Here is a 461,373-nt window from a genome sequence, read left to right as displayed (position 1 = left end):
TAACTTTAGAGCCTTGAAATACAAAAACTTACACTGAGCAGAAAATTTATTTTGCGAAAAGGCAAGGCTCTCCATGTTTTTGTTCAAATTGTTTGACCCAGGTCTCATGTTCATTTAATTCATGTTCTGATGGCTCGATCACAGGGAGGTCGATTTGTACCCGCTGACGAGTGGTTTTACCTTGGTTTTGCTCTGTTTGTGAAAGGGCATCCATATCAAATGAAACTTGCCCGCCCGTCATGGCAAGATAAACATCAGCCAAAATTTCAGCATCGAGTAATGCACCATGGAAAGTACGGTCTCGCGCTGGAATTTCGTAACGGCGGACCAAGGCATCCAAAGAATTCTTTTGTCCAGGGTGCTTATTTTTGGCCATTGCCAAGGTATCTGTGACTTCACAAACCTCTGAAAGTGGAGGTAATCCAGTGCGTTTGAACTCCATATCTAAGAAGTTCATATCGAAGGTGGCGTTATGCGCGATAATTTCAGCGCCTTTTAGGAAGTCAAACAGAACATCGGAAATTTCGGCATATTTCGGCTTGTCTTTTAAAAAGTCATCGCTGATACCATGGACATTTTCAGAGTCGCCGACCGCTTTTTCAGGATTAATATAGATATGAATCGAGCTACCTGTAAGCTTACGATTAATCATTTCAATCGCACCCACTTCAATAATACGGTCACCGTCTTGATAGTAAAAACCAGTGGTTTCAGTATCGAGAATCAGTTGACGCGGGCCCTGCACATCTAGTTTTGCTTTGGTGATCACAATGTGGGGATGCTGATTTTCTGTCGTTGTTAGGGCTAGATTGGTTGTTTCACTGTCGTCAGTGGTATCTTCACTTTCTGCTTCTATTTCAAGGTCTGTATCTTCAATCATCTCATCAGCCTCAGCATCTAAATCTAAACCAAAGGGGTCATTTAAAAGCCAGTCAGCTTCAGGCTTTTTTATATCAGCGTTAGCCTGTGTTGCAGATTTAAGTTGTTGGGCGGTTTGTTCAGCACCTAAGTTGGCCAATTGGTCTGCCATTTCATTACCAGCATGTCCAGCATGACCTTTAATCCAGTTCCATTCAATATTACGGTTGGCACAGACGGCATCAAGTTTTTGCCATAAATCTGGATTTTTAACATCCTTCCAGTTTTTCTTTTTCCAACCGTGAATCCATTCAGTGATGCCTTGTTTGACATAATTGGAATCAGTCCAGATGATTAAATGTGCATCAACAGGGCAGAATGAAACGCCTTCGATTGCGGCTTGAAGCTCCATACGATTGTTGGTTGTCTCGGGTTCACCACCAAACAGTTTATGCTCACCTTGTTCGGTAATGACATAAGCACCCCAACCCCCAAGACCTGGGTTACCTTTGCATGCGCCATCAACGTAAAGTGTGATTGTTTGTGACATATCTGAACCTGAACAATAAGCAGAATAAAAATTTGAGTATGTGCAATCCAACAAGAAATACACAAGATTTAAGTCAATCTAGATTGAGCTTCAAAGAATCGAGAATTTTAGCATTTTCGAGCGATGTCTTGTATTGTAAAGCTAAATTCCGATTCTGAACGTTACAAAACTCATCTTTTTTAATTTCTTGTAACATTTCCATGCAAATCACGTTAAATTATTGCCTTGTCTAAGTGACATGCTTTACTACAATGGCTAGGGTCTGTTGGCGTTTCACAGATGACAGAAGAATTTTGCCTTGCGCTGTGATCAAAACGGTGCTTTGCTCTTGCTCAGGTTATGGCTAAAACTTCCCCAAACTTCGTTATGAGAACTGACAAGGGGGCGGCCATTGTCTTTGTCCTATGCTTTGTTTGAGTCGTTTTTAATCGATAACGCAATGCATGCTTGAAACATGAATAGACCCTACTTAAGAAATAAACTAGCGTGAGTTGACTGGAAGTTTTTATGTATAAATCGAGCACATTGGTGTCGCAAACATCTGCAACATCATTATTCAAAATCACTGTACTCACTTCTGCTCTCGTTGCGCTGGGAATCACTACAGGGTGTTCTTCAACCCCTCAATCAACTAAAGCGTCAACGTCTAAGCAGGCGGGTTCAGGTTATCTCGATGCAAGCAGTTTAGATTCGCTTGAAGATTTGTTGTCAGCAACAGATATGCGTGCTGTGGAAGGTGATCGTCTATTGGTTCTGAAACACGGTGATGTGTGGAAGCGAATGACAGTTGGATTCAAGATGGACTTGAACCATTGGGATTCACGAATTGAAGCACAACGTAGTTGGTTTATTTCTCGTCAACCGTATTTAGATCGTTTAAGCGCGCGTGCCAGCCGTTATTTATATCACACAGTAAAAGAAGCTGAACGCCGTGGTATGCCAACAGAACTGGCATTACTGCCAATTATTGAAAGTTCCTATGATCCGGCTGCGACCAGTAGTGCTGCAGCGGCGGGTTTATGGCAGTTTATTCCAAGTACGGGCCGAATTTATGGCTTACAACAAACCAGCCTGTATGATGGCCGTCGTGATGTTGTTGAATCGACACGTGCAGCATATGAATTCTTTGGTAGCTTATATAATCAGTTTGGTTCGTGGGAGCTTGCACTGGCCGCTTATAATGCGGGACCAGGGCGTATTCAACAGGCGATTAACCGCAACCGCGCTGCAGGTTTACCAACCGATTATTGGTCATTGAAACTCCCGCAAGAAACCATGAACTATGTTCCACGGTTCTTGGCTGTGGCACAAATTATTAAGAATCCAAATGCTTATGGTGTCAGCTTGCCACCGATTGCTAACCGTCCTCACTTCCGTGAAGTCAGTTTGGCTGCACCTCTTGAATTGAATCAAATCGCTTCAATCACGGGTTTAAGTCGTGCGGAGCTTTATGCATTGAACCCTGGTTATCGAGGCGAAATGGTTGATCCAATGAGCCCAATGCGTATCTTAATTCCAGCCGATCTCAGTCCTTCGATTGATGCAAAATTACGTTCAGGTAAAACCAGCTCTGGTGGTTTCTGGGCAAGTAATAAAACGCCACCGCCGATGAATACCAATCCGTTGAGTACTTCAACCACGGTTCGTACCACAACAAGTACAGGCCAAAGTAATAGTGCATCGACAGTAACACCGCCGAATTTAACGGCGAGTAATACTTCTCGTCCAACGACATCAATTTCGAATACCAGTAAAGTCAGCACACCGAGAGGCTCGAATGCTCTAGCTTCATTTGCCGCAGCGGCGGATGTGCCGAGTGCACCGCGTATTCCTGTTGCGATTACACCTGCAACCAATGTGAAACCTGTGGTGACTGAACCGCCAATTTCTTTGAAAGAGCGTGAGCAAATTAGTGCTGCAATTAAAGAAGAAGGCAAGAAAGAAACAGTGGCTCAAGTATTAGAGCCACAAGCAACACAAGCTGAACGAGATCAGGTTGTAGCTGAAATCAAAGCGATTGCGCCGAAGGGCACAGAAATTGTCGATCCATTTGACGGCAAGATCAAATTAACGGCGATTCAGACCAGCCAGTCGGTTGCAGATGAAAAAGGTCAAGAAGTCAGTAAGGGCTTTGCTTATCCAAAGAACTTGGTTGAAGACAGTGCCACTGCCAATAGTGAAGATGCCAAACGCAACCAAGGTAAGCCATATATCAAAACCGATACCGATGTGGTCGTGGTTGCACCGAAAGGCAAGCGCAGCACCTATGTGGTACAGCCTGGTGATACTTTAGCGATCATTGCGCAAAAAAATGGTGTGAACTGGCGTGATATTGCACAGTGGAACCAGATTGATCCAAACGGCACCTTATTCGTTGGTGCAAGTTTATATTTATATGATGCCAAACCAGAGGCACCAAAAGCTGCTGAAAAACCAGAGAGTTATGTGGTGCAGTCTGGTGATAGCTTAACTAATTTGGCTTCACGCTTTGATTTAAGCCTGAAACAGTTGGCGGATTATAATAATTTGTCTGTGACTGATGGTTTGTTCGTTGGACAAAAATTAACATTGATTGAGCCAAAGAATAATACCCGCACAACTCAGCAGCCAGCGCGTGCGACTGACAGTAAGGCAACAACGACTCAAAAAGTTGCAACCAAATCATATACGGTGAAGCGTGGCGAATATTTAAAACTGATTGCGGATCGTTATGCGTTATCGAATCAGGAACTGGCAGATTTAACCTCAGGTTTAACCGCCAGCAGCAGCTTATTCGTTGGACAAAAAATCAATGTCCCATTGCATGAAGTTTCTTCAACTCAAGATACACCTGAGCCAACGAAGAGTAATGTGAAATACGACAATGTCAGTGCATCGACTAGCTATAAAACTGAAAGTTATACCGTACAGCGTGGCGACACTTTATCGAGTATTGCAACCAAGTCGAAAATTAGCTTGAGCGAGTTGGCTGAGCTGAATAATTTGAAGTCAAATAGCGGTGTGCGTTTGGGTCAAAGCTTAAAGATTCCAGCGGGTTCAACTGTACCTGATCAGTATGTGGTGCAGTCGGGTGATAGCTTGAATGCGATTGCGGCCAAGTATAATCTGCAACTGAGCTATGTTGCCGATCTAAATGGTTTAGAAAGAACCTCGGGTGTACGTGTTGGTCAACGTTTGAAATTAACCGGTGATGTACCAGCAAAAAATACTGCAAGCAACACAAGCAAATCGAGAGAAGAAACTACACCTGATGTTTATACGGTTAAATCTGGAGATACCTTAGGCAATATTGCCAGCCGTCATAATTTACAGCTGGATTATGTTGCCGGTTTAAATGGTTTAACACGTGGCAGTAATGTTCGTATTGGTCAAAAGCTCAAATTGACTGGCGACCTACCGAAGGCTGAAACAGCAAAAGTGGATGACAGCAAAACAACGACTAAGCCTTCAGCACCAAGTCGTAATACTGAAAGATATGCTGTAAAGGCTGGCGAATCTTTAAATAGTATTGCCAATCGTTTTGGAATGTCGGGACGTGAATTGGCTGACTTAAATAATCTGAAAGCCAATGCTAGTCTGCAACGGGGTCAAAGTATTTCAGTTCCTAAAACAGTGAGTGAATACAAAGTCAAACGTGGTGATACCTTGATTGGCTTAGCAAGCCGTTATGGTTTAGACACTAGTGCATTGGCAGAAATGAATGATTTGACGCCAAGTACCCAATTACGCATCGGTGATGTGATTAAAGTGCCTAACTTGTAATTACAGATGATTCAAACGCTGTTCATAAAAAGGCTTGGTTTCTATATGGGACTAAGCCTTTTTGTTCCTATTTCATTTGCGACGATGCAAACCACGCCATATTTGGCGATGCATGTGCAACCTAAATATGCACAGCTTAAGGTAATGCCTTATGCCAATGCCCATGCACCTAAAGGCGGTATTCTGAGTCAATCGAGTTTGGGGACATTTGATAATTTAAATAGTATGAATGGCAAGGGCAGTTCGACTGAAGGCGTCAATTATCTGTTTGATAGTTTGATGGATCGTTCGCTGGATGAGCCACGTGTGATGTATCCCTTACTTGCTGAAAAGGTCAGTTATGATCCAGATCATTTGCAATCCGTGATCTTTCACTTGAATCCTCAAGCGCGATTTAATAATGGTCAAGCAGTAACAGCAGAAGATGTGAAATTTACCTTCGATACTTATCAGAGCAAAGCCAATTTAGGCTTTCAAATGTATTTGTCTGATTTGGCCAAAACAGAAGTGTTATCTAAACACCAAGTTAAATTTATTTTTAAGTCTAAAAATAATGTGGAAATGCCCCTGATTGTAGCGAGCCTGCCGATCTATTCAAAATTGGATTGGAGAAATAAGGACTTTAGCCGTGTCACACTTCAACCGATTGTGGGATCAGGGCCTTATATCATCGACAGAATTGATGCAGGACGGAGTATTAGCTATAAGCGCAGTCCTAATTATTGGGGCAAAGATTTACCAGTAAACAAAGGCCGCTACAATTTTGATCGACTCAAATATGTCTATTATCGAAATTTGGATGTAAGTTTTGAAGGATTTAAATCCCGACAATTCAATTTATACGAAGAAAAAAATATTCGGAATTGGGTGACGGCTTATAACTTTCCAGCTGTAAAATCTGGTTGGATCAAGCAGTATAAGGCACGGCTGGGAACACCGCTCGATATTCAAAGCTTGGTGTTTAATACCCGCCGTGCACCGCTCAATGATATTTATCTACGTCAGGCACTGACCTATGCCTATGATTTTGAATGGCAAAATAAGGCACTTTTCTTTAATCAAAATCGACGCTTACAAAGCTATTTTGACAATACCGATTTAGCTGCTACAGGCCGACCTAGTGCCGCTGAATTGAATATATTAAAGCCCCATTTATCCCAGTTCAATCCTGTGATGCGACAAGGTATTTTGGCTGATTGGCGCTATCCTGTTTCTGATGGCAGTGGATTCAATCGGCAGAATTTATTGACTGCACAACAGATCTTAAAAAATGCGGGCTATCTGATTCGCAAGGGGCAGTTATATGATCGAACAGGTCAGGCCATTCGCATTGAGTTGTTGATGCAACAGGAAAACCCACAGCGTGAATTAATGCCTTTTGTGCGTAATCTGAAGCGTTTAGGGATTCAGGTTCAGCTACGGCAAGTGGATGTGCCGCAATATATGGAGCGGATTCGCCATCAAGATTTTGATATGATGGTATTGAAGTTGCCTCAGACGCTTACTCCGGGTAAAGAACAGGCCCAGTTCTGGGGGAGTGCAGCAGCAGATGAGGCGGGTAATTATAATTATTCAGGGATTAAGCATCCTGCGATTGATCAGATGATCGCGAAAATTGTAGCGGCAAAAACACGCGATGAGGTAGTGTTGTATACGCGTGTGCTTGATCGCTTGTTACGTGCTGGCTATTATCAAATTTTGACTTATGGGAAGCCTGAACGTTGGTTTGCTTATTGGGACATCTATCAGCAACCACAAGTCAAACCTAAGCTTTCAGTCGGTTGGGAATATTGGTGGGTCGATGCTGAGAAAGCCAAAAAACTTGATCAATCTATGCGAAAATCTGAATTAAAATAATTAGGATCTTATTAAATGGTTCACTATATTCTGAAAAGAATGTTATTGATGATCCCGACATTATTTTTCATTTTATTGATTAATTTTTGTATTGTACAAATTGCACCTGGGGGCCCTGTTGAGCAGGCGATTCAGCAAATCCAGAATGCGCAAGGCTTCGGTGTCGGTACGAGTGCATCATCCCGTTTGACCACCTTGGCACAATATGAAGGTGCGCGTGGTTTAAGCCCAGAAATGATTGAAACCATCAAAGCACAATATGGCTTTGATCGGCCTGCGACTGAACGTTTTTGGTTGATGTTAAAAGGCTATTTAAGCCTAGATTTCGGGACCAGCTTTTTCAAAGATAAACCGGTCACCCAACTGTTATATGAAAAGCTACCTGTCACCCTGTCTTTGGGTCTATGGAGTACCTTCCTGATCTATCTGATCGCAATCCCACTGGGCATTAAAAAGGCTAAAAATAATGGCTTACTGTTTGATCAATCTACGTCCTTATTATTAGCCGTGAGTTATGCCATTCCATCTTTTGTATTTGCCATCGTGTTGATGGTTTTTTTTGCTGGTGGCAGTTATTTACAATGGTTTCCCTTGCAGGGGCTGGTTTCAGAGGACTTTGCTCAATTGAGTTTATGGGCAAAAATACAAGATTATTTGTGGCATATGTGTTTGCCCATCCTGAGTATGGTCTTGGGTAGTTTTGCCGCATTGAGCTATTTGACGAAATATTCTTTTGTTGAAGAACTGAAAAAGCCCTATGTGCTGACGGCAAGATCAAAAGGTCTTAATGACAATCAGGTGCTTTATGGACATGTCTTTCGCAATGCGATTTTGGTGGTGGTGGCAGCCTTACCAGAAGCATTAGTAGGTATTTTGTTTGTCGGTAATCTATTTATCGAAATCATTTTTAATTTAGATGGGATTGGGTTACTCGGTTTTGAAGCGATTACTCAGCGCGATTATCCTGTTATTTTCGGGACTTTATTCTTATTTACCTTATTTGGGATGCTATTGCGTTTAATCGGTGATGTGCTGTATCACTTGATTGATCCGCGCATTGATTTTGCATCAAGAGGTGGAAAATGATGTCTCCTTTGATGCGCGCGCGTTTTGAGCGATTTAGGCAAAATAAATTGGGCTTTTGTTGTCTGATTTTGTTTTTATCGATCTTTGTATTGTCCTTATTTGCTGAACTGATTGCCAATGACAAGCCGTTGTTGGTTCGTTACCAGCAGTCGTTTTATTTCCCGATCTTGAAAGATTATCCCGAAACCACCTTTGGTGGCGTCTTTGAAACAACAACCGATTATCAAGATCCTGCGGTAAAACAGCTGATTCAAAAACAGGGCTGGATGATTGCTGCACCGATTCCTTTTGCTTATCAGACACCTAATTTATCTTTGGCAGTGCCTGTTCCCTCAGCGCCAAGCGCCCAAAATTGGCTGGGAACGGATGATCAAGGGCGTGATGTGTTTGCCCGAATCCTTTATGGTCTGCGTGTTTCTCTTTTATTTGGTTTTGCTTTGACGCTGTGTTCTGCCGTGATTGGCGTTATTGTTGGCGCAATACAGGGCTATTATGGTGGCTGGATTGATTTAATCGGGCAACGAATTTTGGAGGTCTGGGGTGGCTTGCCAATGTTGTTCATTGTCATGATCTTGGTGAGTATGTTTAGCCCCAGTATTTATTGGCTATTCTTGATCATGTTGTTATTTGGTTGGACTCAGTTGGTTGGGCTCGTACGAGCAGAGTTCTTGCGGGCGCGCAATTTTGATTATGTCCGTGCAGCGCATGTGTTGGGTGTAACGGATCATAAAATTATCTTTAAGCATATTTTACCGAATGCAATGAGTTCAAGTTTGTCACAGATTCCGTTTATGTTGACTGCCAATATTATTGCCTTAACTGCATTGGATTTCTTAGGTTATGGTCTACCGCCTGATGCTGCATCATTGGGTGAATTATTATTGCAAGGCAAAAATAACTTAGATGCGCCGTGGTTGGTGCTGTCTGGCTTTTTTACATTGGCGATTGTACTGTCTTTATTGATTTTTATTGGGGAGGCTGCACGTGATGCATTTGACCCAAGACGATAAACAGTTTGATCAATCCGCCTTATTAACTGTTCAGCAACTCAATATTTGTAATGAAACAGGGCAGTGCTTGCTTGAGAGTTTGAGTTTTGATTTATATCCAGCGCAAACGATTGCACTGGTTGGAGAAAGTGGTTCAGGTAAAACCATCAGTGTGTTGGCGATTTTGGGTTTATTGCCAGAAAGTTTTATGGTGCAAGGTCAGGTTGAAATTGCAGGGGAAAACTTGCTGGCTTTGAGCCAGAGCCAGTTACAGCAGATTCGTGGTAAACGTATTGGCATGATTTTCCAAGAGCCGATGACGGCTTTAAACCCTTTGCACACAGTAGAAAAAATGTTGGGTGAGAGCCTATTACGACTTGGTGTTACTCAGGCCGAAATTCGACAGCATTGCGTGGCGTTGTTGCAGGATGTCGAAATCAACGATGCAATAGATATACTAAAGTGCTATCCACATGAGTTGTCTGGTGGGCAGCGGCAACGGGTCATGTTAGCAATGGCTTTAGCTTTAGAACCAGAAATTCTAATTGCCGATGAGCCAACCACGGCTTTAGATGTGCTGCTGCAAGTACAAATTTTAACGTTATTAAAACGCTTACAGCAGCAACGTAAGATGGCAATTATTTTGATTAGTCATGACCTGAATTTAGTTAAGCATTATGCTGATCATGTGGTGGTGCTTAATCAAGGCCGTGTTGAAGAGCAGGGTACGATTAATGAAATATTTAACTACCCTGAAACTTCCTATACCCAGAATTTACTCAATCATGATTTTGGACAAGCCTTGGTGATGCAGCCTGCACCTACCTTGCTTGAACTGAACGATGTCACGGTCAAATATCCGATTCGGCAGGGGTTATTCCATCGGGTTAAAGCGTATAAGGTTGCAGCAGCATCTATTCAGTTGAGTCTGTCTCAGGGCGAAGCTTTGGGTATCGTTGGAGAAAGTGGTTCAGGAAAATCGTCATTGGCTTTGGCAATTGCACGGTTGATTCGAAGTGAAGGTCATATTCATTTTCAGGCACATGATTTAAACCAGTTGACCCAGAAACAGTTACGACCGCTTCGACCAGAATTTCAGATCGTGTTTCAGGACCCTTTTAGCAGCCTGAACCCTCGTATGTCGGTCGAGCAGATTATTGTAGAAGGGCTCCATCTTCAATCCATTTCAAAGCAGCAGTGCCAAGCTGAAGTCGATGCTGTTTTGGCAAAAGTTGAATTATCTTTAGCGGATAAACAGAAGTATCCACATCAGCTTTCTGGTGGGCAACGGCAACGTGTCGCACTTGCAAGAGCACTGGTGCTAAAACCAAAATTACTGATTCTAGATGAACCGACCTCCGCCTTGGATCGAAGCACGCAGTTAGCCATCATTCAATTGTTACGTCGTTTACAGCAGCAAGAACAAATCAGCTATCTCTTTATTAGTCATGACTTACAAGTCATTAAAGCACTGTGTCAAAAAGTTTTGGTGATGCATCAAGGCAAAGCTTTGGAATATCAAGCCACAGCACTTTTATTTAGCCAGCCTCAGACGGAATATACCCGCCAACTGATTTCTGCGAGTGAATATTAGCATTGTAATTAAATTGACATATGCTATTGTCAGTTCATCGGAAGAATGCTTGACAGTAACAATAATCAGATTAAATTAGAGTAAATACTCTAATTGTAGCAGAGGATGACCATGAGTCAGATTGCAGACAGTATCCAGATTCGCAATACCATATTTAAAAACCGCATTATCAAAGGGGCGATGAGCGAGGCACTTGCCAATGATGCAGGGCAACCCAATGATCTATTGATTGGTCTATACGAAGCATGGGCAAAAGGTGGTTTGGGCTGTGCCATTACTGGAAACGTGATGGTAAATGTGGGCGCCAAGAATGAGCCGGGTGTGGTTGCAATTGAAACCGAACGTGATTTGGAAAAACTCAAGCAATGGGCTGCTGTGGGTAAGAAACATGGCATGGTGCAATTGATTCAATTGTCACATCCTGGTCGTCAATGTCCAAAGGGGTTAAACAAGGAAACGGTCGCACCCTCAGCTGTGCCATTTAGTCCAATGCTTGCGGCAATGTTTGGCACACCACGTGAACTTAAACACGACGAAATTTTAGATATTATCCAGCGTTTTGCGACAGCAGCTGCAGTCTGTGAAAAAGCGGGTTTTGAAGGTGTGCAATTACATGGTGCACATGGTTATTTGATTAGCCAATTTTTATCACCTTTGACCAATAAACGTACAGATCAATGGGGCGGTTCGATTGAGAATCGTATGCGTTTCTTGATCGATGCTTATCAGGCGGTGCGTGATGCAACTTCTGAAAACTTCATTATTTCAGTCAAACTGAACTCGGCAGATTTCCAGCGCGGTGGGATTACAGAAGAAGATGTGATTACCGTGTTTAAAGCTATTGATGCTGCGGGAATTGACATTATTGAAATTTCTGGTGGCACTTACGAAGCTCCAGCCATGGCAGGTGCTAAAGCAGAAAAGCGTAAGGCGAGTACGATCGCGCGTGAAGCTTATTTCTTAGAATTTGCAGAAAAAATTCGCCAACATGTTGCCTGTAAGTTGATGGTAACAGGTGGCTTCCGTACAGTTGAAGGAATGAATGCTGCATTGCAAAGTGGTGCATGTGATTTTATCGGGATTGCGCGTCCATTGGCTGTAGAGGTTGATTTACCTGAACGCTTAATCGCAGGGTATGATGTCCGTTATGCAGTGAATCAAATTAAAACAGGAATTCCATTTGTCGATAAAATGGCAATTATGGAAATCATCTGGTATGCGGCACAGTTCAAAGCCATTGGACAGGGTAAAAAGCCAAATCCAAAATTATCGCCGTTGTTGGTATTTTTGAATTATGCGAAGGGGAATATCAAGGCGGTTGTGAAAGGTCGAGTCAATTCAAGGAAGTCTGCATAAGATATATTAGGACTCTTCGGAGTCCTTTTATTTTAGTGAATAAAAATACTGGTTAAACAATGCTTTTAATAATCTGATTATTTCATTTAAAATATTTTTCGTATTAAGGGGAGTATTTATGACTTGGATAATTATTTTAATTGTTGTGTTTGTAATTGTTACTTTAGTTTTAGGTAATACTAAAAAAGCAAAGAAAGGTGGTGAGCGTAATCCGATTAAGGGTAAACGGATTCTAACAATGAATGAGCAACCAACTTTTTTAAGGTTAAGGGAAGCATTACCGGAGCATATTGTTTTGGCACAGGTTGCGTTTAGTGCATTTATGACAGCTCAGGGCTATGCTACTAGGAATTTGTTCAATCGTAAGATCGTGGATTTTGTTGTATTAGATAAACAGTTCAATATTGTAGCTATTGTTGAACTTGACGACTCATCTCATAAAGGGAAAGAAGATAAAGATGCTGATAGAGATAGTTTAATCATTGAGGCGGGACATCGAGTAATTCGTTATCAAAGAACACCTGATATAGATCAGGTTAAAAAAGATTTTGGAATAACTTCTATAGAAACCACTATTATTGAATCTGAAACACAAGAGAAAACGACTTTAATTTCAGAGGCATTTATTTTTGAAACCGAATCAAATGAACAAAAAGTACTTTAATTGCTACTAAATAAAAAAGCCACTGTCTTAGAATGCAGTGGCTTTTTCAAATTTGGCGTCCCTACGGGGATTCGAACCCCGGTTACCGCCGTGAAAGGGCGATGTCCTAGGCCTCTAGACGATAGGGACTTCTTGAGGTGGGTGTATATTAGGGTTCTGTCACCAAACTGTCAAGAAGGTGAGGAGACAGTTTGTTCAAAATATAGCAAAACAGTTCGGCCGTCTTCTGCGTATCGTACAACGCAGAATGGGCTTCTTTGCCATCAAACTCAATACCAGCCTGAATACAGGCACGTGCCAATACCGTTTGTCCAAACATGACCGCACTTAAAGTCACGGTATCAAAGACAGAGAAACTGTGAAACGGGTTTTGATTTTTGGTACCCGAACGTGCAATCGCTGCTTGCAGGAAACCTAAGTCAAAGTGCGCGTTATGACCCACTAAGACAGCATGGGTACAATGCTGGGCTTTACGCACTTCATTCAATGATTTGAAAATACGACGCAAAGCGCTGCGCTCATCTTCTGCCATTGCAACACGCATTGGATTGAATGGATCAATACCAATGAAGTCTAATGAGCGGCGGTCAAGATTCGCACCTTCAAAAGGATTGATATGTGCTTGAAAAGATGGGCCTGGGACAAATTGCCCATTTTCATCATAGACAATTGGGATACAGGCGATTTCAAGTAGTGCATCGGTTTGAGAATTAAAGCCTGCTGTTTCCACATCGACAACAACAGGTAAAAATCCACGAAAACGCTGACCAATGACAGGCGCTTTGTTTTCTTCTTGGGTCACACTTTTCTCCATTGCAGGGTTTTACCAGCATGAAGTGGAATAATTTTCTGATCTTCAAGATAATCAAAAGATTCAGCGACGGTAATGTCTTCTTTCACTAAGGTAATGGTTGAGGTATTGCGTGGTAGGCCATAGAAATCAGCACCAAACATACTCGCAAAGCCTTCTAGGCGTTCTAACTTACCAACCTGATCAAAGGCCTGTGCATACAGTTCAATCGCATTTGGTGCGCTGTAGCAACCTGCACAACCACAGGCATTCTCTTTGGCATTTTGTGCATGTGGTGCACTGTCAGTACCCAAGAAAAATTTAGGATTACCACTGGTTGCGACTTCTAATAAAGTCGTTTGATGAGTCTGACGTTTTAAAATTGGTAAGCAATAGAAATGTGGTTTGACACCACCGACTAACATATCATTCCGGTTGAATAATAAATGTTGTGGGGTAATGGTTGCTGCCACATTACGATCTTGTTCCAACACAAAATTCGCCGCATCACTTGTTGTAATGTGTTCTAACACGACTTTTAATTTTGGGAACTGTTTCAATAAAGGCGACAGCACTTCATCTAAGAATTTTTTTTCACGATCAAAAATGTCGACGTGATTATGCGTCACTTCTCCATGTAGTAACAATGGAACCTGATGTTCTTCCAGTTGTTCAATCACGGCATACACTTTGCGAATATCACTAACACCATTATCTGAGTTAGTGGTCGCACCCGCTGGATAAAGCTTGATGGCATTGACGAATTCAGACTCTTTAATTTTACGAACTTCATCTGGAGACGTATGATCGGTAAAATAAAGCACCATGCGTGGGTCAAAATTCAACCCTTCAGGCACATGGGCAAGGATACGCTCGCGATAGGCTAAAGCTTCTTCTACCGTTTTAACAGGTGGAACAAGATTGGGCATACAAATTGCGCGTGCAAATTGCTTGGCTAAATCAGGGACAGTACGTTTTAAAGCTAAACCATCACGCAGGTGTGCGTGCCAATCATCGGGTTGCAAAAGTGTAAGAGTATTCAAGGTCTACTTCAAACTTAAAAATAATACAAATAATAATGCATAAAGTGTGAAAATGGTAACTACAATTACGGATAAGTGGTTAAGCAAAGCACATGACAAAATGAGAAATTATGTTATTTTTTATGCGGCACAATAATAGTGCAGTATAAAAAGAGTAGATGGGATGGACAACAGCTATGATCTTGATCAATTAAGGAGGTCAAAAGAAGACCTAGAGCAGCTTGTTGCCCAACATTCTAAATCTAAAAAGACCCATCAGACTTTACCGCAAAAATTAGAAAATGAATTCTGGAGATTTAATGTTGATCGAACTCGTCTCAATGCGATTCAGTTTTTCGGTCAGGGCGTCATTACCTATACCATATTTGTACTGTTGATCTTGCCCTCTAATTTTCTCGTCATTCGTGGAAGTGCATATTTTGTTCTCGATTTTATCTATAGTATTCTCAGTCTGATTGTTGTTGGTATCGCGCTGTTCTTGTTCTGGGCTTTTTCTCGGTTTAAACAACTCAATACATTGTTTTATCCTGCTGCTTGTCTGATCGTGTTCCTGACCATTGTATTAACCTCAGTCTTGATGATGAGTGTTTCAAATCTGGTACTGCAAAATCAAGCCATGGTGCTCATTGCATTCCTGTATATGTTGGGATTTATTCTCAGTGGTATTCGTCCTGTACATATGTTGTGGATTGGTTCGCTGGCTGCAATCACGATCTTGTTTGTTTCGTATTGGTTGGATAACTCAAGTGATTTTCTCATGGTTGGGCGGACATTGATTGGAAGCTTACTGCTTGGTTTTTCGATCAGTGTTATGCTGACTTCCAAAGAAAGAAAAATATTTATAAAGTCCAAAATTTCAGAAATTGATGAACAGATTTTACGTATCCAAGCCTCTGAGTTATTACACTTGAGTCAGCATGATGAACTGACTGATGTGTCAAATCGGCGTACATTTGAAGAGATGTGCACTTATTATTATGAGTTAGCCTGTAAGGAGCGAAAATCGCTGTCGGTGCTGTTTATCGATATTGATTATTTTAAAAACTACAATGATTGTTATGGGCATCAAATGGGGGATCAAGTGATCTCATCCATTGCAAAAACCATTAAAAGCTCGATTCGACATATGGATTTTATTGCACGCTATGGTGGAGAAGAGTTTGTGGTGCTGTTACCTGAAACCTCTGCACAAGGCGCATATGCAGTCGCAACCAATATTTACCGTGCCATTGATCGTTTAATGATCCCGCATGATAAATCTCTAGTATCTAACCATGTCACCATTAGTTTGGGGATCACAGTCTTTAATGGTAATCCTAAAATTAGCCAAGAGATGTTGATACACACTGCGGATAAGGCGCTATATCGGGCCAAGCAACTTGGACGTAATCAAATTTATTATCAGCCTTTACCCAATATAGAGCAGCATATTTGAAATTAAAAAAACCGAATATCAACATGGATATTCGGTTTTTTTATCGAAAATACTCAGATTATTCCAAGAATTTTACCGTTACACCTGAACGTACTTTAGCACCTAAGTCATTGGCATCCCAGTTGGTTAAACGAATACAACCATGCGATGCAGTCTTAGAAATTAAAGATGGGTTTGGCGTACCATGAATACCAAATGATTTTTTACTTAAACCGATCCAAATATTACCGACGGGTGCATTTGGACCCGGTGGTAAAGAAAGAGGTTTAAGGTTTTTACCTTGGACAAAGTTAGAAGGTGAATAGCTATACCAAGGATTTTTTGCCACACCCACTACTTTATAAGTACCTGTTGGAGAAGGTGTATCAGTACTGCCAATTGTTGCAGGAAATGAGGCAATCATTTGATTACGGCTGTTGAATAAATACAGCTGTCTTGCGCCTTTGTGTGCAACAATCAAATGAATATCTTCAGGTAAGTCATTGCGGACATTGGCCACAATAATTTTTTCACCTGCTTTTTTGAACGTCGCTGTTGGATTTAATTTCTTTAAGAAATTTTCATCCATATGGAATTTTTCACCCAACATTTCAGTTACACGGGTGTAATACAAACCTTTCATTTTGGCTTGTAAAGCATAGTCAGAAGGGATTGAGTCCGCATATGGACCTTTGAGGTCAGCATCTGTAATCGTGTATTCGACATAGGCTGGTTTGGTTTGTTTTGCAACCAAGGCATCCCAAGTTTCTTTGCTTAACTGACCTGTAGGCGTTAAACCATTCATTTGTTGGAATGATGCGATCGCTTTTAAAGTGTTTTTACCATTTGAGCCATCAATCGCCCCAGGTGATGCATGGGCATTGTTCAACATGACATGCGCACGTGCGTAGGCAGGAAGCTGTCCTTTTGGTAAAGCTTCAGGATATTCAGCATTATTCATGCTATCGAGTGTCCACGAAATTTTAGTCGTTGGAGCAACTGTCGTCGTTGTGGTATCAGGTGTGCTTTCTAATTTTTGCGATACAACTGATGCAGCACCAGTATTAATTTGTGGCTCAGATGCGGCCGGTGCGGCAACACTTGAAGCTGGATTAGCAACAACACTTGACGCTGTACGTTCAATCGCTAATGGGTCAATAGGATCTTGTACTGAACCCGAAATTTGTTTTGGATTTAATGGTTGCTCAGTTGTTGGAGCAGCAAAAGCAACATTAGCAAGAATACAACTTAAACTCATAGCGAGTAATGAGCGAACAAACATGTAATTCAACCTTAAGAATTATTCATATTGGGATATAAGATGTTGCAAGTATTACAGAAAATAATGTCACTTGCAGTAGCAGTTTTGTGTAAAAGCGAAATTTATTTGAGTGCATAAATTTGAATACGATTGAAATTATAAATTCCAAGCTAACTTTGTTATGATGCGCGCTACATGAAAAATTTAGAGATTGGTAATGACAACGTTGAAAAATGATCGTTTTTTACGAGCTTTATTACGTGAACCTGTAGACACCACACCTGTATGGATGATGCGTCAAGCAGGACGTTATTTACCAGAATATCGTGAAACTCGTGCGCAGGCAGGGGACTTCTTATCTCTATGTAAAAATACTGACTTTGCTTGCGAAGTGACATTACAGCCATTACGCCGTTATGAGCTCGATGCGGCAATTTTATTTTCAGATATTTTAACGGTTCCTGATGCTCTAGGTTTGGGGCTGTATTTTGAGACAGGTGAAGGGCCAAAGTTTCATAAAACAGTTCGTACTGCACAAGATGTGGCGAATTTACCTAAATTAAATGCCAAGTCTGATCTGGCTTATGTCATGAATGCCGTTTCGACCATTCGTTCTGCTTTGAATGGACAAGTTCCGTTGATTGGTTTCTCTGGAAGTCCGTGGACTTTAGCAACGTATATGGTTGAAGGTGGATCAAGTAAAGAGTTTCGCTTCATTAAAAATATGATGTACGCGCAGCCAGAAGTGTTACATGCTTTGCTCGATCATTTGGCTGATTCAGTGATTGATTATCTCAATGCGCAAATTGATGCGGGCGCACAAGCGATCCAGATTTTTGATAGCTGGGGTGGTGCGCTTGCGCATAGAGAATATGTTGAATTTTCATTGAACTATATGACCAAGATTATTGCAGGGCTTCAACGTGAAAAAGATGGTCAACGTATTCCGATCATTCTGTTTACCAAAGGTGGCGGGCAATGGTTGGAAACCATGCTAACGACAGGAGCAGATGCATTTGGTCTAGATTGGACCACACCGCTTTATACTGCGCGTGATGTGGTTGCAGGACGAGCTGCGTTACAAGGTAATTTAGATCCTGCTGTGCTTTATGGTTCAGCTGCTTCAATTGAAAAATCAGTGAAAGCCATGTTGGATGATGCTTATGCCAGTGGTGAAAAAACAGGCTATATCGCGAATTTAGGTCATGGTATCACGCAATGGGTGGATCCAGCACAACCGAAGATTTTTGTTGATACTGTGCATGAGTACAGTGCTAAGTATTTAGGTTGATATTTTTTAAGTCTTTTAAAATAAACACGCTAGGATTCGTTTTGTGCAGTTGATTGTATTACCGCTCAACTTTATCACTAAGGCAGCTTCGGCTGCCTTATTTGGATTGTTGCTTTTGATTGCATTTGCAGTCACCGCCCCGATGGGGAGTCATGAGTATTATGGTTTCTTTCGTTATGACTATTTATTGTTTTACGCACTGATTATTCAAGTTTGCCTGATCTATTTAAAGCTCGAGTCATGGGCAGAAGCGAAAGTGATTGCCTTATTTCATATTATGGCCATGGGAATGGAGATTTTTCTCACTCATCCTGCCATCGCATCATGGCAATATCCGCAGCCTGCGGTTTTAAAACTGTTCACTGTGCCGTTGTTTGCTGGTTTTATGTATTCAGCCGTAGGCAGTTTTTTTGCTCGTTCTCTGAGACTTTATCAGGTTTCTTTCGAAAACTTACCCAATTTTGGCAATATGCTGTGCTTGGCGGTATTGTCTTATCTCAACTTTATGACTAAGTTTTTTATTCCAGATATTCGGATTGCATTATTTATCTGGAGCGGTTTGATTTTCTGGAAAACAAAACTGTATTTTCAATTGCAACAACATCGTTTTAGTGTACCGATGTTACCGATTTTATTATTACTTGCATTTTTGATTTGGATTGCAGAAAACATCAGTACCTTTTATAAAATCTGGCTTTATCCAAGCCAAGTCGATGCTTGGCATATGGTGGGTTGGGGGAAGCTTGGGTCATGGTATCTTTTATTATTACTGAGCTTAGTGTTGGTATTAAAAATCTTGGGAACCAGAGATAAAAATGGGGCGTGGCAGTTAAATTAGATGGCCTAAAGTTCTTTTAACAGACTTTTCTAATTCCCCTTTGTTATGAGTATTTCAGATATATTTCAAAATTTATTTGCTAAAACACGCTAAGCTGGTTATTTTAACTTCTGTGTAAGATTGATTACACACACAATAGTGATAACAAATATTGAAGAATAATTGATACTGGAGTTCGTTCCTATGTTAAAAAAAATTGCATTAGCCGCTCTATTAGCCGCTGGTTCAACTGTTGCAATGGCTGACAATGATGTTGGTTGTGGTGTGGGTACACAAGTATGGGCAGGTAAAAAAGGTGTTGCACCTAAAATTCTTGCTGCAACAACCAATGGTATTTTTACTAACCAATTATTAGGTATTACTTTTGGTACTCTAGGATGCCGTCAAGGTGGTACGGTAACAGCTCAAGTGGTGACCTTCACCAATGAAAATGCTGAATCTTTGGCACGTGATATGGCTGTTGGCCAAGGTGAAAGCTTAAATGTGCTTGCTGAATTAATGCAAATTAAAGCCAATGACAAAGCACGTTTCTTTGCTGTGTCTAAAGCAAATTTTGCTGAAATTTATTCAAGCAAAAATACCAACTCACTTCAAGTTCTCGATGCATTACAAGGCGTGATGGCAAAAGATGCGGTGCTTAAAGCATACGTATAATTGCTGCATGCAAAAACCCTGTCTTGATGGCAGGGTTTTGTTATACCGATTCCTATTATTTTAAAAATTGCGATTGAATGAAATTAGCTACTTTTGCGCTGGCGTTTTTAACGTGCCACTTTGCACATGCTGCGGTTGAATCAGATATTCAGACTTATTTGGATCTAGCCAACAAGAAAAAATTAGATCAGCACGTCACGTGGCAACGCTTGATGTATGCTGACCATAAACAAAATAGCGAAGTCAGTTATGCGGGTTATTTTTACGCAAAAGATGGTCAAACCAATTTAAATAATGAGCTACAGGCGGATATTAAAGCTTTATTTGTTGAGGCTTCAGATAATCAATCCTTCCGTTGTAAATTTCCTGCACGTAGCCGTTGGCTGATGCAACAGCTCAATATCAATGATCAACAGCTTCCAAAAGTAACTTGTAATGAGTTTGAGGACTGGATTAATCAAATCAAGCCGTATAAGGCCACCTTGATTTATGCAACCGATTTTATGGGTAATCCAAGTTCAATGTTTGGACATACTTTGCTCCGTCTAGACCCTAAAGATCAGAAGCAACTCAATTTAGTGTCCTATGCCGTGAACTATGCCGCAACGGTAAGAGGTGAGGACAATTGGTCTTATGCATGGAAGGGCTTAACAGGGCAGTATCCTGGCGAATATTCTTTAATGCCGTATTATCGTAAAGTCAAAGAATATGGTGATTTTGAAAGTCGTGATTTATGGGAATATGAACTCAATCTCACACCAGAGGAAACCCGATTTCTGGTTGAGCATATTTGGGAAATGCAGCATGTGAGTTTCCCTTATTATTTTGTTAGTGATAATTGTGCTTATCGTTTATTGGGTCTAATTGACTTGGTTCGTCCTAATTTAAACCTAAAACAGCAGTTCAATTATGCCGCCATTCCAATTGAAACCCTGAAGGCGGTCGATCAGCAAGATCTAGTCAAAGAGGTGATTTATCGTCCTGCATTAGAAACGCAGTTACTTGCACAGGCCAAACAACATGGCACTGCATTAGCCAAAGTTGCCCATCAAGTTGCTTTTACTGCAATGGATAAAGCTCAACCCATTTTAAACACCTATCAGCAGCAGGATCAGGCCAAAATTCTAGAAATGGCCTATGATGATTTATATCTGCAATATATTAGCCATAAAGTGGATGCCGATTTTGCCCAACCTCAATTAAGACAATTACTTGCTCAGCGCAGTCAAATTGAAGTTGATAAACAACGGCAAGAGCCTATACGCCCGAAAAAACAGCCTGTAGAAGGACATCATGCACGAAATCTTTCTATGAATATTGGAGAGGTGCAAGGACAAAAGTTTGTTGAACTTGGGCATCGTCAGGCTTATCACGATTTGATTGATCCACAGGGGGGTTATCGTACAGGTACGCAACTCTTATTTTTAGATGGTAGTTTGCAATACCGTGACGACAAGCTTAAGTTAGAACATTTAGATCTACTGTCGGTGAATTCCTACAACCCCATTCAACCATTTAAATCACCACTCAGTTGGGGTTTTAATTTGGGTTGGAAACAGGAGTCTGTCGAGAAAGGGCAGTTTAGTGAAGATCAGCAACATGGTGTGATGAATCTAAATATGCAAGTCGGGTATAGCGTGGCAGATTATGATCGTCGAAATTTGTGTTATGCCCAGTTGCAAAGTCATATTCAAGGTGGCAAAAATTTAGATAAAGGCTGGCGTGTTGGAGTAGGGCCAACGGTAGGTTGTATGAATCTGTGGACAGACAATATTAACAGCTTGGTACAGATTGAGTTACCGTATTGGCAAGATCAGAGTCAGTGGAATTTAAGAGTTGGTACGCAACTGCAATATACTTTGAATTCAAATCACGCTGTAAGAGTAAACTGGGATTATGAACAGCAGGATCATAAAGACTGGAATAAAATTGGCGTGGGCTATGTACGGTTTTTTTAATAATGAATAATATTGATCAAGCACAAGAATTTGAAAAATTACTACAACAATTGGATGAGGTCCAAGCAAGTATCTCTGACCCAAAAAAATGGAGAATTTCTCAACCGGGATCTTTAAGCCATTGGAATGATATTAAAGCGCAAGTCTCGGAGTATAGAGAAAATGAAAGTTTATACTTTGATCCTTATGCAGTTGATGATCTGGATGTCTATCAGTTATTAGAGCAGGAAATATATTTTAAAAATTTCTGTTTGGAGCTGACCTATCTGATTCGTCTTGCTTATGATCTGGGTTTGGCTTCAACACAAATCCGAGAAATTTATTTGTCTGTTTATCAGTTCTGGTTGGCCTATGCTGACTTACTGTCACTCATTCAGTCGCATGGACAACAGCTTGGTGTTGCTGCAATAGAACTCACGACAGATTATAGCCATGCATTGTTATTGCTTTGCTGCGCAATATGTTATGGCGATGAGGCTGATATTATAAAAACAATTGATGGATTATTGCTTTACCCTTCGGATCGGCTCATTGATTTGATTAGCTATCCCTATCTTGAGGTTGAAACGATTAGTGAAAGCTATGCTGTTGCTTATCCATTTAGACAGTTAGATGGCTTGTTGAATACAACAGTCGATGCGTCTACGATGAGTTTGTATTTACAACAGCTTGAACATGATCAGCAGCAAGGTAAATATTGGGAAAAGAAATTTTTCCACAAAATTGCGTTGTTGGGGAAGTGGCGTTTTGAAGCGTTGATTATCTGTAAATTATATGGAATTGAACTGGATGAAATGAAAAATTTCGAGAGTTTTCCAGATGAGTTTGAAATTTAAAGAGGATTGATTAAACCTCAACAATCACATAGTATTTTTTTACTGCTTCTATCACTTCAAAAGTACCGACAAATGCAGCTGGGATAATGCCTGCATTTCCCGCTGTGACTTCAATAAAAGTATTGGTCTTTGCATCATGAATGCGAACAATACCTTCAATGATTTGAAAGAACTCTTGTTTATTGTCAGCAAATACAATATTCCATGCACCGACTTCACACTGCCAGATGCCACAGTCCATATGTGGATGTTCATATAGACTATACGTGAGCCGCTCAGGATTACCCTGAACCAGACGATCTGGTCGAGGGTAATCAACGCTGGCTTCATTTTTTAAATGACCGAAACCTGCTAACTGAATGGATGACATATGCAGTACTCGTATTAATAGCTTTCAGGCACAGCACTCAAGAACTCGCGACGCGTATCTTTATCTGTTTTAAAGTCACCGATAAAAGAAACCGTACGAGTGGTTGATTCTTGCTTACCCACACCACGCATCATCATGCACATATGTGCAGAGTCAATTACAACTGCAACACCACGTGCCTGAGTTACCTGTGCAACTGCTTCCGCAATCTGCTGGGTTAAATTTTCCTGAACCTGTAAGCGACGCGCAAACATTTCAGTAATACGAGCAAATTTTGATAGGCCTAGTACCTGACCCTCAGGTAAATAAGCGATATGCACGCGGCCATAAAATGGCAATAAATGGTGTTCGCAAAGCGAATAAAATTCGATGTTTTTAACCAATACCATTTCATGGTTATCGGAAGGGAAGAGTGCGCTATTCGTAACTTCTTCAAGCGTTTTGCTATAACCAGAAGTTAAAAAAGAAAAAGCTTTAGCCGCACGCATTGGCGTATCTTTTAAGCCTGGGCGATTAAGGTCTTCACCAACGGCAGTTAAGATATTTGCGTACGATTGCTGCATAGACATAACAATGTTCACTTAGGTGGGTTGAACAAAAACGGCAATTGTACCAGAAAACGATTAGAAATCTTAGTTTTGATAAAAATGCCGATTACTGTTTGTACTTAGGGTTCTTTTCGGCACGTTTGAGTAAGACTAAAACAGCACCTGTACCGCCTTGATTTTCAGGGGCACTGACGAAAGCAAGTACATCACGATGCTGTCTGAGCCAACCATTGACATAGGTTTTCAAGATTGCTTCAGGGCCTTTGCCATGCACAATTTTAACGACATTTTGATTTTGATCTTTTGCCATTTGAATCACTTGTAAAACAGCAGCCCGTGCTTGTTCAACGGTACAGCCATGTAGATCGACCGCTTCAAACCAGCGAATTTTGCCTGCTTTTAAATCTTCAAATACTTTGTGCTGCAAGGTTGCAATGCGATAGCTTAAAGCCGCTTGGCTGGCAACAGGGTTTAAGATCGCTTGGGTATCTGAAATTTCTGTAAGCTCTTGCTCTGCACCACCTTCTGCTGCAGCACGTTTTGCCAAAGTTTGGGCATCGACTTTTTTGCTACGCGCAACTTTAGTATCGGCAATATTCTGATTGTCGATGGGTTTTACCCCAAGTAGGGCTTTTTTAAAAAGTTCAGTATCTTCCAACTCTTCAGCAGCGGCTGGAGTCTTTTGTGACTCCGCTTGTTTGGCAATCGCACTCGCTTGCGGATTGGAAATTTGCTTTTTAAAGGCTTTCAGTAAGTTAAACTGATCTTTAGAAAGCGATGAATCGTGTTTACTCATAAGTTTAGAAAAATAGGCAGATACCAGAGATGTAAAATTATAGTCCGAAACCGTGATGATTTGAACTGAATTGCATTTATAGAGTATTTATGGGGGTGATCAAGCCTTATCTAATTAATAAAATTGACATTCTTATGCAAGACAATCTATATATTTTATTAATTCTTGTAAGGCAGATTCTACAGAAGTAATTGGTACATATTCAGCATATACAGTATTTTCTTTCAAATTTTGATAAGTGAAAAAAGGATTTGTATTTAAAAGAAATATGAAAAAAACAGATTTCTTGTTCCTTACCGCAAGTTTTGTAAAATCATCAAATGTTTCTTCTAATGTTAAATGATAATAGTTTATAAATTGATTATTGGGGTACAAGTTTTCAAGAAAGTTTTCGCTTGTTAGATTATTATTAAAATATGAAGGGCTTGTGAGTAGATATTTGAACGCTGCAATGAAGCTAGGCATATATGTTGGGGAGTCTAGAGTTCCAAAGGAAACGCCATTGATGTTGACGGTAAGATTGAGTAAATCTTTATGACCACTCATATTAAGGATAGAAAATGAAAAATCGTCTTTACCGATATGAATCAAATGAACTCCTGAGCTTTGAATTTGAAACGTCTAATTACTTTGAAAGGCTTATTAAACTTTTTATGTCTTAAAGAAAAAGCCCAATGATAAAGAATTGGGCTTTCATGTTATTTAAAATTAAACTTGCTCAGGCTGCCCAAACAATGCATTAAATGCTTGATCAGGGCGAGGTTGCTTCATAAAACTTTCACCCACAAGGAAAGTATGAATATCATTGGCTTGCATCATGTCTACATCAGCAGGCGTAGCGATACCACTTTCTGTGACCAAAATACGAGATGCAGGCAATAATTTCTTTAAACGCAATGAGGTATTTAAATCGACATCAAAGGTTTTAAGATTACGATTATTCACCCCTAAAATGCATTGTTCAGAAAGTTTTAAAGCACGTTCTAACTCATATTCATCATGCACTTCAACCAACACATCCAACTGATGTTCAAATGCGGTTTTCGACATTTCTTCGAGTTGTTGGTCAGATAAACAAGCCACGATCAATAAAATACAATCTGCTTGCAGTGCACGTGCTTCAACTACATTGTAAGGATCAATCAAAAAGTCTTTACGCAAAGCTGGTAGGGCACAATGCTGACGTGCAATCGCAATATTTTCGTCTGCGCCTTGGAAGAAATCCACATCGGTTAATACCGATAAGCAAGCAGCACCTGCCTGTTCATATTGTTGGGCAATCTCCGCAGGATTAAAGTCTGCACGGATCACACCTTTAGAAGGTGATGCTTTTTTAATTTCAGCAATTACAGCTGGACGTTTGTGTTGTAAGGCATTGGCAAAACCACGAACAGGGGTGGCTTGTTTTGCCCACTGCTCAACATCATGCAAGCTACGTTGTTTTAAACGTGCTGCAAGTTCCTCATGTTTGCGGTCAACAATTTTACCTAAAATGGTATTTTGAATATCGATCATGAGAAGTCCTTAATCTGCCTGATATTGTTTCAATGTCTTGGTAAATTCAGCCAAGATACTCATTTTTTCTAAGGCCTGTCCGCCGTAGAGAATATCTTGAGCCAGCTCAACGGCTTGTTTATAGGTTTTGGTAATGCCAGCGACGTAAATGCCAGCACCTGCATTCAATGCAATCATATTTGCGGCTTTTTCGCCAACGTCTGATTTGTCACGACTTAAAGCATCTTTGATCAGTTTTAAGCTTTCTTCTGAACTATTCACCACTAAACCAGTGAGGGTTTGAGAGGCGATACCAACGTCTTCTGGGTTCAGCGTCCATTCGCTAACTTCGCCATCTTTAAGCTCAGCCACAGCGGTTGGTGCAGCTAGGCTAATTTCATCTAGGCCATCTTTAGAATGTACCACCAGTACATGCACTGCACCGAGCTGTTTTAATACTTCGGCAATGGGACGACACAATTCATCTGAGAATACGCCAATCACAAAACGATTTACGCCAGCAGGGTTGGTGAGTGGGCCAAGTAAGTTGAAAATGCTGCGAATGCCCAATTCACGCCGTGGCGCCACGGCATATTTCATAGCTTTATGATGATTTGGCGCAAACAGAAAACCTACGCCCATTTCACGGATACAACGTTCCGTTTGCTGCATGTCTAAATCAAGTTGAATGCCAATCTGTTCAAGCACGTCAGAAGAACCCGATTTGCTGGATACACCGCGGTTACCATGTTTGGCAATGGTCGCTCCCGCAGCCGCAATCACGAAACTTGAAGCGGTTGAAACATTAAATAAGTTTTGACCATCACCACCTGTACCCACGATATCGACCAGATGAGGAATATCACTAACATCAATTTTAATCGCGAATTCACGCATGATACGTGCAGCAGCTGTAATTTCATCAATACTTTCACCCTTCATGCGCAAGCCCATCATTAGCGCACCGATTTGGGCATCAGTGGCTTCACCTTGCATGATACTGCGCATGACATCTTCCATTTGTGGCTGGGTCAGATGGATGTTCTTGGTAATATTATTGAGTGCCTGTTGGATATTCATAGTCATGAGTTACAGCATTTAATGATTAAAAAATTTGGATGAAAGTGGTTAGTGGTGAAGGATAGCTCGGCTTTTTGTGGTGTGTGTCCCACTCGCTAAGGGCTTATGTTAGCAGAAAATAACGCAAGATTTAGGTTGTGGCTAGAGAGTTTTTAAAATTTAACCCGTTTAAGTGGGTTGATAAATTTGTGGTTGGGAGTGATTGAATGAAAAAGGTATTATTTTATGAAAGGTTTATCTGAGTTTTTGTGATAAATAATCAACCATTTGGTATATCTTATTCACGCATATTCCTATAAAAAATGTGTATAAATCAACCAAATAAAAGTAGATATATTAGGGCGGTCTTCATTTTACGCATTCATAAATATGTATCTAAATTACTTGAAATATCTTGGGGCTGTTAAAAACAAAGGTTGTTTTGTTTTTGTGTTTATTGCATGTCTTCATCCATTAGAGAGCCATGCTGAGACAAATGTAGAACAGCCACAAACAAAGACAACATCGGATAAAGTGGTGCATGTTGCGGTGACAGGTTCACGTATTTCCAAAGCCCAGAAAGATGGCCCAACCAGTGTAACGGTCATTAGCGCAGCCGATATTGAGAAACATGGTTTTAGTAATGCCTTTGATGCTTTGAATAACCTGACCCAAAACACAGGTTTTGTACAAGGTGCGGATTATGGCAATACCTTTACTCCTGCGGCCAATGCCATCAGTTTGCGTGGTTTGGGGCCGAACCATACCTTAACCTTAATTAACGGTCATCGAGTTGCAGATTATCCAGTGCCGTATGATGGCGCTGTGAATTTTGTCAATTTAGCCAATATTCCGACTGCGATTATTGACCGCATTGAAATCTTGAACGGTGGAGCTTCCGCGATCTATGGTTCAGATGCGATTGCAGGTGTGGTGAATATCATATTGAAAAAGAAAACCGATGGCACTCAATTCAATATTAAGGCGGGTGGGACCAAAGAAGGTGGCGAAAATTTACGTTTACAACTGAGTGGTAGTAAAACACTGGACAAGCTCAATCTGGTTTATGGCGTTGAACTGAGTGGGCGTGAACCGATTTGGGCGGCTGATCGTGATTTTATGTCGAGCCGAACACGTCGAGGGGAAAAGCCAGACACGATCGTTGGACGTAAAAATGCCAAGACAGGCCAGTATCTTTCAATTAATAGCTGTGATGCATTTGATGATCTATTTAAAGGCTCAGTAACAAATATTGGAAAAGCAGGAGCAGATAACTGTGCCAGTGGTTTGGCCCGACCGACCTATTGGACGGTTCAAACCAAGAATCGCAGCCAAAATGGTTATCTCGGATTAGATTATGAGCTGAATGAGAAAACCCAATTATTCGCAGATGTTTTGATTGGCGCCAATCAAATTGAAAACAATACTCGTGGCCCGATATGGACTTCTTTAGGCGCGAGTAGTGGTTATTTCCTCAATCAAGACACAGGAAATTATGAAATCTGGACACGACGTTTTGCACCAGAAGAACTCGGTGGTGTTGAACAAGCCAATAAAAAATGGAAAGAACTCTCCTCCAATTTGAACTTTGGTATCCGTGGCGATATTGGGGACAGTAGTTGGCGCTATGAAGCCGCCTATAATGGCTCGATTTATACCAGTCAATTACGTAAAAAAGGGCTGGTTCGTTCGAATGTTGATGAATATTTCCTAGGTCAACAACTGGGTGTAGACCAAGATGGTATTCCAATTTATTCCCCGCATTTAGACCGTATCAGTCGGCCACTGACTGCCAGTGAGTTTAGAAGCATTTCAGGCACAACGGAGGAAAACGACAAGTCATGGGCACAGGGCCTAACTTTAAGTGCCAATGGTGATGTATTTGAATTGCCTGCAGGAACGGCCAAGCTTGCAGCAGTGGCAGAAATTGGACGTCAAGGTTTTAAAATCAAACCCGACAAGGCGGTGGAAAATGGGGACTTCTATAATGCTACTTCCAGTGGTGAATATGGTGGGGCGCGTACCCGCCAAGCGTTGGGTACGGAATTATTCTTACCTTTAGCCAAGCCACTCAATTTAACCTTATCTGGACGCTATGACCGTTATGCTTTGTCAGATAATAGTATTGATAAATTTACCTTTGGTTCAGGCTTAGAATTTAGGCCACATCCAACCTTATTGGTGCGAGGCAACTACGCCACCAGTTTCCGTGCACCAGATATGAATTATCTGTTTTTAAATAAACAAAGAGGGTATTTCCCAAGTACCACCGATTATTTACGCTGCAGCCAAACGGGACAAGCATTAGATAAATGTAGCTTTAAAGATTATTCGCCTGGCGCGAACTACACCTTAACAGGCAACAAAGATTTAAAACCCGAAGAAGGTAAATCTTATGGTGTAGGGTTTGTGTGGTCTCCGAGTAATAAGTTTGATATCTCCGTCGACTACTGGGATATCAAAATTGATAATCTAGTGACCAATCTCAGTCCAGATAAAATTTTACGTCAAGAAGCTGCTTGTCATTTAGGGGCGCAAGATATCAATTCAGCACAATGTGTTGATGCATTGGCACGTGTAGAGCGTAATCCAGCAAATGCAGTGGTTGATCCAAATGTCATCAACAATATCAATATTGTGCCGATCAATGCAGCCTCAGATCATACTCGTGGAATTGATTTCACCAGCAAATGGCGTTGGAAAACTGAAAATCTGGGTAACTTCCTATGGACGGTGAATTATAGCCGTGTGCTGGAACGTGAATATCAACAATCAAAAGATGGCGAGAAAGATAACTATTTAAAAGACTTAACCATTCCAGATTGGAGAGACCGCTTTAATACCAGTCTCAGTTGGAGTCTCGGTGATTGGGCATCAAGCGTATTAGTCAATCGCTATGGCAAGATTCCAAACGGTAATCAAACGACTTACTTAAGCCCGACTTATTTGGTCAATTGGAGTGGAACTTATCAAATTTCACCTAAGGCATCTGCATCCATCATTGTGAATAACCTATTTGACAAAGTGAAACACGATGACACAGGCGGATGGCCATATTATCCAGTAGGATCATATTCACCAATCGGCCGTCAGGGTTGGTTGGAGTTTAATTATAAATTCTAACAATGATGTGTGGATGCAGCGACGTGGTACACCATTTGCTGCATCTCTTTATTTTAAAAACTACAGAGGACAGATCTCCTATGTTGGTCAAACCTTCATTTAAAAAACAATTGCTACTGACAACATTACTTTCATTTTCTGCAACACAGCTTTTTGCATCAAATAGCAATGAACAAATTCCAATCGGCAAATTACCTGAATGGGCCATACCCGAATCTTATGATTTAGATTTTAAAATTGATCCTGCACAAAAAAGTTATACCGGTAAAACCACAATCCACTTAAAACTGACCCAAGCAACCGATCATATTTGGATTCATGGTAAATCTTTATCGGTAAAAGACGTCAGCATCCTCTCCGCAACTGGGCAGAAAACCACGGCCAAATATGAGCAAGCTTCAGCAGTCGATGGGGTCAGTCTGATTAAATTTGCTAAGACATTAGCTGCTGGGCAATACCGCTTAGTATTGGATTTCAATGCAGATTATGATCAGCAACTGGATGGTATTTATAAAATTGAGTTTGAAGGTAAACCTTATGTCATGACTCAAATGGAGGCGATCAGCGCACGTCAATCTTTTCCATCATTTGATGAGCCGCGCTTTAAAACGCCCTTTAATATTCGCTTAACCATCCCAAGCAAATATTCAGGTTTTGCCAATACCAATCAAGTCGCTGAACAGGCCGAAAAATCGGGCTGGAAAACGTTAAGCTTTGCACCGACCAAACCGCTACCAACTTATCTACTGGCATTGGCGGTTGGCCCTTGGCAAGCACAACAAGGTCCAGATATTAGTGCGACTGAGTGGCGTAAGCAGGCGATCAAATTACGTGGTCTTGCACCAGACGGTAAGGCTGAAAAAATGCAGCATGCCTTGTCTGAAACCCCAGCGATTTTAAAAACCCTAGAAGATTATTTTGCATTCGGATATCCATTCGACAAGCTGGATTTACTTGCTGCACCTGACTTTGCGGCGGGTGCGATGGAAAATCCTGGGCTGATCACATTTAGAGATTACTTAATGTTGCTGGATAAAGACTCTCCCGTATCTTTTGTACAGAGTTCATTTAATGTCAATGCACATGAATTAGCGCATCAATGGTTTGGGGATGTGGTGACGATGCCGTGGTGGGATGACCTGTGGTTGAATGAATCTTTTGCCACGTGGATGCAAAGTAAAATTACCCAACAATTACATCCTGAATTTAACGCTGATCTTGAACGTGTGGTCGATACAGCGGGCGCAATGAAAAGTGACAGCTTGGTCAGTGTACGCCGTATCCGCCAGCCAATTTTAAGTAATGCCGATATTCAAACGGCTTTTGATGGCATTACTTATCAAAAAGGTGCAGCTGTTTTAAATATGTTTGAGAGCTATCTAGGTGAAGAAAAATTCAAACAAGGTGTGCGTAATTACATTCACAAGCATCAATATGGCAGTGCGACCGCTAATGATTTAATTAGCTCTCTCGCAGAACAGTCTGGTCAAGCTGAGCGCTTTAGTAAAGCGGTAAAAAGTTTTATTGATCAACCAGGCGTACCTTTGCTGAATACCTCATTGCAACAACAAGGCAATAAAGTCTTTTTAAATGTAAAACAAACGCGTTATTTACCCGTTGGTTCTAAAGGAGATGCCAACAGTCTTTGGGGGGTACCGTTATGCGTACGTTACGAAGTTCCCAATGCTGCAAGCAAAGTCCAATGTGAACTGGTTGATCAAGCCAATACCAAAATTGAACTCAAAGGTGCACGTATTAACAGTTGGTATATTCCAAATGCAGATGCGGCAGGCTATTACCAATTTAGTTTGCCTGAACCAGAGCTTGCTCGTCTGACTGCGGCGACGGAGAAACTTTCTAATACTGAACAATTGGCTTATGCCTATGCGGTTTCGGCAGCATTTAATCATGGTGATATTAACCTTTTGGCGGTGGTGGATGTCGCCAAGAAGTTTGCGAACTCGAATAGCCGCCAAATTAGTACGGCATTGTTTCAGCAACTCAGCACAATCCAACGCCATGTGTTGAAGACGGAGGTAGAACGTGAGCATTTTAGAAAAGTGCTTGCGAATTTGTATCTACCTAAATTGAATCAATTGGGTTATGCGAGTAAAGCAGGTGAGTCTGCTGAGGATAGCTTGTGGCGGAGTGAGTTAGCCCAATTTCTTGCATTGGAAATTCAGGTACCAGAAGTTCGCCAAAAACTGTTAAAGCAATCCGATGTTTTATTTGAACAGACGCAACTGAACTTTGCCCAGCTCACTCCAGAATTATTGCCAACGATTCTGGCAGTCCGTGTCCAAGAAAAAGGACAGCCTGCATTTGATCGTTTAGTGGGGGAGTTACAACGCATCACGCAGCCGACCCAACGTTTGGCGATTCTCACTGCTTTAGGTTCAGCAAATCAGGTGGAAACACGTCAGCAGGCACGTCAGCTCGTTTTAGACCCACGTGTGAAAGTCGGTGAAGTACGTACCGTGATTAACGCAATCAATAGCTATAGTGGTGAACAAGGTGGACTGTGGTCATGGTTTAAGACCAATCACGATGCTGTGTTTGATCGTTTAGGCAAGTCTTCTGCTGGACGTTTCCCCGCATTGTTTAGTGGCGCAGCCTGTTCACAACAAGAAGCGTCGCAGTTGAATGCTTTCTTTGCACCGAGAACCAAAGAATTGGTTGGCGTTGAGCGAGGTTTAAATCAAACCAAGGAACGGATTCAACTGTGTGAGTCCTTAGTTGCGAAGCAAGATGGTTCGCTTGTGCAACAGTTGAAGTTATAATTTATTCAATCATAAAAAAGCCAACGATCATGCGTTGGCTTTTTTATTTTAATTTAGCTTAAGCATCATTATCGGGTTGTGGATTTCTGACACCGAGTAATTGACTGGTCGCTGTGCCTGCAGTCATCGAACCGTTGACGTTTAAAGCAGTACGACCCATATCAATCAATGGCTCAATTGAAATCAGTAACGCGACTAAAGTAATCGGTAAACCCATAGCTGGGAGGACGATTAAAGCAGCGAAAGTTGCACCGCCACCAACGCCAGCAACACCAATCGAACTGAGGGTTACCACCACAACCAACTGCGCAATCCATAATGGATCCAACGGATTGATACCGACTGTTGGGGCAACCATCACCGCCAGCATTGCAGGGTATAAACCTGCACAACCATTTTGACCAATGGTTGCACCAAATGAAGCAGAAAAGCTGGCAATCCCTTCAGGCACACCCAATTGTTTGGTCTGTGCTTCGATATTGAGTGGAATACTGGCTGCACTTGAACGACTGGTAAATGCAAAAGTTAAAACAGGAAAAACTTTCTTGAAAAAGTCGATTGGATTGACACGTACAAATAGCAAAATTAGTGCATGTACGAGGAACATAATTGCAAGGCCAAGATAAGAGGCAACTAAGAATTCGCCCAGTTTTACAATGTCAGCAACATTCGCCGTTGCCACCATTTTGGTCATGAGTGCCAATACACCATAAGGCGTAAATTGCATCACCAAACGGACAAGACTAATCACCAAGGCTTGCAGTGCTTCAATCCCGTGTCGGATTCTTTCGCCATTGACGGTGTCTTTATCCATCAGTTTAAGTGCAGCCACACCTAAAAATGCAGAGAAAATCACCACACTGATAATTGCCGTTGGACGAACACCGGTTAAATCAGCAAATGGGTTTTGAGGGAATAGTGAAAGCAAGAGCTTTGGAACATCTAAATCTGTCACTTGTCCAATGTATTGGCTTTGAATGGTCGCTAGACGCGCCGCTTCTTTGGTGCCTTGTACTAGTCCTTCAGCGCTTAAGCCAAATAAATTGGTGATGCCTGCACCCACCAGTGCGGCAATTGCTGTGGTCGCTAACAAGATACCAATCACGAGTACACTGATTTTTCCAAGAGACGTGGTTTGGTGTAGTTTCACCACCGCACTTAGAATCGAGATGAAAATCAGTGGCATGATCACCATTTGTAATAGTTGTACATAACCATTACCCACAAGGTTGAACCATGCAACCGAGTGTTCAAGCACAGGGTTATCGCCGTAGATCGCTTTAAGGGCTAAACCGAAGAAGATACCAACCACCATACCGATTAGAACTTTCTTGGAGAGACTCCAGTCTTTTCGATAAGTAAAAAACAATCCTGCCATGAGCAGGACAAAAACAATAATATTCAATAAAACCAAGGTATTCACAATAGGTTATCCTGATAGATCATTCAGGGGGAATGCTAAGAACAATGACTTAGATTCTATCATCCAGCCGCCCTGAAACTTAATCATTCCTATGACTATAGTTAATCTAAAAAAGTAAAATGCAATCAGACAAAACAGAAATTGAGGATTGAACTTACTTTTTATAACGTGTGAAAAGTGGATTAATTATTGAAAAAGAATGACTTGTTTTTAAGTGTAAGTTTTCAGATTAAGTTTAATGCTGAAAATTTATACCGTGTGTATGAGTTATATATTGTTTTTATATGTTCAAAATAAAAACAGCCCATTGATTAAAAATGGGCTGTCAGGATATTTGATGTAATCAAATGCTCGTGTTTAAGCGTAAATATCCAAGAAGTTTTTGAAAATTTGATGACCATGTTCGCTCAAAATAGACTCAGGGTGAAATTGCACACCTTCCACAGGCAGAGTTTTATGTTTCACACCCATAATTTCTTCAATCGTACCGTCTGCTTGATTGGTCCAACAGGTCACTTCTAAGCACTCTGGCAAAGTTTCTTGCTCAATCACCAATGAATGATAACGTGTTGCAGCAAAAGGTGATGGCAAGTTGCTAAAAATCCCTTTGTCACTATGATACATATCGGATAGGCGGCCATGCATCACTGTTTTGGCGCGAATGATATGACCACCAAAGGCTTGTCCAATGGCTTGATGACCTAAGCAAACGCCAAGCAAAGGAATTTTGCCAGCAAAGTGATTGATGGCTGGTATAGAAATGCCTGCTTCACTCGGAGAGCATGGACCAGGGCCAATCACCAGATATTTCGGCTGCCATCGCTCAATATCCTCTAATGTCACTTGATCATTACGAACAACTTTTACTTCTTGATTCAACTCGCCAAAGTATTGAACGATGTTGTAAGTAAATGAGTCATAATTGTCAATCATTAGAAGCATGATTATAACCTTTTGAAAGATATGCACTTAATTGTGCTATTGAATTCGATAAACCGATCAGAGCGCTGTATTTTTTCATCTATCTTGAATAGAGAAAAGATTATTCTAGCGATAACGGGAAATCATCATAACAAAACCGATCATTAATGTGGGAAATTTTGAAAGCACTGAAGGCTGAATGAAAGGCCAATTTTGTTTATTGAAATGAGCAGTTAATTGATCATAAATTTTTGTAATTGAAACACTTGAGAAAAAAAACTGAAAGTGAATCGAAAGTCTAAATGAATTGATTGGAATGATGTTGAAAAGAATGATATAAAAAGCCAATTTACGCGAATAATAAAAGCGTAATTGGCACTACATTGGTTCTTTGTTATATGTATTGCACCATTTTGGTTCATTATGTCTTTTTTAGGGACGAACTGAAATAGGAATGTTTAAATATGGTGCATTTTAAAATGCAGGCATTAAAGTAAGCATAGGACAGGGAGCTTAAAGCATTTTTTCTGCAAAGAATTTCAATGTTTTAGGTATGCTTTGAAATTGTTGGTATGATAATTGCTAATTATACACCAACAACTAACACGCACTTAACAAGTGCATAAAAACTTCATTGGAGCAAATGAGCATGGCGAACAAGGTCCTTCAACTCATCAAAGAAAGTGGCGCAAAATGGGTCGATTTTCGCTTTACTGATACTAAGGGTAAAGAGCAGCACGTAACTTACCCAGCTGATACCATTGATGAAGATACATTTGAAGACGGTAAAATGTTTGATGGTTCTTCAATTGCTGGTTGGAAAGGCATTGAAGCTTCTGACATGATCTTACGTCCAGATGCTGAAACAGGTTTTCTTGACCCGTTCTTTGCTGAGCCTACAGTTGTTGTAACTTGTGACGTTATCGAGCCTTCAACTGGTCAAGGTTACGAGCGTGACCCACGTTCAATTGCTCGTCGTGCTGAAGAATATTTAAAATCTACAGGTATTGGTGATACAGCATTCTTTGGTCCAGAACCAGAATTCTTTGTTTTTGACGAAGTAAAATGGGACATCGACATGTCTGGCGCGCGCCACACATTGATCGCTGAAGAAGCTGCTTGGTCTACAGGTAAAGACTACGAAGCAGGTAACTCAGGTCACCGTCCACGTGTTAAAGGCGGTTACTTCCCAGTTCCTCCAGTTGACTCTCATCAAGATATGCGTGCTGAAATGTGTGCACGTATCGAAGACATCATGGGCCCTGGTCGTGTAGAAGTACATCACCACGAAGTTGCATCTTGCCAATTAGAAATTGGTGTGAGCTTTAATACTTTAGTTCGTAAAGCGGACGAAGTTCAGCAGTTCAAATATGCAGTTTGGAACGTTGCGCATCAATATGGCAAAACAGCGACATTCATGCCTAAGCCAATGGTTGGTGATAACGGTTCTGGTATGCACGTTCATATGTCAATCTCTAAAGATGGCAAGAACTTGTTTGCTGGTGATGAATATGCTGGTTTATCAGAAATGGCATTGTTCTTCATCGGTGGTGTAATCAAACACGCGCGTGCGTTGAATGCGATTACTAACCCAGGTACAAACTCTTATAAGCGTTTGGTTCCACACTACGAAGCACCAATTATGCTTGCTTACTCAGCACGTAACCGTTCGGCTTCTATCCGTATTCCTTACGTTTCTAGCCCTAAAGGCAAGCGTATCGAAGCACGTTTCCCTGATCCATTAATGAACCCGTACTTAGGTTTTGCGGCATTGTTGATGGCTGGTCTTGACGGTATTCAAAACAAGATCCATCCAGGTGAAGCTGCTGACAAGAACTTATATGATCTTCCTCCTGAAGAAGAAGCAAAAATCCCAACAGTTGCGCACAACTTGGAAATGGCGATTGCTGCTCTTGAAGCGGATCATGAGTTCCTGTTGAAAGGTGGTGTATTCACTAAAGAAATGCTTGATGCATATATCGAACTTAAAACTGAAGATGTACGCCGTCTTAACACGACGACTCACCCAGTTGAATTTGATATGTACTACAGCCTGTAATACATACAGATTGAAAAAGCTCGCTTCGGCGAGCTTTTTTTATGTTTTTGATTCAATTGAAACTCATGCGCTTTTTCTAAAGAAATTCATGTACACTCATAGGGTCTGCTGGCACTTCACCTTGCGAGCTACAGCTCTCATTGCGACAGAGGACATTTTTTAGATGTTACAAGGCAGGTCGTATGAAATTTAGTGCTTCTAAATGAATACGGGCTAACGTTGTAACATCAAAAAATGACCCTGTCCCGAAGGGTTATGTCTAAAACCTCCCCAAACTTCGTTATGAAACTTGACAAGGGTATCGCCATTGTCTACGTTCCATGCCTTGTTTGTGTGGTTTTAGCCTATAACGCAATGCATGGCTGAAGTATCAGCAGACCCTAATGATGTTTTTAGTGAGCCAAGCATGCGAAATTTACGACCAAACAGAATTAAGGGACGAGAGATCCCAGCTGAATTAAAAAAATGGTTGTATGCATCTGGTTCCCTCACTCAGCAATTGACTGATTTGGGTGGGGGGGAGTTTCATGTTGAACGGACAAAAGAGCATTTTCAACGACTCACTTTCAACGATAGCCAGTGGATGCAAATGCCAGCACACCATATTGCCTGGGTACGTGAAACCAATCTTTATGGCAGTGAAACAGAAGCTTGGGTTAAAGCAAAAAGTATCTTTCCAATTTTAAGCTTACATAAGAAAGCACGTTTATTTCGGCATATTCGTAATAAGCCTATTGGTTGGTTTTTATTTCAACGAACCAATCCTGCCTGTGAAAGAAGAGTGATTTATCTTGAAGAAGGGTGGACCAGACAAAGTTGTTATACTTGGCATGGTTGCAAATTTATCGTGCAGGAGACCTTTCTCCCTGCATTTGAACAGTTTATTCGACAGCATTGACTCTAAGGATTCATCATGGAAACAGTGCAACACACAACATGGCGGCAACGTTTAGAAGCCTATTATTATTTATGCCGCTTTGATAAACCGATTGGCACAGAACTGGTCTTTTGGCCAACCATGTGGGCGCTATGGATTGCTGCTGGTGGTTTACCGCCCTTGCAGATTCTCATTGCGATGGTCTTGGGCACTATTTTTATGCGTGCAGCAGGTTGTGCGATCAATGACTTTGCCGATCGCAAAGTCGATGCTCATGTAGAGCGTACCAAAACACGTCCATTAGCGACAGGTGTGATTCGTCCACGCGAAGCGGTATATGTTTTTTTGGGTTTAGTTGCTGCTAGTGCTTGTACCTTATTTTTTCTACCTATTGCGACCTTTTATTGCGCTTTGGCAGGGTTGGTGCTGGCGTTTATTTATCCCTTTATGAAACGCTATACTCACTTACCACAAGTGGTTTTGGGCATGGCATTTTCATGGGGAATTCCAATGTCTTTTACGGCAATGGGGAAACCCTTGGATTTAACCTGCTGGCTTTTATATTTCGGCAATTTGGCATGGACAGTGGCTTATGATACCCAATATGCAATTACTGATCGTGAATATGATTTGAAGATTGGCGTGAAATCGACAGCGATTTTATTTGGTCGTTACGATATCCAAATTATCGGTTTGTTACAGCTTTTAAGCCTGATCTTGATTGGTGGGGCTTTATATCTGGAAAATCTGTTACTCCCATTTGGGTTGGCTGCACTTTTGATTGTTGCAGGAGATTTTATCTATCAAGCGGTTAAAACCAAAGATCGTGACCCACAAATCTGTTTTTGGGCATTCCGTCACAATCGCTGGGTGGGACTGATTATTTTTATTGGAATTTTTTTAGAATTCATATTTTAAATTGACTGAATAGTTGAAAAGTGTCCTATGCAGGGCACTTTTTTTATGCCTTAATAATGTGGCATGTAGTTTCATGCTTAAAATAAAACAAGGACTAAAAGGATATTTTATGAAACGGTCTAAAATTGCATTAGCAATAACATTCTCTATTTCGGCATTATTTTTAACCGCATGTAATGACAATGATGATAATTACACTGGGGTAAATACGGAAAAAACTTATCTTTCTGAAAGTAATTATGCGATTGATCAAGTTGATAATGCTTCATCTATTAAAGTCATGACGTATAACATGGCAAATGTCCAAGGAAAAACTGCAACGGCAACAGCGATGGTATTGTTCCCGAAAGCAACTCAACCTAAGGATGGTTATCGAGTTGTGGTGTGGGAGCATGGAACTGTTGGGGTAGGTGATGGCTGCGCACCAAGTAAAAATGTAATTAATCCGCGTTTTAGAATTCTTGCAGATACGTTGTTGGCAGCGGGGTATGTTGTTATAGCACCAGACTATGAGGGCTTGGGTACACCTGGTGTTCATCCATATCTTAATTTGAGTAGTGAAGCAAAATCTGCACTTGCTGCGGTCAAAGCGGCAAAAGATCATTATGGTACTCAGTTGAAGGGTGATTGGATGTCGATTGGTCAATCACAAGGTGGACATGCATCCTTAGGTACAGCAGAGTTTGCAAATACCGATGCAAGCTATAAAGGCGCAGTGGCAGGTGCACCTGCATCAAGTTTGGGAACAATTATTCAGATTTATATTGATCCACAATTTAATCTTGATACGGATGGAAAGCCTAAAGCTGTAAATAAATTGGATGAGAATTTACTACAAGTACGTTATGCAGTAGCGAATAACATACTCACACCAGCACAAGGCCAAGCAAAAATTGAGGAAATTGCAGATGGTTATGCTGAGTTGTTAGCATATGCTGCCTTAGCTAGTGCTGGGATTAAAGCACAGCAACCAAACTATGATCTGAAGACAATCTTTACCTCGGGAGCGGCTGATATTGCAGAATTAGCTCATGGGCGTACAGGGGATGATGGGGCATGTTTAAGCTATCCAGCACCAGATAGTGCAAATGGCTTGCAAGAAAAGTTTAAAGCTGGAATCTTAGCTTTCTTGGCTGATCCTACACATCAAATTGCACAGTACGGTATTGATCTGAATAAATTTAAGAATGATCAAGTTGTTAAAAACTTTTTAGCAGATACCCAGCCTGCAACCAATGCGACAGCGGCAAAAGTAATTAAAACGCCAGTGTTTATTATCCAAGGTGAAAAAGATCAAGCGGTATTACCTGTAGTGACACAGGGTTTATTTGCAAATATGAAAGTAAATGCTTTGAAGTTCTTCCCGCAAGCGAATTATGACAAAGGTTATGAGTTAACGATTGTGCCTAATGCGACGCATACACAAGCGATCATATGCAAAAATGCTCAAGCGGTAGATTTTATTCAAACCAATATGTCTGCGGGTACTGGCATTGTACTGACTGATGCGCAGAAAGATGCGAGTCAAAGCCCGCACTGTACTGGTAAATTCTAAGATTTCTTTGCTTATTTAGAAGAAATTTACTTTTAAAAAGAGTCTCTTTATAGAGGCTCTTTTTTGTTATATTGTTACGCATCTTAAAATTGATGCCGTTTGAGTTTGAAGTCGTTATGAGCCAGCAACCTGTTGAAAAAAGATCTGTTCCTTGGTTATTGATGGGGCTTGGATTATTAATTCCAATTTTTATTGTGGGTATGGCTTTTCTTGCGGCAAGAAGTGATGCGCAAACCAAGAAAAAATATGATCAGCAACATGCTGAAATTGCAAAAAAGTTTGAACAACAAAAACAAGCTGAACCAAACACTCAGGCTGAGTAATTTATCTGAGAGCGATTTATTATCGAATATCCATCTGTAATTGTTTTACAGATGGAATTTGCGTATAGCGCTGTACCAAATAGCCTGCTTCTTGCAGCATCTGATCACGTTTTTTATCTTCTAATTCCTTACCGACATGGCTTGGGTCATCTAACTCAATAATCGCCAGTACATTCATCTCTTGATCTAAAACCACAAAGTCGGTCACTTTGCGATTAAATTTACTGCGGATCTTGTAATGATCACTGGTAATCAACGCACTAAAGGCAACTTGTGCAAGTACATGATGTTGAGGAAAGGCCTGTTGCAATCGTACAAACATTCGTGATTCGAATGAGGTAATGACGGGGCGAGCAAAGAACTTTTGCTTTGGAAAGAAAGGGCGTAGGCAGCTAAACAGCAATATCGCTGTACTAACGAAGCCAATCGTTAGAAATAAGAAGTGATTCGATTCAAACATGTATTTATCAAAGAGCAAATAAAAAACCCACTCAATTAAGAGTGGGCTTTTTAGCTTTTTAGAATTAGAATCTTGGCTCTCCCACCTGGGCTCGAACCAGGGACCTGCGGATTAACAGTCCGTCGCTCTACCGACTGAGCTATGGGAGAATCTGGAGCGAATTTTAGGGCTTAAATGCAAGTACGTCAAGCAAAATTAGTATAAATAATAATCGCTTAACTAAAATATTGAGTATTAGCGTGAAACTTGATTACATTGCGCTAATTCTGCTGAGTGCGCATTCCAAATTTCACCCGCTGAGTTTTTATAATAACTAATCTTGCCGATACGTAATACGAGGCTTTGACAGGAGTCTAAGGAGAGGGAATTGCCCCAAGGGCCAGACATGCTACATACACGACCATTACATTTCCAAACGACATTGGGCCCATTTTCAATGGGCACCGTCACGGTACCTTTATAAGTTGAACCTGCATACCAAGTGGTTTGGGCTGCCATTGCTGGACTGCATAGGAATATTAAACAGAATAGAAGTTTTTTCATTATGTGTTTTCCTTAACATCATCGTTAAGTTTTATTTTATAGTTAAAGTAAGAGAGGAGGTTTAAATTTATACGATACTCAACATGAAATGAACAAAATAATCGTAGTGATCGTTTTAATTATATTTTACGCATTTAAAATAAAAAGCCCAGATCATTGATCTGGGCTTTCTTTTTAGAATTAGAATCTTGGCTCTCCCACCTGGGCTCGAACCAGGGACCTGCGGATTAACAGTCCGTCGCTCTACCGACTGAGCTATGGGAGAATCTGAGTGCCATTATAGGCAGCTTTTAAAATTGGTCAAGATAAAAGTGTCATGTTTTCTTCATTTTTGTGTCGTATGCTTTTTATTTGCACAATTGCGAGAAAGTCGCAAAAATTACTTGAACTTTAAGCAGGCTATTGCTAGATTCAAATGAGAAAGAGCGTTTAGATATTGATCTAAACAGTGTGGATTTAACCCTACTTGCCAGCACTAAAATGGCTAAACCGGAGGTCGAAATGACTATTCTCAATATTCAATCTATTTTTTCAAATTTTTCTTTTTATCAAGAGCATTATCTCGAAATTATTCAAGACCCTGCGCAGTATTATGCGCCAGTGGAACACGCATTTATCAATACTTTTCCGTTTAAACAGCAAGCCTTGTATTTGGGTGATTTATTACAATTATGGTTTGGTAATAAATGGAAAATTCAAACGGCTAAAGATCTACTCACACAAAAAAATACATTGACTGTTGGTGAGCATACGCCTCTGTATTTATTCCAACTCGGTGGTGAATTATTTCTAGGTGCGAATACGGCTTTGGCTTGGTCTGTCGCAGAGCAAAAGGTTGTTTCAGTGCAAGTGAAAAGTATTTGGCAATATGCAGTATTTAGCCATTTATGCATTCGTCCAAAAAATTTTCAAAGCAATAAAGCCATCGCATAGGGCTATAAAGAAATAGCCCATGTGTTTTGATTTAGGCTTATGGGCGAATGACCATGCAGGTAGCCGTGGCATGAGCATAGAGTTTGCCATCAGCATCGACAATCTTGCCTTCGGAAATGCCGAGGTTCTTACTCATATTAATGATATTACCAATTGCAATCAGCTTTTGGTTTTTAGGAATAGGGCGGCACATTTTAATATTTAGATCAATGGTGCCATAACCGACACCAGCTTCTAACAATGTATGCACAGCGCAGCCTGTCACTGAGTCCAACACGGTGGCAGCAAAACCACCATGAACGCCGCCTAGCGGGTTAAGATGGCGCTGATCTGCTTGTATTTCAAATTTGATAAAGCCTTCCGCAACTTCAACAGGTTGCATTGGAATCGTTTCACTAATACTGGCTGCTGGAATGTGTCCTTCACACATTGCCGTTAAAAACTCAAGTCCATTCATTTCTTTCGGGTGTTTCATCTTTTTTCCTATATAGTTCTAAAAAGGAACTTGTGTATAACGTAGTCTTTCCAATAAAAACTGTCAATACAGTTCATCGCTGAATCCTAAGTTTTACAAATTATTGATTGCAGCATGCTTGCTTTGTTTTATGCTAACCATAATTCATCAATAACAATTTTGAATAAAAGGTAAATTTATAATGAAAGGACAATGTGTTTGTGGTGAAACCACATTTGAAGTTGAATTAAGTAATCATGATGTACATGCCTGTCATTGCTCAATTTGTCGTCGACAGACCAGTGGCGTGATTATGACAATTGATGTGAAACAGGGCAGCTTAAAATTTTTAAAACAAGATCATCTCTCTGTTTATAACTCATCGGCTTGGGGTGAGCGAGGTTTTTGCAATGCTTGTGGTACCAATTTATTTTGGCGAACTAAAGATCAGAATTATTGCAATATCAACGCCTTTGCATTAAATGAATCACCGCATGATTTGAACCTTGATTTGGAAATCTATATTGATTGCAAACCTGAGTTTTATGCTTTTCAAAATGTGACCAAGAAAATGACTGAAGCTGAGGTGGTCGCGCTATTTAGCGGAGAATCTTCAGAATAGGGTGAATCATTTTTTAATTTAAAAATAAAGATAAAAAAAGAAGCTTCATATAGAAGCTTCTTTTTTATTGCGGCAAAAATTATTTTGCAGCTTTTTCTGCTTGGATAGATGCAATTGCGGCATCAACGCCTTCAATTGAATCAGCAGCTTTTTTAATACGCGCTAAAGCATCAACTAAAACTTCGTCAGCAGTTGCATAAGAGATACGCATAAATCCGCCTAAGCCAAACGCATCACCCGGAACAACAGCAACACCAGTTTCTTCCAGTAACCACTCAGAGAATTCTGTGCAAGATTTTAAACCTTTGGCACGAATTAATGGGCGAATGTTTGCATACGCATAGAACGCCCCATCAGCAGGTAAGCAAGAGATACCATTGATATCATTTAAACCATTCACAACTAAATCATGACGGCGTTTGAATGCTTCAATCATTGGCTGTAATACGTCTTGTGGGCCATTCAATGCTGCTTCAGCTGCAACTTGTGAAATCGAAGTTGGGTTCGAAGTCGATTGAGACTGGATTTTTTTCATTGCACCGATGATTTTAGCTGGACCAGCCGCATAACCAATACGCCAGCCTGTCATTGCATAGGCTTTAGAAACACCATTTAACACGATAGTGCGGTCATATAAGTCTGGTGCAACTGTCGCGATGTTGTAGAACTCATCTTCCCAGCGGATTGGCTCATACATATCATCAGAAGCAACGAACACTTGTGGATGACGACGTAACACTTCAGCCAACGCTTCGAGTTCTGCTTTGGTATAGATCATGCCTGTTGGGTTTGATGGGCTGTTCAATACCACTAAACGTGTGTTTGGTGTGATTGCTGCTTCTAATTGTTCAGGTGTAATTTTGAAACGCTGTTCTTCACCACATTTTACGATCACGGGTGTGCCTTCAGCAATGATCACCATATCTGGATAGCTGACCCAGAAAGGCGCAGGGATAATCACTTCATCGCCTTTATTTAACAAAGCAAGTGCCAAGTTAAAGAAGCTTTGTTTACCACCGCAAGACACCAAAATCTGGTTGGCTTGATAATCTAAATTATTATCGCGTTTGAGTTTTGCAATAATTGCTTTTTTTAAGCTTGGAGTGCCGTCTACTGCTGTATATTTGGTAAAGCCTTTATTAATCGCTTCAATTGCAGCATCTTTGATGTGTTGAGGGGTATCAAAGTCTGGTTCGCCTGCACCTAAACCAATCACGTTTTTACCAGCAGCTTTAAGCTCGGCAGCTTTGTTGGTGACTGCTAGTGTAGGGGACGGTTTGATGGCATTGACACGATCAGAGAGACGTACGTCCACGGCATTATTCCTTCTTATGGGATTAAAAAATAAAAAGCAGCTTATCTTAGCTTAAATCGACTTCTTTGTGGCTGAAACTTGCCTGAATCGTATAAAAAGTTACTAAATTTTAAGCATTAGAAGGATTCTGTTTTTTTACATATTTTATTTTTATAAAAATGGCAAAAATCTATTACAATATGCGGCTAGAAATCTAGATTTCGAGAGAATTCCAATGACTACCCAACAACCTAAAGCCAAAAAAGCTTTGGTGAAATTGCCTTTTCCAATGCCGTCTGCTCAGGATGATGCTGAGGATGCAACCCATAATCAGGTTCGTCCAAAACCTGAGCAATATGCCGATCGTACTTGGATGCCTCCACGCGGTACACGTCGTTCGATGGGTAAGCGTTAATAAAAAAGCCAATCTGTTGATTGGCTTTTTTGGGTTAATGGCGGCGGTTTAAAGGATGCTGTATTTGTAACTCGCCGCGCCAAAGTTTGAGAAAATCATATTCATCAATATCATACAATTCCATTAATGCAATAATTACACTGACAAAGGTCATGGCACCTTCTGCATTGTTATGGAAATTGAAAATTTTGCCGTTTAATTTGCCTAAAATATCGTTAATCTCATGTTCTCGACCACGACCATAACGGTCACGTGGGTAGAGTTCTTCATTCAAAACAACCAAAGCAATGGCTTTTTCTGCGGGGCTTAAATTGGTTTGATCAAGTGCTTCTTCGAAGGACTCATAGCCATGATCGAAGTAGAAAATCACCTCATCTGAAATAAAGGCATGAACCGCATCAGCAGTTAAGTCTGGAAATTGGGAAACAGCATCTTCTTCGATATAAGGGCGAAATGATTCGGGGAAAATCACATTGGAATGAATCCCTTTGAATAAAGGGGCAATTTCAGACACTTTATAACCTGCAATCCCGCAACCCAAAGCGGTTAAAAAATATTTCATTTTGGGATGGTGTTTTGCATAGACTTTAAAGTCTTCTACATAATGCTCAATTTGAGCCAATGGCATTTGTTGTAGGTGTTCATTCAGTGTCGGGATCGCAAAAGTCTGCCCAGCCCATCCACGTCCAACGCCTTTGACTGCAGCAAAGTGTTGTGCTGCGACACGAGCTGCACCACTGTCATGGATACCTGCTAAATTACTGCCGAAAACAAAGACAGTATCTTCAGGGAGTTCGGTTACTATTGTTTCGTCATGGTATTGGTAAGCCATATTTTTATCATTGCAATAGAGTATAAGTTCATGTTGCAGTTGATTATGCAAAGGGTCAAGCGCTGTTTGTACTTTTCTTTTATATTTTATTTTGAAGCCCTGTTTCGTATCGACTGATTTATTTCAAGGCAGTTAAAATCCTAAAGTGTTTGTTTAGGTCATTAGATCGAACGAAATTTGATTACGTCCATTCTCTTTTGCTTGATAAAGTAAATCATCTGCGCGCTGCAATCCTTGTTCAATTTCATCAAAGCTATGTATTTGCGTGAGGCCATAACTGGCCGTCATTTTAATTTTATGGTTGGTAAATGTACTTTGTTCAAGCCGTATTTTGAGCTGTTTTGTTCGAAACAGTGCCTCAGTCGCATCTTTGGCAGAGATTAAGCAAATAAACTCTTCACCACCAAAACGTGCCATTAGATCATTTGGTTTTTTGTGCTGTAACATGACTCGGCTGACTTTTTGTAAGACCTGATCCCCCACATAATGTCCCCATGTATCATTAATTGATTTAAAGTGATCAAGATCTAAGCAAACTAAGAAATAACAGTGATTGCCGAACGCGAGCTTTTCGCTTTTTTCGAAAAAACCTCGCCGATTAAGCAATTGTGTTAATGGGTCTTCTAGGCGCTCATTGTTGAGATGCTGAATGACATCCTTGACCGCGCCGCCACTGATGACGATTGCGAATAGAATATTTAAAATAATATTGACTGACATCCCCAATAACCACCATGTTGAAGAGGTGAGGATGATATGGTCTCGATCAATGCTATCTAAGAAGATAAAATTAATGATGGCACGACAAAAAGAATAGGAAACATTCAGCAGATAAAAAATCAAAATCCAGCGATTAAATGATTTGCTGCTAGGCAGAAATTTTAATACCGCAGGAATGCTAATAAAGCCAATCAATCCTAAGCTGGCGTTCAAAATAATCAACCTTAGCCATATCTGCGGATTTATATAGGAAAAGTAGGCCAGTGTAATAATGGCAAAGACTGAGAGCGTTAAAGCGATATAATGATTGAAAGACGTATTTAATTTAATGCTGATGGCATATCCACCGAGCCAACTACCTAATAAATAAAGAATTGCAGTGAATGGGGCAGCAATCGTCAGTTGCGGGTTGCTCATTAAACATTGTATAAAAAGTGCTATGGAGGGAATCGCGTAAGCCAAACCAATCCATAATAAAAAAATCTCAGCTTTAAAAATTAAGCGGCAAAATGTAAATGCTAAACCTATGAAAAATAGGCAGCTGGGAACGATTAATATAAAATATTGTGTATTAACTGAATTCACAAAAAAAAATAAAGTTCTTGATATTTTTGAAGCGCATAGATTAATGTGCTTTTGTATAAAAATTCAATCTTTTTAGTTGGAAATATAAAATTAGCCGTACTTTTTAAGTAAATAAATATGTGAATTTGAAAATAATCATTGAAATTTAAGCGTTACATCTAAAAACGTATTAAAGTCGCTAAAATAGATTGTAAATTCTATCCAATGACGCCATTAATAGCACATATTCAGCAAAGAGAAGTCTCGTGAGCGAAAACCAACCTTTTGAGTTAGTCACCAACTTTCAACCTGCGGGGGATCAACCGCAGGCGATTCAGAAATTGGTCAATGGTATTGATCAAGGTTTTCGTAATCAATTACTGCTTGGTGTAACAGGGTCAGGTAAGACCTATACCATGGCCAATGTGATTGCCCAAACGCAACGGCCAACCATTATTATGGCCCATAACAAGACACTTGCAGCGCAACTCTATGGAGAGTTTAAAGCCTTTTTCCCGAATAATGCGGTGGAGTATTTCGTCAGTTATTACGATTACTATCAGCCTGAGGCATACGTCCCATCTTCAGACACCTTTATTGAAAAAGATTCGGCGATCAACGATCACATTGACCAAATGCGTCTTTCGGCAACACGTGCTTTATTAGAACGTCGTGACGCCATTATTGTCGCTTCGGTTTCTGCAATTTATGGTTTAGGTGATCCAAATGCCTATATGCAAATGCTATTGCATATCGTGCAAGGTGATCGCGTCAGTCGTGATGAGATCATCCGCCGTTTGGTGGAAATGCAATATACCCGTAATGAACTGGAATTTTTACGAGGTACTTATCGCATTCGGGGAGAAATCATTGATATTTTCCCTGCTGAGTCGGATAAAGATGCGATTCGGGTGGAGTTGTTTGATGATGAGGTCGATTCGATTCGCTGGTTTGACCCACTGACAGGAAAGTTGGTGCGTAAAGTTCCTCGCGTGACCATTTATCCAAAAAGTCATTATGTGACCCCGAAAGATCATTTAACACGTGCGATTGATACCATCAAAGATGAGTTGAAAGATCAGCTTAAATTCTTCAAAGAGCATGACAAATTATTAGAGGCTCAGCGGATTGAACAGCGTACACGTTATGATTTAGAGATGATGCAACAGTTGGGTTATACCAATGGGATTGAAAACTACTCGCGCCATCTTTCTGGTCGAGGAGCAGGTGAAGCACCACCCACACTGTTTGATTATATCCCTGAAGATGCGTTGTTGATTATTGATGAGTCACATGTCACTGTTCCACAAATTGGTGCGATGTATAAAGGTGACCGTTCACGTAAAGAAAACTTGGTCAATTATGGTTTCCGCTTGCCGAGTGCATTGGATAACCGTCCAATGAAATTTGAGGAGTGGGAGCGAATTGTTCCAACGACAGTCTTCGTTAGTGCAACACCTGCACATTATGAATTGGAAAAGTCAGAGCAAATTGTTGAACAGGTGGTTCGTCCAACAGGCTTGATTGATCCTGAAATTGAAGTCCGCCCAGTGCTGACCCAAGTGGATGATGTGCTTTCTGAAATCAATATTCGTAAACAGTTGAATGAACGTGTGCTGGTCACGACTTTAACCAAACGTATGGCTGAGGATTTAACTTCATATTTGAAAGAATATGGCGTTAAAGTCGCTTATCTGCATTCGGATATCGATACCGTTGAGCGTGTGAAAATTATTCACGAATTACGTACTGGTGTGCATGATGTATTGGTCGGGATTAACTTGCTGCGTGAAGGTCTGGATATGCCCGAAGTGTCATTGGTTGCAATCCTAGATGCGGATAAAGAAGGCTTCTTGCGTTCAGAGCGTTCATTGATTCAAACCATTGGTCGTGCGGCGCGTAATGTCAAAGGTAAAGCAATCTTATATGCCGATCGTATGACTGACTCGATGCGTAAAGCAATTGATGAAACAGACCGTCGTCGCAATAAACAAATTGAATTTAATGAATTACATGGGATTACCCCACGTAGTGCGGTACGCCAAGCAATCAAGGAAATCGATACAGGCGAAGTGCTAACTGATGATGAAATTGATGAAAAAGTGCTTGAGCAAGCGCAGGCGATCAGTGCGGATGAGCAACATTTGTTATCAGATCCAAAACTGTTTGCAAAGCATATTGGCAAACTGGAAAAGGAAATGTTAAAAGCCTCGAAAGAGCTCCAGTTTGAGCAGGCGGCAAGATTACGCGATGAGATTGTCCGTCTCAAAGCGCATATGTTGCAATCTTAATCTGGGAGAGAAATCCTCAAGAGGGATACATATCGCAACAGTTTTTGTTCACAAAGTAAGCTATTTTAAATTGCTAACTATATGACTATTGATAACAAATTACTGTTTTGAGGATTTCTCATGCCTTTTATTAAAAATTTCCCGAAAGCGAGTTGGCGCCTTGCAAAGATTGCGATTGGTGGGGCTGTCTTAACAGGATTGGCAGTTGGAACGATTGCTTATGCACAAGCAAAACCGTTGCCAACAGTAGATAAGGTCGAACTCGATAAATATTTGGGTGTATGGTATGAAGTGGCTCGAAAACCGATGTTTTTTGAGCGTAAGTGCGCCTATAACGTGACCGCAACTTATACCTTAAATGAAAATGGCAATATTGTTGTCGATAATAAATGCTATGACAGTGATGGAAATCTTCAGCAAAGTCTAGGTGAGGCATTTGTCGCCAATGCGCCCTTTAACAGTAAATTGCGTGTCAGTTTTTTACCCGAAGTGGTGCGTTGGGTACCTGTAATCCGTGGTGATTACTGGATTTTAAAACTCGATGCTGATTATCAAACTGTACTGGTGGGGGAGCCGCGGCGTAAATATTTATGGGTGCTTTCACGTATTCCAAACCCGAAAAAAGAAGTGATTAATGAATATTTAAATTATGCGAAATCATTAGGTTATGATATTGGTGATGTTATTTATCCTGAACATCATTAAATCAGCTATACTTGTTGAAAAACCATGCATGCATGGTTTTTTTTATTTTATATAGTGGATAAATCACGTACTTTTTAAAATATTCTTCAAGTAGAGGCTGAAAATGATTAAAGGAATTGCTTATTCAATTTTGGCTTCTGTCACTTTTGGTGTTCTCTATTTTTATAGTCAATTCCTCGGTTCTTTGGATAGTGAGCAAACCTTTGGTTGGCGAATTATTGCTACCATTCCATTTCTGACACTATTTATGTGGTTGAGTGGTGATTTATCCCTGATCAAAACCGTGTTTAAGCGAATTCTTGCCAATCCCAGCTTATTATTGCTTTTATTGACCACCTCGGTGCTCACTTCTGCTCAGCTCTGGCTATTTCTCTGGGCTCCTATGCATGGCAGAGGGTTGCAAGTTTCCCTGGGTTATTTTCTTTTACCTTTGGTTTTGGTGCTGGCTGGAAGTTTTTTATACGGAGAGAAACTTTCTAAGTTCCAATATGTCGCTGTATTGCTCGCCGTATTTGGGGTTGGGCATGAAATATGGCGTTTAGGCAGTATTGCTTGGGAAACTGCTTTTGTTGCATTGGGTTATGCTGCTTACTTTGTGTTGCGTAAAAAAATTCAAACTGATCACTTGGGTGGTTTTTGGTGGGATCTCATGTTGATTTTACCGATTGCGATTTTCTTTATTCAAACCGGCGAGATGTCATATCTCAAATTCTTGGAGCATCCAAGTCTCATTGTGGTGGTGATTGGACTAGGGCTATTAAGTGCGATTGGTTTGGGGAGTTATATTCTTGCCAGCCGCTACTTGCCTTTGATTATTTTTGGTTTACTGGGCTATCTAGAGCCTGTTTTATTGGCATTGGTTTCTTTATTGATCGGTGAAAAAATCGGTGCAGATGAATGGCTGACTTATATCCCGATTTGGTTGGCTGTTTTGGTCCTTGTGATTGAAGGAGCGACGCATCTATATCAGCAGAAGTTGCGTAAACAACATTTAGAATTAAATTTAAAACAGTATTCACAACGTGTAAATCTAGACGATAAAGAGCAAAAAAGCTGATTTGAGCATCAGAATGATCAGTAAAATTGTTATTGCTGTGAGCGAAACCAGCGCTATTATGATGATAGGAAAAGATTTTTACCAAAATTCACAAAAATAATTATAGGTATTTTATGAATTTATAGTCAATTAGGACAAAATCTTAGCCCGTTTAACAGCTTTTGATTCAATCTTGATGATAATTCTATTACAATAATGGCGTTTTAAAAATTCACGCCCAGTATATATAAATTAGAGGACGTAACTGTGAGCAAAGAAACAATCGTTGCCCTACACGCTGAACACCAAGGTCGTTGGAAAAACCGTGAAGAAATCGCGGAACGTATGATTACCTTAATCGGTCAATTATACCGTGAGAAAAATATTGTTGTTTCTGTTTATGGACGCTCTTTAATTAACCGTTCGGTTATTCAAATTCTTAAAACGCATCGTCGCACACGTATGCTTGATGTTGAACTTTCAGTGGTAAATACCTTCCCAATTTTGGAAGCGTTAATGAAAGTTGACAATATCGGTTCTGCTGAAGTTGATATCGGTAAACTTGCTGTTGAATATAAAAATCAAGGTGGTGATGTAGACGCTTTTGTTGCACAAGCGGTTGCTTCAATCAAAGGTAATGCTGCAACTGCTGCACCTAAAGATGTTGTCCTTTACGGTTTTGGTCGTATCGGTCGTATCTTGGCACGTTTAATCATCAGCCAATCAGGTTTAGGCCGTGGTTTAAGCTTAAAAGCAATTGTAGTCCGTAAATCTTCTGACGGTGACTTGGCGAAACGTGCTTCTTTATTACGTCGCGACTCGATTCACGGTACTTTCGACGGTACGATTTCTGTGGATGAAGAAAACGAAGCAATCATTGCCAATGGTCAATTCATTAAAGTGATTTATGCATCAAGCCCAAGCGAAGTGGATTACACCGCTTATGGTATTGATAACGCACTTCTGATCGACAATACAGGTAAATGGCGTGATGCTGAAGGCCTAAGCCAACACTTGAAATGTGCTGGTATTGCACGTGTCGTCTTAACTGCACCAAGTAAAGGTGAGATGAAGAACGTTGTATTTGGTGTGAACAACGGCGATATCTTAGATGAAGACAAGATTATCTCTGCTGCAAGCTGTACAACTAACGCAATTACACCTGTGTTAAAAGTTTTAGACGACAAATACAAAGTATTAAATGGTCATGTTGAAACAGTTCACTCGTTCACAAACGACCAAAACTTAATTGATAACTACCATAAAGCAGACCGTCGTGGTCGTGCTGCAACATTGAACATGGTGATTACTGAAACTGGTGCTGCAAAAGCCGTTGCAAAAGCATTGCCAGGTCTTAAAGGCAAGTTAACAGGTAACTCGGTACGTGTACCGACTCCAAACGTTTCACTTGCAATCCTGAACTTGAATTTAGAGAAAGAAATTGATCGTGAAGAAGTGAACGAATACATTCGTCAAATCTCGATCAACTCGAAGTTACAAGGTCAAATCGGTTATACCAACTCTACTGAAGTTGTATCAAGTGACTTTATTGGTTCGCGTACAGCGGGTGTTTTTGATGCGCAAGCAACAATCGCTTCTGGTACACGTTTAACTGCTTATGTTTGGTACGATAACGAAGTGGGTTATAGCTGCCAAGTATTACGTATTGCTGAACAAATGTGTGGCGTGAGCTATGCGAAAGTTCCTGCTGAAACAAATGCATAATTTGTTCGCAAAGCGATAACAAAAAGCCCAGTTTTTAACTGGGCTTTTTTATTGACTGTACAGAATATATGCTGAATTAAACATAAAAATCGATAAGAATAGGGGAAAAGGGAAATAATTAATCGAAGGATAGATCATTGTTGCAGTTCAGACGTTTGTTCGTGGTATTTGCTTTAATTGTGGTTGCCAACTTGTGTGGTGTATACATCGCAATGTGGGTGTTTAAGCATTTTAATATTTATATTCCATTGAAGAATCAAGATGTCGCAATCGACTTGCAAGAACCGTTACAGGTTCGGGTCAAAGTTAAAGATGCGCTCAATGTGGATGTGAATGGACGTGTCGATGCCAAGATCCCAATTAATGAACAACTCAATGTTCCACTGACTCAAACACTGACGCCACGGGTTTATTTCGATAATGTTGTCCCGATCAGTACCACGATTCCTGTGAAAGAAACCATTAAGGTCAATCAAAGCCTACCGATTGATACCAAGGTTCAGGTTAAAATTCTGGGTAAAGATGTAACTTTGCCCTTAAAAGGTTCGATTCCATTGCAATTGGACGTGCCGATTGATATTCAAGTGCCTTTACAGCAAAAAGTCCATTTAAAGTTTGATGCGCCTGTGCGTACCGAACTCAAGGAAAACTTGAATATTCCGTTGAAAGCGCAACTGAATGCCAATATTCCAATTCAAGGCAATTTGAATGTTCCGATTACCTCTGAGCTCAATGCCTCGGTGGATGTTAAAAATACCTTACCTGTTAAAATTGCACAGGGAGAGTTAAAAATTCCGCTCTCGACCATGTATTTGGATCGTGTCAAAGCACCACCTGTCGAAGTGCCAGCCGCTCAACATGATTTAAAAGCAGGTGAGTAATGGATATCACCAAATCGCTTAAAAGCTTATTGATCAGTTTTGTGATCGTGACCACTTTGGTGGCGATTTTATTTTGGTTCTATTTGAATATTCAGGCGTCCTTGATTGTTTCCGCCCAGCAAGCGGATATTCGTTTGCCTGAGTCTTTGGGAACTAAGATTCAAGTCGGTGATCATTTAAGAGTGAAATCGGAAGGTCAGCTCAATACGGTTTTGAATATTGATCGAACCTTGCACTTGCCATTAAAAGGGAAGTATTTGGCCGATCTGAGTTTTGAGGTAGAAACGCCAATTACCGTGGATATCAACTACGAAACCATGTTGAAAGTCGATGAAGTGGTACCGATTGAAACCAGTACGGATTTGATCTATCAAAATAAATTATTACCCAAGTTTCCTTTGAGCCTGGATATTCCTGTCAAATTGGATATTCCATTTCAATTGAAACGCACGTATACCGTTCCAGTGAAAATTGTGTTTGATGGGCCGGTTTATTTTGCTTTTGATGAGTCAGTTGATTTACCTGTGAAGCATCAATTTAAGCCAAGCTTTTATATGAATGATGCGATTAATATGAGCAATATTTCTTCTTTCGATGCGATCATGTATAACTCGGTACAGCAAACCAAAGCCAATTTGGATATGCAGATGGAATTACCGTTGAAGAATGTGAGGCCATAGACGCTATATTGTTAATCATTTTTTATCATTTAAAAGAGATAAATAAAATGAAAAAATCTTTTGTGGCTTTGTTAATCAGTTTGGTTGTGGTTCCAACTTATACAAAAGCAGCGGTATATGATTTGAAGCTAGCCATGCAGGATCGTTATGAAAAAGATTGTGCTATCCGTGATGATTATGATCTGTATGAATTTCCTAGCGTTGCTAAAGTGATAAAGCCTTATGTTATTAAAAATAAATTTGTTGAGGAGCGAGCTTACGTCAGCAATACCTTTTTCTTAAAGAATGTTGAGTATCTTGGTGTTCCAGTGAAGAAAATTGAGTTTTCTTATGGGAATATGGCGAAGCAAATGAATCAAACACTTTACTTTGATTTATCGACGCTTAAAGCGCAAAAGAACTTTGCCAAACTCAAATTTAATTTTCAGCAAAACAAAGAATATGCTGGACTCGATGTTGAGAAAAAAGGGACTTTAGTCTCAGTGCATTGTTATTGGCCAGACGTTAATTTTGCGATGAATTAAGTTCTCACTGTCTTTTGTAAGTATTAAAAATAGTAAAAATACATATTGAACAAAGAATAAGTTTAAAAAAATCAATTTGCTGATTTTTCTATTCGAGAATTTTCTTAAAATGTGGCAAAATAGTCCGCTTTTAAGAATTTGAGGATTGGCACATGCGCTTTGTTGATGAAGCAGTCATTATCGTAGAGGCTGGCGACGGTGGCAATGGCGTAGCCAGTTTTCGCCGTGAAAAATTTGTCCCTTTTGGTGGTCCAGATGGCGGAGATGGGGGACGTGGCGGAAGTATTTACATCCAAGCAGATGATGATACCAGCACACTTGTAGATTACCGTTATACACGTCGTTATCGTGCAGAACGCGGTAAAAATGGTTCAGGTGCGAATTGTTCTGGCCGTGGCGGTGAAGACGTTATTTTAAAAGTACCTGTTGGTACAACCATTGTTGATACTGAATCTGGCGACATCATTGGTGACTTGATTGCTGATGGTCAGCGTGTAAAAGTTGCCCATGGTGGTGATGGTGGTTTAGGAAATACTCACTTTAAATCATCAACTAACCGTTCGCCACGTAAGTGTACGCATGGGATTAAAGGTGAATACCGCGAAGTTCGTTTAGAGTTGAAAGTATTGGCAGATGTCGGCTTACTGGGTATGCCGAATGCGGGTAAATCAACATTTATTCGTGCAGTCAGCGCGGCAAAACCAAAAGTTGCTGATTATCCGTTTACCACGATGGTTCCAAACCTTGGTGTGGTCGATGCGGATCGTCATCGTTCATTTGTGATGGCAGATATTCCAGGATTGATCGAAGGTGCTGCTGAAGGTGCTGGTCTAGGGATTCGCTTCCTGAAGCATTTGGCGCGTACCCGTATCCTGTTGCATATTGTGGATGTTCAACCAATTGACGGTTCAGATCCTGCACATAATGCACGCGCAATTTTAGGTGAATTAGAGAAGTTCTCTCCAACACTGGCAAAACTTCCAGTGGTATTGGTGTTGAACAAACTTGACCAATTGCCTGAAGAGTCTAAAGAAGAATGGTGTCAGCACATTCTTGATGAATTGCAGTGGAAGGGTCCTGTATTTAAGACATCTGGTTTGATGTCAGAAGGAACCAAAGATGTTGTGTATTACTTAATGGATCAGATCGAGCAGCAACGTGAGCGTGAACTTGAAGATCCTGAATATGCAGCAGAAGTGAAAGCCTTCCGTGAGCAGCTTGAAGCTGAAACACGTGAACAAACCATCGCAGCAAAAGAAGCCTATCGTGCCCTGCGTAAAGCTCAGCGTGAAGCAGGCTTGGACGATGATGAAGACTTTGATGATGATGAGGATGAAGGCGATGTAGAAAGTATCTACATTCGTGACTAGTAAACCGAGGGAAAAATGATAGAAGTGGTCGATGGGCAACGTCAGCTCAATGCGTGTAAACGAATCGTTGTTAAAATCGGATCATCTTTACTGACTGCAAATGGGCAAGGTTTAGATTTAAATGCAATTTCGCATTGGGCGAAACAAATTGCAGATCTACACAATGCTGGACATGAGATTATTCTCGTGTCTTCAGGTGCAGTGGCAGAAGGGATGGTACGCATGAAACTTGCGAGTCGACCCACTGATCTACCCAGTTTGCAAGCTTGTGCTGCCATTGGTCAAATGGGCTTGATCCATACTTGGTCTAGCGTATTGGATCAACATGGTATTCAAACGGCACAAGTGTTACTTACACATGATGATCTTGCTGATCGTCGTCGTTATCTCAACTCTTGTGATGCTTTGCAAAACCTGATTGATTGGCATGTCATTCCTGTCATCAATGAAAATGACACTGTATCAACTGATGAAATTCGCTTTGGTGATAATGATACTTTGGCGGCGATGGTTGCAGGACAAGTACAAGCGGAATTATTGATTATTCTGACCGACCAACAAGGCATGTTTGACTCAGATCCGCGTAGCAATCCAAATGCTAAATTGTTCTCTGCTGTTCGTGCATTGGATGATAGTCTGTTTGAAATGGCAGGCGGTGGCGGTGTGCTGGGTCGTGGTGGCATGGTCACCAAAGTCCGTGCAGCACGTCTTGCAGCACGATCAGGTTGTCCAACTTTGATTGCCAGTGGTGAAAGCGACAACGTGTTGGCACGCTTAATGGCGGGTGAGATGTTGGGTACCTTATTCACTACTGACAATGACCGTGTGACTGCACATCAGCAATGGCTGGCTGCGCATTTGCAAACTGCGGGTCGTTTGGTGATTGATGATGGTGCGGTTGAAGCGATTAAGCTGAAACATCGTAGTCTGTTACCCGTTGGCGTTAAAGCAATTGAAGGGCATTTTGACCGTGGTGATGTGGTTGAATGCGTCGATAAAAACGGTGGTCGTATTGCCGTGGGGCGTGTGAACTTTAGTTCACGTTCAGCCGAAATGATTAAAGGTTTGTCATCAGAAAAAGTCTATCAGGTACTGGGTGAAGCACGTTCGCTAGAAATGATTCATCGAGATCATATGGCCATTTATTAATATTGCTATAATCTCATGGCATTAAAAAAGACCTCAAATATTTGAGGTCTTTTTTTGTGATGCAACGAAGGATTTTATTTTTGTTGGATGGATTGGCCTATACGTGCCAATAAGATGACTGGAATGAGTCCAACCACTACAATCAATAAAGCGGCAATTGCACCATCTTCATAAGTTCCTCTGGATGCTTCTGCATAGAGTTGTGTGGCCAGTGTCTCCAGATTCAGTGGTCGAAGTAAGAGAGTTGCGGGTAATTCCTTCATACAATCGACAAAGATCAGTAATGCAGCAGAAATCATTGCAGGGCGTAATAAAGGTAAATGTACTCGCCATAGTGTTGCGGATCGGTTGTGCCCCAAGTTTTTTGCTGCATCATCAAAAACAGGATGGATACGATTGTATCCGGACTCAATGCCACCAATCGCAATCGCGAGAAAGCGAACACAATAGGCATAAATTAAAGTAAAAGTAGTGCCTAGAAATAATAATCCGGTATGGATACCCAGTTGAAACTCAAGAAAGTCCGCAACAGCATGGTCAATTGCACCCAGAGAAAGCATCAATCCAATGGCTAAGACGGTTCCAGGAATGGCATAACCTAAGCTGGAAATACGGCTGAACCATGTGTTCTGATTAAAACGTGCGGCACTGACAATCAAAAAAGCGATGAGAACTGTAATGAAGGTTGCAATACTTGCCAAGCTTAAAGTGTTGATTGAAGCTTGTAATAATTCAGGAGAAAAGCCTGCATATTGTAGGCGTTTATACGATTCAGCGACTAAATAACTGGTTGGAATGAGAAAACCAATAGCAACGGGAATAAAACCAAGTCCAAACAAAAGCAATGCCTTCATACCAGTGATCGGTTGAGCAGGCATGAGTTTGCTACGTTGTGCTGAATTCATATAGCGCTGTTTACGGCGCCCAAACCGTTCAATAATCACCAAGAATGTAATAATCATGAGCATAAAAATGGCAATTTGAGCGGCGCTGGCTAAATCGGACTGATTGGTCCATGTGGAATAAATGGATAAGGTCAGCGTTTTTACACCCAAAAACTCAGTTGCACCAATATCATTAATGGTCTCCATTAGCGCTAAACTGGCACCTACCGCAATGGCTGGTCGAGCCAGTGGAATGGCGACGCGAGTGAAAACTTGATTCGGTTTGAGGCCAAGACTACGTGCTACTTCAATCAAACTGGCAGATTGCATGAGAAACATGGCACGGGTACTTAAATAAACGTAGGGATACAGGACAAAGCTTAATAAGAAAATACATCCCCATACGGTACGAATATTGGGAAACCAATCAGGTTGTCTATCCCATCCGAACCAAGTGCCGAGCGTACTTTGTATCGGGCCAATGGGATGTAACAGGTCAATATAGCTATAGGCAATGATATAGGTGGGGACAGCCAATGGTAGTAATAGCGCCCAATTTAAAAAAGCACGTCCTCTAAACTGATAAGCCGTGACCAGCCATGCACTTCCTGTTCCAATCAAGATCGTGAGTAGACCTACCCCCAATAATAATAAAGTGGTATCCAGTAATGTAGGAGGCAGTACATATCGAATCAAATGCTCCCAAATCTCACTATTGCCTTGTAATGCGGACCAAATCAGCGCCAATATAGGTAAGCAGGCAAGTATCGTGAAAAGTCCACTGAGCGAAAATAATGATGGGAATACAGATTTATTACTTATCATCAAGAGTGTCAATTTACAGAATATGAAGCTGAGTGAAGCAAGGTGGCAAGTCAATGCCGCCTTGCTGATGCGATTTAATGATTAAATTGTACTTTATCGACCAAAAGATTGGCTGTTTTACGGTATCGAGCGATATCACTCAAGCGTATTGTATCGACATTCAATTTACCAAAGCTGGCAATTACAGGGTCTATTTTGACTCCAGGTTTAACTGGATATTCGAAGCCACTTTGTGCGTAGATGGCTTGCGCGTGGTCAGAAGCTAAGAACTCAAGTAACTGGATCGCTTGTTGAGCATTCGGTGCATTCTTGGCGACAGCCGCACCAGAGACATTGACATGGGTTCCGCCATTGCTAAAACGAGGGAGAACGACGTTGATGGCATTGCCCCAGCGTTGCTGTTCAACATCATTTCCTGTACGCATACGACCCACATAGTAAGTGTTTGCAACACCAATATCACAGATTTTACCCAAGATATCGCGTGCCACGTCACGATCACCACCACTAGCTGGTCGTGCCAAATTGGCTTTGACCCCACGTAGCCATTGTTCAGTGGCTTTTTCGCCATGATGCGCAATATAAGCCGCAATTAGGCTGGTGTTATAGACATGACTGCCAGAACGAATACAGATTTTACCTTTCCATTTCGGGTTGGCCAGTTCTTCATAATTGATTGCAGTCAATGGGGCGCGTTCTTTTGATGCATAGACCGCACGAGCCCGCATGGATAGGGCATACCAATGTCCATTGGCAGCACGTAAATTACCTGGAATCGCTTGATTTAAAATTTTTGATTGAATGGGTTGGGTCACACCACCTTCGACTAAATCGACTAGATTGCCAAAATCAACGGTGAGTAGAACATCTGCAGGAGAGCGACGGCCTTCGGCTTTTACACGCTCAAGTAAACCATCTTTGATAAAAACCGTATTGACCTTAACACCTGTCTTGCTACTAAATTCTTGTAGTAGGGGTTGAATCAAGGCTGGTTCGCGGGTGGTGTACAGATTGACTTGGGCGGCATGTAACCAACTGCTCCCGAGTGCAAGTAGACCCGTTAAAACTAGACGATGCTTAAACCGTAACTTCATTTTGTCTCACTCATATTTAGGATATTGAATAGCAAGCTGCTGATCTAGCAAATTAAGGCTTAAATGCTAAGAGGCATAGTAAAAACATGTATTTAAATCAACAGAAACATAGACATTTTCTTGTTCTGAAAAATGTTGTAGGTGATCAACCTGAGCAATTAAGGTAACTGCTTCAGTATTCAGTTGTAAATGTAATTGCTGCATATGTCCCATAAAGGTAGTTGAAATGACTTTTGCTGCTAAAAAGCCTTCAGATTGCTGATGCTGAATGCGTAGTTGATGCGGTCGAAAATAGCAGTGAATGGACTGCTGAGTTTGGCTTAAGTGCTGCGGGAGTTTGATAGAACCAAATAATGTGCTCAGTTGCTGATTATTTTGCTGAGTGGGTATTTCATTAAGAGTCGAAAAATAACGGGCAGCGAATTGTGTTTCAGGTTGTAAATAAAGTTGTTTTGGGCTGCCAATTTGAATGATTTTGCCTTCATGCATCAAAATAATCTGATCTGCAATTTGCAGGGCTTCTTCTGGATCATGGGTGACAATAACAGTGGTGGTGGTGGTTTTTTTTAACAGGCTGATCGTGTTTTTGCGGATTTGGTCTCGTAGACGATGATCTAGATTTGAAAAGGGCTCATCCATTAATAAAACATGCGGTTTAGGTGCGAGCGCACGTGCCAATGCGACACGTTGCTGTTCTCCACCAGACAAGGTGTATGGATAGCTCTGTGCATGATGATGCATCGAGACATGTTTTAAAGCTTGTTCGGCAATCTCTTGTTGTTGCGATTTCGGGAATTTACCTAAGCCAAACATGACATTTTCCAGCACACTCAGATGTGGGAACAGCGCATAGTCCTGAAAGACTAAGCCGATATTTCGCTGTTCAGCTGCAATGTGTTGTTGGCTATCCCAAAGAGTATCTTTTTCAAGCTGAATAGAACCTGAACTCGGTGTTTCTAAGCCAGCAATGAGGCGCAGCATGGTGGTTTTTCCGCAGCCCGAATGCCCAAGTAAGCAAATGATCTGACCGCTTGTGGCAGACCAAGTTGCTTGATCAACTGCAAATCGGTTGCCGAATTTTTTGCTCAGTTGTTGAATGGTTAAAATATTGGCCTGAGGTGCAGCAGAAGCGGTCATGGTCAATTCACAACATTGTTAAAATCGTTAAATATTAATTTAATAATAGCTTAATAAATTTGCTTGTATAGTCTTTTTTCTAGGCGTTACCAAACTATCGATTTTCAACAATCGACTATTGAACAGTAACTGTCGTATCGCGCCCAACCATATAGGGATAGTCTGCCAAAGAAAGCATATCGAGATCTTCTTCACTATTGCCATAGGCATAAATTGCTTGATAATCAGCTAAATTATACTGCTGTAAAATGCGTAATTTCTTTTGTTCGCGACTACAGTCTTCTGAGCGATAACGACCCGTTAAAAGCCCATCTTTAATTTCAGTTTGTGTGCAGATGAGTTCAATATTCAGAAATTCGCAAATGGGTGCCAAGTAAATGTCTACTGAAGCAGACACCAGCACGATATGGTCACCGCGTTGTTGGTGCTGTTGAAGTTGTTGTAATAAATCCTGATCAAGTCGTTTAATCAACTTTAGTGCATATTCTTGGGCGAGCTGCTCGACAACATCAGCAGAAATGTCTTTAAACATGCTCTGAAATAATCGTGGGCGCATAGCATGCGCAGGGTAGAGGCGTAAATAGTAGGCTTGAATCCATGGCAGGATTTTCAAGCCTCTTTTGACAATATGACGTTTTGATAAAGCGAAGAAAATAAACCCTGTGAAACTGTCTCTTGGATAGAGTGTTCCATCAAAATCAAATAAAGCAAGATTTAGAGTTTTATGCGTTTCGCTCTTTGCATGCATGTTTCATATCGTCCATTAACGCGACTGGCGAACCAATTGGTGTTGTAGTCGCGGCTCAGTTTGGGGCCTGAAATAACGACTTCAGGCATCATTGCATAAATCGGTTCTTTGTTGGTTTTACTTTGATAAAGTTTTTGAACAGCTAAATAGGTTTGCGTATCTTCAAACTTTTGTTCTTTTTCTTTCTTTAAATCGGCACGAATCTGACGAGGGGTCACCAGAATTTTATTATTGGTAAACGCTGAGATCACTTCTTTTTCAGATTGGCTCAGTGCAGATTGAGGATTGCCATCTTTATTGTAAAGTAACAGGTCGCCATCCAAATCAAGGTCTTTTTCTTGTATAACCTCAAGCATTTTCTGGAAAGCTGCGTTGCGGCTAGAATACATACCTGAATTATAATCGGCAAAACGATAGATGGCTTTGTCATAACCAGCAGAGTATTCCATCAAGCGGTGGATACCGTAATATAAGCCGCCGTACTGGGTATAGAGATCATTACGAAGTTCAGCAATATTGCCACTTTGCCGTTTATGTTCTTTGGCATAGTTAATATGCACTTGCATTGAACCCAAGGTTGTAATTGGATTCATTTTCTCGCCGATATCTTGTCCAACTAATTTGGCTGCACCCGTCAGTGCACTGACATGGTAATGCTTCGACATATAGTCAAAAATTTCTCGATAGAGTAAATCAAGTTCGCGCTCGGTTCTGACTTTGCGCATTTGGCTCATGTAGTTGTTTTCTGGTGAGGGTTGGTTTTTGAGTACATCCTCAAAATAGCCTGCAACAGTTCCACCAATGGTTTCCCCAAGCTTGGCTTCAAACTTTTCTTTGAGTCGGGTGTTGATTTCTTTGACCGCTTTCTCACCCAATCCAGGCACAGCAGGGTCGGCAACAAAATTCGATTCCTGATCGACAACAGCGACAATGCTGCAGACATTTTGCTTGGTCTTAGGAATACTGAGTTGTTGCATGATATCAAAGATATCTTGTGACCATGATTGGCGATCATTGACACGTGGCGGAAGAACGCTGGTAATTTGTTCTGCCTTCATTTCAGGTTCTTTACTATTTGACCACCAAGCATTATCGCCACAAGCCGTTAAGCTTATGCTGATTGCCAAAAGGCTAAATGTTTTGAGTAGAGGACGAGTCGAAAACGATTGGTTCATAATGAAGACAACACCGCACAAAAAGATGAGCCGAACGGGCGAATGAAGTATACTATGTTGATCAGAAATTGTAAGAAAATATATGTATATTGGTTCATATCAACTGTCAAATAATTTGATTGTTGCTCCGATGGCAGGCGTGACGGATAGACCCTTCCGGACGCTATGTAAATACTTTGGTGCAGGACATGCAGTCAGTGAAATGATGACTGCTGACAAGACACTACGTATGAGTAAGAAGAGCTTGTATCGGGCTAATTTTGATGGCGAACTTGCGCCAATTTCAGCACAAATCGCGGGTTCTGATCCTGAGCAGCTTGCTGAAGCGGCACGTTACCAAGTTGCAAATGGTGCACAAATTGTTGATATCAATATGGGATGTCCAGCCAAAAAGGTTTGTAACAAGCTGGCAGGTTCCGCATTGCTACAAGATGAAGATCTCGTCGCACGGATTTTAGATGCTGTGGTTGCGGCCGTGGATGTGCCAGTCACTTTAAAAACTCGATTGGGTTTTTTAAATGGCCATGAAAATATTTTACGTGTGGCAAAGCGTGCCGAAGAGTCTGGAATTGCGGCATTGGCCTTACATGGCCGTACCCGTGAAGATATGTATTTAAATACCGCACGTTATGAACTGATTAAGCAGGTCAAAGCACAGATTGATATCCCATTGATTGCCAATGGTGATATTGATAGCCCAGAAAAAGCCAAATATGTACTGGATTATACGGGGGCAGATGCGATTATGATTGGACGTGCTGCTCAAGGCCGACCTTGGATATTTAGAGAAATTGCACATTATTTAAAGACTGGCGAGCATCTTGCCGCACCAGATATTGCTGAAGTTAAGACGGTATTACTTGGGCATTTGGCAGAACTGTATCAGTTTTATGGTGAATATTCAGGCTGTCGTATCGCCCGTAAGCATATTGCTTGGTATACCAAAGGTCTACGTTCAAGTAATGAGTTTCGTCAGAATATGTATAAAGTTGAAAATACGGCTGATCAAGCCAAAGTGGTCGAATCGTATTTCGATGAATTACTTGATCAAGGTCTACGTATGAGCGATGTGCAAGTTGAACACGTTAATTTATTAGATATTTAATCATTATTATTTTAAGTCGAAAAAAGCCTGTAATTTAATTACAGGCTTTTTTGTTTCATTAAGTTAAATGAGCGGTGATTTTCTGCAGAATCTGCAAGATCACATCAAATTCACTTTGCAATGGCGTACTTTTACGCGTCACTAAAGCCAGTGTGCGGCTTGGTGCGGCTTCAATTGATTTCACTGCAATATCTTCATTGAAATGAATCATACTGTTTTTCAGTGCAATCTCAGGTAACAGGGTAAAACCTAAATCTGAAGAGACCATCTCCACCAAGGTTGGCAATGAACTCGCTTTTAAGCGGTGATCATTTTTACGTTCGCCAACAGGGCAGGCACTGAGTGCGTGATCACGTAGACAATGTCCTTCTTCAAGTAACATCAAACGTGATAAATCCAAATCATCTAAAGAGTTTGCATTGGCTGCATTGGTATCTTGCTTGTTATATACAAGGAACAGGTGTTCTTTGGCAATTTCAGCGACTTTTAGACTACGCGTGTCAAATGGAAGCGCAAGCACGATCATATCTAAATTACCGTGTTCCAATTTCTCTACAATCTTCTCGCTTTGCGCTTCGTGTAGATGCAGTTGGATTTTGGGTAGTTGTTGATGAACTTCATCGAGCAATTGCGTCAAGATAAACGGTGCAATGGTTGGAATAATACCGAGATGTAAATCACCTGTTAGTGGTTCACTCATTTCTCGACTTAAACGCATCAGGTCTTGAGCATCGGCTAGTAGTACCCGTGCACGAGCCACAACCTGTTCACCTAAGGGGGTTAAACGGACGTTTTGACGATCACGCTCAACTAAGACGCCACCTAATAAACGCTCTAATTCCATGATGCCGCCCGATAACGTTGACTGGGTGACAAAGGAACGACGCGCTGCTTCAGTAAAATGTAAAGTTTCTGACAACGTAACTAAATATGATAGCTGTCTTAATGAGGGTAATGCAGCCATAGTGTCCTAGTGTGATGATCTAAAGTGGTGAGCAAATAAACCACTAAGTTGTGGAATGAAATGTGCAGGAATATCATGCCCCATTCCTTGGATTAATTCAAACTTAGCACCAGAAATTGCTTTTGCAACAGCTTTCCCGTGACTCGGTGGTAATAGGCGATCTTTTGAGCCATGTACAACCAGAGTTGGCTGAGTAATCGTCTTGTTCAATGGTAACAAAGAACCCGTACATAATATTGCTAAAAATTGTTGAAGTACACCCGCTGGATAGAAACTACGTCGATATAATTTACGAATGGTTTGAATTGACTCAACTGGATTGACATAACCAGGCGAACCAATAATACGAAAAACATTCAAACTGTGATTAATAATGGTTTCTTCATCATGCCCTTCAGGCTTTCCTAATAAGCTAAAAAGTTGCTTTGGAAAAGGGGGAGGGAGAAAAGGCTGATTATTACTGGTAAATAATAAACCGATTTTTTCTACTTTTTCTGGATATTTTGCTGCAACAATCTGTGAAATCATCCCGCCCATAGAGGCGCCAATAATATAAGTTTTCTCAATACCTAACTGATCAATCAGCATGGATACATCATCCGCCATATCATACAGCGTATATGGTGCGCCTTCATTGCCAAGGCCAAACATGAAGCGACCCATCAGTTTCATGGTGTTGAGTCGTTTTCCTTTATTACGAATTTTAGAAGATAAACCGATATCACGGTTATCGAAACGGACGACACGGAAACCTTGATCAATTAAGGCCTTACAAAAGAAATCTGGCCAGAACAGCATTTGAGCGCCTAAGCCCATGATCAATAAGATGGTTGGGTGCTCAGGATTACCCCCCATTTCAACATGCAACTCGATCCCATTGCCCAAAGTGACTTTGGTTTCTTGCATAAATGAAGCATAAGGCGACACATTAAATTGAAGGGCACTGTTCATGGTATTTGTTCCGAGTTGAATTCTTCTTATTGGTTGAGCGTTTGCTGGATGTTATTTTCCAGCAAACTCCCGTATTTAAACCTTAAACCTGTGCAGGAATCAAGTCTGGAACCAACTTGGTTAAGGTTAAACGCTGTTTCGCTGCGGTTGCACCGAGTAGGACAAATCCTCTCAAAGTGCCTTCGCCGTCGGCCGCTTTTGCCAACATACCATCATCAAACTCTTCAGTTTCCCAGTTCACCTCAACATCAAGTGGAGCGGGTAAAACCGTCAACGGGGCAGCAGGTGTTTTTACCGCAACTGGCATAGCAGGGTAGTGTACGGCAGTCGTTTGACCGCTCAGTGTTTTTGCCAAAGCCCGTGCTTGTTGCATGATCGGCATGACAAATGGCAACAAGGTACCATTCACTTCAGCACAGTCACCCACAGCATAAACATCAGCCTGATTGGTTTCTAATAAAGTATTGGTAATAATGCCACGACTAGTTTGGATGTCTGCTGCTTTAGCCAAAGCAATATTTGGCTGTAAACCAATTGCAGAAAGAACAATGTCCGCAACCAAAGTTTGGCCATTGGCTAAGGTGACTGCGTAGTCTTCACCATCGTTGATCTTCGATACTTTTTCAACGGTCGTAGAAAGGGCGAACTTGATACCTGCTTGTTCCAGGTTGGTTTTGAAGGCTTCGGCAACGTGGTTTGGTAATAAACGACCCAAAGGTTGTGCTGCAAGGTCAATCACGGTGACATCATAATTGCTATGCAAAAGATCGTTGGCAAATTCACAACCAATAAGACCCGCACCGAGAATCACCACGCGTTTGTCTTTACGTTTTGCGAGATTTTCACGGAAAGTACGATAGTCGATGAGTGAATTCACCACATGAATATCATCACTGCCATCGCCAGCAATGGCTAAGCGTATTGGGTTTGCACCGACTGCAAGCACCAGTTTTGAATAAGGTTGAGTAACCGTTTCACCATTTTTTTCTAATGTGAGTTCATGGTTTGCTGCATTGATTTCTTTCACCCAGGTTTCTGCTTCAATGCGCATATTCAGTTGAGTTGCCATTTTGTTGGCATCGCCTAAAGCAATTTGTTCAGGTGCTTTATTGCCTGCGAAGGCATTGGATAATGTTGGTTTTGCATAATTTACCGCATCATCCGCGCAGATCATAACGAGTTCTTGTTCAGGACTCAGTTTACGAAACTCTCGAGCAAGGGTATAACCCGCCATACCTGATCCGATGATAACGATAGGATGCATTCTCTTCTCCAATATTTTCTTATTTAAAAACAAACAATAGCAAAAAAAAGACCATGATCATTGTCACGGCCTTCTCGATCTATTTAGATTTCAATCATTTCAAAATCAGCTTTTGAAACGCCGCAATCTGGGCAAGTCCAATCATCTGGGATATCTTCCCATTTGGTTCCTGCTGCAATGCCGTCTTGTGGCCAACCTTCTGCTTCGTCGTAAATCCAACCACAAACGATACATTGATATTTTTTCATGTGACTCTCCAAACTGATAGGTATGCTCAAATTGCCTTTCAGTAAAACTATTCCATAATGTCGCTACGATCGCTGCAATAGAACTAACTTGTGTTGATCGGGAGTTAGATTTTTACGCAGAACGCCATTTAAGTAAAGTAAATGCAAGAGTTTAATCATTTATTCAAAAAGCGATATGGCAATTTTATCTGAAAGTCTTGTTATTTGAGCAATTACTCTAATTTTTTACAGCAATATAAATGCTTATGTAATTAAAAATGAATAATCGTATGAATATAGTGTGTATAAAAAACAAACATTCAGAATCAAGTTATGATGAATCACAACAATGAAAATGGAGAATAGAGCATGGAAACTCTGTCATATAATATAAAAATTTATGCAACGCCAGAGAAAGTTTGGGAGGTTTTGTGGACACCTGAGAGTTATCAGGCATGGACAAAATTTTTTGCCTGCGATTCAACCATGAAAACCGATTGGAAAGTAGGTGGTAAGACTTTTTTTGGTGATGGTAAAGGCAACGGCATGGTGTCTACCATTGAAAGCATAGAAGAACCTAAAGAGATTGTGTTTAAACATCTTGGAATGATTCAAGATGGCAAGGAAGATCTTGACAGTGAGGAGGTGAAAGCTTGGGCGGGTGCTTTAGAGAAATATATGCTGTTTGATTTTAATGGTGAAACCCAACTGCATGTTGAAGTGGAAATTCAACCTGAACATGCGGAATTTATGAATAAAGGCTTTGATCAAGGGCTTGCCATGGTGAAACATTTGGCTGAAAAATAATACATTCGAAAGCGCTTTCTGACAGTGAATTGCTGCGTTATCTAGATTCAAAAAACGATCAATCTTGATTTTTTTGAATTGTCTGGTTGAAACAATACGAAAATGAGTTGTGATCTGCTATTCTATGTCACTTCATTTTTTACTTAATCGAGGCAGAGATGACGCAACAAAACGCTCAATCGACTTCTGAACAAACACTTTCCGAAAACGATTTAATCGCACAGCGTCATGCCAAATTAAAGCAAATCCAAGAGACTGCAAAACAAACGGGTAAGAGCCCGTGGCCAAACACGTTTAAACGTGAGCACTACACTGCTGATTTGCAAGAACAATTTAAAGACCAAGACAAAGCGCAAATTGAAGGCGCTGAAAAAGTTTATGTAAAAGTTGCGGGCCGTGTCATGCTCAACCGTGGATCATTCATCGTGATCCAAGACATGACAGGTCGTATCCAACTGTATGTTGACCGTAAAGGTTTACCGACAGACATTTTAGAAACCATTAAAAGCTTAGACCTTGGCGATATTATTGCGGCTGAAGGCTATATTGGGCGTTCTGGTAAAGGTGACTTATATGTTCACCTTGAAGGCTTTGAATTACTCACTAAATCACTTCGACCACTTCCAGATAAATTCCATGGTTTAACAGATACTGAAGCGAAATATCGTAAACGTTATTTAGATTTAATCGTAAACGAAGAAACGCGTAAAACCTTTGAAATTCGTGCCAAAGTGGTGGCAGGTATTCGTGCATTTTTGACCAATGAACGTTTCATGGAAGTTGAAACGCCGATGATGCATGTGATTCCTGGTGGCGCATCTGCAAAACCATTCGTAACGCATCATAATGCCTTGGATATGGAGCTTTACCTCCGTATTGCGCCAGAACTGTATTTAAAACGCCTTGTGGTCGGTGGTTTTGAACGTGTTTTTGAAATCAACCGTAACTTCCGTAATGAAGGGGTTTCAACACGTCATAATCCAGAATTTACCATGATTGAGTTCTATCAAGCCTATGCTGACTATAAAGACTTGATGGTACTGACTGAAAACATGCTGGAAAAATTGGCAGTTGATATCTTGGGCTCTACTGATGTGCCATATGGTGAAGAAGTCTATAGCTTCAAAGGTCCATTCAAAAAAATCTCAATGTTTGATGCGATTCTTGAGCATAACCCAACATTTACACCTGAAAATGTCAATGACCGTGAGTTTTTGGCGAAGTTCACTCAAGATGTGTTGAAAGAGAAAGTAAAACCAGGATTCGGTTTAGGTAAGTTGCAAACCATCGTATTTGAAGAAACTGTAGAAACGCAATTACGTCAGCCAACATTCATTACGGAATATCCAGCGGAAACTTCTCCATTGGCACGTCGTAATGATGATAACCCACATATTACAGATCGTTTCGAATTCTTTATTGGTGGTCGTGAGTTGGCAAATGGCTTCTCCGAGTTAAACGATCCGATTGATCAAGCTGAGCGATTCCAAGCACAAGTGGCTGAGAAGGATGCGGGTGATGATGAAGCTATGCATTACGATGCCGACTTTATTGAAGCGTTGGAATATGGTTTACCACCGACAGCTGGTCAGGGCATTGGTATTGACCGTTTGGTGATGTTATTTGCGAATGCACCAAGTATCCGCGATGTCTTGTTATTCCCGCATATGCGCCGTAAAGATTAAGCTTTAGATGTATTTAAAAAAGCCACTTCATTGAAGTGGCTTTTTTTCTTTACCGTTAAAAAATGTAATTGTTTCGTTTGACGATTGAAAAGTATGCATAAACCAACGATCATGTGTGCATAAATATATTTGAGAACAGTTTGGACATGTTTTTAAAAAAATCGCTTTATATGGCGTTATTTGCCTCTCTTTCTTCTCCTGTATTTGCTCAGGGTCTGGTGTTAAATGATCAAAATTTAAGAACGGACCTAAATTGGTTAAACCAACAAGGTGTTATACAAATCAGTACATCGACTTGGCCAATGAGTGGTGACGAAATTCAACGTGCCCTATCTCAAGCTAAGGTGAGCAATACGACTCAACAAAAAGTTATTGATTCAGTCGTGCATGCACTGCAAGCGGATAACGCAACTGTAAAAGCTGGTTTACATGCAGGTACTGATCTTAAAACGATTCCTCAAGCATTTGGTGATAATCAAAAATCACAATATCAAATTGCCGCTGAGTTTAATGCAGGCGGTGAAAACTGGGATGCTAAACTCCGTGTGAATGGTGAGAAAGATCCACTGATCGATAATGGACATGATGCCAATGTTGAAGGCTCATATATCGCAGGTAAGCTTTGGAACCAGTGGGTCATTGCGGGTCAAATTCCAACCTACTGGGGGCCAGGTCATGACGGCAGCTTGATCCGTGGTGATGCGAGTCGTCCAGTGTATGGTGTCACTGTTCAACGTGCTGTTCAAAATGCCTTTGAGACCAAATGGTTGTCTTGGATTGGGCCTTGGCAATATCAACTATTTGGAGGGCAGCTAGATGATTATAAAGCTGTTCCTGATGCAAAACTGCTAGGTTTACGTGTTACCGCACAACCTTTTCCTGCTCTTGAGCTTGGTGCTTCCCGTGTCTTACAATGGGGCGGAGAAGGGCGTTCAGAAAGCCTTGACTCACTTTGGAATGCCATTAAAGGGAATGATAATCTTGATTATGATACGGATAAATCGAATCAAATTGCAGGATTTGATGTTCGCTTAAATACACAACAATTATTGCAAGTACCTATCGGTTTGTATGGGCAATATGTGGGTGAGGATGAAGCTGGGTTGTTACCTGCTAAAAAAATGTATTTGGCTGGTATAGATTTCTCATCTGCTTATAAAAATATGCCATATCAACTTTATGCTGAATGGGCAGATACTCGTACAAATGGAAAAGTAGATGCTGTGTCATATAACCACTATGTTTACACAGATGGTTATTACCAACATGGTTTTTCATTAGGCCATGCTATTGGTGGGGATAGTCAGATGTATTCGGTTGGTGGAGATATTCGTTTTGATCTGATGAACCGTTTAAATGGTCGTGTGATTTACGCCAAAGTGAACCAATCTAACTTATCTATTAACGCAGCATTTCCAAAAGAAGATACCGTAAAAGGCCTCGATTTGACTTGGACGCATTATTTAAAACCGACTATTCCTTTAAAAGTGAATGGTTGGGTCAGTGATTCTGATCTAAATGGGCGTGATGGTGGCGTTTCTGTTGGTGTAGAAATTCCATTAGAGCGTAAAATGTTTGGTTTTTGATAGAAGCTAAATGATTGAAAAAAGAAGCCTTTAGGCTTCTTTTTTTGTTTTTGATTTATGTGAAATTGGTTGTATTGATATTCCAGAATCTTATTTTCATATCATAATTTTGCATATTGATATGAAAAAACAAGCTAAAGAACTCAATCTAAATTATTATAATGAATAACCTTTACTCAGTAGCAAATTCTACTGCAAGTAAGAATATCGATATCATGAAAAATTGGAGTTGTTATGGCACTCGTTCCTCCACACAGTCTTCAAAGTGGTGGTTTAATATCACTTATAGATTTTATGGATAGCATGGATAAGGAGGAAATTGTACATGACTGAAAATAGATTGACTCACCTCAAACAACTTGAGGCAGAAAGTATTCATATTATTCGTGAAGTTGCAGCTGAATTTGAAAACCCTGTGATGCTTTACTCAATTGGTAAAGATTCAGCGGTGATGCTGCACTTGGCATTAAAAGCATTCTATCCAGCAAAACTGCCATTCCCGCTACTGCATGTAGATACCGGTTGGAAGTTTAAAGACATGATTGCGTTCCGTGACAACATGGCGAAAACGCATGGCTTTGATTTGATCGTGCATCAAAATGTAGAAGGTCGTGAGGCTGGGATTAACCCGTTCGATCACGGCAGTTCAAAATATACCGATATCATGAAAACCCAAGGTTTAAAACAAGCCTTGGATAAGTATCAGTTTGATGCTGCTTTTGGTGGTGCACGTCGTGATGAAGAAAAATCTCGTGCCAAAGAACGTGTTTATTCTTTCCGTGATAATAAGCATCGTTGGGATCCTAAAAACCAGCGTCCAGAACTTTGGAATCTTTACAACGGTAAAGTGAACAAAGGCGAAAGTATTCGTGTATTCCCATTGTCGAACTGGACTGAGTTAGACATCTGGCAATATATCTACTTAGAGAATATTCAAATCGTTCCGCTTTATTTCTCTGCCGTTCGTCCTGTGGTAGAACGTAGTGGTACGTTGATCATGGTGGATGATGAACGTATGCGTTTAAAAGAGGGTGAAGTTCCACAAATGAAATCGGTACGTTTCCGTACGCTTGGCTGTTATCCGCTAACGGGTGCAGTTGAGTCTGAAGCAGATACCTTGCCTGAAATTATCCAAGAAATGCTTTTGGCCACGAGCTCAGAGCGTCAAGGTCGTATGATTGACCATGATGAGGCGGGCTCGATGGAAAAGAAAAAGCAAGAAGGTTATTTCTAAGCTGCTTGGCAAATTCGATTTCAAAAATTTTGTGGAGTTTTGAGCAATGTCTCATCAATCAGATCTTATTAGCCAAGACATCTTGGGCTATTTAAAACAACATGAGCAAAAAGATTTATTGCGCTTTTTGACTTGCGGTAACGTCGATGATGGTAAAAGTACCTTAATTGGTCGTTTACTTTATGATTCAAAATTGATTTATGAAGATCAATTGCAAGCGGTGACCCGTGACAGTAAGAAAGTGGGAACCACAGGTGATGCGCCTGACCTTGCCTTACTGGTCGATGGCTTGCAGGCTGAACGTGAGCAGGGCATTACCATTGATGTCGCTTATCGTTATTTCTCTACAGAAAAGCGTAAGTTCATCATTGCAGATACACCAGGACATGAACAATATACGCGTAACATGGCAACCGGTGCATCGACAGCTGATCTTGCGATTATCTTGATTGATGCGCGCTATGGTGTGCAAACACAAACGCGCCGTCACTCATTTATCGCAAGCTTGCTCGGTATTAAAAATATCGTGGTTGCGATTAACAAGATGGACTTGGTGGAATTCTCTGAAGCGCGTTTCAATGAAATCCAAGTTGAATATGATGCTTTCGTCAGCCAACTTGGTGATCGTCGTCCTGAAAATATTGTGTTCGTACCGATCTCGGCACTGAATGGCGATAACGTGGTGAATCCATCAGCAAGTACGCCGTGGTACAAGGGTCAAACCTTGATGAGCATTCTTGAATCAGTGGAAATTAAACGTGAATCAAATAAACATGAATTCCGTTTCCCTGTTCAATATGTGAATCGTCCAAACCTCGATTTCCGTGGTTTCGCGGGAACCATTGCGTTGGGTGAAATCAACGTTGGTGATGAAATTGTTGCTTTGCCATCTGGCAAAAAATCAACGGTGAAAGAAATCGTCACCTTTGATGGCAATCTTGAACAAGCTGTTGCTGGTCAAGCCGTGACGTTAACTTTAAACGATGAAATTGATATTTCTCGTGGTAACGTTTTGGTCCGTGCAGGCGAGCAACCTTTGATTTCACGTAGTGTACGTGCTTCAGTGGTGTGGATGAATGAACATCCGTTGGTGAAAGGTAAGCTGTACAACGTTAAAATTGGCACGCAAACTGTTCCAGCAAAAGTCACTGCAATTAACTTCCGTGTTAATGTGAATACGTTGGAACATACGCAAGTTGAAGAGCTTGAGTTGAATGCAATTGCGGATGTTGTGGTTGAGTTTGATGCGCCAGTGGTCTTCGATCAATATCAAGATAGCCGTTACACTGGTTCATTTATCTTTATTGACCGTCTCAGCAACGTGACTGTTGGTGCAGGTATGGTTGAAGCTGCAGTTGAATGGACGGCGCATAGCAATCCTGTGACTGCAGAAGATCGTGCGGCACGTTTAGGTCAAAAACCTGCGGTAATTGGTGTGTCTGCATCGTTGATCGAGAAAGCTCAAGCATTAGAAAGCTTATTGATTCAACAAGGTGTAGTTGCCATTGCAAAAGCAAATTTAACGGTTGAGCAGATTGCCTTGTTACGTGAAACGGGCGTTGTTATTATCACAACGACTGTGGATGGTACAGATACAGAGATTGCTGCTGAAACGGTTGAAGAAGCCGCTGAGAAAGTGGTGGAATTGGTTCGTCTTTAATCGACTGAATTGATTTTGAAAAACCCGCGTAAGCGGGTTTTTTGTTGTATCGTGTATACTCAATATTTTTATATAACTACATTTCTAATAAATGAAACTTGAAACCCTTAATAAAAATGCTGAATTCTATATCGCTTCACTAGCTCTGGGAGTTTTAGAGGGAATGCAGCAGGGTGTTATTTCTCCTGAAGCTGGAATATGGTCTTTAGCAAGGCCGAGCTTTTCTAATGAAGTATTAAAATCCACCATAATTTCTGACGATCTGAAATACGTAATAGCATGTTTTGATGAGATTGATGCTTTATCTAGCTTTGATGGTGGAGAGGTAAGGCAACAGCAAATGATTAATGAATTGAAAGAGAAATGTCTAAGATGTTTGAAGGTCATTGATTATAAAAATATTGATATGAAGATGACATCTTCAATAAATGATGAATAGAATTTTGTAGATCATGCTTTATTGTTTTGCATTTTAGTAAAAGGTAAAAATGAGTTCTTCTCGATCAGCTCTATAAGCTATCTTTCGTATGGTCCAAGGTCTGAGAGCGATTTATTTTTGTGGCCTTTCTATACACTAAATAAACCCCACTCAATATTGCGATAATTCCAACATAGTCAAACCCAGAGAGTTGAGTGCTAAAAATAATAAAGTCGAGTACTAAGGTCACAAGCGGTACAAGATAGAATAAGCTGGTTGTATTCACCAGATTGCCTGATTGTAATAATTTATAAAAAATGAGTTGAGCAATAACAGAAACAATAATGCCTTGATATAAAACAGGAATCCAAAAGCCCCAATTCATCTCAAAATTAAATGATTGAAAAGGAATGATAAAAATAATGAAAATCAAAGAAATGGCATATTGTAGTGGTAAAACATGCCATGGTTTTTCAGAAATTTTTCTTTGTAGAATCACACCTGTCGTAATACATGCTAGGCACATAATTGAAGCAAGCGTTGCCCATAAAGATAATTTATTGATAAACATATTATTATAAACCAAACAAATGATTCCAAAAAAACTAAGCAGTAGCCCTATAAGCTTAACTTTGGAAAAACTTTTCTCAGTTATAAAAAAGGTCAAAATAGGCTGTAATGCAAGGATGGTGGAAAGGAGGCCTGGGGAAATTCCAAATTCAAGCGATAAAAAATAAAACAGGGTATAACCTGTAATTAAGAAGCAACCGGTAAGAATGACATATTTAAAAGAGGTATTTTGTGGATAAAAAGGCTGTTTTGAAATTGCACAAAAGAATAAAATTAACGCTGTAGCAATTAAAAAGCGGAAAAACAGGAAGGGGATTGCTGCACCATGATGAAGTCCCCATTTGGTAAAAATTGCAGCACTTCCCCAGAGCAAAACAAATAGACCAATATAAAGGAAATTTTCATTCTTAAGTTTGGCCATTGAACTTGTCCTTTTTATATCTCTATTTTTAGATCTTTGAATAGAATTTTTATATGACGACTAAATAATGATTGTCATTAAATGTTTGTAAAATGCTCTACCATTTGAAATGAGTAGAGCAAGTTATTTTAACAGATGATAAAAAGAATGCATTTAGAAAATATGACGTGTTTTGAAAACTAAATATTCTTTTATATCTTTAGGATAATCTTTAATTAATTTTAAGAAAACCTCTTGATCCCCCTGATATAAAGCACGGGTTGCTTCTTCATAATTTGGCATATTGCCTAACATCGCAGACATAAAACGGTCAGTGGCTTGTTTGGCAAGCATGATATTACTTTCAGAATTAGGATCATTCAGCTCTTTATCAATCAACTTGCGGATCACAGCCGATGCGCTGGCACTTTGTTGATCTAACCAATCCCAATGCTTCTTCTGTAAAGTGATTTCACGAGAAATAACCCCAAGTTTAGGCCTTCCAACTCGTTTAGTTGGCTCAGGTTCGCTATAGCGTTGTAATAACTCTTGTTCAGAACCAGAAAGGTCAAGATCAATTTGTTGACCTGTTTGATCATTAAAAATCAAAATATTTTCATTTGCCTGAGAAAGATGTCTGATCTTGATCGCAAGCTCAGTCGGCTGGCCAGTTGCGACCAGTGTACTGCCATTAAATGCAGTGTAGGTGGTTTGAGTATTCATATTAACAATATATTTTTATCTGGGTAAAATAATATTATCAGGGTAAAATGTATTTGGCAAATAAATAAACAATAATTCAAAAAAGATCTGATTTCATAAACCTGAATTCTAGAGTAAGTGCCACAAATACAGTAAAGACGGCAAACCATTTTAAATTTTTATTCTGCTTTAATATTGCTTTTATGAGACAATACTTTTTTATTTTTGTGTATTAGGACTCCCATGATTGAGCAATCTCCTGAATCTTTAAGCGATATCGAAATTTTAGACATTTTACAGTCTATGAAAAAAGATAAGCTGGATACGGAAGCAAATGAGATGATCCGTAGTGGGGGTAAAGCTGGTCGCCAAGAAGCACATAAACAGGCTTTGGTTGCACTCAGTACAAGCTTTGAAGAAAAATTTGTCGAAGCAGTGACACTGGCATTGGGCTTGAATGCAGGTCAGGCAAAAAAGATCCGTTATAAAAAAGACCGTATTCGTATTCTCAAAGTGCGTGGTATTGATTATTTAGCAATTGATGGTGCTGAAACGGCTCAGGTATTAGCACAAGTTGCACAAGCCATCGGCCGTGAAGATGCGACAGTTACACACGATTTGCATAATATTTTCCCATTCTGGAAAGAAGGCTGGCCGATGGTTCAGTTTGATAATGCTTATAAAATCCTAGCAGAAGATATTGGTATTCATTATCAAGCCGTACTTGATGAGTTGATTTCATTGTATGGTGGAAATTAAGCGATTCTAAATATCCTGCTCTGATGTGGTTTCCAATAGAAAATAACAAGGATTGTTAATTTTATGACCTTAGCACCGAAGATTCCGCCAGAAGCGCTCAATGTGCTTAGAGCAGGGCAATTGATTGATGCCATTAAGATCACGCGAGAAAAAACAGGTTTAGGTCTCAAGGAATCTAAAGACTTAATTGATCAGTATCTGCAAGATCATCCACAAGAACAGGCACAGATCCAAGAGCAATTGGTACAGCGCAGTCGTGGTGGAATTAAAGTCTTGGTTTTGATCTTCTTGATTTTGGCTGCTCTGATCTGGTTTGCCATGAAATAAAAAAAGCCCATTGTTGGGCTTTTTTTATGAACTGTTCAGCTTAGTCTTCTTGCGTCGCAGATGTGTCATTTTCTAGACTAGGGGTAATTTGTGTGACCAGCAATTGGTCAATTTTATAGTGGTCGATATCGACTACTTCAAATTTAAAACCAGCATATTCAACTGCATCAGCAGGGCGCGGGATCTTGCGCAGACGATACATGATAAAGCCAGCAATGGTTTCGTAATTTTCATTTTCTGGGAATTCTTCAATTGCCAGCGCATGTTTTACATCTTCAATTGGAGTACTGCCATCAATCAGCCATGAATGATTATCACGTTTAATGATTTGTTGCTCTTCATCCATCGGGGTCACCCAGTCGCCCATCACCGTGATCATAATATCACTGAGGGTAATCACACCGACCACTAAGGCATATTCATTGATTACCACTGCAAACTTCTCTTTGGTTGAACGAAAACGGTCAAGAAGTTCTGATAGCGTAAGGCTGTCTGGGATAATTAAAACGTTACGGATAATCGATTCATTCAGTTGCGTAAAGGACTGATTATTTAAAATACGGACTAAAATATCTTTGGCATCGACATAGCCAATAACTTGGTCGATATGTTCATTACAAATTAAGAATTTTGAATAAGGATGATCAGCCAGCTTTTGGCGAATACTATGCTCAGCTTCATTCAAAGTGAAATAAACAATGTTTTCTCGTGCTGTCATACTGGATGGCACGGTACGCTCTTCAAGCTCAAATACATTTTCAATGAAATGATGTTCTTGTTTTTGTAAGACACCTGCTTGCGCACCTGCATTTACGATGGCAGAAATATCATCAAAGGTCATGCTGTCGTCGCGCTTGGTATCAATTTTAAAAATTCTAAAAATTGAATTGGCAATGATGTTAATAACCCATGCTAATGGTCTACAGATTTTAATGAAAATGGTAATGGGATTGATAACTTTAATTGCCAGTTTTTCTGGGAAGATCATTGCCAAGCGTTTTGGCATTAAGTCAGCAAATAAGATAAACAGGGAGGTAACGGTTAAAAAAGATAAACTAAATCCAATCGTGTCTGCCCAAGGTCCTGGATAAAGTTCAGTTGCCAAGTTGTGGAAGTAAGGACGTAATGAGGATTCACCGACAATACCGCCCAAGATCGCAACAGCATTAACACCCACTTGGGTTGATGCAAAAAAGTCTGCTGAGTTTTCTTGTAACTCAATGACTTTATTTGCACGTTCTTCGCCACTTTCGGCAATGAGTTTCAGTTTGAGTTTTCGTGATCCAGCAATCGCGATTTCAGATAAGGATAAAAAGAATGAACATGCGACTAGAATTACTAGAATCATCATGCTTTGGAAAATATCCATACATCACCTTTGTTGGTAGGACACAGCCTATACGTTCGCTTATGCAAATAATTGTCGGTTAGGCATTATTTCACTCGCTTATTCTTTAAGAGAATATAATCTATCAATAAGTAAAAGAAATAAGTTTTTATTGATATTATTATTAAAACAATCAGCCACACCTAAGATATGGCTGAAATTTCATCTAGCTAATTCGCTCAATTAAAAAAAGCTATGCGGTAATTGTGAATTGCCATTATTCAACAAATACTCGCGGTTTTCTTCCTCGATCATTTGACGTGCAACAAAAAGAATTAATTGTCTGAGCCAACGATGCGCAGGATGATGGTGTAATAATGGACACCAAGCCATTTTTAATTCAAATTCTGGAATATAGAACGGTGGATCCTTTATAACCAGTCGTGGATTCTGAGTTTGCAAACGCGCCATACGGGTTGGTAAGGTTGCGATTAAATCTACATTTTGCGCCAGTAGTGCTGGCATTTGATAATGGCGGGTAAAGACCGAAATTTTGCGACGTTGGCCAATACGTTCCAAAGCCTGATCGATCCAGCCTAGACCTGCTTGTTTCTCAGGATTGACACCAAAGCCTACACCCATACCCGTTTTAGACACCCAAATATGTTGTGCATCTAAATAGCTTTTTAAATTAAGGTGAGTTACTGCAGGATGTTTGTCGTTCAGAATGCAGCTAAAACTATCGCGCCATACTAAAACTTGATGGAAGCTTTGCGGGATTTCATTGAAGCGGTTAATGGCTAGGTCAACTTTGCCTTGCTCCATATCGCGATAAGACACATCACTAGGCGTCAGAAAGTCTAAAACGACATTCGGTGCTTCTGAGCGTAATGCTTTCACTAAGCGTGGAACAAGTGTGGCTTCAGCATAATCGGATGTCATAATCCGGAACACACGATTACTGGTATAAGGACGGAATTCGGTACGTGGCTCAAGAATCATTGAAAGGTCTGACAATGCATCTCGAATACGCGGTTGTAATTCTAATGCACGTTCAGTTGGCGTCATGCCTTCAGAAGAGCGAATGAGTAGGGGATCATTAAACAAATTACGTAATCGACGTAAAATATTACTCATTGCAGGTTGGGTAACACCCAATTGCTCCGCTGCACGGGTGACATTTTTTTCACGAAGAAGTACATCAAGATAAATTAATAAATTGAGATCGACCCGCTCCAGATTCATAAAAAAAATACCGAAAATAAAATCCTTGAATTGCCTTGAATTATGACATATCCAAAGGGATTTGTGTAACTTAATCCTACATAAAAGCAACAGCGACAATGCTTATGCTGCAACTTGGCACATTCTGTTGATTTATTTAATTTAGCCAGTTTCTTGGAGGGGATCTACTGGGTGTAAATTAGACAAAAGCGCAGAAAAAAATTGGCATTTTTTAGGGTTTGAATCGTCAAAATCTAGGTTTTTATGAACTGATGAGTCTAGAAAATAGGTCTAAAATTTGATGATTAGCTTAAGTTGTGTATTTTGTAAAGTTAATAAAAACAAATATTTATATGGTGTTTTTTGCATTTTTGAAAAATGGTTATGCATATATTTTTTTAGAAAATACTGAAGATTAAGCCAGAATATTGGATAAATCGCTTGCCAAAGACTAAGCTTTGAGACATGTTGATGGGGCGCTTGAAATCTAGACTAACTAAAATCAGGATTTCCTAGCCCTCATTCGATGCCAATCCTCAAAGGAATATATCATGACTACATATCAAACAGCGATTGATGCAATCCGCGAATTAAAAGCAAAATTTGGCAACACTTGGGCAGATATTAGTCCTGAAGATGCTGCTCGTATGCAATTGCAAAACCGTTTCAAAACTGGTTTAGACATTGCTAAATATACAGCTGCGATTATGCGTCGTGATATGGCTGCTTATGATGCTGATTCTAGCAAATATACTCAATCATTGGGTTGCTGGCACGGTTTTATCGCGCAACAAAAAATGATCGCGAATAAAAAATACTTTGGTACAACTGAACGTCGTTATATCTACCTTTCTGGTTGGATGGTTGCTGCACTTCGTTCAGAATTTGGTCCACTTCCTGACCAATCTATGCACGAAAAAACATCTGTTCCAGCATTGATCGAAGAAATCTACACATTCTTACGTCAAGCTGATGCGAAAGAATTAAACGATTTATTCCGCGCACTTAAAAAAGCAAACGAAGCGGGTGATACGGCTAAAGCTGCTGAAATCACTGCTCAAATCGACAACTTTGAAACTCACGTTGTGCCAATTATTGCGGACATCGATGCTGGTTTCGGTAACGAAGAAGCAACTTACTTGCTTGCTAAGAAAATGATCGAAGCGGGTGCTTGTGCACTTCAAATCGAAAACCAAGTTTCTGATGCGAAACAATGTGGTCACCAAGCTGGTAAAGTAACTGTTCCACACGAAGATTTCATCGCTAAAATCCATGCATTACGTTATGCATTCTTAGAAATGGGTCTTGATGACGGTATCATCGTTGCGCGTACTGACTCTGAAGGCGCTGACTTGACTCAAAAAATCCCAGTGGTTAAAGAGCCAGGCGACATCGCTTCTCAATACATCAGCTACTTAGATACAACTGAAATCGACATCGCTGATGCCCAAGAAGACGAAATCCTAATCAAACGTGATGGTAAATTACATCGTCCTAAGCGTTTAGCTTCTGGCTTGTATCAGTTCCGTGCTGACACTCAAATTGACCGTGTTGTACTTGACTGTGTATCTAGCCTTCAAAATGGTGCTGACCTTCTTTGGATCGAAACTGCGACTCCAAACGTAGAAGAAATTGCTCACATGGTTAACCGTGTACGTGAAACAGTTCCAAATGCGAAGCTTGTTTATAACAACAGCCCATCATTCAACTGGACTTTAAACTTCCGTCAACAAGCTTACGACCGTTGGGTTGCTGAAGGTAAAGACGTTTCTGCTTACGACCGTGCTAAATTAATGAGCGCTGAGTACGATGCGACTGAATTAGCGGCTGATGCTGATGCTAAGATCCGTACTTTCCAAGCTGATGCTGCTCGTGAAGCGGGTGTGTTCCATCACTTGATCACACTTCCGACTTACCACACTGCTGCGCTTTCTACTCATGAACTTGCACAAGGTTACTTCGGTTCTGAGGGTATGTTGGCTTATGTTGCTGGCGTACAACGTAAAGAAATCCGTGGTGGTATCGCTTGTGTTAAACACCAAGCAATGGCGGGTTCTGACATCGGTGATGATCACAAAGAAATCTTCTCTGGTGACAACGCTCTTAAAGCGCACGATGATGCTAAAAACACAATGAACCAATTCGCTGCTCACTAAGCACTGAACTGATTCAAAAGAAAACCCTGCGAAAGCAGGGTTTTTTTATTGCTTAAAAATTTGATGTATTGTGGTGATTTAGAGCTAGTGCTAGGGGTGGCTGAATTTAAGTTTATTATTAGGGCGGGGGCTTTTTCGAGCTGAGATAAGAGGGCGGCTTTTAAAACAATTGAACGGTGTGAGTATCAATTAAACTTAAGTTTTTCATTCTAATTGTAGTCAGGTTGGTTTGCTCTGATGGATGCTAAATCGCATCGCAAAAAAAACTGCTCATCAAGAGCAGTTTTTTATTCAAGAAATAATCAATTATTTCTCAACACCTGCTGGTTGACCTGCAAGTTTTGCATTTGCATAGTCCCAGTTTACTAGGCTTTCTAAGAAAGTAGCGATGTATTTTGGACGTAAGTTACGGAAGTCGATGTAGTAAGCATGTTCCCAAACGTCGATGGTTAATACTGCAACTTGACCATGAGCAAGTGGCGTATCTGCATTGGCAGTTTTAGTAATCGATAATTTACCGTTTACTTCATCAGCAACTAACCAAGCCCAACCTGAACCGAATTGAGTTGTTGCAGCAGCAGTGAATTCTTCTGCAAATTTTTCGTAGCTACCAAAAGCTTCTTCGATTTTAGCTGCAATCGCACCTGTTGGCTTACCACCACCATTTGGTTTCATGCTGTTCCAGTAGAATGTATGGTTCCATACTTGCGCAGCATTGTTAAAGATACCTGCTTTAGATGCATCGCCAGCAGATGCTTTGATGATTTCTTCTAAAGTTTTACCTTCAAGGTCAGTACCTTTGATTAAGTTGTTTAAGTTAACAACATAAGTATTGTGGTGTTTATCGTGATGGTATTCTAAAGTTTCGCGAGTGATGTGTGGTGCTAAATCATCATAGCCATATGGAAGTGCAGGTAAAGTAATGGTTGTCATGTTTCATTCCTTGCAAATTTGCTGGGTTTTACATTAAGTGCCTTTATTGTAAATGATTCTATAGACAATAGGGCAGTCTTTTAATACACAAAATATGCAAAAAATTTCTTTATGAGACATATACCATACAACAATGATTAGAGTTTTTAGCTGAGTTGGTGAACGTTGCAAAAAACTCTAACTTATTTTTGTAGAGATGCTGATTTAACTTGGACTACTATGAAAATTACTGAGTTTTGGCTTGTAATGCATCATGATAACGACGATTGACTTCATCCCAATCAACCACATTATAAAAGGCAGCAATATATTCAGGACGACGGTTTTGATATTTTAAGTAGTAGGCATGTTCCCATACATCTAAACCTAAAATAGGGGTATTACCATGCATCAAGGGCGAGTCTTGATTGCCGCTACTTTCGACCACTAATTTGTGTTCAGGTGTGACACTTAGCCATGCCCAACCACTGCCAAAACGACTAATCGCTGCCTTGGTGAATGCATCTTTAAATGCATCGAAACCACCCAGTTGTTGATCAATTGCTTCAGCAACAGCTCCTGTTGGTTGTCCACCCCCTTCTGGGCTCATGATCGTCCAAAAAAGTGAATGATTGGCGTGTCCGCCACCATTGTTAATCACCATATTTTTAAGACCAGCAGGGACGTCATTCACTTTGGCAACCAATTCTTCTACAGGGAGTTTTTCCCATTCTGTTCCTTCAATTGCACCATTGATATTATTGATGTAGGTCTGATGATGTTTGCTATGGTGAATTTCCATGGTTTTGGTATCAATATTGGGTTCAAGTGCATCGTAAGCATAAGGAAGCGCTGGTAAAGAATAGGCCATGTGTTTGATTCCTTTTAATCAAAATGATTTTATTGGCATAAGTTAAAGCGCCTTCATTATTTATTTAAAAGCAAATGAGAATCAATATCTTTTAATTTGCTTTTATCTATATAAAAAGGGATAAAAAATAAATTTTATTTATCATTGCTTTTATTAGGTCTTGAATTGGCTGAGCAATACGAACAAGTCTTTGATTCTTAGTCTATTAAAAGTAGACAGAGGTATTGCAGTGAGAAATACTTGATTATTTCAATCACTCAAGTTGCACAGGTATTGGTTTAAACATTGAGTTGAAATACAAGGGGAAGGAGTGAAACGAACTTCACTCCATTCAACATTGGATCGAGTTAAATCGGGTTGTTGAGCTCAAAATACTCAGTTTCGATTGAAAATTGTTGGGCAATGGCTTGTGCCAAACGCTGCACGCCATAACGTTCAGTGGCATGGTGACCACAGGCGAAATAATGTACCCCCAGTTCTTTTGCCTCATAGAAGGTACGTTCGCTGACTTCACCAGAAATATAAGCATCACAATCTGCTTGAGCTGCTTTGGCGATAAAGTCTTGCGCACCACCTGTGCAGAAGCCTACTTTTTTGATTAGCGTTTTATCACTCGGCAGATGAATCACATTAAAGTCAAAAATGCTCTGTAACTTCGCTTTAAATTGTTCAGGATTCAGGGAATCGCCTAAATAGGCGATATTACCGATTGGGTGTTTTTCGCTTGGATCTAATGCTTCTAGATCGTGTAGACCAATCAAATCGGCAATAGCGATGTTATTGCCTAAAGTTGGATGTGCATCCAAAGGTAAATGATAGGCAATCAGGGAAATATTATTTTGAATCAGTTTCTTGATACGATTGCCGCGCATTCCTGTAATTGGGTAGGGTTCACCTTTCCAAAAATAGCCATGATGAACCAATAAGGCATCTGCTTGTTGGGCAATTGCAGCATCAATCGCATCTTCAGATGCAGTCACAGCACATACAATTTTATTGACTTCGGGCTTGCCTTCGATTTGTAAGCCGTTTGGTGCATAGTCTTTAAATTCATTGGCTTTTAAAGTCTGGTTACACCATTGCACAAGGTCATGCAAATTTGCCATGTGATTCCTCAATTTTTTTACATCTTTTCTCAGCAACCATAAGAACATATTTTTAAATGTAACTAAAGCTAGACAAAACTTTTTTAACTTTTGCATTGATTTTAAGCAATTTACTTTACAATAGTGGAAACTTCCAGTTCTTCAATAAATTACGTTCATCACATAATTTCGCCTAGAGGATAATAGACGTGCGCCGTGCATTTACATGGTTACCTTGGGTATTACTCATTCTTGTTATTTTTAGTTTTCTGGCTTGGCAGAAATCACATCAACCGAAGCCAACAGTGGCTGCTGACGGGGTGAAAATGCCCGCAGAAAAGGTTGAGCCACTGATTGATACCACGCGTGCGGGTGGGGTGGTTTCATATAGTGCTGCGGTGAAAGTGGCAGCGCCTGCTGTGGTCAATATTTTTACCACGCAAAAAGTGAAACAGATGAATCATCCATTGCTGAATGATCCTGTGTTTCGTGAATTTTTCGGCAATCAAATGCCGCAGCAACCTCAAAATGAAAACAGTTTGGGTTCAGGCGTAATTGTACGTGCGGATGGTTATATTTTAACCAATAATCATGTGATTGCACAGGCTGAACATATTGTTGTGGCTTTACAAGATGGACGCCGTGCTGAAGCGACCGTGATAGGAACTGATCCAGACACCGATTTGGCGGTAATCAAAATTGAATTGGACAAATTACCAGTGTTGCCATTTAAGCTCAGTGGCAATGAAGTGGGTGATGTTGTGCTTGCGATTGGTAACCCATTTGGTGTTGGTCAAACCGTAACGCAGGGGATTATCTCCGCAACTGGACGTTCGGATTTGGGTATTAATACCTATGAAGATTTTATTCAAACGGATGCTGCAATTAACCCAGGTAACTCGGGTGGTGCATTGATTGATGTTGCGGGTAATTTGATAGGGGTCAATACGGCTATCTTCTCGCAATCTGGTGGCTCCCTTGGGATTGGTTTTGCGATACCAGCCAAAGTGTGTCAGCAAGTTCTTAATTCAATCTTGAAAGATGGGCGTGTGGTACGTGGCTGGTTAGGGATTAGCTTAATTCCAAATAACCTTGATGAAGATGTTTTGACCGCTAAACCGATTGGTGTCACTGTTGCCGATGTCTTACGTGGCGGACCATCTGATTCTGCAGGTATTAAGCGTGGTGATAAAATTATTCAAGTGAATAATGAGCAGATTTCCTCAGCATCGCATTTGATCAATTATGTTGCGTTACAAGCACCAGAAAGTTTAATTGATGTGGTGATTGAGCGTGAAGGTAAACAGCAAACTTTACAGGTTAAAGTTGGAGAGCGTAAAGTGCAACAGAATGCACAATCGCAATATATTCCATTGCCTAAGCGTCAACAACAGTAATGTCGTATGGATGATAAATAAAGGCTGCCGATGCGCAGCCTTTATTTATTTGAAGGCATAAAAAAAGCTTGTTGACCAGTTGATCAACAAGCTTTTTGCATTTTATCGAATTTTTTATTTTTTATTAAAGCATCGAAATTTGATGGTTTGATGACAGAGCTTTGATGTTTATATGACAATGATAAAGCACGAGCTGTCTGCTTCAATGCGCACAAAATGCTTGATTGAAGTACTCAAATAAATCAGGGGTTTGAAACCAGATTAAGATCGAAAGACTCATCAAGCACAGAAGCGTGACAAACAATACCCACTTAAAATGACGTTCTATATTAGTCATGAATCACAGCCACTTCATTCACGAAAAGATGGATAACCACACCAAAAGCACTCAGTACTAAACAGGCAAGCCAGATCATATTGTAGTTGCCTGCAATATCATGATTGACCCCACCGAGCCAGCCGCCAAAGAATGAGCCGATTTGATGGGTAAAGAACACAATACCACTGAGCATGGATAAATATTTGACCCCAAACATATTGGCCACAATCCCATTAGTGAGCGGGACCGTTGACAGCCAGAGTAGTCCCATAATGATCCCAAAACTATAAACGGTCAATGTACTGAGTGGGAGTAAGAGAAAAGCAATAATGGCAATGCCACGTAAACCATAAAGCAACATCAGCAATCTTGGTTTTGAGTAGCGATCACCTAACCAACCAGCACCATAGGTGCCCACAATATTAAATAGACCGACCAGTGCTAGAAATATCGTACCTGTTGTGGCATCAAAGCCATGATCAATTAAATAACCAGGTAGGTGTACCCCTAAAAATACCACTTGGAAACCACAGACCAGAAAGCCGAGGGATAACCACCAAAACGGTTTGTGTTTTCTTGCGATGTGTAAAACTTGTTTAAAGCTAAGGCTGGGTTGATTCAGCGCTTTCGGTGCTGTAGAAGAAGGGGATTTCAATAACCAAGCCAAGGGAACAATGAATGCAATAGCAAAGGCACTCACCAGTAAAGCAGAAGACCAACCGATGGTTTTAAGAAGTAACAGAGTTGAAGGCAGCATAATAAACTGGCCAAAGGAACCCGCAGCACTGGCAATCCCCATCACCATACTGCGTTTCTCTGGTGGCGCAGCGCGACCAACTGCAGAAAGCAATACTGTAAAAGAGGTCGCAGATAGGGCAAGTCCAATCACGAGCCCTAAGCTGAGGTTAAGTAATAGTCCCGTAGAGCTAAATGCCATAAGGACTAATCCAATAGCATAGAGTACGCCCCCCGCCATCACGACTTTCTTAGTACCGTACTTGTCAGCAATCGCACCGGTAAAGGGTTGTGCTGCCCCCCAGATCAGGTTTTGCATGGCAATCGCAAAACTAAAAATATGATGGCCCCAACCAAAACTATCGCTCATGGGCACCAGATATAAACCAAAGCCATGGCGTACACCCAAGGAAAGTGCAAGAATCAGCGCACTTCCGATCAGCATATAGACCAATTGTTTGGAAAATTGAGCGTTTGACATTGTTGTTGTAATCTTGGAATAAGTGAAAAGTATTCTAAAATACTTCGACCAATATTTCGATTCTAATCAAAAATAATTGTACTTCAATGCTCAACAATATAAGCGGAACAATAGAATATTGACCGCTTATATTGAAAATCTAAATTGTGTTTAGAACTTCAATTCCAAACCGAGCCCGACAACGGGTTGCTTGTCTTTTTTATCTGCTTGTTCAAGTGTTAAATAACCTGCATAACCATAACTTTTCACCTGCTTATTAAAGGTATAGTCAGCCCCAAGCATGATTTGCTTGGCTTTAAAATCAGCTGTGTTATTTTTAAAACGGGTATCATTCTGGTTATATTGTGCTTTGAGCATCCATTTTTTTGCGCTTGGAAGAATATATTCGGCACCCACTAACCAGCCTTGAGCATCATCAATATTATTGGCTTTTGTGGCCCATTTTGTTGCTTCAGCGGGGTCTGCATAGTTGCTTTCTTCAATATCGGAACGTTGATACAAGCTTTTAATCGCCAAGCCTTCAATCGGATTTAAACGTCCGATGGCACGTATGGTATTTGCTGCGGCAAAAGCTTGTGTGTCGGCTGTATAAGCCTGTCCTGTGGCAACATTGAGAAAACCACGTCCTGCAAAAGTGCTCGGAATGGCTTTGTCATAGCCAAGTCCTGCGACAAAAAATGGATGTTCATAAACCAGACTGGCAGACCATGCATCGCCTAAGCCACGACCAGCAACTTTTGCACCACCACTCGAACTTTTAATTCCAGAGGATTCTCCACTGGCGAGCAAAGCATTGAGTTTAATCACACCTTTCGAGAGGCGAATGGCTGGCGACTCATAGAGCACAACATTATCAATTCGATTTTCTCCAGTCAGAATACCGCCGATATCTGCTTTATTGGCCACATAATTGTTGAAAATATCAACCGTACTTGAGAGCTGTTTAACTGGGGTATCATGTTTCCCCACTTTGAGCGTACCGAATTGACTATCCTTTAAGCCGACAAAGCGGTTTCGTTGTGTCCAGTCTGTTCCATCACCATCAGCACTCAATCCCCATTCAATTGCATAGACCGCACTTAGGCGCTCAGTCAGTTTCTCATCTCCTTTAAGACCGAGATAGGAACTATTGGAGCTCACTTCCCAGACATCTTTATCCGAACGATGAGCATTTTTTTCTGGTAAATAATCGATACTTGCATCAATTTCCCCATAAAGTGTAGGTGCTGCAAAAGTAGTCGTGGTTAAGCATCCAAGCATGGCAAAGCCAAGAAGATTCAATTTCATATTGAGACCCCTGAAAAATGGTGTTGAAGTATTTAATTTGGAAATCGTGTGGGAGGGTTTATCCCACACAAAACGTGTTGTGATTACGCGAGAGAGTTACGTTCTAATACAGCTTGCTCGAACAATTGTTGTTCTTTGGCTTTATGTTCGACAGAGAAGCGAATAAGGATGACACTGAATGCGGCTACGGTCACCAACGCACCTAAAATCATCAGGCAGGTTTGTACATCCAGTAAACCTTTGAGTAAGAAGCCTGCAGCAACAGCACCGACATTACCGCCTGCACCAATGATACCAGCAACACCACCTAGAGCATTGCGATCAATAAATGGCACAAGCGCATAAGTTGCACCACAAGACATATGGGTAAACAAGGCAAAAACGGTCATGCTGATAATTGCAAGTGCGACAGTATTCATCTGAGAAAAAAGTATGAGGAATAAGCCTTCACATAGGATCATGATAAACAATACTTTTGTTCGGCCATCTAAACCTTTTGATATTGCAACTTTATCTGAAAGATAACCACCTAATGCGCGGGCAAACAGGGCGAGCAGACCAAAAATACCTGCAGTTAAGCCGGCTTCCTTTAACCCCATATTGAAGTGATCGACATAGTACATTGCGGCGATGTTATGAATAAAAATTTCGATACCGAAACACGCGGCATAAGAGACAAATAAAATCCAAACGCGATAATTACGTGCAGCTTGCATTAAAATCGCAACACCGCCTTTTTTGCCAGCACCAACTTCGATACCTTGTTCACGAAGCTCTTTAAAGTTTCCTTGAGGGCAATCTTGAGTGAGTTTCCAGTACAGTACGCCAACGATTAGCATCATGATGCCTGGCACAAGTAATGCAATTCTCCAACCCATCGTTTGTTCAACACCAAACATGACAATCGCACCTAAGATAAGCGGCATAATTGCTTGAGTCGCACCACCACCCGCATTGCCCCAACCCGCTGAAGCTGCATTGGCTGTACCCACAACATTGGGTGCAAACATTACACTGGTATGGTATTGGGTAATGACAAAGCTTGCACCAATTGCACCAATCAATAAGCGGAAGAACAGGAAGGATTCATAGGTATTGGCCGCAGCAACACCGAATACGGGAATACTGCCGAGCAGTAAAAGTGCGGTATAGGTTTTGCGTGGACCATATTTATCACACAATGGGCCAACAATGAGGCGAATTAAAATAGTAATCGCAACCGCAGCAATGTTGATATTGGCGATTTGGTCTTTGGTTAAATTGAACTCGCCTTTGATGACTGGCATGAGGGGAGCACAGGCAAACCATGCGAAGAAACAGACAAAGAATGCCAGCCATGTCATATGGAAGGCACGCATGGCAGGCGTAGAAAAGCTAAATAATTTTATTTCTGTGGCTTTTTTTGCATCAATATTCATTGGTGAAGACATAACTTTCTCCTGAACTGCACGTCATTTATTTTGCTTAGTCATTACGCTGATTAAGCAAATCGAACAGAACGGACGTCGTTGGCCGTCATCAAATATGTTTATGAATCGTCGTTGATTCCATGTGTTTGATATATAGCAAGTGCCGTGCCAGAAAAATAAATTAACCAAATGAATAATTTAAAATGTTAATCATCAAGGTGTTTATGCGTAGATTAAGTTAATTAACAACATTGTGATTGATGTACAGGAAGCAAAAGGAGTGTCTATGTCAGACAAATTAATAAAAACTGCTTATTCATAGTGCGTGATTTTTGATCGTAGTGCTTTGAGAGGTTGCATAATAAAAAAAGCAGCGAGTGCTGCTTTTTTTATTAAATAGAGTTTAGAAACGGTAACCGACACCTGCATAACCTAAAATAGGGTTGATCTCGATATCTGTTTTTGCGCGAATGAGCTCTCCATATTTAGAATCATTCACGGTTATTGTTGCTTCTCCTGTAAGGTGTGCATATGAAACTGAACCAACGGCAAACCAACGATCGTTGAAATCATAAGTAAAACCAGCAGTGGCAACAGGTGCAAATGCATCTGAAGCTTCTAATTTAACTTTTGGATCACCAGAGCTAGTCTTTTGATCCAAGGCTGCACCTGCTTTACCATCTTTAATATTGACAATCATATGTCCAGCATTGATTAGATCATTTTCGATTGCGGAATTGATTTTCAGCTCATTAAAATAAGCATACATTAGACCTAATCCAACATAGGGTCTGAATTTATTTACACCTGTTTTACCGAAATGATATTGGAGTTCAAAAGCTGGCGTCCATGCTCTAGCCGTTGCTGCTGTACCATGTGCTTCTAGGTCAGTAATGAAAATTTGTTTTTCTAAATCGATTGAAGGTAAATCTATCCCTCCAATAATAGGAAGTTCTATTGATGGATGTGCTGTAGCTGTTAATGGTGCGTAAATTTGCCCTTTGCCTTGAATGTCGACCTTTGGTGGAATACCTGCTTTAACTTCAAGTGAAACATTATCAGTGAAGAAGTAATTTGTCATGATGCCAAGAGTCATGACATCATCTGCTTCTAATCCTGTACCTGGGTTATTCCATTCGTTTAGACCATAGATTTCGGCATTACCACTTAATGAACCAGGTAAGGTTTCTTGTCCCAACCCATCTAAAAAATTAATGAAAGCTGTTGATAGGTTAGGGTCCATATCTTTAGATATACTGTCTTTAACGGTTTTTATTGAAACATCTCCAACTTTGGATTGTTCTCCGTTTGCAACAGCAGTGTTAACTTTGACGGGTTGTGCTTTACCTGTTGGTTTTACATACAAAGCACCTACGGAAACCGAAAAGCGTTTAAACCCATCTCCATCTTTCAAACTAAAATAAGGTGAGTCTGCGAAAGCAAGTGTCGGTAGGGCACATACGCCTGTAATCAGGCAAGCGAATGATTTCTTCATCATTTTGGGACTCCATGTCCAGAAGTTTGTTAGGATTTTTCTTGCGCCCACCATAACGCTATTTTTACGCAGGCTTTGTTTAGTTAAATTTTATAATTGTTATGCTTATGAATATTTTTGTTTGATTTAAATAAATTGATGAAGAAATTGTGAAGAGATAAAAAAAGCCACCGAAGTGACTTTTTAAAAATAATTCAAAGATTATGAATTACATAAAGCGTGATAGATCTTCTTCAGGGCGAGCGGTAAGTACTTCGATCCCTGTTTGTGTTACCAAAATCGTATGTTCATATTGAGCAGATAACTTGTGATCTTTTGTGACAACCGTCCACTTATCACCTAAAAGTTTAGTCTGCCAAACACCTGCGTTTACCATTGGTTCAATAGTAAAGGTCATGCCAGCCTCTAGACGCATACCTGTACCTTTTTGCCCATAATGTAAAACTTGTGGTTCATCATGGAACACATTGCCAATGCCGTGACCACAATATTCACGCACCACACTAAAGCGTTCAGACTCAACATATTGCTGAATAGCATAACCAACATCGCCAAGGTATGAACCATCTTTTACCGTTGCCATACCACGGTACATGGCTTCTTGTGCGACTGAACATAAACGATTGGCAAGAATCGATGTTTCACCACCAATGACATACATCATATTGGTGTCGCCGTGATAACCATCTTTAATCACAGTTACGTCAATATTTAGAATATCACCGTTTTTTAAGATTTTATTTTCAGATGGAATACCATGACAAACCACGTGGTTCACCGAAGTACAAATAGAATGTTGGAACGCAGGGCGCCCTGGGGCAGCACCATAGCCTACGCATGCAGGAATTGCCTGTTGAACATTTTCAATATGATTACGACAGATTGTATCGAGTTCTAGTGTGCTCACACCCGCTTTAATATGCGGTTTAATCATGTCTAGAACTTCAGCCGCCAATTTCCCTGCAACACGCATCTTTTCAATTTCTTCAGGTGTTTTGATTAATCGACGAGGCGCTGTATAAGTTGTATTCATGATCTCTAAAAACTTTTGGTAATTTGCAAGCGTCTATGGTATAAATAGCCGCCTATTTTATCAAATGCTTTTCGTGACTATCTTTTATTATTTATGAAAAGATTTTACGAAGATATCTGATAACAATAGTCGTAAAAAAATCCGCACATATATCGACACATTACTCTGGGTGCCTAGCAATAGGTGGAGAATGCGGATATATGGAGGCCTAACCCAAACTTTAAGGTAAAGAAAATGGCAGATTACAACGTAAGCATGCGCGACCTTCTTCAAGCAGGCGCACACTTTGGTCACCAAACTCGTTTCTGGAACCCAAAAATGCGTCAATACATTTTTGGTGCACGTAACAAAATTCACATCATCAACCTTGAGCACACTGTTCCTGCGTTAAATGATGCTTTGAACTTCGTTAACAACTTGGCGAGCAAAAAGAACAAAGTATTGTTCGTTGGTACAAAACGAGCTGCTTCTAACATCATCCGTGAACAAGCTCAACGCGCTGGTCAACCATATGTAGATCACCGTTGGTTAGGTGGTATGTTGACGAACTGGAAAACACTTCGCCAATCTATCAACCGTTTAAAAGATCTTCAAACTCAATCTCAAGACGGTACTTTTGCTAAGCTTACTAAACGTGAAGCTTTAGAGCGTACTCGTGAGATGGAAAAACTTGAACGTGCTTTAGGCGGCGTTAAGAACATGGGTGGTTTACCTGACGCATTATTTGTAATCGACGTTGATCACGAAGCGATTGCAATCAAAGAAGCGAAAAACTTAGGTATTCCTGTAATCGGTATCGTTGATACAAACTCTAACCCAGACAACGTTGATTACGTTATTCCGGGTAACGACGATGCGATCCGTGCAGTAACTTTATATGCTTCTGCTATGGCTGATGCGATTCTTGCTGGTAAAGAATATGCTCAATCACAAGCAAATGCACAAGCTAAAGGCGACGACGCTGCTAAAGACGCTTCTGAGGCTTAATGCGTTTTGACGCAAGCTTGTCATTTTTGCGACATGTAATGGTGGCAAATTAAAGCGTCGAGATTGCAAACGGCCCAGAGATTCTTTGGGCCGTTTTTGTTGAACAGATTTATTTTCTACCGATTTTAGGAGATCAACATGACTGCAGTTACTGCGAGCATGGTAAAAGAATTACGTGACCGTACTGGTCTTGCAATGATGGAATGCAAAAAAGCATTAACAGAAGCAGGCGGTGACATCGAACTTGCGATTGATAACCTTCGTAAATCAGGTCAAGCAAAAGCTGCTAAAAAAGCAGGTAACATTGCTGCTGATGGCGCGATCACTATTATTCAAAACGGTAACAAAGCAATTCTTGTTGAAGTTAACTGTCAAACTGACTTCGTTGCTAAAGACGAAAACTTCAAAAACTTCTCTGATAAAGTTGCTGCTGCTGCACTTGCTGCAAACGAAACTGATGCTGCGAAAATTGCTGAACTTAAGCTTGAAGACGGCGCAACTGTAGAAGAAGCTCGTGTTGCATTGGTTCAAAAAATCGGTGAAAACATCCAAGTTCGTCGTGCTCAAATCGTTGAAGGCGAAAACTTGGCTGTTTACAAACACGGTTTAAAAATCGGTGTTGTTGTTTCTTACACAGGTGATGCTGACACTGGTAAAGGTATTGCAATGCACGTTGCTGCGTTCAACCCAGTTGCTGTAAATGCTGAAGCTGTTCCAGCTGACTTGATCGCTAAAGAGAAAGAAATTGCTGAAGCGAAAGCATTAGAATCTGGTAAGCCAGCGAACATCGTTGAGAAAATGGTAACGGGTTCAGTTGAAAAATACTTGAACGAAGTTGCGCTTGATCGTCAAATGTATGTTATCGACAATGACAAGAAAGTTGCTGATGTATTGAAAGCAACTGGTACTGTTGTCGCTCAATTCGTTCGTTTCGAAGTGGGTGAAGGTATTGAGAAGAAAGCTGAAATGAGCTTTGCAGAAGAAGTTGCTGCTGCTCAAGCTGCTGCGAAGTAATTCGTATCTTCTAAAAAAACCCAGTCATTTTGACTGGGTTTTTTATTGCCTGTAGAAAAGTCCACTATATTGAGTGGGCTTTTATCGGTAGAAATAACTTATTCAGCTTCTTTCTTGAGTTCGTATTTGTCAGCTAATTCGCCCGTAATCTCTTTGCCTTCTGTGTCGAGGGCTTTTAAGTAGCCTTCAGCAACAAAGTATTTACGGCCATCACCGGCTTTGTCGAGTTCAATAATAGAGGTGTTTTTGCTGTCAAAAGTAAAGCTACCTTTGCTTTCAAATGCTTTACCATCGCCTTTGCCAAGATAAGTCTCTTTGAGCTCGTAAGTTTTATCTAGATTAAGTTCAAGTTCGGTTTCAATTCCTTCGCAATCTGCGCAAGGGAGTACACCTTTATATGTGCCATTCCAATCTAATGAGTTTTCTGCTGTATGTGCGCTATCAACAACTTCAGCGCTGTTTTCTGTACTCGTTGCAGCTGGGGTTTGTTCATCAGTTTTTGGTGTTTCTGCTTTATTGCATGCAACTAAAAAAATAGAAGCTAAAGAAATGGCGATAATTGATTTTTTCATCTTAGATATAACCTTGTGAAAACATTAATATCCAAGTTATTAGATTTTAAAAAGAAATGGTAGTAAGGGAATGTAAGGGTTATTTAACCTTTGGTAAAGCAAGGCGAGTTAGCCTTGTCTTGCTTTGAAGCGAGGGTTTGATTTGCAGATGACAAATAACTTGCCGCGACGCTTTACAATCTGGCAATCGGGACTGCGATGTTTTGCGCTTTTAAGGGATGAGCAGACTTTCATTTTGGGTCTCTATAAGTAAATGTAATGTTATAATATTACATTTAATTTGTGTTGTAAAGCTCGCCACATTGTCGAAAGCCTGAATAAAAAGGTGGGAATTGGAAATAAAAAAGCCCTTATCTTTCGAAAAGGGCCTTTTGAATCTGGAACGGGAAAGGAGATTCGAACTTACGGTCTCAGCCTTGGCAGGGTTTAAGCGCTGTTTAAATTATTAACTCTTTTGTTGAGTTAAACGATTTTTTTTGAGTTAGCAAAACATAAGAAAAAATTTATATCTATATAGATATATCAACTAATTGTAGGTTTATATTTGTTGTTGGTAACTTAGATTGTATGCAAAACTTCATAAAATATCATTCGGTCTTAGCGAAAAGTTGATATGTTCACGGACTAAGGTTTGCATGGTTGGAATAATATTTCGAATATCCCCGCGTCTCCATTGAAAAGCGTAATGGAGTGGGGCTAATGGTGGATTACTTTCAAGTTGAATCAGTGAGGTACCTACGCCATTTTCCATCCAGCCTTTAGGTAAAAAACCAATACCAACACCTTCTCGAATCATTCCAGCAACAGCACTCCAATGATTACAAGTGATACGCTTAATTTCATGAATATTCTGACCTAATAACCAGTCATCCAAAATACGGGTTGTTCCCGCTCCAGCAGGTAGGGTAACGAGTGTATGTTGAGTTAATAGGCTTATTAAATCTTGAGCTGAGGTCTGATCCAGTAATGGCTCGGCGATCATCCATACAAAATCAGCTTTCATAATCGACTGGGAGAGAATACTACTTTTAGACGATCGACCAGCCATAATAGCAAAATCCAGTTCACCAGCCTCTAATTTCCGTTCAAGTACTGCACCAACATCAACATAGGGTTCCAAATGTAAGAGCGGGTGCTCTTTCTGGGCAATGGCAATAAATTTGGGTAGCCATGTTAGTGCTGATAACTCTCCAACACCAAACTTTAACCTGCCATTCAAGCCTTTTTGTTTATCCGTAAAGGTTGTTTGTAGTGTTATGACAGCTTCAAGTACTTTGCTTGCCATACTTAATAAGCGTTCTCCATCCTCAGTTAACACAGCACGATGTCCACTACGATCAAAAAGTTGATGATCCAAAATGCATTCTAATTCATGAATTCTTTGTGATAACGACGAAACTGATATATGTAGACGTTGTGCTGCGATAGCAAAATTATCACACGTTGCTGCCCAATAAAAAGCTTCCAATTGCTTAATGGTAGGAGATGACATTGTTCAATTTTTCCGAATAACCTTGTTTGAATAATACCGCTTTTATTTATGTTCCTCTATCACTATAAAGTAGATTGTGGAAAATGGATGAGCGACTTTTATGGATGCACATAAGCAAAATATTCAAGGAGGAAAGATGTCTTCTAAGAACATACCTAAAGTGCTGGAAGATATTTTATGCTTACAAGATTTTGAGGAAAAAGCACGTCGAAAACTACCTCGGCCAATCTTTGGTTATATTGCTGGCGCAGCAGAGGAAAATACGAGCCTTCAGGACAATCGTAGCGTATTTAAAAATTATCGTTTTATCACGCAGGTCTTAACAGATGTTTCTAAGCGAGATCAAAAAGTAGAGCTATTTGGAAAAACTTATCATTCACCTTTTGGCATCGCTCCTATGGGCTTAAATGCATTGTCAACCTATCGGGGAGATGTGGTTTTAGCACGTACTGCACAAGCTGCCAATATTGTTTCAATTATGAGTGGTTCATCCTTGATCCCCTTAGAAACGGTGGTAAAAGCCGCGCCAGATACATGGTTTCAAGCGTATCTTCCTGGAGACACACCGCGCATTTTGGCATTGCTGGAGCGGATAAAGAACGCTGGTTTTAAGACACTGGTGATTACGGTCGATATCCCCGTTTCTGCAAATCGGGAAAATAATGTGCGTTCAGGCTTTTCGACACCATTACGTCCAAGTTTGCGTTTGGCTTGGGATGGGCTGACTCGACTTTCGTGGTTATTTGGAACCTTCTGTCGGACATTTATGAAGTATGGAATGCCTCATTTTGAAAACTCCTTTGCGACGAGAGGGGCGCCAATCCTATCTGCCAATGTGCTGCGTGATTTTTCTGCCAGAGATCATTTAAATTGGGAACATTTCAAACAAATTCGTGACTATTGGCAAGGACATTTGGTGATTAAAGGGGTGCTCAGTGTTAAAGATGCTCGTCTTGCCAAAGAAATGGGGGCAGATGGCATCATTTTATCTAATCATGGCGGTCGTCAATTGGATGGAGCAACTTCTCCCATGCGAATTTTACCGGATGTCGTTCAGGCATTAGGCTCAGATTATCCTGTCATGATTGATAGTGGTTTTCGACGGGGTTCAGATGTGCTTAAAGCGGTTGCTTTAGGGGCAAAGATGGTCTTTGTTGGACGACCATTTAATTATGCAGCTGCTGTAGCAGGCGATACAGGCGTAGAACATGCGATTAGCCTGCTACGTGATGAAGTCGATCGTAATATGGCAATGTTAGGTGTCAATCGTTGTCATGAGCTGAATCCCAGTATGCTCATCAATTGTCGATCTTCAGATTAGAGTGTCTTTTTACTTTTAATTATCCGCTTAAATTATGACCTGTCTTATAGATGGAAACTATAGGCGATAGGGGTCATGCGCCTTAAATAAAGGATTATTCGTATGCAAAATGTTCATGAAACAGAACAAGAAAAAGCCAAACGTTTAAAGAAAGTTGCAACGGCCACCATTGTGGGTTCAATGTTGGAATGGTACGACTTCTATTTATATGCCACGATGGCATCTATTGTTTTTAGTAAAGTTTTTTTTGATAAATCTGATCCTAGTACAGCAGCGATTGCCGCCTTTGCGACCTTTGCAATTGGATTTATTGCTCGACCATTTGGCGGTATATTTTTTGGTTTTTTTGGTGATCGTTATGGTCGCAAAAAAATGCTTTATATTACCTTTTTGCTGATGGGGCTATGTACTGTATTTATCGGACTCATTCCTAGTTATGACACGATTGGGATTTGGGCTCCCATACTTTTAGTTTTTTTTCGGATTATTCAGGGGCTTGGTGCAGGTGCGGAATTCGCGGGAGCGGCAATTACTTCTTATGAGCACGCATCGGATGAAAAACGTGGTCGTCAAGGGGCTTGGCCAGCATTAGGTTTAAACTTGGGCTTATTATTGTCCTCACTGACTATTTTTCTACTCACTTTAAATGGAGATGAATTTTTATTAAATGGCGGTTGGCGTATTCCATTTCTATTAAGCTTTGTATTGGTCCTTGTCGGGGTTTGGGTCAGAAAAAATTTACCTGAAACGCCAGATTTTGAACAAAAAATTAATGACGATTCAAAAGTGAAGATTGAAAATCCTTTTAAAAGTTTACTTAAAGCGAATCTAAAAGGGGTGTTGGTTGTTTTGATTGTGGCAATTGGATATAACGCACTAAGCTACATTTTTAAAACCTTCTCTTTAGCTTATTTAACACAATTTAAAGGGGTGACAGCACATGTTACATCTTTGTCGATTACGATCGCCAGTTTAGTCGCCATCGTAACCGTGCCCTTGTTTGGATGGTTGTGTGATTATTGGAGTAGTAAAAAAGTACTAATCTTAGGTGGGCTTTTATCCTTATTATTTGCGTATCCTTTTGTGAAATTACTGGAAACAGGTCAGGATATCTTTATCTATATTGCAATTGCGATAGGAACCGGTATTTTGGCACCAATGATGTTTGCTTCACAAAGCTCATTTTTATGCCGACAATTTTCAGTGGAAAATCGTTCTACTGGGGTGAGTTCTAGCCGAGAAATTGGTACGGCAATTGCAGGTGGTCTAGCTCCATTGGGTGCTTTGAGTATGGTTGCAGCCTCACCTACACACTCAACAGCCAGTGTTATCATGATTTTAATCGCCGCAGCAGTTTTTGTTGTGATTGCCGCATTATGTGATCAGGGCTACCGATTCTCTAAACATAAAAATTAATATCAATCACCTAAACTCAATTGATATTAAGATCTGAAGAGTGATGTGGAAAAGTCATATAAGTTGTTCGTTGTGGGTGTGCTCTGCACACTCAAATATGATGAGGTTGAGTCTAATCATACTGAACTAAGCTGATACTATAACGAGGAACAAATAAAAAGCCCTTATCTTTCGATAAAGGGCTTTTTTTTTTTGAATCTGGAGCGGGAAAGGAGACTCGAACTCCCGACCCCAACCTTGGCAAGGTTATGCTCTACCAACTGAGCTATTCCCGCAATAGGACGCATTATAGAGAGTTTCATTCAAGTGTCAACTCTTTATAATGCTGAGTGTTTAATTAATCAGCACGGCGCCAGATTGTACCTTGACGCGTATCTTCCAAAACCACACCTTGATCGAGTAAAGATTGGCGAATGCCATCGGCTCTCGCAAAGTCTTTGGCTTTTTTCGCATCAACACGTTGCTGAATGAAGTTTTCAATTTCAGTATCAGACAGTGTAAGTGCTTCCTGACCAATATCTGACTTAAGGAATTCATCCACATCATGTTGAACTAAACCAAGAATGTTGGTTAAGTGACGTAGGGTAGAGTAAAGCATTGCCGCTTGTTCTGCTTGCTCTTCTTTCACCGCGCGATTCAGTTCTTTGTTGAGCTCAAAAAGTACCGCCATGGCTTCAGCGGTATTAAAGTCATCACACATTGCACTGTTAAAACGTTCAACAAAGTTTTGCTCTAATGTTTCAATCGTTTTTTGACCATATAGCTGTTGATAGGCTTTAAATGAATGATAAAAACGACTCAGAGCAGTTTTTGCTTCTTTTAAGGCAACATCAGAGAAGTTGACCGGGCTACGGTAATGAGAAGACACGATGAAGTAGCGAATTACCTCAGGGTGGAACTTCTCCATCACATCGCGAATGGTAAAGAAATTGCCTAATGACTTAGACATTTTCTCGCCATCAACATTGATGAAACCAACATGCATCCAATAATTGACATATTGTTCACCAGTCGATGCTTCACTTTGTGCGATTTCATTTTCATGGTGCGGGAACATCAGATCTGAACCGCCCCCATGAATATCGAAATGATTGCCTAGGCAGCAGGTCGACATCGCAGAACATTCAATATGCCAACCTGGGCGGCCATTGCCCCAAGGTGAAGCCCATGCAGGTTCATTTGCTTTGGCATGTTTCCAAAGAACAAAGTCAAAGGGATGTTTCTTTTCAACTTCAACATCCACACGCTCAGATGCACCGGCTTGCATATCATCCAATTTACGACCAGATAAACGACCGTATTTATTGAACTTGCTCACCTCAAAATAAACATCGCCATTGGCAGCAGGGTAAGCAGCCCCTTTATCAACCAAGGTACCAATCATATTTTGCATTTGATCAATATATTCAGTTGCTTTGGGCGCTTCATCAGGTTCAGCACACCCTAAGTTAGCCGCATCTTCATTCATTGCTTGAATAAAACGAGCAGTGAGTTGTTGGATGCTTTCGCCATTTTCATTGGCACGTGCAATGATTTTGTCATCAATATCAGTAATGTTGCGAATATAGCGAACTTTCCAACCTTGGCTGCGTAGAAAGCGAATGATGTAGTCAAATGCAACCATAACCCGAGCGTGCCCAATATGACAGTAATCGTAAACCGTCATACCACAGACATACATATCGATTTGACCTTCTTTACGTGGGACAAATTCAACTTTTTTACGTTGCTCAGAGTTATATAGAACAAAAGGTTGCATAAGGGTTTTCAAACACTCTACAAAAATCGTTATTCATCATAACGTATGCACCATATTTCATAAAGTTATCAGTAGAAAAAAGATGGCTTTCATTTGCAATATTTCATGATTCAAAACCAATTTGACTTGTCATTCGAAGTTGAGCTTTTTTTGCGAAATAATAATAAATCACAGCCGTTGCCAGAATGCCGACCAACCAAGAGATATCGATACCCCCTAACATGGTCGCGATGTGACCCGTGTAAACTTTGCTATGAATAAAGGGGAGTTGTAGTAACACGCCCATGATATAACACCCAATGCCGATACTATTCCAGCGACCATATTTTCCATTCGGATCGTATAAGGCAGCGACATCACATTCTTCTTTAGAGATGAAATAGTAGTCTACGAGGTTAATTGCACTCCAAGGAATAAAGAAGGTGAGTAAGAACAAAATAAATGCTTTAAAGGTATTTAAAAAAGTGTGCTCACCCAGAATTGCGATGATTGTAGAAATGGCGACCATCGCAAGGACGATACCTAAACGTGTCATTCTTGAAATTTGATAATGTGGTTTGAAGCTATTCCAGATGGTTGCAATGCACATGAAGCATCCATAGGCATTTAGCGTGGATAGCGTAACTTTACCGAAAGCGATACTGAAATATAAGAACGTAATGATCAGCGCTACAGCGTTCATACCCACCACATATTGCACTTCATTTCCGACAAAGCCGCCTTGTGAAATCTGTGCAATGAATACCCCTAAAGTCATTGAGATTTGTGAGCTGAGCAACGACCCCAAACCGACTGCCAAAAAGACGCGAGTCGAAGAGGTATTTGAAGGGAGGTATCTGGAATAATCAGCCACATAAGGGCCAAATGAAATTTGCCAAGAAGCAGAAAGCGAAATTGCTAATAAGAATGAGGACCAGCTAAACTTTTGAACGGCCATTAATTCAGAAAAATTGGAATGGGTTAAAATTTGAGTCAAAATAATGATAAAGGCAACTATGCCAATAACGCTTGCAACTTTTCCCACCCAGTGGATTAAGCGATAACCAATGGTGGCAAAGATCACAATAAACGCCGCATAGATTAAAATTCCAGTGCTATTGCTGACATTGATGAGTTGTGCGATCGCTTTACCTGCGAGGACTTCGCCTGTGGCAGTAAATCCGATGTACATCAAGCAAACTAAGAAAATCGGAATGCAGGCACCATATACGCCAAATTGAACACGGCTTGAAATCATTTGAGGCAAGCCAAGTTTGGGTCCTTGTGCTGCATGCAAAGCCATGACGATGGCACCGAAGCATTGTCCAATGAATAAACCAATAATCGACCAAAACACATCACCACCTAGTACAACCGCCAAAGCACCTGTAACGATTGCTGTGATTTGTAAATTAGCACCAAACCATAGTGTAAATTGACCGAAAACACTGCCGTGCCTTTCATGTTCTGGAATAAAATCAATACTGCGGTTTTCAATAAATTGATGTTGTTCTTTCTCATCCAGTGAGTTCATCTTTTTACTCCGTATCCTTGAAGCATTTATCGTCTTAAATACCTAATTGGGTGCTTAGGTCTAGTCATGTATGATCTTATTTGTATATGTATATACAACTTGAATTAATAATAAGCAAGTTTTTTCTATCAAGTAAAGAAGAGGCGCATGATGAAAGATGGCTCTACATAGGCTGAACTAAATAGGGATTTAAAATATGGATGTTTAGCCAAATATAATGTGTCTTATTTTTATACTTCATCTCTTCATTTTTCATGAAAACTTATACATTTAGAAACGTGTAATATTTGCAGATATGCTAGAATCTCCATCATTCTTTTGATTAAAATCGTCTACCGTACAGGTGGATAGAGTATTATTTTGAGTCAAACTCATATGTCACAAACCATAGATTTCCAAAAAAGCGCATTAGAAACGTTGCGTGTCGAACAACAAGCGATTGAGGTTCTTGCTGCCCAGATTAATGAGCGTTTTGACCTTGCATGTGAGATCCTGTTGCAATGTCAAGGACGTGTTGTTGTGACAGGAATGGGTAAATCAGGGCATATTGGTCGTAAAATGGCGGCTACCTTTGCATCGACAGGAACCCCATCCTTTTTTATGCATCCAGGTGAAGCTGGGCATGGTGATTTGGGTATGTTGGTGCGTGGAGATGTACTGATCGCGATTTCAAACTCTGGTAAAAGTGATGAAATCATGATGCTAATGCCATTGATCAAGCATTTAGGTGTGCCTTTAATTACCATTAGTCGTGATGACAAGGGGCCAATGCCGCAAAATGCGGACGTTGCCTTGACCTTGGGACAAGCAGATGAAGCTTGTCCTTTAGGCCTAGCACCAACCTCAAGCACCACTGCGACTTTGGTGTTAGGTGATGCCTTAGCAGTGGCACTATTAGAAGCACGTGGTTTTACTGCAGATGATTTTGCCCGTTCACACCCCGCAGGCGCTTTAGGTAAACGTTTACTTTTGCATGTCAAACATTTGATGCATATCGGGGCTGAGTTACCCAAAGTTCGACCAGATACGCCGATGAACAAAGTGTTATATGAAATTTCTGACAAGCGTCTGGGTTTAACCACAGTTGTGGATGAAAATGATACCTTATTGGGTATTTTTACAGATGGTGATTTACGTCGTATGATTGACCAGCAACAAGGTTTTGATGTGAATTTACCAGTGTCTGCAGTCATGACTAAAAACCCATTGACGATTTCTCAGGAAGCCCGTGCGGTAAAAGCTTTAGAAAAAATGCATGAGAAAAAAGTTAATCAATTTGTGGTTGTTGATGAAGCCAATAAAGTCATTGGTGTGATTAGTATGCATGACCTCATTCAGGCAGGAGTAAATTAAGCCATGGCATCTTATGCTTTACAAGAACAAGCTCGTCATTTACAAGCCCTTGTGCTTGATGTAGATGGGATCTTAAGCGATGGCTTTGTCACTTTAACCAATTCAGGCGATGAAATTAAATCATTTGATATTCGTGATGGCTTGGGCATGAAATTGGTTCAGCAAGCAGGAATGAAAGTGATTATTATCACTGGGCGGAAAAGTAACATTGTTGAAAAACGAATGTCTGATCTTGGTGTAGATTTGGTGTTCCAAGGACGTGAGGATAAAGGAACTGCATTACGTGAAGCGTGTGCACAATTGAATCTTTTACCTGAAGATTGTATCTATATGGGTGATGACTGGCCTGATTTATCTGCCTTTGCGATTGCAGGTATGAAAGTCACTGTGCCAAATGGCCATGAAGAGGTACGCCGTCGTGCGAATCTAGTGACCCAAGCAATGGGTGGCCGTGGGGCAGTGCGTGAAGTTTGCGATATGTTGTTGATGGCAAAAGGTGTTTACCAAGAACTGCTTGAAAAATATCTTGCTGTACCACATTAATATAGTGTTGATTCGCTCAAAGGTTAGGTAACCCTGTTTATGGATACCAAAGTTTTATATGTTGTTGCTGTTGTGGTCGCTACGGTGAGTGGTGGCTATTACTATTACAGTGGCAAAGCAAAAAAGTTGGATGTTGATTCAGCCAAGAATATGACCTATTCAGCGCAAGGTGTTCATTTAACCCAAACCGATGAACAAGGGAATTTGTATATTCGTGCTCAAGTCAAACAGCTAGAACAGAATATGCAACAAAAAACCTCTCAGTTTGATCAATTGAATGCGGTGATGTACAAACAGGGCAAACCTGATGCAACATTTTATGCCAAGCAAGCACAAGGTTATGATGATAATAGTAAAGTTGTTCTGCTGGGTGATGTTGTTGCAACGAAATTGTCTGATCAGGGTAATAAAATGGAGTTTCATACCGATGAACTCACGGGTTATCCAAAAACAAGAGAGCTTGAAACACAACATGAAGTCACGGTGCAATCACCATCAGCTCAGTTTGTGAGTCAAGGCCTCAAGGCTAATTTAAATAATGGTCAATATGAATTTTATAAAATTCGAGGAAAGTATGCGCCTAGCTCTTAATTCTAAATCTCGTTCTACTTTCCTGAAACAAGCCACTTGTGCTGCTGTGCTTGTATTATCTTCTGCCGCAAGTTTTGCTTTGCCCTCAGATCGTAATCAACAGCTTTCTTTAGTCGCTGATCGCGCAACCTATAATGATAAAACAGGTGTAACCACCTACACGGGTAATGTGGTGATTGAGCAAGGTACGATGAAGCTGCAAGCAGATTCAATTGTTGCAAATTTAAATAGCAAAAAAGAGATTCAAATCATCACTGCAAAAGGCCAGCTTGCAAAATTTCAGCAGCAAATGGATGCAAATAAGGGCTTAGCTCGTGGTGAAGCACAAACCATCGTCTATAACGCAGATACGGGTATTATTACTTTAACGGGTAAGGCCTATCTGTATCAGGATGGCTCAAGTATTCGGGGTAATAGCCTAAAATATAGTATGAATAAAGGGGATGTAGAAGCACAAGGTTCTTCAACCAATCGCGTGCAAATCATTATTCCACCTTCAAGTTCAAAAAGTTTCCCAGGGGCGCGTGATTAATGGAACAATCAGTGCAACAACCACAAACGCTTTGTATTAAGCATTTGGCTAAAAACTATAGTAAACGTTGGGTTGTGAAAGATGTTTCTTTTACAATGCAGAGTGGACAGATTGTGGGTCTACTTGGGCCAAATGGTGCAGGTAAAACCACAAGCTTCTATATGGTCGTTGGTCTTGTTCGCATGGACAAAGGTGAGATTCACTTAGACAATCTTGATTTGTCCGATCTGGCAATGCATGAACGTGCGCGTAAAGGCATTGGCTATTTACCGCAAGAAGCTTCAATCTTTAGAAAGCTGACCATTGCCGAAAACATTATGGCAATTTTAGAAACGCGTAAAGATTTAAATAAACAGCAGCGTCAACAACGCCTCAATGAATTATTAAGTGATTTTAAAATTAATCACATTAAGGACTCTTTGGGAATGAGTGTATCGGGTGGTGAGCGTCGCCGTGCTGAAATTGCACGTGCTTTGGCTGCTGATCCGAAGTTTATGTTGCTGGATGAACCTTTTGCGGGCGTGGATCCAATTTCTGTTGGTGACATTAAAGATATTATTCAGACACTCAAAGATCGTGGCATTGGCGTGTTGATTACCGATCATAACGTTCGTGAGACCTTAGCCATTTGTGAGAAAGCTTATATTGTGAGTGAGGGATCTGTGATTGCAGAAGGCACACCGCAAGAAATTCTGGATAATGAACAAGTTCGTAAGGTATACCTCGGCGATGATTTTGTTGTTTAATCTGCAAAATCTGTTTTAAGAAAAGAACCAAGAGGTTCTTTTTTTTATGAAGAAAAAAAATGATGAGCGGTGAAAGATTAGACAGATAATAAAATGTTTGAGCAGGGGGTTAGTTAATTTATTGATACCTATTTATTTTATTTATTCTATTACCAAGGCATAATCTATTAAAATGTGAACTGTTTTACAAAAATATACACATATCTATGTGGGAATTTATGTGGGGAACATAGTGTTTTTTATAAAAAAATGCTTAAAATGAAAATGCTGAAATGATAACAATACGAAAAAAATATGAACTTGCACAACGATATAAAAGTGAATAATGGAACATGGAAAAAAAGTATGGATTTTAAGTGGTTACTCTATGTAGCAACACTGTCTGTGCCAATGACACATGCAACACCACCGAGTGAACAGTATCACACTTTAAAAAACAATATTTCTAAGCTTTTTGTCCCAAAAAGTAGTGATGAGTTCAAAGTGGCACAAATGCAGAAATTGAGTAATTTTTCTGTAGATACTTCATTGGGACGTGATTTGCCTGTGGTGGGGTCAGGTCGTCCTCAAGTCGATACGATTCCAACTGCTTTTTGGCAAAATCAACGCAAAGTGCTTACGGATGCAGTACAGATTGCAGTACAGCGTAATCCTGAAATTTCTCAAACTATTGCAGCATTAGCTTCACAAAATGCCAATATTGATGTCGCCAAGTCTGGTTATTATCCACAGATTGGTGGTGGGGTCAGCACAGGTGATTTAGGCAAAAAAAGTACTCGAGGGCAGCAGCTGCTGACGTTAAGTGCAACGCAAATGCTGTATGACTTCGGCAAAGTAAAGTCGGGTGTTGATGTCGAAAAAGCTAAAGTTTTGGTTGGTCAAGCCAATGTTTTGGTCAAGATTGATGATATTTCTTTAGACGCCGCCCAGACGATTATCAATATTCAGCGGTATCAAAAACTGATCCAGATTGCGAATCAGCAAATTGCAGGGATTAAACGTATCCAAGAGATGGCGAATTTGCGTGCCAATGCGGGGATTAGTAGTCAGGCGGATCCGATACAAGCACAGTCTTATTTGCAATCAGCACAATCGGCGATGATCGCGCAACAATCTTTGCTGAGTCAATATCAGCAGCATTTGTATACATTATTGGGCTTTGATACACGAAATGTACAATGGGCCATTTCAGAAGATTATGTAAAACAATCAGATTTATATGCGGCACCACAGTTCAATACCATTCCACAAATGATTGCAGCACAAGCTGGGATTGAAGTTGCACGTAATCAAAAATTACAGACACAGGTGAGTAATTATCCGACACTAGCTGTAAAAGGTGAACTGAGTCAAGCTTTACATGGCAGAAACCCAAGCAATGATAAAGAGGGCGGGTTTGATAGTGCCATCATGTTTGAAGCCAGCAGTCAGTTCTATCAGGGTGGAGCAACCGCCTCAAAAACCCGAGCGGCGAGTTTTGCTGAAGAGGCAGCAAAAGCACAGGTCAATGCCGTGTATTTAAAAGTGTTGGATCAAATTCGAACCAGCCGTGAACAAATTGAAAATAAGCAACGCCAAATGCAAGTTTTGGCAGGGCAACAAGCGACAACAATACGAACTAGAGAACTTTACCAAGAACAATATAAGTTAGGGACCCGAACTTTGGTTGACCTGCTCAATGCAGAACAGGCAATTCATAGTGCGAATTCAGAAGCAGAAACGGCACGTTATGACATTTACAGCAGTATTGCACAATATATTGCTGCGACTGGACGTTCTCGCCAAGCCTATGACCTCAATAATATAAAAATCCAAGGATTTGAGGTACAACCATGATGACTACAAAAATAAATTATCAGCCTTGGTTACAGGCCATACTGACGATTGCAAAACATTATCGCATTGAACCTTCTGAGGAGCGGATTCGTTTACAGCTCGATTGGAACCAAAATCAAAATCTAGATGAAGTATTGGTTTTGATTAGTCGACAGGTTGGTTTAAATGTCAGACGGGTTACTTTTAGTGATGACGTGATTAACCCCTGGCGTTTACCTGTGCTGGTAGAGTTAGCCGACGGGCAAGTTGGTGTTATTGATAAAGCCGACGGTTCAGGCCACGTCAGTGTTCAACTGAGTGGTGATCAAGGTTTATCACAAAAGTTTGCAGTGGGTGCATTGAAGCACATTATTAAAAATGTATATGTGCTTCGTCCAGAACAGTCAGTGCCTGATGCACGTATTGATGAATACATTAAACCGTATGAACCAAGCTGGTTCTGGTCAATTGTCTTACAGGATTGGAAACGTTATATCGATATCATGTTGGCATCGATGATTGCCAATATTTTGGCTTTGGCCACGATTATCTTTTCGATGCAGGTCTACGACCGTGTAGTTCCATCTCAGTCTATTCCAACGCTTTGGGTACTTGCTGGTGGAGTGCTGATTGCAGCTATTTTTGAGTTTGTATTAAGACTATCGCGGGTCTATATCTCCGATATTATAGGTAAACGTGCAGATTTAAGGATCTCTGATCGTGTCTTTGGCCATGCACTAAGAATTAAAAATAGTGAGCGTTCTAAGTCAACGGGAACCTTTATTTCTCAAATCCGAGAGTTGGAAGGTGTTCGTGATCTGGTGACGTCAACCACAATGGGAGCAATTGCTGATCTCCCTTTCTTTTTCTTATTCCTGATTATTTTTGCAATTATTGGCGGCAATCTCTTTTGGGTGATGCTGCTGGTTGTTCCCTTGATGATTTTGCCTGCAATTTTGGCCCAGAATAAATTGGCACAACTTGCACAGGAAGGGATGCGTGAATCTTCAATTCGTAATGCCATTTTGGTAGAAGCAGTACAAGGCATTGAAGATATTAAGTTATTGCGCGCAGAGTCACGTTTCCAGAATCAATGGAATCATATGAATGAAGTGTCTGCCGATATTAGTATGCAGCAGCGCAAGATCGTAGGTGTATTGACTGCGTGGACACAAAAGATTCAGGGCTTAACATATGCCGCGGTGATATTAGTGGGCTGTTTTGCGGTGATGAAAGGTGACATGACCACAGGTGCTCTGGTCGCCTGTTCGATTTTATCTTCACGTATGCTTGCGCCGATTTCACAGATCACCGGGATTTTGGGACGTTTGCAACAGGCAAAAGTCGCGAAGAAAAGCTTAGATGAGTTAATGCAGAAACCTGTAGATCAACCAGATCAAGCACATTTAGTACACAAAGAAGTGTTGCATGGCGATTATGAGTTGAAGAAAGTGGTGTTCCAATACACGGAAGAGGATCCACGCCCAAGTTTGGTGATCCCACAACTTAAGATTCGTGCGGGTGAACGTATTGCAATCTTAGGACGCAATGGTGCGGGTAAATCTACTTTATTACAGATTTTATCTGCAATGCAGTTCCCTAATTCGGGTTCGGTGTATTTGGATGATTTGGATATTAGTCTGATTGACCCTGCCGATGTGCGTCGTGATATGGGCTTACTTAATCAGAATGCTCATTTATTTTATGGCACAATTCGTGAAAATCTGACACTTGGCGCACCTTTAGCGCGTGATGAAGATATTCTTAAAGCTTTAAAAGTAACAGGTGCCTTGAGTTTTGTGCATGAAAAGAAAGAAGGACTCGATCATTTGGTTTTGGAAGGTGGTGTTGGTTTTTCTGGAGGGCAACGACAAGCCTTATTGTTGGCGCGCTTATTGATTCGTCAACCGAATATTCTATTGCTAGATGAGCCTACAGCGGCAATTGATGATGTTGCAGAGAAGCAACTGATTGATCACTTGAAGAGTTGGCTCGGTTATCGAACTTTAGTGGTTGCAACACATCGACGTGCTGTTTTGGAGTTGGTGGACCGAATTATTGTTATGAATGAAGGTAAGATCGTCATGGATGGACCAGTAGATCAAGTTTTACAACAATCATCAATAAAACAAAAAATAGTTTAATACTTCGAGGAAATTTTATGAGTGAACAACAACAGAACAGCAGTCGTCCCATGAACGTAACTTATAATGAACCAAGGTTACCTCGTTCGACGCTTGTTGTTTGGATGATCGGGATTGGTTTACTTTCACTCTTAATCTGGGCATGGTTATTTAATCTGGAAGAAGTTTCAACGGGTACGGGGAAAGTGATTCCCTCTTCAAAAGAGCAAATTATCCAGTCGCTTGAAGGGGGAATTCTCACAAAACTTGATGTCAATGAAGGGGATGTAGTTGAAAAGGGGCAAATCCTTGCTCAACTTGATCCTACACGCTTTGCTTCAAATGTTGGAGAGTCAAAGTCTTTATTGATTTCTGCGCAGGCAACAGCTGCACGTTTACGTGCTGAAGTGACAGGTTCGCCTTTAAGTTTTCCTGAAGACGTGCAAAAGAGTCCTAAATTGGTACAAGAAGAAACGGCATTGTATTTATCACGACGTGCCAATTTAGAACAGTCAATTGAAGGTTATGAACAAGCTGCAAAACTGGTACGACAAGAACTGGCAATGACTGAGCCATTGGTTGCCAAAGGGGCGGCCAGTGAGGTTGAAGTCTTGCGTTTAAAGCGTGAGGCCAATGATTTAAATAATAAAATCAATGACACGCGTAATCAGTATTATGTCAAAGCACGAGAAGAATTGTCTAAGGCCAATACTGATATTCAAACTCAGCAGCAGATTGTGAATGGTCGAAATGACAGTCTGGAACGTGCAGTGTTTAAAGCCCCTGTACGTGGCGTTGTGAAAGAAATTGATGTTACGACTTTAGGTGGTGTGATTCCTCAAAATGGTAAGCTCATGACCATTGTACCTTTAGAGGATAAGTTACTGATCGAAGCGCGTATTTCACCACGTGACATTGCTTTTATTCGTCCTGGCCAGGAGGCCTTGGTTAAAATCACGGCCTATGATTATTCAATCTATGGCGGTTTGGATGGTAAAGTGACGGTGATTTCACCCGATACCATTCGTGATGAGGTTAAGCAAGATCAGTTCTATTATCGTGTTTATATTCGGACGGATTCAGATCGCTTATATAACAAGGCAGGTAAAGCCTTTAGCATCACACCAGGTATGGTTGCAACCGTGGATATTCGTACGGGGCAAAAAACCATTATGGATTACTTATTGAAACCGTTTAATAAAGCCAAAGAAGCATTGCGTGAACGCTAACTTGTGCTGATTGAAAACCTCGCTTGATGCGAGGTTTTTTATTTGGATGCGAAAAAGCTATAATTGCGTTTTAAATTTGTATTTATGCTTTATGCCATTCACCATTGCCAGTCCGGTCACTTTCGAAGAAGAAATCAAAAAAAGTCGTTTCCAAGCGATTGCTGCTGTTGTTGAAAATGAGCAGCAGGTTAAAAATTTTTTAGAAGAACATAAAGATCTGTCGACGACACATCAATGTTGGGCGTGGAAAATTGGACATCAGGTTCGGTTTAATGATGATGGTGAACCCTCTGGCACAGCAGGGCGCCCTATACTTGCGACGATTGAAGGCAATGAGTTGACCAATGTCATTGTATTGGTAAATCGTTGGTATGGTGGGATTAAGTTAGGCACAGGTGGATTGGTTCGTGCTTATGGTGGCTGTGCAGGTCAATGTTTGCTCTTGGCTGAAAAAATTGAATTGATTGAAAAGAAGGAAATTCGCTTTGCTTGTTTATTTAATGAATGGGCGATTATTCAATATGAGCTGATGCAACAGCAGATCGAATATCAAGAACAATATACCGAAACAGGGGTGGTCATTGAGGCACGTGTTCAAGTGCATCAAATTGAACCTTTAAGACTTAAACTTCAGGATGTGAGTAGAGGACGTGAGAAATTACATGTATGTGATGATTGAAATGTATCTGTCCTCTCTTGCGAGGCGATGCCTCTCAGGACGTGAGCAAGTGGTGTTGCTCGAGGAACAACAAGACGATGAATGATCCTTTATTGAAATACCGAGAGCAGCATAAACAGCGTCTGAATTATATGCCATGGCTGTATTGGACACTGAAACCCAAACACCGTGAATGGGCTGAGGCATGGCAGGCAGAGTATCAAGCCTATTTGATGGAGATGGAAACCGTTGAAATTGGTCAGAATTGTTTTATTTCACCATTAGCCCATATTTTTGCTGAACGTGGTCGAAAGATTAGTATTGGCGATAATACTTTTATTGCGGCTGATTGTACTTTGCATGGTCCTTTAGAAATTGGTAATGAAGTGGCCATTAACCACCATTGTATTTTAGATGGTGGTCGTACCGGAATTAAGTTGCATGATCAAGTTCGAATTGCGGCCTATAGTCATCTCTATGCATTTGATCATGGCATGGAAATGGATCGTCCGATCTATCAACAACCCGTGACTTCCAAAGGCATTGAGATTGGTCGAGATGTGTGGTTAGGAGCGCATGTCGGGATCAAGGATGGAATTAAAATTGGCGATCATGCGGTGGTGGGAATGAACAGTATGGTGACTAAAGATATTGAGGATTATGCGGTAGTTGCAGGCAACCCTGCCAAACTTATTCGTTATCGAAGCGAATAAAAAGCGTATGAGATTCGATACATAAATTTAACCCACCATGCTTTTATCTATGTTAAGTTAAAAATAAGTAGAAGACCTAAGGTATATACCTAGAGAGAGGCGAAAATGAACCGTGTAATTGCATGTATTGATTCTTCACCCTGCATAGATGCTGTTGCAGAAGCGGCAGTATGGGTTGCGAAACAAACGCAAAGAGAGTTGGTATTGTTGCAAATCTTGGACTATTACCCAGCTAGTTATCATTTAGGTGAAATCAGTGGCGTGATTGGCTTTGAAAGTAATGCCATGCTACTTAAAGAACTCGCGGAGTTGGAACAAAAGCAAAGCGAGCTAGCACTCGATTATAGTAATAATTTGCTCAATCACATTTCTGAGTTGATCGAAAAGCAATATGGTTTAACCAGTACTAAAATTCAGGAAAAAGGCGATTTTCTTGAACAAAGTTTTAATATCCTCAATGAAAATGATGTCGTGATCATGGGGCGGGTTGGTGAGCGCGCCGCCGAGAAGAATAAAGCCATTGGCAGTAATGTCGAAAACTTTATCCGTGGGGCGAATTGTACCGTCATCACAGTCGGCGAACATTTTCAGCCACCGAAACGTTTCATCTTTGCTTATGAATATTCACCGACTTGCCAGAAGATGCTGCAACGCATTGCACAAAGTGATCTGTTGAAAAAACTACAATGTCATTTGCTTTATGTGGGTGATCATCCAGAAATGTTGGCGGAACCTGAAAAGTATTTAACGGATGCGGGTTTAGAGGTGGTTTCTGTATATCGTTATGGTGATGTCGCACAAAATATTCTTGAATATCAAAGAGAACATGATATTCAACTAATTGTACTCGGTGCATTCAGCCACAGTAAAATTCATCAATTTTTCTTAGGCAGTATCACAACAACCATTTTTCGTAATGCCAATGTTCCGCTATTAGTTGCTAAGTGATTCATTTTGTTCCATATAGTTATCCGCAATTCCTGTGGATAACTGTATGGAAAAGCATAGCAGATAAATATAATTTATTGATATTACACAACTAAATTAAATAGGTTGTTTTTTGACCTTTATTTTACAATGGCAATGGCAAAACCATCATGGCCTTTTGAGCCGACGGTTTGCAAAGCTGTGCAAGAAAGCAGCTGAGGATGATCTTTCAATGCAGTGAAAGCTTCACGAATTCCTTCAATACTAGGTTTCTTGTTATTCTCGTCTAAAATTGCGCCTGCACGGATCACATTATCCAAAACGATAATGGTGCCTGAATGCGACAGTTTGAGACTGAGTTCAAAATATTCACGGTAACTTTGTTTATCTGCATCAATAAAAATCAGATCAAAGGGTTCACTGCCATCTGCAATGAGCTGGTTCATAATATCTGCACCACGACCTTTTTTGAGCTCAATATGGGTGGGCATATTGGCATAATCAATATTTTCTTGGGCAATGAGCACGTGAGTATCACGTCCTTCAACCGTCAGCAGATAACCATCATCAGGTAGAGCTTTAGCAAGCCAAATAGTACTGTATGCTCCAAACGTACCGAGTTCCAATACACGTTTGCATTGGTTCATTTGAATCAACATTTGCAAAAACATGCCTTGATTAGGCGCAACAGCCAAATGATTAGAAAAACCCTGAGTATCAGTATTGTCTAATGCATGTTGAAGTCTTGGATCTGTGGGAATTAAATGTGAATTGATATAGTCATCAATCTCGGTCCACATCTGTTGCATAATCAAGTTTACCTACCAATTTGTTAGCTCTGCATTTTAAACGTTTATGCTGAGAGTGCAATTTTATTGCTGATTGAATCTATAGGATTAAAGCAAAAAAGAGATCATTTTGATCTCTTGTTAAGAATATGATCTATTTTTAGAAATTACACATTGAGCTGTTGCGGGTAAGATCAGGGCCCCAAGTACGATAGCCTTGGGTATCAATATGAATCTGACCAGAACTATATAAGCCAATTCCCAAGTCTAGGCTTTGGCCATGCTGTGCCCAGAACTGACATAATTTAAACTTGGTTTGCTCAATATAGGCATAATCTTGAGGTTGAGGATATTCAGGCCCAATACGGAAATCGATGGCTGAGTTGAATAAATGTTTGGAAGAACCCGCACCACCCGCACATTGGTTGAGTGGCAAATCACGATAGACAGAAGTCACTTCAAAATCGGTCAGGATTTTGGCTGCGATTAAATACTTAAAGACCCGTAAGGTCGAAAGGGAATTGTTCCATAATTCACGGTTAGGCACCATATATTCGGTACGACCACATTTTTGCCAGTCGCGAGCAGTACGAAGTAACTCAAAGCTTGGAATAATATGCGCCACATTATTACGTGTCAGAAATTGTTCATATTCCCGAACACGGGCATAATTTTCACCTTGATTCAACCATTGGCGATAAGATGCAGGTTCAACTTTGTTTGGGATCGGGCGGGTAATCGTGACTTGTTCTTGGGGAATGTAAATTCTTTTACCTTGCTGCTGATTTACTTTTGTCGTTGAGCTGGTACAGCCCGCCATCATCACAGGGATGATAAATAATGATAATAGACCCTGTAATTTATTTCGCATCATAAAAAGGCAGTTCAAAATCTGTAGGCGTACTATTTTAATGCAAAATAGCGCATGAATAATGACGTAATTGCAAAGAAATGTGTGGTTCAGGTATAAAAAAGACCAGTAAACTGGTCTTTTGAATTATTTTTCTAAATATTGTAGCTTGTCTGGCTTACCATTCCATTCTTCACGGTCTGCTGGTTGTTCACCAATTTGTGTGATGTTATTACCTGCCCATTTTTCTGATAATTCAGCATTGAGTTCGATAAAGACTTCTTGACCTTCTGGTAATTCATCTTCAGAGAAAATTGCATTTGCTGGGCATTCTGGTTCACAAAGTGCACAGTCGATACATTCATCTGGATTGATAACGAGGAAGTTCGGACCTTCGTAGAAACAGTCTACAGGGCAAACTTCAACACAATCTTGATATTTACATTTAATACAATTTTCAGTGACAACAAAGGTCATGGCGACAGCTACCTAAAAATACGGTTTTTTGTTTGGAATGAGGTATTGTAGGCAAAAAAGGGGTAAACAAACAATTGCTTTTATTGATATTGTTTATTTATACATATGAAAAATAGATTAATATATTGATAATAAAGAAAATATTGCAATCATTTTTGGGTTTTTTGATTAAAAATAAAGTCATAGCCTGCTTAATTCGCTCATTCATTGCAACTGAATCTTATTTTTATTCTCAATTAAAACAGCTAATTAACAAGGCTGAATCAGCTTTAGTTTTTTATTTCTACTGAGTTGTGTAAAAAGTTAAAGTGTATAGAGCAAGTGAATGTCTTCTGGTTCTCGTTCCAACAGCTCTTGATCAGGTTGTGCGATCAGTTGAGCACCTTGTTTAAGGTAAAAATCCACTGTGCGCTGACTCGGGGTGGCAGAAATATAGAGTTGTTTGGCATTAAGTTGTCGTGCTGAGTTAAGAGCTGATAACATCAACTGAGTGCCAATCCCTAAACCTTGATGATCAGCATCCACATAAAAATATTGCAGTAACTTGGCATCAGGATAGTCAGCAATATACTGATTGGAAACGACCTGTATCGCAATCAGCTGATTGTCTGAATCAAATCCACCTACGCATAGCGCCCCTTGTTGATACAATTGTTTGAGCAAAGCTGGGTCATTTTCCAAATGATAGGTATCCCAATTTTGCTCATCATAAAAACAATCAATGAGTTTCAAATCTAAACCCTGTTGGACATACATTTGAGTGATCAGTTCACGCCGACTAATCTGTTGCCAGATTAGATCAATTTCTGAAAATTGTAGGATTTTAAACTGAATATTAATGGTTTTGTCCTTAACTTTTATATTGAATCAGAAGGTGAGTCAACATCATCTCATTGGTAGAGGAATAGATGAAGATGGCTCAAACAGATTTAACTGATTTGAGCCTGCTATCTCATGATTTCAAAGCTGCTTTGAGTGAATAGAGCTGTTCCAATGCCTGACGCGGTGTTAGATCATCGACATCAATCTGCTGTAATAAGGTTAGTGCAGGAGATTGGGATTCAACTTCAATAATTCTCTCGACCACTTGAGTTTCGATCTCATGCTCAACAGCGCTGAATAAGTCATTTTGTACACTACTTTGCAAATGTTGATGCTGTTGTTTTTCCAGAATCTTTAAACGCTTCTGTGCTTCTTTAATGACATTGGCAGGGATCCCCGCCAATTTGGCAACCTGTAGACCATGACTTTGGCTGGCTGGACCATGTTGAACTTTATGCAGCAAAATCAAATTGCCATTTAGTTCTTGTGCGGTAACATGATAGTTATCAATGCCAGCTTCGCCACCCAATTCAGTCAACTCAAAGTAATGTGTTGCGAATAGACAGAGGCATTTCACCCGTTTGGTTAAATCAACCACACAAGCCCAAGCCAATGAAAGACCGTCATAGGTACTGGTACCGCGCCCCACTTCATCCATCAGTACGAGAGACTGACTGGTGGCATGGTGCAAAATCTGAGAGGTTTCGGTCATTTCCACCATGAAGGTAGATTTACCTGTCGATAAATCATCAGCAGAACCAATACGAGTAAAGATACGGTCAATCGAGCCTAATTTTGCAGCTTTGGCTGGTACGAAACTACCGCAATAGGCCAATAGACTGATTAAAGCCGTCTGACGCATAAAGGTCGATTTACCCCCCATGTTTGGGCCAGTAATGATTGCCATACGATGTTGCGAATCTAAAAAGGTATCATTCGGTGTGAAAGGGGCTTTATTTAAGGCTTCAACCACTGGGTGGCGACCAGCCTGAATTTTGATACTGGTTTCAGGTGTGTATTCTGGTCTTGCCCAATTGTTGAGGCGTGCTTGATGGGCAAAATTTGCCAATACATCAATCGATGCAATCGCAGCACTCATCATCTGCAAATGTGCAATGTTCTGACGTAACTCATCCAGTAATGATTCAAACAACAGTTTTTCACGGGCGAGGGCACGAGATTCGCTGGACAGGACTTTATCTTCAAAGCCTTTCAGTTCTGGTGTGATATAGCGCTCGGCATTTTTGAGGGTTTGACGACGAATATAATCGGCAGGTGCTTGTTCTGCTTGGGCACGGGTTAACTCGATATAATAACCACTGACACGGTTATAGCCGATTTTCAGTGTATTAATACCTGTACGTTCACGTTCTTTGATCTCTAAATCAATTAGGAATTGTCCAGCATGATCACGAATTTTACGCAGTTCATCCAACTCATCATCATAACCTTCTGCAATTACATTGCCATCACGAAGTAATACAGGTGGACTTTCAACAATTGCAGCCATCAGATGTTGATGTAGGCTCTTGAAGTCGCCAAGCTCTTCATCTAATTGAGTTAATAACTTAGATTGCTGTGTTTTTAAAGCAGGATCTAAGGCATGGCGAAGGAAAGGAATTTGTGCGCAAGCTTGACGCAATTGCACTAAGTCACGCGGACGTGCGCTGCCTAACGCAACTCGACTGAGTACACGTTCAATATCGCCAATTTCTTTTAAAACTAAACGAAGTGGCGACTCATGATAGCCTTTTAACAATTGCTCAGTTGCATCGAGACGCGCATCTAAAATCGCGGTGTCCCGAATTGGCTGCATCAGGGTACGGCCCAGTAAGCGTCCACCCATTGCAGTTTGACAGTCATTAATTAATTGGAATAATGATGTGCCATGATCAAATAGTGGCTCAATAATTTCTAAATTGCGACGAGTAATAGGATCCAGTGCAATAAAGTCAGTGCTTTGCTCAATTTGAATGGAGCGGATATGTGGTAAGGCCGTTTTCTGTGTTTCTTTGGCATAGTGAATCAACGCAGCAGCAGCGGCTTTTGCCAGTGGTAATGGGTCTAAACCAAATCCTGATAAGGTTGAAACACTGAACTGATCGCATAGGGTTTTTTGTGCATTATTTAAATTAAAGTCAACATTGGGACGTTTAGTAATAGGGCAGTCTAGATTTTTCTTAATCTGCTCAATAATATTTTGATCAATAAGATCTTCATCAATCAAAATTTCACTTGGCATTAAGCGAGCCAGCTCGATTGGCAGTTGTTCAGGTTTATAGTCTTGTTGTTGAACTTTAAAAATACCTGCACTTAAGTCGAGTAAGGCAAAACCAATTTGATTTTGTTGGATGCAGAGTGCGACCAAATTTGAGGATTGATAGCTCCCCAGTAAAGCATCATCAGTTAATGTACCAGGGGTTAAGATCCGAACCACTTTACGTTCAACAGGGCCTTTGCCTGTGACTTCACCCACTTGTTCGCAAATCGCAACTGTGCGGCCAGCTTTGACTAAACGAGCAAGATAGCCTTCTGCGGCATGATAAGGCACACCCGCCATAGGAATCGGTTGACCGCTGGCCTTACCACGATGCGTCAGAGTAATACCTAAAAGTTTAGCCGCTAAATGTGCATCTTCGAAGAATAGCTCATAAAAGTCACCCATACGGTAGAATAGCAGGGCATGTTGATAGTCCGTTTTGACTTTGAGATATTGCTGCATCATCGGCGTATGAGATGAAAGATCAGCCATGATTTCAGCGCTATTCATGTATGTTAAATCCTTAAATTTAAATAATAAATAAGTTTAATTTAAAAGTTTGGCTGTCTCGCCAATTCTAACAGCCACTGTAAAATTCGACTTAATTGCCAAGCAAAGTATACCTTTCTAAGGACTTCTTTTCTGTCAAAATTGAGTCAACAGTGTATGAGAAATTGAATGACTTCCTCATTAGCTCATCTTAACAAATTGAGAAAGATTCACAAAAAGGAATCCGTGACGTGTGAAGAAATAAACAGCAAAAGAATATGACTCGATCAACTTGAGAAATCGGTCAAGTGTCGCTATAGCATTCAAGTTGCTAAGCAAAAAGAACGAAGATTGTTTGCTCAGGTCTTTTTTTAGTCTGAAAAATAATGTCCTTAGTTGTTTGGTTTTCTGGGCTTTATTGTGAATCTAATCGCTTAAAATATGTAACAAATTATTGAGAATCCAATTAAATTATAAACTTTAAATATAGATATCATATTGATATTTAATTGCTTTGTTTGGTTTTGTTTCACCTGTATCTGAATCTTAAAAAATTAAACCAAATTTTTTAAAGATTAGGCATAATCGGAGCAACTATTGTAAAAAAGGTCAACATAGATGGATCCCTCGCCGGGTACAAATTTAAACTACAGTTTCATGACTCCTTGTTTTTGTTTAAGGAGTAAATAATGGAATTTTTATTAGATCCAGGGATTTGGGTAGGTTTGCTTACTCTGATCGTTCTAGAGATTGTTTTAGGGATTGATAATCTCGTCTTTATTGCCATTTTGGCAGATAAACTTCCTCCTTCCCAGCGTGATAAAGCCAGAGTCATTGGTTTATCCCTCGCATTGATCATGCGCTTGGGCTTACTGTTCGCCATTTCGTGGTTAGTCACCTTAACCAAACCGCTCATTTTTATTTTCGACTGGTCTTTTTCGGGTCGAGATCTGATTCTTTTATTCGGTGGTTTATTCTTACTGTATAAAGCGGTCAGTGAATTACATGAACGGATGGAAGGCAAAGCGGAAGTCAAAATTACCACCAATGTGGTATATGCAAGCTTTACTGCGGTCGTCGCCCAGATTGTGGTATTGGATGCTGTATTCTCATTAGATTCGGTTATTACCGCCATCGGTATGGTAGACAATATCTACGTCATGATGGTCGCGATGGTTGTCGCCATGCTGGTGATGTTGCTTGCTTCTAAACCATTAACTGAATTCGTCAATCGACACCCAACCGTTATTATTCTCTGTCTCAGCTTCTTACTGTTAATCGGTATTAGTTTAATTGCCGAAGGTTTTGGTTTCCATATTCCGAAAGGTTATATCTATTCGGGTATTGGTGTCGCGATTGTGATCGAGGCATTTAATCAGTTTACCCAACGCAACAGATCTAAGCATGAGTCGAAGATTCCGTTACGTAATCGAACCGCAGATACGATTTTGAAGCTCATGGGTGGCAAGGCAGAAACCACTGCAACAAATCCGCTGCAACATTTGGAAGCACAAGAAACATTTGATGACCAAGAACGTTATATGATCGGGGGCGTATTAACGCTGGCAGAACGATCTGTGGCCTCAATTATGACGCCTCGTAGTCAAATTTCTTGGATTAACATCAACGAAACGCCAGAAAAAATACGTGAACAGATTTTATCTGTGCCGCATAGCTTATTTCCTGTGTGTCGTGGCAGTTTGGATAAAGTATTGAGTGTGGTTCGTGCCAAGGAAATCTTGGATGTATTGGATGACGAAGCACAATTAAAATTGCTAATCAAAGCACAACGCCCGATTTTTATTTTTGAAAAAATGAAAGTGATTGATGTGATTAACACATTGCGTACTTCTAAGGGCTCATTGGTACTCGTTAATGATGAGTTTGGAAATGTGCAAGGATTAATTTCACCTTTAGATGTGTTTGAAGCAATTGCGGGTGAGTTTCCCGATGCTGATGAGCAGCTTGAATTAATCAAAGTCGATGAAAGTACATGGAAAGCCTCAGGCACCTTAGATTTGTATCAACTTGAATTACAGCTCGGTGTTGATCTCGTCGATGAAGAGACTGGTTATATTACGGTGTCAGGACTTATTTTAGATAAGTGCAATGGCATGGTAGATGTTGGTTCAATGCTGGACTATCAAGAACTACAATTTGAAGTGGTGGAGATGGAAAGCAATCGAATTAAAACAGTCATGATTCGGTTGAAATAAACCATCATGTTCAATGTCAGGTTCAGGATTAGATAAAACTTTGAACTTGCATGTAAAAAATCTAAGACCGAGGAGCAGTTTGTGAGCAACAGGCTGCTCTTTTTTAGATCAATCGACTGCAAGCTTTTCTAGTGATGTCATCTCGTTCAGAACAATGATTGATCCTCAATAGGGTAGAATCAGAAAAAAAGTGAATATCTGAGGCTTTAAGCCGCTATGATTGATCACTGACAGGTCCTCATCATTACGGTCTTAAATTGGACACTTAAAAATGAAAAAAATCATCTTGGCATGTTCTATTTTGCTGCAAATACCGACCAATAGTCTCGCCAATGATTCAACGGGCTATGTGGGGACGGGCGGAGTGGCCTATCTTAAAAATGCGCATATTGCGATGCAAAGTGAAGACTTATTTATTAGCAAGAAACTGATTAAAGTAAATTATCTTTATAAAAACTTAAGCAATAAAGATGTGACAGAAACTGTTTTGTTTCCCTTACCGCGTATTGATAACTTCTTTGAAGCGGATTTTGCCCATACCGAAGCATTGCTAAAAAGCTTTAAAATTATTGTTGATGGTCAAAATATTCAGCCAGAAATGCATGTGCGTACTTTTATCCAAAAGGATGAAAAGTCGCCGTTGATTGATGTAACAGATCTATTTAAACAATGTGGTTTTAGCCAAACAGAGATGCTTAATCCTTGGATGCGTAACAATGATGACGACCGCTATTTTGTCGATAAATTAAAGCAATGTAAGCAGCCACACATGCAGAAAATATTAGCGAATTTTAAACAAGATGATGAAATTCCATGGTCATCTCAAGTGATTTATAGCTGGAAGCAAACCTTTAAAGCCAATGCCTTGACCAAAATTCAGCATCAATATCAACCTCTGGTGGGTGGTTCTGTTGCCCTATATCCAGATGAATATAATCAAAACTTTTGTATGGATGCACAATTTAAGCAGGGCTTAAAAAAAGCCAAAGCAGAAAATTCACCGTTTAATGCTTTGAGCTACATTTTGACCACAGGTGCAAATTGGGCTAAACCGATTGAAAATTTTAAATTAACGATTGAGCGTGATAAGAATGAATTGGTTTCATTTTGTTGGAATGGCAAAGTTGAAAAAATCAGCCCAACCCAATTTCAGATGAGCAAGCGTAACTTTGTTCCCAAACAGGATTTGGACATCATCTTTGTAAAGGTGAAATAAACCAATCACAAAACCTGCTTCAAGAAAAATCAATAAACAGCTAGCTTAATCTGGCGGATCACTCTCATACTATACAGCGAGAAAAGGATAGCGAGCTTAGGATTAAACGTGAATTTGAAGAATCTCGAAGCATTCTACTGGGTGGTGACCCTCAATAGTTTTAATAAGGCAGCGACAAAATTACAAACCACCCAGCCTGCGGTATCACAGAAAATCACAGCGATTGAAAATGACCTTGGATTTAAAGTTTTAGATCGAAGTTTTCGCCAGCTTAAACCGACGCATAAGGGCATGACCTTATTTAAATATGCTGAAAAGTTGATGCGTTTAGAAACTGAACTCATAGCGGAATTAACGGAAAATCAGCATTTGACCGGTACAATACGGCTGGGGGTTTCAGAAACCATTGTTTATACATGGTTGGTCGAATATATCGAGAAAGTTCAGCAAGAATTCCCTAAAGTTTCAGTGGAAATTGTGGTCGATCTGACCCCGAATTTACAAGAAGGTGTACGCACAGGTGATCTGGACATGGCCTTTTTACTCGGGCCAACATTGGCTTTTGAGTGTATCGAACAGGCACTTTGTGATTTTGAACTGAGTTTCTTGGCGTCACCGTCATTTAAAGGAGGGGTCGGGCAAATGTCATTTAAAAGCTTAATGTCGCATACGATCTTAACCTATCCCAAAATTACCTACCCCTATAAAGAGCTCAAGGCCAAAATGAAAGAACAGGGGCTTGATGAGCCACTTTCGATTACCAGTTATTCTTTGGCGACTTTGTTACGACTTGCTGAGCAAGGCTTAGGGATCGCTGTGGTGCCGACTTTAACCGCTTTAAAAGAAATTACCGATGGTCGATTAGAAATATTAAACACCCCAATTCAGTTAAAGACCTTTCACTTTACCTCGATTTATATTCAAGGTAATGATGCTGCATTGAAAGAGAAATTAACCGATGCCGCCGTGATGGTCTCTGAAAGTGCGATGCAAAGACTGAATCAACGAATCAAAAAATAGAGGCTTATTCACTTACTTTTCAGTGTATTTCTCGGCTTTAGAATAAGGTCATTTTTTGGATAAGTCATAAAAGCAGCTTATGGAAGGTGATAAGTAAAATTTATATTGAAAACTCTTAATAATAAAAATTTAATAAATTCATATATTTGATTTTATTTTGTGCTGTAGAAAGTCGTATTGTTCAACAGGGTTGCTTATGTTTTTATTTTAAATAGAAGATTTGGTTGCTCAATGCTTGAGTAAGAGAACAAGGAATCTTTGTGATTTAAAAAGGATTAAAGAAGATCGTTTATAAACAATGATGCTCTTAGATCAAGTTAAAAATCGCGTTATTAAGCTCAAATGGACGAGGAACGCATTAATGTCTTTATTGAAGTCTTCTTTTTTGTCGGATCGCCAATGGGCCATCATTGCCTCAATTTTTATGATGGCAACTTCGGCAATGGGGCCTGGATTTTTAACCCAAACCGCTGTGTTTACGGTGAAGTTAGGTGCCGCGTTTGGCTTTGCCATTTTAGTTTCCATTTTGATTGATTATGTGGTGCAGCAAAATATTTGGCGTGTCGTGACTCTTACGCAAATGCGTGCATCCGATATTGCCAATAAAGCTTTACCGGGCAGTGGCTATTTACTTGCATTTCTGGTGATTCTAGGTGGTTTCTTCTTTAGTATTGGAAATATTGCAGGTGCTGCATTAGGTCTAAATGCATTATTTGGTTTGGACACCAAATGGGGTGGTATTCTCAGTGGTGCATTGGCGATTTTGATTTTCGCTTCAAGAAAAGCCACGCTTGCGATGGATAAAAGCATGATCGTATTGGGATTGTTGAAAATCATCCTGATCATCATTGTGGCTGTGATTGTGATGCCACCTGTTGGACAAGCGGTACAGCAAACCTTTGCGCCAGATCAGATTGACTTTGCCATTATTACCACCATTGTCGGTGGCACGGTGGGGGGTTATATCTGCTATGCAGGCGCGCATCGTCTACTGGATAAAGGCGCTGTTGGCCCTGAAAATATTGATGAAGTAGCCAAAGCAGCGACCAAGGGCATTGTAGTGGTTGGCATCATGCGCTATGTCTTATTTTTAGCCTTCTTGGGGGTGGTGGTGAGCGGTGCAACGATAGATCTCGCTAGTCATAATGCCAATCCAGCGGCACAAGCATTCCAGTATGCTGCGGGCACATTGGGTTATAAATTATTTGGCCTGATCTTTTGGGCAGCTGGTATTAGTAGCACCATTGGTGCAGCCTATACCTCGGTTTCATTCTTTAGTGCATTTAAAAAGAATTTAACCCCAAAACAAAGCAACTATGCCACCATCACTTTTATTGCTTTAGCGTTATTGCTCTATGTGGTATTGGGGGCAACGCCAGCAGGTCTACTCATTTTTGTCGGTGGTTTTAACGGTTTAGTGTTGCCGATTGGACTCACCATTTTTGTCTATGTTGCGGCTTGCCGTAGAGACTTGATGGGCAATTATAACTATCCAAAATGGTTAATTGTTTTAGGTGCGTTAACTTGTGTATTGACGTGGTGGATGGGTTATATGTCATTTACGACCGTATTTAACTATTTGACCAAACTTTAAGCCAGATAATCGTATAGCGAAAAAGGAATACTGCCATGTTTGTAGATTTAAACAGTGATTTGGGTGAAAGTTTTGGCTCATGGAAAATGGGCAATGATGACCAGATTTTACCTGTGGTGACCAGTGCCAATATCGCATGTGGTTTTCATGCTGGCGATCCTTTGGGGATTTTAAAAACAGTGCGCAAAGCCGTTGAATTGGGCGTCACGATTGGGGCACATGTGTCTTACCCAGATTTGGTTGGTTTTGGCCGCCGTAATATGGATGTGTCACGTGATGAACTCATTGCCGATGTGCTGTATCAAATTTCAGCACTGGATGGTTTGGCAAAAGTGGCAGGTTCAAAAGTGCAATATGTCAAACCACATGGCGCACTGTATAACACCATTGCCCATGATCAAGCTCAGGCTGCCGCAGTGATTGATGCGATTAAAATGTATCACCCTGACCTAGTTTTAGTGGCTTTAGCTGGTTCAAACTTGGTCGAGCAGGCACGTGCAGCTGGCTTGACAGTGGTATCTGAAGCATTTGCAGACCGAGCTTATAACAGTGATGGTTCATTGGTGTCTCGTCGTCTAGAAGGTGCGGTTTTACATGACTCTGCCTTTGTTGCGAGCCGTGTGGTGTCTATGCTTAAACAGGGTGGGGTTGAATCAATTGACGGTGTATTTACCCCCATTCAGGCCGATACGATTTGTTTGCATGGTGATACCGATGGTGCGCTAGAAATGTCAGCTGCGATTAAAGCCGAACTGCTAAAAAATCAGATTGAAATCCGCCCATTTGTAAATAAAGTATAAGGATGAGCACCATGTATAAGGATATTAAAGTCGACCCAGCTCAGCTTGAAGCCGCTTTAGGTGCACGCTTAAAAATACGTGCTGGCTTTGATCAGCCGACAGCAGGCATGGCTGCGGGCATGACACAGGTGAATATGATTTCTGTGCCTAAAGATTGGGCCTATGACTTTTTACTCTATGCACACCGCAATCCACAAAGTTGTCCTGTACTCGATGTACTTGAAGAAGGCATCTATACAAGCAAACTTGCCGTAGACTCAGACATTCGAACCGATTTCCCGCGTTATCGCATTTGGAAAGAGGGCAAAATGGTGGATGAAGTGACTGATGCCAGCGAGATTTATCATGCGCACCCTGATTTGGTCACATTTTTGATCGGTTGTAGTTTCTCTTTTGAAACAGCTTTGCAAGAAGCGGGGATTGAAGTTCGCCATATTCAGGATAAGACCAATGTGCCAATGTATCTGAGTAATATTCAGTGCCAGCCAGCAGGGCGTATTTCAGGAAACATGGTGGTTTCTATGCGACCTATTCCATCACATCAAATTAGTGAAGCAGTAAAAATTACAGCGCGTATGCCAAGTGTACATGGCGCACCTGTACATATTGGACATCCTGAAAGCTTGGGCATTCGGGATCTAAATCAGCCTGATTTTGGTGAGGCGTCTCGTATCGAAGCAGGTGAGATCCCCGTGTTTTGGGCCTGTGGTGTCACTCCACAAGCGGCGGTCATGAACTCTAAAATTCCTTTTGCAATTAGCCATGCACCTGGCCATATGTTGATTACTGACATTCCTGACCGTGCTTGGATGGGCTAATTGGGCGAAAGAACAATTAAAAAGGATAAGCAAATGCGTTTTTTATCGGTAAACACCGATTGTTTTCTGATTGAGCTTGCGAGTCTCGAAGAAACTTTGGCGTTGTACAATAAATTGCAAAACACGTCATTGAATGGAATTAAAGACTTAGTCCCCGCTGCAAAAACAATTTTGGTTTTTTTTAACGAGATCGAAACCAACTTTAAAACGCTGGTTGCTTTCATTCAGAGCCTCAAAATTGATTCAGGATTTGAGCGTAACGGCCAAGAAGTGATTGTGCCGATTCGTTACGATGGCGAAGACCTTGCTCAGGTGGCAGAGTTGCAAGGGTTGTCTGTAGCAGAGGTGATTCGAAAACATCACCAAAGCATCTGGAATGTGGCTTTTATTGGTTTTGCGCCAGGCTTTGCTTATATGAGCAGTCCCGACCGACCATTTACTGACATTCCACGTTTAACGGTTCCGCGTAAAAAAATACCTTCAGGCTCGTTGGGATTGGCTGGTAGATACTCTGGTATTTATCCAAAAGACAGTCCCGGTGGCTGGCAATTGATTGGAACTACAGACGAAAAAATGTGGGATTTAGCGCGTAAAAATCCTGCGTTGCTGTTACCTGGTATGACGGTACATTTTGAAGATGTCACGCATCATCCGATAACTGTGAGTGTACCTCAACAGATCACGCGTACGGTTGAACTGAAACAATCGGTGCCACTGTTTAGTATTACTGCGCCCAGCCTACAGATGTTGATTCAAGATGAAGGGCGTTTTAACCAGACCAAGATTGGCGTTGGAATGGCGGGTGCAATGGACTTATCGGCGATGCATAGTGCCAACCGTATTGTAGGGAATCCAACTGATACGCCTGTGATTGAGGTTTTAAATGGTGGCTTAAAGGCCAAACTGCAGCATGGTGCTGTGATTGCAGTTACAGGCGCCATCTCAAATATCCGTGTGAAATTTGTAGATGGTCAAAACGCAGAGTTTGCAAGTGATCAGCCGATTGACCTGGATGAAGGCGATGAGTTTCATATTCTGCCGCCTACAAAGGGGTTGAGAAATTATCTTGCTGTTCGAGGTGGCATCGAGATTCAGCCCGTTTTAAATAGTGCTTCATTTGATAGTTTGGCGGTGTTAGGGCCAGAACCTTTAAAGCTTGGAGATACGATTTATCAAGGGCATGTGAAGGCGGCCAACATTAGTGTCAATGAAGTGGGTAAGAATGATTTGCCCAAAGTTGGTGAAGTGGTTGAGCTCGACATTGTGATGGGTCCACGTACCGACTGGTTTGAACAAGACAGTATTGAACTGCTCTGTCAGCAAGAATGGTTGGTGACCAATGAAAGTAATCGCATTGGGCTCAGATTGTCAGGTGAGCAGTCTCTAACTCGCAAAATTACCCATGAGTTGGAAAGTGAAGGCACGTGTATTGGGGCTTTACAGATTCCACCGAGTGGTCAGCCCGTTTTGTTTATGAATGATCACCCTTTAACGGGTGGATATCCTGTCATTGCCGCTGTTGCAAAACATCATTGGGATTTGGTGGCACAGATTCCAGCAGGTTGCTGGATTAAATTTAAAAAAATTACCGAATTTACAGATTTTGAGAATAAATGATGAAGACTGAAAAATTATTGATTGCCAATCGTGGTGAAATTGCCGTTCGTATTATTCATGCTTGCCGTGACATGGGCATTGCATCGGTCGCGTTATATGCAGATGATGATATGGGCAGCATGCATGTCGAGCTTGCCGATGAGGCTTGGGGTTTGGCTGGTGCGACTGCCAGTGAGACCTACTTAAACATTGCTGCCATTATCGAGATTGCAAAAAAAGCCCAAGCAACCATGGTGCATCCAGGTTATGGCTTTTTATCCGAACGTGCTGAATTTGCCCAAGCAGTGCTTGATGCAGGTTTAAAATGGGTCGGACCTTCACCAAGTGCGATTGAGAAATTAGGTGATAAAATTGAAGCGCGTAAAATTGCGGCTTCAGTGGGTGCACCTTTGGTTCACGGGACGCAAGACCCGCTCAACAATGCTGATGAAGCTTTGGATTTTGCCAAACAGTTTGGTTTGCCGATTGCGATTAAAGCGGCATTTGGTGGCGGTGGTCGTGGTTTAAAAGTGGCGTGGACACTTGAAGAAGTCAAAGAGCTGTATGAGTCGGCAGTACGTGAGGCCAAAGCTGCCTTTGGGCGTGGTGAATGTTTTGTTGAACAATATCTAGACCAACCACGCCATGTCGAAGCTCAAGTGATTGCTGACCAACATGGCAATATTGTGGTACTCGGAACACGTGATTGTTCATTACAACGCCGTAACCAGAAGTTGGTCGAGGAAGCTCCTGCACCCTTTATTCGTGATGAGATCTATCAACAGATATTAAGTTCGGCAAAAAATATCTGTCAAGCAGCCCATTATGTTGGGGCAGGAACGGTAGAATATTTATTGAGTCGTGATGGAAAGCTTTCATTTTTAGAAGTAAACACCCGTTTGCAAGTTGAGCATCCCGTGACCGAAGAAACCACAAACGTGGATTTAGTGGTAGAACAAATTCGTGTTGCGCAAGGCCATGAGCTTTCGATTAAAGAGACACCTAAAGTACAGGGTCATGCGATTGAATTTCGTATTAATGCCGAAGATCCAGCGCGTGGTTTTATTCCAGCATTTGGTGTGCTGAACTTATTTGAAGCGCCGTTTGGTCATGGTGTACGCGTCGATACAGGGGTTCGAACTGGGTCATTGGTCTCTAGCCATTTTGACTCTCTCATGGCAAAACTGATTGTGACGGGCCCAACCCGTGAAGTTGCAATTGCCCGTGCTAAACGTGCGTTAAAGCAGTTTAAGATCGAAGGGGTGGCGTCGGTTCTAGATTTCCACCGCGCAGTACTCAATGAACCTGATTTTAGCGATGAGTTTAAGGTCCATACCCGTTGGATCGAAAATGACTTCAAGCAACAGTTAAAGCCAAGCAAACGCAGTATTCCTCATCATCAACAACCCTTGCTGCTCAGCTATATTGAAATTGATGGCAAATTACATCGTTTAGGTTTACCTGCAGGTATGTTTGCACAAAATCCTGCTAGTGCGGTTCAACAGCAGCAGTCGATTGAACCTGAACTGAGCGCTGAGCATTTACTGGCTCCGATCAATGGTGTGATTAGTTCATGGAAAGTTACACAGGGGCAGCAGGTGACTGAAGGGCAGATTGTTGCGATTATGGAAGCCATGAAAATGGAAGTCCCCGTGCTTGCACATCAAAGTGGAGTCATTCAAATCGTGGCAGAACAGGGAAAAAGCTATCAGGCTGAGGCCATTATTGGCATAATCGAATGATGCTCGATATCAATCAATATGTTTGGAATTGAAGCGATGAAAAGAGGCAATTGCTTGCCTCTTTTCATTTTTGGTTCATGAATAGTTATCTCAGTTCATAGTCAGCTAAAATACCTTCTTGGTTATAGTGCAGTACAATGTTTTTTGAGCGTTGAATTTTGGATAGCTCCTCCTTTGGAATCAAAAATCCCTCAGCAAGAATAGAATGGCTCACGTTCACCACAGTCATTTTTTCTGTGTTTCGGTATCGTAACCAGTTATAGCTCGCCCATAACAACAATGAGGCACAACAGATCATCACCATCAAGGCGAGCCAAAAGAAATTGTGGATCTGCACGCTCATCTGTTCTGCAAAAATATAGTTTTTGATGAGCTTACCTTGGTATAGCCATAAAAATATCGCCAATAACGGTAAAAATAGCAGTGTCCAGAGTGCCCAACCGATCCCTTGCAGCAAATAATGTGCACCTTTGTTTTTTACATACTGATGTTGGTCAATATATTCAGGAATATCTAGCTGTGAAATATCCTCAATGATATTCAAATGTTGTTTGTTCATTCTGACTCACCTTTAAAACCACGATCTGGGCTAACCCATCTCGCTCTTTTCTTACGTGTAAATAAAGCTTTTGGTACAGCAACCACTGTTGTTGCTGCACCAAGCATCCAAAAAAACAGGGGATACCAAATCACCCAAAAGTAATTTCTAAAGAAACGGTTTCCGTCATATCGTTTGTCAATGAATAAGCTCACAAAAAATTGAATCAGACAGGTAATGGCTAAAATGACGCCGTACCACTGTGGAAAGAGTGATTTAATCTGCCATTCTGCGGATAGTGGAACGACTAGCCCAACGAAAAATAGGATAATGATCAGGAAAATGACATAGGCCCAAACCATGCTGATGATGGCTTCTAGTGCAACAGGCCACATTTTGAGTGCTGAAATCTTAAAGAGTTTGGGAAAATAGGTTTTAATAACTTCAACCCCACCTTGAGCCCAGCGCAATCGTTGTTTCCATAAACCTTTAAAGGTTTCAGGCATATAGATGTAGCACAGCGCATTGGGAACATAGTGAATATCCCATTCAGCCAGTTGAAGTTTCCATGAGATATCAATGTCTTCAGTAATCTTATCTTCTGACCATAAGCCGACTTGCATCAGTGCAGTTTTTCTAAAGCCAGCAATCACACCTGAGACTGTAAAAATACGTCCATAAGTCCGTTGGGCACGTTTAATTAAACCAATGATGGATGAAAACTCACCCACTTGTAGTTTTCCTAAAATACTTGAACGATTTAAAATCCGAGGGTTTCCAGTTACTGCGCCAACCTGATTAAATGCTGTAAGTTGATGCATCATCCAAATCGCAGCATGGGGATGCAGCAAGGCATCTCCATCAATACAAATCAGATATTCGTATTGGCTGACCATCATGCCTGAACGTAAGGCAAATGCTTTTCCTTGATTTTCTGCCAGGTGCACAACCCGTAAATCGGGATGTTCAAGCGCCAGTTCATCCAATATTTTTGCGGTATCGTCAGAACTGCCATCATTGACGGCAATGACTTCAAATTTTGGATATTGTGTTTGCAGTGCAAATCGTAGGGTTTCTCGAACTTGAGCTTGTTCATTAAAACAAGGAATGATAATGCTGCACCCTTGTTCTGAAATCTCGGGTAATTGGTTTTGCTTATATTCGCGTTTAAAGTAGAACCATAAACCACCTACCATCCATGTCCATGCCATCAGCAAGGGATATATAAAGGCAAATAGGAAAAGAGTTTCCATTAAGGTCATGGCTGTTCTCCATTTACGTGCTGCTGGAGAAATGGATTGCGATAACTGATTGGACTGTCATTTAAGCTGAGAGGGGTAAATAGTTGTTCATGTACCGCTTTTGCATTATCGAAGCGGTAATTGCTTAAAACCAATTTTTGGATTCCATGTCTTTGTAAATTTAAATAGTGTTGCTGCAAGCGTTGTAGCTGCTTTGGCGAAGACTGGTCGTGGTGAACTAAAGTCACCATTAGTCTGGCTTTTTGTGAGGCAGTTAAATGATCTACCTGTTGTATAAATTTTTGATAGCTATTGAGATTATCTAGACTGTTAATTTCAATATTCAATAATGATACGAAGGGTAGATAGGTATTAACCATTTGCTCTAAGCCCTGATCTGTTAAATCAGAGAGTGAGAGCTGTAATATTAATTGGAAGGGATTACTTTGATTGAGATAAGGCGTGACCGCGGCTTTGACCTGTTGTGTTAACTTTAAAATGTGTGTTTCTTTTTCCAAACACGTTGGGCTCACTACGGTGTTATAACGACAAGCGAGTTGTTGATCTGTTTTTAAAATAATGCCATCCAGATTGGGGTTATTCTGGATCAGGTCTCTGCTTAAATCGATTGCTAAATGAGTTTGCTTCAGGTCAGGAAAAATCGGCATCTGTACATAGACTCGATGAAAAACCCGTGTTCGCGTCTGCCAGTGGGTGCGACTTAAAATATCTTGGGCCAGTTTTAGACGTGTTGTTGGAAAGTAGCTTTGGGCATAGACAGTATTATTTTGATCAGTTAATGCATTAACGATTAAAGTATTGGTTTTTAAGGCACTTAAATTATTTAATAAACTGCCTAACTGCTGATTAAACTGTGTACTGTCTTGTGAGAATTGGCCTAGATCAAATTGCACGGCCCGAATAGGTTCATATGCTTGTCGTTGACCGTATTCCATAAAGCCTGTGAGTTGTTCACGTAAATTTTCAGCTGTTGGATTATTTGAAACAATACCGCGTTGAAAAGTTGCATCATGGGTGTCATTTAATTTTTCCGTCCCTAAACTAAAAGACAGAGGAAAGCCTGCTTGATTCGCAATTTGAGTGACTTGTGGGTTGACCGCACCATAGGGCCAAATGATTGCAAGCGAATCTATTCCTAGTTTTTGCTGCAAGATTTTTTTGGATTTCACCAAATCATCATAAATCCGCTGGCTATATTCAGACTCAGTTTCATAGCGCTGTTGGGTTATATCGTATTGTCGAGTTAAGGCGGCAGGCTTTTCATTTTTTTGTATGTTGGCCAATATGCCTTTGTGCAAATCATGGCTATGGCTGGCAAATTCAACTAAACCTGATTTTTGAATCTCTTGCAGTTGTTTCCAGCTCATCAAGTTATTTTGACCATAGGCTTCATAAGCAGCTTGTGTATTACCTTCTGTCCAACTGGTCACCAAAGCAAAGACCACAGGAATTTGATATTGCTTTACCAGTGGATAGACATGGCTATAGCTACTTAAGGCACCATCATCAAAACTAATTAAAATTGCATTTTTCGGTAATGGAACACCATGTTCCCGAGAGGCCATAATTTGTTTGAGGCTAATTGGAGTCCATTCAGAACGTTTCAACCATTCAAAAAATTGCACTAAATTTTGGGTATTAATGGCATACACATCTCGGTCGCCATTTTTCAAAACATCATCACGCACATCGTGAAAGGTCAAACTAACAAAATGATGGGCATCAAATTTTGCTTCGTCTGCGGCATAACTCTGAACTGGGATAAGAAATGCACATGCAGAGAGTATTCTAAACATATTGAAGAATGTCATTAGAATCGCCCTCCAAAACCTAATAGGGCATAGGTTTGATTCTCATTGATGCCATCATAGGGATGTCGTTTCCAACCAATGCCATAATGCAGTGCCCAGATCCGCGACAATTGCCACTCATGTCGATATTGGGCATCAAAAATCGGCTTGGAGCCGTAATCTTGTTGCTGAAACATACCTGCATTGATCGAAAAATTTTGATTGAAGTGACGTTCGTAATTTCGCCAAGTCAACCAGTCATGGCTCAAGTTGATCGCGAGACTATAACTTTGTTTAGGACTAAAATAGGCCACGTTATCTAAACGATTTTTTCCTAAAAATGCAGAAAAGCCTGCTTGTGTAGTGTGGTGGGCCGTTTGAAAAATACGTTGATTATAGTTTGCAAAAAAATCATGGCGTTTATTTCCATCGCTAATATCAGTGTAGCTATATCCTGCATTGGCTTGTCGGGATTCATTTTGCTGCCATTGAATCGAAGCGCCATAAGCTTTGCCATTTTCACCTTGATTGATGGCTTGTAATGGAATATTGGCTTGGGTATTGAGGGATAAGGCATACTGCCAATTGTCATTGAGTTGATGTGACCAATCTGCTCTTAAGCCTTGACGTTGACCTTCGGTATTTTGAGAGGCAACAAGCGCCAAGTTTTTACCTTTGTCTTGCCATTGCAGACCTAAACCAAAGCGTTGTTCTTGTAAATCGCCGTCGGCATATTTTCCCCAAAGATATTGATGTTCAACCAAGATACGATAATTGTCTGCTAACCACGGTGAATATAGCGTGGTGTTGGATTCACGATCACGTGTCCCTTTGAGTGATTGTAGTAATTGGTTTTGCTCAGAGCGGCTATGTGAAAAGCGACTTTCATGGCTCATGCTGGCGTGATTACGATCATTTAATTCTTTACGACTTTTTATGACACTGCTATCGCTGGGGTAGTCTTCACTCAGTGCTTGAGTTTGCTGCTGCCAAGCTTGGATATCGCCAAGTGCTTGGGTATTTTGCATGGCATTAATGCGTGTATATTTTGAGTGAGGTTCTAAACCATTTAAACGATCAATGGTAAGTTGAGCTTGGCGAGGGTTACCACGCCAACGCTGGATTTTGGCTAGATCATTTAAAAATTGAACACTGTTCGGGGCTTTGGCTACGGTATTATTTAGATATTGTTCAGATAAATCCAAGCGATTCCGATAAGCCATATTTAATGCAACTAACGACAGATATTCATTTCGATCTGGGTGTACACTTTTATCGACGCCTTTGGCCTCGCTATATTCATACGTGGGAATCAATTCATCAATTAGGTTAATCAGCGCATTTGCATTTTTATATTTTTCTTGTTCGATTAATGCATAATAAAGTGATGTATATAGGCTGATATCGGGATAGTTTTTCTCAGTAAGCAAGCTGCGATAGATCATCTCGGCTTCGGCAGGTTGTTGATTTGCAAGATAGGTATCTGCAATCGCATGGCGTGTATAGGCAGGCATTTGTTCAACTGGCGGTAAGGTGACTTGATTTAATAGGCTCAAAAGCTGTTGTGTTTTGCCTCGATAACTTAAGGCGTAGAGATAGTCATAATAGAAGCGATTAAACATGGCTTGATCAGCTGGAATCTGTTGCGCGATTTGTTCTGCCTGCTCTAAGACTTGATCGAGTTGAGCAAAGCTTTTACGGTCACTTTCCGCACGGGAGGATAAATATTTCTGTTGTTTAATCGCCTCATTCACATTCTGTGAAAAGCCTCCGATTTTATTCTGCCAAATAAAGTTCTGGTTTTTATCAGATAGGTGGTGCTTTGCAGAAAAAGCAGCTACCATGTCATAGCTACCCAGTGCCATCAAAATATTCAAATACTCATGTTGAATGGCTTCATTGTTTGGTTGTTGGGCATAAGCCAACTGAATGGTGTGTAAGGCATAAGTCTGTTGTTCTAATAGTCGATAAACATAAGCCGCTAAAGCCAACTGTTCAACACTCATTTGCGTTGTCTCAAGATTCTTCAATTGCTTTGCTGCTTCAGTCGGTTGTTTATTTTCAGCAAACAATGCTGCTTTAAGAATTGTGACCTGCACTTGGTTATGCGATTGATAAGGTTCAAATTTATCTAATAGTGCTAATGCTGAAGCAAACTGTTTCTGATCTCGTAAAAGTTTAACTGTTGCGAGTTGAGCATATTCAGGGAAGAGCTTAGGCTGAATTCGTTGGGTTAAATCAGCTAGGGTGGTTTGTGGCAGACCTTGAATGTGTGAGGCTGATAATAAATAGTCAGCTAAGATGTTCTGTTGATCTGGGTACTGCTGTAATAAAGACTCAAGTGCTGTTAATCCTTGAGTTGTTTGCCCATTTTTAATTTGCGCAATTGCTTTTTCTCTTAAGAAATCAGATGGATGTGCATGTGAAAGATTAGACATAAAAAAAAACAACAAGCTGGCTGGAAAGAGTGAGTGAAGATTTTGCATAAAGTGTTTGAAGTGTGTGTTAATTATCTTTTTTATTTTAATATGTGATTTGAATCACATATTGTTTTGCTTGTGTACAGCTATGTTGATTGGTTTCTATTTGGATAAATATATATTAATCAGTATTTTATTTATGCTCTTATTTTTAAATCTAGATTTTCACTGGGTTTTTATGTTTTTTCAGTTCATACCTTTGTGTATTTTATGTTTTGGATTTTGGTTGTGTTAATTGAAGAAGAAATATGAATAACTGAGTGAAAAAACGACTGTAATAATCATATTGAAGAAATATCGTTAAGTTTTGATAAATATATTTTTAAGTAAAATCATGCGATTGTGTGGCTTATTTGACTTATACATGTTTGTTTTAGATTAAGCCTTGAGTAGACGAAAGCCATAAATATAAATTAATTTTATCTTTGCGCTCTAATTACAAAAAATAAACCTATTCTGTTCTGAATTTAACTTCTTTTAATAGTTTAAATAACTGTATTTTATATTTATTTAAATTTTTTTTATAAATTTTATTTTCAAAAAATTGGCTGATTTGAAGCGTATAGCTAAAGATTTTTTAATTACCTTTTGTTTAAATATTTGAATTTTTTGCAAATATTGTTTTTTTGAAAGATTGGATAAACAGTGGTTTTGAGAAAATGCTAATTTTGGTGTATTAAATGCTAATTATTTTGTACACAAAGCAGTTATTTTATTTTTATATTATATAGCCAAGGTGTAGATGTGGTATATAAAAAAATTACAGTATCCGATTATCGGAAGATAAATAAAGAAAGTGAAATTAAAGTAAATAAAAAACATCTGAATCATAATGTATTTTTTTTACTGATCATGTGCTTGTGGAATTCAAATATTGGTTATATTTTTTTGTTTTTATATTTTTTAAATTATATTTTTGAAAAAATGAGTGATTATTACTTTTTGGTTGGATTTTCTCTACTGTTTAGCTTTGGTTTGATCGTTTCTATCTTTCTCTTAATTTTTGTCGTTGAGCTTTTTTTCCCATCAAAATGATTTTAAATTTATTGTGTAAGAAAATAAATAGAAACTCAATGAATTTAACGATACTTTAAGTTTTCGCACCAAATTGAGGCGGTTTATTGTCATTTTAGTGCTTTAAAAAATAATTAAAATTTTTTGAAAATAGTCAATATTCATCAATATGAAATAATGTAGATGATAAAAAGAAAAAATTAAAAAATTATAACTTTATATAATTCAGATTGAAAATCTGATTATCGAATAAGCCTTACTTTTAACTCTTACTTTCGGGAAGATACTTTTGCAATCTTGAAACTTTCCCTGAAATGATAAGTTTTTTTATAGAAATGATAATTTTTTTATTGAATTTTAAAGTAGATTCTGAGCATTATCTGTGACTAATATCACAAAAAAATGGATTTTTTGCCGCATTAGTATGAAAAATGGAAAACTGGATTATCGTTAATTTTTAAGAATGGTTAAATAATATACTTGTGTAACTGGTTTTTTGATTCCTTCTCTGAGGTGGGCTTTTAGATATGATATGAGTGGGTAGCAATGGTTTTGAGTCATCCTAATCAGGTTAAATTAATATCAAGTTCGATGCTTAATTTATTGATTAATTTTTGTGTAAAAAATAATCTTAAAAATGCAAAATATTTGAGTGATTATAAAACAAGTGAACTGATTCCAATCGGGGAATGGATTGAACTATTGGAGGAAATTAGTCAAAAACAGTCTAAGCCAACACTTGGGTTGGAAATATCGAAATATACTCAGCCTAAACATCTCGGTATTTTAGGATATATTGCCTCATCATGTGAAAATATATTAGATGTATTAAATGTATTTATAAAATATCAAAGGCTTTTTTGTGAGGCGAAGCCCGCAAACATGTCTATTTCTGATCAATTTATTGTCATTCGGTGGGGGTTTGATCCTTATCTTAAAAATAATCATTTAGTAGATGAATTATTAATGGGGGTTTTTTATACTCTTTTAGATCAGTTAGTACATCCGCATAGAATAGAGGTAAGAAAAGTAAGTTTTAGTACAGAGAAAACAAAATTTTTTTATAATTACGAAAATTTTTTTGGCTGTCCCGTCGAATTTGAAAGTGAAGATGTTGAAATATATATTTCAATGACCAGTCTTGATTTAGAAGTTCTTAATGCAGATCCTGTGTTAAATGATATTTTAATCAAGCAGGCAAATGTATTGTTGTCAAAACGTCCTAAGCTTGATCTTTTTGATGAGTTAATACAGAAAACAATAATTCAAGCTGTAAGTAAGGGGAATATCAGTGTAGAGGATGTTGCAAATAAGTTGGGCTTGCCAGCTCGGATATTTCAACTGAAATTAAAGCAGCAAGGATATACCTTTAAAGAAAGATTGAATCAAGTCCGTAGAGATTTAGCATTTGATTATCTTGCCGATCTCAATTTGAGCATTCTGGACATTTCAATGTTATTGGCGTACCAAGAACAAACTTCGTTTATCCGAGCATTTAAGTCATGGACTGGGATGAGTCCCTTACAATACAGGAAGAAAAAAATCTTAAATCATCGTTCTTGATTCTGAGGTGTTCCTACTTCAGTATGCGTGTCTGGGTGGTACGATCTTAAGCCATCTAGCCAATAGTTGTCCCAATACACAGCTTATTGACTATATATCAAGATCATCATAAATGGGGCATGGATCAAATTCTGAGAATATTCAACTTACACTGCAATGATTGAAACAGCAACAATTGCAATACAATACAAATCCGAGTGTTTTTGGGATGTCTTAAAAATTTTATCCACCCATTTACATTTGCACAAATGTAAATGATAATCAATATTATTTGTGGTGTTTTACTGAATTGAATGAGATATGTTGCCTCAATCCTCCTAGACAGCAGTTGATTCATTGTCGTTAACCACATGACGGTGTTTTGCTGCTGTTGAACTCCAGCCAATTAGGTTTGCAGTCACAATGATTTGGCGTATGCTGCAACGCTTTATTGAATCTCGATTTTTATTATTTTTTATATGGTTAAAGCGTCGATTATTTTAGCACCTGATTTAGGTTGCCGATGCTTTTGATCTTCTGGTGAAGTTTATGCCCCAATCTCTCCCTCAAACAAAGGTGATTAAGCCTCTTGTAATGGCTATTGCTTTATCTATGTATACCTTGACTATGCCTGTCTATGCAGATAATACCAAGGTTGTTTTGGCCGATAGCGTCACAAAAGTACCGATCGTACAAGAAACATTATCTAAGACCAATGCGCAAAATCAAATTTATCAAATGACACCAATTGTCGTGCAGGCGGATAAGGACGATACCATCCAGTTTGGTCAGAGTGTCTTAAATCAAAAAGCGATTGATCGTTATCAAGCCAACAATGTAGCACAATTACTCGACAACATGCCGAGTGTGGGTTCTGCTGGCTCACCTCGGCCAGGTGGACAAACCATTAATATCTTAGGGATGGGAGGTGTTGAGGATGTTCCCATTACCTTAGATGATTCGGTCAAAAGTTTTGATAAATATCGTCAAGGTTCAGTCTTTATTGAACCTGAACTGTTAAAGAAGATTACAGTCGATAAAGGTCCACATAATGTTGAGGTAGGAAATGGTGGCTTTGGAGGAAAGGTCACTTTAGAAACTAAAGATGCGACTGATTTATTGACCAACGATAAAAATATCGGCGCTTTCTTTAAATATTCACGGTTTTCCAATAATTCTCAAAATACCTATACCGGTGCTGTGTATGGAAAGAGTGAAAATGGTGTCGTTGATGGGATGTTTTACTATACCAATCGAGATAGTGGCGATGTTCAACGCCCTGACGGCAGCAAGTTTTTGTATTCTGCACAGCAGCAGGATACTTATTTGGCTAAACTCAATTTTCATCCGACAGACAGCCAAAAAATTAGTTTGAATGCAATGCAAAGTGGGCATAAGGGCTGGGAACCTTTTGCGGCAATGCGAGATCAAGATGCAGTTCCAACAGAAGCAGATATTAAAAAATATGGATATGAGGAAGCATGGAAACGGCGTTTGGTCTATCGTGATCAAAACGATAGCAGCTATTCGGTTGGATATGAATTAAACCCTGAATCAAACCCGTATGTAAATTTGAAGGCAACAGCATCTTATTCAAAGACCGATCAGCATGATCAAAGATTACCAAGTGTGAGTGGGTCAGCGGCAACATTGGGCAATGAAAGTTGGGTGACCTATACCAATACCGCATTTAAACTCAGTAATATTAGTGATATTGCGACTACCTATGGGGCACATAAATTAAAGGTTGGGGCGCAATATCAAAAGATGGAGCAGAACTCACTCATTTACGATAAGAACAACGCTAAAAAACCAGACTATAACTTTGGTTATTATGAACCAAATTATATGCCTTCAGGCAAACAGCAAATGTTGAGTGCATTTGTAGAAGATCAATACCAGATCAATAGTTTCACGATTACACCATCGCTTCGCTATGATCATATTACCAATACCGGCAATCCAAACCGAGCATCACGTTATAATGATCCAAGTGCAGGGCATGATTATTCAAGCAAAACCTACACGGGTTGGTCGCCACGTTTAGCTTTGGCTTGGAAGCAGGCCGATTATCTCACTTGGTTTGCCAATATCAGTAAAACATGGCGTGCCCCCCGTGTTGACGAGCAATATTATGTGCAATCGGCAATAACCTCTGTGCCATCAACCAGTCGTTATTTATTGCCTGAAAAAATGTTGGCGATCCGCCTTGGTAATGAAATGAACTTTGATGATGTTTTTGCAGAGCAAGACCACTTACAAGTTCGTTTGACCTATCATCATAATCGGGGGGGTGATGAAATTTTCCGAAACAGATCAACCTTCTGTAAGGCACAAGCGGAAAACAATGCCAATGGCGGAAATGGCAGTATTAATGATTGTAATGGAAACTATAAGCATGGCTTTTATCGTAATGTCACTGACTATACTATCAAAGCCTATGAGGCCGAGATTTTCTACAATCAGCCAACTTGGTTCACAGGTTTAACCTATTCTTATATTCGTGGTCAACGTGACAATTCACCTGTAAATCCCTGGTTTGAACAAAAAACATGGATGACAGATATCCCTCCGAAAAAGGCAACAGCGACCTTAGGTGTGAATGTACCTGAACATCATTTAACCATGGGCTGGCGAGGAATCTTTGTGGCTAAACAGGATCGTAGCTTGTCTGATAACGATAAATCGATTGCAGCATCCTCTTTTTCTTTACCCAAAACCAAGGGGTATTCGCTACATGGTGTTTATGCGGATTGGCAACCTATTGGTGAAAAAGGTCCAACTTTAAATTTTTCAATCGATAATCTATTTAATCGAGACTATAAAATGTATTTAGGTGAATATATGACTGGTACCGGTCGCGATTATAAGCTCAGTATTTCACAGCGATTCTAGTGGTGCTGAAGTGTCGTATTTATAGCTTTTATCCAGAGCAAGTACAGATGTGAGGGGTATCTAAGCATCTGTACTTATACTGAAGAATATAAGCCTGTCCTAATATGAATAAATATTTAAATTTTCACGAAATGATAATTTTTTAATGCTTTGCTGTTAATTTTTTGCTGGCTGCTTTTTATACAATAAGGGGAGCTTTTTGCAGAGCATTGATAATGAAAAAGTGGATTTGCTTGACCTGTGGAAAGTACAAAAAGATTGTTCCAGAGCATTTGAAAACAGGGCAAATTGTTTGCTTTTATCAGTTTAAAATTGATGCAGAAGAAATTCAGAAAATAATCAAACATGGCATTATCTTAAAACGGAAAAACAAAATTCTAACCATATTGGATGATGGAGAAATTTTCTATTTACTTGATCGGGATGTATATCCTATCGATGCACCTGTTTACTTTATTTATAATATGTTCGGCAAGTGTCGGTGTCTATATGAACAGTAATAATATTTTGATATTAAAGAAGTTATTTTATTGCTGGATGGTTGTATTTTAAAATGAACCATTTAGTTGCTCAATGCAGGATTTAGTTTATGCCGTAGCCGTGGAATTGAAAAATCTAAAAAGAGCTTGGTTGCTAATAAAATATTTTCCCGTGTTGGAATAAGTGCATTCACTAAAGACGCTTGAGGTGACCATGCAGAATCAGCTTTAAAGACATTTACAAATTGGCCAGACTCTAGTTCATTGGCACATAAATACCAGGGCAGAACCGCAACCCCCATGCCTTGTTGCACAGCCGATTTGAGTACCGACATATTGCCACAACTGATATAAGGCTCGAGTAGTACTGTATTTAAGTCATTATTTTGACTGGTGAATATTTGGGAGATCAGGTTCATTTGCACACTTAAAGCAATGAAATTTAACTGTTTGAGTTGTTCTGGCGACTCAATTTTTTCTTTATCCCTCATATAATTCTGACTGGCAACCAGTACCATCGGTAAATCGCAGACTGGACGAATAATTAAGCTCGAATCATTGAGAAGTTTGGAGGAAATTCGAAAAACTAGATCGACTTGTGCGCTGATTAAATCAATATTGTGATCTGATGTGTTAATGATCAGGCGGATCTTAGGATATTGACGCAAAAACGAATCAAGAATAGGCAGCAATGCTTCTTGAGCAAAAGTAGAAGAGCAACCCACTCTTAATGTCCCTTTAGGGTCACCTGCAAGATCGGTTGCAACGGCAAAAGCATTTTGTGCGGCTTGCTTTAATGCTTTTGCATGAATATAGACTTCTTCTCCAGCAGGGGTAAGAACAACATTTCGTGTATTGCGATGTAATAAGCGGACGCCAATTCTATTTTCCAGTTCTGAAATATGTCGACTGAGTTTAGAGCGCTGTAGACCCAAATTACGTGCCGCAGCTGAAAACCCTGCGTGTTCGACTACCTCTGCAAATAATAACAGATCATCAAGTTTTTGCATGGCGGCCCAGCCCATTATTGTTGCTAATTTTAGGACAGTATATTGCGGATTTTGTGGGTTTTGTCCGGGGGCTGAACTTGTTAGATTGGTCTCCGTGAAATCTATGCAGGGGTTGTCGATGGGTACGTTTAAAAATCAAAGAATTAGGGCATTTCTGAGCAATAAGTTTTTTGTAGCATTATTGCTGTCATTGCCTTTCAATTCTGTTTTTGCGACAGATAATGGGATTGTTGTAGATCAATCGATCTATCAGAATCGTGCTGTATTAGCGGATTTTACGGCAGCGTCCTGCCCAGATAATCCAAGAAGTTTAACGCAAGTCAAAGGCAATCTGTATCGACATACTACGGGTGCAGGCTTGGCTGTACATAGCGGTTTAGTTTTGATCACCAGAGAAGGTGCTTTGGTCATTGATCCAGCGATGACCTGTACATCAACATGGCTAAAAGATGAAATCAAGAAACGTTTTGATGTGCCTGTAAAATATGTGGTCTATACCCATGCCCATGCAGACCATATTAGTGGTGGGCAAGTCTTTAAAGCAGATGGGGCAACCATTATCGCCAATCAACGTAGTCTTGAACCGATTGTTGGGGAAAAATTAGCCACTGCATTGCCTGATCGAGTGTTTGATCAAGACATGAAGATTAGTCTAGGGGGCGAGGACGTGTTATTACATTACGTTGCACCTAGCCATTCAGACAGTATGGTCATGGTACTTTTTCCTAAATACAAAGCTTTGCAATGTACTGATGTGTGTGAAAGTAAGAGCATGCCATACAATGATTTTTTAGATTTCTATTACACAGGTTGGATTGATACCTTGGATTGGGTAATCAAGCAAGATGTCGATTTTATTGATGTTGGACACTATAGCCCTGCCACACGTGAAGATCAGATCGCATTGCGCCATTACATTGTCGATTTACATCAACAAGTTTTAGACTTGGTTCGCGCAGGACAGTCGTGGGATCAGCTTTATCGTAATGTCAAATTCGGCCCAGATGTTCAGGACTGGATTGGTTTTAGTACGATGAAAATACCGAATATTCAAGGCATGTATCGTTGGGTAACCAATCATCGTCGAGGGAATTGGTAGTCCATATTATCGGATAAAAAAGAGGGGGAGCTTTCTGCTGAGTTTATATCGAGCCTGATAATTTCGTATGAAACGTAAATGTATACGGAGCATCATAGTGAAATGCAAAGCCAGTGATGAAAGAGTTTCTAAGTGATTTAGAACGGGTCTAATGAATAGGTAGAAGAGTATTACGGTGTTAGAAATTAAAGATTTAGAAACGTTTATATATGCTGTTGAAAACTCTTCTTTAACTGTAACTTCAGAAAAGTTAGGTATTGATCAATCTACTGTAACTAAACGTATTAATAATATTGAGAAAAAACTAAAAGGAAAGCTGTTTAATCGAAAAAGCAGACCTTTACAACTCACGCATTTGGGAGAGCAAGTCTACTTTAAAGGTCGTTATATCCTTGAGCAAATGGAACAATTAGAGTATTTTCATCAGCAAGAGGTCCTTCCAAAACAAGAAAAAATCAATATCGGGGTTCCAATTACCTTGGTGGATGATCTCTCAGAGTATATTTATGAAAGGTATAAGCACGACCATTATTTAACCAGTGTTGAAATACAAAGCGGTTGGGGGCGAAGTCTGATTCAGCAAGTCGCGGAGAGTGAGTTGCCGCTTGCAATTGTAATGATTCCTTCCAATCTTAATCTTTCTAGTCATTTATTTTTCTTGAATATTGGGACTTTACCTTTAGTTGTGGTTTCAGTCAGAAGTGGCGTTAAAGAACATACCAGTTTGGAGCGATGCAGTAGGAAAGGTTGGGTGATCCACCCTGAAGGATGCTGCTTTAGGGAGTGCTTAAATAAAGAACTAAAAGAACGAAAGTTGTTCCTATATGCAAATAAAGAAATTTTTGGGATAGAACCGCAGTTACACAGTATTTTAAATGGAGATGGTTTGGGGATTTTCCCAAAGCCTTTTATTGATCAGCACCCTGCATTTAACTCGGATCTCGAAATTGTGGCGGTCGAAGATTTTAATGTCAGTTTAAACGTAGGGATTGTTTATGCTGATCGACGCTATTTAAATGAGGTGAATTATTTTGCACGAATTTTAAGTGAGCGCTATTTTAGTGAATAAAATCGATATCAATTAAATCTGTTATTTCAGGGAGAATAGTGTCAATTTTGCATAGTTCTACGGAAAATTAAAATCTCCAAGTTTATGCTAACGTGCTAATATAATGCATTAAAATTAAAAAATTACTCGGGCATAAGCATGAGAAGAACACTATGTTTGATGTCAATTCTGATGGCATCAACGCTCATTTGGGCCACTGATATGCCCGTAGACGTGAATGGAGAGCAAGGTGCTTCAAAAAATCCCTTGCCAGAAAAAAGTAAGCCTTCACTGATTAAGCAGTCGACTAAAAAAGCAGATATTGATGAGGAGGTTGATACACAAGCCTTAAAACTTGGTGGGATTCATCGTCGAGATGATGCCAGACAATACTTAGAGTTAAAAAATCAAGTTGAACAACGTACTGAGCAAGTGGATGATAAAACCCAAAACCAGAAAGAAGTATCCAGTGTAATGACTCAGAAATAGTTTTTATTTGATCTATTAGGACAAATCGCTACGGTTGCTATCGTTTAGCTCAGGCCAGTGCAATAATCATAAGATGACCGTTACCATTGAGTTGATGGCTAGCTATTTGATCAGTGCTGAGAAGGAACTCAAATGAGCAGAAATTATTGGGAAGATGTTTATCAATCGAAACAGGTTGATCAAGTGAGTTGGTATCAGCAACAAGATCAGAAAACATTAGAACTAATCCAATCTCAGAATCTATCAGCTGATGCAAAAATTATTGATGTTGGAAGCGGTGCATCACTGCTCATTGATCAGCTGATCGAGTCGGGTTATAAAAATCTGCATGTGCTTGATCTATCTGAAACCGCATTGAAGACAACACAAGCAAGATTAATAGAGAAGAGTTTAGAGAGTAGCCAAATTCATTGGTTGGTTGCAGATATTTGTACAGCTGAACTTGCGCCTCAGTTTTTTGATGTGTGGCACGATCGAGCAGTATTTCATTTTATGGTGACAGAAGAACAGCAAGCGCAATATCTAAAGAATGTACGGCATGCCTTGAAGCAAAAGGGACTTTTGATGATTTCTGCCTTTGCCGAAGATGGTCCAACACAGTGTAGTGGCTTGCCTGTAGAACGCTATAGTGTGGAAAAGTTAGCGCAGAGACTTGGTGAGGACTTTGGGCTAATTCATTACGAAAGCTCAATTCATTTAACACCTTGGGACACTAAGCAAAATTTTATTCATACGATGTGGCTGTTTAAAGAACAGAAGTGAATCGAGAATAGTTTGAGCTGTTCGCAGTTGTATTTATTTATAAGCAAACGCTCGGTTACTCGTTTGCTTTCAACTCTGATCTAACCATTTTCCAGCCTCGATCAATGCATTTCTACTCTCTGGAACAAATGGAATTTGTGGCCATGCATGCCACATTCCGGTCCAAATTGATAAGGTGATTGAAACATTGGCAGCCTTCGCTCTTTTTGCAAATTCACGACTATCATCAAGTAAAACCTCCCGAGAACCGACCTGTACCAGTAGCGGTGGAAGGCCTGTAAAATCAGCATATAACGGTGATAATAATGGATCATTCCGGAGATGGTCTTTGGCATAATGTCTTGCAAAATCCCGTTCCAAAAAATAGGTGCCCAGAAAAGGATCGCGTTTATCTTGTCTAGCATGACTCAATGAGCTTAAGGTCAGGTCTAACCAAGGCGATTGTAAGTAGATTTTTTTAGGTATGTTGAGCTGTTTATCTCTTAGAATGACACTCAACGCTAAGGCTAAGTTTCCACCTGCAGAGTCTCCTGCAAGTAAAATTTCATGCGCTGGAAATTTGTCGGATAAACTTTGCCATGCCAACAAGACATCTTCTAGTGCTGCTGGGTAGGGATGTTCTGGAGCTAAACGATAATCTGGTAAATAGGCAAATTCTGCTTTAGCAAGTTTGCATAAGGTGCCGACGTAGGCACGATAACTGTGTGGGCTACCGATAACGAAACCACCGCCATGAATATAAAATAAAATACGGCCTTTGACTTTATTCGTTGATTGATTGTGAATGCTAAGGATAGGCAAGTTTTCGATATGGCTATGTTCAAAGCTTAACTGATTGGGTATCGGAACAATGCTGGTCCCTTGTTCGAAGATTCTCCGCATCAATTTGGTATTATTGGGATGTAATAATAATAATTTTTTTTGCCAACCAAATAATGTGATCGCGGTATATGCTCTTAAACTCACCATGCTTTAAGCCCTAAATAGATTAGTCCGAAAATTTCTTTTTGATTCGTGATAGTGACTCTGCTTCGATCCCTAAATACGAGGCCAAATGATATTGAGCCACTTGGTCGACAATCCACGGTTCATTCATCAGCACCCAGTGATATCTCTGTTCTGCATTGGCCGTGAGCAGCATGGCTTCCCGTTGTTCATTGCGTATGAATAATTCTTTTGCAACTCGACCAATAAATAGTTCAACTTCTGTTGGATATTTTTCTCTGAGTGACTCAACCAGCTTAATAGGGATTTTATATAGCCGGACATTACCTAAGGCCTGAATACTAAAAGGAAGCGCTTGAGAGGTTAAGTATGCACTTAATGAACCAATAAGCTGACCTTGGGTAAAGAAGGCTTTATTTCGTTCTTTACCATCCAACATGGTGTAATAGTAGCGGACTCTCCCAGAGCTAATGATGCTGAATCCATCGACATTCTGACCTGCATATGCAATTAGCTCTCCATCATTAAATTCTTGGTATTCAAGATGATGCATGACATGATTCAATAATTCTTGATTGGATATAAGATATTTGAAAATGGTATTACTCACAATTTCAATATCTTGATGTGTTCGTGTCGTCATAATTGATCTGGTATTGGCTACTAAATGCTAAGGTACTCATTTTGATATGAGCATCTTGTAAATAGCTGCAAATTTCATTGATAAATGTTAAGCAGCGTATTCATTTCAGATGTCTGGCAAAGAAACCAGAATGAATTATTTTGATACGTTTTTCAGTGAACTGTAACCGTTAGGTTAAATAAATATTAACGAAATTTATAATTTTAGAGTCAACTTCAACGACTTAGAGTCTAAAAAAATAAAAAGATAATACTTATAACTCTTGTTACAACCATTTAGTCGACAATTTATCGAAAATTTCCCATAGTCCTATGAACTATAGATATTGGGAGAACTGTTATGGATAAGATTACAGTCATCGTCAAGGATCAAGAAGAAAATGAATCGATCGTCGTTGCACAGCTCAATGATTTAGAAGACCAAGATATTCCTTTTTTTAAACGGGTTGAACATATTGAAGTAGAAGGAAATATCATTTTTCCAAATATTGACTTACTTTTTGAAAGCGATACTGATGGAAAAATTTATAAGCTAGTTGCACCTGTAAACGATAAAAGATTTATCTGAATTTAACCCGATGATTCAACCGTATAAAGGCCCACTGATGCGATCAAATAGGTGGGTTTTTATTTGTGAGCAATACCAGCTATTTGAAAACTGGTTAGATCACAGATAAAAAATAAAGAGCTTGTCTCTTCACAGTCATTGTACAAGCTCTTTTTATAGTAGGGTCATATTGAGTCGATATGTTTTATCAATGAATTGGGTTAAGCCCTTTAACAATGTCATTAAACTCTGAACCATTGAGCCAAAAAGATTTCTTTAAAAAAAGTGTGGTCATAATACTTTCTGCGGCTTCACTATTTTGGTTGTCACAAAATAGCCCGTAGCTATCACCTAAGACAGTATTGTTCTCGATTAGGCGAATAAAGAAAGCATGTTGTTCGTCAGCATAACCAAGAATAGCATCACGTCGATTGTTCATTTTTCATGTCTCCACATCAAAAATATTTGGATAGAACCTAACTGCTGAGAGATCAAATATATTCATGAGTTAGATCAATAACTTAATCATTTTAAATTTTTTAAAAAAATCATAAGTCATTCATTTAAAACATAAATATTGGTTTGCCCTACATCCTTGTCTAAGTGAAACAAGCCAAAATCTGATCTATGGAATTTATTGTTATGCAAAATTAATTGTACGTCAACTTGAATTTGTAACTTTTTCAAGTTAAATTATTTGCAGGTATTTTAAACTTGGGTGGGGGAAGTTATGTCCAAAAAAAATGAATTTGAGCATGGCGGTGCCAGAAGCAATGCAGGGCGCAAAGCACAATTTAGTGAACCAACCAAAGTGATTCGAGTGCCTGAGTCTCAAGTTGATTTCATCAAAAATTGGTTACTGAATAATGTCAAAACCGATGCACGTACAGATTTGACTACTTCGATGAAAATCCAAAATGTGCAAGCCAAGAATGATCGAATTTATCATATTCCATTGGCAACGGAACGAGTTGCTGCGGGTTTTCCGTCGCCTGCCCAAGATCATGTTGAACAAGCGCTCGATTTAAATGAGTTTTTAATTCGTAACGAAAACTCAACTTTTATTGTTAAAGCGAACTCGCTGTCGATGTTGGATGCTGGAATTGATATTGATGATCCTTTAGTGGTGGATCGTAGTCTTCCAGCCAAGTCTGGAGATATTGTGATTGCTTTGGTTGACAATGATTTTACCGTCAAACGCTTGATGGTTGATCATCATTTCAGTCCACCGAAAGTCTGGTTGAAAGCCGAAAATCCAGATTATCAGAATATTTATATTACAGAGGGGCAAGAGCTACTGATCTGGGGTGTTGTGACTTATAACCTGAAGCCAATGAGGTAAGCCAATGAGTCTGCCGCAACGTATTTTTGCTTTGATTGATGTGAATAACTGCTATGTCAGTTGCGAACGTGTGTTTAATCCAAAGTTGGAACAGCGTCCTGTGGTGGTCTTGTCAAATAACGATGGTTGTGTGGTTTCTCGTTCTTATGAGGCAAAAAAGCTTGGCATTCGAATGGCTGTGCCATTCTTCCAAATTGAAGAGATTATTCGACAACATCAGGTACAGGTCTTTTCCAGTAATTATGCCTTGTATGCGGAAATGTCACGCCGTTTTATGAACATTTTAGGGAGTTTTGTTGATCCGTGTGAACAGGAAGTGTATTCGATTGATGAATGCTTTTTAGAGCTGACGGCTTATCAGCACAGTTATGATTTAACTGAATATGCCCATCAAATTTTAGATACCGTTAAAAATTGGTTGGGATTGCCCTGTTGTATCGGGATCGGTTATTCCAAAACACAAGCCAAACTTGCCAATCATTTGGCCAAAACCCATCCCTGTTTTAATAGTGTCTGTAATATCGTGGCTGAAGACCCATGCGTGATTGAAGACTTATTGCTGCGGATACCCGCGGGCGAAGTGTGGGGCGTTGGGCGAAAGATTCGTCAGCGTTTGGAAAAAATGAATATTTGCTCGGTGATGGATTTAGTCCAAGCTGACCCGAAAATTCTAGGCAAGTATTTTTCTGTAGTGATGGAAAATACGGTGAAAGAATTACAGGGCATGGCCTGCTTAGAAATCGAGGATATTGTGACTGAGCGACGACAAGTGTTGAGTAGTCGTTCATTTGGCCAGCCGATTCAAGAGAAAAGTGATTTAAGTGGCGCACTGACTGAATTTAGTTTACGTGCCATAGAGCGCTTACGGCATCAGAAACTATTATGTAAGGCGGTTGGTGTCAGCATTCGAACCAATCGGTTTAACAAAGATCAATATTATCGACCTTATACGGTGGTGTATCTCTCTGACTACAGCGATGACCGTTTAGAGATTATCAAGGCGGTACAGCAGGGACTAGACCGTATTTATCAAGCAGGGCATCGCTATAAAAAAGCAGAAGTGATTTTGTTGGATATTATTCCACAACATAGTCATGCTGTTGATTTATTCCATGATACAGATGAGCTGCTTGCTCGACGAAAGCTTTCTGTGGCGTTTGATGATATTAATGAGAAATTTGGACGGGATACCATGACGTTGGGGCGATTAATCACACCTCATGGGCAGGCATGGCGTATGACTCAAAATCATAAATCACCGAGTTATTTGACTAACTGGGATCAAGTTTTGAAGGTTGGATAATGATTATAGATGGGGGTTAATTCACACTGAGCTGAGATGGGAATACCGCGACCAACAGATCAATCGCCAAACGGGTTTTTAGTGGCATGAAGGGCAGAGTGGGCCAAATGACATGGATTGGAAAGTCAACACTGGAGAAATTTGCCAAAACTTGAATTAAAGTTCCTTGCTGCAGTTCGTGATGAATTAGCCAATCGGGTAACCAGGCAATGCCATGATGTGAGAGGACGGTATTTTTAATCGCCTGCATATCATTCAACATCAATTTTGCTTGTGGTTTGATGATGTAGCTCTGTTTATGTGCATCTTGGAGATGCCATTTAGGTTGTTGTCCTGAATAAGGATAGGCAATCGTTGTATGCTGTTCTAGCTCATCAAGCTGATTTAAGCTACCTGACTTTTTAAGATATTCTGGTGTTGCACAGAGCAACATGCGGTGATCCCCCAGCTTTCTTGCAACCAAATGATTGCTATCTGGCAGTGCTCCAATCCGAATGGCCAAATCAAAGCCATCTTCAACGAGATCTACGGTGCGATCATTGAAGCAAAGCTCGACCTGCAAGTCTGGATGGCGCTGGGCAAGTTCAACCATCAGTGGTGCGACATAGAGCTGTCCAAATAGAACGGGCGCCGAAATTCTTAATAAGCCTGTCGCATTGATTTTACCTTGATCTAATAAGCTTTCAGCAGTATGGATTTCTTCGAGCGCACGATGGCTATGTTCATAAAATAGCGCACCTTCTGTGGTTAGGCTCAATGTGCGAGTGGTGCGTTTAAATAACGTGACACCTAAGCGCTCTTCTAAGCGAGCGATACTTTTACTGACCGCTGAACGGGTCAGATGGAGTTGTTCAGCTGCATTACTAAAGTTTCCAGCTTCAACCACTGTAACAAAGATTGAGATCGTACTGAGTTCAGTTTGCATTATTGTAGATTTTTAGGAATCAATTTACCGAAATAGTATCACTACTGGTGATTTAAATCTAATAGTAAGATAGCTTCATCAAAGATATGGAGAACAGACATGGCGAAAGTGTTGGTATTGAAATCAAGCATTATGGGTGATCAATCACAAACCAGTCGTTTAGTCGATGTATTTCTACAAGAGCGTGCTGAAAAAGGCTTGCAGGATGAGGTGATCATTCGTGATTTAGCAGCCCTCAATCTACCTGTACTAGATGCCGAGATTTTCCATGCCTTACGCGGCGCTGAAAATGTTGCTGCTCCAATTCAAAAGATTATCCAGCTATCAGATGAACTCATCGCTGAGCTGAAGGCTACCGATTTATTGCTGATTGGTGCGCCGATGTATAACCTGAATGTTCCGACACAGTTAAAAAACTGGTTCGATTTGGTCGCACGTGCCCGTCACACCTTCCGATATACCGAAACTTACCCGCAAGGTCTGGTTGAAAATGTGAAAGCCATTGTGATGACCAGTCGTGGTGGAATCCATTTGGGACAGGTGACGGATGCGGTAACGCCTTATCTTCAGTCTGTTTTAGGCCTGATGGGTATCCATCATGTGAGTTTTGTCTATGCGGAAGGGCTGGATATTCCTGCATTAAAGGTAGATGCATTAAAAGATGCGCATCTAAAAGCACAGCAGGTTGCTGTTTAAAACAACATCCCCTTACTACCGACTCTTGGTAGGATCGGACAAGCAGGGTGCCTGTTTGTCCGATTTTTTATGTTTAAATGACCACTTCCTATCTCGGGATTGTGTCCAGCCAATTAAAAAGCCTCATTGAAATGAGGCTGATATAAAAACCATGATTAAATTAGCGAATATTCTTCCACCATTGTTTAAACGGTTGCTGTTCATTATCCAGCTCAACCAATTCACCAATCATGGGGGTGGCGAGGCGATATTTCCTGCTTTTTGAATATTCAACAATGCGGGTAATCGGTTCATACCAGGCATGCTTGGCTAAACTGAATTTGGAATGATGTACGGGAATCATATTGCGTGCCTTCAGTTCTTCAGTGGCTTGAGCGACCTCATCAGGATGGCAATGCACCGAACGCCAAGCGGCATCGTATTGACCATTTTCCATCAGTGCCCAATCAAAGGGACCGTATTTCTGTCCAATCTCGATAAAGTGTTTGTCATAACCACCATCTCCAGTATAGAAAATCTTTTTATTGGGAGACTGAATCACGAAGGACACCCAAAGATTTTTGCCACCGTCAAAAGCCCGTCGTGAATCATGATGCGTGGTTTCGGTGATAATGCTAATGCCATCATCAAACTCGATTCGGTCACCCCAATCTCTTTCGATCAGCTTATCTTTAGGATAACCCCAGTACTCAAAATGTTCACCCACACCTAGACCAGTAATGACATATTTGACTTTATTCTTGAGTTTGAGCGTCGTTTCATAATCCAGATGGTCATAGTGATCATGTGAAATCAGTAGATAATCAATATTGGGTAAGTCTTCAACTGTATAGATATCAGTCCCTTTATAGGCACGGGTGCCCCAAGGGAACGGAGAGGCTTTACCGCTCATGACTGGATCAATCAAAAAGGTTTTACCATGCAGTTGCATGAATACGGATGAGTGCCCAAACCAGATGATGACATCCTGTTTGGGATCAAGAGCAAGTAGATTGGTTTTAATGGAGGGAATCGGATCAATTGGATCGCGATGAGGAATGGTTTTGATAAAGGTTTTGTAGAGTTCTACCGCAATACTAGAACCTTCACTCATGCCTGATTTTTCAATTAAATTTCGAAATTGGCCTTGGCGATAGTTGGGAGAACTTTTAATGACTTGTAGTCGTTCACCAGAAGGGATTTTACCGAATAGGGGTTGTTGGGTATATATGGCACTGCCAGCAATGAGCAGAACAACAGCGATAGCAAAAAGAATAAGCATAGAGAGCGTCAACCTTTTCATTTGAGCATTCGATACAACAGTAATAAAAACTAAAAGCGACAAAATGATGAAATATTGTCTAAAAGTCGATGAATGAGAACTTGTCTATTGTTATTGAATACTTGCTTAAACCAATGAGAATTGAATGTGTATTGATGTGATTGAGCAAAAGGAAGTCATTTAGCGGGGCTTGGTTTATGCTAGACTATGTATTGTTACAGTGTTGCAAGTCACTGTGAGTCAAGATAACGAGTAGGTAACATGATCGGGCAGCAAAGAAACATATTGGCAACTTTGGGAATTGATGTTTGGATTCCGAGAGAAGTGGTATGTCAAAAAAATACTGCACCGAGTTTATGGCGAGATCAAATTGTTGAAGAAACTTCACAGTCGCTGACACCGATATTAGATGTCGCACCAACCTCACAAGAAATTCAAATTGCACCCGTACAAACATTAGCGATCGCCGAAAAAGAAGCTCCTCAGCCTAAAGACATTATTGCAAAGCCTGCTGTTAAAGAAGTTGTTGCTGAAAAAGAACAAGTTGTGATTACAGCACAGATTCAAGCATTTGAACTACAAATGTATGTGCTGGAGAATTGCGCCATTTTATTAGCAAGTAGCCAGCTCAGCGATGCTCAACGCCAACTCTGGCAAAATATTCAAAAGGCAAAACTCGGGCAATATGCTGAATTGAAATGGCCATTTCCATTGGCTGCATTTCAAGAGAGCAGAGGATTGTCGTCTTATATCCAAGGTTTCCTGGATGCGACAGCAAATAACAAAAAAATATTATGCTTAGGTCAACTAGACTTTATTCAGCATTCCAATATATTACATTTAGCGAGTTTAGAAGAAATGCTGGCTCAACCTGTATTGAAAAAACGGTTGTGGCAGCTCATGCAATAAAAATCGGAATTTAATCATGAAGAAAGTCGTTGTATTCAGCCAAATAGATCAGGACGTCATAGCGCAGTTACAGCAAAATTATCAGGTGGTGGTACTCAATCCAAAACTTGGTGATATCAATGAGCAGATTCGAACCGAAGTGGTGGATGCTGATGCCATGATTGGTGCAGGGCGTTTACTCAATGAAAGTAACTTAGCGCCTGCACAAAAACTTAAAATTATTTCGACCGTGTCGGTTGGCTATGATAATTATGATGTCGATTATCTCAGTCAAAAGAAAATCTGGCTCGCCAATACGCCACACGTTTTAACGGAAACTACAGCAGATCTAGCTTTTAGCTTGTTACTGAGTGCCGCACGTAAGATTCCACAATTAGATGCTTGGACCAAGCAAGGGCAGTGGAAACGTACTGTTGCGACGGAACAATTTGGGGTGGATGTTTTCGGCAAAACCCTAGGCATTATTGGGCTGGGGCATATCGGAGCCGCCATTGCCCGTCGTGGTTTTTATGGTTTTAATATGAATATTTTGTACCATAACCGCCGCGAAAAGATTGAAGTAGCGCAAGCTTTCAATGCACAATATCGTGATTTAGACCAGTTATTGCAACAATCTGATTTTATTGTGGTTGCAGTCGATTTAAATAGTGAATCAAAAGCACTGATTGGTGCAGAACAGTTTGAGTTGATGAAAAAACATGCGGTCTTCGTCAATATTGCACGAGGATCTGTGGTCGATGAAAATGCTTTAATCGAAGCCTTACAACAACATAAAATTTTTGCTGCGGGATTGGATGTTTATGCCAAAGAACCGTTGCAAAGCTCTCCCTTATTTGAACTGGCAAATGCAGTCACCGTACCACATTTAGGTTCAGCGACAGCTGAAACACGCCAGAAAATGGTGAAGCTGGCTTATCAGAATTTGATTGATGCCTTAGAGGATCGTACACCTCGCTATTTAGTGAATCCGAAGTTTGAATAATTGCTTACAATGCTGACCATTTGATTGCTGCATTATTGTGCGGCTCCATCTTTTTAAGTTGATTAATATTGGTACACTTGCGCCCTTTGTGACTTCGTCTTGGGGTGTCTGGTGTTCGAGAAATTAGCTGAACAAAGTTTGGGTTTAATGGGCTGGGAAATTGACAATCATTGGGATTTAAATATTGACCAATGTGTGATGATTGCTGCCCCGCACACCAGTAATTGGGATGCACTCTATGCCCGTTTGGCATTGAAGGCTTTGGGTGTTAATGTTCGTCTCACCATCAAAGACAGTTATATGAAATTGCCATTTGGTCCTTTTGTGCGTGCCATGGGCGGTATCGGTATTGATCGTCGTGTCAAGCATGAAGGTCAAGAACGTCCAAGTATGGTTCAGTTGATGAGTGATTTATTTAAGACGCATCCAAAGTTGGTCATGTTGGTGACCCCAGAAGGGACGCGTGCTAAACAAGAACAATGGAAAACCGGTTTTTATCATGTCGCAATAACAGCGGGTGTGCCGATTGCGCTCGCGTATATGGACTATGCCAAGAAAAAAACAGGTGTAGGAAAAATTGTTTATCCTACAGGGGATTATGAAAAGGATATGACCGAGATCATGTCTTTTTATGCCACGATCAATGCGAAATTCCCAGAGAAATTTAGTGTAGATCAGCGTTACGTCGCGGCAGAGTAATTCATTCACTTGCAAAAATCATAAAGTCAGGCAGGATTTTCCTGCCTTTTATAACACTTTGTTGCAAATTTCTCCTTTTTTCAATGCTATATTAAATTTCTTTATTAAAATCATAGAGAAACCACTTGAGATCGTTCCTGCTCGCCTGTGGCCTTTTCGCCACCACTCAACTGAGTCACACTGAGGTTTTTTTGCCTGTGCATAGTGCAGGGCAAACAGAAGTGCCTGAAATTGGCAGCGGTATAGGTTTGCTCGATCAACAAAAAGAAAAATTTATCGGTGAAAAGGTTTATCGTGAAGTGCATCGTCAAATGCCAACGGTGCAAGATGCATGGTTGGAAGATCAGTTCTTACAGGTCTTTTCAGGCATTTTAAGCCAGACTCAACTTGGTCAACCAATTGGCTTAGTGATTATCAAAGATCCTCAAATTAATGCTTTTGCTGTGCCTGGTGGTTTATTTGCATTAAATACAGGATTGATTACCTCAGCAAAGAATTTGGATGAGATTGCAGGGGTCATGGCGCATGAGATTGCGCACGTATCACAACGCCACTATAGTCGTTCTCAAGAAGCCTTTAAGGGGCAGGGCCTGCTCGCATTGGCGGGGATTCTTGTTGGTGCAGCGATTGCATCCCAGGCTGATGGTAATGCGGGTGCAGCGGTCATGATGGGGACTCAAGCGGCATTGATGGATAAGCAGTTGAGTTATAGTCGTAATCAGGAGCGTGAAGCGGATCGTATTGGTATGCAGTTTATGTATGCCGCAGGTTATAACCCACAGAGCATGGCAGATTATTTTGAAACCATGCATCGTGCCACCAGCCGTGTCAGCTTTTTACCAGACTTTTGGTTTACCCATCCTTTAACCACCGAGCGTATGAGTGAAGCACGTTTACGCGCCAATCAATTACCGAAAGTGAAATCAAAAATTTATGATCCCGATTTTGAAATTTTAAAACTCTATACCTTAGTGGTTTCAAATCAGGCCACTGAAATTCAATTACAGTCACTGGCCAATCAGAAAAATACAGCTGCACAATTGGCATTGAGCAAGTTCTATCTTGAACAAGGTGACTATGCGCAAGCACAAGCCAATTTGGACTTGGTGAAGACTAAATTGAAAAATCATGTGCTGATTCCTTTGATTCAAACTGATATTTATTTGGGTCAAAATAAGCTGGATCAGGCATATGCCGGTATCAATTCGATTCAAAAAACCATGCCTGAGAATAGAGCTTTGTCCTATAAACTGGCGGAAGTTCTGATTCGCCAAGGGCAAGTGGCCCAAGCACAGATTTTGGTGCAGCGCTTTATCCATAAAAACCAGCGTGATATTGAAGGTTGGCAATTATTGCAACAGGTAACCAATCTGGATAAGAGTTCACCATTACAGGCAGTCAATGTGTTGGGTTATCGTGCAGAGGCAGAGTATTGGTCGGGTTACGAAGAAAATGCGATTAAGTCGATGTTGCATGCACAAAGGCTCGCTAAGGGGAATATCGCGATGTCGGCTAAGATTGACGCACGCTTAAAACAGATGCAAGATGAGCGCCGTATGCGACTCTGATCCCGATTAAAATAATTCAAGGAAAGACACATGATCCAAGGGCAATGTTTGTGTGGTGCTGTACAGTATCAATATCATGGCGAAATTGAAAACAGCATTTTATGTTATTGCAGTCATTGCCAACAGGCTCAAGGCTCAATTGCGGGGTGGAACAGTCCGATTGAGCAAAGCAAATTTGAACTGATTTCTGGGCGAGAGCAACTGAAAGAATATTTTCATACACCCAACAAGGCGCGCGTCTTTTGTCAAAACTGTGCCAGTCCAGTTTATTCCTATCGTATAGATTTACCTGATGTCATTCGCTTACGACTCGGTACAGTGACAGCAGGAGAGATACCAGCACCGAAGGAAGAATTTTTTCTTGAGCATAAACCAAAATTTATTGAATTAAGATAAGATGACGAGCGTAAAGAATCGCTGAGAAGTTAGAACATATATGAAGAAAATTTTAGTTTTTATTTTTGCGATCAGCAGTGTGGGGATTAGCTCAGCGGCATCGATTGAGCAGTATGCAAATTCAGTGGATAAAATCCGTAGTGCGTATGCACAGGACATCCGTAGCTTTTTACGGAGTCTGAATCCACAAATCTCACAATTTACCCCAGAGCAACAAGCAAAGTACTGCCAGATTAATCAGCGTTATATTCAGGATATGTTTGATGCGATTGAACAAAATCGTTCATCTTTACCAGCGCAATATGCCAGCATGACCAAGCAGGATTTAATCAAGCAGGTGGTTGAATCAAAAGAAATGCAAATGCTTGCGAAGTATAATGTTCAGTGTGATTTTAAATAAAAGAAAGGCTTTGGGTTCATTATTGCAATGAATCCAATTCTTTAATAAAGCGAAATATAGAAAGGAGAGTTAAGCGGCTTAGCTTAATTTTGCTTTGATTTTAGCAGATACTTGTGCAGGATCGGCACGCCCGGCTATGATCGGACGTAGAGAATTCATCACCTTACCCATATCTTTCATGCTAGTAGCTTCTTGAGCAGCAATCGTTTGCTCAATGATGGAATCAAGTTCTTCCTCAGTCATAGCGGCTGGTAGAAATTGAGAAATAACCTCAACTTCGGCTTGTTCCTTACTAGCTAAATCATCTCGACCAGCGCCAGAAAAGGCCTTGATCGATTCTTTACGTTGTTTAATTTGCTTTTCAATGACCGCAAGAACCTGAGCATCGTCAAGCTCAATGCGCTCATCGACTTCGATTTGCTTAATTGCTGCTTGTACACCACGAATAACCGTTACTGTTGCCATATCTTTGGCACGCATTGAGTTTTTTAACACGTCAGTAATTTGGTTTTTTAAAGTATTCATAGTCTCTTCAGCAGTCAATCACAAATTAATTAGTAAAGGCGAGTAGTACGTACAGATTCGCGAGTCAATTTCTTTTGATAACGCTTAACTGCAGCAGCTTTTTTACGCTTACGTTCTTGAGTTGGTTTCTCATAGAATTCGCGCTTACGAACGTCAGCTAAAACACCCGCTTTTTCGCATGAACGTTTGAAACGACGGATAGCTACGTCTACTGGTTCGCCTTCTTTCAACTTAACTTGTGGCATGTAAAATCCTCTAAGATGATGGATAAGATCTAACGCACGATTGCACTAGATCGCAAGTGAAGGTCAGTATTTTACTCATTTACAACTCAGATCACAAGTCTATAATAGCTTCGATATTATTTTTGATCGTTGTAAAGGCAGTTTAATGATTGTTTTGGGCTTAGAAACTTCGTGTGATGAAACTGGGTTAGCACTCTATGATAGCGAGCTCGGCTTACGTGGACAGGTTCTATATAGCCAGATTAAATTGCATGCGGAATATGGTGGTGTCGTTCCTGAGTTGGCTTCACGTGATCATGTTCGCAAGATGATTCCTTTGATTAATCAATTGCTTGAGCAGAGTGGCGTCAAAAAACAAGAGATAGATGCAGTTGCTTATACTCGTGGTCCAGGATTGATGGGTGCACTGATGACTGGGGCTTTATTTGGCCGCAGTTTAGCCTTTGCATTTAATAAGCCTGCGATCGGTGTGCATCATATGGAAGGTCATATGCTTGCACCATTACTTTCGGAAACTCCACCGGAATTTCCGTTTGTGGCTTTATTGGTTTCAGGTGGGCATACTCAATTAATGGCAGCCTATGGTATCGGTCAATATGAATTGCTCGGTGAGTCAATTGACGATGCAGCGGGTGAAGCCTTTGATAAAGTCGCAAAAATGATGAAACTGCCTTATCCAGGTGGACCGAATATTGCGAAATTGGCGTTACAGGGCGATGCCAAAGCATTTGAATTTCCGAGACCAATCTTGCATCAAGGTTTGGATTTTTCTTTTAGCGGTCTTAAAACTGCAGTTTCAGTACAATTGAAAAAGTTAGGTGAAGAGAATCGTGATGCCGATGTGGCAGCCTCTTTCCAAGAAGCAGTTGTTGATACTCTAGTCAAAAAATCAGTGAAAGCTTTAAAGCAAACGGGTTTAAAACGGTTGGTGATTGCGGGTGGTGTGAGTGCTAATCTGCGTTTGCGTGAACAATTAGAAACTTCTCTGGCAAAGATCAAGGCACATGTTTATTATGCCGAACCCGCATTGTGTACAGACAATGGTGCCATGATTGCTTTTGCTGGATATCAGCGTTTAAAAGCTGGACAACATGATGGTTTGGCGGTGACGACGACACCAAGATGGCCAATGACTGAGTTACAACCGACCTAAAATGGAACGTATTTTTCTAAATTGATCCTTAGATTAAGGGGCAATTTAGACCATTCTTATATTTAAAAATCAAATTCTTGATTTATGTACATGGCAAAGAGTTAAAGTCAACGCTATCGTATTAAAGTATTGGATAAATTATTTATTTTTGATGAGCTAAAACTCATTGTGGAGTACAAAAGTTGAAAATTTCTTATATTTTTACATGTGGCCGATTAGAGTCTTTATTTAAGATTCTCTGCCTCACTCAAAAAGGTGAGGAAAAGGTTGCATCAAAAGAAAAAGTGATTGAACAATATCGAAAAGACATTGCTTTGGGGCGACCATTTGAAGAAACTGAGCTTTATCAATTGATTGAGCAAAGTGAGGAAAAAATTGTCATTAACCGCTTGAGTAATATTTTACGCGAAAAACCTACTCAGCAGAAGAGTAGCTTTGATGCGGACGAATATAAGACTGGTGCATGGTCTGAGTTTAGTGATTATAAGCTAGCAGTTCGATTCTCAAATGCGAAAACCGAGTTAAGTGAAAAGCACTTTGCGAAAACGGGTGAGTATATGACCAGTCGTGGTATCGCAAAATTGACTGGCTTTAATCCAAGCAACATTAAGAATATGTTGCATCATAAAAGAAGTGTGGTGAGAAAAATGCTCACAACTTTAGAGAAATTAGCAAAAGAATATTGATCTTCAAAAAATCTTATTCGCGATGCAGAGATATTTCTGCATCGCGAATCATCAATTGTTATTTATTATAAAACTTAAGTATGTATTTTCAGTAATTACAAAAGAAAAAGGCAAAATAATGTGGTCAGTTAAAGCAGCAACGATAGTTGCATGGTTCAGTATAATTGTTATTGCTGCGGCAGCAGTGTTTTCCATTTATGTTCTCAGTATCCCATGTGTCCCTGATCGGATTTGTGAAATGCCACCTGTCCATCTATTCTTTTTATTGGCATTAATTATCTCTGTGATCTGTAATTTTATCGGTATTATTTTGTCGATTATTGGATTAAAAAAAGAGGAACCCATTAAAAAATTAGCCAAAGAGGCACTACGTTTTAATGGGAAAATTATTATTTTTAGCTTTGCAACCGCAATGTTTCTACTTTTGATATTAATAGCTTAGACGTTTCTATGTCATTGGTTGTGAACGATCTGCTTTAGACAACACGGCCAAACACATAAAAATCAATGCCATACCAACCCAACCAATCGGTGCCAGTTGCTCGCCCACCAATAAGATTGCAAATAATGCGGCAACCAATGGTTCAAACAGGGTCAGTGTGGTGGCAGTACTGGCTGAAATAGTCTTTAAAGCATAGCCAAACAACAGATAGCCAAGGAACATTGGAATCAGCATCATATAGGTGACAACATACAGGTTCACGGGTTCATCAAACAGATTTGAACCCGTAAAAAACAGTGTTGGTAATAGAATTAAAGCACCGAAACCAAAAATTAAGCCCATGGATGCCTTTGAGTCGACACCGCGATCAATCATTTTTTTAGCAGCCCAAGAATATAAAGAATAGGTTAGTGCCGCGATCAGTCCAAGAATAATTCCAAGGGCTTTCTGGTCTGTTGCAATCGTTTGTGTTGTTGCTTGGGAATGTGATTCACCTATAGATAACAATAGAACACCAGCCACACCAAAGATAAAGCTGATAAACCACTTTTTAGAGAGAGCTTTTTTATCAAAAAACTTTTCCAGCAATGCGGTAAATAAGGGTGCAGAACCAATTGAAATCACCGTACCAATCGTAATCCCTGCCATACGCATCGACGAATAGAAGGCTAATGGGTAAATCGCAACGGAGACCATGCCAATTAACAGTAATGGATAGTAAGCACGAATTTGTGGTAAATGACTGCGGATGTTTTTATGGGCCAATAAGGCTTGTAATAATCCACCGCCCCCCATGGCAACTGCACCAATCGCTAAAGGGCTTAAATTTGGTGCATAAGAGGCAGCTGTGCCTGTGGTGCCCCATAAAATTGAGGCAATGAGGACAGCAATAAAGCCAGAATGAGAACTGAGGTTTAAAGAACGACGACTCACTTTGCAACCTCTTGTTCTAATAGGTTTTGCACCATTTGTTTTGCTGCAAACACTTTGTTACTGGAACTTTCTAAACCAGCACGGGCAATCGAACCTTCCAAGATAAATGAAAGTAGCAGTGCCAGTTCTTTTACTCGCTGTGGGCTGATACTGAGTTGCTGTAAATGCCCCGCTAAAATCGCTTCGATTTCATCTTTATGCTGCTTAACAGCTAAGCGTTCAGGACTATGCGCAGGAAACTCTGCGGCTGCATTGAGTAGGCCACACCCCCGGAAGCCTTTTTCATAGGCAAATTCAGCATGATCCTGATAGGCATCAAAAATAGCCCAAATGCCATCAATCGGGGTTTGAATCTGCACTTTTCTTTTTTGGTATAAATCTAACCATTCCTGATGACGGGCTTCGATATAACACGTGATTAAGTCTGATTTGGTCGCAAAGTTATTGTACAGCGACATTTTGGCCACATTGGCTTTCTCTGTAATGCTGTTGATACCTGTGTTACTGATGCCATCGTTATAAAACAGGGTTGCTGCTGCATCCAAGATTTTTTGTTTTGCTGATTTCGAGCTCATAAGAAAATAAATCTATGTATACCGACCTACCTAATTTTATGGAAAAGTAAATTATTTGCAAGCAAAAGTTTATGCGTTCTATTTATTTAACTTGGATTGCTAAAAGGAAATCGATTAAAGCGTATGGAGCAGGCCTTAATCGATCCGGATTTTATTGAAGATTCTTTTTGCTGTGGATAAAAGCCAATCCATACACAGGCCATTTTTTCTCGGATTTTAAATTGTTGACCAGCCATGCAACCAGTACCAATGCAATTGAACCGAGCAGCACTGGGAAGAATAAGAAACTCCAATGGTATTGAATGGTATTTGCCGTGAGTAAAATCACCAATGGATTTGCACCTGCAGGCGGATGTACACAGCGTAACAGTTGCATGGCAGCGATGGCGCAGCCAACAGACAGGGCAATGCTCAGTGTCGAGACACCAAACACTTTAAGAAATAGTAAACCAATAAAAGCCGAGACAAAATGCCCCAAAATCACATTGCGGGGTTGAGCCAAGGGCGATTGAGATACCGCATAGAGAATAACGCAGGTTGCGCCGAATGGTGCCATGATAAATAGATTGTGGGTCAATTTACTGAGCAAAATTAAGATCAAAATACTCAATGTTCCACCGATGAGGCTTCTTATGACATCAATGGATTGGGGCATGGGGGCGAGATGTTCTCTACCGTTGAATAAAGATAACATGGTGATCTCATGACAGGGTTGCTTTATGCCGATAATAAAACTAAAATTACAAATAGTACAGATCTGTACTATTTTGATTGAGTAAATTTTTATGTCAAAGTCAGCCAATAAAATTTTGCATACTGCAGAAAAATTATTTTATGAAAATAGTTTTGTTGGAGTGGGTGTTGACCTGATTCGAGATGAGTCTGGCTGTTCAAAAACCACGATGTACACCTATTTCAAAAATAAAAATCAATTGGTGAAATCAGTCTTGGAGGCACGGGACGAAAAGTTCAGACAGCGTCTTTTGAATTATGTTGCCGATGCAACAGGGCGAGAGGCATTGAATAGGCTGATCGATTGGCATTTATTATGGTTTCAAGAAGATAACTTTAAAGGTTGCTTATTCGTCAGAGCGGTAGCGGAGTCGCATTTGGGCGATCAAGAGATTATCTCTGTGTCAAAAGAACACAAAGTTTGGATTAGAAACTTAATCACAGCATATCTACACACTTATCCAAAGGCTGAGATGTTGATTGAGGTGACTTATACCTTGATTGAAGGGCTCATTAGCCGTTTTTTGGTGGAAGGTTATGATGCAAAGGTGGCAGCGGAGATCAAGGATTCAATTAACCAAATGATTGATGCATTTAAGCCAGCAGCACTTTAACGGTTATTGGCAACATCATTTTCATCGCATGTGAGTAGTAAGCCTTTGATGGATCGCAAAGGCTTACTGTTTTTATTTATTGCTTAAATGCGTTTTGGTCTTCTACATCCACATATTCGATATAACCACGACCTTGAACGGGTTTATTTAAATATTCCCCCGTGAAGGTGTAGGCGCTGGCATAACCAATCCCATGACCATAACGAAATGGACTATCAATTTCCGCAGTGATCTCGAGAACCTTTTGATCAGCATCATCTTTGACTGACCAAGAGAACTGTTGTGGTAAGCGCATTTTGTTACCACTCGGAGAAACATAATCATCAACTTGATGGGCAAGTACTTTGAATTCCACATTGGTATAGATTTCTGCTGGTTGATCGGTATGGCGAACATGCAGACTATAGGCGGCAGGCTGACCCAAAATATCGGCTTTGGTGAGCAATAATTGGGTGGTCTCGGTTAAATTAATAATTTGATAAGTGAAAAAGTCTAAAGGTAATTTATATGGTGCGGGTAATAGTTTTTTCACCACGCCATGTGCACCTGCTGCACGTGCATATTCATAGGTGCATAAGCCTTCGGCAGGCGTGGTTTTACCTTGATACTCAAGCTGACCTTTAAAGCTCGCCAACAGACTAAAATGATCATAGATCGGCGTTTTAATAAACCATGAAATTTGATCGGAGACATCCAAATCAAATTCAAAGCTGAGCCCGTGATAGCTACCTTTGAGATGAATATTCGGTAATGTACCTTGAATAGAAACTTCTTCACCCAGTTCAATCAATGTGCCATTGTCTTGAATATTGGCTTGTTCTGGAATGAGATAAGCTCTTAATAGGTGTTCATCTACAGCCGCGGTACTGGAAAAGAAGGTTGCTGTTTTTCTAGGGTTGCCCAGCGTAATGTCATCATGGTCAAAAGCCAATGCGCCAGGCGTACCCAATAAAATCATGATATTTAAATAACGATGCGGTTCTGGAAGTAGCGGAAAGAAAATTCCATAATGTGTCCAGGTATAAAATTTTTCTTCTGTACGTGGACGGATAATTTCAGGTTCTGAAAATGGAAGGGTCGAATATTTTACGGCTTTATCGAGCGTACCTTGCGCAAGCAATAAGCTTTTGCCCATAATTTTGCTGGTCAGGGAGGTCGGTGGCAATTGTTTCTTCATCTTGTTTCCTAAACTCAATCCATGCTGTGACAGCTAGAGTATGAGAAACAATTGCCGATGCTAAGCGGAAATAAGGACAAAGCTACAGCTTTTCAGGACATTTATGCGGATGCTTTGTTTGATAGTTTCTCTAGGTTTTGTGAGCCAATCCAGTGTTTTGAGAACTGGTAAGCAGCACGACCAGAGCGTTGCCCACGTGCTTGGCACCATTTCAAACTTTCACCACGAACCAGATCGTTATAGTCCAAATTGGCTTTGACAATATAGTGTTCAACGATTGCTAAGTAGAGTTGTTGGTCCATAGGATAGAACGATAACCACAGACCAAAACGATCAGAAAGCGAAATTTTTTCCTCAATCGCTTCCTGTGGATGCAGTTCTGTATATTGCGGTACATCGACCTTACGCACAGGGGTATTTTCATGCATAAACTCAGGCAGTAAATGACGGCGGTTACTGGTTGCGTAAATAATAAAATTGCTCGAACCAGATTGCAGTGAACCATCCAGCACACTTTTCAAGCTACGGTAGTTCTCGTCTTCAGCATTGAAGGCAAGATCATCACAATAGACAATAAATTTTTCAGGACGATTCTCAATCAGTTTTTGAATCTTAGGTAAATCCGATAAATCATCACGTTCAATCTCAATCAAACGTAAACCTTGAGCGGAATATTCAGTCAATAGGGCACGTACAATCGATGATTTCCCTGTACCGCGAGAACCTGTCAGTAATACATCATTGGCAGGTAAGCCATTCAAAAACTGCAGTGTATTTTGAATGATTTTGTCTTTTTGGCGCTCAATTCCCTTTAAGTCTTCCAGATACATTTTCTTGGGTTGCTGTATGGCGACCAGCTGCTGATTTTCCCAACGGAAGGCGATTGCAGAGAAATCCGTGGGTTGCTTTGGTTCTGGGAGAACTTGCTGCAGCTGTGTTAATACACTCGATAAGGATTGAAGGATAGATTCGGGTAAATCAAGGATAGCCATACATATAAACCAAACTCAATGATGAATAGGGATACTATCACTGCTATTACTGAAATAAAGAAAATATCATCAGAAATATCGAAATAAATCGATTTTACCCTTGATTGTTGCGGCAGCATTTTGCATTGTATAGGTGCAAGCATATAAAAAATAAGCTGAAAATCAGGATTGCAAATGTTCAATAGAGTTCAAGAGAAAAAGAATACATATCAGTCACATAGAGTTGATGTATTGCAAGAACGCCTACGACATGCAAGCTCTTATACAGAGTGGAAAGAAATTGCACTAAAACTGGATCAAGAATCTGGTCATGAGGCATGGAAATATGACAATGAGTCGCCATATTTTGATGCGGAAATCCTTTCGAAACGCTATAACCTATTAAAAAAATATCGTATGCAGCATCGCACGCTGGATTTGATCTATGTGTTAAGAGAAGGTCTGTCATATGACTTTGCCAATATTGGGCATCCGATGCTGTTTGCCGAAACTTATTTTGGTACCAAAAAGATCATTGAAAACTATGTTGAAGAAATGAGTGACTGCTTGCGTTACTTAGCTTCGAGTGAGTGTATTACTTTCCAATTGAAAGAGAAAATTCAGTTTTTTGAAGAATGCCAAAAAGCTTATGGTCAACCCGCTTTGATGTTTTCAGGTGGCGCAACTTTGGGTTTATTCCATACTGGCGTTTGTAAGGCGCTCTTGGAGCAGGATTTGATGCCGCAAGTTTTATCAGGTTCAAGTGCTGGGGCAATCATGACAGGCATGTTAGGCGTGTCTACACCTGATAAAGTGCCTGAATTGCTGCAAGGTGAACACTTTTTTAGTGATGCCTTTAAGTTTAGGAAAATCAGTGAATTGATTCGGGGCCGTGGTGGGGTTGCGGATGTGATGTATTTAAAAAAATTCCTGATGCAGAACTTGGGTGATGTTACTTTTGCCGAGGCATATAAGCAGTCCAAACGACATATTAATATTGTGATTGCGCCGTATAATACCGCACAGAACCCACGTATTATGAATGCATTAACCGCACCGAATGTATTGGTATGGAGTGCCGTACTGGCTTCTTGTGCTGTACCTGTATTATTTCCACCTGTGCATTTGACCAGTAAACGTTATGATGGACAACATACACCGTACCTTGCCAATACCAAATGGGTGGATGGCAGTATGCGTAGTGATTTCCCACAGGAGAAAATGGCTCGGTTGTATAATATTAATTACACCATTGCCAGTCAGGTCAATCCGCATATCGTGCCGTTTATGCAAAGTGACAGCAACCGTTTCCGCCGAGATGTGCTCAGTTGGCCAGAACGAATTATCCGCCATCAAGGCAAAACCATTGCCATGGATGTGATGGATCTAACCCGAAGCTATATGGGGAGTTTTTTCCCGATTCGCCGTATGCTTGATCATGGTTACGGGATTTTAGGGCAGCGTTATTATGGTGATGTGAATATCATTGCCAAATATGGTCTCAGACACTATAGCTATATGTTGCAAAATCCACGTCCGAAACTGTTTAAAGTATTGCAACAAGAGGGCGAGCGGGCAACTTGGCCAAAAATCGCCTCAATTGAAATTCATGCGCGGATTGGTAAAACCATTGAGCATTGTTTAACATCATTGCGGAAGCAGGACGAAAAGCAGCAGAATGAGTTTTACTACGTGGATCTCTGATCCAGAAATTCAACTTGAAGATTTAAGGCTAAGGACTAAAGCACAAAGCTATGCCTTTGGGCGACGTGTTTATACCTTTCAAGTGGAGCAACAAGGTTATTGGCTTAAATTCCATCAAGCCGATAGCCATCCTATTTTGGAACAAGCATTTTTACGTGAATTGGATTTTTATCAGAAATTTAAGGGCATCGAGCAAAATTTTTTATTGCCGTATGCAATCATTCCACTGAGTCAAATTAAAAGTGATGTTGCTATCGATCAGGCTGGGCAGGGTTTAGTGAGCATCGATAGCCCCCATTTTTTTATTCCGATTTCGGCATCCGAATCCCTGAACAGAATTAAACAAAAGATTCTAAGCGCGTTCGAGGCTTTAGATAGCTTGCATCAAGCAGGTTGGGTGCATGGTGATCTGAAAACTGAACATTTTCGTTTATACGGTCATTCGTGCAGATTAATCGATTTTGAGCAATGTTTTAGAATTGGGCAGCCCATGCAGAGCTTGGATGCAACACCACATTATATGGCACCCGAGCTTTTTCATGGGGCAGGGAAAAGTATTCAAAGTGATCTCTATGCTTTGGGGGTTATTGTGTATGAATGGTTGACTCAATCTCGCTTAAAGGCGAGTACTTATCACGATTGGGCCGTTTTACATTGTCAACAACTACAGATTCAGCTTCCGATTGAATTTGAGGTTTTTCTTCCTTTATTGAATGGGTTAACCCAAAAGCATGTTAAACAACGCTTTAATTCGGTTTTAGCTGCAAAAAACAGCCTAAATGCCATTGATTTGCCGTAAAAATAAACATCAATGCTAGATTTGAATATTATGTGTTCAGTTGATTGGTTTTTTTAGGTGAAAGACTTGTCATGCTGCATGTTTCTCACTAATATGCATACCCATCGGGGGCGTGGCGAAATTGGTAGACGCACTGGATTTAGGTTCCAGCGCCGCAAGGTGTAAGAGTTCGAGTCTCTTCGCCCCCACCATATTTAAAAAGCAAGTTTATCTTGCTTTTTTTATGGTTAAATCTGAGAGGATTTAATCATGTGGTTATAGAGGATTGGTGTAATGGTAGCATGACGGTCTCCAAAACCGTTCGTCAAGGTTCGAGTCCTTGATCCTCTGCCAAATTTGAAAAGGGCCTTCGAGAGAAGGTCCTTTTTTTATTTGTGTAATTTATTTGATCTGTATATTAAAAAAGCATTAGCTTTCATAAACATAGTTTTTTTATAAAAAGGGCTTGTCAGTCGCAGGGTTTATCTCTAATATACACACCCATCGGGGGCGTGGCGAAATTGGTAGACGCACTGGATTTAGGTTCCAGCGCCGCAAGGTGTAAGAGTTCGAGTCTCTTCGCCCCCACCATATTTAAGAGAGTATTACTACTTTCTTTATGATGAAGTCAGAAGGACTTTCATCATGTTGTTATAGAGGATTGGTGTAATGGTAGCATGACGGTCTCCAAAACCGTTCGTCAAGGTTCGAGTCCTTGATCCTCTGCCAAATTAATAAAAAAGCCCTTGTGAAAACAAGGGCTTTTTTATGGCCTAAATATTTGTGTTTTTAAGAAAGATTGAGTTTTTATTTTTATTGGTCATGAATACCTGTAAAAGCTTATGAGAATATTTTAGCTAAGATCTCTATTCATAATTATTTTCAATCAATCCATATAAAAATAAAATTATGAATTAATGACATGTTATTATGAATATATTCATCAAAGAGAATAATAAGAAAAAATTAAACCTTTGAAAAATAAGGATTAAAAACTTGGCATATTCATTGCAATATTCTGATGGGAATAAGCAATAAGGGATTATGAATATGTCAATTCATCTATTTAAATCGGTCAGTAAACTGGTTACAGGTATTGGGGCTTCTGAGGAACTCATTCATCATATCCATCGGTTGAAAATGTCAAAGATTTTGATCTTAACTGATAAAGGAGTGTTAAATTCTGTAGCAGTAGAAAAAATAAAACAGAATTTAATCAATAATAATATTGAATATACGATTTATTCAGATATTACACCAGAACCTGAAATTGAAGTTGTACTCAAAACAAAACAATTTTTTGAGCGAGATCAATATAATGGAATTGTCGCTATAGGTGGCGGGAGTGTTATCGATACTGCTAAATGCGTTGCAATATATGGAAATAATAATGTGCCTTTGGATAGTTTATTTGGCGAAAATAAGGTTGAGCAGAAAGGATTACCTTTAATTGTACTGCCAACAACGGCAGGAACAGGTTCCGAGGTAACCAATATCGCTATTTTATCTGATACTGTAAATCAGGTAAAAAAAGGAATTGTTAGTGATTATTTACTACCTGATGTCGCCATTATTGCCCCAGAAATGACGGTAAGTTGTCCACCTTCGATTACCGCAGCAAGTGGCGTAGATGCATTGGTCCATGCAATAGAATCGTTTATCTCAGTAAATGCATCTCCATTAACCGATGCCTTCGCAATTCAGGCAATGACTTTGATCATGAAATCACTGCCTGCTGCCTATGCAAATCCAGAAAATATGCTAGCACGGGAAGATTTAGCCAATGCAAGCTTAATGGCTGGTCTTGCATTTGGTAATGCTGGTGTAGGTGCTGTACATGCTTTGGCTTATCCATTGGGAGGCCGGTTCCATATTGCACACGGTGTAAGTAATGCACTGTTGTTACCTTATGTCATGGAATATAACAAGGTCGCATGTTTAGATAAGTTTAGGATCATCGCACAGTGTTTTGATGAACCTATTGTTGGTTGTAATTCGATTCAAATCGCAAACAAAGTAATCGATCGATTATATCTTTTATGTGAGATGGTTAATATTCCAAAGGGATTGAATCATTTCAATATACCTAAAGAGGTTATTCCAGAGCTGTCAGCTGAAGCAATTAAAATTGAAAGATTGCTACGGAATAATCCGAGAAAGCTGAATCTTCAAGAGATTGAAAAAATCTATGAGGCGGCTTACTAAAATCAAAGGAATGAAAAAATGGATTGGGTAGATTTTCTATTAAATCGTGATCTCAATGAAATAGGCATTTCAAAGAAAATGTTTATTTCAATTGTTGATGCTATCGATGATGGTGTTTTCATTACAGATGAAAAGGGAATTATCTTATTTGTGAATAATGGATATTTACAGCTCACAGGTTTGAGTCGTGAAAATCTGTTAAATACCCCAATCCAAAGCTTAGTAAAACAAGGTGTTATTTCTCGATCTGTTTCTCTTGATGTGATTAAAACACATCAAGAGAAAACATTGCTTCAGTCCTTAAAAAATGGGAAAGAATTATTGGTTACTGGGCATCCAGTATTTAATGAGAAAAAGAAGTTAATTGCGGTTATTACCTCTGTAAGAGATATTACGGCATTAACAGAAGCACAGAATGCACAAAGAGAACTGGAGGATATTAAAAATACACAGAAAAAATATTCAGGTTTAAAATCAACTACAGGTTTTTTAGAGCATTTAAGTGATTCGACCAATCGTACTTATAAAAAAGCCGAAAGAATAGCATCTTCCGATATTAAAATTTTAATACAGGGTAATACTGGGACAGGGAAAACTGTTTTAGCACGTCATATTCATAAATGCAGTGGACGTCGAGATAAACCTTTTTTAGAAATAAACTGTGCCACGATGCCTGAAGGATTGTTGGAATCAGAGCTTTTTGGCTATGTGCCAGGTGCATTTACTGGGGCGCTACAGAAAGGGAAAAAAGGATTGTTTGAAGCGGTGAATGGCGGAACATTATTCCTAGATGAAATCGGTGATTTACCGCTTGCACTACAAGCAAAAATTTTGAAGGTTTTGGAGGACAATCGTTTTATTCCAGTAGGCGGTTTTGAATATATTTATACAGATGTTCGTATTATTTCCGCGACACACCATGACTTATTGGGCTTGGTTGAAAAAGGATTGTTCAGAAACGATTTGTATTACCGTGTTTGTGTAGCCACTTTGCATCTTGATGATTTAAAAGACCGCCTAAATGAATTGGGTCCATTACTAGAACTTTATTTAGAAATTTTCAATAAAAAATACAGATTGAATAAAAGTTATGCAGAGGAAACGATTGAGTTAATCAAAAGATATGCATGGCCAGGAAATATAAGAGAGTTGACCAACTTTGTCGAACAGACAGTCGTCATGAGTGAAATGGATATTATCCAACCGCTGGATATTCCAGCAAATATTCAGCAATCAATTCAAAAAGGACACACGTCTTGTACAGATCAAAGTCTCAAAAGACAGGTCGATGAATTTGAATACAACATAATTTCTCAGGCTTTAGAGCGATATAAAACGACGCAAAAAGCCGCACAAATTTTAGGGATTGATCAATCCACTCTTGTGAAAAAGCGACAACGCTATTTAGAACGTTACTAAGGATTAAATATGGATATTCTTCATTTAGACACATTTAAAAATTTAGCTTATATCAACGGAAATTGGGTTGAATCCTCTAATCAACAGTCGATTGAGGTTTTTAATCCTGCAAATAATGATCTTATTGCAACCATTCCAGCCTTAGCGGTTGAACAAATTCATGAGGCAATTCAAGCCGCTTCGGATGCCCTGCAGGCTTGGAAAATGAAAAGTGTCAAAGAACGGTCTGATCTTTTGAAAAATTGGGCGAGATTAGTGCTGGATTATAAAGATCAGTTAGCCACCATCATGACCATCGAACAGGGTAAGCCACTGAATGAGGCAAAAGGTGAGATTAGCTATGCAGCCAGTTTTATTGATTGGTTTGCAGAAGAGGGACGTCGCATGTACGGCGATACTATTCCTGCACCGACAAATGATAAACGGTTAAAAACGATTCGTGAGCCAGTTGGGGTTTGTGTCGCGATTACGCCTTGGAATTTCCCAGCAGCGATGATTACACGTAAAGCTGCTCCAGCCTTGGTTGCGGGTTGTACCATGATTGTGAAGCCTTCTGAAGAGACGCCTTTTAGTGCTTTAGCATTGGCCTATTTAGCGGAAAAGGCTGGAATACCAAGCGGGGTTTTGAATGTTGTTACAGGTCACGCACAAGAAATTGCACCCGTTTTAACGGCGAGCAGGATTGTAAAGAAAGTGAGTTTTACTGGCTCCACGCCGATAGGTGCTTTATTAATGCAGCAATCAGCGTCGACGCTAAAAAAAATGTCACTTGAGTTGGGTGGAAATGCCCCTTTGATTGTTTTTGATGATGCTGATTTAGATTTGGCGGTGCAGGGCACGATCGATAGTAAGTTTAGAAATGCAGGGCAAACCTGTGTGTGTAGCAATCGTATTTTTGTTCATGAATCTATTCATGATGCATTCGTTGAAAAATTAAAAATTAAAGTTTCTCAATTAAAACTTGGAAATGGTTTGCAAGAAGGCGTTGATCTTGGCCCTTTAATTAACCAAAAAGCAGTGAACAAAATCATTTCACATATTGATGACGCAATTGATTTAGGTGCTGAGCTGATTTTGGGAGGTCAAAAGTCAGCAATAGGAACTCACTTTTTTGAACCCACGATTGTCATCAATGCCAATGATCAAATGTTGTGTTTCAAAGAAGAAACCTTTGCTCCGCTCGCACCGATTTTTAAATTTACGACTGACCAAGAAGTCATTCAGCGTGCAAACAATACCGAGTATGGCTTGGCCTCATACATTTTTACGGAGAGCTTAAAGCGTAGCATCCGAGTCTCCGAAGCTTTGGAATATGGAATGGTGGGAATTAATACAGGTTTAATTTCGACAACGGAGGCGCCATTTGGTGGGATTAAATCCTCAGGATTTGGTCGTGAAGGGTCTAAGTATGGTTTGGATGAATATACGGAGTTGAAATATATCTGCACGGGAGGTTTGTGAATAAAGCAGCCAAAAGGTTGTTTGGTTTTTTGAAAGCGTAACGTTAAAAAGGAACTTTAAAATGGAAGAAGTGAAATTATATGCCATGACATGTGGCTGGATCACAATGCCTTATGGTTTTTTTATGGCTGGAGAAACTGGGAGTCTGGCGATTCCTGTTCCATGCTATTTGATTGAGCATCCTAAAGGGACGGTCTTATTTGATACTGGATTGGAATTGTCGCTGCAGTCAGAAGATGAATCTGTGTTTAAAAAAGCCTTAGGTGGATTTGCAGACTTAACCACTGTAGATTTTGTTCCAGGTGAGGATGTTGCAAAACGCTTGGAAGCATTTGGTGTTGATCCGTTAAAAATTAATTTCATCATTAATTCTCATCTACATTTTGACCATTGTGGTGGTAATGCCTGCATTCCCAATGCGCGTCTCATTATTCAGAAACGTGAATGGCAGGCTGCTAAAAACGAAGAAAATATTGAAAAAGAAATCTATGTACCACGTCATTACGATTTAGGTCATGATCGGCTTGAAGTTGATGGTGAGCATGATTTATTTGGTGATGGTTCTGTGATGTTAATCCCGAGTTTTGGTCACACACCAGGACATCAATCTCTCAAAGTCAAAATAGAAGGTAAAGATGTGGTGATCACCGCAGATGCTTGTTACTTAAAAGCTTCCCTTGAAAAGATGACGCTACCAGATGCCATGGTGGTGAATGATGCTCAGGCAATGTTAAATAATTTTAATTTATTTAAGCAGCTACAGTCCAAAGGTGCCTTTGTCTTATATGGACATGATCCAGAACAATCTAAATTACTGACAGATGGATCAATTCGCAGAATTACCTCAGAGACTTTAGCAAGTCTGTAATCAACTATGTCATTTGTCATAGAGCATTTGATATTGGAAAGGGCTTGAATGCTTCAAGTCTATATAAATAGCAATCTGCTTTTCTCATGATTCAAAACAGATTGTAAAAATGGATTTTATCTCAAGGAATAAATTATGAAATCTTTCGTTAAAGCATCTACATTATTGGCTGCAGGCATTTTAACTTCACAGCTTTTTACCGTTTCGGCTCAGGCAGCATTACCAGACAGTTGTGCAAAAGATGCAAAAGGCCGCTATAGCCCACAATTTGAAGTGCCATGTAAGGCATTAGATGATTTTTTAACTACATTTAACGCTAAAGATGAACTTGCATGGGCAAAAACGTTGAATTATCCACATGTTCGTATGTCTGGTAATCAAGTAACTGTTTGGCAAACGCCAGAGGCGTATGCAAAAGATCAGGATTTGCAAAAACTTGCAAAATCGATTGGTTGGGAAAATACCCGTTGGGATTATCGTTACGTTGTGCAATCAGGCAGTGATGGTAAAAATAATCCGAATAAATATCATGTTGCTTTATCTTTTACCCGTTTAGATAAGGCCGGGAAACCGATCCCAGGTCATACCTTTGATTCCTTTTATATTATTACGAATGTAGATGGTAAGTGGGGAACACAATTCCGTTCAAGTATGGCGGGATCATTACATGGTAAATCAGCATATTAATGTTGATTTAAAGTCTCCTAGCTAAGCCTTGGTTAGGTGAAAATCACAAAAAGCAAAGCTTCAGCTTTGCTTTTTTTATTATTGCACTTTATCTCTTATTCAGTTGTTAAGTTAAAATGATTGCTGGGGCATCTCTATTATTTATAAAACTAAACTAGTTCGGATAGGTTCGACCGTATTCAAATAGAGAGATGTCTCTATTTTCCTTTTAGATTGATCCTATAATTTTTCATATTGTCACTGTCAATAAATAAAATGCTAAAAAACAGCTCATTTTTTGCTTAATTTTAAATTTTTTGTGCCAATTAGTTTTTGAATAATAGAGTAATCAGCACCGCTGTTGATCAGTTTAGTGTATTCAAATTTGATTTCAGCTTGATGAAAAGTCACAAAAAAGACTTAGATAAATAAAGCCAGCTTGGTCATCACTGAGCTGAGGCTAGGGAAAAATTTAAGAATTAAGGAATAACAAATGTCAGGATTGTGCATGGTTCAACACAGATCGCATGAATTGAAGGTCTTACTCGAGAGAACAAACAGTGTAGCTTGTGCTGCGTTTGTTTTAACGCAAAATAAGGGTAAATGACATGATGATCATTCGCTATATCCAACAAAAAGACATCCATGATCTTTATCACTTGGCACAAAAAGCAGGTTTTGGCTTAACCTCTTTGCAACCTGATATGGAAATACTGGCTGCACGTATAGACCGAGCGATAAAGACGGTTGAAGGTAAACTAGAAAAGTCGGAGCAGGGCTATTTATTTGCATTAGAAGACACCACACTGCATAAGGTGGTCGGAGTGTGTGGAATAGAAGTTGCCTTGGGCTTAAAAGAGCCTTGGTATAATTTCCATGTGGGTACGCAAGTGCATTCTTCAGAACCACTGAATGTCTATAAAGCATTACCAACTTTGTATTTGAGTAATAACCATACCAACTGTAGTGAACTATGTACTCTATTTTTAGATCCTGACTATCGCTTAAATAAGAATGGCAAGTTTTTGTCTAAAGTTCGGTTTCTGTTCCTTTCTGCTTTTAGACAATATTTTGAAGAAACCATTGTGGCTGAAATGCGTGGCTTTTCAGATGAAAATGGCCGTTCACCGTTTTGGGATGCGGTTGGACATAAATTCTTTGATATGGAATTTACCAAAGCAGATTATCTGAGTGGAACAGGAAAAAAAGCCTTCATTGCAGAACTGATGCCGCGACATCCACTTTATGTCGATATGTTGCCTGATGAGGCCAAAGCTGTGATTGCAGCAGTTCACCCAAATACAGTACCCGCATATAATCTGTTGATTGAAGAAGGTCTACGCTATAAGGGCTATGTTGATATCTTTGATGCGGGTGCGACTTTACAGGCTGATATTGAAAATTTAAGAGCGATTAGAGACAGCCATGTGGTGATGGCAAAGGTTGAGTCATCTGATCTGATTGCGCTTGGTGATGAGCCTTATATTGTTGCCAATGACGATTATGAAAATTTCCGCGCCATTCTGACGTATAGCCAGCCAGATTCCACGCAAGTGATATTGAATGAGGAACAAGCGCATCAGTTACATGTTAAAGCGGGTGCATCTGTACGGTTGCTCAATATCAATATTGCAAATTAGAACCTAATGCATTGTATTTGAACAAATCGCTAATTTAGCGCTTAATTAATGATATTTATGCTGTAATTTTTTAGCCATATTTTTCTGTTTTTCTCGATGATAAATGTTTCTTAATTCCATGAATAAAATAGATAAGCGCAAATTATGATTGACCATATGGTTTATATTTCATGTTAATTGGGTATTAATTAAGCGGACATGAAGAGCATCTTCTTCAACTTATTCATGAATGAGATATGATGCTTGCGGCTAAAATAGTTTTGATTAATAAAAAATAAATTTTAGCGTGTTGAGAAGGGATCTAATACCAACAATTTATAGATGAGGTGAATTATTTAAATTATTAATTTCAAAATAATTTTTAGAAAATGGAACTTTTAAATTAAAGCATTTTAAAAATAATTTATTGATATCAGGCAATGATAACGGCTGTTATACATTGGAGTAAGGATGACATGACTCAGAATAATGAAAAGCAACTTCTGCAAGGAGATCTGCTTGGCAGTCAACATATGACGCAGCAGGATGAAGAAAAGTTACAACGTTCTTTGACCAATCGTCATATCCAGATGATCGCCATTGGTGGTGCAATTGGTACAGGCCTATTTATGGGTTCTGGTAAAACCTTGAGTGTTTCGGGTACTTCAATTGTTTTAACTTATTTAATTATCGGTTTTTTCTTTTTCTTTGTGATGCGGGCAATGGGTGAGCTATTGCTGGCAAATACTAATTTTAAGACCTTTGCTGATTTTGCAACAGCGTATATCGGCCCTTGGGCAGGTTTCTTTCTGGGTTGGTCCTATTGGTGTAACTGGATTATTACCGCAATTGCCGATGTGATTGTGATTGGGGGGTATATGCAGTTCTGGTATCCTGACGTTCCTGTTTGGATACCTGCATTTACCTCACTGGCAATTTTAACCATCCTGAACTTTGTCGCCGTTCGTATGTTTGGTGAGTTGGAGTTCTGGTTCTCTTTAATCAAAATCTCCGCCATTATTCTGTTTATTCTTGCAGGGATTTATTTAATCAGCACTGGCTTTACCTCGCCGAGTGGTGTCAAAGCTTCGATGAGCCATGTATTTGAAACTCAATCAATGTTCCCCTATGGGGTTACTGGCTTTTTAGCAGGCTTTCAGATTGCGATTTTTGCCTTTGTCGGTATTGAACTGGTCGGAACCACTGCAGCCGAAACCAAAGATCCACATAAATCATTGCCTAGAGCCATCAATTCGATTCCATTACGTATTTTGTTGTTCTATGTCGGTGCCTTGGTTTGTATTATCGCAGTGACCTCTTGGGCAAAAATCTCACCAGAAAAAAGTCCCTTTGTGGAAATGTTTTCCCTGATTGGATTGCCGATTGCGGCGGGATTGGTCAATTTTGTGGTGGCGACGTCTGCACTTTCTTCGGCAAATAGTGGGATTTTTGCGACCAGTCGTATGCTTTATGGTTTATCTCTAGATAATGATGCGCCGAAAAGTTTTAGTAAATTGTCAAAAAGAAAAGTGCCGATTCGCGGTCTGATCTTTTCCATGACTTGTGTCACGATTGGAACCTCGATTTTATTTATTGTGCCGAATGTCATGACGGCATTTACCATCATTTCAGCATTGACTTCGATTCTATGTATTTTTACCTTTATGCTGATTATTTTGTCTTATATCTGCTATCGGAAAAAATTCCCAGAGTTGCATCAGCAGTCTAAATTTAAAATGCCAGGTGGTTTGATTATGGCATGGTTCACCATGTCATTTTTGGTTTTTACCATTGTGATCTTGGCTTTAGATCACGATACGCTGATTGCGCTGGCTTTTTCACCAGTATGGTTCATTGGTTTGCTGATCGCATATCGTCGTAAAAAGAAAAAAATGCTGCAACTCGATCTGTTAAAAACCAGAACGGTGGATTATGTCTAAGTTGGGTTAAATCTATCGCTGTTTATTCATTTACAAGGTGCTAAATTTTTCCAAAAATGTTGCCGAGTATTAAGCATGAATGCGATTGTTTGATCCGAGCCTTTATTCTTGTACAAGAATAAAGGTGATTTAGAGATAAGTTGCTGGAAATAAAACTCTTTTTGACCGTGTGATCAAAAGTAGAGTGAGTTAAAAAAATGATATCTTCAGTTTTGAGCTTGCGCTTATTTTAGGTGGCGCAGCCAAACTGGAGAATATACCTAAGCTGCGCATTATTTCACATTTACAGTGATTGGCTTCTTCGGATATACCAGCAAGGTGTTAAATACTGGTAAGTTTGTTGGTGAGCAAGATTTTAGAAAAGAGGAGGACATCGCTTCTTTTTATAGTATAAAGTGCTTGTATGGAATATTTAAGAACAAAGTGTATGCTGGAAATGATGAAGTATGGCAAGCATAAACAATAGTCAGAAAATAGTTAATATTTTAACCAGTCTTTGCATGAATATTAAAGCCATCAGCTATTCTAAAAAAGTTCTAGTCGGTTTTTTACCCATGATTTTATGTATGAGTTGTAGTAATGGTCAGTCTGCAGCACAGACGAATTCAGATACTGAAGGGTTTGTGAAAAAATTGAATCCACAGCATCAATTTAAGGTGCATGGCTGTGCAATTAATTATAACGGCACAGATCTCTATATGAGTTCTACTGTAGAACCTTGGCTCAAAGCATTGGGAAAAAATTATAGAAAAGTGGATAGTACAGATGGAGCTAATTTAACCAATTTATATATTTATGATGATATAGGCGTTCGCTTGGTTGAGAGAAAAAATGACAAGCAAATTGATAGTTTTCGTTTCCGTTTAGAAAGACCAGAACACGATATAAAGAAAGAAACAGATGCAGAAATTGAAGAAGAGCTAAAGAAACCGGATACGGAACAAGTAAGAAGTATCTTTAAGGATGCGGTTGATGTAGAGGGTGTACTTGTCGGTGCATATCCCATGTATGATGAAATTAGAAGTAAATTCCATGCAAAAACACGGGTGAGCTACAATCTCATGGCGGATTGTAATGAAAATCAAAAAGGTGACGTATTTGGAATTGAGTTAAGTACCAGTTTTAATGATCCAGAAGTGATTGATCATCTGTATTTTTATAATTTTTTTGATTCGATGAGTGATGAGGAGAAAGCGAGACAGCGTAAAGCATTCTGTGAAGGCCCTGATCGCGATCATCCTATTTTAGGCGGCGGTTGTGACGACTATCCTGTGAAAAAATAACTGTATTGAATATGAATAAATTTAATATTTTTGGAATTCTGCTTATCAGCTTTGTATGTATCAGTTGCAGTAATGACCAGTCAGCAGGGCAACCAAGTGCTGATACAGAAGGATTTATCAAGAAATTAAACCAGAAGCATCAATTTAAGGTGCATGGCTGTGCAATTAATTATAACGGCACAGATCTCTATCTGAATTCTACTGTAGACCCTTGGCTCAAAGCATTGGGAAAAAATTATAGAAAAGTGGACAGTACAGATGGAGCTAATTTAACCAATTTATATATCTATGATGATATAGGCGTTCGCTTGGTTGAGAGAAAAAATGATAAGCAAATTGATAGTTTTCGATTTCGTTTAGAACGTCCAGCACATGATATTAAAAAAGAAACAGATGCAGAAATTGAAGAAGAACTGAAGAAACCAGATACCGAACAAGTGAGAAGTATCTTTAAAGATGCGATTGATGTAGAGGGTGTACTTGTCGGTGCATACCCTATGCATGATGAAATTAGAAGTAAATTCCATTCCAAAACACGCGTGAGCTACAACCTTAAGGCAGATTGTAATGAAAATCAAAAAGGTGAGCCATTTGGAATTGAGTTAAGTACCAGTTTTAATGATCCAGAAGTGATTGATCATCTGTATTTTTATAATTACTTAGATTCGATGAGTGAAGAGCAAAAAAAACAATTATATAGAAGAAAAGATGAAACTGGTAAGGAGGTATGCGACGAATATTTTGATGTAAAAGCTATGAAGGTTGTCCCAAGATACTGCACAGAAAAGGAGTTGGAAGAGGAAAATAAGTAAACTTCTTTTTTCTTAGTAGTCGTAATGTTCAGGATGATTTTTAATGAAATACAAATTGATTTTAATTGTTTTTGTTATTTTTGCGCTGCAAGGCTGTGGCAAGAAATATGAGATTACACCTGAAAATTTAGATGTAGCCCATGTTAATCAATTTTATCATCAGGTCATTCATATTTCTGGTGGAAAAGTTATTGATAAGCATAAGCCATTAAATACAGATATCCCAAAGGATCTAGGAGTCGAGGTTCGACCTGTTGATGATTTAGATGGATATAATAGAATAGAAATTAAGGGAACTCCAAAGTATAAAGGTACATTTACAGTTCATATCTCAGCTGGGTTTTACGCTGGCGGGGATGCTGAAATAGACAAAAAATACACTTTTATAGTTCAAGAGTAATTGAATAGTCGTAGTTTAAGGGTTTGGTATGAATTTCACATTTATCTTTACTCTATGTTTCGCTTTAATGGGATGTAGTCGAAATTATCAAGTACAACCTAGTGAATTACCAATCGCTCATATGAATAAAAATTATAGTCAGGATATTACGATTACAGGTGGAAGAGTTATAGAAAGAAGTTTTGAGATAAAAACAAACTTTCCAAGTGATATGGGGGTTGAAGTAAAGCCGATTAATACAAATGATATAAGTGCGTATAATAAATTAAGGGTGGAAGGAGTGCCAAAATATAAAGGAGCCTATGATATTAGTATTTCTATGGGTTTTTATGGAGCGGGGGATGATGAGTTGAGTAAAACCTACAAATTCGTTGTGAATTAAATGTTTGGACACTAACTTTCTAAATTATAAAAAAGCAGAGCCGAAGCTCTGCTTTTTAAGTCAATCAGTTTTAGATTTTGCTGATCAAGTCATTGATTTGTTTTGCTTGTTCAGCTGCATTACCCGTATAGGTTGCAGGTGTTAACTCAGCTAGGCGAGCACGCTCATCAGCTGGTACTTGTGCAAGTTCATCACCATTGACGAAGTTCACCATCATCTCACGTGTCATTGCTTGACCACGAGTAAGTGCTTTTAATTTTTCGTATGGCTTTTCAACATTGTAGCGACGCATAACAGTTTGGATCGGCTCTGCAAGAACTTCTTGTGCTTGATTTAAATCTTCGTCTAAACGTGCAGCATTCAGTTCAAGTTTACCAACGCCTTTTATGCAGGCATCAAAAGCAATTAAGCTTTGGGCAAAACCAACACCCATATTACGTAATACGGTTGAGTCAGTTAAGTCACGTTGCCAGCGCGAAACAGGCAGCTTTTCACCTAAGTGACCTAAAACAGCATTGGCAATACCCAAGTTACCTTCAGAGTTTTCAAAGTCAATCGGGTTAACTTTATGCGGCATGGTTGAAGAACCCACTTCGCCATCTTTTAACTTTTGTTTGAAGTAACCGAGTGAGATATAACCCCAAACGTCACGGTTAAAGTCGATCAAGATGGTGTTGTAACGGCGTAAAGCGTCAAATAACTCAGCCATATAGTCATGTGGCTCGATTTGTGTGGTATACGGGTTGAAGCTTAGACCTAAAGACTCAACGAATGCTTGTGCATGTGCAGCCCAGTCAATTTCAGGGTAAGCAGAAAGGTGAGCATTATAGTTACCGACAGCACCATTGATTTTGCCGAGTAATTCAACATTTTCAAATTGCTTGATTTGGCGCGCTAAACGATAAGCAACGTTTGCCATCTCTTTACCCAGCGTAGTCGGGCTTGCCGTTTGACCGTGTGTACGAGACAACATCGGTTGTTCAGCATGCGTTGTTGCCAAAGCTGAAATCGCATTGAGAAGTTGCTTCATACTTGCAACCAAAACCTCACGACCATTTTTCAGCATAAGCGCATGAGACAAGTTATTGATGTCTTCAGAGGTACATGCAAAGTGAATAAATTCGCCTGCATTTTGTAATTCATCAATATTAGCAATTTTTTCTTTAAGGAAATATTCAACTGCTTTTACATCGTGGTTCGTAGTGCGTTCAATTTCTTTAATGCGGTTTGCATCTTCTTCTGAGAAGTTTGAAACGATTGCATCTAAAGCCGCATTGGTTTCATTTGAAAACGGCGCAACTTCAATGATTTCTGCACGATTTGCAAGTGCTTGTAACCAACGCACTTCAACCGTGACACGAGCGTGGATTAAACCAAACTCAGACAAAAAAGGGCGTAGGGCATCGCATTTGCTAGCGTAACGTCCATCAAGTGGCGAGAGTGCGGTTAAAGCATTCATACAGATTCCTTAATTTTGGAATAAACATAAAAATAAATTCGTTGTAGCATCGGTCTATACCACCTGATACTGCAAACGAGCGAGAGCTTGAATATCTTGCAATAATTTGCGTTTACTAAAGATCATACTCCATGAGCTGCCACCGAGCTGCTTCCATAAATGTGCAAGTTGTAAGCCTGTAAAGAGGCATGCACGAATACGGTTGGTATGATTGATGTCTTTAAATGCTTCGGCATTACCGCGGACTAAAATACGCGGATTAATTTGTCCTGCAGTTTCGACATAAGTCTGTGCGAGATTGGCAATGATGCTTGGGTGTAAATAATTATTATCGAAAAAAGACAGTTGTTTTAAGATTTTTTGTTGGGCTGTTTCGATGATTTTGACGTATTCAGGGTTGCTGTAGACTTTCTTTTCCAACTGCAATAAGGCCATCGCATAGGACATTGGCAGTTTGGCAGTGGACATCTTCGGAACACGGGATTTCGGTGCGGTATTAAAAGGCTGGGTAATACAGCCTTCTAATGTTTTTAAACCGAGGGAAATATCTGCAAGTTGATTAAAAAAATCTAGGGTTTGCGTAGCATTGTTGGCGGTAGGACGTATATTCAGGCTGGCTTTAATCAATAGCTCAAAATAGAAATTACCACTGTCGCCAATGCTTTGCTGGCCCGCCATGGCAGTCATATGTGTTAACTGAGTTGACTGAAAGACTGCGGCCAATGCTAGAGCACGGTTCTGTCTAACATTCAACGCTTGAGTGTGCTGAAAGGGTAACTCGACCATGCTTCGCTTCCAATTTCCTTAAATAAAATCTGGTTCAGGTGCATTGGTATGGTGAATCACACCACCGCCTAAGCAAACCTCTCCGGAGTAGAACACCACGCTTTGTCCTGGAGTCACAGCGCGTTGCGGCTCATCAAACTCAACCCGAATGCCATGTTCAGTCTGTTCATCGCGATAAATTGTACACGCTTGATCTGGCTGACGATAACGGGTTTTCGCTGTGCAGCGGAATCCAGCCGATGGAATGTCCTGTTCACCTGCAACCCAATCAATCGACTCGCTCCAAAGCTGTGTACTTTGCATCAATGGATGTTCATGTCCTTGACCAATCACTAGTCGGTTATTGGCAATATCTTTATGGAGTACGAACCATGCACCTTCTTGTACACCTTTCATACCACCGATACCGATACCACCGCGTTGACCCAGCGTATAGTACATCAAGCCATGATGTTCACCAACTTCTTTACCTGATTCCAAAACAATTTTTCCAGCTTGTGCAGGTAAGTATTGTTTTAGGAAGTCAGTAAAGCGACGCTCACCAATAAAGCAAATACCCGTTGAGTCCTTTTTCTTGGCTGTTGCTAAATCCAGTTGCTCTGCAATGCGACGCACTTCTGGTTTTTCAATTTCACCCACAGGGAACAAGGTCTTGTTGATTTCACGACCATGTACCGCATGTAAGAAATAGGTTTGATCCTTATTATTATCGACACCACGGAGCAATGGGGCATAGCTTTCGCCACGTGAATTTTGTAGGCTCGCACCACGTCGTGCATAGTGACCAGTTGCAATGAAGTCTGCACCTAAGGTCATGGCATGATCGAGGAAAGCTCGGAATTTAATTTCTTTATTACACAGGATATCTGGGTTTGGGGTGCGGCCAGCAGCATATTCAGCCAAGAAGTGTTCAAAAACACGATCCCAGTATTCCATGGCAAAATTGGCGGTGTGCAGCTTGATACCAATCTTATCTGCAACCGCTTGTGCATCTGCTAGGTCTTCTAATGCTGTGCAGTAATCCGTACCATCATCTTCTTCCCAGTTTTTCATGAAAAGACCTTCAACTTGATATCCTTGTTGAAGTAATAATGCGGCAGAAACGGAGGAGTCTACACCACCAGACATACCGACGATGACACGTTGTTGCATCTAATTAAGCGTCCAAATGAGAAGTTAATGAGGGAGAAAAAGGGTGCTCATAAATAAGCGATAAAGGATATTTTTTGCCAGCCAAGGCATCTTTAACAGCTTTTAAAACCAATGGGCTACGCGCTCGTGCGGATTCTTGTAGTTCATCCAAGTTCATCCATACTGCAGCGACAATGCCTGTATCCAGTTGTGCATTTTCTTCAACTGCCGTGACATGGGCCAAGAAGCAAAAACGATAGTAGGTACGATCAGGAAACATTGGCGGTGTATAGGTATAGATACCCAGTAGATGATCAATTTCAACGTGATGGCCTGTTTCTTCTAAGGTCTCACGAATGGCTGCTTGAATAATGGTTTCACCACATTCGACATGACCTGCTGGTTGATTAAACACGGTATGTACAAAGCCTTCGCTGTGTTCTTCAACAAACAGAAAACGTCCGTCTTTTTCGACTACAGTGGCGACTGTGACATGAGGTGTCCAAGCGGTCATAGAAAGCACCATGGTTTTAAAAAACGTATTCTACAAAATTTGAGAGTTTTTGGCTATGGTGGCTGAATCATTGATTTAGCCACCAACTGCTTTTATTCAGGTTTATTTTTACTATTAATAAATTTTCGTAGTTCTTTTGCCGATTGGCATGCTGGATCATCATTTCCATATTTACAACTATAGTTGAGAACATTTAAAGCTTTTTTATAGTTAGGTTCAGTATTTTCCTCAGAAATTAATTGGTCTGCGAACATGGTGCATCCCCAAGGGTCGCGCCAGTCACAAGTTTTCTCAAATGTTGAAAAAATACACTTTTTTTGTTCAGCAGTTAAGTGTTCTGTGAAACTCAACATTCCAGCAGCCCTGTTGGTACAACCAGAGGCGACCCCTAGCTCACAACTTCTTTGAAATAATTGTTCGGCTGGAAGTTTATGATTCGCTTCTTGTAATGATAAGGCTGAAAAGTAACAAGCAACGGCATCATTTTTTAAACATAATTGATAACATTTTGATTGATTATCTTCACAAGCATTTATTGTCCTTTCAGAAGTGCTAGAAAGTAATATTTGTAATATGGGCGAGGAGCTGGCAGGGCATTTCTGTAAATTATTTCTAAAAACTTCTTGGTTTTTTATATCGTTTACTATGGAATTGAAAACTGGATTAAGTGATGGAGCGGTAGAAGAGCCGTCTAAAGTATCTTTATCCAATGTCGTTTTAGTACATGCTGATAAAAAAAGACAAATCCATAGAGAAAAACATAAATAGTTTATTTTTTTGTTCATAAAAACTCCTGAATTATTTAATACTATTAATTTAATAGAAAATATAATTAATATAGGGTATTTATTAAATAAAAATAGAGAGTAATGGTCTTTTTAATATATTCCTGCATAGAGATATAAATATGATTCAAAAGGCATATCAGCCAGTTTTAAAAGACCTAATCTCGGTTTTTACTGGCGAATTTACGACACAGCTTGATAGCCTTTATATTTATGGAAGTGTAGCGAAAGGAAAAGCGATTGTTGGTCAGTCAGATTTAGATGTGTGTGTTATTTTTAAGCATCAAATTGAGCATCTGGATCAAAAAATCGCTGAAATTAAAGCAAGCCTTATGGCGATCTATCCATTTATTGTAAAGATTGATGTCGATGTTGGCTATTTAAGCGAGATTCTGCATGAGAAAAATAAGCGTCGATGGGGAGCGTGGATTAAGTTTTTTTGTACTAATATTTATGGGAGAGATTTAAGCTGTTTTTTCAAGGATATCGAGATTGATAGACAGGTAATTCGAGCAATCAATGATGGATATCATGAGGAAATACAAGCATATTTGGATGTGCTGGAAGTAAATGACAAGCCTCAAGAGGAATTGATCAAGCTAAAAAAATCTTTAATAAAAAGAATGATTCGCCTGCTGCCTTTAACTTTGAATAATATTGAGGACTGGCCATTAAGTTTATATGACACCATCGAACAAACGATACTGGCCTATCCTCAGCAAAAAGATCGGCTGTTTTTCTTGCTGCAAGAACTTGATCATCCAAGCTCAGTTGATGTGCTCTTAATGAATCAATTAACAGAGACTTATACTTGGATTGAAGCGCATTTGATTTAATTTTTGCTGTTTCTATTTGCTCAATCTATGACTTATTTAAATAAATATCTTTTACATAAACGTGCGATGAATTTGGCAAACGGAAGACGGATTCCCACATGCGCAAAAAAACTATGTATCGCCGATAGCCAAAATTTGATCTCCAGTAAATCGAAAGTGTTTGATTCAAAAAAACAGAATGTGCTAGTGTGTTTTTTGACCGCAAGGTAAAAATAATAATCCCCGCCTAGAAAAGTCATATTTGTGATGGCCTTTCAATGATTTAGAAGTAGAACAGATAATTTATTAGATTGATAGACAGCACACGGAGTTAAAATATTATGCAACATATTAAAATTAAACCTGGTGTCGCTTTAGCAGAACAAGCAGAGATTGGCCATAATCGCTGGCATCCAGATATTCCATTTTTAACATCGGTGAAACCAGGCGAAGAAATTCTTATTGAAAGTCTAGATTTTCTAGACGCTCAAATTAAAGATACCGATGATGTTTCTGATGTAAAACATGTTGATCTCACGCGAGCACATCCTTTGACAGGCCCTTTTTATGTCGAGGGTGCTGAGCCGGGAGATTTGTTGGTGATTGATCTTTTGGATATTCAACCTATCTCTTCGGTCGGTTTTTCTGGGGTTTTTGCCAAGGAAAATGGCGGTGGATTTTTAGCTGATTATTTTCCTGAAGCAGATAAAGCAATTTGGGATTTAAAGGGATTATTTGCAACGTCGCGTCATATTCCTGGTGTTCGTATTGCTGGCTTGAAGCATCCTGGCTTAATGGGGACGCTTCCTTCACATGAACTGTTAAAAGAATGGAACCGCAGAGAAGCATTATTGGTACCTAAGGGACAGGCAAATCCACCCGATCCAAGAACTGCAGTATTACGCGGCGTGACGGGGGCTGAGTTTGATCGGATGGCTGCTGAGGCAGCACGTACAGTGCCACCACGTGAGCATGGTGGTAATACCGATATTAAAGATCTTGCTGCGGGCAGTCGTATTTATTTTCCTGTGTATCAGAAAGGTGCTGGCTTTTCGATGGGGGATTTACACTTTTCACAGGGTGATGGTGAAATTGGATTCTGTGGTGCGATTGAAATGGACGGGGTAACTCGTGTTGGCTTTGATCTGATTAAAGGCGGAATGGAAAAATATAATATTGATTCACCGATCTTTGTTCCAAGTAATGTCAGACCAGCCTACGATCAGTGGTTAACCTTTGAAGGCATCAGTGTTGAAAATGGGGTAAATCATTATCTGGATGCGACGGTTGCCTATCGCCAAGCCTGTTTAAAGGCGATTAAATATCTTGAGAATTTTGGATTTACGGGATCTCAAGCCTATATGTTGCTGACTGCTGCACCTGTTGAAGGGCGTATTGGTGGCATTGTGGATATTCCAAATTGTGCTTGCACCATTTCTCTACCAACCTCTATCTTTGAGAAGAATATTTTGCCGCAAGGTGCCTTAAACGAGAATAAGTTTTGGGGACATCGTTAGTAATATTAATACCAGCGTATAAGAAGGATTTTAAGATGCCACTGTATGATTTTAGATGTGAACATTGTGAAGGGATTTTCGAGCAGAATGTCCCGATGGTCAGTATTGCAAGGGATAATACTTCTTGTCCATATTGTCAGCAATCCATGTTATTAAAACCGATGATTACAGGGCATCAAAAGATCTCAGTCAAAAATAAATGGCGACCTTCATCCAGTGCTGAGCAATTGGCAGGTCCATTGGTTGAAGGGCCTGGAACACATAAAAAAAGTGCTCGGACATCGGTATTGCATAATTGCCGAGGCGTGAATTGTTCTTTATGTGAGCTTTGAGCTTCTACACTTTAAAAGTAGAAGAGATGTGCTATTCTGTAGGAGTAGAGCAATTGTGATCATGCAGCATAAAAATGATATCCCAAATTTTTATAGTTCTTGATTGAGCCGCATAAAAAAAATTTAATCAATATTATGTTCTAAACAGTATTTTTTCCATTTACTTTTAAAATTTTCGATCGCATTTTCAGCTTCTTTTTCATCTGCATAAACAGGAGAGTTCTTTGCTTCATCAACTATTTTGTTGAATATTTCGCTTTTTTCTTTAAACAGTTTTGCATAAGTATCTTTTGCTTTTTCTACATCAGATCCCATTTGATGGAATGTCATCATTGTATCTGCTGTATATTCGATACCCGCACATTTTTCTAGATCTGCAGCATGTAGGGGTGATGTTAAAAAATACATGATGAATAAGGCGATTATCTTTTTCATTTAAACAAACCAAGTTAAAAAGAAGAGAGTAAATATATTTACTCTCTTCTTAATTATAATCAAAGATATAAAAATCAAGCTGAAAATTAAGAATCCATTTGATCTAAATAATTATCCTTCACTTTCACATAATGACGTGCCGAATAAGGAAGGAACTCCATTTCTTTTTCGGTCAGTGCGCGAACTTGCTGAACTGGACTACCGACATAGAGATAACCACTTTTTAATACTTTACGTGGCGGCACCAGACTACCAGCACCAATCATCACATCATCTTCAATAATCACATCATCTAACACCACGGTATTAATTCCGATTAAGACGCGATTACCAATGCTACAGCCATGTAAAGTCACATGATGCCCAACCGTTACATCTTCTCCAATGACCAGCGGAGAACCATTCGGTTTGGATTGATTTTTGTGGCTGACATGCAACATACAGTGATCTTGCACATTGCTGTTTTTGCCAATTTGAATTGAGTTTACATCACCACGAATCACGGCAAAAGGCCAGACCGAAACATTCTCTGCGAGCTGGACATCACCAATGACCACTGACATGTCATCAATGTAGCAGCTTGAATCAACCTTAGGTTTTTGGTCTAAATAAGGACGAATGTTCTTTGGCATAAGGGCTTTCGATAGAATAATTTAAAGGAATTATAAAATAAAAAAGCATTCATGCCCAAGGGCATGAATGCTTAATCGTAGTCTTCTAAAACTTAGAATAAGTTACTGAAGAACATTTTGATATGGTCAATCATACGTGCAAAGAAGCCAGCTTCTTCAACAGGTTTTAATGCAACCAGTGGTTTTTCAGCAATCACTTTGCCATCAAGACTCGCCACTAATTTACCGACCACTTGACCTTTGGCTAAAGGTGCATTCAGTTTAGGTTGAACCACAAGCTGAGTTTTGATCTTGTCTGCTTGGCCCTTAGGCATGGTCACATTGAAGTTTTCAGCTAGGCCAATTTGAACTTCATCTTGCTTACCAAACCAGACTTTTGCTTTTGCAAGAACTTGGTTAGCCGGTTGAACATTTGCAGTTTCAAAGTTGGCAAAACCCCAAGCCAATAAGGTACGTGTTTGGCTGGCACGTTCATTCATGCTTGGTGTACCAAAGATCACCGAGATCAAGCGCATTGGACCGCGTTTACTTGATGTGGTTAAGCAGAAACCTGCTTCATTGGTATGGCCTGTTTTTAAGCCATCGACACTTGGGTCGGTATAAAGCAGGGCATTACGGTTACCTTGCTTAATCCCGTTGAAAGTAAATTCTTTTTCAGAATAGATTGGGTAGTATTTCGAGCTGTCTTTAATAATATGTTGAGCAAGAATTGCCATATCTTTTGCAGTTGAGTAATGACCATCAGCTGGCATACCTGTTGAGTTGATGAAATGTGTATTCACCATACCCACACGTTTTGCTTCTTGGTTCATCATGTGGGCAAAAGTACCTTCGTTGCCCGCAATGTGTTCAGCCATTGCTTTAGATGCATCATTACCTGATTGGATGATAATACCACGTAACATTTCTAACACAGTTGCCGTGCCATTTAATGGAACGTACATACATGATTCAGAGCTGCTACCACGACACCACGCCGATTCATTCATGCGTACTTGTTCGTTTTCAGTCAATTCACCCTTTAAAAGTTTCTGTTCAATGATGTAGCTTGTCATCATTTTTGTCATTGAAGCAGGTGCAAGTTTTTCATTTTCGTTTTTGGCAGCGAGAATCTGTCCTGTCTCGTAATCCATGAGTACGTAGGATTTATTATTTAATTCTGGTGGGGCAGATAGGACAGTTGCTGCATATGAAAAGCTTGGCAAAAGGAGTAATGCAGCAAGAGCGCTTTTTTGAGTCATTCTAGGTGGTTCCAATATCTTGTATGAAGCAGACGAGCTTAGCATTTTAGGACAAAGCAAAGCCGACTTCTACGGGGGAAGTCGGCTTTTTCATACAGTATTGTAACCTGAAGCTTAATTGGTCGGATTATTTCGAGTAATAATTACGAACATCATCGCAAATTTGACGATTGTCATTGTCAGAAGCCGCTTTTGCATCTGCACGTGCTTCTTTTAATGCCTCTTGGAAGTCCTTACCTTTGACTCGTTTATTGAGGGTTTCAACGGCATTACCATCGTTGTTTAAATAAGCTTTGACGAGATTGTCATAGGCTTTATTAAATTTTAAATCTTTGCCGATTAAGCTTGGGCAAATTTCAGAAAGCACATAGATCGCCGCAAGTTCTTGTTTGGTCACGCTATCAGAAGTTGGAGTAACTTCAATTTTTTCTGCTTCAGCGGCTTTTTTATCTGCTGCAAAGGCTGTAGGAGCTAAAGCGCTCGAAGCGATGAGCAATGATAAACCTAGTGTTTTAAAAACATTTTTCTTCATAAGAAATCAAACTCAAAAACAAGACTTAAAGAATTTGAATAACTTATAGCATAAATGCATGTTAAAAAATGTATGTTTGCTGTAGGAAGCGTGGAGAAAATGTGGCGTTAAATTTTCAGAATATTAAGTACCCTCACTATATCGACAACATGAGCTGCAACTGGACATCGCTATTTGTACATCATGTGCTTAAAAATTATACTATTAAATGGATGTATCTATTCGGCGATAGGAATGGATGAAGCTGCAACGCCCTCAAGGGAAGTGCGCAAAGTAAATAAAATAATAAATCTGTATAGAACAGGAGCAATAAGATGAAGACAAAATTCACAGGCGGCGTCGATATCGCGCTTAAACTTCCACCACATCAATTTGAAGCCACCGTTGCATTTTATCGTGATGTGATTGGGCTTAAACAAATTACAGAAAAACTGCCTGATATCGGTTTTGAACTTGGAGCTGTTAAATTATGGATCGCTGTGGCGCCAGAAATGAGTCAAGCAGAGTTATGGCTTGAATTGTTTACTGATAACTTTCCTGAAGCGGCTGAATATTTGAAAGCCGCAGGCGTGGTTCGTTGTGATGCAATTGAACCCTTAGCAAAGGGATTTCGAGGAGGGTGGATTACTAGTCCAGCCAATATTATTCATATGGTTCGTGAACCAGATGCATGGTAAGCATGATTCGAGCAACATCAATATTTTTGATGAATGAGATATTGTGATGTGGTTTTAAATCATTTAATTGTTAAAACCACATCAGATTTTTAAAAGTAATTAACCTTCAAAGTTAAGGACTTCATCACAAACTGATTTTTGTTCAGCTTTATCCACTTCTGATGCTGCTTCACGAGCATCTTTCAGTAAAGTTTTAAATTCAGCATCGTTCTGCAAGCTGTCTAAAGATGCAGATTTGTCAGAATAATTGCTGAGATATGAACCCACCATTTTTTTGATGTTCTGGTCAAATTTTGCATTCTTGCCAATCAGGTTTGGACACATTTCAATAAGCACTTGGGCATTGGCAATGTCATCTTTGATTAACGCATCTGCTTCTTTCACTGAAACCGCTTCATCAGCAAAAACGGCAGGTGCTGCTAAAAGTGTGAAACTCACCCCGAAAATTCGAATAAAATTAGATAAATGTCTCATGGCTGTATAAAATTCTAATACTATGAAAACCTAAATATATATAATTCAAGGAATAATTCAATTGAAAAAACTGTCGAGTAAGTTGAACTCAGTCGACTCTACAATGACATTGCTGGCCAAGAATCGTATTGAAACTATGTTCTCAATGATTGTTGAGTATTGAAATCAATTAGCACGATGTTGGTCGTTCGGCAATGTTTAGAATTGGCGCAAATCTTAGGATGAAACTTGACAAAGGCTGTATCATTGCCTAGGTTTCATGCCAGATTTAAATTATGTTGGCCTAAACGCAAGGGATGACTGAAATGTCAGTTGTCCTCAAATAGAGAATAGATTCTAGTGAATATTTTGATCGCAAATGATGATGGTGTATTTGCACCTGGACTACAAGCTTTAGCACAAGCATTAAAACCTTTGGGCCGTGTCGTCGTTGTTGCGCCAGAAAGTGAACGGAGTGGTTATTCCAGTGCTTTGACTTTGGATCGTCCTTTACGACCAATACAAATTTCTGAAGATGTGTGGGCCATCAATGGAACGCCTGCTGACTGTGTTTATTTATCCATGAATGGGCTATTCGATTTTGAGTTTGATCTGGTGGTGAGCGGGATCAACAGTGGTGCGAATCTGGGTGATGATGTGCTTTACTCAGGCACTGTAGGCGCAGCTTTTGAAGGGCGGTTGATGAAACACCCAGCAATTGCCGTTTCTTTGGCGGGCTCAAATGTACGTTCTTATGAACATCCACAGCACTATGCTGTTGCGGCACAATGGGTACATGATTTTATTGCCAAAGGTCTTCCTGTATTGCCACCACGTCATATTTTTAATATTAACATTCCAGATATTGAACAGATTAAGGGTGCGCAGGTAACCTATCAGGGGCGCCGTGCTCAATCTAAGCCTATTAGTAGTCATGTTGACCCGCGTGGTCGTCAGGTGTACTGGATTGGGTTGGCTGGAGAGGCGATTACCGATCCACAAGCGGTATCAAGTGATATTCAGTCTGATTTCTTTGCGGTTTCGAACGGTTATGTCAGCATTACCCCGATTCAGATGGATGCAACTAACTATGCGGTGCTTGAAAATTTGCATGCTCATGTAAATGGTTAGGCGTATGAATGTTATAACTTTGTGAATATAGAATGTGAGAGCTCGTTTTTTCTCACTTTTTTGATACTCTTAGGCGCAAATGTAATAATGAATTAAGGTTTTTTTCGATGAGGGCGAAGATGCACTTAAACCATGTCTCGGTTTTTCTATCACAGAAGATGATTAAAACAATCGTTTTGTCTATGGCGGTTGCGACAGTGGCAGTTATGACAGGTTGTGCATCTAAACCGCAAGTAAATGGTGGGTCGCGTTATGTACAAGCACCTAACTATTATACTGTGCGCTCAGGCGATACCTTAAGTGCGATTTCTAACCGTTATGGCTTGAACTATCTTGATGTTGCTGCATTGAATGGTATTGCGCCACCGTATCGAATTTATGTCAATCAGTCTTTGCGTCTTAAAGGCTCTGTGGCACAGCGTACAACGTCTACGCAAGCCATGACACAAACGACACCAATTCAGCGTCAAAGTATTAACTTACCGACTCAGCAGCCTGTTGCTCCAAAAACACAGCCTGTCGTGCCGAGACCAATTGCTCCAGTTGTACCAGTGAATCCATCTACGACCTTGGCCTCAAGTTTACGCTGGGTGAAACCATCGAATGGACCAATTATTCAAAGCTATAATATGGCAAGTAATGTAAAAGGAACGCGTTATGGCGGTAATGAGGGCGATCCAATTTTTGCAGCAGCGAATGGTCAAGTGGTCTATGCAGCAGATGGTTTAAAAGAGTACGGCAATCTGGTCTTGGTTAAACATATTGATGGCTATATCACCGCTTATGCACATAACAGCAAAATGCTGGTGAAGAGTGGCGATACGGTAACGGCTGGACAGAAAATTGCTGAGATGGGTTCTTCTGGTGCTTCCCGTGTCATGATGGAGTTTCAAGTCCGTTTAGATGGAAAACCTGTGAATCCTGTCACAGTTTTACCAAATTAACCTTAAGATTATTAACAATATTTCAATTATTTATTAATAATCCTCTAGTGCGTAAATAGACTTCCTTGTATACTGAAATGAGATTGCTTTCATTAGAACAATAAGCATATTAATAAATTAAGGTAAGAGGGAAGTCTATGCTAGATCAATTGCGTGCAATGGGGGTTTTCGCCTGTGTTGTGGAAAGAAGCTCGTTTAGCGGCGCTGCTAGAGAGTTAGGAATTACGACCAGTGCAGTCAGTCAACAAATCCGTTCTTTAGAACAAGAAATGGATGTCACCTTACTTCATCGCTCAACCCGAAAACTCAGTCTGACCGAAGCAGGACAAGCATTCTTTTTAAGTTGCCAAGAAATGCTGGCAGCTGCTGAACGTGGCAAGATTCGAATTAATGAGTTAAGGGATGATCTGGTCGGGGATTTGCGTATTGCGACTACACCCGAATTGGGTGCGTTACATGTCATTCCTGCGCTTTCTCATTGGATGTCAGCGCATAAAGGTTTGGCTATCCATTTTGAAGCAGATCACCGTTATATCGACCTTATTGAAGAACGGATTGATATCGCGATTCGTATGAGTCTAAAAGTTGATGATCATCAACTCTCTGCCGTGCCTTTGGCACGTGTTGACCAAGTCTTGGTGGCTTCACCAAGTTATCTCAATCAAGCTCAGCCAATCACGCGTCCAGAAGATTTGCGCCATCATGAATTGCTACCAATCACCTTGATGCAAAACTATCAGCACTTTGCATTCCGTCATGGAACAAGCGGAGAAGTTGTCAATGTGGATATGAAATCACGTTTAGGCACCAATAATGTCTTTGTTGCAAAATCTCTGTGTCAACAAGGTCATGGTGTCGCACGTATTCTCTATATGGATATCCAAAAAGAATTGGTGAATGGTTCTTTGGTTGAAGTACTACCAGATTGGCAATTGCCAGCCTATACCTTGCATGCTTTAACATCTAAGCGTGAACAGTACCCAATGAAAGTACATCGCTGTATTGATGCGCTGAAGCAATACTTTGCTCAGCTACCTGGTGGTCGTTCCTTGCAGGGCGTAGCCTAATAAAAAAAGCCATGCTCCAAAAGGAACATGGCTTTTTCTTTACATCTATTTTCGTTTCTTTCTGCTGAGGGATGTTAAGCGCTTCGCTTCAACCGTCGTTTCTTCGATAGTTTTTGCTGTAAGCTCATCTTTCTTGGTCTTTTTGCGCTTTTTCTTTTTCTTTGGCTCATCATCTTCAACTGCTTCGCCGTCTTCAATCGCTTGCCAATACTCAAGTTGCTCCATTACTGCCGCGTAAATCGAGTTCTTACTATAGCGACCTTTTTTGTCAAGTGTGCCGACTGGACGAGCCATTAAGATTTCTAAGGCTTGATCAATGGTATCAATCGCATGAACATGGAATTGGCCTGCTTGTACGGCGTCACTCACATCTTGGCGTAACATCAAATGCTGCATGTTTTGACGCGGAATGATGACCCCTTGTTTGCCAGTTAAGCCTTGTAATTTACAAGCATCGTAGAAACCTTCAATTTTGGCATTGACGCCACCAATCGGCTGTACTTGGCCCAATTGGTTCATCGATCCGGTAATTGCCCAAGACTGATCGATCGGGATTTGACAGATCGCAGAGATCAGCGCTGAAAGTTCCGCAACAGTGGCGCTATCTCCATCGACTTGTCCATAACTTTGTTCAAAGGCCAAAGCAGCAGAGAAATGTAGGATTTGTTCACGACCAAAATGTGCTTTCAAGAAGCTCGACATCAGCAACACGCCTTTGGCATGCAGGGAACCACCAAGCTCAACACTACGTTCGATATCGAGGATATCACCGCCACCTTGATACACAGATGCGGTTAGACGAGATGGCAGACCAAACTCAACATCAGCATAATGAATGACAGAGAGGGCGTTGATCTGGCCAAGACGATGTCCTGAGGTCTCAATCAACTGAGTGCCACGAGAAAGATCCTGCCAATACAACTCACGTAAATAGCCTAAGCGGTATTGACGATGATGTAGAGCTTGGTTGACATGTTGATCAGTCACAATCTTATCATCAGCTTTAAACGCGTGATGATGTGCTTCGCGAATTAAATCACCTAAGGTAGATGCATGGAGTGACAATGAGCTTTGGTCTTCAGCTTGGCGACTCGAATCGGTCAATAATGCTGCAAGTGCAGAACGATCAAACGGAAGGAGTTTGTCGGCTTGCACATAATCAGCAATCAGCTGCATATAGGCCTGCTCGTTACTGTCATTACGTTGTAATGTATCAGTGAAGTCAGCACGAATTTTAAAGACGCTGCCCAGCTCTGGTTCGACTTCTAAAATTTCATAATAAATTTCAGGTTCTGCCAATAAAACCACTTTAATATCAAGTGGAACAGAAGCAGGCTCAATCGAAATACTGCCTGTTAAGGTCAGCATATGCTCGAGTGATGAAAGCTTGAGTTGCCCAGATTTTAAGGCACGCTTTAGGCCTTGCCATGCATAAGGTTGTTCAAGTAATTGCTCCGCTTCAAGCATGAGAAAACCGCCATTGGCTTGATGTAAAGAACCTGGGCGAATCAAAGTGAAATCGGTGGTAATGGTGCCATTATGTGTAAGTTGTTCAACATGACCCAATAGGTTGTAGTGCGTTGGGAAGTCTTCAAAAATAACTGGCGCACCACTATTGGGTTTATTGGCAACGATTACGTTGGCTTGATAGCGTGAAGGAACTCGATTGAATAGAGCAGGAGTGAAGTCATCTTCTTCTTGCTCTAAAATCAGCTCAACATTATCAATAATATCTTCAGCATAATGTTTTAAATACAAGTCGAGTCCTTTCACCTCTTTGTTTTTGTTTAAGAGTGACTCAACACGTGGCATGACTACTTGCGTCGCGATATCGCGATTCAAACTTGATACTTGGTCGCGGGCGTCATCTTCTAAATCGCCTAGATGTAGACCCAAGCGCTCAAGCTTTTTCTCCATATAACGCATATTGGTGTTAATTTCAGCACGCTCTTTGCTACTTAGCGCATTCAGATCATTTTGGCTTAACTCGTGATATTCATCGTCGCGTAATTGCATGGGAATAAACACATGCTTGTCATTGCGAGAAACCAATTTTAGATCGAGCCCTTCACCTTCTTTGGTGAGTTCAACCAAAGCCTGCTGCTGCACATCGCCAGTATCCTGACGGATACGTTCAATACGGTTGTGGTAACTTTCTGCGCTAAAGCGGCGCTCGAGTTGTTTTAAAATAATTTGCCACGCTTGTTGTAAGGCATTTTGAAATTTACTGCCTTGTCCCGCAGGGAAGCGTAGCGCAATCGGTTGTCTTGGATTTTTGAAGTTGTTGACGTAGACCCAATCGTTTGGCGTCGGCATGGTTTTGGCGTGCTGCTGGAGTAAACGTTTGATCATGGTACGTTTACCAAGACCTGCTGTGCCGACAGCAAAAATGTTATAGCCTGAGTAAGGGAGTGAAATACCTGCTTCAACAGAAGCGCGCGCTCGGTCTTGCCCCAAAAAATTATTGAGCGGTTTAATTCGTTTAGTTGAACTCGGAATTTCTGCGAGATCTGGAATATGCGTCAGTTGATCGGCACGTAAAGCGGTTTTAATCAGTGTTGCTTGTATTTCCGTCTGCTCAAAGGCACTAGGTAAAGAGTTTATATTTGCGGTGATAGTGTTTGTTGGTGTTAAAGATAAAGTTGTTGCAGTCATCTGATCGAGTTTTTGGGTCACTGTTGCTATCCAACAAATAAACTAAAGTTGAGTAATTAAAGGTATACAGTTTTAGCCCCAAAGATCAAGCGAACTTGTGTTTTTTATCGACAAAACAAAAGAATGATTGCATAAAGCAACTTGCAAGCAAGGGCAAGAAACGATTGAATAAGCACATTCATAGATTATTGGAAAATAACAACGAATGAGTGTTGAATCGAAAGGGTGGAAAAGCTCCTTTATGGCTTTTCTAGATCGCCGTGCAATTATAATGTTGTTTTTAGGCTTCTCATCGGGAATCCCAATTTTTTTGATTTTTTCAACCTTATCTTTTTGGTTGACTGAAGCTGGAATTAACCGAAGTACGATTACAATGTTTTCTTGGGCAGCGTTGGCTTATTCATTTAAGTTCATATGGGCTCCTTTAATAGACAAACTACCGCTTCCATATCTAACAAAAAAAATGGGACTAAGACGTAGTTGGCTGTTGGTGTCGCAGCTTTTGGTTATTTGTGCCATTTGTATGATGGCTATGACCAACCCATTGCCGAATACATCTGACTTTGGGTCGTTTTCTAATCTAACGATTATGGCTGGTGCTGCTATTTTCCTTGGTTTTTCTTCTGCAACACAAGATATTATTGTAGATGCTTATCGTATTGAGTTAACAGAAGATCCTAATATACAGACTGTTTTGGCTTCAACATATAATGCAGGTTATCGCACAGCCACAATTATTACCCAGTTGGGGGCATTATTATTTGCGGCCTCGTTAGGTACAGCAGTTGGTAATTATATTTATGAAGCATGGCGAACGACCTACCTTTTGATGGCGGGTTTAATGGTCATTGGTATTATCACAACGCTATTGATTCATGAGCCTCAAGTTAAGCGTATTCAACACCATTATCACGCGAAAGATTACGCCCAGTTATTTTCAGTTTTTATTGTTTCAACGATCGTCTTTGCAACTAGTTTTTATCACATTGGGTTGATTTTTGACTCGTTTTCTATTCAAGATGCTTTCTTGAGCTTTATTCTTCTAGTAATTAAATTTTTAATTAGTATTTCAATTGCTGTTGTTGCAATTTTAGGGCTAATTAAGTTTGGCCTAATTAATAAGACGATTGTAGTTGAAACATGGTTAGCACCATTATTAGACTTTTTTAAACGATATGGAATAAAAGTTGCCTTAGCTATTTTACTCTTGATCGGCTTCTATCGTATTTCTGATGTCGTTGCTGGGGTCATGGCGAACTTGTTCTATCTAGACTTAAATTTTGATAAAGAAGAAATTGCTTGGTTCAATAAATTTTTTGCAATCTTCTTTGTTATTTTAGGGGGCTTTTTAGGTGGGATGTTAGCCCAGCGTTATAACATTATGAAAATGATGTTGTTAGGTGCAATTCTTGCCAGTACGACCAATTTGATTTTTGTTGGCTTAGTGAAGTCTGGTGCAACTATGCAGGATGTTCAGGTCAATGTTGGTGGGCAAGTCTACACTGCAACGCCTGATGAGGTTGGGAATTGGTCACTAAAATTTCCTGGCAATACTGTAACAGGCCAAAATGAGATCTCTATTGTTTCACAACCGAAAGGGTATGATAAACCTTTACAAATCTCTCTCCCATTAAAAGTCTTTAAATCAGGAGACCGACCAGATCTTTATACTCAAGCAATTGGTGGGGATAATCTTCTATATAAAGATGAGTTGTTGAAAGACGTCATTATTCATGGTGCTTTATTAAACTTGCCTGAAAATGGGCAACTAAAATCCGTCAGTATTTTATTGAACCCACAAAATCGAGTGGAAGCTAAAATAAAAAATACAGATTGGAGTGTTGTTGTTCCTGGAAGTGAACTGGCTAAGCTAAATGAAATACAGGTTGAGGCGAGCTTTGAGGCTAACCAGCATGTACAGACTTTAACCCAGACCCATCGTTATCAAAAACAGCTCTCAGAAAGTCAACCACGTTATCGCATGAACTTATCTGATATTCCCGCAATTCCTGTTGATAAAAATTCGGATATCGAATTAAAAGGAAAAGTAGTCGTACCTTATAGTAAAGCTTGGCTAGTGATGGGGATCATTTTTGATAACTTGGCCTCAGGTTTGGCTGGGGCGGTTTTTATTGCATTTCTTTCTAGTTTGACCAGCGTTTCTTTTACAGCTATGCAATATGCTATTTTTAGTTCATTAATGCTGCTTTTGCCTAAAACGATTGGTGGGTACTCAGGTACAATAGTGAATCATATTGGCTATTCAGGCTTTTTTACGGTTACATTTTTGATGGGTTTGCCAATTTTAATTCTCGTGATATGGGTTGGTAAATTGTTGACAAAGCAATCATCAGAATAAGCATTTCCTAGGAGATATATATGCGCATGTTACATACGATGCTACGAGTAGGTAATTTAGAACAATCTTTGAAGTTCTACACTGAGGTACTTGGTATGAAATTGCTACGCCAACGTGATTACGAAGAAGGGCGTTTTACCTTGGCTTTCGTGGGCTACGGTGATGAAGAAAACAATACTGTGCTTGAGCTTACGCACAACTGGGACACAGCCAGCTATGATTTAGGCAATGCTTATGGTCATATCGCCATTGGTGTAGATGATGCTTATAAAGCATGTGAAGAGATTAAAGCACGAGGTGGTAAAGTTGTACGTGAGGCGGGTCCAATGAAAGGCGGTGTGACTGTGATTGCCTTTGTTGAAGATCCAGATGGTTATAAAGTTGAATTGATTCAACAGGATCAAAATGCACGTAATAATTAATCTTTGGTCTATTTAGTCCAAGATTTCTAATCTAAAGCCCTAGCTTTATTTATATAGCCCAGTATGATGAGTCGATCAAATGGTCAACAAGTCATACTGGGCTTTATAGTTCTTAGAGAATAGATAGGGATAAGTTATGTTGAAATTATTGGCATTGGACCGCTTTACACTATTATTGGTTGCAATGGTTGCGCTGGCGACTTTCTTGCCAGTCTCGGGGCAGATTGCGCATTATTTTAATATTCTCACCACCGTCGCAATTGCAATACTTTTCTTCTTACATGGGGCGAAACTTTCACGTGAGGCAGTGCTGGAAGGAATGATGCATTGGAAAATGCATGCGCTGGTGTTTGCTTTTACTTTCGCAATTTTCCCTGTCATTGGGTTACTCGCTCGACCTGTATTGGAGCCAATGTTAGGACAGCAACTGTATTGGGGCTTCCTGTTTATGTGCTTCTTGCCATCCACAGTACAATCCTCTATTGCATTTACCTCGATGGCCAAGGGAAATGTGGCTGCTGCAGTCTGTAGTGCTTCCTTTTCTAATATTATCGGGATGTTCATTACCCCAATTTTGGTGAGTTATTTTATCTTAGGTCAAAGTCAACATGGCTTTGATCCAACCAAATCAATTATTCAAATCACTTTGTTATTGTTGGTTCCTTTTATTCTGGGTCAACTGCTTCGACCTTATGTTTTCCCGTATATGGTTAAAGTGCCAAGTATTGTGAAAGCGTTTGATCAGGGATCAATCTTAATGGTGGTCTATGGGGCATTCAGTAGTGCCGTGGTAGCAGGTTTATGGCATCAGGTTAGTGGTTTAACCTTGTTGTATCTGGTGCTTGCCTGTTCGGTGTTATTGACCATCGTGATGTTGCTTGCTTTGTATATCCCTAAATGGTTGGGCTTTAATCATGCGGACCAAGTCACGATCTTCTTCTGTAGTTCCAAGAAAACCTTGGCGAGTGGGGTACCCATGGCACAAATTTTGTTCATTGGACAGCCTTTAGGGATGATTGTATTGCCGATTATGATTTTTCATCAAATCCAGCTGATGGTCTGTGGCATGATTGCAAACCACTGGTCAAAATCAAATCAGGAATAGTTCGCAAAATTAAATTTTTTGGCGTATAATGCTTGCCACTTGTTGGCTTTGCTCTGACCGTTAGCGTCTCGGTGGGTCAAAAGAAATGGTCTGTTGTGGTGTTGATCTGCAAGTGTGAAAACACTTTGCTTTCCTCAAATTGAGAGTGATCAATTGCGATAACAGCTTAAGCCTTTCTTACTAAATAGGAGCATCGACCATGCGCGCCGATATTCACCCTAAATATGAAAACTTAGTTGCTACTTGTTCATGTGGTAACGTAATCGAAACTCGTTCTGCTCTTGGTAAAGAAACAATTTACCTTGACGTATGTTCAGCTTGCCACCCATTCTATACTGGTAAACAAAAGAATGTGGATACAGGCGGCCGTATCGACAAATTCAAACAACGTTTCTCTGGTATGTCACGTTCTATCAAACGTTAATATCAAGAAAGAAAAAACGGGCATTTTGCCCGTTTTTTTGTGCTTATATTTTTATAAATAATGTATATAGTCTGCGATGTACAAGACCTTATTGGTCTTGTACATCGGTTAAACGATCAAGTTTTTTCTGGAAATAGTTCCCTTGTAAGAAACGTGCTTCAACATTCCAGGCATTGGCAAACAGGTTCATGTCATTCAATTCCATCAAGAAAATTTCCACTGGCTTTTGACCAATAAAATGCAGGATTTTTTCTTGTAAGTTCGCCATGTCTTTTTCAGAGGCGAGCATTTTGGTCAATTTGCCATGTAGACTCAAATATTGAGCATCAATCTGCTGCAGCATTGAATCACTATAGAGTGAATCACCGAAACCACGAATCGAAACTTCAGCGCCATGTTGACGCAGTAAGGCAATTTGTGGCTGTGCTTGTGACAGGTTCTGTTGCAGTGCTTGTTCAGAGAATTGCAAAATCAATGGGTGTGCTTGTTTACTGCCAATAATAGTCAGTAATTTGGCGACCAATTCTGGCAATTTTTTATCATTTAATAAGACATGATGGTTTAGATTTACAATCAGTTTGGCCTTCGGATATTGAGTAATAAAGTTATGCAATTGCTTGCAGGCTTCGACCAAGATCCAGCGATCAAGTTGAACCGAGAGCTCAACATCATCTTTAAGATCAGTCAGATCACTTAAGTCTTGCCATTGATTGTTATAGATAAAGCCGCCAGAAACCTCATAGGTATGCGTATGCTGATCTTGTTTATCATAAAGTTGTTGATATTTAAGGTGGATATCACTTGCATCCAGCTTTTGTTTAAGCTCTTGTAGCAAGCTTAATTGGACTTTTGTTGGAATGTGCTCGGTTGTTAAACCGATATCAGTATCAATTTTTGGACTGTTAAATACGGGTAGAGTTGCAGAAAATGCCTTGCTCAGCACTTGTTCAAAAATGGCTTCATCTGGTATAGCTTGAGCGAGTTCACAATAGCCTAATTTAAGATGTAAAGGGAAGGTGTGTTGAGCTGTCGCTAAAAGTTGTGGTTTCTGCAAGCTATTTAAACCGATCAGCAGTGAATTTAAAACATTCTTGGATTCGGCTTGGAACAATGCAACATAGAGTGTGCTATCGACTTGATAAACAGGAACACTCACTTGCTCTTTGATAAAGTTTTGGATGTTGGCAAAATAAGTTTTGCTGCTACGCCAATCACTTTGAAAAACCTCATTTGGACAACTGCTCAAGCTAAACAGCACAACTGCATTGGCATTGGCTGGATGATTGGTCAGTTGTCGATTAATCTGTTGTAACGCGCTACTGATGCTTGATATTTTTTCAGATGGAACGGCGGCTGTGGGCACAGTTGTCGCTTGAGATGGTGATCCGCATTCAATATTGAGCTGAATTTCTTCCTCATTGCCTGAAGGTAAAAATTCAATGTGTAGTGGATTATTTTTTACGGTTGGGTTTTGGGTACGTAGCTCAAAACGTCCTTGCTCAAACTGACCTTGAGAAATCTTCTTAAAGCGCAGCTTAAATTGGGCTAAATCTTCAGGTTGCAACACATCGAGAATCGGTAAGCCAATCAGTTCATCTTCACTCGCAAATCCAAATAGGTTGGCATATTCCGTATTGGCACTGATGTGAATACCTTCTTGTAAAATCGCAACAGCTTTATGCGTCTCGGCGACTAAGGATTGAGCTTGCGTTTGTGCTGCTTCTAGTTCATTTAGCAAGCGGTGTTCAGCTTGAACCAGACGGCTATAAGACAATGCACGGATCATGCTGATATAGAAAGTTTCAGGTACTTTGAGATTCAAAACATCATAGATGCCTTTATGAATATAAGTCTGAAATTGATCAGCATTATAGTCATCAGGTTGTAGTAACAACACGGGTAGGCTTGGTTGTGATGAAGCTTGAATCAAGGATAAGGTTTGTTCGATTTTTAGGTCATAAGCACGACCAAAAATCACAATATCCCAGGGTAAATTCAACTGCTTTTCAAATGTTTTAAGATCATCCAATAAGGTGGCCTTGATTTGATGATCTTGTGCATTAAATATCGCGGCAATCTGATTATAACGAAGTTGGTTATCGTCGATAATTAGTAAACGGGTCTCTGTCCGTTTGAGTTTTTTAGAGAGTAAAGAATTTCTCACTTCAATGCTTCCCATAAATCTTGATCAATTGTGTCCATATTTTTTTGTGCCATATATTTTTGAAGAACAGGTAGTTCCTCATCATTTAGCAGTTCAAACTCAAATTGAACAAAACTTTGGGTAATTAATTGTGCGTTTAATAAATACACTTTGACTTCCTCTTTCCCCAATCTTAAATGAACAGCTTGGTGTTCTCTAAAAATTTGTGAACCTGGTAAAATTAAAGTTGTTTTTGTTTCATCCAGATTTTGGTTTTTTAATAAAAGTGTTGGATGATAATTGCTGATATGTCGGTCCGCCTGTATGCGAACAGCACAAGGGAAGATCTCTTGTGCCAATACTTCTAAACCGAGTTCCAGACTTTTCTCGCTCGATTGTTTGAGCCAACGAATTACGCCTCCACGCCAATGCCCATGTGATGTTTCTTTAACTAAAATGTATTCGCCTGTTCGTAGATTTTTTGGCGCTTCGCCAGACCACTTAATACGATAACCGTTGACACTGATATCCAGAATATCTGCTTGATAAACGGCTTTGCTTTCACGACTTAAACGTTGAATCGCAGACTCTTGATTGTCAGAAGCACTTTTTTTGTCCCAAGCAGACATAAATTTCGATTCATTTTGTAGACCATAACTGTGGTCTAGCAATAAGGTCTCGGCAAAGTTTTTGGCTTTGGAGAGATAGAAGTGTGCCGTCAGTAAACCAAAGCAAATATGCAGTTGCGCTGAGTATTCATAACGCTCATGACGGCGTTCGGCGGTTGTGCCTAAGATGGTTTGCACATGAAATTTAAGCGCAGGGGTTAAATAAATTTTTTCATTTTTAGAAATATATTCCGCATTTTTGTGTAAGGTTGCCGTGACATGGTCGAGTAGGCTATGGGTACTGATAAAAATATTCGGATTAAAGCCAGAGCTTTGTTTTTTATTATAAATAGGCGGATGGTCTTTGCTGGTATCCACGACGTACTTGGTTAAATCAGTTTCTTTAGCCAAGATTTGAACCATTTTAGCCCAGTCAAAACTACACTGAAATAATGCCTGTATTTCAGATTGACGAATTTGATTGGTATTAAAAATATCCATCAAAATCAATTGTGCATAGGCTTGAGTAATATTGCTGACGGAGCTTGGTTTGCCTTGGGCCTGATCCACGTTAGTATGCTGGTATTTGTGCATTACAGCAGCATCATAAAGTTGATGAGCGATTAACCACTGTCCTGCAACAGGCTCGCTATACAACATATGTTGTTGATAGAGTAATTGAGTCAGTTGCTGCAAAGATTGGAAAGTCGCAAGTGTTCTGGCCGTTTGTAGATTCTTCTTTTGATTTAGGGCGAAAATAGAAAATTTTTGTTGATCAAGTTGGTCATTGCTACGACGTACGATATTGATATAAATAGCAGCAAAGTAACAACGCAATAGCATTGCCAATTCGATGATATGCTCATTACGGTCAGAGCTGATTACACCTTGATTAAAAAAGTTTTTTTCTAGGCTACCCAAAACATTTTCAATGGTTGGATGCAGAACTTGAATTAAATCAAATCTTAAAGTTTCAGCACATTCTAATTCACTCAGCTCTAATAAAGCAGCAAACAGTGCTTTGGAGGTATCGCCCAATTGCATGATGGATAGGTTGGAAATCCATTCATTCAGGCTTTTTGAATTGGTATCACAAAAACTCAGTTTGTCTCGTCTTAAGACCGTTGGAATTTGAAAAATATCCGAAAAAGCATTATTCATCATTGTGTTATCAATCTCAGAACGTTTGAACCCCAAAAAGCGGTGTTTTATTTTTTTCGCCCGCAATTTCCCTGACGAGTTTTGGGACGAGATATCCGGGTAAACTCGCTAATACATCACTGTATATTTGATCTATCTCTGAAGATCTTAAATCAAAATGCTGAGCACCTTTGACTTTATCTAAAACATGAAGGTAATAGGGCATTACTCGTGCGTCAAATAAACGGTGACTCAAGTCATTTAAAGTTTCTGCAGCATCATTCACACCTTTCAGTAAAACCGCCTGATTGAGCACGGTAATATGGTGAAGTGATAACTGTAATAACTTCGAGCAAGTGAAATCATCGAGTTCAGCTGCGTGGTTTGAGTGTACCACTACTACAATGCGTAGCCTACTGTTTTTTAATATAGAAATAAGCTCTTCATCAATACGATTTGGGATCACAATCGGAACCCGTGAATGAATTCTCAGTATCTTGATCTGAGGGAGAGATGCTAGACGTTCTAGCCACAAAGAAATTTTTCGATTGTTCAGCGTCAGTGGATCACCACCACTTAAAATCACTTCATTGATTTGCGGATTTTGCTCAATATATTGCTTGATATTGATCCAGTCGTCATTTTTAGGCAGATTCTCCTGATAGGGAAAATGACGACGGAAACAATAGCGACAGTGAATCGCACAGGCACCAGTTAAGGTCAGCAAAAAACGCGATTGATATTTGTGTAAAACCCCAGCCATTTGATTGGCTGCTTCTTCGCCTAGCGGGTCAGTAACAAATTCAGGATGTTGTTCCAGTTCGAGATGATGTGGTAAGACTTGCAGTAGCAGAGGGTCAAATGGATCACCGACGGTCATTTTTCCGACGAATGCACGCGGGACGCGCAATTTAAACTGTTCAGAGGCGAGGATTGCCCCTGATAATAGTTGATCGGTAGATAACTCAAGCAGATTTAACAGCTCTAAAGGATCAGTAATTAGATCACTGAGTTGTGATTGCCAGTTTTGCTCTTGATGTAAATAGTTTATCATGCCATACGTTAAAAATAGTGTTAGTGTCACACCTGTGCGTGTAGTCTAACATTGGGGCTTGTTTAACGTTCATATATGATTGCGTTATCGGTTAAAATTTAATCATGCGGGGCGTGAAACGCAGGGAATGGCTATTCCCTTGCCAAGTTTCATAACGAAGCATGAGGGAATTTTAGCCATAACCCTGCGGGGCAGGGATATTTTTTGTCGCTACTGCGTTATGTATGGTTTATTTAGAATAACTAAATTTCACCATCCATGCCTTGTATCGTCGGAAAAATTTCCTCTGTCGCAACCAGATATGAATGCAAAACAAGCCCATAAGATTTGAGTTTTAAGTTTGGAGTGCGCCTTTCATGGCCTATTATTCTACTAATGATTTTAAAGCAGGCCTTAAGGTTATGCTTGATGGCAACCCATGTTCAATCATGGAAAATGAATATGTAAAACCAGGTAAGGGTCAAGCATTTAACCGTGTGAAATTACGTAACCTTCGCTCTGGTAAAGTATTAGAAAAAACTTTCAAGTCAGGTGACTCTTTGGAAGCAGCTGATATTGTAGAAGTTGAAATGGATTACCTCTACAACGATGGCGAAATGTGGAACTTCATGGATCCTGTATCTTTCGAGCAAATCGCTGCTGATAAAACAGCAATGGGTGATGCTGCGAAATGGTTAAAAGACGATTCTAATGAAAAATGTACGATCATGTTATTCAATGGCGTACCTTTAACTGTAAGCCCACCGAACTTCGTTGTGCTCAAAATTGTTGAAACTGATCCAGGTGTTCGTGGTGATACTTCTGGCGGTGGCGGTAAGCCTGCGAAACTTGAAACAGGTGCTGTGGTACGTGTTCCATTATTCGTACAGCAAGAAGAAAGCGTTCGTGTAGACACACGTACTGGTGATTACCTAGAACGTGCATAATTGTGAATGAGTGGCAGAGCTACTCAAGACATACAATTATCGAAGGGATGATTAAACAATCATCCCTTTTTTTATGCCAAAGTATTAGATAAATAATTGAAGCTAGAAGGTAAACTTACAAAGATATTTCTTCTACAGAAAATATGGAAAGGGAAATCTAAATAACCACGCGTTATGTATTTGAGAGGTTTTTGAATGGAGACAACACAAGCAAAGTCATCACTTCCCTCAAAACTCCTATGGAGTTTGGTTGCCATCGTCGGGGCAATTTCATTTGGGATATTGGCGGTGAGTCGTGGTGAGCATGTCAATGCAGTCTGGTTGGTTCTTGCGGCGGTCTGTGTATATAGCATTGCATATCGGTTCTACAGTTTATTTATTGCAAACAAAGTTTTTGAATTAAATCCTAAACGGTTAACTCCAGCACATCGCCTTGCCGATGGTCTGGATTATGTTCCGACCAATAAATTCGTTTTATTCGGCCATCACTTTGCCGCGATTGCGGGTGCAGGGCCTTTAGTCGGTCCAATTCTCGCAGCACAAATGGGTTATTTACCTGGAACGATCTGGCTCTTGGTTGGTGTGGTGATTGCGGGTGCGGTACAAGATTTTCTGGTTCTATTTATCTCAACGCGCCGAGATGGCCGCTCTTTGGGTGAAATGGCGAAACAGGAGCTCGGTACTTTTGCGGGTGTGATTGTCATGCTGGGTACGCTGGGTGTGATGATCATTATCCTTGCGGTACTCGCATTGGTCGTCGTGAAAGCCTTGGCACATAGCCCATGGGGTGTATTCAGTATTGCAGCCACCATTCCGATCGCCTTATTCATGGGCATTTACATGCGTTATCTACGCCCAGGAAAAATTGCAGAGGTATCCATCATCGGTTTTGTACTAATGATGGCGGCGATTGTCTATGGTGGTGATGTTGCAAAAGATCCATATTGGGGGCAGTTATTTACCCTCAGTGGTACTCAATTGACATGGGCCTTAATTATTTATGGTTTTATCGCCTCTGTTTTACCGGTTTGGTTGTTATTAGCACCGCGTGACTACTTATCGACTTTCCTTAAAATTGGTGTGATTGCAGGCTTGGCGATCGGGATTATCTTTGCGATGCCTGATCTGAAAATGCCAGCAGTGACCCACTTTGTTGATGGTACTGGTCCTGTATTTGCAGGTAGTTTATTTCCTTTCTTGTTTATTACCATCGCCTGTGGTGCGATTTCAGGTTTCCATGCCTTAGTTGCATCTGGTACAACGCCTAAATTGGTCGATAACGAAGTCAATATTCGTATGATTGGTTATGGTGGTATGTTGATGGAGTCTTTTGTCGGCATCATGGCCATGATCTGTGCGACAGTACTTGATCCAGGGATTTACTTTGCGATTAATGCACCAGCAGCAGTTTTAGGGACCTCGGTTGAGACCGCAGCGGAAGCAGTACGTAATCTTGGTTTCGTGGTGAGTCCAGAAATGTTGACCTTATTGGCTCAGGAAGTCGGTGAGAGTTCAATCCTGTCTCGTACGGGTGGTGCGCCTACATTTGCAATTGGTATGGCACATATCATTTCAGAGATTTTCAACAACCGCTCAATGATGGCATTTTGGTATCACTTTGCGATTTTGTTTGAAGCCTTATTCATTTTGACTGCAGTCGATGCAGGAACACGTGCATGTCGTTTCATGGTGCAAGATACTGTGGGTATCGTGGTACCAGCGATTAAACAATCGAGCTCATTTTTTGGGAATTTGGTCGGAACGTTTGTCGCGGTAGCTGGTTGGGGCTTCTTCGTTTATCAAGGGGTAGTTGACCCACTCGGTGGGATTAACTCCTTGTGGCCGTTATTTGGTATTGGTAACCAAATCTTGGCATCCATGGCCTTGATCTTGGGTACCGTTATTCTATTTAAGATGAAAAAAGAGAAGTATGTTTGGGTCACGATTGTCCCGACGATTTTCTTATTCATTACCTCGATGACGGCGGGTTGGCAAAAGATTTTCCATGAAAATCCAAAAATTGGCTTCCTTGCGCAAGCGAATCGTTTCTCGGATGCAATTGCCCGTGGTGAGGTGCTTGCACCAGCCAAAACCGTTGCTGAAATGCAAACCATTGTGATGTCGAATCAGATCAATGCAGCACTGTGTGGCTTCTTTATGATCGTCGCAATTGTGATGGTGATTGCTTCGATTGGCATTATACGTAGAGCATTGGCAAGCCCAACACCAACCGTGAACGAAGCACCAGCTGTTTATTCAGAAACCCCAATGACTGCGAATAGCATCAAAGGAGAGTAAGTATGGACTTTAAAATTGCTCGACAAGGCAGTGCGGTGATTGTGAAAATTATTAAATTCACCATCATGTCGCAAAAACATTTGCTTTTATCACCGAAGAATTGGTCACGGATTGCTGTGTTATGGCAACGTTTACAGCAAAGTTTTCGTCTAATGGTTGGTGTGCCTGATTATGAAACTTATGTGCAGCATATGAAAGCGCATCATCCTGATCTAACCCCGATGGACGCCAAGACCTTTTATCGTCATTGTATTGATGCGCGTTACCCTTCAGCGGGCGGTAATATGAAAAAATGCCCTTGTTAGAAATCAATTGATTTCGTTGAAAAAAAACCAAAACAGTGTATGTTGAAACATGCACTGTTTTATTTTGGGGAGAGGATGATGTGGGGCATGCAGCAGACTTCGGTTCAGCACAAAAAACAACAAATCCAAGCATTAGAACAAGATATTCAAAGTTTTGCACAGAAGATTGAACACTTTTTAATTGAAGTGAATCAGCTTATTTTGGATAAGCCACAACAGACCAAACTGGCTTTGACCTGTCTATTGGCTGGTGGACATGTATTGTTTGAAGATCTACCTGGATTGGGGAAAACCACCTTAGCCAGTGCCTTGGCGCGTCTAGCGGGATTGCACTTTCAGCGTATTCAATTTACCAATGATATGTTGGCCAGCGACGTCATTGGGATCAATATTTTTAATCAAAAAGAACATGTATTTGAGTTTAAACAAGGCCCTGTTTTTACTCAAATCTTACTTGCTGATGAAATTAACCGCTGTAGTCCTAAAACCCAAAGTGCATTACTTGAAGCGATGGAAGAAGGGGCTGTTACCGTAGATGGCGTGCATTATGAGTTGCCGCAACCCTTTTGGGTGTTGGCCACGCAAAATCCACTGTTTCAAAGTGGAACTTATGCATTGCCAGAGTCTCAACTAGACCGCTTTTTGATGCGGTTGTCTCTGGGTTATCCATCTCGTCAAGCAGAAAAGCTACTCCTACAACAAAGCTCACGCCAAGTCCTGATTCATCAATTAGATGCGGTCTTTACCCAAGCCGATATTTTACATTTACGTGAGTTGGCAAAGCAGATTTTCTTGAGCGATGTCATCCTTAATTATATTTTAGATTTGGCTGCTGAAACGCGTAAGCAAAGACATGGCTTATCTACCCGTGGCGTGTTGGCATTAAAGGCCGCAGCACAAGCTTATGCGTTGGTTGAAGGACGCAGCTTTGTTACGACTGATGATGTGCAAACCGTATTTGTCGCTGTTACGGCACATCGTCTTGGTCTAGGCGATGCGGAGGTAAAACAGATTTTGCAGTCGGTTGAAGCATTGTAAGTGAGTACAGACCTATGCAAACTGGACTCAAACAGCAACTCAGCCAATGGATTGCCAAACGATTTCAAGTGGATCAGAGCAAAACCTTGCGACAAAAAGATGTATTGGTTTTTATCTATAAACAGGGTTTTTTGTATTTAATCCTCATTTTGATTACCTTTATTGCTGGCATTAACTATGCCAATAACCTGATTTTAGGGTTCTGCTTTTTAATCAGTGCCATCCTGTGCATTAGTTTTTATCTGACCTTCAAACAATTACATGATCTGCAAATCGATCTTGTCCCTCCTGAAGTGGGGCAGGTTGATCAAGTGCTCAGTTTAAAGTTGCTCATTAAACAATCCGTTGCTTCGGCACGCTATCTACGAATTCAATGGCAAGCTCGAGAACAATTGATTTATATCGATCAAACTCAACACAGTGTTGAATTACCTTTTATTGCAGAAAAGCGCGGACTTTATGAATTTGAGACCATTAAAATTTATTCGACTTATCCTCTTGGTTTAGTCCGTGCTTGGACTTATTTATCGCCAAAACAAAAAGTCTGGATTGCCCCCAAAGCCTATGACTGGCAGAAAGAACACAAAAACCAAGCAACTTCTGCTCAAGATAGTTTAGATGAGTTCAAAGAACTTCGAGGCTTTCAACACGGTGATTCCTATCAGAATGTTGCATGGAAACAGGTTGCACGTGGGCAGGGATTTCTGATCAAAATGTTTGAGGCACAAGCCAATCACCAGCATCTTGAAATTGACTATCAGCAGATTCCCGCACTAAGCCATGAAGATAAATTAAGTTTTATGATGGGTTTGGTCGAGCAATGCGAACAATTGGGCGATGATTATGCCTTAGTTTTACCTCAGGCACGTTTGGAGCGCGGACAAGGACAATCCCAGTTGATTAAAGCAAAACTTTTATTGGCGCAGGCGTAGTCATGAGTAAGCAAATCTATTTCTGTGTTTTAGCTGTCTTGGCGCTTGTGCTGGTTGGGCAAGCTGCTTTCGCACCAGCCGTTTTGACGGGCGTATGGGCAGTGGTTTGGCTGCTATTGCTTCGAAGATATCGTCAACAAAGCTGGGCGCCTTTTCCAAAATGGTTCTTGCTGATTTTTATTTTGTTGTGTTTAGGTTTGCTTTATCTTAACTATCAAACTTTATTGGGTATAGAAGCGGGTGTTGCCTTTTTAAGTACCTGTTTGTTTGCCAAGTGTTTGGAAGCGAAAACCACCCGTGATGTATTAATCATCTTTAATTTTGCCTTATTCGTCAGTGCGAGTTTGTTATTACATAGTCAAGCGTTTTGGATGGCTGTGATTGTACTTACTGTATTTGTAATGTGTTTACTGGGGCTGTATCGCATACAGACAGGGTTATTTAATCAAACGAAATTATCATCCAATCAATTTAAACAAGATATTCAGCAAATTTTTAAATTTGTTGGAATCGCAGTTCCTTTCTTTCTGATCTTATTTATTTTCTTTCCGCGTTTACCACCACTATGGGCGATTCCAATTCAGAGTAATCAGGCCATTACAGGAATCAGTGATCGCATGTCACCTGGGGATATTGCACAGTTATCGCAATCTTCGGCTTTGGCCTTTCGGGTTGTGGCGAATATGTCGCAATTTCCAAGTCGATCAGAGCTGTACTGGCGAGCTTTAGTCTTGGATCAGTATGATGGGGTCACATGGACCAGTAGTTTTTTTAATCAGCAGGTTAAAAATGTGCAGTCCACATCAAGAAGTGTGCCTTATCAATATTTAGCGGCGGATGAGCATGCCAACTGGATTATGGGCTTGGAATACTCGATTCCACAGGAGCGCTATTTGCAGTTGTATCAAGACAATAGTATTCGCCCAACTCAATTGGTTAAGCGTAACGTACCCATACAAATGCTGTGGTTGGGAAGGATGTCTGGCGAAGCGCTAGTCTTGTCACCGAGCGAAGTGGCGTTAAATCTCAAATTTGACCCAGATCGAGATGTGAAAGCCCAGCAATTGGCATATGTGCTTTTTGAGCAAAGTCAAAAACAACCTGAAAAGTATTTACAATCCGTTCTTGCTTGGTATCGAAAAAATGGCTTTGTTTATACCTTGGCGCCAGGAATATTGGGTGGTGATCGTATTGATCAGTTCTTGTTTGCTAGTCGCAAAGGCTTTTGTGAGCACTATGCCTCAAGCTTTGTGATGTTGATGCGTTATGCGGGTATTCCAGCACGCGTAGTGACTGGCTATCAAGGCGGTCAACTGGCACCCGATGGACAAAGTTGGGAAGTTCGTCAACTGGATGCACATGCTTGGAGTGAAGTCTATCTCAATGGGAAATGGCAGAGAATAGACCCAACTGCCATGATTGCACCGCAACGGATTGATACTGGCATGCAAGATTATTTGGTACAAGATCAGAGTATTTGGGGAGATGAGACTAAGGCTTGGCGTTTACAACAGTTTAAGTTTCTAAACAATATGCGGATTTGGAGTGATTACTTAAGCTATCAATGGCAAAGTAAAGTGGTAGGCTATGATGCAGAAAAACAGAAAAACTGGTTGTCTCGCTTAGGGTTAGATTCAAGTTATGCTTATGTGATTGTTTTGATCGTGAGTATTGGCACGATTTTAGTGATCTATGCGGGGATTTATTGGTGGCGACAAAGAGGGTATCAAACAGATTATCAAAGAGCTGTATTCAAATTTCAAAAGAAACTGCCCAAAAATTTACATAAGCAGCCAGCAGAGACTTTTCAGATATGGATGCAGCGTTTAGCAACTCAAGTTCAGGACAAACAGGTATTTGAACAAGCGATTGTGTTATATCAACAAATTGTTTTTTTAGAGCAGCAGGATGGTGCAAATATTGAAGAATTTAAGCGCTTGCTTAAAGACTGTGCGATCGCACTAAGACAGTCACAAAAAAACTTGTGAAGCTGATAAAAAATGAATATCATGCTTCTCATTCTAGGTGTATAGCTCAGTTGGTTAGAGCGCTACGTTGACATCGTAGAGGTCTCCAGTTCGAGTCTGGATATACCTACCAAGATATTAAAGTCATATAACTTTTTATGAAGTTACATGAACTCCAAAGCCCTGAATTATATAGATTCAGGGCTTTTTTTTAGCTTTTTTATAGCGGTATATAATTTCTTATCATAATGAGCAAAGCAGTAGCTTAGACTGATGCTAGCCAATATAGTTTGTTTGGCAGTAAAAATAATTGTGAAGATTGGGCTATTGGAATTAATCAAAAGTATAGCTGATCAATAAAAAATCGACGCTAACGCAGAGGGAAATATGATTGCTTTGATCATTTTAATATTAGTTATTTCATTCGTTATTGGTATTTTAATTTTTTCCTTTCAAAGCGTTGCTTTGAAGAGAAAGTTAAAGCTTATATTTTTAACTTTTATAGGACTCACTTTATTACTGGGAAGTATTACAATTGGCTTATATATTTATTATGGAAATCAAGTGCCTGAAGGAACTGTTCTTTACACACCAGAACAACTCAAAGATTTAGCGAATACTGGATAGTCCAAACCTTGTACATAGTTCAATTGATGAGATGAAGTTGTACCCATCGAAAAAGATTATGATACATATTCAAAGCCTTATTGAACCAATCAATTTAGGTTTTTAGGTGAGGATTATGATAGAGAGTAATGATTGATAAAAGAGATCCTAATATTAATATGTCAATTCAATTTATTAAAAAAGATGGGTGCCATATAGATTTCACTTGTAATGAAAATGCTAAAGGCGATGGTCTATCAACTGATATAAATAAAGTGTTCTATGCATATTTGAGTGAATTTTGTTTAAAAATAAAGAGCGAAATTTGGGATTACTTTGCGGTGGAATTTTGGTTTGATTCTGGAAAGTTAATATTTTTTCCAGAAAAAAAACTTGATGAGATGCCTACGGAATATGACCCATTTCCTGTTGATAGATTAGATCCTTATCTTATTGTGAGGCTTACATCTTATCTAGAAAAATATGACGCTTTTATCCAACATGATGATGATAAATTTTCAGAAAGTGAGCTTTTGGACTGGTATTTGGAAAATTGCAGAGAAGTTTTTACGAGTGTCAGTCATGCATTGAGTGATAATACATTCTCAGATTTAATCATGAAATCTCTGAATAGACAAAAGATTGTTTTTCAATTTTATGGATCATCAAGAGAAAAGACCTATGGCGGAAAAATTATTGCTACAGTATAGGCTTATTTTTATGAAGGTCTGCTAGATAAGGGCTATTTGAAAAATTTGGTTTATGTATGATATTTGGTAATATCGAGCTATCATTCATCAGGTGTAATCTCAATAATATGAAAAAATTCTTGCTCGCATGTATATCATTTTTTGTGATGAGCTCAACGAATGCTGAACTTAGTCTAGAATATAAAAAAGGTTTTGTTTCGCTTCAAGAAAAATTTAAGCTTGCTTTAAATGAGGAAATGAATGTTGAAGCAATGCAAAATGCAAAAGATGTACTGACTAGGCAAGACGAAGAGTTGCTCCTGCAAAAGCAATGTAATAGAAAGAAAGCAGAAGTAGATATGTATGCATATATAAAGGCTGACTTAAAAAGTACAGTAGAATTGCTGAAAGATGATGCCATCACACAAGAGTATTTGAATGAAAAATATGACGCTGCTTTTAATGCATATCAAGACTCGAAACGTAAAATAATAAATAGTAAGTTCCGTTGTGAATAAATTTTGGACTTTATCTCATTGCATCAGAGCGTGGTAGAAATCCCCTTGGCTTATTTATTTTCTTTAGAAACATAATTGGTTGTAGATTTATAGTTTTTATGCATTATTTAAATATATAAAAAGATGATGTTAAGCTCTGTATAATCATTTACTTGAAGTCAGTAAGATTGGATTAATGTCCAGTCAATTTAGAATAAATTTTTATAGATTAGGTCAAATAATGCCAAAGAGTTATCAGATTTTAATGGTTTTTTCAATATTGAGTATGATGACAGCATGTCAGAATATTAACCCATTACTCGACACAATTGCAGCGCCGCTAAAACAGTATTCAGAAGCGCAATTAGACCAAAAATTAATTTTAAAAACGGCTTATAAAAATGAAAAACCATCAGATCATTTTAAATTAGATAAAAGCAAGATTGATGACTATTTTGCTACATATCCTTATGTCTTGCTTGAACCAACTGTACTTGGCTTTATTCATCCGACAGTTGAGTATAAAAATACACAAGGAGAGAATCGCTATTTAGTGATTATCGAAAAAGTTAACTTTCATGATGGTTATATCGCGGGTTGTCGAGCATGCTCAAGCACGGTAGATGTACTGATTTATAAAAAGCAAAATAGAACTTTTGAGTTGGTAAATGCCGCATTTAACCAAGATGAAGTACCTTCAGCCGATGGACATTTGCGTAGTGATTTTATGGCTCAGTTAAAAGCAAATTTGCAACCCTTTGGACGTACAATGATGGGTAGTCATGTCCTTGCAAGTTTTACTGGAGCAGGTGGGCAAGAAACATCAAACTGGTATGGTATTTTGCTACCAGATCTTGGTGATGTGCAAATATTAAATTTGGCCCACGCGGGTGGGAGTACAGCATCATACTATGCTGATGCAAATTTGGCATCAACAACGACTTCAAAATTGAAGCTTATAGTTGATCAATCAAAATATTATCCTGTTGAAATCACATATATTCAGCAGGGGAAAACCTCAAAATCCGAAAAAAGTATCTTTAAATACGTTGAGTCTCAGCATGCTTATGTAGAAACACAAATAAAAAAGTAGTTGGTAAATAGCCAAGTGGCTTGATCAAAGGTTTTGAAATAAATACTGATTGGACGTTCTCATCCCTCAAGTCGATGATGTTTTATAAGCAGATCGACCCTTGACCTAACTCACTATTGGTGCTAATTTAATCAATAAGGAAATCATATACTATTTGGGATTTAAGAGAAATCTTGCCTAAATGAATAAAGATATGACAACCTGAACACACAGCTAACAACGAACGAAACGATTCAGGTCGTTTTTAAAAATGTTCAAGGTTGTAGAAAAGCCCGTTAATCGGGCTTTTTTAATGCCGATTATTTTTGAAAAGAATTAAGCTATAGTGTGAAATAAAGATTGGGTCACAATAGGGGATAGTGATGCTGATGTTTATTATTTTAGTCATCGTGGTTGGCTTAGTTCTATTATTTTTCTTCGCTAAGAAAACAGGTGCTACGTCAGATTCTTCAGATTATAGTCATCCATATTCATCAACAACTTCAAATTGCGATTCAGTCCAGCATCATAATGATCAGCGTGTAGATGATTGTGGTTTTAATGTTGACTCGAGTTCTGATTCCAACAGTTGTGATCGTAGTAATAATGATTAAAAAAGCTTGTACCTCTTGAGGGTAAGAGGTACAAGTTAAACTGAGTTTAAGGTAGGTCAAACCAGATCATTTGACTGTCTTGTAATGCAGTAATGGTTGCAGTCTCATCAAACAGTAGAGCATCACCCGCTTTAACCAAATGATCGGCAATCATCACTTCACCTGAAATCACATGCACATAGTTCACTTTTTTCTGCGCTGTAATCTCTAAATGTTGATCTTTCTCAATCACTGCAGTTTTCACTTCAGCATTTTGACGAATCGACATCGGCGCAGACTGATCACCAGCAATCAAGTGCCATTGGTTTGGATGATCTTTCGGATTGAGTTGAATTTGCTGATAGGTTGGTTCAGCATCTTGTACATTCGGTTGAATCCAAATCTGTAATAGATGTACCGCTTTATCATGCTTGTTCATTTCACTGTGGGTGACCCCAGTTCCAGCGCTCATCAACTGCCACTCACCGGCATTGATTTGGCCTTCATTACCCATACTGTCTTTATGGGAAATGGTGCCATCAAGTACACAGGTCAAGATTTCCATGTTGTCATGGGGATGAGTGCCGAAACCATTATGCGCAGCAACTGTATCGTCGTTAATCACGCGAAGTGCACTGACGCCCATGTATTTCGGGTTATACCAGCTTCCAAATGAAAAGCTATGATAGGTGTCTAACCAACCTGCTTTGACATGACCACGGTTTTCACTACGATGTAGATAAGCATTCATCTTTCATCTCCCAAATTATTGTGTTTTGCTTAATGCTTATATTATCGATTCATAATGACGATAAATAGTCTTTAATTGCGACATATTGTTCTATAAATGCGATGATTCAATAATTTCTATTTTCTTGGATAAAATAAAAAAGGGCTGAATAAAAATATTCAGCCCTTTCAAATGGGTAAATTAATTTACCCATCTGTTATTTTGATTTGTTTTCCAATTGTGGAATTGCAGAGCCTTGGCCAACTGCAAGCAAACCTGTTTCGGTATAGATACCCAATTTTGCACGGGTATCGGTAATATCGAGGTTACGCATGGTTAACTGACCGATACGATCCATTGGTGTAAACATCGAATCACCTTTCTCCATCGTTAAACGCTCAGCTTCATAAGTGAGGTTAGGAGATTCAGTGTTCATGATGGTGTAGTCATTACCACGACGTAATTCTAAAGTCACAGTACCTGTAATTGCTTTAGCAACCCAACGCTGTGAAGTTTCACGAAGCATGAGCGCTTGTGAATCGAACCAACGACCTTGGTAAAGTAAACGACCTAAACGCAAACCGTTAATGCGGTATTGTTCAATCGTATCTTCGTTATGAATACCCGTCACCAAACGCTCATAAGCGATATGTAACAAAGCCATACCTGGTGCTTCATAGATACCACGAGATTTCGCTTCGATAATACGGTTTTCGATTTGGTCAGACATCCCTAAACCATGACGACCACCAATACGGTTCGCTTCAAGAATAAATTCAACAGGATCTTCGATACGTTGACCATTCAGCGCAACTGGCATACCTTGTTCAAAGGTAATGCTTACTTCTTCAGGTTGGATTTCAACGTCGTCTTTCCAGAATGCAACACCCATAATCGGATCTACGATTTTAATGCCTGCATTGAGATATTCTAAATCTTTGGCTTCGTGTGTCGCACCCAACATATTTGAGTCAGTTGAGTAAGCCTTTTCTTTTGACATTTTATAGTCAAAACCGTTGTCGATTAAGAATTGCGACATTTCGGCACGGCCGCCTAACTCATCAATAAAGGTTTGGTCTAACCAAGGCTTATAGATTTTAAGCGCAGGGTTAGTCAACAAACCATAACGATAGAAACGTTCAATATCGTTGCCTTTATAAGTTGAACCGTCACCCCAAATGTTGACGTCATCTTCTTTCATCGCGGTAACAAGCATGGTACCTGTCACTGCACGACCTAAAGGTGTGGTATTGAAGTAAGGTACACCACCAGTGCTGATATGGAATGCACCACATTGAATCGCGGCGATACCTTCAAGCGCAAGTTGTAAACGACAATCGATTAATCGAGCTTTGACTGCGCCGTACTGTTCAGCTTTCTTTGGAATAGCATCATAGTCATCTTCATCAGGCTGACCCAGATTTGCAGTATATGCATAAGGCTCTGCGCCTTTCTGTTTCATCCATAATAAAGCTGCTGAAGTGTCTAAACCACCAGAGAAGGCAATCCCAACTTTTTTACCTACTGGTACATGCTGCAAGATCGTTGCATTATCAGTCATTGCTAGTCCTAACTATTTCGAAATAGGCACCCTAATACATCGGTGACCAAAGAGAATTTATACGTCCCGTACTATATCACTTTTCAAATCGATTTTTTTTGTGTTGGGAAAGGAATTCTTTTTTTTTCATTTGAAAAATAGATTAACATCGGAAAAATATAAAGTTTTACGATAAGCACGAACAATAAGGCATTCATAGGTTGTGAACTTTAAAACGTCTCTAAGGAATCGTAGATAAATTTGTTGCAAATATCCTTTATAAAAGTGTTTCGTTCAAAGCGAGTCATTTAAGCCAATGAATTGCTTTTCGATTGGGGTAAATACATGATCATGATGTGCAATCAGATAAAGGCCGATATCCCGATACTGTTCAGGTGTTTCGCGATAGTACTGAATGTTATATTTTTCAATCAAAGATTTGGCAATCATCGAGATACCCATACCTAATTGGGTAAAGTGAATTAGAGCTTCATGATCGTAAATATGGGTGAGTTCACCTTTTTTAAGCTTATAGTCTGTGTAGATGCTGTCTAAGGTGGTGGCATAGCAGCATTGTTCGGAAGCCAGCAAGATATTTTGATGATTCAGACATTCTTCAAGACTGTCATGGTTGATCATGTTTTTACCAATAATCACCAGTTGATCTTCTGCCTTTTGAATATATTGTAGATTTTTATGTTTGGGATGTCCTAGGGCATAAGCGATATCCAAATTACCCGCTAAAATCTCGTCTTCAATATAACCTGTTGGACCTGTTTTCATGGTGATGGAAAGGTCAGGGTAGGCTTCATAGAGCTGACTAAAAGAGGGGTAGAAACGCATCCCACCTAAACTGGTATTGGTGCCAAAACGTAATACGCTTTCTTGTTGATAGATTTTATTTTCAGTTTCTTCCCAAGTGAAAATCATCTTTTTATATTGCGCATATAAATTCATGCCAGATTCAGTCAGTTCGACGCCTTTAGGCTTACGAATAAACAGTTGGCGCTTATAGTGATTTTCAATCTTTTTAATTTTTGCAGTCATATTAGACTGTAAATAATTGAGCTTATTTGCCGCTGCGGTAATACTTTTTAGCTCGGCTACAGTGACAAATGATCGGATATCACTAATATCAATATTCACGGCAAGTCCTCAATATTTCAGTTTAGTGCGATAATCAAGGTTTGGCTGTAAAGCTATCACTTCATTAGGCATCAAAAAAAATGATGTATCTATTAAAACATAGCATTATTCATGATGTCATTTATTTTATACACTAAGCTTACTTTTTATCGGTTGAGTACAACACGTGAATATTCGAGTCGTCAGTGCCATTGCATTGCTATGCTTGGTGTGGGGGTCTTTATGGGGTTTGGTTAAACATAGCCTACAAGTGTTTCCACCCTTCTTATTTATTTCTACTCGATTGATTTTAGCGGCATTAACATTGATGTTGCTACAACGGATTTTAAAAAAATCCATTTTGCCTGAGCAAGCTGAGTGGAAGCCCTTAATTATTTTAAGTCTATTGATCTGTTTTGGTTTTTATGCCACGCAGACCTTTGCCATGCAATTTGTTGGTTCAGGTTTATCAGCAGTATTGGTCTTTACCATGCCAATTTTTATTGGTGTCTTAGCACACTATTTTCTGAATGAGCGTTTAAATCGTCAGAAAATGATCGGGTTGGTGCTAGGTACATTCGGGCTGATCGCTATTCTGTGGCCGCAATTGCATCATGTTCATTTGAATATGTCATTGCTGGGGCAGGTGTTATTAATCGGTTCAGGCTTCTTCTGGGCACTATCTACAGTCTATATCAAAAAGAATTTTGCTGCCTATGACAAAATCAAATTGACCATTTGGCAACTATTGCTTGGTGGAAGCCTAATGTTTGTTATGGCTTTATTATTTGAACCTATCGATGCTCAGGTTTGGTTGAATCCTTTGAATGAATCTGCGTTATTTTACATTGCAGTTGTAGGCACTGGTTTTGCATTTGTGCTTTGGAACTGGATTGTCAGTCAGGTGGATACCTTTGTGGCTTCGATTTCGATTATGTGTATTCCAATACTAAGTCTGTTTTTTGGTTCTTTGATCTGGCATGAGCCGCTGACCCTCAATATCTTGATTGGTGCTGCTTTTATCTGCATGGGCATTGTGATGAGTTCGCTTAAAATGAAGGTACAGAAAAATCTTCTGGCTTATTCGAGTCATCAACAACATTAAATTGCGTAGCATTGTTCAGCATGAGAATAAACCGAAGCATTGATCAATCAGCTTGAGTGAGTTTTTTAGATTAAATAAAGGCAGTCACTATTATTGTGGCTGCTTTTTTATGTCGATGTGCTTCTGCAATCAAAAATATTTAGATTTGCAGCAGCAGAATCTTAAGCAGGTTGAAGCTAAATTGACACTTTCAACAGCTAAATTTTTAGATAGAGTCATCCCAAATCAATAAAAAAGTATTAAAGTACTATGCAACAAGTTGCAAAGCCAAAATTAGAGAAGGAATACCATGACTAGCTATGCAAATATCTTAAAGCCATTACATTTGGGTTTTACCACTATTAAAAACCGTGTGGTAATGGGTTCGATGCACTCAGGTTTAGAAGATCGTTTCTTTAACTATCCAAAACTCGCTGCTTATTTTGGCGAGCGGGCAAAGGGCGGTGTAGGCCTCATTATCACAGGTGGTATTTCTCCAAACCGTCAAGGCTGGTTGTTGCCTGCGGGCGGAACCATGAATAGTTTGGCAGATATTCCTCATCATCGTTTAGTCACCCATGCAGTACATAAGCATGGCGCGAAGATTTTGATGCAAATCCTGCATTCTGGTCGCTATGGTTATCATCCGTTTTCGGTATCTTCTTCTCCGATTCAAGCACCGATTAACCCATTTAAACCACGCCAAATGTCTGATTCTCAGATATTGGCAACCATTGAAGATTATGCACGTTGTGCCAGCTTGGCGAAAAAAGCAGGCTATGATGGCGTCGAAATCATGGGTTCAGAAGGTTATTTGATTAACCAGTTCCTCAGTAGCCATGTGAATAAGCGTACTGACCGTTGGGGCGGTGATATTGAAAATCGTATGCGTTTCCCCGTAGAGATTGTCAAAGCGATTCGCGCTAAAGTCGGTGAAAAATTCATTATTGCATTCCGGTTGTCTTTGCTGGATTTGGTACATGATGGCAATACCATGCAAGAAGTGATTGTGGTTGCCAAAGCATTAGAAAAAGCTGGAATTACACTGTTAAATACAGGGATTGGTTGGCATGAAGCACGTGTGCCTACCATTGTTACCTCTGTTCCTCGAGCTGCATTCGTCGACTATACCGCTGCGGTGAAACAACATGTTTCTGTTCCTGTGATTGCATCGAACCGTATCAATATGCCTGATGTGGCTGAAGAGATTATTGCTTCTGGCAAGGCGGATATGGTGCAAATGGCACGTCCATTCTTGGCTGATGCTTATTGGGTAAATAAAACAGCAACCAATCGTGTGGATGAAATTAATACCTGTATCGCGTGTAACCAAGCGTGTTTGGACCATGCATTTAAAAATGAACGTGTCAGCTGTCTAGTCAATCCGCAAGCGTGTCATGAAACAGAATTGGTTTACATCAAAACCCAAAAACCAAAACGTATTGCCGTCGTCGGTGGCGGGGTGGCGGGGATGTCAGCAGCCACGGTTGCTGCTAGTCGAGGTCACGCTGTGACTTTATTTGAAGCAAATCATGATGTTGGTGGTCAGTTTAACTTGGCAAAAGTGGTGCCTGGAAAAGAAGAATTCCATGAGACCATTCGTTACTTTAAAGTACAGCTCAAACAAACAGGTGTAGATGTACGTTTAAATACACGTGTAAGTCGCGAGCAGCTAGAATGTGAAGGCTTTGACGAAGTAGTTGTGGCTACAGGTGTTGTACCACGTGCATTGAAAATTCAAGGCAGTACAGCACCTCAAGTGTTGTCCTATGCAGAAGTATTACGTGGTGCAGAAGTGGGCCATAAGGTCGCCGTGATTGGTGCAGGCGGGATTGGCTTTGACGTATCAGAGTTCTTGTTAAAACCACCACACCAACCTCAGCCGCAACCCTTAGCAGAATGGCAACGTGAGTGGGGTGTAGACCCAGATCCAAACTATATCTCTGAAGGTGGAATGCAACGTCCAGAAGTTGAAATGCCAGTACGTCAGATTTATTTATTGCAGCGCAAAACCACACCCCTTGGAATTGGTTTGGGTAAAACCTCTGGTTGGGTACATCGTGCGCAGTTGAAAAAGCATGCCGTGCGTATGCTACGTGGTGTGCAATATAAAGCGGTGACCGACGAAGGTTTGTGGGTTGAGCATAATGGTCATGATCAGTTATTGCGTGTCGATACCATTGTGGTGTGTGCTGGGCAAGAGTCGGTGAAAGATCTCATGCCTAAAGACGGTGAAAATACTTCCGCAAACTACCATATTATTGGTGGTGCGAAGCTTGCAGCTGAGCTTGATGCCAAGCGTGCGATCCGAGATGGTGCTGAATTAGCCGCAAAACTCTAAAATTGATGAAACATTATGCATTTGAATACATTGCAATTAAATTTCTCTTGTATAAAGAGGGCAAGCTTTGTATTCTTACGCACATGGAAGCGTGGCTGGAAGCGTGGCGTGGCAGAGCGGTTTAATGCACCGGTCTTGAAAACCGACGAGGGTGTGAGTCCTCCGTGAGTTCGAATCTCACCGCTTCCGCCAAATTTAAGTTTCTGACACTGTTTAACAATATATAAGCTTATGATTTATAAAGTTAAAGTTAGGAATGTACAATGTGACAAGCCGTGACGCACTATGCCAATCGGGTGTCATAAAGTAGTAAAAAAATGCAGTAAGATAATTTCTTACTGCATTTTTTTATGTCTGAACTATGGCAACTCGTGGAATAAATAAGCTCAGTGTTTTACAAGTTAAAAAAGCAAAAACAAGTCCTGACAAAATGTATGAGCTTCATGATGGAGACGATCTTTACTTACGTATTGACTCTAGTGGTAGCAAATACTAGATTTTTAATTATACCCACCATATCTTGGTAAATGCGATGATTTATCTCTAGGGGCTTATCCAGAAGTCACTTTAGAAGAGGTGCGAAATATTCGTGATGAATATAAGAAATTGATCAAACAGGGTATTGATCCAGCAACAGTACGTTTAGAGACTAAAAATCAAAAATTCAAAGAAGCTGAACTTATGTTTCGTGTAGTTAGTGCAGTATGGCTTAAAAAACGTGAATTAGAAGTTAAACAAGACGAAGAAACACTTCGTCGATTAAATCGCTGTGTATCCTTACATTGGAGATATGAGTTTTTCTCAGCTCACCTTAGAAGTATTAGAAGTCAAAGTATTCCAGCGTATTATAGATCTCGGTACCTTATCGGTTGTCGCTGTTTTTCGATGAGTAGGGTGAAACCTAACTTCAGTATTATAGGCACCAAAGAGGAAATAGGTCTGAAGTAAGAATAGATATCTTCATAAATTATTATTTAGATGTCTGAAAGTATGATTTTATATTTATTGAAAAAATAACCTGACCATTTGTTTAAATTTCTTGTTTGCAGCTTTGTTATTTTGCTATAATTTTTTGTAATAAAATCCACAAATATGTTTTAAAAATGAAATATAAGTTGCTTTTTGTATCGATTTTACTGGCTCTGCACCAGGTGAATGCAGCAGAACTGGAGCTTGCCGGTAGTTTAGAGGGTAATACTAACGTAGATTCATTGGGTGTATTAGGTCACTCTATTCCACTTGCAATTCCCCCATCTATTAATGGTTTTATTCCACAATTAGCTTTGAGTTATAACGGACAATCTTCTGATGGAATATTAGGGGTTGGTTGGAATGTGGATGGGCTTTCTAGTATTGTTCGATGTAATGAGTTAGTAAATGGACAAGTCATTACTCCTTTGGATGCAGGAATAAATGAGTTTACCACTCAGTCATCGTCTCCGATGCTTCCTAGTAATGCAAAAAGTGTATTCGAGAAATCATGTTTTGTTCTAGATGGTAAAAAATTAATTTTAACTAGTACATCTAGCTCTACTAAAACTGAAAAAGCTGAGTTTCATTTGGAGAGTGATAACTTTACTAAAATTACTGTCGAACTTCAAAAATCTAAAATTCTAAAATTTATTGTAAAACAAAAAAATGGTGTGATAAGTGAATATGCTACAAATTTAAATTTTAGCAATGATACATTCTTAACATCTGAGTGGGGGTTAACCTCTGTTAAAGATGCCAATGGAAATTATTGGGAGGTTGAATACCAAGATTTAAATAAGGGTATGCTATATCCTAAAACTATTAAATATACAGGAAATAGTGAAATTGCACCAACTAACTCAATAAACTTTGAATATGTGGATCGAACTGCTGCAGAAAAAAAACAAGGTTACATTGAGAAGGGCTCTATTTCCATTTTGGATAAAAAGCTTTCTAAAATTAGTATTAAATCTAATAATGTAGTGAAAAGTGAATACCGTTTCCAGTATGAGGATATTAATGATCAGGTAGCAAATAAAACCCGCTTAAAAGATATCAAATATTGTACGGTGAATGGAGTAGATCAATCCTGTTTAGCCCCAACTAAGTTAGAGTGGAGTTCTTATGGCAAGGATGTCATGACTAAGCCATTACGAGATAGTATTAATAAAATTCCAGATGTTAAAGCCACAGATACATTAAATACTATTCGGATGAACACTACAAAGGGGGTTACAACGAAAGAGCTAATTTTTTTAGCTAAAACAGACAATAATCTTAAACTATATTCCAACCCTGTAGATCCGATGAGTGTAGGCTTTTCTGTTACTTTGACACATCCATCATTAAGTAGTTTTCAGCAATGGTCACCAATAATGATGGATGTAAATGGCGATGGAATTGATGATTTGGTGATTTATGGAAGAAATAGTTCAAACCAAGTCTCATTATTATTATTTACGACCTCATATAGTAGTCCAAATGGATTATTTAGTTTTTATAAAGAACATAAAAATATCTTTACTACTCCATCTCCGTTATTGAATATCTCCACTTTAGATGGCGATCGAGATGGGATATCAGATTTACTCATGTTATTTGGTGATCAAAATAATATCCGTTTTAACGGAGTTAAATTGGATGGGGTAGGTAATGTTGCTTCTGTGAATACAACTATTATTGGGCCTAATATTCGTAATGCTTTAAATACGAGCTCTGGAAAGCGTGTTACTACAACAGGGCGTATTTTAAGTGGTAATTTTAGACGTGATAAGAAACAAGATATTATTTTCTACTATACGAATTCGAGTGGTTTAAGTCTATGTTCTGTCAGTGTTTATCAAGATGTTATCCAACAATCAAAAACAATCAATGATTGTGAAAACACTACTCCTATATTAATCTCTGGAACAGCGGGTGATGCTTACAAAGATTATGATTTTAGTGTTGTAGATTTTAATGGCGATGGTCTAGATGACATTGTGATGTCCAAGGTGATTCGTCTAGATGCTGCTAATGGCCCTGCAACTCGATTTCATGAACGTCTAATTCCAATCTTATCAACGGGTGGTGGTTTTGAAGTTCAGTCAACAAATGATTTACCTGTGTTTGAAGTAAATACAACAGATTGGATTAGCGATTGGGAACGCCATTGGTACTATAAACCGAACTTTGTTGATTTTAACCATGATGGTTTTATTGACTTTTATCGGTATGCAAATTCATGGTTAAAAAACGCACCTGATAAACAATTGAGATATTCATCGGTTCTTACTTCTTATTTACAGCGGCCCAATAAAAAGTTCGATATTTTTAAATATGACTTTGTCGATTGGTGGAAGGGTTATACTGTTCTTGAAGAACACATGTTTGCACTTATTGGCGTGCCTGGTGATATAAAACACAGTGATTATGATGTTGAGCGTATTCCTTTTTTTTCAGATATTAATAATAATGGTTTTCAAGAAATTAACTTCCAATTTATTGTTCGTCCGCGTACAGGAACAGGGGCATATATTTATTCCTTTATTTCACAAGCTGCTAAAAATGACATAGATCGAATAGCTCAAGAGGAAGCAGGATTCAGATGGTTTACATTACGTTATCCTGATATCGATTTTCAGGATATGTTGAGCTCTATTGATACAGGGGATGGACGTAAACAGAAATTCATTTATCGCAATTTTAGTCAGACTGTAGACAGTATAGAGGCAAGACCATTTCCAATTCGTGGAACTGGTTCAGCTAGCTTAGTGACTGCTGTAGTCGAGAATTATTTAAATAATGCTTTGGGCTCAAAAAGCACCTATCTATTTGCGTCCCCACGAGTTGATGTCAAAGAAAACCGCTTTTTGGGTTTTGAAACAACAACAGAAACGTTAGAGACATACAATAAAACTGCCAGTGGCACAGATGTCACCAATAAACTGGTAAAGGAAACAGTCTTTAACCAGAACTACCCCTTTATTGGAATGGCAAAATCAGTGACGACCAAAGCCAATGATGCCTTGGTATCGAAGGTCACAGTAGCTGATGCAGACTTTGTGAGTGATAGCGCTTATCCAACCACGAAGGTGAAATTCCCACGGGTTAAGAAATCAACAGCTTTAAACTATGACTTGGGTAAACTGATTTCAACAACTGTAAGCTCAGATAATTATGAAAATGTGTTTGGTAACCTAACAGATTCTAATGTGACCACCACTAGTGCGGATGGCACCAGTGTGTTCAGTACTAGTGTAAAACCAGTCTATTCTGAACATGATTTGACCAATTGGGTTCCTGGATTAGTTAAAGAGCGTACGGTGATTTCAGCACGTACAGGTCAGCCAACAATTACTAAAAAAGCGACATTTGATTATGATGCCAAGCAGCAGTTAAAGCAGAAGGTTGATGAGCCGAATGATGCTGCATTAAAGCTGCAGATAGACTATGGGTATGATAATTTTGGTAATCTAAATAAGCTCAGTGTAACAGGTGCAGGTAATGGAACAGATACCAATATTGGTAGCCGTGTTGTGAACTCCTTCTATGAAGCGGGAGTTGGCCATCCAGCGGGTGTGTTTAAGACGCGTGAAACCAATGCCTTATCGCAACAGGTAAGTTCGAGCTATGATGCGGTGACGGGTCAAATGCTGACTTCAACCGACTTAAATGGCGTGGTGAGCAAACAAACGGTTGATAGTTTGGGTCTGGTAAAAGTGAGTACACCCGCAGGTGCAGCACAGACCACAAATGATTACCAGTTATGTAAAATCTTTGTGAGTGTTGGAACCAATAGCCGAGAATGCGAAACTGGTGAGAACTATAAGACGACCAGTACCACAGCTTTGAATGCCCCAGTGCTTGTATTTAAAGATGCAGTTGGCAATGTGAAGCGTACAGTGACCAAGGCCTATGACAATGCCAATGATGTTGTGGTGCGAAGTGAATATGACGCATCAGGCCGATTATATCGTAGCAGTACCCCAAGCCTAAGCAATGTTGCCTATGGTAGCTTGCAGTGGACCAGCTATGAATATGACGTACTTGGTCGTGTGACCAAATTGGTAGAACCAGGGAATCGTGTCACGACCTATAGCTATGATGGATTACAAAGCTCAATCACCAATGCCAAAGGTTTAAAACGCACAGAGAAGAACAACATCGCCAATGAAGTGGTTGAGATTCTGGACCATGATAACAACTCGTTGAAATATACACGTGATGCTTTAGGTCGCGTAACTAAAACCACAGATGCGTTGGGGAACAGCATTGTTCTAACTTTAGACAATAATGGCAACAAACTGCAACAAGTGGATCCAGTCATGGGGACATGGAAATACCGCTACAACCCATTGGGTCAAGTCGTTTGGCAACAAGATGCCAAAGGACAACAAACCACGTTCCAATACGATGCATTGGGTCGCTTGAAACAACGAGTAGAACCAGACCTAAGCTCGACATGGACGTGGGATACAGCCGCGAATGGTAAAGGAAAGCTTGCGCAAGTGAGCTCAGCGAATGGCTTTAGTGAAGCCTATGCCTATGATACCTTTGGTCGCCTGTTCCAAACCACGACCAGCAAGAAGATCGATCCAAATGCTCAAGGAGCCGCTGATCCAGACTTCATTAGCAAGTGGAACTATGATGCAGCAGGTCGTACTCTGGCCTTTGCATATCCAACAGGCTTTGGTTACCGCAATATCTATGACACCAATGGTTACTTAAAAGAAGTCCGTAATTTGGCAGGAAACCAGTTGTACTGGGCAGCGAATGCACGTGATGCCCGAGGCAATATTACTCAAGAAACGTTGGGTAATGGCTTAGTGACCAAGAAAGGCTATAAAGCAGATACAGGTTTTATTGAATCGATTAATACAGGCAATGCAACAGTTCAACAGAATACCTATGCTTTTGATGCAATAGGAAACTTAACTAATCGTAATCAGAACTTAGCTGGTATTTCGACCAATGAAACCTTCACTTATGACAATATCAATCGTTTAAAGAGTGTTGTAAACCAGAAAGGAGCAACAACTTCTGTAACTTATAATGCGATTGGAAATATCTTAAGTAAGAGTGATACTGGGACTTATAATTATGCGACAGGCGGAACAAACTGCGGTATACAAAAAGTGTGTGCGATTAGTTCAACGACTGGTGGTTTAAACACAGCATTTAGTTACGATGTGAATGGTAATCTACTCACTGGAAATAATCGAACTTCTAGTTGGACGAGTTTCAACATGCCTTTGCAGCTTAAGCAAGGCACAAGTACTGAAAGCTTTATGTATGATGCGAACCACGAACGTGTTCGTCGTACTAGTGTTGAGGGTGGCAAGACGACGACGACGGTTTATCTCAATCCTCGAATAGATACTGGGGGCACTTTTGAGAAAACCTATTTACCTGATGGTAAAACAGAGTACACACATTACATCTATGCTGGTGGGGATGCTATTGGTAGTTATGTTACTAATGACAAGGGGGTTCCACCAACAGCTGACTTAGGCACAGCTTACCAAAGTGGAGTCGCACCAAACAGTGCAATCGCGGCGATTAATAAAACAGGTCCCTATCGTTACTTCCATACAGATCACTTGAGCTCGATTGAAGTAATCACTGATGCAGCAGGTACTGCGATCGAGCGTTTAAGTTATGACCCATGGGGCAAGCGTCGTAATGTCGATGGAACAGCATCAGCGACTGCGATTAAGGGAACCAAGAATAGCCATGGTTTTACTTCACATGAAATGCTGGACACTATTGGTCTAATCCATATGAATGGTCGAGTCTATGACCCCCAAATTGGACGTTTTATTAGTGCAGATCCAACGATTGATGGAGCAGATAACTTACAAGGTTATAACCGTTATAGCTATGTGCATAATAATCCAGGAACATTCTTAGACCCAGATGGCTATGGTTGGACGAAGTTCTGGAAACGCGTAGGAAAAGATATCAAGAATGGACTAAATAAACTCCTAGATGATGTTCTTGATACATGTTCAAAAGCAAAAGGTGATTGTGGAGTCTCTGTAGGTGCAACTTATGGACCGAATAATCAAGGAGTGGGTAGCAATAATGATGGTCGAAATACAGTACAGCCGTTTATTGGTTTTGGTGGATCGAAACAATCTCATCAAATTAACCTTCCTGCTTATGAGGTAGGTGATATCTTTGGTAATAGTAGAGTAATCGACCCAAGAATACTTCAACTGAACGGGGGGTATGAGTATTGGTGGGAGAGAAATCTACCATTTGAAGTGCAGGGATCTGATGATGATGGTGCTGAGTTTGGTAACTATTTGGTATATATGTCAAACAAACAAAAAGAAGAAATTAATAATATTTATCCAAGCCAAGCTGGAACAGTAGTTGATGCTAGTTTAACTGCTGCAAGTTTTGGGAGATTACCTTTAGGGAGAGTGGGAACTGGAATCTCAAAACTATGGAATAAACTTACTCGTCCTGCTACGGTGATTGACTGGGCTAAAGTACCTGGATGGAAGAGTTTACCTGCATATAAGCAGAATTATGTTAATGACTTTATGACTTCACACGGAAGTGGTGAGAAAGGTGCAGTAGCGTTGTTAAAAAATTTACAGCAAAATGGTGTTCCTACAAATTTAGATAAGGAAGTATTTAGATCCTATTATAAAACTATATATGAGGTGGGGGGAGCAAAGCAGAAAACAAATACTTCTGTTGTTTGGAATACCAGAAAGCAAATATTAGAGATGGTTATAGGTAAATAATGTATGTTTTTAGATCAACTAAATGAAACATATTCTGAAGAAATCAAGATAGTTAATTTTTTATTTTCAGATATATCAGATTGCAATAAAGTGTGGAATTATTCCTATAAGGGGTTTCTTTTTGAATTTTTCCATAGTCCTGAAACCAAGAAAATATATCTCAAAAAATTTATTCAAGAAGTAGAGTACGTATTGAATGATCGGAAAAGGAAGGTTTATGAACTACAATATAACCTGAAGAGCGAAAAAATTGATGGTAAGTTTTTAAAATTTAATCCTTCTGCAACTATGTATGATGGAATTGTTGAGCAATTAACAGATGGCTTGTTTGATGAGTGTGATGTACCTGCACCTGAACTTTGGCTAGGTATCCAAAATAATAGTCTTATTTCATTTATTCCAAAAAAATATATTGGTATTGTGAGTATAGCTGTGGAGAACTCATTGGGGCAATCTCTAGAATGGATCAGTACTATGGAAAGGTAAATATTCTAAGTCGGATGGTGGTTAAATAATACCTAATTAAATCAAATTTTAGTTGGGTGTTTAAATAAAAGTGATTTAGGATCTGGAACTAAAATTGAGAAAGATTAATACTAATTTAACCTCTATTAGCACCTATAAGACTAATTCTTTTTGAGAAAAATACTAAATCAAAAGGCTTTACCCTTTTAGAGCTCATGATTGTTTTAGTCATTATTGGTTTGCTAGCGGGTATTATTGGACCCAATTTATTTAAGAATTTGGAAAAGTCTGAGAAAACCACAGCTAAGTCACAAATTGATGCTTTGACCAAGGCAATCGATCAATATCGAATTGATAATGGTTCATTCCCAGATACCAGTAGTGGCTTGAATGCCCTACTGGTTGTATTGGAAATGCATGAAGGAGAAACAGGAAGGGTTATTCCTTGGAAAGACTTAAACGGTGGTAATTTTTAAATGATTAGTTCAGCAGAAGAATTTGTTTTACTACGAACAAGTGAATCACGTGATGAATATATACGTGCAGCCCATGACGATGCTACTAATATTGTTTGGATGGATGTTATTTCTAGATTTCCCGAAATGAGAGAGTGGGTTGCGCACAATCGAACTGTGCCATTAAATATATTAGAAATTCTAGCACGAGATACAAATGAATCTGTTCGGGCAACAGTCGCTAGTAAGAGGAAGCTTAGTCCAGAGCTATTTGAATTATTGTCTCAGGATAAGAGTGAGGTAGTTCGTGAGAGAATAGCCTATAATAAAAAGGTGCCAGTAAATATTCTTAGAAGACTTGCTAATGATCCAGTAATGTTTGTTCGCGAAGCTGCTTTAAAACATATCGGAAATTAATAAATGAATTTAAAAAATATGGTTACAAGCGAATGAAGTGATATTGTGAATATGATACTAAGTAAGAAGCATAGAGCTATACAAGGCTTTACCCTTTTAGAGCTCATGATTGTTTTAGTCATTATTGGTTTATTAGCTGGTATTATCGGACCAAATTTATTTAAGAATTTGGAGAAGTCCGAAAAGACGACAGCTAAATCACAAATTGATGCTTTGACTAAGGCAATCGATCAATATCGAATCGATAATGGTTCATTCCCAGATACCAGTAGTGGCTTAAATGCCTTGTTACTTGCGCCTGCTGGTGCAACTCGCTGGAATGGACCTTATATCAAAAAAATACCAGCTGATCCTTGGGGAATGCCATATCAATACCAATCGCCAGGGCAGCAAAATCCAACGGAGTATGATGTATATTCATTTGGTAAAGACAAAGCCCAAGGTGGAACAGGTGATGCTGCTGATATAGGAAACTGGTAAAAATTAATGCCAACATTTTATGCGCGCATTGTAAATGCTGAAGGACAACAAATTGAACGAACAATTGAAGGAGAAAGTCTTGATCTTGTTCGTGCGAATTTGTTGAGTCAGAAAGTTTTTATTATTGACTTATATCAACAAAAAAATGTTTTTAACTTTAAAAAAGGTCCGAGCTTTAATGTTGTTATCTTTGTACATGAATTAAAAACCTTACTCCATTCTGGTTTATCCATTACAGAAGGACTGGATGTATTACTGAGTCACCATTCAGAATCAAATCCTAATTCTCCTATTTTCAAAATACGTGATGCTCTGAATCAGGGTGTATCACTTTCGCAAGCAATGTTAATGTGTGGAGAAAATTTTTTTCCGCCTTTGTTAATTGCAACAGTCGCTGCAAGTGAACGTAATGGTACGTTAATTCAAGCGCTTAATAGCTATATTCGTTATGACGAACAAATCTCCTCACTAAAGTCTAAAATCTATAATGCCTCAATGTATCCCATTCTGCTTGTCGGGATGGCACTCATGGTTACGCTTTTCTTGTTGATGTATTTAGTCCCAAGATTTGGTGCGATTTATGATGGGGTAGATATGGATTTACCTTTAGCCTCAAAGTTGATGTTAGAGCTCGGCGTCTGGTTGGGGGATTATCGTTGGTATGTGATTGGTATAATGGTAGTTGGTTTTATTTGGCTGGTCCGTAAAGTAATTTTACAAGGCATTGAAAATACACTTATGCAATTACTGTCGGGATTTTCTCCATTGAGAAAACGACTGGAAGTGGTATTTTTATCTCGTTTTTTTAGAGGGTTAGCACTTTTACTGGACGCAGGTGCTTCGGTGATACAGTCATTTGATATGTTGGCCTCTATTTTATCTCCAGTTCAGCAACAACAACTACTTCGAGCAAAAGATTTGGTACTTCAAGGAAACAGTTTGAGTGATTCACTTTATCAAGCGGGCTTAAGAACATCTGTTTCAGCGCGTTTATTAGCAGCAGGTGATCAAAACGGTGAAATCTCCGCTATGTTAAGACAGTCTGCTGACTTTCATGATTTAGATTTAAGTCAGTTTATTGAGCGCTTTTCACGTTTATTAGAACCTGTATTGATGCTGGCAATTGGGCTTTTTATAGGAATGATCGTAGTATTGCTGTACATGCCGATCTTTGAAATGGCGAGTGGGTTGCAATCATGAATCTAGTTCAGCATTGGTTTAGTGAAAAAGAATGTTTGCAACTCCAACTTGATACACATATACAGGCAAATATCGCGCAGCAACAGCAATGCATATCGGCATTGTTCAATGAGCAACTATGGGTCATTTTTGCAAGAGAAGTGACAGTAAAAGATTTAACATGGTTGAGTTATACCATTAGAGAGTCTTTTCAAATTGGTCAGATACAAGCAGATGCACAGGCTTCTTTTACGATCTTGATTGCTAAATACGTAGGAATTGAAAGTGCAGCTTTGATTCAAGCGGGAAGCCATAAAAATATTACAAAAAAAACTGATAGTGATAGCCTTGTGATTCAGTTGGTCGATTCAATTTTGTTAAAGGCCTATCAGCATGGTGCAAGTGATATTCATTTTGAAAACACGATTGATGGTTTGGTCATTAAAAATCGTGTAGATGGTGTACTTGTTGAAAATAAAGCAGCAGTTATCAATGTACCCGCAGAGCATGTCATTTCACGTCTAAAAGTATTGGCAGAGTTAGACATAGCTGAACGACGTATTCCGCAAGATGGCCGATTAACTGTTCACTTAGATGAGTATGATATTGACCTTCGTATTTCTATTATGCCCGGTTTGCATGGTGAAGATGCAGTATTACGTATATTAGATAAACAAGCATTGACACAAGATGATAAGCCATTAACTTTGGAGCTGTTAGGGTTTGATGCCCAAACGATGGTTGATATTCGCAATTTATCTAAACAGCCTTACGGCATGATGCTTGTAACTGGGCCTACAGGTTCAGGTAAAACAACCACCTTGTATGCCTTATTGCATGAGCAACATGATGGACAACAGAAGATCATTACGATTGAAGATCCTGTTGAATATCAAATTAAGGGCACACTCCAAATTCCAGTGAATGAGAAAAAGGGACTCACATTTGCAAGAGGACTACGTTCTATTTTGCGTCATGACCCTGATAAAATATTAGTGGGGGAAATCCGTGACCATGAAACTGCGGCAATTGCGGTACAAGCAGCTCTCACTGGCCACCTTGTTTATACTTCTGTACATGCCAATCATGCTTTAGACGTGATTGGGCGGTTTCGCCATATGGAAATTGATCTTTTTGGGTTTGTGAGTAGCTTAAACGGTATTATTGCGCAACGGCTTATACGTTTGAACTGCCCGCAATGTAAAAAGCCAGTTAAAGTTGATGCTGAAACGATTCAATATTCTGGCATTTTATTAGAAGATGCTGAAAATTATCAGTTTTATCAAGGGCAAGGTTGTGAGCATTGTCAAGGAACTGGTTATAAAGGACGACAGGCAATTGCAGAAGTTCTGATTATGGATGATGAGTTAAGAGAGTTAATGATTCATAACGCACCAATGAGCCAAATACGAAAGAGACTCGCTGAACAAGGAATGAAGTTTTTAAGGCAACAAGCACTTGCGGTCGTTGCTAGTGGTCAATCTACATTACAGGAAATTAATCGTGTTACCTTTGTTGAAAGATAAGACCATTTATTTAACATCTATGCAGATCGGTGTTTGGGGGCTACAAAAGCACAAGTCGACCAACAAGTTTGAAGCATTAACTGAAAGTGTCTCCAATTATTTTGAATTTATTGAAAAAAATGACAAAAAAAATTCCAGTCTAGATATTGTTATTGAAAGTAATTTGTGTCGATACGTTGTCTTGCCAGGCCTAAATCATTATCCTGAACCTGATGTTTTGAATTTTTTAATTCAGCAGCGTTTACAACAAAAATATGTCGATTTTGATAGTAGTCAGTTTGTAATCGCTCATGATCAGTTAAAGTCGAATCATCCTTGTTTAGTTGTGGCATTTCCTCGTGAAACATATCAGGGCTTAATGAAATTAAAACCTGGTATCAGTGTTAAAAGCCTTTTACCTTCGATCTTAGCGGTTTGGAATTATTATCAAAAGGATATGATAGGAAACCAGTTTTTAATTATTGAAGATCAGTTGGTTTTTCTTATTCATCATGATCATGGTGTAATACAAGAGATAGATACTTTTCCAGCCTATTTAATGGGTTCCCTTAATTTTGATTATTACCTCGATTTAAATAATTTAAAATGTTCTGACTTAGAACAAACAGCACTTAATAAAAATGTCAATTTTTTATCAAACAAAATATTTAATTTTCTAAAAGAAAGTCATTTAGATAAGTCACAAGCCCTGAATTTGATGAGGGCTTTATCCTGATGGCAAAGATTTCTCTTATATTTAAAAAGCAAAGTACTTTCGATAGTAGTAGGCTGATTATTGTCAGTGTTGTATTTACTTTAGCGGTTTTAAGTACTTATTTAGTAAGAACTTTGATTGTCGAGCATAAACAGCAGTTAGCAGAGTTTGAAAAATTAAATAAAAGTTATGATGAATATCTTCAGACTCAAAATACGGCAAGAAAAGTACCAATAGCTGAATCACTCAGTATAGATCTATTTGATCGAATAATGACGGCAAAGCCACCGCATCTATTTTTTGATCGTATGAAAATTTCTAAGAACTCACCATTGCAGATTGAGGGTGTAACTTCAAAACCATTAGAAATAGATGAATTTATTAGACTGGTAGATACACAAGGTGTGAAATTACAAATTAGCCAGGTTCAAAAGGATAGTGAACAGCAAGTACGTTTTGACTTAAGGCAGGGTTTATAATGGATGCCATAACTCAAAAACTAAAATGGATTATTCAGAAAAGTTGGACTGAAATCACGATATATCATTTAGTTGTTACTAGTTTGACTATCTGGTTATTCGGAGTTTGGTTGTGGATTATTCCTGTCTATAAAAACAAAATACAATTTCTAAAGTCTGAAAATAAGAAGTTGGCAGACATTGTACAAATTCATCGACCTGCTACTGTCAAAAGTATAAAAAACATCAATCAACAACGTGAAGGCTTTAACTATGCAGTCTTATTGGGTTTGACTGAGCAGCATGGTATTACACTTGATGATTTTAGAAAAATAACAGGCTCCACTAAACATGAATATCAATTCGTTGTAAAAGGAAGTTGGCTAAAAGTAAGAGAGTTTTTGGAAACATTTAAACATGTTTTTTCAGAGCAGGTGCTTATAGAGTCTTTTGACTTTCAAAGAGATGTCGTTACAAATGAGCTAGGTTTAACGATGTCAGTGCTTGAGGTTGGAAAAAATGAAAATCCTTAAGTATCTCCCACCCAAACAACGCCGACTCGGTGTGCTAATTTCTTTGGTTTTTATATTTGGAGGGTGGTCACTCATTTTACCACCAACTGAAAAATTAGAACCTATTGAGATGGACTTGGCGACTAACAACCTCGTAGGCTTAGATGAACAAGGTTGGCATTCATTAGCGATCAGTACAAAACCAAATTATCTTGCATGGGATTTGCCAGTTAATCAACCTGAAAAAAAGCAAATGGTTCCAATTATAAAAAAGGAAGTTAAACCCGTTCCGATTGTAAACAGGAAAGTTTTAGAGGTCATAAGACAACCAGAAGCTGTACCTTATGAACCATCAAAATCAGGGGGGGAAACCTCTAGAATTAAATACCTTGGGCAGGTACTTGACTCTTCTGGCGTGCAGGTTTTTTTAATTATAGATGATTCAAGTGTAGTGATGAGACCACACCACATTTATGGACAAACATGGAAAATCATAAATATTAATGATGATGAAGTTCGTTTAATCCATTTACCAACTCAACAAATATTACGTGTAGCTAAATCATGATAAATAATGTTTCTCATATTTTTTCAACAAAATTATCTGTTTTAGCTTTAAGTATGTTCATACTTACTGCTTGTACGGCAATGCCAGAACTTTCTCAACATGAAAAACAGTTGAAGGAATTAAATAAATTACATAAAAAGGCTGAAAATAAGCCTGTTAGCCATAAAATGGATTATGTTTTTGAACAGCAACAATTGGTAAATCAAAGAGTTGCTGCAGCAGAGCAGGCCAAAGCGAGATCTGATTTCAAGCAGGCATTGGAGTTGTATGAACAGATTTTGGAAATTGATTCTTATAATAGAGTTGCACAAGAAAATATTTTTAAAATTAAGCAATTTGACCAAGTTAAGCCCCTTTATGATTTAGCAAAAGAGAGTTATGAAAAAGGTAACCTAAGTACAGCTCAGACTATTTTAAAAGAAGTGTTACAAACCGCACCAGATTGGCAGGATGCTCTTAGTTTAAAATTCGAGATAGAAAAAGAACTAAATCGTAGAACCCTTAATCCACCATTAATAAACGAAAGATTAAATCAAAGAGTCTCTTTAGAGTTTAGAAATGCTTCTGTCCAATCTGTAATCGAATCATTGTCTCAATATTCAGGCATTAATTTTATTCTTGATAAGGATACGAAACTTGATCAAACAACAACAATCTATGCGAAGGAAACAACTGTTCAAGAAGCATTAGATATGATTCTTAATACATCAGGTTTTGGTTACAAAATGCTGAATGCAAATACTTTTTTAATTTATCAAGATACACCTGACAAGAAAAAAATTTATGATGAGTTGATTACACGATCTTTCTATTTAGGGAATGTAGATGCTCAAAAGGCACAAGAAGTGGTCACGAAACTTTATGAGCCTAAATCTATGTTTTTTGATGATAAACTGAGAGTGCTAATCGTACGAGATAATCAAAAAGTTATTAACAGTATAGAAAAACTATTAGAAGCATATGACTTGCCAATGTCTGAAGTGATACTTGATATTGAAGTTTTGGAGGTTAATCGAGATACATTATTAGAGCTAGGTGTTGATTTTCCAAAACAAATTGGTGTTAGTGCATTAAATGGTCTGGGAGAAGCTGGTAAATATACAATTAACCAAATCAAAGATATGACAACCAATAGTCTGGTTTTAAAGGTTGCTGATCCACTAGCAACTATTAATTTCAGACAAAGAAGTAACAAAACGAATTTATTGGCCAATCCTAGAATTCGAGTAAAGAGTCGAGAGGAAGCTAGTTTTTTAATTGGAGATAAAGTTCCCGTTATTACGACAACAATGGGAGAATCCTCAAACTTTGTCGCTGAGTCAGTTAATTATCTTGATGTGGGCTTAAAGGTGGAAGTAAAGCCAGAGGTTAATAAAGATAAACAGGTGCAAATTGCGATTAAGTTAGAGGTAAGTAATATCGCAAAGGAAATTCCAACTAAAAATGGTTTGGTCTATCAAATTGGTACAAGAAATGCCTCAACAACTTTGCAATTACATGATGGGGAAACTCAGATGCTAGCTGGCTTGATTCGGGATGATATTAAAAGCTCTGCTAATCATTTACCAGGCTTAGGAAAAATTCCTTTATTAGGTAGACTATTTTCAAGTACAACAGATAGTAAGAATAAAAGTGAAATAGTTTTATTGGTTACACCGAGAATAGTACGTCCTTATGCTATACCTGCTCCGCATGTGCAAGAATTTATTTCAGGAACTGGAAGTCAAGTAACGACTCGACCACTAAGATTAAGTGATCAATCGAATTATTCTCCATACCCACAAAAAATGGGTACAGATGTAAATGAAGTACCGTCTACAGAACAAAAAACAGAAATGAATCATACTAATATGAATGAACCAGTTGTAGATAAAGGGATGGATCTAAAATCTAATTATCCACCAGTAGCCTCTGTTGGAAATCAATTGAGTGCTCAATTTCAATTAAGTGGCCCGAGTATCATTACCAAAGGCCAAGAATTTACTTTGGCTTTAATTCAAAATACGCCAGCATTTCAGGAAATGAGTGTAGATATGCTACATCCAGATAATTGGGAGCTTGTCAAAACTGTAAATATCGCGCCAACTCTACAAATGAATCAAGAAAAAATTGCTAAGGGTACGCGATTAAGTTTTGCATCAACCCCCAAGCATGATGGACCTTTAGCACTATTAACATTTAAAGTTTCGAGTAACGCTGAACTCAAGAAAGAGGAACTTATTCTAGAAAATGGGAAAATCAAAATTAATGGGGCGAGTGGTTATCAGAGGTTGTCGGACCATTTGGTTAAAGAGTTTGAGCTAAAACCTTAAGGGCCTGATATGAGAAAGAATCAGAGAGGCTTTACTTTTATTGAATTAATAGTGTCCTTAGTCTTGTTAGCATTATTGGCATCTGTTGTGATTCCTATTTCAGATTTGGCTTCACGCCATGCAAAAGAAAAAGAGTTAAAGCAAGCTTTAACTGAGATACGAAGTGCGATAGATAAATATAAAGTTGCAAGTGATCAGAATGAAATTCCAATAAAATATAAGACGGCTAGTGGGTATCCACCTAATTTGTCAATTCTAACTGGAATATCTGCTGAAAATGGAAAAAAAGTCCATCGTTTTCTCAGGAAAATACCAGTAGATCCATTTGCAGAAGAAAAAAATATCCCTCCTGAGCAAACATGGGGAATACGAGAGTTTTTAAGCGAAGCTAACAACCCCCAAAAAGGTGAGGATGTATACGATATTTATTCATTGTCTACTAAAAAGGGGAGTAATGGGGTTGCCTACAATGAATGGTAAAACGTATTTAAAAGAGAAAGGCTTCACAATCGTAGAGCTCTTGGTTGTTCTCTCTGTAATTGCTTTACTATTGTCTATTATTACTCCTCGCTATTTGAATAAAATTGAAGAAGGAAAAGAAATTGCATTAAAACAAAACTTAGCTGTGATTAGGAGAAGTCTTGATCAGTACTACTCAGATCAAGGGACATATCCAGATCAATTGCATAAGTTAGTTGAAAAACGATATTTAAGAGATATCCCAGAAGATCCAATTACGAAAACATATGAATGGACGATTATTAAAGAAAATGGTGGAGAGGGAATTTATGATGTGAAATCAACAAGCCAAGAGATTGCAAGTGATAAAAGGTCATATGCTGAATGGTAGTCATAAATGATAAGAATGCAGAGAGAAAAACTGCTCAGTTTAGATCGCAATATGGGGCTGTATATGTGTGGATGTTAGTTACACTTATTTTTTTATCATTAGGTCTTGGGCAATGGTCAATTAATTATGCAACATTAAAACAGAGAGAAAAAGAACAAGAACTTTTACGAATTGGATTAATGTATCGTAAAGCAATTCATAAATATTATGAGAGCTCCCCAGGAGGAGTCAAGGAGTATCCTCAGAAGTTAGAAGATTTATTAAGAGATCCGAGATCTTTAGAGATAAGACGTTATTTACGGAAGTTAGAGAAAGATCCTATGACCTCTCTGAGTTTTGAAACTAAGAAAAATGATCACGGGCAAATCATTGGCATTTATAGTGGACTCGATAAAATGCCAATTAAACAAAAAGGTTTCCCTGCCGTGCTTAAGCATTTTGAGAATGCTAACAGCTATAGAGACTGGTTATTTTGATGGAGCCGAGTCTGTAAATTATTTTGTGTGGATTTACTTTATTTTAGAGTGATATAAGTGACTTTCATCCTAAAAGGTGAAAGTCTGAGTTTATTCTGTTTATAAAAATTACTCCTTAATGATGAAGTTCTTCATCACAAAACTCAGCCCAATCAGCCATCAACCCTTTACGTTTTTCTAGATAAGCTCCACGTAGTTAACAGCTTCGACTTCATCAGGTAGTTTATGGGCAAGCACATGTTCGCAGACCTCACGAGGGTAATCAGTTCTGTCTGCTGACCAGTCACGGAAAGTAGAACAAAAACCATGTGTAGTAACTACTCGATTCTGTTTTGCATCAATATAGTTTAAGCCATTTTCTTTATGCTTTTCTTCCACATTAAAAATCACATACATTGGGAAAGACCATCTTCCTTACTCTAGGTGATATTGAACAAGTGTAACTATTAAATAACAAGCATCTACAATGTTGACTTGAACAATATCGAGCCAAAGTAACCCGAACTTAAATTTATTCTTAAAGCTAGATCTCCGAAGGTGTTTTTAGAAGAGCTGGAACATTCTGAGTTTAGGAACCGTAGCCTAAAAATTTACGCAAATTTTACGCGGCCATTTTTTTAAGTTTATTAAAATATACTTTGCAATCATTCTTATGGATAGGTTAATGGGTTTCTTTAATACATCTGATCAAGACAATCATGTTCATAACCTGCTTCTTAATAAAAAAGACATACTGATGGGGGATAGCTTAGATGTGCTGGTCGAAAAATATGTCGGTGCATCGAAAGAAATACAGCAGATTATTGTTCAGATTCTTAAAGAGAGAGGGTATTCTTCACGAGAAATAGAGCATATGCTTAAAGAAAATAAATGACCAAAGTTTTGCCCTATAACAGTTAAAGAAAGCTCATTATGCAAAATACTACAAAAAAAGCAGCATTGCCTGCCACCGCGTTGGCAGCGCTTGGGGTGGTCTTTGGAGATATCGGAACTAGTCCGCTATATGCATTAAAGGAATCCTTCCATGCGGCTCATGGTTTGGGGATTCAACCTGAAAATGTATTAGGTATTTTGTCGATTATCTTCTGGTGCTTAATGCTGATCATCAGTATTAAATACATTGCGATTGTCATGCGTGCAGACAATAATGGTGAAGGTGGGATCATGGCTTTATTGGCCTTGAACCTACGTAAAGCGAAATTATCAGAAACAAAAAAAATCTATCTGATTGCAATTGGTTTTATCGGGGCATCTTTATTCTTTGGAGATGGGATTATCACCCCAGCCATATCCGTTCTTTCTGCAGTTGAAGGCTTATCGATTGCCACCAATGTGCTTGATCCCTTCATTGTGCCCATTGCGATTGTGATTGTGACCACGCTGTTTTTGATGCAGAAACATGGCACAGCCTTTGTCGGTAAGTTTTTTGGACCAATCACCTTAGTCTGGTTTTTGTCACTTGGCATTTTAGGGATTGCCAGTGTGATACAGACACCCGTTGTACTGGGGATGGTGAGTCCACATTGGGCAATACAGTTTATCTTTACTCATCCGGTTCAGTCTTTCTTTATTATGGGGGCCGTGGTGTTAACGGTCACGGGTGGGGAAGCGCTGTATGCGGATATGGGGCACTTTGGGCCACGTCCAATTCGGTTTGGATGGTTCAGTGTCGTGTTACCTTGCTTAGTTTTAAATTATGCAGGCCAAGGTGCATTATTACTGCGAAATCCAACAGCGATTGAAAACCCATTCTATTTATTAGTGCCAAGTTGGGCGTTATACCCGATGATTATCTTGGCGACTATGGCGGCGGTGATTGCTTCACAAGCGGTTATTTCTGGGGTGTTTTCCTTGGCACGCCAAGCAATTCAATTGGGTTATTTACCAAGACTAGGGATTAAACATACCTCTGATTCAGAAGAAGGGCAGATTTATGTGCCTTTTCTAAACTGGCTATTACTGATCGCAATTTTAATTCTGATTTTAATCTTCCAGACCAGTTCAAACCTTGCCAGTGCTTATGGTCTAGCGGTTACATTAACCATGCTATGCGATACGATTTTGGTTGCGGTCTTTATTTACTATGCTTGGAAATGGAGCTTACCGAAGGTATTTCTACTGATTATTCCATTTTTCATTCTAGAGTCAGTTTTGGTTGCCGCTGCATCTTTAAAAATATTCTCAGGCGGTTGGGTACCATTATTAATTGGCGCTGTAGCAATGGTCATACTCATGACTTGGAAGCGAGGTCGAGAGCTCACTTTTGCCAAGCTTGAACATGACACATTGTCACTCGATTTATTTTTAAGAAGTATTGGTGATAGCGTATATCGTGTACCAGGGGATGCGGTATTCCTCACGGGTACGCCGAATGTGGTTCCACATGCCATGTTGCATAATATTAAGCACAATAAAGTGTTACATGAGCGCAATATTCTGGTGACGGTGGTGATAGAAGATGTCCCTTATGTCCCACAAGAAGAACGCATTGATGTTGAAACTTTAGATAATCATTTCTATCGGATTAAAATTTTCTATGGATTTAAAGATGAGCCGAATGTACCACGTGCATTGGCTCAAGCCTATGAGCAGCTAGAGTTTGAATACGATTTGATGCAGATTAGCTTCTTTATCTCACGTGAGCGTATCATGCATAGTGTTGGGGATGGCATGGCGCCTTGGCGGGAGCATTTATTTATTTCAATGCAACGTAATACCAGCCCAGTCAGTGATTTTTATCAAATCCCGACCAATCGTGTAGTGGAACTGGGGAGTCAGATTGAAATTTAACAATGCGTTCTAAGCGTTTTTTAGCATTAATTGTTTTAGCAAAATTCAGACAGCCTTTGTGAATACAAGGGCTTTTTTTGTTTACTTATGCTTTCCAATCATTATGAGCGATAAGCTTGGTCTGACTGAATAACATGATATTCAAGATCAAAATGTCCAAGAATGATGCGTTCATTTCAGCTTCATTTAAGCAAAACGTTTTACTCTAAAGCCATAGTAAAGCCGAATAAGCATCGCTACACCTTTTACCACATCCTCAGATGTGGTTTTTTTTGCTGTTTTGACTTTGTTTATATAGCTCGGTGCACATTACATCATCATGCTTAAATTAATCGGCGTATAATTTTTTATTCCTTCTTATATTTTATAGTTAATTTTTTAAATTATGACGTGTAAATTACATTTTTGTCATATTTAAAATATAGATTAAATTTGAGATATACTTTTGAAATTAGAGTGATGTAATTTTTATTTCGGGTTTTATTTTTTTAAAGGCTGGGGTGTCTTTTTGGAAGTTTGGAAATGCTTTGGTTTAAAAAAATATTTTGTAAGGATGTTTCATTATTAAAGTTTAATTTTATATTAGCCATCTGGTTGGGTCTATTTTTAAACTTTTCGTTCTTTATAAAAATTCAAGATCTCACCCCTTATTCAGGTGTCAAAAGTTTTCTGTTTTTGATGGCTTCTATATTGGTGGTTATCTTTACATATAATTTTATATTTCAGATTTTTAACGGGCGTTGGTCAGCAAAACCCATTGCGATTTTTCTGATCTTAATTGGCGGATTTGCATCCTATACCGTAACTTCACTTGGTGTATGGATTACTTCTGATCAAATCCAGAACATGATGCAAACCAACTTTACAGAAGCACGAGATCTTTGGTCTTGGTATCTTTTGGTTTGGGTATTGGGAATGATCATTCTCCCTATTTTTGTTGTTGCTCTGGTTAAAATTAGACTTGAAACCAAGCCTTTTATTTTTCAAATTACTAGAAAAATTCTAACTGCAGTTGTTTCTTTATCCATCGTCATCATTATGTTGTTTATTTTCTATGTCGATTTTGCCGCTATTTTTCGTGAAAATCGCAGCTTAAAAGGAATGATTTCACCACAAAATATGATTGCCTCTTTTGTTTCATATTACAAAAAGAAAGCACCTAAAAAGAACCAACCCTTAATTATTTATGGTGAAGATGCAAGGCTTTTGCAGCGTGAAAATGCATTACCTAAGCTGATGGTACTTGTAGTGGGTGAAACAGCCAGAGCGGAAAACTTTTCTTTAAATGGATATAACAAACTCACCAATCCAGAAATGGCTCAACAGGATATCTTGAACTTTTCTAAAGTGAGTTCGTGTGGAACGGCAACGGCTGTTTCTGTTCCATGTATGTTTTCAGGGATGCCACGTAAATCCTATGATGAGCGCTTAGCCACTCGTAGAGAGGGCTTACTTGATATTGCACAGCGCGCTGGTTATCAGGTCACTTGGATTGAAAATAATTCTGGTTGTAAGGGCGTTTGTGACCGGGTAGAGACGTTTAAGATTGCAGAACCAATTCAGAAAAAGTGGTGTAAAGGTGGAGAATGTTTTGATGAGATCTTAATTGATAGTCTGAAATCCTATCTACAATCTATTCCGCCAGGGGATACTCAACCTCGTTTGCTTGTATTACATCAATTAGGCAGTCATGGCCCTGCGTATTACAAGCGAGTCCCAGCCGAATTTAAAGTCTTTAGGCCCACATGTGATACCAATGCTATTCAAGGATGTAGTCGTGAAGCTTTGCAAAATACCTATGACAATACCTTGTTATATACCGATTATATCTTGAGTCAGCTAGTTGAAACATTAAAACAGAATACACAGTATGAAACTGGCTTATGGTATTTGTCTGATCATGGGGAGTCCACCGGTGAAAGTGGTATGTATTTACACGGTGCACCTTATATGATCGCACCACAACAGCAAACGCATATTCCGATGATCATGTGGTTCTCTACACGTTGGAAACAGTCCAACCCTGAGCAGATAAAATGTTTGTCGACACAAAAAAATAATGAATTGAGTCAGGATAATTTATTTCCGACCATGTTAAGTTTACTCGACATAAAAACGAAAGTTATTGATACTGAAACGGATATGCTAGCAACTTGTCCATATATAAAATAAGGTTAATTAAACAGGTTAATATGTGTATTTTTGTGATGTGGTATTTATTTTAAGGCTGAGTGTATGGTAAAAATAATAACTTAGCGATATACGTTCCTCCAGTGAAATATTTATATCGTCATCCCATTCACTTTGCGGAGTGTTTGGGATTTTTTAAATGAGTAATCATTAAGTCGGGGTTAATGTCTGATTAAAATATTTATTTTAATGCAAATATTAACTAGATTAGAAGTGACTGTAAGAGCTATAAGTTAAATGAAAAAGTTTATTTTAACCAGTGCGGCTGCAATTGTTGCAGTATGTTCAACACCAAGTATGGCCGCAGATTTTATTGCCGGTAAAGATTATACCGTGGTTCAAAATCCAGTAAAAACCTCAGCACCAGCCAATACAATCGAAGTGCGAGAATTCTTTTGGTATGGATGTTCTTATTGCTTTAAATTAGAACCACATATGCAGTCTTGGTTAAAGACCATTCCTAAAGATGTTTATTTTCTGCGTACGCCAGCTGCAATGAATCCAATGTGGGAACAAGGCGCTCGTGCATATTATGTGAGTGAGGCTTTAGGAGTACGTAAACGTACCCATCTCCCATTATTCCATGTCAACTTTTCAGGTAAGGAAAAGGTTTTACAAAAAGAAGCTTTTGCCAAGTTTTTTACTCAATATGGTGTTTCTGAGGCAAAATTTAATAGTACCTTTGACTCTTTCCCGATTACGGCAAAAATTGCAGAATCAAACCAATTGGCGCAGAAATATCAACTTACGGGTGTCCCAGCAGTTGTGGTAAATGGTAAATATATTGTCCAAGGTGGAGATAATAAAGTTGTTCAAGTCGTTGAATATTTAGTGAATAAAGAGCGTAAGGCTCAGTAATTTCCGTGTACAAATCAATGGCAAACCTATAAAGTTTATACCGTAAATCAAGAGCGTATGAAGGTGTTGTTAGTGTGGTTGCGACAACACTTCTTCGTTCATCAAAGTGTTCAAGATTTAAAATAAAATGCCGAGATCAGTGCAGCATAATTTTATCGCGACATGGTCATCGTTTCTTAGGATTCATTATAGAACTGACTTCTTTACACTAGAAATTAATTCTCTTTAAAGGTCTTATTCAATGCTTGTTGTACAGCATCCACGCGTGATTTACATGCTTTGTAGGCCGTCATTGACTCTTCAACGATCTTCATCAGATTATCTATATCTGGCTCTTCTTGCGTTTCAAGTAGATCGGCATTCTTTTTTAATAGTTCGTAACCTTCCTTAAAGCTTAACTCTTTCTTAGTCATGATGAATTACCTCATTTACATTAGCATGGATATAGCCATCTTGCATTTCAATGGAAATTGTCGAATGCACCTGATGGATTGAGCGAACTGCTTTATTTTCACAACGGACAATGCCATAACCTTTTGCTAAAACATTTTTAGGATTTTGCAATAATGTTTCCCGCATTAAAGATTCAATGTGTGTCGAAGCGGTTTTAAGTTGCTGTTTGGCAAAATATTGCAGCGCTGATTTCGCCACTTGCAAGTGTAGATGGCTGGTACTAATTTGATTTTCAGCCTGCGATTTGATGCGATTAAGCAACTGATCATTGTGGCTTTGATAGGCTGTAATTTGATGTTGAGAAAGCAGTTGAATTCTTTGTAGATGATCCATGACATCTTGCGAGCGTTCTGAAATCACATTACGAATCCCCGCAATCACTTTACTGGGTGTATCGAAGGAGCGATGTGCGATTTCATCTAAAATAGTTCGGTCTTTTTCATGCCCAATTCCCACCCAGATTGGGACTTTACGTTTACACAGCAGGGCAGCCAGATCATAGTCATTTAAATAAGCTAAGTCATTGACGGCGCCACCACCACGAATGATCACGATCAGATCTGGTGGTAAGGTATAGTCTTTTGCCCATTGGCGTAGCCCTGAGCTTAAAGACTCCATAATACTATGCGCGGCTGTATTTCCCTGAAAGGTCGCGGTGTGATAAACAAAATGACAAACATCTGCTTTGTGTAATGCATCCGCATCTTTTTTGAAATCGCCCAATCCTGCTGCATTCTCTGGTGCAATCACCAGCACATGTTCAATATCAAAGGGTGTTGGTAGTTGTTTATTCAGATGTACCAATCCTTCACTGCTTAATCTAGCTAAGATCTGCTGATAACGTTTTGCGATATCGCCCAAGGTAAAGCTTGAGTCGATGTCCTCGATATTGACCGAAAAGCCATATTGCGGATCAAAACGAGCCTTGATTTTAATCAGTACATTTAAATCTTTTGAGAGTTCTATACCACTTTCGCGCTCAAATTTGAGCACCATTTTAGCCGCAGTGAATTTCCAAATCGTGGCTTTACAGCTTGCGATGACTTTATCGGTATCTTGTTCTTTTTCAGCCAGTTCAAGATAGTAATGCCCACCTTTAATATTTAAATTCCGAATCTCAGCTTTGACCCAGACAGGCTCATCAAAAGACAGGCGAATAATTTCCTGTACCGCTGAGAGATAATCACTAAGAGAGAATTGAGGTTCGGACATTGGATAGCGTAATGAAGGGGACAGAGCTATAGTAGCAAATTGAGTAAGCTGATAACAAATCAGGCCTATGATGTCTAAATTTATGATTCGCATAGAGGATAACGCATCTACAGTTTTATGGTTGAGTGCTGTAGATGCGAAAGACTGATTATGCTTTAAAGCGATTTATTCCATTTTAAAACTTTAAATAATCCGAACATAAACATGATCCAGACTGGAATCAGTATCACAGATTCTTTAAAGCCTTGTGTCCACATGATATATAAAATCATGACGATAAATGCGAGAACCAGATAGTTACTAAACGGTGAGAATAACGCTGGAAATTTTACAGTCTTGCCTTCTAATCGAATGGCACGCTTAAATTTCAAATGGGTAAAGCTAATGATCGCCCAGTTTAAGACCAAAGCTGCTACAGCCATATACATCAGATGGCTGAGCGCTTGTTCTGGAACAAAATAATTCAGTAAGACACAACCGAAAATAAGAACAGAAGAAAAAATCACAGCAGGCATTGGTACGCCTTGCTGAGTGACTTTAGCAAAAATCTTAGGCGCATTACCTTGTACCGCCAACCCAAACAACATACGGCTATTGGCATACATGCCGCTGTTATACACCGAGAGTGCTGCGGTCAAAATAATAAAATTAAGTAAATGCGCCGCCCAATCAATGCCTAATTGACTGAAAATCATCACGAAAGGGCTTTTATCCAAACCACCTAGATCAAGTTGATTCCAAGGAATCAATGACATGATGATCGCCAGTGATGCTACATAAAACACCAAAATTCTGAAAATCACTTGATTGACGGCTTGAGGAATACTTTTTTCTGGATTTTCTGCTTCAGCAGCGGTCATACCAATCAACTCAATGCCGCCAAAAGCAAACATTAAAAAGGCTAGCATGTAAAACAAGCCTGAGAAGCCATGCGGAAAAAAGCCACCGTGTTGCCATAAGTTAGTGAAACTTGCAGTCGAATCTGCTCCAGCGGTCAGTAATAGGTACAAACCGAACAGGATCATTGAAATAACGGCAACAACTTTGATAATGGCCAACCAGAATTCGGATTCGCCATAAAACTTCACATTGCCCAGATTTAAGCAAGTGACGACAATGAAGAAAAATAAAGTTGAGATCCATGCAGGGATATGTGGCCACCAATAATGGATATATTTGGCAATCGCTGTCAGCTCAGTCATTGCCACTAAAATATAAACCACCCAGTAATTCCAACCCGACAAGAAGCCAGCGAAGCTTCCCCAATATTTTTGTGAGAAATAGCTGAACGAACCTGCTACAGGTTCTTCTACAATCATTTCACCCATTTGTCGCATGATCAAAAATGCGATCAAACCGACAATGGCATAGCCCAAAATAATCGAAGGGCCTGCGGACTGAATTGCCTGAGCTGAGCCTAAAAACAGACCCGTACCCACCGCACCACCCATCGCAATCAATTGGATATGACGGTTTTTTAGCCCACGTTTTAATTGGGGAGAGGAATTACTCAAAATATGCTGCGCTGAATAAAAAAGAACTGATTGTAATGGATAGAAAGAAGATCGACTAGGTTGAAAATTGGATTATGATCAATAGGCAAAATATAATGATGAGATTGCTGATATGGGGATGCTTTATAGAGTTGGATTTAATGAAAAACAACCTTTTGGCTATCAATGGACAGAATTTGATTGTAATTCTACTGCTGATTTCTATCTTCGTAGTTTAATCAAAAGATCAATTCAGGATACCCATCCAAAGCTTTATGAAAAAATTACAGAAGAGCTATTTGTTGAGCAAATTAGATTTGATCGGCTATCTTCACAGCAATTTATGGATATTGTATTTGCTATTAGAACAGTAATAAGCTCAAATGAATTATCAGAAACGCAAAGGCAAGGTGCAAAAATTTGGGATACGGCAATTGAACCGCTTGTTATGGTGGATGAAAGATATCATCTTTATTTTAAGATAAAATAGAGTCTTATACACAGCTTTGGTTTTGATTCTAAAAATTGAAAATAGAAATGGGTGTACCAAGCCTGTACTGAGTTTAGAGAATAAAGTTATTTAGATGGGCTAAAATAAGAGGTGAATAAAAACGATTATGAACTCAGATTTAAATGAAAAAGATTCTCCTTTTGCTATTATTTTAAAAGGTTTTTCAACTTTTGGGCTAATCTTTGTCCTGTTTAGCTTTTTTTTAGGACTTTCTGTTGGATTGTATAATTATTCTGGACTTGAATTAGATGATATTGCTCAATTTATTTGGTATATAACATATTTTTATTTCGCATATTTGCTTGGTTTTTGTATATTGAAGCAAGTGTATATACGTAATAAAGATAATATTTGTTTTGATAAAGTTAGAGTTTTAATTTACTTTTTGTTGGTTGCTTATTATTTTTTAATATTTTTTCGATATTATTTTTTTGATATTGAGCATGACCTATATGGTTTTAGACTGATGCTGGGTTTTATATATCCTTTTTGGATACTAACACCATTATTTTTGTTTAATTCAAAAGTTAAATTCAATGTGTATTTATGTATTGTACTTTGCATAGTGGAAATTATATTTTGGTTCTTGTTTTTTAAAATAAGTGGTTCTGATTTCTATAAAAGACCAACTTTTGTTAGTGTGATGATTAGTTCACTTATATTTACTCTAACTTTTCCGAGGTATCTCTCATGGTTACAAAAAATCGATGTTGATAAATGGGTGGCTCCATTTTTTTTAAAACAAGAGAGAATTTTATCAAAAGTAATATCTTGGCTAGCAATCGTACTAGGTGGTTTATTTATGTTTTTGTTCTATTTATGTTTTTAATTTACTGGTTGAGTTAGTAAATGCCGGAGAAATGTCCGGCATTTCTTATAAGCTAAATTGAGGAAATAAAACCTATCATCCAAATTTCAGCAAAGCTTAGCAAATAATAATATTTCATGTGAAATTTCAATCAGCATAGACTCATCCAAAGATAAATAACAACAACGTATTTATCAAAAAAATCAATTTTTCATTCGGATGTTTTCTTTGGATTGGCTGTATATACAGAGTGTACTGCCGCAGTTCTATGCGGCCACACTCATGACCTTAAAAATCTCCTTCATTGGTATTGTGTTATCTATTTTATTGGGGCTGATCTGTAGTGTGATTAGTACCTATAACGTTCGAATACTCAACAAAATTGTCAAAGTCTATATTGAGGTTTCCCGCAATACGCCCTTGCTCATTCAGCTATTTTTTCTCTATTACGGTTTACCTAAGATCGGCATCAAACTCGATGGATTCACCTGCGGCGTAATTGGTCTGACTTTTTTAGGTGGCAGCTATATGGCGGAAGCCTTTCGTGCTGGCCTGCAGTCAGTTGCTCAAGGGCAAATTGATTCTGCTCGAAGTGTGGGTCTCAACGCCGTGCAAGTTTTTCAATATGTGGTATTTCCACAGGCACTGTCGCTGTCTATACCTGCCATTGGTGCGAACTGCTTATTTCTGATTAAAGAAAGCTCGATCTTGAGTGCGATTGCCGTGGTGGAACTCCTGTTTGTGACCAAAGATTTGATTGGCATGGATTACAAAACCACAGAAGCGCTATTTCTATTAATCATGGCCTATCTGATCATTTTGTTACCTGTTTCGGCTTTAACGAGTTATCTGGAATATCGCAGTCGGAAGGTGAGCCATGGGACTTGAGTATTTATTTCAACCGAGTCATATCGAACGTTTGCTGTATGGCTTATTACAAACCATCGAAATCGCCTTTCTATCTGTATTTTTATCTGCCATTTTCGGGACAATTTTTGGGGTGATCATGACCTCAAAAAATATGCTGATTAAAATCCTGTGCCGTTTCTATCTGGAAATCATACGGATTGTACCCATCCTCGTCCTTTTATTCGTTTTTTATTTTGGTTTTGCGACATGGTTTAACTGGCAGTTGTCATCGTTTTGGGTCTGTATTTTTGTATTTACCCTATGGGGAAGTGCGGAAATGGGCGATCTGGTTCGCGCTTCGATCACCTCGATTGATCAACATCAACGGGATTCTGCCTATGCAGTAGGACTCAATCATATACAGGCCTTAGTTTATGTGATTTTCCCACAAAGCTTAAAACGGGTAACACCTGGCGCATTAAATCTGTTTACCCGCATGATTAAAACCAGTTCATTAGCCGTACTGATCGGGATGGTGGAAGTCCTGAAAGTGGGGCAGCAGATTATTGAAAATTCATTATTGACGGTACCCAGCGCATCGCTGTGGATTTACGGTTTCATCTTTATTCTTTATTTCCTGATTTGTTATCCATTATCGCTTTTAGCAGCGCATTTAGAAAAAGTGTGGGAGAACGCATGACTTTGTTATCGATACAGCATTTACACAAGTTTTATAAACAAAGTCATATTTTGCATGGCATTGACCTAGAGGTGCAACAAGGTGAAGTGGTGGTGATTTTGGGGCCATCCGGTTGTGGAAAAAGTACCTTGTTACGTTGTATCAATGGGCTGGAACCGATACAAGACGGTGAGATCCATCTCAAAGATGTGGGTGTGCTAGGGCAGGATTTGCCATGGGATAACGTGCGCCAGCAGATCGGCATGGTGTTCCAGAACTATGAATTATTCAAGCATATGAATGTGATTGATAACATTTTGCTTGGTCCGTTAAAAGCGCAAAAACGCCTACGTGCGGAAGTGGAGCAATTGGCCGATCAATTGTTGCAGCGGGTAGGTTTGCTCGATCGTAAATACGATTATCCCTCCAATTTATCCGGTGGACAGAAACAGCGGATTGCGATTGTCCGTGCGTTGGTGATGCAACCAAAAGTGATTTTACTGGATGAAATTACCGCAGCGCTTGACCCTGAAATGGTACGGGAAGTCCTAGACGTGGTGCTGAAACTGGCACAGGAAGGCATGACCATGCTGATCGTCACCCATGAAATGGGCTTTGCCCGCAAAGTGGCGGATCGCATTATTTTTATGGATAAGGGCAAGATCATTGAACAAAGCTCGCCAGAAGCATTTTTTCAGCATCCACAGACAGAACGCGCGAGAACCTTTCTCAATATTTTGAATTATTAAAAACGATAAGAGGACTTTATGAGATTGAATTTAGCAGTTGGGCAATATGACCATTCTTTAAAAATAAAAATGTTTGGTCTGAGCATTACTTGTGTACTGATGGCAGGCGTGTTGACTGGCTGTAATCAACCCGCTTCCTCTGAACCCCAAAATACGGCACAAGATACTTCACTGGAACAGATTCGGGAAAATGGTGTATTGCGGGTTGGTGTATTCGCGGACAATCCACCGTTTGGCTATGTCGATAGTGCAGGCAAAAATCAGGGCTTTGATGTGGCACTGGCTAAGCGTGTTACTCAAGATCTGCTTGGCGATGAACATAAAATTCAGTTTGTGATTGCGGAAGCGGCTAATCGGGTTGAGTTTCTAAAATCAGGAAAAGTTGATGTGGTTTTTGCCAGTTTTTCAGTGACACCAGAACGGCAACAGGTGGTTGATTTTTCTGAACCTTACTTAAAAGCATCCTTAGGAATTGTCTCTCCCAAAGCCAAAGCCATTACCGATGTAAAAGCGCTGGAAGGCAAAACTTTAATTGTAAATAAGGGTTCAAGTTCTGAAATTTATTTCACGAAGCATTATCCCAAAGTCAAATTGTTGAAATTTGGACAAAATACCGATGCCTTCAATGCATTGATCGATGGTCGTGGTGATGCCATCTCCCAAGACAGTACCTATGCCTTGGCATGGGCAGCGAAAAACCCGAATTATGTGGCAGGCATTCCTCAGATTGGTAATCAAGATTTTATCGCAGCAGGCGTGAAGAAGGGCAATAGCCAATTACTGCACTGGCTCAATGATGAAATTAAACAGCTCAGAGCGACAGGTGAAGTTCAAAAGATTTATGACCAAACCTTGAAGCCGATTTATGGCGAAACAGTGAATCCGAATATCTTTTTGGATGTCGATATCTCCAAGCAATAACAGATTTTTATAAGGTTAAAAAATAGGTGAACTTATGCAAACAATAACATTTTCAAATATTCAAAAATTACTGTTGGCTTCAGTATTTAGTTTAGGACTGACAGCATGTAATAAAAATCCGCAGCCGACTGAAAAGACCGCAGATACTTCAGCGCAGGTTTCCAGTATTGAACAGATTAAGAAAAACGGTGTGGTTCGGATTGGCGTATTTAGCGACAAGCCGCCGTTTGGTTATCTCGATGCACAAGGTAAGAATCAGGGCTTTGATGTGGAAATTGCCAAGCATGTGGCCAAAGATTTATTGGGCGATGAAAACAAGGTTCAATTTGTACTGACGGAAGCGGCCAACCGTGTTGAATATCTGAAAGCCAATAAAGTGGATATTATTTTTGCCAATTTCACCGTGACACCTGAACGTGAGCAAGTGGTGGATTTTGCCAAACCCTATCTAAAAGTCGCTTTAGGTGTTGTGTCTCCTAAGAACAAACCAATTACTGATATTACTCAGTTAAAAGATCAAACCTTATTGGTGAATAAAGGCACCACAGCGGATTCATTTTTTAGCAAGCAACATCCTGAAATTAAGTTGCAAAAATATGAGCAAAACACAGAAACTTTTGATGCTTTAAAAGATGGTCGAGGTGCTGCTTTGGCACATGACAATTTATTGGTGTTGGCATGGGCAAAAGAAAATCCAAATTACACTGTCGGCATTACCAATTTGGGTGAGCAAGATTTAATTGCACCTGCTGTACAAAAGGGCAATAAAGAACTGTTGGATTGGTTAAATCAAGATTTGCAAAAGCTAGCCAAAGAAGGCGTGATTCATCAGGCCTATGAAAAAACCTTAAAGCCAGTCTATGGCGATGCTATTCCTGCCAAAGATTTAATTATTGAATAATCAGTACAGCTAAAGAAAAAGGCGAGGCGAGATTAAATCTTGCTTCGCCTTTTTATCGCAGAGCATTTACTTATCTTACAAAGTAAAGACAGTGATCAGAAAATCCGTCCCTTAGAATGAATAAAACAAAGGGAATACATCAAATGCAAAGTACAGAAATTGATTTTATTGTCAAAGATACCATGGCGGCATTGGCGTTTTATGAGCGGGTTTTTGAGGTTGAAAGAATCGAAGTCGGTGATTTTGTGCTTGGACAAAATAGTGTGATTATCAGTATTCATGGTGTCCATTTTCATATGTTGGATGAAAACCCAGATTTCCAATTATTGGCGCCTACTCCTGAGAGCTATATCCCAATCTGGTTTAATATTACTGTCACGGATATTGAAAAGACCTTGCAGCAGGCTGTGGATGCAGGTGCCGCACTGGTTCAGGCGGTGCAAGATAAGCCTAAAATGGGCATTAAAAATGCCATGTTTAAAGACCCTTTTGGCTATATGTGGTTATTGCATCAGGTGCTTGAAGTTGTAGATTATGAAACACGGGCTCAGTTATTGGCTCAACAAGGGTTTCAGCGTAAATCCAGTTAGAGCGAATCAGTCAAATAAATGTGATGCTATACAGCAAGCGATAAAGTGTATTCGTGCTTGCTGTACTTCATTTTAATCTAAAAGGACTTGGTCAGACTAAACACTGCGGCGGTTTTAACACCTTTTTGATTGCTATCGGAATAACCTGTGTGATCTAGGTCAGTTCCAATCGCAGCTAGTTCAGCAGTTAAGTTCATCGGTCTATAATTATAATTCGCTGCAATTTTCCAATCGAAGAAATGATCTTTGGCGGTTCCACCATAAATAGCTTGGCTGGCTTTGGAATAGCCTAAGCTTGCAACTGCTGCAAAGTTGGTTTGTGCGATCGGCGTCGTATATAAAAGATTGAAATACCAATTTTTGACATTTTCACCGACGTTTTGGCGAGTGGCTTTTCCGCCGTATTGAGGGGTATAACTGATACTTGGTGTAAAGCGATCACCATCGTTCAAAGCGCTATTGATGATCAGCTTGAGATAGTATTCGTTATAATTTAAATCGCTTTTTCCCACGTAATGATAGCGTAGCATACCGATATCAATGGTGGGCTGGAATTTCCCGAATGTGATTGGCGCTGTATAACCAAGTGAGGGGTCAAGTTCTAAGTGCGCTTCATCACCGAAATCGACATTTGATGCAAATGCCGCGGCATAAAATCCAGAGGAATGGTTTACAACAAAGTTTCCTTGTAATGCCGCATCATTTTTAGTCTGCGTTTGTCCACGCCAGCGATAGTCACTCGCCAAAGCAACATTCCCACTCAGACTGAAATTTGCTGTAGCGGTTTGATCGGTTGCCAAAGCATAGCTTGAGCAGAACGTTGTCGTTAAAAGTAATATATGATGCAAAGTTTTCATGACATCCCTAAATGATGAGTTAATTGAGATGTTATGAATATTATGATTTAATCGATTGATAAATAATAAAATTATCGTAAATTGTGCGTAAAGAAAGCATAAATTTTGACTGCTGCTCATATTGTTTTGTGTCAGCATTCTACCTAAATTGATTTCACAACTTAAATAGAGTTGGATCGGTCTAGATAAATGCTATTGGTTAAAACATTAAAGTTTTAATGTCTTAACCTAAGTTTTTAGTGCTCTGTTAAACATAATCTGTTTGATTTGATTGAGTCTCTGGTTGGGGGATTGGTATCAAGCTTTGTTTATCTGGAATAAAGGACATCGCTCGTTCAGCTAAGGCTGTAATGGTTAGACTTGGGTTTACCCCTAGATTTGCACTGAGCATCGATCCATCAATCACATATAAATTTTTATAATTGAAGATGCGATTTTGGCTATCAATTACGCCGTGGTCTGGTGTGGAGGCAATGGCACAGCCTCCCATACAATGGGCAGTAAAGGGGACATTGAATAAGATTTCAGTGAGTGTTGTCATGGGTTGACCATTAAACATCTTTGCAACTTTCTCAGTAAAAGTATTCGCTTGTGGGATGTAGACAGGCAAGGTTTGGCCTTCACTGGATAAAACCTTACCAAAAGGCCACCACCAATGACGTTTTAAGCGCATGTTGATTGAAGCATCCGCAGTTTGCATCACCAAAAAGATAAGAGTTTGCCGTGCGAAACCAATTGGATTGCTCATTCTTAAGAAAATAAATGGATGGCAAATCAATGCCCATAACCAATAAAAAATACGTGTCCAACCTGGTTTGCCTTTGGCCATGTAAGTACACATCAAACCCATTGCATCTGAACCATTTTGATATCGGGTTGCTTCAATATGTGTGTCATGGTCAATATAAATACTTGAGCCAATGGCAACACCTTTACTCATATCAATATCTTTTCCAAAAAAACGCACACCCAAGATGGATTCAGCATTGGTACGCACACGATTACCTAAGTCATCAGAAATATTGGGTAAGGAGCCTGACTGTTTTAAACGGAACAGCAGTTCTTGTGTTCCAAGTGAGGAGGCTGAAAAAATGACATGACGAACGCGCCATGAACGGCGTTGTTTGTTGAACCACGAACTTGAACATTCCGTAATCACTTCATAACCGTCGCTACCATCAACCTTGCCATTTAAAGGTTTAACGTCGACGACTTTGGTTTCTGCGTACACTTTTGCCCCATTTTTCTCTGCAAAATATAGATAGTTTTTATCGAGTGTATTTTTTGCATTGTGCTTGCACCCTGTCATACATCCACCGCAGGCGGTGCAGGTGGCTCGTTCGGGACCTGCACCATTGAAATAAGGATCTGGGTAGATTTTTCCACCTTCCTCACCTTGTGGCGGAAAGAAAGTAGCGACACGAGTAGGTTTAAAGGTGTGACCTACACCAACAGCCTCTCCCATTTGTTTTAACATATGGTCAGCTGGACCAAAAATTTTATTGTCAGTTACGCCGAGCATTCGTTCTGCTTCAGCATAGTGTTGCGGCATATCTTCTTTCCAGTTGGCTGCTTTAGCCCAAGAACCTTCATCCCAAATGTGCGTTGGTGGTATGAGGAGGGTATTGGCATAGGTGATTGAGCCTCCGCCCACGGCATTACCGCAAATGATGGTGACATGGCGAAAAAAACGCATATTGAAATAACCAAAAAGTTTCATGCCAGGTCGCCAAATCCAGCGACGGGTGTTCCAGTTAGTTTTTGCAAAATCTTCTGCTTGCCAGCGGCGTCCCATTTCCATGACGGCAACGGAATAGCCTTTTTCAGTCAGACGACAAGCAGAAACACTTCCACCAAATCCTGAACCGATAATGAGATAATCATAGTCATAATTGTTTGTTGTCATGCCGAGAACTCCTTTCAGGCAATATTTTGTATGTTCGGTCGTGCATATCATGCTTTATCTATTTTTACTTTATGCTGCTCCAAGTGTAGGGTCGATGTGAAATAGAGACAATCTGAGGTAATTTAGTGCCATTGTAGATTGGCTTGGTTTATCTTGACGAGAAGTTCATATTTGATTTTGAAAAGAATGATTATAATTTCCATGATAATATAAAGATATTTTTAGCTTATTTGTTTTATAAACATACAGAATAAAATTATGCTTTGGAGGGGTGTGTTGTTTTGTATACAGAAATAAGTGGTTCTCATATTATTAATCTTATTGTTAAAATCATTATTTAATTATACTTATGCACAAGCGACTACCCGTACCTGAAAATCTTCCCTGTAGATTAACCGATGCTTTTTATCGTATTTATCAGCATTTACCGAAAGGTCATTTAAAAACGTTAGTTGAGTTGGATGATGCTCTGAATCAAGTGAATGCAAGTGATGTCTATGCTCTACAAAACTTCCCACATCATAATTTTTCAGCATATGCAGGATGGGGTGTTGACTCCAAGCTGACTCAACATGCCAGCCAAAAAAATCCAGTTGTAGTAAAAGATTTGTATTTCTGGAAACAACAATTATATCGCTCTATTAACCCTTATAAATTGAATTTAGCTGGCTGCTTAACAAAGATACCTGAATTTACCAAACTTCCAGAAGGGATGGATGCAATTATTTTAGAAGAGGATAAGCGCTTAGATTTTTCTGATATTGAAAATGTAAAAGTAAAAACTCCTATTGCTGTCATGCATGGTGTTATTCAACAGAGTAGTGTATTTAAGCAAGGTGATTTAATTCTTGAAAAAAATAATAAGATTACACCTGAAAAATTAATTGCATTAAGACGTGCAGGAATTAAAACATTATCGATCTATCGACACCCTAAAATATTGATCGTAAATATGCATCCTTTCGATAAACAGGATGAGATCAGTGAAGAGTGTTTATATATCCAAGATTTGTTAAAAACTTGGGGATATCATCAGGTAGAAATTAAATCACACAAACCAGCACGTTATGATTGTGCTTTTGAAAATCTAAAAAAAGAAAATCATCCCGCATTAGATGAGGCATTGACTTCGGGCTGGGAAGAGCATCAGCAGTTTTTTGACCAGCAAATACCTGAATTTGACATGATTTTGTGTTGGTTTCCTTTAAATAGGTATTCTTCTGAACTTAAGCTTTCAAGGCTGGCTAATTTTTATCAGGGTATTGGTGAGAGTCCACTGAATACATGTTGTATTCCAGCCAACGAATTCCGAATTTTTAATAGTAATGACCGAACTCCAAAGATCAGCCAAACTGTGCAACTGTATGATGAAAATGGCAATCATAAAGGATCTCGTGTAGAGATTACTGAAGATAGAACAACGATTATCAGCCTAGCAGGCGATATGCAAGATGTTGCCATGCTAATGCATATGTTTGTGAAATATATTTTAAATAAGCATATTCCCGATTTTTTTGACCATCTATATTTAAAAGGTAAAATCAATCAGCAAATCCAGCCTGACTTAAAGCATAGAAAGTTGTTGTGGGGTCGTTATAAAATGGAGGCAGATGGTCAATATGCGTTACAGTTGATTGAACAACATCCTTACCAGATAGACGCTTTCATTGCAGCCAATTGCATTATTATTCTGCCATTTGCAGAGCATCCGATTCCATCGGGTGAGGAACTTGATTTTATCAAAATAGATTAAATTGGATACTCAGTTGATATTGACTAGGCGCTGGACTATTCAATCCCGACAACAGTCGTAATAAAGACTGTTGTCATTAAAATGATTAAGCCAAGCGACATTTCAAACAGGATGGCATAGCCCAGCTGTTTGGCAAATTGGGGCTGTTCTCCATGCGAAGTAAAGTCGCATTTATTGAAAGCAGTCAATCGTGATGCTGATCGCAAATCACAATCTAATCATAAAACCTTGTATGTAGAGAATAATCTCTATGGATTGACCTTTAATACTTCAGTGCTTGCTGTGCTCAATACAGTGCCCTCATTGGAGATGGGGATCATCAAGGGAACAGGCTGCCTTGTTGTTTTTTCAATCAGGACAGAATGAGTTTCATTTTCCCCAAATAGATATTGTTCCCCCCATTGGCGTAATGCCACCACGATTGGAAACAGCTGTTCGCCTTTGTCCGTCAGAATATATTCTTGATAGCTTGTGCCATCGGAAGCAGCGCGTGTTTGCAGAATCCCAGCAGCAATTAATTTATGTAGTCTGTCTGAGAGAATGTTACGCGCGACATTAAGGCTTCGTTGCAGATCACCAAAGCGGTGTAGCCCGTCCATTATATCGCGCACAATTAATAAGGACCAACGATCTCCAATCACTTCAACACTCCGTGCAACAGGGCAGAATTCTGGACTCGAAATTTCAGGGTTTGGCATCGCATTCTCAGCAGATTAAAGGGTGAGCTAGTTGCATTTTAAAACTAGGTCGATTAGGATTCAACTAGTTTTAATTTGAAACTAGTTTGGGTGTAGATATGAATATTCCCTGTAGGTCTTCCTTACCCAAAAATGAAAAATGTTTTTTAATTCAGCCAAAAAAATTGCCGACCAGTTTGGTGTTTTTGTTTGCGATTGCAAGCGGGCTTAGTGTTGCCAATGTCTATTATGTGCAACCATTACTCGATGCGATTGCTCAGGATTTAGCAATCAGCTATGCCGCTGTTGGTAGTGTGATTTTAGTGACGCAAATTGGTTGTGCTGTGGCGCTGTTTCTGTTGGTGCCATTGGGTGATCGAATTAATCGGCGTCGGTTGATGTTATTCCAGCTGTTGGCACTCTGTGTTGCTTTGATTGCAGTCAGCATTACCAAGACGACTTTGAGTCTATTCACCAGTATGTTTGCTGTAGGCTTGTTAGGGACTGCCATGACGCAGGGACTGATTGCCTATGCGGCAAGCGTGGCGGATTTGCATGAGCGCGGTTATGTTGTCGGTACAGCACAAAGTGGTGTATTTATTGGCTTGCTGTTGGCGCGTGTATTTGCTGGAGCAATCAGTGATGTTGCGGGTTGGCGAAACGTTTATTTCTGTGCGGCAATGCTCATGTTGGTGATTGCCATACCGCTTTGGAAATCTCTGCCTGTGGTTGCGAATCCACAGTATAAGCTAAGCTATCCACGGTTGCTCGGGTCGATGTTGAGCTTGCTTTGTCACAATAAGATATTACAAATACGTGGTCTATTGGCACTGTTGATGTTTGCCGCTTTTAATATTTTTTGGAGTGCCTTGGTCTTATTATTGAGCTCAGCGTCATATCATTATTCTCATACAGCGATTGGTGCATTTGGTTTGGTTGGGGTACTCGGTGCCTTAATGGCGACACAAGCTGGGCAATGGGCAGATCAAGGTTTTGCGCAAAGAACCACTGGCTTTGCCTTACTGATTATATTGTTGTCTTGGTTTGCATTCGCTCAAATTGAATATTCAATTGTTGCGTTAATCATTGGTATTTTATTACTGGATTTGGGTGGGCAAGCTTTACATGTCACCAATCAAAGCATGATTTTCCAAACTCAACAAGACAACCAAAGTCGCTTGGTTGGACTGTATATGCTGTTTTATGCGGTTGGGAGTGGTTTAGGAGCGATCAGCAGTACTTTGACGTATGCACGAGCTGGATGGCAAGGCGTGTGCGTACTCGGCGCCTGCATCAGCATCATGGCTTTGTTATTTTGGTGGATCACACGACATGTTAAACATGACAGCATGTCTGTTTAACGCAATCGAGTGAATCAGGGCTTTATTCAAATGCCCATGATTCACATCGAATAGCAGTTCCTTGTGATTTTATTCAATTCCGACAACTGTGGTGATATAGGCAGTGGTCATTAAAATCATGAAGCCGAGTGACATTTCAAACAAAATGGCATAGCCGAGTTGTTTTGCAAATTTAGCCTGTTGTAGACGTGGACTAAAGTACCATTTGTTAAAAGCGGCCAACAGTAAAATGCCGATAACCAAGACAAGCTTAATGATAAAACCTTGTCCATAAGGTGTGGCAATAAGCGCATCAAGATCCTTAAGCAGGAGTAGTGCAATGGTGATGCCGCATGCAATCAGAATACCGACGATAAATGCGGCAATCTGTCCAAATAAATGCATAGATTGTTTTAACGGTAGCCCACTGATAATGCGGCTGGTTTTCCAAAGCGGGTAGAGCGACCCCATCCAAACAGACATTAAAAGCACATGGATCGTCAATAAAAGCTGGGCGAAAGTGGAGAGGTTGGTGACATGGCCGAGTTGAGAAAAACTATAGGCGATCAGCAATACAGGAATTGGCCAAATGCATTTTTCAAACAGGCTAATTTCAGTTCTCTGCGTTTTGAGTTTAAAAATCAGCAATGCCAGCAGTAATGCAAAGCTGATCATACGAAGCAGATGGGCATGTCCCGTCGCAGTGTTGATCAGAATGTTGATATAGTTCCAGTCAAACATGCCGAGCAGGCCTGTATTGGCAAAGCTTCCAACTAAAAACAAGAAACCCAGCGTACTGGACATAAAACCAAGGGCGGCCCCAATGCTGATGTAATTGACCATCCCTTTTTTAATTTCAGCATAGTGTCCGAGGAGGAAATAACAGAATGCACCTCCAATGACAAAAGCAGTACTTAGATATAGGCTAATTTTTATTATCCAGGCGGCGAATATCCAATATTCAGGCATCATTTTTATTCCTAACCCCGAGCAACTGGTCAAGGGATGAGATTGGCAAGTTGCTCATCTATTTCGAGTTTGATTTGGCTTATTTCAAAGTAAAACTATATTCACCGTTCATGTTGTGTCCATCTTTGCCCATGGTGCTCCAAAGCACGGTATATTTGCCCTTTTTCAGTGAAGGTAAGGCCACATCAAATGATTTTTTCAGGTCATGGCTGACCTTATAATTCAATGGAAGTTCACGGCGTTGTTCGTCTAAAACTTGAATCTTCATTAACATCACCTCATCACCAAAATTAAGGTTAAGATTTTTAGGTTGGGTTGAAACTATGGTATTTGCAGCGGGTGTAGCACTGATCAAGCTGACATGAGCAAAAGCGGTTGATGTAGCAATCGTTAGGGTTGTACCGATGATCAGGTTGCGCAACATGGTTTTACTGTTTTGCACAAAACTCATTTTTTATCCTCTTTTAAAGCATGATGTGGGACTGAGGGCGCAATCAGCACTCTCAGCTTTCATCTTTATTATCCAAGCTATATCAGTACTTCTGAACAACAGGAAAATTACGTTTTTGTCATTTTGAAGGTTGCATATTTGGTTTGAGGCTACGAATCAGAATAGGCAGCGCAAGTAGATAAATCATGACTACACTCAGCCAGATTGCACCCGGCCATTTGGATTGAAATTGAAAATACAGGGTGGAAAATAGTAGAGGAGCAAACATGGAGGCCAAGCTGATTGTAGAGGCAATAATGCCTTGAAATTGACCTTGTTGTTCTGGTGAAACTTTTTGCGAAGCCAAGGCTTGTAATGACGGGGTACCGATACTGCCTAAGGCGAAAAGTGGCATGATGATAAAAATGATCCAGCCTTGTTGGGCAAAAGCCATGATGGATAATGCAATACAAGAGCAACTTATTCCGATAAGGACGGTATTTCGATCTCCAAATCGTTTGGAAGTATGCTGAGGAATAAAGGCTTGAACCAGCATTTGAGATAAACCAAAAGCAGCTAAAGATAGCCCCACCCAAAAACCGTTCCATTGAAAGGTAGCATGTCCCCAAAGCGCCCAGCACACCGCATAAGCTTCACCTGTGCCACTCAAGATAAAAAAGGTGGCAATTAAAGGAAGTATATTCGGGATTGATCGAAGCGAGGTAAAGGCTTTAAATGAATTCAGACTCGAAACAGGATTGTTTGAGAGCTCGGCTGTTTTTGACTCAGGCAAGACCCAATAGGCCAGTAAAAAGTTGAGACCTGAAAGAATGGCTGCGATGATAAAGGGCAGTCTGAGCCAGTAGTCACCCAGCAAACCACCAAGGATTGGTCCAATAATAAAACCTGCACCAAACATCGCGCTCATGAGCCCAAAGTATTTGGCACGTTGATCTGGTTTGGTTATATCGACAAGATAGGCGGAAGCAACTGACATATTGGCACTGCTCATGCCTGCAATGATTCGACCGATCAATAGCAGCACCAGACTATGTGAAAAGGTCAAGAACGTGTAGTTGATGGTTGAACCTGCCAATGACAGCAGCAGAATCGGTCGCCGTCCAAATCGGTCACTTAATGCACCGAGTACAGGTGAAAAGAGGAATTGCATGGCGGCATAGAGACTGCCGAGCAGACCGATGTATAATGCAGTCTGATGACTATGTGTAATATCTTGAAGTAAGGCGGGTAAGATTGGAAAAATCAGCCCGATGCCAATCGCATCTAAAGCAATGGTCGAAAAAATAATAAATAGAGAGCGATTCATAAAGCGTCCTATCGAAAAAGCAGGTACAGCAATGCTGCGAAAACCTGTTAACGATGCCTGATAACAACTCAAGCCCTGATGAACGCTGACCGAATCTTAATGATTGGGATATGTGTTGATGTGATATTTTTCGCGAATGAAAAAATATCAACATCAATTTTTCGCGGTTTTTTTTATCGTAACAATGAAAACGAAGGAATCTAGCAAGTTCCAACGATGGCTAAAATTCTAGCACTTAAACGTGCAGGCAAACAAGATCATGTTGATCACTCAGAACTGCAGCAGGCCTGTTGCTATGCTGTAGTTCTGAGTGATGGATTATTTTTTGGTATTCGGCAAGAACGCAGTCATAAAACCTAAAAGTGGCAGGAAGGAGCAGAGTTTATAGACCCAAACAATACCATGGGTATCGGCTAAATGTCCCAGTCCCGCTGCACCAATCCCACCGATCCCGAACATCAGTCCAAACATCAAGCCTGCAACCATTCCGACACGACCAGGCACGGCTTCCTGAGCATACACCACTAAGGCAGAGAAAGCAGAGGACATCACTAAACCAATCACAATTGCTAGGATCGCTGTTCCAGTAAGGCCAACATAAGGCAACATCAAGGCAAACGGTGCAACACCCAAGAAGGAGACCCATACCACAGCTTTACGACCGATCCGATCACCGATAGGGCCACCTGCAAATGTTCCCAGAGCCACTGCACCCAAGAAAATAAACAGATACAGCTGAGAGGTTTGAATAGAAACATTAAAACGTTCAATCAGGTAGAACGTAAAATAATTGGTAATGGCCGCAATATAGATAAATTTGGCAAACATCAAAACACAAATCACCGCCATGGCCTGAATCACTTGTTTACGGGTCAAGGTGGAGATGACACCTTGACTAGCAGCACGTTGTACAGGGGCTTGTTTAACCAACCATTTGGTGACACGTAATAAAACGAAAATCGCCAAAGCAGCAACCAAAACAAAGAGGCCAATTGCCCCTTGCCCATTTGGAATAATCACGGCAGCTGCCATTAATGGCCCAATCGCAGAACCGGTATTGCCTCCAACTTGAAACATCGATTGTGCTGTACCAAAACGTCCACCCGATGCGGTACGGGCGATGCGAGAGGCTTCAGGATGAAAAGTCGACGAGCCTACCCCAATTAATGCGGCAGCAAACAACAAACTGTGAAAGCTTGCTGCAATCGCCATTAAGCCGATGCCGATCAGTGTGGCTGCCATACCCATTGGCAATAAATAGGGTTTTGGATGTTTATCAGTATATAGTCCAATCCACGGTTGTAATAAGGATGCGGTAATTTGATAGACCAAGGCAATCCAGCCGATTTGAGCAAAACTTAAGGAAAATTCGGCTTTTAACATCGGATAACTTGCAGTGACTACGGCTTGAATTGAATCATTTAACAGATGGGCAAAAGCAACTGCGCCGACAACACGTAACACGAATTTCTGCGGTTGATCATTCGGTGGAAATTGCTCTTGTGGAAATGCATTCTCAAGAGTGCCTGTATTGCTTGCCATGATTGCTCCAACACGTTGTATCAGTTTGAATGGTGCTGCTGAAAGAGGTTTGTTTTTCAGTACTTTTATCCTAAACTGAATAGAAATCGGCCCACAATCATATTTGGGACAGATAGTGTCGAGTTCAGGCCATTTTTAAGGAAGGGCAATGCGTAATATTCAGGTCAATGATTATCAGGATGTGGCGCGTGAAGTGATGGCCACGGGCAATGATTATGCCGATGGCCATCTGTTGGCAAGTCATCGCCATCGTCGAGGTCAATGTCTGTATGCGATTACAGGGGTCGTAACGGTGATTACAGCTACTGGCAGTTGGGTGGTGCCACCGAAACGTGCACTTTGGATTCCAGCAGGGATTGACCATGAAGTACACATGGGCGGGATCACTAAAACCCGTAGTGCCTATATTCTCCCTGAAACCGCAAATGCAGCAGGCTTACCAGCCTATTGTGCCGTGATCAACGTGTCGCCCTTATTGCATGAGCTATTGTCGACCGCGGTTGATTTGCCTGTTGAATATGTGTTGGGGAGCCGAGATGATTATCTCATGCGATTAATCATTGCAGAAATTGCACTGATGCCTGAACTGCCTTTAAATGCGCCCTTGCCGCAAGAACCACGGTTAGCCGCCTTATGCCTGCAATTGTTAAAAGCACCTAACTTGGACGATGATCTTGATCAAATTGCAGCACAGGTTGGCATGAGCCGTCGTAACTTTACACGAATTTTTCGGCAGCAAACGGGGATGAGTTTTAGCAACTGGCGCCAGCAAGCCTGTTTGCTCAATGCGTTGACCCGCATGGAATTGGGGCAATCCATTACCCATGTCGCAATCGAGTTGGGTTATAGCAGTAGCAGTGCTTTTACCGCAGCCTTTAAACGTTCTTTGGGCGTGGCGCCTCGTTTTTATATACAAGGAAAATAAACAAGGGATTGGCATAATTGTGTTAATTTGAATAACTGCATTTATTGCAGCTTCATCTCTCTTGATCGATAAAATATGATTTAAATGACAATATTATGATTTCATTATTAAAACGCTTGGCTTTATCTCATCAAGGTTTAGAAAAAAACAATCGATTTGGTGAGGGCTTATCTGGTACACAACAAGCCATTGAGCATCTGGGTTATGTGCAAATTGATACCATTTCAGTGGTGGAACGTGCCCATCATCATGTGTTGTGGAGTCGAGTGCCGAATTATCAATTGGGTCATTTAAATCAACTGGTACAAGATCAACTGATTTTTGAACATTGGGCCCATGCCGCATCTTATTTACCGATGCGGGATTATCGCTATGCCATGCCGTTAATGCATTCTATTCGTAATGGAGAAAGCCGTTATTTCTCAAGAGGTGATCAGAAACTGATGCATGAGATTCTGGCTCAGGTGAAAGCCGAAGGCAGAATCCGACTCAGAAATATGCAGAAGGACAAACGGGAAGGGCCTGCAGGCTGGTGGAATGCTGGACCGAGTCGCAAGGCAATTGAACAGTTATTCATGCAAGGTGATTTAATGATCTGTGAACGTAATGGCATGGAGAAAGTCTATGACCTGACCGAACGTTGCATACCGCAGGGTATTGATCTAAGCACACCGACTTTACAGGAATATGCACAGTATTTATTGGATACTACCATACGTGCCCATGGCGTATTTACATGGAAGCAATTGCTGCATTTAAAAACCAATAAAGATTTACGTGACATCATGCGTAAACTTTTGGACGAACAGATTGATGCAGGCGTGATCAATCTGATCAAGCTGGAAAGTGGGCAAACGGTTTATGTGGCCAGCGCCGTGTTGGAACATAAACCCAAGATCAAAGCGGAGGTTAAAATCGTATCTCCGTTTGATAATCTGGTGATTCATCGGGAACGTTTAAGTTGCTTATTTGACTTTGATTATCGGATTGAATGCTATGTACCTGCGGCCAAACGACAATATGGTTATTTTTGCTTACCGTTGCTTTATGCGGATGATTTTGTTGGACGAATCAACTGTAAAGTGCATCGTCGTGAACAAAGATTAGAAGTGATAAGTTTGCATTTAGAAGATGCCAATATGCGAAATCGAGATGAGTTTTTGCTTGCATTAGAACGAGAATTACAGCGTTTCGCCCAATTTAATCAGTGTACTAGTATTGACCTAGATAAGATCAAGATGCGATAGGGCGAGCTATCTAACGTCGATGCTCGCCGTTTTATTTTTAGTCGTCACTTAGCGCTTTAGAACGCTGCGAGTCCTGTCTGGGCTCTGCCTAAGATCAAGGAATGCACATCATGGGTGCCTTCATAGGTATTCACAACTTCAAGATTGACCAGATGACGGGCGACACCAAATTCATCACTGATTCCGTTTCCGCCCAACATATCTCGCGCCAAACGGGCAATCTCCAAGGCCTTGCCACAGTTATTGCGTTTAATCAGAGAGGTCGCTTCAACTGAGGCAATACCATCGTCTTTCATTCGACCAAAGCGAAGGGCAAGCTGTAGGCCGAGCGCAATTTCTGTTTGCATGTCTGCCAACTTTTTTTGAATCAGTTGGTTGGCAGCCAGTGGCTTACCAAACTGCTTTCGATCCAGTGTGTATTGGCGTGCGGTGTGCCAGCAAAATTCAGCTGCTCCCATGGCGCCCCAAGCAATACCATAACGGGCACTGTTCAAGCAGGTGAAAGGGCCTTTTAAGCCACGTACTTCGGGAAATGCATTTTCTTCAGGAACAAAGACTTGATCCATCACAATTTCACCTGTAATAGACGCTCTTAAGCCGACTTTGCCGTGAATTGCCGGCGCAGAAAGCCCTTGCCATCCTTTTTCTAAAATAAAGCCACGAATCGGGCCGACATTGCCTTCAGGCGAAACCTCTTTGGCCCACACCACAAAAACATCCGCAATTGGACTATTGGTAATCCACATCTTGGCGCCAGTTAAATGGTAGCCACCTGCAACTTTTTTGGCGCGACAGGCCATACTGCCTGGATCTGAACCATGGTCGGGTTCGGTTAGACCAAAGCAGCCAATCCATTCACCTGACGCAAGTTTGGGCAAGTATTTTTGCTTTTGCTGTTCAGTCCCGAATTCATGAATGGGCACCATCACCAACGAACTTTGCACACTGGCCATTGAACGATAACCCGAATCAACACGTTCAATTTCACGGGCAATCAGACCATAACTCACATAATTCAAGCCTGCACCGCCATATTGTTCTGGGATGGTGGGTCCGAGCAGGCCTAGTTCACCCATTTCCCTAAAGATGTGCGGATCGGTTGTTTCATGACGGAATTGATCAAGCACCCGTGGCATTAACTTATCTTGGCAGAATGCATGGGCTGTATCACGAATCATGCGTTCTTCTTCGTTCAGTTGCTGTTCAATTAAAAAAGGGTCATTCCAGTTAAACTCTACGCGGCTCATTATTTTTTCCTTCATGATTGTTCTAGAAAGTTCCTATCAATTTGTTTTTTAAGCTTAGCTCCCGCAGGAACTAAGCTTACCTAAAAAATGACAATCGAGAGTAGAAATACCTCAACTTATTCGGGATATAGAGCAATTAAATCTCTGCAAAACTATCCATCCATTTACATGTTTGGGTAGTTAGGACCACCTCCACCTTCAAGTGTTACCCAAGTGATATTTTGTGATGCGTCACCAAAGGAAACCACATAGTTTCCATCGTTGTGCATTGACTTCGGTACCATCCAATGCGGCATTTTTTGTGCTTTACTATCAGATAATAAGAAATATGTTTCGTCCAGTGGTGCATCTTCTTCTTTCCAGTTTGGAAATAATTCATTCATTACGTGGTTTAAGTACAACATCAGAAAGGATATGCGCACCTACCTCACTCAGAGCCTTTTTCAACAACACAAACAGAAAGATCAGGCAGGTTGTTTTCAATCGCTAATTGACGAATTTTAATTGCAGCAGATAAACCCGAAGGTCCTGCGCCTACGATCACTACGTCAAACTCCATTGACTCTCGGTTTTGGTTTTTCATTTTAAGAAATACTATTTCGCTTAGCGATACTTTATGTTAATAAAATGAAAATATCAAATAAAAATAGCAAAAAATTGCCTAACAGAGAGATTTAGAGGAGGCATAAAAAGGCCAACTTGATCAAGTTGGCCTTTTTATTGGAAGATCTACTTTTAAGAATTTTGTGGGTCGTAGAGTTTTTCCTTAATAAACAGGGCAGGAATCACACCACAAATCAGGTAAGCTGCTCCCATGACAACAAAACCTAAACCAATAGATCCACCAGAAGCTAAAAAACCAATCGTTGCAGGTGCTATTGCAGCACCTAAACGACCTACATTGTATGCGCCGCCAATAGCCGTACCACGAATCGCTGTTGGAAAGCTTTCAGTCATATAGGTGGCATTTACACCATATGGAATACCGTATAAAAAGCCGAAGACAACCAGTAAAAATAAAATATTTTCGGGGGTATTATAGAAAACGATTAGTGGCAGAAAAATTGCAGTGCCAATTGCACCAAAAGCATAAGTAAAACGGCGTCCAAGTTTATCTGCCATCATCCCTGCAAGTACTTTACCGAGAATCATGGCTGTATAGGTACCTACCATATAGGCTGTCATTTCCTTGAACTTCATTCCGAGTTCGCTTTCCAGATATGAAGGCATCCAGTTATTCACACCGTAATAACCAAATTGTAAGAAACCAGCAGTTAAAGCCCAGAGTATAAACATATTACGATTGCGTTTATCCTGAAAAATAAGTTTCAAAGCTGACGGTTTTTCAGCGTTCTCACTTAAATTAGGCTGCTGTAAACGGGATTCTTGCCATGCGAGTGGCTCTGGAACCAAAATATGCATGAAGATCGCAAGAATGACAGGAATAATGGCAACATAAAATAGCATACGCCAACCATGATCTGGAATAATCCAACCTGCAAGCAATGTTGCTACAATATATCCGACGGTCCAGCCCGCCTGTAAAGTTCCGAGTACTGTGGTACGATACCGTGTAGGTACATATTCAGCCATCAAGGTGTTGCAGGCTATATAAAGTGAACCTAAGCCTAATGAAGCAAAAAATCTTAAAATACCGAATTGAAGAAAACTTTGAGTAAAACCAAGTCCGCAAGTTAATAGCGAAAAAGTGAGAATCGAAATAACAACGATGCGGACACGCCCGAATTTATCACATGCCCAACCACCAAAAATCCCACCAATGGCCATACCCGCCAAAGTAAAACTACCGAGCATACCAGCTTGAACCGAGCTTAAGCCAAAATCTGCCTTAATACTATTTAAGCTATAGGACAGTAGCATTAAGTCTGCGCCATCTACCAATAAAGCCAGAAATGCAAAAATAAAAGCAATTTTCCAAGTATGAGCTTTTATTGCAGAGGAGGGTGCATTGTAATTTGTAGCCATAATCCATTACCTACATTTGACTGATCGCACTTCAAATCGTTTGAAAGTGCTGAAAAAATGTTTAAGACGCAGCGCGAATCATATTTTTTGCAATAATCAATTGTTGAACCTGCGTGGTGCCTTCATATAAGCGGAACAAGCGTACATCACGGTAAAAGCGCTCAATGGCATATTCACTGATATAACCCGCTCCACCATGAATCTGTACGCAGCGGTCAGCTACGCGGCCACACATTTCAGTGGCGAACATTTTTGCGCAGGATGCTTCTGTACTAATATTTTCACCATGATCACGGCAGCGGGCTGCATCTAGAACCATACATTTAGCCGCATAAATTTCTGCTTTGGAATCAGCCAACATGGCTTGGATTAACTGAAAACTAGCAATCGGTTGACCAAACTGTTTACGCTCAATCGCATACTTTAAAGAATCATCCAACATGCGTGTGGCTGCCCCTACACTCAGGGCAGCAATATGCAAACGACCTTTATCCAGAACTTTCATGGCTGTTTTAAAGCCCATACCTTCTACGCCACCAATCAATGCAGACGCAGGAACACGACAATTTTCAAAAATCACATCACAGGTATGTGCGCCTTTCTGTCCCATTTTTTTATCTCGTTTGCCAAGAAAAATCCCCGAAGTTTGACTATCGACAATAAATGCAGAAATACCGCCAGCACCTTTAATATCAGGGTTGGTACGTGCCATCACTGTAAATACGCCAGCATGAGGTGCATTGGTAATAAAGCGCTTGGTACCATTTAAGACATAGAAATCGCCGTCTTTCACAGCCGTTGTTTTTAAGGCTGCTACATCTGAACCAGCATCTGGTTCGGTTAAGCAAAAAGAGCTAATCACTTCACCACGTGCTAAACGAGGCAGGAAAAAAGATTTTTGTGCTTCAGTACCATCAATAATTAGACCGCTAGAGCCAATCCCATTGTTGGTGCCGATCAGAGAGCGAAAGGCTGGGGAAGTACGACCAAGCTCGAAAGCAATATAAACCTCTTCTTCCATCGTCAGCCCAAGACCATCGTACTGTTCTGGAATGGTGAGTCCAAACAGGCCAAGTGATTTCATTTGCTCAATAATATCTTTTGGAATTTCATCTGTTTCAGCGACTTCATTCTCATGAGGAATTAATACACCTTCAACAAATTGTCGAATCATATCGACCAGTTGGTTCAGTGTTTCCTGATCTCGAATCATAGTCATATCCTTTGTACAAGCAGCTAAAAACAAAAATACGATGTTCGTAAAATCATCAATATTGATGCGATAGTAATCAAAGGAATCTCACAAAACAATATATTTTGAAAATAAATTTCGCAATGCGGTATGATGTTTGTTGTTGGTGGATTCTAATCTGTTGATTTAATTAATCTATATTTATTGAATAAAAATCATATTTTTTGATGGGAAATTAAGGTTTGATTTTTTAAAATCTTGTTTGTATATTAAAAATATATATCGCTATGCGAAACTTATGTGAGGTAAGTTTTCCTATAGGAAATTAAGCACAAGTGAGTAGGATAAACATGGGCGCTTTAAATGGAATTCGTGTACTTGATTTGAGTCGGGTACTGGCTGGACCGTGGTGTGGACAGATACTTGCTGATCTGGGTGCAGAAGTGATTAAGGTGGAACGACCAAAGGTCGGAGATGATACCCGATCTTGGGGGCCACCTTGGATGAAGGATGATGCTGGATCAGACACGCGAGAAGCAGCTTACTATCAGTCGACAAATCGTAATAAGCTCTCGGTTGCAATTGATATTGCCACTCCTGAAGGACAGGAACTGATCAAAGCTTTAATTCAGGATACAGATGTTGTCATTGAAAATTATAAGGCTGGTTCGCTGACAAAATATGGGCTGGATTATGCTGCATTGTTCGCAATCAATCCGGGTCTGGTCTATTGTTCGATCACGGGTTTTGGACAAGATGGTCCACGTGCAGAAGAGCCTGGCTATGATTTTATTATTCAGGGAATGGGTGGGCTAATGTCCGTCACAGGAGAAAAGGATGATTTGCCTGGAGGAGGTCCACAAAAAGTAGGCGTGGCATTTTCTGATTTGGCCACAGGATTATATTCTACGATTGCTATTCAAGCCGCGCTACTCAATCGTCATGTGACGGGTTTGGGCCAATATATCGATATGGCTTTATTAGATGTGCAAATTGCAACAATGGCCAATCAGGGAATGAATTATCTGTCTTCTGGAAAAGTGCCTGAACGGTATGGCAATGCACACGCCAATATTGTGCCATATCAGGTGTTTAAAGCTGCTGATCGGGAGTTTATTATTGCATGTGGCAATGATACTCAGTTTATTCAGTTGTGCAGAAGTATTGGCTTACCTGATTTACCGAATGATTCTCGATTTAGTCGCAACGCAGACCGTATTCAGCATCGAGATGAAATTATTGGGATTCTATCAGCGCATTTTTTAACAAAGACAGCAGATGAATGGGTTGTTGCTATTTATGCAGCTAAAGTTCCTGTTGGAGTGATCAATAATCTGGCACAGGCTTTTCAAGAGCCGCAAGTGATTGCAAGAAAAATGCTGGTTGATATGCCGCATCCGCAACGCGAGAAGCTAACCGTGATTGGGTCGCCGATCAAACTTTCAAGAACGCCAGTTGAGTATAAAACTGCGCCACCTTTATTGGGTGAGCATACTGATAAGATTTTAACTCGGGTTCTTTCTCAGGAAAAACTGGATGAATTAAAGCTGAAAGGGATTGTTGGATAAAAAATGTACCAAAGTCAAAATGCATCTGTATTTTGACTTTGCTTTTTGATTGTACTTAACTAGGTTGTTTAGATATTCATGGATGAGCTTTAACTGTTTATTATAGAAAAAATAGATTATAATTTTCGCAGTGCGAAACAAATATTTAGATTGGTAAAATCATGAATGATGCCGTAGATGCAGAACAAACAGAAAAATTACTAGCGCCTTTAAGGCATGAGTTGTTACATCCGATTGAAGACATGCAAGATGAAAATGACCGCCAATTTATTACGGCTTTAGCTCGTGGTTTAGAGCTGCTACGCTGCTTCACTCCAAAACATCAGCATTTGGGAAATCAGGAATTAGCGCAAATGACAGGTTTGCCGAAGCCAACGATTACTCGTCTCACGCATACTTTGTCTCGTTTGGGATATATCAAGCAAGTCCCGAATTCAAGCAAATTCCAACTCTCTGTGGGTGTCTTGGCTTTTGGCTACTCCATGCTTTCAAATGTATCGATTCGTTCTATTGCGCATCCCTATATGAAGAATTTAGCTGACTATGCGGGCGCTGCTGTTGCAATGGCAACACGTGATCGACTGAATATGATTTATCTGGATGTGGTACAAGGTAAAGGCAATATGACCATGCGCCGTCAAGTTGGAACCTATTTACCGATTCATTTAAGTTCGATGGGGCGTGCATGTTTAGCTGCCATGCCTGAAGATGAACGAGAATTTTTACTTGATGCGATTCGCAGTAAGCATAAAGAAGATTGGATCAAGATTAACCGTGATCTGGATAAAGCCTTTAAAGACTATCAGGATTTTGGCTATTGTTTTTCGATTGGTGAATGGCATAAAGATGTAAACTCGGTTGCGGTTCCATTAATTCATGAACAGCATGGTTTACTGGTGTTTAACTGTGGTGGGCCGAGCTTTATTATGAATCGAGAAAAACTTGAAGAGGATATTGCTCCACGTCTTTTACATATGGTGAATAATATTCGTACCGAAATTAGTTAAGCACGTTCTTCATTTTAAAAACCAGCATCATATTTATGCTGGTTTTTTATATCACGCACACAATAATAAAGACATAAAACGGCAAAAATTAAACCTAAAATACAGACACCCATCCATCCGAAGTGTTTCCAAGCATAGCTTCCCGCTGTTGTACCTAATGCACCGCCAGCAAAGTAACCTGTCATATAAATCGCGTTAAACCGTGAGCGTAATTCTTGATTAAGTTTAAATACAATACTTTGGTTGGTGACATGTACCGCAGAAAGAGAGGCGTAGAGAATGAGTAAAGCAATAATGTAAAAGGTAAAATGATAGGGTAAAAGTGAAAAAAGTATCCAACTTAAAATTAGCCCAATGCCGCAATAGATCGAAATTTTATGAATATAGCCTTGATCAATAAATTTGCCTGAGAAATTAGCAATGAAAGTCCCTAACACGCCAACAAAACCAAAAAGACCAATGGTAAAGTCACTAAAAAAGTAGGGCGCTGGAGCCAGTAGCAACGACATGGTGGTAAAGGTTAGGCTAACACAAGCAAATGTAAAACCACCAATATAAGTTCTAGTCCTTAACCGTCGATTTTGAATAAAAATCTGTGGAAGTGAGCGAATGGTTTTCGCATAGTTTTCAGATTTGGTGGGTGGAAATAACCCGATATTACGATGCAAAATAAAGGCAATAACAAGTAATAAAAAACCACTGACCAGATAAATAATATTCCATGCAAACAGCGTAGACATCAGCCCTGAAAGGGAACGGGCGAGTAAAACCCCCATCATCAGTCCGCTCAGTAAAAAGCCAACAACACGGCCGCTTTGTTGAATCGGAACCAGACTTGCAGCAAGGGGTAATAACAATTGGGCTGAACTGGAAAAAAGACCAGTAATGACGGTACCAAGCAGTAAAAGATAGATGTTGTGCGAAAAACCGCTAATAATTAATCCACTTGAAGCCAATAGCATAAAGATAAAGAGTAGCTTGCGCTTTTCTATTATGTCCCCTAATGGCATTAAGAAAAGCAAGCCACATGCGTAGGTGATTTGGGCTAGAGTAGGCACCCACGCTGTAGTTGTTTCGGTTAAATTTAGGCTTACACTAATTGAATGAATGAGTGGCTGACTAAAATAATTTCCGCCTGTACAAATGCCTGCGGCAATCGCCATTAAAATAATGGTTGGGGTATAGAGTGCGTTTTTCATCATGCCTTAGTCATAATGAAAGTGGAACTTTAATCAACTCAACCATGATTGTTTTAAGCACGATTGTTAGTGCGTTTCATTCAAGGCATCTTGAATATTGTGCACCATATGGATTAAACGTGGTCCAATTTCACCTTCAAGTTTTTCCGGATTTAAATGAAAACTTGGTGCACCACAGTTAAAAACATAAAGACCATGTTTGGAGCTGACCAAAGGCACAGCCACCGAGTTCACTTCTTTATGCCACTCGCCTAATGACAAACAATATCCATAATCTTGGTAGTCACGGAAAGCTCGTTCTAAAGAACGTTTTATGGCTGGCCAGTTTTCGGGATTCTTTTGTTTCAACGCATCAAGTAGAAAGTTACGTTCACGTTCAGGGGTCGCAGCTAAGCATGCTCGGCCCATTGAACTACTATGAATTGGCAAAGTAGAACCAATTGGACGACGCATATTTAATGCAGTTTCAATTTGTACAACATCGATATACACCATATTTAATCGGTCACGCGTTGCCATTGCCACAGGGGCTTGAACATACTGACTCAATTCTTCCATATATTGATGAGCAATATTACGAATCGAGATGTTAGATAATGCTGCGTATCCTAAAGATAAAACACCAATGTCTAATGTGTATTTGGTTGAGTTAGGCAATTGTTTTAAATAACCTAATGACACAAGGGTATTGGTAATACGTGCAATGGTCGGTTTAGGTAAACCTATCATTTTTGCTAATTCTTGGTTGCCAAGCACCTGATTATTTGCAGAAAAACACCTTAAAAGTTCTAAACCGCGTGCTAAAGAAGCAATAAACTGCGGATTATTTTCTCGATGTATATGCGAAATAGGATCTAAACGTATCTCATCAAAATTTATTGGTTTTTCAGTTTCCATGTTTTGAGACATTCGATCCTCAAATATAATTAAAGCAATAGTTTTGCTATTATATTTCGCTCTGCAAAATAAATCCATTCATCACTGCGCTGTTGTGATGAATGGATATCAGAATCAATGGTTATGAAACGTTTTCAATCACCATCGCAAGACCTTGGCCTACACCAATACAGAGGCTCACCACTGCATATTTCTTTTTACGGCGTATAAGTTCGCGTGCCACTGTTAAGCTAAGACGAGCGCCAGATGCACCCAATGGATGACCCACTGCAATCGCACCACCGTTCGGGTTTATACGTGGGTCATTAAAATCAACGTTCAAGCCTTTTAAACACGATAAAACCTGTGAAGCAAAGGCTTCATTAATTTCAATAATATCCATGTCGTCTAAAGTAAGGCCAGCACGCGCAACTGCTTTCTTAATTGCTTCAATAGGGCCTGCACCCATAATACGTGGTTCAATACCAGCTGCCGCTGTTGACAAGATTTTTGCCATTGGTTTTAGGCCATATTTTTGCCCTGCTGCTTCCGAACCAATTAAGAGCGCCGCTGCACCATCATTAATACCTGAGGCATTACCAGCAGTGACCACACCACCTTCAAACAGCGGTTTTAACTTGGTGAGTGTTTCAACAGTTGAGCTTGGGCGGGGGTGTTCATCTTCGCTCACTGATTTAGGTGGTAATTTTTTGCCTTGAAATACTTCAATTGGGGTGATTTCACCAGCAAAGAAACCATCCTCTTTGGCTTTTTGGTATTTGGCTTGTGATTGAGCTGCAAATAAATCGGCTTGCTCACGGCTAATACCGAATTCAACCGCAACATTATCACCTGTTTCTGGCATTGAATGACCGCCGTATTGGGCAATAATTTTTTTATTTGGAAAACGAGAGCCAATTGTGGTGTCATAAATTTTTGCATCACGGCTATAAGCACTTTCTGCTTTACCCATGACAAAAGGTGCACGTGACATACTTTCTACACCACCTGCGATATACAAATCACCTTCGCCACAGGTGATGGCACGGGCAGAGTCAATCACAGCACCTAAACCACTAGCGCATAGACGGTTTACTGTCTGGCCCGGCACAGTGACTGGTAATCCAGCTAGTAACAGCGCGTTGCGAGCCACATTACGACTGTCTTCACCTGCTTGGTTGGTATCGCCTAAAATTACATCTTCAATATCAGCACCTGGAACACCAGTTTTTTCTAATAGTTTTTGAATGACAGTTGCAGCTAAATCATCAGGGCGAATTGAGGCAAGTTCACCTGCATGACGGCCAAATGGGCTACGTAAACCATCATAAATATATGCATTTAACATTGAGAAATTCCTTTTCAAGACTCATGAGTAAAAGTAAGAGGTAAATGTAGTGCGACACGACGTTGTAACCACGGGCTAGGGCGGTAACGTGGGTCATGCGTAAGCGCTGTTATACGGTTGAGGATGAGTAAGATTTTTTGGCTACCGACATGATCGCCCCATTCAATTGGGCCAAATGGATAACCCAGGCCTAAGCGGACAGCGGCATTGATATCATTAACCGTTGCAACATTTTGCTGTGCAATATCACAGCCTAAATTAATCACCATTGCTAAAACACGCTGTGCAACAAAGCCGATACTTTCATTAATCATGCTGACCAGATTTCCATCTAGATTGAAAATAGAGTGAGCTGCCTGACGGTATTCAGGTTTGATAATAAGTGATGGCATTAAGGTTCGATGCTTTGCAATGCCATAAAGCATGTCTATCGCAACAGTTTGTTCTGGGTTAACGCCTAGGCGAGTAGCTGCTTGAGTTGTGTCTTCACCATAACAAGCGAGTAAACATAAGCTATCTGTTTGTGGCTCGGTGTTGGTGTCTAGAGCAATATTTTGCTGAGTTAAATAATCTTCGAGCTGTTTTTTATCTTCAGGGAAATCTGTCGCAATCCAAACTTTTGGATATCGGGCTAAACGCTCTACAAACTTGGCAGGTTGTTCACCTGTTTTTGAACCCGTCTCATAGTTATAAAAACCTTGATTGACTTTACGTCCAAGTTGCTTGGCATCTAGCATTTGCTTGGTGAGCGGGCTTGGTTTGTAACGGGCTTCTTCATAATACTGATGATAAATCGACTCCATCACAGGGTGAGAAACATCAAGGCCAGTTAAATCCATTAATTCAAAAGGACCCATTCTAAATCCTACGCCGTCACGTAAAATTCGGTCAATTTCACTGATGTCACAGACATTCTCGTTTAAAATTTTAAGTGCTTCAGTTCCATAAGCGCGACCTGCATGATTAATAATAAATCCAGGGGTATCCTTCGCAACAACAGGGCGATGGCCAAAGGCACGAGACAGATCATTTAAGGCATTAATAATAAGAGGGTCAGTTTTTAAACCACGAATGACTTCGACCACTTTCATGAGTGGAACTGGGTTAAAGAAGTGATAACCCACAACACGTTCAGGTTTTTTACAATTTGCAGCAATCGCTGTAATAGACAGAGAAGAAGTGTTTGAGGCTAAAATGGTATTGTCGGAAACAATATCTTCAAGCTGCTGCATCAAGCTCTGTTTGATATCGAGGCGTTCAACAATTGCTTCTACAATCAGATCGCAATTTTTTAAATCTTCAATTTGCTGAGCAACAACTAAATGGCTATTTGCCTGAGCTGCTTGCTCAAGTGTAATTTTATTTTTGTCGACTAACTTTTGAAATGTGGCAGCTAGTTTTTCTTTGGCCTGTTCTGCTGCACCTGCTTTGGCATCATATAAATAAGTGGTATGACCTGACTGTGCAGCAATTTGAGCAATACCACTGCCCATAATACCGACACCAATCACAGCCATGCTTTTAATATCATAAGTCATGTCGATCATCCTGATGATTAATCTATATTTGAAATTAAACGGAAAAATAGGGTTTGGTGATTTAGCTTAAGCATTGTTTATCACCATCAATCGGTAAGATTTGACCAGAAATAGAGCGTCCGCTGTCTGAAGCTATAAATAGGCATAAATCTGCAATATGCTTTGGATTGACAAAATATTTGAGCGACTGATTTTTTAGTGCGTTTTGAGTGACTTCTTCAAGTGAGGTATGGGCTACATTGGCACGGGCCTGTAATACACGTTGAACTCGATCACCATCTACCGCACCTGGAAGGATCGCGTTAACTCGAATATTGTCTGCACCAAGTTCCATAGAAAGCGTTTTGGTAAAACCAATCAGGCCCCATTTGGAAGTGGAATAGGCTAAACGGTATGGATAGCCTAAGCGTCCGGCAATAGATGACATATTAATAATTACGCCTGCTTTTGCTTGCTTTAAATAGGGAATGGCTAACTGGGTCATTAAAAAAGTGCTATTCAGGTTTAAATTAATCACCGTGTTCCAATCATCAAAACTTAGTTCATTTGCTGCAACGGTCGGGCCTGAGATGCCTGTGTTATTAACTAAAATATCGATACCGCCAAGTTTCTGAACTGCTTCATTAAACATGAGTTTAATTTGCTCATGATCAGCCAAATTACAGGTATGTATATGCAGCTTTGGATAGTCTTTCTGAAACTGTTCAAGGCTTTTAGCGCTAATATCACAAACAAAAACTTCATCATGGTTGGTTAAAAATGCCTCGGCAATGCATCGACCAATCCCAGAACCACCTGCACTAATCAATACTTTTCTGCTCATTTTCATTCCTTTGTTATTATCGTTTTGAATTACTTACCTTGATAAAACGGTTTACGCTTTTCAATAAAAGCTTGAACGCCTTCATTTTTATCTTCGGTAGAAAATAGTAACTGGAATGATTTTCGCTCTAGGGTTAAGCCAGCATTTAATGGAACGTCTTCGCTCATCAGCGCAACTTCTTTAATTTGTTGCAAGGCAATAGGAGGCATTTTTGCGAGGCTCTGTGCCATTTGAATCGCAGTTGGGATCGTCTGGTCGTCTTCTGTGACTTGTGAAACAAGACCAATCATATAAGCTTCTTCAGCTTTCACCATAGCACCCGTCATAATCATGCGCATGGCATGGAATTTACCCACAGCACGGAACAAACGTTGTGTACCACCAGCACCCGGCATTAACCCGACTTTAATTTCCGGCTGACCAAAGATTGCGCCTTTACCAGCAATAATAATGTCAGCATGCATTGCAAGTTCACAGCCACCTCCTAATGCATAACCATTGACAGCAGCAATCACAGGTTTAGGGCACTGGGCAATTGCGTTCCAATAACGTTCGGTATGACGTAATAACATTTCTGTGGAAGTTGCGGTTGCCATTTCCTTTAAATCTGCACCTGCAGCAAAAACTTCTTCACCACCTGTGAGTACAACCGCATTGATCTCATCATTAAAAGTCAATTCGGTAAAAGCTTGTGCTAGTTGTTTGCGAAGCTCTGTATTCAGTGCATTTTTTGCTTCAGGTCGGTTTATTTTTACAATCGCTATTTTTTGAATAGAAAAGTCAACTTCTACGGAATTATTCCCTGTTAATACACTCATTTTGAATTCCTTGTTTCGCATGTCAAAACTATATTCCTTTTATGATGCTTATTTTGGAATTTATTTCAAGTTTTATTTAGTCTCTTAGAGTAATTATGATTGGTCAAATAAGATAAGTGATTGATATTGTGTATTGGTGATTTTTTAAATTTCGTTTAACGAAATTAATTTTCAAAAAAGCTTGAAATTTGTGTTTTTGTTCTCGTACTATGAAACACATCCGCAGTAAACAAGATTTAAAACATGGTATCCAGACAAGCTGGAGATAGCTGGTGGGTACGATGGAAATACATAAAAAGGGAGATCACAGATGATCCGTGATGAAGGGATGTTGGAACAATTACTTTCAACTATTCGAGATTTTGTAAAAAATGAATTGATCCCTCGTGAAAACGAAGTGGTAGAGAAAGACAAAATTCCAGATGACATAGTGCAGCAAATGCGTGAGCTTGGTTTGTTCGGCCTCACAATTCCCGAAGAATATGGGGGCCTAGGCATCACCATGGAAGAAGAAGTCAGAGTAGCATTTGAACTTGGACAAACTTCACCAGCTTTTCGCTCTTTAATTGGTACTAATAACGGTATTGGCTCTAGTGCGATTTTGATTGATGGTACAGAAGAGCAAAAGCAAAAATATTTACCGCGTTACGCAAGCGGCGAAATTATTGGTTCATTTTGTTTAACTGAACCTGAATCTGGTTCTGATGCGGCATCTTTAAAAACCAGTGCAGTCAAAGACGGTGATTTTTATATTCTAAATGGCACCAAACGATTTATTACCAATGCACCCCACGCTGCAACTTTCACGGTAATGGCACGAACGAATCCTGAAATTAAAGGGTCAGCTGGTATTTCAGCTTTTTTAGTTGAGGCCAACACACCAGGCATTACGTTGGGCAAAATTGACCAAAAAATGGGGCAGAAAGGCTCTCATACCTGTGATGTCATTTTTGAAAATTGCCGTGTACCTGCTTCTGCATTGATTGGTGGGGTAGAAGGTGTCGGTTTTAAAACAGCAATGAAAGTGCTTGATAAAGGGCGTTTGCATATTGGTGCATATAGTGTGGGCGTTTCTGAGCGTATGTTAAATGACGCACTGCACTATGCAATTGAGCGCAAACAGTTTGGTCAGCCTATTGCGAACTTCCAGTTGATTCAAGCCATGCTTGCTGACTCAAAAGCTGAGATTTATGCGGCTAAATGTATGGTCCTAGATGCAGCTCGTCGCCGAGATAATGGCGAAAACATCAGTACAGAAGCATCTTGCGCAAAAATGTTTGCAACTGAAATGTGTGGCCGTGTTGCTGATCGCTGTGTACAGATTCACGGTGGTGCAGGCTATATCAGTGAATATGCCATTGAGCGTTTTTATCGCGATGTGCGTTTGTTCCGTTTATATGAAGGCACTACGCAAGTTCAACAAATTATTATTGCAAAAAATATGATTCGGGAAGCAACAGCCTAATAAAAAATCAAGTGCCATGAGGCAGGGGATGCCTCATATTCTTGCTGAGGATATGGACATGACGACAGAAACAGCTATACAAGAAAGGGATCGCGGGGAAGCGATTCAAACACCTAAAAAGATTTGGATTACCGCATTTATATTCGCTTTTTTAACATTGTTGTGTGATGGGGCAGATTTAGGTTTTTTGGCATTGAGCCTGACCAGTCTTAAAACAGAATTTCATTTAACGGGTGTACAAGCTGGCACATTAGGCAGTTTAACACTTTTAGGTTCAGCAATTGGTGGCCTGATTGGTGGTTGGGCTTGTGACCGTTTTGGACGGGTGCGCATTATTGTGTTTTTTATTGCTTATTCTTCAGTTTTAACCAGTGCGCTGGGTTTTACTGACTCTTATATGCAATTTGCAGTTTTAAGAACTTTTGGAGCGATGGGCTTAGGTGCGCTCTATATTGCTTGTAATATTTTAATGTCAGAAATGGTGCCAACAAAACATCGCTCGACTGTTTTGGCTACTCTTATGACGGGTTATACCTTAGGTTCTTTGTTAGCGACTTTATTAGCAGGTCATATTATTCCTGAACATGGCTGGCGTTTCCTTTATTGGATTGCAATCACGCCTGTGGTGTTGTCAATTTTAATGCACTTTTGTGTACCTGAACCTGAGTCTTGGAAAAAAGCACGTCAATTAAAAGCGCTAGAAGTCGCTCAAAGTAACCAACCTAAAAAACGTCAAAACCCATATATTGAAATTTTAAGAGATAAGAAACACGGCACCATGTTTGTACTTTGGATTATTAGTACAGGTGCATTGCAGTTCGGTTATTACGGGGTGAGTAACTGGTTACCAGCTTATTTAGAATCTGATCTTGGCATCAAATTTAAAGAAATGGCTATGTATATGGTCGGTACTTTCCTGATTATGATGTTCGCCAAAGTGATTGCAGGAATTATTGCCGATAAATTAGGACGTCGCGCTGTATTTGCTTTCGGAACCATTGGTACAGCCTTATTTATTCCAGTCATTGTCTATTTAAATACACCAACCAATATTTTATGGATGATGCTGTTCTTCGGTTTCCTTTACGGTATTCCTTACGCCATTAATGCCACCTATATGACAGAAAGTTTCCCGACTTCTATTCGGGGTTCGGCAGTGGGTGGCGCTTATAACATTGGTAAAGTACTTTCTATTTTCTCTCCATTAACAATTGGTTTTCTATCTCAAAATGGCTCGATTGGTTTAGGTCTATTAGTGATGGCGGGTGCTTATTTTATCTGCGGTGTAATTCCATTGTTATTTATTAAAGACCGACTATTTAACCCGCAAAAAGCAGAGTGATGGCTTGAGCTGTTACTTCAATTGAATGATGAAAAGGGATACGTGAGATGATAAATAAAATCACCCAGAATATTGAACCGATTTTAAAAGCAATTCCAGATGGTGCAACTATCATGACAAGTGGCTTTGGGGTCACAGGCCAACCTGCTGAGCTCATTGAAGCTTTAATTGATCTGGGGAAAAAAGAGCTGACCATTGTGAATAACAATGCCGCTTCCGGTGATCGGGGATTAACAAAATTGATCATCGCAGGTTGTGTGAAAAAAATGATTAGCTCATTTCCAAAGTCGGCAGGCTCAACTGTATTTCAAGACTTGTACCGTGCAGGAAAAATTGAGTTAGAACTCGTGCCGCAAGGCAACCTAGCTTGTCGCATTCAAGCCACAGGCGCTGGTTTAGGGGCCATTTTTACGCCTACAGGCTACGGAACTAAAATTGCTGAAGGTAAAGAAACGCGAACCATTAACGGTAAAAATTATGTACTTGAATATCCAATCGAAGCTGATTTTGCCCTAATTTATGCCGACAAAGCTGATCGCTGGGGAAATTTAACCTATCGGAAGGCTGCACGAAACTTTGGTCCGATTATGGCCAAAGCAGCAAAAACAACCATTGTTCAGGTCAACGATACCGTTGAAATTGGAACACTTGATCCTGAATGCATTATTACACCTGGAATTTTTGTGCAGCATGTTGTGAAAGTAGGAGATATTTAATGTCAGTTCAAAAACGTTCTCGAGAAGAAATTGCCATGTTGATTGCACAAGATATTCCTGAAGGTTCTTATGTGAATTTAGGAATTGGCTTGCCGACCAATGTGGCCAAGTATCTACCTAAGGATAAAGAGATATTTCTGCATTCTGAAAATGGTGTTTTGGCTTTTGGACCACCTCCACAACCTGGCCAAGAAGACGAAGATTTGGTCAATGCAGGCAAGGAGTTGGTGACTTTGCTGGACGGTGGCTGCTTTATGCATCATGGTGATTCTTTTGACATCATGCGTGGTGGGCACTTGGACATTTGTGTTATTGGCGCTTTTCAGGTGGCTGTCAATGGAGATTTAGCCAACTGGCATACAGGTAAGCCCGATGATGTACCTGCTGTCGGTGGTGCAATGGATCTGGCTGTGGGTGCAAAAAGTATTTATGTCTATATGGAACATGTGACTAAAAAAGGTGAAGCAAAAATTGTTGATGCGCTCACTTATCCAATAACTGGGGAACAGTGCGTAGATCGTATTTATACCGATTTATGCATTATTGAGCTCAAAGATCAACAAGCCTATGTCACGGAAATGGTAGCGGGTTTAAGTTTTGATGAATTACAGGCGCTGACAGCCTGTCCATTGATTGACGCGACAGTGGTTTAGCCTTACACCCACGGGAAAGGCTTCTTAAAGGACTAAAAGATGAAAAAATTAATTTTAGCTGCAGCTTGCGCTGCGGCTTCAGGGACTATTTTTGCAAATTCTTCTGATATCACAGAACAAAGAATTAATTTGCTAGAAACCGAGCTGCAAAAATTAAAAGCAGAACTTGCGGCTCAAAAACAAACTCAAAATAATTTACAGGTCAAACAAGTAAAGATTGAAGAGAACATAGAAAAAACTAAAGCAACGGTAACAGAAAAGCCCGTTGCACCTTCTTGGGTGACATGGACAGATAATGTTAAAGTCTATGGAATTGCCCGACTAGATGCCGCGGTTGATTTTAAGTCTTCTCCAGATTCAGGCGGTAGAACCACAAGCAGTATCTATCGAACTCCATTTGAAAGCGCGCAACGCTCAAACCATTCCCGTTCGGATGCAAGCATAAATGCCAGCCGACTCGGTGTCTATTTCAACAGTCCAGACACGGCGATCAAAGGAAATGTGGAGGCTGATTTCTTTGATAGTTCCAATATGGGAACTGGTGATGGTAAATTCCGTATTCGCCATGCTTATTTTACCTATAAAGACTGGACCTTTGGCCAAACCTGGTCATTAATGTCCAATATGGAAACCCGAACAGAATCGGTCGATTACACCCAGTTTATCGGTACATCTTATACACGCACACCTCAGGTGCGTTATGACTGGAAAATTGATCAGAATCATGATTTGAAAGTGGCATTTGAATATACGGGTTCACGTGTTTCCGCTTTTCCAACATTGACGGGGCGATATACCTTCAAGCAAGGACCGTTAATGACATTGGCTCAAGGCTTTGTGAATGAGAAATCTGTGGACGTGGCAAAAGAGACGGTCAAGAAAGTCAGCTGGGGAGCGGGTGCGGGACTCAAATATCAACTTGATCCACAGCAATCTGTTCAGGCGAACTATCAATATATTGTAGGTGATCAAAAGTTCATGCCTTATACCACGCAAAGTGGGTTGGTGAATGCTACGCCATTGAATGCAGCAGGGGATTTCTCTTTAGATCAGGATAAAACCGATTTAATGATGAATAAGCTAAACAGTTTTAATCTCGGTTATTCGTATAAATTCAATGATCAATGGCGTACCAATGTATCGGCTTCGCTATTTGAATATGATGACAACACTGAATATGCCAAACTGAATCAGGATGCCAATAAACGCTTAACTGATTACGCCGTCAATGTCTTCTATTCACCTGCCGAGCAAATTGATATTGGGATGGAATATCATCAAGGAAAACGTGAGGTATTTGATGGCAGAACGGCGGATGTGTCACGCCTTAACTTTGTGTCGATGTATAAGTTTTAAAAATAAGGCAAGGGAACATGGATAAAATAGCTCGGCTCGATACAGACGCGATATTGTCAAAAAGCTTTATTTTTATCATGGCGATGACATGTGGAATTTGTGCGGGTTCAAACTATTATAACCAGCCGTTGATTTATTCAATAGCAGATGCATTAAAAGTCAATGCCGATCAAGTTGCTTTAACCATTGTCATTAGCCAACTGTCATATGCAGTTGGCCTTTTTATTCTGGTTCCCTTAGGTGACTTTTTTGAAAAGCGAAGTTATATTTGCTTGCTTATGTGTTGTACAGGCCTTGCACAAGTAGGGCTATCCTTGAGTCAAACCTTGCCAGTTTTATATGGCTTTACCTTTTTAGCGACATTCTTTTCTATTGCAACTCAAGTTTTAGTTCCTTTCGCCGCAGGTTTAGCCAGCCCACAAAAAAGTCCTCAAGTTGTAGGCACTCTCATGAGTGGTTTGTTTTTGGGAATATTATTGGCACGTTCTATTGCAGGCTTACTTTCTACAATTTGGTCTTGGCACGCGGTTTATTTGATTAGCGGAATTGTCATTTTGGGGTTTGCTTGGGTGATGTGGATGAAGTTGCCAGTTGCACGTAAGTCTCACCAACTCAATATTCTACAGATTTATGGTTCATTATTTTCATTAGCAGCTCATCAGCCTCATTTACTGCGCCGTGGTTTTGCCGGAGGAATTGGCTTTGGAATTTTGGCTCTGATTTTTACCACCATGACTTTTATTTTGGCGAATGAGCCTTATCACTTTAACGATTTTCAGATTGGTTTATTTGGAATTGTTGGCTTGGCTGGCGTATTTGCGACCCCTTGGGCAGGTAAGAAAATTGCGGCAGGGCTTGAAAATAAAATTGCGATGATTTGTATGGGGCTATTAATAAGTGCATGGATACCGCTATTTTTTGCACAGCAGTCTCTAGTTGCTTACGCTGTTGGGGTTGTTATGGCTTATTTCGGTTTGTCGGCATTTCATGTTTTAAATCAAAATCTAGTCTATCGAATTTCGGCGGAAGCGCGTTCTCGTATTAATTCTATTTATATGACCTTATATTTTGGCGGAGCGGCTCTAGGTTCCTTTATTGCCGTATATGCTTGGAAACATTGGGGGTGGACGGCATGTGTGATACTTGGAGTAATGATGGCAATCATCAGTTTTATGATTGATCGCCTAGATTTTCATGCAATGAATAACGCAGAGGCGCAGAAAAAAGCACTATAAAGAGGAGTTTGATATTGCTCTTGCTATGTTTTGCGAATGATCATTAAGGTTGCCGAGGCAAAGGCATACACTTTGCCGTTTTCATCTACGATTTTACCTTCGGTACTAATAATATTTCGGCCCGCATTAATTAACTCGGCTGTCGCATAGTAAGACGTATCAATCTGCATGGGGCGAATCATTTTTACATTTAGGTCGATGGTGCCATAACCAACCCCATGTTCCAGTAAGGTATGCGCTGCACTCCCTGTAACGGTATCCAGAGCTGTTGCACAAAAACCGCCATGTACACCGCCTTGTATATTTCGATGTTCCTGTCCAGGAGTAACTTTATAGGTTGCTTTTCCTTTTGAAACCTCAATGAGTTCCATAGGTAGCGTGTGGGCCATAGGAGAAGGAGACACCTCACCATTTTTTAAAGCCGTTAAAAATTCAAGACCAGTATATTTCGGGTTATCCATAAATCGTCCTTGGATATTTAAGCAATCTCATCACAATACTATAAATTAAATTTTTACGGAATATTATTTCGTAAAACAAAATTTTAAATTCTCTTTAATTTCTGCTGTTAATCATGATTAATTAAAATATTTGTTAAAATACAATAAACTATGTTTTGTGATAGAAGTTTATTGGTGTTTTAAACAAAATAAGCATTATTAAAATGAAAATAAATTTTGCAATAAGAAATTTATTTGATATTTTTGAGGTTAGGAAAAATAAAAGTTCCCTCAGGAGCAGTGCTGTCTCTTCAGGGAAGAAAGACAAGGGAAAAAATCATGCCTTTATACAAAGCTCCTCAACGCGATATGCAATTTGTACTACATGAATTGCTTCAAACCGAACAAAATTACCAAAAATTATCTAAATATCAGGATGTCGTCAGTCGTGAACTGGTGGATCAATATTTGGAAGCAGCAGCAGATTTTTGTGAAAATGAACTGGCTCCAATCAATCAAAATGGTGATCAAGAAGGTTGTCATTTAGATCAAGGTTTTGTGACCACCCCGCAGGGCTTTAAAGAAGCTTATGATAAATATGTGGAGCTCGGCTTTACCTCACTCACTGCTGGTCCGGAATATGGCGGGCAGGGCTTACCCACATTGCTCCGGATTGCGATTTCAGAGATGCTTTGTGGTTCAAACTGGGCATGGGCAATGTATCCTGGTTTGTCGCACGGTGCGATGCGAACCATTGAGCATCACGGCACTGAACAGCAAAAACAGGTATTTTTAAGCAAGCTGATCCGTGGTGTTTGGACAGGAACCATGTGTTTAACGGAATCGCATGCAGGTTCAGACTTAGGCTTGATTCGTACCAAGGCTGAACCGAATTCAGATGGAAGTTATGCCATCACAGGAGAAAAGATTTTTATTTCCGCAGGGGAACATGATCTTTCAGAAAATATTATCCACATTGTGTTGGCTCGTTTACCAGATGCGCCGACAGGCACTAAAGGGATTTCTCTGTTTATTGTGCCGAAATTTAATGTAGATACTCAGGGCAATGTGCAAGATCGAAACAATGTGCTGTGTAGTGCGATTGAACATAAGATGGGGATTCATGGTAACGCAACCTGTGTTTTAAATTTTGATGCTGCAAAAGGTTATCTAATTGGTCCTGAAAACCGTGGGCTCAATTGTATGTTTACCTTTATGAATACCGCCCGGATTGGCACTGCTGTACAAGGTCTGGCTGCCTCTGAGATTTCATTTCAAGGTGCTTTAGCTTATGCCAAAGATCGCTTGGCAATGCGTTCTTTATCTGGAGCAAAATGTCCTGATAAAAATGCGGACCCCATTATTGTTCATCCTGCTGTACGCGCCATGTTAATGACGCAAAAAGCATTTTCAGAGGGTGGGCGTGCCTTGGCCTATTTTCTGGCTAAGCATGTCGATATTGTTGAAACTTCAGATGATCCCGAGCAACGCAAAATGTCGGATGAATTACTGGCCTTTTTAACTCCGATAGCCAAAGCATTTTTAACAGAATCAGGCAATGAGTCTGCCAAGCATGGTGTTCAAGTATTTGGCGGTCATGGCTTTATTGTAGAGCATGGAATGGAGCAAATTGTACGCGATGCAAGAATATCCACCTTGTATGAAGGTACCACTGAAATCCAGTCTTTAGATTTACTGGCGCGAAAAGTACTGAAGTCTGAAGGAAAACTGTTAAAAAACATGACGGATTTAATTGAGCAGTTTGTTAGTGAACAGCAATCCAATGAAGTCTTGAAACCTTATTTAGAAAGATTAGCTGAGCTTAAACAACAGTGGTTGACACTGACTAAAACGATTGCAGAGAAAGCCAAGCAAGATCCTGAAGAAATTGGTGCTGCTTCAGTCGATTATCTTTATTTTTCCAGCTATGTGGTATTCGCCTATCTTTGGGCGCGTATGGCACAAGTTGCCCATGAAAAACTAGCCGAAGGCACGCAAGAGCAAAAATTCTATCAGGCCAAACTCAGTACAGCGAAGTTTTTCTATCAAAAACTTTTACATCGTACACAGAGCTATGCTGCTTCTATTGAGTCTGGAGCAGAGTCCGTGATGGAACTTGATGAGGACGCCTTTTCATTCTGAGTCTGGTCTACAGCTTGTAAATTTTTTCAGAGAGTAGTGACAAATGGATTTTGAACATATTTTGATTCGTCAACAGAACTGTGTCGGTTATTTAACGCTTAATCGCCCAGAAGTACTGAATAGTTTCAATGAACACATGCACCGTGAAATTGCAGCAGTTTTAGACCTTTGGGCAGTTTCGAAGGAAATAAAAGTGATTGTGATCTCTGGCGCAGGTAAAGGTTTTTGTGCTGGACAGGATTTAAGATCAAGAAGTCATACTGTCATTGCTGCCCCAGATTATGATGCAGGAGCTGCTTTAGAAAAATTCTATAATCCTCTGGTGCTTAAAATTACAGACATGACCAAACCTGTAATCGCTGCAGTGAATGGTGTAGCTGCTGGTGCAGGTGCCAATCTGGCATTCGCCTGTGATTTGGTGGTGGCCAAACAGTCTGCTTCATTCATACAGTCTTTTTGCAAAGTCGGTTTAATTCCTGATGCAGGCGGCACATGGAATTTACCGCAGTTGATCGGTTTGGCGCGAGCAAAAGGGCTGACCATGTTGGGAGACAAGCTTTCTGCCCAGAAAGCCTTGAATTGGGGGTTGATCTGGGAGGTTTATGAAGATGAGCTTTTCGATGCAAATGTCACCGCATTGGCTGAACAGTTAGCGGAGCAACCCAGTAGTTCGATTGCATTGATTAAACAAGCTTTAAACCGTGCTACACACAACACCCTTGCTGAGCAATTGCAGCTGGAGCGTGAATTTCAACGTATTGCAGGACAATCAGATAACTATAAAGAGGGTGTGGCAGCATTTATGCAAAAGAGGAAACCTGACTTTAGCTAGATACATTGACTGTGCATGACATTTACATCCAAAAAATGAAAAATAGTACTTGATATCGTAAGCACTTAAATAAGGAGATAACATGAGTCTAAAAGAAATGGTTTCGACAACCGAATGGGAAGCACGTTGTCAGTTAGCTGCTCTATATCGATTGATTGCCTATTATCGTATGACAGATCTTGTTGATACCCATATCAGCCTACGTGTAGCAGATGAGAAAGGGCATTTTCTGATTAATCATTATGGTATTCCATTTGAAAGAATGAAAGCCTCTGATTTGGTTAAAATAGATAGTGAAGGCAATATCGTAGAACATTATGATGCTGGTAAAACGGTGAATGTGGCTGGTTTTGTCATTCATTCAGCCTTGCATACAGCGCGTGAAGATATTCACTGTGTAATCCATACCCATACCGCAGATGGAATTGCAGTTTCAGCACAGAAGCATGGCTTGTTACCCATCTCGCAACACGCACTGAAATTTTATAAAAAAGTCAGTTATCACGAGTATGAAGGAGTTGCTTTACTGACGGAAGAAAGAGCGCGATTGGTCGATGATTTAGGAGACAATCGTGTGATGATTTTAAGAAATCATGGATTGTTGGCAACTGGCGATAGTGTGCAGCGTGCATTTCATGAAATTTACTTTCTAGAGCGTGCATGTCAGGCACAAATCAAGGCACTGGCAGGGGGAACAGAACTCCATTTTCCCTTAGAAGCGGTGTGTGAACATACCACCCAGCAATTCGAATCCGCAGGTGTTGAAAAAATTATTCTAAATGCCTGGAATGCAGCCTTGTCTTTAATTGAACTGCAACGTGAGGAATACTGCACATGATTGTGATTGCCACGACTGTACCCAAAGTTCAAAAATGGCTTGAAGATGCTTTTTTACAATACGCACCACAAGGTTCGTATTGCCTAGCCGACAGCGAACAGGCTCAATCTGCGACCACTGCAGTTTCGTGGTTTCCGGATCTGGATCATTTAGAAAAATTGCCTGAATTAAAACTGATTCATTCAATGGCTGCTGGTGTTGAGCATCTGAATTTGCAGCGAATTGGCACGCAGTATAAAGTCTGTCGGGTGGTCGATCAGTTACATCAAAAAGGTATGTTCGATTATTTGCAGTGGGGCATTTTATATTATCAACGATTTTTTGATCAGGCTTTTAGACAGAAGAAACAACAACAATGGCGGCAGTATCCACAACGAGAACATGCTGAATTGAAAATTGGAATTATGGGCTTGGGGCAAATGGGCGGATATATGGCCAAGCAATTTGCTGCGCTCGGTTATCAAGTGTCTGGTTGGTCTCGTAGCCCGAAAAATATTGCACATGTGAGCTGTTATGCAGGTGATGAAGATTTTGACACGTTCTTGGGACAGGCTGAAATTCTGATTAATTTATTACCACTTACAGAAAATAATCAGGGTATTTTATCAAAATATTTATTTGATTTGCTTCCTGAACAGGCCTGTATCATCAATTGTGGTCGTGGTCAGCATCTGGTTGAGCAGGATTTATTAAATTATCTGGATTCTGGACGTTTACGTGGTGCAATTTTGGATGTCTTTGCAAAAGAACTCTTAGTTGAAAATCATCCACTTTGGCAACATGAAAAAGTGGTGATCACGCCACATGTTGCTTCACATGCACCTTGGTCGGTTGTGGTGAATCAAATTTTAGAAAATGATCAGCGTGTTATTCAAGGGCAAGCATTATTAAATCAGGTGGACACTTTGAAGGGGTATTAATGGATAAATATTCTCAGTTCAAATCATCAGTCAGTCCTACCAACTTTTAATTGTGAATCGACTGACGGAGCCTATCATTTGTTATTTGACATGCCCAGTCAGTGATTTATTTTAAGGCATTAGCCTTTATTGCTGAGTTCTTTAGATAGCTCATCCCAGCGTTGGTTTGCGACTTGCATGGCCTGCATTTTGATATGTCCAAAGCCACGCACTTCAGCAGGTAGTTCGGCAATCTGTTCTGCAATAGCCAAATTATAGCTGTTTGGCGATGAGATCAGGGTTTCAACAAAGGCGATATAACGTTCTCGCCATGCCTGTTCATGTTGGCGCTCTTGCTGATGAGTAAATGGATCAAAGAAGCTTTCGCGCAGCCATTGTAAACGTGCCAGCAACATCATTGGAAAGCGCATCCAATAGCCAAAGATACGTTTACGGATATTTTGATCGGTACCCAAGGTCGGTGGTGCAAGATGATAGGAAAGACGGACACCACTTCCGAATTGAGATTCGATTGATTTTTTAAAGCTTGCACCTGTTAACAAGCGGGCAACCTCGTATTCATCTTTATAGGCCATGACTCGATATAGTTGGGTTGCGATGGTGCTTGCCAATGCTTCAGGAAGCAATTTAGCCACTTGTTCTAACAGCATTCTGTAGCGATCTGCATAAGCCTCATCCCAATAGTCTTGCAGACGTATCGTGCGATCGTTGATGAGTTCAGTGAGTGTTTGTGGCGCATTGGTTCTTGGCAGGCTGGCGAGTAAAGCAGTGACTAAGTCTGGATCGCTGGCGAGATGGCAACCAATACGGAAGGCTTCAAGATTTTTGTCAATCGCCGTGCCATTCAGTTGGATGGCTTTTTCAATACTTTCACGTAACAGAGGAATTTGTCCTGATTGCCAAGCCATCCCCAAGAGCAGTTGATTGGCATAGATCGCATCGCCTAAAACCTGTGTTGCGATTCGTGCAGCAGGTAAGGCGAGCAGATTTTCTTTGTGGACACGGCCACGCAGACGATCAATTAAATCGTTAATCGGTGCATACCAGTCGCGCTTGTTAATAAAGTCAGAGGTCGGTGAACCATCTTCATTGACGATTACCATCGCATCTTGTTTTAAACGGGATAGCGCGGCATTACTGCCTGCGACAATAGCATCTGCACCAATCAATAGATCACATTGATGTTCTGGAATTTTAGTCGATGATATTTGCGCATCATCTGCGGCAATTTGGATATAGGAATACACCGTACCGCCTTTTTGCGCCAGCCCAGCCATGTCCATGACACGGGTGGCTTTGCCTTCCAGATGGGCTGCCATACCCAGTAAAGCTCCAACGGTGACCACACCTGTACCGCCAACACCACCGACCATAATACGATTCGGCGTATCAACAAGTTGAGGAATGATGGGGCGTTCAGGCCAACCTGTGGCAAAACCTTCAAACTTGGCGGGGCGTTTCATATCTCGGGTATGCACAGTGACAAAGCTTGGGCAGAAGCCTTCGACACAGGTGAAGTCTTTATTACAGCTGCTTTGGTTAATCTGACGTTTGGTGCCTAATGCAGTTTCGACAGGTTCAATCGACAAGCAATTGGATTTTTTAGAACAATCACCGCAGCCTTCACAAATGTCACTATTGATATAAAGGCGTTCAGCTGGGTCTGGGTAAGCATCACGTTTACGGCGACGACGCTTTTCACTGGCGCAGGTTTGCACATAGATTAAAGCGGTGACCCCCGAAATATCACGTAACTCACGTTGTACTGCATCAAGATCATTACGATGGCGGATTTCGACATGTGGCGCAAGGTGCTCTTCAGCATGGATCAGCTCAGGTTCATCCGTGACAATGACTTGTTTTTTAATACCTTCTGCATCGAGCTGGCGAGTCAGTTGCGCGACACTGAGATGTCCATCGACATGCTGGCCGCCCGTCATGGCAACCGCATCGTTATAGAGGATTTTATAGGTAATGTTAATGTTTGCAGCGATGGCTTGCCGAATCGCGAGATAGCCTGAATGGAAGTAGGTACCATCACCGAGATTGGCAAAAATATGCTTTTCATTGGTGAAATGCGATGCACCCGCCCAACTGACACCTTCACCACCCATTTGCGAGAAGGTTTCGGTGCCGCGATCCAGTGACACCGCAATATAGTGACAACCGATGCCACCCAGTGCACGACTACCTTCTGGTACGACGGTCGAGGTATTATGTGGACAACCGCTGCAGAAATAGGGTTTACGCTCGGCCAAATCTAGTACACGGCGTGATTCTTGCTCAGCTTTATGCAGTAAATCGACACGACTCTGGATTTGCTGTCTTAAACTTTCAGGCAAATCTAATTTTAAAAACCGTGCTGCCAACATTTTGGCAATCGGCTCAGGCTGGAACTCGTAATGACCAATCAATGGAGCTTCTTCAAATGAGGTACTCCATTCACCTTTACCATGAGGTGCTTTGCCGATCACATGCGGACGTTGCTCATCAGGTAGGGAATACAATTCGTCTTTAATTTGTGCTTCAAGAATTGGACGTTTTTCTTCGACCACAATCAGTTCTTGTAAACCTTCAGCAAATTCACGTAAACCTTGTGGTTCCAAAGGCCAGATTAAACCGACTTGATAGACCCGAAGACCCAGTTGTTGCGCTGTTTCATTTTCAATGCCGAGGATGCGTAAGGCTTCAATGGTATCGAGATAACCCTTACCACTGGCTGCAATGCCGATACGGGCATGCTCACACGGCCATGTGATCTGATTGAGTTGATTGGCACGCGCATAGGCCAATACTGCGGGTAAGCGATATTGATATAGCCGTTGTTCTTGTTGGATGCCATGATCTGGCCAGCGAATATGGATGCCGTTGGCAGGCAGCTCGATTTCAGGTAAAACAGGTGTGACACGATCGAGATCGACAATCACTGAAGCTGAAGTTTCAACGATTTCACTGACCAGTTTCATCGAGGTCCAGACCCCAGCAAAACGTGACATGGCCACCGCGTGGACGCCCAAATCGAGAATATGTTGCACCGAAGTTGGATAGAAAATTGGAATACCACAACCCATCATCACATGTTCAGATTGGTGGGGAACAGTCGACGATTTACAGGAATGGTCATCCCCAAACAGGGCAACTACGCCACTATGTTCGGCAGTTCCTGCGAGGTTGGCATGGCGAAGTACATCACCTGAGCGATCTACACCTGGGCCTTTGCCATACCACCATGCAGTAACACCATCATATTTGCCTTGGCCTGCAAGGTTGGCTTGTTGCGTGCCCCAAATGGCAGTCGCCGCGAGGTCTTCATTGATACCGGGTTGAAAGACGACATTGTGATCTTTAAGTATGCCTCCAATTTGCCAAAGAAAATTATCATAGTTGCCGACAGGGGAACCGCGATAACCTGAAATGAAGCCGGCAGTGTGTAAGCCGTTCAATTCATCACGGCGAGTCTGTGCTAGAGGTAACCGAACCAGTGCTTGTATGCCTGTCATGTAGGCTGAACCGTGATCACTGATATATTTATCGTCCAGTGATACATCTTTAGTAGCGATCATTTTTGGAGTAACTTTTGTCGCTATATTCATTTATGTCTCCTTAGAATTGTATGTAGTTTTGACTACTTTCTTTTTTCAACATCCGGTTGAATATTTGGAGTAAGTACATCTGAAGCAAAAGATTAAGTGGCTGCGTAATTAAAAAAAGCTGCTCAATCAATGTACATATTTGTCATTGTGGTTGATCCAGACTGGTGCAACAATGCGTAATTTAGAAAAAGATATTTACGTTATGCGCAAAAATCTTGATGGTGGATTGTTACATGCCATGCATGCCTTCCTGAAAGTGATTGATAGCGGGAGTTTTACGGCTGCTGCTGAACAGATGGAACTGACAACTGCGCAAGTTTCGCGATTAATTAGCGAATTAGAGGGGCGTTTAGGTACAAAACTACTACAACGATCAACCCGCCAGCATGCCTTGACCGAAATTGGTGCAAACTATGCCGAGCAGTGCCGACAGGTACTGGCGATGGTAGAGGAATCCGAAGCCCAAGCCATGGGCATGGCAGCTAGGCCACAAGGGCGATTGCGCGTGTTGAGTATGGCCAGTTTTGGCCATCATTATCTAGCACCGATGATGGCAGAATTCTGTCAAAGTTATCCTGAACTTACGGTTGAATATCGGACTTCGCAAAATGTACCTGATCTTCTCGGCAAAGGTATTGATGTCAGTTTATATCTCACTGAATCTTTGGCAGATTCACGGTTTGTGGCGCGTCGAATTGGGACCATCTTTTCGGTGTTATGTGCATCACCTGCCTATCTGGAAAAGTATGGTGAACCTCAATCCTTGGATGATTTGCAAAAGCATGCCTGTTTACGTTTGGTCAATCCGTCAATTACCCCACAATGGCATTTGGTCAGTGAAAACAGCTGTTCTTATCAGATTGATATCACTGGGCCGTTAATTGCGGATACACCTGAATTGCTGCTGGATGTGGTACAGCAGGATATGGGGATTGCTTTATTGCCAACCTTTTCATCCATTGATGCGATTCGGGCAGGGCGACTCCGTCGTATTTTACCTGCTTGGCGATCACCTGATATCGGGGTGTATACCTTATTGCCATCTCGTCATTTTGTAGATGCAAAAACACGGGCATGGCTGGAGTGGGTCGAACAACATATTTCACCAAAAATACAGCAAGATACGGATTATTTTTTATAAGTAATTTGAGAGAGCGTTAGAAAAAGAATAATAAGGATTAAAATTAAAAAAATGCTTCTTTATAAAGAGGCATTTTCTACAGAGATGAATAATATATTTTTAAATCGCATGAGGGATTTAATCTCAATTCCTAAATAGAACGAGATAAAGCTGCGACCTGATAAGCTGAATTGAGTAAGTCTGTTGCCAAACGATAAGTGAATCCGAATCTAGATTTAACTAAGCACATTTTGTCTGCCAATAGGCATTGGCATAATTCGATAAGCTCTTGCGGTTGAGTACATGACTAATATTTTGGCTGGCCTGCATCAGCTTTTCTAAATCAATGCCTGTTTCAAAGCCCATATGCGAGAGCAAATAGAACAGATCTTCGGTGGCGACATTGCCTGAAGCACCTTTGGCATAAGGGCAACCACCCAAACCAGCCAGTGAAGAATCAAACACACGAATGCCTTGTTGTAAGGACTGATAAATATTGGCAATCGCCATGCCATAAGTATTGTGAAAATGTCCTGCCAAAACTTGGCTGTCGAGTTCAGCCAGACAGGATTGCCAGACTTTTGCGACCCGATCTGGTGTGGCGGTCCCAATGGTTTCACCCAATGAGACTTCATAACAGCCCATGTCATACAGTCGTTTCACCACATTCGCCACTTGCTCAGGCGCAATCGCACCTTCATAAGGGCAATCCACGATACAAGAGACATATCCACGGACACGAATATTTTGTGCTTTGGCTGCACGCATGACATCGGCAAACTTTTCAAAACTTTCATCAATCGAGCAATTAATATTTTTACGGGTAAAGCTTTCAGAAGCTGCGGTAAACACCGCAACTTCTTTGCATCCTACCGCTTGAGCAGTTTCAAAACCTTTGATGTTCGGTGTGAGCAGACTGAATTGCACATCGGTTGTCTGGGGCAGCTGCTTAAACAACTCATCACTCTGCGCCATTTGCGGCACCCATTTGGCTGACACACAGGAACCTACTTCAATCGATTTTAGTCCAGCATTGATCAGATCATGAATGAAGTTTAGGCGTTGTTCGACGGTCAACGCCTGTTTTTCGTTTTGCAGGCCATCACGCGGGCCGACCTCCACGATTTTGACAAATTCACTCATGCAACTTCCTCCTGTACAGGCTGAAATTCCACCAGTTCATCGCCAGCCTTGACCTGATCCCCGACCTGAAAATAGGCATTCATAATCACGCCATCTTGCGGTGCGCGAATGGTGTATTCCATTTTCATCGCTTCAAGCGTCATCAGGATATCGTCTTTTTTCACGTTATGATTGGTACCGACCAGAACCTGAGTCACCACACCCGGCATGGGTGCTTTGAGGTGTCCTTGATCTGCTTGGCTATCATCCTGATGATAATTTTGGCGAATATAGCCAAATTTATGGCTTTGCCCGTTATGGAATAGGGTGATGCCTTGCGGATTCTGGTTAAAAGACAGTTTTTGTTGGGTACCATTGAGATGAATCACCGCAGTATGAGCATCCAGCAATTGCCCTGAAATAGGGTAACTTTCGCCGTTATATTCCGCATTAAAACCGTGTTCAGCCGAGCTCAGCTTGATGTGAATATTCTGATCTAGATAGTTCAGTTTGATGGTTTGCTTAAAGGCGATATTTAAACGCCATAGTGGTTGTGCTTGCCATAACTGTTTTTGGCTAGAGCGGTTGCTATTCAGTTTACTTAAAAATTCGATAAAGGCTGTGGCAACGACCAATTCAGGTTTAATCTGTTCAGGCTGGAACAAGAAATCATGTTCACGCTGAATCAGATTGGTATCCAGTTTGGCCTGTTTAAATGAATCAGAACGAACAATCTTTTGCAGAAAGGCAATGTTGTTCCCTAGACCATCAACGTGGAATTGACTGAGTGCATGTTGCATTTGGATCAAAGCTGCTTCACGGTTTTTACCCCAAACGATCAATTTGGCAATCATTGGATCGTAATAGGTGGTGATTTCATCACCTTCTACAATGCCACTGTCGACCCGCACAAACTGGTTTTGCGTTGGGTAATGTAAATAGTCAATTTTGCCAATGGCAGGTAAGAAGCCTTTTTCGGGTTCTTCGGCATAAATACGCGCTTCAAGTGCATGACCATGAATCTGTAATTGATGTTGCAGTTTTGGTAGCGGTTCACCATGAGCGACACGCAGTTGCCACTCCACCAGATCTTCACCGGTAATCATTTCGGTGACAGGATGTTCGACTTGCAGGCGAGTGTTCATTTCCATGAAATAGGCGGTACCATCCTGTTCCACAATAAACTCGACTGTACCCGCACCGACGTAATCCACTGCACGGGCAGCATCAATCGCAGCCTGACGCATGGCATCCAGTTTTTCAGCTGGCATTTGCGGTGCAGGAGCTTCTTCAAGTACTTTTTGATGACGACGTTGTACCGAACAATCACGTTCAAATAAATGTACATAGTTCCCGTGCGTATCGCCAAACACTTGTACTTCAATATGCCGAGGCTGAATCACATAGCGTTCAATCAATACATCGTCATTGCCAAAACTGGATTTGGCTTCACGTTTACACGAGGCTAAGAACTGTAAGAAATCTTCACTACGTTCAACCAAGCTCATGCCTTTGCCACCACCGCCAGCACTGGCTTTGATCAGCACAGGATAGCCAATTGCATCGGCTTGTTGTTTTAAAAACTCGGCCTCTTGATTGGTTCCGTGATAGCCGGGGGTTAATGGTACACCAGCTTTTTCCATCAAGGCTTTAGAGGTCGCTTTGAGACCCATAGCTAAAATCGCATCGACAGGTGGGCCAATAAAGCAAATATTATGTTGCTGGCAAGAGAGGGCAAACTGGTCATTTTCAGACAGGAAACCATAACCTGGGTGAATTGCTTGGCTGCCTGTATCAATCGCCGCCTGAATAATACGATTTACCTGTAAATAACTTTGTGTGGCAGGGGATTGCCCAATATAAATCGCTTCATCCGCCATTTTGACATGTTGTGCATTGGCATCTGCATCAGAATAAACCGCAACCGTTGCAATACCGAGTTTTTTTGCGGTACGAATCACGCGGCAGGCAATCTCGCCACGGTTCGCAATTAAAATCTTTTCAAACATGATGATCGTCCTTAATTGTTGTTATTCGAGTGAGAAACCCATGCAGGCTGTTGTTTATTTAAAAAGGCATTCAAACCTTCTTTGGCTTCGCTGCCTTGACGAACTTGAGCAATATGCTGTGCTGTCTGTTGCAGCAAGTCATTGTTCATGGTCTGGTTGCTCACCATTTGAATCAGTTGTTTTGATGCAGACTGAGCCTGCGGGCCACCGAGTAACAGTGCATCAATAATTTCTTGAACTTTCTGGTCTAAGTCTTCTGTATCAGCGACTTCATGAGCCAAGCCAATCTGTTTAGCTTCCCGTGCTGAGATCCGTTCCGCAGTTAAGAAATAACGCGAAGCCTGTCGTGCTCCAATCGCACGAATTACATAGGGACTAATGGTAGAGGGTGCAAGGCCAAGTCGAACTTCTGAGGTGGCAAATTTGGCGTCAGTGCTGGCAATACAAATATCACAAGCCGAGGCTAACCCCATGCCACCACCAAAGGCAATGCCATGCACACGCGCAAGTGTCGGTTGCTTTAAGGTCGCGAGTGCATTCAGCATTTGTGCAAGTTTTAAAGCATCGGCTTCATTTTCTGCTGACGAAGCTTGACCTGCCTGTTTCATCCAGTTGAGGTCAGCACCTGCTGAAAAGCTTTTACCCCGTCCTGCCAAGACCACCACACGCACATCATCTCGGGTGTTGAGACTGTTAAAGCAGTCATGTAATTCTTCAATCACCGTAGTATTAAAAGCATTGTGCAATTCAGGGCGGTTTAGCCACACATAAGCCACTTGACCATGTTGTTCCAGTTGTAAAAATTGATAGCTCATAGACACCTCTTACATGCGGAACACGCCAAATTTGGTTGGCTGAATTGGTGCATTTAATGCGGCAGCAAGGCTTAGACCCAGTACATGACGGGTTTGAGCAGGATCAATGACGCCGTCATCCCAAAGACGGGAAGAGGCATAATACGGATGGCCTTGGTGTTCATATTGTTCACGAATCGGTTGTTTAAACTCATCTTCTTCCTGTGCTGACCACTGTGCACCTTTTTGCTCAATCTGATCACGTTTCAAGGTTGAGAGTACACTGGCAGCCTGTTCACCACCCATCACAGAAATACGCGAGTTTGGCCATGTCCATAAAAAGCGTGGAGAATAGGCACGTCCACACATACCATAGTTACCTGCACCAAACGAACCTCCAATAATCAGGGTCAACTTTGGTACATTGGCTGTGGCAACGGCCATCACCAACTTGGCACCATTTTTGGCAATGCCTTCATTTTCATATTGACGACCGACCATAAAGCCGGTGATGTTTTGGATAAATAGCAATGGGATATTACGTTGAGTACATAGCTCGATAAAGTGTGCGCCTTTTTGTGCAGACTCAGAAAACAGAATGCCGTTATTGGCAATAATGCCGACAGGCATCCCGTAAAGCGAAGCAAAACCTGTAATCAGGGTCGAACCAAAACGAGCTTTAAATTCATCAAAACGTGATCCATCGACAATACGCGCAATTACTTCACGGACATCAAAAGGTTTACGTGCATCACTGGGTACAACGCCATAAAGTTCGTTGGCATCAAACAGGGGTTCATCTATCTGTTTGTTTAATTCATTGGGCTTTTTATTTAGATTGGCGACGATGTTACGGGCAATCGCAAGCGCGTGTTCATCATTTTCGGCCAAATGATCGGCAACCCCTGACAGGCGAGTATGTACATCACCACCACCCAAATCTTCACTGCTGACCACTTCACCTGTCGCGGCTTTCACCAAAGGGGGGCCACCGAGGAAAATCGTACCCTGATTACGCACAATAATGGTTTCATCCGACATGGCTGGCACATAAGCACCACCAGCGGTACAGCTGCCCATCACTACCGCAATTTGGGCGATACCTTGGCTCGACATACGTGCTTGATTATAGAAAATACGGCCGAAATGATCTCGATCAGGAAACACCTCATCTTGCATCGGTAAGAATGCACCGCCTGAATCCACCAGATAAATACACGGCAAGTGATTTTGCTCAGCAATTTCCTGTGCACGTAAATGCTTTTTCACCGTCAATGGATAATAGGTACCACCTTTGACGGTTGCATCATTGGCGACGATCATGCAGGTCACACCATTGACTTGGCCAATCCCTGCAATCACTCCCGCAGCAGGAATGTCATCTTCATAAACTTTGTAAGCAGCCAACTGACCAATTTCTAAAAAAGCCGTGCCGACATCAATCAGTTGGTCAATACGGTCACGTGGTAATAATTTGCCTCGGGCTAAATGCTTTTGACGGGCATTTTCGCCACCACCTAAAGCTACTTTTTGAGCCACTTGTTTCAGATCGCTGACCAATGTTTGCATGGCGTGTTGATTGGTTTTGAAGTCTTCACTTCGAACATTAATTTTACTGTGTAATTGGTTCATAAGCTGCATCCTGATTTATGGTTATTATTTGGTTTCATTAAACAGTTCGCGGCCAATCAGCATGCGGCGAATTTCTGAAGTTCCTGCACCAATTTCATAAAGTTTGGCATCACGCCATAAACGACCTGCTGAGAATTCATTGATATAACCATTCCCACCGAGGGTTTGAATGGTTTCGCCCGCCATCCATGTGGCTTTTTCTGCTGCATATAGGATTGCACTGGCCGCATCTTTACGTAAGCTACGGTCATGGTCGGCTTTGTCACAGGCTGCACCAACTGCATAAACCAAGGCTTTACAAGCCAGCCAAGTGGAATACATATCCGCCAGTTTGCCTTGCATCAATTGAAATTCACCCAAGGCCTGACCGAATTGTTCACGTTCATGTAGGTAGGGAATCACTACATCCAAACAGGCGTCCATAATGCCTAACGGACCAGCACTTAAGACCGCGCGTTCATAGTCCAGACCACTCATCAGTACTTTGGCCCCGTTGCCAACACCACCGAGCACGTTTTCAGCAGGGACTTCAACATTGTCAAAAAATAGTGGATAGGTGTTGGAACCGCGCATACCCAGCTTATCTAGGTGCTTACCATGGCTAAAGCCAGGCATGTTTTTTTCGATCAGGAAGGCAGTCATGCCTTTGGCACCTGCATGCGGATCCGTTTTGGCATACACCACCAATACATCCGCATCACCGCCATTGGTGATCCACATTTTTGAACCATTGAGAACAAAGTGATCGCCTTTTTGTTCAGCACGCAGTTTCATACTGACCACATCCGAACCTGCATTCGGTTCAGACATGGCTAAAGCACCAACAAAGTCACCTGAAATCAGCTTGGGTAAATACTTTTGCTTTTGTTGCTCGCTACCATTGCGGTTAATCTGGTTAATACACAAGTTAGAATGTGCGCCGTAAGAAAGACCAATAGAGGCGGATGCGCGCGAAATTTCTTGCAACACGATGATATGTGCTAGATAGCCTAGATTGGTGCCGCCATATTCTTCAGAAACGGTTAAGCCCATCAATCCCATATCGCCAAATTTCTTCCAAAGATGGGCAGGGAAGACATTGTCTTGGTCGACTTGTTGGGCAATTGGTGCAATTTCCTTGGCACAAAATGCAGCAACCGAATCTTGTAAGGCAATCAGTGTTTCATCTAGTCCAAAGTTCAAGCTACGTAGGTTCATTATGTTGTCATCCCAGTGATTATATTTGTTGTTCCATTAAGCGTTGTTGTGTGTGCTTAGGAACTACCTTACAATGAATTTTTAAAAAAGTGAATAGAGATTCATAAAATGATTTACAATTCACTTTATTTGTTAGAGAATAAAATTTATGAGCTATAAACGATCAACTTTAATGCAGGAGCGGATGGAACAAAATCGCAAATCGATTTTGAGTTCAGCCAGAAAATTAATTTCAGAAGGAGGATTCAAAGACGCACAGATACAAACCATTGCTGAGCAAGCAGGAGTCTCAAGTGGTTTGGTTTATCGCTACTTTGACAATAAAAGTCAGGTACTGATTGAAGTCTTGTCAGAAGCCATCAACACCGAGTTGTTGGTGATTGATGCCATTACAGAAAGTGATCTGACCGCGCAACAGAAGTTGCATAAAGCAGTTGCAACCTTTGTCAAACGGGCACTCAACAGCCCGCAGTTGGCCTATTCACTGATGTTTGAACCTGTGGATTCAAGTGTGGAACATGAGCGTTTTCGGGTAAAGCAGCTGATGAAACAAAGTATTAAAAAAATCCTTGCAGATGGAAATGCAAGTGGCGAGTTTGTTTTGGATGACTTAAACACAACCGCCATGTGTGTGGTCGGAGCGATGACCTATGTGGTGGTTGAACCTCTAGACCCTGCTCAAAATACCAAGTTTGATCAGACGCACAAAGACTATTTTTCTAAACAGATTGCTGACTTTTGTGTGGATGCAGTACAGAAAAAGTAGGGCAGACAGAACGGTTTAACATCACAACAATAGGCAGTTTGAAGAGTAGTTGCAGTCACAACAATTAGATCAGGTAAGAACAGAATTAAAAAAGAATCAAGGAGAATGATTCAATGCAACATGTACGGTTAAGCTATGCCTCTGGAACCAGCTCGCAGCCCCTGTTGGGGATGACGATTGGAGATAAATTTGATCAAGTCTGCCAGCAATATGCTGAGCAAGAGGCGATTGTCAGTTCACATCAGAACCGACGCTTAAGCTACAAAGAACTACAGCATGAAGTGAATGCATTTGCCTGTAGTCTGCTCAAGCTGGGTTTGAAAAAAGGGGATCGCTTGGCGATCTGGTCGCCGAATTGTGTGGAATGGACCGTGACCCAATTTGCCGCGTTTAAAGCTGGCATTATTTTGGTGAATCTGAATACCGCCTATAAAAGTCATGAACTGGAATATGTACTCAATAAAGTCTCCTGCAAAGGCTTGATCATTGCCTCACAGTTCAAGACTACAGATTATCAAGAATTACTCACTAAGATTGCACCTGAGCTGACATCTAGTTCCGATAAAGTGCTCCATTCAGCCCGTTTATCACATTTAAAATATGTGATCAAAATTGATGAGCAGCAGCATACCGGCATCCATCGTTTTCGTGATTTGCTTGAAACACCGAATCAATCTCAGCTCGATGAGTTGCAGCGCTTAGCCAAACAATTGCAGTTTGATGAAACCATTAATATCCAATTTACCTCTGGCACAACAGGCAATCCAAAAGGAACCATGTTGACCCATCATAATATTTTGAATAATGGTTATTTTGTTGGTGAAGGGATTGGCTTAACGCCCCAAGATCGCGTCTGTATCTCAGTGCCTTTATTCCATTGTTTCGGCATGGTAATGGGCAATCTGGCCTGTATTACCCATGGTGCTACCATGGTTTATCCTGCGTCCGTGTTTAATCCGTTGGAAAGCTTAAAAACCATTGAGCAGGAAAAATGTACGGCGGCTTATGGTGTGCCGACCATGTTTATTGCCATTTTGGAACATGAGCAATTTGCCGAATTTGATTTGAGCAGTTTGCGTACCGGTATCATGGCAGGCAGTCCATGTCCGAGAGAAATCATGCAGCGTGTGATTGACCGCATGCATATGTCAGAAATTACTATCTGTTATGGCATGACCGAGACCTCTCCGGTCAGTGTGCAAAGTTATATTGATGATTCAATTGATAAACGAGTCAGCACGGTGGGGCATGTTCATCCACATTTGGAAGTTAAAATTGTTGATTTAGAGGGTGAAATCGTTCCGCTAGGGACACTCGGTGAACTTTGTGTCCGTGGTTATTCGGTCATGGCGGGGTATTGGGATGAGCCTGAAAAAACCAAAGAAGTCATCGACGCAGCAGGCTGGATGCACACGGGTGATATTGCTGAAATGGACGCTGAAGGCTTTGTCAAAATCAAAGGCCGAATTAAAGATGTGGTAATTCGCGGGGGTGAAAATCTATTTCCAAAAGAAATCGAAGACTTTTTATATACCCATCCCGATGTCTGCGATGTGCAAGTGATTGGTTTGCCCGATATGCGTTATGGGGAGGAGCTCTGTGCCTGCATCATTTTACACGAGCATCATCAAAGCAATGAAGACAGTATCCGCAGTTTCTGCAAAGAGCATATTTCACATAATAAAGTGCCACGTTACGTTAAATTTTTTGCTGAGTTCCCGATGACCGCATCAGGCAAAGCACAGAAATTTAAATTGCAGGAAATCATGCGGGCAGAGCTGAATTTGACTGCTGAAATTTTTGATTAAAAACGTACTCCTCCTTTGTACATTGAGATTGAGGAGGAGCTTTGATGCCGTGGTTGTTATCTAAACATAGGATGTCAGGATCAAGAAATGAAGATTAGAAATGATTGGTCACGTGCGGAAATACAGGCTGTGTATGAGCAGCCTTTTTTAGATTTGCTGTTTCAGGCGCAACAGTTACACCGACAGTATTTTGCTGCGAATACGATTCAGGTCAGTACTTTACTCTCAATTAAAACAGGCAAGTGCCCAGAAGATTGCAAGTATTGTTCGCAATCGGCGCGTTATGATTCAAAACTAGAAGCAGAAAAACGCATTGCAGTGGAGAAAGTCATTCAAGAGGCACAAAAATCTAAAGCCTCAGGCGCATCTCGTTTTTGTATGGGTGCCGCATGGCGCAATCCGCATGAGCGCGATATGCCTTATGTATTGGACATGGTGCGTGAGGTCAAAGCTTTAGGACTGGAAACCTGTATGACCTTGGGCATGTTGAATGCTTCTCAGGCGGAGCGTTTAAAAGAGGCTGGTTTGGATTATTACAACCATAATCTGGATACTTCGCGGGAATATTATTCCCACATTATCAGCACTAGAACTTTTGATGATCGGCTGGATACACTAGACCATGTTCGTCAGGCAGGGTTGAAAGTCTGTAGCGGTGGTATTGTCGGTTTAGGTGAAAGTCGAGAAGATCGGATTGGTCTTTTACATGAGTTAGCGACTTTGCCGCTACATCCAGAGTCTGTACCGATTAATATGCTGGTCCCGATCGAAGGGACACCATTGGCTCAAGTAGAAAAACTGGATGTAACTGAATGGATTCGGACGGTTGCTGTAGCACGATTGCTTATGCCACAAAGTTACATTCGACTTTCGGCTGGGCGCGAAGCATTAACCGATTCCGATCAAGCCTTGGCATTTATGGCCGGTGCTAATTCTATTTTTTCAGGTGAAAAACTGTTAACCACCGCCAATGCGGGTGAAAATCGTGACCAAGCTTTATTTCAAAAATTGGGCTTAAGTATCGAAGCGGCTAAACCTTCTATAAAGCAGTTATCAGTTGATGCGATGCTAACCGTTTAAAGCTTTTTAAAAGTAGAGGATCAAATGGCAAAAGATTTTAACAGTCAGAAAGTGGTGGAACGCTATGATGATCATATCCGTCGTCTGATTCCAGGTTATGCGCTGATGCATCAACAAGTCGATGCGATTTTACAGTCCGCTTTAAGTGAAGATGCAGAGATTTTAATTGTCGGTTGTGGCACAGGCTATGAGCTTGAATATTTACTGAATAGGCATCCAACTTGGAGATTTACGGCAGTTGATCCTTCTTTAAGTATGTTGCAGAAAGCCCAAGCACTGATTCAGCAGCTTGGACAGTCAGAGCGTGTGCAATTCATTCATGGCGAAACAGCAGCATTGCCTACACAGCCAAAATTTGATGTGGCACTGTCGATCTTGGTTGCGCATTTTGTGCCGCATGCGCTTAAACCGACTTTCTTTGCTGAAATATCACAGCGATTAAAAGCCGGTGGATTGCTGCTGACCTACGATCTGATGGCTTGTGACAATCCTCAACAATTTAAAGCCTTGCCTTTGTTATGTCAGAGTAATGGTCTGAGTATTGAGCAGAGTGAGGCAATGATGGAACGTTTGGAACAAGACTTTTTTACTGTTTCTTATGAGACTTATCAGCAACTGCTTCAGCGGACAGGTTTTGAACAGGTGCATTGCTTTAGCCAAGTTTTAACGTATCAGGGACTGATTGCCCAGAAAAAACAGGAGGATATCTTGACCTTGGAACATTCTGGCAAAGCTGTTTTCACTCAACAAGGAATTCAACATTAAAACAGCAACTTAATTTTTAGCTTTTAACGGAAGTTTTTAACAGTGGCTGCAATTGCCACTGCTCGGTTCTGCTGTCTTTTAAAAAAGTGGCTATTTATTTAAATAGGAGGTGAAAATTAAATAAATCAATGGTTTGAAGTTTTAAAAATAAAAAATGTGGTGTGGTACATTTGTACGACAAAGGATAAAACACAAACAAAGAATGATCTTAAAAGGGTATTTAAGATCAGTCGAAAAGGAAATTGATTTTAATGAAAAAGTTTATTTTAACGGTACAAAAAAGCATATTGGCAACGGCAGTTTTAACGGCTATGTCCTCTGCTTATTCGGGAACTGAAAGTGCTGAAATTGCACAACTCAGACAAGAAGTTCAAGAGTTGCGCGCCATGCTGCAACAGTATGTAAAACAGCCTGTTCCGACCCAGTCGACGCCTCAAGTCGCGGTTGCAGCTGCGCCACAGGCGACCGAAACACAGGTGCCAAAACTGAATATCAGCAAAGGTGGGGCTGAAGTCAATTTATATGGTTATCTCCGTGCCGATGCTTCTTATCAGGCTAAAGGTGCATCCACCATGTATAACAATATCAGTGGCGTACCACTAGAACATACTGCTGAGGAAGCTCAACAAAAAGATCGGTTGCATTCAACCGTCAACGTCACCCGTTTAGGTTTGAATTTTAAAACACCGACAGCCGCTGGCGATGTTGGTGGCAAGCTGGAAATGGATTTCTTTGGTGGCAGCACACGTGATCAATTCCGTATTCGTCATGCTTATTTAACCTTTGATAAATGGTTGATTGGTCAGACTTGGTCCACTTTTATTGCACCTGAATATTATCCAGAAACCATTGATGCAGGAACCTATGTCGGTGGGGCATTACAACGCTCACCTTTGGTACGCTATAGTGATAATTTATCAGCCAATACCAGCTTTGCTGTTGCGATTGAAGATCCCAAATACACGGCAACTTCCGACCCTGATAATGAAATGCGTTTGCCTGCTTTGGTGGGGCGATTGAATCATAAATTTGAGAATGGTTCCTTGCTGTCTGGCCGAAGCTTTATGGCTGAGAAAAAAACCAGTAATGATGAGGAATGGGCATGGGGTGTGGGGCTCGGGGGCAAATACCAGTTAACGCCACAAACCTTCTTAAAAGCCGATTATTACCATGTCAAAGGTGATGGCCGTTTCCTGCTTTGGACCAATAACAGCTATGTGATTGATGACAAAAATCATATTCAGAGCAATGAATTCGATACTATTTCAGCAGGTTTAACTCATCAATTTAATTCACAGCTTCGTTCTACCTTGGGATACGGCTATATGAAAGCCAAGGATGACAACACCTTTGCCCAAATCCAGAAAACCAACCTGACTCAAAACAAAGAACTTTGGCAGGGCTGGATCAATGCCATGTACAACCCCTATAAACCAATTACTTTAGGGGTGGAGTATGTCTATGGCGAGCGTGAAACTTTTGAGGGGCGGAAAGGGATTGATAACCGCTTCAATATGATGGCGAGTTACGATTTTTAATCAAGAGCTTGAATCATCAGTTTTTTCTTTAGGGTGCAGTATGTCGTTTTAAAAATGAACAAGAATTTATCTCATAGAGGAGATGATTAAATGGCAACATCGACGTTGAATGTCAATGCAATTATTGACCAAGCAAAATTTACCCCTTTTCACTGGAGCATTTTGCTTTGGTGTTTACTGATTATTATTTTTGACGGTTATGATCTGGTTATTTACGGCGTGGTTTTGCCTGTATTGATGCAAGAGTGGTCACTCACAGCAGTACAGGCGGGTATGCTGGCCAGCACCGCCTTATGTGGCATGATGTTTGGTGCCATGCTATTTGGGGCTTTGGCAGATAAAATTGGTCGCAAAAATGTGATCTTGATTTGTGTGACCTTTTTCAGTGGTTTTACTTTCTGGGGAGCTTTTGCATCGACTCCGTTTGAATTTGGGGTGTTACGCTTTTTAGCAGGTTTGGGGATTGGTGGTGTGATGCCAAATCTGGTGGCGTTAACCTCTGAATATGCCCCAAAGCGGATGCGCAGTACCTTGGTGGGGAGTATGTTTAGTGGCTATGCCATTGGCGGGATTATTTCCGCGTTATTAGGAAGCTATCTGGTGGAAAGCCAAGGTTGGCAAATCATGTTCTTGATTGCAGGCATTCCATTGTTGTTATTACCGATTTTATGGAAGTTCTTACCTGAGTCACTGACCTTCTTAGTAAAAAGTGGCAAGACCGAGCAAGCCCATGCCATTATCCAAAAAATTGCCCCAGAGCAGGCACTAAGCCCTGAGACACGCTTATGTTTGAATGACGATAATTTAGGTTCAGGCAGTTCTGCCAAAGCCTTATTTCAGCATGGTCGAGCTTTAAGTACTTTGATGTTTTGGCTGTTATTCTTTATGTGTTTGCTGATGGTCTATGCATTAAGTAGTTGGTTGCCGAAACTGATGCTGGCAGCAGGTTATTCATTGGGCAAAAGTATTTTATTCCTGTTAGCACTGAATGTTGGTGCCATGATCGGAGCAATTTTGGGTGGAATCCTCTCAGATAAATTCCATTTAAAACCCGTAATTTTAACCATGTTTGTAACAGGGGTATTTGCACTGGTTGGTTTGGGCTATAACTCGCCAGCCTATATTTTATATGGTTTGGTGACGATTGCAGGAGCTGCAACCATTGGGACTTCAATCCTGCTGTATAGTTATGTAGCACAATACTATCCATTGAGTGTACGCTCGACAGGAATTGGCTGTGCATCTGCGGTTGGTCGAATCGGTGCCATCGTCGGGCCGATTCTAACAGGGATGCTGCTGACCTTAGGTCTACCACATAAGCTGAACTTTGTGATGATTGCCATCCCCGCGATTATTGCGATTTTTGCGGTGTTGGTACTGAAACGGCATGAGTCAGATAGTGGGAGTAAAAGTACGGTCAATCCTGCGACAAATATTGCTGAAACTGGTGAAGCATAGCAGTGCATTTTTGATAAAACAAAGTCGATGAGCCCAACGCATCGACTTTTGTATTCTAGTCTGAGTTAAGTCAATGGCATGATTCGGGTTTTTAGGATCTCCATAAAGGTTTTTAAAATCATATTGTAGTTTTTGCCTTTATGGGTGATCAGGCAGATCGGGGTACTGTAATGCATCACGTCCTGCAAAATAGGCTGCATAAAACCATCTTCCACCCATTTTCTCGCATAATGATCGGGTAAAAAACCCAGAAACTTTCCTGTTAAGATCAGAAAGGCGATGCCTTCACGGTCACTGGCAGTGGCCGAACAATCAAGCAGTTGGTGCAATTTCGCCGCTTCTGCTGTTGTTGCATAATTGGGTAATACTGCTTGCCAGTTTTTTAAATCCGCAGTGTGAATATCACCTAAATGTTGAAACAGCGGGTGATTTTTACCGCAGTAGAGCAAAGACTTTTCGCGATATAAATCAAAATAATCTAAGCCAGACAATGGGGTGACGAGGGGAATGGCACCTGCATGTAAGCGATTATCTAAGACACGACATTCAATATCCGACAAGGTGCTCATACTGATATTAATCAGCACTTCGCTATTTTCTTCGGCCAGCACAGCAAGCGTATTGGTGATATAGGCACTGGGCATGGTGACCAAGTTATTAATAATCCCAATATTAAACTCACCTTTGAGTTGATTGTGCATTTGATTGATCTTGGCACGAAAGTCTTCAATCGAAGCATTCAATACTTCAATATATTCTAGAATTTCCCGACCTTCATCGGTCAGAGCAAAGCCAGCTCGACCTCGTTGGCATAACCGAATTCCGAGCCGATTTTCCAGATCACTCATGTGCAGACTAATTGCTGAACGACTGATGCCAAGCAGACTTTCCGCAGCGCTAAAGCTGTGGCAGTCACACACCGTTTTAAAAATTTTAAGAAGTTTTATATCAAAATCAGTCACTTGATTTAATTTTTTCGGCTTCATTTAGTTTTACTTTTTTATATCTAAACTCAAGATCATTTGAATTTATCAAAACTATATCGCGCTGTACACTCCAACAATAACCCCAAAACAAGAAGAGTGATTATGTTTGATATCGACACCGCAAATGACCGTGATGATGCATTGGAAGCAAGTCCGTCAGAGGTCCCAATGCGCTTAAATTACCAAGCACATTGGATGCCGTTTACTGCCAACCGTAATTTTCATCAAGATCCACGCATCATCGTAGCGGCCAAAGGCTCATCTTTAATTGATAGTACAGGACGTGAGATTTATGATTCTCTGTCAGGTTTGTGGACCTGCGGTGCAGGACATAGCTTGCCTGAAATCCAGCAAGCGGTAACGCGCCAATTGGCAAAACTGGATTATTCACCTGCCTTCCAATTCGGACATCCATTATCTTTTCAATTGGCTGAAAAAATTGTGCAGCACATGCCTGAAAAACTCCAGCATGTTTTCTTTACCGATTCGGGTTCTGAGTCAGCAGATACTGCGATCAAAATGGCGCGGGCGTATTGGCGCATTAAAGGCCAACCAAGCAAAACCAAGCTGATAGGGCGCGCTCGTGGCTACCATGGGGTCAACGTGGCAGGCACCAGTCTGGGCGGTATTGGTGGCAACCGTAAAATGTTCGGTCAATTGATGGATGTGGATCATTTACCGCATACCTTGCAAGCACATCTGAGCTTTACCAAAGGCTGTGCTGAAACAGGTGGAATTGAACTGGCCGATGAAATGCTCAAGCTGATTGAGCTACATGATGCATCGAATATTGCCGCAGTGATTGTTGAACCTGTTTCTGGTTCGGCGGGTTGTATTGTGCCACCGACAGGTTATTTAAAACGCCTGCGAGAAATCTGTGATCAACACAATATCCTGCTGATCTTTGATGAAGTAATTACGGGCTTTGGCCGTATGGGCACATGGACAGCAGCAGAATATTTCGATGTAACACCTGATCTGCTGACTTTTGCCAAACAAATTACCAATGGTGCCATTCCATTAGGGGGCGTAGTCGCAAGCCGTGAAATCTATGATGCCTTTATGCAACAAGACTTGCCTGAACATGCGGTTGAGTTTACTCACGGTTATACCTATTCAGGGCATCCCGTTGCCTGTGCCGCTGCTTTAGCCACATTAGATGTACTAGAACAACAGAACCTAATCACTCAATCTGCGGCCTTAGCCCCAAGTCTTGAAAAACTGATACATGAATTAAAAGGTGCCCCGAATGTGATTGATATTCGCAACTGCGGTTTGATTGGTGCCTTACAACTGGCACCGCGTGATGGCGATGCCACCATTCGTGGATTTGAAATGGGTATGAAGTTGTGGAAAGCCGGTTTCTATGTGCGTTTTGGCGGAGACACCATTCAGTTCGGTCCAATGTTCAATAGCACCGAAGCGCAATTATCACGGTTGATCAATGCTGTGGGTGAAACCCTTTATCAAGTGAAATAAAGCTTGGGTGGAGACCCGCCAAAAGCAAATGGAAAATAAGACACAGAGACAAGGAATACAGATGAATAATTTAGAACATTTTAATGCCAATGCGTTCAGCAATACCGATTCAGCTCAAACACCAGCCACTCATTTGATTGGGCATTTTATCCAAGGTGGTTTGGTCACCAAATCCAACCGAAAACAAGCGGTTTATAATCCAGCAACGGGTGAGATTAGCAAAGAAGTAGCCTTGGCGGATAGACAGTTGGTGAATCAGGTAGTGCAGATTGCAGAGCAGGCATTCCCTGCATGGCGCGATACGCCGGTGATCAAACGTGCACGGGTGATGTTTAAGTTCAAACAATTGCTTGAAGAGAATGCTGAAACATTGTGTGAATTGATTGGGCAGGAGCATGGCAAGATTTGCCATGATGCCAAAGGTGAATTACAACGTGGCATTGAAAATGTGGAATATGCCTGTGGCGCACCTGAGTTTTTAAAAGGCGAGTATTCTAAAAATGTTGGCCCAGATATTGATTCTTGGAGTGAGTTTCAACCTTTAGGTGTGGTTGCAGGGATTACCCCTTTTAATTTCCCAGCAATGGTGCCGTTGTGGATGTTCCCAATGGCGATTGTGTGTGGCAATTGCTTTATTTTAAAACCCTCTGAGAAGGCGCCTTCAGCGGCACTCTATTTAGCTGAATTACTTAAACAGGCGGGCTTGCCCGATGGGGTGTTTAATGTGGTCAATGGCGACAAAGAAGCTGTCGATGCCTTACTACATCATCCTAAGATCCAAGCCATCAGTTTCGTCGGTTCAACCCCAATTGCGGAATATATTTATCGAACAGCGACCTCGACAGGAAAACGCTGTCAGGCCTTAGGCGGTGCAAAAAACCACGCCATCATTATGCCCGATGCGGATATTGATAATGTGGTGACCTCTTTACTCGGTGCCGCCTTTGGTTCATCGGGTGAACGTTGTATGGCCTTGTCCGTTGCGTTGGCCATTGGTGATGAAGTGGCCGATGTGGTGATTGCCAAGCTTAAACAAGAGATGCAGCAATTGAAGTTTGGACATTATGCCGATGCCAGTAATGACTTCGGACCGCTCATTTCGCAAGCACATAAACAGAAGGTACAAGCTTATATCCAAAGTGCCGAGCAACAAGGTGCTAAAATTGTGGTGGATGGACGTGATGCCAAAGCCGTCGGTTATGAACATGGATTCTTTGTCGGGCCGACCTTGATTGATCAAATTTCAGCAGAGATGACCAGCTATCAACAAGAAATTTTTGGGCCTGTATTACAGGTGATTCGTGTCGAAACGATGCAAGAAGCCATGCAGTTGATTAATGATCATGAATATGGCAATGGCACCTGTATTTATACCCGAGATGGTGAGGCGGCGCGCTATTTCACCAATAACATCCAAGTGGGCATGGTCGGGGTGAATGTGCCATTACCAGTTCCTGTTGCTTATCACAGTTTTGGTGGCTGGAAACGTTCACTGTTTGGTGATCTGTATGCCTATGGGCCAGATGGTGTGCGTTTTTACCCCCGCCGTAAAACCATCACGCAACGTTGGCCATCTGCACAGATTCGTGAAGCCAAACAATTTGCTATGCCAACTTTAAATTAATTTTTGTTGGAGGGAAGACCGTTGGTTTTCCCTTTTTATTTTTGTAGGAATTGAAACATGTAATTAACGGTTTTATAAGTATTTTTAAGGAATAAAATATGAATAGTGATAAAACAACAAAATTAGGTGAAGGACTTTCTAACCGCCATGTCACGATGATTAGTATTGGTGGTGTTATTGGTGCAGGTTTATTTGTCGGTTCATCTGCTGCAATTGCCAAAGCAGGTCCCGCTGCGGTATTGGCTTATATTATTACCAGTATTCTGGTTTTTTTAGTCATGCGTATGCTCGGTGAAATGGCCGTTGCACAGCCTGACACAGGTTCATTTTCGACTTATGCGCGTAAAGCGATCGGTCCTTGGGCAGGGTTTAGTGTGGGTTGGCTGTATTGGTGGTTTTGGGTGTTGGTGATTCCAATTGAAGCCATTGCAGGTGCCGAAATTTTACATGCTTGGTTTCCACAGGTATCCAGTGCCATTTACGCTTTCGCATTTATTATCTTACTCAGTTTGGCCAACTTCTTTAGCACCAAAAGTTTTGGCGAGTTTGAGTTTTGGTTTGCACTGATTAAAGTGATTGCCATTCTCGTGTTTATTGTGATTGGTGCATCAGCCGTGTTTGGACTGTGGCCTTTAGCCAAAGATGTCAGTGGAGTGGGTCATCTCTTTTCCAATGGCGGCTTTATGCCACATGGCATGGGCGGTGTTCTATCTGCGATTTTAATCTCTGCATTTTCCTTCTTTGGCATTGAAATTCTTTCGATTGCGGCGGCAGAGTCTAAAAATCCTGAAGAGAAAATCAAACGGGCAACCAATTTAGTCCTGTATCGGATTATCTTATTCTTTGTGGTTTCAATTTTCCTCGCGGTTGCCTTGGTCGATTGGCGTTCACCTGATTTACAAAAATTGGGTACTTTTCAGTATGTCTTGGTCAGTCTGAATATTCCTCAAACCAAGTTAATTATGGATACTGTGGTATTTATTGCAGTGGCGAGTTGTATGAATGCGGCCGTTTATACCTCTTCACGGATGCTATTTGCTTTAGGTGCCCGTCAAGAAGCACCAAAAATGGTCACGAAAATTAATGCTGCAGGTGTGCCAACCATCGCAGTATTTGCATCGACTTTGATCGGATTGATTTGTTGTGCGGTGAATTACTTATTTCCTGGACAGGTATTTGGATTTTTATTGTCAACCACCGGTTCGATTGCATTGGTGGTTTACCTAGTGATTGCAGTGTCACAACTCCGTTTGCGCACCCAATTAGATAAAGTTGGGGCTGCTGTGCCTTTTAAAATGTGGTTATTTCCGTGGCTGACTTGGTTTGTGATTGTGGTGATTATGAGCGTGCTGGGCTATATGTTCCTGTCACCTCAATATAGCTATGAAACCACTTTATCTTTAAGTGTCACCTTCATTGTCGTGATCTGTGGACTGATCGTGACCCGAAAGAAGAAAAGTAATCGAACAGTCGCACTACATCTAGACTGATCAAACATCATCATAAGGCCTATGCTTTGAAGTTTAGGCCTTATTACTTTTATAGGAAAAATAGGAGCAGCCCGCGCACGAGAGCATGATGATGGCAATGCCCGTGATTTGATATAGATTGAGGTGTTCTTTTAAGATCAACCAACCTGCAAGGGCACTGACCGCAGGAGAGGCGCTCAGTAAAATTCCAAACACTTTCGGTTCGAGTTTTTTCATGGCAAAGATATCCAGTAAGAACGGAATGGTACTGGAAAGCAGCGATACCAAAACACAGAGCAGTAAAATCCAATAAGAATGAAATAGCTGATTCAGATCAGAAATACCAAAGGGTAGTGCAAATAGAGTTGCCACCAACATGCCAATCGCTACTGTATTGCTGCCGCCTTTTGCGACTTTCGTACCGAAAATGATATATAAGCCCCAACATAATGCTGCGGCAAGCGCATAAAGCATGCCGATATAACTAAAATGCTGATTGCTACTGCCCAAAGGTAATAACATCAGACCGATAAATGACAAGGCGCCCCAAAGTAAATCCTGTTTTTGTTTTGACATGACAATGGCAACGGTGAGTGGACCCAAGACTTCAATTGAAATGGCGATGCCAATCGACAAATGGGAAAAGGCCTTATAGATCAAAAGATTCATGAGACTCAGAATCAGTCCATAAATGATCAGATTCTTCCATTCCATTTGAGGAGGAAAGCTGCGCCAAGGTTTGAAGATCATCCAGAGCAACAGCGCTGAAAAACTTAAACGAATCAGGGCAACCCCTTCAGCGCCAAAGATGGGAAATAGGGTTTTCGCAATCGCAGCCCCAATTTGTACTGATGCAAGTGATAGACATGCTGCAGCCAAGGCCAGTTCTTGTTTATTTTGAGCAGAAGCATGCATATCGATGACCCATAGAGTGATCATGAGATTTTAATTCTAGAACGATGATTAAATCGTGCTAATTGATTGAGCTGAAGGAGTGATTCACTCTATTATTGGAAAAATATGAGGGATTAATTCATGGCTGAGCTATCACTTGATCATTTTGATTATGCAATTTTACGATTATTACAGCAGGACAATAAAAGCTCACATCGGCAGATTTCGGAGCATATCGGGTTGTCTCAAGCATCGATACAACGGCGTATTGTTCGAATGGAACAGGAATCCATTATCGAAAAAAATTGTGCAGTACTGAATCCAAAGCGATTTGGAGAAAAGGTGACTTCGATTATTGAAGTGCGTCTTGCTGAAGATCGCTCTGTGGTGATGGATCGGGCTGAACAATACTTTGCAACAGTGGATGAAATTCAGCAATGCTATTTCGTCAATGGTGGGGTATCTTTTATCATCATTATGATTTCAAATAATTTATCGTATTTTGAAGCTTTGGTGAGAAAGCATTTTGCAGATAATCAAGATGTCAAAACCTATCGGACTTTAATCGTTTTAGATCGGGTCAAAGTCAGTTTAGATCTTTGCTTTTAGTTTGGAATATATCAATGAATAAGCTTCACTTGGTTTAGCGATGGGGCAAGAAAAGACGTACGCCCTAAACCAAGTGTTATTCTGCTCTAATCAACGGCTCTGGGGGAACAGCTCAAGACCGTTTTCAATCAGACATTGACGTAAAATACTAAAAGCAAAAGTCATATCCTGTTCCTGAACACAGGCAAATCCAAGCAATAGGCCCGATTGAATTGGGGTATCGACCCCTGAATAATATTGTGACAATGGGCGAACATTGACCCCGCGCGAAAGTGCGAGTGCAGATATTTCAACATCATTGGCGTGATCAGGTAATTTGAGTACCAGATGCAGCCCCGCATCATGATTAAATTCATGGACAAACACATCGCCCAGATAACGGTGAATCAGTTCAATCAGAAATTTACGTCTTTTACTATACAGTAGGCGCATCCGGCGGATATGCGCTGCATAATGTCCTTCACGAATAAATTCGGCTAAGGCGCGTTGAGTAAGTAAGTGACCGCCTCGATACAGTTCAGCCGAAATCGTTCGTAAGGGCTGTACCAATTGTTTTGGAACCACCATATAGCCAATGCGCAAGGCGGGGTAAATGGTTTTACTAAAGGTTCCAATATAAATGACGGGTGGATTTTCTTCCAAACCTTGTAAGGAAGGATAAGGCTGACCTGAAAAACGGAACTCACTGTCATAGTCATCTTCAATAATCCAGCTACCATGCTGTTTAGCCAAATCCAGCAATTTTCTTCGTCTAGATAAACTGAGATGCGAACCTAAAGGATATTGATGAGAGGGGGTGACGAAAATCAGGCGAGGTGGGGTAGACGGATGTTCTTCTGGAATAATGCCTTCGGCATCGACAGGCATCGGAATAATATTGAGGCCATTGATACGCAGAATATTCTTGGCACCCCAATAGCCTGGATTTTCAATCCAGACATGATCATTTAAATCACATAAAGCCCGTGACACCAAATCCACTGCCTGATGGATGCCTTCTGTAATAATAATCTGGTCGGTTTCACAATTGACGGAACGCGCAATTCGTAAATAATCGGCTAGTGCATGGCGTAATTCCGCGCATCCTCCTGCATTGCTGTAGATCAAATTGGCAATTTCAGGCTGGCGACTTAAGCGTGATTTGATCCGATTAAATTCGGCATGTGGAAACTCAGTTACATCAGGCGCACCGGGTACAAAGGCACCCCACTGATAAGGGGATGCGGCTGCATGTTGAAGTAAACTTGCGCCACGATGAGAAAGTGTCTGTGTAGTCTCTTCTTTGGTTGCAGCAGCATAAGTGAGTGTTGTGCTGACCTGAATATAGCTCTCAGGGAGTGTTTCGGATACCCAAGTACCTCGACCGGTATGCGCTTGAATATAACCTTCAGCACGTAATTGTTCATAGGCATTGAGTACGGTATTCCGTGAAACATGCAGCTCATTGGCCAAATCACGTGATGCAGGAAGACGAGTATTCGGCGCAAGAATGCCTTCCAAAATGGCAGCTCTTAAACAATGAAAAACCCGAGCGGGTAAAGTCCCTTCACTGGCCTGTTGTAAATGCTGCAACAGGTAGTCTCCTAACAGAGTACGCAATTGGCTCTCTCCTTTAGTCCAAAAGTGGCTCTCGTCTATTCCTTATAAAAGGTACACATTAAGTACCCATAGCGCATTTTAGCCTTGTTTCAGCAATACATTGCCATGAAGCAATTTAAATGCCCAAAAAGATGATTGTTTTGTCGTATAGAGGTAACAAAATGGATGCAAAGCATATTGCAATAAATGCTCGTAAACAGCAAGCAACGCCACGTGGTGTTGGCGTGATGTGCCAATGGTATGCTGAACGTGCGAGCAATGCGACTTTGTGGGATACGGAAGGAAACGAATATATTGATTTTGCTGGTGGAATTGCCGTTTTAAATACGGGGCATCGCCATCCAAAAGTCATCGCAGCGGTGGCTGAACAACTGAATAAATTTACCCATACGGCGTATCAAATTGTACCGTATGAAAGTTATGTGTCTTTGGCTGAGCGAATCAATGCCCGTGCACCGATTGAAGGTCCTGCGAAAACAGCATTCTTTACCACAGGCGCAGAAGCGGTTGAAAACGCAGTGAAGATTGCACGAGCAGCAACAGGCCGTCATGGCATTATCACTTTTGGTGGCGGTTTCCACGGCCGTACGTTTATGACCATGGCGATGACAGGCAAAACAGCTCCTTATAAACGTGACTTTGGTGTCATGACAGCAGGTGTATTCCATGCCCGTTATCCAGTTGCGTCTAAAGGAATCAGTGTTGAAGATGCACTGATTAGCTTAGAAGAAATTTTTAGTGAAGATATTGCGGCGCATGATGTGGCAGCCATTGTGCTTGAACCTGTCCAAGGTGAGGGTGGATTCAACGTTGCGCCAGTTGAATTTATGCAACAACTGCGCAAGATTTGTGATGAGCACGGCATTCTTTTAATTGCGGATGAAGTGCAAACCGGTTTTGCCCGTACTGGCCAATTGTTTGCCATGCAACATTATCCAGTTAAAGCCGATTTAATTACCATGGCGAAGAGCTTGGGTGGTGGTTTCCCACTGTCAGGAGTAGTGGGACGTGCTGAAGTGATGGATGCACCAAACCCTGGTGGTTTAGGCGGTACTTATGCGGGTAACCCGCTTGCGATTGCTGCAGCCAATGCCGTGATTGATGTGATTGAAGAGGAACAATTGTGTCAACGTGCCAATAGCTTGGGTGAAGAACTCATAACCATGCTAAAAGCGGCACAAAAATATTCAAACGATATTATTGATATTCGTGCATTGGGTTCGATGGTGGCGGTTGAATTTGGTGATCATGTCACGGGTCAACCGAAACCAGAAATGGCGAAAGCGATTCAGCAATATGCGATGGATCAGGGCTTATTGCTTTTAACCTGTGGCAAGCATGGCAATGTAATTCGTTTCTTGTATCCATTGACGATTCCTGTGGTTCAGTTCAATCAAGCGCTGGTGATTATCCAAGATGCAATTGCAGCGCAACAGCCTGCACTGCAAAAGCTCGCAGGAGCTGAAGCATGATTGATCTCAACTTGCAGGCTCTATTAAAGCATCCAGATATTCGTTTTGATGCAACGCCAACTGAAGATTATTTTGTAGTGGACGATGCAGCGACAGGACAAGCTTTGGCTTGGGTCAAGGCATCTGACCAAGCAGAGGTTGAAGCAGCGATTGCACGTTCAGCCATCGCTCAAGCCCAATGGCAGCAGCAAACTGCTTTGGCGCGTGCTGATATTTTGTTGGCATGGCATCAGTTGATCTTGCAACAGCGTGAAGGCTTAGCCCAGATTCTCACGGCAGAACAAGGTAAGTCACTCGCGGAAGCACGTGGAGAAATTGCTTATGCAGCCTCGTTCATTCGTTGGTTTGCAGAGCAGGCGCGTCGTGTCGACGGTTCCGTGTTGACGCCTGTTCAATCACAGCAGCGTTTAATTGTGCTTAAGCAAGCGATTGGAGTGACCGCAGCGATTACGCCGTGGAATTTCCCAGCCGCGATGATCACCCGAAAAATTGCACCTGCTTTGGCGGTGGGGTGTTCGATGTTGGTCAAACCTGCGGAACAGACTCCGTTAACTGCCTATGCTTTGGCGGTACTGGCAGAGCAGGCAGGCTTACCCGCTGATTTATTTATTTTGATCAGTGGTGATGCGGTGGCTGTTGGGCAAACTTTATGTGCAAGTGATACGGTGCGTAAACTCAGTTTTACCGGTTCAACCGATGTTGGTCGTATTTTGATGAAACAATGTGCGCCAACCATCAAAAAGCTTTCTTTAGAGCTGGGTGGCAATGCCCCTGTGATTATTTTTGATGATGCCGATATTGAGCGCGCTGTTCAGGGCATTATGGTCAGCAAGTTCCGTAACAGTGGTCAAACCTGTGTCTGTGCCAACCGTATCTATGTTCAGGACGGGATTTATGATGCGATTTGTGAGCGCTTAAAAATAGCAGTTGAACAGCAACTTCGTGTCGGCGATGGACGTGATGAAGGGGTGACACAGGGGCCATTGATTGATCAAGACGCAGTTGAAAAAGTGCAATCGCATATTGCCGATGCGGTGAGTCAGGGGGCTTCGATTGTGGTTGGTGGTCAACCACATGCCTTGGGGAAAACTTTCTTTGAACCGACCATTTTAAGAGATGTTACTCAGCAGATGAAAGTTGCCAAAGAAGAAACTTTTGGTCCATTAGCGCCGTTATTCCGTTTCAATGATGAAGCTGAGGCTGTTGCAATGGCCAACGATACGGAGTTTGGTTTGGCGAGTTATATTTTTACCCAAGACATGGCACGCCAATGGCGGGTAGGTGAAGCGCTGCAATATGGTATGGTCGGGGTGAATACAGGGCTGATTTCCAATGAGATCGCACCTTTTGGTGGAATTAAACAGTCAGGTTTAGGTCGTGAAGGTTCGCAATTTGGGATTGAGGAATATCTGGAACTGAAATATATGTGTGTTGATATTTCTTAACATCAACGGTTGATGGTCTGAATGAGCGTACTCCTTTCTTTAGACCTTTTTATCTACAAAGCACTTCAGAGATGAGGTGCTTTTTACATGGAAAATTTTAACTAATTCTGGAAAGATCCATTACATCTCGATCTTTACGCTGATTTAAATGGTACCTATGTTTTCAACCAAATTGGTTCTCGGTTTTGTTGAAAAATCACAGACAATGAAAAGTGCAAAAATAAATATGGATAATGGAATAACGGACTTATGAAAAAGAAATTATGCTTAGGACTCAGCGTTTGTATGATGACCTTCGGGACTCAGGCACAAACACCACAAGCGGATATCATTGTGATGAATGCAGATATCCGAACTTCAAATCCAGCCAAACCGAAAGCACAAGCATTTGCAATTAAAGATGGCAAGTTTCTGGCTGTTGGTAATAATACCTTTATTCAAAATATGGCAAGTTCAAAAACACAGGTGATTGATGCCCAAGGCAAAACAGTCCTACCTGGTTTGACCGATGCACATACTCATTTATTAGGTGGTCTGGAACTTTGGGAAGGTGTGGATCTGTTTGGAATCACCGATCGGCAAGAATGGTTTAAATTAATTGCCAAACGCGACAAAGAGTTACCGAAAGATACATGGTTGGTCGGTGGGCGTTGGGATGTCAGCGCCATGAAGGACAAGCGTATGCCAACACGTCAGGAGCTGGATGCAATTGTGCCTGATCGACCTGTGGTGTTACAGGATATTGATTATCATACCGTTTGGGTAAACAGCAAGGCAATGCAATTGCTGGGAATCGATAAAAATACTAAAGCACCAGAAGGTGGTGAGATTGTTAAAGATCCACAAACAGGTGAGCCGACAGGAATTTTTAAAGAAACGGCAGCCAATCAACTGATCTTAGCAAGCCCTCAATATACAAAAGCATTACTCTCAGGCAAAGCCGCAATCCCAGTGGTTGAAAAAATCGTTGCTCATTTTAACAGCTTGGGAATAACCTCCGTGCATGATATGTGGGCTGAACTCGCTACAGTTTATCCAGCTTTGCTTGAGTCACAGAAACAGTTACCGATGCGGATTCGTTTTGGATTAATGGCTGGTGAAGATCAGGCAACGCTGGCACAACTGCAAAGCTATGCCAAACAACGGGATCAACTCAATCAACGTTTTATCCAAAAAGAGCAGCAGTGGCAGAAAGGGCCGCAGTTCCGTTTTGGTTATATGAAATATTTTGTTGATGGTACGCTGATGAGCTATACCGCAGCATTGAATGAACCTTATGCAGATCGACACCATTTCAACATCGAGCCTATTACTTCGCAGCCAAAATTGAATGACATCGTGAAAAATGCCAACGACGTGGGCTTTCCTGTGGCGATCCATGCCATCGGTGACAAAAGTGTCGATATGGCGTTGAATGCGATTGAACATAGTCCGAAACACCGTCAACTGCTCAATCGGATTGAACATATTGAAGTTACCACTAAAACGGCAATCCCTCGCTTTGCTCAATTAGGCGTTGTCGCTTCCATGCAGCCAGACCATGCGATTGCTGGTAATTATCAGGAGTCACGTCTCGGTGAAGCACGCATGCCATATAGCTATGCGTGGCAGTCGTTATTGAGTAGTGGTGCGTCGATGGTGTTGGGCAGCGACTGGCCAACGGCCCCTGAAAATCCAATGCTACAGTTAAGTGATGTCGTGTTCCGCGAATATAATGGCAAGACGCGTTATAGCGATAATGCCTTGAGTTTAGATGAAGCCTTGTATGCCTATACCCAAGCACCCGCCAATGTCGCAGGCTGGGGCAATGAAATTGGCAGTATTAGTGTAGGAAAATGGGCTGATTTTGTGGTTTTACAAGGGGCTTTGCAAACGCCATTAAATAAAGACATTAAAGACTGGAAAGTGGCTCAAACTTGGTTTGCGGGAGAAAAAGTTTATGACGGCAAGCTGAACAGTAAATAATAAATTGAGTGAAATAAAAAAAAGCCTGCGGGCTTTTTTTTATTTTTAGCGACTTGATTTTAAATCATGGCTAAATGCATTTTGGTTAAAAAGTAAATGGTTCCTATATTTTTATTTAAATTGGTTCTCGGTTTTATTTCAAAATTAAAGACAATAAAAATTCAAAAATAATCATGTACTAATGGAATAAGTGAATGATAAAAAATACAGTGCTGCTAGGGATTTTCACATCGGCAATATTCTCAACAATTAATGTGCAAGCCGCAGAACAGAAGGCATTTAAAGATCAATTTGCGGTCAGTGGTTCAATGGCATTTTTAACGGAATACTACTGGCGTGGCACAACTCAGACGCAGAGTAAGCCTGCCGTTCAGGGAACGTTAAGAGCAGATCATGATTCAGGTTTATACGCACAACTCTTTGCTTCGAATATACAACTTGATATCGGAAGCAGCATCGAATTCGACTATTACCTTGGCTATGATTACCACTTCAATGATCACTTAAGGCTGAATTTACAGTACTTAGATGTCAATTATCCTGGTGCAGACAAAGCTTTGCCACAGGTCGATTTTGAAGAATATTCAATTGGGCTATTTACATCAGGGCTGTTAAATCAACAAGATGAACTGAATCTTTCATTTTATTATTCGCCAGACTATACCCTTGAAACAGGCAAGATGCTGCGTTATGAAGTCGGTTACCGTTATCCTGTTGCTGATCAATGGAATGCTTATGCACAAGCCGCCTATAACCGATTTGCAAGCAATGAAGCCTACGAGCTGCTGTGGGCGACTGATGAAAAGAAACATTTTTATGATTATAAAGTAGGTGTCGATTTTAATTATCAAGATTTTATTTTTGATCTGTATTATGCCGATGCCAATGTGAATAAGGCCTTGAAAAATGCCGATTCAACTGTGGTGTTTAGCTTGACCAGAATATTCTAATTATTGCAATCAGTCTTATCATTGATTCCAAGCTAGCCATTTTATAAAAATGGTTAAGACATGCACAGTCTGCAATTGATTGAGCTTGTTGAAAGCCAAATATTGCATGTTTATTTTATATAATGAACTTATGGCAAAGAAAAAGCCCCCATCATTTCGATGAGGGCTTTTTTGAATTTGGAACAAGGAAGTAGAATCTAACTTAGTAAGATAGTTTAAATTTCTAGTTCTGGATCATATTAACCAGCAAACCAAAGAGATTGTTGATCACATAAAGAGCTAAAGTTTTTAACTGGTCGGGTCTCTGCTCCAAGTTGGCCAAAGCCACCAGCAATATCTAACTCTTCACCTAAGGTAATTTTTTTACCTTTATAAGTTAAAGTGTGATTTTGATCATCCCACTGTGCAGACTGATCGGGAAATATAATGAGCGTATCATTCACATAGAGACAGTTACCTTTGAGTTGTAAAGGTCCTTTTAACCGTGCAGAGGCAGAGAGTCCATTGGATGAATAACTCGGTATTTTTACAGCATTTAAGGATTCATTTTTTTCCTGCTCAGAGGGTAGTTGCCGTTGACATGCGACAAGTAGCCCGACAGTGGCAAGTATGAACAGTGTTTTATTGATAGACAAGTTGTGCTCCTAGATCGTTCAGATAATCCACACTGGTATAAACAACGGTATTTGTGATGGTTTCACCGCTATCTTTCCATGAGCATGAGGACTGAATACCAAAAGCTGTATTTAATGCAAACCATGGACCACCACTATCTCCACGTACGCAACGCAAAGTACCTAAGCCTGAGGTATGGTTAGTGCCTGCTCCACTTTGAGTATTGCTAACGACTATATAGGTGTTACCACCGTTATGATTTGCTCCTGTAATTGATATTACCTCACCACAGCTTTGTATCAATGCTGAATTTGTTGGTGAAGTTTGTCCAAGGTGACAAACATAAGATCCCTTTACTGTTCCACTTTTTACTACTGTACTGGTTCTATTGCGTTTGCCTGTTAAAGCACGGGCAGGGGATGTTGTATCGGCGTAAAATTCTGGTACAGCCTGTTGGGCTGTGGTTGAACCTGCTTTCATAAAGGCAAGATCCATTGCTGTATCATTACGATACATACCTGTAACTGGTGAAATTGCATATTGAGTTCCATCTTTGTCTTTATAATTTAAAGGAGTTGATGAATTAATACAGTGACCAGCTGTAATTACACCGAGTTCACCTGTTGAGTTTCTTTTTGCTGTAAAGCCTGTCATACAATGATTGCTGCCAGAATTATTGACTAACCAAGAACCACCACGGGTTTTAGTCGGTTGAATCCCTGTTGGAATTTCAGATAATTCCACTTGCATATTAAGTAATTTTTCTAGGGCCAGTTGATCGATTTGTTTTAAGGATTTTACATAGATTAAGGCTTTTGCATTTTGCTCATCATCCACAATCATTTCGACGGTTGGATAGGCTTGTTTAATGGCTGAAAATGATTGTTTAAGTTGATTGACGCGTTGTTGCTTGGTATTTGTAGCTCCTTGAATCAAGCTAATCGGTGCACTTACACCACGTTCAATGGCTCTATATGCCGACTCAACTTCAGTTTCAGTTAAATTGGCGAGTTTCCTAACTTGGATACGCTCTTGAACATTTTCATTTTTTAAGAGTTTGATGCTGCTATCAGGCTTTTTTCTAATTTAAAAATCTGTTGAGGATGGTTGTTACCTACAACATTTATTTTTAAACCAAAGTCTGAACCATTATCAAAATAGATGCCTGAAAGAACATTTTTATATTGATCATTTAAACTGGCGACTTGATTATTTGTATCATGCATAATTAATAATCTTCGCATCGCCTCATCTAAGGTGACGCCATAAGAGGCTGCATAATGTTTTGCATCAAACGCTAAGGTCTCTGCGACATTCATTACTGGTTTTGCAATATTATCTGCTGCAAGTGTATGGGTGGACATAAAGATAATCAAGAGGCTGCTTAATTGTTTATTAAATCTCAATTCCTTGTACTTAAATCTCATTGTTATCTCACTATAATTATTTTGAAATTTGAAACTAGCATATGATTTTATCTGATTCTAATCTTCGATATTTAGATTGTTTATCATAATTTTATTCAAGTTTTTGATGTTTTTATAAAAAATAGGCTTTTAAAAGAATTGTTTTATTGTGTAATTAAACATTTGATACGGTTTTAATTGTTTAAAAAAGCTGATCATATTTTCGCCCAATAAGACCAACATGTTTTACCTATAAAACAGAACAATAATTGTATAAACCAATCCTCGTTTTGCACGACTTGAAGTGGCTTAATAATAAGCATTTAAACACTTTGAAAAACATAAATTGCTTCATTATTTCATTGCTTATTTTATTGAAAATTAAAGTTTTTTTGGGGTCTATACGAAGTCTTTGAAATTGGTTCCTAAAAGAGTGGTGAAATTGGTACTCGTCTTTTTTTGAATTATTTATCAAAGTGGATGCTAAGGCGACTCTAAAGATATTTAAAAAGGGATGTGCAAGACAATGAGAGTGAATGCAGAGCGATTATGGCAAATGCTCATGGAAATGGCAAAAATTGGTGCGACGGATCAGGGTGGCAATACTCGCTTAGCACTCAGCGATGAGGATATTGCGGGTCGAGCTTTATTGTTGGAGTGGGCGGACAAAATTGATCTTTCTGTACATTACGATGAAGTCGGAAATTTAATCTTACGTCGTTCTGGCCTAAATGATACTGCCTTGCCGATTGTGATGGGAAGTCATTTAGATACTCAACCTAAGGGTGGCCGTTTTGATGGAATTTATGGTGTGCTGGCGGGTATGGAAGTTTTACAACGTTTAGCCGAAGAGAAAATCAGCACCACTCATCCACTTGAACTTGTGGTTTGGATGAATGAAGAAGGTGCTCGTTTTACCCCAGCGATGATGGGTTCTGCGGCTTTTGCAGGAGTCATTCCTAAACAACACATTTATGACAGCACAGATAAGCAAGGTGTTTCAGTTTTTGCGGAATTGGTGCGTACAGGTCAACTTGGTAATTACCCACTGGCTCGTCCATTCCAAGCCTATTACGAAGCCCATATCGAGCAAGGCCCAGTACTGGAAAAAAATGAGATTTCGATTGGTGTGGTGACCGGTGGACAAGCGATTCTCTGGTTAGATGTTGAAACCAAAGGTCGAGCAGCACACGCAGGCACCACGCCAATGAATCTGCGGAAAGACACCATGGTCGGTACGGCTGAAATGATTGTGGCTTTAGAGCAATGTATTTTGGAGCAATTCCCTGAAGGTCTGGTGACTTTTGGTGAAATGCAGGTCGCGAATTCATCACGTAATACCATTCCTGGTCAAATCCAGTGGACCATTGACTTACGCAATCCTGATGATGCCCAGCTCAAAGCGATGGAACAAGCAACACATCAACTATTGCATTCACTCGCAGCACAACGAGATTTAGAGATTAGCATTTCACAACATTGGTTAAGCCCGGCGACTTATTTTGATCGTACTTGTGTTGCAACCGTACAAGATGCTGTGGACAGCTTGGGATATAGCAATCAGACCATTGTTAGCGGCGCAGGCCACGATGCAATCAACATTGCCAAACACTGTCCAACGACCATGATTTTTATTCCATGTATTAATGGGCTGAGCCATAACGAAGCAGAAGACATCTATGCGAACGATGCGGCACAAGGTGCCGATGTATTGCTGAATGCCATTCTAAATTATGACAAACAACATGCTGCGCAAAATTCATCAGCGCATGCAGCAACTATTTAACGATTTTAGCCAAGAGCAAAATGTAGGAAATGCAGGCTTCTAACAGAAGTACTGCGAATATTGAGGACGGACAACGATGAACTCTAAATTACCAGTAGAAATTGATATTCAAGATATCTGGCAAAAAGATAAAGACCATGTAATTCACCCATGGACCGATTTTTCGACATTTAAAGACGAAGGTTCTTTAATTATGTCTAAAGGTGAAAATGTCTATGTTTATGATGCACATGGCAATAAATATCTAGATGGTATCGGTGGCTTATGGTGTGTCAATGTCGGCTATGGACGTAAAGAAATTGCAGATGCGGTTGCTGAGCAAATTATGCAATTGCCTTATTACTCTCCATTTGGACATCAAACCACTGCGCCAGCAGCGAAGTTGGCGGCCAAACTGGCAGAGTTAGCACCGGGTAACTTAAACCATGTGTTTTATGGCTGTGGTGGTTCAGTGGCCAATGATACCGCTGTGCGTTTGATTCATCATTATTTTTATCAAATTGGCAAGCCATCTAAGAAAAAGCTGATTGCACGTAAAGATGCGTATCACGGCAGTACTTATATCAGTATGACGTTGACTGGGATTGAAGCGGATCATGTGGGGTTCGAAATCCACAATCAACTGGTTCATCATGTGTCATGCCCGAACCCGTATCGTAAGCCTGAATCTCAATCGATGGAAGATTTCTGTAATGAAAAAGTGCAGGAACTGGAAGATACGATTTTGGAGTTAGGCCCAGATAACGTTGCAGCATTCTTTGCTGAGCCGATTATGGGTGCAGGCGGTGTGATTGTTCCACCTGAAGGTTACCATGCCAAGACCTTAGCCGTGTGTAAAAAGTACAACGTGTTGTATGTGTCTGATGAAGTGGTGACTGCATTTGGTCGTTTGGGGCATATGTTTGCTTCAGAGGCGGTATTTGGCATCGTTCCAGACATCATTACCTGTGCCAAAGGTCTTTCTTCAGGTTACTTACCTTTAGGCGCGACTATTATCTCTGATGAGATTTATGATGCGATCAGCAAGCCACACCATGAAGGTGGTCTGTTAACCCATGGTTTTACTTATTCAGGTCATCCTGTGAGCTGTGTTGCAGCACTTAAAAATATTGAAATCATTGAAAAAGAAAATATTTGCGAGCATGTGCAAGACATGGGCGCTTATTTCGAAGAACAGTTAAAAACCTTGGCTGATCTTGAAATTGTCGGTGAAGTGCGCGGCAAAAAGTTCATGATGTGTATTGAAAACTTACGTAATAAACAAAGCAAAGAGCTATTTGATCGCTCAGTGGGTGTTGGAAAACGTATTGCCAATCATTGTCAAAAATTAGGTCTGATCGTGCGTCCAGTCGGTCATATGAATGTGTTGTCTCCACCACTGATCTTGACCCGTGAGCAAGTTGATTTTGCCGTGAAAACCTTACGCCATGCAATTCAAAACACCATTCAAGAGCTTAAAGCCGAAGGGCATTTATAAACTGAAAGATCATTGTTTATTTCCTATCACTTCAACTTGCTCTTAGGAGCGAGTTGAAAGTCTCAACCAATAGGGTGAGGTGAAACAAAAAAACATGGACCGAGATGGCTAAGTAATAAAGGTTTAGACCGTTGTGGAGTCGTTCTGAAGTAATTGCGGTCAGAGCACTTTAAACGGATGTATGAGCTGAAGGCGAGTAAGCAGATGAAGAATTATATCAATGGAAAGTGGCAGGCAACCACAGGTACAGCACAGATTGCGGTAATCAACCCGAATAATGAAGAGCAAATCCTTCATTATACTGCTGCTTCTACACACGATGTTGATGCGGCTGTCAATGCTGCAAATCAAGCGCTTGATGCATGGAGTATGACCACGCCTCAGCAACGGGCAGTATGGTTAAATAAAATCGCGGCCCAGCTTGAAACTGCAAAAGCCAAACTGATTGAACTTTCTCATCGAAATAATGGCAAGTCATCTGAGCAAGCACAGGTTGATGTTGAAAATAGTATCAAGTGCTATCGCTATTATGCAGATTTAGTACAGAACATGGCGTTTAGTAAAACCACGCAATGTGAAGATGGGGCTGAACTTACTCATCAACAGAACCCTGTGGGTGTGGTTGCACTGATTACACCGTGGAATTTTCCGTTAATTACCAGTGCATGGAAAATTGCGCCTGCGCTGGCAGCGGGCTGTAGCATTGTTTTTAAACCTTCAGAATTGGTGCCGTTACCTGAATATGCCTTTACTGAAATTTTAGATCAAATCCAATTTCCACAAGGGGTGTTTAACCTGATTCTTGGGGATGCTGTTGCTGCGCAACATTTAGTGGTGCATGCAGATGTGCAAAAAGTTTCATTTACGGGCAGCACTGAAGTCGGAATTCATGTGATGCAGGCTGCAGCACCCTCTGTCAAACGTGTCACTTTGGAACTTGGTGGAAAATCACCGATTTTAATTCTGGAAGATGCTGATTTAGATGAAGCAGTCGATAAAGCTTTAGGTGGAATGTTCTATAACAGCGGTCAAATGTGTTCTGCGACCTCACGCTTATTGGTGCATCAATCTATTGCTAAGGCTTTCTATCAAAAATTGAAATTAGCTGTGGAGTCGATGCAGCTTGGCACGGACCTTATAGGACCCTTGGCGATGGGGCCGATGACCACAGAAAAGCAATTCAATAAAGTGCATGAATACTTAGGCATAGCGCAGGAAGAAAAACTTCAAGCATTGATTGATCTAAATCAAATTGCTTTACCGAGCAAAGGTTTCTTTATTCAGCCGCATGTCTTTATTGATGTGCCTACTGACAGTCGATTGTGGAAAGAAGAAATTTTTGGTCCTGTGATGTGTTGCCGTAGTTTTGCAACCGAGGATGAGGCTGTGCGTCTCGCCAATGATTCTGAGTTTGGCTTGGCTGCGACCATCATCACGGGTTCTGTGGAGCACGGTAAAAAAATTGCTAAACGCTTGCGTTCTGGTCATATCTGGATCAATTCACATCAAATGATTCATCCCGGCTCATTGTGGGGTGGTTTCAAAAAGAGTGGCATTGGTCGTGAACTCGGTGAGTCTGGCATTCAAAGTTATTTAGAGGAAAACGTCATTACGATTTAACCCATTTTAAACAGGTTATTGGATCGAGAAAGGGACTTCTCTTTTCAATACAACGCCGATTCGGTGAAAAAACAATGCACTAAATAAGAGTTTGCATTGATGTAGGAGAAATATGCATGGAAAGCGAGAATAATCGGAAAGGACTTTCACTTTGGCAAGTCGTTGTCATTGGCGTAGCCTATATGGCACCCGCAACGGTATTTGATACCTTTGGTATTATTTCCAGAGTGACAGAAGGACGTGTCCCACTGGCCTATGTTTTGGCGTTAATCGCCATGCTGTTAACGGCTTTCAGTTATGCTCGTTTTAGTAAATTATCGCCAAAATCAGGTTCTGCCTATACCTATACCACGGAGACCTGTGGCAAGACCGCTGGCTTTTTTGTGGGCTGGTGTTCTCTGATTGATTATCTGCTGATTCCATTGGTCAATGTGCTATTGGCATCGTTTTACCTGAATGCATTAATGCCAGATATTTCCTATACCGGATGGGTGCTTATCATGGTGGGGCTGCTAACCCTGATTAACAGTTTCCGCATCAATATTCTCGCCAATTTTAGTTTCGTATTTATTGCTGCCACGATTGCAATGATGTTGGTGTTTATCTTTTTGGTGGTCACAGGCATTGGTAATTCTCACGGCTATGGCAGTGTGATGACGCTCACACCACTGTTTAATGGTAATCCTGAATATCTGACTTTACTCACAGGCGTCTCACTGGTTTGTTTCTCATATTTAGGCTTTGATGCTGTTTCTACCTTGGCCCATGAAAGCAAGAATCCAACCAAGACCATTCCGCGCGCAATCATACTCACCACGGTATTGGGCGGGATTATTTTTATTACCGTCTCTTGGTTTGTGCAATTGTCTTTCCCATCTCTGGAACAGTTTAAAAATCCAGATGAAGCTTTACCTGAAATTGCATTGTATGTCGGTGGGGTATTCTTCCAATCTGCCTTGTTGACGGTACAAATTATGAATGCATTTGCATCAGGTTTGGCCTCACATGCCAGTGCATCTCGGCTGCTTTATATCATGGGACGCGATGGGGTATTCAACCAAAAAGTTTTTGGTTCTGTGAATGCTAGATTAGGTACACCTTTATATTCGATCTTTTTTGTCGGCATGATTTCTTTGTTGGCGATTGTCGTCGATTTAGCAACAGTGGTGAGTTTGGTGAGTTTTGGTGCCTTGATCGCCTTTACCATGGTGAACTTTTCGGTCTTTATGAAATTTTTCGTGATTCGCAAAGAACGAACTGGATTTAAAAATATTTTCTTTAATTTATTGCTGCCATTGGCCTCAGTGCTGTGTTTGTTAGGGTTGTGGTTACACCTCGAAAAATCAGCATTGCAGTTTGGTGGAATATGGCTCGTCACAGGTATCTTGCTACTACTCTATAAAAAAATGAGAAAGCAGCCGATCTCCTTTGGTGCAACCACCTAATCAAATCGAAGATTTGCTGAGTTAAAAATTTATTGCTAAGGATTTAAAAGTTGTGGAAAAACAGGATATGCAACAGAAAATGAACACACCGAACCAAGATGGTTTTCAAATGCCGGGTGAATGGTCACCTCAAGAAGCTGTATGGATGATTTGGCCTTACCGTACTGATAACTGGCGCGCCAATGCTCAACCTGCTCAACAGGCTTTCGCTCAAGTTGCTGCGGCAATTGCTCAAACCACACCTGTATTTATGGCAGTTCCATCCGCTGAAATGGATAAAGCACGTCAAACGATGCCAGAACAGGTGACATTGGTTGAAATGGAAAGTGATGATGCGTGGACGCGTGATACGGGGCCAAGTATTGTCAAAAATGCTGCAGGAGAGCGAAAAGGGATTAATTGGGTGTTTAATGCGTGGGGTGGAGAGAACGGTGGTCTGTATTTTCCATGGGATCAAGATCAATTAATTGCCCAAAAGATTTCAGCACGACATGAGCTTGAAACCTATTCGACTTCTCTCATTTTGGAAGGTGGTGCCATTCATGTCGATGGCGAAGGGACGTTGTTGACGACCTCAGAGTGTTTGCTTAATCCAAACCGAAATCCATATCTGACTCAGACTGAAATTGAAAATACCCTTAAAGAATGTCTGGGTGTAAGCCATTTTATCTGGTTACCTGAGGGGGTGTTCAATGATGAAACCGATGGACATGTCGATAATATGTGCTGTTTCGTCCGTCCGGGTGAAGTGGCACTGCATTGGACCGATGATCCTAATGACCCACAATATAAGCGATCTGTTGCTGCATTAAAGGTGCTTGAAAGTACCCCAGATGCACAAGGGCGAAATTTAAAAGTGTGGAAGTTGCCTTCACCGGGGCCTTTATATGCCAGTGAAAATGAAACGATTGATGTTGAAAAGGGCAATGCGATTGAACGTTTTGAAGGTAATCGTTTAGCGGGCTCCTATGTGAATTATCTGATCAGTAATCGACAGATCATCTTTCCTTTATTAGATGAAAGAACGGATGAGGAAGCTAAAGCATTGTTCCAGCAAATGTATCCTGATTATTTAATTACGGGTGTTCCTGCACGTGAGATTTTATTAGGCGGTGGTAATATTCACTGTATTACCCAGCAGATCCCAGCATAAATGCATTCTAGACAGCTATCTATTTGTATAGCTGTCTAGAACAATCTAAGTCTCTATTCAATTGGGCTTAACTGGCAAGTTTTAAGGTAATCACACCCGTGACAATGACACCGACATAAAAAAACTTTTCAATGCTTTTCCGTTCACCCCAAAAGAAAATACCCATTAAAATGGTGCCGATCACACCGATACCTGTATAAACAGCATAGGAAATCGAGACATCAATATTTTTCATCGCCATATGCAATAAAAACAACGATGCTGAAAGTGACACAATGTAGAGTGGAATCGCAGTTCGGTATTTTTTATGAATCAGGTCACGAATACTTTTCACGACAAATATTTCTAATATCCCAGATGCAATTAACAATAGCCAGCTCATGCTTTAGTCTCCGATCTGTTTTAATTTGACCACACCAATAATGATCATCACAATTGCAATCACGGAAATAAAATTGACTGGATTCTCAATAATATAAGTGTCAAACAGAAAAGTTCCTAAGGTACCGAGCACCACAAAAAAAACATAAGCATAAGAGGGCTTCATTCGTTTTGCTGCTAACAGTAAAAACAGGAAACTTCCGACAATAAAGAAAATCGTAAATGACCATTCAAATAAGTTTCGAGAATACTTCAGACCAATGGCCCAAAGTATTTCGAATGAACTCGCAATGAATAAATATAACCAAGCCATAAAAACTCACCGTAAGTAGATTAATGAACAAATAAGCAATCTAGATAGATGCTATTTGGGAATTTGTTGGGTAATACAATGAATATTTCCGCCACCTAATAAGATTTCTCTCGCAGGTACGCCAGTAATTTGATAATCGGGATACATCTTGTGGAACAAAATATAGGCTTGATCATCGGTTCTGTCATCCAATAAAGGAAAGATAATCTGTTGATTACTGATCAAGTAGTTTACATATGAACCCGCTAAACGATTACCTTCAAAACGTTCAATCGCATTGCCTTTTTCAATGTCAACCGTTTCATTTTCACTGGCATACAAAGGCCCTGGTGCGGGTAATTTCCACACTTTTAGTTTTCTACCTTTGGCATCAGTAACGGATTCAAGGATGTCTAATGCTTTTCTCGAACTTGCATACTGTGGATCATTAGGATCATCAGTCCAATGTAAGGCGACTTCGCTTGGACGGACGAAACAACACATGTTGTCGATATGCCCATCGGTTTCATCGTTATACACGCCCAATGGTAACCAAATAAATTTTTCAACGCCGAGCAAGGTGGAGAGTTCATATTCAATCTGAGCCTGCGTCATTTCTGGATTCCGATTGGGATGGAGCAAACACTCGGCTGTTGTCAGTAATGTCCCTTCACCATCTACATGAATCGCACCACCTTCTAAAACCATGCCTGATTGATGTAATGGGATGGAATGAAATTGAGCAACTTGGTTGGCGACCTCAAGATCTTTATCCCAATTGGAATATAAGCCGCCATTTTCGCCCCCCCATGCATTAAAAACCCAATCGACAGCGACATTGTTTCCTGTGTGATCTTGAACAATGGTTGGGCCTGTATCACGCATCCATGCATCATCACTCTCCATTTCAACTAAGGTGACATGTGCGGGAATCTTCGCTTTTGCTTTATCCATTTCAGCATGGGGAACAGCCATAAACACAGGTGTGCTTTGAGATATAGCTTCAGCAACTTTGGCAAAAGCTTGCTGTGCAGGTAATGCACCTAGTCTCCAGTTATCAGTACGATAAGGCCAAATCATCCAAACACATTGTTGTGGCATCCATTCAGCGGGCATTTTGTATATATGATTTTTCATTTGCTTAAACGTCATATCAGATTTCATTGATCTGATATTAGTTCAGATATTTTGATTGTTAAATAAAGGAGCTATCAGTTTATTTGAAATCTCAAGGTTTAAATGCAGCTTAGATTACATATTTAAAGCGCAATAATAAATAAAATGAATAAAGATATGAATGAGTTGCTGGGAGTTTGGGTGCGCATAAAAACAGCATTTATTCTATAAATAGTGAAAAAAAATTATAAATAAATGGCCTAAACTGTATAAAAAATAAAGAAAATAGAACTATTTCCCTCTCACCCATATGGAGGGGGAGAACGCATTTACTGACAGAGCAGAAACAATGACGGCGGATTGTATACATTCATAATGTGTACAAAAAACGATTTATCGGTTATCCAATCTGATTGTGAACTGAATAGCAGTTTGGATTGGATATTCTAGCATTATGATCAATATGTATATGTGGTCTATTTATGTTTTATTGAATGGATTTTGAGTTTTATATTCAATTCTAAAATAAATTTATAATTTTGTCCTAATCTGTTTTTATTTTGCGTTTAATTTGTTAGATCGGCATTTAGAGGGTTTTATTATATAAAGAAAAGACTATTTTGTTAATTTATTAGGTTTTTTATGTCCACTTCCTTGGGGTGATTTTTAATATGATCTTCCTTTTGATCTAGAGAATTGATAGTGAAGAAATGGGTATGTAAGAACTGTGGTTTATATAAGAAAGTTATTCCAAGTAGTATTAAGTCAGGACGAAAAGTTTTTTTTATACATGACGCTGATAATATCGGTAAGCCAAATAAAATAATAAGTAAAGGGACAGTTGTTAGCCGTAATCAAGATGTCTTGATCATACTGAGTGAAGGCGTTTTATTCATGATTAAAGACAGCGATGTCTATCCAGAAGATGCACCTGTATATTTTGTTTATAACATGTTTGGCACTTGTGAATGTTAAGCAGGTTATTCGCTTTATTTTAGTTAAAATTATGCTGTTTATATTGATAGAAATTGGCACAAAAAGTCAAAATAAAGATGCAACGTCAAGATAAATCATAGGTCATCTATATAATGATCAGGAAAGCGGTCCCGAAAATTATATGAATAAGCTGCTCATAGCGTGCTATTCAGGTTTTGATTTAAATCTGAGCGAAGTTGGCTTTTATATCACCTAGTTTTCGGGTGAGACGATGAGAAGGATGATGTGAATGCCAAAATTTGTTGTAATGAAACAAAGCTTTAATGCACCAGTAGATCTTATTTTTCATCTTTTTTCTAAACACCAAACCTTTAATACGGTTTTATGGCCCTTGCAATCAGTTGTGATTAAAACCGCTACGGATGATCATAATACAGATGGTGTGGGTTCAATACGAAAGATGGGCTTCGGTGTATTTAAACCGATTCAAGAACAAATCATGAAAAGTTTGCCCAATCAGATGATTGAATATCAAATGCTAAAAAATTGCTTATTCAGTTATCATTTGGGTCGGTTGGAGTTTGAAGAATTAGATGGGCGTACACATTTGACCTATACCATCTGGTTAGAGAGCAAAGTCCCATTGCTTACAGAAATAACCTTGATGAAGTTGAAGACATCGGCAAACCATGGGCTAAAGAAAATTGCAGCTAAAATTAACCAGTTTCAAATTAAAGCCTTATAGCGAAGTGAGCATCTAATAAAAATAGAATACAACATAAGTTTGATCAGGATAGGCTACAGTCACGGTAGGATCAGAAAATCAACAGATGTGGAGTGCTATTGTGTTCAAGGAGAAAGCAATGGATGTAATGGGTAAGACGATCATTATTACGGGGGCTTCAAGTGGAATCGGAGAAGAGGCTGCAATGCAACTGGCTCAAGCGGGAGCAACGGTTTGCCTGATTGCACGTCGTTTAGATGAGTTGCAACGCATTCAAAGCAATATTCAAGCACAAGGTGGACAAGTCTCCATTTACCCAGCAGATCTGACGGATGTAGAACAAGCGCAAAGCTGTATTGCTCAGATTTTAGCTGAACATCAAAAAATTGATGTTTTAGTCAATAACGCAGCGCGTTCGATTCGACGCCCGATTCTTGAATCACTTGATCGTCTGCATGACTATACCCGTACCATGCAGATTAATTATTTTGCCGCAGTGAATATGACACTACACCTATTACCTCATTTCTTGGCTAACGGTTCTGGGCATATTGTCAATATTTCGACCATGTCTACACAAGTGCCGATTCCCTTATTCTCGGCTTATTTGGCCAGTAAATCTGCATTAGAATCTTTCTCGCGTTCCTTGTCGATGGAACTGAAAGGCAAAGGCATTGATGTCAGTATTGTATATTTTCCAATGGTCAGAACACCGATGTCATCTAAGACAGCAATTTACAAGCATATGAAAATGTTGGATACACCTGCCGCTGCAGGCTGGATTGTGAAAGCGATTCAAGAAAAATCCTATCGTGTTAGCAGTAAATCAGGTCTGGTTGCCAATGCGTTATTAAATACAGCACCGACATGGATGATGAATCTGTCACGTCCTTTATTTGATGCGATGGATAAGCGCTTAAAGAATAAATTAAAGACCGATCAGCCATCTTCATGAGGTCAGATTAAAATGAATGCTGGCTATAAAAAAGCAGCTTTGGCTGCTTTTTTATGCTCTAGATTTAATAAATAAATTTTGAGATTTTATCTGCACTCTGAATCACCGTTTCGGCAATTTCATTTCTAAAATAATGTTCATCATAACTGCCTAGAGGGCAACTCACTGATAACACTGCCGCCATTTTTTGGGTGGACTGTTTGAAAATTGGTGCAGCACAAGCCGCCATATCGTGATTGTAATGCCCCCAACTGACCATAGAGCGTTGAGTTTTGACAAAACTGAGGCGTTGTAACAGCTCTTTGAGATTTTTGGGTGTGAGTTCTGAGAAAGTCTCCCACTGATTAAAGTTTTTATAACGATCACGTATTTCAGTTTCACTGAGATCTGCCAGCATCATTTGCCCAATCACGGTGGCATGCGCAGGCCAACGCGTACCAAGACCAATGTTACTGGTAAAGGTACCATTCGATTGAATGTTGTTAATAAAAACAATATGGGTGCCTTCCAAAATGGATAAATGCACAGCCAGTTGTGTTTGATCACGCAATTCTTTCATCAAGGGTGTGGCTAAATCCAATAAGGATTGTTTGGCCAAACTATTAAAGCCAAGTTCCATCACCTTTGAATCGAGTGCATAGGTCTTTTGTGAGGCTTTGCGTAGAAATCCGCATGATTCCAGTGTATAGATCAGTCGAAAGGCACTGGAACGGTTGACATCCAGAACTTCGGCAATTTCAGTAATGGTCATTTCTTGGGTTTGTTGATTAAAGGCTTGCAGAATTGCCAAGCCACGCACTAAGCCAGGGACTAAATAGCGATCATCATTTTTTGTGAGTTCAGATTCTTGAGAGTCTGTTTCAGTGCTTGAATTCATCAGTTTAATTTTCCTACAAAAAATGCAAATCATAAAAATTTAATTTTCTTAGGATTCCTATTCTAACTGCAAAGCATAAAGAAAAGATAGTTTTATATATGAAACAAAATTTCTCAAGCAAAACGTAAGATAATGTGTAATAAATATCAAAATTATGATTTTTAACGATTTATATTGTTTGACATAAAAAACAGCATAGGAGTATTCTTTATTAAAGTTTGTTATATCAAATATTGTTTTATATATAAAACAAATGAGGATGCAAGGATGAGTTGGATCTCAGTTTGTCAGCAAGACGACGTTACCGAAGATGAGCCGAAAGCTATCGAAGTCGACGGTAAGAAAATTGGCGTATTTTTCATTGATGACAATTATTTTGCCATTGAGAACGTTTGCCCACATGCCTTTGCCTTACTTACAGAGGGCTTTATTGAAGATCAGACCGTGGAATGCCCATTACATGAGGCCATTTTTGATATTCAAACCGGTGCGTTGAAAAGTGGACCAGGATGCCGTGATCTATGTACTTATCCAGTACGTGTTGAAGGGCAGGACGTTCAAATTCAACTATAAGTCTTATTTATAAGGATGGAATCTCATGGAAACATTTAATAAGAAGCTAGCGAACTGGATTCATGCCACGCCAGCGACTGAAGCAGGGATCAACAATATTCAGATACCAGGTCAAGCAGAGCTTCTGGTCTGGCAAACACGTTATAAAGTGCCAACGGCCTATGAACAGGATTTTGTTCAACATCTCATCAAAGCCTTTTCTACAGGCATTACAGAACTTACAGATTTAGTGCAGTCTTTAAATCAGCAAGGTTTTCGTTGCGAATCGGGTGAGCTGTGGACTTCTGAAACCTTCTCAGAAGAAATGCAACGTTTAGGTTATTAATTCAAGGAAGAATAGTGATGAACGCAGCAGTATCAGTGACACCGAGTGTAGAAGAATATTTGGATTTGGGTTTACGTGACCAATGGCATCCCGTGCTGGCAAGTTGGGAAGTGGCAGCCAATCCTGTCGGGATTACTCGCTTAGGCGAAAATATTGTGGTTTGGCGTGATGCAGAAGGTCAGGTTCATGCCTTAGAAGATCGCTGTCCGCATCGTGGCGCACGTCTCTCTTTGGGTTGGAATCTGGGTAATCGTGTGGCGTGTTGGTATCACGGTGTCGAAGTTCGCCATGATGGAGTGGTAGAAGATGTGCCTGCGGTGCATGATTGTCCAATGAAAGGCACTTCATGTGTCAAAAGCTATCCAGTGATTGAGCAGCATGGTGCCATTTTTATGTGGTTCGGCATTGATGCCAATGAAGCACCGAAGTCACTGGATTTTCCTGAACAACTGGCAAGTGAAGAGTGGAGTTCATTCTTGTGTCAGGCGGACTGGAAAGTGAATCATCAGTACGCAATTGATAATGTGATGGACCCGATGCATGGCAGCTATTTGCATTGCACCTCACACTCAATGGCAGAGGGCGACCGTACTGCGGAAATGAAACACCGTTCAACCCCAAATGGCTTTATTTTTGAAAAAGAAGGCCAAGTCGGTGTGAATTTTGACTGGGTTGAATATGCCAATACTGGTGCAAGTTGGCTACGTCTTTCGATTCCATATCGTAAAGATTTTGGTCCAGGTGGTGAGTTCTGGATTGTGGGTTATGCAACGCCAATTGATGCTAACAATACCCGTGTATTTTTCTGGCGCTGCCGTAAAGTCAGTGGCTGGCAACGCAATGTTTGGCGTTTCCTTTACCGTAACCATTTAGAAAAATTGCACTGGGATGTGTTGGAGCAAGATCGCATTATTTTAGAAAATCTTGCACCGAATGCCCGTCAACATGAATTTCTTTATCAGCATGATGTTGGTCTTTCTCGTTTACGCCGTTTAATGAAAAAAGAAGCGGAAAAACAGTTAAAGAAAATTGCAGCATTGAATACCTCAAATCGTATTGAAATGCAGGAACAAGTTCATGGTTAATGTCGCATTGTTGCAGGACAAAAAAGTCCTTGTCACAGGTGCGGCAAGAGGCTTGGGTCGAGACTTTGCACAGGCGATTGCGGAAGCAGGTGCGCATGTGGTGATGGCTGATATCTTGACTGATCTGGTGCAACAAGAAGCTGTTGCTTTGCAAGCACAAGGCTTAAAGGTTAATGCGGTAAGCATTGATCTGGCCAATGCAGAATCAATCCAGCAGGCCGTACAGCAAGCAGCTGAACGTATGGGTGGCATGGATGGTTTGGTGAATTGTGCGGCACTGGCAACCAATGTTGGCGGTAAAAGCATGATGGATTATGACGCTGACCTTTGGGATCGGGTCATGAACATCAATGTCAAAGGCACGTGGTTGGTGACCAAGGCATGTGTGCCTTATCTAAAGCTGTCTCAGGCTGGCAAGATCATTAATGTCGCTTCGGATACCGCTTTATGGGGCGCACCGAATTTGATGGCTTATGTGGCGAGTAAAGGGGCATTGACTGCGATGACGCGTTCCATGGCCAGAGAGCTTGGGCCATTCAATATCTGTATTAACACGCTATCACCGGGTTTAACCCTCGTTGAAGCAACAGAATATGTGCCGCAGGAACGTCATGATTTATACGTGAATGGGCGTGCGATTCAACGTCAGCAATTACCGCAGGATTTGAACGGAACAGCCCTTTATTTACTGTCAGAGTTGTCCTCATTCGTGACTGGACAAAATATTCCAGTAAATGGCGGTTTTGTCTTTAATTAAGGAGTCATCTCATGATTACAGGGATTGAGATTTTAAAGTTTGGCGTTGAAGACAGAGCTGCTTCGAATAAGTTTTTGGCAGATTTCGGTCTTAAGCAAAGTCAGTCAGATATCGAAGGGACGGATCTTTATCAAACGCAAAATGGCAGCAAGATCTATTTATTTGATTGCGATGATCAGCGTTTACCTAAAGCGATTGAATCAGGTTCAACGTTACGTGAAGTGACTTGGGGTTTAGATGATGCCGCACAGGATTTGGCAAATTTAGCATTAACCCTAAATGATGTTGAGGGCTATCAAGCCAGTGTTGATTTAGTGCAATGCATTGATCCGAATGGGATGACCATTCGTTTTCAAAAGAGCTTTACCCAAGAGTTACCTGCTTTACAGACAGAAGGCATTAACCAATACGGCAATGTACAACGTGTCAATGCAGCAAGTCCTGTGTATGACAAAGGACAACCGGTTGCGATTGGGCATGTGGTGTTTTTCACGCCTGATTTAGCAAAGACTGAAAATTTCTATCGTGAGAAACTTGGTTTCTTCTTATCAGATGCTTATCGCAATCGTGGTGCATTCTTACGCTGTCGCGGTAAAGGTTTCCACCACGACCTGTTCTTGCTTTCAGTGCCAAATAAACCTGCAGGACTCAATCATGTGGCATTCGTTGTGCGTGATATTCACGAGGTGATTGGTGGTGGATTGCACATGAACCGTTCTGATTGGTCGACTTTCATTGGCCCAGGGCGTCATCCGATTTCTTCGGCTTATTTCTGGTATGTCAATTCACCGCTCGGTGGTGCGTTTGAGTATTACACCAATGATGATTACCTGACCGAAGAATGGCAGCCACGTATCGAAGAACATCGTCTGGAACTCTTTACAGAGTGGGCGATTGAAGGCGGTCTGGATGATCACACGCGTCGTCAAGTCAAACCTGCATAACGCAACATAGAGCAGGGAGTACAAGCAATGGAAAGAATCGTAATCGTGGGTGCAGGACAAGCCGCGGGTTGGGCCGTTAGTACTTTACGCCAAAATGGATATTCGGGTGAAATTCATGTGGTCTCTAATGAGGATCGGGTATTTTACGAACGTCCCCCCTTATCCAAACAAGTATTGTCCAAAGAGGCCAGCTATGAAAGTTTGCATCTGTTTTCTTCAGAGCAGATGCAGGACTTCAATATTCAGTGGCATAAACCTGCGTTAGCAACCCAAGTGGATCGCCAGCGCAAGCAGGTGGTTCTGGAAAGTGGTCAGGTTTTAGCCTATGACAAATTGTTGATCGCAACGGGTAGTCGAGCCCGTGTTCCTGTGAATACTTGGCAGTTTATTCCGAATGTGGTGACTTTACGTAATGTTCAGGATTGTGAACGTTTATCTGAAATCTTGCAGCATTCGCAAAAGTTAGCGGTGATTGGTGGTGGCTGGATCGGGCTAGAAATTGCGGCGACTGCACGTAAGCAGGGAAAAGAGGTGCATATTTTTGAATATGGTGATCGTCTGTGTGCACGTAGTGTCAGTCCAGATGTTTCAGATTTCTTAAAACAAATGCATGAGCAGCAGGGTACTCAGATTCATTTAGACAGTAAAAATTTGCATTTGATTGAAGCCGGTCAGCAAAAAGTTGAAGTGGTGAATCATCCGAATGCAAGTGAGCTGTTTGATTGTGTCGTTGTAGGTGCAGGTGCGGATATTGCCAAAGAATTGGGCGTCAATGCGGGTTTGGACGTCAAAGATGGCATTGTGGTGAATGGTTTTGGTCAAACCTCAGATCAGGACATTTATGCCGCAGGTGATGTTGCGATTCATCCAAGCTTGGGCTATTGCATTCAGTCTTGGGCCAATGCGCAGAATCAGGCGATTGCTGCTGCAAAATCGATGTTGGGTATTGAAACCGAATATAGCGATATTCCATGGTTATGGTCAGACCAATATCACTTCAATATTCAGATCTTAGGCACCTATCAAGCTGAAAAAACTGCCCAGATCGTGGTTCGGAAAAGCGCGGATGATCAATGCAGTTATTTGTATTTAGATGATCAAAACCGTTTACTCAACATGATCGCAATCAATGATTCCAAACTGGTCAAACTGGCAAAGCGCTGGATGCAGTCGAATACCGTGTTAGACCCAAAATTATTAGCAGACCCAGAATTTAATGTGATGAAATTAAAACCATAAGCATTAAATCCGGTTCATGACTCAATCGAAGGAATGAAGTATGAGTAATGAAGAAAAAAGTGGATTAAAGCATTGGGTTCCTGCTTTCGTCCTGATGGTATGTGTCGTACTGGCATTCTTCGACAAAATTAGTATCGCGGTCTTGTTTGCTGACCCGCACTTTCAGGGTGCGATGGGGATTGCAGAAGACAAGGCAAAACTCGGATGGTTGATGACCAGCTTCTTGCTGGCTTATGGCTTCTCTTCGGTGTTTTTGAGTTTCCTTGGTGATATTTTCAATCCGAAGAAAATGCTGTTTTGGAGCGTCGCATCATGGGGTTTGCTCATGTTTTGTATGGGTTTTACCACCAACTATACAGGCATGTTGATTTTACGAGTATTACTTGGTCTGGCTGAAGGACCCTTGTTTGCACTGGCCTACGCCATTGTGAAGCAAACCTATACCGATCGCCAGCAAGCACGTGCTTCGACCATGTTCTTATTAGGCACACCGATTGGTGCATTCTTGGGTTTTCCAATTACTGCTGCGGTCTTAGCAAAGCATGATTGGCACACCACCTTCTTTGTGATGGCGGGTTTAACGGTGATCGCATTGCTTGCGATTGCATTCGGCTTGCGTAATTTACAACTCAAGAAAACCATTGAATTGGAATCGACCAGCAAACGTGTCAATTTCAAAGGCCATATTCATAACACCAAAGTGCTCTTACAGAACCGTGCGTTTTGGTTGGTGTGTATTTTCAATATTGCACTCATGACCTATCTTTGGGGCTTAAATAGCTGGGTGCCTTCTTATCTGATTCAGGACAAGGGCTTTAACCTGAAAGAGTTTGGGGTTTATTCAAGCTTTCCATTCATTGCCATGCTGATTGGCGAAGTGATTGGTGCATTCCTGTCGGACAAATTGGGCCGCCGCGCTGTTCAGGTCTTCAGTGGCCTGTTGGTGGCAGGCATCTTTATGTATGTCATGGTGATTATGACTGACCCAATTCTGGTGATTGCAGCAATGTCTTTAAGCGCCATGGCTTGGGGCTTTGGGGTCGCCGCAGTATTCGCTTTACTTGCCCGTGTCACAACTGCCGATGTTGGTGCAACTGCGGGTGGAATTTTCAATGGAATGGGTAATTTTGCCAGCGCAATTGCGCCTGTTCTGATCGGCTACATCGTGATGCAAACCCACAGTTTTAATTTAGGAATTACCTTCTTGGCAGCCGTCGCTGTGATTGGATCGTTCTTCTTAGTTCCTTTATTGAAACGTTATTAATCAAACGATTTATCGAAAACCTAGGAGTTAAAACATGACTACTCAACAATTCGAATCATGGACACAACCTGAAGGGACAAATTTACAAGATTGGTTGAATACCCGAATCGCACGTTTCGAAACACGTAAATATGATTTTGATGCTTTGAAGTTCCAAGCGGACTACGACCCGAAATATCGCCGTGCACAAATGCGTTATATGGGGACTGGTGCAACAGGTGTGGTCAATGATGGCAATACAGTTCCAGCTGAAAACTTTACCTTCTCAACCATGGTATTACCTGCGCAATGCGAAGGGCCTTTGCATATTCATCACGATGTTGAAGAAGTATTTTTCATGTTGCGTGGTGAGATTGATCTGTTTATTGAACATAACGGTGAAAAGTTCGAGACCCGACTGAAAGAGCGTGATCTGATTTCAATTCCACCAGGTATTTATCGCGGTCTGTTCAATCCGGGTCAGGAAGATGCCTTGATGTGTGTGATGTTAGGTGCAGGTAAACCGACTATTCCGAACTATCCACCTGAGCATCCGTTGTCGCAAATCAAACGTTAATTCGACAGATTAGAGCAAATACAAGGAAGGACATGATGACGCTGATCGAATCTTTAGCCAAATATCCAGTGAAAACCATTGCAGTGCATGGACAGGTGCAAGCCTATCGTGAGGCAGGCCAAGGTCAGCCGTTGATTTTATTGCATGGGATTAGTTCGGGTTCAGCTTCTTGGATCAATCAGCTAGAGACACTCAGTCAGCACTTTCATGTCATTGCTTGGGATGCACCCGGCTATGGCTTATCTGGCAACCTAGATACCGAACAGCCGAATGCAACTGATTATGCAGAACGTGTATTGGGCTTGATGGATGCGTTGAACATTTCAAAAGCCATATTGATTGGTCATTCATTGGGTGCCTTAAAAGCCAGTGCGTTTGCTCATCTTTATCCTGAACGGGTACAGACCTTAATCATTGCCAATGCAGCACAAGGCTATCAACATTTCGATGAAGAAACCAAAGCACAGGTCTATCAAAAGCGCCCGAATATGTTGAAAAGCTTAGGCAATGCTGGCATGGCTGCCAGCCGTGGACCGCATTTGATTTATAAACAAGACGCTCAGGCACTGGCTTTGGTCAGTGAGGTGATGGGGCAACTGACATTAGACGGTTTTACCCGAGCATCTTATTTGTTGGCCTATGACGAAATTCGAAATTATTTAACAGAACTTAGTGTTCCTTGTGTGGTGATTGCAGGTGACAAGGATGGCATTACGCCTGCGCAAGCAATCGAGGAATTAGCGGTAGAAATGCAATTGAGCCGATGTCATCTCATTACAGATGCCGGTCATCTAAGTTATGTCGATCAAGCTGAACAGTTTAACGACATTGTTTTATCGGCACATTAAGACTTAAACGAGAGATATGGATATGAGCTTCCAAGTTGAAGGAAAAGTAGCAGTTGTCACAGGTGGCTCGTCAGGCATTGGTTTGGCTGCCGTCGAAATTTTAGTTGCAGAGGGTGCCAAGGTGGCGTGGTGTGGTCGAGATGAGCAGCGTCTAGCTTCATCAAAACTATCTATTTTAGACAAATATCCGCATGCCAATATCTTCACCAGTATTTGCAATGTTTTGGATAAAGAGGATGTCAAACGCTTTGCACAACAGGTCAACCAAAATTTGGGCAATGTTGACATGCTGATCAATAACGCAGGTCAGGGACGTGTATCTAATTTTGAAAACACCCAAGATGAAGACTGGATGAAAGAAATTGAACTGAAGTATTTCAGTGTATTACATCCAGTACGTGCCTTTTTAAATGATTTAAAACATTCGGCCTGTGGCTCGATTACCAATGTGAACTCTTTGCTGGCACTGCAACCTGAACCACACATGATTGCGACTTCATCTGCACGTGCAGCATTGCTGAATCTAACCCATTCACTGGCACATGAATTTACCCAATACGGTGTTCGGGTCAATTCGATCCTGTTGGGCATGGTGGAATCAGCACAGTGGAAACGCCGTTTTGAAACCCGTTCAGACCCCAATGCAACATGGGAACAGTGGACAGGCAATATTGCCAAAAACCGTGGCATTCCAATGCAACGTTTAGGCAAGCCAGAAGAACCCGCGCGAGCCTTGGTGTTTTTAGCATCGCCTTTGGCATCGTATACCACAGGTTCGACACTGGATGTTTCTGGTGGATTTAACAAACATTTATAAGGTGTGCACATGAAACAGTTGATGATGATTGGTTTTGGCGCGATGGCGGCAGAAGTGTATGCCCACATGCCACAAGACCTGCAACTTAAATGGATTGTGGTGCCTGCACGCAGTGTCGAAAAAGTACAGGCGCAGGTTGCGGCTGATGTGCAAGTGATTAGTTCAATCGATCAATGTCAGGGTACACCTGATTATGTGATTGAAGTGGCAGGTCAAGCTGCAGTGAAAGAACATGCACAAAAAGTCTTGGAAAAAGGCTGGACCATTGGCCTGATCTCAGTGGGCACTTTGGCCGATAACGAATTTTTAATTCAACTGAAAACCACTGCTGAACAACATGATGCACATCTGCACCTTTTAGCGGGTGCCATTGCTGGGATTGATGGGATTTCTGCTGCCAAAGAAGGTGGTTTAGAAAAGGTCACCTATAAGGGCTGTAAGAGTCCGAAAAGCTGGCGTGGTAGCTATGCCGAGCAATTGGTTGACCTCGATCAGGTCAGTGAAGCAACAGTTTTTTTCCGTGGCACAGCCAGAGAAGCAGCCTTGAAGTTTCCAGCCAATGCCAATGTGGCAGCTACGATTGCACTGGCAGGACTGGGTATGGATGACACCATGGTGGAACTGACGGTTGATCCAAATATCAACAAAAACAAGCACACCATTGTGGCAGAAGGTGTATTCGGTGCAATGACTATTGAACTGGTGGGTGTGCCGTTGGCAAGTAATCCAAAGACTTCAACCTTAGCCGCATTGAGTGTGATTCGCGCTTGTCGCAATAGTGTTGAAGCAATTCAGATTTAAAGGATTTGATCATGATCAAGGAAATTTATATCGCTGGTGAATGGCGATTAGGTAAAGGTGGGATGATTCAAAGTGTATTTCCAGCAGATCAATCGGTGAATGCGGAAATTTCAACGGCGAGTCTGGAAGATGTTAATGAAGCGATTGAAAAGGCTGATGCCGCTTGGCGTAAGGCCGAGTGGCGTAACAGCATGCCGCATGAACGGGCCCGTATTTTATATAAAGTGGCCGACATTATTGAAGCGCGTGTGGATGAACTTTCAAAGCTGCAAACCCGTGATAATGGCAAGCCCTTGGCTGAAACCCGTGCCTTGACCCTAAGTGCGGCGGCAACAGCACGTTATGTAGCAGCAGCCTGTGAAACCTTGAATGACGAGTTGACCACGCAACGTGCTGTAGATTTTATGACCATGAGCGTGCATGAACCTGTAGGTGTAGTCGCTGCAATTACCCCGTGGAACTCACCAATTGCCAGTGAAGTGCAAAAATTAGCACCTGCGCTTGCCGGTGGTAATGCCGTGATTCTAAAACCTGCGGAAGTCACTTCTTTGATTGCATTGGAACTCGCCAAAATCTTTGAAGAAGCGGGTTTACCGAAAGGTTTGCTCAGTGTATTGGTTGGACGCGGTTCGGTGATTGGTGATGCAATCGTAAAGCATCCTTTGGTACGTAAGATTTCATTTACGGGTGGAACCACTACAGGGCGTCATTTGGCACATTTAGCTGCCGATAAACTGATCACAACCTCTTTGGAGCTTGGTGGAAAATCACCAACGATTGTATTGCCAGATGCAGATATTGAATTGGCTGCAAAAGGTGTGGCTTACGGTATTTTTAGTTCAGCAGGACAAGCCTGTATTGCCGGTTCACGTTTGTTTGTACACAGCAGTATCTATGATCAATTTCTCAGTCGTCTGGTTGAAATCACCAAAGGCTTGCGTGTTGGACACCCTGAAACCGCAGGTGTACATCTCGGCTCTTTGATTAATCCGAAACATTTGGCTTCTGTCGATGACTATGTACAGCTCGCGAAACAAGAAGGTGGGCAAGTCCTAGTGGGTGGTCATGCCTTAACCGAAGGTGAGTTGGCCAAAGGTAGTTATTACTTACCAACCATCATCACAGGTTTAAGTAATTCAGCACAAACCTGTCAGGAAGAGATTTTTGGCCCTGTGCTGGTGGTGATGAAATATGACGATGAACAAGAGTTGCTTGCACAAGCCAATGACAGTTGTTTTGGTCTTGCCGCAGGCATCTGGACTGAAAACTATCGCAAGGCATGGCAAATTGCGCGTGCATTAGAAGTCGGTACGGTCTGGATCAATACCTATAAGAAATTCTCGATTTCTGCGCCATTTGGCGGCTTTAAAGAAAGTGGTATCGGGCGTGAAAAAGGTCGTTTAGGCATTTTGTCTTACATGCAACAAAAAAGCATCTATATGGGATTAAGCGAGCAGCCAAATCCTTGGGCGAATTAATACATTCATGGAATGAACAGTTTTTGAGGAATATAGCAATGACAGAACGTGTAAATGTCGGCGAAGCCATCGCCCGTGTTTTAGAAGCACACCAAGTAGACAGTATCTATGGGGTGATTTCGATCCATAACTTACCGATTGCCGATGCAGTCGGTCGCCGTGAAAAAATCCGTTTTGTAGCGGCACGCGGTGAAGCGGGCGCGGTCACTATGGCAGATGGTCACTCGCGTTTTAAAGGACTCGGTGTAGCGCTCACCAGTACGGGTGCGGGTGCAGGTAATGCAGTCGGTTCACTGATTGAAGCGATGAATGCAGGCAGTCCTGTATTGCATTTAACAGGGCAAGTTGAGCGTGAATATTTGGATCGTGATGCCAGCTTTATTCATGAAACCAAAGATCAGCTGACCTTCTTACGTGCATCGAGTAAAGCTGCCTTTCGTATTACCAGCCCTGACAATGCGGTGGGTGTGATTCGTGAAGCGATTCGTGTAGCAACGACAGTACCGATGGGGCCAGTCAGTGTTGAGTTACCGATTGATGTGCAAGCAGCAGAAATTGATTTGCCGCTGAACTTAGGGCCAGTAAAAGCCCTTGAATTGCCTCAAGCTGAACAGATCGAAGTCGACTTAATCGTTGAAGAACTGAAAAAAGCCCAACGCCCAGTGTTCTGGATCGGTGGTGGGACGCTGAACAGTGTTGCGGAAGTTAAAGCCATCGCTGATCTCGGCATTCCTGTGGTGTCATCAACACATGCGCGTGGCGTATTGGCCGATGATCATCCACGTAGTTTAGGCGCATTCCATAACTCGGCTGGGGTTGAGCAGTTGCTTAAAGAGGCTGATCTATTGGTGGTGGTGGGTTCACGCTTACGTAGTAATGAAACCAAAACCTATTCCGTGCAGTTCCCTGACAATATTATCCAGATTGATGCCAATCCCGTCGCACAACAGCGTAATTACAAGGTTCGTAATTTCATCTGTGGCGATGCCAAAGATGTGTTGCAACGCGTATTGACGGGCTTGCAAGGTATCTCCAAAGTCGATACGGAATATGATGCAGCGGTGGTGAAGGCAAAACAGGCCGCAATTGAGGCATTACGTACGCAGCTGGATCAGTACGCTTTAATCTGTGATCACTTACGTGCTGCATTACCACAAGACGGTATTTTTGTACGAGACATCACCATGTCAGGCAGTACTTGGGGCAGTCGTTTATTCCCAGTGCAAGCACCGAATCAGAACATTCACTCTTTAGCAGGGGCTATTGGTTTGGGGCTGGCCACTGCGATTGGTGCGTCGATTGCCAATCCTGACAAGAAAGTGATTGGTTTGGTCGGTGATGGCGGTTTGATGCTAGGTATCGGCGAAATTGCAACCATGGCGCAAGAAAATACCAACATGGTGCTGATGATCATGAATGATGGTGGTTATGGTGTGATGCGTGGTATCCAGAAGAATTACTTCGGTGGTCGCCAGTATTTCAATGAATTGCATACCCCAGATTATAAGGTTCTAGGTGAAGCCATGGGCGTGAAGAGCTGGAAAGTGGGCAGTGCTGAGGAATTCAAGACGGTGATTCAAGAAGCCGTTGCTTTCCAAGGGCCAAGTGTGATTGAGCTAGACATGCATTCAATTGGGCCATTGAACTTTGCTGGCCCACCACAGAAAAAATTGTATTAATCCCACTGAGCATTGGCAGTCCGTGCTGATGTGAAGACCGTTTTATGGGCAATTTTTTTTGCCCATAAAACAATAAAAACTATGTTTTACAGGTAAAACAAAAACAAGACCAACAGGATCGTTGGGACGAAGGGAAGTAGATATGAAAAAGACATCAATGGTCGCGATGCTTGCTGCACTGTATTTGGGTTTGACATCCCATGCATTTGCGCAAAGCTCAGCCCTCGAATGGAAAAGTGAAGATGGAACGGATTCGGTAAAATTGGGTGGCGTGGTGCGTTTGAACCAACGCTATGAAAATTGGGAGGGACCTAATGGCGGTTTTGGTAAGCTTTATTTTGATATTTTTAGGGTCGATCTGAAAGGCAAATTTGACGATGCCTATTTTAACGCCAGTTATTTATTTCAAGATCAAGAGAAACGCTCGATTGAGAAAGCTTATGTTGGCTATAATCTCAATGAAAATAATAGTATAGAAGCTGGTTTTGTCTATAAGCCATTTACGATTTATCCTTATCCGCAAAATGGCTGGACTTATCATATTCCATTTTTCTTGGGCTATGGCAATAACATTGCACCCGGTTTGAACTGGAATTTTCACAACAAGGATTGGGATGTGAAACTCGGCTATTATCCGCAAATGTTGGAGACCAGCCTACGTTACTCGCCTGAAAGTGCCACCTATGATGACCTAACGGACAATGCATTTCCCACTCAGAAAGCCTATCAAAATGAAAAACGCCATCAATTTAACACCCGTATAGTACGTAAGTTAGAAACCGAGTTTGGTAAGCAAGAATTTGGTGTATCAGGGGCAATCGCGCAATTGCATAATAAAACGACTGATAAAAATGGTCAGTATTATGCGGTCGGTTTGCACACCGACAATAATTACAAACGTTTTAATTTACAAAGCTCTGTGATTCATTACCAATATGATGCCAAAAATCCAGATGGGGTCAATAATGACATGACCTTGATGGGCAATAATGGTTTTACCCCGGCCTATTTCATTGCTTCAGAAGCCACAGTGGCCAGCTTAAACTTGGCTTATACCTTACCTGTACAGGATATGGGCAAACTTAAAGCCATTCGTTTCTATAATGACTATAGTTATATGGACAAGAAACGTGATGATTGGTCAGATTCACAAATGAACACGACAGGGATGATGTTTATTGCTTCGCCATTTATGGTCTGGGCAGATTATACCTGGGGTAAAAACGCCAACATTATTGGTGGCGCATCCAATGCAACGGGGTTCACCTCAACAGTTTCTCCATATAGTGATCAATGGTTATATCGCATTAATCTCAATATTGGCTTTAGTTTCTAAATTTTAAATCAAGACTTTTTGAAGGGGTGAGTCATGTCGATGATTCGCTCCTTTTGCTTTTAAGCGGCTTTTAGTTGAGATGGTTTTTCCGATATTCTGACGGGGTCTGATTTTCCCACTGTTTAAAGGCACGGCTAAAGGCACTTTGTTCAGCATAGCCGAGTAACAGTGCAATTTCAGTGAGTGACAATTCGGATTTGACCAAATAGCTTTTTGCCAGTTCTAAACGAATGCTTTTTACGAGATCACTATACTGCAGGTTATAACCGCTCAGCTTACGATAAAAGCTTCTTAACGACAGATTCATCTGTTTGGCAATATGCTCCGCCGAGGGTTCACCAATCTTGAGCATATTCACAATCATTCGCTGTAAATCTTTTAAGAAAGTATCAGGATTTGGAATACTTTTGAGGAGTGCTTCAGCCTGTTGATCCAACAGTTTTTTAAGATGCGGATCATGACTTGGAACAGGAAGATAAAGAATTTCGAGTGGTAGCCATAATTTTAACACATCAGCATCAAAACTGACGGGGCAGCCATAGACCTGTGAGTAGGGGGTGGTATCCGCAGGCGCAACAGCCGAGAACTCAATCTTTAAGGGCTGAATATTTTGTCGATGTAAAATTTTTCGGATGGTACTCAATACGCCTGAAAGTAGAACCTCATTGGAAAGCTGAGAATTTTTATGTACCACGGGCGTCCAGCACATACAAAAACGATCTTCTTTCTGCACAATCGAAAATGAAGCAGAGTTTTGCAAAAGGGGTTGGAAATTCTTAAAACAATTCAAAAAGCTGAGTAGATTAGGGCTGGATAAGGCCAAGTAACCTAAAATATGAATATGGTGAGGTTCCGATAGTTCACCAATATAATGACCCAAAACAGGTGTTGGATGTTGCTGGTAGATTTGTTCGAGCAGATTCCACCATTTGTGTAATGGCATTCTTGGCTGATTGGCATACTGCTGCACAAGTTCATTGAGCTGATGATTCGAAATATTTTGTTGCTGAAGATACTTGTCGATGAGTTCTAACAGCACCGATGGAATACTTGGAATTTCAGTCATAATTGCTCTACTAGTTTTCAAGTCAAATCCTTTAACCCAATTATAGATAAATCATCGTGGCGATAACGTTGTTGATTTACCGCTTTATCTTAGCCGATTCAATTCAAAGTTTTTGTATCATCAAGGGACAGAATCATGAGCTTTGATCTCAAAATCTCTCATTAATAATCAATAGAATAAGACATGATTTGAGTGTAGTTCATTCATTTGACTTTGATTATTTTAATCTGGCATTGACGGTCAAGTCTTTATTGGACAATCAAATTATTTTCCACAGATAGGTCTGTTTATAAATTTGTTGATTTATGAATGGGTTGAACTGACAAGATTTTATATTTTGGAGTGGAAAATGTCAGATTTAAAGCAGGATGTGGTAGTAAATAATCATCAATTTGATGTAGTGATTATCGGGGCTGGTTTTTCTGGAATTGCCGCTGGGATTAAACTGAAACAGCAAAATATCAATAACTTTATTATGGTCGAAAAATCACATGAAGTGGGTGGTGTTTGGCGGGAAAATACCTATCCAGGTTGCGAGTGTGATGTGCCATCTTCGATTTATTCCTATTCATTCGCACCGAATCCAAACTGGAGTCATATTTTCGCGAAACAAAAAGAGATCCAGCAGTATATTCAAGATGTCAGCAAGCGCTTTAAGCTGGATCAGCATATTCTGTTTAATACCGAATTACAGCAAGCCTCATGGTCGCATGAGCAACAGTGTTGGCAAATTGAGACCAATCAAGGCATCTATCAGGCACGCTTTGTCTTTTTTGCGGTTGGTCCGTTGAGTGAGCCGACAATGCCGACTGTAAAAGGGTTAAATCGTTTTAAAGGTGAGGTCTTCCATTCCGCGCAATGGAATCATGCGGTTGATTTAAGCCATAAACGTGTCGCCGTGATTGGAACAGGGGCATCGGCGATACAGATTATTCCTGCGATTCAACCGATTGTGAAACAGCTTTATGTGTTTCAACGCACTGCGCCATGGGTGATTCCGAAACCGAATCTGGTGCTGCATGATGCATCTAAAAACGTTCAGCAAAAAGTGCCCTTTACCATGCACTCTCTACGCAAATTGACCAGCGTGTCTATGGATATGTTCAGTTCCAGTGTCAATCAACCAAAAACCTTGGAGGCTCTAGGTAAGGGGCTGATTCACTGGATGCACTATCAGATTCAAGATCCAGCATTACGAGAGAAAGTCAGACCAAAATTTACTTTGGGATGTAAGCGGATTTTATTTTCAAACACCTATTATCCTGCACTCGCTGCCCAAAATGTGGAACTGATCGATCAAGGCGTGAAGGAAATCACTGCAAAAGGTATTCTGGTAGATGGTCAAGAAATTCCTTTGGACATCATTGTGTGGAGTACCGGTTTTGAGGTGGCAAAACCGCCGATTGCCAAACGGATTGTGACCAAAACAGGTGTGTTGCTAGATGATGTTTGGCAAAAAAATACAGTACAGGCCTATAAAGGCTGTGTGGTGAAAGATCTACCCAATGCCTTTATGTTGCTTGGTCCCAATAGTATTAGTTATAACTCCTTAATTAGCGCAGCTGAAAACCAGATTGATTATGCAGTGAAAGCCATACGGTTTGTCTTGGACAATCACTTAAGCAGTTTTGAAATCTCTAATTTTGCGGATGATCAATATAATCAAAAACTGCAAAATAAGTTGAATGGAACTGTGTTTAATCAAGGTGGCTGTGCCAGTTATTATTTGGATGCTCAGCAAGTGAATGTGGCGAATTATCCGTGGACGATGCAGTACATGAAAAAAGATATGACAGAATTCGATAGCTATAGTTATCGCTTTTATCGCTAAAACCTTAATTAAAAGCCTTATATAAATAAGGCTTTTTTATGTCTGTTTTTCTCGAAAATAAAAAAAAAGGCACATCATGTGCCTAAAAGAGGAAGATTTTAGATATTAACTAGCGCGAAGTTTGGTTAAGGCTTTCACAGCAGGAGAGTGGTTTAACACCTGTAAGGCTTTGTTGGTATCACCTTCATAAAATGGGTGATAGCTGGGTTTAACCCAATGTCTTAAGCTAGAAATCATCGCGAAAAAACTGGGTACTTGTTTGCTACGGGCGTTTTCAATCGCTGTGTGCCTTAATGCCCGAATCAGTCCGTAGTTTTGATAAGGATGGGCATGCTGGTCTTGTTGCGCTAGTTTTTTAAAGCAATGATAAATGGCAAAGGTGAATAGTGGAGCAATAGCCAACATAATCGTTTGGCGTTGCAGATAGGCAAAGGCTTTGTTATGTTCGCCGCATAAATGCATATATAGATCGAACGCCACGCTGCGGTGTTCAACTTCTTCAGCCAGATGCCAAGTCATTAAATCCGCCATCATTTCATCAGCAGTTTTATTTTGCCATGGTTGGTCATCGAGACACCACGTGCCTAACATGGTGGTGAAGTGCTCAACCGCAGCAGCAATACCCACGCGAATGGTTAGCCAACGATATTCTAGATTTTTGGAAAGGGCTAAACCAAATGGTGCTGTATTGATTTGTTTAAACATGCTGTCTAGAGAGAGAAGAAATTCATCAATCTCATAATCATAGTGGCGTAAATAGTCTTGAGCGACTTTATGAGCGGAGGCATGGTGCGCTTCTTGATGGACAAAACCTTTTACATCGGCACGTAGCTTTTCATCGCGGACATAAGGCAAGGCTTCATTAAAAGAACGGCACATCCAAAGTTCACCCACAGGTAAAATTAAATGAACTGCATTAATTAAATGAGTGGCAAAAGGATTGTCATAGATCCAATGCTCGGGCGTATGGCTAAAATCGAATTGCACACGGCGTTGCTCAAGATAATGATTTTCCAGTCGTTGTTTAGGATGCATGGTGTTCTCCCTCATTCACGGCATTGATAAAATAATGGCTGAGTTGCTCGGCATTCTGGGCAGGAATCCAATGCGTGGCATCTAGATAGATTTCTTGATATTGACCCGTAAAAAACTGTTTATTCAGCTGCGCACTTTTTTTGCCAACCGCAATATCTTTATTGCCCCAAATAAATAGGGTGGGGACTTTTACCTTTTTAAAGCTGGAGCCAATAGGCGCCAAAGGCATGCTGCGATACCAGTTAATGGCTGTGCCGATACGGTTTTCTTGAATGAAATGCTGCTGAAAATCTCTGATTTGTTCCGTATTCATCCCTGAATTTTTCAGCAATAACTGGCTCAGTGATTTGGCTCTTTTAAACAGCAGTTCAGGTATAAAGGGGAGTTGAAAAAAGCCAATATAGTAGGAGGTGAAAATTTGCGTACTGCTGAGCATGGATTTTAAAAACGCACCTGTATGTGGTACTGAAACCAAAGTCAAATGTTTGACTAGATTGGGATATTGTTGGGCCAATTCACAGGCCACAATTGAACCCCAATCATGACCTATCACATAGACGGGTTGCCCTAATAAATCGATGAAAGTTTTGACATCAGCAACCAGTTCCGCAATTGCATACTGAAAACGACCCTTGGGAGAGGCTGCTAAGCTGTAGCCACGTTGTTCAATGGCAAAGGTTCGAAAGTTCTGCTGATTGAGAATGGTACTGGTGGCTTGCCAACTGTGTGCGGTTTCAGGAAAACCATGTAATAGAATGACAGGTTTACCATCGATTGGCCCCGAATCAATCACATTAAAAACCAGGTTATTACGACAATACTGGCTGTATCGTTTTTCTGTCTGTTTTGCCATGCTGACCTACTTATCAAAGATGTCTATTTCAATTGATAGTAATCAGCGCTATAGGCATAGTCTTGACAGTAGAGGACGGAATTTAACTTGTTGTGCCATGGCATATATTTTTGGCACATGCAGCATATGACTTGGCACTTAAAGACGGTTGATTGCAAGATTGAGCGGGTATTTCTATTTAATCATTCGGCTTTGCTTTGTTCAAAGCGATGTTGCAGCACCGTGGTCATCTGCTGTAATAGAATTGCGACCAGTCCTTCTTTATCCCAAGCATAGATGGAAACGGTCATGGCTTGTGCCTTACCCAAAGGTAAATATTCCCGTACCCGATGACCTGTGGTGGTGGCAACGGGCAAAAGTGATAAACCGAGACCTGTTTCAACCCCGACCAATACGCTGGCTAAACTATTGCTGGTAAAGGCGATATAGCCATGTAGGCGCTCGCGTTCAATTCGTTCAAACATTTCATCACGATAGAGCCCACCTTGTGGGAAGGTCACCAAGGGTAGTGGATCAGACCAATCCCCGCCATGATCGATACTTTCAAACCAAGCCATTTCTTCGGGGAAACTGGCATGATGGTCTGAACTGGCCGCTGTTTCTTTAACGATCACAATATCAAGTTGTGCATTGCGATAACGTTCCATCAAATCACGGCTGAGTCCAGCCGTCACATCCAGTCGAACAGTACGGTGTTGTTTGCTAAAAGCACTTAAAGCCAAAGCCATATCTGTATTCATAATATCTTCTGGTAAACCAATCCGAATGGGAATCGTACCTGAAGGATCACCCAAAACGGTTAGTGCTTCGTGTTGCAAGGCCAAAATCCGCCGTGCATAGCTAATCAGATATTCACCTGAATTGGTCAGTTGTAAGGGGCGCGAATTACGGTCAATCAAGCTCTTACCCACAGACTCTTCTAATCTAGCGAGTTGTTGGCTGATTGTGGATTGGGTCATATGCAAGCGCTCGGCAGCTAAGGTAAAGCTGCCTGCGTCAAAGATACTGACAAAGGCGCGGAGTAAACGTGGATCAAACATATCGAAATACTCAGAAAACCGAAGTTTGAAATGAGATTGAACTTTGTATTCATAATCTTAATGCATTTCATTAAATAATTTAATTTTTAAATAGCAATAAAGCTGATTATGCTAAACACAGATTCTATTTCTCACCTGTCAAACAAGGCTGATCCATGGAGGGTTCTATGCACAAATCATTTTTGTCTGTTGTATTTGCAATTGCATTGACTGCATGTAGCCACGCAACTTCGGGAGATGCTATGCAAGAAGAGGCCTTACATACGGCGGCTGCACAGAATAATGTGGCACAAATCCAGCAATTGCTCGCTCAAAATATTCAGATTGATGCACGTGATGCGTCAGGTTCGACCGCTTTAATGCTTGCAACACGTGCCAATAATCTCGATGCCGCACAAGCCTTGATTGATGCAGGTGCGGATGTCAATGCCAAAGATCAAATTCAGGACAGCCCTTATCTTTATGCAGGGGCACGTGGCTATTTAAAAATATTAAAGCTGACCTTACAGCATGGAGCCGATTTAAAAAGTACCAATCGCTATGGAGGCACAGCCTTGATTCCTGCGGCTGAACGAGGTCATGTCGATACCGTACGTACTTTAATTGAGGCAGGTGTTGATGTCGATCACATCAATAACTTGGGCTGGACCGCTTTATTGGAAGCGATCATTTTAGGTAATGGCAGTCAACCCTATCAGCAGATTGTTGATGTGTTGATTGCTGCTGGTGCTAACGTCAACATTCCTGATGCTGATGGGATTACGGCACTCGAACATGCACATGCACGTGGTTATAGCACTATCGAAAAAGCTTTATTGCGTGCAGGCGCAAAAGCAACGTTATTGGAGCGTTAGAATGCAGCAGGATCATGATTTTCTGCGTCAGGCGATTGAACTGGCGTATCAAAATTGCGAGCAAGGTGGGCGACCCTTTGCTGCAGTCTTAGTGAAAGATGGCCAAGTGATTGCGTCAGGTGTAAATGAAATACTGAAAAGCAATGATCCAACAGCACACGCAGAACTCTTGGCGATACGCGCGGCAAGCCAACGATTAGGAACAGCTAATTTGGATGGTTGTGTTGTATTCGCCAGTGGGCAGCCTTGCCCCATGTGTTTGGCAGCCATGCGCATGGCGGGAATTAATCGTGTGATTTATGCACATTCAAATGATGATGCTGAGGCATATGGCTTATCGACAGCAGCAATTTATGCGGATTTAGCAAAACCTTTTGCAGAGCAGTCTATGATGATTGGTTATGTTCCTATAAGAATCGAAGCCAAGCCAAATTTGTATGGCTATTGGAAGTCTATCTCATGATTGATATACGGTTAAAACCATGAGTGCGATCAAACATCGATCATTGTTGATCATCACCGTTGCTTTGGTTGGATTAAATCTTCGGCCATTTATGACCAGTGTCGGACCTGTTGCCAATCAGATTCGTGCGACTACGGGTTTGAGTCTGCAAGGGATTGCGCTATTAACCTTGGTACCAATGTTATTAATGGGACTGATCGCCTTCGTTGGTCCAGTTCTGCAAAACCTGTTTGGTGAACGTCGCGCGATTGTTGGCGCATTGGTCATGATTTGCGTGGGCTGCGGTTTACGCTTTTTTACTGTACATGGCTGGGCTTTAATCTTCACCGCTGCCGTAATAGGTTTTGGCGTTGCTATGATCCAAGCAGCTTTCCCAAGTCTGATTAAAAGAGAGTTCCATGAACATCTGAGTCCGATGATGGGGCTTTATTCAGCCACGTTAATGGGGGGTGGTGCACTTGGGGCATTGCTTGCCCCAGTAGCGACAAACAGCAGTGGTGACTGGAAAATCGGGCTGGCTGTTTTTGTATTGCCTGCATTACTGGCTTTGATCTTTGCAACGTGTGTTTTGACTCAGACAGCACAGCAGCATAAAAAAATGCCTTCGGTGATGCGGTTGTTCAAGCAGCCAAGAACATGGTTGCTGATCTGCTGTTTTGGTTTAATCAATGGCGGCTATAGTTCGATTGTGGCTTGGCTTGCACCTGCTTTTCAAGCACACGGTTGGGCCGCAACGGCCAGTGGAAATCTGATGGCTGTGTTGACACTGAGTCAAGCAGGGGCAGCATTGCTGTTACCTTATTTATCTCGAAAACAGCGAGATCGTCGAATCTGGGTAGGATTAACTTTAATTTTGCAACTGATTGGTTTCACAGGCTTGGCATTTTGGGCAGATACTTTGCCTTATCTCTGGGCAATCACCGTAGGAGCAGGTTTAGGGGGATGCTTTGCTTTGTTGATGATTGTGGTGCTTGACCATTTACCTGATCCTGCACATGCGGGACAACTTTCAGCCTTAATGCAAGGTGGTGGATTTTTATTGGCTGCAATTGCACCTTGGTGGCTAGCGGTATTGCATGATATGACAGGGACTTATGCAGCAGGATGGATCTGGCATTTAGCTATGGTCGTGATTGTTGCGGTATTGATGCTTCGACTCAATCCAAAACATTATGATAAAGTGATGGCCTAAGCGTTTGATCAAAAACAAATCCATGAACATTGATTAAAATTACTTTTAAGGCCTGTTATGAATGAAATCCGTAGCTTAAAGTATAGCAAGAAGAAGCATCGTGATTTGAGAAAACATGAGAAATCGAAGTCTTATTTTGATTGTAATGCTTTTTATATTGGGTTGTTCTCAAGCCAAGATGTCGTATAAGCACAGGTTTTTAGAGCAGGTCGAAACACTTACACCCGTTCCATATAAAGCATGCATGGTGAACTTTATTGACCAGAATTGGGAGAGCGTTTGGAAGGACTATCATTTCAAAAAGAAAAGAGAACCTAAAGCACAGGCCGATATTGTTGAACTGATGATCATGCTAAATCTTGATCAATGTAAGCCATGATTAAATACTTTATTTTCAAGGCGAGATGTTGATGCTCTAAGCTGAGCACAGAAGATGATTTATGAAAAAAAATATAGCGATTACTTTTTTAATTCTTTTAACGTTGATTCAATTTCTCGTCATTTTGTATTTATGGAAATACCTTGCGACACCTAAAATTCATGTTTTGGAAAGACCTTTAAGCATCGCATCAAGTTTTGATAACTATTCAGACTACACCATTTTACCTGCAGGGACCGTGTTATATGATGATAGTGACGCATTGAATAGAAGAGTGATGGTGTATTTCAATTTACAAGGCGTTGATTTTAAGTTTATTGAACAAGATGCAGATATTCTCAAGCAGCCCAGTGAAGTCGCGGCGATTAGAGTGACTGAATTGGCAGACCTATTAAAATCTGTACCCTTAACCAAGAAAGATATTTATTTAATTATTCAATATGATGAAAGTTTGAGTGAGGCCGAACGTTTGTTGTACTTTAAACAATATCAGATTGATCGCAACAGCTTTGAATAGATCGGAAATGTTACTCAGCGAAAAAAGCTCAATTTAGTCCATTGTTAGGGCGTTAGTTAATGGGTTCAGTTAAAATTGAATCGATAAAACGCAACTGAAGGTTGCGTTTTTAGCACCGCTAAGTAAGGTGTAATACTCAAGCAGGAAAGTCTTTTATTGATTGATAAGCGACCTAAACGATTTTAATGTCGACATATTGCTGGATTAAATTGTCATCTAACATATGCACATAGTCCAAAAAGGCCACATTAAAACTGCCCACTGTTTGTGCATGGTCATAAGCCAATTTTCCTGCAATGGCAAAATGAATATGTGAGGCAAGTGCAGCAATGGTTGGACTGCTGACAGCATGATAGGCTGCAGTTAATGCACCTAAGGCGCAACCTGTTGCGGTAATTTTAGGTTGTAAAAAACAACCACCATTGACTTGAATCACAGCATCAAGCTGTTTCGAGATAATGAAGTCTGATTCACCTGAAATCGCAATACATTCTGTATGTTGTAACAGGCTCTTCGTCTGTGCATAAACCTCATGACTATTTAAAGTGCTATCCACGCCTTTAGACTGAATCTGGCTGCCTGCTAAAGTACTGATCTCAGAGGCATTACCACGAATGATACTCGGCTGGAACCTTAACAATTGATCAACAGTCTCACTGCGCCACTTTAACACTGCCCCATAACCAACTGGGTCAAGCACCCAAGGCACCTGATGTTGTTGGGCTGTTTGGGCCGAAATCAACATCGCTTGGGTCTGTTCGCTGGTCGGTGTGCCGATGTTGATGCTTAAGGCTGCACTGATTTTAGTAAAATCTTCGGCTTCGAAGGGATTATCAATCATGGCAGGTGAGGCACCTGCTGCAAGTAAAATATTTGCCACATAATTATTGGCAACACTATTGGTCATACATTGCACTAAAGGTGTTTGTTGTTGTAAGGCGCGCCAAGCATCAATGACTTGATCAATCAATTGTTGTTTGTGTGACATGACATATCCTGAATAAAGTCTTTATTAACGGGTGAAATAATGATCTTGATGCTTACATTGACGACAAATTAATGACACATAATCTGTGGCATCATAATCCACGATTAAGTCATTTGAACCGCAATACATGCAACGTTTAACCGAGTAAAAACTTAAACGCGGTTCTATTTTTCGCCAAGACTTCCAGACCGGCTGAATAAAAATACTCTCGTCATAACCTAAAAATTTAAACAGCAGGATTTCACTCATTTTGCTAAATGGAATCATGTAAGGTCTTGGTAATGTCGTGGTTTCCCAACGTTCGGTCAAAGCGCGTTCGCGATATTGTTCTAAAGTCTTTTTGAGCAAGCTGGTGTTGATAAATTTATCATTTTTTGGCTGCAATGCGTTCTGCTTATGCAGATATTCTAAAGCGGTTTGGATCAGGTAAAAAATCTGCCCCACAGCCAAACCTTCCATTAAACGGTAGCAAAAAGCTTGGAAGGGTCGATTACCTGCAATTTGGATACCCCAAGTTCGACAATAGAACTGCATGAACTGCACAATTTCCTGATAGAGCACCAGATACAATGCGTCTTTGACTTCGTCTGTACTTTTAAACGGAATTCCTTGGCTTAGATTTTCATAAAACCAATGGCGTAATTGTTGGGCCACACTAAACAAGCTTGGATCTGAGTAACCATCCAGACGGACATTGAGATAATAATGCTCCGTTTCTAAGCCTGTATCTTGTGATTTAAGTATCCCTAATTTCAATAACTCTTGAACTAAATGATTCTGAAATAAATAGTTGGGTGTAAATTCTCGATATTTAATATTCTGCCAATGAATCAACTCATCATGTTGTACATCTTCCCGCGCATAGCTGTCCAGCAGGCTAAGCAAGAATAGTTTATGCAAAAAGCTCAGTTGATTCAGGCTGTAAATCACTTCATCTTTGACTTTGTATTTACGTTGTTCTTGTAAAATGGTCTGCTGGGTTTGTTTTTTTCGTTGCGCCGTACACTGAGCACAGTGACAATTTAGTTTGCTGTCACTTCTAAAAACGCGGTGCTGGCAATGGCTGCATTCGTGAAATTGAAATTCTTGGCTGTATTGTTCTGCCTCGACCCAGAACATTGAAGCGTGGCACAGCGGGCAATGGCTACTTTCATCTAACTGTTTTTGTAGAATCTGTAAATCCATTGAGATTAAACCTATGACCATTAAATAGGGGATTATACATGCTGTATCAGTAGAGTGATGCAAAGTTTATAGATAGATAAAAATTATGACTAAAATGAGACCTAATCTACTGAATTTTATATAAAAGATAAGCCTATAGCTTTGTAGTTTTTTAAACTATGCTAAATTCCTGCGCCAATGAGAATCATAACGTCAAATCAATTGGACAAAGCAAAAGCAGAGGGGAAAACATAAATAACCAGATATGGATGCAATGTATGCTCGGCCTAATGGCTTGTTTGAGCAGTATTTTAACCTATGCAAGCCTAATTGAAGGCTCTTGGCGCGGCATTATTAAAAGCAAAACAGGCAAGGTGTATAAAAGCAAAGCGCGTTTAACCGCGGATGCTAAACAATTACATATGCGAGACTATGTTGGAATTTCGGCTTTAAGTCGTACTGTAGTGTGGATTCGAACCGACAGTGCCAATCCATGATCATTTATTTTTAATTGTGTGAATTACTTAAAATTTTGTTTGATTTTAAGTAATTAAATATCCCTTGCTTGTGTTGACTGTTTCTGTACATTTGCATAAAAATGAAGTGATAGACGGATTTATTTTGCATTACGGAGCTTATTATGCAAAAACACACACTCATGAAAGGAATCATGGGCATTTCTTTGACTGTATTCGCGACATTCGGTTTTGCTTCTACACCTGAAGGATTTTGGAAAAGTATTGATGATCGTACGGGCGAGCAGCTTTCAATCGTAGAAATTAAGAAAAAACCAGATAATACCTATACGGGAACGATTGTGTATCGTTATCCTGTTCCAGGGGGTGGCAATGTCTTGACACATTGTGTGAAATGTCCTGAACCTTTTAAAAATAAGCCGATTCAGGGATTACAGATTGCATGGGGATTGAAAGAAGATCCGAAGAATCCAAATCAGTATATCGATGGTCGGGTACTTGAGCCTAAAACGGGCAATATTTATAAAGGTAAAGCACAACTGAGTGCAGATGGAAAGCGCTTACGTATGCGTGGTTATATGGGAATTTCAGCTCTTGGTCGTACCCAAGTCTGGATTCGTACTGATAGTGCGAATCCTTAACGCTATAAACTGCTTGTTAGTCAGCCTAAACGACCCGTTTAGGCTTTTTTTATTTGTACTAAAGAATGCATATATAGATGTCAGATTCAGCCATTAGATCAGTTATTTCTTATACAAATGAACGCTAGCGTACAGTGTAACTTGGGTAAAAGTGTGATAATTTCCGTGCATTAAACCTATAAAGATGAATAGGTTACTTTTTTAAGACGGGGTTAATATGCTAAATCGTATGCTCATGAACGGAATCATGGGGCTCACTCTTGCTTGTGCAAGCGCAACAACTTTCGCTGCTTCGATTGAAGGCTACTGGAAAAGCATTGAAGAACGTACAGGTGAACAACTCTCAATCGTAGAAATCCGTAAAGGAAATGACGGCCGTTATCATGGGAAGATTGTTTATCGTTATCCAAACTCACATGGCATTGCCCTTACCAATTGCACCAAATGTGCAGCACCGAATACCAATAAACCGATTTTAGGCTTAGAGATTTTATCGGGCTTTAAAGAAGACCCAAACAAACCTGATTCATATATTGATGGTCGGGTTTTGGAACCGACTTCAGGCCGTATCTATAAAGGTAAAGGTGTGGTGACTGGAGAAGGCAAACGTTTACGTATGCGTGGTTATATGGGCGTTTCAGCACTGGGACGTACGGTCGTTTGGCTACGTACTGATAACGCAACACCATAATTAGATATTTATAAAAAAACCTCGAATTGGCTTCGAGGTTTTTTTATGGTTAAAGTAAGTGATTAAACAGGGCATGGTAAGTTTTCGTCCTCCTGACCGATTTTTTTAGCTGCAATAAGCGCTTGTACTTTTTTACTTGGTAGCTTTTCTTTACCAAGTGCATCATAGGTGTTCACGATATTGGTCACTTCTAAAGTTGTCAGTTCAATTCCCTCTGCTGTTAAAAAAACGGAGATTACATGATGATCCACGCCAGCTTTAGCAAGATCGTGGATCGCCTTGATATTTTCTAAACGATATAGGTGTGCTTTTAATTCCATCGTCTTTACCCTCATGTGTTTTATTGTATTTACCTACATTGGCATATTAGGTTAAGCAATAACCGTGCACAAAATGTAAAACGCAGGAAAAAAATGTAAGTTGAGTGATAAAACCCATTTGGTTGTGTAGCATTTATTTAAGAATGGAAAACGATGTTGTAATTTTGTCTAAACGGCATGTGATTTGCTCAATAAATTTGAAAACCTGAAAACTAAACCCAATAAAATTCTTAAAACGGGTGTGTGACCCTAAAGACAGCTTTTGTAAGTTGGCGTATGATCGACTCATCAAGAGTCTTGCCAACAAGACCATCCGACATGATGAAAGATAAGGAATACTGATGAATATTGCGGCGCAACCTCCAGTACAAGCAGATCAAACCATTTATTTAAAAGACTATCAAAAGCCTTCTTTCTTGGTTGAATCGATCAATCTGGACATCCAAGTTTATGATGATCATACGCTTGTTGATTCTACGCTGGTGATGAAACGCCAAACGACTGGTACTTTGGTGCTTTTGGGGCGTGATCTGGAATTAAAATCGATCCAACTCAATGGGCAACTCCTGAGTGCAGAGCAATATCTGTTAGATAGTGAACAATTGCTGATCGCTGATGCACCAGATCAGGTCATTCTACAAACTCAAGTGATCATTCATCCTGAATCGAATACGCAATTAGAGGGTTTATACAAGGCAGGTGATTTATTTGTCACTCAAAATGAACCTGAAGGTTTCCGTAAAATTACTTTTTATCCTGACCGTCCTGATGTATTGGCCGAATTTACCACACGTGTAGAAGCGGATAAGAAATATCCAGTACTGCTTGCAAACGGCAATTTATTGGAAACTGGAGAGGCTGGGGAAGGCCGTCATTTTGCAATTTGGCAAGACCCAACCAAAAAGCCAAGCTATTTATTTGCCTGTGTGATTGGTGATTTGGCGGTATTGAAGGATCGTTACACCACTTCGGAAGGTCGTGATGTTGCCTTAGAAATTTATGCAATTGAAAAAGATATTCCGAAATGTCATATCGCGATGGAGGCTCTAAAGCACTCAATGCGTTGGGACGAAGAACACTATGGTCGCCCGTATGATCTCGATAACTATATGATTGTCGCCGTCAGTCAGTTCAACATGGGGGCGATGGAAAATAAAGGTTTAAATATCTTTAATACGTCTTGTGTACTTGCCGATGAAGAATACACTACTGATGCTGCGATTATGCGAGTTCAGTCAGTCATTGCACATGAATATTTCCATAACTGGACAGGCAACCGAATTACCTGTCGTGACTGGTTCCAATTGTGTTTAAAAGAAGGTTTAACGGTTTTCCGTGACCAGTCTTTCTCTGAGGATTTACAATCAGCAGCCGTACAACGGATTGATGATGTAGCGGTATTGAAATCGCATCAATTCCCAGAAGATGCGGGCCCCTTATCGCATCCGCCTCGTCCAGACCATTTTGTTGAAATCAACAACTTCTATACCGCGACAGTGTATGAGAAGGGTGCTGAAATCAACCGCATGATGGCAACTCTATTAGGTAAAGAAAAATACCGTCAAGGCACAGATGAATATTTCCTACGCCATGATGGGCAAGCGGTCACAGTGGAAGACTGGGTGGCTGCATTAAGTGCAGGTTCGGGTGTTGATCTCTCTAATTTCCTGACGTGGTATAACCAACCTGGTACACCAAAGTTAGAAGCTAAAGGTGAATATGATGCTGCTGCACAGACGTATCGTTTAAGCTTCAAACAAAGCTTGAAAGCACATCCAAAATATCCAAACCTTAAAGCAGTACCAATTCCTGTGGCTCTGGCATTATTTAATGCCAATACGGGTGAGCAATATACCTTGCACAGCACTGATCTGTTTGTGAATGAGGTCAAAGATGGCGTGTATTTATTTGATCAAGATGAAGCAACAATTGAATTTACAGGGGTGACTGAGCAACCTGTAGCTTCGTTATTACGTAATTTCTCGGCACCTGTGAATTTAGTCTTTGATTATTCTAATGATGATCTTGCCTTCTTGATTCAGCACGAAACCAATGGCTTTAACCAATGGCAAGCAACACAAACCTTATTGGAACGTATTCTTTTAGAAGACCATAAGGTGGATACCTATATTCAGGCAATTAAAAATACCTTGCCAGACTTAGTGAATAAAGATCCGTTATTGGCATCGCGTTTATTTGATGTACCAAGTGAAAACTATTTAGGCAGTCGTATTGATCAAGACTATGAGCCTGAACTGATTCGTGAAAAGCGTGAAGCTGTGCTGGATCGTTTAGCACGTGATTTAGGTTCATTCTGGAAAGAGACTTATTTGGCTTTAGATCCAGACCAGCAAAAAGAGTTTTCTTTGGCGATGGGCGTACGTTCATTAAAGAATATCACTCTGAATATGTTGGCGCGTCAAGGCGATGAATCTGTATTTGAGTTGGCTTATGCACAATACCAACAAACGGGCAATATGTCTGAGCGTTTAGGTGCATTACGTGTTTTGGTCTGGAATGACGCACCCCAAGCACAAGCGGCACTTGCAGATTTCTATAACCGTTTTAAAGATGAAGCTTTATCTTTAGATCAATGGTTTAGTATTCAAGCATCGAACCCGTGTGCAACAGCAGAAACCATTGAATATCTGACCAAGCACGCCGATTATGATTTGGGAACACCGAACCGTATCCGTGCCGTAAGTGGCGGTTTGGCGGCAAATCCAGTCAATACGTGGAGCTTTGGTGTCGATCATTTCATTGGGTTGGCTGCTTATCTGGATGAGAAAAACCCAATCTTAGGTTCTCGTTTATTACAAGTGCTGTCACGCTGGTACACCTTGGCTGAACCACAACGTAGTCAGGTGCAACAAGCCCTTAAGGCATTGCAACCTAAAGTAAAATCGAAAAATGTAGCTGAGACATTGAACAGTTTACTTAGTATTTGATTGATTGAATGAATAGGAAAAGGATGTCGTCAGACATCCTTTTTTATTTGACAATTAGTATTGTCAGAAATAGTATGGAAATCATTCGAATGTAACGGATGACTGCAATGGAAATAAAAACAATCACATTACCAACACGTCAAATTGAAGTTGAAGTGTATGCACCCACACAAAGCTCTGAAAAAACGCCTGCTATTTTATTGTTACATGAGTTATTCGGTATTCTCGATGTCTATCGTGAAGATGCCCAAGACTTGGCGGATCGGGGCTATTTGGTTTATGTACCTAATCTATTTAGTGGCGGTGCAGTTAAATATTGTATTCGTGCCATGGTGAGCAAAGCTGGCCGCATCAATGCTGCGGATAGTGAAGTTAATCAAGAAATTCATGTATTACTGGATGCTTTAAAGGCAGATCTTCGATCCAATGGTCGCTTAGGCATGTTAGGGCAGTGCTTAACAGGGGGCTATGTAATTCAGATGGCGAAGCGCGAAGATATGTTGGCACCTGTGGTTTATCATCATTCTTTAGGTATTCAAGGTGCTGGTGTTCCAAACAAAGAATCTCTGGATGAGGTTCGTATTTTACAAGGGCATTGGTCTACGGTTGATCCATTTTGCCCAGCGACCAAGCGTAATAAATTAATCCAGCAATTGGGTGATCGGGTGGAAGCCTATACTTATAATATGCCACATGGCTTCCGTAGTGTGAGTCGGGGATTGCCTGAATCCCAAGTCGTGTGGCAACGTACGCTTGATTTTTTTGAGCGAGAATTAAAACAAAACACAATATAAATCATTGGAAAAACAGCGTATTATTCAATTGAACTAAATTTCTACAATTAAAAAATGAGGGAAATATGTCTCATAAATATGAATATGCAGGCTTCTGGATACGTGTGGGTGCCGCCATTATTGATTCCATTATTGTGATTGTTGCCATGATTCCATTAACCATGATTTTTGGTGGTGGCAATACCACAGTTGCCTCTGATGGTTTTTCATCATTCCAATTTATGTCTACGGCAGATTGGATTTGGCAAATTCTCGCCGCAGTCTTTTATATTTTCTGTTGGATTAAATTTGCTGGTACACCAGGTAAGCGTCTGCTTCGATTAAAAGTGCTGGATGAAAAAACAGGTGAAAATGTGACTGTTGGACAGGCTATCATTCGTTATATTGGTTATATCCCAGCAACATTAGTATTTTTTATTGGTTTAATCTGGGTGGCATTTGATGCGAAGAAGCAAGGCTGGCACGACAAAATGGCAAAAACTGTAGTGGTAAGAGAGCTTTAATTTAGCGCGAAATTTTATCATGTAATAAAAAATTCATACGATAGGGCTTGTGAATCAATTCGCATGTCCTATAATGCCGTTGAGTTTATTCACGGAGATCCTAAATGGGAAGTTGTTCGAGGTTCGGGTTTAATAAGGGATTAAGCCAAAGCGAATACTGAGCAAGTGAGCTATTTAGGTCGGCTATCTTGCAATGAGATAGCTTTGCTAAAAATTATCTAAACCCTCCTATAAAATTTTGCTGTATCCACAAAATTTATTGTATTGACTGCATCCTGTTTAGTTTCTCACCTAAAATGGGGAGAAGCCTATGTTTTTTCACGCTTCCATTCAATGGCTTGCTATTGTTAACGTATTTATTTTATGTGGATTATTGCTGACTCAAAAGAGTAAGGCGGGTCCACTCATCAACACCGATGATGTCTCCATTACAGCAGCGCAGCAATGTCAGCTAGAAAGCACTTATAGTTATAACAAGGATGGAACTTGGTCTTATCAAGTTGTCCCTGCTTGTAATCTCAATCAAAATTTAGAAGTATCGTTGGGTTATCACTCCAGTAAAGATCAAGACCAGATTCATGGCTTTTCGGTTCAAGCGAAAAGCATTTTAAAGTCAATGGACAATGACTGGGGGGTTGCCAGTAGTTTACAGCTATCACGTGATGATGTTGCTCATCATGGAGATTTAAACTGGTTTTTGAATGTTCCTGTCAGTTTTCAATTCTTAGATCAACGTTTAGCATTGGATACCAATCTCGGTTATCAACAGGCCGATGAGCACCTAGTTCGCTGGGGAATCGCTTCAACTTATACGCTGACCGAGCATGTCGGTGTAACAGTTGAAACGTATAATCAAGATCGCCAAGCGCCATTCTTCCAAACAGCATTACAATACAGTTTGATTCCCAATGTTCTGACTTTAGAAGCATCCTTTGGTGATCGCTTACATCGCCTAAAACAACATTGGTTTGGACTCGGCTTAAGTTATACGCCTTCATCCTAATTGTTTCAAATCTAGTTAATCTGTCATTAAAAACATTGATAATAAATAGGTGTAAGATGCAATTAAAATTTTTACAAAATGTTGATTTATCGAATATTGCTGACACGCTGGTCAGCTTATCCGTTGCTTTTATACTGGGTGCATTGATTGGCGTAGAGCGCCAGTATCGACAACGCACGGCTGGACTCAGAACCAATGTACTGGTTGCTGTCGGTGCTGCAATTTTTGTCGATATTGCGACCAATTTAACGGGTGCAGAAGGCGCAGTCCGCGTGATTGCCTATGTGGTTTCAGGGATCGGTTTCTTGGGTGCGGGTGTGATTATGCGCCAAGAAGGTAATATTCATGGTCTAAATACCGCAGCGACTCTCTGGTGCTCCGCAGCTGTGGGGGCTTCGGCTGGTTCAGACCTCATTATTGAAGCAATACTGGCAACTGGATTTATTTTGGCGGCAAATACGTTATTAAGACCCATTGTCCATGTCATTGACCGTCGTCCGATTGATGATGACACCGAAGTTTTACATGTCATCTATATTATTTGTGACCGTAGTCAGAGTAAGGTGGTGATGGATGAGTTGAATTTAACCTTGCAACACCATAATTATCCGGCCAAAGATATTGAAGTCACACCGTTTGGTGAAAAAGAGGTCGAGATTGAAGTCACTTTGATTGCAACCTCCATTGATGCAGAAGAAGCGCAGCATATTATTAATCATTTGAATGCCATGCCACAAATTAGACAGGCATTTTGGGATAAAAATACCATCAATTAAGCCTTGGAAATAGTTTCTATATCATGTAGTTGAGATAGATTGTCCCAAAAATGATATATAAAATGTCTATTGTTTCACATAAAATGAAGCCAGCTTGATAACAATGAGAACTGTATGAGTTCAGAAGCACATTCAATTAGCTTAATTGCACCCGTGGTTTTATTGGCTGCGGCAGTGATTGCAGTACCTATTTTTAAACGGATTGGCTTGGGTTCCGTCCTTGGTTATTTAATTGCAGGTCTGATTATTGGACCCTTTGGTTTTGCTTTTTTTCATGATTCGGCTTCGATTTTACATATCGCAGAACTTGGGATCGTGATGTACTTATTTGTGATTGGTCTGGAGATGCAGCCCTCACATTTATGGGGTTTAAGGCGTGAAATCTTTGGACTAGGCACTTTGCAAATTGTCGCCTGTGCCTTGGCATTAACAGGTGTCGGCTTATTGTTTGGTTTTAGTTGGCAAGTTGCCTTTATTGGCGCAGCAGGTTTTGTACTGACTTCAACAGCCATTGTGATGCAACTGCTAGGAGATCGTGGTGATATCGCTCAGCCGCAAGGGCAAAAGATTGTTGCCATTTTATTATTTGAAGATTTGCTGATTGTGCCGTTACTGGCAATTGTTGCTTTTATGGCGCCAAACCATGTAGTGGAAAGTACTTCGACACGCTTGGAAAGTGTCGGCATTGGTTTAATTGCGATTGCAGGTCTCATTGCCGCAGGGTATTGGTTGCTGAACCCATTATTTAGACTGCTTGCCGCGGCAAAAGCCCGAGAGGTGATGACAGCGGCAGCGCTGCTGGTGGTTTTAGGTGCAGCCTTGTTAATGCAAGTCAGTGGTTTATCCATGGCGATGGGGGCTTTCTTGGCAGGGGTATTGTTATCTGAATCGACTTTTAGACATCAGATTGAAGCAGATATTGAACCTTTCCGTGGCTTATTATTGGGCTTGTTCTTCCTCGGTGTCGGGATGTCGCTGGATTTATCGGTGGTTGCTCAGAATTGGCAACTGATTGTCAGCGGTGTTTTAGCGATGATGTTTGCTAAGGCCCTGATGATTTATATCGTTGCACGTGTCACCAAAAGCTCTCATACCGAGGCGCTTGACCGAGCTTTGCTGATGGCACAAGGTGGTGAATTTGCCTTTGTTCTGTTTGCCGCTGCATTGAGTGCGCAAGTCATTGATAATTCAGTCAAGTCGAATTTGACTGCGATTGTGGTGTTATCAATGGTGTTAACCCCGATTTTAGGCATTGTATTTAAACGTTTTACTGAAACCAAAGATCAGATCAATTTAGACAATGTCAATATTGCTGAAGGCTTGAGTGGCAGTGTACTGATGATTGGCTTTGGTCGTTTCGGTCAGGTGACCAGTCAACTGTTATTGGCAAGAGGAGTAGATGTCACCATTATTGATAATGACATCGACATGATTCAAAACGCGGAAAAGTTTGGTTTTAAAATCTATTATGGCGATGGCTGCCGTTTAGATATTTTGCATGCATCGGGTGCATCTTCAGCCCAAGCCATTGTGGTTTGTGTCGACAGTAAGGAAACCACCAATCGAATTGTTGAGTTGGTCACGCATGAATTTCCATTGGCTAAGCTGCTGGTTCGTTCTTATGACCGCGAACATTCGCTTTATTTAGTGAAGCATAAAGTGGATTATATGATTCGCGAAACCTTCGAATCTGCAATCAAATTTGGTGGCGTGATCTTGCAAGAATTAGGCGTTGATGAAGATGAAGTACAACGCATTACGGATGAAATTCGTGATCGTGATGATGAGCGTTTTGAAACAGAGATCGCTGCGGATGATGTCTATGCAGGTGTAGGTTTACAATATACCCATACGCATCCGCGTCCAACAGCGCCATTAATTCGTCCTAAACAAGCTGCACGTATTTTAAATGATGAAGAAGCACAGAAAGATTTAGAGGAAAAGTAATCCGCAATGCTTTCCGTGCATGATTTGAATAAGCCCAACTAGGGCTTATTTTTTGCTTTAAATCTAAATAACACTAGTACGAAGATACCTAATAACAAACCCCAAAACGCTGAGCCAATACCCCAGAATTGGACACCTGAGGCACTACATAAAAAGGTGAGTAGCGCAGCTTCACGTTCTTCTACATTTGAAAAAGCAACGGCAATGTTGTGGCTAATCGTCGCAAATAGGGCAATCCCTGCAAGCGCCACAATAAAGATTTGCGGGAATGACATCAGTAGGCTGACCAGCGTCGCTGCAAAGAGCCCCATTAAGATATAGAACAGACCACAGCTGATTCCAGCAATATAGCGTTTGCTTGGATCGGGATGTACTTGATCATCTAGGCTTACCGCTGCACTAATTGCCGCTAAATTGATTGAGAAACAGCCGAAAGGCGCAAAAATAGTATGTGCGACACCTGTCCAACCCACCAACTGATTCACATGCGGGTGGTAGCCATAGCTTTTAATCATGGCAATCCCGGGCAAGTTTTGTGAAGTCATATTGATGACAAACAGTGGCAAAGCTAAGCCTAAGATGGCAGACCACGAAAATGAAGGTTGCATCCACACGGGTTGGGTCAGTGACCACGTGATTGATTGAAGTTTAAAGTCGATAAATAGTGGGCAGATCGCTGCACCTAAAATCACCGTCAGTACAATGCTATAACGTGGAAATAAGCGTTTTGAAACCAAATAGATCACAAGCATACTGAGAATAAAGCCAAGATGGCTTTCTAAGCTGCTAAAAATTTGAATACCAAATTTTAATAAGATCCCTGCCAGCATGGCACAGGTCAGACTTTGTGGAATATGGGCCAATAGTTTTTGGAAGATTCCTGAAAAACCAACAATGGCAATGGCAATACCACAGACCAAGAAAGCACCAATCGCTTCATATAAATCATAATGCCCAGTCGAGGCAATGATCAATGCAATCCCTGGCGTCGACCATGCGGTGGCAACGGGATATTTATATTTCCAAGACAGGATCAAGCCCGAGAGACCAATGGCAAGTCCCAATGCCCAAAACCAAGAACTGATTTGAGCAGTATTGGCACCTAAAGATTGTGCGCCTTGAATGACGAGGATGGCGGAAACACTAATCCCGATTAAGAAAGTAATAAAGCCAGCAAAAACTGCTGGAATTGAAAAATCTTGGAGGAGACGTTGCATCTATGCATCTATACTTGTTTAAAATTTGTTGAAAAGTATATCGTTAATGCGACCTAAATCGTAGTTCTAAAGTGATTGAATAAATTGATCATTCGATCAAATTTATGCTTAGGTGAGCGTTGACGTTGCCAATCTTAAACCAAAACCAAAGAACAAGATTCCGACCACACAAATCCCAGTAGCTGCAATTTTATAATTATGTTTGAAAAAACTAGCCAGTTTAATCCCAGAGAAAATCAAAGCGGTTAAATAGCTAAAACTTACAATTTGCACAATCAATGCCAATACTAAAAAGCTTAATGCAGGATAGGCATAATCAGGTTCTACAAACTGCACAAAAAAAGACAGGAAAAACAGAATCGCTTTCGGATTAAGTAAGCTGATACTGAGTGCTGTACGGTAAGGATGAACTTGATCAAGTTTCGGTAAATCAGCTAGCTCGGCATGGTGAGGCGGCTTATTCCAAGTTTGATAAGCACCTTGTAATAATTTAAAACCTAAGTAGGCGAGATAACAAGCCCCTGTTAATTTGAGAATAATGAACAGAATCGGGAAGGCTTTGAGTAAGGATGCCGCACCTAATACCGTACACAGGATTAAAATAGAATCGCCTGTAAATACACCGCAAGCTGCCGCGTAACCAGTACGAATGCCATAACGAGAAGCTACGGACATGACATAGAGAGAGTTAGGGCCAGGTAATAACACAATTAAGATTGTACCAATAATATATGTGGTTAAATCTGTTATACCGAACACAGTGAACTCATTAAAAAACCGATTTTCGCTAATATAACAAAAATCGGTTTTTATTGGTGAAAAATCGACTAATTATGGTTTGATTTCAGCATCAATCCCAAACGACTGACGTAACAATAAACTAAGCTGATCACGGGCTTTGATAAAGCCATCAATACCCCCTTGTAGTAATTGAAAGGCCATCAAATCTTGTTCAAGTTCAGCTTTAAAACTCTCTTTACTTTGTGCTGGACGTTCAATGCTTTCTGCTTGTTGAGCAAATTCGGCACTTAGTTGAGGTTCAACAAGCTGTTGATCTTGTTCCAACTGAGCCAAAAGATTTGGGGCAATCGTAAGTAAGTCACAACCTGCTAAACCAAGCACTTGTGCGGTACTACGGAAGCTTGCACCCATCACTTGGGTTGGAATGCCTTGCTGTTTGTAGTAGTTATAAATCTTTTTCACAGAAAGTACGCCAGGATCTTTGGCAATTGGATATTGCTCTACACCTTCAGCTTTTTTATACCAATCTAATATACGACCTACAAAAGGTGAGATCAGCGTGACGTTTGCATCAGCACAAGCCTGAGCTTGATGTAAACCAAACAACAAAGTGAGATTACATGGAATACCCTCAGCTTCGAGTACTTCTGCCGCTTGAATGCCTTCCCATGTGGACGCGATTTTAATCAGAATACGTGATTGCTCAATGCCGTAACCTCGATAGAGCTGAGAGAGCTCACGTGCTTTGGTAATTGTTGCTTCCGTGTTGTAAGAAAGAGAAGCATCGACTTCTGTAGAGACACGACCCTCGATCAATTTTAAAATTTCGACACCAAACTTCACAGTCAAAATATCAATGGTACGTTCAATCAGTTCATCACGTTGATAGCCTTCTTGCTTGGCTTGAGTATAAGCATCTTCTATCAGCTCGCGGCTTTCTGGTTGTTCAGCTGCAGCTGTGATGAGTGATGGATTGGTCGTTGCATCAAGTGGACGAAATTTTTCAATCGCTTCTAGATCACTACTATCGGCAACAACGGTGGTTAAATTTTTTAATTGGTGTAATGCATTCTGAGTCATTGATATCGCGTTCTTACATAAACAATATTATCGGTAACTTCTGTTATAACACAATCTGGATGAAAGCAAAGCCCCGCATTTGTTTGCAGAATTGTTCATCCTGTCTACACTTGTACTTATGTCTCATTTTTTTGACGTTGTTGTCGAATGTGGTCAATTAAGTATTTTGCAGCAAGTCCTAATTCACTTTCACGGCTCCATACTAGATCGACGTAGTATTCAAATTTTGGTGTGAAATCATACATTTCCAAAATCTTCAGTTTCTTTTTAAGTTCTGGATTTTCATTGAACATTTGTAAGGGGAGGACACCCCAACCTAAGTTGCGAATAATCATCATGCAAGCAGAATGATGATTGTCTGTGCGCCAATAGTCTTTAGAATAGAGCAACTCTGGCTTGATACTATGATCACGACTTGCGACTACAATTTGGCGTGTTTGTACGATTTGTTCAAAAGATACGTGATCTAGTTGTGCTAAAGAATGATTTTTAGCAATGACAGGAACAAGCGCTTCTCTTTTTAGTTCCACAAATTGTTCGCGGCTATCCAATTGTTCACGTTCAAACATCAATGCAAGTTGTGCAGATTGATCAAGTAACATCTGTAAAGCATCTTCTTGTGGGGCTGAAAAAATATTCATTTCAAGACTTGGAAAACGCTGCTCCAGCAAGGTGATATAGTCAGTCCAGTTGGTATAAAGCAGCTCAGACACTACCACGATATTGAGCGTCGACTCCAAACCAGTACTCAAGGCATGCGCATGCTGTTTCCATTGATTGATTTCAATCAATAATTGTTGCGTTTTCTCGTACAGGACGATGGCTTCTGCTGTTGGAATGGGTTCACGTCCGACGCGTTCAAACAGATTAAGATTGAGGTCAATTTCTAAATTGGCAATCGACATGCTTACTGCAGAGGGGACCTTGCCTAATTTACGGGCAGCAGCAGAGAAAGAGCCTGTTTCAATCACGGTTTGAAACATGATGAGTTGTTCTTGATTAATATTCATCTGTCAAAAATACTGAAAGAATCTGATTGGATTAATCAAAATTATAAAAATAAAATAGCCTCAATCCAAATAAAAGAGTGTTATGAAATGTTGATTTCCAAAAGAAGACTCATTCATGCAATTAGCTATGAAGTGATTTTATTGGTCATCATCGCAATTGCGTTAAGTTTTATTTTTAGTATGCCGCTTGAAGTCACGGGGATTCTGGGTACGATCATGGCGGTCATTTCAGTGTTCTGGAATATGATTTTTAACCATTTCTTTGAAAAAGTGGAACATAAATATCAGTGGGAAAGAACCATTCCAGTCCGCATTCTGCATGCAATTGGGTTTGAAGGTGGTTTGATGCTGGCTACCATTCCAATTATTGCATATATGATGAAAATGAGCTTTATCGAGGCCTTAATTCTCGATTTCGGTTTGACCATGTGTATTTTGGTTTATACATTTATCTTCCAGTGGTGTTATGACCTTGTAGAAGGTCGTTATTTCCCAAATGCAAAACTTGCTTCTTCTTGATGATGAAACAAAAGCATTCTTCGGAATTTTCTGAAGAATGCTTTTTTATGGTTTTAGAAAAAATGGTTTGATTACAGTATTGATAAAGTCAGAACAATAAAGTTTATTTAATATTGTGTAAGAAAGTAGCAAACATAGTAAAAATAAATAGATATCACAACGCAAGATCGTAGGAGAATAACAATATGCCAAGTGTGCTGATCGAAGTCAGGCAGCAATATCCAGTCGAAGTTGAGCTGGAGATTATGGAAGCGGTGCATACTGCGCTTAGAGATGCGTTTAAAATCATGGCCAGTGATCGAAATGTGCGTTTAATTGTCCATGAAGCACATCGTTTTCAATGTCCGCCAGAAAAGGCAAAACCTGAATGTTATACCTTGATCAGTATTGATGCTTTTCTTGGACGTTCCTTAGATGCCAAGCGTCAGCTGTATAAATTGATTGTGCATAATCTTGAGCCGATAGGCATTCCCAAAGATCATGTGAAAATTATGCTTCGTGAACTGCCTTCGGAGAATTTTGGTGTTCGTGGTGGACAAGCAGCATGTGATGTTAATTTAGGATTTAAGATTGATGTTTAGAACAAGGTTTTAAAGAGGAAAGCTCGATCAGGGCTTTCTTTTATTTGAATATGAAAATAGCCTAAGTAATTTTAAAAGATGAGATAAATAAAAAGATGTTCAAATTAATTTTGCTTATTCTATTCATTGTTTGCCAAGTCAGCTATGCGGGCTATGATTTACATATTACAAAAAAAGAATTTTATTTTAATGAAGGGGAATGTATTACTCCTGCAGAATGGCACGCTTATATGATGCTAGATCCATCAGTAAAAAGTGATCTCCAGAATTCAGCACAAGACTTTCTGATTCTTATTGATAAGCAAGAAATTCCATTAATATATAGTCATGATTCTTGTAGTTTATCGATTAAAAATCCAAGTCCTGAAGCGATTAGGAAAATGATCGAGATTGCAAACAAACTGCATGCAACAGTACAAGGTGACGATGCTGAAATTTATATCACGCCGGAGGAAATAATTAGACGATAATTTATAAGAAGCTGAAGCTTAAATCAGTCGTAGAAAAACTCACACTCCTCAAAAAACATCATGCTAAAATAGGGTACTTATCTTTTTAGATTGCATGATTTTCTCTATGTTTCAACAAGAAATTTCTCAATTAAACTTACAACAATTCAAAGCGGGCGAAAAACGCTGGATTGGTTCCTTGTTAGGGTCATCCGCAGCACTATTATTCAAAGAAATTGCCTCACAAAGTTCAAACCTATATGTCATTGTTGCAAGGAATAATCAACATCTTGCTCAGCTTGAGAGCGAACTCGAATTTTATGGCATCAAGCCCATTATTTTCCCGGATTGGGAAATTTTGCCTTATGACCGTTTATCTCCGCATCAAGACATTGTTTCTGAGCGTTTGGCAATTTTATCGAATATGCCACAAAAAGGGATTTTACTGGTTTCAGCCAGCACTTTAGCGCAACGCGTTGCACCTTATTCGTGGGTCGTGGGCGAACACTTTGATATTAAAGTGGGGCAGAAACTCGACCTTGAAGCGCAAAAGAAACAATTGGTTCAAGCAGGTTATCGCTTAGTTGACACAGTTTATGATCACGGTGAGTTTGCAGTTCGCGGTAGCATCATGGATATTTTTGCATCTGGACAAGATCAACCGATTCGAATTGACTTATTTGATGATGAAATTGACAGCCTAAAATTCTTTGACCCAGAAACACAAAGAACCACCGAATCCTTAAAAAACTTTACTGTTTTACCTGCAAAAGAATTTCCTCTGAAAGAGGGGCGTTCGACTTTTAGAGACCGTTATGCAGAAAGCTTCCCAACTGCAAATCCGAAGAAAAATCCGATTTATCAGGATGTATTAGAAGGAATTGCAACCCCGGGTTTAGAGTTTTATTTGCCATTATTCTTTGATAAGAAGGTGATGGAAGCACAAAGTATGCTGACGACATACTTACCAAAGAATTGCGTTGTCATTACAAATAGTGAAATTGAAGATGATTTTGTTCACTTCTGGAAAGAAGTGATGCGTCGTTATGAAGATCGACGCCATAACATTGATCAACCGATTCTACCGCCAGAAGACTTATTTTTAATGCCCAACCATGTTTTACAGGCATTAAATCAATTCCCTCGAATTTTGGCTTCAGCTGAAGCTTTCGATGCCAAGGCAGGTGTACTCAACATCACTGCTGAACAGCCACCTAAATTGGCTGTTGATCCGAAAAAAGAACAACCTTTTGAAGCAGTAAAACATTATATCGACCAAGCCAAGCACCCTGTTTTATTGGTGGCAGAGAGTGCGGGTCGTCGAGAAACGCTAAAAGATGCGCTACGTGGTGTGTTGGGTGAAATTCAAAATGTAGATAGTTTTGCTCAATTCCAAAAAGATAAGTTACAGGTTGCGATTACCAGTGCGCCACTGGATCGAGGGTTGTTACTGAGTAATCAGTTGTCGGTGATTTCAGAAAACCAGCTTTATGAACACCGTGTGGTTCAACGCCGCCGTAAACGCCAACAAGAAGTATCTGAAGAGTTTTTGATTCGTAGTTTAACCGAGCTGAGTATTGGTGCACCTGTGGTGCATATCGATCATGGTGTAGGGCGTTACGCAGGTTTAATTACTTTAGAAATCGATGAGCAGGATCATGAGTTCTTGCAGCTTGATTATGCAGATGGCGCGAAAGTCTACGTACCTGTAACCAATTTGCATCTGATCAGCCGCTATAGTGGTGGCGATCCTGATTTAGCCCCATTGCATAAATTAGGTACAGATACATGGAGTAAAGCGAAGCGCAAAGCTTTGGAGCAAATTCATGATGTGGCCGCAGAGTTATTGCATATTCAGGCCCGTCGTCAATCCAAACCAGGTTTTGCCTTTGAGCTGGACCATACAGGCTATATGCAATTCTCCAGTGGTTTTGCCTACGAAGAAACTTTAGACCAAGCCAATGCCATTGAAGCAACCCTCCATGATATGCAGCTTGCCAAACCGATGGACCGTTTGGTATGTGGGGACGTGGGCTTTGGTAAAACCGAAGTGGCGATGCGTGCAGCCTTTGTTGCGGTACAAAATAATAAGCAAGTTGCAGTTCTTGTACCGACGACCTTGTTAGCACAGCAACATTATGAATCCTTTAAAGATCGTTTTGCCGATACGGCAGTAAGGATTGAAGTATTGTCTCGCTTTGGCAGCAATAAGACCCATTTGAAAACCATTGAAGATTTGGCTGAAGGCAAAGTCGATATCGTGGTAGGAACGCATAAAATTCTGCAAGAAAACATCCAATTCAAGAATCTTGGACTCATGATTGTCGATGAGGAGCATCGTTTTGGTGTTCGTGATAAAGAACGGATTAAAGCCCTACGCGCCGATGTGGATATGTTGACTTTAACCGCGACGCCGATTCCACGTACCTTGAATATGGCATTTTCTGGGATGCGTGATCTCTCGATTATTGCAACACCACCCGCACGCCGTTTAGCCGTAAAAACTTTTGTACAAGAACATACCGATGATTCGGTCAAAGAAGCAATTCTGCGTGAGTTATTACGTGGTGGTCAGGTGTACCTATTGCATAATGAGGTAGACACCATTGAACGCGCTGCTGAAACCATTCGTCATTTAGTTCCAGAAGCACGAGTTGCGGTTGCGCACGGTCAAATGCGCGAACGCGAACTTGAGCAAGTAATGCAGCAGTTCTATCACAAAGAATATAACGTATTGGTCTGCTCAACCATTATTGAAACGGGTATTGATGTGCCGAACGCCAATACCATCATTATTGAGCGTGCGGATAAATTGGGCCTGGCGCAACTGCATCAATTGCGTGGTCGTGTTGGACGTTCGCATCATCAAGCCTATGCCTATTTATTGGTTCCATCGATCAAACACCTGAAAGGCGATGCCGAAAAGCGTTTAGATGCGATTCAACGTGCTTCCACTTTGGGGGCTGGCTTTATGCTGGCAACTGAAGACTTGGAGATTCGAGGCGCGGGTGAATTACTCGGTGAACAGCAAAGTGGTTCAATGCAGGCAATTGGTTATAGTCTGTATATGGAGATGCTCGAAAAAGCGACCAAAGCCATTCAAAAAGGCAAAACGCCTAATTTTGATGCGCCGTTGTCATTAACTGCTGAAATTAATTTACATATGCCAGCACTGATCCCAGATGATTACTTGGGTGATGTCCATCAACGTTTGTTGTTCTATAAGCGTATCAGTAATACCGATAGCCAAGAGAAGCTCGACAATATCCGTATGGAGTTGATTGATCGTTTTGGTATTCCACCACAACCTGTGAAGCAATTGTTTAGTGTGCATCAGCTGCGCTTGCGTGCAGAGCAGTTGGGTATTACCAAAATTGATATTAACAGTAATGGGGGGTATATCGAGTTTTCACCGGATACTCCTGTGCAGGCGATCAGCATCATCCAACTGATGCAGAAAAATCCAACTTATTACCGAATGGAAGGCGGTCAACGTTTGAAAGTCACGGTGCAATTGGCTGAATACGATAAGCGGATTCAGTTCATTGTAGATTTGCTGAACAAGCTATTGAGTGAGTTAAATTGAGGCTTTTAAGCATTTGATTTGCTGGTTAATTGAGCAAGTTGTGTTTTTTAGCAAATGCGATCCTGTTTTTGATCAGATGTTCATGCAATAAATGAGGAAAATCATTGTTATTTGTAATCAAACAGGTTACTAATAATATTCACATCAAAACTGATGTGATAGTATTGATCATCATTATTCTGCATCATTTATAAAGATATGTTTAGTTTGCATCCACAACTTGCTCAAGATACATTTTTTGTAGGCGACTTCCCGCTTTCAACATGTCGTTTAATGAATGATATGCAATTTCCTTGGTTGATCCTGATTCCACGTGTTCCAGGCGTCACAGAATTATATGAATTAAGCCAAGCAGACCAAGAACAGTTTTTACGTGAATCAAGCTGGTTATCAAGCCAATTGTCACGTGTATTCCGTGCAGACAAGATGAATGTTGCCGCTTTAGGAAACGTTGTTCCTCAGCTTCATTTTCATCATGTAGTACGTTATCAAAACGATGTTGCATGGCCTAAGCCAGTATGGGGAACACCAGCTGTGCCTTATAGCAATGATGTACTTGCGCATATGCGTCAAACATTAATGTTGGCATTGCGTGGACAGGGTGATATGCCATTTGATTGGCGTATGGACTGATCCAGAAAAATAGAATAAATACAGTATTCTATAATAAGAAAAGGAGGATAGGGTGCCACTAGATAGGTTGATTGATAAAGAACCTAGACAGTTCGCTTATTTTCATCGTTTGATGGGATATTCGATTCTGTCACTTATTTTGGTAATTTATGCATTTACCTCAACCAGTGCTAGCTATCAACTCTACCTTCTTCCTTTATTATTCATTTATTTTTTGCTCTGTCCTCGTTTAGAAAAATGGCTGCAATATAAATTTGATAAAAAAATAGAAAAAAATGTTCTGTTTGCCAATGAGGCGGTGATCGTCGCATTGGTGCTTGCTGCAATACATTTGAGTCTAGTTCCGACCTTTACCATTTTATTTGCACTGCTCTATGTCGGATTGAATAACCGAATTTCTTTGCCTGTTTCCTGTTTGATCGGGCTGATAGGTGTCATTACATTCTACTTCAGTACCTACATCATTTTTGGTGCAGAAGAGTATTTTGAACCTACCAATCCAGAACTGACTGTTGTGAGCCTTTTAGGCTTAATGATGTTTATTGTGATTGGTAATTATTATCAGCATCGTCGTTTGAATATTTTGGGGCAGCAACGCCAGCACTATCATAATCAAATGACGCGTTATATTGCGTTCGCCAATCAGTTGAGCCGTTATGCGCCGTTACAGTTGTGGCAATCAATTATGCGCGGTGAGGCAGAGGCAAAAATTGAATATAAGCGTAAAAAATTAACCATTTTCTTTTCTGATATACAAGGTTTTACTGAGTTGTCAGAAACCCTCATTCCCGATGATTTAGCCTTCTTGCTGAATGATTATTTGAGTCATATGACTGAAATTGCCAAGCAGTATGAAGCAACCGTCGACAAGTTTATGGGCGATGCGATTCTTATTTTCTTTGGGGATCCAAACTCGCAGGGTGTCGAACAGGATGCAAAATCCTGTGTCGAAATGGCTATTGCGATGCGCCAGCAAATGAAATTGTTACGTGAACGCTGGAAGAAGATGGGTTATCCTGCTTTACATATTCGTATGGGCATCAGTACGGGTTATTGCCACGTCGGTAACTATGGTGCTTCACATCGTATGGCTTATACCATTGTTGGTCGTGACGTAAACTTGGCAGCCCGTTTGCAGTCTGCGGCAGAAGTCGATGAAATTTTGATTGCCGATGACACCCATCAGCTGATTAAAAATGAGTTTTTGTGTGTGCCTAAAGTACCTATTTATTTAAAAGGTATTCAAGGTCCTGTTAAAACCTGGCAGGTGATGGAGAAATTCACAGGCAAGAAATCAGATACACAAAAATGGTTTGATTTCGATTATAAAGGTTTCCATTTAGTTTTGAATTTAGAAGAAGTACAGAACTATGAATATCCTGAACTGGTCGAGATCTTGGAAAATATGGTTCAGCGTATTAAGACCCAGCAAAAAATTACCAATGCACAGGGTATTCCTAAATTGACTTTAGATGATGAAGTTCGATAATTAAACCCCATCTATTCTGTCAGTTCATTCTTAATGTATATGAATCTCATATAAATGATCAAATTCAGCAGCTAACGATGCCAGTGTCGTGGCTTTGAGTTGTTGCGTCAGAATATTTTGTGCATCTTGTATTGCATGATTTAAAGCGGAATTCACCACTCGTTCGACTAAGCATTCTGGATTTTCTCTTTCATTGCCAATCGCAAAAATCGTTGGCTCACCCACGGCTTGATAAATATCCCACAGCGTAATTTTTTCTAAATCACCTGTTAACTGCCAACCACCACCTGCGCCTTTTTCTGAATGGACAAAACCTGCCTTTTTAAGACCTGACATGGTCCGTCTGACCACAACTGGATTAGTGGAAAGCATTTGTGCGATTTCATCAGAGGTAAAAGTCTTGTTTTGTCTTGCCATGTGAAGTAGCACATGAAGCATTCGTGAAAGTTTACTGTCTGTACGCATTGAATTTATAAAAATATAAAAAGGGATTACATTAAATGTAACATCAAAAGTTGCAAATTAAAATAAAAAGCATTAATGTAACTTTTAAAGTTACATTAAGGGTTGAACTTATGCAGTACGATGTTGCGATTATTGGTGGAAGTTATGCGGGTTTGTCAGCAGCGATGCCCTTGGTAAGAGCGCGTAAAAAAGTGGCAGTGATTGATGCTGGGCAAAGGCGGAATCGCTTTGCAGCGCATTCACATGGCTTTTTAACACAGGATGGGCGTAAAGCCAGTGAGATTGTGGATATTGCTAAGCAGCAGCTTTTAGCTTATCAGATGGTTGACTGGGAAGATGGTCAGGTGAAGCGTGTAGAAAAAGTTGAGGGTGGTTTTGCAATCTGTATTGATGCCACTCGTTCAATCACCGCAAAACGTTTGATCATTGCCGCAGGCATCAAAGATCGGCTACCTGAAATTTTAGGTTTAGCTGAGCGTTGGGGGAAAAGCATTTTTCATTGTCCTTATTGTCATGGTTATGAGCTTAATCAAGGTAAGATCGGGATTATTGCCAGTTCAGAACATGCGACACATATGGCGATGATGTTGCCAGATTGGGGGGATACCACGCTGTTCTTAAATGATTATCCTATAGCCGAGGAATTGTTTGATCAATTAGCCACCCGAGGTGTCCGCGTAGAAAAACGGTTGATTCAAGAAATTATCGGGCATAGCGATGTGTTACTCGCAGATGGTTCTGTTATTCAGTTGGATGGTATTTTTGCAACCACAAAATGTAGCATCGCTCAGGACTGGATATTCAAGTTAGGTTGTGAGATTGAACAGAATGCGATGGGTGAGGCAATAAAGACCAATGCAATGAAAGAAACATCAGTGACAGGAATTTTTGCCTGCGGTGATGTTGCTCGTTTAGGCGGTTCAGTACCTTTGGCTGTTGGAGATGGCACCATAGCTGGTGCTGCTGCACATCGATCTTTAATTTTCGCTTAGCAAATAAAAAGCTAGAGATTGACTCTAGCTTTTTATGTCTGAGAAAATCAGTTGAATTAATGATTTTCCGAAGCATGGTTGATGGTGTATTTAGGAATTTCGATTTCTAAATCTTCATCTACAATTTCAACTTGGCAAGACAGGCGAGAATCAGGCTCTAGGCCCCATGCACGGTCAAGCAAATCTGCTTCAACGTCATTCATTTCTTCAAGGCTGTCAAAGCCTTTACGCACAACCACGTGACAGGTCGTACAAGCTGCTGACATGTCACAAGCATGTTCAATTTTAATGCCGTTTTTTAATAAACTTTGGCATAAATTGGCGTTATGTTCGACTTCAAATTCTGCACCTTCAGGGCAAATTTGTGCATGAGGAAGAACTTTAATACGTGGCATATTGATCACCTATACCTTTAGTTTGAGTTTGACCAATCTTCAAGTTTTGTACCTTTTAAGGCATGGTCAATATGTCGGTTCATACGCAATGCAGCAAAGGCATCACTATGAATTTTAAGTTGCTGAACAGCATGTTCAATCGCTGCAAGCTCATCGGTTTTCAGACGGGCTTTTAACGCTTCAGCGGCAAGAATTAAATCTCGAGCTTGTTGCTGTGAGAGTAAATCCGTATCTGCTTTTAACGCTTGTTCGAGTGCTTCTAGCTCACGTTGCGCTTCTACTTTGGTTTCTTGCAAATGACGAAGGTGTTTGTCTTCTTCGGCATATTGGAAGCCTTCAACCAATAAACGTTCAGTATCCGCTGCGGATAAACCATAAGATGGTTTGATATCAATTTGTGCTTGAACACCAGAGGTGGTTTCTTTTGCTGAAACGGTGAGTAAACCATCCGCATCAACTTGGAAAGTCACTTCAATACGGGCTTGACCAGCAGTCATTGGTGGAATGCCATGTAACACAAAACGGCCCAATGAGCGGCAATGCTCAACTAAGTCACGTTCACCTTGCACTACATGAATCAACATCGCAGTTTGACCATCTTGATAGGTGGTAAATTCCTGACGGCGCGCCACAGGAATTGCGGTGTTTCGTGAAATCAAACGTTCAACCAGTCCACCCATGGTTTCTAGACCAAGAGAAAGTGGGGTCACATCAAGCAATAATGAACCATCTTGGCTATTACCAATCAACTGATTGGCAGTGATTGATGCGCCAATGGCAACCACTTCATCAGGGTTAATGGTGCATAATGGTTCACGTTGAAATAATTCACCCACCGCTTTCTGTACGGCATAAGAGCGCGTAGAACCACCGACAAGGACTACATGTTCGATTTCGTCGAGATCAAGCTTGGCATCACGTAATACACGTTTGCACACACTCATGGTTTTATCGAGTGCGACTTGAATAATTGCTTCAAAGGTTGGGCGATCTAAAGTGAGACGATCATCCAGTAATTTTAATTCGGCAGATTCGTGATCGGTTAAATATTCTTTGGCTTGACGTGCTGCTACAACAAAAACGGCATATTCTTCATCAGTTAAGGTTTCGATGTTGAGCTGTTTTTTAGCCCATTTTACGATTAAGCGATCAAGGTCATCACCACCAAGGGCAGTGTGTCCGCCAGTCGCAAGAACTTCAAACACACCTTGTGAAAAACGTAAGATCGAGACGTCAAATGTACCGCCCCCTAGATCGTAAATCACATAGTTACGATCGGTGCTGAGATTGGTGTCTTGATCCAATCCATAAGCAACAGCCGCTGCTGTAGGTTCGTTCAATAAACGTAAAACATTCAAACCTGCAAGCTGTGCAGCATCACGTGTTGCTTGACGTTGTGCTTCGTCGAAATAGGCTGGAACGGTAATCACAGCACCATTCACAGGGTTGTTGAGGCTGGCTTCGGCACGGTCTTTTAACTGTTTTAAAATTTCTGCAGAAATTTCGACAGGTGTTTTACGACCAGCCGCAGTTTCAAATGCAGGCATTTCATTTTCTGCACCAACGAGTGTATATGGGTGCTGGAATTTGATATCTGCTTGTGAACGACCCATAAAGCGTTTTACTGAAACAACGGTATTTTTTGGATCAGTCAGCATAAAGGGTTTAGCTTCATAGCCAAACGTCGTTGCATCCTTTGCATAGTGAACAATAGATGGGAGTAATACTCGCTCTTTGTCATCTTGTAGAACTTTCGGTTTTCCCGATAGCACTGTCGCCACTAAAGAGTGGGTTGTCCCCAAGTCAATGCCAATCGCAATACGATGTTGATGCGGGGCAGTAGATTGACCAGGTTCAGCAATTTGCAAAAGTGCCATGCGTGCGGTATCCCTTGAAAATAATTGGTAACAGCGGATTAAAAATCATCATCGAGGTCGAAGCTTTCTTCTTCGTCCAGCATGCGATCTTCAGCTTTATCAATATCATTCATAACACGTTGGAAAAAACGTAACTTACGAACAGTATCACGTGCTTCAGCCCAGTCTTCGTCAGCAAAATCAATTTTAAATTCGCGAACTAGACCATCGATCCATTGCTGAATTTCAACTTTTAAAGTGTGAAGTTGCTCTGTTGAGGTGGCTTCATCAAGTTGTTCGCGCATTTCGAGTGCAGATTGCAAAAATTCAAAATCGCTAATGGATTGGTCAAGATGGTGATCTTGTTTTTTTAAGGCAAGTAGATATGCCGCACGACTATCAACTTGTGAGAGTACTTTATACGCTTGGTTGATTTCGCTTGACTTGATCAAGGCCTGATCTTTGTCAGTGGCTTTATCTGGGTGATATTGCTGTTGCAAACTTAAAAACTGTTTTTTTAAAGCTGCTAAATCTATATCGAGTGCTTCGGGTAATTGGAACAACTCAAAATGATTCATGGGAGATGAATTCCGCTATTGATAAATACGTTAAAACAGTGCGGAACACACTGTTTTGACGAAAAGAAAGAGGGTGTTTGCTTAGACGGTAAATGATTCACCGCAACCACATTCACCTTTTTGATTAGGGTTGCTAAATTCAAAACCTTCGTTTAAACCATTTTTGACATAGTCCATCTCTAAACCATCGAGATAAACTAGACTTTTGGGATCAACAAAAACTTTAACACCAAGTTGTTCAAAGACTTGATCATGTGTATCGACATCGTCGACAAACTCAAGTACATAAGCCAACCCAGAACAACCCGAAGTTTTCACACCAATACGAATCCCTTCACCCTTACCGCGGTTTTGCAGGTAATTGCTGATGTGAGTCGCAGCATTTTCAGTTAAATGGATCATGAAAACTCCAATGTTATTTCGGTCATCAATTAAGCTTTCGCTTTTTTACCGCGATAATCTTCAATCGCAGCTTTAATTGCATCTTCAGCTAAGACAGAGCAGTGTACTTTCACTGGTGGAAGTGCAAGCTCAGTCGCGATATCAATATTCTTGATTGATTGAGCCTCATCAAGCGTTTTACCTTTTAACCATTCGGTTACCAGTGAACTTGATGCAATTGCAGAACCACAGCCGTAAGTTTTGAAGCGAGCTTCTTCAATTACGCCATTGTCATCCACTTGAATTTGCAAACGCATTACGTCGCCACACGCTGGTGCACCGACCATACCTGTACCTACGTTTTCTGCATTTTTGTCTAAAACACCAACGTTACGTGGGTTTTCGTAATGATCAATTACTTTTTCGCTATAAGCCATGTCGCTTCTCCAAACCTCGGGGTCAGCCTAATATTAATATGAGGGTTAAAACACGTTTTTCAATGAAGTGCTCAATTGAGCACTCAGCAAATTAGTGTTCAGCCCATTCAACTGTTGAAAGGTCGATACCTTCTTTGTACATATCCCAAAGCGGAGAAAGTTCACGCAATTTCTCAACCGCAGCTTTGGTAATTGTCAACACATGGTCAATGTCCGCTTCAGTTGTGTATTTACCAAAACTGAAACGAATTGAACTGTGTGCCAACTCATCAGATAAACCTAAAGCACGTAAAACGTATGAAGGTTCTAAAGTTGCAGATGTACATGCTGAACCACTTGAAACAGCAACATCTTTCAGTGCCATCATCAGTGATTCACCTTCAACAAAGTTGAAGCTGACATTTAGATAGTTTGCAACGTTTTGCGTTGGGTGACCATTCAAGAACACTTGTTCAAGGTCTTGTAAGCCATTCCAAAGTTTGTCGCGTAATTTACGAATGCGCTCTTGTTCTGCCTGCATGGTTTTGCCTGCAATTTCAAAAGCCTCACCCATACCAACAATTTGATGTGTCGCTAAAGTACCAGAACGCATGCCGCGCTCATGACCACCACCGTGCATTTGTGCTTTTAAGCGAACACGTGGGCTACGGCGAACGAAAAGTGCGCCAATGCCTTTAGGACCATAAACTTTATGACCAGAGAAACTCATTAAGTCGATTTTCATGGTTGAAAGATCAATCTCAACTTTACCCGCAGCTTGTGCAGCATCGACATGGAAGAATGTCTTGTTGGCGCGTGTTAATTCACCAATCGCAGCAACGTCTGTCACGGTACCGATTTCGTTGTTTACCATCATCAGTGAAACAAGAATCGTGTCTGGACGTAAAGCAGCTTGAACCATTTCAGGGGTAATTAATCCTGTGCGTGGTTCAGGCTCTAAATATGTAATTTCAAAACCTTGTTCTTCAAGCTCACGGCAAGGGTCTAACACAGCTTTGTGTTCGATTTTACTTGTAATGATGTGTTTGCCTTTTGAACCGTAGAACTGAGCAATACCTTTTAATGCTAAGTTATCAGATTCTGTTGCGCCTGAAGTCCACACAATTTCACGTGGGTCAGCTTTGATTAGGTTTGCAACTTGCTCACGCGCATATTCGGCTTTTTCTTCTGCTTGCCAACCATAGGCATGTGAACGTGACGCAGGGTTACCAAAAGTTCCCTCGAACGTTAAACATTCCATCATACGTTCTGCAACTTCAGGCAGTACAGGAGTGGTTGCTGCGTAATCAAGATAAATTGGACGTTTCATGTCAGATACCTGTAACCGATAGAAGGGCTGAATCTAAACTTGGTGAATTTTGGCGTAGAGCAACGGTTTGAACGTTGTCACGCGCAATTAAATCAGCAAGGGTGATTTTTGCGAGATAATCGGCAATATGGTGGGAGAGTTCTTGCCATAAGTCGTGCGTTAAACACATTGCACCATTCTGGCAGTTGCCTTTGTGGTCACAACGAGTCGCATCAACAGTTTCATTTACAGCTTCGATAATTTCTAGCACTGTGATTTCACTTGCATTGCGCGCAAGGTGATAGCCACCATTTGCACCGCGAACGCTTGAAACTAACCCATGTCGTTTAAGTTTTGCGAATAACTGTTCTAAATAAGCGACTGAGATGGATTGGCGTGCTGCTATTTCCGCAAGCGTGATCGTTTGTTCAGTTGGCTGCAAAGCTAAATCAAGTAGAGCAGTCACTGCGTAACGACCGCGAGTTGTAAGACGCATGATTCGGTACACATGGTTAGACTAGATGACTAAATTTTATGAATTCCGACTAAAATAGTCAAGTTTTAAATTGCCATTATCAGCGTGAAAAGTAAAATATATTGGAATTATTGTATCCACGTATTATAAACAAAAAAGGCGATGAAAATAAAGCTCAATACCGCAAAGCTGATATTGATCAAGCGCTGACGTTTTTGTAGGCGGTGAATACGATTTTGATATTGTTTTACTTCAACCAGCAAGGTATTGATTTCTGAGCGCTGCTGGTCAATTTTATCCAAAAGTGGGGCAATACGTTGCTGAGATGCAACGGCTTCAGCTTCGTCGTTAAATAAATTGAGCCATTGTTTCCAGTTTGCCAGAATACTAGAGAGTGTGAGATGTGGAACTAAATCTAAGAACTCTTCTGCAAGAACGGCATCACCGAGAATGCGCATATTGCTAATACTGCGCTGATTGTTAAACACAAAAATCTTAATCAGATCGATGAGTGTGCTATTAATTTCCAAATCGATGTTTCGATCCAACGCTTTCATATCAAATAAAAGACCTTTTTCGGTAAATTGGATATAAAAGTCGAAGAACGGAATATAGCTATTGATGCGAATGGTGATTTTTTTGTCGATCAATTTTTTCGCGTGCAAGCGCAACCCTGCATCGTGCGTCAGCATGAAGGAGAAAAAAGTTTCTAAAACAATGATGACAATGTTTAGCAACAAATGGGGGTGTTTATGTCTTTGTTGCGTATCACTCATAGATCTCTTTTTCCTTACCAATAACGTTATGAAACAATAAAATCTGTAAACTTGAGCATCCGTACTCAAATTGTGAAAAATAATTTACATGACTTTATTGCTTTGTAGAACAGTTTTTTAAAACGATCAAGTCTTAACTTTGATATTATAAAAACATTTTTATGGTTAAATACGACATACTGTTTGTAAAGAGCTTAGGAGTAATAGTCAATGGATAACTCAAACATAGAAAATCCTAGTGAAGAAGCTGAAGTAAAAACTAAGCCAAAATCAAAGAGTTCTAAAAAATCTGCACTTGATTTCAAAAAATACACACAACAAATCTGGCTGGCTGGTTTGGGTGCTTTTTCACGTGCGGAAGAAGAAGGAAATAAATTGTTTGACTCGCTGGTCAAGGTCGGTGAGGAGCTTGAATCAAAAACAGTCGATTTTGCCGATAATACCGTAGTAAAGGTAACAGAGAAGGCTAAAGAGTCAGTTACAGATACCAAAGACAAGGTTGAAAAGATTCTGGATACAGGTGTTAATCATTCTTTGAATCGTATTGGCTTGGTTACGCCCAAGGATCTCCAACACATCGAGCAGCTCCTTGTTCAGCTTCATATCAAGGTCGATGCGTTGATCGAAGAAAACCATCAATTGAAGGCTAAATTGAATAAAAAGTAAAAAAAAGGCAGGTAACTCGTCTGTTTATGTCGTATTTCAGTATTTATTTTAATTAAAAGGTCTTTCTAGTATTGCGTTCTCCCCCAAAGCATTGCTATAAAGGCGTCATGGCCTTTTAAACTATAGCCTTGGATCTTAACAAACGATATTAAGAGGATATTTTTTATCATGAATAAATCAGAATTAATTGATGCGATTGCTGAAAAAGGGGGAGTGTCTAAATCGGATGCTGGTAAGGCACTCGATGCGACAATTGCATCAATCACTGAAGCACTTAAGAAAGGTGACACGGTTACTTTAGTTGGTTTCGGTACTTTCAGCGTGAAAGAACGTGCTGCTCGTACAGGTCGTAACCCTAAGACTGGTGAAGAGCTGCAAATCAAAGCAAGTAAAGTACCTAGCTTCAAAGCTGGTAAGGGTTTAAAAGATTCGGTTGCGTAATCTTTTTAAATCAATAAACGCACCATTTAGGGTGCGTTTTTTATTTATTGAATGAAAAAGTTAATTTGATCCTTATTCTGCATTCATTCGTCTTTGTTTTTCAGTTAAAATTGCCCCGAAATAAAATATTGGAATTCTTATGGAATCGTTTCGTACTCTCATTAAGGGTTGGCTTGGCAAAGTCCTGCTAGTTTTGTTTTTGACCCCTTTAGCACTTGTAGGTATTGAAGGATATTTTAGTGGTAGCAATAAAGCAGACGTTGCGAAATCGGTAAACGGTCAAGATATTTCTAATAAAGAATTAGAAAGTGCAACCAAGAACTATAAAGACCAGTATTTGTCATTGGTCAAAGGTGACGAGTCCCTTTTAAATTTACCTGTCATTCAGGAAAAAGCATTGGATGCACTTGTTGCACGCAGTCTTTTGCAGCAGCAAGCTGAAAAGCTGGGTATGACTTTAAGTGATGTACAACTTGAACAAATGTTGGCACAGCAACCAAGTTTTCAAGAAAATGGACAGTTTTCGCAAAAATTATATGAAAACTATTTACGTTCTGTTGGGATGACTAACCAAGCCTTAATCGCGAGTTTACGCCAAGACCATGCATTGAAGATGATTTCAACATCTTTGATGGATTATGCATTGGTGAGTAAATCAGATGTGCAACAGTTAGCTAATCTACAAACAGAACAACGTACCTTACATCTAGCAAGCATTAAGTTAGATGATTATAAAAAAGGCGTAACGGCATCAAATCAAGAAATTACGGATTACTACAACAAGCATAAAACTGAATTTAAGCAAGTTGCCAGTGTCGATGTTGATTATGTGGTGTTAACCCCAGCATTATTGCCTAAAGCAAATCTTGCGGTAACTGAAGCAGATTTACAGCAGGCTTATACGGCTTTTGTTGATGAGCAAAAGAAAGCGATTAAACCTCAGGTTAAGCATATTTTAATTACCACGGATGCACGTGATGACGCTGCGGCGCAGAAACTTGCCAATGAAGTCTATGCAAAAATTCAGGCAGGTATGAGCTTTGCTGATGCTGCTGCTCAATTCTCCGATGATCCAACCTCTAAGACCCAAGGTGGTTTAGTTGAGGCTTATGCGCCAGGCGCATTCTCGGCGGATTTTGATAATGCAGTCAATGCCTTGAAAAATGGTGAGATTTCAAAGCCTGTTAAAACGCAATACGGTTATCACATTATTGAAACAGAATCACCAATGCTCAAGTTACCATCGTTTGAAGCTGAAAAAGCACGTTTGACTGCTGAGGTTGAAAAATCAAAAGCTGCGAATTTATTTAGCGATACGGTTAACAACCTTAATGAAATGGTAGTTGGTGGTGATTCTTTAGATGTCGTTGCACAAGAAGTGAAGGGTGCGCGTGTTGAATCTGTAAATGGTGTAACACTGACCACTGATAATCCATATTTAAGTGATTTAGGTGTAAAAGCAAAATTGTTTAATGATGATGTGAAGAACGGCGACCGTAATGCATCTTCAAATATTCAATTGGCGAATGGTGATACCATTTGGATTAAAGTTCGCAATTATCATGCAGCGGGTATTAAACCTTTGGATCAAGCAACTGCTGATGTGAAAGCAAAAGTGATCGAAGCGAAGGCTTATAAAGCTGCGCAAGCGAAAATTGCAACGATTCTTGCAGACTTTAAAACTCAACCTGCGGCACAAGTGGTTGCGAAATCTCAAGTCACTTTTGAAAATGCAGGGACATTTGCACGTTCACAAGGCTTGAAGCGTGCGATTGAGCGTGCTGCGTTTAGCATTCCTGCACCAAGCAAAGAAGGGTTGTGGTCTGCAACCACTGCGAAACTTCCAAATGAACTCGTGATTGTTGCTGTTTCAAATGTAAATAGCAGTGTTGCGAGCACATTACCTGCTGAGCAGTTGCAAGAGTTGAACAAGCTTTATCAACAGTTCCGCGGTCAGCAAGTTTTGGAAGATTATACCGAATACTTGAAGTCGCAAGCAAAGATCAAATAATTTTGTTCTAAGCATAAAAAAGCCAGTTTGTAAAAACTGGCTTTTTTATTGGCGACTGTAAATTACTTTTTCTGAATGAATTTGGCTTCTTCAGATTGTGGGTATTGACTGAGCAATTTACTTCTGTATTGATTTGCCAAGGCTGTATTTTTATCGACTTCTTTGGCAATACTATATAGTTGATAAACTGCACGCGATGCTTTGGCAGAATTTGGATAGCGTGTTGCGACAATATTATAGTTTTGCTTGGCTGCTTTGTAGTCAACAGGCTCAACGGCCAAGTAGAATTCAGCTAGCCAAAAATATGCATTGCCGACATAAATACCATTGGGGTGATTTTTAATGAAGTTTTGCATAGGTTGAATGGCTTTTTTGGCACCACCTTGCTTATAGGCATCAAGCGCAACGGTATAGGCTGCTTTTTCTAGCTCAATTTGATTGGTGGTATTACTTGTAGTCGCAGTGTTGGCTTGTGATGGTTGCTCGGCAGTTGGTGCTTGTGGCTTCACAGAAGGTGTTTGTTGCTGTGTTGCGGGTGCTGTTGGTGCAATCACTGGAGCAGCAGCGGTATCCGTATTGCTTGCTCCGGCTACAGCACCATCTTGAGCTTCAGGGTTATCTTCTGGTGGATCAATTTTTTGAGATAAAAGCTCTAAGCGCTGATCAAGATCGGTATAGCGATTGGTTAGTTCTTTTTTTAGCTGTTCAATTGCATTGTCATGTTCTTCAAGTTGACCACGTAACTTACGAATTTCTTCTTCAAGCTTCTGGTTTTTTTGCATGATTTCCCAGTTTAAACTTGGAGAGCCTGCAACAACATTATTGGCTTGTTGTTGACTTAAAGAGCGCGATTCAATTGGAACATTAGCATATAAGTGCGCACTACTGAGCAGGGCAATAAAAAGTACGGAATGCTTTTTTAGCATAAAAATTCATCCATAAGTTGAAATTAAAGCTGTGGTCGAACAAGTCTTCACTTTTTACTTGCAACACACCAGATATAGATTTTTGATTTAGCCATTAAAACAGCAACTCATTTAAATGCAATAAGCATTTACAATCTTCAAGCACTTTTACAGGAAATTACTGGGTTGTTGTTTAATGTTTGTTCATCTTGAAAGTAAATAGATAACAAATATATAGCAGTTGATGATGAATTAGGCAGTTGAATGCAAAACTCGCTGAAAAACAGCAACAAGGCTTGCAACTCGGGTAAAAATCTCTATACTTTGTCAGGCAATGGTAGCCCTGCTGGTAGCTTCGCAATTGTACTCTACGAACCCCGCCAGGACCGGAAGGTAGCAACGGTAGTAGAACTATGATGTGCCGAAGTCATGCTAGTAGGGCTGCCACCAGTTATTCTTCTTCGCTCGTTCGAGCAATCGCTTTCATAATTACCCCCATATCAAACCCACGATATTGTAAAAATCGAATCTGTTTTGCTTTGATTTTTGGGTCAGTTGCAACTTCTTGTCCAAATTTTTTCAGTTTGAGTTGATATGCTTGGTCAAGCCAATCGACGTCTTGCAGCTCTTCAGTAATTAGCTCCGCATCCAGTTGCTTTGCTTTTAATGCCTGTTTGATCCGTTGTAAACCTTTGCCTTTTCTGAGTTGACTTGCCAGCGTCAGTTCTGCCACGCGTTGGTCGCTCTGATAATTTTGTTGTGCTAATTCTTCGACCAGCTTTGTGACTTCCTCTGGGTTGATCGCATATTGATTGAGCTTGGTGATTAACTCAGCTTGAGAATAGTCACGACGCGTGAGCAGGGCAAAAGCATAAGAGCGTAATCTTGAGCCTGTGAGGGTTTTGGGTTTTTCGGTTTTTTCGGAATTAAACATGCTTTCCTCATTAAAGAAAAACGCCCCGAAGGGCGTTTCAGTTTAGCTTTCTAAGAAATCTGGTTCTTCTTCTTCAATATCTGTGTTTTCGGCTGGCTTGTTCTTGGTAAGCAATTGTTCACGAATCAGCTTCTCAATTTCTTGAGCCATTTGTGCATTCTCTTCAAAATGACGAATTACGTTATTTTTACCTTGGCCAATTTTATTGCCTTGATAAGAGTACCAAGCACCCGCTTTTTGTACGATATCTTGTTGAACTGCAAGATCAACCAATTCACCGAGTTGGTTAGTCCCTTTACCATACATGATCTGGAATACAGCTTCTTTGAACGGAGGCGCCATTTTGTTTTTCACAACTTTAACGCGCGTTTCGTTACCCGTAATTTCGTCGCCTTCTTTTACTTGACCGATACGACGGATATCTAAACGTACAGAAGCATAGAATTTAAGTGCGTTACCACCTGTTGTGGTTTCTGGGCTACCAAACATCACACCAATCTTCATACGGATTTGGTTAATGAAGATCACCATACAGTTCGAGCGTTTCGCATTACCTGTAATTTTACGCAGCGCCTGACTCATTAAGCGTGCTTGCAAGCCCATATGTGAGTCACCCATTTCGCCTTCAATTTCGGCTTTCGGGGTCAATGCGGCAACAGAGTCGACAACGATAAGATCAATTGCACCTGAACGCACCAACATATCGGCGATTTCGAGCGCTTGCTCACCATGGTCTGGTTGTGAAACCAAAAGGTTATCAATATCTACACCGAGCTTACGTGCGTATTCAGGGTCCAATGCATGTTCAGCATCGATAAAGGCACAGGTACCGCCATTTTTTTGACATTGAGCAATGGCCTGCAATGTCATGGTCGTTTTACCTGATGATTCAGGGCCGTAAATTTCAATGATACGGCCTTTAGGTAATCCGCCAATCCCTAATGCGATATCGAGTGTTAAAGAACCCGTAGAAACTGCTTCAACTGCTTGTACGGTATTATCACCTAAGCGCATCACTGTATTTTTACCAAATTGTTTTTCAATCTGGCTCAATGCAGCTTGTAACGCCTTACTTTTATTATCATCCATCTCAAAACCTCAAAACTTTATTTCTTAACGACTAACCCAAGTGGATGTATTGAATCTCAACTTGTTGGGACTTGAGTATAGTGGCAGATTCTCATTGTTTATTCTACATCTGATCTGTGTCTATGCGACACAAGATGACGCATCCAAAATGAGAAAATATCCATCTCATCTATTCATCATGATAAGACCAGGATTGGACATTTTCTTGCTTAAAACGATTGATATCACGACGATCTTTTTTACTAGGTCGATGATCGGGTCGGGCTAGATTATGCAATTTTCGTTGTGATGCATGCAACTCTCTACGCGCAATACTTTCTGTTGTTTCTTCATAAAGTAACTGAGCTGCTGGAGCACCGCCTCGGACGGCAGAAAGTGCCTTCACCACCACCGTTTTTTTCTCGAAACCTTGTTGAATGGTCAGTTCCATTCCAATTCGGACATCTCTAGAAACTTTAACCCGATCATTGTTGTGGTGAACTTTACCACCTTCAATCGCGGCCTTGGCAATCGAGCGTGTTTTAAAAAAACGAGCTGCCCAAAGCCATTTATCAATGCGCATGGCATCCATGCTGTCTGGTTCATGCTGTTTTGGCATCTGTTACCTGTTGGTTGGTTTCAAGATAATCAAAAAGTTCGGTTAAATGATCAAGGGCAGGGTACGGCAACTCAGTTGCGGCTCTTGCAGCTTTACTGCTGGAAGGCTGTAATATACTGAATAACTGTTGGATACCGAAGTCTTCTGCGCCTTTGAGTACAGCAACTGTGTCATCAATAAAGACCGCTTGTGCAGGGTCAAATGGATGTTGTTGCTGCAACTTTTGCCAGAATGCCACTTCTTCTTTGGCATGCCCGAGTTCTTCACTACTGATCATAAGTTCAAAGTAGGGGCTGAGTTCGACATTTTCAAGTTTAAGTTGTAGACCTGCACGATCAGCATTGGTCAATAGCCAACAACGATAGCCATGTGCATTCAACTGTTGCAAGAGCTGATGACAGCCAGTTCGTGCACGTATTTTTTCACGATGCTCGTACTGCAGTTGCAACACATCAACACCTACTTTAGCCGTCCAGTGCGCCGAAGAATACCAAGATAGTGTATGCTTATGTTGTTGGTAGAATTGAAATAGTGTTTGCTGGCTTTGCTCAAGTGTACATTGGTGAACTTGGGCGTGTCGTTCAGGCAGACAATGATTCCAGATAAAATCATCAAAGGCTAAATCGAGTAATGTACCGTCCATGTCAAACATGGCAATCGGTTGCTGCTGTAAATCTGAATATGACATAAGGTTGGTCTATGTTTATTAAAACGCTTGCTCCCCAAGATCAGTTAATCTCTCAACTTGTTCCGATCATGGCGCAGGCTAGTCAAATATTGCTGGAAGAATACCAAAGTTATTGTGCTGGGTGCGAGTTTAATATTCAGGAAAAAAGTGATGATTCGCCTGTCACACAAGCTGATTTAAAGGTAAATCACTTTTTATTAAAGCACTTAGCCACAGTTACACCACAATTACCTGTGTTATCAGAAGAAAGTGATTATTCTGCCCGAGCGGCATGGCAACGCTGTTGGATGTTGGATCCACTGGATGGAACTAAAGAGTTTATCCATGAGCGTGATGAATTTACGATTAATCTTAGTTTGATTGAGGATCACCAAACCACGTTCGCGATTATTGCGGTGCCGTGTGAGCAGGTGATGTACATCGGACATACCTCGCAATTACCGTATAAATATAGTTTTAGCCGTCAAGAATGGTTCCAATATCAGCTTGAAGATCATGATTTTGCTGCACCGTTGCAAATTGGTTTGAGTCATAACAGTAAAAATCCAAAGTATAAAAACTTTATTGAGCCAATTTTACAGAGTCGTCAGGTAGAGCGTCGTGAAGCAGGCAGTGCTTATAAGTTTTGTATGATGCTGGAAGGGGAAATTGATATTTATCCTCGTTTCCATCCAACTTCGGAGTGGGATACGAGTTCAGGTCAAGCCCTGCTTGAAAGTATTGGTGGTGGTTTGATGACTTTGGATGAAAAACCTTTTATTTATAATCAACGTGAAACGGTTTTAAATGGTGGCTTTATCGCTTATCGAGATCAGCATTGCAAAAATATTGCATATGATGCGTTAAGTCGGTCTGGCATTTTAGATTGAGACTTATCTGGCTCATGCTATAGTGGGTTAAATTAAAGCTTGTATGTGAATATGACTCTGCATTTATTGCCTAAAAGCATGTTTGAAGCCATTGATTTACTTCCTGATGCTTCTACCCCTGTAACTTTGTTTACGCGTCACTCTTTGCGTGAATTGGTCAATGGACAAGGTTTGGCTGGTTATGATCTTCAGTTAACTGAACAAGGTCGTGAGCTGGCCTATGCTTGGGGGCAATATTTAATCCAGAATACCGATCGGGCGATTCAACATTGTATTTCTAGCCCGATTCAGCGTTGTGTTGATACGGCAGCTTTAATGATTGAAGGTGCCGATGAAACGCGCAAAGCCGTCAATACGCATCAAATTGAAATTGTTGAGCAACGTCTATTGGTCGAACCCGGCAGCTTTGTTTTGGATATCCAGCAGGCAGCGCCTTATTTCCGTAAACAGGGTGCGCTAGGGTTTATCAATAGTTTTGTGAATAATGCCTTACCCGGAATGAAGCATCCGATCACAGGTGTATTTGATGTCTTAGAGCTGCTTTATCATACCCATCCGACCCAACAGGGTGGTTTAAGTTTGGCGGTGAGTCATGACACCATTCTTGCAGCAATCGTTGCGGTGATCTCTGGTAAAAATCAAATTGAACAAACCGATTGGCCAGAGATGATGGAAGGCCTGTTTGTATGGTTTGAAGGTGATGATTTTGCGGAAAGTCAATTAAAATGGATCTGGCGTGGTGAGCGGCAAGCCTTAGAAATAAAGCAGTTTTTGAATCGTTAGTTCGATCGATCATAGCAATGTTGCTTTGAAATGTTTAAATAAAATCACATAGTGACTCGGCTGAGACATAGAGTGAAATTGCTGTTGATGTTTGAATCCAAACCTAACATCTGGATTCAAACATCAACATGATTGAATTAAAGTCTGATTAACCGCATTTTCCAATTTTTTGCCCTTCGATATGACTGAGCTTTGCTTGTAACTGAGTTGAAGCTGAGCAGTGAATATTGCCTGAAATAATCGACTTATCTAAACTCAATGTTGTTGCAGCTTGTGCAATATCTATGTCACCACTGACACTTGAATTGATTAATCTAATTGCTTTTGCTTGCTTAGCTTGAATGCTGCCTTGGATAGAAGAACTATTTAAAATTAAACTGCCACCTTTCCCGATATTTACATCGCCTTCAATTGATGAATTGTTGAGTGTGCAATGTGCACCTGCGGGAACGCTGAGATCACTGATCGTGTTGTTCTCGATGGTATTTGTGCAGCTTGCAGCAAAACTTAGACTACTGCATGAAAAAAGTGTTACTGCGATGATGAGCTTCCCATTCTTGTTCATTTGGCTCTCCAATTTTTGTAGATTGATTATTGCTCAAAACTTAAATTTAAATGAATTCTAACTGGATACAATAGGTGGTTTGAGTGAGGGAAATGTGGTGCTGGTGGGTGAGTTGTGTTTAATTTAGAAATGTACATAAAATTGAATTGGGTTAAAAGTGTAATAAATCCAGCATTTCTTGTTTTTGCGATAAATTAATTTCCCTTCTTGTTGGTTAAGTTGCTAATATATATAACTATATGATTTATATTAATTTTAACTATTTAACGTAATTTGTCATTAACGATAATTTATCAAATTTTTCTTGGGGAAGTGTGATGCAATTGCAACTTAAGCATTTAACGGTCTGCTTACTGTCGATTATGATGGTTGCTTGTGGTGGTGGAGGTTCAGATCATTCGGGCGCCACAACCAATACTGAACCACCAAGCAATAATAATGTTGCTGGTGGCGGTAGCAGCATAATACCTGGTGAAGGCAGCAATGAATTACCAGGTGATGGAACATCCGAAACGCCTGACCAAGGTGAAGAAGAAACACCTTCGATTCCACCAGTGGGAGAAAAGTATCCAGAGCCACAAAGGGATATTGTTGATGAGGCCGTTTTAGGCTTTTATGATTACGATAAACTTGGGTTACCAAGGTTATTACGCAATGATTTAAATGGCAGTTTTGCTGCGATGCTACAATTTGCACAAAGTCATGTGGTGAATCCTAAAAATAATGAAAAAGATTCAATGCCGCGCTTAACCACAGAAAAAGATGCCTTGTTATTGGTGACACCACTTGCGGAAATGGGTGACCTACAGAAATTACAAGTTGAGATCTATCAAGGTAATCAACTGCTCAGAACGGTTAAATTAAAAGAACCATCAAGAATTGCAGCTTCTGATCAGTCCAATACGGATGGCCGTCCGCCTGTGAGCTACTCGAAAAGAGCGTGGACAGTTGCCTTAAAATGGAGTGAGATCCGAGCAGGTCTACATCTTCGCGTAGTTGATCCACTGAATAATCGTAGTGGTGATTTAACTGCGAACAATATTGATTTAGCCGCACCGGGTGAATTGGTATTGCAAAATATCCGTCTAGGCCTATTGACCGACCCACCGAAATCTACAGGTCATTATATGCTGCTCGAGCCTGCAAAGGCGGGTACGGATTATTTCCAGACCATTCCTGCTGCTAGGATGATTGTCGCTAAATATGATGACTTGAAACTGAATAAAGTTATGGTGGCAAGCGGTGTCATTTATGATGCGGTGAGTGCTACGACAGGTGATGTATATACTGGTGATATGCGTGAAGATACTGCTAAATCGACCTTTGGTGTGGGGATTAATTTGGCGAATGCTGGTGTGACCAGTGCATCTATGCTTGATCAAGTACAGCCATTGGTATTTGACGAGGTGGCGAAAGTCGATAGACCACTTGCTCAGAGCGTGGTAGCACATTATGCACGTGGTAAATATAGCAACGGTGAGGCAACTCATGGCTTAAGTGGTGGTAATGGCATGTTGACGCTGATTGATTCTGTGGGCAATGAATTTAGCCATGAGATTGGCCATCATTATGGGCTTGGGCATTATCCTGGCGCTGCGGGTACAAATATGTTTTGGGCGGCACATCATGCGGATAGTGGTTGGGGCTATATTGCCTTTAGAAATAAAATGCGTAGTAACCTCAATTGGACCACCACCAATTTAGGCGATGGCGCCAATGGCGTACCGAACTTCTTAAATAAATATGCCTATGGTTGGGATGCGATGTCGGGTGGTGCAACTACAAGTAGTATCTCTAAATATACCCATTACACTGGTTATAGTACTTATTCAAGAATCCAACCTGCATTTGATCGTTATGTGTGGGATGCCAGTTCACCAACAGGCTATAAAAAATGGAATGCAACAACACGCGTGATGGAGGTTGCACAGCCTAAGACCCCAGACTCGGGCAATGTTTGGTATAACCGTACTGATGGCAATTACTTGAAACCCAAAATGTTTGGTGTACCAGTCTATACAATCTTGGGTGGATATGATCCAGAGGCGCAGATTGGCTTGGTTTATCCTGCCGCCAAAGGGAACTGGGGTAATGTATTTGATTTACCACAAGCCAATCCGAATGCAGCAACAGCAAGTTGTTGGCTGAATGTGCAGTTTGCCAGTACGAGTCAAAATATTGCTTTGGCGCCGCAGCGTATGGGTGCTAAAAGCAATGCCAATAAATTTCATGTCAACCTTGCACAAAGTGAGGCACCACAGCAAGTCAATCTATATTGTAAAAAGGCCAATCAGGCGGCGGTATTATTGTCGAGTATGTCGATACCTGCCAATACCACTGTCCTAGCGCCAGCAGTTGAGATTGGTAAAGAGGCTGAATATTCAGCTCTGAGAACAATAGAACTGCCACAGTTAGAACAGGCTTTACTAGAGAATAAAGATAAGGCAGTTGTCAATCTTTCGCCTGAATCTAAGTTGTTGTTTGATTCATACCGAACCTTTAAAGATCAACTATCACCTGATGCACAAAATGAAATGGTGCGTTATACCCAGCAGCAAATTAAACTGTATCGTCTCAATCGCTGGATCAATGTCTATCGTTCTGATTTAAGTAATTTAAATGCAGATGCAGTGAAGGCATTTCAGAGCTTTGTCGAAAAACTAGCGCTTAAAGGTGATCTGAATGTTGCATCGAGTACCAGTCTATTGAATCGGAACAACTGCCTCAAAGCTGAAACGTTAGCAAATGGTCAGCTCAATGCATTTATCAGTGGCCCGACAGGTTGTGTGGGAGATGATTCTGAGAAGTGGGTCTATGATGCCTTGGGTAAAATTCATAACAAACAATATATTGATCAATGTTTAACGACGACAGCAGGCAATGTGATTAATCTGATGCCGTGTAGTGGCGTGAGTAGTCAGGTTTGGGGAATTGATGTGACTGCACAAGCGATTAAGCAGTCAAATCAGTGCTTTGATTTGGAGGGCGGTTATTTAAGCAATAATCGTGCACGCTTAATTCGTTATCGTTGTACCAGTGGTGCAAATCAGAAATGGACGATCCCTGTGGTAAATAACAGCTTGATCCTTGCTGGATTGTCTGCAAAGAATTTACCTGTTGCAATCAAGGTGCTGGCTGTTAGCCCTTAATTACTTAATAAGTTTATTTAAATGTCATAAATCAATGATATGAAGTTCTGTGGGGCTTCATATTTTTTTATCCAGAATATAATTTTTGGAAAGTTAAAAAAATAATAAAAGTGCACTTTCAAAATCTGTCGTTTTTCGTCATGATAGGCTTATAAAAAGAGAAACTTGACACATAATTGGATAAAAAGATGTTATCAAACACGATTTATTTATGGGAGCCTGAAATTTTTACAGGTAAGGTTCCTGCAGAAGATGATTCACATCAAGTTGCCTTTGAATTGCATCAACAATATCGTCATATTTCTAGTCATGGCAGAACTTTGCATGCGTGGTTGGACTTATTTAGCAACAAGATTTGTGATCCACAGTACCAATCTTATTTTTCTGAACAAACGCAGCAATGGGTGCAGGGGATTAAGAGCAAGTTTGCTCAAGGATTGTATGCCAGTGTGCAGGTGGATGTTTTGGATGATGAGGCACAAAATGATGCGGTCTATCGAGTCTTTTATGAGGCCGCACATGAAACAGGAATTGGTTTCTATGAGTCGAATTATAATGTCTGGGCCATAGGGGAGTTACAATCTCCTGAAAATGCGGTGTCCAATATGTTGCAGCCTTATTTACTCGAGCCTTTGCAAGTCAAACAGCTTGAGTTTGCTCCTGAAGTTGAGCCTGCTGTATTGGTGAGCGATTTTCAGATGCCACAGAATATGCCTGAAGCAGAACAATTAATTAGCCAGTGGTTTGAACAACAAAAGGATACGCAGTATCTTAAGCTTGATGTCTTTAATGTTGCGCATGATTTTATTTCGAATTGGGGCAACATTGGCCGACCTGAGTTGGCATTGGATACAGGTTATCGTTGTTTTTTGCTGACCCAAAAGCAGTTGGGTGTTTTTTATCAAATCAAGATGGTGCTTAGAAAGTTAACAGTTAGTCCAATGCTGTCTTTTGCGATGGATTTTACCGATCGGTTTATTCCTGAGCAGTTGCAAGAGCAGTTGTCTGAACGTTTGATTTTTCGCCTACGTTCAATGGATATCCATAAAAATACAGGACAGAAAAATAATAGTGAACTTTGTTTTGCATTGATGGGACGTTGGGATTCGCAGGCTGATATTCAGAATTTTTTCAAAAATTTAGATGCTTATATTGATTTTATCTTTACAAATCTAGGGCAAGGCCGACTAGAGGTGTTGCAGGCGTGGGCCTATGGCGAGATGCCGGCAGATTTTAAAATTGATCTGGATTTTCGTTTTGAGTTGATGATGATTGCATTAAGCCAAGATCTCGCATATTTAAAACAACGCTATCAATACCATAAGGCCGTATTGATGCAGAATAACGCACGGGCCAGTGATTTGGGTTTATTGGAAGAAAGCTATAAGTTCTGTCGGAAATTGATCAAGATTGTGATTGAGGCGGGTACAGGTTTACAGCCCTATATTCCAAAATAAAGACAATAAAAAAGCCCGAAAAATTCGGGCTTTTTTATATGCTTCAAATTAGTTAGCTAATGCTTTAACTTGAGCGTTTAAGCGGCTCTTATGACGAGCAGCTTTATTTTTGTGGATGATGCCTTTATCAGCCATACGGTCGATAACTGGAACAGCAGTTTTATAAGCTTCTGTAGCAGTAGCATAATCACCAGCAGCGATCGCGTTTACAGTACGTTTGATGTAAGTACGAACCATTGAACGCAAGCTTGCGTTGTGTTTACGTGCTTTAACGTTTTGACGAGCACGTTTTTTAGCTTGAGCAGAGTTTGCCACTCGTGCACTCCTTGAAAATAAGTTGGTCTGGGCGGGCTGAAGTTAAAACCAAAATAACATTGGCAACATTCACCAGCCCGTAAACAAGTGCCATATTTTGAGGAAACTAAGCCCCGAAGTCAAGCCTTGTGATACTTTTAAGTACATTTTACAGGTGATAATCGTGCAAGAAAACGTTACATTAGGTTTATTCATGGCTTAGAGCGAATAAAAATGAAAATAGGTGAGAAAAAAGCAATTATCATTGGTGCGACAGGATTGGTCGGTCAGGCGCTTGTAGATGAGTTACAGCATTCTGATGACTTCAGTGATATTACCGTGGTCGTAAGAAAAAAATCAGATACATTAAAAGCTTATAGTAAGGTCACTCAGCTTGTTTTAGAAGATTTTCTGCTGTTGAATGATGAAGATGTCAGTCGCTATACCCATGCATTTAGTTGCTTGGGAAGCACCATAAAACAGGCGGGATCGAAAGAGGCCTTCTATGCAATTGATTATGAAATCAATGCTCATTTTGCAGATTTGGTTCAGGATAAAAATATTCATTTATTGGTGGTCAGTGCGTTGGGAGCGAACGCTAATTCACCAGTTTTCTATAATAAAGTAAAAGGTGAGCTGGAAAATTACCTGAAAAGTCTGTCAATTTATAAGCTATCGATCTTCCAGCCTTCACTTTTAATTGGAAAACGCAGTGATGTTCGCTTATTAGAAGATCTGGCACAGACAGCATTTAAGTTGGTCGAAAAAGCGTGGACCAGACCGTTTAAACTTAAACCTGTATCGGCAGAGCAATTGGCGCATACTATGTTGCTTGCGGCACAAACGCAGACAGCTGCATTCAAATGCTATGACAATTTAAGTATACAACAAAGCAAATAATGGAGAATTTCAGTGACAACGATCCCTTTTGTAACTTGTGATTTATTAGATGATAACCCTGAAAAAGACTTGCAAGTGGTCACACCATCCTTAGATGGCAAATTTTTTAAAAGTTATGGTGCGCGTAAAACTTTTGGTGGGCAAGTCGTCACTGTAAAGTGTTTTGAAGATAACTCCCGTGTAAAAGAGTTGTTGGCAACCGATGGTACAGGCAAGGTCTTAGTTGTTGATGGTGGTGCTTCAATGCGTTGTGCCTTGATGGGTGATTTAATTGCGGAGTCGGCGGTTAAGCATCATTGGAATGGTGTGGTGATTTATGGCTGTGTGCGTGATGTCGATGCCATTGCAGAACTTGATTTGGGTGTGCATGCATTGGCTGCGATTCCACAAAAAAGTAATCGTAAAGGCATAGGTGAAGTGGATATCACGTTGTATTTTGGCGGTGTAACCATCAATTCTGGCGATTATATCTATGCAGATAATAATGGCATTGTGATTGCAAAAGAAAAACTAACTGACTGTTAAAGGATAACCCGATGCTAAAAATGGTGAGCCACCAATTCAAGGTTTTACAATCTGTATGTGCAACGCTGATTGAAGGTGGGCGAGGTGTCTCTGGTACACCATTTCCCAATCAACCTGCAAAAGCACTTAAGCTCTATGAGTTTGAAGGTTCTCCATTTTGTCGCCGTGTCCGTGAAGTGATCACTTTGTTGAATTTGGATGTGGAGATTTATCCATGTCCAAAAGGTGGTCAAAAATATCGCCACATCGTGAAAGCTCAAGGTGGGAAAAGGCAGTTTCCATTTTTGATTGATGAAAATACGGGTGATCAGTTATATGAATCACAGCAGATTATTCATCATCTGTTTAAGCATTATGGGAAAACGGGTCAAACACCGAAAAAGTTTAGTCATTATCCAAAACTTCCTTATATCTCTGCGTTAGCGACTGTGGCGAATGCAGCACGTGGTGTGTGGATTAATCCGCAGATTGTTGAGCGTCCAGCACCAGCGCAGTTATTAGAGCTGTGGAGCTTTGAGGCAAGTCCTTATACACGTTTGGTGCGTGAAGTTTTGACTGAGTTGGAATTGCCATACATTCTGCATAATGTGCCGAAAGAGCGATGGCAGGATATGGGGCCTGCAATTTTGCGTTTAAAACCAGGCCAATATATTCCGTTGCCTAATGGTAAGCGTGAAAAGATTGTTGAACTGATGGGCCGTGATATTCAAGTTCCGTATTTGATTGATCCCAATACCGGCGTGAAAATGTTTGAGTCGGCTAAAATTGTGGAATACCTTAAAAAACAGTATGGCCAATAAATTACGAGAAAGCATCTTTTAGAAGATGCTTTTTTTATAGGTGCAGTCAGTGGTTGCTTCAATGGATGATTTAGCGGTTTAATAGGCTTGAAAATCGCTATATGATCAGTCCGAAATGTTAAGCCAACTAAGCAACCTATTTAAAAGTTCCAAAGCAACGCCTGAGCAATTATTTTTGCAAGAATATGCTTTGAGCTTTGATGCTGAACAAGGGCCGATTCTGAATGGTATCGTCTTAAATGAGCTAGGCTTTCGTTTGGAATATTTTTCAAACCGAAAATTAGACCGGTTTGATGATTTAGAAAAGCTGTTTCGAATCGCACCGCAAATCAATGAAAAGATTGATTTGGAATTACACTCTCAGCGTTTTGTTGAGCGATTGGGGAATACAGAGGAAAATCTTAGAGAACTTAAGCAAGTGATTAAAGTTTTAAATGATTATTATGTGAAGTTTAAACGGGCAAGATAAGTCCTAGATTACAGACAAGACGGATGGATCATATGAAAAGATCGCTCAGTTGTTTGTCATTTTGTATTTGATTGAAAGTTAATACGAGAATAATTGAAATTCAATTTATAATTCAAAACATCGAGTGAATATCTGTTCGATATTTCTCTTGAAATTCTATATTTCAATTTATAAAGATAATGATTTAGGGTCGATAAATGGCGCATCGTATTTATTTATATAATGTTGATCACGATAAACAAAATACTTATTCGGGATATTTAGGCGAGTGGAAATATGAAATTCCACAGCTGTTACTTCCTCTGTTTTTTATACAGCCAACACGCAAAGGGCATTTACTTTACTTTGATCGTTTGGGGGGTATTGCTTATTTACAACGGTTCTATGATTTGTTGAATGCAACCTATCAATTGGATGGTCAAGCTGATTTTGTTGAGGCTCAGCAGACGATGTTTGAGCTCTTGCAAAACTTACCTTATGAACAGTTTGAAATGGATGCAACTGATGTTTTTAACATGAATGAGGACAGCCATCGTCAACAAGCTCAGGACTGGCTAGAGGAAATAGTAGAAAAAAAATTCTTGTATGACCAAGCGATCACATTAAGGGATTTATCTGTTTTAAATCCGATATTGGCCAGAAGTGGTTATGAAAGCTTTCTTGAGATTTTACAGACAGATTGGATTCAGTGGGGGCTTGGTTATTGGGAAGCATGGCTTTACCGAGACGCAACCGAAAGTTTCGAAAAAAACGGTCTATGGGGGTTAAAGAATCGTAAAGGAGAGACGGTTGTTACACCGCAATTTAGTCAGATTTCAGCATTTAATCAGGACGGAATTGCCGTATTTACCTGCAATGAAAAAAAGGGTTACATCAATCATTACGGGAAGATTTTACTTGAAGCTCAATTTTCTGAAGCCTATGAAAGTTTCCAAATTGAAGAACAAAATTATGCCGTAGTACATCCACAACACGCGCCTGAGCGGCAAGGGGTCATTTGTCTCGATAACGGGGAATGGAAGATCCCAGCTTGTTATGATGCTATTGAGCAACTACTTTATTCTGATACTTTTAATATTCTACATCAAGCTAAATATCAACTTTTTAATCTTCAGCATCAACTGGTTATTACAGAATCTTCGGGTAGTCCCTTTGAGCAACATTATTTAAATGAACAGCACAAGCTTTATTCTTATGAGCTAGTAGGAACAACAAAGAGACGGTATTTTCTGAGCGATGGAACTTACTTAGGCGAGTTTCTTGAAGATGTACTACAACCACTCAGTCATGGTTATTTATGGATTAATCCGAATAAGTTTCAACGCAAGATCTCGATATTAAAACCGAATGCTGAATTACTGATTGATGAGGTCGATCAACTCAAAGATTGGTCTGCCTATGGCTATACCAGCTTTGCTTATCGAAAACAAAAGAAATGGTATGTATATCAAACCGAAACCCATGAGTTTTTGCTGCAACAGGGAGTGGATAAACTAATAGAAGGTAATTATCTAAATGATCTTAATGATATTTACCCATTTGAAGATGCTGGGAAATATGGATTGTTTGATGCAGCTCAGCAAAAATGGTTAATTCCTCTTTCTCATCAGTTTGAACGTATAGAGCATGTCAGTCATGGTTTCTTTCAGTGTGTGGCGGCAACTGGACGCTCTTATTATGATGCTCAGACAAAGTATTTAAGTGAACATTTTGATTACATTGCGCCTGCGATTCTCCGTTATGACCTTGGATTAGGGCAATTGACATTATTTAAAGGGTTGGAATTATTCTTTATTAATCAGCAACGCCAACTGGAAAAAGCAGAACCAGATCAAGTCGGTCAATTTTATTTGCAGCGTTTTAATTTCCAAGGTAAAGATTTCAAGTTTTTCGAGCAATTTTATTTACGCTGGAAGACTGCCCAAGGCGATATTTATTTTGACCAACTCAAAGCCAAGACTTTGTTGAAAATTGCCCAATCTTTTGAAGAACATGATGATATTGCCCAAGCCATACAATATTATCAGGCTGCTGTAGATCAGGGTGATTGTGAGAGTATGGTGGCATTAGGCCTGATGTATGATAACGGTGAAAGCGTCGAGCAAGATTATACGCGAGCGTTGAACTATTATCAGCAAGCAGCGCATCAGGGCAATGCTTGGGGATGGAATAATTTAGGCTGCATGTATCTGAAAGGGCATGGTGTAGATCAGAATATTCAACAAGCCATTGACTGTTTTAAACAGAGTATACAGTTAGGAAATGGCCAAGCCTGCAAAAATTTAGCAGGACTGTATTATGATGGTGTTGAGGTTGAACAAGATTTTGAAGCCGCGCAAGACTATTACCAACGTGCCGAGAAACAATTGTATTTCTGTGGGGAGCAACTCGCTGATCTTTATTATAGAAAGGCGGCCTATGACCAACTGGCTAAATTGATCAAACGAGATAAAACTGATGCTTATACTGCAATCTATTATGGGTTGATGTATGAGGCAGGACATCAGTTTAAACAGAATATTAAAAAGGCAATTCAATATTTTGAAAAAGCATTAGATTATGCTGATTATCATTATGTATTGAAGCAGTTGCTTTTTTATTATGGAGAGTCAGAGCAATTTAAAAATCCTGCAAAGTATAAACATTGGAAAAATTATATTGACAGCAATGAAATACAATTGAGCTAATTGTGTCCTGATTCAACAGGGTATGGTCATCATAGAAACACCAGAAATAAAAAAGCTGAATCAAATGATTCAGCTTTTTTATGGGCAGATGAACAATTATTTTTCAATAATCGCCGTTACACCTTGACCACCAGCAGCACAGATCGAAACAAGAATACGACCTGAACCTTTTTCATTTAAGATTTTCGCAGCAGTCGCAATGATACGACCACCTGTTGCAGCGAATGGGTGACCTGCAGCTAAAGATGAACCTTTAATGTTCAGCTTGCTACGATCAATTGAACCTAAAGGTGCATCTAGGCCTAAACGCTCTTTACAGAATTTCTCGTCTTCCCATGCTTTCAAGGTAGAAAGAACTTGTGATGCAAATGCTTCATGGATTTCATAGTAGTCGAAATCTTGAAGTTTAAGACCAGCACGCTCAAGCATACGTGGAACTGCATAAGCAGGTGCCATCAATAAGCCTTCTTTCTTACCAACAAAATCAACCGCAGCAGTTTCAGAGAAAGTCAGGTAAGCAAGGACTTCATGACCATTTGCTTTCGCCCATTCTTCAGACGCTAAAAGTACACATGACGCACCATCAGTCAATGGGGTCGAGTTACCCGCTGTCATGGTTGCAGCTTCGCCTTTACCAAATGCAGGTTTTAATTTTGCTAATTTCTCAGCTGTAGAGTCAGCACGTAAGTTGTTGTCACGGCTTAAACCCAAGAATGGCGTGATTAAGTCATCGAAGAAACCTTCTTCGTATGCTTTTGCCATTTTTTGGTGAGAAGAAGCAGCAAGAATATCTTGCTCTTCACGTGGAATACCCCATTCAAGCGCAGTGATTGCTTGATGGTCACCCATTGATAAACCTGTACGTGGTTCACCATTCTTAGGTGCATCCATAAGATCTTTTACATTGATTTTCGCTAACGCTTTTAAACGGTCTTTACCTGTTTTAGCAATGTTAAGTTCAAGTAGAGCTTTACGTAAGCCATCACCGAAAGCGATTGGTGCGTCAGAAGTCGTGTCAACACCACCAGCAACACCCACTTCGATTTGACCTAAAGCGATTTTGTTTGCAACGAGGAATGCTGCTTGTAAACCAGTGCCACATGCTTGTTGAATGTCATATGCAGGTGTTTCTGGTGCAAGTTGCGTATTTAAAACACATTCACGTGTCATGTTGAAATCACGGCTGTGCTTTAATACTGCACCCGCAACCACTTCACCTAGGCGTTGACCTTGTAGGTTGAAGCGCTCAACCAAACCGTTTAACGCAGCTGTAAACATGTCGATGTTAGAAGCTGTGAAATAAGCGCCGTTAGAGCGAGCGAAAGGAATACGGTTACCGCCGATAATGGCAACACGGCGCACAGTGTTTTGGCTCATGGTTTTATCCTGTTGAACAGAAGGTTTGGTTGTTTTAGCTGTAGCTGCTTTGGTCGTTGTAGACGCAGCAGCACTTTTTGTCGTACTCGCACTACGTGTTGTAGAGCGAGCACGCGTTGTTTTTGGTGTCGTCGTTGCCGCTTTCGGAGTTGTGCTTGCAGTTTTACGTGAAGTTGAAGCTGCTTTTGATGTATTTGACACAGTCTCTTGAGCGGAAGTCTCGACTGCTGGATTTTCTTGAGTTGTTTTGCTCATAAGGCTTTTCCAAGCATAATTGCGATATTCTTGCTACAAACATACCATATTTCCGATAGTGCTGTATTGACTAGAATGACGCTTGAGACCACATTCAGGTCAAGACATCTAGACATGAACTCAAGTATGATTTGCTATGAGTCAATCAGACATTGATTTCATGCCATATCCCAACATGATTCATGTGTTTGTAACAAATTCATTTGTATGAGAGATAATAACCATGACTGATCAGTACCAAGCATTTACACAATCACCTTTAGGTAAGTTTGTCGTAAAAAACCTAGGTTTACCATCACCAGTAGCACTAGATCGTTTTGAAAGTGCTCAACCAGTTGTAAATGGTGCAGTATTGCTTGGCGCAGCACCATCTAGTACGATTTCTGCTGCGATTGCTCAAGTTTTGAGTAATATTCATGCAGATAGCTATGTCGGTAATAATGTTGAATTACAACAAACGGCTGCAAAGGTCGGTTTAAATCTTCGTCCTCTTAATGCCGATGACAAAGAATCTAAATTTAAAGCGGTTGTATTTGATGCATCTGGTATTCAAGATTCAGAACAATTAAAAGCGTTATACGACTTCTTCAATCCAATCGCGCGTCAAATCTCAAGTTCAGGCCGTGTGATCGTGATTGGTACCACACCTGAAACTGCCAAAACAGTCAAACAAGCGATTGCACAACGTGCGCTTGAAGGCTTTATCAAGTCGGTTGGTAAAGAATTCAAAAAAGGGATTACTGCTCAAGTGGTTTATGTGGACCAAGGTGCAGAAGCAAACCTTGAATCAACTTTACGGTTCTTGATTTCACCGCGCTCTGCGTATGTCTCTGGTCAAGTGGTTCGTGTGTCTAAAGCAGATGTGGTTGATTTAGATTGGGCGAAGCCACTTGCGGGTAAAACAGCATTAGTGACTGGTGCGAGTCGTGGTATTGGTGAAGCGATTGCACATGTATTGGCGCGTGATGGTGCACATGTCATTTGCTTAGATGTTCCACAACAACAAGCTGATTTAGAGCGTGTTGCTGGTTCAATTGGTGGTTCAGTATTGGCAATCGACATCACTGCTGCCGATGCAGGTGAGAAAATCAAAACTGCTGCTGCAAAACAAGGCGGTTTAGACGTGATCGTGCATAATGCAGGGATTACCCGTGACAAAACTTTGGCAAATATGAAGCCAGAGCTTTGGGATCTCGTGATCAACATTAACTTATCTGCAATCGAGCGTGTTAACGATTACTTACTTTCTCATGATGGTTTAAATGCAAATGGTCGTATCGTTTGTGTATCATCAATCAGTGGTATCGCAGGTAACCTTGGTCAAACCAACTATGCTGTGTCAAAAGCAGGTGTCATTGGTTTGGTTAAATTTACTGCGCCGACATTGAAGAATGGGATTACCATCAATGCGGTTGCACCAGGTTTTATCGAAACACAAATGACTGCCGCGATTCCATTCGCGATTCGTGAAGCGGGTCGTCGTATGAACTCGATGAACCAAGGTGGTTTACCAGTAGATGTGGCTGAAGCAATTGCTTGGTATGCATCAACGGGTTCAACTGGTGTGACAGGTAACGTTGTTCGTGTCTGCGGTCAAAGCTTGTTAGGTGCGTAAGCATTAGGGTTTTGAAGAGGGGTGCTTGTGCATCCCTTTTTTATAAAAAATATTGAAAGGTTTATTATGAATACACGTCATTTTAGTCAGTTGCCAAAACCTTATTTAGCTTATCCAAAAGTCATTCAAGGTCTGATTTTTAAAAAGCCAAAGGGCGAAAAGGTATTGCCACAGGTTGAATATGTGGTGGATACACTTAAAATTGATGCCAAGCATTTAGAAAGCTATAACGAGATTTGTGGTTTTAAAAATGATGGTTTCGTGCCAGCAATCTATTTGGCAGTTTTGTCGCAAAGTCTGCAAATGCACATGATGACCAGTGAAGCATTTCCTTTCCCGATCTTGGGCTTGGTGCATATTCGTAACCAAATCAAGCAAACTCGAAAAATTGCTGTGAATGAGCAAATCACTTTATCGTGCAAGTTTGGCGAGCTAAAACCACATGACAAAGGTTTGCAGTTTGATTTCATCACGACTGCAAAAGTCGGTGGTGAAGTGGTGATGGAAAGTTTAACCACTTATTTATCACGCCAAAAAACAGAGAAAAAAGCGACTGAAAAAGCCAAAGAAGTGAAAGAACCTGCTTACCAGCCCCAAGCAGAATGGAATATTTCTGAAAATACAGGCCGTCGTTATGCCGTGATTTCGGGTGACTTTAACTTGATTCATATCCATGCTGTGACTGCAAAAGCGTTTGGCTTTAAACAGGCGATTGCACATGGAATGTGGAGTAAAGCTAAAGCTTTGGCAAGTATTGAGTTGCCAGCGGCTTATGAGGCCGATGTTTGGTTCAAGTTACCGATGTTCCTACCTTCTACAGTAGAGTTTTTAACTGCAGCTGAGCCAAAACAGACCGACTTCTTGATTCGTAATGTGAAATCGAAAAAGCCACATGTTGCGGGTACAGTAAAAGCCCTTTAATACCATCATCTAGTGCAAATGATCCCTGTTGTACACAACAGGGAGATTATAAAAAACATAAATATCATAAGGAATTGAGCTGTGATTAAAGAAATACTATTTGCCGATACGCAACATTATCATGGCAGTGTTGATGAACGCTTTATTGATTTAGCAAGCCAATTTAGTCGCTTGCAAGATGCGCGTAGCCAGCAAGGTGGTGCGGCATTGGTGGTGTATTTCCAAGGTCAAAAAGTGGTTGATATTTTCACAGGTAAGAAATCTCAACAAGAAGATTGGCAATCCGATACTTTAGCGATGTGCTACTCAACCGGAAAAGGTATTCTGGCAACACTTGCCCATATATTGGTCAGTGAAGGTGTGCTGGATTATGAACAGCCGATTGCCTATTACTGGCCTGAGTTTGCTCAGAATGGCAAAGCCAATATTACGCTACGTCATGTCCTGTCTCATCAAAGTGGTCTATTTGATATTCGCAATAGCATTGAAACTGCAACAGAAATGCTGGACTGGTCACATATGTTGGAGGTTATGGCAGCAGCGACACCACGTTTTGCAGCAGGACAAAGTTTTGCTTATCAGCCTTTGACCTATGGTTGGATTTTGGGTGGTGTGATCGAGAAAGCAGCTAAACAACCCTTAAGTTGGTTGATGCAACGTTATCTGGTGCAACCGCTTGAGCTGGATGGTGCGTATTTTGGTACACCAGCTTCAGAATTGGGTCGAGTGGCTCGTTTATTGGAAAAACCAAAAGCACCATCAACAAGTGCGCCACAAAGCAAGAAAAACAATGCCCCACGTAAAGCATCTTTATCAGAAAGATTATTAGAGCTTTCAGGTCAAAACCCACAAGATTTTCAGGATGCCATGATCCCTAAAGGCATGCGCAATTTTAGTTTCTACAGTGATGAAGGATTGCAAGCTGTCATTCCTGCGGCCAATGGCGTATTTACTGCGGATAGTTTGGCAAAAGTCTATGCCATGCTGGCCAATCAAGGACAATGGCAAGGGCAGCAACTGATTCGTCCAGAGGTATTTAAGCAACTTAGTACCGTACAAAGTAAAGCGCGTGATCGCGTAATGCCGATTCCAATGCATTGGCGTTTGGGATATCACCGCATTCTCACCATGGGCAAACGTGCGCCACATGGCTTTGGACATGTGGGCTTTAATGGTTCAGGTGCATGGTGTGATTTTGATCGTGAACTGAGTTTTGCTTATACGCATAACTTTAACGTAACCTCGGCAACAGGGGATTATCGTCTGTGGGGCTTGAGTCAAGAAACCATACGCTGTGCAGATGAACGATTAACAGGTCGCAAAGGCTGGTTCTAATTCGCCTGATTTTGATAAGGCGGAATATGGTAAATCACTGCTTTATATTTCCGTTCAGTTTTGTATGCTGCAACAGTCCCACCTAAAAATTCAGCCAGTTTACGACTCGGTTGATTTTCGATTGCAACAGGATATAAGAAATATTGCGCGGAGAGATGCAAAGAAGCCCATTTGAATACTTCAAACAAGGCTTCTTTAGCAAAGCCTTGCTGATGGTAATCTTCTCGAATCCATAATCCTAATTCGGGTGTTGGGTTATCTAAATGATGTACGCCAATTAAGCCAATAAAGACCTGATCTTGTTTATTCCGTAACACAAAATGGCGATCTGTATGGTTGGTTTCGGCGATCAGCCATGTTTGCCCAATCTGTTCGAGTTCGGCAAAGCTCTGCGCAGGTTCCCATGCCATATAACGGGTTAAAGTTGTTGTTACACAAGGATAGATGTCAATCAGATCATCCATTTCAAATCGGTATAAATCGAGTCTTGATGTGTGTAGTGTTGGTTGCATCATTTATTACTCATTTTACTTTTTAAATAGTTCGGCTTGAATAATGGCTTCGGTATGACGCTTAAAATCAGTCTCATTCAACCCCAGCAAACCTAATTTATAAATACCTTCTAGACCACAAACAAATGCGATGAGCCGCCATGCAATGTCATGGCTATTCGTATCAAATTGAAACTCGCCGTGTGCTTGGCCTTCATCAATCATACGGACAATGGAGTGGTGCCAATCTTGCATGGCGATATTATAAGCCAGTTTGATTTCTTGATCTTGGTCGATTAAAACTTCTGCTTCGTTCCAAAGGCGTAAATAGGGTTGGATTTGTTCAATATTCTCACATCCAAGAAATAATGAGAGACGTTGTAGGTAATTGGCAGTCTGGACCTGATTTTCAATTTCGTCCAATTGCTGCATCAGTTTAATAAAAGCTTCAGCTTTGAGATGTGAGCTAGAGGCAAAGTGATGATGTACTTGCCCTGTTGAGGTTTGGGCTTCAGTGGCGATACGGCGAACCGTCATCGCAGAAAAACCTTCGTTTAAGGCAACCTGCATGGCGGCTTGCAAAATCATTTCACGGCGTTGTTCACGGTTCAAATAAGCCATTCTTTCTCTAGCACCTATCAGCATATACAAATCAGAAACAAACTCACTTAAACCCAAAAGTTGGACGAGTGTTCAATTTTGGTTATAATAACGCCAATTTGAACGGTTGTCCAATTTAGAGGCATTTATGTCACGCAAGTGGTTAATTCTTGCAATTGTTGTATTGATCTATATTCCTGTCGCGATTGATGCAACCATTTTACACGTGGCGACACCTACTTTAAGCGAGTCGCTTTCTTCTTCAGCCAATGAGTTACTATGGATTATTGATATTTATTCACTGGTCATGGCAGGGCTGATTTTACCGATGGGTGCCTTAGGGGATCGTATTGGTTATAAGCGTCTGATGATCATTGGTGCGGTGTTATTTGGTCTGGCCTCATTGGCAGCTGCATTTTCACCAACGGCATTGGCATTGATTGCTTCGCGTGCTTTATTGGCGGTAGGCGGAGCAATGATTCTGCCCGCAACCTTATCGGCAGTACGTAATACCTTTCTGGATGAAAAACAACGTAACTTTGCTTTAGGGATCTGGGCAACAGTCGGTGGCGGTGGTGCAGCTTTTGGTCCATTACTCGGTGGCTTTTTGCTTGAGCATTTCCACTGGGGCTCAGTCTTCCTGATTAATGTACCTATCATGATCACCGTGGTGGTATTGGCTGCATTTTTGATTCCAAAACAAACAGGTCAGCCAAAACAGAATCTCAATTTGTTACAAGCATTGGTCTTGGTGATCGCCATCCTGAGTATGATCTATGCAGTGAAATCGGTGATGCATGGCTTTACTGTGTGGTCGATTTTAATTTTTGCCGTTGGTTTTAGTTTGTTGGTTGGCTTTATTCGTCAGCAGTTAACATCAAAATCACCAATGATTGATATTCAATTGTTCAAACACCCCGTTATTGCGACTGGTGTGGTCATGGCAATTGTATCAATGATGGCTTTGGTAGGATTTGAGCTGTTGGTTTCGCAAGAGCTGCAATTTGTGTATCAGCTTTCGCCATTGGCTGCTGGGGCATTTATTTTACCGTTCATGATTGCGATTAGTTTAGGTGGTCCAATTGCCAGTCTGTTGGTGAACCGTTTTGGTCTACGTTCTGTGGCTTCACTGGGTATGCTGATGAGTGCGATCAGTCTGTGGGGCTTGGCCAATACCGACTTTATGCAAGCACAAATCCACGCATGGGCATGGATGGTGTTATTAGGTTTGAGTGTGGAAATTGCCTTACTTTCTTCAACTTCAGCAATTATGTCCTCTGTTCCACCAAGTAAAGCGACAGCTGCGGGTGCGATTGAAGGGATGGCATACGAGTTAGGTGCAGGTTTGGGCATTGCATTTTTTGGTCTGATGCTCTCATGGTTCTATGCCAACTCGATTGTGATTCCAAGTGATGTACCGAATAACATGCTGCAACAGGCGAGTAGTTCAATTGGAGAGGCGATTCAAGCGGCGAAACAATTACAGCCAACGCTTGCTGAACATTTGATTCAAGCAGCGAAACAGGCTTTTAGCCAATCGCATCGTTCCGTATTGAATGTGGCTGCATTATTGTTCTTGATTCTGTCGATTTTTATTTGGTTTGCTTTACCAAAAAGAGTCACCGTGGTTGAGGAATAATGATTGACCCTGATCTAAATTAAGTTTAGGTCAGGGTGTTTGTTAAGGCGCACTTATTCCAAACTGACGTAAGATCTTACACAGTTGAATCATGGGTAAGCCCATCAAGGTGGTTTGATCATCACCAGCCATTTTTTCAAATAAGCTAATCCCCAAGCTTTCACATTTAAAGCTGCCCGCACAATGCAAGGGTTGATCAATTGCAATATAACGCTCAATCTCAGCCAGTGTCAGTTGACGGAATTTGACTTGGTAATGTTCGACCAATGTGGTTTCAAAGCCAGATTGCAAATGTTGAACACTGAGTGCTGTACTGAAAAACACGGTTTGACTCGAATTTTCCTGTAATTGCTGAATGGCATTTTCAAGGCTTAAAGGTTTACCAATAAAGTCATAGGGGGCATGTTCGCGCCAGGCCACTTGATCTGAACCAATCACAATCGCATCAGGATGTTGTTGCGCAATGACACGGGCTTTTTCATAGGCCAGTCGCTTGGCTAAATCATCGGCATGTACTTCACCATCTGCTGACTCATCAATATCAGGTGAAATACAGCGATAATCGAGCCTTAAACGATCCATCAGATCTTTACGGGTTTGACTGCTTGAAGCCAAAATTAGTTCAGGTTGGTACATTAGACCGCGTATTCCACAAGAATATTCAAAGGAACATAATGTAGAACGGCATTGTGGCAAGCATTCAATTTAATCGGTGGCGCTTGTCCTGCCTGATAAGCCTCAACCCAACGGGTCACACAGATACACCAGAAATCACCTGGTTTAAGCCCTGGAAAGCCCACTTCAGGTAAGGGGGTGATCAGGTCATTGCCGACTTTTTGTGAGAAATTTAAAAACTCAGAAGTCATTTGCGCGCACATGGTGTGCTGACCAAGATCGGAGACCGCCGTGTGACAAAAACCATTACGAAAATACCCTGTAATTGGGTCATAACAACAGCTGGCTAAAGGTTCGCCAAGGACGTTTAAACGATTAATTTTAGGATCTGGATGAATAGACATAATAATATAAAAATTTAGTGATCCCGATTATCATAATCAAATCTGAAGCTTTCGGCAGCTTTTCTGCAAAAAAACTCACCTTTATTTCAGAGAATCATTTAAAATTACGCCGTTTTTAAAATCAACTAGAGAGCCATCCATGAATTTTCAGCGCATGACTGATCTTGATTTAGCAGGTAAACGTGTCCTTATTCGTGAAGACTTAAACGTTCCTGTAAAAAATGGGGAAATTACCAGTGATGCACGTTTACGTGCAGCATTGCCTACAATTAAAGCGGCTTTAGAAAAAGGCGCGGCAGTGATGGTATTTTCTCATTTGGGTCGTCCTGTAGAAGGTGAGCCAAAGCCAGAACAATCACTTGCACCAGTCGCTGCTTATTTAAGTAAAGCATTAGGTCAAGATGTAAAATTATTCACAGATTATTTAGAGGGCGTTGAAGTTGCTGCGGGTCAAGTGGTTTTACTTGAAAACGTTCGTTTCAACCATGGTGAAAAGAAAAATAACCAAGAACTTGCAAAAAAATATGCAGCTTTATGTGATGTATTCGTGATGGATGCATTTGGTACGGCGCATCGTGCAGAAGCTTCAACTGAAGGCGCAGCACGTTTTGCACCAATTGCAGCAGCAGGTCCTTTATTGGCTGCTGAGCTAGATGCACTTGGTCGTGCAATGCAAACCCCAGAAAAACCAATGGTTGCGATTGTTGCAGGTTCTAAAGTATCAACTAAACTTGACGTCTTAAATTCATTGTCTAGCATCTGTGATCAACTCATTGTTGGTGGTGGTATTGCCAATACTTTCCTTGCAGCAGCAGGTTATAACGTTGGTAAATCACTCTATGAAGCTGATTTGGTCGAAACGGCAAAACAAATTGCTGCAAAAGTAAGTGTTCCATTGCCAACGGATGTTGTGGTTGCTGATGCAAGCCAAATCAACTTTGAAGACTTCTTGGGCTCATTGGCAAACGCTCAAGCTGTGGTGAAAAACGTTGCTGATGTAACTGATACCGATATGATCTTGGATGTTGGTCCTGAAACTGCCAAAGCATTTGCAGAGATCTTAAAAACGTCAAAAACCATTCTTTGGAATGGCCCAGTGGGTGTATTTGAGGTAGATCAATTCGGTGAAGGGACTAAAACACTTTCATTGGCAATTGCTGAATCTGCTGGTTTCTCAATTGCGGGTGGTGGTGATACGCTTGCTGCGATTGATAAATATCAAGTTGCTGATCAAATTGGTTATATCTCAACAGGTGGTGGTGCATTCTTGGAGTTCGTAGAAGGCAAAACTTTACCTGCTGTTGCAGTTCTTCTTGAGCGTGCATAATCAAGTTTCAATGAATTGATTAGTCAAAAGATATTTCAAAAAGAGTCGATGTTTATCGGCTCTTTTTACTTTTGTACAACGTTGTCGTCATCAAAATGTCATATATCTGAAATATACTTGTCATAAGTTAACCAAGTAACTGTGGAAAGCCGTGATGAAATTTAAATTAACCCTTGCCGCTCTTATTATTGCTCCAATTATGCTGACTGCATGTGCAAAGAAAGAAGAAGTGAAAAATGCTGAACAGCAAGATCAAGCAGCTTCTGCTGTAACAACACAAACGACTCCAGAGCAACAAGCTGCAATTGATGCGATTGATAAACCGAATTTAGATGAAAACAATACTGATGTTGCAGAGCAAGGTGCAGCATCTGAAGTTGCTGCGAGCGAAGCGCACTAAGTGACAAAGCACAAAAAAGCCGATGTATCTACATCGGCTTTTTTGTGTTTACGCGTTGGCTTTACAGTAGAAAGTCAAGGTCGTTTGATAATCATCATCTTTTGCTAAAGAGGCATTTTTACCAGTAATCGTACCAATGACGCCTGCTGCTGCCTCAACCATTTTACCTGTTTGTTCATCGACAACACCTTTTAATACCCCTTGGTATGCAGTTTTTTCATCTACAACTACAGGGGAAGTGTTACGGGTACAGGTTTTCTGAGCAGCAGTAACTGCATTATTTTTCGCAATTAAGCTGGTTTTACCAATACCAGTCACTTCATATTGATTATTTTCTTTCTGGATCGCCAATGTGTTAGTTGGTGTTGATGCACACGCTGTTAAACCAAGGGTTAAACCACCCAGTAAACTCATGATGAAAGTTTTTTTCATGTTTTTCTCAAGTTGCTGTTTAATTGTATTATTTGAACACAGAAATTCTGAGCGCTTTTGCAGGTTCTGTACAGTTTATGCAGGGACTCTGTTAATTTTTTCAAATGAATGATGGATTTAGCATCAATAGTATTTTCAATTTAGCTACCAAAATCTATAAATACACTTGATACAAGCACGAAGAAAGCATAGTGGAAATCATTCAGATTATGCTAATCTAGCGCCATCCTTGTGTTAGTTAGATTCATTTCAATGACGGACTCAAATATAGAGACAATTCATCAAAATATTCATCAACGTCAATCTATTGGACAACTTATTGAGCCAGCGCCAAATACAGAACAACTCGAAAAAGCAGTGCAGGCAGCACTGACTGCGCCTGATCATCATCGTTTGAAACCAACCCGTTTCGTGATTATTACACCTGAACAGCGTGCGGCTTTTGGTGAGCATTTAGCTAAAGCTTTGGCTGACTTGGGTGAAGTTGATCCAGCGCAGCTTGATCGAGTTAAACAGCATCCTTTCCGTGCACCATTATTGGTTTTAGCTTTAACAACGATTCAAGATCATCCTAAGGTTCCGCATTTTGAACAGATCTTAAGTACGGGTGCGGCAATTCAAAACTTCTTGCTGTCTTTACAAGCACAAGGTTTTGCAACAATGTGGCGTTCTGGTGCTGTGGTTGAATCGAATTGGCTAAAACAGCAGTTAGGTTTGAAACAACAGGATTTAATTTCAGGGATTATTTATATTGGTACGGCAGCTAAAGCGATTGCACCAAGAGCAGAAATAAGTAGCCAAGATTTTGTAAAAGAATGGCAAGCGAGCTAAGCTTTTTCAGCGATTTATTAAAGAAAGAAATTCGTTTCAGGATAAAAAATGTCAGAGTTAAATTTTAGCGATTTGGTCGAGCCAGTTGCCGTAGATCAGAAAACAGCATTAAGAATTACCGTCTTAGGTGGTGGTAGTTTTGGTACGGCCATGGCAAATTTAGCGACCAGAAATGGCTGCGATACCATGATTTGGATTCGTGATGCTGCTGTTGCCGAAGAAATTAATCAAACGCATATCAATAAACGTTATTTACCTGATTATTCATTGGAACAGGGGTTACGTGCGGTTGCCGATTTAGAGCTTGCTGTGCGTGATCGTGATATTATTCTGGTTGCGATTCCAAGTCATTCATTTCGTGATGTATTAAAACAAATTGCACCGTTTATTAGCTCACAAGCAGTCGTTTCATTGACTAAAGGGATTGAAGCAAAAACCTTTAGTTTTATGAGCGATATCATTCGCACTGAATTGCCAGAAGTACCTTATGGGGTACTATCAGGTCCAAACCTTGCCAAAGAAATCATGGCAGGCATGCCATCTGGGACGGTGATTGCCAGTGAGTCGGAGTTAGTCCGTTATGCCGTTCAACATGCGCTACACAGTGCATTATTCCGCGTATTTGGTAGTGATGATGTACATGGTGTTGAATTGGGTGGTGCATTAAAAAATATTTATGCAGTTGCCATGGGTATGGGTGGTGCGTATAAGATTGGTGAAAATACCAAGAGCATGATTTTGACCCGTGCTTTGGCAGAAATGAGCCGTTTTGCGGTGAAGCAGGGGGCTAATCCTTTGACTTTCCTCGGTCTGTCTGGTGTCGGTGATTTATTTGCCACCTGTAACAGCCCATTAAGCCGTAATTACCAAATTGGTTTTGCGTTAGGCTCTGGGAAAACCCTAGATCAAGCGACCAAAGAGCTTGGTCAGACGGCAGAAGGGATTAATACCATTGTTCAGGTGCGAACCAAAGCCGAAGAACTGGATGTGTATATGCCGATTACCAATGCATTGTATGATGTGATTTTTGAAGGTGCACCGCCAATGACCATTGCATTGTCTTTGATGAAAAATGGGCATCGCAGTGATGTGGAATTTGTTTTACCGCATCAAGAAGTCTAATCAAAAAACTGTCATCAATCTTGGTTATGATATAGGAATAAAAAATAAGGTCGTTTTATGCAGTTAACTTTAGTTCGTCACGGTGAAGCATCTCCAGCTATTAATGGAAATGATATGCAGCGTCCATTAACAGTGCGTGGACATCAACAAGCTGAGCAAACAGGACACTTCTTAAAGGATGTGATTCAACCTGAAATCTTTGTGGTGAGTCCTCTATTACGTGCTCAGGAAACTTTGGCTCACATCAAAGCACATTTTCACGGTATTCCTGTGCTAATTTGCGATAAGATTAAACCCGATGATGATGCCAAAGATGCAATCGAATGGTTGTCAAAATTACCCTATGAGTCAATTGCAGTGGTTTGTCATATGAATGTTGTGGCGCATATTGCAGAACAATTGACTCATGAAAATTTTAATCCATTTGCATTGGCCGAAGCGCGTATTTATGATCAAGCGGTGATTGCGAATGGCTTATCGACGCAAAAGAATCGTTTTACACCAACATTATAATTTTATCTATCCTCAATAGGATAAGGGTACTGAACACCGATGCTGTATATATGGATGCCCGAAACCAATGGAACATGGTATTGGTCGGCAGGGGAAAATTGGTTGCAGGCACAAAGTCTTGAACAGTTGATTCAGGACTTGCAAGAGCATCATGGAAAAGAGGCTGTGGTTTATTTTCCAAGCCGAAATGCACAATTATTACAACAACCTATGACCAAAGTGCATTACAAACAATTGGGACAGGAAGGTGTTAAATACCTCTTGGAAGAGTTTGTGACCTTGCCAATTGATCAAATGAAAGTGGTTCATCATTTTCAAAATGATCAGCTTAACATCTTGGGTGTCGCACAATATTCGATTGAAACATGGCAACATGCACTCAGTCTTTTGCCGATCCAGATAACAGCATTCTTACCTGACTTTTTGATTGCACCTGAGCCAGAGCAGGATCAAGTAGTACTGCTCAATCTCTATGATCATTTATTGGTGAGAGAAAATGTCTGGTCAGGAAACTCGGTGGATGACCTCGCCTTATATCTTGAGTTTCAAACTGCAGAAACACAGTTTAAATTTGCGAATTTAAATGTAGGGCAGTTAGAAAGTTTGGCGACGGCATCGAGCAAAGATCAGCGTACTGAGTTCAGTTATCAATTCGCGCCGTTATTAAGACCGAAACAGCATCCTTTTAATGTTTTACCCAAAGCAAAAAATGCAGAAACGCAATGGTCAGGTTATTGGAAGGCTGCTGCAGCCATATTATTGGCCGTGATTATCGTACAACTAGGGTATGACGCTCTACGTTGGTCAAAGCTGAAAAAAGTGGCTGATCAAACTGCAAATCAAGCGATTGAGCAATATAAAGCTTGGTTCGGTGAAAATATACGAGTGACTGAGCAAAACCTGAAAAGCTCGTTTGAAGCGCAACTGCGGATGAGTCAGTTAGGTGATACACAAGCACTTTCATTATTAAGCCGTGTCGGTCCAATCTTGATGCAAAAACAAATTGTTGCGCAACAAGTGAGTTATGATGCCTCGACTTTAGCAATGTCACTTAAAGCAAAATCTGCAGACGATTTACAAGGATTAACGCAACAATTAAACCAACAGGGTTTCCAAGCCGAGCTCGGTAATGTGCAGGCGGATAGTGTTGGGGCAATCGGGGTGGTGAAAGTAAAATAATGAAAGCATTAACTCGATTACAAAACAGCTTCGATCAGAAAGTTGAAGCATTAAATGAATATCTACAAAGTTTATCTGTTCGAGAACGGGTAATGGTAATTTTTACCACAATTTTTGTGATTGTTGCTGTCATTGGCTTTTCTTTGTGGCAAATGCATGCCTTGGCAGATAAGCAACAGAAGCGTTTAAACGATTTAAAAGATATTACCGTGTGGATGCAGAGTAATGCGGCGACCATGAAACCTGCTGGCGATTCAGGTTTAACTGTAGCGGATAAAATTCAACGTACTGCACAACAACAAGGTTTGGCTGTGTCTTCGCAACAAAATGGAGAACAAATCCAGCTGGTGGCTGAACATCAAAACTATGCGGTATTGGCTAACTTTTTGATGCAACTGTCACAAGCAGGCATCAGTATTCAAAAAATGGATATGGTGTCTAATAATAATCAGATTAAATTAACGGCAACAGTACAATAGTATTTATCTGTGTTTTGGCTATGCGCTAAATTTTTAGTTGATCATTTTAGATGTCTGATATTAATGTTTGAGTTGGGGCGATTGATTTTATCAAATTGACGCCCTTTTTTATTTTAATTGTTGAATTATTAATTGAATTGTTTTGTTTTTAATTATTTTTTTATTTTTATTTTTCTTAATTGTTTTTCGTTAAAACAAACCTAGTGAATAAGCAATATTAATTGCTTTTGAGCGACTGTCTACAGAAAGTTTTCCATAAATATTACGCAAGTGAGATTCAATGGTGTAACGTGATAATCTAAGTGAGTTTGCAATATCTTGATTATTTAAGCCTTGTGTTACAAGTTCTAAAATTTCTAACTCTCTAGCAGAAAGAGTTTCCGTCATATTTGATCTTGTAGGTGAGGGTTTAATTTCTGTTGATAAAATCATTTGAATTAAAAAGGGATCGATTGGTAGTCCCCCTTTTAAAATTTGTTTAATCGACATTAGCACTTCGAAATCATCACGCTCTTTAAGCAGGTAACCTGTTGCACCAGCTTGTATTGCCTTTAAAACGGCCTCTTTCGTGTTCAATGCTGAGATAACTAAAATTGGAATAGTGGTGTTCTTTTGTCTTAATTTTTTTATTAATTTCGTTCCATCTCCATCGGATAAACTTAAATTGACTAATGCAAAAGAGATATTTTGATTTTGTGCAATTAATAAGGAGTGATGGAGGCTTTCTGAAAAAATCAAATCATTATTTTTATAATTAAGCTCTGTTAATATGTTTTTTAATCGTTCTTTAATTATTTTATCGTCTTCAGCAATTAATACCGGTGCAGACGGTATAAAACTGGAAGCGTGTGTCTCTAAGGAGTTTTCTATTGCCCTTGCTTGTGAGATCATAATATTTTCATTTTTTAAAAATAATTATGATTATAAGCGTGAAATATTTATTTTCTATCATTATTGTTAAATAATTTTAAGTGTTTAGATTATTTAAATAGTTTTTAAAAAATATCTCTATAATTTTAGAATCAGGCCTAATTAATATTAAGCCTGTTTTGAATATGACCGTCATATGCTTATTAGCAAATTTTAGCGACTGTTGCACTCTAAAGCGGCTGATCATTTACATAGAGCATAATTTTGAGACCAGTTGGAACGCCCCATGTGGTACAAGCATCACCACAGACACATTAACTGGCACTTACGGGAGTACTAAGTAATAGCGATACTTACACAAACATTTCCAAAGATAGGAAAGTCAAAGCATACATCTCCATGGCGATAAGAAGTATGGATACATGCGCTGGGGCCTAATGCCGCTACATTTGTACTACGCAGTTGGTTTTGTACTGACTCAATCGTATTCGTTGATTTAATAGCAGATCATTGTTATTTATCGCTACCTTCACCATTAAAGCCAACTTTTGTATAGTCTGGTACTACTTGTAGGGCACATTGACATCCGCTCAAGATTTTTACTTCCTTTAATATTTATAAAAGTGATCGCTCATACTTAGATGGTTTTTCCAAAATTCGCCCCATTTTTTGTGGTTTCTGGTGTCCACAACAAATCCTAATGCGACCAGATGAGATCGCATTAAGATTGAAATCGATGTGTTTAAATTGTTTTATTGGCGAGAAGGGTAGATACCTTCTAAACTGATGATGTAGTACAAAGCCAAATAAGGATTGGTAATATCAACAGGTTGGTTAGCCCCTGTGAATGATGTGGTTTGTTGTGGTAGGGAGACTTGAGCTGTTCCAGCGACTGTCTTCATATTCACCAATGAGTTTGTACTTTGAGTAAAAGTGTCATATACACTCCCTGTACTTGAATCATTGGCATTTGCCCAAACAGCATTGCTTGGATCACTGCTGCTTCCACCGAGTCCGCTTGCTTGTGGTGTTAAGGATACTGTCGAATTAATATTTTGAGCTGCAATAAGGTGATTATGTGCAGGCAAATTATTGAGGGTTAGAGTCGTGGTTTGACTACCAGCTGTTTGGCCAATTTGAAAATTACTATTTACTCCAAGTGCGAAACGACCACCTAGGTTTGGTAGGGCGAAATTGCTCACCCCATTCCCCCCATAAGTCGTACCTAATAAGCTAAATAGCGCTTGATTTTGAGCAATTGGTAATAGTTGTCCATTACATGCAGCCCATCCTCTTGGGACGAAGTTGTATGGAACGAGTATAATTTCACCAAGATATGGGTCGGCGCTCATATTTTTCCCCTTTTAGTTTTTAAGACATGTTGTTGATGTTTTTGTAGTTTTAATTTAATGGCATTCTTCTAGGGTGAATATCCCCAAAACATCGTATTTTATTTGAATGCACTTATATTTTCGGTTGATTGATTTTCTGTAGCTGTAGATCGTTTCTATGCTTAGATTTAATCGTAGTGAAATGTCTGTACTACAAAGATCTTGAGCTAAGAGCTGAGCAATAGTGTGTTCTCTTGGTGAGAGGGTAGTTAGAAATTCAGAATAGTAGGGGGAAAACTGAATTAAACTGGCGCGATGGTGGATATTAAGCTTTTGATAAATATTTTCTTGATGCGTGGTAACGGTTCGTTCACTGATATGAATTTTTTTCGCTATTTCTTTAATACGATAGCCATGTACCAACATTTAAAAAAATCTGGCATTCGCGTTTGCTTAATTGACTTATAGTTTCCATTTTGAATCCTTTTTATCTATCGTTGTTAAAAAAAGTTGCTCCGTAGCGTTGAGTTATTAAAGATAAATTAAGATGTTTTGACATCATTGAAATTTGTTATTTAGACGATTTTTTTGAAGTTTTTTTAATTTTTCTACCAAATTTCAATGATTCATTTGTGCGAAAAATGTTCTCTAATTTATGTGGTTATATTCACAAAATGAAGGGAATAATATGAATACTATCTTTAAAAAAATTTGGAGTAGATCTCTAGGGTGTGTGGTTGTTGTTTCTGAAAATGCAACCAGTGAACATAAAACAAGTCGAATAGGTCATGTAAGAAAAGATTCTCAAACTTTCAAAAATGATAAACCTCAAGAAACATTGCGCTTAAAACCAATTGTTATTGCTCTAGGGGTTTGCATATCAACGTTAATAACTCAGCAGGTTTTTGCGGAACAAGTGATCACATGTGGCGCAAAAGGTGCAAATACTAATCCAGGGATTGCTGCTACAACGCACGGAAATTCTATTGTGAGTCAGCAATATTGGGGAGCCATCAATTGTTATAACAATTCACCAATTTCTGACGACAAAATAGTAAATGATGATTTTGATGTCACAGTCAATGCCGATACGCTAAAAGTTGGAGCAGGAGGTATTACTTCTAAAGGTTCTTTAAGTGGATCGGCGGGTAACGGAACGATTTCTTTTAATAATAATAAAATTACAAATTTAACAAATGGAACGTCTGCAAATGATGCGGTTAACTTCGGGCAATTAAATTCGCTAGCAAGTGTTTTTGGAGGAGGCGCTGGTTTTAATAATGGCGTTTTTTCAGGACCAACATATACGATTCAAGGGTCTAATTATAGCAATATTGGGAGTGCTTTTACTGCAGTCAATACGAAGTTGACTAGTTTACAAAGTCAGATTGATGCAATACCGACTGGGGCTGGTGCAGATGGTAAAAGTGCTTATGAATTAGCAGTCGCTGGTGGATATGTCGGTACCCAAAGCCAATGGCTAACCTCACTTAAAGGCGATAAGGGAGATAAAGGTGACAAGGGTGATAAAGGAGATGTCGGAGCTCAAGGTGCACAGGGTGTAAAAGGTGATACTGGTGCTACAGGAGCACAAGGTGTCCAAGGAGACAAAGGTGACAAAGGAGATGTCGGAGCTCAAGGTGTACAGGGTGTAAAAGGCGATACTGGTGCTACAGGGGCGCAGGGTGTAAAAGGTGATACTGGTGCAACAGGAGCACAAGGTGATAAAGGTGATAAAGGTGACAAAGGGGATGTCGGAGTTCAAGGTGCACAGGGTGTAAAAGGCGATACTGGTGCTACAGGGGCGCAAGGTGTCCAAGGAGATAAAGGCGATAAGGGCGATAAAGGAGATATCGGTGCGACAGGTGCTCAAGGTGCACAGGGTGTAAAAGGTGATACTGGTGCGACAGGAGCACAAGGTGTCCAAGGAGATAAAGGCGATAAGGGGGATAAAGGAGATATCGGAGCGACAGGTGCGCAGGGTGTAAAAGGTGATACTGGTGCTACAGGGGCGCAAGGTGTCCAAGGAGACAAAGGCGATAAGGGTGATAAAGGGGATATCGGAGCGACAGGGGCTCAAGGTGCACAGGGTGTAAAAGGTGATACTGGTGCGACGGGAGCACAAGGTGTTCAAGGCGATAAGGGTGATAAAGGAGATATCGGAGCGACAGGGGCTCAAGGTGCACAGGGTGTAAAAGGTGATACTGGTGCTACAGGGGCGCAAGGTGTCCAAGGAGACAAAGGCGATAAGGGTGATAAAGGAGATATCGGAGCGACAGGTGCTCAAGGCGCACAGGGTGTAAAAGGTGATACTGGTGCGACAGGAGCACAAGGTGTCCAAGGAGATAAAGGCGATAAGGGCGATAAAGGAGATATCGGAGCGACAGGTGCTCAAGGCGCACAGGGTGTAAAAGGCGATACTGGTGCTACAGGGGCGCAGGGTGTAAAAGGTGATACTGGTGCGACAGGAGACAAAGGCGATAAGGGTGATAAAGGAGATATCGGAGCGACAGGTGCTCAAGGCGCACAGGGTGTAAAAGGTGATACTGGTGCAACAGGAGCACAAGGTGTTCAAGGTGATAAAGGTGACAAAGGAGATGTCGGAGCTCAAGGTGCACAGGGTGTAAAAGGCGATACTGGTGCGACAGGAGCGAAGGGTGCTCAAGGAGATAAGGGTGATAAAGGGGATATCGGAGCGACAGGTGCTCAAGGTGCACAGGGTGTAAAAGGTGATACTGGTGCGACAGGAGATAAAGGCGATAAGGGTGATAAAGGAGATATCGGAGCGACAGGTGCTCAAGGTGCACAGGGTGTAAAAGGTGATACTGGTGCGACAGGAGCACAAGGTGTCCAAGGAGATAAAGGCGATAAAGGAGATATCGGAGCGACAGGTGCTCAAGGCGCACAGGGCGTAAAAGGCGATACTGGTGCAACAGGAGCACAAGGTGTCCAAGGAGATAAAGGCGATAAGGGCGATAAAGGAGATATCGGAGCGACAGGGGCTCAAGGAGCGCAGGGTATAAAAGGTGATACTGGTGCAACTGGTAAGAGTACTTTTGACATCGCTGTCGATAATGGCTTTAAAGGGACAGAACAAGAATGGTTAGCATCGCAAGGTGGAAAAACCCCATTCCTTGACGCTCAAGCAAATAGTGCAACCTCAGGTGCGAAAGCAACAGGCAATGGCGCAATTGCGCTTGGTGATGGTGCCAATGCTGATGGTGCAGATAGCACTGTGATTGGGGCTGGTGCTTCAGCCAAAGGGGAGGCAAATACGGTTATTGGTAAAGGCAATAAAGTCGAAGGTAATCGCTCAGGCGCTTTTGGTGATCCAAATGTAGTTCAGGCTGATGGTAGTTATGCGATTGGAAATGATAATACCATTACGGGAGATAATAGTTTTGTTGTTGGTAATAACGTCAATACTTCAGCAAAAAATGCTGTGGTTTTAGGCAATGATTCAGCTTCATCTCGAGATAATACTGTTTCAGTTGGAGCCGCGACTAAGGAACGCCAAATCATTCATGTCGCAGCAGGAACTGAAGATACTGATGCTGTAAATCTAAAACAAATGAAAGAAGCGGACGTTAAGACCTTAGCTGAAGCGAAAGCTCATGCTGACGCCGGAGATAAAGCTACATTAAATAGCGCAAAATCCTATACAGATGAACGTGAAGTCATTGTGCGTAAAGATTATATTACAGCAGATGCCAAAGTCCTTAATGATGCAAAAAACCATGCAGATGAGGGGGATAAAGCCACCTTGAGCAGTGCTAAAACCTATAGCAATGAACGTGAAGCTGTGATGCGCCAAGAGTACAAAACAGCAGATGCGAAAGTATTATCCGATGCAAAAGCATATACCGATACTAAAGTCACTGATCTCGAAAATAATTTTAGAGATGTTTCGAAGCGTGTCGATCAAACCAGTCAAGACCTAAGAAGAAATCGTGAGATTGCTGCACAGGGTATCGCAGGTATTAGTGCGATGACCAACATTCCAATGCCTGCAGATCAAGGTGCCTCATCAGTTGGTGTCGGTATGGGGTATTATGATAGTCAGTCTGCAATTGCAGTGGGGGCGAGTCATTATTTTGATAATGGTGTCGCAATCAAAGGTGCTTTTTCAAGTGGCTTTAATAATGGCAATACCGCTGCCGTTGGGGCAGGTGTTTCCTATTCTTGGAAATAATAGAGCTTTAACTGAGTGGTTGGGTAAAAGTAGGTGTCTTAAATGCACCTACTTTTTGTTAATGGGTATACGCATTTCGACTTTCAAAAGTAATGAATAAAGTAGACATATAGTCATCATAAATTCATAAAATTGCTTAAACGTGAAGCATTAGAGCAAGCTCTCTACAAAATAACCCTATGTCAGGCATGGCGTTTTGATACGCCTATGCCTATAATATGCCTACTTGAAAAATTAGTAGACTGTGATTGGTATGTTATATTCATTGGCTCGCCCTTTGTTGTTTACTTTAGCGCCAGAGCGTGCACATGAACTCACACTTTCTATGCTAGATAAAGCCCATAAACTTGGCTTTATGCATCAGAAAGTTGCTGCAAAACCTGTGACTTGCATGGGAATTGAATTTCCAAATCCTGTTGGTCTTGCTGCTGGTCTAGATAAAAATGGTGCACATATTGATGCTTTGGCGGCACTCGGTTTTGGTTTTATCGAGATTGGAACCATTACACCACGCCCACAGGCAGGCAATCCTCAACCTCGTTTATTCCGTATTCCTCAAGCTAAGGCTATTATTAACCGTATGGGTTTTAATAATGATGGTGTGGATAAACTGATTGAAAATGTAAAAGCGTCGAAATTTAAAGGTGTTTTGGGCATCAATATTGGCAAAAATGCGGATACACCTGTTGAAGATGCGGTATCTGACTATCTGATCTGTCTAGAAAAAGTTTATAATTACGCTTCTTATATTACGGTTAATATTTCATCTCCAAACACTAAAAATCTTCGCAGTTTGCAAAGCGGCGATGCGCTGACTGAATTGTTGCAAACTTTAAAAGATCGTCAGCTTGAACTGGCAGATCAATATAACCATTATGTTCCATTGGTGCTTAAAGTTGCACCTGATTTAAGCTCCGAAGATATTCACTTTATTGCAGCACAATTATTGCAATTCAAGATTGATGGTTTGATTGTGACCAATACCACTTTAGGTCGTGATGGTGTGGAAAACTTGCCAAATGGAAATGAGGCAGGTGGCTTGTCTGGTGCGCCAGTATTTGAAAAGAGTACTGAATGCTTACGCCAATTTGCTGAAGTATTGGCAGGTCAAATTCCATTGATCGGTGTTGGTGGTATTTTAATGGGTGAGCAGGCGGTTGCAAAACAGCAAGCTGGTGCAAGCTTGGTACAAGTGTATAGTGGCCTCATTTATACTGGCCCAACATTAGTCAAAGACTGTGTTGATGCGATGACTGTGTGAAATGAACACACTTGATATCATCATTCTGATCATCTTGCTCATTGGAGGGCTGAACGGTTTGCGTCAAGGATTTATAAAAGCCTTTGCGAACTTGATCGGATGGATATTCGCATTGATCATTGGGGCAAAATACGCTGTGGTGTTGGCACCTGCAATGAGCAGTCTCAGCCAAGACCCTGTGGTGCAAAAAATTGCAGCCTTTGCCTTTATTGTGCTGATCATTGTGGTGTGTACATGGATTGTGTCTGCATTACTGAATGGGCTCTTGAAAAGTTTGAAATTGGGCCCATTAAATCGTTTAGCAGGTGGTGCATTTGGTTCCCTCAAAGGGCTTCTTATTGTGCTGATCGCCATGCAGGGTTTAGGTCCTTGGGTCGAGAGCTCACCGCATTGGAAACAGTCTAAATTCGTACAAATTTTATTACCTTACGCACCTTTGGCGACAGAGTTATCCAAAGATGCGGCAAATCAAGCTTTAAATCAAATGACATCAGAAGGTGCGTTATTACATCGCCCTTCGCAAGAAATGGACGAATCGGAACGTGCTTCTGTGAATGAGCGTTCCGATCATTCGACGAAAAATCCTTTTTATTAATCGCTAGCTTGTCGCGAGGTTGCTATGTGTGGAGTTGTTGGGATAGCCGGTAAATCACCAGTGAACCAAATGTTATTTGATGCCTTAACGATGCTGCAACATCGAGGACAAGATGCTGCAGGGATCGTAACCTGCCATCAAGGGCGTTTATTCCTCCGCAAAGATAACGGTATGGTACGCGATGTATTCCATACTCGTCATATGCGTGCATTGCTTGGAAACTATGGGATTGGGCATGTTCGCTACCCAACTGCAGGTTCATCAAGCAGTGCTGAAGCGCAACCCTTCTATGTAAACTCACCCTATGGTATTACCCTTGCTCACAATGGTAATTTGACCAATGCTGCTGAAATTCATGATGACCTGTTCAAAACGGATTTACGTCACATGAACACCGATTCTGATTCTGAAGTGTTACTCAATGTGTTTGCACATGAGTTACAGAAGATCGGTACTTTGAACCCAACACCTGAAGATATTTTCCACACAGTATCTCGTGTGCACGAGCGTTGCAAAGGTGCTTATGGTGTCGTCGCGATGATCACAGGCCATGGTCTGGTTGGTTTCCGTGATCCAAACGGGATTCGTCCTTTGGTTTACGGTTCGCGTGAAACCGAGCAGGGTGTTGAATATATTATTGCCTCTGAATCAGTAGCAATTACTGCGCTTGGTTTTAAGGTTGAACGTGATATCGCACCAGGTGAGGCAGTTTTCATTGATGCCAATGGTCAATTATTCACAAAGCAATGTGCTGCAAATCCTGAATATCGTCCATGTATTTTTGAATATGTGTACTTTGCACGTCCAGATGCAACCATTGATGGCATTTCAGTATACAAAGCCCGTTTAAAAATGGGTGAGAAATTGGCGCACAAAATTCTAAAAGAATGGGGTGAGCAACATGATATTGATGTGGTGATTCCAATTCCTGATACCAGTCGTACTTCTGCTTTAGAATTGGCGAACATTCTAGGGGTGAAATTCCGTGAAGGTTTTATGAAAAACCGTTACATCGGACGTACCTTTATTATGCCTGGTCAGCAACAACGTAAAAAATCAGTACGTCAAAAGCTAAACCCTGTTGAGCTTGAGTTTAAAGACAAGAATGTACTGTTGGTCGATGACTCGATTGTTCGTGGTACTACTTGTAATGAAATCATTCAAATGGCCCGTGATTCAGGTGCGAAGAAGGTATTCTTTGCTTCTGCTGCGCCGATGGTGAAATATCCAAACGTCTATGGTATTGATATGCCAGCCAAGGCAGAATTGATTGCATCAGGGCGTACAGTCGAAGAAATTCGTGAAAATATTGGTGCAGATCGTTTAATTTTCCAAGATTTGGAAGATTTAAAAAATGCAGTTCGTACCAGCAAGGTGCCTGATCTTACTGAATTTGATTGTTCTGTATTTGATGGTGTCTATGTTGCCGGTGGCATCGACAAAGAATATCTCGATGCACTTGAGCAAAAGCGAAGTGATTCTGCGAAAAAGAAATCAGATGGCTATATTGATGTGAACATTGATGCAGCCTCAGTTGATCTCACTGGGATTAAAGAAGAGTAATCATCTTAATCTATAGAAAAGCGGGAATTCCCCGCTTTTTTATTTTATGATAGGCAGTACGACAACCCTAACTGAAACAATGTAATCAGGAAAACTTACATTGAAAGAAATGAGCCATTATCTAATTGAAAATAAAAATATTGCATGGTCAGTCAGTTTCTGTCTTCTGGCAATGTTACTTACCGTCTTTATTCTCAATTTAATTTTGGGATTGGTTGTTCATTTCTTTGATTATTCACAACCGATTTGGTGGCATGTTCTCAGCCCATATTTTATAGTCCTACTCATTTTTGTTTTAGTGTGGTCTGTTGGTGCGGAACTTTATGTGCTGCGTGAAGGTGGTCACTCTTTAGCAAAACAGCTCAAAGCACGTCGTTTGGTCTTTGATGAAAGTACCCCAGAAGAAAGTACCGCATTAAAAGTGGTTGAGCAGGTTGCAAAAAGCTTTGATATCGATACGCCCGCAGTCTATGTATTGCCTGATGAAGTTGGGGTAAATGCCTTAACAGCAGGATTTAGATCGCAGGATATTGTAATTATTTTGACGTGGGGAGCATTACAAAATCTGGATGAGCTTGAGCTATATGGTTTGCTCAGTTATGAATTTAACCAGATTCTATCCGGTGAAGCGGTTGAAAATACCAAGCTGAAAATTTTATATAGCGGCTTAACTACCTTTAGCCAATGGGGGAGTAAGCTTGCTCAGGCGGGCTATAATCCATACGCGACCTCGTATCGAAATAAGTTTGAGACGATTTTTGTGGCGATTGGTGGAGTAATTTGGCTGATTGGGAGCTTGGGTATTCTCATTACCCGTTGTATCAAATATCTCACTTTGAGTGGTCGTACCTTCCGTAATGATCTTAAAACTATGCGTTTGATGAATAATAATGCCAATATTCAAACCTTATTACGGATTTATGTTCATCACTCAGGCTCACAAATTCATAGTGCTTATTCTGAGTCGATCTCACATATGTGCTTTGCTAACTCACTGAGTCCGCAAAGCTGGATGAACATTCATCCGAGTATCAAAGAGCGGATTTATGAGTTGAATCCAACTTTATTACAGGATTTACAATTAGAAAATTTAAGAAAGCTTCGCAATCGTCCCTTATTTAGTTTATTCCGCTCATTAGAAGAAGAAAGTGCGGATATTACAATGCCGTGGAGTTCACCACAGCCATTACCTTTGTTGCGATTATCTCCGATTAGTTTTGCTTTAAATGATGCAATCAAACCCCTCAATCCAGAAGTACGTAAAAATAAAAAGCGTCCTGAATTAATTCAGCGAGCGATGCAGACTGCTACGGGTTCACGTGAGGTGATGGTTGCGATTTTGATGATCCGCCAATATCGTGAATTTATTCCACAAGAAGCGCCTGTGAGTCATGCGATTGTTGATGCATTGTTAAATCTAGATGGTCGTATTCATGTGCAGATTTTCCATGATGCCTGTAAAAATATTGGACATATGCCAACCAGTATTGCACGTCAGTTTTTAACTAAGCTGGCTTGTATTATTCAAGAAGATGGCGAGGTGGGGTTGCTTGATGCCCTATTATTGGAACGGGTGAAGCAAGAGTTGAATTTAATGCCTGCACATTTGCCTGCTGCATTTGAAGATGTGAAATCCCAAATTGTGCATTTGATTGATGCGCTGTTACATGTTCAACAGATCAATAGCCCAAATCAGCTCGAGGTTCGCGAACGCATTTTGCAAATGCTTCTAACAGCAGATGAAATGCAAACCTATGCCGACATTTCAGACGAGCCACTTGATTTGGCTGAAATTCTAAATGATGTTTCTGGTTTATTGTTACGTGACCGCCTCAATATTCTGTCGATTGCAGAAAGATGTCTCTGGAATGATCGAATCATTACCCAAGATGAATTAGACGTGTTGGAGCTTTTGTATTGGCGTTTGGGTTTTGATACCCATGAAGTGGTTGAACAAATGCAAAAGAAAAATAGTTTGATGATTATTTAATGCATTACTTTGATGAATTGGAATCTGTTTATTCAACCGTTACGTGACAATCACATAAAGAGCTTACATTTCAGGGTAAGCTTGCCATTTATTTTATACTTGTATTACCTACTTTTTGAGTAAGTTATGGAACATATTGAAATTTTAAAAGCCTTATTTTTAGGTTTTATTGAGGGTCTTACCGAATTCTTACCCATTTCAAGCACAGGTCATTTGATTTTATTTGGTCATATGATTGACTTTCATTCTGATGATGGTCGTGTATTTGAAGTTGTTATTCAGCTTGGTGCAATTTTGGCTGTGTGCTGGTTATATCGTCAAAAGATTTTTGACTTGGTCAAAGGTTTCTTTAGTGGAGATGCAGAAGCGCGGCATTTTGCCTTTAGTGTCTTACTCGCTTTTATTCCAGCTGTTGTGATTGGTATTTTTGCGGTCGATTTCATTAAGAGTGTCTTGTTTAGCCCGCTTGTAGTGGCATTTGCTTTGATTATTGGTGGTTTAATCATTTTCTGGGTTGAGTCCAAAAACTTTGATCATAAAACCACAGATGCCACCAAAATCACTTACAAGCAAGCATTTTTGGTGGGGTGTGCGCAATGTGTCGCGATGATTCCAGGGACTTCACGTTCAGGTGCAACCATTGTGGGGGGGATGTTTGCAGGCTTGTCTCGTAAGGCAGCAACCGAGTTTTCCTTTTTCTTGGCCATGCCAACCATGTTGGGGGCAGCAGTCTTTGACTTAGCACGTAATGCCGATGTATTGACGCAAGACAATATGTTGAATATTGGTGTTGGTTTTGTGGCAGCCTTTATTTCAGCGCTGTTGGTGGTGAGTGCGCTGGTAAAGTTTGTTGAACGCCATACTTTACGTGTGTTTGCTTGGTACCGTATCGTGCTTGGTATTATCTTATTGTTTGTATTCCTATAAAAAATAAAAAAATCTCCCTTTTTGCAACTGCAGAAAGGGAGATTCTCCGCTAAAATTTTTCTTCTTCATTTCTACATCCCAAATCTGGTTCGATAGCACAATGACAATAGCGAAAATGAATGCTCGAGACTTAATTATTGATTTATTGCTAGGTCTTCAGGGACGAGCGATTTCCATTAAGCAAATTATTCTTGCGGCGCAACTTTTTGAAATTAGTGAAAACAGTATTCGGGTTGCTGTGACGCGACTCTCGAGTGAGGGTGTGATTGAAGCAATTGAGCGTGGTGTATACCAGTTTACCGTTCAATCACATGAGTGGGCCAATGTCATGCTCAATCGTAAACATGGTATTCAACAGACCAAGAAGTGGAATCAGCAATATTTAGCCGTTTTTACTGGTGAATTGGGGCGTGTTGATCGTACAGCCTTGCATCGTCGAGAAAGAGCACTCAAGCATTTCGGTTTTAAAGAGCTAGAACAAGGTATTTATCTTCGTCCAGATAACTTAGTCATTGGTTTTGATCAGCTTGTCGTTGAATTAAAAAGCTCTGGTTTAGAAAACAGTGCAAAGCTTTGTCAAATTAGTCATTTTGATGCCAAAACCCTAGCTGCAATTCCTGAACTTTGGTCAAGGCAAACCTTAAATCAGAATTATCAGAAATATAGTCAAATGATCCAAACATGGTTATCGACAGCACATCAATTGAGTTTGGAAGATGCGGCTAGGGAGTCATTGTTATTGGGGCGTCAAACGATTTCGTTATTGATGAACGATCCATTGTTGCCAGAAGGTTTTGTCGATGTGCAGCTTCGTGAACAATTTGCGCAAAGTGTGCAACAGCTGGATCAAACAGGTTTGAACTCTTGGCGAAAATTTTATGAGGGTCAAATCGAGTGATTACAAATATTACATTAAATTTAATTTTAATAGATTGACAGAAATATTACTTAATTTAGAATAAAAATATAAATTGTGTAGTTTTAAAATAAAACAAATACAGGATAGGGATATGAATACACGTGTGGCGATTAGTGATTTATTCTCTCGCGAAGAGATTACTGAATTAACAGCGAAGTCCGATGTTCATGGCAGTTGGGCCGTGTTTTCGACATGGGCCGTCATTGGCGGCACATTTGCTGCGGTTGCAAGCGCTTGGGAATATTTACCTGCTTGGGGTAAATTGCTTATGTGTATTGCAGCTTTGGTGATTTTGGCTGGTCGACAATTGGCATTGGCAATTATTATGCATGATGCCTCACATCAGAGTTTATTTAAAACCAAATGGTTGAATGATACGTTGACGGATTGGTTGTGTGCGCGTCCGATTTGGAATGATTTACATAAATATCGTGCACATCACATGCGCCATCATAGTAAAACTTCTACGGTCGACGATCCAGATTTATCGCTTGTAGCTGGTTTCCCGACGACTAAAAAATCACTCATGCGCAAATTTATGCGGGATTTGTCGGGTGTAACTGGATTTAAGTTTGCGGTTGGCCGAGTGTTGATGGATATTGAGAAGATGGAATGGACGGTCTCGAATGATCGTCGTTGGATTCCTCAAGAAGGGCGACATTGGACCGATTATCCCAAAGCATTCTTAAAGAATAGTGGCGGTGCAATTGTAACCAATGCGGCTTTATTTTCAGCATTGTGGGCGGCAGGTCATCCTAAACTCTATGGGTTATGGGTATTGGCTTATTTAACCCCGTTTCCATTGTTCCTACGTGTTCGTTCAATGGCGGAGCATGCTGGAATGGAGACTAGTCATAGCGCTTTAACCAATACCCGTACCACAAAGGCAGGCTATCTAGCGCGAGCTTTGGTCGCACCGATTAATGTGAACTATCATAAAGAACATCATTTAATGGCAGCTGTACCGTATTTTAAATTGCCACGGATGCATCAGATGTTACGTGAACGTGGGCATGTAGCTGCTCCACCAAGCTATTGGCAAGTATTGAATGAATTATCAGATAAAGCGGATTAAGCAATGGATTTTGGATTTCAGTTGTCAATCTGAAGAGCTATAACATAAACAATTGGAGTGATGCATGGCGGCTACGAAAGAGGAAATCATGGGATTCTTGGCGCAAGAATTTCCACAGGCGCTTAAGAAAAGTGTAATTGAAGAGATTACGCCCAAAGGTGCACAGCTACTTTATCGTGTTGATGCAGGGGATCTACGTCCAGGGCAAACTGTTTCTGGTCCAACGCTTATGTTGATCGCAGATTATGTGCTCTATATTGCCATCTTGGGGCATTTAGGTTTGGTCGCGATGGCGGTCACGACCAATATGACCATTAACTTCTTTCGTAAACCCAATGGCAATCGGGATATACGGGCGGTTTGTAAGTTAATTAAAGTGGGTAAAACTCTTGTTACAGGGGAAGTCTGGTTATATTCGCTAGATGATGAGGAACCTGTTGCACATGTGATCGGGACTTATGCACGACCACCTCAATAGAAACATGATAAAAACTAAAGTATTCATTTCACTTGCATCTGGTTTTAGCCATATGGCGGTGAAATTTATTCGAAAGCAAATTCTTAAATGAAATGATTTTAAAGATTGATTGACTGCAAATACATTAAAAATTGAAATCTCGTCATAGGATCGTGTCAACAAATAAGTTGAGATAAAGAGATAAAACAAATCTTATCTGGGAAGAACGAGATGATGATTAAAAATGGTTTAATTGCTTTGGCATTATTCGGGTTCGCGGCTACAACACAGGCGAAGCAAACGGTTTGTGTATTTGATCCAGTCGGTAAATCTGGTGATGCATTTGCATTGGCAAAGGATTATGCGCTCGAAGCTAAAAAATGGGGTGCGGATATTGATTTAAGAGCCTATGTTGATGAACGTGTCGCCGCAGAAGATTTGAAAGTTGGACAATGTGATGGCGCAATTATTAGTGGTTTGCGTGGACGACAGTTCAATAAATATGTTGGTTCACTTGATGCAGTCGGCGCTTTAACTGATTTGAAAACGGCAATTCTTGCTTATCAATTGCTCTCTAAACCCCAAGCGGCAAAAAGTATGATCAATGGCCCTTATGAAATTGCGGGTCTGGGAACCATTGGCCCAGCTTATCTATTTGTTGCAGATCGAAATATCAATACACTGGCGAAAGCCGCAGGTAAGAAGGTAGGGGTGTTTGCCTATGACGAAGCACAACCTAAACTGGTTGCTCAAATTGGCGCGCAAGCGGTTTCAGTCGATGTGACCAATGCTGGTGCAAAGTTTAATAATCATCAGATTGATATTGTGCCTGCACCAATCGTCGCCTACAAACCATTTGAACTGTATAAGGGGTTGGGAGATAAAGGTGGAATCGTAAAGTTTCCACTGACGCAAATCTCGGCAAATTTCATTATTCGAAAAGATAAATTTCCCGAAGGGTTTGGGCAGAAATCTCGTGAATGGGTGGCGGGGCAACTCGGTCGTACTTTTAATATTATTTCAAAATACGAAAAAGAAATTCCAACCAAATACTGGATGGTTATCCCACCTGAAGAACAAGTTAACTATATGAAGATGATGCGTGAAGCACGTATCTCACTCACTAAGGCAGGAATTTATGATCCAAAAATGATGAACTTCTTGAAAAAAGTTCGCTGCAAACAAAATCCAAACAACTTTGAATGTGCCCTCAATGATGAGTAACGCATGATTTGATTCATGAACCCTCTTTATTGATTGTAATTGAGAGGGTTTTTTATTGATAAATCAGCAGAAATTGTTAAAAATCATAACAATATTTAAGTATGCGAAAGCCTAAGAACATGCTACAACTAAAAATGTTCAAATTTATTTGTTCTTACGATTTCCAACGAATATGACGCTACCGCACGACTTAACACCTTTATCGCAAATTGAGTCAAATCAAGAACATATTTTAGCGATTAAGCGTAATGACTTATTACCTTTACTCAATGACCCGCATCGCCTCAATCATTATGCGGATCATTTAGTACAAGCCCAAAGTGTCTTATTGAATGGGGTTGATCCTAAGCTGAATCAACAGTTGAGTGAAGTGATTACTCAGATTATTCAGCAGCTGTCTTTATCAAAAAAACATTTGGGCACACGACGTTTTAATGCACTACAAAAATGGCTCGGGATCGATATTGAGTACGATGCGGGGCAGGTGAAGTATGTCAAAGATCTTGACCGTTTAATTCATGAGGCCAATCATTTAAGCCAACGCTTGCAGATCGAAATTCAAAAATCACAGTCTCGTTTGCAGCAGGCATTGGGTTTAAGGGAACAGATGGCTGCCTATATTCAGGCTGCTGATGAGTTTTTAATAGAGTATCCTCAATTTACCAAACAGCAAGTACTCGATCATTTTGTCGAGCGACTATCTAAAAAAATCAATACCTTACAGACATTACAAAGCAGTAATGATATTGCGATGAAACAGATGCAATTGTCACAGTATTTGTCTTTCAGTCTTCTGGATCGTTTTAAAGAAGCACAACAGGTCTTAATTCCAGCATGGCAATATTATTTAAAGCAAAGTCGAGAATCTAACTCGACAGCTACATTGGATCAACTCGATAAAAGTCGAGAGGATCTCATTCAAAATTTGAAAAAATCATTACAGAAATAAGAGGGAAATATGATGTCAGATTCAGAACTTAGCAAAGCATCTCATGAGCTTGAAATTAAGCCAGAGCAGCGTTTTGAGCAGTTGAACTTAAAAGACTTAGGCCTTCAACCTCAAGATTTTGCTGAAGTGATGGATGCACATAAAGAACTGGCCGATATTAGCACGACTGTTGTTGCAGAGTACGGCAAAAATATTGCTAATAAGACATCGACTTATACCGATGAATTATTGAGTTTAGTTCAAAATAAGGACTTAGATGCCACAGGTCAAAAGTTGAATGAGGTGGTTCAGGTTGCACAGCAGTTAAATACGTCAAGTATTTTAAATAAGTCTAAAAGTTCAGGTTTTTTCGGTGGTTTACTGAGTAAGTTTAAGGGTGCCAAGCAAAATTTTGATCAGCACTTTAATACCACCAAAGAACAGATTGATGTATTGGTTAAAGAGATTGAAAGTTCACAGTCGGGTTTAAAGGCACGTGTTGGAACGCTAGATAAAATGTTCGATGCGGTACAAGATGAATATAAACAACTGGGTGTTTATATCGCTGCGGGGCAATTAAAACAGCAAGATATTCAACAACAGATTTCGACGCTCACGACACAGGAGCAAGATCAGCAAAGTACTCAACAGATCTATGATCTGAATCACTTGGCCAATAACCTTGAAAAAAGAGTCAGTGATTTGCAGGTTCTGCAACAATCTGCGATGCAGACCTTGCCGATGATTCGGATTATTCAGTCGAATAATTTAATGTTGGTGGATAAGTTTTATGCCATTAAGAACATTACGCTACCCGCATGGAAAAATCAGATTAGTCTAGCGATTTCATTACAAGAGCAAAAGAACAGCGTGCAGTTGGCAAAAGCGATTGATGACACCACCAATGAATTATTGCGTCGTAACGCTGAGTTGTTGCATCAGAACTCTGTGGATACGGCAAAAGCAAATCAACGTTCAGTGATTGATGTGGAAACACTTGAACATGTACAAAACACCCTCATTAAAACCGTAAATGATGTGATTCAAATCCAAAAAGAAGGAATGCAAAAGCGGGCTGAAGCGACCACGCGTTTGCGTGCTTTGCAAGAGAGTTTGAATCATTTGGTGCTTGAGAATAGCCAACCACCTCAATCTTGATATGTTTTAGTCGTTAAAGGAAAGATCATTGTCACCCATAGAAGATTTTAGCGTACAACCGATTGACCAGCGTTTAGCGCTTTTAAAAAAGCGTCAGCGTCATTTGATGATCTGGTTTGTTCTCGCCAGTAGCTTAGTCGTTGTGACGGTTGCATCGTTATTTTTGCAAAAAGAATTTATCTATCGTTTCTTTGATCTTTCCACACATGTTCAGGTTTTAGATCTGCCTTATCATATTCAAGAGCTTATTCCATTTAAGCAACCTGCAGATTACTTCTTTAGTTTGTTGTCATGGTTCGGTTGGTTGTTGCTAAAAATTTTTGTTGCATTCATTGGTGCTTTTTTATTGGTCAGTTGGGTGAGGAAATTTAAGTTTTTTCAACAGCGTTTCCAGGCATGGTCACAACGGATTTTGGCTTGGATCATTGCATTTATTTTGCTTTGGTCAAGTCTCAGCTATATCCAATATGATTGGAAAGATGAAACTGAGCAGGCTTATCAACAATGGATGAGTTATCAAAGCAATATTGTTGAAAGCCGAATTGCACAAGATTTACAGCAAGCAGATATTGCGGCAACTGAAAAGGCCTATGTCTTGGCACAAGTCGCATTATTGCACCAACCTGTTGATCGGAAGACTGCTAATATTTATGTAAATCAATTGATTAGTGCTGAAAAAACGAATCCAACCCAATTTAAAAGCTACGATTTTAAGCCTGAGCAATTATGGGTCATGCAGCAGCAGTTGTATGGCAAAAGTATCACCTCAGTCACCCAACCTCTAGATCAACGTGCGCAGCAAGCAGAGCGTGTGTCTCAGATCATAAATGTGATCTTGTGGGGGATAACAATATTGGCAATTGCTTTAAGTACAATTTTATATGTACTTGCCAAAAATTTGAAAAATCGGCGTGTTCGAATTACCCAAAAGCTTGATGTCTCATAAATCTATATTCGATTTATCCGATCAAATCCATAAAAACATACTGTTTTACCTATTTATTACTTTTGCGTACTATAGCCTCATTGAATGAATTTAGCTGATTTAAAAGCCTTAGTCTTTGGAGAAATACATGTTAGATCAAAATATTAAAACTCAATTAAAAGCTTACTTAGAACGTTTAGAAAGTCCAATCGAGTTGGTTGCTGCTTTAGATGAATCAGACAAAGCTGCAAAAATCAAAGAACTCGTGACTGAAATTGCTGAACTTTCTGACCAAGTTACGGCGCGTTTTGACGGTTCAAACGCTCGCCGTCCTAGTTTCGGTGTGGCCAAAGCAGGTGAACAGCCACGGGTGTTCTTTGCTGGCTTACCGATGGGACATGAATTTACTTCTTTGATCTTGGCATTATTACAAGTGTCTGGTTATGCGCCTAAAGTGTCTGATGAAGTACTCACTCAGATCAAAGGTCTCAACTTAAGCGCAAATTTTGATGTGTTTGTATCTTTAAGCTGCCACAACTGTCCAGATGTCGTACAAGCTTTAAACTTAATTGCGATCAACAATCCAAATACCACAGCAACCATGATTGATGGTGCCTTCTTCCAAGACGAAGTTGAAGAACGCAAAATCTTGGCAGTACCAATGGTGTTTCAAGACAACCAGCATATTGGTCAAGGTCGTATGACTTTGGAAGAAATCGTTGCCAAGTTGGATAGCAATTCAGCTGAGAAAGATGCCGCCGCAATCAATGCCAAAGATGCATTTGATGTATTGGTGATTGGCGGTGGTCCTGCAGGTGGTACTGCTGCAATCTATGCAGCACGTAAAGGGATTAAAACTGGGATCGTCGCTGAACGCTTTGGCGGTCAGGTCATGGACACCATGGACATTGAGAACTTCACGACCGTTCAAAAAACCCTAGGCCCACAGTTTGCTCAAGACATGGAAGCACATGTGCGTGAGTACGGTGTGGACATTATGAACCTGCAACGTGTCAGCAAGATCACTGGTGCAGATCAAACAGCCAATGGTCTGGTTGAGGTTGAACTGGAGAATGGTGCCAAACTTGAATCGAAAACCATTATCCTGTCTACAGGTGCGCGTTGGAGAGAAATGAACGTACCAGGTGAAGCAGAATACCGTACTCGTGGTGTAGCCTACTGCCCACACTGTGATGGTCCATTATTCAAAGGCAAACGTGTTGCCGTGATTGGTGGTGGTAACTCGGGTGTAGAAGCAGCGATTGACCTTGCAGGCATTGTTGAGCATGTAACTTTGGTTGAGTTTGATACCAAACTTCGTGCTGACCAAGTATTGCAAGACAAGTTAAACAGCTTGCCAAATACCACTGTGATCTTGAATGCTCTCAGTACCGAAGTGGTGGGTGATGGTGCTCAAGTAACGGCCTTAAAATACAAAGACCGCGCCACAGATGTTGAACACACAGTCGAGCTTGCAGGGATCTTTGTACAGATTGGTTTATTACCAAACACAGATTTCTTGAAGAACAGTGCGGTTGAACTGAGTAATCGTGGTGAGATCGTGATTAATGATCGCAACGAAACCAGAAACCAATGTCAAAACCAATGTCAAAGGTGTCTTTGCCGCAGGTGACTGTACTACAGTGCCATATAAGCAAATCATCATTGCCACAGGTGAAGGCGCGAAAGCATCACTATCTGCTTTTGATTATATGATCCGTTCTGGCGTATAAATGATTTGATCTAAAAAAGCCCCACATTGTTGGGGCTTTTTTATTGTATTTAGTGCTTGGGTTTATATAAACCATGATCGACAAGGTGTTCACGTAAAATACGTCGTAACTCTAGAACAGCTTCAGGTGTCTCTTGGATTGAGTGACCGCCTGTGAAAATCTTCTCGGAAACGGCGCCATCTAAATGTGCACTTTTATAAGGAACAATCCCATCTGTAATGACATTTGGATCATCACTTTTGGTAATGTTACCCATAATCGAGTGAAAAATTAGTCCATTTTCTGGCGGAATAGAGGCAGTTAACTCCATAAATTTGGATTTTTTACTGAGATCACTTGGCCCATTTTGAATCACATCATTCGTGAGTGTTTTAACGAATTCTTTTAAATCCATGTCATCACTGGTGAGTGTATCTGCCAAAGTGGTCAAGAAGGTTGCAGGGAGTTTGATGATTTTACGTGCCGCCAGTGTAAACCAACGATCGGCAAAATCAGTACCTTTATGTGGAGCAGCCAAGAAAATCGCACGATCAAAATTAGTAATCGGTTCCATTTTGAGTCGTTCACCAATGACAGGGTGTTTACGTAAACGCGTTTGTTGACGGCTACTCATCATGGTGAGTGCCTGCTGGGAAATATCAGCTTTGCTCACCAAGAGTCGGCTGATAATCCCGCCCATACTATGGCCAATTAACACCGCATCTTGGGCTGCTGCATCCTTATCATTCAAGGAGCCAAAAGCTTGTTTTAAAAGCGCATAAATCTGAAAGCGACTTTCCAGAATTGGCATATTGGTTGAGTAAAAGACCTGCCATACTTGATAATGCTCTCGTAATACGGCATCACCCATAATGTCATTGGTTACGGCAATCCATGCTTCTGGGCTGCTGGCAAGGCCATGTACTAATACGATTACTTTTTTGTTCGGATTATAGGGTTCCAGCATATAGAGATGTGGCATGGTGAGATGCTGATCACGATCAATTAAGGTTAAATAGGCTGCTGCACCTAAATTATTTTCAGCTAACCAAAGACCATAAGGTGCAGAGAAATTGGCGGCAAGCGAATATTCTTTACCTGCAATACTCACTTTCTCTACGCTATAAGGGTCATAAACCTTTACTTCAAAGTTTGGGTTATTTAAAACATCGTTAATCGTTGCAGCTGCATTCTTGGGCTGCGCAATGATGGTTGCAGCCAAATAACGTGCTTTATGAATATTGGGGTTAAGTCCATTCGGATAGCTATAACTTAATGGATCAAGAATATATTTATTTTCACCATGGGCAGCATCCGTTGACGGAAATACTGCAACGAAATCTGAACCGAAACCATCTCGGCGGTTAATCGCTCTTAAGCCTGAAAAGTTCATGTTATAGCTGGAAATAAATTTTTCCAACTTCATATTTTGTAGACGTTGATAGGACTGAATATCGATGGTGTAGGTGCTTTTGCCAATCTGAATTGTGGGATTAATCGTTTTAGCTGGGTTTCTTAAACTATGCACATTCACCAGCTTGGTTAGAGCTTGATTGTAAAAGTCTCGAATTTGAACCTGACGGTTATCAAAAATGCGTTCTTGCGGTTGGCGTGCTGTTTTGAACAAATATGCATAGCTATAGCGAATACTTTTGTCTAAAGCTTCTAACTCTTGATCTAAGCATTGCTCATAAGTCTTTTGAATGGTTTTCTGTTCTTCTTCTGGTTTGTGTTTTGTCAATTTACTGATTTTGCATTCGGAAG

417 protein-coding genes, 10 tRNA genes, 1 other RNA gene and 8 pseudogenes (1 of these 436 running past the window's edge) are annotated in these 461,373 nt (G+C 40.6%); 273 read left to right on the top strand and 163 right to left on the bottom strand.

Translation table 11 applies throughout. The features are described from left to right. Positions 1 to 46: 46 nt before the first annotated feature. Positions 47 to 1,408, bottom strand: coding sequence for a DNA polymerase III subunit epsilon (dnaQ, locus tag NG55_RS08980; protein WP_023270202.1), 1,362 nt, complete (start codon positions 1,406 to 1,408; stop codon positions 47 to 49). Between the two features lie 507 nt (positions 1,409 to 1,915). Here dnaQ and NG55_RS08975 point away from each other — a divergent pair. The 7 genes from NG55_RS08975 to NG55_RS08945 all read left to right on the top strand — a co-directional run bounded on the left by NG55_RS08975 (position 1,916) and on the right by NG55_RS08945 (position 12,716). Next, positions 1,916 to 5,170 carry a LysM peptidoglycan-binding domain-containing protein gene (locus tag NG55_RS08975; RefSeq protein WP_065343044.1) on the top strand — a complete coding sequence of 1,085 codons (3,255 nt, stop codon included), beginning with the start codon at positions 1,916 to 1,918 and terminating at the stop codon, positions 5,168 to 5,170. A gap of 6 nt (positions 5,171 to 5,176) precedes the next feature. Then, complete coding sequence (locus tag NG55_RS08970; RefSeq protein WP_065343043.1) at positions 5,177 to 7,027, top strand: extracellular solute-binding protein; 1,851 nt, start codon at positions 5,177 to 5,179, stop codon at positions 7,025 to 7,027. A gap of 15 nt (positions 7,028 to 7,042) precedes the next feature. Continuing rightward, positions 7,043 to 8,113, top strand: coding sequence for a microcin C ABC transporter permease YejB (gene yejB / locus NG55_RS08965; protein WP_065343042.1), 1,071 nt, complete (start codon positions 7,043 to 7,045; stop codon positions 8,111 to 8,113). Then, positions 8,113 to 9,123: an ABC transporter permease gene (locus tag NG55_RS08960; protein WP_065343041.1), complete on the top strand. Its 1,011-nt coding sequence runs from the start codon at positions 8,113 to 8,115 to the stop codon at positions 9,121 to 9,123. The genes yejB and NG55_RS08960 overlap by 1 nt, the downstream gene beginning before the upstream one ends. Further along, positions 9,101 to 10,696: an ABC transporter ATP-binding protein gene (locus NG55_RS08955; RefSeq protein ID WP_065343040.1), complete on the top strand. Its 1,596-nt coding sequence runs from the start codon at positions 9,101 to 9,103 to the stop codon at positions 10,694 to 10,696. Before NG55_RS08960 ends, NG55_RS08955 begins: the two co-directional genes overlap by 23 nt. Positions 10,697 to 10,807: 111 nt before the next feature. After that, complete coding sequence (locus tag NG55_RS08950) at positions 10,808 to 12,052, top strand: NADH:flavin oxidoreductase/NADH oxidase family protein (RefSeq protein ID WP_065343039.1); 1,245 nt, start codon at positions 10,808 to 10,810, stop codon at positions 12,050 to 12,052. Between the two features lie 118 nt (positions 12,053 to 12,170). Beyond that, positions 12,171 to 12,716 carry a DUF2726 domain-containing protein gene (locus NG55_RS08945; RefSeq protein ID WP_065343038.1) on the top strand — a complete coding sequence of 182 codons (546 nt, stop codon included), beginning with the start codon at positions 12,171 to 12,173 and terminating at the stop codon, positions 12,714 to 12,716. 53 nt (positions 12,717 to 12,769) lie between these two features. Here NG55_RS08945 and NG55_RS08940 read toward each other — a convergent pair. From NG55_RS08940 to pyrC, 3 genes are all read right to left on the bottom strand, one after another. After that, positions 12,770 to 12,845, bottom strand: a tRNA-Glu gene (locus tag NG55_RS08940). Positions 12,846 to 12,864: 19 nt separating this feature from the next. Next, entirely contained in the window at positions 12,865 to 13,530 is a 666-nt protein-coding gene (rnt, locus tag NG55_RS08935; RefSeq protein WP_016540473.1) for a ribonuclease T, read from the bottom strand. After that, on the bottom strand, positions 13,515 to 14,549 hold the full coding sequence (gene pyrC, locus NG55_RS08930; protein ID WP_016660390.1) for a dihydroorotase: 1,035 nt from the start codon (positions 14,547 to 14,549) through the stop codon (positions 13,515 to 13,517). Before pyrC ends, rnt begins: the two co-directional genes overlap by 16 nt. A gap of 163 nt (positions 14,550 to 14,712) precedes the next feature. On the opposite strand from pyrC, the gene NG55_RS08925 reads away from it, so the two are divergent. After that, positions 14,713 to 15,984 carry a diguanylate cyclase gene (locus NG55_RS08925; RefSeq protein ID WP_065343037.1) on the top strand — a complete coding sequence of 424 codons (1,272 nt, stop codon included), beginning with the start codon at positions 14,713 to 14,715 and terminating at the stop codon, positions 15,982 to 15,984. A 58-nt stretch (positions 15,985 to 16,042) separates the two neighbouring features. Here the strand turns inward: NG55_RS08925 and NG55_RS08920 are convergent, their stop codons facing one another. Further along, the gene (locus NG55_RS08920; protein ID WP_065343036.1) at positions 16,043 to 17,245 is read right to left on the bottom strand and encodes a L,D-transpeptidase family protein; all 1,203 of its coding nucleotides are present in this window, start codon (positions 17,243 to 17,245) and stop codon (positions 16,043 to 16,045) included. Positions 17,246 to 17,441: 196 nt separating this feature from the next. On the opposite strand from NG55_RS08920, the gene hemE reads away from it, so the two are divergent. From hemE to NG55_RS08895, 5 genes are all read left to right on the top strand, one after another. Continuing rightward, positions 17,442 to 18,515: a uroporphyrinogen decarboxylase gene (gene hemE / locus NG55_RS08915; RefSeq protein ID WP_016540477.1), complete on the top strand. Its 1,074-nt coding sequence runs from the start codon at positions 17,442 to 17,444 to the stop codon at positions 18,513 to 18,515. A 43-nt stretch (positions 18,516 to 18,558) separates the two neighbouring features. Then, positions 18,559 to 19,353 (top strand): DUF817 family protein, encoded by a 795-nt coding sequence (locus NG55_RS08910; RefSeq protein WP_016540478.1) that lies wholly within the window; start codon positions 18,559 to 18,561, stop codon positions 19,351 to 19,353. 183 nt (positions 19,354 to 19,536) lie between these two features. Further along, positions 19,537 to 20,007, top strand: a complete 471-nt coding sequence (locus NG55_RS08905; protein WP_016540479.1) for a DUF3015 family protein — start codon at positions 19,537 to 19,539, stop codon at positions 20,005 to 20,007. A 77-nt stretch (positions 20,008 to 20,084) separates the two neighbouring features. After that, complete coding sequence (locus NG55_RS08900; protein ID WP_065343035.1) at positions 20,085 to 21,965, top strand: Lnb N-terminal periplasmic domain-containing protein; 1,881 nt, start codon at positions 20,085 to 20,087, stop codon at positions 21,963 to 21,965. 2 nt (positions 21,966 to 21,967) lie between these two features. Next, a complete protein-coding gene (locus tag NG55_RS08895) occupies positions 21,968 to 22,801 on the top strand; it encodes a PoNe immunity protein domain-containing protein (protein WP_065343034.1) in 834 nt (277 codons plus the stop codon). Positions 22,802 to 22,811: 10 nt separating this feature from the next. Here the strand turns inward: NG55_RS08895 and NG55_RS08890 are convergent, their stop codons facing one another. The 6 genes from NG55_RS08890 to trpD all read right to left on the bottom strand — a co-directional run bounded on the left by NG55_RS08890 (position 22,812) and on the right by trpD (position 27,089). After that, positions 22,812 to 23,171 (bottom strand): cupin domain-containing protein, encoded by a 360-nt coding sequence (locus NG55_RS08890; protein WP_016540482.1) that lies wholly within the window; start codon positions 23,169 to 23,171, stop codon positions 22,812 to 22,814. 14 nt (positions 23,172 to 23,185) lie between these two features. After that, on the bottom strand, positions 23,186 to 23,734 hold the full coding sequence (gene folE, locus NG55_RS08885) for a GTP cyclohydrolase I FolE (protein WP_016660389.1): 549 nt from the start codon (positions 23,732 to 23,734) through the stop codon (positions 23,186 to 23,188). 91 nt (positions 23,735 to 23,825) lie between these two features. Further along, positions 23,826 to 24,515, bottom strand: coding sequence for a Smr/MutS family protein (locus tag NG55_RS08880; RefSeq protein ID WP_065343033.1), 690 nt, complete (start codon positions 24,513 to 24,515; stop codon positions 23,826 to 23,828). 132 nt (positions 24,516 to 24,647) lie between these two features. Next, positions 24,648 to 25,106, bottom strand: a complete 459-nt coding sequence (locus NG55_RS08875) for a hypothetical protein (protein ID WP_081408978.1) — start codon at positions 25,104 to 25,106, stop codon at positions 24,648 to 24,650. A gap of 117 nt (positions 25,107 to 25,223) precedes the next feature. Next, a complete protein-coding gene (gene trpC, locus NG55_RS08870) occupies positions 25,224 to 26,030 on the bottom strand; it encodes an indole-3-glycerol phosphate synthase TrpC (protein ID WP_065343032.1) in 807 nt (268 codons plus the stop codon). A 9-nt stretch (positions 26,031 to 26,039) separates the two neighbouring features. Next, on the bottom strand, positions 26,040 to 27,089 hold the full coding sequence (trpD, locus tag NG55_RS08865; RefSeq protein ID WP_032865714.1) for an anthranilate phosphoribosyltransferase: 1,050 nt from the start codon (positions 27,087 to 27,089) through the stop codon (positions 26,040 to 26,042). Positions 27,090 to 27,458: 369 nt separating this feature from the next. Between trpD and NG55_RS08860 the strand changes: the two genes are divergently transcribed. Both NG55_RS08860 and NG55_RS08855 read left to right on the top strand, forming a co-directional pair. Next, positions 27,459 to 30,191, top strand: a complete 2,733-nt coding sequence (locus NG55_RS08860) for a TonB-dependent receptor plug domain-containing protein (protein WP_065343031.1) — start codon at positions 27,459 to 27,461, stop codon at positions 30,189 to 30,191. A gap of 7 nt (positions 30,192 to 30,198) precedes the next feature. Next, positions 30,199 to 32,971 (top strand): annotated as a pseudogene (locus NG55_RS08855) (M1 family metallopeptidase). Between the two features lie 58 nt (positions 32,972 to 33,029). Here the strand turns inward: NG55_RS08855 and NG55_RS08850 are convergent. Both NG55_RS08850 and NG55_RS08845 read right to left on the bottom strand, forming a co-directional pair. Beyond that, the gene (locus tag NG55_RS08850) at positions 33,030 to 34,394 is read right to left on the bottom strand and encodes an L-cystine transporter (protein ID WP_023270189.1); all 1,365 of its coding nucleotides are present in this window, start codon (positions 34,392 to 34,394) and stop codon (positions 33,030 to 33,032) included. Between the two features lie 357 nt (positions 34,395 to 34,751). Continuing rightward, complete coding sequence (locus NG55_RS08845; RefSeq protein ID WP_065343029.1) at positions 34,752 to 35,336, bottom strand: anthranilate synthase component II; 585 nt, start codon at positions 35,334 to 35,336, stop codon at positions 34,752 to 34,754. Positions 35,337 to 35,958: 622 nt separating this feature from the next. On the opposite strand from NG55_RS08845, the gene glnA reads away from it, so the two are divergent. The 5 genes from glnA to NG55_RS08820 all read left to right on the top strand — a co-directional run bounded on the left by glnA (position 35,959) and on the right by NG55_RS08820 (position 41,047). Beyond that, entirely contained in the window at positions 35,959 to 37,374 is a 1,416-nt protein-coding gene (gene glnA / locus NG55_RS08840) for a type I glutamate--ammonia ligase (RefSeq protein ID WP_171057879.1), read from the top strand. Between the two features lie 406 nt (positions 37,375 to 37,780). After that, positions 37,781 to 38,272: a chorismate--pyruvate lyase family protein gene (locus NG55_RS08835; protein ID WP_016660385.1), complete on the top strand. Its 492-nt coding sequence runs from the start codon at positions 37,781 to 37,783 to the stop codon at positions 38,270 to 38,272. 15 nt (positions 38,273 to 38,287) lie between these two features. Next, positions 38,288 to 39,169 carry a 4-hydroxybenzoate octaprenyltransferase gene (gene ubiA, locus NG55_RS08830; RefSeq protein ID WP_016540492.1) on the top strand — a complete coding sequence of 294 codons (882 nt, stop codon included), beginning with the start codon at positions 38,288 to 38,290 and terminating at the stop codon, positions 39,167 to 39,169. 109 nt (positions 39,170 to 39,278) lie between these two features. Then, positions 39,279 to 40,724 (top strand): alpha/beta hydrolase, encoded by a 1,446-nt coding sequence (locus NG55_RS08825; protein WP_065343028.1) that lies wholly within the window; start codon positions 39,279 to 39,281, stop codon positions 40,722 to 40,724. A gap of 116 nt (positions 40,725 to 40,840) precedes the next feature. Beyond that, positions 40,841 to 41,047, top strand: a complete 207-nt coding sequence (locus tag NG55_RS08820) for a hypothetical protein (RefSeq protein WP_065343027.1) — start codon at positions 40,841 to 40,843, stop codon at positions 41,045 to 41,047. Between the two features lie 19 nt (positions 41,048 to 41,066). On the opposite strand, the gene NG55_RS08815 is transcribed toward NG55_RS08820, so the two are convergent. From NG55_RS08815 to NG55_RS08800, 4 genes are all read right to left on the bottom strand, one after another. After that, a complete protein-coding gene (locus tag NG55_RS08815; protein ID WP_016540495.1) occupies positions 41,067 to 41,507 on the bottom strand; it encodes a DUF2726 domain-containing protein in 441 nt (146 codons plus the stop codon). A 73-nt stretch (positions 41,508 to 41,580) separates the two neighbouring features. After that, positions 41,581 to 41,656: transfer RNA gene (locus tag NG55_RS08810), tRNA-Asn, on the bottom strand. An 85-nt stretch (positions 41,657 to 41,741) separates the two neighbouring features. Beyond that, positions 41,742 to 42,050, bottom strand: coding sequence for a DUF8200 family protein (locus NG55_RS08805; RefSeq protein WP_065343026.1), 309 nt, complete (start codon positions 42,048 to 42,050; stop codon positions 41,742 to 41,744). Positions 42,051 to 42,239: 189 nt separating this feature from the next. Further along, positions 42,240 to 42,315 (bottom strand) — tRNA-Asn (locus NG55_RS08800). Between the two features lie 236 nt (positions 42,316 to 42,551). Between NG55_RS08800 and NG55_RS08795 the strand changes: the two genes are divergently transcribed. Then, a complete protein-coding gene (locus NG55_RS08795; protein ID WP_065343069.1) occupies positions 42,552 to 42,983 on the top strand; it encodes a hypothetical protein in 432 nt (143 codons plus the stop codon). 37 nt (positions 42,984 to 43,020) lie between these two features. Here NG55_RS08795 and NG55_RS08790 read toward each other — a convergent pair whose 3' ends face one another. Further along, positions 43,021 to 43,458 (bottom strand): PaaI family thioesterase, encoded by a 438-nt coding sequence (locus NG55_RS08790; protein ID WP_065343025.1) that lies wholly within the window; start codon positions 43,456 to 43,458, stop codon positions 43,021 to 43,023. A gap of 181 nt (positions 43,459 to 43,639) precedes the next feature. On the opposite strand from NG55_RS08790, the gene NG55_RS08785 reads away from it, so the two are divergent. Beyond that, positions 43,640 to 44,059, top strand: coding sequence for a GFA family protein (locus NG55_RS08785; protein WP_016540499.1), 420 nt, complete (start codon positions 43,640 to 43,642; stop codon positions 44,057 to 44,059). Between the two features lie 79 nt (positions 44,060 to 44,138). On the opposite strand, the gene NG55_RS08780 is transcribed toward NG55_RS08785, so the two are convergent. Continuing rightward, a complete protein-coding gene (locus NG55_RS08780) occupies positions 44,139 to 45,374 on the bottom strand; it encodes a pyridoxal phosphate-dependent aminotransferase (RefSeq protein ID WP_004652675.1) in 1,236 nt (411 codons plus the stop codon). 214 nt (positions 45,375 to 45,588) lie between these two features. Between NG55_RS08780 and NG55_RS08775 the strand changes: the two genes are divergently transcribed. Continuing rightward, positions 45,589 to 45,768: a hypothetical protein gene (locus NG55_RS08775; protein WP_016540500.1), complete on the top strand. Its 180-nt coding sequence runs from the start codon at positions 45,589 to 45,591 to the stop codon at positions 45,766 to 45,768. A gap of 34 nt (positions 45,769 to 45,802) precedes the next feature. On the opposite strand, the gene NG55_RS08770 is transcribed toward NG55_RS08775, so the two are convergent. Together NG55_RS08770 and NG55_RS08765 are read right to left on the bottom strand one after the other, a co-directional pair. Then, positions 45,803 to 46,600 (bottom strand): A1S_2505 family phage non-structural protein, encoded by a 798-nt coding sequence (locus NG55_RS08770; protein ID WP_065343024.1) that lies wholly within the window; start codon positions 46,598 to 46,600, stop codon positions 45,803 to 45,805. A gap of 153 nt (positions 46,601 to 46,753) precedes the next feature. Further along, entirely contained in the window at positions 46,754 to 47,737 is a 984-nt protein-coding gene (locus NG55_RS08765; protein WP_081408977.1) for a GGDEF domain-containing protein, read from the bottom strand. A 413-nt stretch (positions 47,738 to 48,150) separates the two neighbouring features. Here NG55_RS08765 and uvrB point away from each other — a divergent pair, with 413 nt between their 5' ends. The 9 genes from uvrB (at position 48,151) to proB (ending at position 58,245) form a co-directional block, all read left to right on the top strand. Further along, positions 48,151 to 50,175 carry an excinuclease ABC subunit UvrB gene (gene uvrB / locus NG55_RS08760; RefSeq protein WP_023270183.1) on the top strand — a complete coding sequence of 675 codons (2,025 nt, stop codon included), beginning with the start codon at positions 48,151 to 48,153 and terminating at the stop codon, positions 50,173 to 50,175. A 120-nt stretch (positions 50,176 to 50,295) separates the two neighbouring features. Then, on the top strand, positions 50,296 to 50,880 hold the full coding sequence (locus NG55_RS08755) for a lipocalin family protein (RefSeq protein ID WP_016540504.1): 585 nt from the start codon (positions 50,296 to 50,298) through the stop codon (positions 50,878 to 50,880). A gap of 103 nt (positions 50,881 to 50,983) precedes the next feature. Further along, a complete protein-coding gene (rarD, locus tag NG55_RS08750; RefSeq protein ID WP_065343023.1) occupies positions 50,984 to 51,937 on the top strand; it encodes an EamA family transporter RarD in 954 nt (317 codons plus the stop codon). 246 nt (positions 51,938 to 52,183) lie between these two features. Next, positions 52,184 to 53,641, top strand: a complete 1,458-nt coding sequence (locus NG55_RS08745; protein WP_005243229.1) for a glyceraldehyde-3-phosphate dehydrogenase — start codon at positions 52,184 to 52,186, stop codon at positions 53,639 to 53,641. Positions 53,642 to 53,778: 137 nt separating this feature from the next. Beyond that, positions 53,779 to 54,522, top strand: a complete 744-nt coding sequence (locus tag NG55_RS08740; protein WP_016660381.1) for a hypothetical protein — start codon at positions 53,779 to 53,781, stop codon at positions 54,520 to 54,522. After that, complete coding sequence (locus tag NG55_RS08735) at positions 54,522 to 55,202, top strand: hypothetical protein (RefSeq protein WP_016540508.1); 681 nt, start codon at positions 54,522 to 54,524, stop codon at positions 55,200 to 55,202. The genes NG55_RS08740 and NG55_RS08735 overlap by 1 nt, the downstream gene beginning before the upstream one ends. 47 nt (positions 55,203 to 55,249) lie before the next feature. Then, positions 55,250 to 55,726 (top strand): hypothetical protein, encoded by a 477-nt coding sequence (locus tag NG55_RS08730; RefSeq protein ID WP_065343022.1) that lies wholly within the window; start codon positions 55,250 to 55,252, stop codon positions 55,724 to 55,726. A gap of 152 nt (positions 55,727 to 55,878) precedes the next feature. Then, positions 55,879 to 57,096 (top strand): Obg family GTPase CgtA, encoded by a 1,218-nt coding sequence (gene cgtA, locus NG55_RS08725; protein WP_016540510.1) that lies wholly within the window; start codon positions 55,879 to 55,881, stop codon positions 57,094 to 57,096. Between the two features lie 15 nt (positions 57,097 to 57,111). Beyond that, positions 57,112 to 58,245, top strand: coding sequence for a glutamate 5-kinase (proB, locus tag NG55_RS08720; protein WP_016540511.1), 1,134 nt, complete (start codon positions 57,112 to 57,114; stop codon positions 58,243 to 58,245). A 74-nt stretch (positions 58,246 to 58,319) separates the two neighbouring features. Here proB and NG55_RS08715 read toward each other — a convergent pair whose 3' ends face one another. The 5 genes from NG55_RS08715 to NG55_RS08695 all read right to left on the bottom strand — a co-directional run bounded on the left by NG55_RS08715 (position 58,320) and on the right by NG55_RS08695 (position 64,108). Next, entirely contained in the window at positions 58,320 to 59,954 is a 1,635-nt protein-coding gene (locus NG55_RS08715; protein WP_065343021.1) for an ABC transporter permease, read from the bottom strand. 74 nt (positions 59,955 to 60,028) lie between these two features. Further along, positions 60,029 to 61,048, bottom strand: coding sequence for a Fe(3+) ABC transporter substrate-binding protein (locus NG55_RS08710; RefSeq protein WP_016540513.1), 1,020 nt, complete (start codon positions 61,046 to 61,048; stop codon positions 60,029 to 60,031). Positions 61,049 to 61,114: 66 nt separating this feature from the next. Continuing rightward, positions 61,115 to 62,185, bottom strand: a complete 1,071-nt coding sequence (locus tag NG55_RS08705; RefSeq protein WP_023270177.1) for an ABC transporter ATP-binding protein — start codon at positions 62,183 to 62,185, stop codon at positions 61,115 to 61,117. A 115-nt stretch (positions 62,186 to 62,300) separates the two neighbouring features. Then, positions 62,301 to 62,933 (bottom strand): HAD-IB family hydrolase, encoded by a 633-nt coding sequence (locus tag NG55_RS08700; protein WP_016540515.1) that lies wholly within the window; start codon positions 62,931 to 62,933, stop codon positions 62,301 to 62,303. Further along, positions 62,900 to 64,108: a DUF1615 family protein gene (locus NG55_RS08695; RefSeq protein ID WP_016540516.1), complete on the bottom strand. Its 1,209-nt coding sequence runs from the start codon at positions 64,106 to 64,108 to the stop codon at positions 62,900 to 62,902. The genes NG55_RS08700 and NG55_RS08695 overlap by 34 nt, the downstream gene beginning before the upstream one ends. Before the next feature lie 82 nt (positions 64,109 to 64,190). Between NG55_RS08695 and dusB the strand changes: the two genes are divergently transcribed. Further along, positions 64,191 to 65,213 carry a tRNA dihydrouridine synthase DusB gene (gene dusB, locus NG55_RS08690; protein WP_065343020.1) on the top strand — a complete coding sequence of 341 codons (1,023 nt, stop codon included), beginning with the start codon at positions 64,191 to 64,193 and terminating at the stop codon, positions 65,211 to 65,213. Between the two features lie 58 nt (positions 65,214 to 65,271). Here the strand turns inward: dusB and oxyR are convergent, their stop codons facing one another. The 4 genes from oxyR to rubA form a co-directional block, all read right to left on the bottom strand. After that, the gene (gene oxyR, locus NG55_RS08685) at positions 65,272 to 66,177 is read right to left on the bottom strand and encodes a LysR family transcriptional regulator OxyR (protein WP_004652692.1); all 906 of its coding nucleotides are present in this window, start codon (positions 66,175 to 66,177) and stop codon (positions 65,272 to 65,274) included. Between the two features lie 6 nt (positions 66,178 to 66,183). Further along, positions 66,184 to 67,128 carry an esterase EstB gene (gene estB / locus NG55_RS08680; protein WP_065343019.1) on the bottom strand — a complete coding sequence of 315 codons (945 nt, stop codon included), beginning with the start codon at positions 67,126 to 67,128 and terminating at the stop codon, positions 66,184 to 66,186. Positions 67,129 to 67,210: 82 nt separating this feature from the next. Beyond that, positions 67,211 to 68,392 carry a rubredoxin reductase RubB gene (rubB, locus tag NG55_RS08675; RefSeq protein WP_065343018.1) on the bottom strand — a complete coding sequence of 394 codons (1,182 nt, stop codon included), beginning with the start codon at positions 68,390 to 68,392 and terminating at the stop codon, positions 67,211 to 67,213. A gap of 83 nt (positions 68,393 to 68,475) precedes the next feature. Beyond that, positions 68,476 to 68,640 (bottom strand): rubredoxin RubA, encoded by a 165-nt coding sequence (gene rubA, locus NG55_RS08670; RefSeq protein ID WP_000760495.1) that lies wholly within the window; start codon positions 68,638 to 68,640, stop codon positions 68,476 to 68,478. Positions 68,641 to 68,988: 348 nt separating this feature from the next. On the opposite strand from rubA, the gene NG55_RS08665 reads away from it, so the two are divergent. The 6 genes from NG55_RS08665 (at position 68,989) to NG55_RS08640 (ending at position 76,030) form a co-directional block, all read left to right on the top strand. Then, the gene (locus NG55_RS08665) at positions 68,989 to 69,426 is read left to right on the top strand and encodes an SRPBCC family protein (RefSeq protein WP_016540520.1); all 438 of its coding nucleotides are present in this window, start codon (positions 68,989 to 68,991) and stop codon (positions 69,424 to 69,426) included. Between the two features lie 158 nt (positions 69,427 to 69,584). After that, positions 69,585 to 71,111 carry a lysine--tRNA ligase gene (gene lysS, locus NG55_RS08660; protein WP_016540521.1) on the top strand — a complete coding sequence of 509 codons (1,527 nt, stop codon included), beginning with the start codon at positions 69,585 to 69,587 and terminating at the stop codon, positions 71,109 to 71,111. Between the two features lie 146 nt (positions 71,112 to 71,257). Then, entirely contained in the window at positions 71,258 to 72,697 is a 1,440-nt protein-coding gene (locus NG55_RS08655) for a capsule assembly Wzi family protein (protein ID WP_016540522.1), read from the top strand. Between the two features lie 325 nt (positions 72,698 to 73,022). Further along, positions 73,023 to 73,931 (top strand): sulfate adenylyltransferase subunit CysD, encoded by a 909-nt coding sequence (gene cysD, locus NG55_RS08650; RefSeq protein WP_005243206.1) that lies wholly within the window; start codon positions 73,023 to 73,025, stop codon positions 73,929 to 73,931. A gap of 46 nt (positions 73,932 to 73,977) precedes the next feature. Then, the gene (cysN, locus tag NG55_RS08645) at positions 73,978 to 75,591 is read left to right on the top strand and encodes a sulfate adenylyltransferase subunit CysN (RefSeq protein WP_016540523.1); all 1,614 of its coding nucleotides are present in this window, start codon (positions 73,978 to 73,980) and stop codon (positions 75,589 to 75,591) included. Between the two features lie 91 nt (positions 75,592 to 75,682). Next, positions 75,683 to 76,030 carry a hypothetical protein gene (locus NG55_RS08640; protein ID WP_016651797.1) on the top strand — a complete coding sequence of 116 codons (348 nt, stop codon included), beginning with the start codon at positions 75,683 to 75,685 and terminating at the stop codon, positions 76,028 to 76,030. A 70-nt stretch (positions 76,031 to 76,100) separates the two neighbouring features. Here NG55_RS08640 and NG55_RS08635 read toward each other — a convergent pair whose 3' ends face one another. Then, entirely contained in the window at positions 76,101 to 77,000 is a 900-nt protein-coding gene (locus tag NG55_RS08635; RefSeq protein ID WP_065343017.1) for a DMT family transporter, read from the bottom strand. Between the two features lie 153 nt (positions 77,001 to 77,153). Beyond that, positions 77,154 to 77,711 (bottom strand): DUF2239 family protein, encoded by a 558-nt coding sequence (locus tag NG55_RS08630; protein WP_171257953.1) that lies wholly within the window; start codon positions 77,709 to 77,711, stop codon positions 77,154 to 77,156. 213 nt (positions 77,712 to 77,924) lie between these two features. Here NG55_RS08630 and NG55_RS08625 point away from each other — a divergent pair, with 213 nt between their 5' ends. Together NG55_RS08625 and NG55_RS08620 are read left to right on the top strand one after the other, a co-directional pair. Beyond that, positions 77,925 to 78,440 (top strand): hypothetical protein, encoded by a 516-nt coding sequence (locus NG55_RS08625; RefSeq protein WP_016540526.1) that lies wholly within the window; start codon positions 77,925 to 77,927, stop codon positions 78,438 to 78,440. Between the two features lie 63 nt (positions 78,441 to 78,503). Beyond that, complete coding sequence (locus tag NG55_RS08620) at positions 78,504 to 78,767, top strand: hypothetical protein (protein ID WP_016540527.1); 264 nt, start codon at positions 78,504 to 78,506, stop codon at positions 78,765 to 78,767. A gap of 40 nt (positions 78,768 to 78,807) precedes the next feature. Here NG55_RS08620 and NG55_RS08615 read toward each other — a convergent pair whose 3' ends face one another. Then, positions 78,808 to 80,136 (bottom strand): polyamine export protein PaeA, encoded by a 1,329-nt coding sequence (locus NG55_RS08615; protein WP_065343015.1) that lies wholly within the window; start codon positions 80,134 to 80,136, stop codon positions 78,808 to 78,810. 201 nt (positions 80,137 to 80,337) lie between these two features. Continuing rightward, a complete protein-coding gene (locus NG55_RS08610; protein ID WP_004652708.1) occupies positions 80,338 to 81,339 on the bottom strand; it encodes a LysR family transcriptional regulator in 1,002 nt (333 codons plus the stop codon). 530 nt (positions 81,340 to 81,869) lie between these two features. On the opposite strand from NG55_RS08610, the gene NG55_RS08605 reads away from it, so the two are divergent. Continuing rightward, positions 81,870 to 83,474, top strand: a complete 1,605-nt coding sequence (locus NG55_RS08605; protein ID WP_016540529.1) for an isocitrate lyase — start codon at positions 81,870 to 81,872, stop codon at positions 83,472 to 83,474. Between the two features lie 306 nt (positions 83,475 to 83,780). Here NG55_RS08605 and NG55_RS08600 read toward each other — a convergent pair whose 3' ends face one another. From NG55_RS08600 to NG55_RS08590, 3 genes are all read right to left on the bottom strand, one after another. Further along, complete coding sequence (locus NG55_RS08600) at positions 83,781 to 84,407, bottom strand: superoxide dismutase (protein WP_004652711.1); 627 nt, start codon at positions 84,405 to 84,407, stop codon at positions 83,781 to 83,783. A 226-nt stretch (positions 84,408 to 84,633) separates the two neighbouring features. Then, the gene (locus NG55_RS08595; protein ID WP_065343014.1) at positions 84,634 to 85,257 is read right to left on the bottom strand and encodes a superoxide dismutase; all 624 of its coding nucleotides are present in this window, start codon (positions 85,255 to 85,257) and stop codon (positions 84,634 to 84,636) included. A 347-nt stretch (positions 85,258 to 85,604) separates the two neighbouring features. Further along, positions 85,605 to 86,363: a Nif3-like dinuclear metal center hexameric protein gene (locus NG55_RS08590; protein ID WP_065343013.1), complete on the bottom strand. Its 759-nt coding sequence runs from the start codon at positions 86,361 to 86,363 to the stop codon at positions 85,605 to 85,607. Positions 86,364 to 86,551: 188 nt separating this feature from the next. Between NG55_RS08590 and NG55_RS08585 the strand changes: the two genes are divergently transcribed. After that, positions 86,552 to 87,739: a trypsin-like peptidase domain-containing protein gene (locus tag NG55_RS08585; protein ID WP_065343012.1), complete on the top strand. Its 1,188-nt coding sequence runs from the start codon at positions 86,552 to 86,554 to the stop codon at positions 87,737 to 87,739. Between the two features lie 329 nt (positions 87,740 to 88,068). Here NG55_RS08585 and NG55_RS08580 read toward each other — a convergent pair whose 3' ends face one another. The 5 genes from NG55_RS08580 to map all read right to left on the bottom strand — a co-directional run bounded on the left by NG55_RS08580 (position 88,069) and on the right by map (position 94,498). Further along, positions 88,069 to 89,274 carry an MFS transporter gene (locus NG55_RS08580; RefSeq protein WP_065343011.1) on the bottom strand — a complete coding sequence of 402 codons (1,206 nt, stop codon included), beginning with the start codon at positions 89,272 to 89,274 and terminating at the stop codon, positions 88,069 to 88,071. A 150-nt stretch (positions 89,275 to 89,424) separates the two neighbouring features. Next, positions 89,425 to 90,561: a porin gene (locus tag NG55_RS08575; RefSeq protein WP_065343010.1), complete on the bottom strand. Its 1,137-nt coding sequence runs from the start codon at positions 90,559 to 90,561 to the stop codon at positions 89,425 to 89,427. Positions 90,562 to 90,644: 83 nt separating this feature from the next. Further along, positions 90,645 to 91,991, bottom strand: a complete 1,347-nt coding sequence (locus tag NG55_RS08570; protein WP_065343009.1) for an MFS transporter — start codon at positions 91,989 to 91,991, stop codon at positions 90,645 to 90,647. Positions 91,992 to 92,373: 382 nt separating this feature from the next. Continuing rightward, on the bottom strand, positions 92,374 to 93,468 hold the full coding sequence (locus NG55_RS08565; RefSeq protein WP_065343008.1) for an OmpW/AlkL family protein: 1,095 nt from the start codon (positions 93,466 to 93,468) through the stop codon (positions 92,374 to 92,376). 205 nt (positions 93,469 to 93,673) lie between these two features. Further along, a complete protein-coding gene (gene map / locus NG55_RS08560; protein WP_016540537.1) occupies positions 93,674 to 94,498 on the bottom strand; it encodes a type I methionyl aminopeptidase in 825 nt (274 codons plus the stop codon). Between the two features lie 234 nt (positions 94,499 to 94,732). Between map and rpsB the strand changes: the two genes are divergently transcribed. Both rpsB and tsf read left to right on the top strand, forming a co-directional pair. Continuing rightward, positions 94,733 to 95,485, top strand: coding sequence for a 30S ribosomal protein S2 (rpsB, locus tag NG55_RS08555; RefSeq protein WP_004652723.1), 753 nt, complete (start codon positions 94,733 to 94,735; stop codon positions 95,483 to 95,485). A gap of 138 nt (positions 95,486 to 95,623) precedes the next feature. Further along, entirely contained in the window at positions 95,624 to 96,499 is an 876-nt protein-coding gene (gene tsf / locus NG55_RS08550; RefSeq protein ID WP_004652724.1) for a translation elongation factor Ts, read from the top strand. 98 nt (positions 96,500 to 96,597) lie between these two features. Here tsf and NG55_RS08545 read toward each other — a convergent pair whose 3' ends face one another. The 3 genes from NG55_RS08545 to NG55_RS08540 all read right to left on the bottom strand — a co-directional run bounded on the left by NG55_RS08545 (position 96,598) and on the right by NG55_RS08540 (position 98,563). Further along, entirely contained in the window at positions 96,598 to 97,071 is a 474-nt protein-coding gene (locus NG55_RS08545; RefSeq protein ID WP_023270144.1) for a copper resistance protein NlpE, read from the bottom strand. A 108-nt stretch (positions 97,072 to 97,179) separates the two neighbouring features. After that, positions 97,180 to 97,305: a type B 50S ribosomal protein L36 gene (ykgO, locus tag NG55_RS20560; RefSeq protein ID WP_005183685.1), complete on the bottom strand. Its 126-nt coding sequence runs from the start codon at positions 97,303 to 97,305 to the stop codon at positions 97,180 to 97,182. A 343-nt stretch (positions 97,306 to 97,648) separates the two neighbouring features. Beyond that, the gene (locus NG55_RS08540) at positions 97,649 to 98,563 is read right to left on the bottom strand and encodes a LysR family transcriptional regulator (RefSeq protein ID WP_023270142.1); all 915 of its coding nucleotides are present in this window, start codon (positions 98,561 to 98,563) and stop codon (positions 97,649 to 97,651) included. A 136-nt stretch (positions 98,564 to 98,699) separates the two neighbouring features. Between NG55_RS08540 and NG55_RS08535 the strand changes: the two genes are divergently transcribed. Further along, positions 98,700 to 99,884, top strand: a complete 1,185-nt coding sequence (locus NG55_RS08535; RefSeq protein WP_228704167.1) for an alpha-hydroxy acid oxidase — start codon at positions 98,700 to 98,702, stop codon at positions 99,882 to 99,884. Positions 99,885 to 99,986: 102 nt separating this feature from the next. Then, the gene (locus tag NG55_RS08530) at positions 99,987 to 101,300 is read left to right on the top strand and encodes an MFS transporter (RefSeq protein WP_016660377.1); all 1,314 of its coding nucleotides are present in this window, start codon (positions 99,987 to 99,989) and stop codon (positions 101,298 to 101,300) included. Positions 101,301 to 101,499: 199 nt separating this feature from the next. Here the strand turns inward: NG55_RS08530 and NG55_RS08525 are convergent. The 3 genes from NG55_RS08525 to NG55_RS08515 all read right to left on the bottom strand — a co-directional run bounded on the left by NG55_RS08525 (position 101,500) and on the right by NG55_RS08515 (position 104,572). Beyond that, a tRNA-Gly gene (locus NG55_RS08525) sits at positions 101,500 to 101,575 on the bottom strand. Between the two features lie 62 nt (positions 101,576 to 101,637). Continuing rightward, positions 101,638 to 103,059 (bottom strand): cysteine--tRNA ligase, encoded by a 1,422-nt coding sequence (gene cysS, locus NG55_RS08520; RefSeq protein ID WP_065343006.1) that lies wholly within the window; start codon positions 103,057 to 103,059, stop codon positions 101,638 to 101,640. Positions 103,060 to 103,162: 103 nt separating this feature from the next. Further along, complete coding sequence (locus tag NG55_RS08515; protein ID WP_065343005.1) at positions 103,163 to 104,572, bottom strand: purine-cytosine permease family protein; 1,410 nt, start codon at positions 104,570 to 104,572, stop codon at positions 103,163 to 103,165. Positions 104,573 to 104,947: 375 nt separating this feature from the next. Between NG55_RS08515 and NG55_RS08510 the strand changes: the two genes are divergently transcribed. The 11 genes from NG55_RS08510 (at position 104,948) to NG55_RS08460 (ending at position 115,823) form a co-directional block, all read left to right on the top strand. Next, a complete protein-coding gene (locus NG55_RS08510; RefSeq protein WP_065343004.1) occupies positions 104,948 to 105,925 on the top strand; it encodes a KpsF/GutQ family sugar-phosphate isomerase in 978 nt (325 codons plus the stop codon). 3 nt (positions 105,926 to 105,928) lie between these two features. Next, on the top strand, positions 105,929 to 106,468 hold the full coding sequence (locus NG55_RS08505) for a KdsC family phosphatase (protein WP_016540549.1): 540 nt from the start codon (positions 105,929 to 105,931) through the stop codon (positions 106,466 to 106,468). Between the two features lie 39 nt (positions 106,469 to 106,507). Beyond that, on the top strand, positions 106,508 to 107,059 hold the full coding sequence (gene lptC, locus NG55_RS08500; protein ID WP_016540550.1) for an LPS export ABC transporter periplasmic protein LptC: 552 nt from the start codon (positions 106,508 to 106,510) through the stop codon (positions 107,057 to 107,059). Beyond that, entirely contained in the window at positions 107,043 to 107,591 is a 549-nt protein-coding gene (lptA, locus tag NG55_RS08495) for a lipopolysaccharide transport periplasmic protein LptA (RefSeq protein ID WP_016540551.1), read from the top strand. Before lptC ends, lptA begins: the two co-directional genes overlap by 17 nt. After that, positions 107,591 to 108,337, top strand: coding sequence for an LPS export ABC transporter ATP-binding protein (gene lptB / locus NG55_RS08490; RefSeq protein ID WP_004652734.1), 747 nt, complete (start codon positions 107,591 to 107,593; stop codon positions 108,335 to 108,337). The genes lptA and lptB overlap by 1 nt, the downstream gene beginning before the upstream one ends. Before the next feature lie 345 nt (positions 108,338 to 108,682). After that, positions 108,683 to 110,173: a TolC family protein gene (locus NG55_RS08485; protein WP_016540553.1), complete on the top strand. Its 1,491-nt coding sequence runs from the start codon at positions 108,683 to 108,685 to the stop codon at positions 110,171 to 110,173. Continuing rightward, positions 110,173 to 112,296, top strand: coding sequence for a type I secretion system permease/ATPase (locus tag NG55_RS08480; RefSeq protein WP_065343067.1), 2,124 nt, complete (start codon positions 110,173 to 110,175; stop codon positions 112,294 to 112,296). Before NG55_RS08485 ends, NG55_RS08480 begins: the two co-directional genes overlap by 1 nt. Before the next feature lie 17 nt (positions 112,297 to 112,313). Beyond that, positions 112,314 to 113,504, top strand: coding sequence for an HlyD family type I secretion periplasmic adaptor subunit (locus NG55_RS08475; RefSeq protein ID WP_016540555.1), 1,191 nt, complete (start codon positions 112,314 to 112,316; stop codon positions 113,502 to 113,504). Between the two features lie 91 nt (positions 113,505 to 113,595). After that, on the top strand, positions 113,596 to 114,183 hold the full coding sequence (locus NG55_RS08470) for an IMPACT family protein (protein WP_065343003.1): 588 nt from the start codon (positions 113,596 to 113,598) through the stop codon (positions 114,181 to 114,183). Positions 114,184 to 114,260: 77 nt separating this feature from the next. Beyond that, positions 114,261 to 114,875 (top strand): acyltransferase, encoded by a 615-nt coding sequence (locus NG55_RS08465; RefSeq protein WP_065343002.1) that lies wholly within the window; start codon positions 114,261 to 114,263, stop codon positions 114,873 to 114,875. Between the two features lie 105 nt (positions 114,876 to 114,980). Then, entirely contained in the window at positions 114,981 to 115,823 is an 843-nt protein-coding gene (locus tag NG55_RS08460; protein WP_016540558.1) for a universal stress protein, read from the top strand. Between the two features lie 119 nt (positions 115,824 to 115,942). Here the strand turns inward: NG55_RS08460 and NG55_RS08455 are convergent, their stop codons facing one another. The 5 genes from NG55_RS08455 to mutS all read right to left on the bottom strand — a co-directional run bounded on the left by NG55_RS08455 (position 115,943) and on the right by mutS (position 121,509). After that, complete coding sequence (locus NG55_RS08455) at positions 115,943 to 116,611, bottom strand: O-methyltransferase (protein WP_016540559.1); 669 nt, start codon at positions 116,609 to 116,611, stop codon at positions 115,943 to 115,945. A 139-nt stretch (positions 116,612 to 116,750) separates the two neighbouring features. Further along, positions 116,751 to 117,464: a D-Ala-D-Ala carboxypeptidase family metallohydrolase gene (locus NG55_RS08450; protein ID WP_016540560.1), complete on the bottom strand. Its 714-nt coding sequence runs from the start codon at positions 117,462 to 117,464 to the stop codon at positions 116,751 to 116,753. A gap of 123 nt (positions 117,465 to 117,587) precedes the next feature. Then, positions 117,588 to 117,917, bottom strand: coding sequence for a ferredoxin FdxA (gene fdxA, locus NG55_RS08445; protein ID WP_004652744.1), 330 nt, complete (start codon positions 117,915 to 117,917; stop codon positions 117,588 to 117,590). Between the two features lie 303 nt (positions 117,918 to 118,220). After that, positions 118,221 to 118,751 carry a GNAT family N-acetyltransferase gene (locus NG55_RS08440; protein WP_141669889.1) on the bottom strand — a complete coding sequence of 177 codons (531 nt, stop codon included), beginning with the start codon at positions 118,749 to 118,751 and terminating at the stop codon, positions 118,221 to 118,223. Positions 118,752 to 118,869: 118 nt separating this feature from the next. Continuing rightward, entirely contained in the window at positions 118,870 to 121,509 is a 2,640-nt protein-coding gene (gene mutS / locus NG55_RS08435) for a DNA mismatch repair protein MutS (protein ID WP_065343000.1), read from the bottom strand. Positions 121,510 to 122,177: 668 nt separating this feature from the next. Between mutS and NG55_RS08430 the strand changes: the two genes are divergently transcribed. From NG55_RS08430 to NG55_RS08395, 8 genes and pseudogenes are all read left to right on the top strand, one after another. Next, positions 122,178 to 123,704, top strand: coding sequence for a TerC family protein (locus NG55_RS08430; protein WP_065342999.1), 1,527 nt, complete (start codon positions 122,178 to 122,180; stop codon positions 123,702 to 123,704). 271 nt (positions 123,705 to 123,975) lie between these two features. Next, complete coding sequence (locus NG55_RS08425; RefSeq protein WP_065342998.1) at positions 123,976 to 124,920, top strand: DUF4424 family protein; 945 nt, start codon at positions 123,976 to 123,978, stop codon at positions 124,918 to 124,920. A gap of 108 nt (positions 124,921 to 125,028) precedes the next feature. Beyond that, positions 125,029 to 125,940, top strand: a complete 912-nt coding sequence (gene mumR / locus NG55_RS08420; RefSeq protein WP_065342997.1) for a LysR family transcriptional regulator MumR — start codon at positions 125,029 to 125,031, stop codon at positions 125,938 to 125,940. Positions 125,941 to 126,282: 342 nt separating this feature from the next. Continuing rightward, positions 126,283 to 127,534 (top strand): annotated as a pseudogene (locus tag NG55_RS08415) (NRAMP family divalent metal transporter). 35 nt (positions 127,535 to 127,569) lie between these two features. Next, positions 127,570 to 128,334 carry a LamB/YcsF family protein gene (locus NG55_RS08410; protein WP_065342995.1) on the top strand — a complete coding sequence of 255 codons (765 nt, stop codon included), beginning with the start codon at positions 127,570 to 127,572 and terminating at the stop codon, positions 128,332 to 128,334. Between the two features lie 2 nt (positions 128,335 to 128,336). After that, positions 128,337 to 129,152: a putative hydro-lyase gene (locus NG55_RS08405; protein WP_141669888.1), complete on the top strand. Its 816-nt coding sequence runs from the start codon at positions 128,337 to 128,339 to the stop codon at positions 129,150 to 129,152. Between the two features lie 33 nt (positions 129,153 to 129,185). Further along, entirely contained in the window at positions 129,186 to 130,769 is a 1,584-nt protein-coding gene (locus NG55_RS08400) for a 5-oxoprolinase subunit B/C family protein (RefSeq protein ID WP_065342993.1), read from the top strand. After that, entirely contained in the window at positions 130,769 to 132,490 is a 1,722-nt protein-coding gene (locus NG55_RS08395; RefSeq protein WP_065342992.1) for an acetyl/propionyl/methylcrotonyl-CoA carboxylase subunit alpha, read from the top strand. The genes NG55_RS08400 and NG55_RS08395 overlap by 1 nt, the downstream gene beginning before the upstream one ends. A gap of 85 nt (positions 132,491 to 132,575) precedes the next feature. On the opposite strand, the gene pgaD is transcribed toward NG55_RS08395, so the two are convergent. Genes pgaD through pgaA form a run of 4 tightly spaced genes read right to left on the bottom strand, consistent with a single transcriptional unit; the run spans position 132,576 to position 138,566 of the window. Then, positions 132,576 to 133,049: a poly-beta-1,6-N-acetyl-D-glucosamine biosynthesis protein PgaD gene (pgaD, locus tag NG55_RS08390; RefSeq protein WP_016540571.1), complete on the bottom strand. Its 474-nt coding sequence runs from the start codon at positions 133,047 to 133,049 to the stop codon at positions 132,576 to 132,578. Next, positions 133,046 to 134,290: a poly-beta-1,6-N-acetyl-D-glucosamine synthase gene (gene pgaC / locus NG55_RS08385; RefSeq protein WP_065342991.1), complete on the bottom strand. Its 1,245-nt coding sequence runs from the start codon at positions 134,288 to 134,290 to the stop codon at positions 133,046 to 133,048. The genes pgaD and pgaC overlap by 4 nt, the downstream gene beginning before the upstream one ends. Next, on the bottom strand, positions 134,287 to 136,101 hold the full coding sequence (gene pgaB / locus NG55_RS08380) for a poly-beta-1,6-N-acetyl-D-glucosamine N-deacetylase PgaB (RefSeq protein ID WP_065342990.1): 1,815 nt from the start codon (positions 136,099 to 136,101) through the stop codon (positions 134,287 to 134,289). The genes pgaC and pgaB overlap by 4 nt, the downstream gene beginning before the upstream one ends. After that, complete coding sequence (gene pgaA, locus NG55_RS08375; protein WP_065342989.1) at positions 136,101 to 138,566, bottom strand: poly-beta-1,6 N-acetyl-D-glucosamine export porin PgaA; 2,466 nt, start codon at positions 138,564 to 138,566, stop codon at positions 136,101 to 136,103. The genes pgaB and pgaA overlap by 1 nt, the downstream gene beginning before the upstream one ends. A gap of 1,554 nt (positions 138,567 to 140,120) precedes the next feature. On the opposite strand from pgaA, the gene NG55_RS08365 reads away from it, so the two are divergent. From NG55_RS08365 to NG55_RS08355, 3 genes are all read left to right on the top strand, one after another. After that, entirely contained in the window at positions 140,121 to 141,137 is a 1,017-nt protein-coding gene (locus NG55_RS08365; protein ID WP_016540576.1) for an AraC family transcriptional regulator, read from the top strand. A 528-nt stretch (positions 141,138 to 141,665) separates the two neighbouring features. Continuing rightward, the gene (locus NG55_RS08360) at positions 141,666 to 144,011 is read left to right on the top strand and encodes a TonB-dependent hemoglobin/transferrin/lactoferrin family receptor (protein ID WP_065342987.1); all 2,346 of its coding nucleotides are present in this window, start codon (positions 141,666 to 141,668) and stop codon (positions 144,009 to 144,011) included. A gap of 215 nt (positions 144,012 to 144,226) precedes the next feature. Further along, the gene (locus NG55_RS08355) at positions 144,227 to 144,511 is read left to right on the top strand and encodes a hypothetical protein (protein ID WP_016660374.1); all 285 of its coding nucleotides are present in this window, start codon (positions 144,227 to 144,229) and stop codon (positions 144,509 to 144,511) included. 62 nt (positions 144,512 to 144,573) lie between these two features. Here NG55_RS08355 and NG55_RS08350 read toward each other — a convergent pair whose 3' ends face one another. Continuing rightward, positions 144,574 to 145,500, bottom strand: a complete 927-nt coding sequence (locus NG55_RS08350) for a LysR family transcriptional regulator (RefSeq protein WP_032860530.1) — start codon at positions 145,498 to 145,500, stop codon at positions 144,574 to 144,576. Between the two features lie 118 nt (positions 145,501 to 145,618). On the opposite strand from NG55_RS08350, the gene NG55_RS08345 reads away from it, so the two are divergent. The 4 genes from NG55_RS08345 (at position 145,619) to NG55_RS08330 (ending at position 148,898) form a co-directional block, all read left to right on the top strand. Then, positions 145,619 to 146,599, top strand: a complete 981-nt coding sequence (locus NG55_RS08345; RefSeq protein ID WP_065342986.1) for an MBL fold metallo-hydrolase — start codon at positions 145,619 to 145,621, stop codon at positions 146,597 to 146,599. Between the two features lie 175 nt (positions 146,600 to 146,774). Further along, entirely contained in the window at positions 146,775 to 147,668 is an 894-nt protein-coding gene (locus NG55_RS08340; RefSeq protein WP_023270128.1) for a LysR family transcriptional regulator, read from the top strand. Positions 147,669 to 147,806: 138 nt separating this feature from the next. Continuing rightward, the gene (locus NG55_RS08335; protein WP_016660372.1) at positions 147,807 to 148,136 is read left to right on the top strand and encodes a hypothetical protein; all 330 of its coding nucleotides are present in this window, start codon (positions 147,807 to 147,809) and stop codon (positions 148,134 to 148,136) included. A gap of 132 nt (positions 148,137 to 148,268) precedes the next feature. Further along, positions 148,269 to 148,898, top strand: coding sequence for a methyltransferase domain-containing protein (locus tag NG55_RS08330; RefSeq protein ID WP_065342985.1), 630 nt, complete (start codon positions 148,269 to 148,271; stop codon positions 148,896 to 148,898). 69 nt (positions 148,899 to 148,967) lie between these two features. On the opposite strand, the gene NG55_RS08325 is transcribed toward NG55_RS08330, so the two are convergent. Beyond that, on the bottom strand, positions 148,968 to 149,867 hold the full coding sequence (locus NG55_RS08325; protein ID WP_065342984.1) for an alpha/beta hydrolase: 900 nt from the start codon (positions 149,865 to 149,867) through the stop codon (positions 148,968 to 148,970). A 19-nt stretch (positions 149,868 to 149,886) separates the two neighbouring features. After that, entirely contained in the window at positions 149,887 to 150,486 is a 600-nt protein-coding gene (locus NG55_RS08320) for a Crp/Fnr family transcriptional regulator (RefSeq protein ID WP_016540584.1), read from the bottom strand. Positions 150,487 to 150,825: 339 nt separating this feature from the next. Here NG55_RS08320 and NG55_RS08315 point away from each other — a divergent pair, with 339 nt between their 5' ends. Beyond that, a complete protein-coding gene (locus NG55_RS08315; RefSeq protein ID WP_065342983.1) occupies positions 150,826 to 151,053 on the top strand; it encodes a hypothetical protein in 228 nt (75 codons plus the stop codon). A 187-nt stretch (positions 151,054 to 151,240) separates the two neighbouring features. On the opposite strand, the gene NG55_RS08310 is transcribed toward NG55_RS08315, so the two are convergent. Continuing rightward, entirely contained in the window at positions 151,241 to 151,471 is a 231-nt protein-coding gene (locus tag NG55_RS08310) for a hypothetical protein (RefSeq protein ID WP_004652770.1), read from the bottom strand. 291 nt (positions 151,472 to 151,762) lie between these two features. Between NG55_RS08310 and NG55_RS08305 the strand changes: the two genes are divergently transcribed. Both NG55_RS08305 and NG55_RS08300 read left to right on the top strand, forming a co-directional pair. Beyond that, positions 151,763 to 152,374, top strand: coding sequence for a LexA family protein (locus tag NG55_RS08305; protein WP_016540586.1), 612 nt, complete (start codon positions 151,763 to 151,765; stop codon positions 152,372 to 152,374). A gap of 4 nt (positions 152,375 to 152,378) precedes the next feature. Beyond that, entirely contained in the window at positions 152,379 to 153,677 is a 1,299-nt protein-coding gene (locus NG55_RS08300) for a Y-family DNA polymerase (RefSeq protein ID WP_065342982.1), read from the top strand. A 16-nt stretch (positions 153,678 to 153,693) separates the two neighbouring features. On the opposite strand, the gene NG55_RS08295 is transcribed toward NG55_RS08300, so the two are convergent. Further along, positions 153,694 to 154,602, bottom strand: coding sequence for a LysR substrate-binding domain-containing protein (locus tag NG55_RS08295; RefSeq protein ID WP_065342981.1), 909 nt, complete (start codon positions 154,600 to 154,602; stop codon positions 153,694 to 153,696). A gap of 99 nt (positions 154,603 to 154,701) precedes the next feature. Here NG55_RS08295 and NG55_RS08290 point away from each other — a divergent pair, with 99 nt between their 5' ends. Beyond that, positions 154,702 to 155,298 carry an NAD(P)H-dependent oxidoreductase gene (locus tag NG55_RS08290; protein ID WP_016540596.1) on the top strand — a complete coding sequence of 199 codons (597 nt, stop codon included), beginning with the start codon at positions 154,702 to 154,704 and terminating at the stop codon, positions 155,296 to 155,298. Between the two features lie 160 nt (positions 155,299 to 155,458). Here NG55_RS08290 and NG55_RS08285 read toward each other — a convergent pair whose 3' ends face one another. After that, positions 155,459 to 156,559 (bottom strand): MBL fold metallo-hydrolase, encoded by a 1,101-nt coding sequence (locus tag NG55_RS08285; protein WP_065342980.1) that lies wholly within the window; start codon positions 156,557 to 156,559, stop codon positions 155,459 to 155,461. 261 nt (positions 156,560 to 156,820) lie between these two features. On the opposite strand from NG55_RS08285, the gene NG55_RS08280 reads away from it, so the two are divergent. The 6 genes from NG55_RS08280 (at position 156,821) to NG55_RS08255 (ending at position 161,513) form a co-directional block, all read left to right on the top strand. Further along, complete coding sequence (locus tag NG55_RS08280; RefSeq protein ID WP_065342979.1) at positions 156,821 to 157,468, top strand: hypothetical protein; 648 nt, start codon at positions 156,821 to 156,823, stop codon at positions 157,466 to 157,468. Positions 157,469 to 157,484: 16 nt separating this feature from the next. Next, positions 157,485 to 158,450 (top strand): 2-hydroxyacid dehydrogenase, encoded by a 966-nt coding sequence (locus NG55_RS08275; RefSeq protein ID WP_065342978.1) that lies wholly within the window; start codon positions 157,485 to 157,487, stop codon positions 158,448 to 158,450. 111 nt (positions 158,451 to 158,561) lie between these two features. Beyond that, complete coding sequence (locus NG55_RS08270; protein ID WP_016540601.1) at positions 158,562 to 159,149, top strand: 1-acyl-sn-glycerol-3-phosphate acyltransferase; 588 nt, start codon at positions 158,562 to 158,564, stop codon at positions 159,147 to 159,149. A gap of 170 nt (positions 159,150 to 159,319) precedes the next feature. Then, entirely contained in the window at positions 159,320 to 160,717 is a 1,398-nt protein-coding gene (locus tag NG55_RS08265) for a M48 family metalloprotease (RefSeq protein ID WP_407638705.1), read from the top strand. Between the two features lie 30 nt (positions 160,718 to 160,747). Beyond that, complete coding sequence (locus NG55_RS08260; RefSeq protein ID WP_065342976.1) at positions 160,748 to 161,113, top strand: GFA family protein; 366 nt, start codon at positions 160,748 to 160,750, stop codon at positions 161,111 to 161,113. Positions 161,114 to 161,153: 40 nt separating this feature from the next. Next, entirely contained in the window at positions 161,154 to 161,513 is a 360-nt protein-coding gene (locus NG55_RS08255; RefSeq protein WP_065342975.1) for a hypothetical protein, read from the top strand. A gap of 78 nt (positions 161,514 to 161,591) precedes the next feature. Here the strand turns inward: NG55_RS08255 and NG55_RS08250 are convergent, their stop codons facing one another. Further along, positions 161,592 to 162,038 (bottom strand): GatB/YqeY domain-containing protein, encoded by a 447-nt coding sequence (locus tag NG55_RS08250; protein ID WP_004808327.1) that lies wholly within the window; start codon positions 162,036 to 162,038, stop codon positions 161,592 to 161,594. 29 nt (positions 162,039 to 162,067) lie between these two features. Next, the gene (gene rpsU / locus NG55_RS08245) at positions 162,068 to 162,283 is read right to left on the bottom strand and encodes a 30S ribosomal protein S21 (RefSeq protein WP_004652785.1); all 216 of its coding nucleotides are present in this window, start codon (positions 162,281 to 162,283) and stop codon (positions 162,068 to 162,070) included. A 145-nt stretch (positions 162,284 to 162,428) separates the two neighbouring features. On the opposite strand from rpsU, the gene tsaD reads away from it, so the two are divergent. The 3 genes from tsaD (at position 162,429) to NG55_RS08230 (ending at position 164,564) form a co-directional block, all read left to right on the top strand. After that, the gene (tsaD, locus tag NG55_RS08240) at positions 162,429 to 163,436 is read left to right on the top strand and encodes a tRNA (adenosine(37)-N6)-threonylcarbamoyltransferase complex transferase subunit TsaD (RefSeq protein ID WP_004652786.1); all 1,008 of its coding nucleotides are present in this window, start codon (positions 162,429 to 162,431) and stop codon (positions 163,434 to 163,436) included. A gap of 182 nt (positions 163,437 to 163,618) precedes the next feature. Next, positions 163,619 to 164,122 carry a hypothetical protein gene (locus tag NG55_RS08235; protein ID WP_065342974.1) on the top strand — a complete coding sequence of 168 codons (504 nt, stop codon included), beginning with the start codon at positions 163,619 to 163,621 and terminating at the stop codon, positions 164,120 to 164,122. Positions 164,123 to 164,240: 118 nt separating this feature from the next. Then, a complete protein-coding gene (locus tag NG55_RS08230) occupies positions 164,241 to 164,564 on the top strand; it encodes a hypothetical protein (RefSeq protein WP_016660369.1) in 324 nt (107 codons plus the stop codon). Positions 164,565 to 164,570: 6 nt separating this feature from the next. Here NG55_RS08230 and NG55_RS08225 read toward each other — a convergent pair whose 3' ends face one another. From NG55_RS08225 to NG55_RS08215, 3 genes are all read right to left on the bottom strand, one after another. After that, positions 164,571 to 165,497, bottom strand: coding sequence for a DMT family transporter (locus NG55_RS08225; protein ID WP_065342973.1), 927 nt, complete (start codon positions 165,495 to 165,497; stop codon positions 164,571 to 164,573). Further along, positions 165,494 to 166,072 carry a TetR/AcrR family transcriptional regulator gene (locus NG55_RS08220; protein WP_065342972.1) on the bottom strand — a complete coding sequence of 193 codons (579 nt, stop codon included), beginning with the start codon at positions 166,070 to 166,072 and terminating at the stop codon, positions 165,494 to 165,496. Before NG55_RS08220 ends, NG55_RS08225 begins: the two co-directional genes overlap by 4 nt. A 151-nt stretch (positions 166,073 to 166,223) precedes the next feature. Next, positions 166,224 to 166,766 (bottom strand): HPP family protein, encoded by a 543-nt coding sequence (locus NG55_RS08215; protein WP_065342971.1) that lies wholly within the window; start codon positions 166,764 to 166,766, stop codon positions 166,224 to 166,226. A 91-nt stretch (positions 166,767 to 166,857) separates the two neighbouring features. On the opposite strand from NG55_RS08215, the gene NG55_RS08210 reads away from it, so the two are divergent. Continuing rightward, positions 166,858 to 167,418 (top strand): TetR/AcrR family transcriptional regulator, encoded by a 561-nt coding sequence (locus tag NG55_RS08210; protein WP_065342970.1) that lies wholly within the window; start codon positions 166,858 to 166,860, stop codon positions 167,416 to 167,418. A 76-nt stretch (positions 167,419 to 167,494) separates the two neighbouring features. Here the strand turns inward: NG55_RS08210 and NG55_RS08205 are convergent, their stop codons facing one another. Together NG55_RS08205 and NG55_RS08200 are read right to left on the bottom strand one after the other, a co-directional pair. Then, a complete protein-coding gene (locus NG55_RS08205) occupies positions 167,495 to 168,595 on the bottom strand; it encodes a DUF6670 family protein (protein WP_065342969.1) in 1,101 nt (366 codons plus the stop codon). A 101-nt stretch (positions 168,596 to 168,696) separates the two neighbouring features. Next, complete coding sequence (locus NG55_RS08200) at positions 168,697 to 169,587, bottom strand: ATP-binding protein (protein ID WP_065342968.1); 891 nt, start codon at positions 169,585 to 169,587, stop codon at positions 168,697 to 168,699. Between the two features lie 174 nt (positions 169,588 to 169,761). On the opposite strand from NG55_RS08200, the gene NG55_RS08195 reads away from it, so the two are divergent. The 18 genes from NG55_RS08195 to NG55_RS08115 all read left to right on the top strand — a co-directional run bounded on the left by NG55_RS08195 (position 169,762) and on the right by NG55_RS08115 (position 185,103). Beyond that, positions 169,762 to 171,270 (top strand): DUF3336 domain-containing protein, encoded by a 1,509-nt coding sequence (locus NG55_RS08195; RefSeq protein WP_023270122.1) that lies wholly within the window; start codon positions 169,762 to 169,764, stop codon positions 171,268 to 171,270. Next, entirely contained in the window at positions 171,245 to 172,069 is an 825-nt protein-coding gene (locus NG55_RS08190) for a protein kinase domain-containing protein (RefSeq protein WP_065342967.1), read from the top strand. Before NG55_RS08195 ends, NG55_RS08190 begins: the two co-directional genes overlap by 26 nt. A gap of 106 nt (positions 172,070 to 172,175) precedes the next feature. Beyond that, positions 172,176 to 172,260: transfer RNA gene (locus NG55_RS08185), tRNA-Leu, on the top strand. 68 nt (positions 172,261 to 172,328) lie between these two features. Next, positions 172,329 to 172,402: transfer RNA gene (locus NG55_RS08180), tRNA-Trp, on the top strand. A gap of 152 nt (positions 172,403 to 172,554) precedes the next feature. Then, a tRNA-Leu gene (locus NG55_RS08175) sits at positions 172,555 to 172,639 on the top strand. Positions 172,640 to 172,703: 64 nt separating this feature from the next. After that, positions 172,704 to 172,777 (top strand) — tRNA-Trp (locus NG55_RS08170). Between the two features lie 321 nt (positions 172,778 to 173,098). Next, positions 173,099 to 174,253 (top strand): iron-containing alcohol dehydrogenase, encoded by a 1,155-nt coding sequence (locus tag NG55_RS08165; RefSeq protein WP_065342966.1) that lies wholly within the window; start codon positions 173,099 to 173,101, stop codon positions 174,251 to 174,253. Positions 174,254 to 174,271: 18 nt separating this feature from the next. Continuing rightward, positions 174,272 to 175,672 (top strand): sigma-54 interaction domain-containing protein, encoded by a 1,401-nt coding sequence (locus NG55_RS08160; RefSeq protein WP_081408976.1) that lies wholly within the window; start codon positions 174,272 to 174,274, stop codon positions 175,670 to 175,672. Between the two features lie 9 nt (positions 175,673 to 175,681). Further along, complete coding sequence (locus tag NG55_RS08155; protein ID WP_065342965.1) at positions 175,682 to 177,133, top strand: NAD-dependent succinate-semialdehyde dehydrogenase; 1,452 nt, start codon at positions 175,682 to 175,684, stop codon at positions 177,131 to 177,133. A gap of 61 nt (positions 177,134 to 177,194) precedes the next feature. Beyond that, the gene (locus NG55_RS08150) at positions 177,195 to 178,001 is read left to right on the top strand and encodes an N-acyl homoserine lactonase family protein (protein WP_065342964.1); all 807 of its coding nucleotides are present in this window, start codon (positions 177,195 to 177,197) and stop codon (positions 177,999 to 178,001) included. Between the two features lie 135 nt (positions 178,002 to 178,136). Beyond that, on the top strand, positions 178,137 to 178,688 hold the full coding sequence (locus NG55_RS08145) for a hypothetical protein (protein ID WP_016543118.1): 552 nt from the start codon (positions 178,137 to 178,139) through the stop codon (positions 178,686 to 178,688). Between the two features lie 587 nt (positions 178,689 to 179,275). After that, positions 179,276 to 180,307, top strand: a complete 1,032-nt coding sequence (gene astA / locus NG55_RS08140; protein ID WP_065342963.1) for an arginine N-succinyltransferase — start codon at positions 179,276 to 179,278, stop codon at positions 180,305 to 180,307. A 455-nt stretch (positions 180,308 to 180,762) separates the two neighbouring features. Beyond that, positions 180,763 to 182,226 (top strand): amino acid permease, encoded by a 1,464-nt coding sequence (locus NG55_RS08135; protein WP_016543121.1) that lies wholly within the window; start codon positions 180,763 to 180,765, stop codon positions 182,224 to 182,226. 202 nt (positions 182,227 to 182,428) lie between these two features. Next, on the top strand, positions 182,429 to 182,518 hold the full coding sequence (locus tag NG55_RS21255) for a T6SS immunity protein Tdi1 domain-containing protein (protein WP_228704170.1): 90 nt from the start codon (positions 182,429 to 182,431) through the stop codon (positions 182,516 to 182,518). A 208-nt stretch (positions 182,519 to 182,726) separates the two neighbouring features. Then, the gene (locus NG55_RS08130; RefSeq protein WP_065343064.1) at positions 182,727 to 183,509 is read left to right on the top strand and encodes a DUF7738 domain-containing protein; all 783 of its coding nucleotides are present in this window, start codon (positions 182,727 to 182,729) and stop codon (positions 183,507 to 183,509) included. Between the two features lie 11 nt (positions 183,510 to 183,520). Then, positions 183,521 to 184,321: a DUF7738 domain-containing protein gene (locus NG55_RS08125; RefSeq protein ID WP_065342962.1), complete on the top strand. Its 801-nt coding sequence runs from the start codon at positions 183,521 to 183,523 to the stop codon at positions 184,319 to 184,321. 43 nt (positions 184,322 to 184,364) lie between these two features. Next, positions 184,365 to 184,721, top strand: a complete 357-nt coding sequence (locus NG55_RS08120) for a hypothetical protein (protein ID WP_065342961.1) — start codon at positions 184,365 to 184,367, stop codon at positions 184,719 to 184,721. Positions 184,722 to 184,749: 28 nt separating this feature from the next. Next, positions 184,750 to 185,103, top strand: a complete 354-nt coding sequence (locus tag NG55_RS08115) for a hypothetical protein (protein WP_065342960.1) — start codon at positions 184,750 to 184,752, stop codon at positions 185,101 to 185,103. Positions 185,104 to 185,173: 70 nt separating this feature from the next. Here the strand turns inward: NG55_RS08115 and purB are convergent, their stop codons facing one another. From purB to NG55_RS08090, 5 genes are all read right to left on the bottom strand, one after another. Further along, the gene (gene purB, locus NG55_RS08110; protein WP_065342959.1) at positions 185,174 to 186,562 is read right to left on the bottom strand and encodes an adenylosuccinate lyase; all 1,389 of its coding nucleotides are present in this window, start codon (positions 186,560 to 186,562) and stop codon (positions 185,174 to 185,176) included. Between the two features lie 54 nt (positions 186,563 to 186,616). Beyond that, entirely contained in the window at positions 186,617 to 187,348 is a 732-nt protein-coding gene (gene hflD, locus NG55_RS08105; RefSeq protein ID WP_065342958.1) for a high frequency lysogenization protein HflD, read from the bottom strand. A gap of 18 nt (positions 187,349 to 187,366) precedes the next feature. Beyond that, positions 187,367 to 188,500 (bottom strand): tRNA 2-thiouridine(34) synthase MnmA, encoded by a 1,134-nt coding sequence (gene mnmA, locus NG55_RS08100; RefSeq protein ID WP_016543128.1) that lies wholly within the window; start codon positions 188,498 to 188,500, stop codon positions 187,367 to 187,369. Positions 188,501 to 188,504: 4 nt separating this feature from the next. After that, entirely contained in the window at positions 188,505 to 188,993 is a 489-nt protein-coding gene (locus NG55_RS08095; RefSeq protein WP_016543129.1) for an NUDIX hydrolase, read from the bottom strand. A gap of 92 nt (positions 188,994 to 189,085) precedes the next feature. Beyond that, complete coding sequence (locus tag NG55_RS08090) at positions 189,086 to 189,778, bottom strand: sel1 repeat family protein (protein WP_065342957.1); 693 nt, start codon at positions 189,776 to 189,778, stop codon at positions 189,086 to 189,088. A 122-nt stretch (positions 189,779 to 189,900) separates the two neighbouring features. Between NG55_RS08090 and NG55_RS08085 the strand changes: the two genes are divergently transcribed. From NG55_RS08085 to NG55_RS08075, 3 genes are all read left to right on the top strand, one after another. Then, a complete protein-coding gene (locus NG55_RS08085) occupies positions 189,901 to 190,614 on the top strand; it encodes a nucleotidyltransferase domain-containing protein (RefSeq protein WP_065342956.1) in 714 nt (237 codons plus the stop codon). 320 nt (positions 190,615 to 190,934) lie between these two features. Beyond that, on the top strand, positions 190,935 to 192,110 hold the full coding sequence (gene fmdA, locus NG55_RS08080) for a formamidase (protein ID WP_016543132.1): 1,176 nt from the start codon (positions 190,935 to 190,937) through the stop codon (positions 192,108 to 192,110). A gap of 35 nt (positions 192,111 to 192,145) precedes the next feature. Continuing rightward, complete coding sequence (locus tag NG55_RS08075; RefSeq protein WP_065342955.1) at positions 192,146 to 192,442, top strand: FmdB family zinc ribbon protein; 297 nt, start codon at positions 192,146 to 192,148, stop codon at positions 192,440 to 192,442. 123 nt (positions 192,443 to 192,565) lie between these two features. Here NG55_RS08075 and NG55_RS08070 read toward each other — a convergent pair whose 3' ends face one another. The 4 genes from NG55_RS08070 to NG55_RS08055 all read right to left on the bottom strand — a co-directional run bounded on the left by NG55_RS08070 (position 192,566) and on the right by NG55_RS08055 (position 195,282). Further along, positions 192,566 to 192,877 (bottom strand): 3-hydroxybutyryl-CoA dehydrogenase, encoded by a 312-nt coding sequence (locus NG55_RS08070; RefSeq protein WP_228704165.1) that lies wholly within the window; start codon positions 192,875 to 192,877, stop codon positions 192,566 to 192,568. A gap of 86 nt (positions 192,878 to 192,963) precedes the next feature. Continuing rightward, positions 192,964 to 193,509 (bottom strand): gamma carbonic anhydrase family protein, encoded by a 546-nt coding sequence (locus NG55_RS08065; RefSeq protein ID WP_016543135.1) that lies wholly within the window; start codon positions 193,507 to 193,509, stop codon positions 192,964 to 192,966. A 92-nt stretch (positions 193,510 to 193,601) separates the two neighbouring features. Further along, on the bottom strand, positions 193,602 to 194,750 hold the full coding sequence (gene dacC / locus NG55_RS08060) for a D-alanyl-D-alanine carboxypeptidase PBP5/6 (protein WP_004652823.1): 1,149 nt from the start codon (positions 194,748 to 194,750) through the stop codon (positions 193,602 to 193,604). Between the two features lie 127 nt (positions 194,751 to 194,877). After that, the gene (locus NG55_RS08055) at positions 194,878 to 195,282 is read right to left on the bottom strand and encodes an MCR_0457 family protein (protein ID WP_016543136.1); all 405 of its coding nucleotides are present in this window, start codon (positions 195,280 to 195,282) and stop codon (positions 194,878 to 194,880) included. A gap of 314 nt (positions 195,283 to 195,596) precedes the next feature. Between NG55_RS08055 and NG55_RS08050 the strand changes: the two genes are divergently transcribed. After that, the gene (locus NG55_RS08050) at positions 195,597 to 195,959 is read left to right on the top strand and encodes a VOC family protein (RefSeq protein WP_065342954.1); all 363 of its coding nucleotides are present in this window, start codon (positions 195,597 to 195,599) and stop codon (positions 195,957 to 195,959) included. Positions 195,960 to 196,058: 99 nt separating this feature from the next. Here the strand turns inward: NG55_RS08050 and NG55_RS08045 are convergent, their stop codons facing one another. Then, on the bottom strand, positions 196,059 to 196,433 hold the full coding sequence (locus NG55_RS08045) for an MCR_0457 family protein (protein ID WP_016543138.1): 375 nt from the start codon (positions 196,431 to 196,433) through the stop codon (positions 196,059 to 196,061). Positions 196,434 to 196,772: 339 nt separating this feature from the next. Here NG55_RS08045 and surE point away from each other — a divergent pair, with 339 nt between their 5' ends. The 3 genes from surE to NG55_RS08030 all read left to right on the top strand — a co-directional run bounded on the left by surE (position 196,773) and on the right by NG55_RS08030 (position 199,554). Beyond that, positions 196,773 to 197,543 (top strand): 5'/3'-nucleotidase SurE, encoded by a 771-nt coding sequence (gene surE, locus NG55_RS08040; protein WP_065342953.1) that lies wholly within the window; start codon positions 196,773 to 196,775, stop codon positions 197,541 to 197,543. A gap of 119 nt (positions 197,544 to 197,662) precedes the next feature. Then, positions 197,663 to 198,487, top strand: a complete 825-nt coding sequence (locus NG55_RS08035) for a peptidoglycan DD-metalloendopeptidase family protein (protein ID WP_016543139.1) — start codon at positions 197,663 to 197,665, stop codon at positions 198,485 to 198,487. 137 nt (positions 198,488 to 198,624) lie between these two features. Beyond that, positions 198,625 to 199,554, top strand: a complete 930-nt coding sequence (locus tag NG55_RS08030) for a LysR family transcriptional regulator (protein ID WP_016543140.1) — start codon at positions 198,625 to 198,627, stop codon at positions 199,552 to 199,554. A gap of 45 nt (positions 199,555 to 199,599) precedes the next feature. Here NG55_RS08030 and NG55_RS08025 read toward each other — a convergent pair whose 3' ends face one another. Then, positions 199,600 to 202,230, bottom strand: a complete 2,631-nt coding sequence (locus NG55_RS08025; RefSeq protein ID WP_065342952.1) for a Lon protease family protein — start codon at positions 202,228 to 202,230, stop codon at positions 199,600 to 199,602. A gap of 184 nt (positions 202,231 to 202,414) precedes the next feature. Here NG55_RS08025 and NG55_RS08020 point away from each other — a divergent pair, with 184 nt between their 5' ends. The 4 genes from NG55_RS08020 (at position 202,415) to rpmE (ending at position 206,519) form a co-directional block, all read left to right on the top strand. Beyond that, a complete protein-coding gene (locus NG55_RS08020; RefSeq protein WP_065342951.1) occupies positions 202,415 to 204,568 on the top strand; it encodes an AmpG family muropeptide MFS transporter in 2,154 nt (717 codons plus the stop codon). Positions 204,569 to 204,588: 20 nt separating this feature from the next. Further along, positions 204,589 to 204,990 (top strand): lactoylglutathione lyase, encoded by a 402-nt coding sequence (gene gloA / locus NG55_RS08015; protein WP_004808260.1) that lies wholly within the window; start codon positions 204,589 to 204,591, stop codon positions 204,988 to 204,990. Between the two features lie 136 nt (positions 204,991 to 205,126). Next, positions 205,127 to 206,095: a bile acid:sodium symporter family protein gene (locus NG55_RS08010; protein ID WP_016660555.1), complete on the top strand. Its 969-nt coding sequence runs from the start codon at positions 205,127 to 205,129 to the stop codon at positions 206,093 to 206,095. Between the two features lie 199 nt (positions 206,096 to 206,294). After that, positions 206,295 to 206,519 (top strand): 50S ribosomal protein L31, encoded by a 225-nt coding sequence (gene rpmE / locus NG55_RS08005; RefSeq protein ID WP_005271825.1) that lies wholly within the window; start codon positions 206,295 to 206,297, stop codon positions 206,517 to 206,519. 88 nt (positions 206,520 to 206,607) lie between these two features. Here the strand turns inward: rpmE and NG55_RS08000 are convergent, their stop codons facing one another. From NG55_RS08000 to epmB, 3 genes are read right to left on the bottom strand one after another with little or no spacing between them, the layout of a single operon-like run. Next, entirely contained in the window at positions 206,608 to 208,698 is a 2,091-nt protein-coding gene (locus tag NG55_RS08000) for an EAL domain-containing protein (RefSeq protein ID WP_065342950.1), read from the bottom strand. Beyond that, complete coding sequence (locus NG55_RS07995; RefSeq protein WP_016543144.1) at positions 208,680 to 210,434, bottom strand: hypothetical protein; 1,755 nt, start codon at positions 210,432 to 210,434, stop codon at positions 208,680 to 208,682. The genes NG55_RS08000 and NG55_RS07995 overlap by 19 nt, the downstream gene beginning before the upstream one ends. Before the next feature lie 13 nt (positions 210,435 to 210,447). Beyond that, on the bottom strand, positions 210,448 to 211,464 hold the full coding sequence (gene epmB, locus NG55_RS07990; RefSeq protein ID WP_065342949.1) for an EF-P beta-lysylation protein EpmB: 1,017 nt from the start codon (positions 211,462 to 211,464) through the stop codon (positions 210,448 to 210,450). Positions 211,465 to 211,820: 356 nt separating this feature from the next. On the opposite strand from epmB, the gene efp reads away from it, so the two are divergent. The 12 genes from efp (at position 211,821) to NG55_RS21250 (ending at position 222,408) form a co-directional block, all read left to right on the top strand. Beyond that, positions 211,821 to 212,390 carry an elongation factor P gene (gene efp / locus NG55_RS07985; RefSeq protein WP_004652839.1) on the top strand — a complete coding sequence of 190 codons (570 nt, stop codon included), beginning with the start codon at positions 211,821 to 211,823 and terminating at the stop codon, positions 212,388 to 212,390. Positions 212,391 to 212,585: 195 nt separating this feature from the next. Continuing rightward, a complete protein-coding gene (locus tag NG55_RS07980; RefSeq protein WP_016543146.1) occupies positions 212,586 to 214,688 on the top strand; it encodes a carbon starvation CstA family protein in 2,103 nt (700 codons plus the stop codon). Positions 214,689 to 214,690: 2 nt separating this feature from the next. Beyond that, on the top strand, positions 214,691 to 214,993 hold the full coding sequence (locus NG55_RS07975; protein ID WP_004770453.1) for a YbdD/YjiX family protein: 303 nt from the start codon (positions 214,691 to 214,693) through the stop codon (positions 214,991 to 214,993). A 78-nt stretch (positions 214,994 to 215,071) separates the two neighbouring features. Beyond that, positions 215,072 to 216,031, top strand: a complete 960-nt coding sequence (locus NG55_RS07970) for an AAA family ATPase (protein WP_065342948.1) — start codon at positions 215,072 to 215,074, stop codon at positions 216,029 to 216,031. A 14-nt stretch (positions 216,032 to 216,045) separates the two neighbouring features. Next, positions 216,046 to 216,963 (top strand): DUF58 domain-containing protein, encoded by a 918-nt coding sequence (locus NG55_RS07965; RefSeq protein WP_023270103.1) that lies wholly within the window; start codon positions 216,046 to 216,048, stop codon positions 216,961 to 216,963. A 2-nt stretch (positions 216,964 to 216,965) separates the two neighbouring features. Then, the gene (locus tag NG55_RS07960; RefSeq protein WP_065342947.1) at positions 216,966 to 218,951 is read left to right on the top strand and encodes a transglutaminase TgpA family protein; all 1,986 of its coding nucleotides are present in this window, start codon (positions 216,966 to 216,968) and stop codon (positions 218,949 to 218,951) included. A gap of 35 nt (positions 218,952 to 218,986) precedes the next feature. Further along, positions 218,987 to 219,063, top strand: a tRNA-Val gene (locus NG55_RS07955). 254 nt (positions 219,064 to 219,317) lie between these two features. Then, the gene (locus NG55_RS07950) at positions 219,318 to 219,557 is read left to right on the top strand and encodes a hypothetical protein (RefSeq protein ID WP_065342946.1); all 240 of its coding nucleotides are present in this window, start codon (positions 219,318 to 219,320) and stop codon (positions 219,555 to 219,557) included. Between the two features lie 128 nt (positions 219,558 to 219,685). Next, positions 219,686 to 220,246 (top strand): hypothetical protein, encoded by a 561-nt coding sequence (locus NG55_RS07945; protein WP_065342945.1) that lies wholly within the window; start codon positions 219,686 to 219,688, stop codon positions 220,244 to 220,246. 146 nt (positions 220,247 to 220,392) lie between these two features. Then, positions 220,393 to 220,743 (top strand): hypothetical protein, encoded by a 351-nt coding sequence (locus NG55_RS07940; RefSeq protein ID WP_016541985.1) that lies wholly within the window; start codon positions 220,393 to 220,395, stop codon positions 220,741 to 220,743. Between the two features lie 175 nt (positions 220,744 to 220,918). Continuing rightward, positions 220,919 to 221,815 carry a hypothetical protein gene (locus NG55_RS07935; RefSeq protein ID WP_228129643.1) on the top strand — a complete coding sequence of 299 codons (897 nt, stop codon included), beginning with the start codon at positions 220,919 to 220,921 and terminating at the stop codon, positions 221,813 to 221,815. A 362-nt stretch (positions 221,816 to 222,177) separates the two neighbouring features. Continuing rightward, entirely contained in the window at positions 222,178 to 222,408 is a 231-nt protein-coding gene (locus tag NG55_RS21250) for a hypothetical protein (protein WP_065342944.1), read from the top strand. A gap of 46 nt (positions 222,409 to 222,454) precedes the next feature. Here the strand turns inward: NG55_RS21250 and NG55_RS07925 are convergent, their stop codons facing one another. The 3 genes from NG55_RS07925 to NG55_RS07915 form a co-directional block, all read right to left on the bottom strand. Beyond that, positions 222,455 to 223,138, bottom strand: a complete 684-nt coding sequence (locus tag NG55_RS07925; protein WP_065342943.1) for a pirin family protein — start codon at positions 223,136 to 223,138, stop codon at positions 222,455 to 222,457. Positions 223,139 to 223,334: 196 nt separating this feature from the next. Further along, a complete protein-coding gene (gene argG / locus NG55_RS07920; RefSeq protein WP_004652848.1) occupies positions 223,335 to 224,678 on the bottom strand; it encodes an argininosuccinate synthase in 1,344 nt (447 codons plus the stop codon). A 273-nt stretch (positions 224,679 to 224,951) separates the two neighbouring features. Further along, positions 224,952 to 225,803: a LysR family transcriptional regulator gene (locus NG55_RS07915; RefSeq protein WP_065342942.1), complete on the bottom strand. Its 852-nt coding sequence runs from the start codon at positions 225,801 to 225,803 to the stop codon at positions 224,952 to 224,954. A 166-nt stretch (positions 225,804 to 225,969) separates the two neighbouring features. Here NG55_RS07915 and NG55_RS07910 point away from each other — a divergent pair, with 166 nt between their 5' ends. The 19 genes and pseudogenes from NG55_RS07910 (at position 225,970) to NG55_RS07820 (ending at position 247,311) form a co-directional block, all read left to right on the top strand. Then, positions 225,970 to 226,887, top strand: coding sequence for a DMT family transporter (locus tag NG55_RS07910; RefSeq protein ID WP_065342941.1), 918 nt, complete (start codon positions 225,970 to 225,972; stop codon positions 226,885 to 226,887). A 289-nt stretch (positions 226,888 to 227,176) separates the two neighbouring features. Continuing rightward, positions 227,177 to 229,207, top strand: a complete 2,031-nt coding sequence (locus tag NG55_RS07905) for an NADPH-dependent 2,4-dienoyl-CoA reductase (protein WP_065342940.1) — start codon at positions 227,177 to 227,179, stop codon at positions 229,205 to 229,207. A gap of 97 nt (positions 229,208 to 229,304) precedes the next feature. Further along, positions 229,305 to 229,399 (top strand) — tRNA-Ser (locus NG55_RS07900). A 169-nt stretch (positions 229,400 to 229,568) separates the two neighbouring features. Then, positions 229,569 to 230,078: pseudogene (locus NG55_RS07895) on the top strand (integrase arm-type DNA-binding domain-containing protein); the annotation flags it as partial. A 232-nt stretch (positions 230,079 to 230,310) separates the two neighbouring features. Further along, complete coding sequence (locus NG55_RS07890) at positions 230,311 to 236,919, top strand: RHS repeat-associated core domain-containing protein (RefSeq protein ID WP_065342939.1); 6,609 nt, start codon at positions 230,311 to 230,313, stop codon at positions 236,917 to 236,919. A gap of 3 nt (positions 236,920 to 236,922) precedes the next feature. Next, on the top strand, positions 236,923 to 237,405 hold the full coding sequence (locus tag NG55_RS07885; RefSeq protein ID WP_065342938.1) for a hypothetical protein: 483 nt from the start codon (positions 236,923 to 236,925) through the stop codon (positions 237,403 to 237,405). A gap of 134 nt (positions 237,406 to 237,539) precedes the next feature. Then, the gene (locus NG55_RS07880; RefSeq protein WP_323807371.1) at positions 237,540 to 237,860 is read left to right on the top strand and encodes a type II secretion system protein GspG; all 321 of its coding nucleotides are present in this window, start codon (positions 237,540 to 237,542) and stop codon (positions 237,858 to 237,860) included. Next, the gene (locus NG55_RS07875) at positions 237,861 to 238,256 is read left to right on the top strand and encodes a hypothetical protein (protein WP_065342937.1); all 396 of its coding nucleotides are present in this window, start codon (positions 237,861 to 237,863) and stop codon (positions 238,254 to 238,256) included. Between the two features lie 51 nt (positions 238,257 to 238,307). After that, complete coding sequence (gspG, locus tag NG55_RS07870; protein WP_065342936.1) at positions 238,308 to 238,736, top strand: type II secretion system major pseudopilin GspG; 429 nt, start codon at positions 238,308 to 238,310, stop codon at positions 238,734 to 238,736. 6 nt (positions 238,737 to 238,742) lie between these two features. After that, positions 238,743 to 239,936 carry a type II secretion system F family protein gene (locus tag NG55_RS07865; RefSeq protein WP_065342935.1) on the top strand — a complete coding sequence of 398 codons (1,194 nt, stop codon included), beginning with the start codon at positions 238,743 to 238,745 and terminating at the stop codon, positions 239,934 to 239,936. Continuing rightward, entirely contained in the window at positions 239,933 to 241,441 is a 1,509-nt protein-coding gene (locus NG55_RS07860) for a GspE/PulE family protein (RefSeq protein ID WP_065342934.1), read from the top strand. Before NG55_RS07865 ends, NG55_RS07860 begins: the two co-directional genes overlap by 4 nt. Further along, a complete protein-coding gene (locus NG55_RS07855; protein ID WP_065342933.1) occupies positions 241,419 to 242,156 on the top strand; it encodes a hypothetical protein in 738 nt (245 codons plus the stop codon). Before NG55_RS07860 ends, NG55_RS07855 begins: the two co-directional genes overlap by 23 nt. Further along, on the top strand, positions 242,156 to 242,614 hold the full coding sequence (locus NG55_RS07850; protein ID WP_065342932.1) for a hypothetical protein: 459 nt from the start codon (positions 242,156 to 242,158) through the stop codon (positions 242,612 to 242,614). Before NG55_RS07855 ends, NG55_RS07850 begins: the two co-directional genes overlap by 1 nt. Next, positions 242,614 to 243,126 (top strand): hypothetical protein, encoded by a 513-nt coding sequence (locus NG55_RS07845; RefSeq protein WP_065342931.1) that lies wholly within the window; start codon positions 242,614 to 242,616, stop codon positions 243,124 to 243,126. The genes NG55_RS07850 and NG55_RS07845 overlap by 1 nt, the downstream gene beginning before the upstream one ends. After that, positions 243,113 to 243,673, top strand: coding sequence for a hypothetical protein (locus tag NG55_RS07840; protein WP_065342930.1), 561 nt, complete (start codon positions 243,113 to 243,115; stop codon positions 243,671 to 243,673). Before NG55_RS07845 ends, NG55_RS07840 begins: the two co-directional genes overlap by 14 nt. Beyond that, entirely contained in the window at positions 243,670 to 245,985 is a 2,316-nt protein-coding gene (locus tag NG55_RS07835; RefSeq protein ID WP_065342929.1) for a secretin and TonB N-terminal domain-containing protein, read from the top strand. The genes NG55_RS07840 and NG55_RS07835 overlap by 4 nt, the downstream gene beginning before the upstream one ends. 9 nt (positions 245,986 to 245,994) lie before the next feature. Then, on the top strand, positions 245,995 to 246,465 hold the full coding sequence (locus NG55_RS07830) for a type II secretion system protein (protein ID WP_065342928.1): 471 nt from the start codon (positions 245,995 to 245,997) through the stop codon (positions 246,463 to 246,465). Further along, on the top strand, positions 246,455 to 246,835 hold the full coding sequence (locus NG55_RS07825) for a type II secretion system protein (RefSeq protein ID WP_065342927.1): 381 nt from the start codon (positions 246,455 to 246,457) through the stop codon (positions 246,833 to 246,835). The genes NG55_RS07830 and NG55_RS07825 overlap by 11 nt, the downstream gene beginning before the upstream one ends. Then, a complete protein-coding gene (locus tag NG55_RS07820; protein ID WP_065342926.1) occupies positions 246,829 to 247,311 on the top strand; it encodes a hypothetical protein in 483 nt (160 codons plus the stop codon). The genes NG55_RS07825 and NG55_RS07820 overlap by 7 nt, the downstream gene beginning before the upstream one ends. Positions 247,312 to 247,426: 115 nt before the next feature. On the opposite strand, the pseudogene NG55_RS07815 reads toward NG55_RS07820, so the two are convergent. Then, positions 247,427 to 247,686, bottom strand: a pseudogene (locus NG55_RS07815) (integrase); the annotation flags it as partial. 289 nt (positions 247,687 to 247,975) lie between these two features. Here NG55_RS07815 and NG55_RS07810 point away from each other — a divergent pair. The 4 genes from NG55_RS07810 (at position 247,976) to NG55_RS07795 (ending at position 253,149) form a co-directional block, all read left to right on the top strand. Beyond that, positions 247,976 to 248,185 carry a hypothetical protein gene (locus NG55_RS07810; protein ID WP_016541994.1) on the top strand — a complete coding sequence of 70 codons (210 nt, stop codon included), beginning with the start codon at positions 247,976 to 247,978 and terminating at the stop codon, positions 248,183 to 248,185. A 38-nt stretch (positions 248,186 to 248,223) separates the two neighbouring features. Continuing rightward, positions 248,224 to 250,101, top strand: coding sequence for a potassium transporter Kup (locus NG55_RS07805; RefSeq protein WP_065342925.1), 1,878 nt, complete (start codon positions 248,224 to 248,226; stop codon positions 250,099 to 250,101). A 522-nt stretch (positions 250,102 to 250,623) separates the two neighbouring features. Continuing rightward, a complete protein-coding gene (locus NG55_RS07800) occupies positions 250,624 to 252,273 on the top strand; it encodes a phosphoethanolamine transferase (protein ID WP_065342924.1) in 1,650 nt (549 codons plus the stop codon). A gap of 255 nt (positions 252,274 to 252,528) precedes the next feature. Further along, positions 252,529 to 253,149, top strand: coding sequence for a thiol:disulfide interchange protein DsbA/DsbL (locus NG55_RS07795; protein WP_065342923.1), 621 nt, complete (start codon positions 252,529 to 252,531; stop codon positions 253,147 to 253,149). 215 nt (positions 253,150 to 253,364) lie between these two features. Here the strand turns inward: NG55_RS07795 and xseB are convergent, their stop codons facing one another. The 3 genes from xseB to NG55_RS07780 form a co-directional block, all read right to left on the bottom strand. Further along, complete coding sequence (xseB, locus tag NG55_RS07790) at positions 253,365 to 253,562, bottom strand: exodeoxyribonuclease VII small subunit (RefSeq protein WP_065342922.1); 198 nt, start codon at positions 253,560 to 253,562, stop codon at positions 253,365 to 253,367. Continuing rightward, a complete protein-coding gene (gene xseA / locus NG55_RS07785; protein ID WP_032865602.1) occupies positions 253,555 to 254,814 on the bottom strand; it encodes an exodeoxyribonuclease VII large subunit in 1,260 nt (419 codons plus the stop codon). The genes xseB and xseA overlap by 8 nt, the downstream gene beginning before the upstream one ends. A 155-nt stretch (positions 254,815 to 254,969) precedes the next feature. Then, a complete protein-coding gene (locus NG55_RS07780; RefSeq protein ID WP_016542000.1) occupies positions 254,970 to 256,328 on the bottom strand; it encodes an amino acid permease in 1,359 nt (452 codons plus the stop codon). 112 nt (positions 256,329 to 256,440) lie between these two features. Here NG55_RS07780 and NG55_RS07775 point away from each other — a divergent pair, with 112 nt between their 5' ends. From NG55_RS07775 to NG55_RS07740, 8 genes are all read left to right on the top strand, one after another. Further along, complete coding sequence (locus NG55_RS07775) at positions 256,441 to 256,797, top strand: hypothetical protein (RefSeq protein WP_065342921.1); 357 nt, start codon at positions 256,441 to 256,443, stop codon at positions 256,795 to 256,797. A 127-nt stretch (positions 256,798 to 256,924) separates the two neighbouring features. Beyond that, on the top strand, positions 256,925 to 257,647 hold the full coding sequence (locus NG55_RS07770; protein ID WP_065342920.1) for a hypothetical protein: 723 nt from the start codon (positions 256,925 to 256,927) through the stop codon (positions 257,645 to 257,647). 207 nt (positions 257,648 to 257,854) lie between these two features. Then, positions 257,855 to 258,514, top strand: coding sequence for an amino acid ABC transporter permease (locus NG55_RS07765; RefSeq protein ID WP_065343062.1), 660 nt, complete (start codon positions 257,855 to 257,857; stop codon positions 258,512 to 258,514). Next, entirely contained in the window at positions 258,504 to 259,175 is a 672-nt protein-coding gene (locus NG55_RS07760; protein ID WP_065342919.1) for an amino acid ABC transporter permease, read from the top strand. Before NG55_RS07765 ends, NG55_RS07760 begins: the two co-directional genes overlap by 11 nt. After that, entirely contained in the window at positions 259,172 to 259,903 is a 732-nt protein-coding gene (locus NG55_RS07755) for an amino acid ABC transporter ATP-binding protein (RefSeq protein WP_016541003.1), read from the top strand. The genes NG55_RS07760 and NG55_RS07755 overlap by 4 nt, the downstream gene beginning before the upstream one ends. Positions 259,904 to 259,921: 18 nt before the next feature. Then, positions 259,922 to 260,824, top strand: coding sequence for a transporter substrate-binding domain-containing protein (locus NG55_RS07750; RefSeq protein WP_065342918.1), 903 nt, complete (start codon positions 259,922 to 259,924; stop codon positions 260,822 to 260,824). 34 nt (positions 260,825 to 260,858) lie between these two features. After that, a complete protein-coding gene (locus NG55_RS07745) occupies positions 260,859 to 261,725 on the top strand; it encodes a cysteine ABC transporter substrate-binding protein (RefSeq protein ID WP_065342917.1) in 867 nt (288 codons plus the stop codon). A gap of 143 nt (positions 261,726 to 261,868) precedes the next feature. Continuing rightward, positions 261,869 to 262,315 (top strand): VOC family protein, encoded by a 447-nt coding sequence (locus NG55_RS07740; protein WP_065342916.1) that lies wholly within the window; start codon positions 261,869 to 261,871, stop codon positions 262,313 to 262,315. Positions 262,316 to 262,392: 77 nt separating this feature from the next. Here NG55_RS07740 and NG55_RS07735 read toward each other — a convergent pair whose 3' ends face one another. Next, positions 262,393 to 263,172, bottom strand: coding sequence for a TorF family putative porin (locus NG55_RS07735; RefSeq protein ID WP_065342915.1), 780 nt, complete (start codon positions 263,170 to 263,172; stop codon positions 262,393 to 262,395). Between the two features lie 247 nt (positions 263,173 to 263,419). Then, a complete protein-coding gene (locus NG55_RS07730; protein ID WP_065342914.1) occupies positions 263,420 to 265,078 on the bottom strand; it encodes a GMC family oxidoreductase in 1,659 nt (552 codons plus the stop codon). A 349-nt stretch (positions 265,079 to 265,427) separates the two neighbouring features. Between NG55_RS07730 and NG55_RS07725 the strand changes: the two genes are divergently transcribed. Then, the gene (locus NG55_RS07725; RefSeq protein ID WP_065342913.1) at positions 265,428 to 266,831 is read left to right on the top strand and encodes a molybdopterin-binding domain-containing protein; all 1,404 of its coding nucleotides are present in this window, start codon (positions 265,428 to 265,430) and stop codon (positions 266,829 to 266,831) included. 35 nt (positions 266,832 to 266,866) lie between these two features. Here the strand turns inward: NG55_RS07725 and NG55_RS20840 are convergent. Then, a pseudogene (locus NG55_RS20840) lies at positions 266,867 to 267,019 on the bottom strand (copper resistance protein CopD); the annotation flags it as partial. A 60-nt stretch (positions 267,020 to 267,079) separates the two neighbouring features. Continuing rightward, positions 267,080 to 267,529: a winged helix-turn-helix transcriptional regulator gene (locus NG55_RS07720; protein ID WP_065342912.1), complete on the bottom strand. Its 450-nt coding sequence runs from the start codon at positions 267,527 to 267,529 to the stop codon at positions 267,080 to 267,082. A gap of 98 nt (positions 267,530 to 267,627) precedes the next feature. Here NG55_RS07720 and NG55_RS07715 point away from each other — a divergent pair, with 98 nt between their 5' ends. Continuing rightward, positions 267,628 to 268,869, top strand: a complete 1,242-nt coding sequence (locus NG55_RS07715) for an MFS transporter (protein WP_065342911.1) — start codon at positions 267,628 to 267,630, stop codon at positions 268,867 to 268,869. A gap of 69 nt (positions 268,870 to 268,938) precedes the next feature. Here the strand turns inward: NG55_RS07715 and NG55_RS07710 are convergent, their stop codons facing one another. The 4 genes from NG55_RS07710 to NG55_RS07695 form a co-directional block, all read right to left on the bottom strand. Continuing rightward, positions 268,939 to 269,820, bottom strand: coding sequence for a copper resistance D family protein (locus tag NG55_RS07710; RefSeq protein ID WP_065342910.1), 882 nt, complete (start codon positions 269,818 to 269,820; stop codon positions 268,939 to 268,941). 76 nt (positions 269,821 to 269,896) lie between these two features. After that, positions 269,897 to 270,268 carry a copper resistance CopC family protein gene (locus NG55_RS07705; RefSeq protein ID WP_065342909.1) on the bottom strand — a complete coding sequence of 124 codons (372 nt, stop codon included), beginning with the start codon at positions 270,266 to 270,268 and terminating at the stop codon, positions 269,897 to 269,899. Between the two features lie 118 nt (positions 270,269 to 270,386). Beyond that, on the bottom strand, positions 270,387 to 271,574 hold the full coding sequence (locus tag NG55_RS07700) for a TCR/Tet family MFS transporter (protein ID WP_065342908.1): 1,188 nt from the start codon (positions 271,572 to 271,574) through the stop codon (positions 270,387 to 270,389). A 318-nt stretch (positions 271,575 to 271,892) separates the two neighbouring features. Continuing rightward, entirely contained in the window at positions 271,893 to 273,116 is a 1,224-nt protein-coding gene (locus NG55_RS07695; RefSeq protein ID WP_065342907.1) for an MFS transporter, read from the bottom strand. 148 nt (positions 273,117 to 273,264) lie between these two features. On the opposite strand from NG55_RS07695, the gene NG55_RS07690 reads away from it, so the two are divergent. Both NG55_RS07690 and NG55_RS07685 read left to right on the top strand, forming a co-directional pair. Beyond that, on the top strand, positions 273,265 to 274,041 hold the full coding sequence (locus NG55_RS07690; protein ID WP_065342906.1) for an AraC family transcriptional regulator: 777 nt from the start codon (positions 273,265 to 273,267) through the stop codon (positions 274,039 to 274,041). Positions 274,042 to 274,136: 95 nt separating this feature from the next. Continuing rightward, the gene (locus NG55_RS07685; RefSeq protein ID WP_065342905.1) at positions 274,137 to 275,288 is read left to right on the top strand and encodes a winged helix-turn-helix domain-containing protein; all 1,152 of its coding nucleotides are present in this window, start codon (positions 274,137 to 274,139) and stop codon (positions 275,286 to 275,288) included. 56 nt (positions 275,289 to 275,344) lie between these two features. Here NG55_RS07685 and NG55_RS07680 read toward each other — a convergent pair whose 3' ends face one another. The 4 genes and pseudogenes from NG55_RS07680 to NG55_RS07665 all read right to left on the bottom strand — a co-directional run bounded on the left by NG55_RS07680 (position 275,345) and on the right by NG55_RS07665 (position 279,734). Beyond that, positions 275,345 to 276,535 carry an acyl-CoA dehydrogenase gene (locus tag NG55_RS07680; protein WP_407638704.1) on the bottom strand — a complete coding sequence of 397 codons (1,191 nt, stop codon included), beginning with the start codon at positions 276,533 to 276,535 and terminating at the stop codon, positions 275,345 to 275,347. 230 nt (positions 276,536 to 276,765) lie between these two features. Further along, positions 276,766 to 277,118 (bottom strand): annotated as a pseudogene (locus NG55_RS20555) (NAD(P)/FAD-dependent oxidoreductase); the annotation flags it as partial. Positions 277,119 to 277,270: 152 nt separating this feature from the next. After that, on the bottom strand, positions 277,271 to 278,521 hold the full coding sequence (locus NG55_RS07670; RefSeq protein ID WP_016541018.1) for an MFS transporter: 1,251 nt from the start codon (positions 278,519 to 278,521) through the stop codon (positions 277,271 to 277,273). Between the two features lie 61 nt (positions 278,522 to 278,582). Continuing rightward, a complete protein-coding gene (locus tag NG55_RS07665) occupies positions 278,583 to 279,734 on the bottom strand; it encodes an acyl-CoA dehydrogenase family protein (RefSeq protein WP_065342902.1) in 1,152 nt (383 codons plus the stop codon). Positions 279,735 to 280,063: 329 nt separating this feature from the next. Between NG55_RS07665 and NG55_RS07660 the strand changes: the two genes are divergently transcribed. Continuing rightward, positions 280,064 to 281,281 (top strand): CaiB/BaiF CoA transferase family protein, encoded by a 1,218-nt coding sequence (locus NG55_RS07660; RefSeq protein WP_065342901.1) that lies wholly within the window; start codon positions 280,064 to 280,066, stop codon positions 281,279 to 281,281. A 161-nt stretch (positions 281,282 to 281,442) separates the two neighbouring features. After that, complete coding sequence (locus NG55_RS07655; RefSeq protein ID WP_000996082.1) at positions 281,443 to 282,288, top strand: IclR family transcriptional regulator; 846 nt, start codon at positions 281,443 to 281,445, stop codon at positions 282,286 to 282,288. A gap of 14 nt (positions 282,289 to 282,302) precedes the next feature. Here NG55_RS07655 and NG55_RS07650 read toward each other — a convergent pair whose 3' ends face one another. The 6 genes from NG55_RS07650 to NG55_RS07625 all read right to left on the bottom strand — a co-directional run bounded on the left by NG55_RS07650 (position 282,303) and on the right by NG55_RS07625 (position 288,890). Further along, entirely contained in the window at positions 282,303 to 283,490 is a 1,188-nt protein-coding gene (locus NG55_RS07650) for an MFS transporter (RefSeq protein ID WP_065342900.1), read from the bottom strand. A 63-nt stretch (positions 283,491 to 283,553) separates the two neighbouring features. Continuing rightward, positions 283,554 to 284,396, bottom strand: coding sequence for an IclR family transcriptional regulator (locus NG55_RS07645; RefSeq protein WP_016541022.1), 843 nt, complete (start codon positions 284,394 to 284,396; stop codon positions 283,554 to 283,556). A 109-nt stretch (positions 284,397 to 284,505) separates the two neighbouring features. Next, a complete protein-coding gene (locus NG55_RS07640; protein WP_065342899.1) occupies positions 284,506 to 285,711 on the bottom strand; it encodes a 3-oxoadipyl-CoA thiolase in 1,206 nt (401 codons plus the stop codon). A 14-nt stretch (positions 285,712 to 285,725) separates the two neighbouring features. After that, positions 285,726 to 287,249, bottom strand: coding sequence for a 3-hydroxyacyl-CoA dehydrogenase (locus NG55_RS07635; RefSeq protein WP_065342898.1), 1,524 nt, complete (start codon positions 287,247 to 287,249; stop codon positions 285,726 to 285,728). A 61-nt stretch (positions 287,250 to 287,310) separates the two neighbouring features. After that, complete coding sequence (locus NG55_RS07630; RefSeq protein WP_065342897.1) at positions 287,311 to 288,072, bottom strand: SDR family oxidoreductase; 762 nt, start codon at positions 288,070 to 288,072, stop codon at positions 287,311 to 287,313. 29 nt (positions 288,073 to 288,101) lie between these two features. Further along, positions 288,102 to 288,890 (bottom strand): enoyl-CoA hydratase, encoded by a 789-nt coding sequence (locus NG55_RS07625; protein ID WP_065342896.1) that lies wholly within the window; start codon positions 288,888 to 288,890, stop codon positions 288,102 to 288,104. A gap of 310 nt (positions 288,891 to 289,200) precedes the next feature. On the opposite strand from NG55_RS07625, the gene NG55_RS07620 reads away from it, so the two are divergent. From NG55_RS07620 to NG55_RS07595, 6 genes are read left to right on the top strand one after another with little or no spacing between them, the layout of a single operon-like run. Continuing rightward, a complete protein-coding gene (locus tag NG55_RS07620) occupies positions 289,201 to 290,355 on the top strand; it encodes an acyl-CoA dehydrogenase family protein (RefSeq protein ID WP_016541027.1) in 1,155 nt (384 codons plus the stop codon). Positions 290,356 to 290,413: 58 nt separating this feature from the next. Beyond that, positions 290,414 to 291,697: an MFS transporter gene (locus NG55_RS07615; RefSeq protein WP_212749887.1), complete on the top strand. Its 1,284-nt coding sequence runs from the start codon at positions 290,414 to 290,416 to the stop codon at positions 291,695 to 291,697. Positions 291,698 to 291,744: 47 nt separating this feature from the next. Further along, on the top strand, positions 291,745 to 292,413 hold the full coding sequence (locus NG55_RS07610) for a 3-oxoacid CoA-transferase subunit A (protein ID WP_005316637.1): 669 nt from the start codon (positions 291,745 to 291,747) through the stop codon (positions 292,411 to 292,413). Then, positions 292,413 to 293,066 (top strand): 3-oxoacid CoA-transferase subunit B, encoded by a 654-nt coding sequence (locus NG55_RS07605; protein WP_065342895.1) that lies wholly within the window; start codon positions 292,413 to 292,415, stop codon positions 293,064 to 293,066. Before NG55_RS07610 ends, NG55_RS07605 begins: the two co-directional genes overlap by 1 nt. A gap of 39 nt (positions 293,067 to 293,105) precedes the next feature. Next, positions 293,106 to 294,422 carry an outer membrane trimeric porin-like protein DcaP gene (dcaP, locus tag NG55_RS07600; protein WP_065342894.1) on the top strand — a complete coding sequence of 439 codons (1,317 nt, stop codon included), beginning with the start codon at positions 293,106 to 293,108 and terminating at the stop codon, positions 294,420 to 294,422. Between the two features lie 17 nt (positions 294,423 to 294,439). Further along, positions 294,440 to 295,657 (top strand): MFS transporter, encoded by a 1,218-nt coding sequence (locus NG55_RS07595; protein WP_016541031.1) that lies wholly within the window; start codon positions 294,440 to 294,442, stop codon positions 295,655 to 295,657. A 23-nt stretch (positions 295,658 to 295,680) separates the two neighbouring features. On the opposite strand, the gene NG55_RS07590 is transcribed toward NG55_RS07595, so the two are convergent. Continuing rightward, positions 295,681 to 296,133 carry a PaaI family thioesterase gene (locus NG55_RS07590; protein ID WP_141669887.1) on the bottom strand — a complete coding sequence of 151 codons (453 nt, stop codon included), beginning with the start codon at positions 296,131 to 296,133 and terminating at the stop codon, positions 295,681 to 295,683. Positions 296,134 to 296,436: 303 nt separating this feature from the next. On the opposite strand from NG55_RS07590, the gene NG55_RS07585 reads away from it, so the two are divergent. The 4 genes from NG55_RS07585 (at position 296,437) to NG55_RS07570 (ending at position 300,829) form a co-directional block, all read left to right on the top strand. Then, a complete protein-coding gene (locus tag NG55_RS07585; RefSeq protein ID WP_065342893.1) occupies positions 296,437 to 298,239 on the top strand; it encodes an acyl-CoA dehydrogenase C-terminal domain-containing protein in 1,803 nt (600 codons plus the stop codon). A gap of 43 nt (positions 298,240 to 298,282) precedes the next feature. Next, the gene (gene paaG, locus NG55_RS07580) at positions 298,283 to 299,071 is read left to right on the top strand and encodes a 2-(1,2-epoxy-1,2-dihydrophenyl)acetyl-CoA isomerase PaaG (protein WP_065342892.1); all 789 of its coding nucleotides are present in this window, start codon (positions 298,283 to 298,285) and stop codon (positions 299,069 to 299,071) included. A gap of 82 nt (positions 299,072 to 299,153) precedes the next feature. Further along, positions 299,154 to 299,909, top strand: a complete 756-nt coding sequence (locus tag NG55_RS07575; protein ID WP_065342891.1) for a class II aldolase/adducin family protein — start codon at positions 299,154 to 299,156, stop codon at positions 299,907 to 299,909. Next, positions 299,906 to 300,829, top strand: coding sequence for a 2-hydroxyacid dehydrogenase (locus NG55_RS07570; protein ID WP_065342890.1), 924 nt, complete (start codon positions 299,906 to 299,908; stop codon positions 300,827 to 300,829). Before NG55_RS07575 ends, NG55_RS07570 begins: the two co-directional genes overlap by 4 nt. Before the next feature lie 119 nt (positions 300,830 to 300,948). Here the strand turns inward: NG55_RS07570 and NG55_RS07565 are convergent, their stop codons facing one another. Further along, the gene (locus NG55_RS07565) at positions 300,949 to 304,422 is read right to left on the bottom strand and encodes an indolepyruvate ferredoxin oxidoreductase family protein (protein WP_065342889.1); all 3,474 of its coding nucleotides are present in this window, start codon (positions 304,420 to 304,422) and stop codon (positions 300,949 to 300,951) included. Between the two features lie 202 nt (positions 304,423 to 304,624). Between NG55_RS07565 and NG55_RS07560 the strand changes: the two genes are divergently transcribed. Further along, entirely contained in the window at positions 304,625 to 305,563 is a 939-nt protein-coding gene (locus NG55_RS07560) for a LysR family transcriptional regulator (RefSeq protein WP_032865698.1), read from the top strand. Positions 305,564 to 305,782: 219 nt separating this feature from the next. Here NG55_RS07560 and NG55_RS07555 read toward each other — a convergent pair whose 3' ends face one another. Genes NG55_RS07555 through NG55_RS07535 form a run of 5 tightly spaced genes read right to left on the bottom strand, consistent with a single transcriptional unit; the run spans position 305,783 to position 312,296 of the window. After that, positions 305,783 to 306,685 (bottom strand): hydroxymethylglutaryl-CoA lyase, encoded by a 903-nt coding sequence (locus NG55_RS07555; protein ID WP_065342888.1) that lies wholly within the window; start codon positions 306,683 to 306,685, stop codon positions 305,783 to 305,785. Continuing rightward, on the bottom strand, positions 306,682 to 308,673 hold the full coding sequence (locus NG55_RS07550; RefSeq protein ID WP_065342887.1) for an acetyl/propionyl/methylcrotonyl-CoA carboxylase subunit alpha: 1,992 nt from the start codon (positions 308,671 to 308,673) through the stop codon (positions 306,682 to 306,684). The genes NG55_RS07555 and NG55_RS07550 overlap by 4 nt, the downstream gene beginning before the upstream one ends. An 11-nt stretch (positions 308,674 to 308,684) precedes the next feature. Continuing rightward, positions 308,685 to 309,488 (bottom strand): enoyl-CoA hydratase/isomerase family protein, encoded by an 804-nt coding sequence (locus tag NG55_RS07545; RefSeq protein WP_065342886.1) that lies wholly within the window; start codon positions 309,486 to 309,488, stop codon positions 308,685 to 308,687. A gap of 9 nt (positions 309,489 to 309,497) precedes the next feature. Next, positions 309,498 to 311,099, bottom strand: coding sequence for a carboxyl transferase domain-containing protein (locus NG55_RS07540; protein WP_065342885.1), 1,602 nt, complete (start codon positions 311,097 to 311,099; stop codon positions 309,498 to 309,500). A 24-nt stretch (positions 311,100 to 311,123) separates the two neighbouring features. Then, positions 311,124 to 312,296, bottom strand: coding sequence for an isovaleryl-CoA dehydrogenase (locus tag NG55_RS07535; protein ID WP_016541042.1), 1,173 nt, complete (start codon positions 312,294 to 312,296; stop codon positions 311,124 to 311,126). A 148-nt stretch (positions 312,297 to 312,444) separates the two neighbouring features. Between NG55_RS07535 and NG55_RS07530 the strand changes: the two genes are divergently transcribed. The 6 genes from NG55_RS07530 (at position 312,445) to NG55_RS07505 (ending at position 319,711) form a co-directional block, all read left to right on the top strand. After that, complete coding sequence (locus NG55_RS07530) at positions 312,445 to 313,062, top strand: TetR/AcrR family transcriptional regulator (protein WP_016541043.1); 618 nt, start codon at positions 312,445 to 312,447, stop codon at positions 313,060 to 313,062. Between the two features lie 113 nt (positions 313,063 to 313,175). After that, complete coding sequence (locus NG55_RS07525) at positions 313,176 to 314,870, top strand: AMP-binding protein (protein WP_065342884.1); 1,695 nt, start codon at positions 313,176 to 313,178, stop codon at positions 314,868 to 314,870. 87 nt (positions 314,871 to 314,957) lie between these two features. Then, positions 314,958 to 315,950: a biotin synthase BioB gene (gene bioB / locus NG55_RS07520; protein WP_065342883.1), complete on the top strand. Its 993-nt coding sequence runs from the start codon at positions 314,958 to 314,960 to the stop codon at positions 315,948 to 315,950. Positions 315,951 to 315,974: 24 nt separating this feature from the next. Further along, positions 315,975 to 316,715: an SAM-dependent methyltransferase gene (locus NG55_RS07515; protein WP_065342882.1), complete on the top strand. Its 741-nt coding sequence runs from the start codon at positions 315,975 to 315,977 to the stop codon at positions 316,713 to 316,715. Positions 316,716 to 316,966: 251 nt separating this feature from the next. Then, on the top strand, positions 316,967 to 318,253 hold the full coding sequence (locus NG55_RS07510) for a DcaP family trimeric outer membrane transporter (protein WP_065342881.1): 1,287 nt from the start codon (positions 316,967 to 316,969) through the stop codon (positions 318,251 to 318,253). A gap of 90 nt (positions 318,254 to 318,343) precedes the next feature. After that, positions 318,344 to 319,711 (top strand): MFS transporter, encoded by a 1,368-nt coding sequence (locus tag NG55_RS07505; RefSeq protein ID WP_065342880.1) that lies wholly within the window; start codon positions 318,344 to 318,346, stop codon positions 319,709 to 319,711. A gap of 65 nt (positions 319,712 to 319,776) precedes the next feature. Here the strand turns inward: NG55_RS07505 and NG55_RS07500 are convergent, their stop codons facing one another. Continuing rightward, complete coding sequence (locus NG55_RS07500; RefSeq protein ID WP_065342879.1) at positions 319,777 to 320,697, bottom strand: LysR family transcriptional regulator; 921 nt, start codon at positions 320,695 to 320,697, stop codon at positions 319,777 to 319,779. Between the two features lie 96 nt (positions 320,698 to 320,793). On the opposite strand from NG55_RS07500, the gene NG55_RS07495 reads away from it, so the two are divergent. The 3 genes from NG55_RS07495 to NG55_RS07485 all read left to right on the top strand — a co-directional run bounded on the left by NG55_RS07495 (position 320,794) and on the right by NG55_RS07485 (position 325,290). Beyond that, positions 320,794 to 322,176 (top strand): omega-aminotransferase AptA, encoded by a 1,383-nt coding sequence (locus NG55_RS07495; protein WP_171257945.1) that lies wholly within the window; start codon positions 320,794 to 320,796, stop codon positions 322,174 to 322,176. 61 nt (positions 322,177 to 322,237) lie between these two features. Further along, complete coding sequence (locus NG55_RS07490) at positions 322,238 to 323,800, top strand: CoA-acylating methylmalonate-semialdehyde dehydrogenase (protein ID WP_065342877.1); 1,563 nt, start codon at positions 322,238 to 322,240, stop codon at positions 323,798 to 323,800. A 98-nt stretch (positions 323,801 to 323,898) separates the two neighbouring features. Then, entirely contained in the window at positions 323,899 to 325,290 is a 1,392-nt protein-coding gene (locus NG55_RS07485; protein ID WP_023270062.1) for an amino acid permease, read from the top strand. A 33-nt stretch (positions 325,291 to 325,323) separates the two neighbouring features. Here the strand turns inward: NG55_RS07485 and NG55_RS07480 are convergent, their stop codons facing one another. After that, on the bottom strand, positions 325,324 to 326,184 hold the full coding sequence (locus NG55_RS07480; RefSeq protein ID WP_065342876.1) for an EamA family transporter: 861 nt from the start codon (positions 326,182 to 326,184) through the stop codon (positions 325,324 to 325,326). A gap of 120 nt (positions 326,185 to 326,304) precedes the next feature. Here NG55_RS07480 and NG55_RS07475 point away from each other — a divergent pair, with 120 nt between their 5' ends. Continuing rightward, positions 326,305 to 326,772, top strand: a complete 468-nt coding sequence (locus tag NG55_RS07475) for an Lrp/AsnC family transcriptional regulator (RefSeq protein ID WP_065342875.1) — start codon at positions 326,305 to 326,307, stop codon at positions 326,770 to 326,772. 90 nt (positions 326,773 to 326,862) lie between these two features. On the opposite strand, the gene pdxR is transcribed toward NG55_RS07475, so the two are convergent. Beyond that, positions 326,863 to 328,371 (bottom strand): MocR-like pyridoxine biosynthesis transcription factor PdxR, encoded by a 1,509-nt coding sequence (gene pdxR / locus NG55_RS07470; RefSeq protein WP_065342874.1) that lies wholly within the window; start codon positions 328,369 to 328,371, stop codon positions 326,863 to 326,865. Positions 328,372 to 328,532: 161 nt separating this feature from the next. On the opposite strand from pdxR, the gene NG55_RS07465 reads away from it, so the two are divergent. From NG55_RS07465 to NG55_RS07450, 4 genes are all read left to right on the top strand, one after another. Beyond that, positions 328,533 to 329,843: a 4-aminobutyrate--2-oxoglutarate transaminase gene (locus tag NG55_RS07465; protein WP_065342873.1), complete on the top strand. Its 1,311-nt coding sequence runs from the start codon at positions 328,533 to 328,535 to the stop codon at positions 329,841 to 329,843. Then, on the top strand, positions 329,840 to 331,288 hold the full coding sequence (locus NG55_RS07460) for an NAD-dependent succinate-semialdehyde dehydrogenase (protein ID WP_065342872.1): 1,449 nt from the start codon (positions 329,840 to 329,842) through the stop codon (positions 331,286 to 331,288). Before NG55_RS07465 ends, NG55_RS07460 begins: the two co-directional genes overlap by 4 nt. Before the next feature lie 249 nt (positions 331,289 to 331,537). Further along, on the top strand, positions 331,538 to 333,253 hold the full coding sequence (locus NG55_RS07455) for an amidohydrolase (RefSeq protein WP_065342871.1): 1,716 nt from the start codon (positions 331,538 to 331,540) through the stop codon (positions 333,251 to 333,253). Between the two features lie 194 nt (positions 333,254 to 333,447). After that, positions 333,448 to 334,203, top strand: coding sequence for a TorF family putative porin (locus tag NG55_RS07450; RefSeq protein ID WP_065342870.1), 756 nt, complete (start codon positions 333,448 to 333,450; stop codon positions 334,201 to 334,203). 239 nt (positions 334,204 to 334,442) lie between these two features. On the opposite strand, the gene NG55_RS07445 is transcribed toward NG55_RS07450, so the two are convergent. The 3 genes from NG55_RS07445 to NG55_RS21245 form a co-directional block, all read right to left on the bottom strand. Further along, entirely contained in the window at positions 334,443 to 334,838 is a 396-nt protein-coding gene (locus NG55_RS07445; RefSeq protein ID WP_065342869.1) for a hypothetical protein, read from the bottom strand. Next, the gene (locus NG55_RS20550; RefSeq protein WP_228704164.1) at positions 334,825 to 335,754 is read right to left on the bottom strand and encodes a S1 family peptidase; all 930 of its coding nucleotides are present in this window, start codon (positions 335,752 to 335,754) and stop codon (positions 334,825 to 334,827) included. The genes NG55_RS07445 and NG55_RS20550 overlap by 14 nt, the downstream gene beginning before the upstream one ends. A gap of 113 nt (positions 335,755 to 335,867) precedes the next feature. Continuing rightward, positions 335,868 to 336,182, bottom strand: a complete 315-nt coding sequence (locus tag NG55_RS21245) for a hypothetical protein (protein ID WP_065342868.1) — start codon at positions 336,180 to 336,182, stop codon at positions 335,868 to 335,870. 568 nt (positions 336,183 to 336,750) lie between these two features. On the opposite strand from NG55_RS21245, the gene NG55_RS07425 reads away from it, so the two are divergent. The 5 genes from NG55_RS07425 (at position 336,751) to aguA (NG55_RS07405) (ending at position 343,705) form a co-directional block, all read left to right on the top strand. Continuing rightward, positions 336,751 to 338,010: a Zn-dependent hydrolase gene (locus NG55_RS07425; RefSeq protein ID WP_065342867.1), complete on the top strand. Its 1,260-nt coding sequence runs from the start codon at positions 336,751 to 336,753 to the stop codon at positions 338,008 to 338,010. Positions 338,011 to 338,086: 76 nt separating this feature from the next. Then, entirely contained in the window at positions 338,087 to 339,487 is a 1,401-nt protein-coding gene (locus tag NG55_RS07420) for an aminotransferase (RefSeq protein ID WP_065342866.1), read from the top strand. Positions 339,488 to 339,691: 204 nt separating this feature from the next. Further along, a complete protein-coding gene (locus tag NG55_RS07415; RefSeq protein WP_065342865.1) occupies positions 339,692 to 341,107 on the top strand; it encodes an aldehyde dehydrogenase family protein in 1,416 nt (471 codons plus the stop codon). Between the two features lie 116 nt (positions 341,108 to 341,223). Beyond that, positions 341,224 to 342,552: an APC family permease gene (locus tag NG55_RS07410; protein WP_016541065.1), complete on the top strand. Its 1,329-nt coding sequence runs from the start codon at positions 341,224 to 341,226 to the stop codon at positions 342,550 to 342,552. Between the two features lie 67 nt (positions 342,553 to 342,619). Then, complete coding sequence (gene aguA, locus NG55_RS07405) at positions 342,620 to 343,705, top strand: agmatine deiminase (protein ID WP_065343060.1); 1,086 nt, start codon at positions 342,620 to 342,622, stop codon at positions 343,703 to 343,705. Positions 343,706 to 343,772: 67 nt separating this feature from the next. Here the strand turns inward: aguA (NG55_RS07405) and NG55_RS07400 are convergent, their stop codons facing one another. Genes NG55_RS07400 through aguA (NG55_RS07390) form a run of 3 tightly spaced genes read right to left on the bottom strand, consistent with a single transcriptional unit; the run spans position 343,773 to position 345,542 of the window. Next, positions 343,773 to 344,087 carry a DMT family transporter gene (locus NG55_RS07400; RefSeq protein ID WP_065342864.1) on the bottom strand — a complete coding sequence of 105 codons (315 nt, stop codon included), beginning with the start codon at positions 344,085 to 344,087 and terminating at the stop codon, positions 343,773 to 343,775. Positions 344,088 to 344,090: 3 nt separating this feature from the next. After that, positions 344,091 to 344,399 (bottom strand): DMT family transporter, encoded by a 309-nt coding sequence (locus NG55_RS07395; RefSeq protein ID WP_065342863.1) that lies wholly within the window; start codon positions 344,397 to 344,399, stop codon positions 344,091 to 344,093. Between the two features lie 51 nt (positions 344,400 to 344,450). Beyond that, positions 344,451 to 345,542, bottom strand: coding sequence for an agmatine deiminase (aguA, locus tag NG55_RS07390; RefSeq protein WP_065342862.1), 1,092 nt, complete (start codon positions 345,540 to 345,542; stop codon positions 344,451 to 344,453). 654 nt (positions 345,543 to 346,196) lie between these two features. On the opposite strand from aguA (NG55_RS07390), the gene NG55_RS07385 reads away from it, so the two are divergent. The 3 genes from NG55_RS07385 (at position 346,197) to NG55_RS07375 (ending at position 348,109) form a co-directional block, all read left to right on the top strand. Then, positions 346,197 to 346,469, top strand: coding sequence for a hypothetical protein (locus NG55_RS07385; RefSeq protein ID WP_016660359.1), 273 nt, complete (start codon positions 346,197 to 346,199; stop codon positions 346,467 to 346,469). Positions 346,470 to 346,719: 250 nt separating this feature from the next. Further along, complete coding sequence (locus tag NG55_RS07380; protein WP_016541070.1) at positions 346,720 to 347,175, top strand: SRPBCC family protein; 456 nt, start codon at positions 346,720 to 346,722, stop codon at positions 347,173 to 347,175. A gap of 118 nt (positions 347,176 to 347,293) precedes the next feature. After that, the gene (locus NG55_RS07375) at positions 347,294 to 348,109 is read left to right on the top strand and encodes an SDR family NAD(P)-dependent oxidoreductase (protein ID WP_016541071.1); all 816 of its coding nucleotides are present in this window, start codon (positions 347,294 to 347,296) and stop codon (positions 348,107 to 348,109) included. Positions 348,110 to 348,173: 64 nt separating this feature from the next. On the opposite strand, the gene NG55_RS07370 is transcribed toward NG55_RS07375, so the two are convergent. Further along, positions 348,174 to 348,986, bottom strand: coding sequence for an IclR family transcriptional regulator (locus NG55_RS07370; RefSeq protein ID WP_065342861.1), 813 nt, complete (start codon positions 348,984 to 348,986; stop codon positions 348,174 to 348,176). A 267-nt stretch (positions 348,987 to 349,253) separates the two neighbouring features. Between NG55_RS07370 and NG55_RS07365 the strand changes: the two genes are divergently transcribed. From NG55_RS07365 to NG55_RS07300, 14 genes are all read left to right on the top strand, one after another. Beyond that, complete coding sequence (locus tag NG55_RS07365) at positions 349,254 to 349,559, top strand: non-heme iron oxygenase ferredoxin subunit (protein WP_004652920.1); 306 nt, start codon at positions 349,254 to 349,256, stop codon at positions 349,557 to 349,559. A gap of 25 nt (positions 349,560 to 349,584) precedes the next feature. Further along, a complete protein-coding gene (locus NG55_RS07360; RefSeq protein ID WP_065342860.1) occupies positions 349,585 to 349,884 on the top strand; it encodes a recombinase-like helix-turn-helix domain-containing protein in 300 nt (99 codons plus the stop codon). Between the two features lie 17 nt (positions 349,885 to 349,901). Further along, positions 349,902 to 350,969, top strand: coding sequence for an aromatic ring-hydroxylating oxygenase subunit alpha (locus tag NG55_RS07355; protein WP_023270047.1), 1,068 nt, complete (start codon positions 349,902 to 349,904; stop codon positions 350,967 to 350,969). Continuing rightward, complete coding sequence (locus NG55_RS07350; protein ID WP_016541075.1) at positions 350,962 to 351,726, top strand: SDR family oxidoreductase; 765 nt, start codon at positions 350,962 to 350,964, stop codon at positions 351,724 to 351,726. The genes NG55_RS07355 and NG55_RS07350 overlap by 8 nt, the downstream gene beginning before the upstream one ends. Positions 351,727 to 351,737: 11 nt before the next feature. Then, positions 351,738 to 352,670, top strand: coding sequence for a VOC family protein (locus tag NG55_RS07345; RefSeq protein ID WP_065342859.1), 933 nt, complete (start codon positions 351,738 to 351,740; stop codon positions 352,668 to 352,670). A gap of 27 nt (positions 352,671 to 352,697) precedes the next feature. Then, on the top strand, positions 352,698 to 353,909 hold the full coding sequence (locus NG55_RS07340; protein WP_065342858.1) for an NAD(P)/FAD-dependent oxidoreductase: 1,212 nt from the start codon (positions 352,698 to 352,700) through the stop codon (positions 353,907 to 353,909). A gap of 40 nt (positions 353,910 to 353,949) precedes the next feature. Continuing rightward, complete coding sequence (locus tag NG55_RS07335; protein WP_016541078.1) at positions 353,950 to 355,173, top strand: MFS transporter; 1,224 nt, start codon at positions 353,950 to 353,952, stop codon at positions 355,171 to 355,173. Positions 355,174 to 355,207: 34 nt separating this feature from the next. Beyond that, entirely contained in the window at positions 355,208 to 355,729 is a 522-nt protein-coding gene (locus NG55_RS07330) for a cupin domain-containing protein (RefSeq protein WP_004652930.1), read from the top strand. Positions 355,730 to 355,761: 32 nt separating this feature from the next. Beyond that, positions 355,762 to 356,577, top strand: a complete 816-nt coding sequence (locus tag NG55_RS07325) for an alpha/beta fold hydrolase (protein WP_065342857.1) — start codon at positions 355,762 to 355,764, stop codon at positions 356,575 to 356,577. Between the two features lie 22 nt (positions 356,578 to 356,599). Beyond that, positions 356,600 to 357,394 (top strand): SDR family oxidoreductase, encoded by a 795-nt coding sequence (locus NG55_RS07320; protein ID WP_065342856.1) that lies wholly within the window; start codon positions 356,600 to 356,602, stop codon positions 357,392 to 357,394. A gap of 9 nt (positions 357,395 to 357,403) precedes the next feature. Continuing rightward, positions 357,404 to 358,195, top strand: a complete 792-nt coding sequence (locus tag NG55_RS07315) for an aspartate dehydrogenase (protein ID WP_065342855.1) — start codon at positions 357,404 to 357,406, stop codon at positions 358,193 to 358,195. 11 nt (positions 358,196 to 358,206) lie between these two features. After that, a complete protein-coding gene (locus tag NG55_RS07310; RefSeq protein WP_065342854.1) occupies positions 358,207 to 359,673 on the top strand; it encodes an aldehyde dehydrogenase in 1,467 nt (488 codons plus the stop codon). 38 nt (positions 359,674 to 359,711) lie between these two features. After that, complete coding sequence (locus tag NG55_RS07305; protein WP_065342853.1) at positions 359,712 to 361,352, top strand: thiamine pyrophosphate-binding protein; 1,641 nt, start codon at positions 359,712 to 359,714, stop codon at positions 361,350 to 361,352. Positions 361,353 to 361,494: 142 nt separating this feature from the next. Next, positions 361,495 to 362,688, top strand: coding sequence for a hypothetical protein (locus NG55_RS07300; RefSeq protein WP_065342852.1), 1,194 nt, complete (start codon positions 361,495 to 361,497; stop codon positions 362,686 to 362,688). Between the two features lie 70 nt (positions 362,689 to 362,758). Here NG55_RS07300 and NG55_RS07295 read toward each other — a convergent pair whose 3' ends face one another. Next, entirely contained in the window at positions 362,759 to 363,754 is a 996-nt protein-coding gene (locus tag NG55_RS07295; RefSeq protein ID WP_065342851.1) for an AraC family transcriptional regulator, read from the bottom strand. Positions 363,755 to 364,103: 349 nt separating this feature from the next. On the opposite strand from NG55_RS07295, the gene NG55_RS07290 reads away from it, so the two are divergent. Continuing rightward, positions 364,104 to 365,585, top strand: coding sequence for a flavin-containing monooxygenase (locus tag NG55_RS07290; RefSeq protein WP_065342850.1), 1,482 nt, complete (start codon positions 364,104 to 364,106; stop codon positions 365,583 to 365,585). Positions 365,586 to 365,690: 105 nt separating this feature from the next. On the opposite strand, the gene NG55_RS07285 is transcribed toward NG55_RS07290, so the two are convergent. The 3 genes from NG55_RS07285 to NG55_RS07275 form a co-directional block, all read right to left on the bottom strand. Continuing rightward, positions 365,691 to 366,620 (bottom strand): metal-dependent hydrolase, encoded by a 930-nt coding sequence (locus NG55_RS07285; protein ID WP_065342849.1) that lies wholly within the window; start codon positions 366,618 to 366,620, stop codon positions 365,691 to 365,693. After that, positions 366,610 to 367,473, bottom strand: coding sequence for an alpha/beta fold hydrolase (locus NG55_RS07280; protein ID WP_065342848.1), 864 nt, complete (start codon positions 367,471 to 367,473; stop codon positions 366,610 to 366,612). The genes NG55_RS07285 and NG55_RS07280 overlap by 11 nt, the downstream gene beginning before the upstream one ends. A 182-nt stretch (positions 367,474 to 367,655) precedes the next feature. Continuing rightward, positions 367,656 to 368,513, bottom strand: a complete 858-nt coding sequence (locus tag NG55_RS07275) for a LysR family transcriptional regulator (protein ID WP_065342847.1) — start codon at positions 368,511 to 368,513, stop codon at positions 367,656 to 367,658. 167 nt (positions 368,514 to 368,680) lie between these two features. Between NG55_RS07275 and NG55_RS07270 the strand changes: the two genes are divergently transcribed. The 5 genes from NG55_RS07270 to NG55_RS07250 all read left to right on the top strand — a co-directional run bounded on the left by NG55_RS07270 (position 368,681) and on the right by NG55_RS07250 (position 371,918). After that, on the top strand, positions 368,681 to 369,367 hold the full coding sequence (locus tag NG55_RS07270) for an ankyrin repeat domain-containing protein (RefSeq protein ID WP_065342846.1): 687 nt from the start codon (positions 368,681 to 368,683) through the stop codon (positions 369,365 to 369,367). A gap of 1 nt (position 369,368) precedes the next feature. Next, positions 369,369 to 369,830, top strand: coding sequence for a nucleoside deaminase (locus NG55_RS07265; protein ID WP_023270032.1), 462 nt, complete (start codon positions 369,369 to 369,371; stop codon positions 369,828 to 369,830). Positions 369,831 to 369,849: 19 nt separating this feature from the next. After that, positions 369,850 to 371,022, top strand: a complete 1,173-nt coding sequence (locus NG55_RS07260) for a cyanate transporter (protein ID WP_065342845.1) — start codon at positions 369,850 to 369,852, stop codon at positions 371,020 to 371,022. 115 nt (positions 371,023 to 371,137) lie between these two features. Beyond that, complete coding sequence (locus NG55_RS21110) at positions 371,138 to 371,401, top strand: hypothetical protein (RefSeq protein WP_065342844.1); 264 nt, start codon at positions 371,138 to 371,140, stop codon at positions 371,399 to 371,401. Positions 371,402 to 371,462: 61 nt separating this feature from the next. Next, on the top strand, positions 371,463 to 371,918 hold the full coding sequence (locus tag NG55_RS07250; protein WP_016541094.1) for a hypothetical protein: 456 nt from the start codon (positions 371,463 to 371,465) through the stop codon (positions 371,916 to 371,918). A 172-nt stretch (positions 371,919 to 372,090) separates the two neighbouring features. Here the strand turns inward: NG55_RS07250 and thiM are convergent, their stop codons facing one another. Both thiM and NG55_RS07240 read right to left on the bottom strand, forming a co-directional pair. Then, positions 372,091 to 372,906 carry a hydroxyethylthiazole kinase gene (gene thiM / locus NG55_RS07245; protein WP_065342843.1) on the bottom strand — a complete coding sequence of 272 codons (816 nt, stop codon included), beginning with the start codon at positions 372,904 to 372,906 and terminating at the stop codon, positions 372,091 to 372,093. A gap of 24 nt (positions 372,907 to 372,930) precedes the next feature. Next, positions 372,931 to 374,091, bottom strand: a complete 1,161-nt coding sequence (locus tag NG55_RS07240) for a hypothetical protein (RefSeq protein ID WP_065342842.1) — start codon at positions 374,089 to 374,091, stop codon at positions 372,931 to 372,933. A 269-nt stretch (positions 374,092 to 374,360) separates the two neighbouring features. On the opposite strand from NG55_RS07240, the gene NG55_RS07235 reads away from it, so the two are divergent. The 3 genes from NG55_RS07235 (at position 374,361) to NG55_RS07225 (ending at position 375,878) form a co-directional block, all read left to right on the top strand. Further along, on the top strand, positions 374,361 to 374,567 hold the full coding sequence (locus NG55_RS07235; protein WP_267283999.1) for a DUF2147 domain-containing protein: 207 nt from the start codon (positions 374,361 to 374,363) through the stop codon (positions 374,565 to 374,567). Between the two features lie 143 nt (positions 374,568 to 374,710). Continuing rightward, complete coding sequence (locus NG55_RS07230; RefSeq protein WP_016541098.1) at positions 374,711 to 375,187, top strand: DUF2147 domain-containing protein; 477 nt, start codon at positions 374,711 to 374,713, stop codon at positions 375,185 to 375,187. A 217-nt stretch (positions 375,188 to 375,404) separates the two neighbouring features. Then, a complete protein-coding gene (locus NG55_RS07225) occupies positions 375,405 to 375,878 on the top strand; it encodes a DUF2147 domain-containing protein (RefSeq protein ID WP_004808015.1) in 474 nt (157 codons plus the stop codon). 62 nt (positions 375,879 to 375,940) lie between these two features. Here NG55_RS07225 and NG55_RS07220 read toward each other — a convergent pair whose 3' ends face one another. Continuing rightward, entirely contained in the window at positions 375,941 to 376,198 is a 258-nt protein-coding gene (locus NG55_RS07220) for a hypothetical protein (protein WP_004652954.1), read from the bottom strand. A gap of 341 nt (positions 376,199 to 376,539) precedes the next feature. On the opposite strand from NG55_RS07220, the gene pepN reads away from it, so the two are divergent. The 6 genes from pepN to NG55_RS07190 all read left to right on the top strand — a co-directional run bounded on the left by pepN (position 376,540) and on the right by NG55_RS07190 (position 384,169). Then, positions 376,540 to 379,146 carry an aminopeptidase N gene (gene pepN / locus NG55_RS07215; protein ID WP_065342840.1) on the top strand — a complete coding sequence of 869 codons (2,607 nt, stop codon included), beginning with the start codon at positions 376,540 to 376,542 and terminating at the stop codon, positions 379,144 to 379,146. A gap of 107 nt (positions 379,147 to 379,253) precedes the next feature. Continuing rightward, entirely contained in the window at positions 379,254 to 379,940 is a 687-nt protein-coding gene (locus NG55_RS07210; RefSeq protein ID WP_065343059.1) for a dienelactone hydrolase family protein, read from the top strand. Between the two features lie 65 nt (positions 379,941 to 380,005). Further along, complete coding sequence (locus tag NG55_RS07205; protein ID WP_016541101.1) at positions 380,006 to 380,443, top strand: RDD family protein; 438 nt, start codon at positions 380,006 to 380,008, stop codon at positions 380,441 to 380,443. Positions 380,444 to 380,753: 310 nt separating this feature from the next. Next, positions 380,754 to 381,446 (top strand): hypothetical protein, encoded by a 693-nt coding sequence (locus NG55_RS07200; RefSeq protein ID WP_065342839.1) that lies wholly within the window; start codon positions 380,754 to 380,756, stop codon positions 381,444 to 381,446. Between the two features lie 56 nt (positions 381,447 to 381,502). Further along, positions 381,503 to 382,222, top strand: coding sequence for an MgtC/SapB family protein (locus tag NG55_RS07195; RefSeq protein ID WP_065342838.1), 720 nt, complete (start codon positions 381,503 to 381,505; stop codon positions 382,220 to 382,222). Between the two features lie 114 nt (positions 382,223 to 382,336). Further along, on the top strand, positions 382,337 to 384,169 hold the full coding sequence (locus tag NG55_RS07190) for a monovalent cation:proton antiporter-2 (CPA2) family protein (protein WP_065342837.1): 1,833 nt from the start codon (positions 382,337 to 382,339) through the stop codon (positions 384,167 to 384,169). 38 nt (positions 384,170 to 384,207) lie between these two features. On the opposite strand, the gene NG55_RS07185 is transcribed toward NG55_RS07190, so the two are convergent. The 4 genes from NG55_RS07185 to aceR form a co-directional block, all read right to left on the bottom strand. Continuing rightward, positions 384,208 to 385,386, bottom strand: coding sequence for a benzoate/H(+) symporter BenE family transporter (locus tag NG55_RS07185; protein ID WP_016541105.1), 1,179 nt, complete (start codon positions 385,384 to 385,386; stop codon positions 384,208 to 384,210). A gap of 108 nt (positions 385,387 to 385,494) precedes the next feature. Next, complete coding sequence (gene leuE, locus NG55_RS07180; RefSeq protein ID WP_016541106.1) at positions 385,495 to 386,145, bottom strand: leucine efflux protein LeuE; 651 nt, start codon at positions 386,143 to 386,145, stop codon at positions 385,495 to 385,497. Between the two features lie 72 nt (positions 386,146 to 386,217). Next, positions 386,218 to 387,207 (bottom strand): transaldolase, encoded by a 990-nt coding sequence (gene tal, locus NG55_RS07175; RefSeq protein WP_065342836.1) that lies wholly within the window; start codon positions 387,205 to 387,207, stop codon positions 386,218 to 386,220. Between the two features lie 116 nt (positions 387,208 to 387,323). Further along, entirely contained in the window at positions 387,324 to 388,217 is an 894-nt protein-coding gene (gene aceR / locus NG55_RS07170; protein ID WP_016541108.1) for an HTH-type transcriptional regulator AceR, read from the bottom strand. Positions 388,218 to 388,304: 87 nt separating this feature from the next. On the opposite strand from aceR, the gene aceI reads away from it, so the two are divergent. From aceI to NG55_RS07140, 6 genes are all read left to right on the top strand, one after another. Further along, entirely contained in the window at positions 388,305 to 388,736 is a 432-nt protein-coding gene (gene aceI, locus NG55_RS07165; protein WP_016541109.1) for a chlorhexidine efflux PACE transporter AceI, read from the top strand. A gap of 185 nt (positions 388,737 to 388,921) precedes the next feature. Then, on the top strand, positions 388,922 to 389,317 hold the full coding sequence (locus NG55_RS07160; RefSeq protein ID WP_016541110.1) for a tautomerase family protein: 396 nt from the start codon (positions 388,922 to 388,924) through the stop codon (positions 389,315 to 389,317). A 95-nt stretch (positions 389,318 to 389,412) separates the two neighbouring features. Next, positions 389,413 to 389,787 (top strand): hypothetical protein, encoded by a 375-nt coding sequence (locus NG55_RS07155; RefSeq protein WP_023270024.1) that lies wholly within the window; start codon positions 389,413 to 389,415, stop codon positions 389,785 to 389,787. Positions 389,788 to 389,893: 106 nt separating this feature from the next. Further along, entirely contained in the window at positions 389,894 to 393,352 is a 3,459-nt protein-coding gene (gene mfd, locus NG55_RS07150) for a transcription-repair coupling factor (protein WP_016541112.1), read from the top strand. Positions 393,353 to 393,550: 198 nt separating this feature from the next. After that, the gene (locus NG55_RS07145) at positions 393,551 to 393,985 is read left to right on the top strand and encodes an HIT domain-containing protein (RefSeq protein ID WP_004652971.1); all 435 of its coding nucleotides are present in this window, start codon (positions 393,551 to 393,553) and stop codon (positions 393,983 to 393,985) included. Positions 393,986 to 394,037: 52 nt separating this feature from the next. Continuing rightward, a complete protein-coding gene (locus NG55_RS07140; RefSeq protein ID WP_016541113.1) occupies positions 394,038 to 395,474 on the top strand; it encodes an adenylate/guanylate cyclase domain-containing protein in 1,437 nt (478 codons plus the stop codon). 30 nt (positions 395,475 to 395,504) lie between these two features. Here NG55_RS07140 and NG55_RS07135 read toward each other — a convergent pair whose 3' ends face one another. Further along, on the bottom strand, positions 395,505 to 395,939 hold the full coding sequence (locus tag NG55_RS07135) for an Rrf2 family transcriptional regulator (RefSeq protein ID WP_065342835.1): 435 nt from the start codon (positions 395,937 to 395,939) through the stop codon (positions 395,505 to 395,507). Between the two features lie 110 nt (positions 395,940 to 396,049). On the opposite strand from NG55_RS07135, the gene NG55_RS07130 reads away from it, so the two are divergent. After that, positions 396,050 to 396,931 (top strand): NAD(P)/FAD-dependent oxidoreductase, encoded by an 882-nt coding sequence (locus NG55_RS07130; RefSeq protein ID WP_065342834.1) that lies wholly within the window; start codon positions 396,050 to 396,052, stop codon positions 396,929 to 396,931. A 56-nt stretch (positions 396,932 to 396,987) separates the two neighbouring features. Here NG55_RS07130 and fdx read toward each other — a convergent pair whose 3' ends face one another. The 8 genes from fdx to NG55_RS07090 form a co-directional block, all read right to left on the bottom strand. Next, positions 396,988 to 397,326 (bottom strand): ISC system 2Fe-2S type ferredoxin, encoded by a 339-nt coding sequence (gene fdx / locus NG55_RS07125; protein WP_004652975.1) that lies wholly within the window; start codon positions 397,324 to 397,326, stop codon positions 396,988 to 396,990. 17 nt (positions 397,327 to 397,343) lie between these two features. Beyond that, a complete protein-coding gene (gene hscA / locus NG55_RS07120; protein WP_065342833.1) occupies positions 397,344 to 399,203 on the bottom strand; it encodes a Fe-S protein assembly chaperone HscA in 1,860 nt (619 codons plus the stop codon). Positions 399,204 to 399,241: 38 nt separating this feature from the next. Next, positions 399,242 to 399,760: a Fe-S protein assembly co-chaperone HscB gene (gene hscB / locus NG55_RS07115; protein ID WP_004652978.1), complete on the bottom strand. Its 519-nt coding sequence runs from the start codon at positions 399,758 to 399,760 to the stop codon at positions 399,242 to 399,244. 81 nt (positions 399,761 to 399,841) lie between these two features. Next, positions 399,842 to 400,162, bottom strand: a complete 321-nt coding sequence (gene iscA / locus NG55_RS07110) for an iron-sulfur cluster assembly protein IscA (protein WP_004652979.1) — start codon at positions 400,160 to 400,162, stop codon at positions 399,842 to 399,844. Positions 400,163 to 400,191: 29 nt separating this feature from the next. After that, positions 400,192 to 400,578, bottom strand: coding sequence for a Fe-S cluster assembly scaffold IscU (gene iscU / locus NG55_RS07105; protein ID WP_004652980.1), 387 nt, complete (start codon positions 400,576 to 400,578; stop codon positions 400,192 to 400,194). Between the two features lie 91 nt (positions 400,579 to 400,669). Then, positions 400,670 to 401,887 carry an IscS subfamily cysteine desulfurase gene (locus NG55_RS07100; protein WP_065342832.1) on the bottom strand — a complete coding sequence of 406 codons (1,218 nt, stop codon included), beginning with the start codon at positions 401,885 to 401,887 and terminating at the stop codon, positions 400,670 to 400,672. A 1-nt stretch (position 401,888) separates the two neighbouring features. Then, on the bottom strand, positions 401,889 to 402,362 hold the full coding sequence (locus tag NG55_RS07095) for an Rrf2 family transcriptional regulator (protein ID WP_004771673.1): 474 nt from the start codon (positions 402,360 to 402,362) through the stop codon (positions 401,889 to 401,891). Between the two features lie 107 nt (positions 402,363 to 402,469). Then, positions 402,470 to 403,117 carry a hypothetical protein gene (locus tag NG55_RS07090; RefSeq protein ID WP_016541118.1) on the bottom strand — a complete coding sequence of 216 codons (648 nt, stop codon included), beginning with the start codon at positions 403,115 to 403,117 and terminating at the stop codon, positions 402,470 to 402,472. Positions 403,118 to 403,327: 210 nt separating this feature from the next. Between NG55_RS07090 and NG55_RS07085 the strand changes: the two genes are divergently transcribed. The 3 genes from NG55_RS07085 to NG55_RS07075 all read left to right on the top strand — a co-directional run bounded on the left by NG55_RS07085 (position 403,328) and on the right by NG55_RS07075 (position 406,235). Continuing rightward, the gene (locus NG55_RS07085) at positions 403,328 to 403,783 is read left to right on the top strand and encodes a phasin family protein (protein WP_016660354.1); all 456 of its coding nucleotides are present in this window, start codon (positions 403,328 to 403,330) and stop codon (positions 403,781 to 403,783) included. A gap of 168 nt (positions 403,784 to 403,951) precedes the next feature. Continuing rightward, positions 403,952 to 404,224 (top strand): HU family DNA-binding protein, encoded by a 273-nt coding sequence (locus tag NG55_RS07080; RefSeq protein WP_004639426.1) that lies wholly within the window; start codon positions 403,952 to 403,954, stop codon positions 404,222 to 404,224. A gap of 139 nt (positions 404,225 to 404,363) precedes the next feature. Next, positions 404,364 to 406,235, top strand: coding sequence for a SurA N-terminal domain-containing protein (locus tag NG55_RS07075; RefSeq protein WP_023270019.1), 1,872 nt, complete (start codon positions 404,364 to 404,366; stop codon positions 406,233 to 406,235). A 62-nt stretch (positions 406,236 to 406,297) separates the two neighbouring features. Here the strand turns inward: NG55_RS07075 and NG55_RS07070 are convergent, their stop codons facing one another. Beyond that, positions 406,298 to 407,161, bottom strand: a complete 864-nt coding sequence (locus NG55_RS07070) for a YbgF trimerization domain-containing protein (protein WP_065342831.1) — start codon at positions 407,159 to 407,161, stop codon at positions 406,298 to 406,300. 323 nt (positions 407,162 to 407,484) lie between these two features. Between NG55_RS07070 and ffs the strand changes: the two genes are divergently transcribed. Further along, positions 407,485 to 407,581: signal recognition particle sRNA small type (ffs, locus tag NG55_RS07065), an RNA gene on the top strand. Positions 407,582 to 407,591: 10 nt separating this feature from the next. On the opposite strand, the gene NG55_RS07060 is transcribed toward ffs, so the two are convergent. The 4 genes from NG55_RS07060 to NG55_RS07045 form a co-directional block, all read right to left on the bottom strand. Beyond that, on the bottom strand, positions 407,592 to 408,074 hold the full coding sequence (locus tag NG55_RS07060) for a regulatory protein RecX (protein WP_065342830.1): 483 nt from the start codon (positions 408,072 to 408,074) through the stop codon (positions 407,592 to 407,594). A gap of 42 nt (positions 408,075 to 408,116) precedes the next feature. After that, entirely contained in the window at positions 408,117 to 409,163 is a 1,047-nt protein-coding gene (gene recA, locus NG55_RS07055) for a recombinase RecA (RefSeq protein WP_004652989.1), read from the bottom strand. A 169-nt stretch (positions 409,164 to 409,332) separates the two neighbouring features. Then, positions 409,333 to 409,761 (bottom strand): RNA-binding S4 domain-containing protein, encoded by a 429-nt coding sequence (locus NG55_RS07050; protein ID WP_004652990.1) that lies wholly within the window; start codon positions 409,759 to 409,761, stop codon positions 409,333 to 409,335. After that, a complete protein-coding gene (locus NG55_RS07045) occupies positions 409,745 to 410,449 on the bottom strand; it encodes an HAD-IA family hydrolase (RefSeq protein ID WP_065342829.1) in 705 nt (234 codons plus the stop codon). Before NG55_RS07045 ends, NG55_RS07050 begins: the two co-directional genes overlap by 17 nt. Positions 410,450 to 410,460: 11 nt before the next feature. On the opposite strand from NG55_RS07045, the gene NG55_RS07040 reads away from it, so the two are divergent. Together NG55_RS07040 and NG55_RS07035 are read left to right on the top strand one after the other, a co-directional pair. Next, positions 410,461 to 411,318, top strand: coding sequence for a 3'(2'),5'-bisphosphate nucleotidase CysQ family protein (locus NG55_RS07040; protein ID WP_016541124.1), 858 nt, complete (start codon positions 410,461 to 410,463; stop codon positions 411,316 to 411,318). A gap of 51 nt (positions 411,319 to 411,369) precedes the next feature. Continuing rightward, positions 411,370 to 412,101 carry a histidine phosphatase family protein gene (locus tag NG55_RS07035; protein ID WP_004652993.1) on the top strand — a complete coding sequence of 244 codons (732 nt, stop codon included), beginning with the start codon at positions 411,370 to 411,372 and terminating at the stop codon, positions 412,099 to 412,101. A gap of 148 nt (positions 412,102 to 412,249) precedes the next feature. On the opposite strand, the gene NG55_RS07030 is transcribed toward NG55_RS07035, so the two are convergent. After that, positions 412,250 to 412,666, bottom strand: a complete 417-nt coding sequence (locus tag NG55_RS07030; protein ID WP_065342828.1) for a hypothetical protein — start codon at positions 412,664 to 412,666, stop codon at positions 412,250 to 412,252. Between the two features lie 317 nt (positions 412,667 to 412,983). On the opposite strand from NG55_RS07030, the gene NG55_RS07025 reads away from it, so the two are divergent. Further along, entirely contained in the window at positions 412,984 to 415,815 is a 2,832-nt protein-coding gene (locus NG55_RS07025; protein WP_065342827.1) for a M66 family metalloprotease, read from the top strand. A gap of 188 nt (positions 415,816 to 416,003) precedes the next feature. Continuing rightward, positions 416,004 to 417,272, top strand: coding sequence for a hypothetical protein (locus NG55_RS07020; RefSeq protein WP_065342826.1), 1,269 nt, complete (start codon positions 416,004 to 416,006; stop codon positions 417,270 to 417,272). A 48-nt stretch (positions 417,273 to 417,320) separates the two neighbouring features. Here the strand turns inward: NG55_RS07020 and rpsT are convergent, their stop codons facing one another. After that, the gene (gene rpsT / locus NG55_RS07015) at positions 417,321 to 417,587 is read right to left on the bottom strand and encodes a 30S ribosomal protein S20 (RefSeq protein ID WP_004652997.1); all 267 of its coding nucleotides are present in this window, start codon (positions 417,585 to 417,587) and stop codon (positions 417,321 to 417,323) included. Between the two features lie 213 nt (positions 417,588 to 417,800). Here rpsT and NG55_RS07010 point away from each other — a divergent pair, with 213 nt between their 5' ends. The 5 genes from NG55_RS07010 to NG55_RS06990 all read left to right on the top strand — a co-directional run bounded on the left by NG55_RS07010 (position 417,801) and on the right by NG55_RS06990 (position 422,947). Beyond that, positions 417,801 to 418,466 (top strand): NAD(P)H-binding protein, encoded by a 666-nt coding sequence (locus NG55_RS07010; protein WP_065342825.1) that lies wholly within the window; start codon positions 417,801 to 417,803, stop codon positions 418,464 to 418,466. Between the two features lie 12 nt (positions 418,467 to 418,478). Then, positions 418,479 to 418,991: a ribonuclease E activity regulator RraA gene (rraA, locus tag NG55_RS07005; RefSeq protein WP_016541130.1), complete on the top strand. Its 513-nt coding sequence runs from the start codon at positions 418,479 to 418,481 to the stop codon at positions 418,989 to 418,991. Between the two features lie 11 nt (positions 418,992 to 419,002). After that, positions 419,003 to 419,791, top strand: a complete 789-nt coding sequence (locus tag NG55_RS07000; RefSeq protein WP_065342824.1) for a glutathione S-transferase N-terminal domain-containing protein — start codon at positions 419,003 to 419,005, stop codon at positions 419,789 to 419,791. 115 nt (positions 419,792 to 419,906) lie between these two features. Further along, positions 419,907 to 420,260 carry a hypothetical protein gene (locus NG55_RS06995; RefSeq protein WP_065342823.1) on the top strand — a complete coding sequence of 118 codons (354 nt, stop codon included), beginning with the start codon at positions 419,907 to 419,909 and terminating at the stop codon, positions 420,258 to 420,260. Positions 420,261 to 420,457: 197 nt separating this feature from the next. Continuing rightward, positions 420,458 to 422,947 (top strand): SEL1-like repeat protein, encoded by a 2,490-nt coding sequence (locus tag NG55_RS06990; RefSeq protein ID WP_065342822.1) that lies wholly within the window; start codon positions 420,458 to 420,460, stop codon positions 422,945 to 422,947. A gap of 96 nt (positions 422,948 to 423,043) precedes the next feature. Here NG55_RS06990 and NG55_RS06985 read toward each other — a convergent pair whose 3' ends face one another. Then, entirely contained in the window at positions 423,044 to 424,579 is a 1,536-nt protein-coding gene (locus NG55_RS06985; RefSeq protein ID WP_065342821.1) for an acetyl-CoA C-acetyltransferase, read from the bottom strand. 223 nt (positions 424,580 to 424,802) lie between these two features. On the opposite strand from NG55_RS06985, the gene NG55_RS06980 reads away from it, so the two are divergent. The 3 genes from NG55_RS06980 to NG55_RS06970 all read left to right on the top strand — a co-directional run bounded on the left by NG55_RS06980 (position 424,803) and on the right by NG55_RS06970 (position 428,450). Next, complete coding sequence (locus NG55_RS06980) at positions 424,803 to 426,194, top strand: 3-oxoacyl-ACP reductase (protein WP_004653005.1); 1,392 nt, start codon at positions 424,803 to 424,805, stop codon at positions 426,192 to 426,194. A 66-nt stretch (positions 426,195 to 426,260) separates the two neighbouring features. Beyond that, complete coding sequence (locus NG55_RS06975; protein ID WP_016541135.1) at positions 426,261 to 427,115, top strand: MaoC family dehydratase; 855 nt, start codon at positions 426,261 to 426,263, stop codon at positions 427,113 to 427,115. 81 nt (positions 427,116 to 427,196) lie between these two features. After that, the gene (locus NG55_RS06970; protein WP_065342820.1) at positions 427,197 to 428,450 is read left to right on the top strand and encodes a serine hydrolase domain-containing protein; all 1,254 of its coding nucleotides are present in this window, start codon (positions 427,197 to 427,199) and stop codon (positions 428,448 to 428,450) included. On the opposite strand, the gene NG55_RS06965 is transcribed toward NG55_RS06970, so the two are convergent. Further along, entirely contained in the window at positions 428,447 to 428,965 is a 519-nt protein-coding gene (locus NG55_RS06965; protein WP_065342819.1) for a GNAT family N-acetyltransferase, read from the bottom strand. The two genes, NG55_RS06970 and NG55_RS06965, sit on opposite strands and share 4 nt — an antisense overlap. 12 nt (positions 428,966 to 428,977) lie before the next feature. Further along, positions 428,978 to 429,562 carry a TetR family transcriptional regulator gene (locus tag NG55_RS06960; RefSeq protein WP_016541138.1) on the bottom strand — a complete coding sequence of 195 codons (585 nt, stop codon included), beginning with the start codon at positions 429,560 to 429,562 and terminating at the stop codon, positions 428,978 to 428,980. A 127-nt stretch (positions 429,563 to 429,689) separates the two neighbouring features. On the opposite strand from NG55_RS06960, the gene NG55_RS06955 reads away from it, so the two are divergent. Then, positions 429,690 to 431,180 (top strand): MFS transporter, encoded by a 1,491-nt coding sequence (locus NG55_RS06955; RefSeq protein WP_065342818.1) that lies wholly within the window; start codon positions 429,690 to 429,692, stop codon positions 431,178 to 431,180. A 42-nt stretch (positions 431,181 to 431,222) separates the two neighbouring features. Here NG55_RS06955 and NG55_RS06950 read toward each other — a convergent pair whose 3' ends face one another. Together NG55_RS06950 and NG55_RS06945 are read right to left on the bottom strand one after the other, a co-directional pair. Continuing rightward, positions 431,223 to 431,816, bottom strand: coding sequence for a Maf family protein (locus NG55_RS06950; protein WP_065342817.1), 594 nt, complete (start codon positions 431,814 to 431,816; stop codon positions 431,223 to 431,225). Then, positions 431,816 to 432,199 (bottom strand): DUF2237 family protein, encoded by a 384-nt coding sequence (locus tag NG55_RS06945; protein WP_016660352.1) that lies wholly within the window; start codon positions 432,197 to 432,199, stop codon positions 431,816 to 431,818. The genes NG55_RS06950 and NG55_RS06945 overlap by 1 nt, the downstream gene beginning before the upstream one ends. A 139-nt stretch (positions 432,200 to 432,338) precedes the next feature. Here NG55_RS06945 and NG55_RS06940 point away from each other — a divergent pair, with 139 nt between their 5' ends. Beyond that, positions 432,339 to 433,526, top strand: a complete 1,188-nt coding sequence (locus NG55_RS06940; protein WP_065342816.1) for a phosphoglycerate kinase — start codon at positions 432,339 to 432,341, stop codon at positions 433,524 to 433,526. 154 nt (positions 433,527 to 433,680) lie between these two features. Beyond that, complete coding sequence (locus NG55_RS06935) at positions 433,681 to 433,926, top strand: hypothetical protein (protein ID WP_016541143.1); 246 nt, start codon at positions 433,681 to 433,683, stop codon at positions 433,924 to 433,926. Between the two features lie 48 nt (positions 433,927 to 433,974). Here NG55_RS06935 and NG55_RS06930 read toward each other — a convergent pair whose 3' ends face one another. Then, positions 433,975 to 434,358: a hypothetical protein gene (locus NG55_RS06930; protein ID WP_016541144.1), complete on the bottom strand. Its 384-nt coding sequence runs from the start codon at positions 434,356 to 434,358 to the stop codon at positions 433,975 to 433,977. 252 nt (positions 434,359 to 434,610) lie between these two features. Here NG55_RS06930 and NG55_RS06925 point away from each other — a divergent pair, with 252 nt between their 5' ends. The 5 genes from NG55_RS06925 to gspM are packed head-to-tail and all read left to right on the top strand — an operon-like array spanning position 434,611 to position 438,482. Beyond that, positions 434,611 to 435,189 (top strand): nitroreductase family protein, encoded by a 579-nt coding sequence (locus tag NG55_RS06925; protein WP_016541145.1) that lies wholly within the window; start codon positions 434,611 to 434,613, stop codon positions 435,187 to 435,189. A 48-nt stretch (positions 435,190 to 435,237) separates the two neighbouring features. Continuing rightward, on the top strand, positions 435,238 to 436,311 hold the full coding sequence (locus tag NG55_RS06920) for an NAD(P)H-dependent glycerol-3-phosphate dehydrogenase (RefSeq protein ID WP_065342815.1): 1,074 nt from the start codon (positions 435,238 to 435,240) through the stop codon (positions 436,309 to 436,311). Positions 436,312 to 436,368: 57 nt separating this feature from the next. Continuing rightward, a complete protein-coding gene (gene sixA, locus NG55_RS06915) occupies positions 436,369 to 436,824 on the top strand; it encodes a phosphohistidine phosphatase SixA (protein WP_065342814.1) in 456 nt (151 codons plus the stop codon). A 39-nt stretch (positions 436,825 to 436,863) separates the two neighbouring features. Further along, positions 436,864 to 438,003, top strand: a complete 1,140-nt coding sequence (gene gspL / locus NG55_RS06910) for a type II secretion system protein GspL (protein ID WP_065342813.1) — start codon at positions 436,864 to 436,866, stop codon at positions 438,001 to 438,003. After that, positions 438,003 to 438,482 carry a type II secretion system protein GspM gene (gspM, locus tag NG55_RS06905; protein ID WP_065342812.1) on the top strand — a complete coding sequence of 160 codons (480 nt, stop codon included), beginning with the start codon at positions 438,003 to 438,005 and terminating at the stop codon, positions 438,480 to 438,482. The genes gspL and gspM overlap by 1 nt, the downstream gene beginning before the upstream one ends. Before the next feature lie 189 nt (positions 438,483 to 438,671). Here the strand turns inward: gspM and NG55_RS06900 are convergent, their stop codons facing one another. The 3 genes from NG55_RS06900 to NG55_RS20540 all read right to left on the bottom strand — a co-directional run bounded on the left by NG55_RS06900 (position 438,672) and on the right by NG55_RS20540 (position 441,109). Then, entirely contained in the window at positions 438,672 to 439,373 is a 702-nt protein-coding gene (locus NG55_RS06900) for a response regulator transcription factor (protein WP_065342811.1), read from the bottom strand. A 731-nt stretch (positions 439,374 to 440,104) separates the two neighbouring features. Further along, positions 440,105 to 440,704, bottom strand: a complete 600-nt coding sequence (locus NG55_RS06895; RefSeq protein WP_016541151.1) for a phage tail protein — start codon at positions 440,702 to 440,704, stop codon at positions 440,105 to 440,107. 54 nt (positions 440,705 to 440,758) lie between these two features. Further along, the gene (locus NG55_RS20540; protein ID WP_081401620.1) at positions 440,759 to 441,109 is read right to left on the bottom strand and encodes a LuxR C-terminal-related transcriptional regulator; all 351 of its coding nucleotides are present in this window, start codon (positions 441,107 to 441,109) and stop codon (positions 440,759 to 440,761) included. Between the two features lie 229 nt (positions 441,110 to 441,338). Between NG55_RS20540 and NG55_RS21450 the strand changes: the two are divergent. The 15 genes and pseudogenes from NG55_RS21450 to ahpF all read left to right on the top strand — a co-directional run. Then, positions 441,339 to 441,425, top strand: a pseudogene (locus tag NG55_RS21450) (ESPR-type extended signal peptide-containing protein); the annotation flags it as partial. Between the two features lie 246 nt (positions 441,426 to 441,671). Beyond that, positions 441,672 to 444,875 (top strand): hypothetical protein, encoded by a 3,204-nt coding sequence (locus NG55_RS06890; RefSeq protein WP_228704163.1) that lies wholly within the window; start codon positions 441,672 to 441,674, stop codon positions 444,873 to 444,875. 253 nt (positions 444,876 to 445,128) lie between these two features. Continuing rightward, positions 445,129 to 446,136: a quinone-dependent dihydroorotate dehydrogenase gene (locus NG55_RS06885; RefSeq protein WP_016543165.1), complete on the top strand. Its 1,008-nt coding sequence runs from the start codon at positions 445,129 to 445,131 to the stop codon at positions 446,134 to 446,136. Position 446,137: 1 nt separating this feature from the next. After that, on the top strand, positions 446,138 to 446,731 hold the full coding sequence (locus NG55_RS06880) for a CvpA family protein (protein ID WP_016543164.1): 594 nt from the start codon (positions 446,138 to 446,140) through the stop codon (positions 446,729 to 446,731). A gap of 24 nt (positions 446,732 to 446,755) precedes the next feature. Next, on the top strand, positions 446,756 to 448,294 hold the full coding sequence (gene purF / locus NG55_RS06875; protein ID WP_023270002.1) for an amidophosphoribosyltransferase: 1,539 nt from the start codon (positions 446,756 to 446,758) through the stop codon (positions 448,292 to 448,294). 100 nt (positions 448,295 to 448,394) lie between these two features. Continuing rightward, on the top strand, positions 448,395 to 450,284 hold the full coding sequence (locus NG55_RS06870; RefSeq protein ID WP_016543162.1) for a M48 family metalloprotease: 1,890 nt from the start codon (positions 448,395 to 448,397) through the stop codon (positions 450,282 to 450,284). A gap of 126 nt (positions 450,285 to 450,410) precedes the next feature. Further along, on the top strand, positions 450,411 to 451,211 hold the full coding sequence (locus tag NG55_RS06865) for an undecaprenyl-diphosphate phosphatase (RefSeq protein WP_016543161.1): 801 nt from the start codon (positions 450,411 to 450,413) through the stop codon (positions 451,209 to 451,211). 100 nt (positions 451,212 to 451,311) lie between these two features. After that, positions 451,312 to 452,109: a PaaX family transcriptional regulator C-terminal domain-containing protein gene (locus NG55_RS06860; RefSeq protein ID WP_065342809.1), complete on the top strand. Its 798-nt coding sequence runs from the start codon at positions 451,312 to 451,314 to the stop codon at positions 452,107 to 452,109. A 112-nt stretch (positions 452,110 to 452,221) separates the two neighbouring features. Next, positions 452,222 to 453,205, top strand: coding sequence for a fatty acid desaturase family protein (locus NG55_RS06855; protein WP_065342808.1), 984 nt, complete (start codon positions 452,222 to 452,224; stop codon positions 453,203 to 453,205). A gap of 64 nt (positions 453,206 to 453,269) precedes the next feature. Continuing rightward, positions 453,270 to 453,683 (top strand): PaaI family thioesterase, encoded by a 414-nt coding sequence (locus NG55_RS06850; protein WP_023269999.1) that lies wholly within the window; start codon positions 453,270 to 453,272, stop codon positions 453,681 to 453,683. Positions 453,684 to 453,893: 210 nt separating this feature from the next. Next, positions 453,894 to 454,886, top strand: coding sequence for a putative solute-binding protein (locus NG55_RS06845; RefSeq protein WP_016543157.1), 993 nt, complete (start codon positions 453,894 to 453,896; stop codon positions 454,884 to 454,886). 172 nt (positions 454,887 to 455,058) lie between these two features. After that, positions 455,059 to 455,835: a hypothetical protein gene (locus NG55_RS06840; protein ID WP_016543156.1), complete on the top strand. Its 777-nt coding sequence runs from the start codon at positions 455,059 to 455,061 to the stop codon at positions 455,833 to 455,835. Between the two features lie 12 nt (positions 455,836 to 455,847). Continuing rightward, on the top strand, positions 455,848 to 456,972 hold the full coding sequence (locus NG55_RS06835) for a toxic anion resistance protein (protein WP_065343058.1): 1,125 nt from the start codon (positions 455,848 to 455,850) through the stop codon (positions 456,970 to 456,972). Positions 456,973 to 457,000: 28 nt separating this feature from the next. Continuing rightward, the gene (locus tag NG55_RS06830) at positions 457,001 to 457,918 is read left to right on the top strand and encodes a hypothetical protein (protein ID WP_065342807.1); all 918 of its coding nucleotides are present in this window, start codon (positions 457,001 to 457,003) and stop codon (positions 457,916 to 457,918) included. A gap of 127 nt (positions 457,919 to 458,045) precedes the next feature. Continuing rightward, positions 458,046 to 459,630: pseudogene (gene ahpF / locus NG55_RS06825) on the top strand (alkyl hydroperoxide reductase subunit F). 49 nt (positions 459,631 to 459,679) lie between these two features. Here the strand turns inward: ahpF and NG55_RS06820 are convergent. After that, a protein-coding gene (locus NG55_RS06820) for an esterase/lipase family protein (RefSeq protein ID WP_065342806.1) crosses the window boundary here: on the bottom strand, positions 459,680 to 461,373 show its 3' portion. The gene runs 325 nt beyond the window's last position; only the last 1,694 of its 2,019 coding nucleotides appear in the window; its start codon lies off the right edge, out of view — the gene reads right to left on this strand; its stop codon occupies positions 459,680 to 459,682.

It is taken from the genome of Acinetobacter gyllenbergii, assembly GCF_001682515.1.
In the GTDB taxonomy this organism is placed as follows: Bacteria; Pseudomonadota; Gammaproteobacteria; order Pseudomonadales; family Moraxellaceae; genus Acinetobacter; species Acinetobacter gyllenbergii.
Note: the sequence above shows the minus strand (reverse complement) of the source record. Positions and strands in the feature narration are given on the sequence as shown.

Bases quoted from the DNA above. Each gene is read 5' to 3' on its own strand.
- NG55_RS07525 (WP_065342884.1), top strand. From the start codon at position 313,176: ATGCAACATGTACGGTTAAGCTATGCCTCTGGAACCAGCTCGCAGCCC.
- NG55_RS07345 (WP_065342859.1), top strand. From the start codon at position 351,738: ATGATTACAGGGATTGAGATTTTAAAGTTTGGCGTTGAAGACAGAGCT.
- epmB (WP_065342949.1), bottom strand. From the start codon at position 211,464: ATGATAAACTATTTACATCAAGAGCAAAACTGGCAATCACAACTCAGT.
- NG55_RS08825 (WP_065343028.1), top strand. From the start codon at position 39,279: ATGAAACGGTCTAAAATTGCATTAGCAATAACATTCTCTATTTCGGCA.
- lptC (WP_016540550.1), top strand. From the start codon at position 106,508: ATGGATACCAAAGTTTTATATGTTGTTGCTGTTGTGGTCGCTACGGTG.
- NG55_RS07075 (WP_023270019.1), top strand. From the start codon at position 404,364: ATGGAATCGTTTCGTACTCTCATTAAGGGTTGGCTTGGCAAAGTCCTG.
- rnt (WP_016540473.1), bottom strand. From the start codon at position 13,530: ATGGAGAAAAGTGTGACCCAAGAAGAAAACAAAGCGCCTGTCATTGGT.
- gspM (WP_065342812.1), top strand. From the start codon at position 438,003: ATGAAAGCATTAACTCGATTACAAAACAGCTTCGATCAGAAAGTTGAA.
- yejB (WP_065343042.1), top strand. From the start codon at position 7,043: ATGGTTCACTATATTCTGAAAAGAATGTTATTGATGATCCCGACATTA.
- NG55_RS07370 (WP_065342861.1), bottom strand. From the start codon at position 348,986: ATGAATTCAAGCACTGAAACAGACTCTCAAGAATCTGAACTCACAAAA.
- NG55_RS21110 (WP_065342844.1), top strand. From the start codon at position 371,138: ATGAGAAATCGAAGTCTTATTTTGATTGTAATGCTTTTTATATTGGGT.
- NG55_RS21250 (WP_065342944.1), top strand. From the start codon at position 222,178: ATGCTGATGTTTATTATTTTAGTCATCGTGGTTGGCTTAGTTCTATTA.
- NG55_RS08000 (WP_065342950.1), bottom strand. From the start codon at position 208,698: ATGGGAAGCATTGAAGTGAGAAATTCTTTACTCTCTAAAAAACTCAAA.
- NG55_RS08070 (WP_228704165.1), bottom strand. From the start codon at position 192,877: ATGAAAAAGATAATCGCCTTATTCATCATGTATTTTTTAACATCACCC.
- NG55_RS07950 (WP_065342946.1), top strand. From the start codon at position 219,318: ATGATTGCTTTGATCATTTTAATATTAGTTATTTCATTCGTTATTGGT.
- NG55_RS08605 (WP_016540529.1), top strand. From the start codon at position 81,870: ATGACTACATATCAAACAGCGATTGATGCAATCCGCGAATTAAAAGCA.
- NG55_RS07000 (WP_065342824.1), top strand. From the start codon at position 419,003: ATGCTAAAAATGGTGAGCCACCAATTCAAGGTTTTACAATCTGTATGT.
- NG55_RS08125 (WP_065342962.1), top strand. From the start codon at position 183,521: ATGAATAAATTTAATATTTTTGGAATTCTGCTTATCAGCTTTGTATGT.
- NG55_RS07130 (WP_065342834.1), top strand. From the start codon at position 396,050: ATGCAGTACGATGTTGCGATTATTGGTGGAAGTTATGCGGGTTTGTCA.
- rpmE (WP_005271825.1), top strand. From the start codon at position 206,295: ATGCGCGCCGATATTCACCCTAAATATGAAAACTTAGTTGCTACTTGT.
- NG55_RS07100 (WP_065342832.1), bottom strand. From the start codon at position 401,887: ATGAAACGTCCAATTTATCTTGATTACGCAGCAACCACTCCTGTACTG.
- aguA (WP_065343060.1), top strand. From the start codon at position 342,620: ATGCAACAGAAAATGAACACACCGAACCAAGATGGTTTTCAAATGCCG.
- efp (WP_004652839.1), top strand. From the start codon at position 211,821: ATGGCCTATTATTCTACTAATGATTTTAAAGCAGGCCTTAAGGTTATG.
- NG55_RS08050 (WP_065342954.1), top strand. From the start codon at position 195,597: ATGAAGACAAAATTCACAGGCGGCGTCGATATCGCGCTTAAACTTCCA.
- NG55_RS07090 (WP_016541118.1), bottom strand. From the start codon at position 403,117: ATGAGTGATACGCAACAAAGACATAAACACCCCCATTTGTTGCTAAAC.
- argG (WP_004652848.1), bottom strand. From the start codon at position 224,678: ATGACTGATAATGCAACGATCTTGCAGCATGTACCAGTAGGTAAAAAA.
- NG55_RS08535 (WP_228704167.1), top strand. From the start codon at position 98,700: ATGTCTTCTAAGAACATACCTAAAGTGCTGGAAGATATTTTATGCTTA.
- NG55_RS08150 (WP_065342964.1), top strand. From the start codon at position 177,195: ATGGAAGAAGTGAAATTATATGCCATGACATGTGGCTGGATCACAATG.
- NG55_RS08210 (WP_065342970.1), top strand. From the start codon at position 166,858: ATGTCAAAGTCAGCCAATAAAATTTTGCATACTGCAGAAAAATTATTT.
- NG55_RS08355 (WP_016660374.1), top strand. From the start codon at position 144,227: ATGAAAAAGTGGATTTGCTTGACCTGTGGAAAGTACAAAAAGATTGTT.
- NG55_RS06900 (WP_065342811.1), bottom strand. From the start codon at position 439,373: ATGATCTCACAAGCAAGGGCAATAGAAAACTCCTTAGAGACACACGCT.
- NG55_RS07805 (WP_065342925.1), top strand. From the start codon at position 248,224: ATGCAAAATACTACAAAAAAAGCAGCATTGCCTGCCACCGCGTTGGCA.
- NG55_RS07865 (WP_065342935.1), top strand. From the start codon at position 238,743: ATGCCAACATTTTATGCGCGCATTGTAAATGCTGAAGGACAACAAATT.
- NG55_RS06920 (WP_065342815.1), top strand. From the start codon at position 435,238: ATGTCAGAGTTAAATTTTAGCGATTTGGTCGAGCCAGTTGCCGTAGAT.
- NG55_RS07730 (WP_065342914.1), bottom strand. From the start codon at position 265,078: ATGACAACAAACAATTATGACTATGATTATCTCATTATCGGTTCAGGA.
- NG55_RS07890 (WP_065342939.1), top strand. From the start codon at position 230,311: ATGAAATATAAGTTGCTTTTTGTATCGATTTTACTGGCTCTGCACCAG.
- NG55_RS08920 (WP_065343036.1), bottom strand. From the start codon at position 17,245: ATGTTTGTTCGCTCATTACTCGCTATGAGTTTAAGTTGTATTCTTGCT.
- NG55_RS08600 (WP_004652711.1), bottom strand. From the start codon at position 84,407: ATGACAACCATTACTTTACCTGCACTTCCATATGGCTATGATGATTTA.
- dnaQ (WP_023270202.1), bottom strand. From the start codon at position 1,408: ATGTCACAAACAATCACACTTTACGTTGATGGCGCATGCAAAGGTAAC.
- NG55_RS08155 (WP_065342965.1), top strand. From the start codon at position 175,682: ATGGATATTCTTCATTTAGACACATTTAAAAATTTAGCTTATATCAAC.
- NG55_RS07725 (WP_065342913.1), top strand. From the start codon at position 265,428: ATGCACAAGCGACTACCCGTACCTGAAAATCTTCCCTGTAGATTAACC.
- NG55_RS08475 (WP_016540555.1), top strand. From the start codon at position 112,314: ATGAGTGAACAACAACAGAACAGCAGTCGTCCCATGAACGTAACTTAT.
- NG55_RS08505 (WP_016540549.1), top strand. From the start codon at position 105,929: ATGGCATCTTATGCTTTACAAGAACAAGCTCGTCATTTACAAGCCCTT.
- NG55_RS07340 (WP_065342858.1), top strand. From the start codon at position 352,698: ATGGAAAGAATCGTAATCGTGGGTGCAGGACAAGCCGCGGGTTGGGCC.
- estB (WP_065343019.1), bottom strand. From the start codon at position 67,128: ATGAACAGTGCCCTTCAATTTAATGTGTCGCCTTATGCTTCATTTATG.
- NG55_RS08295 (WP_065342981.1), bottom strand. From the start codon at position 154,602: ATGCAAACTGAACTCAGTACGATCTCAATCTTTGTTACAGTGGTTGAA.
- NG55_RS07660 (WP_065342901.1), top strand. From the start codon at position 280,064: ATGGGCGCTTTAAATGGAATTCGTGTACTTGATTTGAGTCGGGTACTG.
- NG55_RS08975 (WP_065343044.1), top strand. From the start codon at position 1,916: ATGTATAAATCGAGCACATTGGTGTCGCAAACATCTGCAACATCATTA.
- NG55_RS08030 (WP_016543140.1), top strand. From the start codon at position 198,625: ATGCTAGATCAATTGCGTGCAATGGGGGTTTTCGCCTGTGTTGTGGAA.
- NG55_RS08610 (WP_004652708.1), bottom strand. From the start codon at position 81,339: ATGAATCTGGAGCGGGTCGATCTCAATTTATTAATTTATCTTGATGTA.
- pgaC (WP_065342991.1), bottom strand. From the start codon at position 134,290: ATGACCTTAATGGAAACTCTTTTCCTATTTGCCTTTATATATCCCTTG.
- rarD (WP_065343023.1), top strand. From the start codon at position 50,984: ATGATTAAAGGAATTGCTTATTCAATTTTGGCTTCTGTCACTTTTGGT.
- NG55_RS06935 (WP_016541143.1), top strand. From the start codon at position 433,681: ATGAAATTTAAATTAACCCTTGCCGCTCTTATTATTGCTCCAATTATG.
- NG55_RS08595 (WP_065343014.1), bottom strand. From the start codon at position 85,257: ATGGCCTATTCTTTACCAGCGCTTCCTTATGCTTACGATGCACTTGAA.
- NG55_RS08565 (WP_065343008.1), bottom strand. From the start codon at position 93,468: ATGATGAAGAAATCATTCGCTTGCCTGATTACAGGCGTATGTGCCCTA.
- NG55_RS08400 (WP_065342993.1), top strand. From the start codon at position 129,186: ATGCGTTTTTTATCGGTAAACACCGATTGTTTTCTGATTGAGCTTGCG.
- NG55_RS07220 (WP_004652954.1), bottom strand. From the start codon at position 376,198: ATGGAATTAAAAGCACACCTATATCGTTTAGAAAATATCAAGGCGATC.
- NG55_RS08055 (WP_016543136.1), bottom strand. From the start codon at position 195,282: ATGAAGAAAAATGTTTTTAAAACACTAGGTTTATCATTGCTCATCGCT.
- hemE (WP_016540477.1), top strand. From the start codon at position 17,442: ATGACAACGTTGAAAAATGATCGTTTTTTACGAGCTTTATTACGTGAA.
- NG55_RS06845 (WP_016543157.1), top strand. From the start codon at position 453,894: ATGATGATTAAAAATGGTTTAATTGCTTTGGCATTATTCGGGTTCGCG.
- aguA (WP_065342862.1), bottom strand. From the start codon at position 345,542: ATGAAATCTGATATGACGTTTAAGCAAATGAAAAATCATATATACAAA.
- NG55_RS08545 (WP_023270144.1), bottom strand. From the start codon at position 97,071: ATGAAAAAATCAATTATCGCCATTTCTTTAGCTTCTATTTTTTTAGTT.
- NG55_RS08785 (WP_016540499.1), top strand. From the start codon at position 43,640: ATGAAAGGACAATGTGTTTGTGGTGAAACCACATTTGAAGTTGAATTA.
- NG55_RS06925 (WP_016541145.1), top strand. From the start codon at position 434,611: ATGACGGACTCAAATATAGAGACAATTCATCAAAATATTCATCAACGT.
- fmdA (WP_016543132.1), top strand. From the start codon at position 190,935: ATGCAACATATTAAAATTAAACCTGGTGTCGCTTTAGCAGAACAAGCA.
- dusB (WP_065343020.1), top strand. From the start codon at position 64,191: ATGTATATTGGTTCATATCAACTGTCAAATAATTTGATTGTTGCTCCG.
- NG55_RS08715 (WP_065343021.1), bottom strand. From the start codon at position 59,954: ATGATAAGTAATAAATCTGTATTCCCATCATTATTTTCGCTCAGTGGA.
- NG55_RS07195 (WP_065342838.1), top strand. From the start codon at position 381,503: ATGCAATTAAAATTTTTACAAAATGTTGATTTATCGAATATTGCTGAC.
- NG55_RS07555 (WP_065342888.1), bottom strand. From the start codon at position 306,685: ATGAGTGAATTTGTCAAAATCGTGGAGGTCGGCCCGCGTGATGGCCTG.
- NG55_RS08250 (WP_004808327.1), bottom strand. From the start codon at position 162,038: ATGAATACTTTAAAAAACCAAATTACTGACGTGTTAAAAAACTCAATG.
- NG55_RS08770 (WP_065343024.1), bottom strand. From the start codon at position 46,600: ATGGCTTACCAATACCATGACGAAACAATAGTAACCGAACTCCCTGAA.
- NG55_RS07720 (WP_065342912.1), bottom strand. From the start codon at position 267,529: ATGCCAAACCCTGAAATTTCGAGTCCAGAATTCTGCCCTGTTGCACGG.
- NG55_RS07795 (WP_065342923.1), top strand. From the start codon at position 252,529: ATGAAAAAGTTTATTTTAACCAGTGCGGCTGCAATTGTTGCAGTATGT.
- NG55_RS07940 (WP_016541985.1), top strand. From the start codon at position 220,393: ATGAGCTCAACGAATGCTGAACTTAGTCTAGAATATAAAAAAGGTTTT.
- NG55_RS08905 (WP_016540479.1), top strand. From the start codon at position 19,537: ATGTTAAAAAAAATTGCATTAGCCGCTCTATTAGCCGCTGGTTCAACT.
- NG55_RS07095 (WP_004771673.1), bottom strand. From the start codon at position 402,362: ATGCGTCTTACAACTCGCGGTCGTTACGCAGTGACTGCTCTACTTGAT.
- NG55_RS08010 (WP_016660555.1), top strand. From the start codon at position 205,127: ATGTTGAAATTATTGGCATTGGACCGCTTTACACTATTATTGGTTGCA.
- NG55_RS08950 (WP_065343039.1), top strand. From the start codon at position 10,808: ATGAGTCAGATTGCAGACAGTATCCAGATTCGCAATACCATATTTAAA.
- NG55_RS08835 (WP_016660385.1), top strand. From the start codon at position 37,781: ATGCGAAATTTACGACCAAACAGAATTAAGGGACGAGAGATCCCAGCT.
- NG55_RS08590 (WP_065343013.1), bottom strand. From the start codon at position 86,363: ATGGCAAATTTGCATGACCTTGTGCAATGGTGTAACCAGACTTTAAAA.
- NG55_RS07135 (WP_065342835.1), bottom strand. From the start codon at position 395,939: ATGCGTACAGACAGTAAACTTTCACGAATGCTTCATGTGCTACTTCAC.
- NG55_RS06995 (WP_065342823.1), top strand. From the start codon at position 419,907: ATGTTAAGCCAACTAAGCAACCTATTTAAAAGTTCCAAAGCAACGCCT.
- NG55_RS08195 (WP_023270122.1), top strand. From the start codon at position 169,762: ATGTTCAATAGAGTTCAAGAGAAAAAGAATACATATCAGTCACATAGA.
- NG55_RS08190 (WP_065342967.1), top strand. From the start codon at position 171,245: ATGAGTTTTACTACGTGGATCTCTGATCCAGAAATTCAACTTGAAGAT.
- NG55_RS08035 (WP_016543139.1), top strand. From the start codon at position 197,663: ATGCACTTAAACCATGTCTCGGTTTTTCTATCACAGAAGATGATTAAA.
- NG55_RS07650 (WP_065342900.1), bottom strand. From the start codon at position 283,490: ATGATGAAAAACGCACTCTATACCCCAACCATTATTTTAATGGCGATT.
- NG55_RS07685 (WP_065342905.1), top strand. From the start codon at position 274,137: ATGATTTCATTATTAAAACGCTTGGCTTTATCTCATCAAGGTTTAGAA.
- dcaP (WP_065342894.1), top strand. From the start codon at position 293,106: ATGAAAAAATTAATTTTAGCTGCAGCTTGCGCTGCGGCTTCAGGGACT.
- NG55_RS08900 (WP_065343035.1), top strand. From the start codon at position 20,085: ATGAAATTAGCTACTTTTGCGCTGGCGTTTTTAACGTGCCACTTTGCA.
- NG55_RS06865 (WP_016543161.1), top strand. From the start codon at position 450,411: ATGGAACATATTGAAATTTTAAAAGCCTTATTTTTAGGTTTTATTGAG.
- NG55_RS07835 (WP_065342929.1), top strand. From the start codon at position 243,670: ATGATAAATAATGTTTCTCATATTTTTTCAACAAAATTATCTGTTTTA.
- dacC (WP_004652823.1), bottom strand. From the start codon at position 194,750: ATGACTCAAAAAAGCGCTCTTGCTGCATTACTCCTTTTGCCAAGCTTT.
- NG55_RS07800 (WP_065342924.1), top strand. From the start codon at position 250,624: ATGCTTTGGTTTAAAAAAATATTTTGTAAGGATGTTTCATTATTAAAG.
- proB (WP_016540511.1), top strand. From the start codon at position 57,112: ATGATAGAAGTGGTCGATGGGCAACGTCAGCTCAATGCGTGTAAACGA.
- NG55_RS08450 (WP_016540560.1), bottom strand. From the start codon at position 117,464: ATGATGCGAAATAAATTACAGGGTCTATTATCATTATTTATCATCCCT.
- tsaD (WP_004652786.1), top strand. From the start codon at position 162,429: ATGATTGTTTTGGGCTTAGAAACTTCGTGTGATGAAACTGGGTTAGCA.
- NG55_RS08705 (WP_023270177.1), bottom strand. From the start codon at position 62,185: ATGACCGCTTCTGCTGCACCTCAGGCCAATATTTTAACCATTCAACAA.
- NG55_RS08160 (WP_081408976.1), top strand. From the start codon at position 174,272: ATGGATTGGGTAGATTTTCTATTAAATCGTGATCTCAATGAAATAGGC.
- NG55_RS07420 (WP_065342866.1), top strand. From the start codon at position 338,087: ATGAACTCTAAATTACCAGTAGAAATTGATATTCAAGATATCTGGCAA.
- NG55_RS08470 (WP_065343003.1), top strand. From the start codon at position 113,596: ATGCCATTCACCATTGCCAGTCCGGTCACTTTCGAAGAAGAAATCAAA.
- NG55_RS08020 (WP_065342951.1), top strand. From the start codon at position 202,415: ATGAGTGTTGAATCGAAAGGGTGGAAAAGCTCCTTTATGGCTTTTCTA.
- NG55_RS07540 (WP_065342885.1), bottom strand. From the start codon at position 311,099: ATGAACCAATTACACAGTAAAATTAATGTTCGAAGTGAAGACTTCAAA.
- NG55_RS07515 (WP_065342882.1), top strand. From the start codon at position 315,975: ATGGCAAAAGATTTTAACAGTCAGAAAGTGGTGGAACGCTATGATGAT.
- astA (WP_065342963.1), top strand. From the start codon at position 179,276: ATGATGATCATTCGCTATATCCAACAAAAAGACATCCATGATCTTTAT.
- NG55_RS08765 (WP_081408977.1), bottom strand. From the start codon at position 47,737: ATGAGCAACCCGCAACTGACGATTGCTGCCCCATTCACTGCAATTCTT.
- NG55_RS07365 (WP_004652920.1), top strand. From the start codon at position 349,254: ATGAGTTGGATCTCAGTTTGTCAGCAAGACGACGTTACCGAAGATGAG.
- NG55_RS08665 (WP_016540520.1), top strand. From the start codon at position 68,989: ATGGAAACTCTGTCATATAATATAAAAATTTATGCAACGCCAGAGAAA.
- cysD (WP_005243206.1), top strand. From the start codon at position 73,023: ATGACTGAAAATAGATTGACTCACCTCAAACAACTTGAGGCAGAAAGT.
- glnA (WP_171057879.1), top strand. From the start codon at position 35,959: ATGAGCATGGCGAACAAGGTCCTTCAACTCATCAAAGAAAGTGGCGCA.
- NG55_RS08530 (WP_016660377.1), top strand. From the start codon at position 99,987: ATGCAAAATGTTCATGAAACAGAACAAGAAAAAGCCAAACGTTTAAAG.
- NG55_RS07010 (WP_065342825.1), top strand. From the start codon at position 417,801: ATGAAAATAGGTGAGAAAAAAGCAATTATCATTGGTGCGACAGGATTG.
- NG55_RS08775 (WP_016540500.1), top strand. From the start codon at position 45,589: ATGACTACCCAACAACCTAAAGCCAAAAAAGCTTTGGTGAAATTGCCT.
- mutS (WP_065343000.1), bottom strand. From the start codon at position 121,509: ATGAATAGCGCTGAAATCATGGCTGATCTTTCATCTCATACGCCGATG.
- NG55_RS07825 (WP_065342927.1), top strand. From the start codon at position 246,455: ATGAATGGTAAAACGTATTTAAAAGAGAAAGGCTTCACAATCGTAGAG.
- NG55_RS08925 (WP_065343037.1), top strand. From the start codon at position 14,713: ATGGACAACAGCTATGATCTTGATCAATTAAGGAGGTCAAAAGAAGAC.
- NG55_RS06955 (WP_065342818.1), top strand. From the start codon at position 429,690: ATGTCACGCAAGTGGTTAATTCTTGCAATTGTTGTATTGATCTATATT.
- mnmA (WP_016543128.1), bottom strand. From the start codon at position 188,500: ATGCAACAACGTGTCATCGTCGGTATGTCTGGTGGTGTAGACTCCTCC.
- NG55_RS07565 (WP_065342889.1), bottom strand. From the start codon at position 304,422: ATGAATATAGCGACAAAAGTTACTCCAAAAATGATCGCTACTAAAGAT.
- lptB (WP_004652734.1), top strand. From the start codon at position 107,591: ATGGAACAATCAGTGCAACAACCACAAACGCTTTGTATTAAGCATTTG.
- NG55_RS08955 (WP_065343040.1), top strand. From the start codon at position 9,101: ATGCATTTGACCCAAGACGATAAACAGTTTGATCAATCCGCCTTATTA.
- NG55_RS06885 (WP_016543165.1), top strand. From the start codon at position 445,129: ATGTTATATTCATTGGCTCGCCCTTTGTTGTTTACTTTAGCGCCAGAG.
- NG55_RS07610 (WP_005316637.1), top strand. From the start codon at position 291,745: ATGATAAATAAAATCACCCAGAATATTGAACCGATTTTAAAAGCAATT.
- NG55_RS07715 (WP_065342911.1), top strand. From the start codon at position 267,628: ATGAATATTCCCTGTAGGTCTTCCTTACCCAAAAATGAAAAATGTTTT.
- cgtA (WP_016540510.1), top strand. From the start codon at position 55,879: ATGCGCTTTGTTGATGAAGCAGTCATTATCGTAGAGGCTGGCGACGGT.
- NG55_RS07360 (WP_065342860.1), top strand. From the start codon at position 349,585: ATGGAAACATTTAATAAGAAGCTAGCGAACTGGATTCATGCCACGCCA.
- NG55_RS08510 (WP_065343004.1), top strand. From the start codon at position 104,948: ATGTCACAAACCATAGATTTCCAAAAAAGCGCATTAGAAACGTTGCGT.
- NG55_RS07315 (WP_065342855.1), top strand. From the start codon at position 357,404: ATGAAACAGTTGATGATGATTGGTTTTGGCGCGATGGCGGCAGAAGTG.
- NG55_RS08230 (WP_016660369.1), top strand. From the start codon at position 164,241: ATGTGGTCAGTTAAAGCAGCAACGATAGTTGCATGGTTCAGTATAATT.
- lptA (WP_016540551.1), top strand. From the start codon at position 107,043: ATGCGCCTAGCTCTTAATTCTAAATCTCGTTCTACTTTCCTGAAACAA.
- NG55_RS06840 (WP_016543156.1), top strand. From the start codon at position 455,059: ATGACGCTACCGCACGACTTAACACCTTTATCGCAAATTGAGTCAAAT.
- NG55_RS08895 (WP_065343034.1), top strand. From the start codon at position 21,968: ATGAATAATATTGATCAAGCACAAGAATTTGAAAAATTACTACAACAA.
- tal (WP_065342836.1), bottom strand. From the start codon at position 387,207: ATGACTCAGAATGCATTACACCAATTAAAAAATTTAACCACCGTTGTT.
- NG55_RS07640 (WP_065342899.1), bottom strand. From the start codon at position 285,711: ATGTTAAATGCATATATTTATGATGGTTTACGTAGCCCATTTGGCCGT.
- NG55_RS08200 (WP_065342968.1), bottom strand. From the start codon at position 169,587: ATGGCTATCCTTGATTTACCCGAATCTATCCTTCAATCCTTATCGAGT.
- NG55_RS07550 (WP_065342887.1), bottom strand. From the start codon at position 308,673: ATGTTTGAAAAGATTTTAATTGCGAACCGTGGCGAGATTGCCTGCCGC.
- NG55_RS07050 (WP_004652990.1), bottom strand. From the start codon at position 409,761: ATGCCAAAACAGCATGAACCAGACAGCATGGATGCCATGCGCATTGAT.
- NG55_RS08120 (WP_065342961.1), top strand. From the start codon at position 184,365: ATGAAATACAAATTGATTTTAATTGTTTTTGTTATTTTTGCGCTGCAA.
- NG55_RS08970 (WP_065343043.1), top strand. From the start codon at position 5,177: ATGATTCAAACGCTGTTCATAAAAAGGCTTGGTTTCTATATGGGACTA.
- NG55_RS08655 (WP_016540522.1), top strand. From the start codon at position 71,258: ATGTTTTTAAAAAAATCGCTTTATATGGCGTTATTTGCCTCTCTTTCT.
- NG55_RS07840 (WP_065342930.1), top strand. From the start codon at position 243,113: ATGAAAATCCTTAAGTATCTCCCACCCAAACAACGCCGACTCGGTGTG.
- sixA (WP_065342814.1), top strand. From the start codon at position 436,369: ATGCAGTTAACTTTAGTTCGTCACGGTGAAGCATCTCCAGCTATTAAT.
- NG55_RS08320 (WP_016540584.1), bottom strand. From the start codon at position 150,486: ATGACGACACGAACACATCAAGATATTGAAATTGTGAGTAATACCATT.
- NG55_RS08395 (WP_065342992.1), top strand. From the start codon at position 130,769: ATGAAGACTGAAAAATTATTGATTGCCAATCGTGGTGAAATTGCCGTT.
- NG55_RS07850 (WP_065342932.1), top strand. From the start codon at position 242,156: ATGGCAAAGATTTCTCTTATATTTAAAAAGCAAAGTACTTTCGATAGT.
- purB (WP_065342959.1), bottom strand. From the start codon at position 186,562: ATGAATGCTTTAACCGCACTCTCGCCACTTGATGGACGTTACGCTAGC.
- rubB (WP_065343018.1), bottom strand. From the start codon at position 68,392: ATGCATCCTATCGTTATCATCGGATCAGGTATGGCGGGTTATACCCTT.
- NG55_RS08945 (WP_065343038.1), top strand. From the start codon at position 12,171: ATGACTTGGATAATTATTTTAATTGTTGTGTTTGTAATTGTTACTTTA.
- pgaB (WP_065342990.1), bottom strand. From the start codon at position 136,101: ATGACATTCTTCAATATGTTTAGAATACTCTCTGCATGTGCATTTCTT.
- NG55_RS08130 (WP_065343064.1), top strand. From the start codon at position 182,727: ATGAATATTAAAGCCATCAGCTATTCTAAAAAAGTTCTAGTCGGTTTT.
- NG55_RS08285 (WP_065342980.1), bottom strand. From the start codon at position 156,559: ATGCTTATTCTTTTTGCTATCGCTGTTGTTCTGCTCATTGCTGGCAGT.
- NG55_RS07270 (WP_065342846.1), top strand. From the start codon at position 368,681: ATGCACAAATCATTTTTGTCTGTTGTATTTGCAATTGCATTGACTGCA.
- NG55_RS07040 (WP_016541124.1), top strand. From the start codon at position 410,461: ATGTTTATTAAAACGCTTGCTCCCCAAGATCAGTTAATCTCTCAACTT.
- NG55_RS08315 (WP_065342983.1), top strand. From the start codon at position 150,826: ATGGATAAGATTACAGTCATCGTCAAGGATCAAGAAGAAAATGAATCG.
- NG55_RS08275 (WP_065342978.1), top strand. From the start codon at position 157,485: ATGAAGAAAGTCGTTGTATTCAGCCAAATAGATCAGGACGTCATAGCG.
- NG55_RS07860 (WP_065342934.1), top strand. From the start codon at position 239,933: ATGAATCTAGTTCAGCATTGGTTTAGTGAAAAAGAATGTTTGCAACTC.
- NG55_RS07200 (WP_065342839.1), top strand. From the start codon at position 380,754: ATGTTTTTTCACGCTTCCATTCAATGGCTTGCTATTGTTAACGTATTT.
- NG55_RS08625 (WP_016540526.1), top strand. From the start codon at position 77,925: ATGATTGAGCAATCTCCTGAATCTTTAAGCGATATCGAAATTTTAGAC.
- cysS (WP_065343006.1), bottom strand. From the start codon at position 103,059: ATGCAACCTTTTGTTCTATATAACTCTGAGCAACGTAAAAAAGTTGAA.
- NG55_RS08455 (WP_016540559.1), bottom strand. From the start codon at position 116,611: ATGCAACAGATGTGGACCGAGATTGATGACTATATCAATTCACATTTA.
- NG55_RS07745 (WP_065342917.1), top strand. From the start codon at position 260,859: ATGCAAACAATAACATTTTCAAATATTCAAAAATTACTGTTGGCTTCA.
- NG55_RS07965 (WP_023270103.1), top strand. From the start codon at position 216,046: ATGCAAACTGGACTCAAACAGCAACTCAGCCAATGGATTGCCAAACGA.
- NG55_RS08580 (WP_065343011.1), bottom strand. From the start codon at position 89,274: ATGTCAAACGCTCAATTTTCCAAACAATTGGTCTATATGCTGATCGGA.
- NG55_RS06855 (WP_065342808.1), top strand. From the start codon at position 452,222: ATGAATACACGTGTGGCGATTAGTGATTTATTCTCTCGCGAAGAGATT.
- NG55_RS07190 (WP_065342837.1), top strand. From the start codon at position 382,337: ATGAGTTCAGAAGCACATTCAATTAGCTTAATTGCACCCGTGGTTTTA.
- NG55_RS08710 (WP_016540513.1), bottom strand. From the start codon at position 61,048: ATGAAGTTACGGTTTAAGCATCGTCTAGTTTTAACGGGTCTACTTGCA.
- NG55_RS07980 (WP_016543146.1), top strand. From the start codon at position 212,586: ATGGAGACAACACAAGCAAAGTCATCACTTCCCTCAAAACTCCTATGG.
- fdx (WP_004652975.1), bottom strand. From the start codon at position 397,326: ATGCCACGTATTAAAGTTCTTCCTCATGCACAAATTTGCCCTGAAGGT.
- NG55_RS07935 (WP_228129643.1), top strand. From the start codon at position 220,919: ATGTCCAGTCAATTTAGAATAAATTTTTATAGATTAGGTCAAATAATG.
- NG55_RS08430 (WP_065342999.1), top strand. From the start codon at position 122,178: ATGGAATTTTTATTAGATCCAGGGATTTGGGTAGGTTTGCTTACTCTG.
- NG55_RS07740 (WP_065342916.1), top strand. From the start codon at position 261,869: ATGCAAAGTACAGAAATTGATTTTATTGTCAAAGATACCATGGCGGCA.
- NG55_RS07960 (WP_065342947.1), top strand. From the start codon at position 216,966: ATGAGTAAGCAAATCTATTTCTGTGTTTTAGCTGTCTTGGCGCTTGTG.
- NG55_RS08330 (WP_065342985.1), top strand. From the start codon at position 148,269: ATGAGCAGAAATTATTGGGAAGATGTTTATCAATCGAAACAGGTTGAT.
- map (WP_016540537.1), bottom strand. From the start codon at position 94,498: ATGAATACAACTTATACAGCGCCTCGTCGATTAATCAAAACACCTGAA.
- NG55_RS07700 (WP_065342908.1), bottom strand. From the start codon at position 271,574: ATGAATCGCTCTCTATTTATTATTTTTTCGACCATTGCTTTAGATGCG.
- iscU (WP_004652980.1), bottom strand. From the start codon at position 400,578: ATGGCTTATAGCGAAAAAGTAATTGATCATTACGAAAACCCACGTAAC.
- NG55_RS07750 (WP_065342918.1), top strand. From the start codon at position 259,922: ATGAGATTGAATTTAGCAGTTGGGCAATATGACCATTCTTTAAAAATA.
- tsf (WP_004652724.1), top strand. From the start codon at position 95,624: ATGACTGCAGTTACTGCGAGCATGGTAAAAGAATTACGTGACCGTACT.
- NG55_RS08215 (WP_065342971.1), bottom strand. From the start codon at position 166,766: ATGTTATCTTTATTCAACGGTAGAGAACATCTCGCCCCCATGCCCCAA.
- NG55_RS07545 (WP_065342886.1), bottom strand. From the start codon at position 309,488: ATGAGCTATCAATTTTTACAACTGGAACAACATGGTCAAGTGGCTTAT.
- cysN (WP_016540523.1), top strand. From the start codon at position 73,978: ATGTCTCATCAATCAGATCTTATTAGCCAAGACATCTTGGGCTATTTA.
- NG55_RS07235 (WP_267283999.1), top strand. From the start codon at position 374,361: ATGGCTTGTTTGAGCAGTATTTTAACCTATGCAAGCCTAATTGAAGGC.
- NG55_RS07605 (WP_065342895.1), top strand. From the start codon at position 292,413: ATGTCAGTTCAAAAACGTTCTCGAGAAGAAATTGCCATGTTGATTGCA.
- NG55_RS08515 (WP_065343005.1), bottom strand. From the start codon at position 104,572: ATGAACTCACTGGATGAGAAAGAACAACATCAATTTATTGAAAACCGC.
- NG55_RS07945 (WP_065342945.1), top strand. From the start codon at position 219,686: ATGATTGATAAAAGAGATCCTAATATTAATATGTCAATTCAATTTATT.
- NG55_RS08045 (WP_016543138.1), bottom strand. From the start codon at position 196,433: ATGAGACATTTATCTAATTTTATTCGAATTTTCGGGGTGAGTTTCACA.
- NG55_RS08410 (WP_065342995.1), top strand. From the start codon at position 127,570: ATGTTTGTAGATTTAAACAGTGATTTGGGTGAAAGTTTTGGCTCATGG.
- NG55_RS06975 (WP_016541135.1), top strand. From the start codon at position 426,261: ATGAATACACGTCATTTTAGTCAGTTGCCAAAACCTTATTTAGCTTAT.
- NG55_RS07810 (WP_016541994.1), top strand. From the start codon at position 247,976: ATGGGTTTCTTTAATACATCTGATCAAGACAATCATGTTCATAACCTG.
- NG55_RS07185 (WP_016541105.1), bottom strand. From the start codon at position 385,386: ATGCAACGTCTCCTCCAAGATTTTTCAATTCCAGCAGTTTTTGCTGGC.
- rubA (WP_000760495.1), bottom strand. From the start codon at position 68,640: ATGAAAAAATATCAATGTATCGTTTGTGGTTGGATTTACGACGAAGCA.
- hscA (WP_065342833.1), bottom strand. From the start codon at position 399,203: ATGGCACTTTTGCAAATTGCTGAACCTGGTCAATCTACTGCCCCGCAT.
- NG55_RS07760 (WP_065342919.1), top strand. From the start codon at position 258,504: ATGGGACTTGAGTATTTATTTCAACCGAGTCATATCGAACGTTTGCTG.
- folE (WP_016660389.1), bottom strand. From the start codon at position 23,734: ATGCAGCAATCGTACGCAAATATCTTAACTGCCGTTGGTGAAGACCTT.
- NG55_RS07775 (WP_065342921.1), top strand. From the start codon at position 256,441: ATGGGGATGCTTTATAGAGTTGGATTTAATGAAAAACAACCTTTTGGC.
- NG55_RS07570 (WP_065342890.1), top strand. From the start codon at position 299,906: ATGATTGTGATTGCCACGACTGTACCCAAAGTTCAAAAATGGCTTGAA.
- pepN (WP_065342840.1), top strand. From the start codon at position 376,540: ATGAATATTGCGGCGCAACCTCCAGTACAAGCAGATCAAACCATTTAT.
- NG55_RS08075 (WP_065342955.1), top strand. From the start codon at position 192,146: ATGCCACTGTATGATTTTAGATGTGAACATTGTGAAGGGATTTTCGAG.
- NG55_RS06985 (WP_065342821.1), bottom strand. From the start codon at position 424,579: ATGAGCAAAACAACTCAAGAAAATCCAGCAGTCGAGACTTCCGCTCAA.
- NG55_RS07250 (WP_016541094.1), top strand. From the start codon at position 371,463: ATGAAAAAAAATATAGCGATTACTTTTTTAATTCTTTTAACGTTGATT.
- NG55_RS07330 (WP_004652930.1), top strand. From the start codon at position 355,208: ATGACTACTCAACAATTCGAATCATGGACACAACCTGAAGGGACAAAT.
- hscB (WP_004652978.1), bottom strand. From the start codon at position 399,760: ATGAATCATTTTGAGTTGTTCCAATTACCCGAAGCACTCGATATAGAT.
- NG55_RS07655 (WP_000996082.1), top strand. From the start codon at position 281,443: ATGAATGATGCCGTAGATGCAGAACAAACAGAAAAATTACTAGCGCCT.
- NG55_RS06940 (WP_065342816.1), top strand. From the start codon at position 432,339: ATGAATTTTCAGCGCATGACTGATCTTGATTTAGCAGGTAAACGTGTC.
- NG55_RS07415 (WP_065342865.1), top strand. From the start codon at position 339,692: ATGAAGAATTATATCAATGGAAAGTGGCAGGCAACCACAGGTACAGCA.
- NG55_RS07670 (WP_016541018.1), bottom strand. From the start codon at position 278,521: ATGGCTACAAATTACAATGCACCCTCCTCTGCAATAAAAGCTCATACT.
- NG55_RS07925 (WP_065342943.1), bottom strand. From the start codon at position 223,138: ATGAATGCTTATCTACATCGTAGTGAAAACCGTGGTCATGTCAAAGCA.
- NG55_RS08960 (WP_065343041.1), top strand. From the start codon at position 8,113: ATGTCTCCTTTGATGCGCGCGCGTTTTGAGCGATTTAGGCAAAATAAA.
- NG55_RS07475 (WP_065342875.1), top strand. From the start codon at position 326,305: ATGGCTGAGCTATCACTTGATCATTTTGATTATGCAATTTTACGATTA.
- NG55_RS06990 (WP_065342822.1), top strand. From the start codon at position 420,458: ATGGCGCATCGTATTTATTTATATAATGTTGATCACGATAAACAAAAT.
- NG55_RS07635 (WP_065342898.1), bottom strand. From the start codon at position 287,249: ATGACTTATGATATTAAAAGCATGGCTGTGATTGGTGTCGGTATTATG.
- NG55_RS07905 (WP_065342940.1), top strand. From the start codon at position 227,177: ATGACTAGCTATGCAAATATCTTAAAGCCATTACATTTGGGTTTTACC.
- rpsB (WP_004652723.1), top strand. From the start codon at position 94,733: ATGGCAGATTACAACGTAAGCATGCGCGACCTTCTTCAAGCAGGCGCA.
- aceI (WP_016541109.1), top strand. From the start codon at position 388,305: ATGTTGATTTCCAAAAGAAGACTCATTCATGCAATTAGCTATGAAGTG.
- NG55_RS07705 (WP_065342909.1), bottom strand. From the start codon at position 270,268: ATGAGTTTTGTGCAAAACAGTAAAACCATGTTGCGCAACCTGATCATC.
- NG55_RS07210 (WP_065343059.1), top strand. From the start codon at position 379,254: ATGGAAATAAAAACAATCACATTACCAACACGTCAAATTGAAGTTGAA.
- NG55_RS07885 (WP_065342938.1), top strand. From the start codon at position 236,923: ATGTTTTTAGATCAACTAAATGAAACATATTCTGAAGAAATCAAGATA.
- NG55_RS07625 (WP_065342896.1), bottom strand. From the start codon at position 288,890: ATGAGTGTATTAACAGGGAATAATTCCGTAGAAGTTGACTTTTCTATT.
- NG55_RS07060 (WP_065342830.1), bottom strand. From the start codon at position 408,074: ATGTTTAATTCCGAAAAAACCGAAAAACCCAAAACCCTCACAGGCTCA.
- NG55_RS07275 (WP_065342847.1), bottom strand. From the start codon at position 368,513: ATGTTTGATCCACGTTTACTCCGCGCCTTTGTCAGTATCTTTGACGCA.
- NG55_RS08805 (WP_065343026.1), bottom strand. From the start codon at position 42,050: ATGAAAAAACTTCTATTCTGTTTAATATTCCTATGCAGTCCAGCAATG.
- NG55_RS08220 (WP_065342972.1), bottom strand. From the start codon at position 166,072: ATGAGCTCGAAATCAGCAAAACAAAAAATCTTGGATGCAGCAGCAACC.
- NG55_RS08485 (WP_016540553.1), top strand. From the start codon at position 108,683: ATGGATTTTAAGTGGTTACTCTATGTAGCAACACTGTCTGTGCCAATG.
- rpsU (WP_004652785.1), bottom strand. From the start codon at position 162,283: ATGCCACAAGTTAAGTTGAAAGAAGGCGAACCAGTAGACGTAGCTATC.
- NG55_RS06835 (WP_065343058.1), top strand. From the start codon at position 455,848: ATGTCAGATTCAGAACTTAGCAAAGCATCTCATGAGCTTGAAATTAAG.
- NG55_RS07615 (WP_212749887.1), top strand. From the start codon at position 290,414: ATGACGACAGAAACAGCTATACAAGAAAGGGATCGCGGGGAAGCGATT.
- NG55_RS07265 (WP_023270032.1), top strand. From the start codon at position 369,369: ATGCAGCAGGATCATGATTTTCTGCGTCAGGCGATTGAACTGGCGTAT.
- NG55_RS08815 (WP_016540495.1), bottom strand. From the start codon at position 41,507: ATGTTTGAATCGAATCACTTCTTATTTCTAACGATTGGCTTCGTTAGT.
- NG55_RS07225 (WP_004808015.1), top strand. From the start codon at position 375,405: ATGCTAAATCGTATGCTCATGAACGGAATCATGGGGCTCACTCTTGCT.
- purF (WP_023270002.1), top strand. From the start codon at position 446,756: ATGTGTGGAGTTGTTGGGATAGCCGGTAAATCACCAGTGAACCAAATG.
- NG55_RS08335 (WP_016660372.1), top strand. From the start codon at position 147,807: ATGAGAAGAACACTATGTTTGATGTCAATTCTGATGGCATCAACGCTC.
- NG55_RS07695 (WP_065342907.1), bottom strand. From the start codon at position 273,116: ATGGCAAGCAATACAGGCACTCTTGAGAATGCATTTCCACAAGAGCAA.
- NG55_RS07690 (WP_065342906.1), top strand. From the start codon at position 273,265: ATGCGTAATATTCAGGTCAATGATTATCAGGATGTGGCGCGTGAAGTG.
- pgaD (WP_016540571.1), bottom strand. From the start codon at position 133,049: ATGAACAAACAACATTTGAATATCATTGAGGATATTTCACAGCTAGAT.
- NG55_RS08890 (WP_016540482.1), bottom strand. From the start codon at position 23,171: ATGTCATCCATTCAGTTAGCAGGTTTCGGTCATTTAAAAAATGAAGCC.
- NG55_RS08570 (WP_065343009.1), bottom strand. From the start codon at position 91,991: ATGTCTTCACCAATGAATATTGATGCAAAAAAAGCCACAGAAATAAAA.
- NG55_RS07770 (WP_065342920.1), top strand. From the start codon at position 256,925: ATGAACTCAGATTTAAATGAAAAAGATTCTCCTTTTGCTATTATTTTA.
- NG55_RS07595 (WP_016541031.1), top strand. From the start codon at position 294,440: ATGGATAAAATAGCTCGGCTCGATACAGACGCGATATTGTCAAAAAGC.
- NG55_RS07845 (WP_065342931.1), top strand. From the start codon at position 242,614: ATGGATGCCATAACTCAAAAACTAAAATGGATTATTCAGAAAAGTTGG.
- NG55_RS07500 (WP_065342879.1), bottom strand. From the start codon at position 320,697: ATGAAGCCGAAAAAATTAAATCAAGTGACTGATTTTGATATAAAACTT.
- NG55_RS08635 (WP_065343017.1), bottom strand. From the start codon at position 77,000: ATGGCCAAACTTAAGAATGAAAATTTCCTTTATATTGGTCTATTTGTT.
- iscA (WP_004652979.1), bottom strand. From the start codon at position 400,162: ATGATCCATTTAACTGAAAATGCTGCGACTCACATCAGCAATTACCTG.
- NG55_RS07620 (WP_016541027.1), top strand. From the start codon at position 289,201: ATGATCCGTGATGAAGGGATGTTGGAACAATTACTTTCAACTATTCGA.
- NG55_RS07875 (WP_065342937.1), top strand. From the start codon at position 237,861: ATGATTAGTTCAGCAGAAGAATTTGTTTTACTACGAACAAGTGAATCA.
- NG55_RS07530 (WP_016541043.1), top strand. From the start codon at position 312,445: ATGAGCTATAAACGATCAACTTTAATGCAGGAGCGGATGGAACAAAAT.
- NG55_RS07505 (WP_065342880.1), top strand. From the start codon at position 318,344: ATGGCAACATCGACGTTGAATGTCAATGCAATTATTGACCAAGCAAAA.
- NG55_RS08405 (WP_141669888.1), top strand. From the start codon at position 128,337: ATGAGCACCATGTATAAGGATATTAAAGTCGACCCAGCTCAGCTTGAA.
- NG55_RS08360 (WP_065342987.1), top strand. From the start codon at position 141,666: ATGCCCCAATCTCTCCCTCAAACAAAGGTGATTAAGCCTCTTGTAATG.
- NG55_RS07325 (WP_065342857.1), top strand. From the start codon at position 355,762: ATGATGACGCTGATCGAATCTTTAGCCAAATATCCAGTGAAAACCATT.
- NG55_RS07455 (WP_065342871.1), top strand. From the start codon at position 331,538: ATGAAAAAGAAATTATGCTTAGGACTCAGCGTTTGTATGATGACCTTC.
- trpC (WP_065343032.1), bottom strand. From the start codon at position 26,030: ATGATCGATATTCAAAATACCATTTTAGGTAAAATTGTTGACCGCAAA.
- xseA (WP_032865602.1), bottom strand. From the start codon at position 254,814: ATGTCCGAACCTCAATTCTCTCTTAGTGATTATCTCTCAGCGGTACAG.
- recA (WP_004652989.1), bottom strand. From the start codon at position 409,163: ATGGATGATAATAAAAGTAAGGCGTTACAAGCTGCATTGAGCCAGATT.
- NG55_RS08165 (WP_065342966.1), top strand. From the start codon at position 173,099: ATGTCAATTCATCTATTTAAATCGGTCAGTAAACTGGTTACAGGTATT.
- NG55_RS07290 (WP_065342850.1), top strand. From the start codon at position 364,104: ATGTCAGATTTAAAGCAGGATGTGGTAGTAAATAATCATCAATTTGAT.
- NG55_RS07535 (WP_016541042.1), bottom strand. From the start codon at position 312,296: ATGAACCTACGTAGCTTGAACTTTGGACTAGATGAAACACTGATTGCC.
- NG55_RS07400 (WP_065342864.1), bottom strand. From the start codon at position 344,087: ATGAGCTGGCTATTGTTAATTGCATCTGGGATATTAGAAATATTTGTC.
- NG55_RS08575 (WP_065343010.1), bottom strand. From the start codon at position 90,561: ATGAAATTGAATCTTCTTGGCTTTGCCATGCTTGGATGCTTAACCACG.
- NG55_RS08280 (WP_065342979.1), top strand. From the start codon at position 156,821: ATGATCGGGCAGCAAAGAAACATATTGGCAACTTTGGGAATTGATGTT.
- pgaA (WP_065342989.1), bottom strand. From the start codon at position 138,566: ATGCAAAATCTTCACTCACTCTTTCCAGCCAGCTTGTTGTTTTTTTTT.
- NG55_RS07710 (WP_065342910.1), bottom strand. From the start codon at position 269,820: ATGATGCCTGAATATTGGATATTCGCCGCCTGGATAATAAAAATTAGC.
- NG55_RS08735 (WP_016540508.1), top strand. From the start codon at position 54,522: ATGGATATCACCAAATCGCTTAAAAGCTTATTGATCAGTTTTGTGATC.
- NG55_RS08205 (WP_065342969.1), bottom strand. From the start codon at position 168,595: ATGAAGAAACAATTGCCACCGACCTCCCTGACCAGCAAAATTATGGGC.
- thiM (WP_065342843.1), bottom strand. From the start codon at position 372,906: ATGTCACACAAACAACAATTGATTGATCAAGTCATTGATGCTTGGCGC.
- NG55_RS07145 (WP_004652971.1), top strand. From the start codon at position 393,551: ATGTTTAGTTTGCATCCACAACTTGCTCAAGATACATTTTTTGTAGGC.
- NG55_RS08880 (WP_065343033.1), bottom strand. From the start codon at position 24,515: ATGAGTAAACACGATTCATCGCTTTCTAAAGATCAGTTTAACTTACTG.
- NG55_RS07395 (WP_065342863.1), bottom strand. From the start codon at position 344,399: ATGGCTTGGTTATATTTATTCATTGCGAGTTCATTCGAAATACTTTGG.
- NG55_RS06945 (WP_016660352.1), bottom strand. From the start codon at position 432,199: ATGTCTATTCATCCAGATCCTAAAATTAATCGTTTAAACGTCCTTGGC.
- NG55_RS07285 (WP_065342849.1), bottom strand. From the start codon at position 366,620: ATGCATCCTAAACAACGACTGGAAAATCATTATCTTGAGCAACGCCGT.
- NG55_RS07970 (WP_065342948.1), top strand. From the start codon at position 215,072: ATGTGGGGCATGCAGCAGACTTCGGTTCAGCACAAAAAACAACAAATC.
- NG55_RS07410 (WP_016541065.1), top strand. From the start codon at position 341,224: ATGGAAAGCGAGAATAATCGGAAAGGACTTTCACTTTGGCAAGTCGTT.
- NG55_RS08425 (WP_065342998.1), top strand. From the start codon at position 123,976: ATGAAAAAAATCATCTTGGCATGTTCTATTTTGCTGCAAATACCGACC.
- NG55_RS08790 (WP_065343025.1), bottom strand. From the start codon at position 43,458: ATGAAACACCCGAAAGAAATGAATGGACTTGAGTTTTTAACGGCAATG.
- NG55_RS08305 (WP_016540586.1), top strand. From the start codon at position 151,763: ATGTCCAAAAAAAATGAATTTGAGCATGGCGGTGCCAGAAGCAATGCA.
- NG55_RS07260 (WP_065342845.1), top strand. From the start codon at position 369,850: ATGAGTGCGATCAAACATCGATCATTGTTGATCATCACCGTTGCTTTG.
- NG55_RS06930 (WP_016541144.1), bottom strand. From the start codon at position 434,358: ATGAAAAAAACTTTCATCATGAGTTTACTGGGTGGTTTAACCCTTGGT.
- NG55_RS07230 (WP_016541098.1), top strand. From the start codon at position 374,711: ATGCAAAAACACACACTCATGAAAGGAATCATGGGCATTTCTTTGACT.
- NG55_RS07295 (WP_065342851.1), bottom strand. From the start codon at position 363,754: ATGACTGAAATTCCAAGTATTCCATCGGTGCTGTTAGAACTCATCGAC.
- NG55_RS07305 (WP_065342853.1), top strand. From the start codon at position 359,712: ATGACAGAACGTGTAAATGTCGGCGAAGCCATCGCCCGTGTTTTAGAA.
- NG55_RS07485 (WP_023270062.1), top strand. From the start codon at position 323,899: ATGAATAGTGATAAAACAACAAAATTAGGTGAAGGACTTTCTAACCGC.
- gspG (WP_065342936.1), top strand. From the start codon at position 238,308: ATGATACTAAGTAAGAAGCATAGAGCTATACAAGGCTTTACCCTTTTA.
- NG55_RS07645 (WP_016541022.1), bottom strand. From the start codon at position 284,396: ATGTCTCAAAACATGGAAACTGAAAAACCAATAAATTTTGATGAGATA.
- NG55_RS07080 (WP_004639426.1), top strand. From the start codon at position 403,952: ATGAATAAATCAGAATTAATTGATGCGATTGCTGAAAAAGGGGGAGTG.
- NG55_RS07350 (WP_016541075.1), top strand. From the start codon at position 350,962: ATGGTTAATGTCGCATTGTTGCAGGACAAAAAAGTCCTTGTCACAGGT.
- NG55_RS08135 (WP_016543121.1), top strand. From the start codon at position 180,763: ATGACTCAGAATAATGAAAAGCAACTTCTGCAAGGAGATCTGCTTGGC.
- NG55_RS08085 (WP_065342956.1), top strand. From the start codon at position 189,901: ATGATTCAAAAGGCATATCAGCCAGTTTTAAAAGACCTAATCTCGGTT.
- NG55_RS06880 (WP_016543164.1), top strand. From the start codon at position 446,138: ATGAACACACTTGATATCATCATTCTGATCATCTTGCTCATTGGAGGG.
- NG55_RS08350 (WP_032860530.1), bottom strand. From the start codon at position 145,500: ATGCAAAAACTTGATGATCTGTTATTATTTGCAGAGGTAGTCGAACAC.
- lysS (WP_016540521.1), top strand. From the start codon at position 69,585: ATGACGCAACAAAACGCTCAATCGACTTCTGAACAAACACTTTCCGAA.
- NG55_RS08300 (WP_065342982.1), top strand. From the start codon at position 152,379: ATGAGTCTGCCGCAACGTATTTTTGCTTTGATTGATGTGAATAACTGC.
- NG55_RS07575 (WP_065342891.1), top strand. From the start codon at position 299,154: ATGAGTCTAAAAGAAATGGTTTCGACAACCGAATGGGAAGCACGTTGT.
- NG55_RS07830 (WP_065342928.1), top strand. From the start codon at position 245,995: ATGAGAAAGAATCAGAGAGGCTTTACTTTTATTGAATTAATAGTGTCC.
- NG55_RS08615 (WP_065343015.1), bottom strand. From the start codon at position 80,136: ATGGATATTTTCCAAAGCATGATGATTCTAGTAATTCTAGTCGCATGT.
- NG55_RS07665 (WP_065342902.1), bottom strand. From the start codon at position 279,734: ATGATTCGAGATCAGGAAACACTGAACCAACTGGTCGATATGATTCGA.
- NG55_RS08820 (WP_065343027.1), top strand. From the start codon at position 40,841: ATGAGCCAGCAACCTGTTGAAAAAAGATCTGTTCCTTGGTTATTGATG.
- NG55_RS08845 (WP_065343029.1), bottom strand. From the start codon at position 35,336: ATGCTTCTAATGATTGACAATTATGACTCATTTACTTACAACATCGTT.
- NG55_RS06860 (WP_065342809.1), top strand. From the start codon at position 451,312: ATGACAATAGCGAAAATGAATGCTCGAGACTTAATTATTGATTTATTG.
- xseB (WP_065342922.1), bottom strand. From the start codon at position 253,562: ATGACTAAGAAAGAGTTAAGCTTTAAGGAAGGTTACGAACTATTAAAA.
- NG55_RS08290 (WP_016540596.1), top strand. From the start codon at position 154,702: ATGGCGAAAGTGTTGGTATTGAAATCAAGCATTATGGGTGATCAATCA.
- NG55_RS08460 (WP_016540558.1), top strand. From the start codon at position 114,981: ATGAACCGTGTAATTGCATGTATTGATTCTTCACCCTGCATAGATGCT.
- NG55_RS08795 (WP_065343069.1), top strand. From the start codon at position 42,552: ATGACTATTCTCAATATTCAATCTATTTTTTCAAATTTTTCTTTTTAT.
- NG55_RS08260 (WP_065342976.1), top strand. From the start codon at position 160,748: ATGATCCAAGGGCAATGTTTGTGTGGTGCTGTACAGTATCAATATCAT.
- NG55_RS07425 (WP_065342867.1), top strand. From the start codon at position 336,751: ATGAGAGTGAATGCAGAGCGATTATGGCAAATGCTCATGGAAATGGCA.
- NG55_RS07630 (WP_065342897.1), bottom strand. From the start codon at position 288,072: ATGAGCAGAAAAGTATTGATTAGTGCAGGTGGTTCTGGGATTGGTCGA.
- NG55_RS07240 (WP_065342842.1), bottom strand. From the start codon at position 374,091: ATGGATTTACAGATTCTACAAAAACAGTTAGATGAAAGTAGCCATTGC.
- NG55_RS08730 (WP_065343022.1), top strand. From the start codon at position 55,250: ATGAAAAAATCTTTTGTGGCTTTGTTAATCAGTTTGGTTGTGGTTCCA.
- NG55_RS07735 (WP_065342915.1), bottom strand. From the start codon at position 263,172: ATGAAAACTTTGCATCATATATTACTTTTAACGACAACGTTCTGCTCA.
- trpD (WP_032865714.1), bottom strand. From the start codon at position 27,089: ATGAATATCCAACAGGCACTCAATAATATTACCAAGAACATCCATCTG.
- NG55_RS07310 (WP_065342854.1), top strand. From the start codon at position 358,207: ATGATCAAGGAAATTTATATCGCTGGTGAATGGCGATTAGGTAAAGGT.
- NG55_RS08090 (WP_065342957.1), bottom strand. From the start codon at position 189,778: ATGAACAAAAAAATAAACTATTTATGTTTTTCTCTATGGATTTGTCTT.
- NG55_RS07820 (WP_065342926.1), top strand. From the start codon at position 246,829: ATGGTAGTCATAAATGATAAGAATGCAGAGAGAAAAACTGCTCAGTTT.
- NG55_RS08345 (WP_065342986.1), top strand. From the start codon at position 145,619: ATGGGTACGTTTAAAAATCAAAGAATTAGGGCATTTCTGAGCAATAAG.
- NG55_RS07030 (WP_065342828.1), bottom strand. From the start codon at position 412,666: ATGAACAAGAATGGGAAGCTCATCATCGCAGTAACACTTTTTTCATGC.
- NG55_RS08325 (WP_065342984.1), bottom strand. From the start codon at position 149,867: ATGGTGAGTTTAAGAGCATATACCGCGATCACATTATTTGGTTGGCAA.
- NG55_RS07335 (WP_016541078.1), top strand. From the start codon at position 353,950: ATGAGTAATGAAGAAAAAAGTGGATTAAAGCATTGGGTTCCTGCTTTC.
- NG55_RS08755 (WP_016540504.1), top strand. From the start codon at position 50,296: ATGCCTTTTATTAAAAATTTCCCGAAAGCGAGTTGGCGCCTTGCAAAG.
- NG55_RS07280 (WP_065342848.1), bottom strand. From the start codon at position 367,473: ATGGCAAAACAGACAGAAAAACGATACAGCCAGTATTGTCGTAATAAC.
- NG55_RS07380 (WP_016541070.1), top strand. From the start codon at position 346,720: ATGCCAAAATTTGTTGTAATGAAACAAAGCTTTAATGCACCAGTAGAT.
- NG55_RS06960 (WP_016541138.1), bottom strand. From the start codon at position 429,562: ATGGCTTATTTGAACCGTGAACAACGCCGTGAAATGATTTTGCAAGCC.
- NG55_RS07355 (WP_023270047.1), top strand. From the start codon at position 349,902: ATGAACGCAGCAGTATCAGTGACACCGAGTGTAGAAGAATATTTGGAT.
- NG55_RS08700 (WP_016540515.1), bottom strand. From the start codon at position 62,933: ATGCATGCAAAGAGCGAAACGCATAAAACTCTAAATCTTGCTTTATTT.
- NG55_RS07560 (WP_032865698.1), top strand. From the start codon at position 304,625: ATGCGCAAAAATCTTGATGGTGGATTGTTACATGCCATGCATGCCTTC.
- NG55_RS08640 (WP_016651797.1), top strand. From the start codon at position 75,683: ATGAAACTTGAAACCCTTAATAAAAATGCTGAATTCTATATCGCTTCA.
- NG55_RS07480 (WP_065342876.1), bottom strand. From the start codon at position 326,184: ATGCATGCTTCTGCTCAAAATAAACAAGAACTGGCCTTGGCTGCAGCA.
- NG55_RS07160 (WP_016541110.1), top strand. From the start codon at position 388,922: ATGCCAAGTGTGCTGATCGAAGTCAGGCAGCAATATCCAGTCGAAGTT.
- gloA (WP_004808260.1), top strand. From the start codon at position 204,589: ATGCGCATGTTACATACGATGCTACGAGTAGGTAATTTAGAACAATCT.
- NG55_RS07975 (WP_004770453.1), top strand. From the start codon at position 214,691: ATGGACTTTAAAATTGCTCGACAAGGCAGTGCGGTGATTGTGAAAATT.
- NG55_RS08695 (WP_016540516.1), bottom strand. From the start codon at position 64,108: ATGAACCAATCGTTTTCGACTCGTCCTCTACTCAAAACATTTAGCCTT.
- NG55_RS08480 (WP_065343067.1), top strand. From the start codon at position 110,173: ATGACTACAAAAATAAATTATCAGCCTTGGTTACAGGCCATACTGACG.
- oxyR (WP_004652692.1), bottom strand. From the start codon at position 66,177: ATGGCTGCATTACCCTCATTAAGACAGCTATCATATTTAGTTACGTTG.
- NG55_RS07460 (WP_065342872.1), top strand. From the start codon at position 329,840: ATGATTGATCTCAACTTGCAGGCTCTATTAAAGCATCCAGATATTCGT.
- bioB (WP_065342883.1), top strand. From the start codon at position 314,958: ATGAAGATTAGAAATGATTGGTCACGTGCGGAAATACAGGCTGTGTAT.
- NG55_RS06895 (WP_016541151.1), bottom strand. From the start codon at position 440,704: ATGAGCGCCGACCCATATCTTGGTGAAATTATACTCGTTCCATACAAC.
- gspL (WP_065342813.1), top strand. From the start codon at position 436,864: ATGCTGTATATATGGATGCCCGAAACCAATGGAACATGGTATTGGTCG.
- mfd (WP_016541112.1), top strand. From the start codon at position 389,894: ATGTTTCAACAAGAAATTTCTCAATTAAACTTACAACAATTCAAAGCG.
- NG55_RS08860 (WP_065343031.1), top strand. From the start codon at position 27,459: ATGTATCTAAATTACTTGAAATATCTTGGGGCTGTTAAAAACAAAGGT.
- NG55_RS07465 (WP_065342873.1), top strand. From the start codon at position 328,533: ATGGATGCAAAGCATATTGCAATAAATGCTCGTAAACAGCAAGCAACG.
- NG55_RS07755 (WP_016541003.1), top strand. From the start codon at position 259,172: ATGACTTTGTTATCGATACAGCATTTACACAAGTTTTATAAACAAAGT.
- NG55_RS07300 (WP_065342852.1), top strand. From the start codon at position 361,495: ATGAAAAAGACATCAATGGTCGCGATGCTTGCTGCACTGTATTTGGGT.
- NG55_RS07450 (WP_065342870.1), top strand. From the start codon at position 333,448: ATGATAAAAAATACAGTGCTGCTAGGGATTTTCACATCGGCAATATTC.
- NG55_RS08540 (WP_023270142.1), bottom strand. From the start codon at position 98,563: ATGTCATCTCCTACCATTAAGCAATTGGAAGCTTTTTATTGGGCAGCA.
- NG55_RS07070 (WP_065342831.1), bottom strand. From the start codon at position 407,161: ATGCTAAAAAAGCATTCCGTACTTTTTATTGCCCTGCTCAGTAGTGCG.
- NG55_RS07995 (WP_016543144.1), bottom strand. From the start codon at position 210,434: ATGATGAATAATGCTTTTTCGGATATTTTTCAAATTCCAACGGTCTTA.
- NG55_RS07045 (WP_065342829.1), bottom strand. From the start codon at position 410,449: ATGTCATATTCAGATTTACAGCAGCAACCGATTGCCATGTTTGACATG.
- ubiA (WP_016540492.1), top strand. From the start codon at position 38,288: ATGGAAACAGTGCAACACACAACATGGCGGCAACGTTTAGAAGCCTAT.
- fdxA (WP_004652744.1), bottom strand. From the start codon at position 117,917: ATGACCTTTGTTGTCACTGAAAATTGTATTAAATGTAAATATCAAGAT.
- ykgO (WP_005183685.1), bottom strand. From the start codon at position 97,305: ATGAAAGTCTGCTCATCCCTTAAAAGCGCAAAACATCGCAGTCCCGAT.
- NG55_RS07020 (WP_065342826.1), top strand. From the start codon at position 416,004: ATGTTATCAAACACGATTTATTTATGGGAGCCTGAAATTTTTACAGGT.
- hflD (WP_065342958.1), bottom strand. From the start codon at position 187,348: ATGGTCGAGTTACCCTTTCAGCACACTCAAGCGTTGAATGTTAGACAG.
- NG55_RS07320 (WP_065342856.1), top strand. From the start codon at position 356,600: ATGAGCTTCCAAGTTGAAGGAAAAGTAGCAGTTGTCACAGGTGGCTCG.
- NG55_RS06950 (WP_065342817.1), bottom strand. From the start codon at position 431,816: ATGTACCAACCTGAACTAATTTTGGCTTCAAGCAGTCAAACCCGTAAA.
- NG55_RS07375 (WP_016541071.1), top strand. From the start codon at position 347,294: ATGGATGTAATGGGTAAGACGATCATTATTACGGGGGCTTCAAGTGGA.
- NG55_RS08620 (WP_016540527.1), top strand. From the start codon at position 78,504: ATGACCTTAGCACCGAAGATTCCGCCAGAAGCGCTCAATGTGCTTAGA.
- NG55_RS07585 (WP_065342893.1), top strand. From the start codon at position 296,437: ATGCCTTTATACAAAGCTCCTCAACGCGATATGCAATTTGTACTACAT.
- NG55_RS06850 (WP_023269999.1), top strand. From the start codon at position 453,270: ATGGCGGCTACGAAAGAGGAAATCATGGGATTCTTGGCGCAAGAATTT.
- NG55_RS08465 (WP_065343002.1), top strand. From the start codon at position 114,261: ATGAATGATCCTTTATTGAAATACCGAGAGCAGCATAAACAGCGTCTG.
- NG55_RS08115 (WP_065342960.1), top strand. From the start codon at position 184,750: ATGAATTTCACATTTATCTTTACTCTATGTTTCGCTTTAATGGGATGT.
- NG55_RS07025 (WP_065342827.1), top strand. From the start codon at position 412,984: ATGCAATTGCAACTTAAGCATTTAACGGTCTGCTTACTGTCGATTATG.
- NG55_RS08310 (WP_004652770.1), bottom strand. From the start codon at position 151,471: ATGAACAATCGACGTGATGCTATTCTTGGTTATGCTGACGAACAACAT.
- NG55_RS08145 (WP_016543118.1), top strand. From the start codon at position 178,137: ATGAAATCTTTCGTTAAAGCATCTACATTATTGGCTGCAGGCATTTTA.
- aceR (WP_016541108.1), bottom strand. From the start codon at position 388,217: ATGAATATTAATCAAGAACAACTCATCATGTTTCAAACCGTGATTGAA.
- NG55_RS07035 (WP_004652993.1), top strand. From the start codon at position 411,370: ATGACTCTGCATTTATTGCCTAAAAGCATGTTTGAAGCCATTGATTTA.
- NG55_RS06980 (WP_004653005.1), top strand. From the start codon at position 424,803: ATGACTGATCAGTACCAAGCATTTACACAATCACCTTTAGGTAAGTTT.
- NG55_RS07205 (WP_016541101.1), top strand. From the start codon at position 380,006: ATGTCTCATAAATATGAATATGCAGGCTTCTGGATACGTGTGGGTGCC.
- NG55_RS08255 (WP_065342975.1), top strand. From the start codon at position 161,154: ATGAAGAAAATTTTAGTTTTTATTTTTGCGATCAGCAGTGTGGGGATT.
- NG55_RS08095 (WP_016543129.1), bottom strand. From the start codon at position 188,993: ATGACCGCTTGGACACCTCATGTCACAGTCGCCACTGTAGTCGAAAAA.
- NG55_RS07680 (WP_407638704.1), bottom strand. From the start codon at position 276,535: ATGAGCCGCGTAGAGTTTAACTGGAATGACCCTTTTTTAATTGAACAG.
- NG55_RS06965 (WP_065342819.1), bottom strand. From the start codon at position 428,965: ATGATGCAACCAACACTACACACATCAAGACTCGATTTATACCGATTT.
- NG55_RS21245 (WP_065342868.1), bottom strand. From the start codon at position 336,182: ATGTCCACCCATACACTTGCAGCAGATAATATTGCAAAACCAGTAATG.
- NG55_RS07155 (WP_023270024.1), top strand. From the start codon at position 389,413: ATGTTCAAATTAATTTTGCTTATTCTATTCATTGTTTGCCAAGTCAGC.
- NG55_RS07490 (WP_065342877.1), top strand. From the start codon at position 322,238: ATGAATAATTTAGAACATTTTAATGCCAATGCGTTCAGCAATACCGAT.
- NG55_RS07085 (WP_016660354.1), top strand. From the start codon at position 403,328: ATGGATAACTCAAACATAGAAAATCCTAGTGAAGAAGCTGAAGTAAAA.
- NG55_RS08065 (WP_016543135.1), bottom strand. From the start codon at position 193,509: ATGCCAAAGAACATTCGTCCTTATTTAGACCAAAAACCTAAGGTTGAT.
- paaG (WP_065342892.1), top strand. From the start codon at position 298,283: ATGGATTTTGAACATATTTTGATTCGTCAACAGAACTGTGTCGGTTAT.
- NG55_RS08365 (WP_016540576.1), top strand. From the start codon at position 140,121: ATGGTTTTGAGTCATCCTAATCAGGTTAAATTAATATCAAGTTCGATG.
- NG55_RS20540 (WP_081401620.1), bottom strand. From the start codon at position 441,109: ATGTTGGTACATGGCTATCGTATTAAAGAAATAGCGAAAAAAATTCAT.
- NG55_RS07510 (WP_065342881.1), top strand. From the start codon at position 316,967: ATGAAAAAGTTTATTTTAACGGTACAAAAAAGCATATTGGCAACGGCA.